Annotated in this window: 406 protein-coding genes and 2 tRNA genes (2 of these 408 only partly in view); 196 read left to right on the top strand and 212 right to left on the bottom strand. The window is 66.3% G+C overall.

Going from position 1 to position 450,704, the window contains the following annotated elements; translation table 11 throughout:
- Positions 1–38, top strand: the 3' end of a protein-coding gene (locus AC0WR5_RS16345) for an outer membrane protein (RefSeq protein ID WP_475864709.1). Its footprint begins 484 nt before the window's first position; only the last 38 of its 522 coding nucleotides appear in the window; the start codon falls outside the window, past its left edge; its stop codon occupies positions 36–38.
- 33 nt (positions 39–71) lie between these two features.
- Here AC0WR5_RS16345 and yihA read toward each other — a convergent pair whose 3' ends face one another.
- From yihA to rpmH, 8 genes are all read right to left on the bottom strand, one after another.
- Complete coding sequence (gene yihA, locus AC0WR5_RS16340) at positions 72–725, bottom strand: ribosome biogenesis GTP-binding protein YihA/YsxC (RefSeq protein ID WP_475864707.1); 654 nt, start codon at positions 723–725, stop codon at positions 72–74.
- Complete coding sequence (locus tag AC0WR5_RS16335; protein WP_475864705.1) at positions 722–1,459, bottom strand: MOSC domain-containing protein; 738 nt, start codon at positions 1,457–1,459, stop codon at positions 722–724. Before AC0WR5_RS16335 ends, yihA begins: the two co-directional genes overlap by 4 nt.
- Positions 1,460–3,280 (bottom strand): membrane protein insertase YidC, encoded by a 1,821-nt coding sequence (gene yidC, locus AC0WR5_RS16330; protein ID WP_475864703.1) that lies wholly within the window; start codon positions 3,278–3,280, stop codon positions 1,460–1,462.
- A gap of 600 nt (positions 3,281–3,880) precedes the next feature.
- Positions 3,881–5,428, bottom strand: coding sequence for a putative bifunctional diguanylate cyclase/phosphodiesterase (locus AC0WR5_RS16325; RefSeq protein WP_475864701.1), 1,548 nt, complete (start codon positions 5,426–5,428; stop codon positions 3,881–3,883).
- Positions 5,429–5,482: 54 nt separating this feature from the next.
- Positions 5,483–6,346, bottom strand: a complete 864-nt coding sequence (ttcA, locus tag AC0WR5_RS16320) for a tRNA 2-thiocytidine(32) synthetase TtcA (RefSeq protein WP_475864700.1) — start codon at positions 6,344–6,346, stop codon at positions 5,483–5,485.
- A gap of 133 nt (positions 6,347–6,479) precedes the next feature.
- Entirely contained in the window at positions 6,480–6,752 is a 273-nt protein-coding gene (yidD, locus tag AC0WR5_RS16315) for a membrane protein insertion efficiency factor YidD (protein WP_475864699.1), read from the bottom strand.
- Positions 6,749–7,249, bottom strand: coding sequence for a ribonuclease P protein component (gene rnpA, locus AC0WR5_RS16310; protein WP_475864697.1), 501 nt, complete (start codon positions 7,247–7,249; stop codon positions 6,749–6,751). Before rnpA ends, yidD begins: the two co-directional genes overlap by 4 nt.
- A gap of 43 nt (positions 7,250–7,292) precedes the next feature.
- Complete coding sequence (gene rpmH / locus AC0WR5_RS16305) at positions 7,293–7,427, bottom strand: 50S ribosomal protein L34 (protein ID WP_005980833.1); 135 nt, start codon at positions 7,425–7,427, stop codon at positions 7,293–7,295.
- Between the two features lie 458 nt (positions 7,428–7,885).
- Between rpmH and AC0WR5_RS16300 the strand changes: the two genes are divergently transcribed.
- Both AC0WR5_RS16300 and AC0WR5_RS16295 read left to right on the top strand, forming a co-directional pair.
- Positions 7,886–9,286 (top strand): sensor histidine kinase, encoded by a 1,401-nt coding sequence (locus AC0WR5_RS16300; RefSeq protein WP_475864695.1) that lies wholly within the window; start codon positions 7,886–7,888, stop codon positions 9,284–9,286.
- A gap of 146 nt (positions 9,287–9,432) precedes the next feature.
- Positions 9,433–9,509, top strand: a tRNA-Arg gene (locus AC0WR5_RS16295).
- Between the two features lie 273 nt (positions 9,510–9,782).
- Here AC0WR5_RS16295 and AC0WR5_RS16290 read toward each other — a convergent pair.
- The gene (locus AC0WR5_RS16290) at positions 9,783–11,990 is read right to left on the bottom strand and encodes an arylsulfatase (RefSeq protein ID WP_475864693.1); all 2,208 of its coding nucleotides are present in this window, start codon (positions 11,988–11,990) and stop codon (positions 9,783–9,785) included.
- A 125-nt stretch (positions 11,991–12,115) separates the two neighbouring features.
- Here AC0WR5_RS16290 and AC0WR5_RS16285 point away from each other — a divergent pair, with 125 nt between their 5' ends.
- The 8 genes from AC0WR5_RS16285 to AC0WR5_RS16250 all read left to right on the top strand — a co-directional run bounded on the left by AC0WR5_RS16285 (position 12,116) and on the right by AC0WR5_RS16250 (position 19,924).
- Positions 12,116–13,066 (top strand): LysR family transcriptional regulator, encoded by a 951-nt coding sequence (locus AC0WR5_RS16285; RefSeq protein ID WP_475864692.1) that lies wholly within the window; start codon positions 12,116–12,118, stop codon positions 13,064–13,066.
- Positions 13,067–13,168: 102 nt separating this feature from the next.
- Positions 13,169–14,158, top strand: coding sequence for an ABC transporter substrate-binding protein (locus tag AC0WR5_RS16280; protein ID WP_475864691.1), 990 nt, complete (start codon positions 13,169–13,171; stop codon positions 14,156–14,158).
- Positions 14,155–15,006, top strand: a complete 852-nt coding sequence (locus tag AC0WR5_RS16275) for an ABC transporter ATP-binding protein (protein WP_475864690.1) — start codon at positions 14,155–14,157, stop codon at positions 15,004–15,006. The genes AC0WR5_RS16280 and AC0WR5_RS16275 overlap by 4 nt, the downstream gene beginning before the upstream one ends.
- Positions 15,003–15,830 (top strand): ABC transporter permease, encoded by an 828-nt coding sequence (locus tag AC0WR5_RS16270; RefSeq protein WP_475864688.1) that lies wholly within the window; start codon positions 15,003–15,005, stop codon positions 15,828–15,830. The genes AC0WR5_RS16275 and AC0WR5_RS16270 overlap by 4 nt, the downstream gene beginning before the upstream one ends.
- On the top strand, positions 15,823–16,836 hold the full coding sequence (locus AC0WR5_RS16265; RefSeq protein ID WP_475864687.1) for a formylglycine-generating enzyme family protein: 1,014 nt from the start codon (positions 15,823–15,825) through the stop codon (positions 16,834–16,836). Before AC0WR5_RS16270 ends, AC0WR5_RS16265 begins: the two co-directional genes overlap by 8 nt.
- A gap of 174 nt (positions 16,837–17,010) precedes the next feature.
- A complete protein-coding gene (locus AC0WR5_RS16260; protein ID WP_475864686.1) occupies positions 17,011–18,381 on the top strand; it encodes an aminomethyl transferase family protein in 1,371 nt (456 codons plus the stop codon).
- Between the two features lie 19 nt (positions 18,382–18,400).
- Positions 18,401–19,162, top strand: coding sequence for a GntR family transcriptional regulator (locus tag AC0WR5_RS16255; RefSeq protein ID WP_475864684.1), 762 nt, complete (start codon positions 18,401–18,403; stop codon positions 19,160–19,162).
- Between the two features lie 108 nt (positions 19,163–19,270).
- Positions 19,271–19,924, top strand: a complete 654-nt coding sequence (locus tag AC0WR5_RS16250; RefSeq protein ID WP_475864682.1) for a class I SAM-dependent methyltransferase — start codon at positions 19,271–19,273, stop codon at positions 19,922–19,924.
- Positions 19,925–19,937: 13 nt separating this feature from the next.
- Here the strand turns inward: AC0WR5_RS16250 and AC0WR5_RS16245 are convergent, their stop codons facing one another.
- The 4 genes from AC0WR5_RS16245 to AC0WR5_RS16230 are packed head-to-tail and all read right to left on the bottom strand — an operon-like array spanning position 19,938 to position 24,816.
- Positions 19,938–20,990 carry an ABC transporter ATP-binding protein gene (locus AC0WR5_RS16245; RefSeq protein ID WP_475864680.1) on the bottom strand — a complete coding sequence of 351 codons (1,053 nt, stop codon included), beginning with the start codon at positions 20,988–20,990 and terminating at the stop codon, positions 19,938–19,940.
- A gap of 4 nt (positions 20,991–20,994) precedes the next feature.
- On the bottom strand, positions 20,995–22,212 hold the full coding sequence (locus tag AC0WR5_RS16240) for a carbohydrate ABC transporter permease (protein WP_475864678.1): 1,218 nt from the start codon (positions 22,210–22,212) through the stop codon (positions 20,995–20,997).
- Positions 22,212–23,483 (bottom strand): carbohydrate ABC transporter permease, encoded by a 1,272-nt coding sequence (locus AC0WR5_RS16235; RefSeq protein WP_475864676.1) that lies wholly within the window; start codon positions 23,481–23,483, stop codon positions 22,212–22,214. Before AC0WR5_RS16235 ends, AC0WR5_RS16240 begins: the two co-directional genes overlap by 1 nt.
- A gap of 28 nt (positions 23,484–23,511) precedes the next feature.
- The gene (locus tag AC0WR5_RS16230; RefSeq protein WP_475869043.1) at positions 23,512–24,816 is read right to left on the bottom strand and encodes an ABC transporter substrate-binding protein; all 1,305 of its coding nucleotides are present in this window, start codon (positions 24,814–24,816) and stop codon (positions 23,512–23,514) included.
- 481 nt (positions 24,817–25,297) lie between these two features.
- On the opposite strand from AC0WR5_RS16230, the gene acuR reads away from it, so the two are divergent.
- The 3 genes from acuR (at position 25,298) to AC0WR5_RS16215 (ending at position 27,882) form a co-directional block, all read left to right on the top strand.
- Positions 25,298–25,948 (top strand): acrylate utilization transcriptional regulator AcuR, encoded by a 651-nt coding sequence (gene acuR, locus AC0WR5_RS16225; protein WP_475864675.1) that lies wholly within the window; start codon positions 25,298–25,300, stop codon positions 25,946–25,948.
- A gap of 38 nt (positions 25,949–25,986) precedes the next feature.
- Entirely contained in the window at positions 25,987–26,979 is a 993-nt protein-coding gene (gene acuI / locus AC0WR5_RS16220) for an acrylyl-CoA reductase (NADPH) (RefSeq protein WP_475864673.1), read from the top strand.
- A gap of 129 nt (positions 26,980–27,108) precedes the next feature.
- The gene (locus tag AC0WR5_RS16215) at positions 27,109–27,882 is read left to right on the top strand and encodes an META domain-containing protein (RefSeq protein WP_475864672.1); all 774 of its coding nucleotides are present in this window, start codon (positions 27,109–27,111) and stop codon (positions 27,880–27,882) included.
- A 110-nt stretch (positions 27,883–27,992) separates the two neighbouring features.
- Here AC0WR5_RS16215 and AC0WR5_RS16210 read toward each other — a convergent pair whose 3' ends face one another.
- Positions 27,993–28,316 carry an ATP-dependent Clp protease adaptor ClpS gene (locus AC0WR5_RS16210; RefSeq protein WP_475864670.1) on the bottom strand — a complete coding sequence of 108 codons (324 nt, stop codon included), beginning with the start codon at positions 28,314–28,316 and terminating at the stop codon, positions 27,993–27,995.
- Positions 28,317–28,611: 295 nt separating this feature from the next.
- On the opposite strand from AC0WR5_RS16210, the gene AC0WR5_RS16205 reads away from it, so the two are divergent.
- The 6 genes from AC0WR5_RS16205 (at position 28,612) to AC0WR5_RS16180 (ending at position 33,420) form a co-directional block, all read left to right on the top strand.
- On the top strand, positions 28,612–29,157 hold the full coding sequence (locus AC0WR5_RS16205; protein WP_475864669.1) for a CoxG family protein: 546 nt from the start codon (positions 28,612–28,614) through the stop codon (positions 29,155–29,157).
- Positions 29,158–29,405: 248 nt separating this feature from the next.
- Complete coding sequence (locus AC0WR5_RS16200; RefSeq protein WP_475864668.1) at positions 29,406–30,356, top strand: ABC transporter ATP-binding protein; 951 nt, start codon at positions 29,406–29,408, stop codon at positions 30,354–30,356.
- Positions 30,353–31,114, top strand: coding sequence for an ABC transporter permease (locus tag AC0WR5_RS16195; RefSeq protein ID WP_475864666.1), 762 nt, complete (start codon positions 30,353–30,355; stop codon positions 31,112–31,114). Before AC0WR5_RS16200 ends, AC0WR5_RS16195 begins: the two co-directional genes overlap by 4 nt.
- Before the next feature lie 409 nt (positions 31,115–31,523).
- Complete coding sequence (locus AC0WR5_RS16190) at positions 31,524–31,757, top strand: hypothetical protein (RefSeq protein WP_475864664.1); 234 nt, start codon at positions 31,524–31,526, stop codon at positions 31,755–31,757.
- Positions 31,758–31,812: 55 nt separating this feature from the next.
- The gene (locus tag AC0WR5_RS16185; protein WP_475864662.1) at positions 31,813–31,974 is read left to right on the top strand and encodes a hypothetical protein; all 162 of its coding nucleotides are present in this window, start codon (positions 31,813–31,815) and stop codon (positions 31,972–31,974) included.
- Between the two features lie 306 nt (positions 31,975–32,280).
- On the top strand, positions 32,281–33,420 hold the full coding sequence (locus AC0WR5_RS16180; RefSeq protein ID WP_475864660.1) for an MFS transporter: 1,140 nt from the start codon (positions 32,281–32,283) through the stop codon (positions 33,418–33,420).
- Between the two features lie 102 nt (positions 33,421–33,522).
- Here AC0WR5_RS16180 and AC0WR5_RS16175 read toward each other — a convergent pair whose 3' ends face one another.
- The 7 genes from AC0WR5_RS16175 to AC0WR5_RS16145 all read right to left on the bottom strand — a co-directional run bounded on the left by AC0WR5_RS16175 (position 33,523) and on the right by AC0WR5_RS16145 (position 42,418).
- Positions 33,523–35,034: an SLC13 family permease gene (locus AC0WR5_RS16175; protein WP_475864659.1), complete on the bottom strand. Its 1,512-nt coding sequence runs from the start codon at positions 35,032–35,034 to the stop codon at positions 33,523–33,525.
- Between the two features lie 255 nt (positions 35,035–35,289).
- Entirely contained in the window at positions 35,290–37,239 is a 1,950-nt protein-coding gene (gene uvrC / locus AC0WR5_RS16170) for an excinuclease ABC subunit UvrC (protein WP_475864657.1), read from the bottom strand.
- A 422-nt stretch (positions 37,240–37,661) separates the two neighbouring features.
- Positions 37,662–38,471 (bottom strand): SDR family oxidoreductase, encoded by an 810-nt coding sequence (locus AC0WR5_RS16165; protein ID WP_475864656.1) that lies wholly within the window; start codon positions 38,469–38,471, stop codon positions 37,662–37,664.
- Positions 38,472–38,560: 89 nt separating this feature from the next.
- The gene (locus AC0WR5_RS16160; RefSeq protein ID WP_475869042.1) at positions 38,561–39,529 is read right to left on the bottom strand and encodes a calcium/sodium antiporter; all 969 of its coding nucleotides are present in this window, start codon (positions 39,527–39,529) and stop codon (positions 38,561–38,563) included.
- An 18-nt stretch (positions 39,530–39,547) separates the two neighbouring features.
- Positions 39,548–39,772 (bottom strand): hypothetical protein, encoded by a 225-nt coding sequence (locus AC0WR5_RS16155; protein WP_475864654.1) that lies wholly within the window; start codon positions 39,770–39,772, stop codon positions 39,548–39,550.
- Positions 39,753–40,550, bottom strand: coding sequence for a S49 family peptidase (locus AC0WR5_RS16150; RefSeq protein ID WP_475864652.1), 798 nt, complete (start codon positions 40,548–40,550; stop codon positions 39,753–39,755). Before AC0WR5_RS16150 ends, AC0WR5_RS16155 begins: the two co-directional genes overlap by 20 nt.
- A gap of 212 nt (positions 40,551–40,762) precedes the next feature.
- A complete protein-coding gene (locus AC0WR5_RS16145; RefSeq protein ID WP_475864651.1) occupies positions 40,763–42,418 on the bottom strand; it encodes a ShlB/FhaC/HecB family hemolysin secretion/activation protein in 1,656 nt (551 codons plus the stop codon).
- A 570-nt stretch (positions 42,419–42,988) separates the two neighbouring features.
- Between AC0WR5_RS16145 and pgsA the strand changes: the two genes are divergently transcribed.
- The 4 genes from pgsA to AC0WR5_RS16125 all read left to right on the top strand — a co-directional run bounded on the left by pgsA (position 42,989) and on the right by AC0WR5_RS16125 (position 45,082).
- Entirely contained in the window at positions 42,989–43,651 is a 663-nt protein-coding gene (pgsA, locus tag AC0WR5_RS16140; RefSeq protein ID WP_475864649.1) for a CDP-diacylglycerol--glycerol-3-phosphate 3-phosphatidyltransferase, read from the top strand.
- Positions 43,652–43,658: 7 nt separating this feature from the next.
- Positions 43,659–43,907 (top strand): molybdopterin converting factor subunit 1, encoded by a 249-nt coding sequence (gene moaD / locus AC0WR5_RS16135; protein WP_475864648.1) that lies wholly within the window; start codon positions 43,659–43,661, stop codon positions 43,905–43,907.
- Positions 43,908–43,910: 3 nt separating this feature from the next.
- The gene (locus tag AC0WR5_RS16130) at positions 43,911–44,378 is read left to right on the top strand and encodes a molybdenum cofactor biosynthesis protein MoaE (RefSeq protein WP_475864646.1); all 468 of its coding nucleotides are present in this window, start codon (positions 43,911–43,913) and stop codon (positions 44,376–44,378) included.
- A 326-nt stretch (positions 44,379–44,704) separates the two neighbouring features.
- Complete coding sequence (locus AC0WR5_RS16125) at positions 44,705–45,082, top strand: SHOCT domain-containing protein (RefSeq protein ID WP_475864645.1); 378 nt, start codon at positions 44,705–44,707, stop codon at positions 45,080–45,082.
- An 864-nt stretch (positions 45,083–45,946) separates the two neighbouring features.
- Here the strand turns inward: AC0WR5_RS16125 and AC0WR5_RS16120 are convergent.
- From AC0WR5_RS16120 to ubiA, 3 genes are all read right to left on the bottom strand, one after another.
- The gene (locus tag AC0WR5_RS16120) at positions 45,947–46,276 is read right to left on the bottom strand and encodes a hypothetical protein (protein WP_475864644.1); all 330 of its coding nucleotides are present in this window, start codon (positions 46,274–46,276) and stop codon (positions 45,947–45,949) included.
- Between the two features lie 72 nt (positions 46,277–46,348).
- A complete protein-coding gene (locus tag AC0WR5_RS16115; RefSeq protein WP_475864643.1) occupies positions 46,349–48,334 on the bottom strand; it encodes an OmpA family protein in 1,986 nt (661 codons plus the stop codon).
- 65 nt (positions 48,335–48,399) lie between these two features.
- On the bottom strand, positions 48,400–49,377 hold the full coding sequence (gene ubiA / locus AC0WR5_RS16110; RefSeq protein WP_475864641.1) for a 4-hydroxybenzoate octaprenyltransferase: 978 nt from the start codon (positions 49,375–49,377) through the stop codon (positions 48,400–48,402).
- 11 nt (positions 49,378–49,388) lie between these two features.
- Between ubiA and AC0WR5_RS16105 the strand changes: the two genes are divergently transcribed.
- The 4 genes from AC0WR5_RS16105 (at position 49,389) to AC0WR5_RS16090 (ending at position 52,995) form a co-directional block, all read left to right on the top strand.
- Positions 49,389–50,138 carry a 16S rRNA (uracil(1498)-N(3))-methyltransferase gene (locus AC0WR5_RS16105; protein WP_475864639.1) on the top strand — a complete coding sequence of 250 codons (750 nt, stop codon included), beginning with the start codon at positions 49,389–49,391 and terminating at the stop codon, positions 50,136–50,138.
- The gene (locus AC0WR5_RS16100) at positions 50,135–50,995 is read left to right on the top strand and encodes a GNAT family N-acetyltransferase (RefSeq protein ID WP_475864637.1); all 861 of its coding nucleotides are present in this window, start codon (positions 50,135–50,137) and stop codon (positions 50,993–50,995) included. The genes AC0WR5_RS16105 and AC0WR5_RS16100 overlap by 4 nt, the downstream gene beginning before the upstream one ends.
- Positions 50,992–51,510 (top strand): hypothetical protein, encoded by a 519-nt coding sequence (locus AC0WR5_RS16095; RefSeq protein WP_475864635.1) that lies wholly within the window; start codon positions 50,992–50,994, stop codon positions 51,508–51,510. The genes AC0WR5_RS16100 and AC0WR5_RS16095 overlap by 4 nt, the downstream gene beginning before the upstream one ends.
- 114 nt (positions 51,511–51,624) lie before the next feature.
- Positions 51,625–52,995 carry a glutamate--cysteine ligase gene (locus AC0WR5_RS16090; RefSeq protein ID WP_475864633.1) on the top strand — a complete coding sequence of 457 codons (1,371 nt, stop codon included), beginning with the start codon at positions 51,625–51,627 and terminating at the stop codon, positions 52,993–52,995.
- A 61-nt stretch (positions 52,996–53,056) separates the two neighbouring features.
- Here the strand turns inward: AC0WR5_RS16090 and plsY are convergent, their stop codons facing one another.
- From plsY to AC0WR5_RS16070, 4 genes are all read right to left on the bottom strand, one after another.
- Positions 53,057–53,677, bottom strand: coding sequence for a glycerol-3-phosphate 1-O-acyltransferase PlsY (gene plsY / locus AC0WR5_RS16085; RefSeq protein WP_475869040.1), 621 nt, complete (start codon positions 53,675–53,677; stop codon positions 53,057–53,059).
- On the bottom strand, positions 53,677–54,960 hold the full coding sequence (locus AC0WR5_RS16080) for a dihydroorotase (RefSeq protein WP_475864631.1): 1,284 nt from the start codon (positions 54,958–54,960) through the stop codon (positions 53,677–53,679). Before AC0WR5_RS16080 ends, plsY begins: the two co-directional genes overlap by 1 nt.
- An 82-nt stretch (positions 54,961–55,042) precedes the next feature.
- Entirely contained in the window at positions 55,043–55,618 is a 576-nt protein-coding gene (locus AC0WR5_RS16075) for a hypothetical protein (protein ID WP_475864629.1), read from the bottom strand.
- An 82-nt stretch (positions 55,619–55,700) separates the two neighbouring features.
- Positions 55,701–56,651, bottom strand: coding sequence for an aspartate carbamoyltransferase catalytic subunit (locus AC0WR5_RS16070; RefSeq protein ID WP_475864628.1), 951 nt, complete (start codon positions 56,649–56,651; stop codon positions 55,701–55,703).
- Between the two features lie 109 nt (positions 56,652–56,760).
- Between AC0WR5_RS16070 and AC0WR5_RS16065 the strand changes: the two genes are divergently transcribed.
- The 4 genes from AC0WR5_RS16065 (at position 56,761) to AC0WR5_RS16050 (ending at position 63,126) form a co-directional block, all read left to right on the top strand.
- The gene (locus AC0WR5_RS16065) at positions 56,761–57,561 is read left to right on the top strand and encodes a uracil-DNA glycosylase (RefSeq protein WP_475864626.1); all 801 of its coding nucleotides are present in this window, start codon (positions 56,761–56,763) and stop codon (positions 57,559–57,561) included.
- 30 nt (positions 57,562–57,591) lie between these two features.
- Positions 57,592–58,128, top strand: coding sequence for a molybdenum cofactor biosynthesis protein B (gene moaB / locus AC0WR5_RS16060; RefSeq protein WP_475864625.1), 537 nt, complete (start codon positions 57,592–57,594; stop codon positions 58,126–58,128).
- 111 nt (positions 58,129–58,239) lie between these two features.
- Positions 58,240–59,718 (top strand): efflux RND transporter periplasmic adaptor subunit, encoded by a 1,479-nt coding sequence (locus AC0WR5_RS16055; RefSeq protein ID WP_475864624.1) that lies wholly within the window; start codon positions 58,240–58,242, stop codon positions 59,716–59,718.
- A gap of 3 nt (positions 59,719–59,721) precedes the next feature.
- Entirely contained in the window at positions 59,722–63,126 is a 3,405-nt protein-coding gene (locus AC0WR5_RS16050) for an efflux RND transporter permease subunit (RefSeq protein ID WP_475864622.1), read from the top strand.
- Positions 63,127–63,136: 10 nt separating this feature from the next.
- Here the strand turns inward: AC0WR5_RS16050 and AC0WR5_RS16045 are convergent, their stop codons facing one another.
- Positions 63,137–63,946: a protein-disulfide reductase DsbD domain-containing protein gene (locus tag AC0WR5_RS16045; protein ID WP_475864621.1), complete on the bottom strand. Its 810-nt coding sequence runs from the start codon at positions 63,944–63,946 to the stop codon at positions 63,137–63,139.
- Between the two features lie 114 nt (positions 63,947–64,060).
- Here AC0WR5_RS16045 and AC0WR5_RS16040 point away from each other — a divergent pair, with 114 nt between their 5' ends.
- Entirely contained in the window at positions 64,061–64,684 is a 624-nt protein-coding gene (locus AC0WR5_RS16040) for a YqgE/AlgH family protein (RefSeq protein ID WP_475864619.1), read from the top strand.
- Between the two features lie 3 nt (positions 64,685–64,687).
- Here the strand turns inward: AC0WR5_RS16040 and AC0WR5_RS16035 are convergent, their stop codons facing one another.
- Positions 64,688–65,638, bottom strand: a complete 951-nt coding sequence (locus AC0WR5_RS16035; RefSeq protein WP_475864617.1) for an L-threonylcarbamoyladenylate synthase — start codon at positions 65,636–65,638, stop codon at positions 64,688–64,690.
- A 138-nt stretch (positions 65,639–65,776) separates the two neighbouring features.
- On the opposite strand from AC0WR5_RS16035, the gene AC0WR5_RS16030 reads away from it, so the two are divergent.
- The 5 genes from AC0WR5_RS16030 to AC0WR5_RS16010 all read left to right on the top strand — a co-directional run bounded on the left by AC0WR5_RS16030 (position 65,777) and on the right by AC0WR5_RS16010 (position 69,870).
- A complete protein-coding gene (locus tag AC0WR5_RS16030; protein WP_475864615.1) occupies positions 65,777–67,504 on the top strand; it encodes an acyl-CoA dehydrogenase in 1,728 nt (575 codons plus the stop codon).
- Positions 67,501–68,544: an MBL fold metallo-hydrolase gene (locus AC0WR5_RS16025; protein WP_475864614.1), complete on the top strand. Its 1,044-nt coding sequence runs from the start codon at positions 67,501–67,503 to the stop codon at positions 68,542–68,544. Before AC0WR5_RS16030 ends, AC0WR5_RS16025 begins: the two co-directional genes overlap by 4 nt.
- A 3-nt stretch (positions 68,545–68,547) precedes the next feature.
- Positions 68,548–69,012, top strand: a complete 465-nt coding sequence (locus AC0WR5_RS16020; protein WP_475864613.1) for a DUF6173 family protein — start codon at positions 68,548–68,550, stop codon at positions 69,010–69,012.
- Positions 69,013–69,081: 69 nt separating this feature from the next.
- Positions 69,082–69,216 (top strand): aa3-type cytochrome c oxidase subunit IV, encoded by a 135-nt coding sequence (locus tag AC0WR5_RS16015; protein WP_475864611.1) that lies wholly within the window; start codon positions 69,082–69,084, stop codon positions 69,214–69,216.
- A gap of 51 nt (positions 69,217–69,267) precedes the next feature.
- Positions 69,268–69,870 (top strand): hypothetical protein, encoded by a 603-nt coding sequence (locus AC0WR5_RS16010; protein ID WP_475864609.1) that lies wholly within the window; start codon positions 69,268–69,270, stop codon positions 69,868–69,870.
- 16 nt (positions 69,871–69,886) lie between these two features.
- On the opposite strand, the gene AC0WR5_RS16005 is transcribed toward AC0WR5_RS16010, so the two are convergent.
- Together AC0WR5_RS16005 and AC0WR5_RS16000 are read right to left on the bottom strand one after the other, a co-directional pair.
- The gene (locus AC0WR5_RS16005; protein ID WP_475864608.1) at positions 69,887–70,213 is read right to left on the bottom strand and encodes an AzlD domain-containing protein; all 327 of its coding nucleotides are present in this window, start codon (positions 70,211–70,213) and stop codon (positions 69,887–69,889) included.
- Positions 70,210–70,938 (bottom strand): AzlC family ABC transporter permease, encoded by a 729-nt coding sequence (locus AC0WR5_RS16000; RefSeq protein WP_475864606.1) that lies wholly within the window; start codon positions 70,936–70,938, stop codon positions 70,210–70,212. The genes AC0WR5_RS16005 and AC0WR5_RS16000 overlap by 4 nt, the downstream gene beginning before the upstream one ends.
- A 104-nt stretch (positions 70,939–71,042) precedes the next feature.
- Between AC0WR5_RS16000 and mobA the strand changes: the two genes are divergently transcribed.
- Positions 71,043–71,660 (top strand): molybdenum cofactor guanylyltransferase MobA, encoded by a 618-nt coding sequence (mobA, locus tag AC0WR5_RS15995; protein ID WP_475864604.1) that lies wholly within the window; start codon positions 71,043–71,045, stop codon positions 71,658–71,660.
- A 7-nt stretch (positions 71,661–71,667) separates the two neighbouring features.
- On the opposite strand, the gene AC0WR5_RS15990 is transcribed toward mobA, so the two are convergent.
- The 4 genes from AC0WR5_RS15990 to AC0WR5_RS15975 all read right to left on the bottom strand — a co-directional run bounded on the left by AC0WR5_RS15990 (position 71,668) and on the right by AC0WR5_RS15975 (position 76,584).
- Positions 71,668–72,150, bottom strand: coding sequence for a transglycosylase SLT domain-containing protein (locus AC0WR5_RS15990; RefSeq protein WP_475864602.1), 483 nt, complete (start codon positions 72,148–72,150; stop codon positions 71,668–71,670).
- Positions 72,151–72,254: 104 nt separating this feature from the next.
- Positions 72,255–73,112, bottom strand: a complete 858-nt coding sequence (locus tag AC0WR5_RS15985) for a 4-(cytidine 5'-diphospho)-2-C-methyl-D-erythritol kinase (protein ID WP_475864601.1) — start codon at positions 73,110–73,112, stop codon at positions 72,255–72,257.
- 21 nt (positions 73,113–73,133) lie between these two features.
- Positions 73,134–74,825, bottom strand: a complete 1,692-nt coding sequence (locus AC0WR5_RS15980) for a tetratricopeptide repeat protein (protein WP_475864599.1) — start codon at positions 74,823–74,825, stop codon at positions 73,134–73,136.
- Positions 74,826–74,937: 112 nt separating this feature from the next.
- Positions 74,938–76,584, bottom strand: coding sequence for an electron transfer flavoprotein-ubiquinone oxidoreductase (locus AC0WR5_RS15975; protein WP_475864597.1), 1,647 nt, complete (start codon positions 76,582–76,584; stop codon positions 74,938–74,940).
- 489 nt (positions 76,585–77,073) lie between these two features.
- On the opposite strand from AC0WR5_RS15975, the gene greA reads away from it, so the two are divergent.
- A complete protein-coding gene (gene greA, locus AC0WR5_RS15970; protein ID WP_475864596.1) occupies positions 77,074–77,544 on the top strand; it encodes a transcription elongation factor GreA in 471 nt (156 codons plus the stop codon).
- A gap of 34 nt (positions 77,545–77,578) precedes the next feature.
- The gene (locus tag AC0WR5_RS15965) at positions 77,579–78,625 is read left to right on the top strand and encodes a hypothetical protein (protein ID WP_475864595.1); all 1,047 of its coding nucleotides are present in this window, start codon (positions 77,579–77,581) and stop codon (positions 78,623–78,625) included.
- 79 nt (positions 78,626–78,704) lie between these two features.
- Here the strand turns inward: AC0WR5_RS15965 and AC0WR5_RS15960 are convergent, their stop codons facing one another.
- A complete protein-coding gene (locus AC0WR5_RS15960; RefSeq protein WP_475864592.1) occupies positions 78,705–79,643 on the bottom strand; it encodes a polyprenyl synthetase family protein in 939 nt (312 codons plus the stop codon).
- Between the two features lie 116 nt (positions 79,644–79,759).
- Between AC0WR5_RS15960 and AC0WR5_RS15955 the strand changes: the two genes are divergently transcribed.
- The 3 genes from AC0WR5_RS15955 to AC0WR5_RS15945 all read left to right on the top strand — a co-directional run bounded on the left by AC0WR5_RS15955 (position 79,760) and on the right by AC0WR5_RS15945 (position 81,064).
- A complete protein-coding gene (locus tag AC0WR5_RS15955; RefSeq protein ID WP_475864591.1) occupies positions 79,760–79,975 on the top strand; it encodes a putative signal transducing protein in 216 nt (71 codons plus the stop codon).
- Complete coding sequence (locus tag AC0WR5_RS15950) at positions 79,953–80,735, top strand: tRNA1(Val) (adenine(37)-N6)-methyltransferase (protein WP_475864589.1); 783 nt, start codon at positions 79,953–79,955, stop codon at positions 80,733–80,735. Before AC0WR5_RS15955 ends, AC0WR5_RS15950 begins: the two co-directional genes overlap by 23 nt.
- Before the next feature lie 158 nt (positions 80,736–80,893).
- Positions 80,894–81,064 (top strand): YdcH family protein, encoded by a 171-nt coding sequence (locus tag AC0WR5_RS15945; RefSeq protein WP_475864587.1) that lies wholly within the window; start codon positions 80,894–80,896, stop codon positions 81,062–81,064.
- Between the two features lie 48 nt (positions 81,065–81,112).
- On the opposite strand, the gene yddG is transcribed toward AC0WR5_RS15945, so the two are convergent.
- The 3 genes from yddG to AC0WR5_RS15930 all read right to left on the bottom strand — a co-directional run bounded on the left by yddG (position 81,113) and on the right by AC0WR5_RS15930 (position 84,137).
- Positions 81,113–81,976 carry an aromatic amino acid exporter YddG gene (gene yddG, locus AC0WR5_RS15940; RefSeq protein ID WP_475864585.1) on the bottom strand — a complete coding sequence of 288 codons (864 nt, stop codon included), beginning with the start codon at positions 81,974–81,976 and terminating at the stop codon, positions 81,113–81,115.
- A 90-nt stretch (positions 81,977–82,066) separates the two neighbouring features.
- Positions 82,067–82,789 carry an acetoacetyl-CoA reductase gene (gene phbB / locus AC0WR5_RS15935; RefSeq protein ID WP_475864584.1) on the bottom strand — a complete coding sequence of 241 codons (723 nt, stop codon included), beginning with the start codon at positions 82,787–82,789 and terminating at the stop codon, positions 82,067–82,069.
- Between the two features lie 172 nt (positions 82,790–82,961).
- Positions 82,962–84,137: an acetyl-CoA C-acetyltransferase gene (locus AC0WR5_RS15930; RefSeq protein ID WP_475864583.1), complete on the bottom strand. Its 1,176-nt coding sequence runs from the start codon at positions 84,135–84,137 to the stop codon at positions 82,962–82,964.
- 175 nt (positions 84,138–84,312) lie between these two features.
- Here AC0WR5_RS15930 and AC0WR5_RS15925 point away from each other — a divergent pair, with 175 nt between their 5' ends.
- Complete coding sequence (locus AC0WR5_RS15925) at positions 84,313–84,897, top strand: DNA-3-methyladenine glycosylase I (protein WP_475864582.1); 585 nt, start codon at positions 84,313–84,315, stop codon at positions 84,895–84,897.
- Positions 84,898–85,141: 244 nt separating this feature from the next.
- On the opposite strand, the gene AC0WR5_RS15920 is transcribed toward AC0WR5_RS15925, so the two are convergent.
- Positions 85,142–86,041, bottom strand: coding sequence for an oxidoreductase (locus AC0WR5_RS15920; protein WP_475864580.1), 900 nt, complete (start codon positions 86,039–86,041; stop codon positions 85,142–85,144).
- A gap of 90 nt (positions 86,042–86,131) precedes the next feature.
- Here AC0WR5_RS15920 and AC0WR5_RS15915 point away from each other — a divergent pair, with 90 nt between their 5' ends.
- Positions 86,132–87,049, top strand: a complete 918-nt coding sequence (locus tag AC0WR5_RS15915) for a LysR family transcriptional regulator (protein WP_475864578.1) — start codon at positions 86,132–86,134, stop codon at positions 87,047–87,049.
- A 16-nt stretch (positions 87,050–87,065) separates the two neighbouring features.
- On the opposite strand, the gene AC0WR5_RS15910 is transcribed toward AC0WR5_RS15915, so the two are convergent.
- Complete coding sequence (locus tag AC0WR5_RS15910) at positions 87,066–87,641, bottom strand: TlpA family protein disulfide reductase (protein WP_475864577.1); 576 nt, start codon at positions 87,639–87,641, stop codon at positions 87,066–87,068.
- Between the two features lie 22 nt (positions 87,642–87,663).
- Here AC0WR5_RS15910 and argH point away from each other — a divergent pair, with 22 nt between their 5' ends.
- The 4 genes from argH to AC0WR5_RS15890 all read left to right on the top strand — a co-directional run bounded on the left by argH (position 87,664) and on the right by AC0WR5_RS15890 (position 93,332).
- Complete coding sequence (gene argH / locus AC0WR5_RS15905; RefSeq protein ID WP_475864575.1) at positions 87,664–89,055, top strand: argininosuccinate lyase; 1,392 nt, start codon at positions 87,664–87,666, stop codon at positions 89,053–89,055.
- Positions 89,034–89,234: a hypothetical protein gene (locus tag AC0WR5_RS15900; protein WP_475864574.1), complete on the top strand. Its 201-nt coding sequence runs from the start codon at positions 89,034–89,036 to the stop codon at positions 89,232–89,234. Before argH ends, AC0WR5_RS15900 begins: the two co-directional genes overlap by 22 nt.
- 189 nt (positions 89,235–89,423) lie before the next feature.
- The gene (lysA, locus tag AC0WR5_RS15895; protein WP_475864573.1) at positions 89,424–90,689 is read left to right on the top strand and encodes a diaminopimelate decarboxylase; all 1,266 of its coding nucleotides are present in this window, start codon (positions 89,424–89,426) and stop codon (positions 90,687–90,689) included.
- Positions 90,690–90,722: 33 nt separating this feature from the next.
- Complete coding sequence (locus tag AC0WR5_RS15890) at positions 90,723–93,332, top strand: TIGR02302 family protein (RefSeq protein ID WP_475864570.1); 2,610 nt, start codon at positions 90,723–90,725, stop codon at positions 93,330–93,332.
- A 597-nt stretch (positions 93,333–93,929) separates the two neighbouring features.
- Here the strand turns inward: AC0WR5_RS15890 and AC0WR5_RS15885 are convergent.
- Complete coding sequence (locus AC0WR5_RS15885; protein ID WP_475864568.1) at positions 93,930–94,877, bottom strand: zinc-ribbon domain-containing protein; 948 nt, start codon at positions 94,875–94,877, stop codon at positions 93,930–93,932.
- Positions 94,878–95,156: 279 nt separating this feature from the next.
- Between AC0WR5_RS15885 and AC0WR5_RS15880 the strand changes: the two genes are divergently transcribed.
- The 5 genes from AC0WR5_RS15880 (at position 95,157) to AC0WR5_RS15860 (ending at position 98,898) form a co-directional block, all read left to right on the top strand.
- On the top strand, positions 95,157–95,834 hold the full coding sequence (locus AC0WR5_RS15880; RefSeq protein ID WP_475864566.1) for a cell division ATP-binding protein FtsE: 678 nt from the start codon (positions 95,157–95,159) through the stop codon (positions 95,832–95,834).
- 29 nt (positions 95,835–95,863) lie between these two features.
- Positions 95,864–96,736, top strand: a complete 873-nt coding sequence (locus AC0WR5_RS15875; RefSeq protein ID WP_475869039.1) for a cell division protein FtsX — start codon at positions 95,864–95,866, stop codon at positions 96,734–96,736.
- A 6-nt stretch (positions 96,737–96,742) separates the two neighbouring features.
- Complete coding sequence (locus tag AC0WR5_RS15870) at positions 96,743–97,489, top strand: lysophospholipid acyltransferase family protein (RefSeq protein WP_475864564.1); 747 nt, start codon at positions 96,743–96,745, stop codon at positions 97,487–97,489.
- Positions 97,467–98,072: a pyridoxamine 5'-phosphate oxidase family protein gene (locus AC0WR5_RS15865; RefSeq protein ID WP_475864562.1), complete on the top strand. Its 606-nt coding sequence runs from the start codon at positions 97,467–97,469 to the stop codon at positions 98,070–98,072. The genes AC0WR5_RS15870 and AC0WR5_RS15865 overlap by 23 nt, the downstream gene beginning before the upstream one ends.
- A gap of 121 nt (positions 98,073–98,193) precedes the next feature.
- Positions 98,194–98,898: an intradiol ring-cleavage dioxygenase gene (locus tag AC0WR5_RS15860; protein ID WP_475864561.1), complete on the top strand. Its 705-nt coding sequence runs from the start codon at positions 98,194–98,196 to the stop codon at positions 98,896–98,898.
- A 6-nt stretch (positions 98,899–98,904) separates the two neighbouring features.
- Here the strand turns inward: AC0WR5_RS15860 and AC0WR5_RS15855 are convergent, their stop codons facing one another.
- The 12 genes from AC0WR5_RS15855 to AC0WR5_RS15800 all read right to left on the bottom strand — a co-directional run bounded on the left by AC0WR5_RS15855 (position 98,905) and on the right by AC0WR5_RS15800 (position 112,854).
- A complete protein-coding gene (locus AC0WR5_RS15855) occupies positions 98,905–99,723 on the bottom strand; it encodes a glycosyltransferase family 2 protein (protein WP_475864559.1) in 819 nt (272 codons plus the stop codon).
- A 243-nt stretch (positions 99,724–99,966) separates the two neighbouring features.
- Entirely contained in the window at positions 99,967–101,361 is a 1,395-nt protein-coding gene (lpdA, locus tag AC0WR5_RS15850) for a dihydrolipoyl dehydrogenase (protein ID WP_475864558.1), read from the bottom strand.
- A gap of 117 nt (positions 101,362–101,478) precedes the next feature.
- Complete coding sequence (locus AC0WR5_RS15845; RefSeq protein ID WP_475864556.1) at positions 101,479–101,892, bottom strand: MAPEG family protein; 414 nt, start codon at positions 101,890–101,892, stop codon at positions 101,479–101,481.
- 1 nt (position 101,893) lies between these two features.
- A complete protein-coding gene (locus AC0WR5_RS15840) occupies positions 101,894–102,286 on the bottom strand; it encodes an MAPEG family protein (protein ID WP_475864555.1) in 393 nt (130 codons plus the stop codon).
- Positions 102,283–102,843 carry an HXXEE domain-containing protein gene (locus AC0WR5_RS15835; protein ID WP_475864553.1) on the bottom strand — a complete coding sequence of 187 codons (561 nt, stop codon included), beginning with the start codon at positions 102,841–102,843 and terminating at the stop codon, positions 102,283–102,285. The genes AC0WR5_RS15840 and AC0WR5_RS15835 overlap by 4 nt, the downstream gene beginning before the upstream one ends.
- A 3-nt stretch (positions 102,844–102,846) precedes the next feature.
- Positions 102,847–104,361 carry a 2-oxoglutarate dehydrogenase complex dihydrolipoyllysine-residue succinyltransferase gene (odhB, locus tag AC0WR5_RS15830; RefSeq protein WP_475864552.1) on the bottom strand — a complete coding sequence of 505 codons (1,515 nt, stop codon included), beginning with the start codon at positions 104,359–104,361 and terminating at the stop codon, positions 102,847–102,849.
- A 6-nt stretch (positions 104,362–104,367) separates the two neighbouring features.
- The gene (locus tag AC0WR5_RS15825; protein WP_475864550.1) at positions 104,368–107,334 is read right to left on the bottom strand and encodes a 2-oxoglutarate dehydrogenase E1 component; all 2,967 of its coding nucleotides are present in this window, start codon (positions 107,332–107,334) and stop codon (positions 104,368–104,370) included.
- Between the two features lie 165 nt (positions 107,335–107,499).
- Entirely contained in the window at positions 107,500–108,075 is a 576-nt protein-coding gene (locus AC0WR5_RS15820; protein WP_475864548.1) for a DUF805 domain-containing protein, read from the bottom strand.
- 223 nt (positions 108,076–108,298) lie between these two features.
- Entirely contained in the window at positions 108,299–109,183 is an 885-nt protein-coding gene (gene sucD / locus AC0WR5_RS15815) for a succinate--CoA ligase subunit alpha (RefSeq protein WP_475864547.1), read from the bottom strand.
- A gap of 4 nt (positions 109,184–109,187) precedes the next feature.
- On the bottom strand, positions 109,188–110,381 hold the full coding sequence (sucC, locus tag AC0WR5_RS15810) for an ADP-forming succinate--CoA ligase subunit beta (RefSeq protein ID WP_475864545.1): 1,194 nt from the start codon (positions 110,379–110,381) through the stop codon (positions 109,188–109,190).
- A 435-nt stretch (positions 110,382–110,816) separates the two neighbouring features.
- Positions 110,817–111,779: a malate dehydrogenase gene (gene mdh, locus AC0WR5_RS15805; protein WP_475864544.1), complete on the bottom strand. Its 963-nt coding sequence runs from the start codon at positions 111,777–111,779 to the stop codon at positions 110,817–110,819.
- A gap of 763 nt (positions 111,780–112,542) precedes the next feature.
- Positions 112,543–112,854, bottom strand: a complete 312-nt coding sequence (locus AC0WR5_RS15800; RefSeq protein WP_475864542.1) for a hypothetical protein — start codon at positions 112,852–112,854, stop codon at positions 112,543–112,545.
- Positions 112,855–113,272: 418 nt separating this feature from the next.
- Here AC0WR5_RS15800 and AC0WR5_RS15795 point away from each other — a divergent pair, with 418 nt between their 5' ends.
- The 8 genes from AC0WR5_RS15795 to AC0WR5_RS15760 all read left to right on the top strand — a co-directional run bounded on the left by AC0WR5_RS15795 (position 113,273) and on the right by AC0WR5_RS15760 (position 119,814).
- A complete protein-coding gene (locus AC0WR5_RS15795; protein ID WP_475864540.1) occupies positions 113,273–114,121 on the top strand; it encodes an HpcH/HpaI aldolase/citrate lyase family protein in 849 nt (282 codons plus the stop codon).
- Positions 114,122–114,166: 45 nt separating this feature from the next.
- The gene (locus AC0WR5_RS15790) at positions 114,167–114,718 is read left to right on the top strand and encodes an NnrU family protein (protein WP_475864539.1); all 552 of its coding nucleotides are present in this window, start codon (positions 114,167–114,169) and stop codon (positions 114,716–114,718) included.
- A gap of 18 nt (positions 114,719–114,736) precedes the next feature.
- On the top strand, positions 114,737–114,940 hold the full coding sequence (locus AC0WR5_RS15785; RefSeq protein WP_475864538.1) for a DUF1737 domain-containing protein: 204 nt from the start codon (positions 114,737–114,739) through the stop codon (positions 114,938–114,940).
- The gene (locus AC0WR5_RS15780) at positions 114,940–115,971 is read left to right on the top strand and encodes a MaoC family dehydratase (RefSeq protein ID WP_475864536.1); all 1,032 of its coding nucleotides are present in this window, start codon (positions 114,940–114,942) and stop codon (positions 115,969–115,971) included. The genes AC0WR5_RS15785 and AC0WR5_RS15780 overlap by 1 nt, the downstream gene beginning before the upstream one ends.
- A gap of 378 nt (positions 115,972–116,349) precedes the next feature.
- Complete coding sequence (gene sdhC, locus AC0WR5_RS15775; protein WP_475864534.1) at positions 116,350–116,742, top strand: succinate dehydrogenase, cytochrome b556 subunit; 393 nt, start codon at positions 116,350–116,352, stop codon at positions 116,740–116,742.
- A gap of 14 nt (positions 116,743–116,756) precedes the next feature.
- Entirely contained in the window at positions 116,757–117,128 is a 372-nt protein-coding gene (gene sdhD / locus AC0WR5_RS15770; RefSeq protein ID WP_475864532.1) for a succinate dehydrogenase, hydrophobic membrane anchor protein, read from the top strand.
- A gap of 15 nt (positions 117,129–117,143) precedes the next feature.
- The gene (sdhA, locus tag AC0WR5_RS15765) at positions 117,144–118,952 is read left to right on the top strand and encodes a succinate dehydrogenase flavoprotein subunit (protein WP_475864530.1); all 1,809 of its coding nucleotides are present in this window, start codon (positions 117,144–117,146) and stop codon (positions 118,950–118,952) included.
- Between the two features lie 79 nt (positions 118,953–119,031).
- Complete coding sequence (locus AC0WR5_RS15760; protein ID WP_475864529.1) at positions 119,032–119,814, top strand: succinate dehydrogenase iron-sulfur subunit; 783 nt, start codon at positions 119,032–119,034, stop codon at positions 119,812–119,814.
- A gap of 81 nt (positions 119,815–119,895) precedes the next feature.
- Here AC0WR5_RS15760 and AC0WR5_RS15755 read toward each other — a convergent pair whose 3' ends face one another.
- Complete coding sequence (locus AC0WR5_RS15755; RefSeq protein WP_475864527.1) at positions 119,896–121,224, bottom strand: biotin/lipoyl attachment domain-containing protein; 1,329 nt, start codon at positions 121,222–121,224, stop codon at positions 119,896–119,898.
- Positions 121,225–121,343: 119 nt separating this feature from the next.
- Entirely contained in the window at positions 121,344–122,198 is an 855-nt protein-coding gene (locus tag AC0WR5_RS15750; protein WP_475864526.1) for an SDR family NAD(P)-dependent oxidoreductase, read from the bottom strand.
- Positions 122,199–122,324: 126 nt separating this feature from the next.
- Here AC0WR5_RS15750 and AC0WR5_RS15745 point away from each other — a divergent pair, with 126 nt between their 5' ends.
- Positions 122,325–122,927, top strand: coding sequence for a TetR/AcrR family transcriptional regulator (locus AC0WR5_RS15745; RefSeq protein ID WP_475864524.1), 603 nt, complete (start codon positions 122,325–122,327; stop codon positions 122,925–122,927).
- A gap of 47 nt (positions 122,928–122,974) precedes the next feature.
- Here the strand turns inward: AC0WR5_RS15745 and AC0WR5_RS15740 are convergent, their stop codons facing one another.
- Complete coding sequence (locus tag AC0WR5_RS15740) at positions 122,975–123,142, bottom strand: hypothetical protein (protein WP_475864522.1); 168 nt, start codon at positions 123,140–123,142, stop codon at positions 122,975–122,977.
- A gap of 73 nt (positions 123,143–123,215) precedes the next feature.
- Positions 123,216–124,238 carry an OmpA family protein gene (locus AC0WR5_RS15735; RefSeq protein ID WP_475864521.1) on the bottom strand — a complete coding sequence of 341 codons (1,023 nt, stop codon included), beginning with the start codon at positions 124,236–124,238 and terminating at the stop codon, positions 123,216–123,218.
- Positions 124,239–124,485: 247 nt separating this feature from the next.
- Between AC0WR5_RS15735 and AC0WR5_RS15730 the strand changes: the two genes are divergently transcribed.
- The 3 genes from AC0WR5_RS15730 to AC0WR5_RS15720 all read left to right on the top strand — a co-directional run bounded on the left by AC0WR5_RS15730 (position 124,486) and on the right by AC0WR5_RS15720 (position 126,578).
- On the top strand, positions 124,486–124,635 hold the full coding sequence (locus AC0WR5_RS15730; protein ID WP_475864519.1) for a hypothetical protein: 150 nt from the start codon (positions 124,486–124,488) through the stop codon (positions 124,633–124,635).
- Positions 124,636–124,845: 210 nt separating this feature from the next.
- Positions 124,846–125,061 (top strand): hypothetical protein, encoded by a 216-nt coding sequence (locus AC0WR5_RS15725; RefSeq protein WP_475864517.1) that lies wholly within the window; start codon positions 124,846–124,848, stop codon positions 125,059–125,061.
- Between the two features lie 338 nt (positions 125,062–125,399).
- Positions 125,400–126,578 (top strand): type III PLP-dependent enzyme, encoded by a 1,179-nt coding sequence (locus AC0WR5_RS15720; RefSeq protein ID WP_475864516.1) that lies wholly within the window; start codon positions 125,400–125,402, stop codon positions 126,576–126,578.
- A gap of 675 nt (positions 126,579–127,253) precedes the next feature.
- On the opposite strand, the gene AC0WR5_RS15715 is transcribed toward AC0WR5_RS15720, so the two are convergent.
- The 5 genes from AC0WR5_RS15715 to AC0WR5_RS15695 all read right to left on the bottom strand — a co-directional run bounded on the left by AC0WR5_RS15715 (position 127,254) and on the right by AC0WR5_RS15695 (position 132,473).
- Entirely contained in the window at positions 127,254–128,243 is a 990-nt protein-coding gene (locus AC0WR5_RS15715) for an aldo/keto reductase (RefSeq protein ID WP_475864515.1), read from the bottom strand.
- A complete protein-coding gene (gene deoD, locus AC0WR5_RS15710; protein WP_475864514.1) occupies positions 128,240–128,944 on the bottom strand; it encodes a purine-nucleoside phosphorylase in 705 nt (234 codons plus the stop codon). The genes AC0WR5_RS15715 and deoD overlap by 4 nt, the downstream gene beginning before the upstream one ends.
- An 83-nt stretch (positions 128,945–129,027) precedes the next feature.
- Complete coding sequence (locus AC0WR5_RS15705; RefSeq protein WP_475864512.1) at positions 129,028–129,954, bottom strand: hypothetical protein; 927 nt, start codon at positions 129,952–129,954, stop codon at positions 129,028–129,030.
- Between the two features lie 203 nt (positions 129,955–130,157).
- Positions 130,158–130,433: an acylphosphatase gene (locus AC0WR5_RS15700; RefSeq protein ID WP_475864511.1), complete on the bottom strand. Its 276-nt coding sequence runs from the start codon at positions 130,431–130,433 to the stop codon at positions 130,158–130,160.
- A gap of 51 nt (positions 130,434–130,484) precedes the next feature.
- Positions 130,485–132,473, bottom strand: coding sequence for a methylmalonyl-CoA mutase family protein (locus tag AC0WR5_RS15695; protein ID WP_475864509.1), 1,989 nt, complete (start codon positions 132,471–132,473; stop codon positions 130,485–130,487).
- A 415-nt stretch (positions 132,474–132,888) separates the two neighbouring features.
- On the opposite strand from AC0WR5_RS15695, the gene ccrA reads away from it, so the two are divergent.
- The 3 genes from ccrA to AC0WR5_RS15680 all read left to right on the top strand — a co-directional run bounded on the left by ccrA (position 132,889) and on the right by AC0WR5_RS15680 (position 136,250).
- The gene (ccrA, locus tag AC0WR5_RS15690; RefSeq protein ID WP_475864508.1) at positions 132,889–134,175 is read left to right on the top strand and encodes a crotonyl-CoA carboxylase/reductase; all 1,287 of its coding nucleotides are present in this window, start codon (positions 132,889–132,891) and stop codon (positions 134,173–134,175) included.
- Between the two features lie 200 nt (positions 134,176–134,375).
- Positions 134,376–134,594, top strand: a complete 219-nt coding sequence (locus tag AC0WR5_RS15685) for a hypothetical protein (protein ID WP_475864506.1) — start codon at positions 134,376–134,378, stop codon at positions 134,592–134,594.
- Positions 134,595–134,708: 114 nt separating this feature from the next.
- Positions 134,709–136,250, top strand: coding sequence for an ATP-dependent DNA helicase (locus AC0WR5_RS15680; RefSeq protein WP_475864505.1), 1,542 nt, complete (start codon positions 134,709–134,711; stop codon positions 136,248–136,250).
- 112 nt (positions 136,251–136,362) lie between these two features.
- Here AC0WR5_RS15680 and AC0WR5_RS15675 read toward each other — a convergent pair whose 3' ends face one another.
- On the bottom strand, positions 136,363–137,238 hold the full coding sequence (locus tag AC0WR5_RS15675) for a 3-hydroxybutyryl-CoA dehydrogenase (protein ID WP_475864503.1): 876 nt from the start codon (positions 137,236–137,238) through the stop codon (positions 136,363–136,365).
- 160 nt (positions 137,239–137,398) lie between these two features.
- Between AC0WR5_RS15675 and AC0WR5_RS15670 the strand changes: the two genes are divergently transcribed.
- The gene (locus AC0WR5_RS15670; RefSeq protein WP_475864501.1) at positions 137,399–138,226 is read left to right on the top strand and encodes a DUF6473 family protein; all 828 of its coding nucleotides are present in this window, start codon (positions 137,399–137,401) and stop codon (positions 138,224–138,226) included.
- A gap of 53 nt (positions 138,227–138,279) precedes the next feature.
- Here the strand turns inward: AC0WR5_RS15670 and AC0WR5_RS15665 are convergent, their stop codons facing one another.
- Together AC0WR5_RS15665 and AC0WR5_RS15660 are read right to left on the bottom strand one after the other, a co-directional pair.
- On the bottom strand, positions 138,280–139,206 hold the full coding sequence (locus AC0WR5_RS15665) for an electron transfer flavoprotein subunit alpha/FixB family protein (RefSeq protein ID WP_475864499.1): 927 nt from the start codon (positions 139,204–139,206) through the stop codon (positions 138,280–138,282).
- The gene (locus AC0WR5_RS15660) at positions 139,206–139,964 is read right to left on the bottom strand and encodes an electron transfer flavoprotein subunit beta/FixA family protein (protein WP_475864497.1); all 759 of its coding nucleotides are present in this window, start codon (positions 139,962–139,964) and stop codon (positions 139,206–139,208) included. Before AC0WR5_RS15660 ends, AC0WR5_RS15665 begins: the two co-directional genes overlap by 1 nt.
- A 336-nt stretch (positions 139,965–140,300) precedes the next feature.
- Between AC0WR5_RS15660 and AC0WR5_RS15655 the strand changes: the two genes are divergently transcribed.
- Both AC0WR5_RS15655 and AC0WR5_RS15650 read left to right on the top strand, forming a co-directional pair.
- Positions 140,301–142,796 (top strand): GcvT family protein, encoded by a 2,496-nt coding sequence (locus tag AC0WR5_RS15655; RefSeq protein ID WP_475864496.1) that lies wholly within the window; start codon positions 140,301–140,303, stop codon positions 142,794–142,796.
- A 290-nt stretch (positions 142,797–143,086) separates the two neighbouring features.
- On the top strand, positions 143,087–143,611 hold the full coding sequence (locus tag AC0WR5_RS15650; RefSeq protein WP_475864494.1) for a VOC family protein: 525 nt from the start codon (positions 143,087–143,089) through the stop codon (positions 143,609–143,611).
- A 62-nt stretch (positions 143,612–143,673) separates the two neighbouring features.
- On the opposite strand, the gene AC0WR5_RS15645 is transcribed toward AC0WR5_RS15650, so the two are convergent.
- The 8 genes from AC0WR5_RS15645 to AC0WR5_RS15610 form a co-directional block, all read right to left on the bottom strand.
- A complete protein-coding gene (locus AC0WR5_RS15645) occupies positions 143,674–144,771 on the bottom strand; it encodes a BMP family ABC transporter substrate-binding protein (RefSeq protein WP_475864492.1) in 1,098 nt (365 codons plus the stop codon).
- Positions 144,772–144,813: 42 nt separating this feature from the next.
- Positions 144,814–145,737 carry an ABC transporter permease gene (locus AC0WR5_RS15640; protein WP_475864491.1) on the bottom strand — a complete coding sequence of 308 codons (924 nt, stop codon included), beginning with the start codon at positions 145,735–145,737 and terminating at the stop codon, positions 144,814–144,816.
- A 1-nt stretch (position 145,738) separates the two neighbouring features.
- On the bottom strand, positions 145,739–146,821 hold the full coding sequence (locus AC0WR5_RS15635) for an ABC transporter permease (RefSeq protein ID WP_475864489.1): 1,083 nt from the start codon (positions 146,819–146,821) through the stop codon (positions 145,739–145,741).
- 54 nt (positions 146,822–146,875) lie between these two features.
- Positions 146,876–148,393, bottom strand: coding sequence for an ABC transporter ATP-binding protein (locus AC0WR5_RS15630; protein ID WP_475864488.1), 1,518 nt, complete (start codon positions 148,391–148,393; stop codon positions 146,876–146,878).
- Positions 148,329–149,354, bottom strand: a complete 1,026-nt coding sequence (gene xdhC / locus AC0WR5_RS15625; RefSeq protein WP_475864486.1) for a xanthine dehydrogenase accessory protein XdhC — start codon at positions 149,352–149,354, stop codon at positions 148,329–148,331. The genes AC0WR5_RS15630 and xdhC overlap by 65 nt, the downstream gene beginning before the upstream one ends.
- On the bottom strand, positions 149,347–151,671 hold the full coding sequence (gene xdhB, locus AC0WR5_RS15620) for a xanthine dehydrogenase molybdopterin binding subunit (RefSeq protein ID WP_475864484.1): 2,325 nt from the start codon (positions 151,669–151,671) through the stop codon (positions 149,347–149,349). The genes xdhC and xdhB overlap by 8 nt, the downstream gene beginning before the upstream one ends.
- Positions 151,668–153,047, bottom strand: a complete 1,380-nt coding sequence (gene xdhA, locus AC0WR5_RS15615; protein WP_475864482.1) for a xanthine dehydrogenase small subunit — start codon at positions 153,045–153,047, stop codon at positions 151,668–151,670. The genes xdhB and xdhA overlap by 4 nt, the downstream gene beginning before the upstream one ends.
- Positions 153,048–153,288: 241 nt before the next feature.
- On the bottom strand, positions 153,289–153,753 hold the full coding sequence (locus AC0WR5_RS15610) for an SRPBCC family protein (protein WP_475864481.1): 465 nt from the start codon (positions 153,751–153,753) through the stop codon (positions 153,289–153,291).
- A gap of 158 nt (positions 153,754–153,911) precedes the next feature.
- Here AC0WR5_RS15610 and dnaE point away from each other — a divergent pair, with 158 nt between their 5' ends.
- Positions 153,912–157,457 carry a DNA polymerase III subunit alpha gene (gene dnaE, locus AC0WR5_RS15605; RefSeq protein ID WP_475864479.1) on the top strand — a complete coding sequence of 1,182 codons (3,546 nt, stop codon included), beginning with the start codon at positions 153,912–153,914 and terminating at the stop codon, positions 157,455–157,457.
- On the opposite strand, the gene AC0WR5_RS15600 is transcribed toward dnaE, so the two are convergent.
- The 3 genes from AC0WR5_RS15600 to AC0WR5_RS15590 all read right to left on the bottom strand — a co-directional run bounded on the left by AC0WR5_RS15600 (position 157,417) and on the right by AC0WR5_RS15590 (position 159,898).
- Positions 157,417–157,929 carry a hypothetical protein gene (locus AC0WR5_RS15600; protein ID WP_475864477.1) on the bottom strand — a complete coding sequence of 171 codons (513 nt, stop codon included), beginning with the start codon at positions 157,927–157,929 and terminating at the stop codon, positions 157,417–157,419. The two genes, dnaE and AC0WR5_RS15600, sit on opposite strands and share 41 nt — an antisense overlap.
- 100 nt (positions 157,930–158,029) lie before the next feature.
- Complete coding sequence (locus AC0WR5_RS15595; RefSeq protein ID WP_475864475.1) at positions 158,030–159,217, bottom strand: hypothetical protein; 1,188 nt, start codon at positions 159,215–159,217, stop codon at positions 158,030–158,032.
- A gap of 462 nt (positions 159,218–159,679) precedes the next feature.
- Entirely contained in the window at positions 159,680–159,898 is a 219-nt protein-coding gene (locus AC0WR5_RS15590; protein ID WP_475864473.1) for a SlyX family protein, read from the bottom strand.
- 130 nt (positions 159,899–160,028) lie between these two features.
- Here AC0WR5_RS15590 and hisS point away from each other — a divergent pair, with 130 nt between their 5' ends.
- From hisS to hisG, 3 genes are read left to right on the top strand one after another with little or no spacing between them, the layout of a single operon-like run.
- Positions 160,029–161,528 carry a histidine--tRNA ligase gene (gene hisS / locus AC0WR5_RS15585; RefSeq protein ID WP_475864470.1) on the top strand — a complete coding sequence of 500 codons (1,500 nt, stop codon included), beginning with the start codon at positions 160,029–160,031 and terminating at the stop codon, positions 161,526–161,528.
- A gap of 1 nt (position 161,529) precedes the next feature.
- A complete protein-coding gene (locus AC0WR5_RS15580; protein WP_475864468.1) occupies positions 161,530–162,639 on the top strand; it encodes an ATP phosphoribosyltransferase regulatory subunit in 1,110 nt (369 codons plus the stop codon).
- Entirely contained in the window at positions 162,636–163,331 is a 696-nt protein-coding gene (gene hisG / locus AC0WR5_RS15575) for an ATP phosphoribosyltransferase (protein ID WP_475864466.1), read from the top strand. Before AC0WR5_RS15580 ends, hisG begins: the two co-directional genes overlap by 4 nt.
- Before the next feature lie 343 nt (positions 163,332–163,674).
- Here the strand turns inward: hisG and AC0WR5_RS15570 are convergent, their stop codons facing one another.
- Positions 163,675–164,052, bottom strand: a complete 378-nt coding sequence (locus tag AC0WR5_RS15570) for a hypothetical protein (RefSeq protein ID WP_475864464.1) — start codon at positions 164,050–164,052, stop codon at positions 163,675–163,677.
- A 227-nt stretch (positions 164,053–164,279) separates the two neighbouring features.
- A complete protein-coding gene (locus AC0WR5_RS15565) occupies positions 164,280–164,714 on the bottom strand; it encodes a DUF1489 family protein (RefSeq protein WP_475864462.1) in 435 nt (144 codons plus the stop codon).
- Positions 164,715–164,984: 270 nt separating this feature from the next.
- Between AC0WR5_RS15565 and AC0WR5_RS15560 the strand changes: the two genes are divergently transcribed.
- Both AC0WR5_RS15560 and AC0WR5_RS15555 read left to right on the top strand, forming a co-directional pair.
- Positions 164,985–167,267 (top strand): adenosylcobalamin-dependent ribonucleoside-diphosphate reductase, encoded by a 2,283-nt coding sequence (locus tag AC0WR5_RS15560; protein ID WP_475864460.1) that lies wholly within the window; start codon positions 164,985–164,987, stop codon positions 167,265–167,267.
- Between the two features lie 318 nt (positions 167,268–167,585).
- The gene (locus tag AC0WR5_RS15555; RefSeq protein WP_475864459.1) at positions 167,586–167,834 is read left to right on the top strand and encodes a hypothetical protein; all 249 of its coding nucleotides are present in this window, start codon (positions 167,586–167,588) and stop codon (positions 167,832–167,834) included.
- Between the two features lie 352 nt (positions 167,835–168,186).
- Here the strand turns inward: AC0WR5_RS15555 and AC0WR5_RS15550 are convergent, their stop codons facing one another.
- The 22 genes from AC0WR5_RS15550 to AC0WR5_RS15445 form a co-directional block, all read right to left on the bottom strand.
- Complete coding sequence (locus tag AC0WR5_RS15550) at positions 168,187–168,696, bottom strand: hypothetical protein (RefSeq protein ID WP_475864458.1); 510 nt, start codon at positions 168,694–168,696, stop codon at positions 168,187–168,189.
- Positions 168,693–173,060, bottom strand: a complete 4,368-nt coding sequence (locus AC0WR5_RS15545; protein WP_475864456.1) for an eCIS core domain-containing protein — start codon at positions 173,058–173,060, stop codon at positions 168,693–168,695. The genes AC0WR5_RS15550 and AC0WR5_RS15545 overlap by 4 nt, the downstream gene beginning before the upstream one ends.
- Before the next feature lie 6 nt (positions 173,061–173,066).
- Positions 173,067–174,683, bottom strand: coding sequence for an eCIS core domain-containing protein (locus tag AC0WR5_RS15540; protein ID WP_475864455.1), 1,617 nt, complete (start codon positions 174,681–174,683; stop codon positions 173,067–173,069).
- Positions 174,684–174,707: 24 nt separating this feature from the next.
- Positions 174,708–178,154, bottom strand: a complete 3,447-nt coding sequence (locus AC0WR5_RS15535; RefSeq protein WP_475864453.1) for a hypothetical protein — start codon at positions 178,152–178,154, stop codon at positions 174,708–174,710.
- A 21-nt stretch (positions 178,155–178,175) separates the two neighbouring features.
- The gene (locus tag AC0WR5_RS15530) at positions 178,176–179,852 is read right to left on the bottom strand and encodes a hypothetical protein (protein ID WP_475864452.1); all 1,677 of its coding nucleotides are present in this window, start codon (positions 179,850–179,852) and stop codon (positions 178,176–178,178) included.
- The gene (locus tag AC0WR5_RS15525) at positions 179,849–182,791 is read right to left on the bottom strand and encodes a baseplate J/gp47 family protein (protein ID WP_475864450.1); all 2,943 of its coding nucleotides are present in this window, start codon (positions 182,789–182,791) and stop codon (positions 179,849–179,851) included. Before AC0WR5_RS15525 ends, AC0WR5_RS15530 begins: the two co-directional genes overlap by 4 nt.
- A complete protein-coding gene (locus AC0WR5_RS15520; RefSeq protein WP_475864449.1) occupies positions 182,788–183,993 on the bottom strand; it encodes a hypothetical protein in 1,206 nt (401 codons plus the stop codon). Before AC0WR5_RS15520 ends, AC0WR5_RS15525 begins: the two co-directional genes overlap by 4 nt.
- 23 nt (positions 183,994–184,016) lie before the next feature.
- On the bottom strand, positions 184,017–184,415 hold the full coding sequence (locus AC0WR5_RS15515; RefSeq protein ID WP_475864448.1) for a GPW/gp25 family protein: 399 nt from the start codon (positions 184,413–184,415) through the stop codon (positions 184,017–184,019).
- Entirely contained in the window at positions 184,412–185,242 is an 831-nt protein-coding gene (locus AC0WR5_RS15510; protein ID WP_475864446.1) for a phage baseplate assembly protein V, read from the bottom strand. The genes AC0WR5_RS15515 and AC0WR5_RS15510 overlap by 4 nt, the downstream gene beginning before the upstream one ends.
- A gap of 7 nt (positions 185,243–185,249) precedes the next feature.
- Entirely contained in the window at positions 185,250–186,419 is a 1,170-nt protein-coding gene (locus AC0WR5_RS15505) for a phage late control D family protein (RefSeq protein ID WP_475864445.1), read from the bottom strand.
- Positions 186,419–186,745: a hypothetical protein gene (locus AC0WR5_RS15500; protein ID WP_475864443.1), complete on the bottom strand. Its 327-nt coding sequence runs from the start codon at positions 186,743–186,745 to the stop codon at positions 186,419–186,421. The genes AC0WR5_RS15505 and AC0WR5_RS15500 overlap by 1 nt, the downstream gene beginning before the upstream one ends.
- A 10-nt stretch (positions 186,746–186,755) precedes the next feature.
- The gene (locus tag AC0WR5_RS15495; RefSeq protein WP_475864442.1) at positions 186,756–187,376 is read right to left on the bottom strand and encodes a hypothetical protein; all 621 of its coding nucleotides are present in this window, start codon (positions 187,374–187,376) and stop codon (positions 186,756–186,758) included.
- Between the two features lie 3 nt (positions 187,377–187,379).
- Entirely contained in the window at positions 187,380–187,616 is a 237-nt protein-coding gene (locus AC0WR5_RS15490) for a hypothetical protein (RefSeq protein ID WP_475864441.1), read from the bottom strand.
- Positions 187,613–188,992: an ATP-binding protein gene (locus AC0WR5_RS15485; RefSeq protein WP_475864440.1), complete on the bottom strand. Its 1,380-nt coding sequence runs from the start codon at positions 188,990–188,992 to the stop codon at positions 187,613–187,615. The genes AC0WR5_RS15490 and AC0WR5_RS15485 overlap by 4 nt, the downstream gene beginning before the upstream one ends.
- Positions 188,992–190,035, bottom strand: coding sequence for a Pvc16 family protein (locus tag AC0WR5_RS15480; protein ID WP_475864439.1), 1,044 nt, complete (start codon positions 190,033–190,035; stop codon positions 188,992–188,994). The genes AC0WR5_RS15485 and AC0WR5_RS15480 overlap by 1 nt, the downstream gene beginning before the upstream one ends.
- A 3-nt stretch (positions 190,036–190,038) precedes the next feature.
- On the bottom strand, positions 190,039–190,908 hold the full coding sequence (locus AC0WR5_RS15475; RefSeq protein ID WP_475864437.1) for a hypothetical protein: 870 nt from the start codon (positions 190,906–190,908) through the stop codon (positions 190,039–190,041).
- Positions 190,905–191,708: a hypothetical protein gene (locus AC0WR5_RS15470; protein WP_475864435.1), complete on the bottom strand. Its 804-nt coding sequence runs from the start codon at positions 191,706–191,708 to the stop codon at positions 190,905–190,907. The genes AC0WR5_RS15475 and AC0WR5_RS15470 overlap by 4 nt, the downstream gene beginning before the upstream one ends.
- Positions 191,709–191,726: 18 nt before the next feature.
- Positions 191,727–192,239 carry a phage tail protein gene (locus tag AC0WR5_RS15465; RefSeq protein ID WP_475864433.1) on the bottom strand — a complete coding sequence of 171 codons (513 nt, stop codon included), beginning with the start codon at positions 192,237–192,239 and terminating at the stop codon, positions 191,727–191,729.
- A 46-nt stretch (positions 192,240–192,285) separates the two neighbouring features.
- The gene (locus AC0WR5_RS15460) at positions 192,286–194,235 is read right to left on the bottom strand and encodes a phage tail sheath C-terminal domain-containing protein (RefSeq protein WP_475864431.1); all 1,950 of its coding nucleotides are present in this window, start codon (positions 194,233–194,235) and stop codon (positions 192,286–192,288) included.
- A gap of 11 nt (positions 194,236–194,246) precedes the next feature.
- Positions 194,247–194,513: a hypothetical protein gene (locus AC0WR5_RS15455; protein WP_475864430.1), complete on the bottom strand. Its 267-nt coding sequence runs from the start codon at positions 194,511–194,513 to the stop codon at positions 194,247–194,249.
- 262 nt (positions 194,514–194,775) lie between these two features.
- Positions 194,776–195,627: an AfsR/SARP family transcriptional regulator gene (locus tag AC0WR5_RS15450; protein ID WP_475864428.1), complete on the bottom strand. Its 852-nt coding sequence runs from the start codon at positions 195,625–195,627 to the stop codon at positions 194,776–194,778.
- A gap of 226 nt (positions 195,628–195,853) precedes the next feature.
- The gene (locus AC0WR5_RS15445) at positions 195,854–196,300 is read right to left on the bottom strand and encodes a MarR family winged helix-turn-helix transcriptional regulator (protein WP_475864427.1); all 447 of its coding nucleotides are present in this window, start codon (positions 196,298–196,300) and stop codon (positions 195,854–195,856) included.
- A gap of 103 nt (positions 196,301–196,403) precedes the next feature.
- Here AC0WR5_RS15445 and AC0WR5_RS15440 point away from each other — a divergent pair, with 103 nt between their 5' ends.
- Positions 196,404–198,272 carry an FAD-dependent monooxygenase gene (locus AC0WR5_RS15440; RefSeq protein WP_475864425.1) on the top strand — a complete coding sequence of 623 codons (1,869 nt, stop codon included), beginning with the start codon at positions 196,404–196,406 and terminating at the stop codon, positions 198,270–198,272.
- A 1-nt stretch (position 198,273) separates the two neighbouring features.
- On the opposite strand, the gene AC0WR5_RS15435 is transcribed toward AC0WR5_RS15440, so the two are convergent.
- The 8 genes from AC0WR5_RS15435 to AC0WR5_RS15400 all read right to left on the bottom strand — a co-directional run bounded on the left by AC0WR5_RS15435 (position 198,274) and on the right by AC0WR5_RS15400 (position 205,103).
- Complete coding sequence (locus tag AC0WR5_RS15435) at positions 198,274–198,723, bottom strand: deoxycytidylate deaminase (protein WP_475864424.1); 450 nt, start codon at positions 198,721–198,723, stop codon at positions 198,274–198,276.
- Positions 198,724–198,726: 3 nt separating this feature from the next.
- Entirely contained in the window at positions 198,727–199,056 is a 330-nt protein-coding gene (locus tag AC0WR5_RS15430; protein ID WP_475864422.1) for an indolepyruvate ferredoxin oxidoreductase subunit alpha, read from the bottom strand.
- Between the two features lies 1 nt (position 199,057).
- Entirely contained in the window at positions 199,058–199,834 is a 777-nt protein-coding gene (locus AC0WR5_RS15425) for an enoyl-CoA hydratase-related protein (RefSeq protein WP_475864421.1), read from the bottom strand.
- The gene (locus AC0WR5_RS15420; RefSeq protein WP_475864419.1) at positions 199,831–200,991 is read right to left on the bottom strand and encodes a CaiB/BaiF CoA transferase family protein; all 1,161 of its coding nucleotides are present in this window, start codon (positions 200,989–200,991) and stop codon (positions 199,831–199,833) included. The genes AC0WR5_RS15425 and AC0WR5_RS15420 overlap by 4 nt, the downstream gene beginning before the upstream one ends.
- Positions 200,988–202,355, bottom strand: a complete 1,368-nt coding sequence (locus tag AC0WR5_RS15415; RefSeq protein WP_475864418.1) for an FAD-dependent oxidoreductase — start codon at positions 202,353–202,355, stop codon at positions 200,988–200,990. Before AC0WR5_RS15415 ends, AC0WR5_RS15420 begins: the two co-directional genes overlap by 4 nt.
- A gap of 75 nt (positions 202,356–202,430) precedes the next feature.
- Complete coding sequence (locus tag AC0WR5_RS15410; RefSeq protein WP_475864417.1) at positions 202,431–203,252, bottom strand: ABC transporter permease; 822 nt, start codon at positions 203,250–203,252, stop codon at positions 202,431–202,433.
- Complete coding sequence (locus AC0WR5_RS15405; RefSeq protein ID WP_475864416.1) at positions 203,252–204,034, bottom strand: ABC transporter ATP-binding protein; 783 nt, start codon at positions 204,032–204,034, stop codon at positions 203,252–203,254. The genes AC0WR5_RS15410 and AC0WR5_RS15405 overlap by 1 nt, the downstream gene beginning before the upstream one ends.
- 16 nt (positions 204,035–204,050) lie before the next feature.
- Positions 204,051–205,103 (bottom strand): ABC transporter substrate-binding protein, encoded by a 1,053-nt coding sequence (locus AC0WR5_RS15400; RefSeq protein ID WP_475864414.1) that lies wholly within the window; start codon positions 205,101–205,103, stop codon positions 204,051–204,053.
- Positions 205,104–205,258: 155 nt separating this feature from the next.
- Between AC0WR5_RS15400 and AC0WR5_RS15395 the strand changes: the two genes are divergently transcribed.
- On the top strand, positions 205,259–206,164 hold the full coding sequence (locus AC0WR5_RS15395) for a LysR family transcriptional regulator (protein ID WP_475864412.1): 906 nt from the start codon (positions 205,259–205,261) through the stop codon (positions 206,162–206,164).
- A gap of 17 nt (positions 206,165–206,181) precedes the next feature.
- Here AC0WR5_RS15395 and AC0WR5_RS15390 read toward each other — a convergent pair whose 3' ends face one another.
- Positions 206,182–207,546, bottom strand: coding sequence for an FAD-dependent oxidoreductase (locus tag AC0WR5_RS15390; protein WP_475864411.1), 1,365 nt, complete (start codon positions 207,544–207,546; stop codon positions 206,182–206,184).
- A 177-nt stretch (positions 207,547–207,723) separates the two neighbouring features.
- On the opposite strand from AC0WR5_RS15390, the gene AC0WR5_RS15385 reads away from it, so the two are divergent.
- Positions 207,724–208,107 carry a RidA family protein gene (locus tag AC0WR5_RS15385; RefSeq protein WP_475864410.1) on the top strand — a complete coding sequence of 128 codons (384 nt, stop codon included), beginning with the start codon at positions 207,724–207,726 and terminating at the stop codon, positions 208,105–208,107.
- A gap of 61 nt (positions 208,108–208,168) precedes the next feature.
- Here the strand turns inward: AC0WR5_RS15385 and AC0WR5_RS15380 are convergent, their stop codons facing one another.
- From AC0WR5_RS15380 to AC0WR5_RS15370, 3 genes are all read right to left on the bottom strand, one after another.
- Positions 208,169–208,804 carry a nuclear transport factor 2 family protein gene (locus AC0WR5_RS15380; RefSeq protein ID WP_475864408.1) on the bottom strand — a complete coding sequence of 212 codons (636 nt, stop codon included), beginning with the start codon at positions 208,802–208,804 and terminating at the stop codon, positions 208,169–208,171.
- 122 nt (positions 208,805–208,926) lie between these two features.
- A complete protein-coding gene (locus tag AC0WR5_RS15375; protein WP_475864406.1) occupies positions 208,927–209,769 on the bottom strand; it encodes a tetrahydrofolate dehydrogenase/cyclohydrolase catalytic domain-containing protein in 843 nt (280 codons plus the stop codon).
- Between the two features lies 1 nt (position 209,770).
- The gene (locus AC0WR5_RS15370) at positions 209,771–210,535 is read right to left on the bottom strand and encodes an IclR family transcriptional regulator (RefSeq protein ID WP_475864405.1); all 765 of its coding nucleotides are present in this window, start codon (positions 210,533–210,535) and stop codon (positions 209,771–209,773) included.
- 361 nt (positions 210,536–210,896) lie between these two features.
- Between AC0WR5_RS15370 and AC0WR5_RS15365 the strand changes: the two genes are divergently transcribed.
- From AC0WR5_RS15365 to AC0WR5_RS15325, 9 genes are all read left to right on the top strand, one after another.
- On the top strand, positions 210,897–211,721 hold the full coding sequence (locus AC0WR5_RS15365) for a creatininase family protein (protein WP_475864404.1): 825 nt from the start codon (positions 210,897–210,899) through the stop codon (positions 211,719–211,721).
- On the top strand, positions 211,718–213,034 hold the full coding sequence (locus AC0WR5_RS15360) for an amidohydrolase family protein (protein WP_475864402.1): 1,317 nt from the start codon (positions 211,718–211,720) through the stop codon (positions 213,032–213,034). The genes AC0WR5_RS15365 and AC0WR5_RS15360 overlap by 4 nt, the downstream gene beginning before the upstream one ends.
- Positions 213,031–214,446 carry an FAD-binding oxidoreductase gene (locus AC0WR5_RS15355; RefSeq protein ID WP_475864400.1) on the top strand — a complete coding sequence of 472 codons (1,416 nt, stop codon included), beginning with the start codon at positions 213,031–213,033 and terminating at the stop codon, positions 214,444–214,446. Before AC0WR5_RS15360 ends, AC0WR5_RS15355 begins: the two co-directional genes overlap by 4 nt.
- Before the next feature lie 67 nt (positions 214,447–214,513).
- Positions 214,514–215,095, top strand: a complete 582-nt coding sequence (locus tag AC0WR5_RS15350) for an NAD(P)H-dependent oxidoreductase (RefSeq protein ID WP_475864399.1) — start codon at positions 214,514–214,516, stop codon at positions 215,093–215,095.
- 19 nt (positions 215,096–215,114) lie between these two features.
- Positions 215,115–215,921, top strand: a complete 807-nt coding sequence (locus AC0WR5_RS15345) for an ABC transporter ATP-binding protein (RefSeq protein ID WP_475864397.1) — start codon at positions 215,115–215,117, stop codon at positions 215,919–215,921.
- A 5-nt stretch (positions 215,922–215,926) separates the two neighbouring features.
- Positions 215,927–216,835 (top strand): ABC transporter permease, encoded by a 909-nt coding sequence (locus AC0WR5_RS15340; RefSeq protein WP_475864396.1) that lies wholly within the window; start codon positions 215,927–215,929, stop codon positions 216,833–216,835.
- Positions 216,836–216,894: 59 nt separating this feature from the next.
- Positions 216,895–218,049 (top strand): hypothetical protein, encoded by a 1,155-nt coding sequence (locus AC0WR5_RS15335; RefSeq protein WP_475864395.1) that lies wholly within the window; start codon positions 216,895–216,897, stop codon positions 218,047–218,049.
- Positions 218,049–218,930 carry a bifunctional 5,10-methylenetetrahydrofolate dehydrogenase/5,10-methenyltetrahydrofolate cyclohydrolase gene (locus AC0WR5_RS15330; protein ID WP_475864394.1) on the top strand — a complete coding sequence of 294 codons (882 nt, stop codon included), beginning with the start codon at positions 218,049–218,051 and terminating at the stop codon, positions 218,928–218,930. Before AC0WR5_RS15335 ends, AC0WR5_RS15330 begins: the two co-directional genes overlap by 1 nt.
- A 4-nt stretch (positions 218,931–218,934) precedes the next feature.
- Positions 218,935–219,789, top strand: a complete 855-nt coding sequence (locus AC0WR5_RS15325) for a methylenetetrahydrofolate reductase (protein ID WP_475864392.1) — start codon at positions 218,935–218,937, stop codon at positions 219,787–219,789.
- A 241-nt stretch (positions 219,790–220,030) separates the two neighbouring features.
- Here AC0WR5_RS15325 and pepT read toward each other — a convergent pair whose 3' ends face one another.
- The 6 genes from pepT to AC0WR5_RS15295 all read right to left on the bottom strand — a co-directional run bounded on the left by pepT (position 220,031) and on the right by AC0WR5_RS15295 (position 227,045).
- Positions 220,031–221,272: a peptidase T gene (pepT, locus tag AC0WR5_RS15320; protein ID WP_475864390.1), complete on the bottom strand. Its 1,242-nt coding sequence runs from the start codon at positions 221,270–221,272 to the stop codon at positions 220,031–220,033.
- A 260-nt stretch (positions 221,273–221,532) separates the two neighbouring features.
- Positions 221,533–223,236 carry an ABC transporter permease gene (locus AC0WR5_RS15315; protein ID WP_475864388.1) on the bottom strand — a complete coding sequence of 568 codons (1,704 nt, stop codon included), beginning with the start codon at positions 223,234–223,236 and terminating at the stop codon, positions 221,533–221,535.
- Positions 223,236–224,165, bottom strand: a complete 930-nt coding sequence (locus AC0WR5_RS15310; protein WP_475864387.1) for an ABC transporter substrate-binding protein — start codon at positions 224,163–224,165, stop codon at positions 223,236–223,238. The genes AC0WR5_RS15315 and AC0WR5_RS15310 overlap by 1 nt, the downstream gene beginning before the upstream one ends.
- Before the next feature lie 16 nt (positions 224,166–224,181).
- Complete coding sequence (locus AC0WR5_RS15305) at positions 224,182–225,219, bottom strand: ABC transporter ATP-binding protein (protein ID WP_475864385.1); 1,038 nt, start codon at positions 225,217–225,219, stop codon at positions 224,182–224,184.
- A 207-nt stretch (positions 225,220–225,426) separates the two neighbouring features.
- On the bottom strand, positions 225,427–226,464 hold the full coding sequence (locus AC0WR5_RS15300; RefSeq protein ID WP_475864383.1) for a succinylglutamate desuccinylase/aspartoacylase family protein: 1,038 nt from the start codon (positions 226,462–226,464) through the stop codon (positions 225,427–225,429).
- Positions 226,461–227,045 (bottom strand): carboxymuconolactone decarboxylase family protein, encoded by a 585-nt coding sequence (locus tag AC0WR5_RS15295; RefSeq protein ID WP_475864381.1) that lies wholly within the window; start codon positions 227,043–227,045, stop codon positions 226,461–226,463. The genes AC0WR5_RS15300 and AC0WR5_RS15295 overlap by 4 nt, the downstream gene beginning before the upstream one ends.
- A 420-nt stretch (positions 227,046–227,465) precedes the next feature.
- On the opposite strand from AC0WR5_RS15295, the gene AC0WR5_RS15290 reads away from it, so the two are divergent.
- The 5 genes from AC0WR5_RS15290 (at position 227,466) to AC0WR5_RS15270 (ending at position 232,133) form a co-directional block, all read left to right on the top strand.
- Positions 227,466–228,209, top strand: coding sequence for an amino acid ABC transporter ATP-binding protein (locus AC0WR5_RS15290; protein WP_475869037.1), 744 nt, complete (start codon positions 227,466–227,468; stop codon positions 228,207–228,209).
- A gap of 9 nt (positions 228,210–228,218) precedes the next feature.
- Positions 228,219–229,067, top strand: coding sequence for an amino acid ABC transporter permease (locus AC0WR5_RS15285; protein ID WP_475864379.1), 849 nt, complete (start codon positions 228,219–228,221; stop codon positions 229,065–229,067).
- 92 nt (positions 229,068–229,159) lie between these two features.
- On the top strand, positions 229,160–229,996 hold the full coding sequence (locus AC0WR5_RS15280) for a transporter substrate-binding domain-containing protein (protein ID WP_475864378.1): 837 nt from the start codon (positions 229,160–229,162) through the stop codon (positions 229,994–229,996).
- 70 nt (positions 229,997–230,066) lie between these two features.
- Entirely contained in the window at positions 230,067–230,930 is an 864-nt protein-coding gene (locus tag AC0WR5_RS15275; protein ID WP_475864377.1) for an amino acid ABC transporter permease, read from the top strand.
- A gap of 3 nt (positions 230,931–230,933) precedes the next feature.
- Positions 230,934–232,133, top strand: coding sequence for a cytochrome P450 (locus tag AC0WR5_RS15270; RefSeq protein ID WP_475864375.1), 1,200 nt, complete (start codon positions 230,934–230,936; stop codon positions 232,131–232,133).
- A 19-nt stretch (positions 232,134–232,152) separates the two neighbouring features.
- Here the strand turns inward: AC0WR5_RS15270 and AC0WR5_RS15265 are convergent, their stop codons facing one another.
- Entirely contained in the window at positions 232,153–233,082 is a 930-nt protein-coding gene (locus AC0WR5_RS15265; protein ID WP_475864374.1) for a LysR substrate-binding domain-containing protein, read from the bottom strand.
- Between the two features lie 73 nt (positions 233,083–233,155).
- Between AC0WR5_RS15265 and AC0WR5_RS15260 the strand changes: the two genes are divergently transcribed.
- The gene (locus tag AC0WR5_RS15260) at positions 233,156–234,244 is read left to right on the top strand and encodes a pyridoxal phosphate-dependent aminotransferase (RefSeq protein ID WP_475864372.1); all 1,089 of its coding nucleotides are present in this window, start codon (positions 233,156–233,158) and stop codon (positions 234,242–234,244) included.
- Between the two features lie 322 nt (positions 234,245–234,566).
- On the opposite strand, the gene AC0WR5_RS15255 is transcribed toward AC0WR5_RS15260, so the two are convergent.
- Positions 234,567–236,039, bottom strand: coding sequence for an amidohydrolase (locus AC0WR5_RS15255; protein ID WP_475864370.1), 1,473 nt, complete (start codon positions 236,037–236,039; stop codon positions 234,567–234,569).
- Positions 236,040–236,255: 216 nt separating this feature from the next.
- On the opposite strand from AC0WR5_RS15255, the gene AC0WR5_RS15250 reads away from it, so the two are divergent.
- The 7 genes from AC0WR5_RS15250 (at position 236,256) to AC0WR5_RS15220 (ending at position 244,101) form a co-directional block, all read left to right on the top strand.
- Positions 236,256–237,794, top strand: a complete 1,539-nt coding sequence (locus tag AC0WR5_RS15250; RefSeq protein ID WP_475864368.1) for an ABC transporter substrate-binding protein — start codon at positions 236,256–236,258, stop codon at positions 237,792–237,794.
- A 2-nt stretch (positions 237,795–237,796) separates the two neighbouring features.
- The gene (gene fdrA / locus AC0WR5_RS15245; protein WP_475864367.1) at positions 237,797–239,338 is read left to right on the top strand and encodes an acyl-CoA synthetase FdrA; all 1,542 of its coding nucleotides are present in this window, start codon (positions 237,797–237,799) and stop codon (positions 239,336–239,338) included.
- Positions 239,331–239,519, top strand: a complete 189-nt coding sequence (locus AC0WR5_RS15240; protein WP_475864365.1) for a hypothetical protein — start codon at positions 239,331–239,333, stop codon at positions 239,517–239,519. Before fdrA ends, AC0WR5_RS15240 begins: the two co-directional genes overlap by 8 nt.
- Before the next feature lie 74 nt (positions 239,520–239,593).
- Positions 239,594–240,853, top strand: coding sequence for a YlbE family protein (locus AC0WR5_RS15235; RefSeq protein ID WP_475864363.1), 1,260 nt, complete (start codon positions 239,594–239,596; stop codon positions 240,851–240,853).
- On the top strand, positions 240,853–242,115 hold the full coding sequence (locus AC0WR5_RS15230) for a YlbE family protein (RefSeq protein WP_475864361.1): 1,263 nt from the start codon (positions 240,853–240,855) through the stop codon (positions 242,113–242,115). The genes AC0WR5_RS15235 and AC0WR5_RS15230 overlap by 1 nt, the downstream gene beginning before the upstream one ends.
- 11 nt (positions 242,116–242,126) lie before the next feature.
- Positions 242,127–243,131 (top strand): ABC transporter ATP-binding protein, encoded by a 1,005-nt coding sequence (locus AC0WR5_RS15225; protein WP_475864360.1) that lies wholly within the window; start codon positions 242,127–242,129, stop codon positions 243,129–243,131.
- Positions 243,124–244,101 (top strand): ABC transporter ATP-binding protein, encoded by a 978-nt coding sequence (locus tag AC0WR5_RS15220; protein ID WP_475864358.1) that lies wholly within the window; start codon positions 243,124–243,126, stop codon positions 244,099–244,101. The genes AC0WR5_RS15225 and AC0WR5_RS15220 overlap by 8 nt, the downstream gene beginning before the upstream one ends.
- Before the next feature lie 113 nt (positions 244,102–244,214).
- Here AC0WR5_RS15220 and AC0WR5_RS15215 read toward each other — a convergent pair whose 3' ends face one another.
- Both AC0WR5_RS15215 and AC0WR5_RS15210 read right to left on the bottom strand, forming a co-directional pair.
- Positions 244,215–244,421, bottom strand: coding sequence for a cold-shock protein (locus AC0WR5_RS15215; protein WP_119839374.1), 207 nt, complete (start codon positions 244,419–244,421; stop codon positions 244,215–244,217).
- Between the two features lie 200 nt (positions 244,422–244,621).
- Complete coding sequence (locus tag AC0WR5_RS15210; RefSeq protein WP_475864357.1) at positions 244,622–245,410, bottom strand: IclR family transcriptional regulator domain-containing protein; 789 nt, start codon at positions 245,408–245,410, stop codon at positions 244,622–244,624.
- A 327-nt stretch (positions 245,411–245,737) separates the two neighbouring features.
- Here AC0WR5_RS15210 and arcC point away from each other — a divergent pair, with 327 nt between their 5' ends.
- Together arcC and AC0WR5_RS15200 are read left to right on the top strand one after the other, a co-directional pair.
- Complete coding sequence (gene arcC / locus AC0WR5_RS15205; RefSeq protein ID WP_475864355.1) at positions 245,738–246,661, top strand: carbamate kinase; 924 nt, start codon at positions 245,738–245,740, stop codon at positions 246,659–246,661.
- Entirely contained in the window at positions 246,658–247,464 is an 807-nt protein-coding gene (locus tag AC0WR5_RS15200) for an oxamate carbamoyltransferase subunit AllH family protein (RefSeq protein WP_475864353.1), read from the top strand. Before arcC ends, AC0WR5_RS15200 begins: the two co-directional genes overlap by 4 nt.
- Here the strand turns inward: AC0WR5_RS15200 and AC0WR5_RS15195 are convergent.
- The 4 genes from AC0WR5_RS15195 to AC0WR5_RS15180 are packed head-to-tail and all read right to left on the bottom strand — an operon-like array spanning position 247,440 to position 252,318.
- A complete protein-coding gene (locus tag AC0WR5_RS15195) occupies positions 247,440–248,876 on the bottom strand; it encodes an amidohydrolase family protein (RefSeq protein WP_475864352.1) in 1,437 nt (478 codons plus the stop codon). The two genes, AC0WR5_RS15200 and AC0WR5_RS15195, sit on opposite strands and share 25 nt — an antisense overlap.
- A gap of 2 nt (positions 248,877–248,878) precedes the next feature.
- Positions 248,879–249,709: an ABC transporter permease gene (locus AC0WR5_RS15190; RefSeq protein WP_475864350.1), complete on the bottom strand. Its 831-nt coding sequence runs from the start codon at positions 249,707–249,709 to the stop codon at positions 248,879–248,881.
- Between the two features lie 52 nt (positions 249,710–249,761).
- The gene (locus tag AC0WR5_RS15185; protein ID WP_475864349.1) at positions 249,762–250,685 is read right to left on the bottom strand and encodes an ABC transporter permease; all 924 of its coding nucleotides are present in this window, start codon (positions 250,683–250,685) and stop codon (positions 249,762–249,764) included.
- 19 nt (positions 250,686–250,704) lie between these two features.
- Positions 250,705–252,318, bottom strand: a complete 1,614-nt coding sequence (locus AC0WR5_RS15180; protein ID WP_475864347.1) for an ABC transporter substrate-binding protein — start codon at positions 252,316–252,318, stop codon at positions 250,705–250,707.
- A gap of 109 nt (positions 252,319–252,427) precedes the next feature.
- Here AC0WR5_RS15180 and AC0WR5_RS15175 point away from each other — a divergent pair, with 109 nt between their 5' ends.
- Positions 252,428–252,832, top strand: a complete 405-nt coding sequence (locus AC0WR5_RS15175) for a GlcG/HbpS family heme-binding protein (RefSeq protein WP_475864346.1) — start codon at positions 252,428–252,430, stop codon at positions 252,830–252,832.
- 17 nt (positions 252,833–252,849) lie between these two features.
- Here AC0WR5_RS15175 and AC0WR5_RS15170 read toward each other — a convergent pair whose 3' ends face one another.
- The gene (locus AC0WR5_RS15170) at positions 252,850–253,854 is read right to left on the bottom strand and encodes a DUF808 domain-containing protein (RefSeq protein ID WP_475864345.1); all 1,005 of its coding nucleotides are present in this window, start codon (positions 253,852–253,854) and stop codon (positions 252,850–252,852) included.
- A gap of 205 nt (positions 253,855–254,059) precedes the next feature.
- Here AC0WR5_RS15170 and AC0WR5_RS15165 point away from each other — a divergent pair, with 205 nt between their 5' ends.
- Positions 254,060–254,842, top strand: a complete 783-nt coding sequence (locus AC0WR5_RS15165; protein WP_475864344.1) for a transglutaminase-like domain-containing protein — start codon at positions 254,060–254,062, stop codon at positions 254,840–254,842.
- Positions 254,843–255,039: 197 nt separating this feature from the next.
- On the opposite strand, the gene AC0WR5_RS15160 is transcribed toward AC0WR5_RS15165, so the two are convergent.
- The 7 genes from AC0WR5_RS15160 to AC0WR5_RS15130 form a co-directional block, all read right to left on the bottom strand.
- Positions 255,040–256,281: an NAD(P)/FAD-dependent oxidoreductase gene (locus AC0WR5_RS15160; protein WP_475864342.1), complete on the bottom strand. Its 1,242-nt coding sequence runs from the start codon at positions 256,279–256,281 to the stop codon at positions 255,040–255,042.
- A gap of 186 nt (positions 256,282–256,467) precedes the next feature.
- Entirely contained in the window at positions 256,468–257,460 is a 993-nt protein-coding gene (gene htpX, locus AC0WR5_RS15155) for a zinc metalloprotease HtpX (RefSeq protein WP_475864340.1), read from the bottom strand.
- A 230-nt stretch (positions 257,461–257,690) separates the two neighbouring features.
- Complete coding sequence (locus AC0WR5_RS15150) at positions 257,691–258,638, bottom strand: nucleoside hydrolase (RefSeq protein WP_475864339.1); 948 nt, start codon at positions 258,636–258,638, stop codon at positions 257,691–257,693.
- 2 nt (positions 258,639–258,640) lie between these two features.
- Complete coding sequence (locus tag AC0WR5_RS15145) at positions 258,641–259,471, bottom strand: nucleoside phosphorylase (protein ID WP_475864337.1); 831 nt, start codon at positions 259,469–259,471, stop codon at positions 258,641–258,643.
- 235 nt (positions 259,472–259,706) lie between these two features.
- A complete protein-coding gene (locus AC0WR5_RS15140) occupies positions 259,707–260,672 on the bottom strand; it encodes an ABC transporter substrate-binding protein (RefSeq protein ID WP_475864336.1) in 966 nt (321 codons plus the stop codon).
- Between the two features lie 37 nt (positions 260,673–260,709).
- Positions 260,710–261,483, bottom strand: coding sequence for an ABC transporter permease (locus tag AC0WR5_RS15135; RefSeq protein ID WP_475864335.1), 774 nt, complete (start codon positions 261,481–261,483; stop codon positions 260,710–260,712).
- Positions 261,476–262,276 carry an ABC transporter ATP-binding protein gene (locus AC0WR5_RS15130; protein WP_475864334.1) on the bottom strand — a complete coding sequence of 267 codons (801 nt, stop codon included), beginning with the start codon at positions 262,274–262,276 and terminating at the stop codon, positions 261,476–261,478. Before AC0WR5_RS15130 ends, AC0WR5_RS15135 begins: the two co-directional genes overlap by 8 nt.
- Positions 262,277–262,466: 190 nt before the next feature.
- Between AC0WR5_RS15130 and AC0WR5_RS15125 the strand changes: the two genes are divergently transcribed.
- The gene (locus AC0WR5_RS15125) at positions 262,467–263,387 is read left to right on the top strand and encodes a LysR family transcriptional regulator (RefSeq protein ID WP_475864332.1); all 921 of its coding nucleotides are present in this window, start codon (positions 262,467–262,469) and stop codon (positions 263,385–263,387) included.
- 111 nt (positions 263,388–263,498) lie between these two features.
- Positions 263,499–264,341 (top strand): fumarylacetoacetate hydrolase family protein, encoded by an 843-nt coding sequence (locus AC0WR5_RS15120; protein WP_475864331.1) that lies wholly within the window; start codon positions 263,499–263,501, stop codon positions 264,339–264,341.
- Positions 264,342–264,694: 353 nt separating this feature from the next.
- On the opposite strand, the gene AC0WR5_RS15115 is transcribed toward AC0WR5_RS15120, so the two are convergent.
- From AC0WR5_RS15115 to AC0WR5_RS15095, 5 genes are read right to left on the bottom strand one after another with little or no spacing between them, the layout of a single operon-like run.
- Positions 264,695–265,414, bottom strand: a complete 720-nt coding sequence (locus tag AC0WR5_RS15115) for a gamma-glutamyl-gamma-aminobutyrate hydrolase family protein (RefSeq protein ID WP_475864329.1) — start codon at positions 265,412–265,414, stop codon at positions 264,695–264,697.
- Positions 265,414–266,484: an amidoligase family protein gene (locus tag AC0WR5_RS15110; RefSeq protein ID WP_475864327.1), complete on the bottom strand. Its 1,071-nt coding sequence runs from the start codon at positions 266,482–266,484 to the stop codon at positions 265,414–265,416. The genes AC0WR5_RS15115 and AC0WR5_RS15110 overlap by 1 nt, the downstream gene beginning before the upstream one ends.
- Before the next feature lie 52 nt (positions 266,485–266,536).
- Entirely contained in the window at positions 266,537–268,255 is a 1,719-nt protein-coding gene (locus AC0WR5_RS15105; RefSeq protein ID WP_475864326.1) for a sensor histidine kinase, read from the bottom strand.
- Positions 268,256–268,303: 48 nt separating this feature from the next.
- Positions 268,304–268,858, bottom strand: a complete 555-nt coding sequence (locus AC0WR5_RS15100; RefSeq protein ID WP_475864325.1) for an RNA polymerase sigma factor — start codon at positions 268,856–268,858, stop codon at positions 268,304–268,306.
- Entirely contained in the window at positions 268,855–269,025 is a 171-nt protein-coding gene (locus AC0WR5_RS15095) for a NepR family anti-sigma factor (RefSeq protein ID WP_475864324.1), read from the bottom strand. The genes AC0WR5_RS15100 and AC0WR5_RS15095 overlap by 4 nt, the downstream gene beginning before the upstream one ends.
- Positions 269,026–269,122: 97 nt before the next feature.
- Here AC0WR5_RS15095 and AC0WR5_RS15090 point away from each other — a divergent pair, with 97 nt between their 5' ends.
- The gene (locus AC0WR5_RS15090; RefSeq protein ID WP_475864323.1) at positions 269,123–269,935 is read left to right on the top strand and encodes a response regulator; all 813 of its coding nucleotides are present in this window, start codon (positions 269,123–269,125) and stop codon (positions 269,933–269,935) included.
- Between the two features lie 189 nt (positions 269,936–270,124).
- Here AC0WR5_RS15090 and AC0WR5_RS15085 read toward each other — a convergent pair whose 3' ends face one another.
- From AC0WR5_RS15085 to AC0WR5_RS15075, 3 genes are all read right to left on the bottom strand, one after another.
- Positions 270,125–270,316, bottom strand: coding sequence for a DUF1328 domain-containing protein (locus AC0WR5_RS15085; RefSeq protein WP_475864321.1), 192 nt, complete (start codon positions 270,314–270,316; stop codon positions 270,125–270,127).
- A 346-nt stretch (positions 270,317–270,662) separates the two neighbouring features.
- Entirely contained in the window at positions 270,663–271,700 is a 1,038-nt protein-coding gene (locus tag AC0WR5_RS15080) for a 5-oxoprolinase subunit C family protein (RefSeq protein WP_475864319.1), read from the bottom strand.
- Complete coding sequence (locus AC0WR5_RS15075; RefSeq protein WP_475864318.1) at positions 271,697–272,461, bottom strand: 5-oxoprolinase subunit B family protein; 765 nt, start codon at positions 272,459–272,461, stop codon at positions 271,697–271,699. Before AC0WR5_RS15075 ends, AC0WR5_RS15080 begins: the two co-directional genes overlap by 4 nt.
- Positions 272,462–272,692: 231 nt before the next feature.
- On the opposite strand from AC0WR5_RS15075, the gene AC0WR5_RS15070 reads away from it, so the two are divergent.
- From AC0WR5_RS15070 to AC0WR5_RS15060, 3 genes are all read left to right on the top strand, one after another.
- Positions 272,693–273,661, top strand: a complete 969-nt coding sequence (locus tag AC0WR5_RS15070) for a TRAP transporter substrate-binding protein (protein WP_475864316.1) — start codon at positions 272,693–272,695, stop codon at positions 273,659–273,661.
- A gap of 75 nt (positions 273,662–273,736) precedes the next feature.
- Positions 273,737–274,264, top strand: a complete 528-nt coding sequence (locus AC0WR5_RS15065; protein ID WP_475864314.1) for a TRAP transporter small permease — start codon at positions 273,737–273,739, stop codon at positions 274,262–274,264.
- Positions 274,264–275,562 carry a TRAP transporter large permease gene (locus AC0WR5_RS15060; protein ID WP_475864313.1) on the top strand — a complete coding sequence of 433 codons (1,299 nt, stop codon included), beginning with the start codon at positions 274,264–274,266 and terminating at the stop codon, positions 275,560–275,562. The genes AC0WR5_RS15065 and AC0WR5_RS15060 overlap by 1 nt, the downstream gene beginning before the upstream one ends.
- Positions 275,563–275,860: 298 nt before the next feature.
- Here AC0WR5_RS15060 and AC0WR5_RS15055 read toward each other — a convergent pair whose 3' ends face one another.
- On the bottom strand, positions 275,861–276,382 hold the full coding sequence (locus AC0WR5_RS15055; protein ID WP_475864312.1) for a winged helix DNA-binding protein: 522 nt from the start codon (positions 276,380–276,382) through the stop codon (positions 275,861–275,863).
- 204 nt (positions 276,383–276,586) lie between these two features.
- Between AC0WR5_RS15055 and AC0WR5_RS15050 the strand changes: the two genes are divergently transcribed.
- A complete protein-coding gene (locus AC0WR5_RS15050) occupies positions 276,587–277,804 on the top strand; it encodes an N-acetylmuramoyl-L-alanine amidase (protein WP_475864311.1) in 1,218 nt (405 codons plus the stop codon).
- Between the two features lie 3 nt (positions 277,805–277,807).
- Here the strand turns inward: AC0WR5_RS15050 and AC0WR5_RS15045 are convergent, their stop codons facing one another.
- On the bottom strand, positions 277,808–278,503 hold the full coding sequence (locus AC0WR5_RS15045; protein WP_475864310.1) for a hypothetical protein: 696 nt from the start codon (positions 278,501–278,503) through the stop codon (positions 277,808–277,810).
- Positions 278,504–278,806: 303 nt separating this feature from the next.
- Between AC0WR5_RS15045 and AC0WR5_RS15040 the strand changes: the two genes are divergently transcribed.
- Positions 278,807–281,341 carry a penicillin-binding protein 1A gene (locus tag AC0WR5_RS15040; protein WP_475864309.1) on the top strand — a complete coding sequence of 845 codons (2,535 nt, stop codon included), beginning with the start codon at positions 278,807–278,809 and terminating at the stop codon, positions 281,339–281,341.
- A gap of 239 nt (positions 281,342–281,580) precedes the next feature.
- Positions 281,581–282,702: a peptide chain release factor 2 gene (gene prfB / locus AC0WR5_RS15035; protein WP_475864307.1), complete on the top strand. Its 1,122-nt coding sequence runs from the start codon at positions 281,581–281,583 to the stop codon at positions 282,700–282,702.
- A 359-nt stretch (positions 282,703–283,061) separates the two neighbouring features.
- On the opposite strand, the gene AC0WR5_RS15030 is transcribed toward prfB, so the two are convergent.
- Positions 283,062–284,009: a cupin domain-containing protein gene (locus AC0WR5_RS15030; protein ID WP_475864305.1), complete on the bottom strand. Its 948-nt coding sequence runs from the start codon at positions 284,007–284,009 to the stop codon at positions 283,062–283,064.
- 147 nt (positions 284,010–284,156) lie between these two features.
- Between AC0WR5_RS15030 and AC0WR5_RS15025 the strand changes: the two genes are divergently transcribed.
- Complete coding sequence (locus AC0WR5_RS15025; RefSeq protein ID WP_475864303.1) at positions 284,157–284,912, top strand: IclR family transcriptional regulator; 756 nt, start codon at positions 284,157–284,159, stop codon at positions 284,910–284,912.
- A gap of 11 nt (positions 284,913–284,923) precedes the next feature.
- On the opposite strand, the gene AC0WR5_RS15020 is transcribed toward AC0WR5_RS15025, so the two are convergent.
- The 4 genes from AC0WR5_RS15020 to AC0WR5_RS15005 form a co-directional block, all read right to left on the bottom strand.
- A complete protein-coding gene (locus AC0WR5_RS15020) occupies positions 284,924–285,670 on the bottom strand; it encodes an IclR family transcriptional regulator (protein ID WP_475864301.1) in 747 nt (248 codons plus the stop codon).
- A 189-nt stretch (positions 285,671–285,859) separates the two neighbouring features.
- Positions 285,860–286,987: an FAD-dependent monooxygenase gene (locus AC0WR5_RS15015; RefSeq protein WP_475864299.1), complete on the bottom strand. Its 1,128-nt coding sequence runs from the start codon at positions 286,985–286,987 to the stop codon at positions 285,860–285,862.
- Between the two features lie 186 nt (positions 286,988–287,173).
- Positions 287,174–290,317, bottom strand: coding sequence for an efflux RND transporter permease subunit (locus AC0WR5_RS15010; protein ID WP_475864298.1), 3,144 nt, complete (start codon positions 290,315–290,317; stop codon positions 287,174–287,176).
- Between the two features lie 3 nt (positions 290,318–290,320).
- Positions 290,321–292,003, bottom strand: a complete 1,683-nt coding sequence (locus tag AC0WR5_RS15005; RefSeq protein ID WP_475864296.1) for an efflux RND transporter periplasmic adaptor subunit — start codon at positions 292,001–292,003, stop codon at positions 290,321–290,323.
- Positions 292,004–292,394: 391 nt separating this feature from the next.
- Between AC0WR5_RS15005 and AC0WR5_RS15000 the strand changes: the two genes are divergently transcribed.
- From AC0WR5_RS15000 to AC0WR5_RS14985, 4 genes are read left to right on the top strand one after another with little or no spacing between them, the layout of a single operon-like run.
- The gene (locus AC0WR5_RS15000; RefSeq protein WP_475864295.1) at positions 292,395–293,450 is read left to right on the top strand and encodes an efflux RND transporter periplasmic adaptor subunit; all 1,056 of its coding nucleotides are present in this window, start codon (positions 292,395–292,397) and stop codon (positions 293,448–293,450) included.
- Positions 293,447–294,526 (top strand): efflux RND transporter periplasmic adaptor subunit, encoded by a 1,080-nt coding sequence (locus AC0WR5_RS14995; protein ID WP_475864293.1) that lies wholly within the window; start codon positions 293,447–293,449, stop codon positions 294,524–294,526. Before AC0WR5_RS15000 ends, AC0WR5_RS14995 begins: the two co-directional genes overlap by 4 nt.
- Positions 294,523–297,573 (top strand): efflux RND transporter permease subunit, encoded by a 3,051-nt coding sequence (locus AC0WR5_RS14990; RefSeq protein ID WP_475864291.1) that lies wholly within the window; start codon positions 294,523–294,525, stop codon positions 297,571–297,573. The genes AC0WR5_RS14995 and AC0WR5_RS14990 overlap by 4 nt, the downstream gene beginning before the upstream one ends.
- Before the next feature lie 19 nt (positions 297,574–297,592).
- Complete coding sequence (locus AC0WR5_RS14985; protein WP_475864290.1) at positions 297,593–298,297, top strand: TetR/AcrR family transcriptional regulator; 705 nt, start codon at positions 297,593–297,595, stop codon at positions 298,295–298,297.
- Between the two features lie 469 nt (positions 298,298–298,766).
- On the opposite strand, the gene AC0WR5_RS14980 is transcribed toward AC0WR5_RS14985, so the two are convergent.
- Entirely contained in the window at positions 298,767–299,384 is a 618-nt protein-coding gene (locus AC0WR5_RS14980; RefSeq protein WP_475864288.1) for a response regulator transcription factor, read from the bottom strand.
- A 473-nt stretch (positions 299,385–299,857) separates the two neighbouring features.
- Here AC0WR5_RS14980 and AC0WR5_RS14975 point away from each other — a divergent pair, with 473 nt between their 5' ends.
- Positions 299,858–300,418: a putative pterin-binding protein gene (locus tag AC0WR5_RS14975; RefSeq protein ID WP_475864286.1), complete on the top strand. Its 561-nt coding sequence runs from the start codon at positions 299,858–299,860 to the stop codon at positions 300,416–300,418.
- Positions 300,419–300,430: 12 nt separating this feature from the next.
- Complete coding sequence (locus AC0WR5_RS14970) at positions 300,431–303,073, top strand: hybrid sensor histidine kinase/response regulator (protein WP_475864284.1); 2,643 nt, start codon at positions 300,431–300,433, stop codon at positions 303,071–303,073.
- Between the two features lie 3 nt (positions 303,074–303,076).
- On the opposite strand, the gene AC0WR5_RS14965 is transcribed toward AC0WR5_RS14970, so the two are convergent.
- The gene (locus tag AC0WR5_RS14965) at positions 303,077–303,259 is read right to left on the bottom strand and encodes a hypothetical protein (protein ID WP_475864282.1); all 183 of its coding nucleotides are present in this window, start codon (positions 303,257–303,259) and stop codon (positions 303,077–303,079) included.
- Positions 303,260–303,540: 281 nt separating this feature from the next.
- On the opposite strand from AC0WR5_RS14965, the gene AC0WR5_RS14960 reads away from it, so the two are divergent.
- The 9 genes from AC0WR5_RS14960 (at position 303,541) to AC0WR5_RS14920 (ending at position 314,205) form a co-directional block, all read left to right on the top strand.
- Complete coding sequence (locus AC0WR5_RS14960) at positions 303,541–303,783, top strand: hypothetical protein (RefSeq protein WP_475864281.1); 243 nt, start codon at positions 303,541–303,543, stop codon at positions 303,781–303,783.
- Position 303,784: 1 nt separating this feature from the next.
- Complete coding sequence (locus tag AC0WR5_RS14955) at positions 303,785–304,723, top strand: glycosyltransferase family 2 protein (protein WP_475864279.1); 939 nt, start codon at positions 303,785–303,787, stop codon at positions 304,721–304,723.
- A 25-nt stretch (positions 304,724–304,748) separates the two neighbouring features.
- Positions 304,749–305,750, top strand: a complete 1,002-nt coding sequence (locus AC0WR5_RS14950) for a glycosyltransferase family 2 protein (RefSeq protein WP_475864277.1) — start codon at positions 304,749–304,751, stop codon at positions 305,748–305,750.
- A 30-nt stretch (positions 305,751–305,780) separates the two neighbouring features.
- A complete protein-coding gene (locus tag AC0WR5_RS14945) occupies positions 305,781–306,797 on the top strand; it encodes a glycosyltransferase family 4 protein (RefSeq protein ID WP_475864275.1) in 1,017 nt (338 codons plus the stop codon).
- A 296-nt stretch (positions 306,798–307,093) separates the two neighbouring features.
- Positions 307,094–307,591 carry a GbsR/MarR family transcriptional regulator gene (locus tag AC0WR5_RS14940; protein WP_475864274.1) on the top strand — a complete coding sequence of 166 codons (498 nt, stop codon included), beginning with the start codon at positions 307,094–307,096 and terminating at the stop codon, positions 307,589–307,591.
- Between the two features lie 5 nt (positions 307,592–307,596).
- The gene (locus AC0WR5_RS14935; RefSeq protein WP_475864272.1) at positions 307,597–308,949 is read left to right on the top strand and encodes an efflux RND transporter periplasmic adaptor subunit; all 1,353 of its coding nucleotides are present in this window, start codon (positions 307,597–307,599) and stop codon (positions 308,947–308,949) included.
- 4 nt (positions 308,950–308,953) lie between these two features.
- On the top strand, positions 308,954–312,070 hold the full coding sequence (locus AC0WR5_RS14930) for an efflux RND transporter permease subunit (protein ID WP_475864270.1): 3,117 nt from the start codon (positions 308,954–308,956) through the stop codon (positions 312,068–312,070).
- 340 nt (positions 312,071–312,410) lie between these two features.
- Positions 312,411–312,740: a hypothetical protein gene (locus tag AC0WR5_RS14925; protein WP_475864268.1), complete on the top strand. Its 330-nt coding sequence runs from the start codon at positions 312,411–312,413 to the stop codon at positions 312,738–312,740.
- Between the two features lie 241 nt (positions 312,741–312,981).
- Positions 312,982–314,205: a TetR/AcrR family transcriptional regulator gene (locus tag AC0WR5_RS14920; protein ID WP_475864266.1), complete on the top strand. Its 1,224-nt coding sequence runs from the start codon at positions 312,982–312,984 to the stop codon at positions 314,203–314,205.
- On the opposite strand, the gene AC0WR5_RS14915 is transcribed toward AC0WR5_RS14920, so the two are convergent.
- Positions 314,206–316,569 carry a Tex family protein gene (locus tag AC0WR5_RS14915; RefSeq protein WP_475864264.1) on the bottom strand — a complete coding sequence of 788 codons (2,364 nt, stop codon included), beginning with the start codon at positions 316,567–316,569 and terminating at the stop codon, positions 314,206–314,208.
- A 247-nt stretch (positions 316,570–316,816) separates the two neighbouring features.
- On the opposite strand from AC0WR5_RS14915, the gene AC0WR5_RS14910 reads away from it, so the two are divergent.
- The 5 genes from AC0WR5_RS14910 (at position 316,817) to AC0WR5_RS14890 (ending at position 326,607) form a co-directional block, all read left to right on the top strand.
- Positions 316,817–320,227: a transglutaminase family protein gene (locus AC0WR5_RS14910; protein WP_475864263.1), complete on the top strand. Its 3,411-nt coding sequence runs from the start codon at positions 316,817–316,819 to the stop codon at positions 320,225–320,227.
- Positions 320,228–320,347: 120 nt separating this feature from the next.
- Positions 320,348–322,936 (top strand): circularly permuted type 2 ATP-grasp protein, encoded by a 2,589-nt coding sequence (locus tag AC0WR5_RS14905; protein ID WP_475864261.1) that lies wholly within the window; start codon positions 320,348–320,350, stop codon positions 322,934–322,936.
- A 4-nt stretch (positions 322,937–322,940) separates the two neighbouring features.
- Positions 322,941–323,819, top strand: a complete 879-nt coding sequence (locus tag AC0WR5_RS14900) for a transglutaminase family protein (protein WP_475864260.1) — start codon at positions 322,941–322,943, stop codon at positions 323,817–323,819.
- Between the two features lie 207 nt (positions 323,820–324,026).
- The gene (locus AC0WR5_RS14895; protein WP_475864258.1) at positions 324,027–324,929 is read left to right on the top strand and encodes a LysR family transcriptional regulator; all 903 of its coding nucleotides are present in this window, start codon (positions 324,027–324,029) and stop codon (positions 324,927–324,929) included.
- Between the two features lie 295 nt (positions 324,930–325,224).
- Positions 325,225–326,607, top strand: a complete 1,383-nt coding sequence (locus AC0WR5_RS14890) for an aspartate aminotransferase family protein (protein ID WP_475864256.1) — start codon at positions 325,225–325,227, stop codon at positions 326,605–326,607.
- A 93-nt stretch (positions 326,608–326,700) separates the two neighbouring features.
- Here AC0WR5_RS14890 and AC0WR5_RS14885 read toward each other — a convergent pair whose 3' ends face one another.
- Positions 326,701–327,672 (bottom strand): threonine dehydratase, encoded by a 972-nt coding sequence (locus AC0WR5_RS14885; RefSeq protein ID WP_475864254.1) that lies wholly within the window; start codon positions 327,670–327,672, stop codon positions 326,701–326,703.
- A 751-nt stretch (positions 327,673–328,423) separates the two neighbouring features.
- Here AC0WR5_RS14885 and AC0WR5_RS14880 point away from each other — a divergent pair.
- The 4 genes from AC0WR5_RS14880 to AC0WR5_RS14865 all read left to right on the top strand — a co-directional run bounded on the left by AC0WR5_RS14880 (position 328,424) and on the right by AC0WR5_RS14865 (position 333,959).
- Positions 328,424–330,031, top strand: a complete 1,608-nt coding sequence (locus tag AC0WR5_RS14880; protein WP_475864253.1) for an OpgD/OpgG family glucan biosynthesis protein — start codon at positions 328,424–328,426, stop codon at positions 330,029–330,031.
- Positions 330,028–330,222: a hypothetical protein gene (locus AC0WR5_RS14875; protein ID WP_475864252.1), complete on the top strand. Its 195-nt coding sequence runs from the start codon at positions 330,028–330,030 to the stop codon at positions 330,220–330,222. Before AC0WR5_RS14880 ends, AC0WR5_RS14875 begins: the two co-directional genes overlap by 4 nt.
- A 283-nt stretch (positions 330,223–330,505) precedes the next feature.
- Complete coding sequence (gene mdoH, locus AC0WR5_RS14870; RefSeq protein WP_475864250.1) at positions 330,506–332,341, top strand: glucans biosynthesis glucosyltransferase MdoH; 1,836 nt, start codon at positions 330,506–330,508, stop codon at positions 332,339–332,341.
- Positions 332,328–333,959 (top strand): OpgC family protein, encoded by a 1,632-nt coding sequence (locus AC0WR5_RS14865; protein ID WP_475864248.1) that lies wholly within the window; start codon positions 332,328–332,330, stop codon positions 333,957–333,959. Before mdoH ends, AC0WR5_RS14865 begins: the two co-directional genes overlap by 14 nt.
- Before the next feature lie 15 nt (positions 333,960–333,974).
- On the opposite strand, the gene AC0WR5_RS14860 is transcribed toward AC0WR5_RS14865, so the two are convergent.
- Positions 333,975–335,345, bottom strand: a complete 1,371-nt coding sequence (locus AC0WR5_RS14860) for a serine hydrolase domain-containing protein (protein ID WP_475864247.1) — start codon at positions 335,343–335,345, stop codon at positions 333,975–333,977.
- Positions 335,346–335,843: 498 nt separating this feature from the next.
- Here AC0WR5_RS14860 and AC0WR5_RS14855 point away from each other — a divergent pair, with 498 nt between their 5' ends.
- On the top strand, positions 335,844–336,083 hold the full coding sequence (locus tag AC0WR5_RS14855) for an Lrp/AsnC ligand binding domain-containing protein (RefSeq protein WP_475864245.1): 240 nt from the start codon (positions 335,844–335,846) through the stop codon (positions 336,081–336,083).
- Here the strand turns inward: AC0WR5_RS14855 and AC0WR5_RS14850 are convergent.
- The 6 genes from AC0WR5_RS14850 to AC0WR5_RS14825 all read right to left on the bottom strand — a co-directional run bounded on the left by AC0WR5_RS14850 (position 336,080) and on the right by AC0WR5_RS14825 (position 341,747).
- Positions 336,080–336,928 (bottom strand): alpha/beta fold hydrolase, encoded by an 849-nt coding sequence (locus AC0WR5_RS14850; RefSeq protein ID WP_475864243.1) that lies wholly within the window; start codon positions 336,926–336,928, stop codon positions 336,080–336,082. The two genes, AC0WR5_RS14855 and AC0WR5_RS14850, sit on opposite strands and share 4 nt — an antisense overlap.
- Positions 336,925–337,998, bottom strand: coding sequence for a branched-chain amino acid ABC transporter permease (locus AC0WR5_RS14845; RefSeq protein WP_475864242.1), 1,074 nt, complete (start codon positions 337,996–337,998; stop codon positions 336,925–336,927). Before AC0WR5_RS14845 ends, AC0WR5_RS14850 begins: the two co-directional genes overlap by 4 nt.
- A gap of 8 nt (positions 337,999–338,006) precedes the next feature.
- On the bottom strand, positions 338,007–338,990 hold the full coding sequence (locus tag AC0WR5_RS14840) for a branched-chain amino acid ABC transporter permease (protein WP_475864240.1): 984 nt from the start codon (positions 338,988–338,990) through the stop codon (positions 338,007–338,009).
- A gap of 11 nt (positions 338,991–339,001) precedes the next feature.
- Positions 339,002–339,706, bottom strand: a complete 705-nt coding sequence (locus AC0WR5_RS14835) for an ABC transporter ATP-binding protein (protein ID WP_475864238.1) — start codon at positions 339,704–339,706, stop codon at positions 339,002–339,004.
- Entirely contained in the window at positions 339,703–340,467 is a 765-nt protein-coding gene (locus AC0WR5_RS14830; protein ID WP_475864236.1) for an ABC transporter ATP-binding protein, read from the bottom strand. Before AC0WR5_RS14830 ends, AC0WR5_RS14835 begins: the two co-directional genes overlap by 4 nt.
- 71 nt (positions 340,468–340,538) lie before the next feature.
- Positions 340,539–341,747, bottom strand: coding sequence for a substrate-binding domain-containing protein (locus tag AC0WR5_RS14825; protein WP_475864235.1), 1,209 nt, complete (start codon positions 341,745–341,747; stop codon positions 340,539–340,541).
- A 105-nt stretch (positions 341,748–341,852) separates the two neighbouring features.
- Between AC0WR5_RS14825 and AC0WR5_RS14820 the strand changes: the two genes are divergently transcribed.
- A complete protein-coding gene (locus tag AC0WR5_RS14820) occupies positions 341,853–342,452 on the top strand; it encodes a helix-turn-helix transcriptional regulator (protein ID WP_475864233.1) in 600 nt (199 codons plus the stop codon).
- A 30-nt stretch (positions 342,453–342,482) separates the two neighbouring features.
- Here AC0WR5_RS14820 and AC0WR5_RS14815 read toward each other — a convergent pair whose 3' ends face one another.
- Positions 342,483–342,779: a DUF2218 domain-containing protein gene (locus tag AC0WR5_RS14815; protein ID WP_475864232.1), complete on the bottom strand. Its 297-nt coding sequence runs from the start codon at positions 342,777–342,779 to the stop codon at positions 342,483–342,485.
- Between the two features lie 105 nt (positions 342,780–342,884).
- Here AC0WR5_RS14815 and AC0WR5_RS14810 point away from each other — a divergent pair, with 105 nt between their 5' ends.
- From AC0WR5_RS14810 to AC0WR5_RS14755, 12 genes are all read left to right on the top strand, one after another.
- Positions 342,885–343,808: a siderophore ABC transporter substrate-binding protein gene (locus tag AC0WR5_RS14810; protein ID WP_475864231.1), complete on the top strand. Its 924-nt coding sequence runs from the start codon at positions 342,885–342,887 to the stop codon at positions 343,806–343,808.
- Positions 343,809–343,837: 29 nt separating this feature from the next.
- Positions 343,838–344,761: an ABC transporter permease gene (locus tag AC0WR5_RS14805; RefSeq protein ID WP_475869035.1), complete on the top strand. Its 924-nt coding sequence runs from the start codon at positions 343,838–343,840 to the stop codon at positions 344,759–344,761.
- Positions 344,754–345,725 (top strand): iron chelate uptake ABC transporter family permease subunit, encoded by a 972-nt coding sequence (locus tag AC0WR5_RS14800; RefSeq protein ID WP_475864229.1) that lies wholly within the window; start codon positions 344,754–344,756, stop codon positions 345,723–345,725. The genes AC0WR5_RS14805 and AC0WR5_RS14800 overlap by 8 nt, the downstream gene beginning before the upstream one ends.
- Positions 345,722–346,474 (top strand): iron ABC transporter ATP-binding protein, encoded by a 753-nt coding sequence (locus tag AC0WR5_RS14795; protein WP_475864227.1) that lies wholly within the window; start codon positions 345,722–345,724, stop codon positions 346,472–346,474. The genes AC0WR5_RS14800 and AC0WR5_RS14795 overlap by 4 nt, the downstream gene beginning before the upstream one ends.
- A 286-nt stretch (positions 346,475–346,760) precedes the next feature.
- A complete protein-coding gene (locus tag AC0WR5_RS14790; RefSeq protein ID WP_475864225.1) occupies positions 346,761–347,888 on the top strand; it encodes a MotA/TolQ/ExbB proton channel family protein in 1,128 nt (375 codons plus the stop codon).
- Between the two features lie 55 nt (positions 347,889–347,943).
- On the top strand, positions 347,944–348,324 hold the full coding sequence (locus tag AC0WR5_RS14785) for an ExbD/TolR family protein (RefSeq protein ID WP_475864224.1): 381 nt from the start codon (positions 347,944–347,946) through the stop codon (positions 348,322–348,324).
- Between the two features lie 3 nt (positions 348,325–348,327).
- Positions 348,328–348,720: an ExbD/TolR family protein gene (locus AC0WR5_RS14780; RefSeq protein WP_475864222.1), complete on the top strand. Its 393-nt coding sequence runs from the start codon at positions 348,328–348,330 to the stop codon at positions 348,718–348,720.
- On the top strand, positions 348,717–349,721 hold the full coding sequence (locus AC0WR5_RS14775; protein WP_475864220.1) for an energy transducer TonB family protein: 1,005 nt from the start codon (positions 348,717–348,719) through the stop codon (positions 349,719–349,721). The genes AC0WR5_RS14780 and AC0WR5_RS14775 overlap by 4 nt, the downstream gene beginning before the upstream one ends.
- A 372-nt stretch (positions 349,722–350,093) precedes the next feature.
- Positions 350,094–350,594: a type III secretion system chaperone family protein gene (locus AC0WR5_RS14770; RefSeq protein ID WP_475864219.1), complete on the top strand. Its 501-nt coding sequence runs from the start codon at positions 350,094–350,096 to the stop codon at positions 350,592–350,594.
- A 34-nt stretch (positions 350,595–350,628) separates the two neighbouring features.
- On the top strand, positions 350,629–351,444 hold the full coding sequence (gene proC / locus AC0WR5_RS14765) for a pyrroline-5-carboxylate reductase (RefSeq protein WP_475864217.1): 816 nt from the start codon (positions 350,629–350,631) through the stop codon (positions 351,442–351,444).
- Positions 351,437–351,778 (top strand): tRNA-binding protein, encoded by a 342-nt coding sequence (locus AC0WR5_RS14760; protein ID WP_475864216.1) that lies wholly within the window; start codon positions 351,437–351,439, stop codon positions 351,776–351,778. Before proC ends, AC0WR5_RS14760 begins: the two co-directional genes overlap by 8 nt.
- Positions 351,775–352,731 (top strand): 2-hydroxyacid dehydrogenase, encoded by a 957-nt coding sequence (locus AC0WR5_RS14755; RefSeq protein WP_475864215.1) that lies wholly within the window; start codon positions 351,775–351,777, stop codon positions 352,729–352,731. Before AC0WR5_RS14760 ends, AC0WR5_RS14755 begins: the two co-directional genes overlap by 4 nt.
- Before the next feature lie 65 nt (positions 352,732–352,796).
- Here the strand turns inward: AC0WR5_RS14755 and AC0WR5_RS14750 are convergent, their stop codons facing one another.
- The 3 genes from AC0WR5_RS14750 to AC0WR5_RS14740 all read right to left on the bottom strand — a co-directional run bounded on the left by AC0WR5_RS14750 (position 352,797) and on the right by AC0WR5_RS14740 (position 360,138).
- Positions 352,797–354,032, bottom strand: coding sequence for an MFS transporter (locus AC0WR5_RS14750; RefSeq protein WP_475864214.1), 1,236 nt, complete (start codon positions 354,030–354,032; stop codon positions 352,797–352,799).
- Between the two features lie 86 nt (positions 354,033–354,118).
- A complete protein-coding gene (locus tag AC0WR5_RS14745; RefSeq protein WP_475864212.1) occupies positions 354,119–358,315 on the bottom strand; it encodes a translocation/assembly module TamB domain-containing protein in 4,197 nt (1,398 codons plus the stop codon).
- A complete protein-coding gene (locus AC0WR5_RS14740; RefSeq protein ID WP_475864210.1) occupies positions 358,315–360,138 on the bottom strand; it encodes an autotransporter assembly complex protein TamA in 1,824 nt (607 codons plus the stop codon). Before AC0WR5_RS14740 ends, AC0WR5_RS14745 begins: the two co-directional genes overlap by 1 nt.
- A 392-nt stretch (positions 360,139–360,530) precedes the next feature.
- Here AC0WR5_RS14740 and AC0WR5_RS14735 point away from each other — a divergent pair, with 392 nt between their 5' ends.
- The 10 genes from AC0WR5_RS14735 to urtE all read left to right on the top strand — a co-directional run bounded on the left by AC0WR5_RS14735 (position 360,531) and on the right by urtE (position 372,802).
- The gene (locus AC0WR5_RS14735) at positions 360,531–360,938 is read left to right on the top strand and encodes a hypothetical protein (RefSeq protein ID WP_475864209.1); all 408 of its coding nucleotides are present in this window, start codon (positions 360,531–360,533) and stop codon (positions 360,936–360,938) included.
- Positions 360,939–361,490: 552 nt separating this feature from the next.
- Positions 361,491–362,918: a circularly permuted type 2 ATP-grasp protein gene (locus tag AC0WR5_RS14730; RefSeq protein ID WP_475864208.1), complete on the top strand. Its 1,428-nt coding sequence runs from the start codon at positions 361,491–361,493 to the stop codon at positions 362,916–362,918.
- Positions 362,919–362,924: 6 nt separating this feature from the next.
- Complete coding sequence (locus AC0WR5_RS14725; protein WP_475864207.1) at positions 362,925–363,869, top strand: alpha-E domain-containing protein; 945 nt, start codon at positions 362,925–362,927, stop codon at positions 363,867–363,869.
- A 6-nt stretch (positions 363,870–363,875) separates the two neighbouring features.
- The gene (locus AC0WR5_RS14720) at positions 363,876–364,679 is read left to right on the top strand and encodes a transglutaminase family protein (protein WP_475864206.1); all 804 of its coding nucleotides are present in this window, start codon (positions 363,876–363,878) and stop codon (positions 364,677–364,679) included.
- A 73-nt stretch (positions 364,680–364,752) separates the two neighbouring features.
- Complete coding sequence (locus AC0WR5_RS14715; protein ID WP_475864204.1) at positions 364,753–365,493, top strand: proteasome-type protease; 741 nt, start codon at positions 364,753–364,755, stop codon at positions 365,491–365,493.
- 767 nt (positions 365,494–366,260) lie between these two features.
- Positions 366,261–367,544 (top strand): urea ABC transporter substrate-binding protein, encoded by a 1,284-nt coding sequence (gene urtA / locus AC0WR5_RS14710; protein ID WP_475864203.1) that lies wholly within the window; start codon positions 366,261–366,263, stop codon positions 367,542–367,544.
- A gap of 242 nt (positions 367,545–367,786) precedes the next feature.
- Positions 367,787–369,859, top strand: a complete 2,073-nt coding sequence (urtB, locus tag AC0WR5_RS14705; protein ID WP_475864202.1) for an urea ABC transporter permease subunit UrtB — start codon at positions 367,787–367,789, stop codon at positions 369,857–369,859.
- Positions 369,860–370,121: 262 nt separating this feature from the next.
- Positions 370,122–371,363, top strand: coding sequence for an urea ABC transporter permease subunit UrtC (gene urtC / locus AC0WR5_RS14700; RefSeq protein WP_475864201.1), 1,242 nt, complete (start codon positions 370,122–370,124; stop codon positions 371,361–371,363).
- Positions 371,363–372,103: an urea ABC transporter ATP-binding protein UrtD gene (gene urtD, locus AC0WR5_RS14695; protein ID WP_475864199.1), complete on the top strand. Its 741-nt coding sequence runs from the start codon at positions 371,363–371,365 to the stop codon at positions 372,101–372,103. The genes urtC and urtD overlap by 1 nt, the downstream gene beginning before the upstream one ends.
- 3 nt (positions 372,104–372,106) lie before the next feature.
- Complete coding sequence (gene urtE, locus AC0WR5_RS14690) at positions 372,107–372,802, top strand: urea ABC transporter ATP-binding subunit UrtE (protein ID WP_475864197.1); 696 nt, start codon at positions 372,107–372,109, stop codon at positions 372,800–372,802.
- A 91-nt stretch (positions 372,803–372,893) separates the two neighbouring features.
- Here the strand turns inward: urtE and AC0WR5_RS14685 are convergent, their stop codons facing one another.
- From AC0WR5_RS14685 to AC0WR5_RS14635, 11 genes are all read right to left on the bottom strand, one after another.
- On the bottom strand, positions 372,894–373,919 hold the full coding sequence (locus AC0WR5_RS14685) for an FUSC family protein (RefSeq protein ID WP_475864196.1): 1,026 nt from the start codon (positions 373,917–373,919) through the stop codon (positions 372,894–372,896).
- 104 nt (positions 373,920–374,023) lie between these two features.
- Complete coding sequence (dtd, locus tag AC0WR5_RS14680) at positions 374,024–374,458, bottom strand: D-aminoacyl-tRNA deacylase (RefSeq protein ID WP_475864194.1); 435 nt, start codon at positions 374,456–374,458, stop codon at positions 374,024–374,026.
- Between the two features lie 3 nt (positions 374,459–374,461).
- Complete coding sequence (locus AC0WR5_RS14675) at positions 374,462–375,154, bottom strand: nitroreductase (RefSeq protein ID WP_475864192.1); 693 nt, start codon at positions 375,152–375,154, stop codon at positions 374,462–374,464.
- Positions 375,155–375,209: 55 nt separating this feature from the next.
- Positions 375,210–375,875, bottom strand: a complete 666-nt coding sequence (locus tag AC0WR5_RS14670) for a glutathione S-transferase family protein (RefSeq protein WP_475864191.1) — start codon at positions 375,873–375,875, stop codon at positions 375,210–375,212.
- A gap of 9 nt (positions 375,876–375,884) precedes the next feature.
- Positions 375,885–376,997: a TFIIB-type zinc finger domain-containing protein gene (locus AC0WR5_RS14665; protein WP_475864189.1), complete on the bottom strand. Its 1,113-nt coding sequence runs from the start codon at positions 376,995–376,997 to the stop codon at positions 375,885–375,887.
- Between the two features lie 26 nt (positions 376,998–377,023).
- Complete coding sequence (locus AC0WR5_RS14660) at positions 377,024–378,169, bottom strand: SPFH domain-containing protein (RefSeq protein ID WP_475864187.1); 1,146 nt, start codon at positions 378,167–378,169, stop codon at positions 377,024–377,026.
- Positions 378,170–378,197: 28 nt separating this feature from the next.
- Positions 378,198–379,241, bottom strand: coding sequence for a DUF2927 domain-containing protein (locus AC0WR5_RS14655; RefSeq protein ID WP_475864186.1), 1,044 nt, complete (start codon positions 379,239–379,241; stop codon positions 378,198–378,200).
- A 6-nt stretch (positions 379,242–379,247) separates the two neighbouring features.
- On the bottom strand, positions 379,248–380,450 hold the full coding sequence (locus AC0WR5_RS14650) for a toxic anion resistance protein (protein WP_475864184.1): 1,203 nt from the start codon (positions 380,448–380,450) through the stop codon (positions 379,248–379,250).
- Positions 380,451–380,533: 83 nt separating this feature from the next.
- A complete protein-coding gene (locus tag AC0WR5_RS14645) occupies positions 380,534–381,427 on the bottom strand; it encodes a 5-bromo-4-chloroindolyl phosphate hydrolysis family protein (RefSeq protein ID WP_475864183.1) in 894 nt (297 codons plus the stop codon).
- 15 nt (positions 381,428–381,442) lie between these two features.
- Complete coding sequence (locus AC0WR5_RS14640) at positions 381,443–381,646, bottom strand: hypothetical protein (RefSeq protein ID WP_475864182.1); 204 nt, start codon at positions 381,644–381,646, stop codon at positions 381,443–381,445.
- Positions 381,647–381,896: 250 nt separating this feature from the next.
- On the bottom strand, positions 381,897–383,213 hold the full coding sequence (locus AC0WR5_RS14635) for a pseudouridine synthase (protein ID WP_475864180.1): 1,317 nt from the start codon (positions 383,211–383,213) through the stop codon (positions 381,897–381,899).
- A gap of 78 nt (positions 383,214–383,291) precedes the next feature.
- Between AC0WR5_RS14635 and AC0WR5_RS14630 the strand changes: the two genes are divergently transcribed.
- On the top strand, positions 383,292–383,741 hold the full coding sequence (locus tag AC0WR5_RS14630) for a nucleoside deaminase (RefSeq protein WP_475864178.1): 450 nt from the start codon (positions 383,292–383,294) through the stop codon (positions 383,739–383,741).
- Positions 383,742–384,139: 398 nt separating this feature from the next.
- On the opposite strand, the gene AC0WR5_RS14625 is transcribed toward AC0WR5_RS14630, so the two are convergent.
- Entirely contained in the window at positions 384,140–385,156 is a 1,017-nt protein-coding gene (locus tag AC0WR5_RS14625) for a ribose-phosphate pyrophosphokinase (RefSeq protein WP_475864177.1), read from the bottom strand.
- Between the two features lie 143 nt (positions 385,157–385,299).
- Here AC0WR5_RS14625 and AC0WR5_RS14620 point away from each other — a divergent pair, with 143 nt between their 5' ends.
- Together AC0WR5_RS14620 and AC0WR5_RS14615 are read left to right on the top strand one after the other, a co-directional pair.
- Complete coding sequence (locus tag AC0WR5_RS14620; RefSeq protein WP_475864175.1) at positions 385,300–385,902, top strand: DsbA family protein; 603 nt, start codon at positions 385,300–385,302, stop codon at positions 385,900–385,902.
- Positions 385,902–386,717, top strand: coding sequence for an alpha/beta fold hydrolase (locus AC0WR5_RS14615; RefSeq protein ID WP_475864173.1), 816 nt, complete (start codon positions 385,902–385,904; stop codon positions 386,715–386,717). Before AC0WR5_RS14620 ends, AC0WR5_RS14615 begins: the two co-directional genes overlap by 1 nt.
- An 18-nt stretch (positions 386,718–386,735) precedes the next feature.
- On the opposite strand, the gene AC0WR5_RS14610 is transcribed toward AC0WR5_RS14615, so the two are convergent.
- The 4 genes from AC0WR5_RS14610 to glyA are packed head-to-tail and all read right to left on the bottom strand — an operon-like array spanning position 386,736 to position 390,544.
- Positions 386,736–387,794 (bottom strand): threonine aldolase family protein, encoded by a 1,059-nt coding sequence (locus AC0WR5_RS14610; protein WP_475864172.1) that lies wholly within the window; start codon positions 387,792–387,794, stop codon positions 386,736–386,738.
- Positions 387,794–388,267, bottom strand: coding sequence for a YcgN family cysteine cluster protein (locus AC0WR5_RS14605; RefSeq protein ID WP_475864170.1), 474 nt, complete (start codon positions 388,265–388,267; stop codon positions 387,794–387,796). Before AC0WR5_RS14605 ends, AC0WR5_RS14610 begins: the two co-directional genes overlap by 1 nt.
- Entirely contained in the window at positions 388,264–389,202 is a 939-nt protein-coding gene (locus AC0WR5_RS14600; protein WP_475864168.1) for a bifunctional riboflavin kinase/FAD synthetase, read from the bottom strand. Before AC0WR5_RS14600 ends, AC0WR5_RS14605 begins: the two co-directional genes overlap by 4 nt.
- 58 nt (positions 389,203–389,260) lie before the next feature.
- On the bottom strand, positions 389,261–390,544 hold the full coding sequence (gene glyA / locus AC0WR5_RS14595) for a serine hydroxymethyltransferase (RefSeq protein ID WP_475864167.1): 1,284 nt from the start codon (positions 390,542–390,544) through the stop codon (positions 389,261–389,263).
- 221 nt (positions 390,545–390,765) lie between these two features.
- Between glyA and AC0WR5_RS14590 the strand changes: the two genes are divergently transcribed.
- Together AC0WR5_RS14590 and AC0WR5_RS14585 are read left to right on the top strand one after the other, a co-directional pair.
- Positions 390,766–391,527, top strand: coding sequence for an NAD kinase (locus tag AC0WR5_RS14590; RefSeq protein ID WP_475864165.1), 762 nt, complete (start codon positions 390,766–390,768; stop codon positions 391,525–391,527).
- A gap of 210 nt (positions 391,528–391,737) precedes the next feature.
- The gene (locus AC0WR5_RS14585; protein WP_475864164.1) at positions 391,738–391,935 is read left to right on the top strand and encodes a CsbD family protein; all 198 of its coding nucleotides are present in this window, start codon (positions 391,738–391,740) and stop codon (positions 391,933–391,935) included.
- Between the two features lie 84 nt (positions 391,936–392,019).
- Here the strand turns inward: AC0WR5_RS14585 and AC0WR5_RS14580 are convergent, their stop codons facing one another.
- Both AC0WR5_RS14580 and AC0WR5_RS14575 read right to left on the bottom strand, forming a co-directional pair.
- The gene (locus AC0WR5_RS14580) at positions 392,020–393,924 is read right to left on the bottom strand and encodes a propionyl-CoA synthetase (RefSeq protein WP_475864163.1); all 1,905 of its coding nucleotides are present in this window, start codon (positions 393,922–393,924) and stop codon (positions 392,020–392,022) included.
- Between the two features lie 327 nt (positions 393,925–394,251).
- A complete protein-coding gene (locus tag AC0WR5_RS14575) occupies positions 394,252–396,531 on the bottom strand; it encodes an NADP-dependent malic enzyme (RefSeq protein ID WP_475864161.1) in 2,280 nt (759 codons plus the stop codon).
- A gap of 237 nt (positions 396,532–396,768) precedes the next feature.
- Here AC0WR5_RS14575 and AC0WR5_RS14570 point away from each other — a divergent pair, with 237 nt between their 5' ends.
- From AC0WR5_RS14570 to AC0WR5_RS14545, 6 genes are all read left to right on the top strand, one after another.
- Positions 396,769–397,161 carry a cytidine deaminase gene (locus AC0WR5_RS14570; protein WP_475864159.1) on the top strand — a complete coding sequence of 131 codons (393 nt, stop codon included), beginning with the start codon at positions 396,769–396,771 and terminating at the stop codon, positions 397,159–397,161.
- 8 nt (positions 397,162–397,169) lie between these two features.
- Positions 397,170–398,477, top strand: coding sequence for a thymidine phosphorylase (locus AC0WR5_RS14565; protein WP_475864158.1), 1,308 nt, complete (start codon positions 397,170–397,172; stop codon positions 398,475–398,477).
- Positions 398,474–399,694: a phosphopentomutase gene (locus tag AC0WR5_RS14560; protein WP_475864157.1), complete on the top strand. Its 1,221-nt coding sequence runs from the start codon at positions 398,474–398,476 to the stop codon at positions 399,692–399,694. Before AC0WR5_RS14565 ends, AC0WR5_RS14560 begins: the two co-directional genes overlap by 4 nt.
- The gene (locus AC0WR5_RS14555) at positions 399,691–400,698 is read left to right on the top strand and encodes an adenosine deaminase (protein WP_475864156.1); all 1,008 of its coding nucleotides are present in this window, start codon (positions 399,691–399,693) and stop codon (positions 400,696–400,698) included. Before AC0WR5_RS14560 ends, AC0WR5_RS14555 begins: the two co-directional genes overlap by 4 nt.
- Positions 400,695–401,351 (top strand): uracil phosphoribosyltransferase, encoded by a 657-nt coding sequence (gene upp / locus AC0WR5_RS14550; RefSeq protein WP_475864154.1) that lies wholly within the window; start codon positions 400,695–400,697, stop codon positions 401,349–401,351. Before AC0WR5_RS14555 ends, upp begins: the two co-directional genes overlap by 4 nt.
- 65 nt (positions 401,352–401,416) lie before the next feature.
- Positions 401,417–401,920 (top strand): hypothetical protein, encoded by a 504-nt coding sequence (locus tag AC0WR5_RS14545; RefSeq protein WP_475864152.1) that lies wholly within the window; start codon positions 401,417–401,419, stop codon positions 401,918–401,920.
- 49 nt (positions 401,921–401,969) lie between these two features.
- On the opposite strand, the gene AC0WR5_RS14540 is transcribed toward AC0WR5_RS14545, so the two are convergent.
- Positions 401,970–402,998 (bottom strand): hypothetical protein, encoded by a 1,029-nt coding sequence (locus tag AC0WR5_RS14540; protein WP_475864150.1) that lies wholly within the window; start codon positions 402,996–402,998, stop codon positions 401,970–401,972.
- Positions 402,999–403,185: 187 nt separating this feature from the next.
- Here AC0WR5_RS14540 and AC0WR5_RS14535 point away from each other — a divergent pair, with 187 nt between their 5' ends.
- Together AC0WR5_RS14535 and AC0WR5_RS14530 are read left to right on the top strand one after the other, a co-directional pair.
- Entirely contained in the window at positions 403,186–403,347 is a 162-nt protein-coding gene (locus tag AC0WR5_RS14535) for a hypothetical protein (protein WP_475864149.1), read from the top strand.
- 664 nt (positions 403,348–404,011) lie between these two features.
- Entirely contained in the window at positions 404,012–404,743 is a 732-nt protein-coding gene (locus AC0WR5_RS14530) for a Hint domain-containing protein (RefSeq protein WP_475864148.1), read from the top strand.
- An 89-nt stretch (positions 404,744–404,832) separates the two neighbouring features.
- On the opposite strand, the gene AC0WR5_RS14525 is transcribed toward AC0WR5_RS14530, so the two are convergent.
- The 3 genes from AC0WR5_RS14525 to AC0WR5_RS14515 all read right to left on the bottom strand — a co-directional run bounded on the left by AC0WR5_RS14525 (position 404,833) and on the right by AC0WR5_RS14515 (position 408,200).
- Complete coding sequence (locus AC0WR5_RS14525; RefSeq protein ID WP_475864147.1) at positions 404,833–405,909, bottom strand: nickel/cobalt transporter; 1,077 nt, start codon at positions 405,907–405,909, stop codon at positions 404,833–404,835.
- A complete protein-coding gene (locus AC0WR5_RS14520; RefSeq protein WP_475864145.1) occupies positions 405,906–406,547 on the bottom strand; it encodes a DUF1007 family protein in 642 nt (213 codons plus the stop codon). The genes AC0WR5_RS14525 and AC0WR5_RS14520 overlap by 4 nt, the downstream gene beginning before the upstream one ends.
- Before the next feature lie 447 nt (positions 406,548–406,994).
- The gene (locus AC0WR5_RS14515; protein WP_475864143.1) at positions 406,995–408,200 is read right to left on the bottom strand and encodes a multidrug effflux MFS transporter; all 1,206 of its coding nucleotides are present in this window, start codon (positions 408,198–408,200) and stop codon (positions 406,995–406,997) included.
- A gap of 149 nt (positions 408,201–408,349) precedes the next feature.
- On the opposite strand from AC0WR5_RS14515, the gene AC0WR5_RS14510 reads away from it, so the two are divergent.
- Positions 408,350–409,027: a TetR/AcrR family transcriptional regulator gene (locus AC0WR5_RS14510; RefSeq protein ID WP_475864142.1), complete on the top strand. Its 678-nt coding sequence runs from the start codon at positions 408,350–408,352 to the stop codon at positions 409,025–409,027.
- Between the two features lie 210 nt (positions 409,028–409,237).
- Here AC0WR5_RS14510 and AC0WR5_RS14505 read toward each other — a convergent pair whose 3' ends face one another.
- The 6 genes from AC0WR5_RS14505 to AC0WR5_RS14480 all read right to left on the bottom strand — a co-directional run bounded on the left by AC0WR5_RS14505 (position 409,238) and on the right by AC0WR5_RS14480 (position 417,052).
- Positions 409,238–411,427, bottom strand: coding sequence for a 3-hydroxyacyl-CoA dehydrogenase NAD-binding domain-containing protein (locus AC0WR5_RS14505; RefSeq protein ID WP_475864140.1), 2,190 nt, complete (start codon positions 411,425–411,427; stop codon positions 409,238–409,240).
- 11 nt (positions 411,428–411,438) lie between these two features.
- A complete protein-coding gene (locus AC0WR5_RS14500) occupies positions 411,439–412,650 on the bottom strand; it encodes an acetyl-CoA C-acetyltransferase (RefSeq protein ID WP_475864138.1) in 1,212 nt (403 codons plus the stop codon).
- 148 nt (positions 412,651–412,798) lie between these two features.
- The gene (locus tag AC0WR5_RS14495; protein WP_475864136.1) at positions 412,799–413,437 is read right to left on the bottom strand and encodes a glutathione S-transferase family protein; all 639 of its coding nucleotides are present in this window, start codon (positions 413,435–413,437) and stop codon (positions 412,799–412,801) included.
- 431 nt (positions 413,438–413,868) lie between these two features.
- The gene (locus AC0WR5_RS14490; protein ID WP_475864135.1) at positions 413,869–415,647 is read right to left on the bottom strand and encodes an acyl-CoA dehydrogenase C-terminal domain-containing protein; all 1,779 of its coding nucleotides are present in this window, start codon (positions 415,645–415,647) and stop codon (positions 413,869–413,871) included.
- 48 nt (positions 415,648–415,695) lie between these two features.
- Positions 415,696–416,103: a MerR family transcriptional regulator gene (locus tag AC0WR5_RS14485; RefSeq protein ID WP_475864134.1), complete on the bottom strand. Its 408-nt coding sequence runs from the start codon at positions 416,101–416,103 to the stop codon at positions 415,696–415,698.
- Positions 416,104–416,677: 574 nt separating this feature from the next.
- Entirely contained in the window at positions 416,678–417,052 is a 375-nt protein-coding gene (locus AC0WR5_RS14480; RefSeq protein ID WP_475864133.1) for a MerR family transcriptional regulator, read from the bottom strand.
- A gap of 139 nt (positions 417,053–417,191) precedes the next feature.
- Between AC0WR5_RS14480 and AC0WR5_RS14475 the strand changes: the two genes are divergently transcribed.
- Genes AC0WR5_RS14475 through AC0WR5_RS14465 form a run of 3 tightly spaced genes read left to right on the top strand, consistent with a single transcriptional unit; the run spans position 417,192 to position 419,520 of the window.
- Positions 417,192–417,665, top strand: a complete 474-nt coding sequence (locus AC0WR5_RS14475; protein ID WP_475864132.1) for a PaaI family thioesterase — start codon at positions 417,192–417,194, stop codon at positions 417,663–417,665.
- A complete protein-coding gene (locus AC0WR5_RS14470) occupies positions 417,662–418,183 on the top strand; it encodes a PaaI family thioesterase (RefSeq protein WP_475864131.1) in 522 nt (173 codons plus the stop codon). Before AC0WR5_RS14475 ends, AC0WR5_RS14470 begins: the two co-directional genes overlap by 4 nt.
- Positions 418,180–419,520 (top strand): MATE family efflux transporter, encoded by a 1,341-nt coding sequence (locus tag AC0WR5_RS14465; RefSeq protein WP_475864129.1) that lies wholly within the window; start codon positions 418,180–418,182, stop codon positions 419,518–419,520. Before AC0WR5_RS14470 ends, AC0WR5_RS14465 begins: the two co-directional genes overlap by 4 nt.
- A 12-nt stretch (positions 419,521–419,532) precedes the next feature.
- Here AC0WR5_RS14465 and arsC read toward each other — a convergent pair whose 3' ends face one another.
- Genes arsC through AC0WR5_RS14450 form a run of 3 tightly spaced genes read right to left on the bottom strand, consistent with a single transcriptional unit; the run spans position 419,533 to position 421,303 of the window.
- Entirely contained in the window at positions 419,533–419,880 is a 348-nt protein-coding gene (gene arsC / locus AC0WR5_RS14460; RefSeq protein WP_475869032.1) for an arsenate reductase (glutaredoxin), read from the bottom strand.
- Positions 419,871–420,968, bottom strand: a complete 1,098-nt coding sequence (locus AC0WR5_RS14455) for a quinone-dependent dihydroorotate dehydrogenase (RefSeq protein ID WP_475864127.1) — start codon at positions 420,966–420,968, stop codon at positions 419,871–419,873. The genes arsC and AC0WR5_RS14455 overlap by 10 nt, the downstream gene beginning before the upstream one ends.
- On the bottom strand, positions 420,965–421,303 hold the full coding sequence (locus AC0WR5_RS14450; RefSeq protein WP_475869030.1) for a DUF952 domain-containing protein: 339 nt from the start codon (positions 421,301–421,303) through the stop codon (positions 420,965–420,967). The genes AC0WR5_RS14455 and AC0WR5_RS14450 overlap by 4 nt, the downstream gene beginning before the upstream one ends.
- 271 nt (positions 421,304–421,574) lie before the next feature.
- Here AC0WR5_RS14450 and AC0WR5_RS14445 point away from each other — a divergent pair, with 271 nt between their 5' ends.
- Positions 421,575–423,134, top strand: coding sequence for a bifunctional metallophosphatase/5'-nucleotidase (locus AC0WR5_RS14445; protein WP_475864126.1), 1,560 nt, complete (start codon positions 421,575–421,577; stop codon positions 423,132–423,134).
- A gap of 75 nt (positions 423,135–423,209) precedes the next feature.
- Here the strand turns inward: AC0WR5_RS14445 and AC0WR5_RS14440 are convergent, their stop codons facing one another.
- The gene (locus tag AC0WR5_RS14440) at positions 423,210–423,725 is read right to left on the bottom strand and encodes a DUF4405 domain-containing protein (RefSeq protein WP_475864124.1); all 516 of its coding nucleotides are present in this window, start codon (positions 423,723–423,725) and stop codon (positions 423,210–423,212) included.
- Between the two features lie 128 nt (positions 423,726–423,853).
- Between AC0WR5_RS14440 and AC0WR5_RS14435 the strand changes: the two genes are divergently transcribed.
- The 6 genes from AC0WR5_RS14435 (at position 423,854) to AC0WR5_RS14410 (ending at position 427,788) form a co-directional block, all read left to right on the top strand.
- Positions 423,854–424,339: a GFA family protein gene (locus AC0WR5_RS14435; RefSeq protein ID WP_475864123.1), complete on the top strand. Its 486-nt coding sequence runs from the start codon at positions 423,854–423,856 to the stop codon at positions 424,337–424,339.
- Between the two features lies 1 nt (position 424,340).
- A complete protein-coding gene (locus AC0WR5_RS14430) occupies positions 424,341–424,649 on the top strand; it encodes a DnaJ family domain-containing protein (protein ID WP_475864122.1) in 309 nt (102 codons plus the stop codon).
- Between the two features lie 90 nt (positions 424,650–424,739).
- On the top strand, positions 424,740–425,426 hold the full coding sequence (locus AC0WR5_RS14425) for an SOS response-associated peptidase (RefSeq protein ID WP_475864121.1): 687 nt from the start codon (positions 424,740–424,742) through the stop codon (positions 425,424–425,426).
- A gap of 134 nt (positions 425,427–425,560) precedes the next feature.
- Complete coding sequence (locus AC0WR5_RS14420) at positions 425,561–425,917, top strand: ElaB/YgaM/YqjD family protein (protein ID WP_475864120.1); 357 nt, start codon at positions 425,561–425,563, stop codon at positions 425,915–425,917.
- Between the two features lie 7 nt (positions 425,918–425,924).
- Positions 425,925–426,353 carry a phage holin family protein gene (locus AC0WR5_RS14415; protein ID WP_475864119.1) on the top strand — a complete coding sequence of 143 codons (429 nt, stop codon included), beginning with the start codon at positions 425,925–425,927 and terminating at the stop codon, positions 426,351–426,353.
- 199 nt (positions 426,354–426,552) lie between these two features.
- Positions 426,553–427,788 carry an NAD(P)/FAD-dependent oxidoreductase gene (locus AC0WR5_RS14410; protein ID WP_475864117.1) on the top strand — a complete coding sequence of 412 codons (1,236 nt, stop codon included), beginning with the start codon at positions 426,553–426,555 and terminating at the stop codon, positions 427,786–427,788.
- Between the two features lie 43 nt (positions 427,789–427,831).
- On the opposite strand, the gene AC0WR5_RS14405 is transcribed toward AC0WR5_RS14410, so the two are convergent.
- The 6 genes from AC0WR5_RS14405 to AC0WR5_RS14380 all read right to left on the bottom strand — a co-directional run bounded on the left by AC0WR5_RS14405 (position 427,832) and on the right by AC0WR5_RS14380 (position 433,057).
- Positions 427,832–427,905 (bottom strand) — tRNA-Gly (locus AC0WR5_RS14405).
- 80 nt (positions 427,906–427,985) lie between these two features.
- A complete protein-coding gene (locus tag AC0WR5_RS14400; protein WP_475864116.1) occupies positions 427,986–428,873 on the bottom strand; it encodes an aldose 1-epimerase family protein in 888 nt (295 codons plus the stop codon).
- A 117-nt stretch (positions 428,874–428,990) separates the two neighbouring features.
- Positions 428,991–430,040, bottom strand: coding sequence for a cupin domain-containing protein (locus AC0WR5_RS14395; RefSeq protein WP_475864115.1), 1,050 nt, complete (start codon positions 430,038–430,040; stop codon positions 428,991–428,993).
- A gap of 146 nt (positions 430,041–430,186) precedes the next feature.
- On the bottom strand, positions 430,187–431,476 hold the full coding sequence (locus AC0WR5_RS14390; protein WP_475869028.1) for a TRAP transporter large permease: 1,290 nt from the start codon (positions 431,474–431,476) through the stop codon (positions 430,187–430,189).
- Positions 431,477–431,501: 25 nt separating this feature from the next.
- Positions 431,502–431,915, bottom strand: coding sequence for a TRAP transporter small permease (locus AC0WR5_RS14385; RefSeq protein ID WP_475864114.1), 414 nt, complete (start codon positions 431,913–431,915; stop codon positions 431,502–431,504).
- A 122-nt stretch (positions 431,916–432,037) separates the two neighbouring features.
- Positions 432,038–433,057: a TRAP transporter substrate-binding protein gene (locus AC0WR5_RS14380; protein WP_475864112.1), complete on the bottom strand. Its 1,020-nt coding sequence runs from the start codon at positions 433,055–433,057 to the stop codon at positions 432,038–432,040.
- 154 nt (positions 433,058–433,211) lie between these two features.
- Here AC0WR5_RS14380 and AC0WR5_RS14375 point away from each other — a divergent pair, with 154 nt between their 5' ends.
- Positions 433,212–433,679, top strand: coding sequence for a MarR family winged helix-turn-helix transcriptional regulator (locus AC0WR5_RS14375; RefSeq protein ID WP_475864111.1), 468 nt, complete (start codon positions 433,212–433,214; stop codon positions 433,677–433,679).
- Positions 433,680–433,705: 26 nt separating this feature from the next.
- On the opposite strand, the gene AC0WR5_RS14370 is transcribed toward AC0WR5_RS14375, so the two are convergent.
- From AC0WR5_RS14370 to AC0WR5_RS14345, 6 genes are all read right to left on the bottom strand, one after another.
- Positions 433,706–434,272 (bottom strand): flavin reductase, encoded by a 567-nt coding sequence (locus tag AC0WR5_RS14370; protein ID WP_475864110.1) that lies wholly within the window; start codon positions 434,270–434,272, stop codon positions 433,706–433,708.
- 117 nt (positions 434,273–434,389) lie between these two features.
- The gene (locus AC0WR5_RS14365; RefSeq protein ID WP_475864108.1) at positions 434,390–434,749 is read right to left on the bottom strand and encodes a hypothetical protein; all 360 of its coding nucleotides are present in this window, start codon (positions 434,747–434,749) and stop codon (positions 434,390–434,392) included.
- 188 nt (positions 434,750–434,937) lie between these two features.
- A complete protein-coding gene (locus AC0WR5_RS14360; protein ID WP_475864106.1) occupies positions 434,938–436,092 on the bottom strand; it encodes an acyl-CoA dehydrogenase family protein in 1,155 nt (384 codons plus the stop codon).
- Positions 436,089–437,279, bottom strand: a complete 1,191-nt coding sequence (locus tag AC0WR5_RS14355; protein WP_475864104.1) for an amidase — start codon at positions 437,277–437,279, stop codon at positions 436,089–436,091. Before AC0WR5_RS14355 ends, AC0WR5_RS14360 begins: the two co-directional genes overlap by 4 nt.
- Positions 437,280–437,287: 8 nt before the next feature.
- On the bottom strand, positions 437,288–438,043 hold the full coding sequence (locus AC0WR5_RS14350) for a class II aldolase/adducin family protein (protein WP_475864103.1): 756 nt from the start codon (positions 438,041–438,043) through the stop codon (positions 437,288–437,290).
- The gene (locus AC0WR5_RS14345) at positions 438,040–439,041 is read right to left on the bottom strand and encodes a ketopantoate reductase family protein (RefSeq protein ID WP_475864101.1); all 1,002 of its coding nucleotides are present in this window, start codon (positions 439,039–439,041) and stop codon (positions 438,040–438,042) included. The genes AC0WR5_RS14350 and AC0WR5_RS14345 overlap by 4 nt, the downstream gene beginning before the upstream one ends.
- A 347-nt stretch (positions 439,042–439,388) precedes the next feature.
- Between AC0WR5_RS14345 and AC0WR5_RS14340 the strand changes: the two genes are divergently transcribed.
- Together AC0WR5_RS14340 and AC0WR5_RS14335 are read left to right on the top strand one after the other, a co-directional pair.
- Positions 439,389–440,516, top strand: coding sequence for a C45 family autoproteolytic acyltransferase/hydolase (locus AC0WR5_RS14340; RefSeq protein WP_475864099.1), 1,128 nt, complete (start codon positions 439,389–439,391; stop codon positions 440,514–440,516).
- A 79-nt stretch (positions 440,517–440,595) separates the two neighbouring features.
- Entirely contained in the window at positions 440,596–441,750 is a 1,155-nt protein-coding gene (locus tag AC0WR5_RS14335; protein ID WP_475864097.1) for an aminotransferase class V-fold PLP-dependent enzyme, read from the top strand.
- Here AC0WR5_RS14335 and AC0WR5_RS14330 read toward each other — a convergent pair.
- The gene (locus AC0WR5_RS14330; RefSeq protein ID WP_475864095.1) at positions 441,747–445,109 is read right to left on the bottom strand and encodes a molybdopterin cofactor-binding domain-containing protein; all 3,363 of its coding nucleotides are present in this window, start codon (positions 445,107–445,109) and stop codon (positions 441,747–441,749) included. The two genes, AC0WR5_RS14335 and AC0WR5_RS14330, sit on opposite strands and share 4 nt — an antisense overlap.
- 63 nt (positions 445,110–445,172) lie before the next feature.
- Positions 445,173–445,670: a (2Fe-2S)-binding protein gene (locus AC0WR5_RS14325; RefSeq protein ID WP_475864094.1), complete on the bottom strand. Its 498-nt coding sequence runs from the start codon at positions 445,668–445,670 to the stop codon at positions 445,173–445,175.
- A 246-nt stretch (positions 445,671–445,916) separates the two neighbouring features.
- Between AC0WR5_RS14325 and AC0WR5_RS14320 the strand changes: the two genes are divergently transcribed.
- The 3 genes from AC0WR5_RS14320 to AC0WR5_RS14310 form a co-directional block, all read left to right on the top strand.
- Positions 445,917–447,716, top strand: a complete 1,800-nt coding sequence (locus AC0WR5_RS14320; protein ID WP_475864093.1) for an ABC transporter transmembrane domain-containing protein — start codon at positions 445,917–445,919, stop codon at positions 447,714–447,716.
- 406 nt (positions 447,717–448,122) lie between these two features.
- Positions 448,123–450,030 carry an acyl-CoA synthetase gene (locus AC0WR5_RS14315; RefSeq protein ID WP_475864092.1) on the top strand — a complete coding sequence of 636 codons (1,908 nt, stop codon included), beginning with the start codon at positions 448,123–448,125 and terminating at the stop codon, positions 450,028–450,030.
- A gap of 233 nt (positions 450,031–450,263) precedes the next feature.
- A protein-coding gene (locus AC0WR5_RS14310) for a TrkH family potassium uptake protein (RefSeq protein WP_475864091.1) crosses the window boundary here: on the top strand, positions 450,264–450,704 show its 5' portion. Its footprint extends 987 nt past the window's final position; 441 of the gene's 1,428 nt are visible here — the first part of the coding sequence; the start codon lies at positions 450,264–450,266; its stop codon lies off the right edge, out of view.

Here is a 450,704-nt window from a genome sequence, read left to right as displayed (position 1 = left end):
TCAACGTGCTGGCCGTGCGCCTGAACTATCGCTTTTGAGGCTCGCCGCCGCCGGTCAGGGCGCCGCCGCGGTCAGGTCAATGTAGCGATGATAGCGCGAAGGGTGGGGATTCCGTCGCCCTTTTCCGAGGACGTAAGAACGATCTCCGGAAATGCAGCAGGGTGCTTGGAAAGGGCTGTGCGCACCTGTGACAGGATCGCTTCGCGGTCCTTTGCCTTCACCTTGTCCGTCTTGGTCATGACTACCTGAAAGGTCACGGCACTGCTGTCCAGTAGCTTCATGATCTCCTCGTCCACGGCCTTCACGCCATGGCGCGAGTCGATCAGCACGAAGGCGCGCCGCAGGGTCTGGCGTCCGGAAAGGTAGCGTTTCAGCAGCCTTTGCCATTTCTCGACCACGGGCAGGGGCGCATTTGCAAAGCCATAGCCCGGCAGGTCGACGAGATAGCGTTCTTCGCCAAGCGCGAAATAGTTGATTTCCTGGGTGCGGCCGGGAGTGTTCGATGCACGGGCAATGCTCTTGCGCCCGGTCAGCGCGTTGATCAGGCTCGATTTACCCACGTTGGACCGGCCGGCAAAGCAGACCTCCAGGCGATCGGCATCGGGCAGGCCGTCCATGGCCACGACGCCCTTGACGAAATCCACCGGGCCGGCAAACAGCAGGCGCCCATTTTCGGCGATCTGGGGATCTGGCTCTTCAGCGACGGGAAAGGGAAGGGTGTTCACAGCAGTTCTGCCTTTTGATCGAGGGTGATCGTACCGCCCTGTATCACGCGGGCTTTCACACCGAAATCCGTATGGCCCCAGGTGCGGCGCAGCACCTGCAGCGTCTCCACGTCACGCTCCCCTGTCTCAGGGTTCGCTTCGGTGGCGCGGCAGCGGCCGATCCGCTCCGTCACCTCGAGTATCGTATCGCCAAACCGGATTTGGCGTCCGACCCAGTCGAGTTCTTCCCAAGGCTCCAGACCGCTGATCCAAAGGTTGCCGCGGAAACGCCGCTGGTCAAGTCTGCTGCCACAGGCGTCGGAGAGCGCATTCAGCGAAGCTTGGCCCAGGATGGAGAGACAGGCGTAATTGGCATCGCTCATGCCCTCCTCGGGGGCCTTTACCAGCTGGCCCAGCGGCGGTCGCTCTGCGGGCCAGATCGGCGTCAACCAGTCATGCAAGGCCCCGCCATCGGTGGCAGGGTTCAGATCAAGCTGTCCCTGGGTGGGGTGGGCAAGATGGATTCGCTCGCCCTCGGTTCTGGCCGTTATCGCCATCAGCTGCGGACCATAGCAGCCGCGGGCGAAATGGCGGCATGGCTGCCAATGGCCGGTGTCGCGGCTCCCTCCGGTCAACATGGCCCAGGCCCGGTCTCCGGGCAGGGGCCTGTTTTCGGTCAGCGCCGCGCTCTCCAGCGGCTCGGCTCCGATACCCTTGATCGGATGCCGCCAGATCTGCGCGACGCTGCCCAGCACTTATTTAGAACCCTTCCCGTCAGCCTTCTTGCTCTTCAGGAAGGGGATCGATTCACGCATGTTGCCAAAGACGTCCGGCTTGTAGCCGTGGCTGCGCATGATCAGGTACTGTTGCGTAAAGGTGATCGTGTTGTTGGTGATCCAGTAGAGCACCAGCCCGCTGGCAAAACGGCCCAGCATGAACATGAACACCCAGGGCATCCAGGCAAAGATCATCTGTTGCGCCGGTTCGGCGGGCGCCGGGTTCAGGCGCTGCTGCAGCCACATCGAGACACCCAGGAGGATCGGCAGGACACCGATGCTGATGATGTGCAGCGGGCTGTCGAGGCCGGGCGTGTTCCAGGGGAACAGGCCGAAGAAGTTCAGGATCGAGGTGGGGTCGGGTGCCGAAAGGTCGTGGATCCACAGGATCCAAGGCTGTTGACGCAGCTCAAGTGTGACGAAGATCACCTTGTAGAGCGAGAAGAAGATCGGGATCTGCAGCAGCACGGGCAGGCAGCCTGCGGCCGGGTTCACCTTCTCACGCTTATAGAGCTCCATCATTTCCTTCTGAAGTTTCGCGCGGTCGTCGCCGGCACGCTCCTTCATCGCGGTCATCTGGGGCTGGAGTTCCTTCATCTTCGCCATAGAGGCGTAGGACTTGTAGGCCAGCGGGAAAAGCAGGGCCTTCAGGAAGAAGGTCATCAGGATGATGGTCCAGCCCATGTTGCCGATGAAGCCGTGCAGCCAGTGGATCAGCCAGAAGATCGGCTTGGTCAGGAAGAAGAACCAGCCCCAGTCGATAGAGTCGATGAAGCGCGGCACGCCGTCTTCCTGATAGGCCTTGATGGTTTCGTATTCCTTTGCTCCGGCGAAGAGATGCGTATCGGCATTGTAGGTGCCGCCGGCCGCAACCTGCACCGGATTCAGGACTGCCTCCGTTTGATAGATGTCCTGGCTCTCGTAGAACTTGACAGTGGAGCGGAACGGTTGGTTGCCAGGGATCAGCGTGCTCATCCAGTAGTGGCCGGTGAAGCCGACCCAGCCATCGTCCGCCACCTCGATCCGGTCGGCGCGAGTGCCTTCACGCGGATCGACATCCATCTTGTCCATCTTCTTGTAGGTTTCTTCCTGCAGCTCACCGTCCGACATGCGGATCAGGCCCTCGTGCACCACGAAGTAGTTCTGCAGGTCAGAGGGGCGGCCGTGCTGGCGCAGCAGGCCATAGGGGCGCAGGGTCACCGTCTGATCGGTGGTATTCTCCACGGACTGCTCGACGTTGAACATGAACTTGTCGTCGACCGAGTAGGTCTGGCGGAAGATCAGGCCCTGGCCGTTGTCCCACTTGATGGTGATCGGGCTGTCGGGCGTCAGGGTGTCGCCGCTTTCCAGTTCCCAGGGGGTATCGGATCCGGGCAGGGCAGAGGGATCGATGTCCGAGCCGAGCCAGCCATAGAAGGCATAGTAGGCGTCGACGACGCCCTGCGGACGGAACAGAACGACGTCATCGGAATCCGGGTCCAGGGTCTGACGGTACTGGGTCAGTTCGATGTCATCGATCCGACCGCCGGTCAGGGCGATGCTGCCCGACAGGCTGGGGGTTTGCACCGGCACGCGGATGGAGCCGGCGACGGGCGAGCTGTCGGCCTGGGCCACCTGGTTCGCGGTTTCACCGGTGAACGTCTGGTCGCCGGTCATTTCCGGCAGGCCTTCCACCTGTTCGCTGACTTCCGGAATGGGGTCGGGTGCCTGGTCCTCCGGCGGGAAGACAAGGAACCAGACGACCACAACGATAAAGCTCAGCACCGTGGCCAGAATGAGGTTCTTGTTCTGATCGTCCATGGACAGCGCCACCCTTGGTCTTTACGGATCTGGAGTTTGGTCTTGGGGCGTTCAACCTGTCAGGGGCCAAAAGGTCAAGGGGCTTCGCGGATTCCGTGAGAATCCCGCGCGTCGCGAGACAATCGTCGGGCTTGTCCGGCGAAGACCCTTTTGCTGGTTCATGCTTGCCGGCGTGTTCCTCATTGCCGGCCTGCGGTGTGGTGGCGAGAGAACCGGGGCGGCCTGGGGGCCACCGCGCTGGGGGCACTGGCGAAGAGCGGAGGCCGGTTGCCTTGGTGCTTCGTCCAGGCCGTCGGAAAAAGGGCCGCGTTTCCAGTTACAAAGCTGACCGGCGCAACCCTGGGGCGCTCGCGGGGTATTCGCGCGTGCCATGTGGCCTGTCATCCCCACGTCGGAGCATCACTTCACGAGTATGTGGTGCCATGGAATATGCACGGCCTCAGGTCTTTCGCCTGTAGTGCGGGAACCGTCCGGGCTGGCCTCTGCCGTTCACAGGAAAATGAGTCCCCTGCTAGAAGGCGCGGCAGAACAGGCCACGAACGTCAGCTCATGTTGCCTGGCCGAGTCGCAGGTCCGGCTTCGGATCAGGAGCGCGCGGCGTCAGGCGCCACGGTTTCCGAACTTTGGGGCCTCTATCAGACCGGCATGATAGGATCGAACCCACTCGACCGTCTGCTCGAAAGGCATGGGGCGCGCCACTTCAAAACCCTGGATATGCCGACAGCCAAGCTGGGCCAGCATCGTGTGTTCTCCTGCGGTTTCGACACCCTCGGCAAGCGTTTCCAGGCCAAGCCGTTCGGCCATGGTCAGGATCGCCGCCACCATGCGCTGTTGCTCGATATCCTTGTCGACTTTCATGATGAAACTACGGTCGATTTTGAGCCGCTCGACGGAAAAGCGGCGGATCGAGGAGATCGAGGCATGACCGGTGCCGAAGTCATCCAGGTCGATCCGACAGCCCATTTCGGCCAGGGCATTGATATTGCGCGCAATGACGTCGTCGGGAGAGGCGGCAACGACGGTTTCCAGTACTTCGATCGCAAGGCGCTCCGGTTCGAGGCCATATCGGTCCAGCTGCCAGCGGATCTTCTCGACCAGGCGCGGGTTCAACAGGTCATCGGTGGCAAAGTTCACGCCTACCTGCGGTACCTTGATCCCGGCGTCATCCCAGCGGCGCAGGGCCAGTAATGCCTGCATCAGCATCGCGTCGCCCAACCGCTCCATCTGGCCCGACTGCTGGACCACCGGAAGGAATTCGGCCGGAGAGATCATCCCGCGTTCGGGATGGCACCAGCGCGCCAGCGATTCGAAGCCGGTGACCAGGCCCGTGTCAGTCGAGACCTGAGGCTGGAAGAAGGGTATGATCTGTCCCTTTTCGAGCGCCGAGGCCACTTCCTCGGCCACGATGGTGCGTGTCTGGTGCCGGCGCTGCATGTCGACGGAATAGGATCGGATGGCCGATGGGGCATAGCGCGCGGCCTCGTCCATGGCGGCCTGTGCCGCTGCGAGCAGTGAGCCGCCCGTGGGCAGGGGGCTGCGCACGCCGAGACAGAAGCCGATGGAGCAGGAGAGATAGATCGTCGTGGCGTCGAGCGAGACCGGTTCCTCGAGGCCGGTCTGCAGGCGGGCGGCCAGCTGGATCATCGCTTCCAGGTCAAGGTGGGTGACCGGCGCCACGGCGATGCCAAAGCTCGACTGCCCGATCTTGCAGAGCACATCGTCGTCACGAAGTCCTGCTCGCAGCCTTTCTCCGCAGCGGTGCAGCACGGCATCGGATGCGCTCTGCCCATAGCGCTCGGAGAAGGTCTCGAAATCATCGACCTCGATTATCAGGCAAGCGGTGCGCCGCGGTGATTGCTGCTGCATCTGCAGAGCGTGCTCCAGAACACGCTCCAGCGTGTCGCGCAGGGGGAGGCCGGTGACGCTGTCGTAGCTTCTCAGGTCCGGCTTTTCGACCTGCCGCAACTCGCCCGCTAGGCCATAGAGCATCGGTAGAAGGACAGCGGAGAGGATAAGCGCGGCTTCACCGCCAAGCCAGAAGGCAGCCAGGCAGATCGCCGGCAGAAGAGCCAGCATTTGAGGGCCGGTCAGTGCGCGCCTTATACCGATGCGCAGCTTGGCCCAGTCTTTTCCGTCAAATGCACTCATCACAGCCTTCCGACCATTCTGCCGGCAAGCTATTCCGAGAAACTCAACAGCGGTTTAACGGAGGGTCGGAATCGAATCCTCTTCCCGGTTGCGCGGACCAAGCTGCAGCCCCGCGAAATCGAAGAGTTTCGGATCAAGCAGGTGTGAGGGGCGCGCATTCATCAGCGCCCGGAACATCACCTGACGGCGGCCGGGGCTGTTGCTTTCCCACTGGTCCAGGATCTGCTTGACCTGCTGCCGCTGCAGCCCGTCCTGCGAGCCGCAGAGATCGCAGGGGATGATCGGATAATTCATCGCCCTGGCGAACTTCTCGCAGTCCGCTTCGGCCACATGGGCCAGCGGGCGATAGAGGAAGAGATCCCCTTCCTCGTTCACAAGCTTCGGCGGCATCGTGGCCAGGCGCCCGCCATGGAAGAGATTCATGAAAAACGTCTCGAGGATGTCATCACGGTGATGACCCAGCACCACGGCCGAACAGCCTTCCTCGCGGGCGATGCGATAGAGGTTGCCGCGCCGCAGGCGTGAGCAGAGTGCACAATAGGTCCGTCCCTGCGGCACCTTGTCCATCACTACCGAATACGTGTCCTGGTACTCGATCCGGTGTGGCACGCCCATCTTTTCCAGGAATTCGGGTAGCACCGTAGCGGGAAAGCCGGGCTGCCCCTGGTCGAGGTTGCAGGCCACAAGTTCGACCGGCAGCAGCCCGCGCCATTGCAACTCGTGCAGAACCGCCAGCAGGGTGTAACTGTCCTTGCCACCCGAAAGGCAGACCAGCCATTTGGCGCCCTTTTCGACCATGCCGTATTGCTCGATGGCTTCGCGGGTCTGGCGTACGATCCGCTTGCGCAGCTTGCGGAATTCCGTGGTACTCGGGGCGCCGGCAAAGAGCGCGTGGATATCGTCGTTGTCGTCCAGCATGGCTGCACCCTGAATGGTATCGGGGCCGGAGGTTGTTCCGGGAACCCGGGAAAAGAGGATCGGCGATGTTTAGGGCACAATAGCGAAGAATGACAGGGGGCGGAGGGTTTTGTAATCCCGCCCGCGTGGCCGGTCATCCGTGGTCGTGATCATGCCCCTGTGCGTGGCGGTCCTTGCGCGGTACCGGATCGGGCACATCGTCTACGCCCATGCCACCCCAGGGATGGCAACGGGATACTCGGTGGATCGACAACTCAAGGCCTCTGACCGCGCCATGTTTCTCAAGCGCTTCCAGGATATAGGCGGAGCAGGTCGGGTCGTAGCGGCAGTTGTGTCCCACCCAGGGCGAGAAGATCAGCCGATAGGCGCGGATCGGCAGTGACAGGATCCAGGCGCCGGGGGTCATCGCTTGCGGTCCCGCCCGGGCTCCTTGGGGCGGCGGGCGCTGTCGGTTCGGCCTTCGTGCAGTTTCTGCAGGGCCTCTTCCAGGTCAGTCAGCAGGAGGGCGAACTTACGGCTGGCAGTGGCCTCATGCCGGCCGATCAGCACGTAATCCCAGCCGGGCCGTCCCCGAGCGGGCAGCACGGCGCGGGCGATCTCGCGCAGGCGGCGTTTGGCCCGGTTGCGGGCCACCGCGTTGCCGACCTTCTTCGAGCAGGTAAATCCGATGCGGGCAGGGCCGTCGTCGTCGCGTCGGCGAGCCTGGACCATGAAGGCGGGCGCGCCCATGCGCCGGGCTCGTGCCGCTGCCAGGAAATCCTTGCGCTGCGTCAGCACGTTCAGCACGCCGGCCTGCCGGTATCCGCCGGGATCGACAGTGTCATCCACACATGCAGAAACCGCCGACGCCGTCACCGTCTCTTCCACATCTGCGGGATCGGGCTGGGCATTCGGCGGTGTCATGTTTCTGAACCGCTTCCTGAGAAGGGAAGCGCTGGCGCGTATCTTACGCGCTCAGCGACTTGCGGCCGCGTGCGCGACGGGCGTTCAGGATTTTCCGGCCGGCCTTGGTGGCCATGCGGGCGCGGAAACCGTGGCGCCGCTTGCGGACCAGGTTCGAAGGTTGGTAGGTGCGTTTCATCGCTCCGTCTCCGTTTCTATCCCCGCCGGCTCTTCCACCGGGGCGTTACTCTTGCGTTCCGTCGGATGGTTTTCACCGAAAACTCCCGGATCAGAACATGGGCAGGCGGGTGCAATCCGGGAATCGCCCCGAGGCCCGCGTGTTCGAAGCCCGGTCTATAAGAAGGCCTCTGGCGCTTGTCAAACCCGCATACGGGGTTTTCCCCACGTTTTCTGCCCTTTCTGCCGCGGCTCTTCAATATGTGGCCATCCAGGGCCGAAACGGGCGGGGCAGAGGTTTGGTGCACACGCATAGGGGGAATTCGGACCGATCTCGAGCGATTTACAGCCCCGTGAGGCAAGGCAAGCTGTTCTCGGCGCTGGGCAAACCGCTGCGAAACGACTATTTTTCGCCGAATATCGCAATCTCCCGGCTTCCGCAGATGTCCTGCGGAGGGCGGACCGTCGGGCCAAGGTGTCATGTTTCGCTCTCTTTCCGGCCGCTTCCTGATCATCACGGTTCTCTTCGTGATCTTGGCAGAGATACTGATTCTCGTGCCCTCGATCGCGCGTTTCCGCGAGGATTACCTGCTGTCGCGCCTCGAGCGCGCCCAGATCGCCTCCATGGCGCTGCTGGCCGACGACATGATCAGCCCGGACCTGGAACAGGAGCTACTGCGCAACGCCGGCGTCTACAACGTGGTGCTGCGCCGCGACCAGGCGCGCGAGCTCGTGCTCTCTTCCCCGGTGCCCGAACCGGTGACAGCCACCTACGATCTGCGCGACCCGACTGCGGCAGAGCTGATCCGCGATGCGCTGCACCGTCTTTTCGATCCCCGGAACGAGGTGATCCGTGTCATCGGCAACCCGGTGAAAAAGGCCGGCCTGCTGATCGAGGTTACCATGTCCACGGATCCGCTGCGGGCGGCAATGCTGGAATATGCCGCCAACATGTTCGTGGTCTCTGCTCTTGTTGCCGTGGTCACGGCCTTCCTGCTCTTCATTGCTGTGCGCGGCTTCATCCTGCGCCCGATCAAGGAGCTGATCGGCCACATGCATACCTATGCGGAAAATCCCGAGGACACGCGGCGCATCATCGAGCCCACTGCCTCGATCCGCGACCTGCGCGAGGCCGAGGATGCCCTGCATGACCTGCAGACCCAGCTCACCGCCTCGCTCCGGCAGAAGGAGCGCCTGGCCCAGCTCGGCTCTGCCGTGGCCAAGATCAGCCATGACCTGCGCAACATCCTCACGTCGGCACAGCTCTTCACCGACCGGCTCGAGACCTCCAAGGACCCGGCCGTTACCCGCCTTGCCCCCAAGGTGGTGAATTCGATCAGCCGCGCCGTGAACCTCTGCGAGGCGACGCTGACCTTCGGTCGTGCCGAGGAACCTGCTCCTCGGCTGGCCCAGATCGCCCTGATGGACGTGGTGGGCGACGTGATCGACAGCGAGCGTCTGGCCGTCGGGGAACACGACATCTCCTTTGCCGAGGATGTGCCAGCGACCCTGCGCCTGCGTGCCGATCCGGAGCAGCTCTATCGCGTCATCTTCAACCTCGTCCGCAATGCCCGGCAGGCCATCGAGAGCTCGGGAGAATCGGGAGAGATCGCCGTTTCTGCGGAGGAGACCGACAGCTGCTGGCGGATTCGCGTCTCCGACACGGGTCCGGGTTTGCCCCCCAAGGCACGCGAGAATCTCTTCACGCCATTCCAAGGTGGGGCACGCAAGGGCGGGACCGGGCTCGGTCTCGTCATCTCGGCCGAGCTGGTTCGCGGACATGGCGGCCACATCGCGCTCGAGAGCACCGGGCCGGAGGGCACGGTCTTCCTCATCGAGCTGCCCAAGGAAATCTCGAACGTGGCGGTGGCCGCGCGCTGAGGCCCTTCCTCTTGGGCGAGGGGGCCTCGCTGGCAGGGTTGGAAACGGCAAAATGAATCTATCCACAGGTTTTCTTTGCTGATGTCGATTTTTTCGAATTTTCCTCTTGCGGACCTCCGACCCCACCTGTAGATGACCCCCCACACGCACCGATAGCTCAGCTGGATAGAGTACTTGACTACGAATCAAGGGGTCGGGGGTTCGAATCCTCCTCGGTGCGCCACTTTCCCCTATCTGGCTGAAATCGCTCGCCGAGGCTGTCCGAATGGACATCCCGCAGGGCCGGTTTAAGCGTTTTTCATTACCTGACATGACGATGCACTTTTTGCGGGCCGGCTAAGGTCCGGCGAGGCCCAGCGTCAATGTTGAAAGGCGCTTTCTGTGGGCGGGTGATGCCATTCCCGGCAGGTTTCTTCCGCAACGCAAGAGAAATGCCCCCGGCCGGGCAGGGCGGGGGCATCCAGCGGACATGTGGTCGTGGCCCAAGCCCGTGGGGCTATTCGATGCTTTCCATCACCTGCGCCATGGCTTCCGCATCCATCTCCTCGAAGAAGCGCATAACGACCCGATCGAGGCTGTCCGCCGGAAACGGGAAGGGCGCCTGATACCGGTCCGTGACAGGACGTGCCGCATCTCGACCCACGTCGAGCCCCCAGAAGGAATTGTGACGGGTGGCCCGGCCCATGTCACTGCGGGCCAGGCGGTGCCCGTCGGCAAAGAGGCTGGCGGTGGCCTGTTCCGTGGTGCCGAGGTGCCAGACCATTGACAGCTCCTGCGCGCCCCTTGGGACGGGAGCGGTCATGTGGTGTGCGACCCCCTGACGGATATGGACCAGCTGCAGCGCCCCTTCCTGTACGAAGAGCGAATAGCCCCCGATATCGTCGCCGGAAGAAATCAGCACGCCGGCCTCGCCCCGCCACGGGCCCGTCAGATGACAGGCGATTTCCATGGACCGATCCGAAGAGGTGACGAGCGAGGGTTGCCCTAGGTGCCCCTGGCCCGGCCGCAGCACGATCTCGCGTCGCGAAACAAGGCCCATCGGCGCGCGGAAATTGATCAGATCCACCAGGGTGCGGTCATCCAGAGGCAGTACCTCGTTGCTCTCGGCCTCCTGCCACCACAGATCCTGCAATGCTCTCAGGCGTTCGGGATGTTGCGTCGCAAGGTCGTGGCGCTCCGAGAAATCCCGGGTCGTGTCGTAGAGATGCCAGGTGTCGATGGCATAGTCGTCGCCCTTTTCATGCTCCGTGGCGGCCTTCCAGCCATTGTTCCAGATCGCGCGCCGGCCAAAGGTCTCCCAGTACTGGGTCACGCGCGGGGCGGGGGCGGTGGGGGAGAGGAGCACCTCGCGGAAACTCTGCCCGTCAAAGGCCGCTGCGTGGTCGCAGCCCGCCAGCTGCAGCAGGGTGGGGGCCAGGTCGATGACGTGCAGGAACTGGTCGCGCACCGCGCCGCTATCGCGGATGCCGCGCGGCCAGCTGACCACGAGCGGCGAGCGGGTGCCGCCCAGCTCGACATATTGCTTGTACTTGCGGAAGGGGGTGTTGCCGGCCATGGCCCAGCCCATCGGGTAATGGGCTGGCCCGTTCCTGCCGCCGATCTCGTTGAGGCGCGGCAGCATCTCGGCCACGCTCTCGGGGGCACCGCTGTAGGGGGCGTTGCAATTCACCGCGCCCGTCGGGCCGCCCTCGCGCGAGGCGCCGTTGTCCGACAGGATCAGGATGATCGTATTGTCGAAGAGCTCCAGCCGCCGCAGCTCCGAGATCAGCCGCCCGATCTGGACATCGGTATGTTCCAGAAAGCCGGCAAAGGCCGCCTGAAGCCGGGTGAAAAGCTTCTGCTCGTCTGCGCTCAGTTCGCTCCAGGCCGGTACCTCTGCATCCCGGGGCACGAGGTCGGTCTCTTCTGGCACCAGTCCGGCGGCCTTCTGCCGGGCCAGCCTGTCTTCGCGCACCGCGTCCCAGCCGCGGGCAAAGCGTGCTTCGTTGCGCGACACATAGGGTTCGGGCACCTGGATCGGGGCATGGGTCGCGCCAAAGGCGACGTGCAGATAGAACGGATCCGTCTCCCGATAGGTCACGTGGTCACGCAGGTAGCTGATGGCCCGGTCACAGAGGTCTTCCGACAGGTGATAGCCCTCGTTCTGCGGCGGATCGACCGGATGGTTGTCCTGGATGAGCTCGGGCGCATACTGGTCGGTGCAGCCTCCGAGGAACCCGTAGAACCGATCAAAGCCGCGACGGACCGGCCAGTTGTGGAAGGGTCCGGCGGGCACCTGTTCATGTGTGGGCGCAAGGTGCCACTTGCCCACCATGTAGGTGCCGTAGCCCCCGTCGCGCAGCATCTGCGGCAGCATCGGGATGTCCGGCCTTACCGCGCCGCGCCCGTTGGGAAAGCCGGTGTCGTTGTCGGCCAGGCTGCGCATGCCGACGTTATGGTGATTGCGCCCGGTCATCATCGAGGCGCGTGTCGGTGAACAGAGCGGCGTGACATGGAAATTGTTGAACCGCAGGCCATCTCCGGCCAGCGCATCGATCGCCGGCGTCGCCACCTCGGAGCCGTAGCAGCCGAAATCGGACCACCCGGTATCGTCAAAGACGATGGTGACGATGTTCGGCCGAACCTGGTCGCCATGTTCGCGCACCGGCCACCAGGGCGTGGAGTCTGCGACGGTGCGGCCAATCTGGCCCTGGAAACTGCTCATTATTTCTCGGTCCCTTCGATCATGGCCGGAAAATGGCCTGACAATGGCCGCAAGTATTTGATCCGAGCATCAACGAGGCCAATAGATAGAACGGCGAAAGGCATTCAATTTGGTTATGATGGCAGATGACTTACGACGTTCCGAACCTCACGCTGCTGCGTCAGTTCCAGACCATCGCGGAGGAGGGGGGCATCACCCGTGCGGCCAAGCGTCTGCGGATTTCCCAGCCGGCCCTGTCGAAGAACCTCAAGCGCCTCGAGGAGATGCTCGGCACGCCGCTCTTCCAGCGCCATTCCGGCGGGGCAGAGCTGACCGAGGCCGGCCGCCTGTTTCATGAGCGGGTCCAGATCATCGGCCTGGAATATCAACACGCGCTCTACGACATCCGGAACATGCTCTCGGATCAGCACTCCACGATCCGTATCGGGGCGGGGCCGATCTGGTCCTCGACGATCCTGCCTCGGGTGGCCGTGCGCTTTCACGAGGTCTTTCCGAATTATCGCCTTCAGGTCCGCACCGGCGGCGCGGTCGACCTCGCGGAAGACCTGCGCATGGGCCGGATCGACCTCTTTTCCGGTGCGTTGGTGCCGGAAACCCGCCCGCCCGGCTTTGCCAGCACGCCGCTCTTTCGCAACGAATTGGTCATTCTCGCGGCTCTGGATCACCCGCTGATGGCGCTTCCCGCGGAAGAGGTTATGGAGCAGCTTGCCGATTTTCCCTTCGTGGTTTTCGTGTCGGCGCAACAGGTGCTCGATCACCTCTCGGCCTATCTCAGGGCCCGCGGCGCCCGCCCGCCGCAGTTCCTGGTCGAGACGGACTCGCTCTTTGCCTGCGTCGAGATGGTGCGCAACGGACAGTATCTCTTCTACGAATCCCGCATGGTCGCCGATCACCGCATCGGCGAGGGCCTGGGCGTCCTGCCCATCGACCCGATCACGCCTTTCGATATCGGCATCATGCACCGCCAGGATCTCGACCGGCTGCCACAGTACCGCCGGCTGATTCGCATCATGAGCGAGGTCCTTGAAGAGACAAGCTCCGCGGCGGCCGACCGCATGCCGCAGATCGGTACATAACCCAGAGGAATGTCGAAAGCTGCATTAGCTATGTGACTTTCGGTCGAATGCGCCACTAGCCTGACCGGATAACACCACAGAACCGACAACAGGGATATCATCATGCTCTCAAGGCATTCTCATTTCGTGGCGGCCCTGCTCGCCGGCCTCACCGTGGGTCCCATCGCTGCAGCGTCGGACACGCCCCTCACGGTCCAGCTGGCATGGCTGCCGAACTCGGCGGTCACCGGAGAAGTCGTCGCCCTCGAAAAGGGCTTCTTCAAGGATCACGGTCTCGATGTGACCTTCCTCCCCGGCGGCCCGAGCGCAAACCCGGTTCAGGACCTGCTGGGCGGCACCGCCGATATCGCCGTCGCCTATGCGCCCCAGATCATGTATGCTGGCGCTCGGGGGCTGCCCGTCACCTCGATCTTCGCCACCTGGCAGAAGGCGCCGCTGACCTTCTACTCCCTGGGCGAAAAGAACATCACCTCGGTGGCCGACTGGAAGGGCATGCGCGTCGGCGCCTCGCAGAGCGCCATCCCGCAGGTCAAGGCGATCCTGGAAGACAACGGTCTGGCCTTCGAGGACATCACCTTCGTTCAGTCCGACGTGCCCGGCCTGCTCCAGGACCAGGTCGACCTTGTGGCCGCTTGGCCCACCAACGTGGCCCAGGTTTCTCCGATCCTCGATCACGAAGGCGGCTACAACACCCAGTCGATCTGGGACAACGGCCTGCAGTTTCAGTCGAACTACTACATCGTGCGTACGGGTGACGTGACCGACAAGGCCGATACGCTCTCTGCCTTCCTGTCCGCCGTGGACGAGGGCTGGGCCTATGCCGCCGACCATCAGGACGAGGCGATCGATCTGCTGGTCGATTATGCCCCCGCCTTGGATGCCGAAAAGGAAGGCGCGGCGCTGTCGGTGATCATCGACGATTTCATCTATGGCGAAGACACCGCTGCACATGGCTTCGGCTACGTCTCGCCGCAGCGCTGGCAGGCCACGATCGATACCTATGCCGCGCTGGGCGAGATCCCGGCCGAGCTGACCTCGGCCGATGTCTTCGACCCGTCCATCCTTGAGGCAACGGAACGGACCAAGCGATGACCCTCTCCGCATCCGATCTGCGCGCTCCGCAGGGAGAGGCCGCCGCTCCGCCGGCGGTCAGCCTGTCAGGCATCTCGGTCAGCTTCGGAACCGGCAGCAAGCGGATCCAGGCGATCCAGCATGTCGATCTCGAGATCCCGGAGGGTGAATTCGTCTCGATCATCGGCCACTCCGGCTGCGGCAAGTCCACGCTGCTCCGGGTGGTGGCCGACATCATCCAGCCGACCGGGGGGCAGACGCGGATTCTCGGCACCTCGCCGGCCGAGGCCCGCAAGGCCAGGGCCTTCTCGATGGTCTTCCAGCAATCCACGCTGCTGCCCTGGGCCACAGTCCTGGAAAACGTGCGCCTGCCCTTCGAGGTCGGCCCTTCCGGCAAGGGCAGGGCAGAGCGGCTTGCCGGGGCCATGGATCCGATGGAGGCCCTGCGCCTGGTCGAGCTGGAAGGTTTCGAGGGGGCCTATCCTTCCGAGTTGTCCGGCGGCATGCGCCAGCGGGTCGCCATCGCGCGGGCGCTGGTGACCCGCCCTCGGGTGCTGCTGATGGATGAACCCTTCGGGGCTCTGGATGAGCTTGTGCGAGACACGCTCAACGTCGAACTGCTGCGGATCTGGCGTGAAACGGGCATGACGATCCTCTTCATCACCCATTCCCTGCAAGAGGCCGCCTTCCTGTCGCAGCGCGTCGTCGTCATGGGGCGCCGCCCCAGCCGGATCAGCGGCATCCTCACGGTCGATCTGCCCGAGGACCGCCATATCGGCCTCAAGGATGCGCCGGAACTGGGCGATCACGTCTCCCGGCTGCGGGCCATGCTCGACGGCGGGGCCGATACCGGAGGCACGGAAAGATGACCGACATGACATTTACCCCCGAAGACAGCACCGAGGGCCCGCGCCTGCGCCGCCTGGTCACGGCCCCGGGGCCGGTCCGCAGTGCGCTGATGGCCTGCGTCGGCCTCGCGCTGGTGCTGGGCCTCTGGCAGTTCGTCACCTGGGCCTTCGCCATCCCGGAGTACCTCGTGCCTTCGCCGATCGCGGTGGCCGGCGCCGTTCAAACCGACTGGGGGCTGCTGGTCGACAATGCCGTGCCCACGATCATCGAGGCCGCGCTGGGCTTCCTGCTTGGCAATGGCATCGCGATCCTCGTGGCCGTGGCCTTCGTCTACAACCGGATCCTCGAGGAAATGTTCTATCCGGTGGCCATCCTGATCAAGACGATCCCGATCATCGCCATCGCCCCGGTGCTCAAGATCATCCTCGGCAACGGGCTGGAGCCCAAGATCGTCGTCGCGGCGCTGGTCTGCTTCTTTCCCACGCTGGTCAACGCGGTGCGCGGTTTCCGCGCCATGAACCCGGCCCTGCTCGAGCTGATGCACGTGCTTTCGGCCAATCAGCGGCAGGTCTTCCGCAGGGTCCGCATCTATGCCGCCATGCCCTACATCTTCTCCGCGCTGAAGATCTCGGTGACCATGTGCGTTCTGGGTGCGGTCGTCGGCGAATGGATCGGGGCCAACAAGGGCATCGGCTACCTGCTCCTGCAGAGCATGTTCGATTTCAACACCCCCCGGCTCTTCGCCTCGATCTTCATGGCCTCGGCCATCGCCATCGTGGGGTTCGCCTTTGTCTCCTGGCTGGAGAAGCGGATCATCCGCTGGGATCCCGGCGAAAATGCCTGACGGTCCCTGCGCCACGTCGGGTGGCGACAGCCGCCCGGCCGGAGCCTCCTGCTGTTCGGTCGCCGCCGGCGCGCCCTCGCCGGGCGATGTCTTCCTGCAGCAGGCCCAGACCGTGCCCCGCGCCGGCGCCGCGATCCGGGCAGAGCTTCTCGCCGCGCTGGTCTCCCTGCCGGGCGGCATCTTCGAGATGGGCGCCCGGCAGCCCAGTCATGCGGCAGACGGCGACGGGCCCCGCCGCAAGGTGCGGGTTTCGCCCTTTGCCATCGCCCCCTGCACCGTCACCACCGCGCAGTTCGCGGCCTTCGTGGCCGATACCGGCTATCGCACCGTGGCCGAGCAGGAGGGATGGAGCTTCGTCTTCCACCTGCATCTGCCGCCCGATGATCGTGCACGGTTCGCGGCGCCGCCGGGCCTGCCGTGGTGGCGGCAGGTGCATGGCGCCTGCTGGTCCATGCCCGAAGGGCCGGGATCGCACATTGCCACCCGCGCTGCACATCCCGTGACCCATGTCTGCTGGTATGATGCGCTGGCCTATTGCACCTGGGCCGGGCTGCGCCTGCCAACCGAGGCCGAGTGGGAATATGCTGCCCGCGGCGGGCGCGCCCGGCAGAAATTTCCCTGGGGCAACACCATGACGCCCGGCGGCCGTCACCTGATGAACACCTTCCAGGGGCGCTTCCCCGATCTCGACCTGGCGGAGGACGGCCATACAGGCACGGCGCCCGTTACCGCCTATCCGCCCAACGGCTTTGGCCTCTACAACATGACAGGCAATGTCTGGGAATGGATGCAGGACATTTTCGCCCCCTATCCCGCACCACAGCCCGGGCGCCTGCCACGGGATCCGAGGGGGCCGGAGCAGGGAGCCTACCGGGTGCAGCGCGGCGGCTCCTTCCTCTGTCATGACAGCTACTGCAACCGCTACCACGTGCATTCGCGCATGCATAACACGCCCGACAGCTCTGCCGGAAACATCGGCTTTCGCGTCGCCGCGCCACAGGCCTGAGCACGCTGGAGAGCGGCAATCCGCTGCACTGTCGAAACCTCCATGGTAAAATTTGGGATCCTGTAAATCCATTATTTTTAAAAATGTCCCTCAAGATATGGTAATGGAATCCCAAGTGGCGCCGTTGTCCAGCGGCGGTGCCACGAGATGCCACCCAATCTGGAGGAGTAAGGAATGGCTTCGCTCGAAACCCTGATCACCGGGGGCCCGGCCCCTATCGATATTTTTCGCAACATGAAGACCGGTCGCTATCAGTTCCCTGTCGCGCCGGAATTCACCAACTGGATCGAGGAACAGCTCTCCTGGCGCAATTCGGCCGCGCTGATGGATCAGAGCTTCCACATGACCGATCTCTACGTCAGCGGCCCCGACGCGAAACGGCTGCTGTCCGATCTCGCGGTCAACAGTTTCGCCACCTTCGGCCGCAACAAGGCCAAGCAGATCGTCTGCGTCAACCACGACGGCTATGTCATCGGCGATTCCATCGTCTTCGGCCTCGAGGATGACGTCTTCAACATCGTCGGCCGTCCCGTGCTGCCGAACTGGATCCAGTACCACGCCGAAACCGGCGGCTACGACGTGACGGTCGAGCGTGACGAGCGGTCGCTCGATGCCCCCGACAAGCCGCGCAAGACCTACCGTTTCGAGGTACAGGGGCCAAAGGCGCTCGAGATCCTTGAGGAGGTGAACGAAGGCGGCCCATTGACCACGAAATTCTTCCACATGGGAGAGATCACCATCGCGGGCTGCGTCGCGCGCACGCTCTCGCACGGCATGGGCGGTGCCCAGGGGCTCGAGCTCTGGGGCCCCGTCGCCGATGGGGCGAAGGTAAAGCAGGCCCTGCTCGAGGCCGGGGCGAAACATGGCATCCGCCAGATCGGCGCCCGGGCCTATTCCTCGGCCGCGGCCGAATCCGGCTGGGTGCCCTCGCCGCTTCCGGCGATCTACACAGGCGAGGCGATGCGCCCCTACCGCGAGTGGCTTGGCGAGAACAGTTTCGAGGCGATCAGCACCATCGGCGGCAGCTATGTTCCCGAGAGCATCGAGGGCTACTACCTCACCCCCTGGGATCTCGACTATGGCCGGGTGGTGAAGTTCGACCACGACTTCATCGGCCGCGCCGCGCTCGAACGCATGGCCGAGGGGCCGCATCGTCGCAAGATGACCCTGGTGTGGAACCGCGAGGATGTGCTGGCAACCTTCGGGGGCATGATGGACGACGGCCAGCTGCCCGCCAAGTACATGGAGATGCCCTCGGCCTATTACGCCACCCATCCCTATGACCTCGTGCAGCAGGACGGGGCGGATGTGGGCGTTTCGATCAGCCCGGTCTTCTCCTCGAACGAACGCGCCTGGATCTCGCTTGCGATCCTCGATCCCGGGGTGGCCGAGGCGGGCGGCGAGGTCACCGTGATCTGGGGCGAACCCGACGGTGGCACGGCCAAACCCAATGTCGAGCGTCACCGTCAGGTCAGCGTCCGCGCCACGATTCACCCGTGGCCCATCCACGACGCCTCGCGTAACTTCTACCGAAGCCAGACCTGAGCACCGATCCGGAGAGAGCATGGCCACCACAGCAGAAACCGCACAGCGCGCGCCCCGCGCCGAGGCCGCCACCCGCCAGCAGCAGGTGGTCGACACCCTGCGCGACTGGGCCGTCACCGGCCAGCTCTCCACCACCGAGAAATTCTCCGAGGCGGCGCTGGCCGATCGCCTCGGGGTTTCCCGCACCCCGATCCGCCATGCCGTCGCCGTGCTGGTCGAGGAGGGGGTGCTGCAACGCGCCGGCGGGCGTGGCTATGTGGTGCGCAGCTATGATGCCGCGGATATCGCCTCGGCTCTGGAAATGCGCGCCATGATCGAGGGGCTCGCCGCCCGCAAGGCCGCCGAGGCCGGCCTCTCCGAGGAGCTACAGGCCGCATTTGCAGCCTGCCTGGCCGAGGGTGATGCGCTCTTTGACCCGGCCGGCAACACACCCGTCGACGAGGCCCGCTATGCCGCGATGAACGCGCGCTTCCACGATCTCGTGCTGCAGGCCGCCGGCACGCCGATGATGATGGAGGTGCGGCAGGTGCTCGACCGGGTGCCCTATGGCGCGCCCTCGGCGATCCGCTTCGAGAAGATGGGCCCGCAGGCCCGCGCCCTTCACCTGTCGCATGCCCACATGCAGCACCATTACATCCTTGCTGCGATCCTCGCGAGGCAGGCCGGTCGGGCCGAGAGCCTCTTTCGCGACCATGGCGAGATGATCAAGATCAGCCTCGGCCTCTCGCCCGGCCCCTGGCCGAGAGAGGAGGGGCCCGGACTGCCCATCGCCCTGCGCTGAGCGCGCCGGGGCGGAACGCCCTTTGCGGACCGGGCGCGGAACGCCCTTTACGGACGGGGCGCAGTCGCGCATATGGGCGCGATCCTTTCCCCCGGCCCGGAGTGCCCCTTGTCCGTCTCGCCCTATGAAAAGCCCGGTTTCTACGACACCGCCATTGCCGCGGATCGTCACCGCGACATCGTCGGCGGCCGCTGGGACGAGACCGGCCATGCCCAGATGGCCCTGCTGCGCGACGGCGGTCTGATGCCGCACCACGTGCTTCTCGACGTCGGCGCCGGTTCGCTGCGCCTCGGCTGCAAGGCGGTGCCCTACCTCGATCCCGGCCACTACTGGGCCACCGATCCCTCGCGCGAACTGATGCTGGCGGGCCATGAGAAAGAGCTCGCGGATCCGGCCCGTCTCGATCCTGCCCATCTGGTGCAGGATGCCGATTTCAGCTTTCCCGGCGTGCCCGACACGGTGACCCATGCCATCGCCTTCGCGGTCTTCCCGCATCTGCCGGTGGGCATGCTGCGCCGCGCGCTGGGCAGCCTGGCGCGGTTCCCGCAGCTGCAGACGGTCTTCTTCACCGTCTTCCTCGCCCCCGAACCCGTGTTCTCCTACCGCCAGCGCGACGGGGTGGTCACCCACGAGGGCCGCGTGCCCTTCCACCTGATGCTGCCGGATGTGCTTTCCATTGTGAAAGAGACGGGCTGGCAGGCCCAGCCGCAGGAGCGGCAACTCCCCCGCGGTCAGGTGCTCTTCATCTGTACCCGGGCCTGATCCAGACGGGCGCTCATCGGATCGCCTGGCCGTCATCGTCAAAGAAGCTGATCCACTCCGGATCAAAGCTCAGGCCGATGCGCTCGCCCGAGGTGATCTCGGTGTCGCCGATCACCCGCACCGTCAGTCGGCCCAGGGTGCCGCAATCCACCAGCAGGAAGGTATCGGCACCGAGGTATTCCACCACGTCGACCATCCCGGTGCAGGCACCCTGTCCGGGTGGCACCACGGCGATGTGCTCGGGGCGGATGCCCAGGTTCACCGCTCCCGCCGGCGCAGGCCCGCTGCCGTCACCGGCCTCGCCGTCGAGCGTCCATTGCCCACCCGCCACGGTGCAGGGCAGCACGTTCATCTTGGGCGAGCCGATGAACTGCGCCACGAAAAGGTTCGCGGGCCGCTCGTAGAGCTCGCGCGGCGTGCCCACCTGGGCGATGCGCCCGGCATCCAGCACCACGATTCGCGAGGCCAGGGTCATCGCCTCGATCTGGTCATGGGTGACATAGATCATCGCCTTTTCAAGGCGTTGGTGCAGCTTGGCGATCTCGTAGCGCATCTCGACCCGCAGCGCGGCATCCAGGTTCGACAGTGGCTCGTCAAAAAGGAAGGCCGTCGGATCGCGCACGATCGAGCGGCCAATGGCCACGCGCTGGCGCTGCCCGCCCGACAGGTCCTTGGGGCGCCGGTCCAGCAGCGCCTCCAGCTTCAGAACCTCGGCGGCCTCGCCCACCTTGGCGGCGATCTCGGCCTTGGGCGCACCCGCGGTCTTCAGGCTGAAGCCCATGTTCTCGGCCACCGACATGTGCGGATAGAGCGCATAGCTCTGGAACACCATGGTCAGTCCGCGTTCGCTCGGGGCCTCGCTCGTGGCGTCGCGCCCGTCGATCAGCAGCTTGCCGCGGCTGATCTCCTCCAGGCCGCCGATCATCCGCAGCAAGGTCGACTTGCCACAGCCCGAGGGCCCGACGAACACCACGAATTCCCCCGGCTCGACCACCAGGTCGATGCCCTTGATGACCTGCACCGGCCCGTACCATTTCTCGACGCCCTGCAGCGTGATGGCTGTCATTGCCTCATCCTTTCACAGATCCCGCGGTAAGCCCGCGTGTCATGAACCGCTCAAGCCCCAGGAACAGGGCCATGATCGGTACCGTGGCGATCACGGCGCCCGCCATCAGGTGCTGGCGCGGAATTTCCGAGGAATTCAGGCTGGCGATCCCCCGTGTCAGGGTAAATTTCGACGGGTCGTCCAGCAGCATGAAGGCCAGCAGGAACTCGTTCCAGGCGATCATGAAGACATAGAGCGACACGCTCGCCAGTGCCGGCAGCGACAGTGGCAGGGTGATCTTCCAGATCACCGCCAGGCGGCTCAGCCCGTCCATCAGCCCGGCTTCCTCGACCTCCGCGGGCAGCCCGCGGAAATAGCCCTGCAACATGTAGAGCGCCACCGGGATCGTCGTCACCGGATAGATGAGCACCAGCCCGAAGATCGTGTTGCGCAGCCCCGCCATGGAGAACCCGATGTAGATCGGCAGTGCCAGCACGATCATCGGCACCATGTAGATCAGCAGGATCGAGCGCGAGAACATCGAGCGCCCGCGGAACCGCAGCCGTGCCACCGCGTAGGCGCCCGGGATCGAGAAGGCCAGCGTCACCAGCACCGTCAGAACCGAGACATAGAAGCTCGTCCAGAGATAGCGGGCGAAATGGTACTTGGTCAGCAGCTCCTCGTAGCTCTTGAACAGCCCCCAGCCGCGCGACCAGTCGAGGCTGAAATCGAGCGGGTTCTGTAGCAGCGCCTGCTGGCTCTTCAGGCTGGTCATCACCATGACGTAGAAGGGGATCACCACGATGGCGGTGAAGAAGACATAGCCGAAGCCCACCAGGAACCGGATGATCGCGGCCTCGAACTGGTGCCGGGTCAGTGCGCCCGCGGGCAGCTTGCCCATGATCCGCGTCACCCCCAGGCCCAGCGAGGCGCCCGCGATCACCACGGTCACCGCCACCAGGATCAGCGGCGCGCCCGTGGCCACCGGCGGCAGCCCCAGCACGGTCAGCCCGGCCTGCAGCCCCACGGCCAGCGCGATGCTGCCCCAGAGGCCCAGCCGCACCGTGCCGGCCCCCGCGATGGCGCCGGCCAGCGTCAGGCCGAGCATCCCGGGCCGGAAGCCCTCTCCGGTGGTGAAACTCATCGCCACGGCCACGGTCACCGCCACCACGAAGGACCACAGGATGCCCAGGATCGCACCCGTCACGTAGCCGGTTCGGATCACCTTCATCGCTGGTTTCATCAAAGGCCCTCCTCCTTGCTCATCAGGCGGAAGAAGAAGATGCTGAAGATCAGCAGGCAGAGGAAGATCACCACCGCCACGGCCGCCCCCGCGCCGATATTGCCAAGGGCGAATGCCTGCTCGTAGACGTTCACCGTCAGCACCCGCGTGCCCGCGTTGCCGCCGGTCAGCAGGAAGATGTCGTCGAACTTGTTGAAGGTCCAGATGAAGCGCAGCAGGAACAGCACCGACAGGATGCCCACCAGCTGCGGCAGCGAGAGATAGCGGAACTTCTGGAACGGAGTGGCGCCGTCCATGTCGGCGGCCTCGTACATGTCGGTGTCGATGCTCTGCATCCGTGCCAGGATGAACAGGAAGGACAGCGGAAAATAGCGCCAGATCTCGAAGAGGGTCACCATGATCAGGGCCAGCGGCCGCTCTCCGAAGAAGTTGATGGCGCCCTCGGTCACCCCCATCTGGTTCAGCAGTGCATTGGCCGAGCCCGAGAAGGGATCGAAGAGCGTGACCCAGGTAAAGGCCACCGCGATCACCGGAGCGACATAGGGAAACAGGTAGAGCCCCCGCAAGATGCCCTGGCCGCGGAACGACCGGTCGAGCAGCATGGCGGCAAACAGCCCCACGATCAGCGCGCCGGCGGTGCCGAAGAAGGTATAGAACAGCGTCACGCCCAGCACCTGCCAGAACTCGTCGCCGTTGAAGATCAGCTTGAAGTTGTCCCAGGTGAAGTCCAGGCTGGTCAGCACGTTGCTGGCATGGCCGGTCACCTCGGGTTCGCTGCCCTCGGCCGCCTCTTCCAGCGCGTCCGGGTCGCCGGTGCCGGTCACCGGGATGGCAATGCGGGCGCGATAGCCGCCCTCGATGTCGCCGAAGTCACAGGTGATCTGACGGCCATCCACCACGCAGGGCGCTTCCGGCGTGCCGTTCAGGCTCAGACCATCCGGCAGCGTATCGCTCAGCACCACGCCGCTGATCACCTCGTCCTGCGAGGAATTGCGCAGGCGGTACTCGATCCGCATGTCCTCGCCGTCGCCGCGCAGGCTCTCGCGTACCACCGGGGCAGGGGGGCGCAGGTCGGCCAGGGTCACCGGCTTCACCGAGATCCAGAAGATTGCCAGCAGCGGCAGGATCACCACGAGCGACACCGCCAGCAGCGTCGGCAGCAGCATCTGCCAGGCCAGCCGCGCCTCGCGCCGGGCCAGCGGGCCGCGGCCGCGCGGCGGCTGCGCGGTGCCGTCGGGGGCGGTGTCCGGTGAATTGGGGGCCGCGCTCATGCGCCGCCCCCGGTCTTCGACTTCGTCATTACTGGACCTTGGAGAGTTCGTCGTTCATCTCGGCCACGGCTTCCTCGGCCGTCACCTGCCCGTCGATGTATTCGCGCACCACTCGGTTCACCGCCTGGGTGTTCACCATCTTCGAGGCCAGGCCCAGCTGGCCGTCGGCCACGCCCCAGCGCTGCGCCACGTCCAGGCCGTCGACGATCTCCTCGATCATGTCGGCGGAATAGAGATCGCCCAGCGGTGCCTTGCGGTCCACACCCACGTCGAGCTTGGCCCAGGCATCGGCATATTTGTGCGGCTCGTCCGGGGTGCCGCGACGGATCGGGAACTTGCCCTCCGGCGCGATGGCCAGGGTGTTCATGTAGCCGTCGGTCATCGAGTACTTCACGAAGTCGATGGCGTTGTCGATGTCCGCATCGGCGGTGATGCCGAACATGTTCATCTCGGCCCAGGCTGCGCCGTCGGGGTTCGAGGGGCCGGCAAAGTTGGTCACGATCCCGGTTTTCGAGGCCAGTTCGGCCGAGGTCGGATCATCGGTGATCGTGGGCGGGGCGCTGTCGCGAAGGCCGGCCAGCTCGTCCAGGATGAAGGGCGACCAGATGATCATCGCCGCGTCGCCGGCAAAGTAGACCTCGCGCGACTGCTTCCAGAACAGGTCGCCCGGCGGCGAGGCATCGGCCAGCTTCTTGTAGAACTCCAGCACCTCGATGGTCTTGGCCTCGTCCAGTGGCTGGAACCCGTCGGGGCCCACCGGGCTCACGCCGTTGGCAAGAAAGACATGTTCCAGAACCTGGCTCATGAAGTTGTCGTCCACCTTCGTGGCGGCGACAAACCCGTACATCTCCGGCGGGTTGCTCAGCGTATCGATGGCCTTTTCCACCGCGGCATAGGTGGTGGGCGGCTCAAGGCCCGCCTCGTCGAACAGGTCCTTGCGATAGAGGATCATCTGCGTCCAGCCATCGACGGGTACCGAGGCCACGCCATCGCCAAAGGCCGCCATCTCGAGCGCACCGGGGGCAAAGGTATCCTCGCCCAGCTCCTCGACGACCTCGGTTGCCGCATCGGGATCGAGCAGCCCGGCCTCGGCCCAGGGCAGTGCGTACTGCAGCGTATGGTAAATCACGTCGGGCAGGTCGCCCGCGGCATATGCGGCGGTCGCACGGGTGCCCAGCTCGCTCTCGGTCACCGGGATGACCTCCACCTCGATGCCGGTGGCCTCGGTGAAATCGGCGGCCATCTGTTCCTGCCGGGCCAGCCGCTCGGGCTGCTCCTCGGTGGTCCACAGCCGCAGGTCCTGCGCCATCGCCGCCTGGCCCATCATCAGCATCAGCGCGGCGCCGGCAACGGTTGTCCTCAGCGCGGGCGCAGTTGCGCCGCGGGGTTTCAAAGCAATCATGTGATCCTCCCTGATCCTCTGTCTTTTCAATGCAGTGCCGCCACTCTGGCAGCATCGCCGTGCCACACCCGGCACGACAGCACCCGCAACGGGCGCCTGGGATAGTCTGTTCGGACAGGCCACCTGTGGCTTCTTGTCCCGGAACCCGGCCTGCATTGCCTCCGCCGGTACAAGCCATGATGTGGGTCGCCGCCCACAAGTCAACCTTTGCGGGACAATGCGCGGTCCAGCTTTGACCTTATGGCCAATTTTTGGCCCAACCATTCCTTTTGATTGTATTTTTTTTCTGCGCTCCCGCAGTGCCTGGCGCTGGGCCTCTGGTGCGGGTCCTTTGGGGGCCTTTTCGCAATCCCGTCGCGGGCCCCCGATCACTGCGATTGATTTAGTGGACGGTTTGGTCCATTAACTGCCCATGACCGAGTCACCCCTGCCACCAGAGACCGCGCCGCAGGCTCCCCGCCGGGGCCGGCCCCGCAGCGATCCGGCCCGCGCCGAGGCCCGTCAGCGGCTGATCCGAACCGGCCTCGTGCATCTCACCACCCGCGGATATTCCGCCACCGGCATCGACGAGATCATTGCCGGCGCCGGTGTCTCCAAGAGCAGTTTCTACCATTACTTCCGGGGCAAGGCCGATTTCGGCCAGCAGCTCATCGCTGCCTACCACGCCTATTTCGCCGAGCGTCTCGACCGCGCCTTCCTCGACGAGAGCCTGCCGCCGCTCGACCGGCTGCGCGCCTTCACCGCCGAGGCCGAGGACGGTATGGCGCGGCACGCTTTCGCCCGCGGCTGCCTCGTCGGCAACCTGGGCCAGGAGATGGGCGCGTTGCCCGAACCCTTCCGTGCACAGCTCACCGGGGTGCTGGAGAACTGGCAGTCGCGCACCGCGGCGCTGCTGCGGCTCGCGCAGGGGCAGGGGGCCCTCCCGCCCGCGCTGGATCCGGAGGCCCTCGCGACCTTCTTCTGGATCGGCTGGGAGGGGGCAGTGCTGCGTGCCAAGCTGGAACGGCGCGCGGATCCGCTCAGGCTGTTCACCGACACCTTCTTTGCCACCCTCACGCCGTGACGGCACCCAAACCCGAGATCCAACAACCGGAGGCTTCCATGTTCGACGCCATTCTCATCGACAAGACCGACGACGCACAGAGCGTCTCGCTCACCCAGGCTTCGCCCGATCAGCTGCCCGAGGGCGACGTGCTGGTCAACGTCGCCTGGTCCACCCTCAACTACAAGGATGCGCTCGCCATCACCGGCGCCTCGCCCGTGGTGCGCAGCTTCCCCATGGTGCCGGGCATCGACTATTCCGGCATCGTCGCCGAGAGCAGCCATCCCGACTACAAGCCCGGTGACCGCGTCGTGCTGAACGGCTGGGGCGTGGGGGAGAAGCACTGGGGCGGCCTGGCGAAACAGGCCCGCGTCAAGGGCGATTGGCTGGTGCCGCTGCCCGAGGGCATCTCGATGAAACAGGCCATGGCCATCGGCACCGCGGGCTATACCGCCATGCTCTGTGTCCTCGCGCTCGAGAAACACGGCATCACCCCCGATATGGGAGAGGTCGTCGTCTCCGGTGCTGCCGGGGGTGTCGGCAGCGTCGCCACCGCGCTCCTGGCCGCGAAGGGCTTTCAGGTTGCCGCCGTCACCGGCCGTGCCGAACAGGCCGATTACCTGAAATCGCTGGGCGCGGCCTCCATCGTCGACCGGGCCGAACTCACCGGCAAGGTCCGCCCGCTCTCGAAAGAGCGCTGGGCCGCGGGCGTCGATGTCGCCGGCTCCACCGTTCTGGCCAACATGCTGGCCTCGATCCGCTATGGCGGTACCGTTGCTGCCTGTGGTCTCGCCGCCGGCATGGACCTGCCCGCCACCGTGGCGCCCTTTATCCTGCGTGGTGTCACCCTCGCGGGCGTCGACAGCGTCATGTGCCCGCGTCCGCGCCGGCTCGAGGCCTGGTCGCGCCTGGCCAGCGATCTCGACATGGCCAAGCTGGAGGAGATCACCACCGAGCTGCCGATGGCCGAGGTGATCGAGACCGCGCCGAAGTTCCTCGAGGGGCAGATCCGGGGCCGTATTGTCGTGCCCGTGGCACCGGAACTCGGCTGACGTTACGTCGCCCGGCTCCCACACGGGGGCCGGGTGTCCTTCTCTTCTCCTTCGCGTGGACCCATGTTACCTTCTCGTAAGTGGGTTGAATGTCCGCAATAACTGCGTACGCCCGGACAAGGGGGAAAGATGATCAAAGCAATCGCAACGGCGCTGGCACTGGCGCCGGTTTTCGCCACCGCCACTGTCGGAATGGCCATGGCCGAAACAGCCACCGTCACAGTCACCGCCGAAACGCCCGAGGATGTCACCCTGGCCGAGGGCTCCATCCTGGGGATCGAGCTGCTCGACGTGTCGCGGGCCGATGCACCCTCCACGCTGGTCTCATCGATGGCCATGCAGGTCAGCACGCTGCCAGTCACCGTGGACCTGCCCTACGACACCACCCTGATCGATGACCGCATGACCTACTCGGTCTCTGGCTCCGTCGTCGGCGGCGACGGCACGATCTATCACACCACCAGCGCCGCGCCGGTCATCACCCGCGATGCCGGCACCACCGTCACCATCACCTTCGATGGCAAGATCTCGGCCAAGCCGACGCCCGCCGCTGAAACCTCCGATCCCCTGGGGGGCAATGCCTGGACCGCCTACGAGATCGGCGGCCGCATGCTGATTGCCGAGGATCCGCCCACTCTGACGCTCTCGCCCGATGGCCAGTTCTCGCTCTATGCCGGCTGCAACCGCTATGTCGGCAAGGCCGAAATCGCCGACGGTGCCTTCACCGTGGCCCAGCCGATGGCTGGCACCCGGATGTTGTGCCCGGAAAACCGCATGGCGCTCGAGAACACCACGGTCGAGGCCTTCGAGAGCTCGGTGGGCTACCTGCGCAAGGGCGATCAGCTGATCCTCACCAACGCGGCCGGGCTGGCCACCATGCGTTTCAGCGAGACGCCCGAATAAGTCCCGAATAAGTCCCGAATAAGTCCGGCATAGAACCCGGATCAACAGCGGGCGATCCGCATCGAACATGGAAAGGGGCGGCCTGCGGGCGGCCCCTTTCGCGTTGCGGCTCAGCTCTCGCGTTCGGTCGTGAAGGCCAGCGGATAGCCGTTCTCGCGCCCCGCGTCATTGCCCTGGGCCGCCTTCATCTCGGCCACCTCGCGGGTGAACACGGCGATCACGCAGGCGCCCTTGCGATGCGCCGTCAGCATCACGCCATAGGCCTCGTCCTCGCTCATGCGGAACAGCCCGCAGAGCACCTTCACAACGAAGTCGCGCGGGGTGAAATCATCGTTCAGCAGGATCACCTTGTAGAGCGGCGGCCGCGCAGCGCGGGCGCGGGTCTCGGTCTTGCGTTTCGGGGGCGCGATGACGGTCTGATGGATGGTCGGCATTCCGGGCACCTCTCGAGGATCTTGCGCATCTCGCGCGATCGGGCAGCTGGGGCGGGGCCGTCGGATATTCTGCGGTCTCGGCGTTCATTATCACAGATTCGCCCCGCTCCGGTCCAGTATCATGCCCCATCTTTGGCGATTGCTCCGGCAGATGACGGCCCGCACCGTCGCGGGCGCGCGCCGGGCCCTCGCCACCAAAGCCGTACTTGGCCCGCGCCCGGCGATCGTCTAGCGTCGCGGGGCACAGGCCATCAGCCGCCTCGCCGGAACCGCAGCACAAGGAAAGGAAACGCCCATGGAAATGAGCGACAGCCGTGTCATCAAGGCCGACCGGGCCACCGTCTTTGCCGCGCTCGTCTCGCCCGAGGTGCTGCATGAATGCGTGCCCGGCGCACAGCAGGTCACCGGCACTCCCGAGGCGGGCTTCGAGGCCACAGTGGTGCAAAAGGTTGGCCCGGTGAAGGCCACCTTCAAGGGTACGGTCACCGTTTCAGACCTGGTCGAGGGGCAGCGCCTGACGCTGACCGGCGAGGGCAAGGGCGGCGCCGCCGGTTTCGCCAAGGGCTCCGCTGCCGTGCGTCTGGAGGAGGTCGAGGAGGGCACCGAGCTCTTCTACGATGTCGAGGCCAAGGTCGGCGGAAAGCTCGCGCAGCTCGGCAGCCGCGTGATCGACGGGTTCGCCAAGAAGATGGCGGATCAGTTCTTTACCCGCCTGCAGGAGGTGCTCGAGGTACCCGAACCCGGCGCGGAGGGGGCCGAAGAGGCGGGCACCGAGGCGGGCGAAGAGGCCGAACCCGAGGCCAAGAAGAAGGGCTGGCTGCACCGTCTGCGTGGCGCCTGACGGCGTGCGCCGCGGCAACCTCCTGAAAGAGCGATGAAACCTCTGCGCACCCGCCCGGGTTGCGCAGGGTCTTCCTGTCCACTCTGCACCATGGCCGTCGGCGTTGTGTGAAATATCACATTACAATCGCCAAGAAACGATTTATGTGCAGCTGCAAACCCAAGCTGCGCCTGTCATTCCCTCGTTGGAGCCCTCTTCGGAGCTCCCCCTGGCCATGGCAGCGCCGCCCCGGCGAAAGGGACGAATTCATGGCTGCGATCCTCCAGGTCCGTGACCTGACGAAGACCTACGACGGCGGCTTCCAGGCTCTCAAGGGCGTCAATCTCGACATCGAGGAAGGTGAGATCATCGCCCTTCTCGGGCCCAACGGTGCCGGCAAGACCACCCTCATCTCCACCCTCTGCGGCATCACCGAACCCACCTCGGGCACGGCGACGGTCGGCGGCTTCGACATCCAGAAGCAGTTCCGCCAGGCCCGTCAGCTGATCGGCCTGGTGCCGCAGGAAATCAACCTCGAGCCCTTCTCCTATGTCGGCCGCAACCTGCACTTCTCGCGCGGGCTCTTTGGCAAGCCCAAGGACAAGGCGCTGGTCGACAAGATCCTCAAGGATCTTTCGCTCTACGAGAAGCGCGGCAACCGCGTGCGCGAGCTCTCGGGCGGCATGAAGCGCCGGGTGCTGATCGGCAAGGCGCTGGCCCACGAGCCGCGCATCCTCTTCCTCGACGAGCCCACCGCCGGCGTCGACGTCGAGCTGCGCAAGGGCATGTGGGAGATCGTCGCCGAGCTGAAACGCCAGGGCGTCACGATCATCCTCACCACCCACTACATCGAAGAGGCCGAGATGATGGCCGACCGGATTGCCGTGATCCGCTCAGGCGAGATTCTCATGGTCGAACCCACCGCCTCGCTGATGCAGCGCTTCGGCCGCAAGGAGCTGCGCATCGACCTGCGCGAACCGCTCTCCGCCGTGCCGGAGGGCCTTGCCGATTTCGACCTGACTCTGGCCGATGACGGGCTCTCGATGACCTATTGCTACGACACCAAGGCCGAGCGCACCGGCATCGCCGGGCTGATGCGGGCGCTGCAGGACAGCGGCATCATCCTCGCCGATGTGCAGACCCGGCAAAGCTCGCTCGAGGAGATCTTCGTCGATCTCGTCGAGCATGGCACCGGTGAGAAACAGGGAGAATCCGCATGAACTTCCGCGCAGTCCAGGCGATCTACGTCAACGAGATGTCGCGGTTCTTCCGCACCATCCTGCAGAGCTTCATCTCGCCGGTGATCTCCACCTCGCTCTACTTCGTCGTCTTCGGCGGCGCCATCGGCTCGCGCATCTCCGAGGTCGAGGGCGTGCCCTATGCGGCCTTCATCGTGCCGGGCCTGGTGATGCTCTCGGTCATCATGCAGTCGATCTCCAATGCCTCCTTCGCGATCTACTTCCCGAAATTCGTCGGCACCGTCTTCGAGCTGCTCTCGGCCCCGGTGAACTACTTCGAGATCGTGCTGGGCTTCGTCGGCGCCGCTGCGACAAAGGCGCTCTTCATCGGGCTGGTGATCCTCGGCACGGCCTCGATCTTCGTCGACCTGCACATCCTGCACCCGGTGGCCATGGTGGCCTTCCTCGTGCTCACCTGTCTCGGCTTCGCGCTGGCCGGCTTCATCATCGGCATCTGGGCCAGGAACTTCGAACAGCTCCAACTCGTGCCGCTGCTGATCGTCACGCCGCTGGTCTTCCTCGGCGGCTCCTTCTACTCGGTCGAGATGCTGCCCCCCGTCTGGCAGACGATCACCCATTTCAACCCGGTCTTCTACCTGATTTCCGGGTTCCGCTGGGCCTTCTTCGGCATCTCCGATGCCCCGGTGGGACTGTCGCTTGCCGCCGTGGCGCTGTTCTTCCTGATCTGCCTCACCGCGGTCTGGTGGATCTTCAAGACCGGCTGGCGCATCCGCGACTGACCCTTTCCGCCGGTTTTCCGATCATCCAGCACCCCGCAGGCCCTCCTGCGGGGTGCGCGCGTTCTGCACCCTCGGGTTTCTTTTTCCTCCCCCCTAACAATCGGGGCGCACATGGGATATGTATGTCCACAGGGGGGAAGGCTTTTCATCGACAACAGATTACTCCGTGCCGTGGCCCGAGGGGCATGACGCACGGCTCCACCTGCCTTTCAATCTCGGGCAGGCACCCGTTCCGGGTGCTCTGCCACCTCCCTGGACATTCCTTCAGGCCCGGCTGCCCATGCCTGCCACGGGCCTCCCGGCGCTCCCTCCTGCCAAGGTGCAGGGGGCACGACCCGCGTGTCACGGCCCGTCACGGGGCCCGCCACGCGCCACGATTCGACCCGACACATTCTAAAAAGGAGCGCCAATGGCCCGCCTGGACAAGAACACCCTTTTCAAATCCTCTCCCGAACCCCTCAGCGCCCAGGACCGGATCACCGCCGCCGCGCGCGAGATCATCGACGCCGAGACACAGGAACGCGACGAGCGCACGGCCAAGCTGCGGGCCGCCCGCCTGGCCCGCGACGCCGAACTGGCCGCCGCCGAGGCAGAGGCCCCCGCCGCAAAGCCGCGCCGCAAGGCCGCAAAGAAGGCTGGTTGACCCCGAATTCATCCCCGTTCCGCCGGTCCCGCCGGCGCCACAAAGGAGCTTCCAAATGGTTGCAGACAAGAAAACCCCCATCGACGTGATCCCCACCCGGCCCAATGGCCCGGTCCACCGCGAGGCGCGCCTGCAATGGAGCGACCTGATGGACAGCCTCACCCACGACGTCGCGCCGGATCACCGGACCCCGCTGCCGAAATGGCTTCAGGAATAACTGGTCCCGCGCCTGGTCCACAGGCGCCATCCGCCTCCGCGCGGCACATCGAAACAGCCCTGATCGCCCGGCAGCCCCTGCCGGGCGATTTTCGTTCCGCCGCCCCGTCTTGGCCTGATGACGCCACCTCTTGCGGGTTGATCGCGCCTCGCGACAGCGGCAATTACTCAATTCGCGCAATATTGCCCGCTTCGCCTGTGCAGAATCTCGGGCTTGCATGGGCGCGCAACCTGGGAAATACGTGGTGAGACTGCGTGCCGTCCGAGGAGGCGCGCCCCCCGACATTCCTGACGTTCCGGAGATCCGATGGACCTGACAGCGGACCGCCCCGCCGTACGGCTTGCCACGCGGCTATCTTTCTTCGCAGCCGGCTTCATCATTGCCGTCTGGGCTGCGCTCGTGCCCTTTGCCAAATCCCACGTCGGTGCCGACGAGGGGCAATTCGGCCTGCTCCTGCTCTGCCTGGGCATCGGCTCGATCATCTCGATGCCGGTCACCGGCTATCTGTCCGGGCGCTACGGCTGCCGGCCCTTCGTGATGATCGGCGGGGCCGGGGTGGTGGTGCTCCTGCCTGCGCTGATGCTGATGCACACGCCGTTGATGCTGGGCGCCACGCTGCTGGTCTTCGGCCTGTTCATGGGATCGCTCGACCTGTCGATGAACGTCCATGCGATCGAGGCCGAGCGGCTCGAGGAGCGACCCGTCATGTCGGGCTTCCACGCGCTCTTCTCCATCGGCGGGTTCTGCGGCGCGGCCGGTGCCACGCTCCTGCTCTCCTTCGGGCTGGCCCCGGTGGAAACCGCGATCTGCGGCTCGGTCCTGGTGGCCGCGGCGCTCTGGGTCGCGGGGCCGCGCCTTCTGCGCGCCCGGGGCGAGGAACCGCCGCCCTTCACCTTTCCGCGCGGCATCGTTCTGTTGCTGGCGCTGATGGCCGGCACCTGCTTCCTGATCGAGGGGGCGGTGCTCGACTGGGGCGCGCTGCTGATCGTGGGGCAGGGGATGGTCGGCAGCGAGCAGGGCGGCATCGCCTACATGCTCTTTGCCTCGGCCATGACCGTGGGGCGCCTCGTGGGCGACCGCGTGGTGGCCATTGCCGGCGACCGTCGCACCCTGGTCTGGGGCGGGCTGATCACCTCGGCCGGCACGGTGGTGCTGATCACCGTGCCCTGGGCGCCGGCGGCGCTCTGCGGTTTCGTCCTGATCGGCCTCGGCTCCTCGAACCTTGTGCCGGTGCTCTTCAGCCTGGCGGGCCGTCAGCCCACCATGGCCCCGGCGCTGGCGCTCTCGGCGGTCACCACTACCGGTTTTGCCGGGGTGCTGATGGGCCCGGCGGCCATCGGCTTCGTGGCCCATGCCACCAGCCTGCCGATCTCCTTCGGGATCATCGCGCTGCTCTTCCTGATCATCCCGCTCTGCGCCCGGTTTGTCGTTCCCAAGTCGTTCTGAAGGAACGACGTGCGGGGAACGGCCGCAAGCGCCCATACCCGGACACGAAAAAGCCCCGCCGAACCCGGCGGGGCTTTTCCTTTCCACTGTTCCTTGCGCCGATCAGTTCGGCGAGATGCCGAAGACCGGACCGGCCAGCAGGTACATGGCCAGGAAGACGACGCCGACGCTCAGCACGTTGAGCAGGGCGCCCGCACGCACCATGTCGGCCAGTTTCATCTTGTCATAGGAGAAGACGATGGCGTTCGGCGGCGTGGCCACCGGCATCATGAAGGCCATCGAGGCCCCCAGCGCCACCGGCACCGTCAGCCATTGCGGCGCCACGTCGAGGCCCACGGCCACGGCGCCCAGGATCGGCAGGAAGGTCGCGGTCGAGGCGGTGTTCGAGGTGATTTCCGTCAGGAAGATGATCACCACGGCAATGATCAGCACCAGCAGCCACAGGTTGATGCCCTGCAGCCCGGCGACCTGTTCGCCGATCCATTCGGCCAGGCCCGTGGCGCTGAAGGCGCCGGCCAGGGCCAGGCCGCCACCGAACAGCATCAGCACGCCCCAGGGCAGGGACCGCGCGATGGACCAGTCGATCACGAAACCTTCCTTGCGGCTGACCGGGATGGCAAACAGCAGCAGGGCCGCCGCCATGGCGATGCCGGCATCGTTGATCGGCAGGCCGAGGAAGCTGCGGGTGATCCAGAAGAAGGCCGCGCCGCCAAAGACGATCGCGACGATGATCTCGCCGCGGTCCATCTTGCCAAGCGCCTTGTATTCCTCGGCGATCACCGCGTGCACGCTGTCCAGCTCCAGGCCCTTGGTGGGGAAGACCACCTTGGTCAGCAGCAGGTAGGTCAGCGGCAGCATCACCACCACCACCGGCACACCGATCAGCATCCACTGCAGGAAGCCCACCTGGATGCCGTAGGTATCGCTCAGCAGGCCGGCCAGCAGGGCGTTCGGTGGCGTGCCGATCAGCGTGCCGACGCCGCCGATCGAGGCGGAGTAGGCAATCGCCAGCATCAGGCCGACGCCGAAATTATGCACCAGCTTCTCGTCGTCGATCTTGCTCTCGACGAATTCGATCACCGAGATGCCGACGGCGAACATCATCACCGCGGTGGCGGTGTTCGAGATCCACATCGACAGGAAGGCCGTGGCCAGCATGAAACCCATCACGATCAGCGAGGGCGTCTTGCCGATGCGGCTGACGATCAGCAGGGCGATGCGGCGGTGCAGGCCCCAGCGCTGCATCCCGGCGGCCAGGATGAAGCCGCCCAGGAACAGGAAGATCAGGTGGTTGCCATAGCTCACCGTCACCTTGGTCACCGGCTGGATGCCCAGCAGCGGCATCATCGGGATCGGCAGCAGCGCCGTGGCGGGCAGCGGGATCGCCTCGCTCAGCCACCAGACCACCATCCAGACGGTCAGTGCCACCAGGCGCCATGCCGTCTCCCCCATGCCCGGCGGGGCCGGCAGCAGGCACAGGATCAGCGTCAGCACCGGGCCGGCGATCAGGCAGATCATCTTGAAGGTCGAGATCGGCTCGATCGGGTTGTCGTGCGGCGGGTGGTTCGGGTCCGACTGGGCCTGAATTTCCTTTTCGCTCGGGGTCTCGCGCATCGCCTGGCGTCCTCCTTAAACTCGCTATCCGGACGCTTAAATTGAACCCGCCGCCAAAGGGCAAGCGGCGATAACGCTCACAGGGCGGTTTGCGGTCGGCGCGGGCAGAAATTCGCACGTCTGACGCGAGTTTTCTCTTTCCTTGACCCGTAAATGTTTGTTTTGCGGGTTGTTTTGACTCGCACATCACTCCGTTTAGGCGAGTGGCACGCCCCCCGCGCCCGACGCCCGGACCGGGAGACTCACCCTGCGGCGTTACCCCTTGGCGTGGAAATGGTCATAGATCGTCTCGGCCAGGGCATCTGATACCCCGTCCACCGCCTTCAGGTCGGCCAGGTTGGCGCGGGCCACCGCCTTGGCGGATCCGAAATGCGACAGCAGCGCGCGCTTGCGCGTGGCGCCCACGCCCGGCACGTCGTCGAGCGGGTTCGCCATCTGGCTCTTGGCACGCTTGGCGCGGTGGGTGCCGATGGCCCAGCGGTGTGCCTCGTCGCGCAGCCGCTGGATGAAGTACAGCACCGGGTCGTTCATCTGCAGCGCAAAGGGCCGCTGGCCGGGGCGATGAAACTCTTCCTTGCCGTGGTCGCGGTCGATGCCCTTGGCCACCCCCACCATCGGCAGGTCGGGTATCCCCATCTCGTCCAGGATCTCCTGGACCGCGCTCACCTGGCCCGCGCCGCCGTCGATCAGCAGCAGGTCGGGCCAGAGGCCCTTGTCGCCGTCCGGATCCTCCTTCTGCAGCCGCTTGATGCGCCGCGTCAGGACCTCCTTCATCATGCCGAAGTCATCGCCGGGCGTCAGCTCCTCGCCGCGGATGTTGAACTTGCGGTACTGGCTCTTCATGTAGCCGTCCGGCCCCGCCACGATCATGCCGCCCACGGCGTTGGTGCCCTGGATGTGGCTGTTGTCGTAGACCTCGATGCGCTCGGGCACCTTCGGCAGGTCAAAGGCCTCGGCCACGCCCTTCAGCAGCTTCGCCTGGGTCGCGCTCTCGGCCATCTTGCGGCCCAGGCTCTCCTTGGCGTTCCGCGCCGCGCCCTCGACCAGCTCGGCCTTCTCGCCCCGCTGCGGCACCAGCACCTCGACCTTGCGGCCCGCCTTCTCGCCCAGGGCCTCGGCCATCAGGTCGTCGTTCTCGATCGCATGGCTCAGCAGGATCTGCCGGGGCGGCTCCTTCTGGTCATAGAACTGCCCCAGGAAGGCCTCCAGCACCTCCGCCTCGTCGATATCCGCGCCCACCCGGGGATAGAAATCCTGGTTGCCCCAGTTCTGGTGCGCCCGGATGAAGAAGACCTGCACGCAGGCCTGGCCGCCCTCCATGTGCAGGGCCACCACGTCGGCCTCCGCCGTGACGCGCGGGTTGATGCCCTGGGTGCTCTGCACCTGGGTCAGCGCCTTGATCCGGTCGCGCAGTGCCGCCGCGCGCTCGAATTCCATCGCGTCGCTCGCCGCCTGCATCTCCTCGGCCAGCTTCTCCTGCACCGCGGTGGTCCGGCCCTGCAGGAACTTCTCCGCATCGGCCACGGTGCCCGCGTATTCGGCCTCGCTGATGTAGCCCACGCAGGGCGCGGAACAGCGCTTGATCTGGTAGAGCAGGCAGGGCCGCGTCCGGCTCTCGAACATGCTGTCGCTGCAATTGCGCAACAGGAAGACCTTCTGCAGCTGGTTCAGCGTCCGGTTCACCGCCCCGGCGCTGGCAAAGGGGCCATAATAGGCGCCCTTTTCCTTCTTTGCGCCACGGTGCTTCTTGATCTGCGGGTATTCGTGATCCTTCGCCACCAGGATATTGGGAAAGCTCTTGTCGTCGCGCAGCAGCACGTTGAACTTCGGCTTCAGCTGCTTGATCAGGTTCTGTTCCAGCAGCAGCGCCTCGGTTTCGGTGCGCGTGGTCAGGAACATCATGCTGCGGGTCTCGCGGATCATCCGCGCGATGCGGGCGCTGTGCCCGGTGGGGCGGGAGTAATTGCTCACCCGCGCCTTGAGGTTCCGCGCCTTGCCGACGTAGAGCACCCGGCTCTCGCCATCCAGCATCCGGTAGACGCCGGGGCTGCTGTCGAGCGTCGACAGGTACGACTGGATCAGGCGGTGCCCGGTCAGCGGCGCCGTCTCCGTGCTCTCCGCACCCTCGGTGACCGTTTCGGAAAGGCCTGCTTGAACAGGCTCGGCCGGGGTTTCCGCGGCTTTCTGGTCTGGCTCCTGGCTCATGGCTGCTCCCGCTCGATTCTTCTCTCTGGCTGCAAATTTCCCCGGGCCGACACAAGAGGAAAGGTTTCCCCCGAATATGTGGATAAGTCTGGGGGTAGGATTTGGGCACCCGGAAAAAAGCGTTGAATCTTGGCCCCTTCGTTAAGCTGCCTTATTTTTAGGCAAATTTGCAAGCCATTGCAAATAAAGGGAATTATATTTCCCGCAGATCAAACGACTGAAAACATTGAGGTTTTGGTAACGGTTTGGTAACGCCTCGGTGACACGTGCAAAACTTGCCCCGCTACCGTATCAAATAACCCGGAATGGGGTGCGGGAATCATTCAATCCCGAGTCTCCTCTAGGGTTATTTTCCCCTGCGTCAGGGGGCGTGAGGGCTGCGAGGTGGGGGCATCACGGCCCCCGATTCCCTCGCCTGGCCCTTATTTCTCGCCGATGATATCCGGCGTCTTCCATGCCAGGTGCTGGCCGCCGTCGGTGCAGATCAGCTGCCCGGTCACCCCCCGCGCCGTCAGGAAATACCGCAGCGCGCCACAGATGTCCTCGGGGTTCGAGCCGCGTTGCAGCACGGTGTTCTCCCGCTGGCCGGCAAAGTTCGCGTCGCTCTGCCGCGCGCCCTGCAGGGTCGGTCCCGGGCCGATGGCATTCACCCGCACCGCCGGGGCCAGGCCCTGTGCCGCGGTCTGGGTAAAGGCCCAGAGGCCCATCTTCGAGATCGTGTAGCTCATGAATTCCGGCGTCAGCTTGTGCACCCGCTGGTCGAGCATCTGGATCACCAGCGCCTGGGCCACCGGCTCGCCCATGGCGTCGGTCAGCGGCGCCGGCGCCTGGGCCGCGAATTCCTGTGTCAGCACGAAGGGCGCCCGCAGGTTCGCCTCCATGTGCGCGTCCCAGCTGTCGCGGGTGGCGCTGCGGATATTGTCGTAGTCGAAGACCGAGGCATTGTTCACCAGGCAGGTCAGCGGCCCGTCCAGGGCTTCGGCGGCGCGGGCCACCATGCCGGTCACCTGGGCCTCCTGCGTCAGATCCGCCTGCAGGGTCACCGCCCGGCGGCCCATGGCGCGGATCTGCCCCGCCACCTCCTCGGCGGCCTCGGCCGATCCGTTGTAATGCACCGCCACGTCGTGGCCCGCCTCTGCCAGCTCCAGCGCCATGGCGCGGCCCAGCCGGTGGGCGGCGCCGGTCACCAGCGCCTTCGGGGCGGCGGCGGTCTCTGCGGTCTCGCGGGTCATCTCTGTCTCCCTCGTCTCGGTGTTGTCCAGGTATCGTCCAGGTTGCGTCAGGGTCTCATCACGGCCAGTCTTGTCCGGCCGTCACCGGCCTATTGCAGCACGGCGATCACGTACATCACGTAAAGCGCGGTCAGGATCGCGCCCCAGATCCGCGTGATGTCGCGCCGGAAGAAGACGAAGGGGATCAACAGCAGCGACGACAGCAGCATCACGCCCATGTCGAAGGCCATCTCGTCCAGGTCGATCGGCAGCGTCCCGAAGAGCGAGGTGACACCGATGATGCCCAGCAGGTTGAACATGTTCGAGCCGATCACGTTGCCGAGCGCCACGTCCGCCTGCTTGCGGATCGCCGCCATCACCGTGGTGGCCAGCTCCGGCAGCGAGGTGCCCACCGCCACCAGCGTCAGGCCGATCACCGTCTCGCTGACGCCGTAGTGCATGGCGATGATCGAGGCATTGTCGATCAGCAGGTCCGCGCCCCAGGGCAGGCCGACCAGGCCCAGCACCAGGAAGACGATCACCTTCCACCAGGCCATCTCCGGGTCGGCGCCCTCGACCTCCTCCTCGCCGGCGGCCGCGGCCAGGCTGGCCGCCTCGCCGGCGGCCTTGCGGTGGCGCAGCGCCTCGATGCCCTGTTCCGTCAGGATCACGGCCAGCATGGCCACCATGATCACGCCGGCGATCCAGTCGAACTGGCCGCGCAGCGACAGCCCGATGAAGACCAGCGTCGCCACGATCATCGTCAGGTAGGATTTGCGGCTGTCATGGGCGCTGGTGTGCAGCGTGGTGATCAGCGCCGGGATCCCCAGCACCAGCAGGATGTTGGCGGTGTTCGAACCGATCACGTTGCCGAGCGCCAGGCCCGGACGGTTCTGGAACATCGCCTTCATCGAGATCAGCAGCTCAGGCGCCGAAGTGCCGAAGGCCACCACCGTCAGGCTGACGATCAGCGCCGGTATCCCCAGCCGCAGCGCCAGGTTGACGGCGCCGCGCACAAGCAGGTCCCCTGCCACCACCAGAATGACAAGTCCGAGAATGGCCAGAAGCCAGGGAAGCAGCATGATGGGGGTTATCCGTTATTTCTGTGACTGTTTCTTGGTCCGGCAGGGGCAGGGCCCCTTGCCGATGTTGTACCGCCCGCAGCTGGGGCATTTCGTGGCGCTCTGCACGCGGGCCTTCATCTGCCGTCCCATCTCGCGGGGTTTCGGCAGGGTCAGCTTGCCGAACATCGCCAGCACGCCCATGAAGACCAGGAAGAGAACGACCGCTTTCAGGATCACGTCAGAGGCCGAACCGGGCATAGGCGGCCCGTTCCTCGATCGCGCCCAGGGTATCGCTCAGCACGCCGGCACCGAAGCGCTGCAGCCAGCCGCGCTTCTTGCCGTAGGCGCGGAACCGCACCTTGTCGCCGAAACGCGCCTTCATCTCGGGCACCAGGTGGCCGATGCCGTCGCTCAGCCCAGCGTCGATCGCCTTGCGGCCCAGGAAGATCTCGCCGGTGAACAGCCGCTCGTCCCTGGCCAGCTTTTCGCCGCGCCGCGCCTTCACATGCGCGATGAAGGCCTGGTGGATGTCCTCCAGGTGCACCTTCAGCCGCGCCACGTCCTCTTCCTTCTCGGGCTGGAACGGGTCGAGCATGCTCTTGCTCTCGCCGGCGGTATGCACCCGCCGCTCGATCCCCTGCCGCGCCAGCAGCACCGGCGCGCCGAACCCCGAGCTGATCACCCCGATCGAGCCCAGGATCGAGCTCTCGTCCGAGATGATCTCGTCGGCCGCACAGGCAAGCCAGTAGCCGCCCGAGGCCGCGATGTCCTCGACAAAGGCAAAGACGGGCACGCCCCTTTCCTCCGACAGCCGCCGGATACGGGCGGCAATCAGGCTGCTCTGCACCGGGCTGCCGCCGGGCGAATTGATCGCCAGGGCCACCGCCACCGGCTTGCCCTTGCGGAAGGCCCTCTCGATGACGGGGGCCATAGCCTCGTCGCTCAATGGGCCGCGCGGGCCGGACGCGATCATGCCCTGCAGCCGGATCACCGACACGACAGGGCCGCGTTTCCTTGTTGGAAGCCAGTTTTTCATGAAGCTGGATGTAAGCTGCCCGATGCCCGACGACAAGGCTGCCCCGGGGCGACGTTTGGTCCAATTTCACTCCGGCGCGCCAATGCTTCGCCCGAGGGGCTTCTTTTCTGAGCCGGGAGGCGGTTTTCCACCGCCGCCCGCCCCACGCAGGTCCCCCGCAGGCCCGATGCCGCCGCATCACCTCCTGCGGCTGTGCCTCGTTCAGCCCCGCCTCAGAATGGCATCACCAGCTTGAACAGCACCCCGGTGCCCGGGTCCTCGACCGCCTCGCTCGTGGTCCAGGGGCCCGTCACCTCGAGGTCGAAGATCACCCGTTCGGCCAGCATCCCGCCGATCCCCACCCCGAGAGAGCCGAGCTCGGCGCGCGCGTAATCCGCCGTGTCGGAGCGGTTGCGCACCATGCCCCAGTCGGCAAAGGCCCTGAGCGTCACGCCCGGCAGGATGTCGAGGCCGGCCGCCACGTCATGGCTCAGGGTGACGCGCGCCGCCACGCCGGCATCGCCGCTCACCGTGTTGCCGGGAAAGGCCTCGCCGAAGTCTCCCCGCCCCAGGGCCATCTTGGTGGCACCGGGCTGCGGGTCGCCGGCGATCTGGGCCATGGCATTCAGGCTAAGCACCGTCTCCCCGCCCAGCGGCAGGTCGTAATCCGCGGTCAGCCGCGCAAAGGTGAAATCGTCGCTCACGTCCGGGGCTTCGCCGCCCACGTCCAGCCCCAGGCCAAGGCCCGCGCTGGCGGCCAGCGACCCGCCCCAGAGGGCGCCGTCCCGGCTCAGCTCGCTCCACAGCCAGCGCGCCCGCAGCCGTGCCGCCTCCGCCCCGCCGATATCCAGGTCATCGTTGCGAAAGTTCAGCTCGATCCGGCCATGGAGGTTGGCCTCCAGCGACCGCAGCAGGGGATAGTCCAGCCAGAGCGCGCCCAACGTCGTTTCCAGGTCGATGTCGGCCGGCGCCAGCGCGCCGCCCGGGCGGGTGTGCGCATAGGTCAGCGAATGGCCCAGGATCAGCCCGTCATGGCCCAGCGGGATCTCCTGTATCCCCTGAAACAGCAGCAGCTCGGGCGGGTCCATGTCGGCGGGGGTGGTCGCCACGGTCAGCGTGGTGCGGTCGCCCAGGCCGAAGATGTCGTTCAGCGTCAGCGTGGCCGCGGCTTCCAGTGGCCCCACCGCCTCGGAGCCGTGGTTGTCGATGATCACTGCGCCGCTCACGCGGTCATAGCTGACGGTCAGGCGCAGGGTGCCGGCCCCGCTGGCGCCGGCCGGGCGGATCAGCTCGCCCTCGATGGTCAGCCCGGCCTGGTCTGCCATCAGCAGCAGCAGCCGTTCCGCCTCGGCCACGCTCAGCGGCCGGATCGCGGTCAGTCGCGCGATATAGGGCGCCAGTCGCGCCTCGACCCGCGGCAGGATCTCCGGCGTGTCGCTCAGGATCTCCACCGTGCCCACGTAGCCCTCGTAGACCTGCAGGGTGATCGCGCCGCTGGTGACATCCTGCTGCGGCACCACGGTCTTGGAATAATAGCCCGCCTGCAGATAGGCCGCGTCCACCGCCTCGGCGATGTCATAGAGCTCCGCCAGGCTGATCCGCCGGCCCATCGCCCCGGCCCAGGCCTGCGACAGCGCCGCCTCGGGCAGAATGGTGTTGCCGCGCAGGGTCACGCTCTCCAGGTCAAAGGTCACCGCCCGGGCGGCCTCCCTGTCGATCAGCGCGCTCTGGTCCACCACCGTCAGCTCGACGCGGCCGCTGGGCTCGGGCGGGGTGAACCGCTGGATGATCGCGGTCTGGGTGGCCGCGGCGGTATCGGCCGCACTCTGCGCCAGCGCCGGCGCCGCCATCAGGCCCAGGGCCGCCCCGGCGATTGCGCCCCCGGCCACCTGCCACCGACGAAGGGTCTGCGGCCACCCGTTCGGCCACGCGTTCGGCCATCTGTCCGGCCACGCGTTTGGGCGGCGGGCGGTCACGGCGCGGGCGGCGCAGGCCTTGCGGCCGGATGTCGTCTCGGGGCTGGCCTCGGCCATATGCGTCTCTCCACTCTTGGTCGGTCCGCGCAGGCAGGCGCGTCCAGGTATCTCGGTCGGTCCGGTCCGGTGGTCAGGTCCAAGCGGCGGCACTCCCCTGGGGGCTCCTTCTGCGGCTTTCGCCGTCCGGCGGAGACCCGGGGCGGGCCGCCGACCTGCTTAGGTGACGTCGGGAAAAGCGCAATCGCCCCGGGCGCGGGCCGCGCACTTCGCGGGGTGGTGTTTCCTTTCGCCCACGCCGGCGGCGCCGCAAATCCCCGGATTCGGGTGTATTTCCCGGATCTGCCGCCTTTTCGGGCCTTTCCGCGCCGCGGCTGCGCCAAATCCGGCTCGCCGCGCGCCCCGCCGCAGCAATGCCGGCCGGGCAGGGGCCCCTGCAGCGGAATGCCGCTTTTCCAACGCCGAAAGGCAGGCTAGAAACGGGGTATGAGTATGAACCTGCCCAACATCCTGACGATCCTGCGGCTGCTTGCGGCACCGGGCATCGCGATCTGCTTCATCTTCCTGCCGCGCCCCTTCGCGGACTGGTGCGCGCTGGTGCTCTTTGTCGTCGCCTCGGCCACCGACTGGTTCGACGGCTACCTGGCGCGCTCGCTCAACCAGATCTCCAAGCTCGGCACCATGCTCGACCCGATCGCGGACAAGGCCATGGTGGTCATCGCCCTGATGACCCTGGCGCATTACTCCTCGCTGTCGGAATTCATCATCCTGCCCGCGGCCTTCATCCTCTTCCGCGAGGTCTTCGTCTCGGGCCTGCGCGAATACCTCGGCGACACCGCCGGCCTGCTCAAGGTCACCAAGCTCGCCAAGTGGAAGACCACGGCCCAGATGTTCGCCATCGCCGTGCTGCTGGCCCAGGGCGTGGCCGAGCATCACATCGGCACCACCGTCTTCGGCCTCGACAACGCCATGATCGACGAGATCATGTCCGGCCAGGCCCCCGACGAGATGCACCTGGGCTTCTGGATGGGCCTGAACAGCTGGACCAGCTGGGTCGGCATGGCGCTGATCTGGATCGCCGCGGTGCTCACGGTGATCACCGGCGCCGACTATTTCCTCAAGGCGCGCCCGCACCTGATCGACGAGTGAGGGCGCCATGATCGACGTCCTCTACTTTGCCTGGGTCCGCGAACGCATCGGCCTGCCGCGGGAACGCATCGAAACCGGGGCCGCCACCGTGGCGGACCTCGTCGATCAGCTCCGTGCCCGAGAGGAGCGCTATGCCCTCGCCTTCTCCGATCTCGCCGCCCTGCGCGTCGCCCTGGATCAGGAGCTGTCCGATTTCGACGCCCCCCTCGACGGCGTCCGAGAGGTGGCCTTCTTCCCGCCGATGACCGGGGGCTGAGCCATGACCCGGCTTCCCCCCGACATCCGCGTGCAGGCCGCGCCCTTCGATCCGGGCGCGCTGCTGACGGATTTCACCACCCGCGCGGGGGCCTGCAACATGGGCGCGGTGGTCTCCTTCACCGGGCTGGTGCGCGACCTGCCGGGCGCCGGCGGCCTGTCGGAGATGGAGATCGAGCATTACCCCGGCATGACCGAAAAGGCCCTCGCCGACATCGCCGAACAGGCCTGTGCCCGCTGGGATCTCGGCCCGGTGCTGATCCTGCACCGCTTCGGCCGCCTCGCGCCTGCCGAGCCGATCATGATGGTCGCCACCGCCTCGCTGCACCGCCAGCACGCCTTTCTCTCGGCGGATTTTCTGATGGATTACCTGAAATCCCGCGCCCCCTTCTGGAAGAAGGAGCGCACCGCCGAGGGCGCCGCCTGGGTTGCCGCAAAGGACAGCGACGAGGACGCCCTCTCGCGCTGGTAACCGGCTGCCCCGATCCTCGCCGGCCGAACCGGCCCCGTTTCCATACGCTCCCGTCCCGATCCCCACCGCCCGCACCCGCAGGCCTGGCGCGGAATCGCCATTGTTCCTTTGGCTTTCCCGGCATTTGCCCATGCTGCCGAGTCAATTGCGGATTGCGGCGATGCGCGCTCTGGGCGCAGGACTTCGGGGGAATTACCCCCAACTGGGGCTTTTCAGTGACGCTTTGGCAGGCGCTTTGAAAATCAAGTAAATTGATTTTGAACTGTGGTAACCTTTGGTTAATGGTTTTTGCGCGGCACGATCTGGCCGCCTCAACGGAGATTGTCATGATCATGCAAGACGGCTTTACCTTCTGGAATTTCCTCGCCGACGTTTTCGTCATCTTCCTTTTCGTCATCTGGATCTGGCTCCTGATCGTCATCTTCGGCGACCTGTTCCGCCGCAAGGACACCAGCGGCTGGGCCAAGGCCATCTGGGTCATCTTCCTCATCTTCCTGCCCTTCCTCACCGCCTTCGTGTACCTGATCAGCCAGGGCCACGGCATGGCTGACCGGAACCTGGCAGCCCAGGAAGCGGCCAAGGAACAGATTCGGCACATCGCCGGCTTCTCGGTGGCAGATGAGCTGGCCAAGCTTGAAACGCTGAAGGCCGAAGGCACCATCAGCGAAGAAGAATACACCAAGCTGCGCGCCGCGCTGGTGTAATTCGGCTGATGCCGCGGCGGCCCTGGCGGGCCGTGTCGCAAGGCAGGCGGATCGGGGTCGTTGCACGGGAACGTGCAGCGGCCCTTTTCCTTTGCGCCGGGCCGCAGCGTTGGCCTCACCGATGGACCGGAATTGCAGGTCATCCGCCTGACCCGCAATTCAGCAACTGTCGTTCCCGGAAACGCCCTTGCCGCCCTCTTTCCGGTCCGTCCCGCGCAGCAGCTGCTCCAGGTCGGCCCGACTCAGCCGGATGTCGCGCAGCAGGTGATCGTCGGCCCGCGGCCTTATCGGCCTTTGCCGCCCGGCACCCCTGCGTCGAGGTCACGGTGCGTTGCGCCTATTCCGGCCCGATGATGCAGGCCCCCGCCGAGGATCGCCTGGATATGGCCGTCTTCTTTGCCGGCGGCAGCCATGGGGCAGGGGGCGAGGCGGTCTGCATCGACCCCACCGTCCGGGTCACCTTGCGGCCCCACGCCCAGCACCTGCGCCGCCCGGGCGCGCGCCGCCGACGAGTGTCAGGCCTTCCGCGCCTATCCGGCGTCGGCGGCCACCGGCCGGACCCTGGGCGCCCCGGCACGGTCTCCGGCCATGCGGTGGAAACGTCCTCTCCCGCCCCTGTCTGAGGGGCCGGAAAGCCCCTTTCAGGGGTGGTTTTCCGTGGGTGTCAGAGAGGGCAGGGCATCAGGACCGCCTGGCGGCAAAAAGGTCCTGATCCCCCACCGAGCGCGCCCTTTACCCGTGCAAATCAGGGCCCGGGCGCCATCCCGCCCGAATTTCAGGGGGGCTTCGGATCTTTTCGGGACGATTGCGGTACCGATGCCCCCGCGCAGGGGTGTTGCGCGGTGCGGTTTTCGCGTTAACCCGTCAGGATTTCTGGTGGATCCGTTCGATATAGGCGCGCAGCTCTTCCGCCTCGTGCCGCGCCTCGCGCAGCCCTTCCATGGCGGCGCTCAGCTCGGCCTCGGTCTGGCTCAGCTGATTGGTCAGCTCGGCTTCGCGTTGCTGCATGTAAGTGATTGCCTCGTCACGGTTTTCTTCCGCGTCGTGCAGCTCCTGCGCCATCTTTTCCAGCTCGCCCATGTCGGCTTTCGACACCCGGGTGAACCGGTGGATCAGCCAATAGGCAAACCAGCCCATGCTGAAGGCCACGAAAAGGATGATCGCCGTCGCGATGATGAATTCGGTTCTGTTCACCTGACCCCTGTCCCCTTTGGTCGTCGTTCTGCGCGCTGCGGCCCTTGTCCCCAAGCCTTTGGCACGAAATGATTATTCGTCGCCGCTGCCTTCGTTTCCGGCGTCGAGCGGAATGTCGTCATGCATGATCTCGAAGTCGGCGTCGCCCGATCCTTCGGGGATATCGGCATCCTGCGGCAGCAGGTCGTGCACCGGGTCCGGCACCGTCACGGGCGTGATCTCGACCCCCTCCGGCACCTCCGGCCCCTCTGCCGCGATCAGCCGGAACTCAATCCGGCGGTTGGCCTCGCGACCCTCCTCGGTGCCGTTGTCGGCAATCGGGTCCGCTTCCCCGTAACCCTTTGCAAGGAAAGTACTTGTCAGCACTCGGCGCATCCGCAGCTCGTTCACCACGGCCTGTGCGCGCTGCTGGCTCAGGGCTTCGTTCATCTCTTCACGGCCCTGGCTGTCGGTGTATCCGGCGACCTCGAGCGGCATGCTCTGGCAGGTCTTCAGCACCTCGGCGATCCGGTCAAGCAGCGCGCGGCTTCCCGAATCGACCGTGCTCGAGCCGGGTTCGAAGCTGATTTTCTGTTCTTTCTGAATGGCTTGCAGTTGCGCAAGGCATTCGCTCGCCGTCGGAATGGAGGCGATCGGGTCCAGCTTTTCCTGATAGGTGACGTTGATCTGGTAATCTTCGTCCTTGCCCAGCTTCTCGCTGAACAGCCGCGCAATCGCCGCGCTGGCCTGCTGGTCCCCGGTGTTGCCGCTGATCTGGATCTGCTCCGGCGTCACCGTCACCACCCCGTTCGACAGCCGCGACAGCGCATCGAGAGAGGTCAGCACCCGCAGCGGCCAGGTTTCGGGCAGCTGGTCGTCGAGCCGTGCCGCGGTATAGACGCTGTCGCTGCCGAAGCGCGCTTTTGCCAGCGATTCCGTGGCTTTGCGCGTCAGGTCGTCGCTAACCCGGCCGCGCAGCTGTACCTGGCCCTCAGGGCTCAGAGTGGCGGTGAACTCAGGGGGCTCGGCCTCGGTCGGGGTGTCCGGCGCCTTGGGCAGCGAGGCATGAAGCGCATAGACATCGGGCAGGGAATTCTCCAGCTCGCCCACCACGCGGTCATAGAGCGCCTGCTCCGTGCCCTCCGCGGCGATCAGGCTGATGTCGGCATCCGACAGCGTCACGCTGCCGCCGCCCAGCTCGCCCACCGCGGCAATTGCCTGCGCGGCCGCGTCGCCCCAGTCCGAAGAGGGCACGCCCAGCCCGATGACACAGCGCGTCGGCCCGTCCAGCCCCGCCGCCTCGGCGGCCTGCAGGATCTCGTCACTGGCCGCCTCGGTGTCTGCGGAACAGGCATCAAAGCGCGCGCCATCGGCATCGATGACAAAGCGCAGGGTGAAGGGCGCGATGATCGGGCGCGGCGCGGTGATGTCCAGGTCGAGCGCGATGCCGGGCTTCAGCGCGCGCTGCAGCTGACTCTCCAGCCGGCGGCGTTCTTCCAGAGACTGGCTCATCGCGACGACTGTAACATCTGAAGGAGAAAGGGAAATCTTCGAGTTCGGCAGGGTGCTCAGCGCGGTAATGCCGTAATCGACGGTGTCGCGCCAGCCGCTGGGCACCGGGTAATCGGCCGTCTGCAGCAGGTCGGATACGGTGGTGACGCCGCGCAGGTTCTTTACCCGCTGTACCAGCCCGTCGCGGTCCATCGCCGCGGGGATCAGCCCAATCAGCGAGATCTCGTCACCGTTGCGCAGGATCTCGATCGAGAAGGGGGGCGGTGCCAGCTTGGTATGGGCCTCGGCCTCCATCTGGTCGATCACCCGCGAGGCGTCGACCACCGTGGCGGCCAGGGTCTTGGCACGGAACCGTTCCGCCTCGGTTGGGGCGGTGCCGATCAGTTGCACCTGCAGCCCGTCGGCTCGCACCTCGGCCCAGTCGAGGTGCGCATCGTCCAGCTTCTGACGCACGTCGATCTCGGTCACGTCCTCGATCTTGTTGACGGCAAAGCCGGCGGCGACGAGGCTGCCGGCAGCTGCGGCAACGAAGGTGCCGGCAAGGATCGTGATCGTGGACAGGCGCATGTAGGTCAGGTCTGGTCGCTGGTCATGTGTGCACGATACCTAGTGGCGCCGGCCCGCTCTTGCAATCACAGCAGGATGGCGACGGCGAAAAACGGCACAGGCAGCAGGCCCGCATCGCGGTTCGCTCGAAACAGCATCAGCAGCAGGTCATTGTTATCGCCGTCATAAATCCGAAGCTGCCAGAGCAGGTGCGCGGCAAAGGCCGCCACGCCGAGCAGCGCAAGGATCAGCTTGAAGGATGCCCCTGTTGGCACCACCGCCATCAGCACCGCAAGCGCGACCAGCGCGACCGAGATCACCATGAACCGTGCCAGCCACTGAGGCGTGCGCTCCATGAAGAGGCGCGCGGTGGATTTCACGCCGATCAGCGCGTCGTCTTCCTTGTCCTGGTGGGCATAGATCGTGTCGTAGAACAGCGTCCAGGAGATGCCGGCGACATAGAGCACGACGGCTGGCCATTCCAGCCGCCCCGTATGCGCCGTCCAGGCCAGCAGGGCACCCCAGTTGAAGGCCAGACCCAGGAAGACCTGCGGCCACCAGGTGAAGCGCTTGGCAAAGGGATAGATCGCCACGGGCAGAAGAGAGAGCACACCCATCAGGATCGCTGCCGGCGGAAAAGTCAGTAGAATCAAGAAGGAAACCAGCGCCTGAGCGACCATCCAGCCGACGGCCTGCATCACGGTGACTTGGCCCGAGGGGATCGGGCGCGAGCGGGTGCGCGCCACGGCGGCGTCGAAATGCCGGTCGGTGATGTCGTTCCAGGTACAGCCGGCGCCCCGCATCAGCCAGGCGCCCAGGCCACAGCCCACGAAGATCCAAAGGTCAATCCAGCGCGGCTGGCCATCCGACAGGATCGCCAACAGCAGACCCCACCAGCAGGGCAGAAGCAGCAGCCAGGTCCCGATGGGCCGGTCCGCCCGCGATAGGCGCAGGTAGGGGCGGGTGGGGGCAGGGGCGATCTCGTCGACCCAGTTGCCCTTTACCGCATCCGATACCTGCCCGGAGGAAGATGCTTGCTCTGGCGTCGCATGCGCTTGGGACATATGTAGGCCTCATGGAAAATGCTAAGATCAGGCTCTATGTAGATCACCCGCTGGGGGCAGGGCAAACCGTTCCGTTGGAACGGGAGCAGGCGCATTACCTTTTCGGCGTGATGCGTCTTGGCCTCGGCGGTGCGGTGGCGCTGTTCAACGGCCATGACGGCGAATGGCATGCCGAGGTGACCGAGGCTGGCAAGCGCGGCGGTGAACTGACCTGTCGGGTGGCCTCGCGAGATCAGGCAGGCCCACCGGATCTCTGGCTCTGCTTTGCCCCGATCAAGAAGGCGCGGACCGACTTCATCGTTGAAAAAGCTGCGGAAATGGGCGCGGCCCGGATCATTCCGGTGCAGACCGAGTTCACCAACGCAGAGCGGATCCGCCGGGATCGGCTTCAGGCGCATGCCGTCGAGGCAGCCGAACAATGCGGCAATACCTACGTGGCCGAGGTCGAGGATCTGACCCGTCTCGACCGTCTGCTGGCCGACTGGCCAGAGGGGCGCCAGCTCATGTTTTGCGACGAGGCCTTTGCCGATGCTTCCTATGGTACGCCCGATGGCGCCCCGCGCAAACTGTCTGATGCGCCCAGGGGCGCCTGGGCAGTTCTGATCGGTCCCGAAGGTGGCTTCTCTTCCGCCGAACGCAAGCGCCTGCACAACCTGCCCTTTGCCTGGCCGGTACAGCTGGGTCCGCGGATCCTCCGGGCCGACACCGCCGCGGTGGCGGCTTTGACCCTTTGGCAGGCAACGTTGGGAGACTGGACATGATCCGCTGGGCCGTGGCCGAAGATGCCCCGGCCATCGAGGGCTTTCTCTCGGACTATCCCGAGACCTCGATGTTCCTGCGGGGTAATCTGGCTGCTCATGGCATCGGATCGTCTCAGCACCGGAACGCGAGCGACTACCTGATCTGGCCGGCAGAGGGGCCGATCCGGGCGATTTTCGGCTGTTCCAACGGGGGCTACCTTATGGTGCAGGCCCCCGGTGCACCGGTCGAGGCCTACGCCGAGGCCGCCACCGCCCTTGCCGGGCGCCGCGTTTGCGGGCTGACCGGGGATGTTGCCCAGACAGCGCATCTGCTGACACAACTGGGGCTCTCCGAGCGGCTCTCCCACAACGCGATCGAGCCGCTCTACCGCCTCGCCCTCGAACGACTGCCACAATCCATGGATACCGTGCGCCCGCCACAGCCCGAGGACGAGGCCATGTTGATCGACTGGTTTGCGCGTTATGCCCGCGACACCGACATGGAACAGGCGAATCCCGAGGCCGCCCGCGAAGAGGCCGAAGCCAGGGCCACGCGCATGATCGAGGCCACCAGGGCGCTGCTCCTGCTGGAGGAAGGCGCGCCCGTGGCCATGGCCGCGATCAACGCCGAAGTGGCGGATATCGTTCAGGTCGGTGGGGTCTTTGTTCCCGAAGTGCTTCGAAACCGGGGCTATGCACGACGTGTGACCAGCGCGCTGCTGCAGACCTGTGCGGCAGAGGGGGCGCGGATCGCGATCCTCTTCGCCAACAATCCCGCGGCGGCCCGGGCCTACGAGGCGATCGGCTTCCGGCATGTCGGCGAATACCGGGTGGCGCTGACCAATGCGCCGATGGTCTTGGGCGAGGTGCCCGCGTGATCCGGCCCGAGGTGCGTGAGGGACTGCTGCGCTGGCGCGAGGCGCTGGTTGGCGGTGGTATCACGCTTTGGGGGCTATGGTGGCTCTTCACCTCCTACGGCCTGCTCCTCTGGATCGGCGTCCTCCTGGCACTCGTGGGTCTTGCGCTGCTCATCGCGGGAATCCAGCGCGGACGTTTTCGCGTGGGTTCCGGCGGGATTGGCGTGGTCGAGGTGAAAGAGGGGCGGATCGGTTACTTCGGGCCCTTCACCGGCGGGGCGGTTGCCTTGACCGAACTGACCAGATTGACGCTTGATCCTTCCGCAGATCCGCCCTGCTGGAGCCTGTCGCAAAATGGCCAGCCGGATCTGCGCATTCCTCTCGATGCAGAGGGTGCGGATGCGCTTTTTGACATTTTCGCGGCGCTTCCAGCTATCAGCACGGGCACGCTTGTTGCAGAAGTGCAAAAGGCCATCCAGGGGCAGCAGGTCACACCGGTGGTGATATGGGAACGTTCGAGGCTCCGCCTGCATTGACACTTGCCGGTTTTCGGCACAGACCTTGTCCCCCAAGGACGGGCCCAGGCGCCGGGACGGCCCGTGCATCCCACGGCCCGGCATCGCCCAGACGAACCAACCGGAGATCCCCCCATGTCCATCCCCCAGTCCGGCGGCGGCCCGATCGAGCGGCATGAACAGCTGGCCGAATATCTCGAGGCAGGCTGCAAACCCAAGGCAGACTGGCGGATCGGCACCGAGCACGAGAAGTTCGGCTATTGCAAGGACAGCCTGAAGCCGCTGCCTTACGAAGGCGAGCGCTCTATTCTCGCCGTGCTGGAAGGGCTGCGCGACCGCCACGGCTGGGCACCTGTCGAGGAGGCCGGCAAGCTGATCGGTCTGACCAAGGACGGCGCCAATGTCAGCCTCGAGCCCGGCGGCGCGCTGGAGCTCTCCGGCGCCCCGCTCGAGACGATCCACCAGACTTGCGACGAGGTAAACGAACACCTTCGCGAGGTGAAGGGCATCGCCGACGAGATCGGCGTCGGCTTCATCGGTCTCGGCGCCGCGCCGCACTGGCAGCACGACGAGATGCCGCTCATGCCCAAGGGGCGCTACAAGCTCATGGACGCTTATATGCAAAAGGTCGGTACGACGGGCCGGACCATGATGCGTCGGACCTGCACCGTGCAGGTGAACCTCGATTTCGGCTCCGAGGCAGACATGGTGCAAAAGCTGCGAGTGGCACTTGCCCTGCAGCCGGTCGCCGTGGCGCTCTTTGCGAATTCGCCCTTCTTCGAGGGTAAGCCCAACGGCTACAAGAGCTATCGCTCTCGGGTCTGGCAGACGCTGGATGATGCGAGGACCGGCATGCTGCCCTTTGTTTTCGACGACGGCTTCGGGTTCGAGGCCTGGGTTCAATACGCCCTCGACGTGCCGATGTACTTTGTCTATCGCGACGGCAAGTACATCGATGCGCTCGGCCAGTCCTTCCGCGATTTCCTGAAGGGCGAGTTGCCGGCGCTGCCCGGCGAAAAACCGACGCTGTCGGACTGGGCCGATCACCTGACGACGATCTTCCCCGAGGCGCGCCTGAAGAAGTTCATCGAGATGCGCGGGGCCGATGGCGGCCCCTGGCGCCGTCTCTGTGCCCTGCCGGCCTTCTGGGTCGGGCTGATGTATGAACAGGCCCCGCTGGATGCGGCCTGGGACCTGGTCAAGGATTGGAACGCCGAACAGCGCGAAGCCCTGCGCCTGGCCGCTGCGCGCGACGGGCTGCAGGCCAAGGTCGATGGCATCGACATGCACGAACTGGCCACCGAGGTGCTGAAGATTTCCGAAGCCGGTCTGAAGATGCGTGCCCGTCCGGGCGCCGGGGGGCTGATCCCGGACGAAACCCACTTCCTGAACGCGCTGAGGGAAGACGTGGCCACGGGCCGCGTCATGGCCGACGAGCTGATGGACAAGTACGAGGGCAACTGGGGCGGTGACGTCACCCGGGTCTTCGGCGAGTACAGCTACTGAACGAAAAAGCCGCCCTTCGGGGCGGCTTTCTTCATTGAGGCAGTGCAGGATAAGAGGCCGTTCAGGCCTCTTTTTTCTTCTTGCTGCCGATCTTCGGTTCCTCGCCCTTCAACAGGCGCGCGATATTGGCGTGATGACGTATGAAGATCATCAACGCGAGCAGGGCGCAGAGGAGGCTCATCTGCGGCTCGCCAAGGGCCCAGGCCCAGATCGGGGTTGCTGCTGCGGCGATCAGGGCCGAGAGCGAAGAGATCCGGAACAGCACCGCCATCACGAGCCAGGTGCCGCAGGCGGCAAGGCCAAGCGGGAAATAGAGTGCCAGCAGGGTACCGAGGAAGGTTGCCACGCCCTTGCCGCCGCGAAACTTCAGCCAGACCGGAAAGCAATGGCCCAGGAAGGCAAAAAGGGCTGCAACCTGCACCGCGTCCTCGGGGGCGATCATCTTGGCGATCAGCACGGCTGCTGCCCCCTTGCCACTGTCCAGGATCAGGGTCAGCAGGGCAGCCGTCTTGTTGCCGGTGCGCAGCACGTTGGTGGCGCCGATATTGCCTGAACCGATCTCGCGCAGGTTGCCCAGCCCGAAGAGGTTCACGATGACGATGCCGAAGGGGATCGACCCAAGCAGGTAGCCAAGGATAGCGGCGAGGCCCAGCGTGGTGGGGGAGGATATGATTTCGGGGATCACAGAGGCTCTCCGTAGACCTGCCTGCCGGCCACCCAGGTGGCACTCACCCGCCCCTGCATCCGGGCACTGTCAAACGGGGTGTTCTTGGATTTCGACAGCAGGGCAAACCGATCGAGGACAAAGGGCGCATGTGGATCGAAGAGCACCAGGTCTGCCGGCGCCCCTTCGGCAAGGCGCCCACTGGCCAGGCCGAGGCGTTTCGAAGGGTTTAGCGACAGGGCGCGGAAAAGTGTCGGGAGATCCAGGTCGCCTGCGTGCACCAGGCGCATCGCGGCGGGCAGCAGGGTTTCCAGCGCGACGGCGCCCGATGCGGCTTCCTCGAAGGGCAGGCGCTTGCTTTCCTCATCCTGCGGCGTGTGCATGGAGGAGATGATGTCGATCAGCCCCGAGGCCACGGCCTCGACCACGGCGCGGCGGTCATCCTCGCTTCGCAGCGGGGGCTTGACCTTGAAGAAGGTACGGTAGTCCGCAATGTCGTATTCGTTCAGCGTCAGGTGATGGATCGAGACGCCGGCGGTCACGTCGAGCCCGTTTTTCTTGGCGCGCCCTAGGGCGGGCAGGGCGCGGGCCGTGGTCACCTGGTCAAAATGATAGCGCACGCCGGTCATCTCGATCAGCGAGGTATCCCGGTCGATCCCCATGCGCTCGGCCATCGGGGACACCGAGGGCAGGCCGCGCAGGGCGGAGAACTTGCCTGAGGTGGCGCAGGCGCCTTTCGACAGCCCCGGTTCCTGGATGTGGCCGATCACCAGCGCTCCATGAGCCTTGGCGTAGGAGAGCGCGCGGGTCAGCACCTTGTTGTCGGTCACCACGTGGTCGCAATCGGTAAAGGCAACTGCGCCGGCATCCAGCAGGAAGCCGATCTCTGTCATCTCACGACCCTCGCGCCCCTTGGTCAGGGCGGCCATGGGCAGAACGCGGATGGGTGCGGCCTCGCGCGCTCGGCGAGAGACGAATTCGAGGCTCTCCGGGCTGTCGATGGCTGGCAGCGTGTCCGGTCGCGTGACGATCGTGGTAACGCCGCCGGCGGCGGCAGACCGGCCGGCCGTTCCGAAGCTTTCCTTGTGACGTTCGCCCGGCTCGCAGACCTTGACCCCGATATCGACGATGCCTGGTGCCAGGGTCTTGCCGCCGCAGTCGATCACCAGATCCGCATCGGAGGCATCGATTGTCGCCCCGACGGCGGCAATCCGTTCTCCCTCGATCAGCAGGCTGCCCTCGGTCTCCGTGCCGGCCTCGGGATCGATCAGGCGGGCATTTGTCAGAAGCGTTGTCGTCATCGGCTGGGCCTTGCTTTGCGGGTGGGGTCTTTGCGCTCCGCTATAAAGCAACTCCGGGCCGGGGTGTAGGCGCGAAATGGCCCTAGAGCAGCAGCAGGCCCAGTGCGAGAAGGATCAGCATTACGGCAAGACCCGCAATCAGCGTGAGCAGCCAGGCCCGGGTGCGCGGCACTGGGGTCACCCGGCCGGCAGCAGTGGGCTGGATAATGCCGCTGGCTGTCTGGGCGGGCAGTGGCATCAGGTCGATGGGCAGGCTCTCGGGGGCATAGCGGCCGGCTAGGGAAAGGCCGGGCGGAAGCGTCAGGTGGATTTCCTCAGTGCCGGCGAGCCGCCCTTGGATCAGGAGAACCGGCCCGCTCAGCGCTTCCAGCTTGCCCCAGTCCTGAGCCACCTCCGCTTCGCTCATGCCGAGCCCCTCCGTAAGGTAATGCGACAGGCCCAGGCCGGTCAGGTCGGCCGGGTTGATCACCTCGATGTCATCCTTGGCATCCGCAGGCAGGTTCACAAGTTCCAGCGCCCTCGCTTCCGGATCCTCGTCAGCAGCCTCTGGCATGGGAACAAGTGCCGCGATCTGCGGCATCCGGGGATCGCCGGACAGAACAAAGATCGCCTCCCGGTCTGCCGGGGTGATGGTCAGGGTGTCGGAGGCGTCGGTCACGGGGCGCTCCTTTCGCATCATGTGGCCGGTGTCGGGGTATCTTCAGACGCAACGCGACCCCGCCGCTGGGGTTCCCTGTGGGTCAGGCGGCGTTGGCCGCCCGGCGTGCCTTCAGGTTCTGCGCCAACAGGTCCATGGCGGCCATGCGCACAGCCACGCCCATCTCGACCTGGTCCTGGATGACCGAGCGATTGATGTCGTCGGCGATGGTGCCATCGATCTCGACCCCGCGATTCATCGGGCCGGGGTGCATGACGATGGCGTCTTCCTTGGCATGGGCCAGCTTCTCGGCGTCGAGGCCGTAGCGGTGGTAGTATTCGCGCTCGGAGGGGATGAAACCGCCGTCCATGCGTTCCTTCTGAAGGCGGAGCATCATGACAACGTCGACGTCCTTGAGACCCTCTTCCATGTTCTCGAAGACCTCGCAGCCAAGCTCGGCAAAGGCGGAGGGCACCAGCGTCGTGGGCCCGACGAGGCGGACGCGGTTTTCCATCTTGTGCAGCAGCAGCATGTTGGAGCGCGCCACCCGGCTATGGGCGATGTCGCCGCAGATCGCGATCGAGAGCTTGTGCAAACGTCCTTTGGTGCGCCGGATCGTCAGGGCATCGAGTAGCGCCTGTGTGGGATGTTCGTGCCGGCCATCGCCGGCGTTCAGCACCGCGCAGTTCACCTTCTGGCTCAGCAGGTCGACCGCACCGGAGTGCGGGTGCCGCACCACCAGCAGGTCGGGATGCATGGCGTTCAGGGTCATGGCGGTGTCGATCAGGGTTTCGCCCTTCTTGATCGAGGAGGCCTGCATCGACATGTTCATCACGTCGGCGCCAAGCCTCTTGCCTGCGAGCTCGAAGCTCGATTGCGTGCGGGTGGAGTTCTCGAAGAACATGTTGACCTGGGTCAGCCCGCGCAGAGCGTCTCCATGCTTGTCGTCGGACCGGTTGAGCGTCACGTATTCCTCTGCCAGGTCAAGGACCGTCACGATCTCGTCGGGGGCCAGCTGCTCGATCCCAAGAAGGTGGTTCTGCCGAAATGTCATGACATGCTCCCTTTTGCCGCCGCGCGTACTCTGGCCGCTTATAGGCCTGCGGCCGGGGCAGCGGCAAGCGGTGCTTCCGCCTGTCGCGAGGCCGGGATAGGGTGCGGCCATGGAATCGACGCACGACTGGCAAACCGACTGGCATCTGGCCCATGCACTGCTGGACTGGCAGGTTGAGATGGGCATCGACGAGTGTATCGGCGAGACCCCGATAGACCGCTTCGAAGTGGTGCCGGAAGAGCCGCGCAAGCCGGCTGCACGGGCCGGACAAACAGAGGAGCCAGTGCGCGTACGCCAGGAGGTCGACGCCGTCGACGTGGCAAGGCAGGCCGCCGAGGCAGCGGGCTCTCTCGAAGAATTGCAGGCTGCCATCGCCGCGTATGATCACTGCGAGTTGAAGCGTGGTGCGCGCAATCTCGTATTTTCGGACGGAAGACCGGGGGCGCGGGTGATGATCCTCGGCGAGGCCCCAGGTCGTGACGAGGACCGGATGGGCAAGCCCTTCGTGGGGCGGGCGGGTCAGCTGCTCGACCGCATGCTCGAGGCTATCGGTCTGTCCCGCCTGGCGGAGGAGCGCGAAGAGGCGGTCTATATCACCAACGTGATGCCCTGGCGTCCGCCGCAGAACCGTGATCCCAAGCCCGAGGAGATCGCGATGATGCTGCCCTTCGTGCAAAAACACGTGGCGCTGGCGAAACCCGACATAATGATCCTGATGGGCAACATCTCGTGCCAGGCCGCGCTCGGGCGGCGTGGCATCCTGCGTATGCGCGGCAAGTGGGCCGAGGCCTTTGGCCTGCCGGCCATGCCGATGACGCACCCGGCCTACCTGCTGCGCCAGCCGCATGCCAAGCGTGATGCCTGGGCCGATTTGCTTGAAATCCGCGCCCGGCTGGAGCGCAGGAGCTGAGCTAAGGGCAAAATCGAAAGGGGCCGACCTGTGGCAAGTACCGAAAAAGCCTTCATTCCCGTGCGTATCGCGGTTTTGACGGTCAGTGACACGCGTACCCTCGAGACGGACAAATCCGGCGACACCCTGGTGGCAAGGATCGAGGCTGCGGGCCATGTTCTGGCTGACCGCATGATCCTGAGGGACGAGCGCGCGCTGATCGCCGAACAGCTTCGTACCTGGATCGCGGACGAGAGTGTCGATGTGGTAATCTCCACCGGCGGGACGGGCCTGACCGGTCGTGACGTGACCGTCGAAGCGCACCGCGACGTCTATGAGAAGGAGATCGATGCCTTCGGAACCATCTTTACCATCGTCTCGATGCAGAAGATCGGTACCTCTGCCGTGCAGAGCCGCGCGACAGGCGGCGTGGCCGGAGGGACCTACCTGTTCGCGCTGCCCGGCAGTACCGGCGCCTGCAAGGATGCCTGGGATGAAATCCTGGTCAGGCAGCTCGATTATCGCCATGCTCCCTGCAATTTCGTCGAAATCATGCCGCGCCTTGATGAACACCTGCGACGAAAATAGCGCGGGGTCCCGAACACTCGGTTTGCACGCATAAGTTTCTGGTCTGCAATGCCCGCTCTACGTTAGGATGATGCTATTCTGGCGCGCCCGTTCCGACTGGATTAGCAAGCGATGAGATTCCTGAGCCGCAGCCTCACCGGGTTGTTCCTGCTGGCCGTGACCATCGGCCTGCTGATCTATGCCGTGGTCATCGTCACCCGCGCCATTGATGCCAGGCTGTCGCAAGACCCCTTCGTGCCGCAGGTGCGCGAACGCGCTTTCGCCGTGAACCTTCAGCGCGCATTGCCCGAAGCCGTGGTGCCGGTGATGACGGCCTATGGCGAGGTGGAGAGCCGCCGCAGGCTGGAACTACGCGCCCCTGCGCCAGGGGCGGCCGTCTGGCTGGCGCCCGAGTTTGCCGAAGGTGGACAGGTGCGCGCGGGTGATCTTCTGCTCCGGGTGGATCCGACGACGGCCCAGGCAGCCCTGGACCGGGCAGCAACAGACCTTTCCGATGCCGAGGCCGAAGTGCGCGATGCGGGGCGGGCCTTGCTGATTGCCCGAGACACGCTGGTGGCGGCGCAGGACCAGGCGAACCTGCGCCAGAAAGCACTGGAGCGTCAGGAACAGCTGGTCGAGCGCAGCGTCGGGGCCGCCGCTGCACTGGAAGAGGCCGAGCTGAATGCCTCCTCTGCCCGGCAGTCCGTGCTAGCATCCCGCAATGCCCTGGCGCAGGCCGAAGCGCGCGTGGACAGTGCCGCAACTGCGCTGCGCCGGGCCGAGCTTACCCTGACGGATGCAGAGCGCGACTTGGCCGATACCGAGATTCGTGCGGCATTCGACGGGGCATTATCCGGTGTCACACTCTCCGAAGGCAGGCTGTTGGCGGAAAACGAGGTTCTGGCCGAGCTCATAGATCCGGCGGCGTTGCAGGTGGCTTTTCGTGTCTCTGCTGCGCAATTTGCGCGTTTACTCGACGAGGAAGGCCAGCTGTTGCCTCTTCCGCTGAAGGCGACGCTGGATCTCTCTGACGTCGATATCTCTGCGATAGGTCAGGTCCGGCGCTCGGGTGCATCCGTCGGAGAGGGACAGACCGGTCGGTTGATCATTGGTGAGCTGGATTCGGCGCAGGGCCTTAAGCCCGGCGATTTCGTCACAGTCCACGTCGAGGAGCCGGAACTGGCCGAGATGGTTCGCCTGCCGGCAACGGCGATCGACTCTTCCAGCACAGTTCTGGTGGTCGATCCCGATGGCCGGCTTGAGTTGCTTCCGGTGACGCTGCATCGCCGTCAGGGCAATGACATCCTCGTGCAGGGAGAGGGGCTGGAAGGGCGCGAAGTTGTGACGGAGCGCAGCCCGCTGCTTGGGCCAGGTATCCTGGCCCTTCCCCTGGGGGGGGGCGAAGAGGCTGCCGCCACGACCGGCGCTGCGGCAGTGCACGAGGCGGCCCTGATCGAGCTGACGCCGGAGCACCGCGCACGCCTCGTGGCCTTCGTTGAAAAGAGTGCGGCCATGCCCGGCGAAGTGAAGCTGCGCCTTCTTGGCCAGCTGGAGGAGGCCATGGTGCCCGCCAGCATGGTTGCGCGCCTGGAAAGCCGGATGGGCGGCTGATTCATGAAGAGAATGCCGGGCCGGGCCAACGGCATTCTCAGTTACTTCACCCGTCATAGAACTGCCGCAAACCTTCTGTTGGTGCTGATGCTGGCCTCCGGGTTGGCGGCACTTCCGAACATGCGTGCCCAGTATTTCCCAGACGTGATCCTAGACGAAATCCGGGTGAACATCTCGTGGGACGGTGCCGGCGCCGAGGATATCGACGCCGCCGTCGTCCAGATGCTGGAACCTACGCTGCTGACAGTCGAGGGCGTCGAGGGGAGCGAGGCCACATCGCGTGAGGGCAGTGCCCGAATCGACCTGACATTCGAGCCGGGCTGGGACATGGCGCGCGCCCTCGATGACGTGCAGACGGCGGTCGACGGTATCAGCGACCTGCCCGAACAGGCCGAGGCGCCGGAGGTATCGCGCCGGGTCTGGCGTGACAGGGTGACTGACGTGGTGCTGACAGGGCCGGTCGCCGTCGAGCAACTAGCGGGCCTGGCGGATGAATTCGTTACACGCCTCTTCGCGGCTGGTGTGACGCGCACGACGATCCGCGGTGTCGCCGCACCGCAGAAGATCGTCGAAGTCCCGTCTCTCAATCTGATGGCACATGACCTGACGATGCAACAGATCGCGATGGCGATCACGGCTGAAACCGATGCGAACCCCGCCGGCGAGGTCGATGGCGCCAATGCCCGCGTGCGCACCGGAACGCAGAAACGCGGGGCAGCAGAGGTCGAGGCCATAGTGCTACGCTCCGAACCGGACGGCACGACGCTCCGGATTGGCGACGTGGCCCATGTAAGCGTGGATGGTGTGGACCGAGAGAGGGCCTATTTCGTGGGGGGCAACCCCGCCATTTCGATCCGCGTGGACCGTTCCGACGAGGGAGATGCCATTCGCATTCAGCAACAGGTCGAAGACGTGGCGCGCGAGATGCAGGGGACGCTGCCGGCGGGCACCACGCTGGACCTGATCCGCACAAGGGCCGACAACATCAAGGCGCGCCTCGACCTGCTGATCGAGAACGGCGCCATGGGGCTGGCGCTGGTCCTGGCGCTGCTTTTCCTGTTCCTGAACGCGCGCTCCGCTCTTTGGGTTGCCGCTGGGATCCCGGTCTCCATGCTGACGGCAATCGCGCTGATGTACGCTTTCGGGCTGACCCTGAACATGATCTCCCTCTTTGCGCTGATCATCACCTTGGGCATTGTTGTCGATGATGCCATCGTTGTCGCCGAATACGCCGATTCGCGGGTTCGCAGACGCGGCGAGGGCCCCATAGAGGCAGCGGAGCGCGCGGCCAGCCGCATGGCCATGCCGGTGTTCTCGGCCACGCTGACGACGGTTATCGCCTTCTTCGGGCTGACCGTAATCGAGGGCCGTTTCGGCGAGATGATCTCGGATATCCCTTTCACGGTGATCGTGGTGCTGTTGGCGTCGCTCGTGGAGTGCTTCCTGATCCTGCCCAACCATATGAGCCATGCCCTGGCCAGGGCGGATCGGCGTCAGTGGTATGATGCCCCGTCACGCGTCGTGAACCGTGGGTTCTCCTGGGGGCGGGACAGGCTTTTCCGGCCTTTCATGGTGGCAGTGGTACGGGCGCGCTATCCGGTGCTGGCCCTTGTGCTGGTCATCTTCTCCACGCAGGTCGCGCTCCTTGTCCGGGGCGATGTGTCCTGGCGCTTCTTCAACGCGCCCGAAAGGGGCTCGGTATCCGGCAATTTCATGATGGCGCCGGGGGCCACTCGCGAGGATACCCTGGCCATGATGCGGGAGATGCAGCGCGCGACCGAGGATCTTGCTGCCGAATATCAGGCGAAATACGGGCGCAACCCGGTCGATTACGTCATGGCCGAGATTGGCGGCAACAGTGGTCGTGACCTGGCAGGCGCGGAAACCCGCGACGCCGATCAGCTCGGGGCAATCTCCATCGAGCTGATCGATCCGGACCTGAGGCCCTACTCCAGTTTTGCCTTCGTGGAGGATTTGCAGAACGCCGTGCGACCGCATCCGCTGTCCGAGGTCATATCTTTTCGTGGGTGGCGCTCCGGGCCTGAGGGAGACGGGCTCTCTGTCCAGTTCTACGGGGCGGATGCCCCCCGCCTGAAGGCAGCGGCCGAAGCACTGCAGGCAGACTTGCTGCGCTACCCTGAGGTGTCTGCGGTCGAGGACAACCTCGCCTACGACAAGGAGGAACTGGTCCTCGATCTGACGCCGCAGGGACAGGCGCTCGGCTTCTCGATCGATACGCTTGGTCAGGTGCTTCGGCACCGGCTTAACGGCATAGAGGCAGCGACCTATCCCGATGGTCCCCGCAGCGCAGAGGTGCGCGTTGAACTGCCAGCGGAGGAACTGACCGCGGATTTCCTTGACCGCACGATGATGCGTACACCGTCCGGAACCTATGTCCCCCTGTCCGACATCGTCCGGGTGGAGCGCCGCAACGGGTTCTCTACTGTACTGCGCGAAAACGGGCTGCGCGTCCTGACGGTTACCGGCGATATCTCGGAAGATGACCCCGCCCGAGCTTCGGAAATCATGGGCGCTCTCGAAGACGAGATCCTGCCGGAGATTGCCGCCCATATGCAGGTGAATTTCCGCCTTTCCGGCATGGCCGAGGACGAGGATCGCTTCCTGTCCGATGCGCTGACCGGGCTCTTACTGGTCCTGACAGCCATCTACTTTGTGCTGGCCTGGGTCTTTGCCGGCTGGACCAGGCCGCTGGTGGTCATGGCGATCATCCCCTTCGGTGTCATCGGCGCGATCTACGGGCATGCGCTCTGGGATCTGCCGATGTCGATGTTCTCCATCGTCGGTCTGATCGGGATGAGCGGGATCATCATCAACGATTCAATCGTCCTGGTGACAACGGTTGACGAATATGCCGAGGAGAGGGGGCTTGTGCCGGCAATTATCGACGGTGCCGCCGATCGTTTGCGCCCGGTGATGCTGACGACTCTGACCACGGTCCTTGGGTTGGCTCCATTGCTCTATGAACGCTCCAGCCAGGCCCAGTTCCTGAAGCCCACTGTAGTGACGCTGGTCTATGGTCTGGGCTTTGGCATGGTGCTCGTGCTGCTTGTGGTGCCGGCCCTGCTTGCAATGCAGCAGGACGTCGCGCGAATGCGGGATGCCCTGCGCCGGTCCCTGCGCGCGCACCGGGCGCCGGAACTGCGCCGCCTCAGTCGGATCGGGATTGCGGTATTGGCACTTTGGCTGGCGATGACGATGGGATACGCGATCTGGACGGGCGCACTCTGGCCGGGGCTGACATCGGTCATTCCCGCGGTGGAAACAGCCCCGGTCCTACTGGCGGCGCTGACACTCTTCCTTGGCGGCGCCGCGCTCTTCCTGTTGGTCCTGTTTCTCGTTGCAGCCGTCCTTCAGATGCGCCGCAGCAGCAGTGGTCAGCGAACCTGAAGAGAGTAGCTCACCCGGCGTCGCAGCCGTCAATCTCGACGGAATATTTGCTGCCGAGGATCGTGATCCGAAGGCCGGAGCGGTCCAGCATCATGCTGGGAGCGCTGGTGCTGATTTCCGCCTGACTGATCAGCGTATTCCCCTCGCGGCGGCTGCGGGCATCAGACACGAGCAGATCGGGTGAGGCGGGTTCGATAACGGCAACTTCCTCGCCTCCGGCCGAAGGCATGTCGACCCGCGTCTCGACACCGATACCATCCTTGTTTGGCGAGAAACGGCAGGTTGCCTTGCGGACCTGGCCTTCCTTCTCCGTGTAGGGGCGACCGGCAAGAGCCGCAGCAATGGGCGGATCGCGGCGTGTCACGTTTGCCGGGAGATCGGCAGAGACTCGCACCTCAAGGGGAACGCAGACTGTTTCACAGATGCCCAGCTGGATGTCGGCCTTCAGCTGGACGGGTTTGGCGCCGTCGCGGGGCGTGATCCGAAGAGGCAGGATCACCTTGTCCTTGTAGCCGATCGAGCGCAGGCCGTCGCGATCAAAAACCGACGGTTGCGGCCAGACGATCTCTACATTCGAGACGTTTTCCGAGCCTGACCAGTCGAAAGTTGGGGGGATGCCTGCGCTGCCGGGGGTTCGCCAATAGGTTTTCCAGCCATGTGCGAGCGTCAGTTCGAGGCCCGCGACGTGCTCTCCGCTCTCCGAACGCCATCCGGGCAACACACGGACGTCGAGGTACCCGGCGTAGGGATTGGCCGCGGCGGGCACGGCCGCACATACGGAGGTGATCAGAATGGCGAGTGTGGCGATCTGTCTCTTCATGGCATCACAGATGGCCAATCCCAGGCGCCTTGCCAACTCACAAAGCGGCGATATCTGATGAAACACGAGGACCGGTGATCGGCACCACGGGCAAACTGGTTGCGAAACAGCAACTTGCGCTCCAAAAAGGGGAAAGGTGCGACCGATTTCAAGGAAGAGAAGGCACATAAAATGCCGCAGTCCTTCAATCTGACCGGAAAACTGCTTCTCGCGATGCCGGGGATGCCGGACCCGCGCTTCACGAAATCGGTGATTCTGATCTGCGCACATTCCGAAGACGGGGCCATGGGCGTTATGGTCAACCGCCGCGCCGAGAAAGTCAGCCTCGCAAGGCTTCTGGAGCATCTGGCCATCGAGGATGAAGGCGCGGCACTTGAAGGTACCGTTCACTCCGGCGGGCCGGTCGAAGAAGAGCGCGGGTTCGTGCTGCATTCGACCGAATACAGTTCTTTCGTCGCCACGTTGCCAGTGACCGGCGAGATCGGCATGACGGCTACGCTTGATATCCTGGAGGACCTGGCGACAGGGCAGGGCCCCCGCGAAAGCCTGATTGCCCTGGGCTATTGCGGTTGGGCGGCCGGCCAGCTCGAGGCGGAGATCGCAGAAAACGGATGGCTTGTCGGCGACAGTTCTGCCAGCCTAGTATTCGACGCTGATGACGGACGCAAATGGCAGAAGGCCATGGAACAACAGGGCATAGATCCCATCGCATTGTCCTCTACCTTCGGCCGGGCCTGAGGCTCAGTCGCGGGGAGCTGCGGCACGGGTAAGCCGGTCGTTGATCGCGAGGCCGATCCCCTCGACCGGGATCGGCGAGACAGCGATCCTGTCCACTCCCTTGTCGTCCAACATGCGCATCATCCGGAACAGGTTGGCCGCAGCCTCGGAGAGGTCACCCGTGGGCGACAGGTTCAGTTCACAGGAAACAGCGCCAAAGCCGAGCAGCACCTCGCCGGGTTCGGTGGTTACGGCGTTCAGGCGCATGGTGCCACGCGGCGCATAGTGGGACGTCATCTGCCCCGGGGCCTCAATCCCTGTTTCAGGATAGTTATCCGACAGCGTCAGTCCGGTCTCACGGAGGATATCCGCGGCGTCGATCCCCCCGGGTCGCAGCAGTCGAAGAGTACCGCCGGTGTCGACTGCGACAATCGTCGATTCCACCCCCACGCCGCAGGCACCGCCGTCAAGTACTGCAGATATCTTTCCATCGAGGCCATGCAGTACGTGGTCGGCCTCTGTCGGGCTGATCCGGCCGGAGGGATTGGCCGAAGGGGCGGCGAGCGCGCCGTCGAAGGTCAACAGGACGTTGCGGGTCAGCGGGTGGTCGGGCACCCGCAGTCCAACCGTCGAGAGCCCGGCCGTCATGACGGGCGACAGAGCCGCGTCGGGGCGCATGGGAAGAACAAGTGTCAACGGGCCGGGCCAGAAGGCTCTGGCCAGGGCCAGCGCCTCCTTGGGGAACTCGGCGTAGCGCTGGCCAATCTCAAGTGTGGCGACATGGGCGATCAAGGGGTTGAAGGCGGGGCGCCCCTTGGCGGCATAGATCGCAGCAACGGCACTGTCGCTGCCGGCATCAGCGGCCAGCCCATAGACGGTTTCCGTGGGAATCGCGACGAGCTCTCCGCCTTTCAGCAGGGCCGTGGCAGTTGCGATATCTTCGGGAGAGGATCCCAGGCGGCGGGTCGTCGGCATGGCGGATGCAGGGCCTTCGGGTTGTGACGCGGCGTTCGAGTTGATGACACGGGATCTGCGCGTAGGCTAGCACCCCGGACGATTGTGCCATACAGCCGGGCATCCTGGATGCCAAGGTGGAGAGGGAGGAGACCACTAATGCCGTTCCGCGCACCCGTAGCCGAGTTTCGTTTCATGTTCGACCATGTCGTTGATTTCGACGCGGTGGCAAAGACCGAACAATTCGGAGAGGCTACCCCCGATACCGTGGATGCCATCCTGGCTGAACTGGGTAGGTTGACCGAAGAGGTCTGGGCACCATTGCAACGCAACGGGGATCTTGATCCGGCCGTGCTGGAAAATGGCGTCGTGCGGACCTCGAAGGGGTTCGCGGAAGGTTTTCGGGCCTTGGCCGAAGGCGGCTGGCTCGGTCTGTCAGCCACAGAGGCCCATGGTGGCATGGCGTTGCCGGGTACCCTTACCAGCGTAATGAACGACATGCTCTCGGCCTCGTGCCTTTCCCTTGGGCTGAACCCGCTATTGACCCAGGGCCAGATCGAGGCGCTTGAGCATCACGCCAGTGACGAGATCCGGGCACTCTATCTCCCGAAGCTGATCAGTGGTGAGTGGACGGGCACGATGAACCTGACGGAGCCCTCCGCTGGGTCCGACGTGGGCGCGCTTCGCAGCAAGGCCGAACCGAATGACGACGGCACCTATGCCGTGACCGGACAGAAGATATTCATCTCCTGGGGCGATCACGATTTCGGCGGCAATGTGTGCCACCTTGTGCTCGCGCGGCTGCCTGACGGTGCCCCGGGAACGAAGGGGATCAGCCTGTTCATGGTGCCCAAGTACCTGCCGAATGAGGATGGATCGCTGGGCGCGGCGAACGACCTGCGTGTCGTCAGCCTGGAGCACAAGATGGGCCTGCATGGATCGCCGACCGCTGTGATGCAATTCGACGGGGCGAAGGGCTGGCTGATCGGCGAGCCGCACAGGGGCATGGCAGCGATGTTCACCATGATGAACAACGCACGCCTGGGTGTGGGCATCCAGGGCCTGGGGGCGGCCGAGGGCGCCTATCAGCAGGCGCTCGGTTATGCGCTTGACCGTAAGCAGGGGCGCACTGCACTGGAGGGAAAGCCGGACGGCACCGGTGCGATCATCGACCATGCAGACGTGCGGCGGATGCTGGCCACGATGCGCGCCGAGATCTTCTGCGCACGGGCGATCGCCCTGTCCTGCGCCGTTGCGATCGACATGGCTACGGCCACGGGCGAGGCCGCCTGGAAGGCGCGCGCAGCCTTCCTTACGCCGATTGCCAAGGCCTTTGGGACTGAAACCGGAATGCGCGTCTCCGAACTCGGCGTGCAGGTGCATGGTGGCATGGGCTTCATAGAGGAGACCGGGGCGGCTCAGTACAGCCGCGACGTACGTGTCACCGCGATCTATGAAGGCACCAATGGCATCCAGTCGATGGACCTGGTTGCCCGAAAGATGATGGACGAAGGTGACGCGGCCTTTGCCTTGATCGACGAGATGATGGAGCTGGCGGAAGGTGCGCGTGGGGCGCACGACGATCTGGCCGAACCGCTCTGGCAGGCGGTGGAGACCCTGCGCGAGGCAACAGAGTGGATGCTGGCGCAAAAGGATCTGAACGACCGTTTCGCCGGTTCGGTGCCATACCTGATGGGCTTTGCCCGTGTACTTGGGGGATTCTTCCACCTGAAGGCTGCCCTGGCTGAGGGTGGCGAAGGGCCACGCAGCCGGCTTGCGCGTTTCTACATCGCGCGGATGCTGCCTGAACATGTGGGCCTCCTGGCTCATGCGACGATCGGTGCGGCGGATCTCTATGCCCTGACAGTCGAGGATCTGACAGCATGACCCTTAACGCCCCGATCCGCTTTCCCTGGGAGGAACCTCCTGCCACGGGCGAGGCGGTCGAGGTGGCGGAGGGTGTCCTCTGGATCCGGATGCCGCTGCCCATGGTGCTGGATCACGTGAACGTCTACGCGCTGGATGACGGGGATGGCTGGACCATCGTCGACACCGGTGTGAATACGTCGCGGAGCATAGCGATCTGGCAGGCGTTGCTCGATGGGCCGCTGGGGGGCAGGCCGGTCAACCGGGTGCTGATCACCCATCATCATCCCGATCATTGCGGGCTGGCTGGGTGGTTCCAGAAGGAGCATGGCGCAGCGCATGTCTCCTCGCGGACGGCGTGGTTGATGGCGCGGATGCTGCTGCTCGATGTCGAAGAGGTGCCCTCCGAGGCCGCCGCGGTGTTCTGGATCCGTGCGGGGATGGATCCCTCTGTCTTTGAAGCGCGGATGGGGCAGCGCCCCTTCAACTTTATCGATGCGGTGCACCCGATACCGGTAGGCTACGAGCGGCTTCAGCAAGGTGATATTTTCCGCGCTGCCGGTCGCCGGTGGGACGTGCATATGGGCAATGGACATGCTCCGGAGCATATTACGCTCTGGTCTTGCGATGACGCGCTGGTAATCGGTGGTGACCAGTTGCTTCCCTCGATCAGTCCCAACATTGGTGTTCATCCCACCGAGCCGGATGCTGATCCGCTCGGAGAATGGCTGGAGGCTTCGCGTCGTCTGGCATTGTTGGCGCAGGATGACCAGTTGGTGCTCTGTGGTCATAAGCTGCCCTTTACAGGCCTGCCCATGCGTCTGGGGCAGATGATCGACAACCATCTGACGGCACTTGATCGCCTGCAGGGTTACCTGGAAATGCCGCGCACGGCAGTCGAATGCTTTCCGGTGCTCTTTCGACGTACCATTGACGAAGGGACCTATGGCCTTGCCATGGTAGAGGCCGTGGCCCATCTCAATCACCTGTACCGAGGCAATCGTGTCAGCCGGAGACTGCGATCAGATGGCGCGTTCGAATGGAGCAGCGTGGAGGGATGACAAATGCGAGAAGAGATCGACACCAGCGCGGAGGCCGTTGAAAACGCCGTGCTGCCGTGCCGCCACGAAGTGCGCACGGACGGGAAGGGCTGCGGGGCCGACCTGCCGTCGAAAGTGATCGACAGGCCCATCGCCGAGAAGAGCGCGGCGGAATGGGCCTACGAGCGGTTGATCCTCTATATCCAGAATTTCGAAGAGACCCTGGATGCAGAGCAGGAGGTCGCGATGGGCTTTGCCGGCAGCGACGCAGGCGTTCTCAGGATCGAGGGCATGGGCTATTTCGACCCGGACATCGTGACCTTTTTCGGGGTCGACGCGAATGGCGCCAAGATGCAGCTTGTACAGCACGTTTCGCAACTTTCCGTAGTGCTGCGCGCGATGCCGAAGCAGACACCGGAGCAAACACCGCGACGGATTGGTTTCCGCCTGCGCGCAGATCTGGAAAAGTCCCAGCCCGGCGATAGCTAAGCTGATGACATGATGCGCGCTTTCCGGTAACAAGCGTAGAGTTACGTGAGTTCAGGAGGAGCCCGCAAGATGGCTGATTACAAAGTCGGTGATATGAATATCGAGGAACAGGAAAAGACCTTTGAGGGCTTTCTCCGGATGGCCGGCGTCGCCGCCGCCGTCTCGATCGGAATTCTGGTCTTTCTGGCGCTGTTCAACAGCTGAAACCTGTTCGCCCAAGGCCCCAGTGGCCGGGCCTGAGCGACGGAGCTCGCGATGAAATCCCTGATACTGGCGGTAGCGGCCTTGGTCGCCCTGGCGGGCTGTGCCGCCGACCGCACCTCTGCGGTCATTGCAGGCCGCGAGGGTGACAAGCGCCCTTCCTATTCGAGCAGCGAACCGCCGGCTCTGACGCTTGTCACCGTGCGCAACAACCGCACGGGATCTGGGGGGCATACCGCATTGCTGATCAATGCGAGCGAACAGGTGATATTTGATCCTGCAGGGTCCTTCCGGCATGAGAACATCGCGCGGCAGGGAGATGTCCTGGTCGGCATCGATCCGGGCTTCTGGCAGGCCTACAAGAACATGCATGCTCGTCCCGAGTATAACGTTCTGACCCAACGTGTCGCCGTACCTGCCGACGTGGCCGAGCAGGCGCTCGCCATGGCCTATGATCGTGGGCGCGTTGGGGCAGCCATGTGCGCGCAATCCACCTCAACCCTGCTGAAGAACCTGCCAGGTTTCGAAGGCATCAAGGTGACGATGTTCCCCAACACGCTTTCGGAGGAATTCGAGGGTGTGACCGGCGTGAAGGGTGACGTCTACTATGAGGATTACACGCCAACCCCAGCTCAGCTCGCGGCTGACGCCAGCTGAGGCACGCATTCCGGCGTCAGCCAACCAGCCAGAGCAAGAGGTAGAGCGTCGCAAAGCTTGCGATGATGGCTGCCAATGTGTTGCGCCAGATGATCCCGATGGCAAGTGCAACCAGTGCGGCGATCAGGCGGGCTGGGTCGGTTTCCCCGCCGGTGGCGGCGGGCCAGACAATCAAAGGCGCAACGAGAGCCGGCAGCACGGCCACGGCGGTGTAGCGCAGGTGCCGCATCAGCCAGCCTGGCATCTGCCTGTCACCGATAAGCCCGATGAAGACAAACCGCAGCGCGAAGCTGCCCAGTCCCAGTCCGATGATGACGAACCACAGTTCTCCTCGGTCGATCATGAGCGGCGCTCCATCCATAGTTCGACCTGGGCCCCTGCCACCATGCCGGCGACTGCGGCGATCAGCAGGCCCGCGTTGTAGGGCAATCCGGCCAGGATCAGTGCAATAACCACGGAGACGGTTGCCGCAGCGACATGTGCCGCTGTTCGCAGCATCGGAGCGACCATGGCGACGAAAGTGATCGGGAGGGCAAAGTCGAGGGCCAGTCCCGCGGGGATGGTGCTGCCCACCAGCGTGCCCAGGACCGTCATGACGGCCCAGATCGGGCAGACCGTCACGGCCACGCCCAGGAAGTAGGAAAAGCGCTGCGCAATGGTCCAGCGCGGGTTGTCCTCGTAGGCGAGAATGGAGCACGCGTAGGTCTGATCGACGGTCAGGTAGGCGGCAAGCGCCCGTTGCCAGAGCGGAGCCTTGCCTAGGTAGGGGGTTAGAGACGCTGAGTACATGGCCATTCGCAGGTTGACCGCCAGCGCCGAGACGAGCGCGATAACCGCCGGTGCCCCATCATCCAGCAGCTGGAGCGAGGCGAATTGTGCTGCGCCCGCTATCACCGCCACGGAGTAGCTGAGCGCTTCGAACATGTTCAACCCGGCCTCGGTGGCCACCACGCCGAAGAGCAGGGCGAAAGGGCCCACGACAAGCAGGAAGGGTAGCCCGTCACGGGTCCCTTTCCAGAATGTCGGACGCGTTGTCGCGTCCGTGAGTGTGTCATCATGGACTGCCATGAGGGCGGACGCTACATTGACCTTCGAAAAGAGACAATTCATCGCCGCGCACATTCTTCCGTGTTCTGTCAGCATTGCAGAAGTGACGTTGGGTAGGGGGCATTATGATCATTCCCGGTGTCATTCTCGCCGGTGGCCGGTCGAGCCGAATGGGCGCGGTGGACAAGGCAACCTGTCAGCTCGGCGGAACACGGCTTCTCGACCACGCCCTCGCGCGACTTCAACCACAGGTCTCGGTGGTCGCGGTAAACAGCGATGAACCTGATCTGAGCTTGCCGGGCGCCGTGCTGCGGTTGCCAGACGTCATATCGGGCCGTCCAGGGCCACTTGCCGGCATTGCGACTGCCATGCAATGGGCCAGGGAACTTGGTGCGTCACTGGTGGTGACGGTACCGGTGGATTCGCCCTTTGCACCGGGGGATCTCGTGCCGCAACTTTTGCTGGCGTCCGAACACAGTGAGAGCGGCCTTGCGCTTGCGGCCGGTCTGGGGGGGGGAGATGGCGTAACAAACCTGCAACCGACCTTCGGCCTCTGGCCGGTTGCCTTGCTGGACGATTTGCTGCTGGCCCTGGAACAGGACCTGAGGAAAGTGCGGCAATGGGCGGATCGACATGCGCCGGCCATTGCCGTTTTTCCCACGGATCGCGGCGATCCGTTCTTCAACATCAACACGCCGGACGACCTTAGGCGGGCAGAAGCCTGGGTGGCGAGAACGGCCTAGATGCAGCTCAGTTCGTACGCAGGCCGGTTTCGTGCAGCATTCCCTGACGCTTGGCCTCGTAGTAGTAGCCGCGGGAATACCATTTCACCGCAGTATCCATGTTGCCGTCAGACAGCAGCCATGCGCCGCGCAGGTACTTGACCGCGTACTTGAGGTTCGTTTCAGCATCGAGCAGGTCGCGTGCATTGCCAGAGAACCCCATGGAACGGGCAGTGGCCGGCAGGATTTGCATCAACCCGTAGTAGGGACCGTTGCGAGCCTCGGGGCGATGGGTGCTCTCCCGGACGACAACCTTCTGCACGAGTTTCACGGGCACTTCGTATTCGGTCGCGTATTTCTCGATAAGGTTGCGCAGCTCCGGCGTCTCGTTCGGGTGCAGCGGCGAGGGGTCCACGAAATATGCCCGCGTTGTCATATCGCTTTGGGCGCTGCTGCAGGCCGCCAGGGCCACCAGCATGATTACGGCAAGACAGCGGGCAGGGGCTCGCATCCTCTTTGCTCCATACAGTTGCTCTGTTTTCCGATTAGGCGAAGAGGTGGAATCGGGAAAGTAAAACCTTTCCTCATAGGCGGGTCCATGCCGCCCTGAGCCTGTCAGGAAAGGGTTACGGCTTGCACCCACCAGTCGGGTCGGGCCCCGGCGATGATTTGTGCGGCATTTGTCGCCAGGGTTGCATCGGGAAAGAGACCAAAGCAGGTGGCCCCCGATCCGGACATACGAGAGAGAAGACACCCCGGCGTACTGCCGATATCGGCAAGCGCTGCTCCGATGCCGGGCGCGATCTCCAGCGCCGGTGCCTCGAGGTCGTTCCTCGTGTCCAGCAGCCAGGTAGCGATATCCTGGATCGTTGCCGCAGAGGGGATCTCGGCCAGCATCGGCGGGTTTGCCCGGCTCCTGAGGGCGCGGAACACTGGAGGTGTGGCCATCGCCATGCCGGGGTTCACGAGGATGGCCGGCAGTGGCGGCAGGCCTGAGATCGGCGACAGACGATCGCCGATCCCCTGCATGCGGGCGGCGCGCGAAGCCATGCAAACCGGTACGTCGGCGCCAAGGTGGCCAGGGTCCGCGGCAGTTTTCACACCGGTCAGCGTGCTGATGCCGCGCAGGACCGCCGCGGCGTCTGCGGAACCACCGCCGATGCCTGCTTCTGCGGGCAGGGTTTTCTCCAGCGAAATGGTGACGGGGACTCCGGCAAGACGTGCGGCACGCAGGCAGAGGTTGCTGTCGTCGCTGGGGATGCCGGCTGCGCGGGGGCCATGCACGGTCAAGGCATAATCCTCTGCGCGGGTCAGGGTGACGATGTCGCCGTGGTCGGCGAAGACCACCAGCGAGTCGAGCGTGTGGTATCCATCCTCGCGCTGTCCCGTGACATGCAGGGTAAGGTTGACCTTCGCCGGAGCGAGCACTCTGACGCTCGCTCCGGCAATTGTACCTTGTGTATTGGTATTCATGGTATTCCCGCGGATATCCTGTCAGCCGCCGTCACGCGCAAGTTGTTCGAATTGACGAGTCTCATCGGCGACCACTTGGTCGAGGCCTACCTTCAGCTTTTGCCGGATACGGGTCGCCTGAGCTTCGTCGGGCGCACAGGAGAGCGCGCGCTGCCATTGGAAACGGGCCTCGAGTTGACGTCCGACGCGCCAGTACACATCGCCGAGATGGTCGTTCACCGTGGCGTCGACCGGCATCAATTCGGCTGCCCGCTCCAGGTGGTCCACGGCATCGGCCGGGCGGTCCAGGCGGTAGAGAGCCCAGCCGAGACTATCCGCGATATAGCCCGAGTCGGGGCTGAGCTGAGCTGCCTTCTCGATCATCTGCAGGGCTTCATCGAGCTTCTCGCTTTTCTCCACGAGGGAATAGCCGAAGTAGTTCAGAACGCGCGGCTGATCGGGGCTGAGTCGCAGCGCGTTGCGGAAGTCGAGCTCTGCGAGGCGCCAGTTGCCGAGGCGCTCCTGGCTCATGCCGCGAGCGTAGTAGATGAACCACTGGGACGGGTCTTCGTCGGAGTATTCGCCGAGGGCCTTGGTGTAGGCATCGACTGCTTCGAGATGGTTGCCGAGCTGACGCTGCAGGTCGCCACGCGCCGTCTGGATGCGAGGCAGATCGGGATAAGAGGTTGCCAGCTGGTCGAGAACCTGAAGAGCAGTGCCCGGCTCTCCGGAGGCTAGCAGGGCCTCTGCGCGGCCCAGCTCTGCCTGGTAGAAAAGGGGGCTGCTGTTGGGTACGGCACGATAGGCACGCGTTGCAAGGCCAGGCCGTCCGAGTTGTTCCAGGAGGTCTCCGGTAAGGAGAATGGAATCGATGTGGTTTGGGTTCAACGCATTGGCGAGGCGTGCATAGAGCAAGGTGTACTCGTAGCTTGCCTCGCTCTGAAGGGCAGATGCCACGGAGTAGAAGATCTCGGCTCCGCCATCCTGAACCGTCGAGACATAAGTGAAAGGCAAGGTTTCGCCATCCGCCAGAGCAGCACGAACCTTGGCGATCTCCGGCGGCAGGTCAAGGCCGAAGAGCGAATCGATAAGGGTAACGGCATCTGCATTCCGGTCGAGCTGGGAGAGCACCTCGACCCTTGCAAGGGCGCCGCGGCGGGTCATCTGGACCGGCTCTCCGTTGCTGACTTCATAAACGGCTTCGGCGCCGGCGTAGTCGCCCTGGTAGGCGAGGGCGAGGGCCTTTTGATAACGTGCAAAGCGTTCAAGCCCGGGCTGGCTACCTATGCGGTCGAACTCTGCCATCGCCTTCGCGGTGTCGCCCTTGCCGATCTCAGCCCAGGCCACCATCATCCCGTCGATCAGTGCACCCGCGCCCTTGCCGGCTTGTACCCGATCGATCACGGCGTCAAAGTTGCCGCGGCCCAGGTCATCGACGAGCAGAACCATGTTCGACAGCTGTGTCGGGGCGCCCAGGTTTTCGAGATGGACAGAGGGTTGGATCGCGGCAGTCGAGGCGCCGGAAGCCACCTCGGACTGGATCAGGCCCTGCAGGACCATCGGATCGTTCGGCGCATCGCCCGAGGCACGAAGGTAGAACTGCGCCGCGGCATCGTAGTCGTCTGTCATGAGAGCCTGGCGCGCGGCGAGATAGTTGCCGGCAAGATCCCCGGCGCTGGCTGTCATCGGCATGACGCTGGTGATTGCCAAGACGGAGACTTGTAAAAACTTCATGTTGGAACCTCAGTGCCTGTGTTCTCAAGGAAGCGTAAGGCATGTTCCGTCGTTAAAGCAACGCGGGGCTTCGTTTCCGAAGCCCCGGTCACGTAAAATGTGAAGGATCAGTTTACATATTGGGATAGTTTGGGCCGTCACCACCTTGAGGTGTGGTCCAGTTGATGTTCTGCGTAGGGTCCTTGATGTCGCAGGTTTTGCAGTGCACGCAGTTCTGGAAGTTGATCTGAAACTTCGCGTCTGCCCCTGCGCCCACGAACTCATAGACGCCGGCCGGGCAGTACCGCGCCGAGGGGCCGGCAAATTTCGGCAGGTTGACCGAGAGCGGCACCGTATCGTCCTTCAGTTTCAGATGGCAGGGCTGGCTTTCTTCGTGGTTGGTCATCGCGAAGGAGACGTTCGTCAGCCTGTCGAAACTGATCTTGCCGTCGGGTTTGGGATAGTCGATCGGTTTGTGCTTTTCGGCCGGTTCCAGCGCGGCCGCATCGGTCTTGCCGTGCTTCTGGGTGCCAAAGATCGAAAAGCCGAGTGTGTTGGTCCACATGTCCAGCCCGCCAAGGGCGAGAGAAGCCGTCAGCCCGTACTTCGACCAGAACGGTTTGACGTTGCGAACCTTCTTGAGATCCTTGCCGATCTCTCCTGTGCGCACGGTTTCTTCGTAAGCGGTCAGTTCGTCACTGGCCCGCCCGGCCTTGAGGGCCTCGTAGGCGGCTTCAGCGGCCGCCTTGCCAGAGAACATGGCGTTGTGGTTGCCCTTGATACGGGGCACGTTGACCATGCCCACCGAGCAGCCGAGCAGTGCCGCACCCGGCACGACCATCTTGGGCATTGACTGATAGCCGCCTTCGGAAATCGCGCGGGCGCCATAGGCCACGCGCTTGCCGCCTTCCAGAAGTTCCTTGATCATCGGGTGCTGCTTGGCCCGCTGGAACTCCATGTAGGGGAACAGATAGGGGTTCTTGTAGTTCAGGTGCACCACGAACCCGATGAACACCTGGTTGTTCTCGGCGTGATAGATGAAGCTGCCGCCGCCGGCATTCTTGCCAAGGGGCCAGCCCATGGTGTGAGTGACGGTGCCTTCCTTGTGCTTGGCCGGGTCGATCTCCCAGATCTCCTTCATGCCCAGGCCGAATTTCTGCGGCTCTTTCCCGGCAGAAAGGTCGTACTTCGCGATCAGTTCCTTGGCTAGGGAACCCCGGACGCCTTCCGCGATCAGGACATATTTGCCATGCAACTCCATGCCGGGTTCGTACCCTGGGCCTTCTGTGCCGTCGCTGTTCTTGCCGAACTCGCCTGCCACCACGCCCTTCACTTCGCCGTTCTCGCCATAGACCAGCTCGGAACAGGACATGCCGGGGAAAATCTCTACGCCCATTTCCTCGGCCTGTTCGGCCATCCAGCGGCAGACATTGCCCATCGAGACGATGTAGTTGCCGTGGTTGTTCATCAGCGGCGGCATCGGCCAGTTCGGGATGCGGACCTCTCCTGCTTCACCGAGCAGGTAAAAGTTGTCTTGTGTCACGGGCGTATTGAGCGGCGCACCTTTCTCCTTCCAGTCTGGAATGAGGGCATTCAGGCCGCTGGGGTCGAGAACTGCACCGGACAGGATATGCGCGCCGACTTCGGAGCCTTTTTCCAGGACGACCACTTCCAGGTCTGCGTCAAGCTGCTTGAGGCGGATCGCCGCGGACAGGCCAGCGGGACCCGCTCCCACGATGACCACATCGTATTCCATGGTTTCGCGTTGCGTCTCGGACATGTTGGCTCCCCGGTGGACTGGCTCGGTAATATTGTTGCGTTTGACTAGCGTTAATATCCTTGTAGCGTCAATTGCTACGATGCGTCAGACCGTAATTGCGACGGTTATTCAACGGAAACGGCATTCGAACCGAAAGTCGCTGAAGGGCAGGGCGGCTCTGTCTCGTCTTTGGTGGTCAATTGCCCTCGTGGCGTGTTTCTCGCCCAGTGGGTTCGCTTCCGGACCTGCGGATGGCTATTCCGACTTCGCCGTTTTGTGGCAAGGATCCGCCCGTGCACGGAAGTGAAACGGCCGGTGCACAGAGGGGGGGCGTGATGCAGAGCAAGCAAACAAAGTGGTTCCCTCAGAGGAAAGACCGCTGTAGTGCGGCCCCCGCTAACTGCCGCAAACTGCTTGCATTCGGCCCGCGGTTTGGGTCAGGTAGCTGAACCTACGAAGGATCGAGAGGGGCCTGCACTGGCCCCTTTCTGCTTGCCAGGGAGGGCAGCGATGGAAAAGATACCGATGACCAAAGCGGGCTTTCTGAAACTCGAAGCCGAGTTGAAGCAGCTGAAGTCCGTTGACCGCCCCGAGATCATCAAGGCGATTGCCGAGGCGCGTGAACATGGCGACCTGTCGGAGAACGCCGAATACCATTCGGCCCGCGAAAAGCAGAGCTTTGTCGAGGGCCGCATCAAGGAACTGGAAGGTGTCCTGTCTCTGGCTGATGTCATCGACCCCAAGACCCTTTCCGGGTCGATCAAGTTTGGTGCCAAGGTGACGCTCGTTGACGAGGACACGGACGAGGAAAAGACCTGGCAGATCGTTGGCGAGTACGAAGCCAACATTGAAAAAGGTCTGCTGAACATCAAGTCCCCCATTGCCCGGGCCCTGATCGGCAAGGAAGAGGGTGACTCGGTCGAGGTGCGGACCCCGGGTGGCGAACGTTCTTACGAGGTGCTGACGATCGTCTACGAATAGGCGATCCTTGGCGTCTTTTGCCAGGAGTACCGTTATGAGTGGCGGCCAGGAACAGGATGACTTTCAGGGTGTGGCCGGGGCCGGACAGGTCAGCAGCGCACAGCAGGGCCCCGCGCCTCGCGGATTTACCGGGCTAGAAACTGCGGCACTTGTCGCAAGCCTGCTCTGGATCGTGGGGGCGGGCATCGGAATGGTCATGCTCTATCGACCGATGGCAGATGGTGATCAACGTGCTGCCGTGCTCGAGATCACGATGATGGTGCTCGCGGTGGCGGTCCCGGTTGCCCTGATCTGGGTGGCAGCGATCGCGGCGCGATCTGCACGGGTGATGCGTGAGGAAAGCCAGCGCCTGCGCGCGGCTATCGATGCAATGCGGCATGCCTATGTCACCCAGAGCCAGCGCGGCAGTGGCAGCGATTCCGTCGTTACGCGCAAACTTGACGAGATTCTCGGGGCTCAGCGCAAGACCGAGACGGCCTTGCTGACCTTCAGTTCGATCCGCGACGCCAGCGTCGAGCGCGGAGAGACCACCCTTCCGCATCATGTCCATCCGGATGACGGGGACCAGGCGCCTCTGCCGCTGGATGGTCCCGAGGTGAGCACCCAGCCGCCGCTTTCCCGAGAGGATTTCATTCGGGCGCTGAACTTCCCCGAGACAGCCGAGGATGAAGCCGGATTCGCGGCCTTGCGGAAAGCCCTGAAAGAGCGCCAATCGGCACTGCTGATACAGGCGTCGCAGGACATCCTGACTCTGTTGAGCCAGGACGGCATCTACATGGATGACTTGCGGCCCGACATGGCACGGCCTGAAATCTGGCGCATGTTTGCCAAGGGAGAGCGTGGCCGTCAGGTTGCCGCACTCGGTGGTATTCGCGACAGGTCCTCTCTTGCGCTGGCCGCCGGCCGCATGCGGCAAGATCCGATCTTTCGCGATGTCGCACACCATTTCCTGCGTCGGTTCGACAAGATGTTCGTGGAATTCGAGGAGAGCGCTTCCGACCAGGAGATCCAGGCGCTCGGTGACACGCGCACGGCAAGGGCCTTCATGCTGCTCGGGCGGGTAGCCGGAACCTTCGACTGATCCGTTTCTGAGGGCGGTGCAAAAGAAAAGGCGCGGCAGTTCCGGACTGCCGCGCCTTTTTCCGTTTCGCTGTCCCGGTTCAATTGATCCGGGCAACAACGTAGGCGGCCAGATCGGTCATGATCTCGCGCAACTCGGATACGGGCATGATCTTCAGCGCATCCTGTGCGCGGGCGGACCATTCGAGAGCCGTCGCGCGGGTGCTGTCCAGCGTACCATATTTCTTCATCAGTGTCAGAGCGTGTTCCAGATCGCCGTCTTGCTGTTTGCCGCGGCCAATCGTGCGTTCCCAGAAGGCACGTTCTTCGGCGTCGCCCTGGGCGATGGCGCGGATCACGGGCAGGGTCAGCTTGCGCTCGCGGAAGTCATCTCCGACGTTCTTGCCGGTCTTGCCACTGTCTCCGAGATAATCGAGCAGGTCATCGGCCATCTGGAAGGCAATGCCTAGGGCATCGCCATAGGTGAACAGGGCCTGCACCTCTTCTGGCGAGGCACCAGCGAGAACAGCGCCGGATTCGGTTGCCGCCGAGAATAGCGCCGCGGTCTTGCCGCGGATAACCTGCAGATAGGTGTCTTCGGTCGTCGCGATGTCCTGGGCGGCCGTGAGCTGCAGTACCTCGCCCTCTGCGATCGTTGCGGAGGCGCCGGACAGAATCTCCAGCACACGCAGGCTGCCGGGTTCGATCATCAACTGGAACGCGCGCGCAAAAAGGTAGTCGCCCACCAGGACCGATGACTGGTTGTCCCAGAGGAGGTTCGCGGTGGGCCGGCCCCGGCGCTGCTGGCTCTCGTCTACCACGTCGTCATGCAGCAGCGTGGCGGTGTGAATGAATTCGACCGTTGCCGCAAGTGACAGGTGGTGCTCGCCCTCGTAGCCGCAGAGCTTGGCGGCCGCTATGGTCAGCATGGGCCGAAGGCGCTTGCCCCCGGCCTCGACCAGGTGGGCCGTCACTTCGGGAATTCGTGGTGCATGGCGCGAGGCCATCCGTTCCCGGATCAGCACATTCACTGCGTCCATTTCGGACTGCAGGGCAGCCGCCAGTGCATCATGGGGTCTGGTTGCCAATTGATCCAAACCGTCTCTCCCGTCAATGGTCTCGACAAACCGGGCAAGCTGTCTTTATCTGCAGAGCGATGAGACAGTTGTTACGCACCAACGATCTAACCCGTCTTGCCTTTGCCCAGGCTTTACTTCAGGGCGAGGATATAGACTGCTTTGAAATGGACGTAAATATGAGCGTGCTAGAAGGGTCCTTGGGCATACTGCCGCGGCGCCTCCTGGTGCGGGACGAGGATTTCGAACGCGCGACCGGGGTGCTTGAGGACAATGGGATCGAGACCAACGGTTGACTGGCCCGAGGAAGAGCTCAGTAGCGACAAGTTTCTTGGCGGCAAGCTGGTGCTGCATCAGCCGCGTCACGGGTACCGGGCAGGCATAGACCCGGTTTTGCTGGCCGCCTCCATTCCGGCAAGGGCCGGCGAAAGCCTACTTGATATTGGCTGTGGCATCGGAACAGCGGCGCTCTGCGCGGGCGCGCGAGTACCTGACCTGCGCTTGGTCGGGCTGGAACGTCAGGCACCTTACGCCGCGCTGGCACGCCGCAATGCCTCAGAGAACGGACTCGAAATGGAGGTCTTCGAAGGAGACCTCGCCTATCTGCCCGCTGCGCTGCGGCAGCAGCAGTTCGATCACGTTGTCGCGAACCCGCCCTATTTCCGTCGGGATGCCTCTGTCAGGGCACATGCCGAAGATCGCGAACACGCCATGGGAGAAGAAACGCCCCTTGCTCTCTGGGTGCAGGTGGCGGCCCGCAGATGCAGATCCGGGGGCTATGTCACCTTCATTCACCGCGTGGAGCGCCTGCCGGAACTGATGGCCGCGTTTGCGGCGTCGCTCGGGTCGCTGGAGCTGAAGCCGCTGACCCCGCGGCGCGGGCGGGAATCACAGCTGTGCCTGCTGCGGGGGCGCAAGGAGGGCAGGGCCGCCTTCAGGCTCCACGCTGGCCTGCAGCTGCATGCATCCGACCGACATAGCGGCGATCGCGATGACTACACGCCTGAGGTGAGTCGCATCCTTCGTGAGGGATTTCCGCTTACCTTTGCGCCCTGAGCCGGCGGCTTGTTGCGAGTCCTTTACCATAGGGCATTGAGGCAAGAAGATTTTTTACAATTCGTTAACACTTGGGCCGCACGCTGACTCCCACGCGTGACAGAAATGTAAAAATGTGGTGCACTGAGGGCACCGCACACACAGAGAGGAGACGACCCATGAGCTTGAGTTCCCATGTCGAAGAACTGAAGAGAAAACACGCATCCCTCTCGGCCGCTGTTGCCGAAGCGCAGCGGTCGCCCGGTATCTCCGACCTGGAGATTACCGCAATGAAAAAACAGAAACTTCGCCTGAAAGAGCAGATCAGTCGACTGGCCCCCGCCCATTGAACCGCTCCGGGGCGGTTGCCCCGGTACGGTAGCAACAAGTCCTTCAATCTAAGTCTTCAGGCTGGCGCGCGCGGCGATTGCTGCGCCGCCGGTGATCAGCACAGCGGCAATGGCGATCTTCCAGGTGGGATCCGCGATCCCCGTCAGAACCAAAGCCAGTGTCGACAGGAGCGGGGCGGCGTAGGAAGCTACGCCAAGCAGCTGTATGTCGCCCCGTTTTACCCCGACATCCCACGTGTAAAACGCCAGGCCGACAGGTCCCAGCCCCAGCGCTAGAACTGAGATCCAGCCGATCGTTCCTTGTGGCCAAGCGGCCTCTTCCAGCGCGAGGTGTAGCAGGAGCGAGATCACTGAGGTGGCAAGGCAGAATAGGGTGACCGCGGCAGTAGGTACCGCGGAAAAGCTGCGTGAGAGCACCGAATAACCCGACCATGTCAGCGCACAGGCGAGGGCCAGGAGATAGCCCTTGAGGTAGGCGGGGTCATAGCCGGAGCGTCCGCCCATGATGATGAGGGCTGCGCCGGCAAAGCCCATGACAGCGCCACCCAGATGCGCTGCGCGGAGGCGCTCGCCGGGCAACAATCCCGAGAAGAGAACGATCAGAAGAGGCCAGAGATAGGCGATGAGCCCCGCCTCGGCGGCGGGCGCATTGCGGAGGGCCGCGAAATAGAGTGCGTGATAGCCGCAGAGCCCCCCGATCCCGAGCACGTAAGCTAGAATGGGTACGCGTCTCAGGGAGGCGAACTGCCCGGTTCGAGCGGTCCAGACCAAACCAATCGTGCCACCAACCGCGAAGCACATGGCGTTCAGCTGCAGAGGCGGCACCGGCGAGGTGCCGACGGTGAAAAGAGCCAGCAGGGCCCAGAGCAGGACGGCGGTAAAGCCGATCGCGGTGGCGCGGGAACGGGTCATTGGGCACTGGTGCGACGCCCGTCCCGGGAGGTCAATGCAAAAGAGCCGACCTTGGGCGGCTCGGCTCTTCGAAATGGCGGATCGCTGAAATCAGACGAAGAATTGGCCACCGTTCGCCGTGATCGTCGAGCCGGTGATGAAGCCGGCGTCGTCGGAGGCGAGGAAAGCCACGCAACGGGCAATCTCCTCGGGTTCGCCAAGGCGGCCAACGGGGATCTGCCCGATGATGGCCTCTCGCACTTTTTCCGGCACGGCCATGACCATGTCCGTGGCGATATAGCCGGGACAGATCGCGTTGGCGGTAATGTTGAACCGCGCGCCCTCCTGCGCGAGGCTCTTCACGATACCCAGGTCGCCGGCCTTCGTGGCTGCATAGTTCACCTGGCCGAACTGGCCCTTCTGGCCGTTGATCGAGGAGATCACCACGACACGGCCGAACTTGCGTTCACGCATGCCCGGCCAGACCGGGTGAATCGTGTTGAAGACGCCGGTGAGGTTGGTGTCCACAACCTCTTTCCACTGCTCCGGTGTCATCTTGTGAAAGGGCGCGTCACGGGTGATGCCGGCATTTGCGACGACGATGTCGATCGAGCCGATTTCATCCTCCACCATGGCGATCCCGGCCTTTGAGGCCTCGTAATCGGCCGCATTCCATTTGTAGGTCCGGATTCCGGTGGCCTCGGTGAATTTCGCCGCCGCGTCATCGTTGCCGGCGTAAGTGGCCGCCACCGTGCAGCCAGCGTCTTGCAGGGCTTGGGAAATGGCCGCACCTATACCTCGGGATCCCCCGGTCACAAGAGCTGTCCGTGCCATGTATACTCCTCCAAAGTTAAATCTCGTCGGTAACACTGTTACTCATGGGTTGTGTTTTCGGCAACAATATTTCTTAATGAAATCTTACTTTGCCGCGAGAGTACCTGCGTGGGGAGCGAGCAAGTATCCATAATCAAAGAAAAAGGCGCCTTTTGGCGCCTTTCCCATCATGTCAGGGGCGTTCAACGCACATGGCCACGCCCATGCCGCCGCCAATGCAGAGCGTCGCGAGGCCCTTCTTGGCGTCACGACGCTTCATTTCGAACAGCAACGTGTTCAGGATGCGGCAGCCGGAGGCGCCGATCGGGTGGCCGATGGCGATGGAGCCACCGTTCACGTTGACGATTTCCGGATCCCAGCCCATGTCCTTGTTCACGGCGCAGGCCTGAGCGGCGAAGGCTTCATTGGCTTCAATCAGCTCCAGGTCCGAGGCCTTCCAGCCGGCCTTTTCAAGCGCGGCGCGCGAAGCATAGATCGGACCGACGCCCATGATCGACGGGTCCAGGCCCACCGTGGCATAGGAGACGATGCGCGCCAGCGGTTCGATACCACGTTTCTCGGCTTCGTCGGCCGACATGAGAAGTGCAGCTGCCGCGCCGTCGTTGATGCCCGAAGCATTCGCGGCGGTGACGGTCCCGTCCTTGGTGAAGGCAGGCCGCAGCTTCTGCATCGCCTCGATGGTGGCCCCGTGGCGGATGTATTCATCGTCCTCTACAATCGTCTCGCCCTTGCGGGTCTTGACCGTGAAGGGAACGATCTCATCCTTGAACTTGCCGGCTTTCTGGGCGGCTTCAGCCTTGTTCTGAGAGGCGACCGCGAATTCGTCCTGCATCTCGCGACTGATCTGCCATTGGGCGGCCACGTTCTCTGCGGTCTGGCCCATGTGGTAACCGTTGAACGCGTCCCACAGGCCATCCTTGATCATCGAGTCGATGTATTTCATGTCGCCCATCTTCTGGCCTTGACGTAGGTTGGCCACATGGGGCGACAGTGACATGCTCTCCTGGCCGCCGGCGGCCACGATCGAGGCGTCACCAAGCATGATGTGCTGGGCGGCAAGCGCCACAGCGCGCAGGCCCGACCCGCAGACCTGGTTGATACCCCAGGCAACGGATTCGATGGGAAAGCCCGCGTTTACATGGGCTTGGCGTGCGGGATTCTGGCCCTGTCCGGCGCTGAGAACCTGGCCGAGGATGGTTTGCGAGACTTCGGACTTGTCGACGCCGGCGCGGGCGACGACTTCGTTCAGGACCGCGGTGCCCAGATCATGGGCGGGCGTGTTCGCGAAAGATCCGAGAAAGGATCCGACGGGCGTGCGCGCCGCGGATGCGATAACGACATTGGTCATTGGTTTCCTCCACCAGTGCGGGCCCGGCGGAAGCGGGCCCATTCATTAACCTTTAAAAGAGACTGTGCGACGTCTCGATGACATGGGTCAAGCGATGCCGCGCCGGAAGTCGCGGTGCTGCCCTTGCGGCGCCCGCGCAGATGGCGTTTCCTGCGGAGACTGCGCGGGAGGCGAAATGGCACAAGAGATCATCCGCTGCGACTGGGCCGGGCCCGAGCAGATCTACTTGGATTACCACGACCGCGAATGGGGCGTGCCAGAAAGAGACAGCCGCGCGCTCTGGGAAAAGCTGGTGCTGGATGGGTTCCAGGCCGGGCTGAGCTGGATCACCATATTGAAGAAGCGGGATAATTTCCGCGCGGCCTTCGAAGGTTTCGATCCGCGATCCATCGCGGAATGGGACGAGACGCAGGTGCAGCGCCTGCTCCAGGACCCCGGCATCATCCGCCACAGGGGCAAGATCGAGGCGACGATCGGCAACGCGCGCGCCTGGTGCGAGATCGAGGAAAAGGGCGGGTTCGACCAGTTCCTCTGGCGCTATGTCGATGGCGTCGCCCTGCAGCCGCGCTATGCGACGCAGGCCGATGTGCCGCCCGCAACGCCGCTGTCGGAACAGGTTTCAAAGGACCTGAAAAAGGCCGGGTTCCGCTTTGTCGGCCCCACGATCGTTTACGCTTTCATGGAGGCCTGCGGGCTGGTGAACGACCATCTGACCACCTGCCATTGCCACGAGAAAGTGGCGGCGCTGAAGGCGGAATAACCTCGTCGGTATTCCTAAGATTGAATGTTTTCAAGTCCCTGAAAAGGCCGGATTCCAACGTCGGTATTACGTCGGTATCGCGTCGGTATTGCGTCGGTGCGATTTCGGCCTCCGCGAGCGGAGCCCGAAGCCTCCGGCGGGGATATTTCCGGCCAGATGAAAGAGCCGTCGCGCCCTGTCATCTGGCCAGAAATATCCCGGGGGAGTCTCCGAAGGAGACGGGGGCAGAGCCCCCGGCCAGGGGTCAGCCCGTTGTGCCGATGGCATCGAGGCGGGCGAGGGCCGCATCATCCAGCGGAATGCCGGCGGCCGCCACGTTGGCGCGCAGGTGGGCGCGTTTCGAGGTGCCGGGGATCAGCAGGATGTTGGGACTGCGCTGCAGCAGCCAGGCGAGCGCCAGCTGCTGGACCGAATGACCGAGCTCTGACGCGAGCGTCGAGAGCGCCTCGGATTGCAGGGGCGTCAGCCCGCCCAGGGGGAAGTAGGGCACATAGGCGATGCCGGCGGCGGCGAGGTCGTCGATCAGGGCGTCGTCCTGGCGCAGGGCGATATTGTACATGTTCTGCACGCAGACCACCGGTGCGATGGCGCGGCACTGGCGCACCTGTTCCGCGCTTACCGTGCTGAGGCCGATGTGGGCGACAAGGCCCTCCTGCTGCAGCGCGGCCATGACCTCCATCGCGGCGAGGACCTCGGCATCGGTGGAAAAGGTGCCGAGACCGCCCATGCGCAGGTTGACCACGTCCATCTGTTCGAGGCCGAGGCGCTCGAGGTTGTCGAGGACGGAACGGCGCAGGAAGTCGGGGGTATGGGAGAGCAGCCAGTCGCCTGTCTCGTTGCGATAGCCGCCGATCTTGGTGACCAGTGTCAGCCGGTCGGGATAGGGGGCGAGGGTCTCTCGGATCAGGTCGTTGGTGACATGGGGGCCGTAGAAATCGGCGGTGTCGATATGGTCGATGCCGAGGGCGAGCGCCTCCTGCAGCACGGCGCGGCATTCCTCGGGGTCGTCGGGGACCCCGAAGGCGTGGTGCCCGGCAAGCTGCATGGCACCAAAGCCCATGCGGTTCACGGTGATGTCGGTGCCGGGGAGGGTGAAGCGGCCCGCGGCGGCGGCGGGGAGGGTGGCGGAGAGGGGGGCTGTCATGGCGATATCCTTTGATCGGGACCAGTGGAACGGATATGGCTGATCGCGAATTCATTGATAACCGGGGTTCCGGCGAATAGGTTGTTCGGCATGGCGAACAATAATGCTCTTCCTCCCATGGATGACCTCGGGGTCTTCCTGGCCGTCACGCGGGCCGGCGGCTTTCGCGCCGCGGCGCGCTGGCTGGGCGTCTCGCCCTCGACCGTGAGCGAGACGGTGACCCGGCTCGAGGCGCAGCTGGGCGTGCCGCTCTTCATCCGGACCACCCGCAGCGTGCAGATGACCGAGGCGGGGGCGGCGCTGGCGGCGCGGCTGGAGCCGGTGATGGCCGAGACGCGGGCGGCGCTCGATGCGGCGGCGAGCAGCGCCGGAGAGCTGCGCGGGCGCATCAAGCTGAACGTGCCGGGCGCGGTGATGGTGGATATCCTGCCGCCGATCCTCGACCGCTTCCTGACCCGCCATCCCGGTGTGCGGGTCGAGGTGAAGGTGGACGACCGCTTCGTGGACATCATCGCGGCCGGTTGCGACGCGGGCATCCGCTATGGCGAGGCGCTGGACCAGGACATGATCTCTGTGCCGATCGGGCCGGCGCGGCAATGCGGGGCGCTGGGCGCGGCGCCCGGTTACCTTGCGCGCCGGGGGATGCCGGAGCATCCGCGCGACCTGATGGAGCATGATTGCATCCGGGCGCGCTTTGCCAGCGGCAGCCTGATCGAATGGGAATTCGAGAAGGAGGGCGAGGGTCTGGTGGTGGATCCGCCGGCGCGGCTGATCATCGGCGCGCCGGCCTCGGGGGCGGCGATCGACCTGGCCGTGGCGGGGCAGGGGATCGTGGCGGGGTTCGGCAACTGGCTGCAGCCGCAGTTCGACGCCGGGCGCCTGATCCCCGTTCTGCCCGACTGGTGGCAATGGTTCGACGGCCCGCGCCTGTATTTCCCGAGCCGGGTGGTGGCGCCGGCGCTCCGGGCCTTCATCGACACGGTGGCCGAGGCGCGTTCGGTGGCCTGAGCGCCCTGGTGGCCCTTCAGCCGCCCGCGGCGAAGGCGTCGAAGACGGCGATGGCCTCGGGGGAGTTCCAGTCGGCGCCGCCGATCAGCCGCGCCACTTCCTGCCCCTCGGGGTTCACGATCAGGGTGACCGGCAGGGCGAGGGCCGCGGCGTCGCGGGCCTGCACGCTCTTCGGGTCGCGGTAGCGGGGCAGGTCGGCGGCCTGGGCCTCTTCCATGAACTTGTCGATGGCGAGCGGGTTGTTGGGGCCGGTGGCCAGCGTCACCACGGCGAAGTCGTCGCCGCCGCGTTCCGCGTCGAGGGCGGCGAGCGTCGGCATTTCCTCGCGGCAGGGGGCGCACCAGACCGCCCAGAAGTTCAGCAGGACCCATTTGCCGCGGTAATCGGCCAGGCTGGCGGTGCCGGAGGGGGTCTCCCAGGTGGCATTGGTCAGGTCCTTCGGCGCGTCGAGCACCTGCAGCTTGCGCATCTCGCCAGTGACCAGCGCGTCGATGCCCTCGGGCGCGGCCTGGGCGGGCGTTGCAGGAAGGGCAGCGGTGATTGCACCCAGCGCGAGGCCCGTATAAACGACGGCAGACAGAATTCTTCTCATGTTTCCTCCGACAGGTGGCCCGATGACCGATAGCCAAGCGAACAAGATGTGGGGCGGCCGTTTCGCCGAAGGCCCCGATGCCATCATGGAGGCGATCAACGCCTCGATCGGGTTCGACAAGCGGTTGGCGCCGCAGGATATTGCAGGCTCGCGCGCCCATGCCGCGATGCTGGCGGCGCAGGGCATCATCAGCGATAGCGATGCGGAGGCGATCCGTGAAGGCCTGCTCACGGTCTTGTCAGAGATCGAGGCGGGGAATTTCGCGTTTTCGACCGCGCTGGAAGACATCCACATGAACGTGGAGAGCCGCCTGAAGGACGTGATCGGCGAGCCGGCGGGCCGGCTGCACACCGGGCGGAGCCGCAACGACCAGGTGGCGACGGACTTCCGCCTCTGGGTGCGCGACCAGGCCGATGCGGCGATCGAGGGGCTGCGGGCGCTGATCGGCGCGCTGCTGGGCCAGGCCGAGGCGGGCGCGGATTGGGTGATGCCCGGGTTCACCCACCTTCAGACGGCGCAGCCCGTCACCTGGGGCCATCACATGATGGCCTATGTCGAGATGTTCAGCCGTGACCTGGGCCGGTTCACCGATGCGCGGGCGCGGATGAACGAGAGCCCGCTGGGCGCCGCGGCGCTGGCCGGCACGTCCTTCCCGCTGGATCGCCAGATGACCGCCGAGGCGCTGGGCTTTGACCGGCCGATGGCCAATTCGCTCGACGCGGTGAGCGACCGGGATTTCGCGCTGGAGTTCCTGGGGGCCGCCAGCATCTGTGCGATGCACCTGAGCCGGATGGCGGAGGAGCTGGTGATCTGGTCCTCGGCGCAGTTCCGTTTCGTGGCGCTGTCGGACCGGTTCTCGACCGGGTCCTCGATCATGCCGCAGAAGAAGAACCCCGATGCGGCAGAGCTGATCCGCGCCAAGATCGGCCGGATCTTCGGCGCCAACGTGGCGCTGATGACGATCATGAAGGGGCTGCCGCTGGCCTATTCCAAGGACATGCAGGAAGACAAGGAACAGGTCTTTGACGCGGCCGACAACCTGATGCTGGCGCTGGCCGCCATGACCGGGATGGTGGGCGACATGAAGGCCAACGTGCCGGCACTGGAAGCCGCCGCGGGCACGGGCTTCTCCACCGCTACCGACCTCGCCGACTGGCTGGTGCGGGTGCTGGGCATGCCCTTCCGGGATGCGCACCACGTGACCGGCAGCCTTGTTGCCATGGCCGAGGGCAAGCACTGTGACCTGCCCGAGTTGAGCCTTGCGGACATGCAGACGGTGGAGCCGCGCATCACCGAGGAGGTTTTCACCGTCCTGGGCGTGCATAATTCCGTCGCATCGCGTATGTCCTATGGTGGAACGGCACCCGCACGGGTGCGCGAACAGGTGGCGGCATGGAAAGCAAAGCTCGGCTGATCACGATGGGGGCCGCCCTGGCGGCCCTGACGCTGCTGGCGGGATGCGGCGCCGATGGCGTGCCGATCACGCCGGAGCCCAACAGCCTGCCCGCGCCAGGCTCGGGCCTCGACATCTCGGGGCAGTCGGGCGATGGCGCCGGGGCCGCCGACGAAGCGGTCTACGACACCTCGATCTGAGCGGGAGCCGGGGCGGGTTCGCCGCGGGTCACGCCGCCCCACGGGCAGGACGCGCGGCATGAGCGGCAGGACGCGGGGCATGAAATGCAACAGGGGCGGGCCTGCGCGCGGCGCGGGTTCCCCTTGGTCGCCGGGCGGTGTAAGCGGGGTCGAACCTGACTGCCACTACCTGACCCCCGGGGATCCCGCATGGACCATTTCCTGTACCGCGACGGCGCGCTCTATGCCGAAGACGTGCCCCTGACCGAGATCGCGGCCGCCGTCGGCACGCCCTTCTACGTCTATTCCACCGCAACGCTGACGCGCCATTTCAAGCTGTTCGACGAGGCGCTTTCGGGCATGGATCACCTTGTCTGCTATGCCATGAAGGCCGCCAGCAACCAGGCGATCCTGAAGATCATGGCCGACCTGGGCGCCGGCATGGACGTGGTCTCCGGCGGGGAATACGCCCGGGCGAAGGCCGCCGGCGTGCCCGGCGACAAGATCGTGTTTTCCGGCGTGGGCAAGACCCGCGAGGAGATGCGCGCGGCGCTGGAAGGCGGCGTGCGGCAGTTCAACCTTGAAAGCGAGCCCGAGATGGAGCGGCTGAACGCCGTGGCCCTCGAGATGGGCGTGGTGGCGCCGGTGACGGTGCGGGTGAACCCCGACGTCGACGCCAAGACCCATGCCAAGATCGCCACCGGCAAGAGCGAGAACAAGTTCGGCATCCCTATCACCCGCGCCCGCGAGGTCTATGCCCGGATCAAGGAACTGCCGGGGCTGAAGGCCGTGGGGATCGACGTGCACATCGGCAGCCAGCTGACCGACCTGGAACCCTATCGCCTGGCCTTTGCCAAGGTCGCCGAGCTGACGCAGGAGCTGCGCGACGACGGCCACGACATCATCCGTCTCGACCTGGGCGGCGGCTTGGGCATTCCCTACGAGCGCGGCAATTCCGCGCCGCCGCTGCCGGTGGAATACGGCGCGATGGTGCAGGAGATGCTGGGCCATACCGGCTGCGAGATCGAGATCGAACCGGGCCGGCTGATCGCCGGCAACGCCGGGCTGATGGTCAGCGAGGTGGTCTATGTCAAGCACGGCGAGGGCCGCGATTTCCTGATCGTCGATGCCGCCATGAACGACCTGATCCGCCCCGCCATGTACGATGCCCACCACGACATCGTACCGGTGACCGAGGCGCAGGCGGGCGTCGAGCAGCAGCCCTATGACATCGTCGGCCCGGTCTGCGAGACCGGCGACACCTTTGCCAAGCAGCGCGCCCTGCCGCCGCTGAAGGAAGGCGACCTGGTGGCTTTCCGTTCGGCCGGGGCCTATGGCGCGGTGATGGCGAGCGAATACAATACCCGGCCGCTGATTCCGGAGGTTCTGGTCAATGGCGATCAATTCGCCGTCATCCGGAAAAGACCGTCCTTTGAGGAGATCATTAACCGAGATACGATACCTGAGTGGTTGTGACGCGAGAAACGCGTCTTCCCATCGGGACGGAGCATGGCTGACCAGACGCATTATACCGAGACGTTGCGCCGCCTCAGGTGGCAGCTTTTCCTGACACGGACGGGCCTGCTGGCCGAAAGGCTGGCGCGCTGTTTCTGGCCGCTCTGGACCATCGTGATCACCGTCCTGGCCCTGCTGATGCTGGGCGTGCAGGACAGCACCTCGATCGAGCTGGTCTGGGCGGTGGTGGCTGCGGCGGTTCTCGGGACGCTCTGGTTTCTCGTGCGCGGCGCCATGCGTTTTCGCTTTCCGCGCCGGGAAGAGGCCCTTCAGAGGCTTGATGCCTCGCTGAAAGGCAATCCCATTCAAGCCCTTAGGGACAGCCAGGCGATCGGCGCCAATGACCTTGGCTCCTCTGCGCTCTGGGCCGCGCATCAGCGGCGCATGGCCGAACAGGCCGCCCGTGCCAAGGCCCCGGAACCCGATCTGAAGCTCTCCCGGGCCGATCCCTTCGGCCTGCGCTACGTGGGGCTGCTGCTGCTGATGGTGGCGCTGCTCTTCGGTTCGTTCTGGCGTGTGGGCAGCGTCGGGCAGATGGCGCCCGGCTCGGCCAATGCCGCCATCGGGCCCAGCTGGGAAGGCTGGATGTCGCCGCCGCCCTATACCGGACTGCCCACCCTCTACCTGCCCGATATCACCTCCGACACGATCATCGCGCCCGAGGGATCAGAGATCACGATGCGCCTCTATGGCCCCGAGGGCCGGCTGAGCGTGGCCGAATCCGTCTCGGGGCGCAGCGGGGATCTGCCGCCGGCGGACACCGCTGCACAGGATTTCATCGTTCACCGCGAGGGCACGCTGAGCGTCGAGGGCCCCGGCGGCCGCGAATGGCAGGTGGCGATGATCCCCGATGCCGCCCCCACTGCCGAGGTGACGGGCGAGGGCCATGCCAGTGTGGACGGCCAGATCACGATTCCCTTCCATGCGGCAGATGACTACGGGGTCGAGACCGGCGAGGCGGTGATCCGCCTCGACCTGGCCAAGGTCGACCGGCGCTATGGCCTGGCGATGGATCCCGAGCCGCGCGACGACCTGGTGGTGCCGCTGCCGATGCCGATCTCCGGCAGCCGCAAGGATTTCGAAGAGGCGCTGATCGAGAATTTCTCCGAGCATCCCTGGGCCAACATGCCGGTGACGGTGACGCTCAAGGTGCAGGACATGCAGGGGCAGGAGGGCACCTCCGCCCCCTTCGAGATGGACCTGGACGCCCGGCGTTTCTTCGATCCGCTGGCCGCGGGCTTCATCGAGATGCGCCGCGACCTGCTGTGGAACCGGGCCAATGCGCCGCGGGTGGCGCAGGTGCTCCGGGCGATCAGCTGGGAGCCGGAGGGGCTGTTCCGTGACGAGGCGCTGATGGACCAGACCCGCGACGTGATCGGCCGGATCGAGGGCGCCGATGGCGCGCTGACCGACGAGGAGGTCGATGCGATCTCCAAGGCGCTCTGGGACATGGCGACGGGGCTGGAAGACGGCGATCTCGACGATGCGCGGGAGCGGATGCAGCGGGCGCAGGAGCGCCTGAACGAGGCGATGCGCAACGGGGCCTCCGACGAGGAGATCGCCCAGCTGATGCAGGAGCTGCGCGACGCCACGCAGGATTACATGCGCCAGCTGTCCCAGCAGGCGGCGCGCGAATCCGAACAGAACCCGGACCAGCCGCCGATGGACATGGAAAATGCCCTGCAGATGAACCAGGGCGACCTGCAGCGGATGATGGACCGCATCCAGGAGCTGATGGAGCAGGGCCGCATGGCGGAGGCGCAGGAGGCGCTGGAAGAGCTGCAGCGGCTGATGGAGAACATGCAGGTGACCCAGGGCCAGCAGGGCGGCCAGGGCCAGCAGAGCGAGGGCCAGGAGGCCATGGACGGGCTGGCCGAGACGCTGCGCGACCAGCAGGGCCTGTCGGACGAGGCCTTTCGCGAGCTGCAGGACCAGTTCAACCAGGGCGGCCAGCAGGGCCAGCAGCAACAGGGCCAGCAGGGCGACCAGATGGGGCAGGGCCAATCGCAGGGCCAATCGCAGGGTCAGCCGCAGGGCCAGCAACCCGGCCAGCAATCGGGCAACATGCCGGGCCAGCAGGGGGATCCGGGCGGCTCCGGCAGCCCTGACGCCGGCACCCTGGCCCAGCGTCAGCAACAGCTGCGCCAGGAGCTGAACCGCCAGAGCGGCAACCTGCCGGGGCAGGGCACCGAGGCCGGGCGCGCCGCCCGCGAGGCGCTGGAGGATGCCGACCGCGCCATGGGCAATGCCGAGCAGGCGCTGCGCGACGGCGACCTGCCCGAGGCGATCGACCAACAGAGCCAGGCGATGGATTCGCTGCGCGAGGGCATGCGCCAGATGGGCGAGGCGATGTCGGAACAGGAACGCCAGTTCGCCGGCCAGCAGGGCGAGAGCCAGGGCGAGAACCCGGGCCAGCAGAACGATCCGCTGGGCCGCAACTCCGGCACCAACGAGGATCCGGGCACGACCCAGGAAATGCTGCAGGGCGAGGATGTCTATCGCGAGGCGCAGAACCTGCTCGACGAGATCCGCCGCCGCTCGGGCGACAATGAGCGCTCGCAGCAGGAGCTGGACTATCTCAACCGGTTGCTCGAGCGCTTCTGACTGACGCGCAGGGGGCGGCAGCGTGCCGATACTGGGCCGATACCGGGCCGGGCCGAGGCGGTACCGGGCCGAGGCGCGGTGCGCGAGGCGGCACACTGATACGAGGAAAAACCGCGCGGGGCTGCAGGCCCGGCGCGGTTTTTCGTTACGGGACGCAGGGTTTAGCAGGCGGGTCCTGGATTGACGGCAAGGGCAGGGGGTGGAGAGGGCCACAGGCGCCCCGGGGTGTCATTCCTGCGTGATTTGCCGTTTCGGTGCGGGAGAGGAAGGGCGTGGGGGGAGGGCTGACGGATTGGCGGGCTGCAAGCGACCTGCGGTTTGTCAATGCGGCAGGGGGGCGAAGGAGGGGGCGAGGCCCCGAGCGGGGGCAGGAGCGGTGCGCGGCAGGTTCGCGCGGCAACCGGGATCTACTTGCGCAGCGTGGCGGGACGCGGCCCCACATGAGCCCGTGGGCGCGATCGGCCCGTGGGCGTGCACGCGGGCAGCGGGCCGGGCGCCCGGGCCGGTAACGGCGGGACTTGCGGAAATGCCGGGGGCGCGAATGGGCCAGCGCTGGGGCCAAGGGCCGGCCGGTGTCCCAGCGCCGGCCCCGGGGGCCTACCAGGTGGTCTCGACCCGGGCCAGGACCTCGGAGAGCCAGTCGCGGGCGGCGTCGACCTGGCCGGCATAACCCTCCATCAGCGGCGCGGTGGCGGGCACCGCCGAGCTGATCGACGCGGCGCCGTAATAGAGCAGGACAGCCAGCAACGCGACGACAAGGGGAATCAGGACGCCGATCCAGAAGGCCTTGCGCAGGCTGGCGGGGGTCTCCTCCTCCGGTGCCGAGACGCGCTGGCCGGCGGGCGCGGTGGCCAGCGCGGTGTTGATGTCCTCGATGTCGGGCAACAGGTCGCGCCGCGATGGGGAAACCGGCCTTTCCGGTGGTTTCGCGCCTCCGGCGCCGGCAGGGGGCGCGGCGGGGGTGCCAGCGAGGGCTGCGGCCTCGGCCGGATCAGCCTGAAGCCCGGCCATCGGGGAGCGGGCGGGCTCTGCGCGCGGCGCTGCCCGGTCCTCGGGGGACAGGACGGCGGGGCCCGCCGCGGGCGCGGGGGGCTGCAGGCTCAGCTCGGTCTGGGTTTCCAGCGGCGCGCTGTCGCGGGCGCGGGTCGAGAAGGCGGCCTCTTCGCGCAGCACGTCGAGCACGGCCGGGTCGATCTGACGGCGCGGGCGCCCCGGCGGCGGCGCCATGGGCAGGTCATCGTCGGTGTCGTCGATATCGGTGGCGGCGGGCTCGGCGGCGATGGGCCCTGACGTCGGCGCGCCGACGTCGGACGGCGTGACGAAATCCGTCCCGGGGGAACCGACGGGCGGGGCCTCGGGGCCGGAGGGCAGGGGCGGTTCGGTGGCGGCTTCGGGGGGCACCGGGCGGAAGGGGCCGGCCGTGTGACCGCGCGACTGGAACCAGGTGGACCCGCAGTTGGAGCATTCGACATCGCGGCCGTGTTCGGGCACTGCCTCGTCTGGAACCTCGTACTGGGCCCCGCATTTCGGGCAGGTCAGCCTCATTCTTCCCCCGCGTCCCCTGGCATCTTGCCGCGTCCTGTCGGCGCCGCACGGGCGCCTTGCCTTGCCTGCGGCGCCCGGAATTGCACCCCCGGCGCCGGCTCTCTGCCCCCGCCGCAGGCAGCCGCTGGCCACCGCGCGAAAGACAGGTCCTGGCGGTCAACATAGGTGCTAAGCCCGCGGCGGAAAAGTGCTATCTGCGGAGGACCGCCGACGGGAAGAGGCCGATTGAAAGAGCCGGGCCGCTGATGCAAAAGGAGGCGTAATGTACGAGGGATCCCTGTGATCGAGCTGGAAAACCTGGCCTATTCCTATGGCGGCGGCGAACTCTTGCGCGGAATCTCCCTGAAGCTTGTGCCGGGGTCGTTCCACTTCCTGACCGGGCCATCGGGGGCGGGCAAGACAACCTTCATGAAACTCTGCTATGGCGCGCTGACCCCCACGGCGGGGCGGGCGCGGCTGTTCGGGCAGGACCTGTCGGAGATGAGCCGCGACGAGGTGGCGCTGCTGCGCCGCAAGGTGGGCGTGGTGCACCAGGACGTGCGGTTCCTGGACCATCTCTCGGTGGCCGAGAACATCGCGCTGCCGCTGATCGTGGCGGGGCTGGACCCCGGCGCGGAGGTGGAGAACCTGACCGACCTGATCAGCTGGTGTGGCCTGGGCAAACGGGTCGATGCCCTGCCGCCGGAACTGTCGGGGGGCGAACGGCAGCGCGCGGCACTGGCCCGCGCGGTGATCATGAGCCCGGACGTGATCCTGGCGGACGAGCCCACGGGCAATGTCGACTGGGAGATGTCGCAGCGGCTGATGGCGCTGCTGATCGAGCTGAACCGCATGGGCAAGACGGTGGTGATCGCGACACACGACCTGGGCCTGATCCGGGCCACCAAGAGCAAGGTCCAGGCCCGTGTGCTGCGGATCTCGAACCGGCGGCTGCAACTGGCGGGGGCGGAACTGTGAGACAGGTGCTGTTGAACATCACCGGGCTGATGCGGGGCGACGGCGCAAGCGACCGCGTGGTGCCGCCCACCGGGTTCACCGCGCGTCTGACGCTGTTCTCGGCGGCGGCGATGACCTTCCTTGCGGTCTTCGCGCTGGCGCTCTCGCTGGCGGCGGGGCGGCTGGCTGACCGCTGGAGCGACGACCTGGCACGCAGCGCGACGCTGCGTATCAGCGCCCCGGCCGAAGACCTGCCGGCGCTGACCGAAACGGCGCTGAAGGTGCTGAACACCACCCCCGGAATCGCCGAGGCCCATGCCCTGAGCCAGGAGGAGGAGGCCGCGCTGCTGGCGCCCTGGTTCGGCGAGGGCGTGGCGCTCGACGATCTGCCGGTGCCGCAGCTGATCGCCATCACCGAGGACGGCAAGGGATACGACGGCGATGCCCTGCGGCTGCGGCTGGAGGGCGAGGTGCCGGGCGCGCTGCTGGACGATCACGGGCGCTGGCGCCGGCCGCTGTTGCAGGCGGCAAAGCGGATGCGCGCCATGGGCTGGCTTTCGCTGCTGCTGATCACCGGGGTGACCGGGGCGATCGTGTCGCTGGCGGCGCATTCGGCGCTGGCGGCCAATGCGCAGGTCATCGAGGTGCTGCGGCTGGTGGGCGCGACGGACGAGTTCATCGCCCGCGCCTTCGTGCGGCGCTACACGCTGCGGGCCTTCTGGGGGGCCGCGATCGGCATGGTCGCGGGGCTGGTGGCGATCTGGCTGCTGCCCGAGGCCCAGCCGGAGGGCGGCTTCCTGACCGGCCTCGGTTTTCAGGGCTGGGGATGGATCTGGCCCTTTTTCCTGCCGCTGGTCGCGGCTATCGTCGCCTTCTGGGCCACAAGGTCCGCCGCAAGACGAATCCTCGAAGAACTGAGCTGAGCCGCGATGAAAGCCCTGCAGTACATCCTGTCCCTGATCTTTGTCCTGCAGATGTACCTGGTGATGGGCATCATGGGCATCTGTTTCCTGCCCTGGGCGCTGGTCAGCCGGAATGGGGCCTACGTGGGCGCGCGGCTCTATTGCCACTGGATCCGCTTCAGCCTGCGACTGCTCTGCGGGCTGAAGACCGAGGTGCGCGGCGAGGTGCCCACCGAAGAGGTGCTGATCGCGTCCAAGCACCAGTCGTTCCTCGACATCATCCTGATCGTCAGCGTGGTGCCGCACCCGAAGTTCATCATGAAGGACATCCTGAAATGGGCGCCGGTGCTGGGCTGGTACGCGCTGCGGATCGGTTGCGTGCCGGTCAAGCGGGGCCGCCGGGCCGATGCGATCAGGCAGATGATGCGCGACGTGACCTCGGGCGACTCGCCGCCGGGACAGCTGATCATCTTTCCGCAGGGCACCCGCGTGGCACCGGGGGCCGACATGCCCTACAAGGCGGGCGTGGTGGCGATCTATGAACAGACCGGCCAGAGCTGCGTGCCGGCGGCGACCAACGTGGGGCTGTTCTGGCCGCGCCGGGGCTTGATGCGCAAGCGCGGCACGGCGGTGGTGGAATTTCTGCCGGCGATGGCTCCGGGCCTGCCGCGCGAGCAGTTCCGCAGGGAGCTGCGCCACAGCATCGAGAGCCGCTCGCAGGCGCTGATGATCGAGGGAGGCTTGGCCGCCGATGAACTACCTGCAATCGATTGAGGCGCTCGAGGCGCTCTATGGCACGCCGGGGGCGGCCGCGCTGCGCAAGGTCGCGGTGAAGATGACGCCCGAGTACCGGCGCTGGATCATGGCGAGCCGCTTCTGCGTGATCTCGACCGTGGGGCCGGAGGGCGCCGACGGCTCGCCGCGCGGCGATGACGGCCCGGTGGTGATGGAGCTCGACGAGGGCACGCTGGCGCTGCCCGACTGGCGCGGCAACAACCGCCTCGATACCCTGCGCAACATCGTGCGCGACCCGCGCGTGGCGCTGATGTTCATGGTGCCGGGCAGCAACAACGCGGTGCGGGTGAACGGCGAGGGCCGGATCACCGACGACGCGGAATTGCGCGCGCGGTTCGAGAAGGACGGCAAACAACCGGCGACGGTGATCGTCATCAAGATCCACGAGATCTACAGCCAATGCGCCCGGGCGCTGATCCGGTCGCGCCTCTGGACCAGCGGCGACGAGAGCGAGGGCCTGCCCACGGTGGGCGAGATCCTGTCCTCGATGACCGAGGGCGAGGTTGGCGGGCAGGACTACGACGACAGCTGGGCCGCCCGCGCCGCCCGCACCATGTGGTGAAAACCCGCCGATCACGGGCGCGCTCACGCGCTCGTGGCGACGGCGTGAGGCCTCTCGCACGTATCATCTGGCAGGACCGCCGAAGTTTGGGCCCCGAGGAGAGGGCCAGAGAGGTTTTGCCATGGCCGTTGCACCAGATCGACGTCAGCTGCTGAAGATCCTTGCCGCATCCCCCATCGCGGTGCTGGGGGTGGGGGCCTTTACCTCGACCGCCCGGGCCGAGGCGCATTCGGCCGGGCTGATCAGCGCCAATGTCTGCATGCTGCAGAAACAGCTGACCGAGGGCCCCTATTCCCTAGATCCCGCGCTGGAGCGCCGCGACATCGCCGAGGACCGCGCCGGCGTGCCGATCCGCCTGAACCTGCAGGTGGTGGATGCCGATTGCCGGCCCGTCGAGGGCGCGCGGGTGGATGTCTGGCATTGCGACGCCGAGGGGAATTACTCGGGCTTTCACCGGCAGGGATCGGACGGCACGCTGGACACCAGCGGCGAGACATTCCTGCGCGGCAGCCAGAGGAGCGGGCGCGACGGGGTGGCGCGGTTTCGCTCGATCTATCCCGGCTGGTACCGTGGGCGCACGCCCCATATCCATTACAAGGTCTGGCTGGATGACAGCCACGTGCTGACCAGCCAGATCTTCTTTCCCGATGCGCTGACGGCGGTGCTGTTCCGCAACGAGGCGCCCTATGCGAAACGGGCGGCCGCGCGCGACACGCTGAACGGTGCCGACAGGATCGCCCGGGCCGCGGGCGAGGGGGCCTTTGCCCAGGTGCGCGAATATCCGGGGTACTACGAGGTGTCGCTGGTGGCCGGGGTGGCGGCCTGAGCGCCCTCAGGCGAGGATGTCGAGATTCAGCCGGGCGGCGACGAAAGCGTAGAAGCTGAGCCCTTCGCCCTCGGCCATGTAGGCGGCGTTGAGCGCGGCCTTGTCGCGGAACACCTGTGCCACGCGCGGGCGCAGCGCGGCGGGAATGTCGCCTGCGCCCTGTTCGATCTCCGAAAGATGCGCGGCATAGGCACGGTCGACCCGGGTGGCGAAATCCGCCGCCGCGGTTGTCGAGGCGGGGCGCAGGTGAACGCGGTAGGTGGCCGGGCCCAGGGGGGCGCGACCGCCGAGACGGCCGAGCAGCTCGGCCGCATGGCGCACGTCCTGGCTGAGGTGATCGGTATAGGGGCGGGCCTGCGCGCGGGTGACCACGGGGTGGAAGCTGGCGCCGGTGCGGCCCAGGTCGGCCAGGGTCAGGTGATCCGTCGCCGGCGGCAGGCGCAGGATCTCGCGGCTGTCCTGCAGGATGGCAGAGGCGGCGAAGGCCGCGCCGTGGTGCCGGGCCAGGGGCAGCAGCGCGGCCAGATAGCCGGGCGCCCAGGTGTCATCGGCATCGAGAAACGCCAGGAAGGTGCCGCGGGCGGCCTGCATGGCGCGGTTGCGGGCGGCACCGGCACCGCTGGCCACAGGACCGGGCGCGGTAAAGCGCAGCATCGGGTCGGCGGGCAGGGCGGCGGTGTAATCCTGGCCGTCATCGGAGGCGATCACCACCTCGACCTGATCGGCCGGCAGCCCGCAGGCGCGGATCGAAGCGAGCGCCCGGGGCAGCGTTTCACGCGCGCGGAATGCGGGGATCACGACGGAGACGAGAGGGGAGGAGGCCATGGGCGTGCTCGCGGTCAGCTTCGGGAACCGCCCTGCGGTTCTCCGCGGGGCCTGAGGGGAACCTAGGGCAGGCGGGTCCGGGGGAAACCCCCGAATGTGCGCTTTTTGATACATGCCCGTGGTGTCTTTGCAGGCCGTGGCAGGCCTTGGCATGCCGTGGCAAGGCAAAGGGCCCGCCGCGATACGCGACGGGCCCTTCGAAAGGACCGGATCAGGGCTTTGGACCCCGGGGGCCGGGCAGGATCACATGTGGATCGCGCCGTCGCCGCAGGCCAGCGCCGCCTCGCGCACGGCCTCGGAGAAGGTCGGGTGCGCATGGCAGGTGAGCGCCAGGTCCTCGGCAGAGCCGCCGTATTCCATGGTGACGCAGATCTCGTGGATCAGGTCGCCGGCGGAGGGGCCGATGATCGAGGCACCCAGGATGCGGTCGGTTTCCTTGTCGGCCAGGATCTTGACGAAGCCTTCGGTCTGCATCACGGCCTTGGCACGGGCGTTGCCCATCCAGGAGAACTTGCCGACCTTGTAGGCACGGCCCTCGTCCTTGAGCTGCTCCTCGGTCTTGCCGACGGAGGCAACCTCGGGGGTGGTGTAGATCACGCCGGGGATCACGTCGTAGTTCACGTGACCGGCCTTGCCGGCGATGACCTCGGCACAGGCCATGCCCTCGTCCTCGGCCTTGTGGGCCAGCATCGGGCCGGCGACGATGTCGCCGATGGCATAGATGCCCTTGACGTTGGTGGCCCAGTGGGCGTCGGTCTTGATCACGCCGCGGTCGGTCATCTCGACGCCGAGATCCGCGAGGCCGATGCCGTCGGTGAACGCGCGGCGGCCAGTGGCCACCAGAACCACGTCGGCGTCAAGCACATGCTCGCTGTCGTCCTTGCGGAGCTTGTAGGTGAGCTTGGCCTTGGTCTTGAGCTGTTCGACGCCCTGGACGGCGGCGCCCATGATGAAGTCCATGCCCTGCTTCTTGAGGATCTTCTGCAGGTTCTTCTGCACTTCGCCGTCCATGCCGGGGGTGATGTTGTCGAGGAATTCGACCACGGTCACCTCGGCGCCGAGACGGGCATAGACCGAGCCCATTTCGAGGCCGATCACGCCGGCGCCGACCACGATCATCTTTTTCGGGACCTTCGGCAGGTCGAGCGCGCCGGTGCTGTCGACGACGATGCCGGCCGCGTTGTCGATCTCGATGCCGGGCAGGGCGGAGGGAACGGAGCCGGAGGCCACGATGATGTTCCTGGCTTCGTGCACCTCGTCACCGACCTTGACCTTGCCGGCCTCGGGGATCGAGCCCCAGCCCTTGAGCCAGTCGATCTTGTTCTTCTTGAACAGGAACTCGATGCCCTTGGTGTTGCTGTCGACGACCTCCTGCTTGAAGGCCTTCATGGTGTCCCAGTCGACGGAGGGCGATTTGCCCTTGAGGCCCATGTGGGCAAAGTTGTGCTCGGCCTCGTGCAGCTGGTGCGTGGCATGCAGCAGCGCCTTGGAGGGGATGCAGCCGACGTTCAGGCAGGTGCCGCCGAGGGTCTCGCGCCCTTCGACACAGGCGGTTTTCAGACCGAGCTGGGCACAGCGGATGGCGGCGACATAGCCGCCCGGGCCGGCGCCGATGACGATCACATCATATTGGGCCATTTGGGTCTCCTTCGTTGTCCGGCACAATGGGCCGGTGGGCATGTGGTTGGCGGATCGGGGAGGGGGCTCTGCCCCCGCCCTGCGGGCTCCCCCGGGATATTTCGAACAGGGAAACGATCAGAAGAGCGCGGCGATCAGCATGAGGGTTGTGGCGGCCAGGCCCACGGCCCAGATCAGCGAGCGCCAGGGGACCCATCCGAACGCATAGGCGGGGATGTAGAGGACCCGGGCGGCCAGGTAGATCCAGGCGCAGGTGGCGGTGAGCGGGGTGGAGCCATGGCCGAGCGTTACGGTGAGCACGGCGATGGTGAAGAGGATCAGCCCTTCGAAATGGTTGGTCATGGCGCGGTGGAGCCGGCCGGTGCGGCGGCTCATCATCGCCATCGGATCGGCGCCGCCCATGTCCTGGGGATCGCGGGGCGAAAGCGTCTTGTCCGTGCCGAGCTCGAGGTTCGCGGGCACGGCCATCAGGATGATCTGGATCACCTGGAGGAGGCCTGCGAGGGCGAGGGCTGTGAGTTCGGGGGACATCTCAGAGGAAGGCCGCGACATACATGGCGCAGGTGGCGAGCGCGCCGATCATGTAGAGAACCGAGCGCCAGGGCACCCAGCCGAAGGCATAGGCGGGGATGTAGAGCGCCCGGGCGATCACGTAGAGGAAGGCGGCCGCGGCGGTGAACCAGCTGCTCTCTCCGGCCATGGTGACGACGACGACGGCGCCGATGAAGAAGGGGAAATTCTCGGTATGGTTTGCCAGCGCGCGGCGCAGCCTGCCGGTGCGGACGGAGAGCGCGAGATCCTCGTCGCGGGGACCGACGTTGCCCTCTTCGCCGACATCGCGCGTCAGGCTGATCTGCGACCAGCCGACAAGGACGACATGTTCGAGGGCCACGAGGGCGAGGGCGATCAGTTCTGGGGTCATCATCGGGCGGGAACCTCGCTGACCTTTCGGGGGGCATGGCGGGCGATGGCCATGTGCAGCAGCAGCGCCGCGGCAAGGCCCGACCACCAGAGCGCCGGGGCGTTACCGCGGCTGAGTGCCAGCAGGGCGCCGCCCAGCGGCAGGAAGACGACAAGACCGGTCACGAGGCCCGGGTTGCGCCGGCCCATGGCGATGGCCTGTATGCCGTGCAGCAGCCCGTTCACGACCAGCAGCCAGCCGGCCCAGGCGCTCCAGCCGGGGGAGAGGTACTGTCCGGCGAGGAAGATCAGCGCCAGGGGCAGCCATACACCGAGGATGTTGATCGTGAAGACGTCCATCACCGTGAGACCGTGTCGTTCGGGGCCGAGAACCTGGTTCATGAAGAGGCGGAACCGGTCGGCGTCATGCTCTTCGAGCTGGTGGATCATGTAGGCGGGCAGGGCAAGCCATGTGAGCCGCCCCACCCCATCTGTATCGAGAACCGGCATCGCGCAAAGCAGGATCGGGGCGGCAAGTGCACCGCCGTAGACCCAGTTTGACGCGAGCCGGTCCCGCAGCATGGATCAGAGATCCATCAGCAGGCGACGGGGATCTTCCAGCGCCTCTTTCACGCGGACGAGGAAGGTCACGGCGCCCTTGCCGTCGACGATGCGGTGATCGTAGGACAGAGCCAGGTACATCATCGGGCGGATCTTGATCTCGCCGTTGACGACCATCGGACGGTCCTGGATCTTGTGCATGCCGAGGATGCCCGACTGCGGGGGGTTCAGGATCGGCGAGGACATCAGCGAGCCGTAAACACCACCGTTGGAGATGGTGAAGGTGCCACCCTGCATCTCGGCCATCGAGAGCTTGCCGTCACGGGCGCGCTTGCCCTTCTCGGAGATCGCCTTCTCGATTTCGGCAAAGGACATGCTGTCGACGTCGCGGATCACCGGAACGACGAGGCCCTGAGGCGTGCCGGCGGCGATGCCCATGTGCACGAAGTTCTTGTAGACCACGTCGGTGCCGTCGATCTCGGCGTTGACCTCGGGGACTTCCTTAAGGGCGTGCACGCAGGCCTTGGTGAAGAAGGACATGAAGCCGAGGCGGGTGCCGTGCTTCTTCTCGAAGAGGTCCTTGTACTCCTTGCGCAGGGCCATGACCTCGGTCATGTCGACCTCGTTGTAGGTCGTCAGCATGGCGGCGGTGTTCTGCGCGTCCTTCAGGCGGCGGGCGATGGTCTGACGCAGGCGCGTCATCTTCACGCGCTCCTCGCGCGATGCATCCTCGGCAGCGACGGGGGCACGCGGAGCCGATGCCGGGGCCGCGGGGGCCGATTTGGCGGCGGCGAGCGCCTTGGCCACGTCGTCCTTCATGATGCGGCCGTCCTTGCCGGAGCCGGTGACCTGGTCGGCCGAGAGGCCGGCCTCTGCCATGGCCTTCTTGGCGGAAGGCGCATCCTCGACGTCCTTGCCACCGGAGGAGGTGGCAGGGGCGGCAGCGGGGGCACTGGCCGCCGGCGCGGAGGCCGCGGCACCACCGGCGCCGGTGGTCATCTCGGCCAGCTGTCCGCCGGCCTCGACGGTTTCGCCTTCCTTGGCGAGGATCTTGGTCAGGGTGCCGGCGGCAGGCGCGGGAACCTCGACGGAGACCTTGTCGGTTTCCAGCTCGCAGAGCATCTCGTCTGCCTCGAAGCTCTCGCCTTCCTTCTTGAACCAGGTGGCGACGGTGGCCTCGGTCACGGATTCACCCAGGGTGGGTACCATGACGGGCTTGGTTTCGCCGCCCGAGGCCGCGGCCGGCGCGGGGGCCGCCTCGGCAGATGCCTTGGGCTTGGTGTCCTCGGGGCCGGCGCTGCCGGCCTCGGAGATGTAGCCCAGCAGGGCGTCGACGCCGACGGTCTCGCCCTCGGCGGCCACGATGTCGGAGAGGGTGCCGGCGGCAGGCGCGGGCACTTCGACGGTCACCTTGTCGGTTTCCAGCTCGCACAGCATTTCGTCGACGGCTACGGTATCACCGGGTTTCTTGAACCAGGTGGCGACGGTGGCTTCGGTGACGCTTTCCCCCAGGGTGGGGACACGGATCTCGGTGCTCATGGGTCCTTAGTTTCCTTCGATGGTCAGCGCCTCGTCGACGAGGGCTTCTTGCTGTGCTTTGTGCTGCGACGCCAGACCGGTTGCCGGCGACGCGGATGCGATACGGCCCACGTAACGGGGACGTTGGTACTTGGCCCCGATGCGGCCCAGCACCCATTCGATATTCGGCTCGACAAAGGTCCAAGCGCCCTGGTTCTTGGGCTCTTCCTGACACCAGATCACCTCGGCGCCCTTGAAGCGCTCCAACTCCTTGACCAGCGTCATGGCCGGGAAGGGATAGAACTGTTCGAGGCGCATCAGGTAGATGTCGTCGATGCCGCGGGCGTCGCGCTCTTCCAGCAGGTCGTAGTAGACCTTGCCCGAGCACATGACGACGCGCTTGATCTTGTCGTCCGCCACCAGAGTGGTGTCGGAATTGCCGTGCTGCGCATCGTCCCACAGGACGCGGTGGAAGCTGGACCCGGTGGTGAAATCCTCGGTGCGGCTGATCGCCATCTTGTGGCGCAGCAGCGATTTCGGGGTCATCAGCACCAGCGGCTTGCGGAAGGAGCGGTGCAGCTGGCGACGCAGGATGTGGAAGTAGTTGGCCGGCGTCGAGCAGTTGGCCACGATCCAGTTGTCCTGACCGCAGAGCTGCAGGAAGCGCTCGAGACGGGCGGAGGAGTGCTCCGGACCCTGGCCCTCGAAGCCATGCGGCAGCAGCATCACAAGGCCCGACATCCGCAGCCATTTCGATTCACCCGAGGAGATGAACTGGTCGAACATGACCTGGGCACCGTTGGCGAAATCGCCGAACTGCGCTTCCCAGGCGACCAGGGCATTCGGCTCGGCCAGCGAGTAGCCGTATTCGAAGCCCAGAACCGCGTATTCGGAGAGCATCGAGTCGATGACCTCGTAGCGGGCCTGACCGTCGCGGATGTTGTTGAGCGGATAGTAGCGCTCTTCGGTTTCCTGGTTGATGATTGCCGAGTGCCGCTGGGAGAAGGTGCCGCGGGTGCTGTCCTGGCCGGACAGCCGGACCGGGTAGCCCTCGGTCAGCAGCGAGCCGAAGGCCAGCGCCTCGCCGGTGGCCCAGTCAAAGCCCTCGCCGGTTTCGAACATCTTGGACTTGGCATCCAGCAGGCGCTGCACGGTGCGGTGCATCGGGAAGCCGTCGGGCGCGGTGCAGAGCGCCTTGCCCACTTCTTCCATGGTCTCGGGGCTGATCGCCGTCTCGCCGCGCTGGTAGTCTTCCTTCTCGCGTTCGAGACCGGACCACTTGCCGTCGAGCCAGTCGGCCTTGTTGGGCTTGTATTCCTTGCCGGCCTCGAACTCCTCGTTCAGGTGGGCCTGGAACGCGGCCTTCATGTCCTCGATCTCGCCCTCGGGGATCAGGCCATCCTTGACCAGGCGATCCGTGTACAGGCTCAGGGTCGTCTTGTGACCCTTGATGGTCTTGTACATGATCGGGTTGGTGAACATCGGCTCGTCGCCTTCGTTGTGACCGAAGCGGCGATAGCAGAAGATGTCGATGACCACGTCCTTGTGGAACTTCTGGCGGAACTCGGTGGCCACCTTGGCGGCGTGCACCACGGCCTCGGGGTCATCCCCGTTGACGTGGAAGATCGGCGCCTCGACCATCAGGGCGATGTCGGTGGGGTAGGGCGAGCTGCGCGAGAAGTGCGGCGCGGTGGTGAAGCCGATCTGGTTGTTCACGACGATGTGGATCGTGCCGCCGGTGCGGTGACCGACGAGGCCCGACAGGCCGAAGCATTCCGCAACCACGCCCTGGCCGGCAAAGGCCGCGTCGCCGTGCAGCAGGATCGGGATGGTCGAGGTGCGATCGGCATCGTTGTTCTGGAACTGCTTGGCGCGGGCCTTGCCCAGGACCACCGGGTTCACCGCCTCGAGGTGCGAGGGGTTGGCGGTCAGCGACAGGTGCACGGTGTTGCCGTCGAACTCGCGGTCCGAGGAGGCACCGAGGTGGTACTTCACGTCACCGGAGCCGTCGACGTCGTCGGGCTTGAACGAGCCGCCCTGGAATTCGTTGAAAATCGCGCGGTAGGGCTTGGACATCACGTTGGCCAGCACCGACAGGCGGCCGCGGTGGGGCATGCCGATGACGACTTCCTTGGCGCCCAGGTTGCCGCCCCGCTTGATGATCTGTTCCATCGCGGGGATCAGGGCCTCGCCACCGTCAAGACCGAAGCGCTTTGTGCCCATGTACTTGACGTGCAGGAACTTCTCGAAGCCCTCGGCCTCGACCAGCTTGTTCAGGATGGCGCGACGGCCCTCGCGGGTAAAGGTGATCTCCTTGCCGAAGCCCTCGATCCGCTCCTTCAGCCAGGCCGATTGCTCGGGGTCGGAGATGTGCATGTACTGCAGCGCGAAGGTGCCGCAGTAGGTGCGCTTCACGATGTCCACGATCTGGCGCATCGAGGCGATCTGCAGGCCCAGGACGTTGTCGATGAAGATCGGGCGGTCCATGTCGGCGTCGTTGAAGCCGTAGGTCTTGGGATCAAGCTCGGGGTGGGCGCTCTCGTCGCGCATGCCCAGCGGATCGAGGTCTGCGGCCAGGTGGCCGCGGATCCGGTAGGCGCGGATCAGCATCAGCGCGCGGACGGAATCGAGCACGGCCCGTTTCACGGCGTCATCGGAAACCTCGACGCCCTTCTCGGCCGCCTTTTCCTTGATCTTCTTGCCGGCGCCCTTGGCCTCGGCCGGGGGCGTGGCGGGCCACATGCCGTCCAGGGCATGGGTCAGCTCGTCGTCGGGCGTCGGCGGCCAGTCGCGGCGCGCCCAGGAGGGGCCGGCGGCCTCCTTCTTGGCGTCCATCTCGTCGTCGCCCAGCTGGGCGAAGAAATTCTGCCATGCCTCGTCGACGGCATTGGGGTCGTTGGCCCATTGCGCGTAGAGCTGCTCGAGGTAGGCGGCGTTGTGCCCCTGCATGAAGCTGGAGGCATGGAAGAGGTCGTTCGGGCTTTGATCTGTCATTTTTTACTCACCTCAGGGCGGTGCGATGGCTGACGTTGAGAGGGGTGGCGACGGTCATGGCGGCAGGGCCGGGCGGGCCGCTGTCGGCCGCACGGGCCCCCGGTGGCGGGTGACACCGCAGGTCGACGGCCCGCCGGGAGCGGCGGGGATATGCGGGCGGGCGGCTCATGCGGCGACGTCCCCCGAAGGGGGCGGCGGCGGAGCCGAGGGGCCCTGCGGGGCAGGGCCATAGTCGTTGGAGCCTGGCTGGCTGGGCCGGGTCAGCCACCAGATCATCAGCAGCGGCGAGAGGATCATCAGCAGCACGCCCAGGGCGAAGCCCATGATGGTCAGCCCGCTGAGCGGCGGCAGCGCCGCGCCGGTGTGGCCGGTGGCAAAGAGCATCGAGGTCATCACGCCGCTGATCAGGGCCAGGATGACCAGCGCGGCCATGACGAGCATCGGGAACAGCATGTAGAGCCCCGAGCGGCCGGTGTCATGCATGCGGCGCCAGCCCACGGCCAGGGCCGGGATGAAGGTGAACAGCGAGAACAGGCCCGAGAGCGGCCCGTCGGAGCCCGCGGCCATGTGGCCCGGGCCGGTCACGAAAAAGCCGCGGAACAGCATCCCGTCGAGGAAGCCGGCCACCAGGCTGCCGAGCACGATGAAGAGGATGAACCACCAGTATTCCGGGCGCGTGGCGCGGCCGGAAAAGGTGAAATACTGCGAGAAGCAGGTCCGGATCGACTGGGCAAAGCTCATGCGGCGGCCTCCTCTTTGCGAGGGGGGGCTGTCCGGGACAATGCGGCCGCGGCGGGCCCTGCAATGTAACACTCTGCACTCATGTCGAGTACTTTCAGGACATTCGCCCGTGCCGAGGTTGGCCGGGCGAGGGAAAACGGGTGGGCCGTTCGGGCCCCAGTGCGGGCCGTTCGGGCCCAGGTGATGGAGGGAGCCGGCCCGCGCGGGGCCGGCTCCGGGCTCATCAGCCCTTGATCGCCTTGAGCACGGCTTCGCCCAGGCCCGCGGGGCTGTCCGCCACCACGATGCCGGCCGACTTCATGGCCTCGATCTTGTCTTCTGCGCCGCCCTTGCCGCCGGCGACGATGGCGCCTGCGTGGCCCATGCGACGGCCCGGAGGGGCAGTACGGCCGGCGATGAAGCCTGCGGTCGGCTTCCAGCGGCCCTTCTTCTTCTCGTCGGCCAGGAACTGCGCGGCTTCTTCCTCGGCCGAGCCACCGATCTCGCCGATCATGATGATCGACTGGGTCTCGGGGTCTGCAAGGAACATTTCCAGCACTTCCAGGTGTTCGGTGCCCTTGATCGGGTCACCGCCGATGCCGACGGCCGAGGACTGGCCCAGGCCGATGTCGGAGGTTTGCTTCACGGCTTCATAGGTAAGGGTACCGGAGCGCGAAACAACACCCACCGAGCCACGCTTGTGGATGTGGCCGGGCATGATGCCGATCTTGCAGGCGTCGGGGGTGATGACGCCGGGGCAGTTCGGGCCGATCAGGCGCGACTGGGAATTCTTCAGCGCGGCCTTCACCTTCATCATGTCGAGGACCGGGATGCCCTCGGTGATGCAGACGATCAGCTCGATCTCGGCGTCGATGGCCTCGAGGATGGAGTCAGCTGCGAAGGGCGGCGGCACGTAGATCACCGATGCATTCGCCTCGGTGCGTTCCTTGGCCTCGGCGACCGAGTTGAAGACCGGCAGGCCGAGGTGCTCGGTGCCGCCCTTGCCGGGGGTCACGCCGCCGACCATCTTGGTGCCGTAGGCGATCGCCTGTTCGGAGTGGAAGGTGCCCTGCGAGCCGGTGAAGCCCTGGCAGATGACCTTGGTGTTTTCGTCAACGAGAACTGCCATCTTCTTAGCCCTTCACTGCTTTAACGATTTTCTCGGCGCCGTCGGACAGGTTGTCTGCCGCGATGACGTTCAGGCCGGAGGAGGCGATGATCTCCTTGCCCTTCTCGACGTTGGTACCTTCGAGACGGACAACCAGCGGAACCTGCAGGCCGACTTCCTTGACCGCGGCGATCACGCCCTCGGCAATGACGTCGCAGCGCATGATGCCGCCGAAGATGTTCACCAGGATGCCCTTCACGTTCGGGTCCGAGGTGATGATCTTGAAGGCTTCGGTCACCTTCTCCTTGGTGGCGCCGCCACCGACGTCGAGGAAGTTGGCGGGCTCGGCACCGTAGAGCTTGATGATGTCCATCGTCGCCATGGCCAGGCCCGCGCCGTTCACCATGCAGCCGATCTCGCCGTCGAGCGCGATGTAGTTCAGGTCGTACTTCGACGCCGCCAGTTCCTTGGGGTCTTCCTCGGTCTCGTCGCGCAGCGCGGCGATATCGGCGTGGCGGTAGACCGCGTTGCCGTCAAAGCCCAGCTTGGCGTCGAGGACCTTGAGCGTGTTGCCGGGCATCACGATCAGCGGGTTGATCTCGAGCATCTCCATGTCCTTGTCGGTGAAGGCACGGTAGAGATCGCCGATCAGCTTGACGCATTGCTTCACGGCAGGGCCTTCCAGGCCGAGCGCGAAGGCAACCTTGCGGCCGTGGAACGGCGCATAGCCGGTGGCCGGGTCGATGGAGAAGGAGAGGATCTTCTCGGGGGTGGACGCTGCCACTTCCTCGATGTCCATGCCGCCCTCGGTGGAGCAGACGACCGAGATGGCCGAGGTCTGGCGATCCACCAGCAGGGCCAGGTACAGTTCGCGCTCGATGTCGGAACCGTCCTCGATGTAGATTCGGTTGACCTGCTTGCCGGCCGGACCGGTCTGGTGGGTCACCAGGGTCTTGCCCAGCATCTGTTTGGCCATCTGCTCGGCTTCTTCCACCGATTTGGCCAGGCGCACGCCGCCCTTTTCGCCGGCGCTTTCCTCCACGAAGTGGCCCTTGCCGCGGCCGCCTGCGTGGATCTGTGCCTTGACGACCCAGAGCGGTCCGTCAAGCTCACCTGCAGCGGTCTTGGCCTCCTCTGCCTTCAGAACCGCACGGCCGTCCGATACCGGGGCGCCGTATTCGCGAAGAATAGCCTTCGCCTGATATTCATGGATATTCATGAACTCCGTCCCTCGTTTGCTACGATTACCTTCGGTAGTGGCACAGTCTTACGGAGCTATGAACTCATTTTTTGGCGAGTCAGAGAATTTCCGCCAATTTTCTGCATTTTGTGATCACACGAGGAAATCGTGTGATCACAAAATTTGGCCGAGGCCCGCATATGCAGCAATTACAGGGCTTTTGCCCCCGACTCATACCAACTCGTGCCGTCGCCCGGAGAGATGCCGGGTTCCGGCAGGCGCAGCGCCGGCACCGGAGCGGGGCGCGGCGGTCCCCTCGGGCTGTCCGGCGAGGGCGCCGCGGGAGCCCGCCGCGTGACCAGGGGGAGAGAGCCGCAGGCCTGTCACGTGCCCGCCGCGGAAAGGAGGCCACGGGCAAAGGAAAAGGGGCGCCCGAAGGCGCCCCCATCCTGAATGCGTCGCGATGTGTGGCGATCAGGCCAGCGAGCTGTCGATACCCTTGCAGGCTTCGACGAGGCCTTTGACGGCGTCGACCGACTTGTCGAACATCGCCTGCTCGTCCTTGGTCATCTTGATGTCGACGACCTTCTCGATGCCGCCGGCACCGATGACGGTCGGCACGCCGACATACATGCCCTTCAGGCCGAGTGCGCCATCGACATAGGCGGCGCAGGGCAGGACGCGCTTCTGGTCCTTGAGGTAGGCTTCGGCCATTTCGATGGCCGAGGTGGCGGGCGCGTAGAAGGCCGAGCCGGTCTTCAGCAGGCCGACAATCTCGGCGCCGCCGTCACGGGTGCGCTGGATGATCGCGTCCAGTTTCTCCTGCGTGGTCCAGCCCATCTCGACCAGGTCGGGGAGCGGGATGCCGGCAACGGTGGAGTAGCGCGACAGCGGCACCATGGTGTCGCCGTGGCCGCCCAGAACGAAGGCGGTGACATCTTTCATCGAGACGTTGAACTCGTCTGCCAGGAAGTGGCGGAAGCGGGCGCTGTCGAGGACGCCGGCCATGCCGCAGACCTTCTCGTGCGGGAGGCCCGAGAACTCGCGCAGGGCCCAGACCATCGCGTCGAGCGGGTTGGTGATGCAGATGACAAAGGCATCCGGAGCGTTGTCGCGGATGCCTTCACCGACGGATTTCATGACCTTCAGGTTGATGCCCAGCAGGTCGTCGCGGCTCATGCCCGGCTTGCGCGGCACGCCGGCGGTCACGATGCAGACGTCAGCGCCCGCGATGTCCGCGTAGGACTGGGTGCCCTTCAGCTTGGCGTCGAACTTGGCAGACGGGCCGGATTCGGCGATGTCGAGGGCTTTGCCCTCCGGGGTGCCTTCGGCGATGTCGAAGAGGACGACGTCGCCCAGTTCTTTCAGGGCTGCGAGATGGGCGAGCGTGCCGCCAATCTGGCCCGCGCCGATCAGGGCAATCTTGGGTCTGGCCATTGGATTTGTCTCCGGTCCGGTTGAAAATCTCGCGCATGGCGTAGGTCTTTTGGGCGCGGGACGCAAGAGTGCAGAGCGTGAGCGCCTGTCCTGGCGGGGCGCGAAGCCCTTAAAAACTTCAACAACGACAGGGGTGTGGGCGATTTCTGGACGGGTGCAAAGCTGGGCCTGCGTTTGTATGCAGCGGAATACACTGGCTGTTAGCGCCCACATGGAAATGCCCCGAATCTGGCCTCGGGGCGGAGCGAAACGCCCCTCTTGGGGGAGAGAGTCGCGGCGGAAAACAATGGCCGGAGGCGGCGCCCCGGGCGGCATGGTCGCTCCGGCGCCATGCCGTGGGAGGGGGGCGGAGAGGAAAATCATGTAGTCCGGGGGCCGGCGTGGCGGCGGTCATGGGCGCTGTGGCCGCGATGCGGGGCTTGCGGCGTGGAGCGTGCCCTAGGCCGTGCGGGCTTGCAGGGGGTGCAACCTTGCTTGGCGGTCGTGCGGGTGGCCGCGACAGCGGGCAAGGGGCCCGCAGATCCGGGCGGTTCAGGTGCCGGTGCCGCGCCGAAGCGGGGCGTCGTGCTCCGCCCGCCGAGGCCCCCGATGCCCTGCGTCGAGGCCTGCGTGATGTCTTTCGCGCGCCTGCTGAGGGGCGCAGAGCGGGGCTCGGTCGGGCCGCATGGGGCGATTGCGCAGGCGCGGCGCCCACTGACCTGCAGGCCGGCTCGTTGGGCGTGGCCTGACCTGGCGGGTTGGGGCCCGGGCCCGCGGCGCCGGATCAGGCATCCTGATCGGTGTTCGGCAGCGCCTCTGCCAGGGCTTCGAAGGCCTGGCCGCTGGCGATCAGACAGGTGATGCCCTGGGTATTGGTCACGGTGATCGTCCAGGTGCCGCTCTTGTCGGAGGCAAAGACCTCGACCACGGCGTTGTTCTTGCCCAGGCCGATTGACTGGCGGGTTTCGCCATAGCCCTTGGCCAGGCGGTTCACCACGACATCGCGCGGGGCACAGGCCTGACCGCCCTGGGCCAGAACCGGGCCGGCGAGGATGGCAAGGGTACAGGCGAGACCTGCTGCGGCACTCAGTTTCATGGCATTCCCTTTCGTTAGGTCTCGCCGCTGCCGGCCGGCCGGGGGCCGCGCCGGAGGGGGCGGTTTCAGGAAGGGCGGACTGCCTGGTCTGAGCGGAAGCCTGCCCGGCTTCGGTGTCTTGAGGCGTGCTGCTGCGTCGCCGGTCTGCCGAACGCCTCTCCGCGGCCGGGAGGAGGAGGAGAAAGGGGCCGCGAAGAGGCTTTCGGACAGGTTCAGCCTGCGGTCGCAGCTCCTGCAATCTGGTTAACGGCACGAGCGTTCGGTAGAATTGAGGCAATTTTGCCACCCACGCCTGTTCGTTCCTTCGGCTGTCGCTGCGTCGCAGCACAAAAAATCACCTCCGGTTGAACAAGGGGCTTGAAGTATTCGCACAACAAGTGCCATCACCACGCAAGATTATTACCGCAAGGATGCAGACATGGACGCCACGCTTCGCCCCTATCGCTCGCTTCTCTACATCCCCGGCTCCAAGGAACGCGCGCTGGACAAGGCCCGCGGCCTGCCGGTCGATGCGATCCTCTTCGATCTGGAAGACGCGGTGACGCCCGAGGCCAAGCCCGGGGCCCGCGACACGCTGAAGGCCGCGCTGGCCGAAGGCGGCTATGGCGAGCGGGCAAAGATCGTGCGGATCAACGGCCTCGACACGGAATGGGGCGCGGGCGACGTCGCGGCGCTGAAGGACAGCGACGTCGATGCCTTCCTGCTGCCCAAGGTCAATTCCGCCGCCGGCATCGACGCCCTGGCCGCGCTCTGCAACCAGCCGATCTGGGCGATGATGGAAACCCCGCTGGCGATTTTCAACGCGCTGGAGATTGCCGCGCACCCGCGCGTGCAGGGCTTTGTTGCCGGCACCAACGACCTGGCCAAGGAGCTGAACTGCCGCACGCGGCCCGACCGCCTGCCGATGCAGATGGCGCTCCAGACGATCCTGCTGGCCGCGCGCGCCCACGGCGTGATCGCCGCCGATGGCGTCTACAACCAGTTCAGGGACGAGGATGGTCTGCGCGCGGAATGCGAACAGGGCCGGGACCTGGGCTTTGACGGCAAGACGCTGATCCACCCGGCGCAGGTCGATATCGCCAATGCCTGCTTTGCACCCACCGAGGCCGAGATCGACCTGGCAAAGCGCCAGATCGCCGCGCATGAGGAGATCGAGCGTACGGGGCAGGGGGTGGCCGTGGTCGATGGGAAGATCGTCGAGAACCTGCATGTCGAGACCGCGAAAAAGACCCTCGCCAAGGCCGAGGCTATTGCGGCCATGGGCTGAGGCGCTCAGGGTGGCGCCGACGCCACCTGAAAGAGAGGCACCGAAATGGCACTGCTCGTTCTCGGCCTGGTCCTGTGGACCTGGCCCCACCTGATGAAGGAATACACCCCCGGCTTCCGCGCCCGCCTGTCCGAAGGGCAGGCCAAGGGGATCGTGGCCCTGGTCACGCTGCTGGCCATCGTGCTGATGGTGATCGGCTATCGCACCGCGACCTACACCTATGTCTATGCGCCGCCCAGCTGGGGGCAGCATGCCAACAACGGCCTGATGCTGCTTTCGGTGGCCTTCTTCGGGGCGGCCAACTCGAAATCGCATCTGCGCGGGTTGGTCCGCCACCCGATGTTCACCGGCATCATCCTCTGGGCCGTGGCGCACCTCCTGGTGCGTGGTGACCTGACGTCGATCGTGCTCTGGGGCGGCATGATCCTCTGGGCGATCGCGGGCTGGATCGTGTCGAACCGCAACGCGCCCGACTATACCCGCTTTGCCGGCGGCACGGTGAAGGGCGACGTGATTCTCGCGCTCATCACCCTGGTCGTCTATGCCGTGATCGTGCTGATCCACGGCTGGGTCGGCCCCAACCCGCTTCCGATGTAATACAGCAGGGAAGATGACATGAAACTTTACCGTTTCCTCTCCGAAGACGACACATCGGCCTTCTGTCACAAGGTGACAAAGGCCCTGAACGCCGGGTGGGAGCTGCACGGCAGCCCCACCTATGCCTTCGACGCGGCCAATGGCACCATGCGCTGCGGCCAGGCCGTGACCAAGGAGGTCGAGGGCACCTATGCGCCCGACATCAAGCTGGGAGAGTACTGATGTCGAAAACTAGCGCGGGCCGATTCTTCGAGGATTACGCCATCGGGCAACAGATCCCCCACGCGGTGCCGCGCACGGTGTCGGGCGGCGAGAGGGCGCTCTATCACGCGCTCTATCCCGCCCGTCACGCGCTGGCCTCCTCGGACGAATTCGCCCGTGCCTGCGGGCTGCCGGCCGCCCCGCTAGACGATTGGGCGGCCTTCCACATCGTCTTCGGCAAGACGGTTCCCGACATCTCGCTGAACGCAGTGGCGAATCTCGGCTATGCCGAGGGGCGCTGGCACCGACCGGTATATCCCGGCGACACGCTCACCGCGCGGTCCACGGTGATCGGGTTGAAGCAGAATTCGAACGGCAAGACCGGCGTGGTCTGGGTGCGCAGTGAAGGCGTGAACCAGCACGGCGAGGTGGTGTTGGACTATGTCCGCTGGGTCATGGTGCGAAAGGGCGATGTCACCGCCCCCGCGCCTGAAACCGTCGTGCCGGATCTGAAACCGGCCCTTGCCGCATCGGATCTGGTGATCCCGCAGGGGCTGGACTTTACCGGCTATGATTTCACCCTGGCGGGTGAGCCGCATCGCTGGGGCGACTACGAGGTGGGCGAACGCATCGATCACGTCGATGGCGTGACCATCGAAGAGGCAGAGCACATGATGGCGACGCGCCTGTGGCAGAATACCGCCAAGGTGCATTTCGACGCTACCTTCCGCCCTGACGGACAGCGGCTGATCTACGGCGGCCACGTGATATCGCTGGCGCGGGCGCTGTCGTTCAACGGGCTGGCCAATGCCCAGATGGTGGTGGGGCTGAACGGCGGCGCCCATGCCAACCCCTGTTTCGCGGGCACCACCGTACGCGCCTGGTCCGAGGTTCTCGACCGGGCCGAGACCGCCGCGCCCGGCGTCGGCGCGATCCGCCTGCGCCTGGTGGCAACCAGCGGTGGAGAGCCCTTCACGCTCCGCCACGACGATGGCCGCTACATGCCCCATGTGCTGCTGGATCTCGACTACTGGGCCCTCATGCCGCTCTGAGACAGGCCGCCGGCGGCTGGATTTTCGGGAAAGATGAAGGCGGGCGGGAGGGGGCCCCGGGCCGGGTCCCGCCACGCCTGGAGGGCGGTTTCGAGATCGGTGCGAAACCGGCTCTCTCATCTGGCGGCAAATATCCCCGACGGAGGCATCCGGCCCCTGCAATACTCAAAAAGGTTGTAGAATCAACGCGCAAACCCAAGCAAATCAGTCAGAAATTGATAGCGCCCAAAATGTGATCACAGCAAATATTCTTGTGATCACAAAGGCAAAAAGAATTGATTGCTTCTGTCAAATTCTACGGGATGGAGTGTGCAGGGAGGATGACAACACCGTAATCTCTGGTAGAACATGGGCCAAGGGAAACCGAAAGGACATGTCATGGCCGATGTGAACCCGGGCAGCAACCGCCCGCTCTCTCCATTCATGCTCGGAAAGTACTACAGGTTCCAGCTGAACTCCGCGACGTCGATCCTGAACCGGGTCGCGGGGAACGCGCTGATCGTGCAGGCCTTCCTGATCGCCTGGTGGCTGCTCGCCGCGGCGGCGGGGCCGAACTACTTCGCGGTCGCGGACTTCGTGATCACATCCTGGATCGGCGACATCATCCTGCTGCTCTCGACCCTGGGCATCTGGTACCACCTGCTGGCGGGCATCCGTCACCTGCTGTGGGACAACGGCTACTGCCTCGACATCGAGACTTCCGACAAGCTCGGCTGGGCGATCATCATCGGCGCCGTCGTCCTCACCATCATCACCATCATCTTCGTCTGAGGAGGAAGCCAGCCATGCGTTATCTGACCGACCGCAAGCGCGCCGTGGGCATGGGCGCTTCCAAGACCGGCACCGACCATCACTGGTTCATGCAGGTCTCCTCGATCGCCCTCATCGTTCTCGTGCCGCTCTTCATCTTCACCTTCGGCCCCCACCTGGGCGGCACCTATGAAGAGATCGTCGCCTATTACTCCCGTCCCTGGCCCGCGCTGATCGCGGCGCTGACCATGACCGTCGGCATGGTCCACTTCAAGAACGGCTGCCAGATGGCCCTTGAAGACTACGTGCACGGCCTCACGGGGCGCCTTCTCATCATCCTGGTCACCTGCATCGCCTACGGCATCGCTGCCGCATCGGTGTTCGCGCTGGTCCGGATTGCTCTCTAATTCCCGAGGTTCCCAATGGCTGCTTACGAATACGAAACGCACGAATATGACGTGGTCGTTGTCGGGGCCGGTGGCGCAGGTCTGCGCGCGACCCTCGGCATGGCCGAGCAGGGGCTGAAAACCGCCTGCGTGACCAAGGTCTTCCCGACCCGTTCCCACACCGTTGCCGCACAGGGCGGCATCGCCGCGTCGCTGTCCAACATGGGCCCCGACAACTGGCAGTGGCACCTCTACGACACCGTCAAGGGCTCCGACTGGCTCGGCGATACCGACGCCATGGAATATCTGGCGCGCGAGGCCCCCAAGGCCGTCTACGAGCTGGAACACTACGGTGTGCCCTTCTCGCGGACCGAAGAGGGCAAGATCTACCAGCGGCCCTTCGGCGGTCACACCACCGAATTCGGTGAAGGCCCGCCCGTGCAGCGCACCTGCGCCGCGGCGGACCGGACCGGCCACGCTATCCTGCACACCCTCTACGGGCGCTCGCTCAAGGAACAGGCCGAGTTCTACATCGAATATTTCGCCATCGACCTGATCATGAGCGAAGACGGCAAGTCCTGCGTGGGCGTGCTCTGCTGGAAGCTCGACGATGGTACCTTCCACCTGTTCTCGGCCAAGACCGTGGTTCTGGCCACCGGTGGCTATGGCCGTGCCTATTTCTCGGCGACCTCCGCCCATACCTGCACCGGCGACGGTGGCGGCATGGTGGCGCGCGCCGGCTTGGCGCTTCAGGACATGGAATTCGTCCAGTTCCACCCCACCGGCATCTACGGCTCCGGCTGCCTGATCACCGAGGGCGCGCGCGGCGAAGGCGGCTACCTGACCAACTCCGAAGGCGAGCGGTTCATGGAACGCTACGCGCCGACCTACAAGGACCTCGCGTCCCGTGACGTGGTCTCGCGCTGCATGACCATGGAGATCCGCGAAGGCCGCGGCGTGGGCGAGCACAAGGATCACATCTTCCTGAACCTCTCGCACCTGCCCCCCGAGGCCCTGGCCGAGCGTCTGCCCGGCATCTCGGAATCGGCGCGCATCTTTGCCGGTGTCGACGTGACCAAGGAGCCGATCCCGGTTCTGCCGACCGTGCACTACAACATGGGCGGCATCCCCACGAACTACTTCGGCGAGGTCGTGAACCCCACCGCTGAAGATCCCGACGCCGTCGTGCCCGGCCTGATGGCCGTGGGCGAGGCGGGCTGTGCCTCGGTGCACGGGGCCAACCGCCTCGGCTCCAACTCGCTGATCGACCTCGTGGTCTTCGGTCGTGCCGCCGCCATCAAGGCCGGCCAGATCCTCGACCCGTCGAAACCCAACCCGCCGATGAACTACGCCGGCGTGGAAAAGGCCTTCGACCGGTTCGATGCGGTCCGCAACGCCAAGGGCTCCATCCCCACCGCCGAGCTGCGCCTCGAGATGCAGAAGACCATGCAGGCCGACGCCGCCGTCTTCCGCACCGACAAGACGCTGGCCGAGGGTGTCGAGAAGATGAAGGCCGTGGCCTCCAAGCTCGACGACATCCATGTCACCGATCGCTCGCTGGTGTGGAACTCGGACCTGATGGAATCGCTGGAACTGTGCAACCTCATGCCGAACGCGATGGCCACCATCGTGGGCGCCGAGGCGCGCAAGGAATCCCGCGGCGCTCACGCGCACGAGGATTACCCCGATCGCGACGACCAGAACTGGCGCGTGCACTCGATCATGCGGGTCGAAGGCCCGAATGTCGATCTGACCTTCCGCCCGGTGCACATCGATCCGCTGACCAAGTTCGAGGACGGCGGCATCGACACCAAGAAGATCGCGCCGAAAAAGCGGGTCTACTGATGACGGTCTCTGTCACCCATGCACAGACTGCCGGACCTTCGGGGCCCGGCAGCAGCCTCAAACAGCTAGGTGGACGAAAATGGTACAACTGACGCTTCCCAAGAATTCCCGTATCAAGACCGGCAAGACCTGGCCCAAGCCCGAGGGTGCCACGAACGTCCGCAAGTTCCAGATCTACCGCTGGAGCCCGGATGACGGCGAGAACCCCCGTGTCGACACCTACTTCCTCGACATGGACAAGTGCGGGCCGATGGTTCTGGACGCGCTGATCAAGATCAAGAACGAGATCGACCCCACGCTGACCTTCCGCCGCTCCTGCCGCGAAGGCATCTGCGGCTCCTGCGCCATGAACATCGACGGGCACAACACGCTCGCCTGCATCTTCGGCCTCGACGAGATCAAGCACCCGGTGGTCAAGATCTATCCGCTTCCCCACATGGAAGTGGTGAAGGACCTGATCCCCGACCTCACGCATTTCTATGCCCAGCATGCCTCGATCATGCCCTGGCTGGAAACCAAGACGAACCGCCCCGCCAAGGAGTGGAAGCAGTCGATCGAGGATCGCAAGAAACTCGATGGTCTCTATGAATGCGTGATGTGCGCCTCCTGCTCGACGTCCTGCCCGTCCTACTGGTGGAACGGCGACCGGTACCTCGGCCCGGCTGCGCTGCTGCACGCCTACCGCTGGCTGATCGACAGCCGCGACGAGGCCACCGGCGAGCGCCTGGACCAGCTGGAAGATCCCTTCAAGCTCTACCGCTGCCACACGATCATGAACTGCGCCAAGACCTGCCCCAAGGGGCTGAACCCGGCAAAGGCCATCGCGTCGATCAAGCAGATGATGGTGGAACGCACCGTCTGATCCTCGGATCACTCCGAACAGCAAGAGCCCCGGCAACCGCCGGGGCTTTTTCTTTGACGCCATCCGCCCGGGCTTTTGGCCTCAGAACCGCGCGCAGATCGGCGTGTTGTAATTCGTTGCCACCGGCTCCCGCCAGCAGGTGCGGGCAAATTCGTCCATCTGCTCGGCGGGGCGGATGTTCAGCGTCACCGTCGTGTCTGGGTTCACCCTGCACTCCGGATGATGCGCCTTCAGCCCGTCGCGGAAATCCTCGATCCGCTGGCGCATCTCGCGCTGATAGCCGCCGGGAATGTTGGTGTCGTGGCTGTCGAGGTGCGGATAGTAGCTGTAGAGATACATCTGCCCGGCGCAGAGCTCGGCCGGAAAACCGCTGCCCTCGAAGCGGATCACCATCGCCTGGGGCACCCGGTCGCTGTAAGGCCGGTTGCAATACTGGAAAACCTGCAGATAGCAGCCGGGCGGCAGGATCTGCGGATCGTCGGGCCGGGGCCGCGTGGCGGCCGGCGCAGCGCCCGCAGTGGCCCTGGCGACTGTAGCGTCCGCAGCAGGGGCGGGCGTCGCCGGTGCCGGGCGGGGCGCCGCGACCTTCGCGGTTACCGGGGCACTGTCGGCTCCTCCCCCATCCTCAGGCCCGCGCAGCAGCGCCGCCAGCTCGCGGGGCAGGCGGCCTGGGTCGAACCCCGTGGCGCGGTCGATCTCGCGGTCGGGTGTCAGCCCCAGCATCATCCCTAGCAGGACAAGGGCGATCCCCGGCAGCACCAGGCCCAGCGGCGAGGGGCGCCGCCGCCAGCGGCGGATCGCCCGCAGGGTCACCACCATGGCCAGTGCATCCAGGATCAGCGCCGGCACAATCAGTTGCTCGACCTTCAGGTCGGGCAACAGGGCCCGCAGACAAAGGTGCAGGATCAGCAGCAGGCCGAGGAACAGCGCCGCCATTCTCAGCACCGGCGCCACGCCGCCCCAGCGCACCCCCGGGCTCTCCGCAGTCCAGATGGCGCGCAGCAGGGCGGATCGGCTGGCCTCGCGTTCGTGCTGCACCGCGCGCAGCACCTGCGGATCGGTCGCCATCGCGGCCTCCGGCACCTGCGCGTCCTCCTCCGGCACGGTCCTGCCCGGTGCCCGCAGCCCCAGCACCGGCATGCCCTCGGGGATCAGCGCTCCGGTAGGCACGGGGCCTTCCTCGATCCGGCCGTCGCGCGGGGCCCGCATCAGCATGCGCCGGCCCGCCGCATCGCGCAGTTCGTAGAGCGGGTCGCCCGCTGCCACCTGCTGGCCGGCCGTCACGTGACAGGCCTGTACCTCCACGGGATAACGGGCCTCGGCAGGCGGGCGGATGCGGGTCAGCCCGGCCGGCCCATCAGTCCTCGGCGGGGCGTTGCTGTCGGTTGGGGGCGTGCCGGTTGGGGCCATGGGGTCTCCGTCTGTGTGCCGGCAGCATGGCGGCAAACCCTGAAGCCAAGGTTTATGCCGCCATGCAGGGTCCGTTTCAACCCGGCCCATGGATCATGCTCCGGGCGGGCGGTCGCGGCTCAGATCGCCCCCGGCACCAGACCCAGGCGCTTGCCGATCGCCCGGTCGATGCTGCCCTTCGGCATGTGCGTGGGCACCCAGGCATTCCGGAACGGGCTCTTGTCAGCGACATAGCGCGGCTTCGGCTGGGCGGTGCCCAGGGCCTCGGCCACGATCGCGCCCACGCTTTCCGGCTTCAGCCCGCGGCGCCCCTCGGCCACCATGTAGCTCTCGAAGCCGCGATAGGGCCTTTCCCAGATCGAGCCGGAGAGGCCCGGTTGAGGCTGTTCCTCGGCCTTGTCCCAGATCGGGGTGGCCACCGATCCCGGAGCAACGACGATCACCGGTATGCCCAGCAGCTGCAGCTCGCGGCGCAGGCTGTCCGAGAAGCCCTCGATGGCATGTTTGCTGGCCGCATAGGCGCCCAGGAAGGGCGCGGCGATCAGCCCGCCGATCGAGCTGATGTTGACGATGCGGCCCTTCGGCCCCTGCAGCGCCGGATCGGCCCCCAGCAGCGGCGCAAAGGCGCGGGTCACGGTGAACACGCCCACCACGTTCACCTCGATCTGCCGGCGAAAGGTCTCGACCTCCTGCAGCAGCAGCGGCCCCGAAACGGCCATGCCGGCATTGTTCACCAGCGCGCCCAGCGTCCGCCCCTTCAGCAGCCCGCGGAGCTCTTCTGCCGCGGCGTCGACCGAGGCGGGGTCGCTCACGTCCATGATCAGGGGCGTGATCCGGCCCTCTGCGTTCAGCGCCTCTGCGTCCGCCGCCCGGCGCACGGTGCCGAACACGCGCCAGCCCTGCGCCACCAGCACATCTGCCGTGGCCCGTCCGATGCCGGTGGAAACACCGGTCACAACAACTGTCTTTTCCATCTGTCTCTCCATTGGGTCTCTGCGAGTCACGTTGACAGCGTCAACATATCGTCAATTTGGGTGCGTGCGTTGACGTTGTCAACGTCGTATCGTAATTCTTTGCCGGACCCAGGAGAGACCCGGAAAATGCTCGAAAAGACCAATGAACCCATGCGCTCCACCCGCGACCGCCTGGTCGCGGCCGCCACCGCGCTGCTCGACGAAGGCGGGCAGGAGGCCGTGACCCTGCGCGCCGTGGCCGCGCGGGTGGGGGTGTCGCACAATGCGCCCTATCGGCATTTCCGCGACCGCAACGCCCTGTTGGGCGGCGTTGCGCGGGCCGATTTCGCGATGCTTTCAGAGGGTTTTGCGCAGGCGGCAGGGCACGAAGACACCCGGCAGGCGCTGCGGCAGGCCGCCATGGGCCTGATCCGCTACGGGCGCAGCCATCCGGCGCGCTACCGCCTTCTGTTCAGTGATCCGGCCTTGCCCACCGACGATGCGGAGTTGTCCCGTGCCGCCATGGCGGCCTTCGAAGGCTTCGTCGCGCTTGTCGGCAGGGCGCAGGGGCAGGGGATCCTGCCCGGAGATGACCCGGTGCCGGTGACCGGGCTGATCTATGCCACGCTGCATGGCGCCATCGACCTGGAGATCGGCGGCCGAGCGCGTGGCGAAAAGGGGCTGGGCCGGATCGAGGAGACAGCGGCGCTGCTCTTCGACCTGCTCGCCGGCCCCGCAGTCCCGATCTGACAGCCAAGCCGGCAGCCAGTCAGGACCTCACGGAATTGCCGGGTCCGTTACTCGGCGGTCTTCTTCGCCTCGGCCGCGGCCTTCATCCGCGCCACCAGCTCTTCCTTGCTGGCGCGGCCGCCGGTCTTGCTCCGGCCGGCGCCCTTGGCGCGGGCCTCGTCGTGCTTCGGTGCGTTCTTCGAAAGCTTGGGGGCGCCCATTTTGCTGTAATCCATGTCCGGTTCCTCACGGTTCAGGCCGTATCCGCCCCGCTCATGCACCAAGACCGGCGCCCCGGCAAGCGGCGCGTTACTGCCGCACCAGTTCGACGCGCCTGTTCTGCTGCCGCCCGGCGTCGCTGTCGTTGCTTGCCAAAGGGGCAAAGGGCCCCACGCCCTCGGCCTCCATCCGCTCCGCCGAGACGCCATATCGGCTCTCCAGAGCGCTCACCACCGCCTCGGCCCGCTCCTTCGACAGCGCCAGGTTATGCGCCAGCGGTCCGGTCGTATCGGTATGGCCCACGATGAAGACCTTCATTGCCTCGTTGCCCTTCAGCAGCTCGGCCATCTGCGCAAGTGTCTCCTCCGACCCGGGCTGCAGCTCGGCGCTGTCGGTGGCGAATTCCAGGCCATAGAGCGCCACGTGCCCGGTCAGCGCCAGTCCCTGGCTCATCGCCGCGGCATCCACCGTCACCTGCTCGCTCTGCATCGCCGCGCTCTCGACGACCTGCATCAGCACGCCCACCGGGTCGTCGTCGTGCTGCACCACCATGAGCGAGACCTGCACCCGCCCCTCCGGCCGGTCCAGCTCGGCCGAGAGCGCCCGCAGGTTGCCCGAGGTCGCGCTCAGCAGCTGCAGCGCCAGGTTGCCGTCCTTTACCGGCATGGCCTTGCGAACCGGCTCCGACAGGCTGCGGGAAAAGTCGTAGCCGCCACAGCCCTCGTCCTCGCATTGGAACAGCTCGCTGAAGCCCGCCTCGGCCATGGCACTCTCGAAGCTGCGATAGACATCCAGGACGGTCTTGCCCCGGGGCACCGCATAGGCGATCTGCGTCACCCGGCCCTCCGGGTGGTCCACCGCGTCGAAATCGCCGTCGTGGTAGCCGCCCAGCGGCAGGGTTATCGTGTCGTAATCCGCCTGACGGTAACCGATGATCACCGATCCGGCAAAGCGCGACAGGATCGGGCTGTCCGGCCCCGCGCCCTCGATGTCTGCCGCCGGTATCTCGGTCGCGGCCTGCGCGGCTCCCGCCGACACTGCCGCCGACACACCCGCCATCAGCGCCATCATCGCCGCCGCAGCGCAGACCCGTCTCAGAACCGTTATCGTCATGCACATCGCTCCACAAATTTGGGGCCACTGTCGATGACCCCACTGAAATCCGTGGATTTTCTCGCGCCGCCGCCGGGGCAGGGCAAGCCGCCCCCGCCTGGCGCCGCCGGACCGGCGCGCTCCTGCCGATCGCGACCTTTGCACCTGCAGCATAACAAGCCTGTCCGATTTGCAGCACTCATCTGCAGGGAGAGCGCCTATATACCCCTCAGGGAGGAGGCCGGACAAAGATTGCCAGAGGCCCCCGATGGACACCAAAGACAAGACCGAAATCTCCGCAGAAGCTGCCCTGCAAATGCTGGAGGAGTCGCTCTCCTACTACACGCCCGAACCCCGGGTGGTGGCCAGCGAAGACGCCCCCAAGCAAGATTACGTCCCCTACGCAGACGCCGCCTGAGCCATAGTCCCTCCCTGCGAGGCTCTGGCGACATCTGATCCGGCCTTCTCAGCCTGAAACCGCGCAGTCACCCTCGGCTGCGCGGTTTGCCCTTTTTGACCCCGCGGGCGTAGGCCTTGAGGGGCGGCGGTGACGGGATGCCCTCTCGTCCCCCTCCCGCAGACCCGCTCCCACGGACCTGCCCGCACCTGAAACCTGAAGGTACGTATCATGATCTTTTTGGCTCCCTTCGGCCTCGCCATCCTGCTCTTCATCATGTGGAGGTATTCCAAGCCGGCGATGAAGAATTGCCGCTGGCGGATGGATCATGCCCGCGATGCCGAGGGGCAGACCTTCTACCATTGCATGGCCTGCGGCGCAGAGACCCTGGTCGAGCCCGGCCAGCAGCCGGACTTCTGCGCCAGCGCCCCGGGCAAGGCGGGCTGAGCACGGTGCGTCTTCGGCCGCTGTGTACCGCGAAACTTGATCAAATTCCGGCGCAAAATGATCAAATTCGATTTCGGCAACCTATTGAAGTACAAACGAAAATCGGCATTTTTACGCTGATTGACCTCCGGTCCGAAGCCTTTTAGGGAAAAATCTGCGAGGGATGCAAATTTCCCTCTTGATCGAATCCGGTTTTGGCCCGATATGCCGCTTCAAGACGCCAACGCACGCGCCTCTGGCGAGAGGGGTTCCCTGAAGTCCCCTGCGGTTACGTAGCGACGGTAACGTCTCCCTTGGAAGTGAGCGGTCATATATGGCCGGGTCTATTGGAGATGACCATGAACGCATACGTAGCCGATTTCTCGGCCCGACTTTCTGCACGCCGCGACTCCCGCGTGGAAACCTTCATCCGTCAGAACCACTTCGATCGTCCGACTCTGGTCCTGGACATCGAGCACGTTGACGCACAATACCGCGCCCTGCAGGCTGGCCTGGGCCGTGCCCGCATCCACTATGCCGTCAAGGCCAACCCGCAGCGCGAGATCATCGAGCGCCTGGTCAATCTCGGCTCCGGCTTCGATGCCGCCTCCCGTGCCGAGATCGAGCTCTGCCTCTCGCTGGGCGCCTCGCCGGATCACATCTCCTTCGGCAACACCGTGAAGAAGCCGCGCGACATCGAGTTCGCCTTCCACGCCGGTGTCACCCTCTTCGCTGCCGATGCAGATGAAGAGCTGGAAAAGATTGCTGAATTCGCGCCGGGCTCGGATGTCTACATCCGCCTGATCGTCGATGCCTCCGAGGCCGACTGGCCGCTGTCGCGCAAGTTCGGCGTGGCCCGCGAAGGCGCCATCCGCCTGATGGACCGTGCCGTCGAGCTGGGCCTGCGCCCGGTCGGTATCTCCTTCCACGTGGGCAGCCAGACCAAGCGCGCCGAGATGTGGATCGCGACGCTGGATCAGATTGCCGCCGTCTGGCACGCCGCCCGCGCTGCCGGCCACGACCTGACCCTGCTGAACATCGGTGGCGGTTTCCCGGCCTACTACGGCGAAGAGATCCAGGGGCCGACCCCCTACGCGGCCCGCGTGATGGAGCTGATCACCGAGCGTTTCGGTGACATCCCCCACGTCATGGCAGAGCCGGGCCGCGGCCTGGTGGCCGAAGCCGGCGCCATTGCCGCCGAGGTGCTGCTGGTCTCGCGCAAGTCGGAAAACGACCTGCACCGCTGGGTCTACCTGGACATCGGCAAGTTCTCCGGCCTGGCCGAAACCATGGACGAAGCCATCCGCTACCAGTTCCTGACCGACCGCGATCACGAGGCCCACGGCCCCTGCATCCTGGCCGGCCCCTCCTGCGACAGTGCCGACGTGCTCTATGAAAAGCGCCCCGTCGACCTGCCCATGGGCCTGCGTTGCGGCGACCGCTTCATCATCCGCAACTGCGGCGCCTATACCTCGACCTATGCGTCGATCGGCTTCAACGGCTTCCCGCCGCTGGATGTCGTCGTCCTGCAGGACTGAGCATCGGCAACGTAAGGTCACGGTCCCGTCACCGGCGGGGCCTCCCCCTTGAACCGGGTGCAATACCACCCACATGAGTGACCCCGGGCAGGGCAACCTGTCCGGCGTCGACGCCTCCCTCCGGATTTCGGGCGTGCCTTGCGCGGGGTTGTTTCTCAGCCCGCAACAGGGCCTTTTCGGGGGTAGAGGCGGGCGGGCACCCGCCGGACCAACCGCAGGTCAGACAGAGCCGGGGAGCGGCGCGCGTTGCGCCCCCTTTCGCCCTGTCCCCGATGCCACGCTCCCTCGTGTGGCCTGTTGTTCCGTCGTCGTGGTCGGGCCTCCGGGCCGGGCCGCCCCGCCGAACAGCCCGACCCGGGAGCCGGTGATCGCATGTCCCGCAGGTGTGCTGCCTGACGGTCGGATGATGTGTCCCGGCTCCCATCGCCACTCACGGCACCAGAAGGGCCGGGGCGCTTTGCGCTCCGGCTCTTTCGCGTGGCGCGGCAGCGCCTTTCATCTTTCCCGAAAATACTCACCTTGGCGGCGTTTTCGCCGGGGCGCCGCCGGGGGCCCGCAGGCATCGGTACCGCATTCGGGCAAAAAAGATCCGATGCCCCGTTTCGGCCCCGAATCCGGCCCGAAAAAAGGGGGGAGGGATCAGGCCCGCAACGGGCCCGATCGGTCCTTATGCCCTCAGCAATAGCGCTCCACGGCCACCATCTGGTGATCGCCATAGCGGTCGCCATGGGCAAAGCCCGGGGGCAGCAAACGGTGGATTTCGGCCATGTCTTCAGCGCTCAGCGTGATGTCCGCGGCGCCCAGCCATTCGCCCAGATGCGCACGGGTACGTGTTCCGGGGATCGGAATGACATGCTCTCCCCGCGCCATTACCCAGGCCAGCGCGGCTGCTGCAACGGTCCAGCCGCGCGCGTGCGCCCATTGCCGGAAACCATCTATCAATTTGATATTGTAGGAGTAATTTGGCTCCATGAAGCGCGGGTTGTTCTTGCGGAAATCGGTGTCGGGCAGGGTGGCTGCCTCGATCGAGGTTTCGCCGAACATGCCCCGCGCCAGCGGAGAGAAGGCCACAAAGGCAATGCCCAGCTCCTCGCAGGTGTCGATCAGCCCCAGCTCTGGCTGCCGTGACCAGAGCGAGTATTCATTCTGCACCGCGCGCACCGGACAAACCGCATGGGCCCGCCGCACCGTGCCCGGCGCCACCTCCGAGAGGCCATATCCACCGATCAGCCCTTCCTCGATAAGCTCTTGGAAAGTCTCGGCAACCTCCTCGATCGGGCGGTCGGGCTGATGCCGGTGCGCATAGAACAGATCGACCCGGTCGACGTTCAGTTTCTTCAGTGACTTCTCAAGCTCGCTGCGCAGGTGGTCGCGGGAGTTGTCGATCACCCGCGGCGGTCCGGGAATGATGCTCGCCTTGGTGGCCAGGGTGATTTCCGGTTTCTTTTCAGCGATGTACTTGCCCAGGATACGCTCCGACAGGCCCATGCCATAGATGTTGGCCGTGTCCCAGAAGGTGATGCCGCTTTCGATGGCGGCCTGCAGCGTATCAAGTGCCGTATCCTCGTCCACGGGTCCGAACATCCCCGAGAGAGACATCGCACCAAAGCCCAGCTGCGGCACCAGTGGGCCGCCGCGCCCAAGTTCAACTTTCTTGAATGTCATGCGAATGCAGCCTCCAGCGCGACCTCTACCATGTCCGAAAGACTCGTTTCCCTGTCGGCACTTGGCAACTTGGCGCCGGTGATCAGGTGGTCCGAAACGGTCAGCACCGCGAGGGCCCGACAACCGTGGCGATGGGCCAGGTTGTAAAGCTCCGCGGCCTCCATCTCGACACCCAGGATGCCATGGCGCGTCATTTGCTCGTTCAGGTCGGGTCGCTCGTCATAGAAGACATCCGCCGAGTAGATGCCGCCCGCATGCACACCGACGCCCTTGGCCGTCGCCGCATCATGGGCCGCGCGCAGCAGGCCGTAATCGGCGCAGGGGGCAAAATTCAGCTCCTTGAAAATGCCTGCGGACGGGGTCGAGATGCTTGACGCGGTCATCGCCAGGATGATGTCGCGCAGCGCGACCTTCTCTTGCATGGCGCCGCAAGATCCGATGCGAATCAATGTCTTGACGCCATAGTCGCGGATCAGCTCGTTGGCATAGATCGACAGGCTGGGCATGCCCATGCCGCTGCCGTGGATGGTGACGCGGTTGCCTTTCCAGGTACCGGTATAGGCCAACATGCCGCGCACCTCGTTCACCAGTTCCGGCGCATCGAGGAAGGTTTCGGCGGCCCAGCGGGCCCGGTAGGGGTCGCCGGGCATCAAAACGGTTTCCGCGATCTGCCCGGGTTCGGCTCCGATATGGATTGTCATGAAAATGCCTCTCTGAAGGTGCTAGCCGGCAGAGTAAGGGCTTTGGCGCCGGGCACAAGGGGCCGGCCCGGGCCGCGTGGCTGTCATGGCACGTACAGGATCCCATAGCCCAGCTGTCGCTCGGGCGAGGGGACGGTTGCGGCGGTCTCGCTTGTCTGCCCGTCGCTCTCGACAGTGTAATAATCCTGCTTTTTCAGCGCGGTGTATTTCCCCTCGCCGCATTGCAGCTGCTCCAGCGGGACGCGCCCAGGCACGATGCTGCAATTGCTGCTGGGTTGCAGCTCGCCCACGTTGGATTTTCCGAAACCGGGTATGCTGGGCATGCTGCGGCGGAGTTGCAGCCGCAGGCGTGGCACAAGATCCTCGCCCGGGGTATAGCGGCTGGTCAGCCCGGCGTTCAGCGAAGTGCCTTCCGGCAGCCCGCGAGTCAGTTTGCTGGTCAGCGACAGGGTCCCGATGCCGCGCGTCGGGCGGGTCGCAGTGGAGGGATAGTGAAAGACGCTTATCCGCGCGCCCATGCGAAACCCGTCGGTCATGTCACGCGACCAGGCGACATAGCTGTCGAGACCGCGGCGCAGCACATACGTCCCGCTGGCAATGCCAAAGCGCGGCGCCGTGTAGTCGGCGAGTGGCACGTAAAGGTTCGAGCCGAATGTGACATTGGAGGTGGCAAAGCGGCCCGGATTGGAAATTTCGTATTCCAGGCCAAAGGTTGCCTGCCCCATGACGGTGCTGATCCCGTCTTTCTTGCCCAGATCCAGATAGCTGTTGAACCCCAGGACACGGTCTTGCGACAGGCTCTTGCGCCAGACCTGACCAAAGCTGAGGTTGGCGCTGTTCGTCAGGTCCTTGCCGCTGAAGCCGAGCTGCACATCGGTGAAGCGTGCGCCGGTGACGGGCGAGGCGCTGATCGGCGCAAAGACGTCGAAGGACAGCGAAGACCAGTCGTCGCTGAGCGACAACTCGTAGCCACCGGTTGTGGCATATGAAATGGCGCGCTGCCTGAGCAACGTCGTACCTGCCGTATCCGAAACCGCGGGCCTCGGCAGGGAAAGTGCCAGGCAACAGGCCACAAGGGGGAGAAACTTTGGCCGCATGCCCCCTAACTTGGGGCACTTTTGCAAAGCTTCAATTAACCAAGGCGTGAGGCAGGCAAAGACTCGCGGCCAATTGCCGAAACGGGCAGGGATGACCTGGCATCGGGCTCTGCTGCTTAGCGCCGTATCCGAAATCCGTTCTCGGCAGGAGGGCCCGCTTCGCTGGTCTGAACATCGCGCACATTGGCCGCGCCGGGGCCCGTCCAGCAGGCCGTCAGCATCGCTTCCACCCTGTCTTCGGGGCCATGAAACAGCGCGATGACCGACCCATCGTCGCGATTCATGACCCATCCGGCCAGGCCGAGCTGTTCTGCCTGGCCACGGGTCCAGGCGCGATAGCTGACGCCCTGCACCCGACCGGTGATCCTGGCTTGCCTCGTTATCTCTCGCATGGCCGTACTCCTTTGGTTCAAGGGTAGGCCGCAGGCGGGCAGGGGAAAGCCTTATTCGGCGGCAACCGATTTGGGCCGGGCGAGGGTGATGACGTCGCGCATGATCGTGTTCAGCTCGAAATCCTTGGGCGTATAGACATTGGCAACACCCATGTCGCGCAGGCGCCTGGCATCCTCCTCGGGGATGATGCCCCCGACAACCACAGGAATATGGCTCAGACCCTCGGCGCGCAGGCGGGTCATCACCTCGGCTACCAGGGGCATGTGGCTGCCGGACAGGATGGACAAGCCGATCACATGGGCTTCGTCACGTCGGGCGCTGGCCACGATCTCTTCCGGCGTCAGGCGGATGCCGTCATAGGAAATGTCCATGCCACAGTCCCGGGCGCGGCAGGCGATCTGCTCTGCGCCGTTGGAATGCCCATCGAGGCCCGGCTTGCCGATGACGAACTTCAGCCGCCGCCCCAGGCTGTCGCTGACCGCATCTACCATGTCGCGCAGTTCATCGAGCCCCTCCGTCCGGTTGCTCACTCCCGAGGAAACCCCCGTCGGACCACGGTATTCGCCGTGTATCTCTCGCATGGTCGCGGCCCATTCGCCGGTGGTAACGCCGGCCTTTGCCGCCGCGATGGAGGCTGGCATGATGTTCTCTCCGGCGCGTGCCGCTGCGCGCAGCGCATCGAGCGCCTCGCGCACCGCGTCATCGTCGCGCGAGGCCCGCCATTCGGTCAGGCGGCCCACCTGTTCTGCTTCCACGGCCGGGTCCACGGTCATGATGCCGCCGTCCTCGCCCAGCAGGGGCGAGGGTTCGGCTTCGGTCCAGCGGTTCACGCCCACCACCACGGTCTCGTTGCGCTCGATCCGGGCCACGCGCTCCGCGTTGCTCTCCACCAGGCGCGATTTCATGTAGTCGATCGCCCCGATGGCCCCGCCCATGGACGACAGGTTTTCCAGCTCGGCGCGCGCCCCTTCCTTAAGCGCGGCAACCTTGCGGTCCACCGCCGGATTGCCATCGAAGAGGTCGTCGAATTCCAGCAGGTCGGTCTCATAGGCCAGGATCTGCTGCATCCGCAGCGACCATTGCTGATCCCAGGGGCGGGGCAGGCCAAGCGCCTCGTTCCAGGCCGGAAGTTGCACCGCCCGGGCACGGGCCTTCTTGCTCAGGGTCACGGCCAGCGCTTCGAGCAGGATGCGATAGACGTTGTTCTCTGGTTGCTGTTCCGTCAGGCCAAGGCTGTTGACCTGCACGCCATAGCGAAAGCGGCGGAATTTCTCCTCCTCCACGCCGTAACGCTCGGCAGTGATCTCGTCCCAGAGGTCGACAAAGGCGCGCATCTTGCACATCTCGGTCACGAAACGGATGCCGGCGTTGACGAAGAAGCTGATGCGCCCGACGACGCGCGGGAAATCCTCCTCCGGGATCCGCGGACGCAATTCGTCCAGCACCGCGATGCCCGTGGCCAGCGCATAGGCCAGCTCCTGCTCCGGTGTCGCACCGGCCTCCTGGAGGTGATAGGAGCAGACGTTCATCGGGTTCCATTTGGGAACCTCGCGATAGCAATACTCTGCCACGTCGGCGATCATCTTCAGGCTGGGTTTCGGCGGACAGATATAGGTGCCGCGGCTCAGGTATTCCTTGATCAGGTCGTTCTGCACGGTGCCCTGCAGCACCTTCGGGTCGGCTCCCTGCTCCTCGGCTACCGCGATGTAGAGCGCCAGAAGCCAGGGCGCGGTGGCGTTGATCGTCATCGAGGTGTTCATCTCGGCCAGCGGGATCTGGTCGAAGAGTGTGCGCATGTCGCCCAGGTGGCAGATCGGCACGCCGACCTTGCCCACTTCGCCCCGCGCCAGCACGTGATCGCTGTCATATCCGGTCTGCGTCGGGAGGTCGAAAGCGACCGAAAGGCCTGTCTGTCCCTTCTTCAGGTTGCCGCGATAGAGCGCGTTCGAGGCAGCCGCAGTGGAGTGACCGGAATAGGTGCGGAACAGCCAGGGGCGGTCACGGAGCGGAGCGTTCGTCTCGGTCATGGCGTCGGTCATGGCAGGCCTCTGGAATCGAGTGCGCAGATGGGCGCGCAATTAAATTTCACAGATATGCACGTACAGGATGCAATATGATCCTGTCAATTCGCCGCGTCGCGGCGTCATGACACAATCATAGCATGTTTTTGACAAAGGCGCGCCGCTTACGTGGCGCAGACCCGCCTCTGCGGCACCCTCGGTCGAATTTGCCGGGCGAGATGGGGGAATCGCGGTATCATCTATCGCGATACCCCTGTGCTAAAGGCTCTAATCAGCCGCCGTCGCGGCCAGAGGATATTTGCGCAAAAATCTTGCGCGCACGAAAATTACATATGCGACGTAAAATGTATTGCAAAATTACGTCGTGAAATGTACCTGGGGGTCAGGCAGCGCGATTCTGCGTCGCGGCAATTTGCAACCGGAGGAGGGCCTCATGGCACTGGATACTGAAACGGGCATCGCCCCCTACGACGCCCCCGAGAAAGAGCTCTACGAGATCGGCGAGATGCCGCCCCTCGGCTATGTGCCCAAGAAGATGTACGCTTGGGCCATCCGCCGCGAGCGGCACGGCGAGCCCGAGCAGAGTTTCAAGCAGGAGGTCGTGGACACCTGGGAGATCGACAGCCACGAGGTGCTGGTGCTCGTGATGGCCGCGGGCGTGAACTACAACGGCGTCTGGGCCGGGCTCGGCACGCCGATCAGCCCCTTCGACGGCCACAAGCAGCCCTATCACATCGCCGGTTCCGATGCCTCGGGCATCGTCTGGGCCGTCGGTGACAAGGTCAAGCGCTGGAAGGTCGGCGACGAGGTGGTCATCCATTGCAACCAGGACGACGGCGACGACGAGGAGTGCAACGGCGGCGATCCGATGTTCTCGCCCACCCAGCGGATCTGGGGGTACGAGACCCACGACGGCTCCTTCGCGCAGTTCACCCGCGTCCAGGCACAGCAGCTGATGCCGCGTCCGAAGCATCTTACCTGGGAAGAGAGCGCCTGTTACACGCTGACGCTGGCCACGGCCTACCGGATGCTCTTCGGCCACGAACCCCACGAGCTCAAGCCGGGTCAGAACGTGCTGGTCTGGGGCGCCTCGGGCGGTCTCGGCTCCTATGCGATCCAACTGGCCAATACGGCCGGCGCCAACGCCATCGGCGTGATCTCGGACGAGAGCAAGCGCCAGTTCGTGCTGGACCAGGGCGCAAAAGGCGTCATCAACCGCAAGGAATTCAATTGCTGGGGCCAGCTGCCCACCGTCAACACGCCAGAGTACAACGAGTGGCTCAAGGAGGCGCGCAAGTTCGGCAAGGCGATCTGGGACATCACCGGCAAGGGCGTGAGTGTCGACATGGTCTTTGAGCACCCGGGCGAGGCGACCTTCCCGGTCTCCACCCTCGTGGTCAAGAAGGGGGGCATCGTCGTGATCTGTGCGGGCACCTCCGGGTTTAACTGCACCTTCGACGTGCGCTACATGTGGATGCATCAGAAACGTCTTCAGGGCTCGCACTTTGCCAACCTGAAACAGGCCGCAGCTGCAAACCGCCTGATGCTGGAACGGCGCCTCGATCCCTGCATGTCCGAGGTCTTTCCTTGGGCGGATATTCCCCAAGCGCATACCAAAATGCTGAGAAATCAGCATAAACCGGGTAACATGGCAGTTCTGGTTCAGGCGCCGCGCACCGGATTACGTACAGTTGAAGACGTTTTGGAGGCAGGGAAGTAACTCTCTGTTAATTCCCCGGCGCGCAGGATGGTCGGTGAGTGGAAAGCTCGCCGGCCATTTTCTTGCCGGCGGGTGGTGACTGCCGGCCATCCCGGACGGCAGAAAAGTGGAGAATGACGATGAGGGGTCACGCTACTTCTACGACATACCGGACGGAGATGCCTCCGTCCCTCATTCCGCGCACGTCCAAGGACCAATGGATGATTGATGTCCTGGCCGAGCTGCAGGAGGCTGCGCGCGATCGCGGCATGCAGGCGATGGTCGAACAGCTGGCCATTGCCAGCCACGTGGCAAAGGAGGAGATCGCCCGGAAAAAAGCCGAAGCGATCCGCCGCGCGACAGAACCGGAACGCCGCCCGCCGGGCGCCAAGCAGGGCAGCTACTTCTTTTCCATGCCGCCGAGCGAGCGCCGCAACTAAGGGGGCTGGCCCGGCGACGGGACCGTTTGCTTTCAGGGGCCGCGAGGGGCAGTTCGCCCTTTCGCGGCTTCGTCGCATCTGGCGCTTTCCGCGCCCAAAGGGTAGCGTCGCGCCATGACATTGCCCTCTGCCATCACATTTTCGCACGACCAGGCCGAGGCCTATGATCGCATCTCGGAAACGCTGAAAGGCGCGGGAGTCGATCTGGACGCCGGCAGCACGACGCCCCCGATGGAGGGGCGCGCGCGCGTGCTCGCCGTTCTGGGAAAGGCCGGATCGGGCAAGACCATGTTGCTCTCCGCGCTGGCAGATGCTTGCGAAGCTGCGGGCCTCTCGGTCGTTTCCGGCGATTACGAGCCCAAGCGTGCCAAGGAAGCCCGCACGCTGGCCATCCTGGCGCCGACCAACAAGGCCGCTTCGGTGCTCCGCCTGCGGGGCGTTCCCGCCACCACCATCCACCGCATCCTCTACAAGCCGGTCTATGATCCGGAATACGAGCGCATTGCCGAATGGCTGGAGGGCGAGGGGGAAAAACCCGAGATCGAGGGCCTCGCCCCCGATGCGCTCGACCGTGCAAAGGCCTCCTACGAAGTCAACCGATCCGTCCCGGCCGCGCTGGCGGTGGCCGGATTGCGGGGGTCCGATTTCATCACCGGATGGAAGCGTCGCGACGACCCCCTCGACGTGGGCTTCGTCGACGAGGCCTCGATGCTCGACGAGCGACAGTTCGACGACCTGAAGGAAATCTTTCCGAACCTCGTCCTTTTCGGTGATCCGGCCCAGCTTGCCCCGGTCGGACAATCCGGCGAGATGGTCTTTGATAGCATGCCCGAGCAGGCCCGGCTGACCCTGGCCCGGATCCACCGGCAGGAGGCCGACAACCCGATCCTGGATCTCGCCCATGCCCTGGCCGATCCCGAGGTCGATTTCTACCGCTTCGAGCGCATGGTCGAGGAGGCGGCGAAACGCGATGACCGCGTGGTCTGGGCCCAGCGGGTCGAATCCGGGCTGATGGCGCGCTCTCCGGTACTGGTCTGGCGCAACGCCACCCGAATCCGGCTGATCAATGCCTTCCGCGCGGTGCACGACGCCCCCGAGGATGCGCTTCTACCGGGCGAGCCGCTGATCTGCGACGGCATCGAATTGCCGCTGAAGCATCGCAAGAAGCGCCTGGATCTCGAGGCGCGGGGCCTGATCAAGGGGGCGCAGGTGATCTATCTCGGGCCGGGACAGAAGCCCGGCTTTTCCCGTCTGCACGTGGTCGGGGCCGAGAACCCGCAGGTGTCTGCGGCGTCCATCGTCAAGATCGAGAAGCCCGACGAGGCGGAACCCTTCATCCCCTTTGCAGCCCGCATGGGGGCCACCTTCCTGCATGGCGCGGCAGTGACCATCCACAAGGCACAGGGCTCGCAATGGCCCGAGGTGCAGGTTTTTGCGCCGGATATCTACGCGGCATCCCGCGCGGGGCGGATGGAGGCCGGACAGCCGCTCTGGAAACGGCTTGCCTACGTTGCGATCACCCGCGCCGAAACCCGCCTGCACTGGGTGGTGCGCGCGCGGTTGTCCAAGCCGGGCGAGTCCCTGGGCGTCGAGGATCTCAGGATGAAACAGGCACCTGCCCTGGAAATGGCAGCGCCCGAGGATTTCGCGGGGTAGGGGGCTCTGCCCCCGGCGCTCTTCGCCTCCCCTGGAATATTTCCAGCCAGATGATGACGAGCGGAGGCGCTCCCCGGTACCGGGGCCAAAGGGGGGCCTGCGGGGCGCAGGCTCAGCGGGTCGGAACCGGCTCTTCGCCGCGGTAGTCGTAGAACCCGCGCCCGGTCTTGCGGCCGAGCCAGCCGGCCTCGACGTATTTCGTCAGCAGCGGGCAGGGGCGATACTTGGTGTCGGCCAGGCCTTCGTGCAGCACGTTCATGATCGCGAGGCAGGTGTCCAGGCCGATGAAATCGGCCAGCTGGAGCGGCCCCATCGGGTGGTTCGCACCGAGTTTCATCGCCTCGTCGATGGAGCGGACGTTCCCCACGCCCTCGTAGAGCGTATAGACCGCCTCGTTGATCATCGGCATCAGGATCCGGTTCACGATGAAGGCCGGGAAGTCCTCGGCGCTGGCGGCGGTCTTGCCGATCTTCTCGACGATGCCCAGGCAGGCCTTGTAGGTCTCCTCATCCGTGGCGATGCCGCGGATCAGTTCCACCAACTGCATCACGGGCACCGGGTTCATGAAGTGGAACCCCATGAACTTTTCCGGGCGGTCGGTCTTGCTCGCCAGGCGGGTGATCGAGATCGAGGAGGTGTTCGAGGTCAGGATCGTCTCTGGCTTCAGGTGCGGCAGCAGTTCCTTGAAGATCGCGTCCTTGACCGGTTCGCGTTCGGTCGCGGCTTCGATGATCAGGTCGCAGGGGCCGAGGTCGGTCAGGGTCAGGGTGGTGGAAATGCGCGCCAGCGTGGCATCGCGATCAGCCTGCTCCACCTTGCCCTTCTGGACCTGCCGGTCGAGGTTCCTGGTGATCGTGGCAATGGCCTTGTCGATGGAATCCTGGCTGATGTCGTTCAGCAGGACGTCGTAGCCCGCAAGCGCCATCACATGCGCGATCCCATTGCCCATCTGCCCGGCGCCCACGACGCCAACTTGCCTGATTTCCATGGAACCCTCCATCTGCCTGTTCGGCCGCAATGTGACCGGATGCATCCGGTGCCGCAAGCCCCGGTGCGGGGCTCTGCGCAATTTGAACACTGATTTAGCTTTATTCCTTTGGAAACTTCTCGCTGTCACGGTCGCGCCCGGGTGAACATTGGGGTGTGACATGTCCTTCGATCCGACGGGCCGGGGTGGGCTCGAGTATTTTCCGTGCCGTTACGGGGCATCCCGGGCGGTCTTTCGCGGTCCTAAACGGCCGACAGACGGAGATTTCGTTGCGGTGCTCGGGGGATGCGACACCTACGGCCGCTTCATCGCACGCCCCTTTCCCGCCATTCTGGAAGACCGCCTTGGCCTGCCGGTTCTGAACCTCGGTTGGCCACAGGCCGGGCCCGATGCCTTCCTGGCCGATCCCGAGCTGCTGGAAGTGGTCAGACGGGCAAGGGCCGTCGTGCTTCAGGTCATGGGCGCGCAGAACATGTCGAATCGCTATTACGCCGTGCATCCGCGGCGCAACGACCGTTTCCTGCAGGCAACGGGGCTGATGCGCAGCCTCTACGAGGACGTCGACTTTACCGAATTCAATTTCACCCGCCATCTTGTCAGCGCCCTGCAGCTCAGGTCGAAGGAGCGTTTCGACATGCTGCGCAGAGAGCTTCAGGCGGCCTGGCTACTGCGGATCGAGGCCCTGCTGGACCAGATCGCACAGCCGGTTGTGCTGCACTGGTTCGCGCGGCGCGGGCCGGCAGAGGGGCCGGATGCAGATCCGCTCTTCATCACGGCCGAAATGCTCGAAGCCCTGCGCCCGAAGGTGGCGGAGATCGTGATCTCGGTCCCGTCGCGGGAGGCCGCGCAGGCCGGCACGGCAGGGATGATCTTTGCGCCGCTCGATGTGACGGCGGCGGTACAGGTGCTGTCGCCCGCGGCCCATGCCGAGGCGGCAGAGGCGCTCGCCCCGGCGCTGGGCCAGGTTCTCGCCGACCAGCGTAAATGAAAAGGACCCGCCTGTTCGGCGGGCCCTGACAGCCAATGTCTCCCGCGAGAGGCTCAGAGCTTCTCGATCAGCGCGGGCACGGCCTCGAAGAGGTCTGCCACCAGGCCGTAATCGGCAACCTGGAAGATCGGTGCCTCTTCGTCCTTGTTGATCGCGACGATGACCTTGGAGTCCTTCATGCCGGCGAGGTGCTGGATGGCACCCGAGATGCCCACGGCGACGTAGAGCTCGGGGGCAACCACCTTGCCGGTCTGACCCACCTGCCAGTCGTTCGGGGCAAAGCCCGAGTCGACCGCGGCACGCGAGGCGCCGACGGCGGCGCCCAGCTTGTCGGCCAGCTTCTCGATCAGGGCAAAGTCCTCTTCCGAGCCCACGCCACGACCGCCGGAGACGACGATGCCGGCGCTGGTCAGCTCGGGGCGGTCGCTCTCGGCCACCTTGTCCTCGACCCATTCCGACAGGGCCGGATCCTCGGCGGCGGCCACGGCCTCCACCCCGGCCGAACCGCCGTCGCCGGCGGCGTCGAAGGTCGAGGTGCGGAAGGTGATGACCTTCTTCGGATCCAGCGATTTGACCGTCTGGATGGCGTTGCCGGCATAGATCGGACGCTCGAAGGTATCGGCGTCGACCACGGCGGTCACGTCGGACAGGATCATCACGTCGAGAAGCGCGGCAACGCGCGGCATGATGTTCTTGGCGTCGGTGGTGGCAGGGGCAACGATGTGGTCGTAATCCGCGCCCAGCTTGGCAACGAGCACCGAGACCGGCTCGGCCAGGCGGTGGCCATAGAGCGGATCCTCGGCGACCAGGACCTTGGCCACGCCGGCGATCTTGGCGGCTTCGGCCGCGGCATCCGCAGCCTTCTCGCCGACGACAAGAACACTCACATCACCCAGTTTCGAGGCGGCGGAAACGGCCTTTGCGGTGGCATCCAGCGCCAGCGCGCCGTCGGTCACCTCGGCAAGCAGAAGAACAGCCATTACACGATCCCCTTCTCTTTGAGTTTGGCCACCAGCTCGTCGACAGAGCCCACGATTTCACCGGCCTGACGGGTTTCCGGCTCCGAGGTCTTGACCACCTGCAGGCGCGGCGTGACGTCCACGCCGTAGTCGGCGGGGGTCTTCTCGTCGAGCGGTTTCTTCTTTGCCTTCATGATGTTGGGCAGAGAGGCATAGCGCGGCTCGTTCAGGCGCAGGTCGGCGGTGATGATCGCCGGCAGCTTCACCTTGACGGTTTGCAGGCCGCCATCCACCTCGCGCGAGACCACGGCGCTGTCGCCGTCGACGTCGAGCGTGTTGGCAAAGGTCGCCTGGGCCCAGCCGGTCAGCGCCGCCAGCATCTGGCCGGTGGCGTTCATGTCGTTGTCGATGGCCTGCTTGCCGGCAATCACGATGCCGGGCTGCTCCTCGTCGATGATCCCTTTCAGGATCTTGGCGACGGCCAGCGGTTCGATGTCGGTGTGCACGTCATCGGCGGCAACAACCAGGATTGCACGATCGGCGCCCATGGCCAGTGCGGTCCGCAGGGTTTCCTGCGCCTGCTTGACGCCGATGGAGACCGCGATGACCTCTTCGGCCTTGCCGGCTTCCTTCAGGCGGATTGCCTCTTCCACGGCAATCTCGTCGAACGGGTTCATCGACATTTTCACATTTGCCAGATCGACTCCGCTGCCATCCGATTTCACACGGACTTTCACGTTGTAGTCGATCACGCGTTTGACAGGCACCAGCACCTTCATCGGCGGTCACTCCCCTTGTTGATCTCTTCATCCGCCCGGATTCGGCGCGGATACGACGTCTGTTGCGATTTGATATAATCTTGCTTTTGACCGTGACAGGTCAAAACAGACTTTCCATGGGGTTGCAACGTCACGTTTCTTTCCGCATTGCAAAAAATGTCCTGCTGTGCGGAATAATGCCAGTCTCGCGCGGGCTGCTCCGGCAGAACCCTGCCACGACGCGAAAAATGCGAAACGTCGGTTTCAGGCGGCATAAGGTCGGCTGGGCGGTGCGCCGTTTGGCCTGTCTGATAAATCTCGGATCAGCTCAACGCACATCCCAACAGGACACCCGCAATGAAAACCCATGTGAAAGCCCTTGTCGTCGGCGGTGGCGCCGTCGGCACCTCCATTGCCTACCACCTGGCCCGCGCCGGCTGGGAGGACGTGATGCTCCTCGAACGCGACGAGCTCACCTCTGGCTCCACATGGCATGCGGCCGGCCTGCTGCCGCTCTTCAACATGAGCTACGCCACCACCCACATCCACAAGTACTCGGTGGATTTCTACAAGACGCTGGAGGCCGAAACCGGCCTGAACGCGGGCTTTTCCGTTGTCGGCAACCTGCGAATGGCCCAGACGCAGGCCCGGATGGACGAGTACATGCTCTATGCCTCCACCGCGGAAACCGCCGGTGTGCCCTACGAGTGGATGACCCCCGCGCAGATCAAGGAGCGCTGGCCGCTGGTCAACATCGAGGGGCTGCAGGGCGCGATCTTCCACCCCACCGATGGCTACATCAACCCCGCCGACGTCACCATGGCGATGGCCAAGGGCGCCCGTCAACGCGGCGTGATGATCGAGCGCAAGTGGCAGGTCGATGCTTACCACTGGACCGGCGAGGCCTGGGAGGTGACCTGCACAAAGATGGGCGAGAAGGGCGGCAACCTCGTGCCCCTCGAAGAGCAGATCGTCATCACCGCAGAGCATGTCGTCACCGCCACCGGCAACCACGCGCAGCGCACCGCGCGCTTGCTTGGCATCAAGACGCCCGCGATCCCCGTCGAGCACCAGTTCATCGTCACCGAGCCCGATCCCGCGCTGGTGGAATATCGCAAGAACGGCGGCGAGGAGCACCCGGTGCTGCGCGACGCCGACGCCAAGTGGTACGTCCGCGAGGAACGTGGCGGCTGGATCCTCGGCCCCTACGAGCTGAACGCCCCCGCGCGCTTCCGCTTCGGCGTGCCCGACAGCTTCCGCGCCGATCTCTTCCCCCTCGATCTGGAACGGATCGAAGAGGAGTACATGTCGATGATCCATCGCCTGCCGTCTTCGGAAACCGTTGGCCTCAAGGACGATTTCAACGGCCCGATCTGCTACACGCCTGATGGCAACCCGCTCGTCGGCCCCGCGCCGGGCCTGCGCAACATGTGGCTGGCCGAGGGCTTCTCCTTCGGGATCACCGCTGCCGGCGGCACCGGCTATTACCTTGCCCAGATGATGACGGAGGGCGAGGCAGAGATCGACATGGCCTCCCTCGATCCCAAGCGTTACGGCGCCTGGATGACCAGCGAATATGCGGTGGCCAAGAACGAGGAAGCCTACGAGCACGTCTTCATCCTGCATCACCCGGACGAAGAGCGCGAGGCGGGCCGTCCGCTGCGTACCTCGCCGGCCTATGACCGCCAAAAGGCCGCCGGTGCCCAGTTCGGCCATGTGAACGGCTGGGACCGTCCCAACTACTATGCGCCGCAGGGCTTCGACGATCACGCCTCACGCAGCTTCCGCCGTGGTGGCTGGTGGCAGTACGCCGTCGAGGAGGCAAAGGCGATCCGCGAATCCGTCGGTCTGATCGACGCCACCGCCTTCACCAAGCACAAGGTCACCGGCAACGGGGCCACAGAGTTTCTCGATGGCTTCACCTGCAACAAGCTGCCCAAGGTCGGGCGTATCAACCTGACCTACGCGCTGACCTCCGCCGGTACCACGCGCACGGAATACACCATCGTGCGCAACGGCGAGAGCGACTATTACCTCGTCTCTGCCGGGGCCTGGACGGCCTATGACCAGGACTACCTGCTCAAGGCCGCAGAGGATTTCATGACCGAGACCGGCAAGCTGGTCATCGTGCAGGACGTCACGACGCAATGGGGTGTCTTCGCCATCGCCGGGCCGAAATCCCGCCATGTGCTGAAGAAGCTGATCCGCGACGCAGAGCCGGAGACCGCGCTGTCGAACAAGCGGTTCCCCTGGCTCTCGGCGCGCCAGATCGAGCTCGGCATGGTGCCGGTCAACGCCATCCGCGTGGCCTACACGGGCGAGCTGGGCTGGGAACTCCACCACCCGATCGAGATGCAGAACCACCTATGGGACAAGCTCGTCGAGGCCGGAGAGGAATTCGGCATGAAGCTCGTCGGCGCCCGCGCCCAGAACTGGCTGCGCCAGGAGAAGAGCTATCGTGCCTTCGGTACCGAGCTGGGCCGCGACGCGACCCCGGCCGAGGCCGACCTGCCGCGCTTCATCGACCTCTCCAAGGAGTTCTTCGGCAAGGAAGCCATGATCGAAAAGGGGATCCGCTCGAAATGCGTCACCCTGCTGATCGACGGGCCCGATGACGCAGATCCCTGGGGCCGCGAGGCGCTCTACGACGGCACGACAAAGGTGGGCCGGCTCACCTCCGGCGGCTATTCCGTGGCCTTCGGCAAGTCGATCGGCATGGGCTATGTCGCGCCGGAGCTGGCCCAGGTCGGCCAGAAGCTCAAGGTGAAGATGTTCGATCAGCTCTGGGATGCCGAGATCGTCGAGGACAGCCCCTACGACCCCAGCAACGCCAAGATCCGCATCGACGGCTGAGCCGCGGAACATTCAGACTGCAAAAGGGGCGGGCAACCGCCCCTTTTTCGTTCCGGCACATTTTCTTGTCGGAAATATCCCCGCCGGAGGCATCCCGAAGGTGCCTCTCTCGCTGCCGGCCGGTCGATGGATACAACCGGGCAGGGGGCTCTGCCCCCGTCCTGCGGACTCCCCCGCCGTATTTCGGGAAAGATGAAGGCTGCGACGGTTTGTTCCGGAGCAGCCGGTGGTTGGTGGTTGTCGTGAGCCACCCCAAGGTTAACTCATGGGAAAGACGAAAAGGAGATCCCATGGCCATTCGCGGCATCGAGCATATCGGCATCACCGTTCCCGACATTCGTGCGGCAGAGCACTTCTTCGAGGAGGCCTTCGGCGCAACCGTGCTCTATCGGCAGTTCCGGCCGGAGGGGCCGCACATGGCCGGGGCGGACATGAACCCGGTGAACGGGGTTGATCCGCAGGTCACTGTGCGCGGGCTGACCATGATGCGCCTTGGCGATGGCCCCAATGTCGAGCTTTTCGAGTTCGACCGCACCGAGGGAGAGGCGCCGCTGCCGGCCAATGGCATGGGGATGACCCATTTCGCCGTGACCGTGGATGACCTCTTCGAGGCGGTGGAGCGCTTCACCGCGGCCGGTGGCACGCTGATCGGCGACAGCCACACCGAGCTCGGCAACCAGGAGACCGGCGAGGGCAACATCAACTGGTTCGGCACCACGCCCTTCGGTCTGCTGGTGGAGATCATGCAGTTCCGGTCGCCCCTGAATTACGACGAAGGCGCCACCGAGACGCGCTGGTTCCCCGGCGAGGACTGAGCTCGCCCACGAAAAAGGCCCGCCGGACCGGCGGGCCTTCCTCAACGTTCCGAAAACACCGCTTACTGCGGGATCTCGCCGGTCAGGCCTTCGACGTAGAAGTTCATGCCCAGCAGGGTGCCGTCGTCGGCGATTTCGCCTTCGGCCAGCCAGGGCGTGCCGTCCTGCTTGTTGATCGGGCCGGTGAAGGAATGCATCTCGCCGCTGGCAAGTGCATCCTTCATGGCCAGGGCCTTTTCCTTCAGCTCGGCGGGGACGGCGTCGGTGATCTCGCCGATGCCGACCATGCCGTCACCGATGCCTTCCCAGACGCTGTGGCTCTCCCAGGTGCCGTCCATCACGGCCTTCACGCGATCGACGTAGTAGGGGGTCCAGTTGTCGATGATCGAGGTCACGCGCGGGCTGGGCGCATATTCGATCATGTCGCCGGCCTGGCCAAAGCCGATCACGTCGCCGGCTTCCTGTGCGGCGGCCAGCGGTGCGGTGGAATCGGTGTGCTGGAAGATCACGTCGGCGCCCTGTTCGATCAGCGTACGGGCGGCGTCGGCCTCCTTGGCTGGGTCCATCCAGGTGTAGAGCCAGATGATCTTGAATTCGACGTCGGGGTTCACGGCCTTGGCCTGCAGGTAGGCCGAGTTGATGCCGCGCACGACTTCGGGGATCGGCACAGAGGCGATGTAGCCGATGATGTTCGACTTGGTCATCGTGCCGGCGATCAGGCCCTCGATGGAACGGCCTTCATAGAAGCGGGCGGAATAGGCCGACATGTTCGGCGCGGTCTTGTAGCCGGTGGCGTGCTCGAACTTCACGTCCGGGAACTTGGCCGCGACGTTCACCGTCGGATCCATGTAGCCGAAGGAGGTCGAGAAGATGATGTCGGCACCGTCCAGCGCCATCTGGGTCATCGCGCGTTCGGCGTCGGGGCCTTCGGGCACGTTTTCCTGATAGACCATCTCCACCTTGTCGCCGCCGATCTCTTCCAGCATGGCGACGGCGGATTCGTAATGGTGCTGCGACCAGCCGCCATCGTTGATCGGACCCACGAAGATGAAGCCGACCTTGGTCTTGTCATCCTCGGCCATGGCGGCACCGGTTCCCAGTGCGGTCATCCCCAGCGCGGTTGCGGCGCCGGTGAGGAAGGTTCTCTTTTTGATAAGCATTACTGTCTCCCTGTAAGCTTGGTGAAACGCCGCGCGGGTTGCTTATTGCGAGGCGTGGAAGGTCTTGCCCAACGAGGCCGGCCCGGCATTGCGGCCGGTGGCCGAGATGATCACCAGCACCACGATGGTGATGATGAAGGGCAGCATCGAAAGGTATTCGGCCCGGATCGGAACCCCGGCCCCCTGCAGGTTCAGCTGAAGCACGGTGACGCCGCCGAAGAGGTAGGCCCCCAGGAGCACGCGCCATGGTTTCCAGCTGGCAAAGACGACAAGGGCCAGGGCGATCCAGCCAATGCCGCCGGTCATGCCGTCGGTCCATTGCGGTACGCGGACGAGGCTGATGTAGGCCCCGCCCAGACCGGCACAGGCGCCCCCGAAGAGGATCGCCAGCACGCGGATCCGCACCACCTTGTAGCCCAGGGCATGGGCAGCGTCGTGGTTTTCGCCCACGGCGCGCAGGATCAGGCCGGCGCGGGTGAATTTCAGAAAGGCCCAGACCACAGCGACAAGCGCGATGCCGATATAGACCATCGGGTGGTGACTGAAGAGGATATGGCCCACCACCGGCAGGTCGCTCAGCACCGGGATGTCCACACGGGTGGCCATGGGCGGCTTCTGCCCGACAAAGCTCTGCCCGATCAGGGCAGAGAGGCCGAGGCCGAAGAGCGTCAGCGCCAGCCCCGAGGCCACCTGGTTGGCCAGGAAATACTGGGTCAGCAGCGCGAAGAGGAAGGAGAGCACCGCGCCGCCAAGCGCTGCGGCAAGAAAGCCCAGGGTGGGCGAGCCGGTGGTCACGGCCACGGCAAATCCGCAGATGGCACCGGTGATCATCATGCCCTCGACGCCCAGGTTCAGAACACCTGCGCGCTCCACCACCAGCTCGCCGATGGCGGCGATCATCATGGCGGTGGCGGCCACCATCATCGAGGCGATGAAGAGGACGGGATCGATCGAGCTCAGGTCCATCTCACGCCACCTTCTTCTTGGCCCAGACGATGCGGTAGTTCGTCAGCATGTCGACCGCCAGCAGGAAGAACAGCAGCATCCCCTGGAAGCACTGGATGGCCGCGCCGGGCAGCTGCAGCTTGCTCTGCGCGGCTTCGCCGCCGATGTAGGTCAGCGCCATCAGCAGGCCCGCCAGGACGATGCCCACCGGGTGCAGCCGGCCCAGGAAGGCCACGATGATCGCGGTAAAGCCATAGCCCACGTTGAAGCCGGTGCTGATCTGGCCCGCCGGGCCGGACACTTCGAACATGCCGGCCAGCCCCGCAAGCGCGCCGGCCGTGCCCATGCAGAAGAGCACCAATCGCCCCGGTTTCACGCCCGAGAAGCGCGCCGCGCGCGGAGCGTCGCCGGTCAGCCGGATCTGGAAGCCCAGGATGTGCCGGTTCATCAGGATATAGGCCATGATGGCCGCGATGAAGGCCGCGGCCACGCCCCAGTGCATGCCGGTGCCGGCAATGATCTCGGTATTGTGGGCCGCGGGGTATTGCTGCAGGTTCCGCGAGCCGGGAAAGCCCATGCCCTCGGGGTTCTTCATCAGCCCAAGCGCCATGGAGGCCAGGAAGTTCTCGGCCACGTAGACCAGCATCAGCGACACCAGGATCTCGTTGGTGTTGAACTTCACCTTCAGGATCGCCGGGATCATCGCCCAGGCCCAGCCCCCCAGCGCGCCCGCCAGGATCATCAGCGGAAAGACATACCAGGCATCCAGCGGGTAAAACGCCAGCCCCACGCCGGCGCCAGCGATGGCGCCCATGATGTACTGCCCCTCGGCGCCGATGTTCCAGATCCCCGCCTTGAACCCGAGCGACAGCCCCAGCGCGATCAGGATCAGTGGCGCGCCCTTCACCAGCAGCTGCGGCCGGTAGTAGAAGGCATGCGGGCCGAAGAGCGGATCCCAGAAGATCGTCCGGATCGCCTCCACCGGGTCCTTGCCGAGCGCCGCAAAGAGCAGCCCGCCGGCGATCATCGTGGCAATCACCGCCAGGACCGGCGTGATATAGGACAGGGTCTGCGACGGCTGCGGCCGTTTCTCCAGCCTCAGCATGGGCGGGCCTCGTTCATCTTTCTGAAAATACGGCCGCCGGAGGCGTTGTCACGCTTACACATGCGCCACCTCCATGCCATGGGCACCACCCATCATCAGGCCGATCTCTTCCATGGTCAGGCCGGCGGCGGGGCGGATGTCCGACAGGCGCCCCTCGTTCAGCGCGGCAAAGCGGTCCGAGACCTCCATCAGCTCGTCGAGGTCCTGGCTGATCACGATCAGCGCGGCGCCGCCCGCGGCCAGGTCCATCAGCGCCTGGCGTATTGTCGCGGCGGCGGCGGCATCAACGCCCCAGGTCGGCTGGTTCACCACCAGCACTTCCGGGCGCTGCATCACCTCTCGGCCGATCACGAACTTCTGCAGGTTGCCGCCCGACAGGGCGCGCGCCGCGGTTTCCGTGCCCGGCGTCCGCACGTCGAAGCGCTCGATGATCTTCGCCGCGAAATCCCGGGCTTTGTTCCATTTCAGGAAGCCGTTGCGCATCAGCCCCTCGCGGTCCGCGCCCGTCAGAAGGGCGTTTTCCGTCAGGCTCATGTCGGGCGCTGCAGCATGGCCCAGGCGCTCTTCGGGGGCCGTCAGCAGGCCCATGCGCCGCCGTTCGGTCGGGCCCATGGTGCCGATCGGCGTGCCATCCAGCTCGATCATCCCGCGGGCCGAGGTCAGCTCGCCCGAGAGGGCGGCCAGCAGCTCGTCCTGGCCGTTCCCGGCCACGCCGGCCAGGCCCAGGATCTCGCCCGCCCGCACTTCCAGCGTCACGTCCTTCAGCGAGGTGCCGAACTGCCCCGGAGAGGCCACGCTCAGCCCCTTCAGCGCCAGGCGCACCGCGCCCGGTTCCGCCGCCGCGCGTTCCGGGCGGTGCAGCTCGCTGCCCACCATCAGTTCGGCCATCTGCGCCGCCGTCACCTCGCGCGGGGTGCAGGTGGCCACCTTCTCGCCCAGCCGCAGGATCGTCGCCTCGTCGCAGAGCGCGCGGATCTCTTCCAGCTTGTGCGAGATGTAGAGGATCGAGGTCCCCTCGCTCTTCAGCTTGCGCAGGGTGGCAAAGAGGATCTCCACCTCCTGCGGCGTCAGCACGCTGGTCGGTTCGTCCATGATCAGCAGCTTGGGATCCTGCAGCAGGCACCGGATGATCTCCACCCGCTGGCGTTCGCCGGCCGAGAGATCGCCCACCAGTTTCCAGGGATCCAGCGGCAGGCCGTATTGCTCGCTCACCTCCCGGATCTGGTCGGCCAGGTCGCGGGTCTTCGGCGGTTCCGCCATCCCCAGCGCCACGTTCTCGGCCACGTTCAGCGCCTCGAACAGGCTGAAGTGCTGGAACACCATCGCCACGCCAGAGGCGCGCGCGGCCTGCGGTTCGCTCGGGGCATAGGCGGCTCCGTTCAGCACCATTTCGCCGCTGTCCGGTTGTACCAGCCCGTAGATCATTTTCACCAGCGTCGACTTGCCCGCGCCGTTCTCTCCCAGCAGCGCATGCACCTCGCCCTGCCGGATCTCGAAAGACACGTCGTTATTGGCTACGACGCCCGGATAGGCCTTGGTCAGCCCCCTGATGGATAGAAGTGTCCCCGTCACCCTGTCTCTTCCCTTTCGGCGTCTTTATTCGCGCCGTCCTCCTCAGTACCTCGACTGCAACCCCCACGGCAATCTCCTGCGGATGTTTCCCCAGGGTCGTGTCGCCAATCGGACAGTCGATGCTTGCAATCCGGGCAGGCTCATGGCCCAGCTTTGCAAGCCTTTTGCGGAACCGCGCCCATTTGCTGGCCGATCCGATCAGCCCGCAGTGACGAAACCCCCGTGTCAGCAGCGCATCGCAGAGCGCGAGGTCAAGGCTATGGGAATACGTCAGAATCAGGTGTTCGGCCGTGACCGGCGCATGGCCGGCCAGCAGCGCCGGATCGGCGGCGGGCAGGGCAGTCACGCCTGCCGGGATTGCCTCCGGAAACCGCTCCGCCCCGGTATCGACCCAGGTGATCGCCACCCCGGGCAGGGGGCTCAGCACGTTCACCAGGGCGCGGCCCACGTGGCCCGCTCCCCAGATCCAGATCTCGCGCTCGGGCCGGGCCACCGGCTCGACCATCCAGCCCTCGATCAGCTGTGCCGCGGGGCGCGTGCCGGCGGCGCGCGCCTCGGCCAGCACCTTGCGCACGGCAAAGGGCATCTCGGTGGCGCCCTCTGCTGACGCGCCGGGCACTGCGCCGGGCACTGGCCGCGCGATCACGTCCTCGTCGTCCAGCTTCTCCAGCCGCGCCGCGTCGTAGATCTCGTAGAGCATCGTCACCGCGCCGCCGCAGCACTGGCCCAGGTCCGGGCCGAGCGCCTGTCTTTCCAGCCGGTCTGTCGACAGCCGCCGGGCCTTCAGCATCGCCTCGTGCTCCAGCGTACCACCGCCGATGGTGCCGATCAGAAAGTCCGGCCCCACCAGCATTGCCGTGCCCGCCTCGCGGGGGGTGGAGCCGCGCGTTTCCGCAACGGCCACCCGCACCACGCGGCCTCCGCGCGCCACGGCGTCGCGAAGGGCGGCAAGGTCAAACATCGGCCTGCATCCGCTGCACCGCCTTCAGCACCCGCTCGGGCGTGGCCGGGGCATGCAGGTCGGGATAGGCCGTGCCGCAGGAGGAAATCGCATCCTCCAGCGCAAAGAACGCCGACATGCCGAGGTTGAAGGGCGGTTCGCCCACGGCCTTCGAGCGATAGATCGTCGCCATCGGGTTGGGCTCGTCCCAGAGGTCCACGTTGAAGACCCGGGGGCGGTCGCCGCAGGCGGGGATCTTGTAGGTGCTGGGCGCATGGGTGCGCAGCCGCCCCTTGTCGTCCCAGACCAGCTCCTCCGTGGTCAGCCAGCCGGCGCCCTGCACATAGGCGCCCTCGACCTGGCCGATGTCCAGCGCCGGGTTCAGGCTCTCGCCCGCGTCATGCAGCACGTCGGCGCGCAGGATGCGGTATTCGCCGGTCAGCGTGTCGATGACCACCTCGGTCAGCGCCGCGCCATGGGCGAAATAGAAGAAGGGCCGCCCGGTGCCGTTGATCCGGTCCCAGCTCAGGTCGGGCGTGCGGTAATGCCCCGTTGCCGACAGGCTGACCTGGTTCTGGTAGGTCAGCTCCGCCGCCTTGGCAAAGGACATCTCGTTGCCGCCCGCGCGCACCATGTTGTTTTCAAAGACGACCTCTTCCATCCGCACCTGGTGCAGCTCGGCGATGACCTTGGCCATACGCTCGCGGATGGTGTCGCAGGCGGCCTTCACCGCCATGCCGTTCAGGTCGCTGCCCGAGGAGGCCGCCGTGGCCGAAGTGTTCGGCACCTTGGCGGTATCCGTCGCGGTGATCTTCACCTTGTCGGTGGTGATCCCGAACCGGCTCGCCGCCACCTGCGCCACCTTCTGGAACAGGCCCTGGCCCATTTCCGTGCCGCCGTGGTTCAGGTGCACCGATCCGTCCTGGTAGACATGCACCAGCGCACCCGCCTGGTTGAACCAGGACAGGGTGAAGGAAATCCCGAACTTCACCGGGGCAAAGCCCAGGCCCTTCTTCAGCACCGGATTGGCGGCGTTCCATTCCTCGACTGCGGCCTTGCGTTTCGCGTACTCGGCGCTCTCCATCAGGCGGTCGGTCAGCCTGTGCAGGCAAAAATCCTCCACCGGCATGTTGTAAGGCGTCGTCTGCACCACGTCCGTCGGGCTCAGCAGGCCATCGGCAGTGGGGGTGAAATCGGCGTAGTAGTTCACCCGGCGCACCTCCACCGGGTCCATGTTCAGCTCATGCGCCACGTGTTCGATCACGCGCTCCACGCCCAGGATCCCCTGCGGCCCGCCGAACCCGCGATAGGCCGTGGCCGAGCACATGTTGGTGCGCAACCGGTGGCTGCCGATGCGGATGTTCTCCAGCAGATAGGCGTTCTCGGCATGCAGCATCGCGCGGTCGGCCACGGCCAGCGACAGGTCCTGGCTCCAGCCGCAGCGGGTGTACTGCTGGAACTCGATGCCGTGGATGCGGCCGGTGTCGTCGTACCCCAGCGTATAGTCGATGCGGAAATCATGGCGCTTGCCGGTGATCTGCATGTCGTCGTCGCGGTCATAGCGCATCTTGGTCGGGCGCCCGGTCTTCAGCGCCACCACGGCACAGGACACGGCCAGCGGGTTGCCCTGGCTTTCCTTGCCGCCGAACCCGCCGCCCATGCGGCGGCTTTCCACGCGCACGGCGTTCATCGGCTTGCCGATGGCCTCGGCCACCTTGTGCTGGATCTCGGTTGGGTGCTGGGTCGAGGCGTTGATGATCACGTCGCCCCCCTCCTGCGGCCAGGCCAGGCAGGCCTGCCCCTCGAGATAGAAATGCTCCTGCCCGCCCATCTCGATGCGGCCGGAGAGTTTCAGCGGCGCCGCCTCGATGGCGCTGTCCGGGTCACCATGTTCCCAGGTGATCACCGGCTCGACATAGCTCTTGGCGGCCAGGGCCTCGTCCACCGTCATCAGCGGCGTGCCCTCGGTGATGTCCCATTTCGCCAGCCGCGCGGCCCGGCGGGCGGCGTGATGGCTGGTGGCGGCCACGATGAACACCGGCTGGCCGACGAAGTTCAGCGTGCCCGTCGACAGCAGCGGCTCGTCATGCACCGGGTTCGAGGCCACGTCGTTGGCAAAGGGCAGGTCCTCGGCGGTCAGCACCGCGACCACGCCGGGCGCCGCGCGCACCGCGCTCAGGTCGAGCCCGTCCAGCGTGCCCTTGGCCACCGGCGAGGTGCCAAAGGCCAGGTGCAGGCAGTTCGCGGGCACCGGGATGTCGTCGATGTAGCGGGCTTCGCCTGCAACATGCAGGGGGCCGGCGTCGTGGGGCAGGGGCTTGCGCACTTCCTGGTTCATGCGATCACCTCCGCGAGGGTCATTGTCTGGCCCTGGTCGGCCAGCAGGTATCGTTTCAGCATGTTGCGGGCGGCATCGAGGCGATATTCCGCGCTCGCCCGCATGTCGGTCATCGGCTGGTAATCCACGGCCCAGGCGTCATGCGCCTTTTCCAGGATGCTCTCGTCCCAGGGCTGGCCGGTGATCGCCGCTTCCACGGCGGCGGCGCGCTTGGGGGTGCCCGCCATGCCGCCAAAGGCGATGCGGGCGCTTTCCACGACGCCATCGCTGACCACGATGTTGAAACAGCCGCAGGCGGCCGAGATGTCCTGGTCGAACCGCTTCGACAGCTTGTAGCAGGCCAGCCGTTCGGCCAGCGCCTTCGCGGGCCGCGGAATGGTGATCGCTTCCACGAATTCCCCCGGCGCGCGGTCCTGCTTGCCGTATTCGATGAAGAAATCCTCCAGCGGCAGCGAACGACGCTCCGCGCCCTTGCGCAGGTGCAGCGTGGCGCCGAGCGCGATGAAGGCGGGCGGGCTGTCCCCGATGGGCGAGCCATTGGCGATATTGCCGCCCACGGTGGCGGCATTGCGCACCTGAACGCTGGCGAACCGGCGCAGCATCAGGCCGAGACCCGGAAAGATCGGTTCGATCACGGGCAGCAGCTCGGAAAAGGTCACCATGGCGCCGACGCGGATCTCGTCCTCGCCCACCTCGATGGCCTTCAGCTCGGCGCAGCGGTTCAGAAACGCCACTTCGCCCAGCTCGCGCATCGCCTTGGTCACATGCAGGCCCAGGTCGGTCGCGCCCGCCACCAGCGTGGCGTCAGGGTGCGCCTCGTACCAGTCGGCCAGCGCATCCGCGGTCTCGGGCTGGAACGCCACGCCCTCGGCGTCCACGGGCATCTTGAAGACCTTGGGCATATGCTCGGGCACCGGCTTGGTCATCGCCTCTTCGGCGGCGCGGATGATCGGCGCATAGCCGGTGCAGCGGCACAGGTTGCCGGCCAGCGTCAGGTCGTGATCGGCCTCGCCTGTGATCTGGGCCGTGGCCATCGACATGGTGAAACCGGGGGTGCAGAAACCGCATTGCGAGCCGTGGTGATCCACCATGGCCTGTTGCACCGGGTGCAGCGCGCCTTCGGGCGTCTTCAGGCCTTCCACCGTGGTCACGGCCTTGCCCTGCAGCTGCGGCAGGAACAGGATGCAGGCGTTCAGCGCCTTCGGGCCGTCCTCGCCCGTCACCATGACCGTGCAGGCGCCACAATCGCCCTCGTTACAGCCTTCCTTGGTGCCCGTCATTCCACGCTCGATCCGCAACCAGTCGAGCAGAGTCGTGGTCGGGTGAACATCGCTGATGTCCACGCGTTCTCCGTTCAGTTGAAAGGAGAGTGTCATATGTCATTCATCCACCGCGTTCCCTGTGGCGACCATCTGTTTCCCCGATGCGGCGGAAGGGAAACGGCCATTAGGCTTTGGCGTAAAGAGAGCGACTGCCGGCTCGCTTTGCAAGCCCCTGTATACGGCAAGATGAACGCCATGGTCAAAAGGGGTGGAGCAGATTCACCAAGCGCCACCGGATTGCGCCGAAAGGTTGTGCGCGTCCCCAGGATGCACCCGAGCCCCGCGGGGCAGGCCCCTAGACGCTGATCTTCTGCGCCAGGGCCGAGAGCTGGTCGGTCGCCGCGCCCCAGCCCTCGTGAAAGCCCATCTCCTCGTGCCGGGCGCGCGCCTCGGCATCCGCATGCAGCACCGTTGCCACATAGCGCGTGCCGGCCGGCGTCTCGTCGAGCGTGATGATCGCCGTCATGAAGGGTTCGTGGCGGGGGCGGAACCCCGGCCCGAGCGCATCGGTAAAGCTCAGCAGCTGCGCCTTGGCCGCCGCCAGGATGCAGCCGTCGCTCTCGATCTCGGTGCCGTCGGGCAGGCGCATCCGGGTCATGAACCGCCCGCCGGCGCGCGGTTCGATCACCGCCGCCGTGGTCTCCACCGGCGCCGGAGAGAACCACTGGCAGAGCAGGTGCGGCTCGGTCCAGCAGCGCCAGATCGCGGCGGCGCCGGCCGGGATCACGCGGGTCAGGCTCAGGTCGGTGGCGGCATTCATCGGCGGTCACTCCGGGGGCGGGCAGGGGCGTTGCGGCCTGCGTCTTCGGTCTGCGTCCGGCCGACTATGGGCTGCGCAACCCTGCCGGGCAATAGCCGCCTTGCGCTCACCGCTGTTGCAGGCTTGTTGCTGCCAGCGCCCGCGCATACCATTTGCGGATGGCCACAGATCCCCGATTCATCCACCTCCGCGTCCACACCGAATACTCCCTTCTCGAAGGGGCCATCCGGCTGAAGAAACTGCCCGGCTTCTGCGAGAAGTTCGGCATGCCTGCGGTTGCCGTGACCGACACGAACAACATGTTCTCGGCGCTGGAATTTTCGGTAACCGCCTCGGGGGCCGGCGTGCAGCCGATCATCGGCTGCCAGGTCGACGTGGCCTGGCACGAGGTGCAGCCGGGAGAGCGCGCGCATCCGCCCGCGCCGGTGGTCCTGCTTGCCCAGAACGAGACCGGCTACGAGCACCTGATGGAGCTGAACACCTGTCTCTACGTGGCCCACCACGGCGACGTGCCGCAGGTCTCGCTGGCCGAGCTCGAGGCCCATACCGATGGCGTGATCTGCCTGACCGGCGGCCCCGACGGCCCCGTCGGGCAGCTGCTGCAACAGGGCCACCGCCCCGAGGCGCAGGCGCTTCTGGAACAGCTCGCGCGGGCCTTCCCCGACAGGCTCTACGTCGAGCTTCAGCGCCACCCGGCAGAGAACGGACAGCCCGAAAACGAACGGCTGACCGAGCGCGATTTCATCGAGATGGCCTATGCGATGGAGCTGCCGCTCGTCGCCACCAACGACGTCTACTTCCCGACGCCCGACATGTACGAGGCCCATGACGCGCTGATCTGCATCGCCGAAGGCGCCTATGTCGACCAGCAGGAGCCGCGCCGCCGGCTGACCCGCCAGCACTACATGAAGAGCCCGCAGGAGATGGCGACGCTCTTTGCCGACCTGCCCGAGGCGATCGAGAACACCGTCGAGATCGCCAGGCGCTGCGCCTTCCAGGCCTACAAGCGCGCGCCGATCCTGCCGAAATTCGCCGATGACGAGGTCGAGGAACTGCGCCGCCAGTCCAAGGAGGGCCTGCAGAAGCGTCTCGACGTGATCCCCCATGCCGTGCCCGAGGAGGAATACTGGAAGCGCCTCGAGTTCGAGATGGGCATCATCGAGGGCATGGGGTTCCCGGGCTACTTCCTGATCGTGGCCGACTTCATCAAGTGGTCCAAGGATCACGGCATTCCCATCGGGCCCGGCCGGGGCTCGGGGGCCGGCTCGCTGGTGGCCTATGCGCTCACCATCACCGACCTCGATCCGCTGCGCTACTCGCTGCTCTTCGAACGCTTCCTGAACCCGGAACGTGTGTCGATGCCCGACTTCGACATCGACTTCTGCATGGACCGGCGCGAAGAGACGATCCGCTATGTCCAGCAGAAGTACGGCCGCGACAAGGTGGGCCAGATCATCACCTTCGGTGCGCTGCTCTCCAAGGCGGCGGTGCGCGATATCGGCCGGGTGCTGCAGATGCCCTTCGGCCAGGTCGACCGCCTGTCCAAGCTGATCCCTGTCGAAGGGGTGAAGCCTGTCGGCATCGCCCAGGCCCTGCGCGACGAGCCCCGCCTGATCGAGGAGATGCGCGAGAGCGAGCAGGACGTGCGCGACGGCCGCACGAACCCGGCCCGGCGCCTCTTCGATTACGCCGAAAAGGTCGAGGGCCTGCTCCGCAACGCCTCGACCCACGCCGCGGGCGTGGTGATCGGCGACCGGCCGCTTGACCGGCTGGTGCCGCTCTACCAGGATCCCCGCTCCGACATGCCCGCCACCCAGTTCAACATGAAATGGGTCGAACAGGCGGGGCTGGTGAAATTCGACTTTCTCGGCCTTAAGACGCTGACCGTGATCCAGTATGCGGTCAACCAGATCCACGCCGGCGGCCGCGACCTGCACGTGGCCGCGGATGGCACCAAACTCTACGATCCCGCCCCCGGCGCCGAGAACCAGATCAACGCCATCCCCCTCGACGACGAGAAGACCTACGACCTCTATTCCCGCGCCAAGACGGTCGCGGTGTTCCAGGTGGAAAGCACGGGCATGATGGATGCCCTCAAGCAGATGAAACCCACCTGCATCGAGGACATCGTGGCCCTCGTGGCGCTCTACCGTCCGGGCCCGATGGAGAACATCCCGGTCTATTGCGAGGTCAAGAACGGCAAGCGCGAGATCACCTCGGTCCACCCCTCGATCGACCACATCCTGGCCGAAACCCAGGGCATCATCGTCTACCAGGAACAGGTGATGCAGATCGCCCAGGTCATGGCCGGCTACTCGCTCGGCGGTGCCGACCTGCTGCGCCGCGCCATGGGCAAGAAGATCAAGGAGGCCATGGACGCCGAACGCCCGAAGTTCGAGGCAGGTGCGGCCAAGAACGGCGTCGATGCCAAGAAGGCCTCCGAGGTCTTCGACCTGCTGGAGAAATTCGCCAACTACGGCTTTAACAAGTCGCACGCCGCCGCCTATGCCGTGGTCTCCTATCAGACCGCCTGGCTCAAGGCGAACCACCCGGTGGAGTTCATGGCCGGGGTCATGAACTGCGATATCAACCTCACCGACAAGCTCACGATCTACTTCCAGGAGGTCAAGAAGGGCCTCGGGCTGCCCTATGTGCCGCCCTGCGTGAACCGATCGGATGCCAACTTCAAGGTGGTCGACGGCGCGCTCGTCTACGCGCTGGGCGCGCTCAAGAACGTCGGCGTCGATGCCATGAAGCTGATCGAGGAGGGCCGCAAGGTCGACGGCAGGGACAAGCCCTTTGCCTCGATCTTCGACTTCGCCCGCCGCTGCGAGCTCAAGCGGATCGGCAAGCGCCCGCTGGAAATGCTGGCCCGCGCCGGCGCCTTCGACGAGATCGATCGCAATCGCCGCCGCATCTTCGACAGCCTCGAACAGCTGGTGGGCTATTCCGCCGCGATCTGGGAACAGAAGACCTCGAACCAGGTCTCGCTCTTCGGCGACGCCGGCGACGACCTGCCCGAGCCGCGGCTCTCCCCCGCCAACGACTGGCTGCCGGCCGAGCGCCTGGCCGAGGAATTCAAGGCCATCGGCTTCTACCTCTCCGGCCACCCGCTCGACGACTACATGGGCGCGCTCAAGCGCAAGGACGTCAAGACGCTCGACGATGTCACCCGTCTGGCCGAGGGGGGCGCCCTGGTGGCCAAGCTCGCCGGTATCGTCACCGGCCGCCAGGAACGGAAATCGGCGCGCGGCAACCGCTTTGCCTTTGCCCAGCTCTCCGACCCGACGGGCGCCTACGAGGTCACGATCTTCTCCGACACGCTCGAGGCCAGCCGAGATTTCCTCGAGAACGGCTCCAAGGTGGTCGTGACGGTCGAGGCGACGATGGAGAGCGACCAGCTCAAGCTGCTGGCACGCGGCATCGTGCCCATGGACGGTGTCGTGGCCGACGCGGGCGCCATCGGGCTGAAGATCTTCATGAACGAACCCGCGGGCGTGACGGCGGTGCACGACGTGCTGCTGCGCGCCAGGGAAACCGTGCGCGGCGTGCAGAAGGGGCCGATCCACTTCTGCCTGATCGACAGCACGCTTCCCGGCGGAGGCGAGGTCTCGATGAAGGCCAACGAGGGCTTCCCCGTCACGCCGGAGATCAAGGGCGCCATCAAGAGCCTGCCGGGCGTGCTCTCGGTCGAGGAGATCTGAGCGCGTTCCGCTCGCACCGCGCCATGGCCCGGGCCGCGGCCGCGGGGTGGTCGATCCGGTCGAGATAGCGCCGGGCCCGCGCCAGGGCGTCGCCGTGGTACTGCTCTGGGCCCAGCATCCGGCACGCGTTCAGCGCCGCGCGGTCGAGCAGGTCGAACGCCACCCGTTCCACCCGGCAATGCCATCCCGGCCCGCAGAGCCGCGCCCAGCCGTCCGTGTGATGGCAGAGCAGGGCGGTGCGCCCGGCATAGCCATGGAAATCAAAGGCCAGGGTCCCGTCGGTGACATAGATGTGGTTTCCGGCAAAGCCCGCGCCGGGCAGGATCCGCTCGGCATGAAAACCGGGCAGGGGCGGCGCCTGCAGGAAGGCCCCCGCCAGGATCTGGCAGGCGCCGTGGCCAAAGAACACGCGGTCCGGCAGGTGCCACCGCCGCACCGGGTCCTGCTTGATGCCGGGTTTCAGCCTGTACATCGCCACAGCCTGCCCGGGATGATGCCCGCGGTAAAGCCCGCAGGGGTAAGGGCAGGCATCACGGCAGGCAACACGGGTGACATCGCGGGGTGGGCGGCGCTCAGAGCTCGGGCGCGGCGGTGCTGGTGCTGCCCTGCGCGCCGACGATCGCGCTCAGCTCAGCGCCACGGCGGTGCGCCCAGGTCGCCCAGAAGTTCTGCCAGGCCTGATCCGCATCGACGATCTTCACGCGAAAGGCCGTGGCCGCGCCGGTGCTGTCATCGGTGCCGACCTCCAGGAAGGTCTGCGCGGCACAGCCCACGCCGATCGCCGCGGCCTCGGCCGAGGGCTGATAGCTGTCGCTGGTCAGCGGCTGCGACTGGAACTGCCAGGGCATCTCCTGCAGCGCGCTGCCGCCGCTGCAATCGGCGGAATAGACATTGCCGATATGGGCGCCGCTGCGGTCGAAGGCGCTGGTTTCGCGGCCCGCGCTCGCCTTGCCGTATTTCTCGCTCAGCGCCGGCAGCAGGGCCGACATGGCCATGGGCTCCTCCAGGCGCGAGACGCGCTCCATCACGGCCACCCGCTCGGGGGTGTCGAGCCAGTCGCCCGCCGGGCCGTATTGCAGCGTGATCAGGTCCTGCGGCCGGCCCTCGGCATCGGGCGCGCGGCCCCAGACCTCTTCGCTGATGGTGTAATCCTCGCCGCTCAGCGCGCGGCCCATCTCGGTCTTGGCATAGCCCTTCTCGCTCAGCAGGGCCTCGGCCTCGTCGCGGGTCATGCCCGCGGTCACGCCCAGCAGCGCCAGCCCGGGCATCGGCGCATGGGCCTCCCCGGGCAGCGGCGCGCGCAGGCCGGCGCGCATTGTGATGCCGTCGATCATGCCAAGGAACCCCTCGGTCCCGGCGCCGGGCACCAGTCCCAGCGTGTCGGGGCCGGTGCGGTGGATGGCAAAGGGCATCTCGCCGGGGCAGCGTTCGGCGCCGACGCTCTCGGCGCTGTTCAGGGTGATCTGCCTGGCGGTGCCGTCCTCCAGGGCAAAGTTGTAGGTGCAGGTAACAAAGCTCAGCACCGGCCAGCGCTCGGCCTCCAGGGTCAGGGCGCCCACGCCATCGAGAGAGGTCAGCTGTATCTGCAGCTTCTTGGCGCCGCTCATCTGGTAGCCGGTGAACCACAGGCCATCGGTCGTCTCGGGCGTGGTCTGGGCCCCCGCAGGTGCCGCGCTGGCAAGAAGGATGGGCGTCAGCAGGGTGGCCATCATCAGGGAAAATGGCTGGGCGCGTCTTGCGGTGGTCTTGGGCGTCGTCATGAAAAGTTGATCCTCGGGTCAGGCGTACTCGAAAACAGGCAGCCTCCCTGCCGGCAGGCCGCGAGAATTGCGCGGGCGCTGTCCGGAAACGGGCAGGGAATGTGCCGATACGTGTTGGGATATTGAGCTGCCCCCCACCTGTCAAAGCGCTTCACGGAAAAGAGAGCAACCGGCAAGGACCGGCCAGTCGAAGGCAGGGGGCTCTGCCCCCCGTCTCCTGCGGAGCCTCCCCGGGATATTTCCGACAGGGAAACGAAACGAGACACCGCCCCCGTTTCCCTGTTCCAAATATCCCCGCCGGAGGCTTCGGGCTCCGCGCGCGGAGCCCGAAATCGCACCGACGCGATACCGACGCGATACCGACGTAATACCGACGTTGGAATCCGGCCTTTTCAGAGGCTTAGAGGTATGCAATTTTCGGAATGGGTTGCCGCCGGATCCGGTGGTTCCGGTGGCCTCCGATCAGTAATGCGGCGGCTTCTCGTTGCCCATGTAGATGCCGGAGGAGGCATCGGCTTCCCTTTCTGCCTCGCGCTGCATCAGCATCGCCACACGGCGGGTCAGCACGTCGATGTCGCGCTGTTGCTGGGCGACAGTGTCGGACAGGTCATCTACAGCCCTGATAAGATGTGAGATTTTTTCTTCGAGCGCGTTTCGGCCCGTGTCGTTGCCGTCTGTCATGGCATGTCCTCCGGTCTGGCCCTGCCTGGGAGAGGGCCGATGTAGGGGAGGCGGCGGATTGCGCCGCGCTTGCCCCTTTTCCGCCCATGGGCTATGCCGCGCACGCAATCCAAATGGCAAGGACAAAGCGATGGCCAAGGTCAAGAAAGCGCCGCGCCCCAAGGCGGAAACCCCGAAAGGCTTCCGCGACTACTTCGGGGCCGAGGTAACCGAACGCAGCGACATGCTGCGCACGATTGCCGGTGTCTACCATCGCTACGGCTTTGACGCGCTGGAGAGTAGCGCTGTTGAAACCGTTGAAGCCCTTGGTAAATTTCTGCCTGATGTGGATCGCCCCAACGAGGGGGTCTTTGCTTGGCAGGAAGGCGAGGAAGAGGGCAAGGGCGATTGGCTGGCGCTGCGCTATGACCTGACGGCGCCGCTGGCGCGGGTCTATGCCCAGCACCGCAACGATCTGCCCACCCCCTACCGGCGTTATGCCATGGGCCCTGTCTGGCGCAACGAGAAGCCGGGACCGGGCCGTTTCCGTCAATTCTACCAGTGTGATGCCGATACAGTAGGGACCGGTTCCGTGGCTGCGGATGCGGAAATCTGTGCGATGTTGTCCGATTGCCTAGAAGAGGTCGGGATCCCGCGCGGCGATTACCAGGTGCGGCTCAACAATCGCAAGGTCCTGAACGGCGTGCTCGAGGCCATGGGCCTGGCCGACGAAAACCAGCGAATGGATGTTCTGCGCACGATCGACAAGTTCGACAAGGTTGGTGAAGGCGGCGTGCGCGAGCTGCTGGGCAAGGGGCGTCTGGATGCCTCCGGGGCCTATATCGATGGTGTTGGCCTGACCGAGGCGCAGGCCGATCCGGTCCTCGCTTTCCTCACATCCAAGGGTGCAGACGCGAGCGCGACGCTCGCCAACCTTCGCAATGCCATAGGCGGCTCTGCCATTGGGGGCGAAGGCGTGGACGAGCTGGAACAGATCGCGGCGCTGCTCGATGCCCAAGGGTATGCCAGCAACCGGATCGAGATCGATCCCAGCGTGGTGCGCGGGCTCGGCTATTACACCGGTCCGGTGTTCGAGGCCGAGCTGACCTTTGAAATCCTTGATGAAAAAGGCCGCAAGCGGCAGTTTGGCTCGGTGTCCGGTGGTGGTCGTTATGACGACCTGGTCAAGCGTTTTACCGGGCAGGCCGTGCCGGCCACGGGCATGTCCATCGGCGTCGATCGCCTGCTGGCGGCCCTGCGGGAAAAGGGGCGGATCGGCTCCGAGGTTGCCGGCCCCGTCGTGGTGACCGTCATGGACCGGGACCGCATGGCCGACTATCAGACCATCGTCGCGGAACTTCGGAATGCGGGAATTCGGGCCGAGGTCTACCTCGGCAATCCGAAGAACTTCGGCAATCAGCTGAAATATGCGGACCGTCGCGGCAGCCCTGCTGCAGTGATCGAGGGCGCCGATGAAAAGGCGCGCGGCGTGGTGCAGGTGAAGGATCTGATCCTCGGCGCCAGGATCGCCGAGAACGCGACACTTGAAGAATGGAAGGAACGTCCATCGCAGTTCGAGGTGCCGCGTGACCAGCTGGTTTCCAAGATCCGCGAAATCCTGGCCGGCAACGGCGAGACGGGGCAGGGCTGAGATGATCATCCGCACCCCCGACAAGGCGCAGGTCAAGGCCTGCGCCGCTGCCCTGCGTGACGGGTTCGAAGCTGCGGGCGCCATCCCGGTGGAAGCCCCCGTTCTGCTGCCCGCCGAGACGCTTCTGGATCTCTACGGAGAAGACATCCGCGCCCGGGCCTACACCACCTCCGACACCCTGCGGGGAGAGCAGATGCTGCGCCCCGATTTCACCGTGCCGGTGGTGCAGATGCACATGAGCCAGGGCGCCGAACCAGCCAGATATACCTATTCCGGCGAGGTTTTTCGCCGGCAGGAAGTCGACCCGGACCGGGCGAACGAATACTTGCAGGTCGGATTCGAGATCTTCGACGGCTCGAACCCTGCCGATGCGGACGCCGAGGTTTTTGCGCGGGTCGAGGCGGCGGTGGCCGGGCTGAACCTCAAGGCCACCACGGGTGACATCGGTATCCTGATGGCGGCAGTGGAAGGGCTGAACACCTCCGAGGCACGCAAGGCGGCGCTGCGGCGGCATATCTGGCGCCCGATGCGGTTCAAGGTCTTGCTGGAGCGCTATGCCGGCAAGTCGCCCATGCCCGCGGGCCGCAAGGCTCTCCTCTCGGCCGAGGATCCCTTTGCCGGTGCCGGGCCCGATATCGGCCTGCGGCGCCGTGAGGAAGTGGAGGTGCGCATCGCGGCCCTGCGGGCCGATGCGGATGTCCCGCCTATATCGTCGCAGGAGATGGAGCTGATCGAGGCCATCCTGAAAGTGCGTGAAACACTGCCCAATGCCTTGGAAAGGCTACGGGATATTGCGGTGGATCTTCCTGCGATCGGTGATGCAGTCGAGCGTTTGGGCCTGCGGATGTCGGCCCTTGCCGCGCGCGGGATCGATGTGCAGGCGCTGGAATTCGAGGCGACCTATGGCCGGACCCACATGGAGTATTACGACGGTTTCGTCTTTGGCTTCGTGGTGGACGGCCGGCCGGACCTGCCGCCGGTTGCGACGGGGGGGCGCTATGATGCGCTGACCCGCTACCTTGGGCGCGCCGCCGGAAAGCCGGAGGGGATCCCCGCCGTGGGCGGCGTGATCCGCCCTGGGCTGGTCGTGGAACTGGGGGGCTGGACATGAGCATCAAGCTGGGTGTGCCCTCCAAGGGCCGACTGATGGAGAAGACCTTCGACTGGTTCGGGCAGCACGGCGTGCAGCTCGGGCGCAGCGGCTCGGATCGCGAGTACGCCGGGAAAGTCGAGGGAATAGAAGGGGTTGAGCTCGTCCTCCTCTCGGCGGGAGAAATCCCGCGCGAGCTGAACGCGGGACGGATCCACCTTGGCGTCACGGGCACGGACCTGGTGCGCGAGAAGCTGGGGCAATGGGATCAGCGGGTCGAGGAAATGGCGGAGCTGGGCTTTGGCCATGCCGATCTGATCCTTGCCGTGCCGGCCTGCTGGGTCGATGTCGAGACTCTTGACGATCTTGATTCCGTGGCGGCGGCCTTTCGGCGGGACCATGGCTTCCGCCTGCGGATTGCCACGAAATATCATAGACTTGTGCGCGAGTTCCTGAAGGAGAAGGGCGTTGCCGACTACCAGCTGGTCGACAGCCAGGGTGCGACCGAGGGGACGATCAAGAACGAGACCGCCGAGGCCGTTGCCGATATCACCTCGACTGGCGAGACCCTGCGTGCCAACCACTTGAAAATACTGGGAGATGGCCTGATGCTCAAGAGCCAGGCGACACTCTTCCGGTCGCGCACCGCGCCGCTGTCGGACAGTGATCGCAAGGTGCTGGCGGAGCTGGTTCAGCGCCTCGGGCTGGACTGAGACAGAGGCCCGGCAGGACAGGTGAAACCGGCTCGGAAGGGCCGGTTTTTCCATGTTCGAATTCTGAAAATTGAATGTCTGCAAGCCTATGAAATCGCCGGATTCCAACGTCGGTATTACGTCGGTATCGCGTCGGTATTGCGACGGTGCGAAATCGGGATGATCCGGGGCGCGCGGGGGCGCGCCCCGGAACCTCCGGCGGGGATATTTCCGGCCAGATGAAAGAGCGCCGGCGCTCCCCTGTCATCTGGCCACAAGTCTCCGGGGGGAGGCTGCGAAGGAGACGGGGGCAGGGCCCCCTCTTGCCGTCCTGCCGGGGCCAGGCGGCGGGCCGGGGCGGGCTTCAGGGGGCGCTCTCCTGATCCTGGCGGGCACGGAGCAGGGCGGCATAGGCCTCCGGGTCGGCCTGTTGCAACTGATCGAGGGCCCCGGCGGCGCGCCGGGCGAGGGTAGTGCGCATCTCGGCCTTGGCGGCGGCGATGCGGCTGTCGAGCTCGGTGATGCCAGGCAGGGGGGTGCCGGTGGCCCTGGAGAGGGCCGTCAGCGCATCGAGCATCTCGCCGAGCTGGGTGCCGTAGCTGGCCACGTTGCGGTGGACGTATTCCTCGATCTCGGGATCGCCGGCGATGTCGTCGGAGAAGAGGCGGGGTTCGATGTTCTGGGTCACGTCACCGGAGAAGGGCGCCTTCCAGAGCGAGAAGAGATGGGGCGAGGGGAACATGGGGCGTCTCCTGCATGTCCGTGCGGGAACTCCGGGCGAATGTCCGTGAAGAGCCCCTCAAGTCAGCCCGTGGCGGCGCCTGCTGTCAATCCTGTCGGCAGGCATGGCCCTCCGCCGCCCGCACTGGGGCGCGGCCTGCCCGCGCATTGGGCGGGGAAGGGGGCAGTGCAGTCATGAGGGGCTGGCATGGTGGGCTTCTGGGGCCCTGGCCCGGGCGGCAGGGCGCCTCAGATCAGGCCGATCTCGGCCAGGGCGGCGTTCAGCTCGGGGGGCAGCTCGTCGTCGTGCTCGCGGGCCCTTGCGAGGTCCACGGGGGCGTCCTCGGGCTTGAGGTAGCGCCAGCCCTGGAAGGGGCGCTTCAGGGTGGGGGCCACCCGCACCACCTCGGGGTCGAGCACGATGGCGCAGCGGCGCACGCCGTCGCCGTAATCCGCCTCGGCCAGGTCGATGACCTTTTGGCGGGCCTGGATATGGCCCTTGATCACCCAGTAGATCGAGCCGCCGGCGAGCAGCTCTGCCTCTTTCTTCGGCCACATCCGGGTGATGTGGCAGGGGTAGCCATCGCTTGTCTGGGCGCGGGGCTGCTTCTGCCATGCCTCGAGATCCTCGACGCTTTCGGTGCCGACGGAGAGCTTGATGAGGTTGATCGCGGAAGAAGACATTCGGGCGTTTTCCTGCTAGGGTTGAAAGTGTGGCCTTACCAGATAGATGCGGCCGTCGACCTGTTGTCCACAAGATATAGTAGGCCGTCAGGCATTTCCATGGTTGCACCTGCCCGGCGACTTGGACTAACACGATAGCCCGTCAGGCCGCCACTTCAAGCTGATCCCGCATACCCGCCGATGAGAGTCGTCGGCGCACAAAAGGATCGAAGTGACTGCCGCCCGCCGTTATAGACAGTCGCAAGCTGCCCTTCTGCCAAAGGAATACTGATGACCCGCTTTGCCGCCCCGATCGCCGAACAAGTCTGGGATATGAAATACCGCTTCAAGGATGCGGACGGCACGCCGGTGGACCGGTCCGTGGAGGACACCTGGCGGCGAATCGCCCGGGCCCTGGCCGCGGTCGAGAAGGATCCCAAGACCTGGGAGAAGAAATTCTATGCCGCGCTGGAGGATTTCAAGTTCCTGCCCGCCGGCCGGATCACCGCAGGCGCCGGCACCGCGCGCCGCGTGACCCTGTTCAACTGCTTCGTCATGGGCACCGTGCCCGATTCGATGGCGGGCATCTTCGACATGCTGAAGGAAGCCGCTCTGACCATGCAGCAGGGTGGCGGCATCGGCTATGATTTCAGCACCATCCGCCCGCGCGGCGCCGATGTGAAGGGCGTGGCGGCGGATGCCTCCGGCCCGCTGTCGTTCATGGATGTCTGGGACGCCATGTGCCGCACCATCATGTCCGCCGGCTCGCGCCGTGGCGCGATGATGGCGACGATGCGCTGTGACCACCCCGACATCGAGCAGTTCATCGAGGCCAAGAGCGACCCGGCGCGCCTGCGCATGTTCAACATGTCGGTGCTGGTCACCGATCCCTTCATGGAAGCGGTCAAGGCCGATGGCCCCTGGGAGCTGAAGTTCGGCGACAAGGTCTATCACACGCTGCAGGCCCGCGACCTGTGGAACAAGATCATGCAGGCGACCTATGATTACGCCGAGCCGGGCGTGATCTTCATCGACCGCATCAACAAGGCCAACAACCTGGCCTATTGCGAGACCATCGCGGCGACCAACCCCTGCGGCGAGCAGCCCCTGCCGCCCTATGGCGCCTGCCTGCTGGGCTCGATCAACATGGCGCGCCTGGTCACCGATCCCTTCACCGACGCGGCGAAGCTGGACGAGACGGCGCTGTCGGAGCTGGTCGCCATGGCGATCCGCATGATGGACAACACCGTCGACGCCTCGGGCTTCCCGCTGGACGCCCAGGCGCGCGAGGCCGAGGCCAAGCGCCGCATCGGCCTCGGCGTGACCGGCCTTGCCGATGCGCTGCTGATGGTCGGCCTGCGCTATGGCTCCGACGAGGCGGCGGCCCAGACCGATGCCTGGCTGCGGGCCATCGCGCGCGCCAGCTACCTGGCCTCGGTCGAGCTGGCCAAGGAGAAGGGCGCCTTCCCGCTCTTCGACAAGGACGCCTACCTGGCCTCCGGCACCATGCAGATGATGGACGAGGACGTGCGCGCGGCCGTGGCCGAGCACGGCATCCGCAACGCGCTGCTGACCTCGATCGCGCCCACCGGCACGATCAGCCTCTACGCGGGCAACGTCAGCTCGGGCATCGAGCCTGTCTTTGCCTATGAGTACACCCGCAAGGTCCTGCAGAAGGACGGCTCGCGCACCGAGGAGAAGGTGGTCGATTACGCGGTGAAGATGTGGAAGGACCTGAAGGGCGACGCCCCGCTGCCCGACTATTTCGTCAACGCCCAGACGCTTGCGCCTCTTGAGCACGTCAAGATGCAGGCGGCGGCGCAGAAGTGGATCGACTCGAGCATTTCCAAGACGATCAACTGCCCCGAGGACATCGACTTCGAGTCCTTCAAGGACGTCTACATGGAAGCCTACGAAACCGGCTGCAAGGGCTGCACCACCTACCGTCCGAACGACGTGACCGGCTCGGTTCTGTCGGTCGAGGAGACCAAGGAAGAGGCCAAGCCCGCCATGCCCGAGGAGGGCGGCGAGGTGATCTACATGTCCGAACCGCTGGACCGTCCGCAGACGCTGGAGGGCAATACCTACAAGCTGAAGTGGCCCGACAGCGAGCATGCGATCTACATCACCATCAACGACCTGGTGGTGGGCGGCAAGCGCCGGCCCTTCGAGGTCTTCATCAACTCCAAGAACATGGAGCATTACGCCTGGACCGTGGCGCTGACGCGGATGATCTCGGCCGTGTTCCGGCGCGGCGGTGACGTGAGCTTTGTCGTGGAGGAGCTGAAGGCGGTCTTCGATCCGCGCGGCGGGGCCTGGATCAAGGGCAAGTACATCCCCTCGATGCTGGCGGCGATCGGCGGCGTGATCGAGACGCACATGATCGAGACCGGCTTCATCGAGAGCGAGGGTCTGGGCCTGAAGAGCGACCCGGCGGCAAATGTCGTGGGCCTCGAAGGCGGCACCACCTCGAAGAGCCGCGGCAAGGCCTGCCCGAGCTGCGGTCAGTACAGCCTGATGATGGTCGAAGGCTGCATGACCTGCACCAGCTGCGGCCACTCCAAGTGCGGCTGAGCCGGTAGGGCTTCAAAGTCAGAGAAAGCAGATGAATGCGCAAACGGAAGCATAAGTCTGCGCAAGGGGTGTCAAGGGTGAAACGTATCGCCTGTTGTCCCTGGGCTGCTCTCTGAAAGGCGGTGATAGAGGCGCTGGAGCAGACGCTCCGGCGCCTTTCGCGTATGAAGGGGATGTGCGGTTCGTGGCGATGAGGCGGGGGGATCTGGCGGAGGGCTGTTGTGCCCTCCCTGTAAGAGCCTGAGCATGGCGCAGTGGGGCTGGCTTGCGATGGTAAGACCCTGGACACGAGGTCGCTTCGAAGCGGTGGGAACTTCGATGAAGACCATTAAGCCGACGCAAGCTGTCGCTACGATCCTCAGCCGATTGCAGCGTCGGAGAAAATGTCAGGTGCCCGTCACCGGAGCCGATGTCTACGCCAACAACATTGCTCGCGTCTGTGGAGACGACGTTGACCTCGACCCGGTCGAACGGGGCCTCATACACCTCAAGCGCCAGAAGGTGATTTCCGGCCGAAGACTCGTCACCCTTCTTGCGCGCCATCAGCGGGAGATCAGACCTGAGTGAGGCATCGCGATGGCTTCCTTGGCTAGGGGCTCTCAACGCTAGCTACGTAGAAACGAAGCGTCACCGCTCTGGGTGAGAGAATGGTCGGCGTCAAGCGACCTATAAATCCCGCTCACGTCCGGCGCAGCATGATGATCTGCGCTGGCACGAAGGCCGGGAAGCGGGCTTTCGCGGCGAAGATGGCGAACGTCCGGTTCAAAGCAGGCTGGGCGTTTGCTTGATGCATCACTTATGCCTAGGCTCAGGCGCCTATTCAGTTCTGTCGATGAGCCGGAGGTGAGTGATTTCTCGCATTCGTTTGCCGTCGCTGTCTGCGCTCCGCAGCGGCGCCTTTTCGTGCAGTCAGCCGGGTCTATTCGGCAGCGGTGAGCGGGACGGTGTCCGATGGAGCCCCGGATGCAGGCCCGGGCGCATCAGGGGTGGCCCCGGCGGGGGAAGTGCCGGGGGCGGGCTCCAGGAAGCGGGCACGCTGGGCGCCGTAGAAACAGGGCACCAGCAGGGCGAGCCAGAGGTACATCCAGGGGCCAGGAGCCGTGGCCCAGGCTGCGCCGACACAGACCGCGCAGAGTGCCATCATCGAGCCGAAGAGGGTGCCGGCCTCGCGGCGGCCGAAGATCATCGACAGGCCCACCAGCAGCGCCCAGCTGCCCAAGGCGATCTTGACCAGGAGCCCCCATCCTGTGGAGGGCGCGGCGAGGCAGCCGATCACTGCGGGCCAGTGGAGGATGGCGATGGCGTAGCTGTCGCCGAGGCGACGGTCGAGGTCCCGCGTCAGGGCCGGCGCGGGGGCTGCGGGTCTGGTTTCGGCAACCGGTCCCGGGTCTGTCGTGAGGTCGGTTTCGGGGGCATCTTGCGGTGTCATGGTCCTGTCTCCTCGCTGTCGCTGGTGGTGTCGCTGTCTGTCTGGTTGCCCGAGGCGCTGTCACTGGCAGCGGCGGGCATCTGGTGCTCGTTGCCGGTGCCCTGGCCGAGCACGACGGTGTAGGCCTGATAGAAGATGTTGGCGTGCCGGGTGCCGAGTGCGGCGCGCAGCTGATCGTGGCGGGTAAAGATCTTGTCGGGGGCGGCGCCCGCGGTGATCAGCCTGGTGCGTTCGTCGATCAGCTTTTGCGCGGATCCGGCGCCGAGGCCGCGTGGCTGCTGAACCTTGGTCTTCAGGTCCTCGTCGCTGAGCGCGTTGATCTCGATGCGCTCCTTCGGGTTGGCGCCCTCGAAGATGTTGTAGCTCTGCTTGTTGGTGGCGATCGTGTTCTGCACCGTGTGGCGATAGAGGACACTGGTGCCGACGCTGCCATCGGGCGTGAGTTCGCGGGCGGAGCAGTCGAGGGTGAGGGGCACGGCGGATTCGGCGCGGATGATGCGCGAGATCCAGTCGTTCTCGTCCCCGGCCTGCACCGAGGCATCGGCAAATTCATCGGCCAGCCCGGTGTCGACGGTGCGGCCGTAATTGGCGGTGACCACGAAGTTGACAGCCCGGTTGTGGTCGAGGACGGCTTCCTTGACCTGGGTCTCGAAGCCGCGCAGGTGCGACTGTTCGCTGCGGTTGTTGGCGTCCTGGGTCAGCGGTGTGAGGTTGTCCCAGGTGGTGCCCGGCCCGCCGATGTTGTCGTTCAGCAGGTGCCCGCGCACGTAGTAGGTGGAATTGTTGCCGCCGCGCCGCCGCAGGGCCTCCCAGTTGTCGTTTGAGAGACTGGAGGAGGGCGAGCTGCCCTGGTCGCTGATCGTCTTGGTCAGGCGCAGGATGCTGACGTTGCTGCCGAAATCCTGAACCCGGCTGCCGTAGACCGGCGGCGAGGAGCGCTCGCCGCTGCCGGCGGGCATGAAGGTTGCAGTTTCGGCCGCGAGCGCGTCGAGCAGGCCTTGCAGGATGGCGGCATGGTTCGTGGTGGGCTGCTGCGCTCCGGCGGCATTGGTGGTGTTGCCGGTATCGGCAGAGGCGGTGCGGATGGCTTCGTCGATCTGTCCCGCGATGGTGATGGCGCGCCGTTTCCTGCTCTCCTCGACATTGGGGATCTGATCGATGAAGTCGCTGTAGGGGCGCGGGTTTTCGCTGGCGATCATCACATGCGCACGGGCGCCCTGGCCCTCGATATAGACGGCGTGTTCCTCTCCGGCCTGGTTGCGGAAGGTCTTGCGCGTGCGCCACCATTCGCGAACGGCGGCAACGCCGGCGCGCACGGCGGTGGCGCCCCGGTTGAGCAGGTCGAGGAAGCCGCGCCCGAGGCGGATGGCCTTGTCGATGACCCAGTCGATGGCCTGGTTGACCTTTTCCCGGACCCCCTCGACGAATTCCTGGATCCGGTCGGCCAGACCGCCCAGCCCGGCCTGATTGGCGAGAAAGGCGATGGCCACCGGCAGGGCACGGCCCAGGGCACCCTCCAGGAAACCGGCGGCGGTGTCGATGGCGCCAGAGGCGATGGAGGCCACGCCGTCGAGCAGCCGCGAGACGATTTCGAGCATGGCGCGGAGCTGCTCCACGAAGGTCTCTATGGCGCGGTAGATCGCCAGGCAGCTCTGGATCACGGCCATGATGCCGGAGGGGTCGAGCATGGCCATGAGCTTTTCCGTGGCCGAGGCGATGATGCGGGTGGTGATCCAGCCGACGACGCTGTCGAGGACCATCGACCAGAGGTCGCTGAGCTTTTCCTGCACGAACTCCCAGAGCCCGGCGATGCCGTCGTTGAGCAGCACCGAGACAAAGCGCCAGACCCCGGTGGCCTGGTCGAGGACGGCGCGGATGCGGTCGACCTTTTCCTGCCCGATACGGGCGGCGAGGCGGGCCAGCACGCGCTGCAGCGTGATGTCGAGGATCTGCATCACGAAGCCGAGCACGGCCTGCAGGGTGAATTCGCGCGGCGGTTCCAGCCCGGCCTCTTCGACCGTGCCGAAGAGCCAGCCTGTGACGCCTTCGAAAAGGTGGGTGAGGATGTTGGAGAAGAAGCGGCTGAAGCCCTCCTTCATGGCACGGAGCAGGTTGATCAGGAAGCCGATGGGATCCTGCAGGATGCGGCCTACGGCGGTGGCGGCCTTGGTCAGGATACCCACGACGAGGCGCGCGGGCAGGCCGATGAGCGCGAGCATCTCGCGGAAGAAGGTCCAGGCGGCCTTTGCGATATCTCCATCGCGGAAGATCGCCGTGAGGATTGTCATCGCGGTGTCCTGCAACTTCGTCCAAAGGTTGCCGATGGCCACGAACTGGCTGAAGACGGGGATGCGGCCGAGGATCTCGTTGACGACGAAATCCTTGATCGGGTTGCGGATGCATTCCGGGATCAGCTCCCAGGCGGCCTTGGCCAGCAGGATGGGCAGTTGCAGCAGGTCGGAGGCGACGGTGATCACGGCGCCCACCACCTCGGCGATGCGCTCGATATAGGGCGACAGGAAGTCGAAGCCGCGCACCAGCAGGTCGAAGAGGCTCTTGACCTTGTCGCTGGCCCAGGCGGCAAGATCTGAGATGCCGTCCTCCAGCCAGGCGAGCTGGCTGGCGAGGGCCGAGACGATGGCGCTGCCGCGCAGCCGCGCCATGAAGGTCGAGACCTTGGTGGAGACCGAGGTGATCTTGCCGGTGATCCAGGTGCCCGCGGCCACCAGGGCCGCGCGTATCGTGTCCAGGATCGTGCCCAGGGAGGGCAGGATGCCGGAGAGCGTCTCGCGGTTCTCGGCCACGCTGCCGCCTTCGTCCATCGCGTCGAGGCTGCCCTCGAGGTCCTCGCTGAACTTCGTCATGTCCTCGCCGAGGCTGGCGAGGAAGGCGGGCGGGATCAGCTCCTGCACGAAGGCGACGGCCTCGCTGACCGGCTCCCAGACCGGGCGGGTCTGGTCGCGGACCCAGTCGAAGGCCTGGGTGGCCTTGTCGCTGAACCAACCGATGATGCCGCCCTTGCTGTCGCCCTGGGCGGTGCTCTCTCCGGGGCCGAAGAGCTGATCCTTGACCCAGTCCCAGGCCATGCCGGCGTAATCGCGCACCGGCTGGGTCTTGTCCCAGATCCAGGTGCCCATGTCCTCGATCATCTCCCAGACGTCGCCGGCGGCCTCCTTGATCCAGTCGATGGCGGCGGACCCCACTGCGGAGACGCTGTCCCAGAGAACGGAGAAGAAATCGGAGACGGGCGAGAAGAACTCTGTCAGTTCGGCCCAGGCCTCTCCGGCGATGCCGAGGACATAGGACTTGAGCCGGCCGAGGGCGGCAAAGAGCGGCCCGCAATCGCCGTTGAGGAGCGCCTCGACGATCTCGCGACCGGTTTCGAGCATTTCGCCGAAGGTCTCGACCAGGCTGTCGACAAAGGCACCCGGGTCGAGACGCGAGACGGCGCCGACGATCCCGTCGAAGACGCCGCCCAGCTGCTGGCGCAGCCAGGTCATGGGACCGAGCCGGATGACCGGTTCGACCTCGGGGGCATAGCGGCGGAGCAGGTCGTAGACCACGCCCGAGATGCTGTCGGAGATGCCCAGGTCGATGTCGATGTCCCAGTCGCGCGCGATGGCGGGATCGCGCGCGGCATCGCGGATGGGGGCAGCGATGTCGGGCAGGGGAGAGGCCCCTGTCTGTTGGACCACATGGGTCAGCTCGTGCGCCATCAGGTGGCGGTCCTCTGCACTGGCCCGCTCACCCATCCAGATATGGGAGCCGTGGGTGAAGGCGCGGGCGCCGATGCGGGCGGCGGCCTGCCGGTCGGCGGGGCCATCGTGCAGCCGGACCGCAGAGAAGTCGGCGCCGAAGCGCGGCTCCATGAAGCGGCGCAGCCCGGCGGGCAGGGGGCGGCCGGCACCGGGATTGCGCACGGCTCGGGCCACGTCGGGCGGGGCGGGGCCGCCGGCGGCGCCGCCGGCGGCCCTGTCATTGGCACCGGCATCGGCACCGGCACCCGCATCGGGCAGCCCGGGATCACCGGGAGCGTCCGGGGGAAGGTCGTATTCGCCACCCGCTTCCGGTGCCGGTGCCTCGCGGATCACCTCGTCTTCCGGAAGGGCTTCTCGGGCAAGCGCGGAGCCTTCGGCGGCAGAGACCGGCGCGGCAGGTTCCGGCATGGAGACGACGTGGTCGGCCATGCGCTCGGCTTCGTGCTCCAGCGGATCATTGGCGGCACCGACGACAAGCGCTGGCTGTAGCAGGGGGCGCGCCTGTTCCGGGGCCCGAAGGAGGGTGGCCGCGCGGGGCTGAACCCGGGGCGGTGCGGGACGCGTCGCCGCGCGGGACGACGGGGTTTTGACCGCTGTGTCGCCCATGGGTCGCTAGTGCTGCGCCTCCCCGACCGTGTCGCCCTTGTGACGGCAGCTGTTGTCGGCATGGCTGCCGGCCATCTGCTCCCACTTGCCGCGAACCAGGTAGTGGACCTGGCCGTTCTTGTAGTAGCCGGGCAGGCGAGTGGCATCGTGGGGGTGATGGGATTTCATGACGGTCTTCCAGACCGAGATGATGGCCGAGACATCGACGGGCTCATCGAGCAGGAGCGGCCGCTTCAGTCCCTTTATCCCCTTGTCGAAATCGCTGCGCACCGCGGCGCCGTCGATCGGGGCGGACTTCCGGTATCCGAGGATCACGGCATTGGGGAAGAGCGCGGTGAAGACATCGAGCGCCTCCTTGCAGATGGTGGCGCAGGAGGTGGAGATCAGCAGCTTGACCCGCGGAAAGGCCTGGGTGTCCTTCAGCGCCTCCAGGTCGATGTACTGCGACTGGCGCCCGTTGGCAAAGACGCCGGGCGCGCTGTACTGGGCATATTGATGCCCGTAGAAATACAGGATGTCCGAGGCGTGGAGCTGTGGCGCGATGGTTTGGCCCTTGTCGTCGGCGCGCTTCTCCCAGGTATCAGGATCCTTGGTATAGGCGAAGGACTCTGCCGCTTCGGTCTCGGTGGTGCCGAGGCTTGTCAGGCGCGAGCGGGCGCCGCCGTAATAGGCGGGATAGGTGCCGCGATAGCCGCCGAAGGCCTTGCCCGAGGCCGTCCAGATTTCCTTTGCGTCCTCGGTTTCCAGCTGGGCGAAGAGCTCGCCGCGGAGGGCGGCCAGATCATCGGCGCCGGCACAGCGCTGGAAGATCTTGAGGGCGCGGATCAGGGAGAGGCGATCCTCGACGTCGCCGTTGGCCACGTAGGCGCGGATCACCGGCAACAGGCCGGCCTTGCTGGTGGCGTGATCGAAACCGGTGCAGAGCGGGTCCGCGGCCGGAGGGCTGCGGCGCAGACGGTGAGACCGGCCGCTCTCGGTGACATGGGCCAGCTCGTGCGCCATGAGGCTGCGCCCCTCGGTCGTGCCCGGGGCGTATGCGCCGCGGGCAAAGGCGATCTCGCTGCCGCGGGTGAAGGCGCGGGCGTCTATGGCGCGGCTGGCGGTATCGGCGGCGGGCCCGTCGTGGATGCGCACCGAGGAGAGGTCGCGGCCGAAGCGCGGCTCGAAGAAGGCGCGCTCGGTAGCGGGCAGGGGGCGTCCGGATCCAAGGGCGCCAATGGCGCGGCTGGCGGTGGCCGGGGCGGGCGCCGAGGCCGCACCGGGCGCGATGGCGGGCACGGGCGCGGCGGCACGCTTGACGCTATCTTCGCCTTTGTCCTCCGACTTTTCCTCGGCTTCGCACGCGGCACATTTGCGATGCACGTCACCATCGCCGTCCTGTTCCTCGGAGGCGCAGCCGGCACATTGCCTGTGCACCAGCGTGGCGGGAGCCTGCATCTGCATTATACGGTCTGCCACCCGGTCGGCCCGTTTCTCGGCCGGGTCCATGGCACCGCCGATCATCAGCCCGCCCGAGGGCTGGGCCTGTTCCTGAACCCGGGCCGGGCCGGAGCCGGCCGCCGGGCGGCGCAGCTTCGGGGTGCCCCGGGCGGTCTTGCGGCGGATGCGAAGGCGCTGGGCCATGGGGTGCCCTCCGGTTGCGGCAGATCAGCGCTTGAGGAAGCTGGCGGCGTCGCTCTGCAGTTTCTTGGCCTGGGCGGCGGTGATCACCCGCTTGCGGACCAGCGTTGTGATCTGGGCCTGGCTGAGGCCCGCCACATCGTTGACGTCGACGATCTTTTCGGCGGCGAGCTTCTCGGCAAGGGCCGGCGTGGTGCTGCCGAGGATGCTGAGGGGCTGGCTGCCGCGCACGCCCGCCTGCAGTTCCAGCGTGACCTTGCGGGCCTCCTCGATCGCCGCCTGCGAGGCGGTCAGGGCCTTTGACAGCTCCTGCCGTTCGGAACGCAGGGCGGTGACGTCGCTGCCGAGGCTCTCGACCTCGTCCTTGAGCGTGCCGCGCAGCGTGGAGAGGGCCTCGTACTCCTTGCGGGCCTCGGCGCCGGCGGTGCGCATGTCCGACAGTTCGGCGGTCAGCTTGCCGTGCTCCTCGGCGATGGCGGCGAGATCCCCGCGGGCGCCGAGGATGGCCTCTTCGAGCGCGGCGCGCAGGTCGGTGATCTTGTCGGTGACACCCGCGAGGTCGGAGAGTTTGCCGCCGGTATCCTTTCCCGTATCCGTGCCCGCAGCTCCAGAGCCCGCGGTCACGGTGCCGGCGACATTCGCGGCCGCATCCTTGGCCCTGACCGTCTCGAAGGGCAATTTTCCGGAGCCTTGTTCCAGCAGCACGTAGCCGCGGGCCACGCCGTTCTGAGTCAACAGGGCCACGGTATCGCCGGGACGGATGGTATCGCCGTTGCGCAGTGCCTCGGTGGCGCTGAGGCCCATGAGCTTGCCGCCCAGCGTCTCGATCGCGGTGCTGTCGTCGACGTCGATCACCGTGCCGACGCTGACGCCGGTGCCCTTGAGCGTGGCCACGGCCTCTTCCTCGCCCAGGTCGTTGACCTTCACGCGCGTGGTGAAATCGGAGGGCAGCTTCTCTCCGACCCCGAGGAAGGTGGTGCCGAGGTTGTTGTCGACGACAAACTTGCCGGGGGTGAACTCGGTGAAGGTGCCGGGGGTGAAGACGCGATCGGGGTCCCTGGCTTCGGGTTCCGGGCAGCAGAGCTTCTCGAAGCGCTGCTCGAGGTTCGTGCGCATCTCGCCGATATAGTACTGCATCATGCGTGGGGTCATGGCCTGCTTGCGGCAACACTGGGGGCAGACCTCGAGCTGATAGATCAACGGCGGATCATAGTCGCCGTCAAGGCATGCGATGGGCACGAGGTAGGGGGCCTTGCCCAGCTCCGGTGGGCATTTCGGGAAGAAGTGCAGGCAGAGACAGCGTTGAAGACGCTCGGTATCGGTGCGCTCGAAGGCCTGCATCACGGCAGAGGCCTGCTGCATCTGGCGGATCTCCAGCGCCGCGCCCGAGCCGTCGTCCACGGGATTGTCTTGACGCGCCTTGGCCATGCGGGTCTCGAGCAGGGCGACCTCTTCGGCGTCGGCAACCTTGGCATAGGCCGTGACCAGCTCCTGCTCGAAGGCCTGGCTCTCCTTGAACTCGGCTCGGCTCAGCCGCGCGCTGCCCTTGAGCGCTCCGCCGCCGGAGAGCGACAGAAGGACTTTCTCTGCCACCTGCTTGCGTTTCTCGGGCGACTTGGCGACCAGATCGTCGATGGGAACGATCTTCTTCTGCGCCACGCAGCGGCGGACGCTCTCTCCGAAGCCGGGATCATCGGGACCGAAGGCAAGCGCCTTCTCGACGAGGTAGGCCTGAACGGTGCCGCCATTGCCGCCCGCCAGCGCCAGGCAGACGTTGTCCTTTTGCAGGGCGGCATGGAGCTGCTGCGGTCCCTTGAAGAGTATCTGCTTGCCGAACTCCATCTCGGTCAGGTCGATGGTGCCGCCGGAATACTTGAAGATCCGCCCGGAGCGATCAAGGAAGGCACCGGCTGAAATCTCGATCAGGTTGGTCTCGCTGTTGCCCGTCACCTTGGGCACCAGGCCGCAGAGCACGCCCCAGTCGAAGAGCAGACGGAAGCTGTCCTGCACCGAAAAGTCGATCCGGCAGAGCGCATCGAGGGCGTCCTGCAGGTTGGTTGCCTCGCCATAGAGGGTCTCGCAGTTGGGGATGAAACCGATGTCTTCGGCGGAAATGCCGCAGAGGTTGTCGAGCGCCTGCTGGACGTTCTCGGCCTCGCCATAGAGCTTGGTGCAGGTGTTGTCGAAGCCGATGTGATCGGCTGGCAGATCGGAGAGAGGCGGCAGCGACAGCTTGCGCCGCAGGGCATCGGACATGCCGAGGCTTTCTTCGCCCTTCCAGAGGCCGAGGGTGCAGTAGTGGTGCCGGATGCCCAGCGGCGTTTCCTGCACAAGTCGGATGCGCGCGCCCTCGGGGGCAAAGCGGCGCTGTTCGACCAGCCAGTAGTCGCCGCGCATCAGGGAGGCTTCCTTGATGTCGAGCGCGGCAGTGAAGAAGGGGGTCTCGATCCGTATCGTGCCGTCGCCGGTCGAGAGGGTGAAACCGGTGCCCAGGCTCTCCTTTATGTCGGGGCCCGAGGGATCGATCACGGCGTAGCCGTCCCAGCGGCGGACAAAGGGCCAGGTGTGGCCGTCGTGATCCTTGGCCGGATCGCCGGTGGCGCCGAGGTCGTCGACGAAGGCCGAAAGCAGGATGTCGTCGCTTCGGGCCATGGTGCCGGCGTAGCATTCGGTGATGGGTGAGAAGAACTCGTAGACCTTGCCGGCGCGCTGGAACAGGCTGGGCTCGATATCAAAGGGTGCGATGACGCCGGCGTTTTCCTCGGACCAGGCAAGCGCGATGGCGGTGGGGGCATTTGCGGGGCCATGCACCTCGACCACCTCGAGCCGCCAGAGCGCGTTGATGATCTCCTGTTCGGCGGTCACCACCTCGGCGCAGGGATCGCAGGCATCGATGGAGCCTTCGGCGGCGATTTCCTCGATGGCGAGGCGGGCAGTGCCGACCTCGGGCCAGGCGCCGGTGCCGGTCTCGATGTCCTCGGCGGCCTCGGGCGGGGCGGCCTTGAACTGGACCATGGTACGGGTGCGAAAACCGGTGACGGCACCATGCAGCCCGACATCGGCCAGGTAGGGATCCTCCAGTGGATGCACGGGCCGTTCCCAGATGTCGGCGAAGAGCAGGAACTCGTCCTCGGGCACGGCCGGGCCAAGGGGCAGGTCCGCCTGGCGTGTAAAGGGCGAGAGCGGCGTGTCGAGCCCCTGATCGCTGCTGGTGGCAAAGACGCCGCGCACCCCGTCGGCATAGATCACGCCGGGGCGCAGGAAGGGCTTGGCCGTTGCGATGCCGCCGATGGCGCCGCCAGTTTCTGGCACGCCGTCGCGGATGGTGTCGTTTCCGAGGTTGTCGGTACGGGCACGGGTGATGTCGCTGCGCTCGTCCAGGTCGGCATCGGTGATCATGGCACCCTGCACGTGGTAGACGCCGCTGTAGCGGGCGTCGGGACGATGGCTCTTGCGGGATATCTGGGCTTTCATGCCGATGGCCTCCCTTGGTTGTCAGGCGGGAAGGGACGCCGGGGGGCGTTCCAGGTAGGGGTCGTAGCGCAGCGCGATCTCCTGCCCGAGCGGCAGGAAATCCGAGAGCTTGCGGCGGACCGCATCGAGTTTTGCGATGAGGTGGAGATGATGGCCCACGCCCATCTCGCCCTCGTCTTCGGCCCCGGAGGTGATCCGGGCCGAGGTGGTCAGGGCGAGCACGCCGCAACCCGGTTCGCCGAAGGCCGGCTGGCGCAGGATGCAGCCTTCCGCGTCCTCGAAGAACAGGCCGAGGAAGTTGGGGGCATGGGTGGTGTTGTTGGGATTGTTCGCCACGGCGCAGCCTGCGAGGGTTTCCTGCGACGGGATGCGCGAATAGCGGATGCAGGTGTCATCGCCGCCGCAATGGACATCGTTGACGGCCCCGGCAAAGAGGCTGTCGGAGGCCTGGAGTTGCGACAGGGTCGTGACCCCGAGGACGGTGCAATAGATCAGCCGGGCAAAGGCAGGCGGGCCGAAGACGGTGTCGAAGAGGCAGTCGGTCGCCTCCAGGGCGGGGGTGTCGCTCGGGCCATTGAGGGTGACCTGATGGGCGGCGCAGCGGGTCATGACCAGGCGGCGGGCCTGCGCGGCATTCGCCTCGACGGAAATCGTCTGCGTGAAGAGCAGATCCTCGAAGGCGACCATGGCATGGGCAGGGATCGTTACCGGGGTGGTGATCACGATCCGGTCGGGCACCGGGCCGATCAGGTCGCCGTCCGCGTCCAGGGGATCTCCGGCGAGCTTCAGGATCTCGGCCGGGCCGAAACTGTGCAGCTGCGTTGGATTGGCGCCATCCAGGGCCAGTGGATCCTCGTCGGGCAGGGCGACGCGGCGCAGACCGGGTTCGAAAAGGCCATAGGGCGGACGGACATGCACGGTGGTACGTCGCGGGTGCGGCCCGACGGCGGGATCGGAGGCCTCGCGAAGGTCGGGCGTGCGCAGGGAGGTATCGTCGTAGGCCCCCGGGAAGCAGGGCACACCGCGATGGGCATGCGGCTTCCAGTAGAGCTCCTCGGGGGCGGTGGTCAGGCCGTCCGCATCGCGCCGCGGCCGGGTGAGCCGGTAGAGCGGGTTGGCGCCCAGCCCGTCACGGATGGCGCGGTTGGGATGGCGCAGGTCGGGCGTGCCGAGCGGCAGGCCGGGCGCCGAGAGCGGATCTCCGTCGCCCATGGCCGTGGCAGGCGCGGTAAAGGGGGGCAGACCCATGCGCGGGGTCAACAGGACGCGCCGCCATCCCTCGATCACGACAGTTTCGGTGCCCGAGACCACGTCGGATACGGAATCGGCGTTTCGCAGCGTGCCCTTGGTCTTGTACCAGTCGACGGCGTTCGAGAGCTCGGCACTGCGGTCGGCGGGATCGGGGGCGAGCAGTTCGGCCCCCACCAGTTCGGCAAGATAGGGCAGTATCCAGGTCTGGATCTCTCGGTTGTTGGCAACCTCCGGGTCGGGGAAATCCAGCGGCTCGGCAAAGGCATCGGCCATGGCCTGTTCGGTGGTGCCACGCAGCAGGTCGAGCAGATGCCCGAAGCCGTGCAGGAAGGCTTCGAGATCACCTGGCTCCTCGCCCTCCTGCGGGTCGAGGTAGCGGTATTCCTCGGGCAGCTCCCGGTAGAGGAGGAGGCCGGCGCGGGTCTTGAGGTCGGTCAGAGATGTCATGTCAGGGCCCTCGCGGTAACGGAGATGCCGGTGGCGGCGGCAAAGACGAGCTGTTCCTCGCGGGGGAAGACCACGCTGAGGCGGCCGCCGGTGGTGGCGCTGCGCAGGGGCGTGGGGGCGCCGGGCGCCGGGGCGAAGCCGTCGACCAGCACGGAGGAAACGCCATCGACCTGTTCGGCGGCGGCGAGGATCTCGGCGATGTAGAGCGGCTGGCCGAGGGCACGGCTCTCGAGGGCGAAGGCGGTTGCCAGGGCGGCAAGGGTCGCATCGCGTACGTCGGATTTGTCGTAGCGGAGGGTATCGACGAGGACGCTGACGGCGATCTCTACCGGCAGGTCGGTATGGCCGATGACGCTGATGGAGACGCCGGGCAGGGCGCGGCTGCGCAGGTAGGCGACCAGGTCGTCGCGAAGGCTGCCGGTGAGCGCGCCGCCGCCGGCGGGCACCACGATGACCTCGACGGCGCTGGCGCTGCCCTGGCCGATGACCTGCCGGGCGCGGGCCTGCAACACGGAGGCATGCCGCTGGCAGAGCCGGCCGAAGTCGCGCAGCGAGACGGCGCGGCCATTGGCGGCGAGGTTCGCGGGGGCATTCTCCCTCAGCGCCGGGACCGGTTCGCGGTCGGCGCCGCCTGCGGTGGCAAAGGGCTGGCTGATGGCGGTGACGAAGCGGTTCTTCTTCATCGGCTTGGCAAAGGACCAGGCGGGGATGCCGCTGCCGCCGAGCCCGGTGCCGAGGCGATGGCGCCGTACCGCGAGGTTGTCGCTGCCGGTGGGCAGGCGACGGCGGAAGTGGATTTGCAGGGTGTCGTCGTCGTTCAGGCGCAACGACCAGGCGTCGAGCCCCTCGGCCTCGGGGTCGCCCAGATCGCGGTACTCCCATTTCACGCCGTCCACGGTAACATCCATGTCGGGCACCACGCCGGTGACCGAGGCGGTGGAGGGCACGAAGCTGGCCCGGGTGGCGGCAAGGCGGAAGCTCTGCCTCTCGTGCTCGGCATCGCCGGAGCCGAGCGTCTTGGGCGCCTGCGTTTCGCCGTGGGAAATGGTGACGGTGTTGAACTGGAACCGGGTCCAGCCGCTCTCCCAGGTGGTGAAATCGGTGTCGCTCGACAGGATCACGCGGAGGGTGCCCTCGGTGAGTGCCGTCTCGGTCACCAGGGCGCGGGCAGCCTGGCGGGTGCTGTCGCGCTCGCGCAGCACGATCAGCGCCTTTCCGGGGCGGATCAGGTCGCGCGCCTCGGGGGCCAGATCGTCGAAGGTGACGGCATTGCCGGGGGCAGCGGGCCTGGGATCGCGATCGTGATGGAGTGGGCGCATCACCTCGGTCATGGGGCCGAAGAACTCGGTCTCTTCCGGTGCGGCAGGCGGGGCCGAGGAAAACACGATGACATGTTCGCGGGCCTCTACCCGCACGGATTTCACCTGCAGGGCTACCGGTTCGGTGGTGTCGATGGCGCGGGCCACGTACCAGTCGCCCTGGCGCAGCCCCTCCGGCGGGGCGCCGGAAAAGCGCACCATGCTGCCCGAGGCAGGGCTGAACCAGCCGGGCAGATCCAGCACCTTGCCCCCTGTTACGCGATTGGTGCCGAGATCGAGATAGCCCGCCCCGGTGGATCCCGACGGGCGCCAGAACCTGAGCGCCACAGGATCGGAATCGTCGTCATCGGGATCGGAGAGCACGTTCTCGGGGCTGTCCTGATCGGTGATCTGGCCTGTCGAGCCGGCGAAGTAGAGGCGCGAGATACCAAGTATGGTCATGAAGGCGCCGTCCTGCTGGGCAGCCACGGGGGTATAGACCTTGACGCGCACATCGCCGGTTACGCCGCTGCCGCTCTTGACCACGAGAGTATCGCCGGCGGCCTCGGCCACCACGGCGCGGAAGGAGGCGCCGCTGCCCACGGGATCGATCTCGACAATGGATTCGGGCGGGATCGTGCCCGCGCCCTCTACCCGGAGTACCAGGCGGTCGAGGTCTGTACGGGTGATCGCGAGGCCGACGCGCACGTCCTTCGGGGCGAAGTGGATCGCCGTATTGGCATAACTGGCGCCAAGGCCGCTGGCCGGTGACAGTTGAAGCGACACCGGCGCATCTTTCTCCACCTGCTCGAAATTCTCCAGCGTGCGGCCCTGACCGGTGGTGCCGTTGGCCACCAGGGCGACCACGTCACCGACGGCAAGGCTGGCCTTTTCCGGCAGGATCCAGGGCGTGGAGGAGGGCGCGCCGAGGGTCGTGGGATTGACGTTCCAGCCGGCAGCCCGCGCACCGTTCAGCGCCGGATGCGCCTTGAGCGGCTTCAGCGTTTCGAAGATCAGCGGCGCGCCGCCTTCGGGGGCGGTGTATTTCATCGCCAGCCCACGGGCGATCTCGACCAGCCCGGCCTCTGCAGCCAGCTCCAGCGCCACCAGCGTTGTGGCCGAGGCAGGTGGGGTGGGCAGGTAGTTCACCATCCTGGCAAGCTTGCGCAGGTTGTCCCACTGGGTGGCGGTGCGCAGGTATCCCTCGTTGGCATGGGCATCCAGATGGCCGGTCAGCACATGGGCGGCGCGGGCAAAGGCACGCATGATCTCCCAGGCGTAGTCGGTCGACTGACGCGCGTATTGCTCGCGCAGCCGCGCATTGCGGGTGAGACCCGTTTCGGTACGTGCCGGCGCCGCAGGCAGCAGGTCGGCCCAGGCGACGGTCTCGCGGTAGCTGACATAGGGGCGGGCCAGTTCGCGTTCGGCGGGCGGTTTCGTGAAGAGGTCACGCCAGATCTCGGGCAAGCGCTCCTCGGCCGGCAGATCACGCAGGTAGCCAGAGAGCATGCCGAGGCGCAGCTCCTCGAGCAGCAGGGCCGCATTGGCATCGACGTATTGCATGCGGCTGAGCCCGGCACGGTTCCAGCGGGTGAGATCGGAGCGGTATTCGGGGCGCCCGGAGGGTTTCGGCAGGGTCATCCGGCTTCTCCTGCGTTGATGGTGATCCGCAAGGTGCCGTTCTGCGGCGCGTCACGGTCGTTGTCGCAGAGGGCGAAGCTGTCCTCGGGAATGTCGATGCGGCCGCTGGCGGTCTGGTCCGGATAGGCGCCCAGGCGCTTGAAACGGTTGAGGCAGGCCACGGCCACGCCATCGACGGCCATTGCGGCCTCGATGATGTCGGAGGCATAGAGATCCTCTCCGAAGGCAAGGCGCCCCGGCTCGAAGAATCCGCCCTCATCGGCAGAGAAGACCTGGGCCAGTGCCTGCTTCAGCTCCGAGCGGAAATAGCCGCGTTTGGCCCGGACCGAGAGAGCAATTGAGACGGGAGCGGGTTTCGCCGCCTCGAGAAAGACCTCGGTGCCGATCATCCGGTTCAGCTCGATCAGCCCGCGCAGCAATTGCCGTGCGGTCAGCGTTCCGGAGAGCGGCGGCAGGGGCAGGCGCTCGATGCGGTGAAAGGTGACGATCTCGGCCCACAAGGCGGGATCGAGACCCGAAGGCGCGTCGTCGACAATTTCACCAAGGGGCGCGTCCAGTCCCAGGTTGTCGTCGAGGAGCGCCGCCACGAGGATGGTGTTCCAGGCGCCGGACCAGACCAGCCGCGCATTGGCGCGCACGACCAGCGGATGGTCCTCCAGAATGCGCTGGTGGTCTCCCAGCGTGACCATGCGGCGGACCTCTCCGGTCAGCCTTGGGCCCTCGGCACGGGCGGCCTCCATCTGCGCAGGCTCAAGGCGCCAGAGGCGTTCGACCTTCTGTGCGTCGGTCTCCTCCAAACCGTCGGGCGCCGGCGGCAGGGCCTCGAGCACGGCCGGGTCGATCCGCTGCACCACGTCATAGCCGATCAGCTTCAGCAGGCGGCGGACGGATTGCGGGCGGCGAGCCGTTTCCAGGTAGCGCTCGGCCTGCACCACGTCGATGGCGTGGCTGGCGCGGTCGAGGGCGGCCGAGAGCACCTCGACGATGACCACTTCCATGTCGGCGGGGGTCCAGCGGCGGCGCTCTGGAAACCGTGCCGCCAGCTCCTGCATCATGAAGAGGCGGAAGCTGTCGTAATCGCGCGCCTTCCAGTCGAAGTCGTCTGTGATGGCGGGCAGGGGAAAGGGCAGCACCGCGCGGCGTTCGCCGCAGTCCGGGCAGCCGCCGTCGAACTCCAGAAGCTCGGGGGCAAGCTCAGCCATGGCTCTGCTCCCCTGTCAGCGGATCACACGAGGAAATCATGGCTCTCCTCCTTCTGCAGGGCAGCAAGCACATAGGAGACCCGAACCAGCAGCAGCTCGGGCTGATCGGCGGGGGCGCCGACCTCGACGCGGATGGTCTTGGGGTCCACCTCGCCGACGAGCGCCTCGGTCAGAGAGCCCTGCAGGCGGTTGCGCACCTCCTCCCAGAGCGGCACGGCATTCGGGGCAAAGACGTGCTGACGGGCGCCGAAGCCGAACTCGGGGCGAAAGACGCGTTCGCCCGGGCTGGTAAAGATGACCTGCATGATCTGCTCGCGGATGTGATCCACGCGGGTCACCCGCTCGGCGCCGTCGCGGGTCATCCGGAAGGGAAAGCGCACGTAGCGCACGGCAGGGAGGCGGGCCTGGAGCGAGCTGGTCATTGGGCTGTCGATTTCATGGTGAGAACGGAGGGGGTGAGCGGGGGCACCGGTGGGCCGGAGGGCGATCCGGGCGCGGTGCAATTGTGGGTGTGGGCGTTGAAGGCGGCGAGGAAGGAGCTGCCCTTGATCAGCGGCTCGCCGCCCGATCCGGCCACGGCCACCATCGAGCCGTCGAGGGTGATCGTGGCGCCGGACTGCACGGTGACGCCGCCGGCCTCGGTGGTGATCGTGTTGCCGGAGGCGTCCGAGAATTCCATGCCGGATCCCGACATGACGACCGAGTTGCCATTGGCGTCCTCGATCCGGATCTCGTTCGCCTCGGCGTCGATCACCACGGTGGCGCCGCCGCTGTCGGTCAACGAAATCGACCCGCCGGCGTTCATCTCGATCACCGCGTCTGCGGCGCTGCGCAGGGTGATCGTCTCCTCTCCTTCCTTGTCCTCGAAATGCAGCAGGTGGCCGCTGCCGGTCTTCAGGATCTTGGCGGTGGGGGTGTCGTTGGCCTCGTATTCGGCCGGGGGCGTGCCCTCGGACCGCCAGAAGCTGCCCGTCCAGAGCGGCGAGGAAATGTCGCCCTCCATGAACTCGGCCACGACCTGGGCATCAAGGGGGGGCACCATCAGGAAGCCCTCGTCGCCCGCGCCGCCATAGGGCGTGACGGGCAGGGCCCAGTCGCTCGGGGTCTCGCCCAGGACGGAGGGAATCACCAGCCGGCAGCGGCCCAGCTTCTGCGGGTCGGCATTGTCGGCGACAAAGGCGCGGTACTTGCCCCAGTAGCGGTTCTGCTGCTGGCGGATCGTCTGCTGGAGGGCGTTGAAATCGTCCATGGGAACCTCAGAAGAGCGATGCGATGGCGGACGCGACCGCAGAGAGCGGCCCGAGGACCGGGGTGCCTTCGCCGGTCGCGTTGCGGATCAGCTGGAACTGCTGGCGATAGCCGTCGGGGGTGAAACGATGCACGACGGCATCGGCAAAATAGGTGCCGCCATAACGTGCGCCGGTGCCGTCGATGGTGACGGGCAACCCGGCCTGCAGCACGTGACCGTAAAGAGAGCCGTCGAGCTCTCCGGTTGCGGTGATGCGGAAGCTGTGCCGGTTGACCAGGGCCTGGGCCCGGGCCCGCAGCTCCTCCTCGGTCTCGTCGCCCTCCCGCGTGACGCGCCAGACCGAAGGGGTGCCGAGGCCTGCGCCGTCGGCGCCCACGGGCGTCTGGCCGAGGGGGGTCACATCGGGACCCAGCGTCTCGACGGTGGGGCTGGCGCCCTCTTCGCGCGGTGCGTGATCGAAGCGCACCTCGTCCGGGCGCTGTGCGTCCTCGGTGATGTCGAGGGACAGGCAATTGGTGGCCTTGCCGGCATAGACCATGATCGTGGCCTGGGCGGCATCGCCCAGCCGCATCGGCCCGAAATAGACCTGCCCGGCAGAAAAGATCAGGTCATAACCGTTGGCCTGCGCGCGCTCGCGCAGAAAGGTGATCGGCGTGGCGTCCTGGCTGAGAGCACGGCTCGACTGGCCCTGGCCGGAGGTCGGATCGACGGCAAGTCCCAGCGGCGTGATCAGCTCGGCCAGGATCTGGGCATCGGTGATCGGGTGATCCTCGTCGCCCCAGACGGTGCGCATCTGTTCCCGGTTCAGGGCCGAGCTGTCGTCCTGCAGTTCCAGTTCCAGCTTTGCTTCGGCCGCGTTGTTGGGAAAGGTGGGATGCGGCTGGGTGATGTAGCCACGGAAGATTTCCTCGACGTGGGTCTGGAAATCGGCGGAAATCCGGATCGGCGTCCAGGAGGTGAAGAGGCCGGAGTCGGCCGCCACCCAAAGGCCATCCTCCTTGCGGCGATCCTCGATCACGATGCGCCCTGTCGAGGCTTCCTCGCGGGCGGTGCTGATCTCGACCTCGGTCACCAGGTCGGCGATTGCGCCGATGTCGGTCAGCGAAGGGCCCACCTGGATCAGGCAGCTGGCGGGCTGGGTCAGGCCAGGGTCGAGAAGGTTTGCGAGGGAAACCATCAGCGTCCCTCCCTGCGGCGCGGGATCAGTACGCTGTTGCCCAGCCGCTCGCGCCCGTTCTCCTCGACGGGCGTATCGGTCCAGAGCAGATCCTCGGCAAATATCGCGTCCGGATTGGCCTCGGCAATGCGGCGCCAGTCACGTGGCTGGGCATAGTAGTGCTGCGCCAGGGAATCGAGGCGTTCCTTGAGCGCCACGGAATGTTCCAGCACCCCCTCCGGCTGGGCCAGGACCCGGGCGCGCAGCCCGCGAAACACCAGCCGGCCATCGTCGTCCGCCTCGAAGAGCGGCGTCGTCTCGTAATAGGAGCCCTTGAAGAATGCCATGTCTCTCTCCTCAGAAACCGGTTGCCGCGTTCAGGGCCGTCATCGCCGTCTGGCGCACCTTTTCGGCCATGTAGAAGGGGTTGCGGGATTCGATGACCTGCATCGTCAGGGTCATCTCGGCGCGGTAGGGGGCCAGGGTCGGCAGGTGCAGCGTCTCGTCCTGGCTGACACCGGTCAGGAAGACCGGCAGGAATTGCAGCCCCCAGGCAAAGACCAGCACCGAGGCACTCTCGGAGCGTTCGAAGGCCCGGCTGCCACCGCCGAGGCTGGCCAGCACCTGCAGTCCGCCGGGGCCCTGCACCTTGGGCTCCAACATCGAGCGCAACGTGTCGATCTGTGGCTGCACGCCAAAGGCCGCGGCAACAGGATCGCCCTCCTGCATGCGGTCGGTGGCATCGAGCAGGATCTTCACCGAGATGCTCTCGCCCTGCAGTTCCACGCCCTGTGCCACCCGCGGCGTTTCCAGCGGCGTCATGAAGTCGTAGCCCAGCCGGGCGCCCGGCGCCTCGCCGGTCTTGATCGTCACCGAGCGTGACCGCGAGATGGTCTCGGGGTTGAAGTCGAAGATCAGCGCCAGCGGCGGCACCGTCAGCCCGTATTCAAAGAGGACACCCCTTGCAGCAACGGCCATGACTCACCTCCGCCCCGGTTTTCCGGAGACCGCGGCGAGCGCGGCACGGCCGAGGCTGTTTTCGAGATGCGGGGCAGGGCGGCCCTCGCCCGGTATCCGCAGAGAGATCCCGGCCTCGGGGATCTGGTCGCCGCGTGCCTCCAGAGTGCGGGCCAGGCTCTCGGCCAGACGGCGTGCATCCTGCTGGGCGGTGCCGCGCATTCGCGGCGGCAGGGTGAGGGTGAGGCGGCGGATCCTCATGCCAGCTCCTCCGTCAGGTATTCGGCCAGCGCGCCCAGCTCGGAACGCCGCACCTGCCTCGTGTCCTTGTTCAGCTCGGCCCAGACGGCACGGGCGATGTGCCGGGGCGCGATGGGGGCCTCCTCCTGCCGGGCCAGGATCGCGGCAAAGAAGGCCGCGTTGTGGATCGCCCCACCCGAGAGCCGCGCCGAACTGGCCAGCAGCCCGGTGTCGAGATCACCGGCACGCGGTGCGCCGGGGGGCAGCAGGCGGTCCCAGAGGATGCGGCGCGCGGCGGTATCGGGGGCAGGGAAATCCACCACCTTCTGGAACCGCCGCAGGAAGGCCGCGTCGATGTTGGTGCGCAGGTTTGTCGTCAGGATCACCGGTCCCGAGTGACGCTCGAAGCGCGACAGCATGTGCGAGACCTCGAGGTTCGCATACCGGTCGCGGGCATCGGAGACCTCGCCGCGCTTGCCCAGAAGCCCGTCTGCCTCGTCGATCTGCAGCACCGCGCGGCGGCGGTCGAGCGCATCTAGAAGCGCGTTCAGGTTCTGCTCGGTCTCGCCCACGTATTTCGACATCACCCGGCCAAGGTCGAGCGTGTAGAGCGCCCAGGGGGTGCCGGTGCGGGCGGTCAGCTCGGCAGTGATCACCGATGCGGCAAAGCTCTTGCCAGAGCCGGAGGGGCCGGAGAAAAGCGCCAGCGGCCCGCCGATGGAACGTGCGGCCCAGTCTCCGATCACCGCATCGCGGTGCAGGATCCAGGCGGTGTATTCCCGCAGGTTGGCGAGTGCCGCGGGCGGCAGGATCAGGTCGTCCCAGCTGGCCTCGCTGCGCACCAGGTGCGCGCCGGGCGGCGGCGAGAGGTCGATGCCATGGCCGAGCAGCATGCGCCCGGTGGCCATGGCGACCCCGAGCGTCTGGTAGGCCTCGCTGCCCGCGAGCCTGATCAGCCCGAAGGCCACCAGGGGCGCACCGGGTTCCAGCCGGTCATAGAGCATGGCGATGCTCTCGCCGTCCTCCAGCATCAGCAGTTCCTGCGCCAGCGCCAGGCTGGGCTGGGGCGCCCCCACCTGCGGCTGCAGGGCGTGGATGCGCGTGGCCAGTGCGGGCCGCGCATGGGGCGCCAGTGCCAGCGCCATCAGGTCGAGGTCGAGCTGGATGAAATGCGGCAGCGCGCTGTCGGGCACCAGCGTCGCCAGATTGGCCCAGACGCCCTCGTTGCGGCGGCGCGTGACGATGCCGCTGACCTCCTCGAAGCGGGCGCGGAACTCCTTGGACAGGGTGGCGCCGGTGCGGGCGGCCTCGGCGGCGGCGATCAGCATCTCCACCCGGGTCCACTCCGGATCGAGCGCGGTGCGGTCGCTGAGGGGCAGGGCAGTTTCGACGTTCATCAGGGCGCCTCCGTCCGCAGGGCCAGCGTATTGGCAAAGGGCGAGCCGGGCAGCACCGCGCCGCCGTCATCTGCTGCGCGTGTCATGATCAGGGCGGTGTCGCCGGCAACGGGCGCGTCGAGCATCAGCGTCACCAGGGCCTCTGCCGCGTCGATGCGCGGTGTGGCAACGGTAAAGCCCTGTTCCGGCTGGCTTTCCCTGCTCTCGTCGGCGCGTGTCCAGTCCACCCGGATCGAGACGCGGGACCCTGGCAAACCGGAGAGGGCAAGCTGTACATCCGCCGTGCCGGGGGGCACCGAGACCTCGCTGCCAAGGCCTGAAGCAGTGGAGAAGAGAACCACCGGCAGCACTGTGGCGGGGCTCGGGTCCTGCGTCTCAGTGCCATGGGCGGCAAGTGGCGTGGCACGGGCCTCGAGACCATAGGGCGCGAAGCCTGCGATTTCGGCGGGCACCTCCGGGCTGACATCGGCGATGGCGCTGGTCACCGGCACCGGCGGGGTGCGATGGTCGAGCGGTTCCACCGGGATCAGCGCGAATTCATAGGCCGCCGACAGGCGATAGGCGAGATCTCCGCCCTGGGTCGTCCAGATGTGGTTCAGCTCCTCCATCGTCGGCGCCTGCAGCACCGCCTGAAGCTGGTAGTCGAGATGCGGGCTGTTGCGGAAATCCTGTGGATCGGCCGGGCCGCTGCCCGGCAGGACCTGCGGTATCACCGGTTCCGAGGCCAGCACGCGGATGCCGTGGCCCAGCAGGCGCAGATCGGCATCGACGGCGGTATTGTCTCCCTGGTTGGTGGGGAAGGCCGTCAACAGGGCATGGATGCGGATGAAGAAGGGCTCGTCGGCCTGGCCCGCGGTGAACAGGCCGGCCGGGGCTACGCGATAGGTGAAGAGGTTCAGGATGTGCTTGTCCGATACCTTGGAACGCTCGGATGCCCGCTGGGGCGTATCGGTCGAAATCTCGACGTCTTCGCCGAAATGGCTGTCGAGGAAATCCGCGATGCCCTGAACCGCGACAGAGAGAGAGGAGGCCGGCACGGGCATGGGTCAGAGCCTCCGCAGGTAGCGGGCGCGCAGGGCGCGGCCAGACTGAAACGGTGCGGCGGGCGCCGGGGCCGGGCTGGCGGGCTCATGGATCAGCACGTCGATCCGGTCGATGATGACCTCGGACCGCCCTGACGCGGCGGGCGTGGCAGGCGCCGCCCGTGGTGCGGCGGGCGGCTCCGCCGGCCGCCAGGGCGCCTCGCCAGCAGAGAGCGCGGCAGCGGAAGGGGCAACCGCTTCGGACCGGGTCGCGCCGGCCTGAGAGGAGGCCATTTCCGCCTCGGGCTGCGCACTTGCCGGCGCAGGTGCCTGCGCCTTTGGTCCGCTCCCGGCCGCATGGTTTGCCGCCGAGGACGGCGGGGCGCCTGTGGCCCTGGCCGGCGTTGCAGGCGCTGCCGGACCGGGGCCGGGCTGTCGCCGCAGGGCCTGAAGTGGTTCCTCCTCGTCCTCGATCGCGGATGGTTCGCGCTGCAGGGGGGCTTCCCCGGCCGAAGCCTCAGACGGGGCAGCCGGACGTACGCCGCCTTGTGGCGGGCTGCCGGCATTCTCGGGCTGCCGGCGCATCATCTGCAGCTCCTCTTCCTCGTCTTCCCCGTCGCGGCGGATTTGCCGGTGCGGGGCCGAACCGGCAGGGACGGGGTGTGAAGCCGCCTGCGCGGGGGCCGGCGTGGGGGCCTGGCCGGGGCCGGCAGGACGCGTCACGGGACCCGTCGGGGCGCGCAGGGGCGAGAGCATCTCGGCCTCTTCCGGCAGGGCGGTGGCCTCGCGGTAGAGCGACGGTGCCTGCCGTCCGCCAAGGCCCTTTGGGGTCACATGGGGCAGGTTGCTGTCACCGGGGCGGCTGCGGTCCGCGAGGCGGGTCAGAAAGCTCATATTGCCCCCCTGCCGGCACGCCGGTCCTGTGCTATGCGGTCGGCGAACCAGCCGAGATGCCTGCGTGACAGCGACAGGATGTCGGGCATCTGCCAGTGATATCCACCGGCAATCACGTGGATCCGCTCAAGCACTTCTCTCTCGGTCGGAAAGGCAAAGCGCAGCGGGTCGAGCCGTGCGGTGGTCTCGGTCCCGCAGGCCGGGCAAAGCGCCTGCATCCTGTCGGCCACCTCCGGCGAGGCCGCCTCGAGCGCGTCCTCGATCAGGTCCAGATCGTGCTCGTCGAAGATCTCGGCCTCGGTCGCTCCGTCGGCAGAGAGGGCGCAGAGGCCCGCAAAGGCGCGGCGCGGATCGCCGGGGATGTCGAGCCGGGCAAAGTGCTCCTCCTCGATGCCGGTTGGCACGGCAAAGGACCGCGGCCCGAGAGAGGTTTCCACCTGAACCTCGGAGGCCGGGCGTGCCGGTTCCGCGCAGAGCGGGCGCGAGATGTCGATGGAGAGGTCAAAGGGTGTGCCGCAGTGGGTGCAGGGCACCTCGAACCAGCCGTCCTGTTGACCCACCCGGGTTGCGGTCCATTGCAGCAGCCATTCCCGCGTCCCGCAGGGCAGGGACCGCACCGTGGCGGCGTCGGCAGGGCCGCCGCCTATGCTCTCCAGCAGGGCCGACAGCAGGGCGGTTACCGCCTCCGGCCGGGTCGCGGCAGAGGCGGTGGCCGTCGCCGCGGCCAGCTCGGCGGCCCCGTCAAGCCGGCGCAGGCGCGGCTCGGGGAAGGCGCTGGGGGGATGGGGAACTGCGGACATGGCGGCAGGGGCTCCGGGTCAGCTCTCGGCGGGTTCCGAGGTGGCCTGATCGCGCACGAACCCCTCGTGCTGGATGGTGATCGACTGGATGCCCACCGTGTTCATGTTGTTGGCGTCGAACTCGGGCAGGGCCTGGAACTCCGACACCCAGGCGCGGCGCAGGTGATAGGTGATCGCCGGCACGCCCTGCAGGTTCAGCACGTTGATTACGATGTCGCGGCGATAGTTCAGCAGGCTCATGCCGGCGTCGCCATCGGCCACGTTGTTCACCGAATTGGCCCATTCCTCGAAGACCGGATCATGGGAGAGGCCCTGTTCAAGCTGCACCCCCTCGAAGTCCGAGCCGCCAGGCATGTTGCGCTTGTAGGAGGGATCGCCGGCAGAGCGCCACTTGACGGATTCCGTCGTGCGCTTCAGGGCGCCCATCTTGGACAGGCCGGCGACGGGCTGGCCGTTGATCAGGACCTGGAACTTGAACGTGCGGTAGGGGTCGTAACGGTGGGCATTCGCGGGAAACATCGGAGCTGGCATCGGAAATCCTCCTCTTGGGCTCTCAGCTGGGGGAAGGCGGGCGCGCTCAGGCGCCCTGGCCGACGATCTGCTTGATCTGGACGACGACGAATTCGGCGGGCTTCAGGGGTGCAAAGCCCACCACCAGGCGCACGATGCCGGCGTCGATGTCGCCCTGGGTCATCGTGGCGCCCAGGCCGCAACGCACGTAGAAGGCATCCGAGGCCTTCTCGCCCTGGAAGGCGCCCGCACGGAAGAGGCCGTCCATGAAGTTGGTGGCCGAGGCCCGCAGGCTGGCCCAGAGCCGGTGGTCGTTGGGCTCGAAGACGACGGCCTGAAGCGCCGAATAGAGGCTCTCGCCGATCATGTTCTGGGTCCGACGCACCGGGATATAGCGGTATTCCGGCTTGGTCTTCGTGGCCAGCGTCCGCGCCCCCCAGATCACCGTCGGCCCGACGATAGAGCGCAGGCAATTCACCCCCAGCTCGTTCAGGTTGTCCTGAATGTCGTTTCCGATCAGCAGGTTGGGTCCGATGGAGCCACGTACCGTGGCCTCCAGCCCGGCCGGCGCCTTCCAGACGCCACGGCGCCCGTCGATCCGCGCCCAGAGGCCTGCGGCAAAGCCCGAGGGCGGGATCCTGAAGCTCTTGGGCAGGTTGGCGGCGGTGTCGGCGTTGTAGTGCGGGTTCGCCACCTCCAGCCAGGGATAGTAGAGCGCGGTATAGGGCGATGTCGGCGCCCCCAGGCTCTTGACCGATTTCGGCGTGTCGAGCTTGGCCGTGGCCGTGGGCATCGGCGGGTCGACGATCACCATGCGGTTCTGCATGAACTCGGCATGGGTGATGGCGCCCTCGATGATCGCGTTGTCGCCGGCCTCGATCCATTCCTTGCCGGGCAGCAGCATGATCGAGATGTCGCGGTAGTCGCGCAGGGTCCGGTAGACGCTGTCATAGGCCGCCTTGGCCGGATCCGCGCCGGCATCCGCGCCGCCGTTCAGGAAGGCTTCGATCGTGCCGCCGGTGCTCAGGTCGGTCGGCGGGTAGGGAGTGGCGACCGCGGTGTTCAGCCCGAGTCGGGCGAAGGCAGAGCCCGAAGCGGGCGCGGCCGCGGTGACATCGCCGCTGACCAGCAGGCCAGAGCGCAGCAGCAGCCGCTTGCCGGTGCCGTCCTCCACCACCGAGGCGGTGAAGTCGGGGGCTGCAGGGATCTCCGCACGGACGGCTTCCTGGATTTGCCGCGCGATCGAGGCAACGTCGGCCGTGTCGACGGCAAACACCACGTTCACGGTATCCGCATCCACCGAGATATCCACGCTGCGGCCCCCGATCTCGACCTTGCCCGAAGAGGCGATGGTCACGGGGCTGCCCAGAAGGGCCGAAGATGTGACGGCACCGATGCCATCCGCGCCGGCCAGTTCGCCGCCGGTCAGCGTGATCAGGGTCGAGCCGTCGGCCACGACATTTTCGATGAAGCGGGCGGAACTGTCGCTCATGAAGACGCCGGCAAAGCTCTCCAGTACGGCAAAGTCGCCGTCGAGCATGATGCCTACCTGCAGCTCGTAGCCCAGGGTCGGGTCCGGCGTTTCATCATCGTCGACCGGCAAGAGCCGCACCACCAGGTCGTTGCCCCAGGCCCCGGGATTGACCGCCGACACCGTGAAGCCACGGGTGTTGTCGTCGGGGTTCGGAATGGCCGTGCCCGCCGTGTCCGGGCTGTTGCCGCCGGTGGTTTCGGCCACCCGCACGATATAGGCCTTGCTGCCACCGTTGGTGAAAAAGGCGTTCACCGCATGGCCGAACTTGTCGGCGGTGTCGCCTTCGTTGCGGATGCCGCCCGCGCCACCGCCCAGCGGTCCGAACTGCGCGGCGAACTGGTCGGCCGAGGAGACGAAGACCGGCTCTCCGACCGGGCCGCGCGGCACCGGCCCGATGAAGGCGGCGATGGAGGTGGAGGCCGCCTCGATCGCGAGAAGGCCGGAAGGTACGTGTTCGATATAGACGCCGGGATGTTTGTACATCGGCACTCTCCCTATTGCAGGCTGCCACGTTGGGCGGGGGATGCAGTCACTTCGGTGATGCGGTCGCTCAGCTGGCCGAGCAGCCGGTCGAGCGTGGTGTGTCGGGTGATCTCGCCGGCCTCGATATCCTCCAGGCTGAATTGCTGCCGGCGCGGGGCGCCCTCGGGCGCGGTGGTGATCCGGACACGCACGATGAAGGCATGGCTCTCCTCGCTCCACCGCCGGCCGGAGGCGCCGCTGTCGCGGGGCAAACGGGGGTCATGCGGATCCTCGGTCACTGGCCTGGCTCCTCTCTCGCGATGCGGCGGGGCCGCATCGTCCGGGCATGATTCGAAGCTAGCAGGCGCGGATTTCGGCGCACCACGCGGCGGTTCGCCGGCGCGCGCAGAGGGGGCATTGCCGGGGCAGGGGGGCGTCACGCCCGCGTCACCTGCAGGTCACACCTGGGCTACGGGGTGGTCACACCGTGATCACGCCCCGTTCCGGACGTGAAAAACCCGCGCCGGCCGGGGCCGCGCGGGTCGGAAAATCTTCGGGAATTCAGCAGGTCTGGACGCGCAACGCGCGATAGAGCTCCTGCCGCGACCGCTCGGTCTGGGCCAGGACATCGGTCAGCCATTCGCGGCCACCGGAGGTGCCGAGACTGTCCCGCTCCAGGATCGCATCATGGCTCAGCCCGCCCCGGATCAGGTCGAACAGCGCCCGTGTCTCGACCATCGGCTCGATGCCCAGCTCCTCTGCCAGCATCGCGCGGAAGGCCTCGTAATGTCGGATCGCATGGGCGCGCTGCCCGTTCATCACGTAGAGGAACATCACCTCGATCTGCACCGACTCGCGGAAAGGATCCTCGGCCAGCAGGCGCCGGCCGGTGCTCAGGGCGTTCTCGAAATCGCCCCGGTCGCCGTAATGGTGCATCAGGGCGATCATGCCGCGCGCCTTGATGCTGGCCAGCCGTTCGCGCAGCGCCAGGGTCCAGTCGGACTCCAGCCCGTCGAGAAAGGGCGCATTCGCCGCGCGGATGATGGCGGCAAGGTGCTCGGCGGTGGCGCTGTCCATGCGCGGGGTGACCGAGACCTCTCGCACGCAGGCCTCGAGCGCCCGGCGGTCAAACCATACGCCCTCGTCCACCATCAGGCTGATCGTCGTGTCGGAGGTCATTAGGCGAATGCCCGCATCCTCGGGCAGCTTCTTTCCGATCCGCCAGAGTGCGGAATTCAGCGCGGAACGTTGCCGGCTGGCGCTCGAGTCCCGCCAGAGAAGGTCGGCGACCTGTTCGCGGCGTACCGGCTGTCCGTCATGCGAGAAAAGGTAGAGCAGGAGTTCCAGCGTCGCGCCCTTGAGGCCGAGATGCAGCGGGCGTCCACCGCGGTGGAACAGGGTAGGGCCAAACAATTTGACCGATAAATCTGTACGGTACGACATAACCTTGAAAACTCGCTTGCCTGAAACGGAATAAAGAAGAGCAGGCTTGAAAGGAATTTATGGAAACAATTCCACTCTACCACGGAAATTAAGTTTCGGCGGAAGATTCTTTATACGGGTATTCCCTACTTGGCAAAGCCGCGCAGCGCGTGCACTGCGCGCCCGCGCCCATACGACATCGCACTGTTCGTGGCGCTCAATCCGCGGGGCTGGTCTCCTCCGGCAAGGCCTTCTTCAGCAGCACCAGGAACTGCAGACGCTCCTCCTCGCTCAGTGCCGACAGGATTTCCGGCTGCAGCGCCGCGACCAAGGGGGCCACCTGGTGCAGGGCCTGCCTCCCGGCGTCCGTCAGCTGCAGGGTGCGGGCGCGCCGGTCCTCCTCGCTCACCTGCCGCTCCACCAGGCCCTTCTGCGCCAGCCGCTTGACCACCTCGCCGATCGTCGCCCGGTCATAGGCGATCAGCGCGGCCAGTCGCGCCTGGTCGATGCCGGGATGCCGTGCCAGCACGTCGAGTGCTGCGAATTGCACCGATGTCATCTGTACCGGCGCCTCGCGCATGCGCCGCTGGAACACCGCGGTCGAGCGTTGCTGCAACCGTCGGATCAGGTGCCCCGGCATCTCGGCCATCTGGTTCTCGGTCATTGGCTGGGCTCTCCTGTAACATTCGGTAAGTATACTTATCATATTGACAGGTTTGCGGACCAGCGGATAACGATAAGTGTACTTACCAATGGGAGGGCAAGTCATGCAGTTTCACCTCGAGGGCTACCGGTCGGGCGATCCGGAGGTGGCCGAAGCCGCTGAGGGGGCGGGCGAACGGCCGGAAAACGTCGATGTGCTGATCGTCGGTTGCGGGCCGGCGGGGCTGACGCTTGCGGCACAGCTTTCGGCCTTTCCCGACATTTCGGTGCGCATCGTCGACCGCAAGCCGGGCCCGCTGGAAGTGGGGCAGGCCGATGGCATCGCCTGCCGCTCGGTCGAGATGTTCCAGGCCTTCGGTTTCGCCGACAAGGTCATACGCGAGGGCTACTGGGTCAACGAGGTGGCATTCTGGCGCCCGCCATCCAGCGGCACCGGCCTGACCCGTGCGGACCGGATCCAGGACGTGGCCGACGATCTCTCCGAAATGCCGCACGTGATCCTGAACCAGGCGCGGGTGCATCAGTTCTACCTCGACATGATGGCGCGTTCGGCGCGGCGGCTGACCCCGGAGTATCAGTGCGAGCTGCTCTCTCTGTCCCGCACCGATGCGGCAGATTACCCGGTCGAGGTACAGCTGGGGCATCTGGATGGCGCGGGTGGCACCGAGAGGGTGCATGTGCGCTATGTCGTGGGCTGCGACGGCGCCCGCAGCACCGTGCGCCGCGCCATGGGATACGAGCTGCACGGCCAGTCCGCACGTCAGCTCTGGGGCGTGATGGACTTTCTCGCCGTCACCGATTTTCCGGATATCCGCCTGAAATGCGCCATCCAGTCGGCCGATCAGGGCAGCATCATGATCATCCCGCGCGAAGGCGGCTATCTCACCCGGATGTACATCGAGCTCGACGAGCTTCAGGGCGATGAGCGTGCTGCGGACCGCAACGTGACGGCTGAGATGCTGATCGCACGGGCGCAGGCGATTCTCGCGCCCTACCAGCTTCAGGTGAAGGATATCGCCTGGTGGTCGGCCTACGAGATCGGTCAGCGCGTCTGCGACCGTTTCGACGATACGGTGGCGGATGGTGCGGGCCCCGATCTGCCGCGCGTCTTCATCGCCGGGGATGCCTGCCACACTCACAGCCCGAAGGCGGGGCAGGGCATGAACGTCTCCATGGCCGATACCTTCAACCTCGGCTGGAAACTGGCCGCGGTGCTGCGCGGGCAGTCCGATCCGGCGCTTCTGCGCAGCTATTCCGAGGAGCGCCAGGCCAAGGCGCAGGAGCTGATCGACTTTGACCGCGACATGGCGCGGCTATTCAGCGAGAAGCCCGCGACCGAGGCGGAGGCCGCGCAGTTCCAGGCCTATTTTCAGCAGCACGGTCGCTATACCGCAGGGGTAGAGACGCGCTATGCCCCCTCGATGATCACCGGCGATACCGCGCATCAGGCCCTGGCGCGGGGCTACCCGGTGGGCAAGCGCTTTCAGGCCGCGCCGGTGATCCGTGCCGCAGATGCAAAGCCGATGCAGCTCAGCCATGCCTTCCTCGCTGATGGGCGCTGGCGCGTGGTGCTCTTTGCGCCCGCGGGCGACAGTGGGGCCGAAGGCGGTGCCGTGGACCGCGCCTGTGCCGCGCTGGCGGCCGGAGTGGTGGCGCGCGTCACGCCCGGCGGCGCCGATGCCGACAGTGTCATTGACGTCCGTGCCGTGTTTCAGATCCCTCACCGCGAGATGCGGATCGAAGAGCTGCCGGCCCTGCTGAAACCGGCGAAGGGGCCCTTTGGCCTGACCGACTACGAGAAGGTCTTCTGCCCCGATCCGAAACAGGCCGATCTCTTCGACCTGCGCGGGATCGATCGCGCGGCGGGGGCGATGGTGCTCGTCCGGCCCGATCAATACGTGGCACAGGTCCTGCCGCTGTCGGCCACGGAGGACCTTGAGGCCTTCCTGCGCCCGGTGCTGAAAACCGCCTGAGCTACCCGGGGTGGCGCACCGCCACCCCGGCCTCGGCCAGCAGCACCTTCGAGACCTGGAAGCTGTGGTCCAGCGCCCCGTCGTTCTCGGGGATCGGCGGGCAGACCACCGCCGCGATGCCCGACTGGATCGCGGCGCGGGCGCATTCGGCGCAGGGAAACCGGTTGACGTAGAGCGTCGCCCCCTCGAGCGCGGCCCCTGTTCGGGCGGCGTTGAAGATGGCGTTGCGCTCGGCATGCTCGACCCAGTGGAACTTCTCTCCGCTGGGCCGGTCGAGGCGCATCGAATCGCTTGCCGACACACCGCGCGGCAGCCCGTTGTAGCCACTGGCAATCACCACCTGGCCGCGGCCCACGATCACACAGCCCACCTGGAAATCGCGGTCTTCCGACCAGCTTGCCATGTGATCGCAGAGGCCCATGAAACGGCTCTGCCATGTCTCTTCGCTCATTCTCTATCCTTCCTGCAGCGCATGCGCGGCCACCGCCTGCGGATCGGCGCGCGGGGCCATGCCCCGGACCCATCCGCCGGGCTCGTCCATCGTGCCGTCGGCACGGGCAAAGGCCAGCTCGTTCAGCCGCGCAAAGGCGGCTTCTTCGGGCGGCAGCTCGTCGTCGTAGCGGATCGCGTCGACGGGGCAGATGCTCTCGCACATGCCGCATTCAATGCACTCGGTCGGGTGGATGTAGAACATCCGCCCGCCCTCGTAGATGCAGTCCACCGGACAGGATGTGGTACAGATCCCGTCCTTCACGTCGATGCAGGCGCTGGTGATGACGAGCATCTCAGCGCCCCTTCCAGACCGGCGCGCGCTTCTCTCGGAAGGCCAGAACGCCTTCCTCGGAATCTTCCGAGGTCAGCGCCGCCACCACCTCGGGCAGCCGCGCAGCCTGCGCCTGTTTCGGGCTCAGCGTGCCGGTGCCACGGATCACCGCCTTGATCGCCCGCTGCGACAGCGGCGCACAGGCCAGCAGGTCGGCGACCCAGCGATCAACCTCGGCATCCAGCTCCGCGGCCGGCACCACCGCGTTGATCAGCCCGTAGTGCGCCATCTCGGCGGCGGGCAGCATGCGGCCGGTCAGCATCATCCCGGCGGCGATGTTGCGCGGCAGCATCCGCTGCAGCAGCACCATGCCCCCGTCGAGCGGCAAGCGCCCCACCCGTGCCTCGGTCAGGCCAAAGCGCGCATGATCGGCCGCCACCACGATGTCGGCCCCCAGAACCATCTCCATGCCGCCGCCGAGCGCCAGCCCGTTCACCCGCGCAATCACCGGCACCGTCAGGCTGTCGCGCAGCGAGATGCCGCCAAAGCCGTTAGGGTTGCCCGACGCCCAGTACTCCAGCCCCGTGGCATTGCCTGCGGCTTTCATGTCGGCGCCGGCGGAAAACGCGCGGTCTCCCGCGCCGGTCAGCACCACGCAGCGCACCTCCGGGTCGGCCTCGATCCCGGCCCAGATCTCCTCCAGTGCGGCCTCGGTTTCGGGGTCCACGGCATTCATCCGCTCGGGGCGGTCGAGGGTGACGCGCGCCACGCCCCCCTCGCAGGCATAGGTCACGCTCATTCCGCCGGCTCCTCGCTGCGGGCCAGTTCGGCCAGCACCTCGGCGGTATGTTCGCCCAGCATCGGCGGGCGCTGGCGCAGCGTGACCGGCGCCTCGCTCAGGTGCACCGGAGAGGAGAGCTGCGTGACCTTGCCGTGGAAGGGCAGATCCATCTCGAGCAGCATGCCGTTGATCGCGGTCTGCGGATCCTCCAGCGCCTCGCCCAGCGAGCGCACCGGCGCGCAGAGCAGGTCCTGCGCCTCCAGCCGTTCCAGCCAGTGCGCGCGGGTATTCGTGGAAATGCGGTTGCGGAAGGTCTCCTGAAGGAAGGGCTTGGCTGCCCGCTGGGCCGGCAGGTCGGGATAGGCGGGCGAGAGGTCCTCTATCTCCAGCGCGGCGCAGATGTCGCGCAGCGGGTTCGCCTTGAAGGCCCCCACGAACACCAGCGCGCCGTCGCTGGCCTCGAAACAGCCGGTCAGCGGCATGGCGGCCCAGTTCAGCACCTCGCGATGGGCGTTCCACTGCGCGGCCTCCTGCATCTGCATCGCAAGGATGGAATCGTAGAGAGACACGCCCACCTGCTGGCCGCGCCCGGTCTTCTCGCGCATCAGCAGCGCCGCCAGGATCCCCTGCACCAGGTGCATTCCGGCGCTGTAGTCGCAAAGGGTCGTCGGATAGATCGAGCGCGGAACCGAGGGATCTGCCGTCTTCTCCATCACCCCGGACATCGCCTGCGCAAGAACGTCCTGCCCGCCCTTGTGGGCATAGGGGCCCGTGGTGCCATAGCCGGTGCCCGAGGCACAGATGATGCGCGGGTTGATGGCCGCGAGCGTCTCGTAGTCGAAGCCCAGCCGCTTCATCACCCCGGCCCGGAAATTGTCGACCACCACGTCGGCGCCGCGCACCAGGTCGTATATCGTCTCGCGGCCCTCGGCGCTCTTGGTGTCCAGCGTCACCGACCGCTTGTTGCGGTTCAGAGAGGCAAAGACCACGTTGTTCTGTGCCTCGTCGCTCTTCACGCCAAAGAAGTTGCGGGTCAGGTCTCCGGCGCCGGGGCGCTCGATCTTGATCACGTCGGCGCCGAAATCGCCCAGCATCTGTGTGGCGCAGGGCCCCAGCATCACCTGCGTGAAATCGACCACGCGGATGCCGCCGAGGGGGGTATTCTGGGTATTCATGAGACCACCTTTTCGTCTTCGATCAATGCACTGGCCGAGGGGCGGTCGCCCGGATCGGCCCCCTGCAGGCGCATCTGTCGCTGGATCGCCGCCGGATCGACGTCGCGCAGTGCCAGGTTGCCGTTCAGCGCCAGCGACACCGCCACGCCCGCGGCCTCGCCCTGCGCCATGCAGGGCGGGATCTCGCGCGACAGTTTCTGCGCCTCGCTCTCCACCGAGTAGTGCCGGCCCGCGACAATCAGGTTGTCGACGCCCTTGGGCAGCAGCGCCCGGTAGGGGGTGTAATAATCGCGGCCCCGACAGACTGTGTCGGCGAACCAGCGGCGGCTGCGCACGTCGTCCCGGGTCACCACGTATTCGCCCTGCAGAAGCCGGGTCTGGCGCACGCCCATCTGTTCGGCGGCGCCCAGCATCTTGGCGTTCTCGAAACCGGGCAGGTTGGCGCGGGCAAATTCCAGCAGCTTCATCATGCGCCCGCGGCCCTCGTATTCCGCGGCAACCATGTCCTCGACCGAAACCCCGTCATAGCCGGGCATGTGCGGACAGTTGCACCAGACGATGCCGGGCAGGGGGGTCTTCAGCCACCACATGCCCCAGGCTCCGCCGATCACCCGCCGCGCCTGCCGGTCCAGCGCCCTGTATTCCTCGGGGTTGGAATATTCGAAGGCCTCGGCCCGGTCGGTATCCACGTCACACAGGCGGAAGACGGTGGTGACGATGAACTGCCCGGTCTCATAGCTCGCGCCTGCCGAAACACCCACGTCGAGGTCGCCCGTGGCGTCGATCACCATGTCGGCGCGGATCACCTGCCGGCCCAGTTTCGATTGCACCACGACCCCCGCAAGGCGGCCGTTTTCCATCAGCGCCTCCGAGAACCAGGAATGCGTCCGCAGGTTCACGCCGGCCTCGCGCACGAGGTCCAGGCTGACGCGCTTGAAGCAATCGGGATCAAAGGCCACCGCGTGGATGATCGGCTGCGGCATGCCCGTCTGGTGAAAATCGATGCAGCCCCAGCGCGACCACTTCTGCCACATCTCCCAGTTGGTCTGGCAGTCTTCATCGGGCGGATAGACGGCGCCCTGCTGGGCCACCATCCGGTCGGAAAGCTCGGTGACCAGCCCCTTCGTGACGATCTCGTTGCTCTCGTTCACCATGTCGTCGAGCACGAGCACCATCCCGCCCGAGGCCATGCCGCCAAGGTGGTGATAACGCTCGAGCAGCGTGACCGAACAGCCGTTGCGCGCGGCCGAGACGGCGGCCGACAGGCCCGCCGGGCCGGCGCCCACCACGACCACGTCGGTGGTTGCCACGACGGGCAGTTGTTCGCCCCTGAGGGACACGAATTCTCTATGACGCTCCGACATGCAAAGCCCCTTTCAGATTGATCGGTTTCGGTGGGACGGGGCCGCGGGCCCCGCTCCCGGCAGGTGGCGCAGGCGTTACCAGCGCACCACGATGCGTTCGGCCAGGCTGACGGCGGCAAAGAGCATCACCGACAGCCCCGAGGCCAGGAAGACGGTCGCGTAGAGCACCGCCGAGCGGAAGTTGAAGGTGCTGTCCAGGATCAGCGCGCCCAGTCCCTTGTCCGCGCCAACCCATTCGCCGACGATCGCGCCGATGACGCAGGTCGCCGCGGCGATCTTCAGCGCCGAGAACAGGAAGGGCAGCGAGGTGGGCAGGCGGATCTTCCAGAAGACCTCCGCCTTCGAGGCCGAGAGGATCCGCGACAGTTCCATCTGCTGATCGCTGACCGAGGTCAGGCCCCGCACCATGTTCACCAGCGTCGGGAAAAAGCAGATCAGCGCGGCGATGATCACCTTGGTCGTCAGCCCCGAGCCGAAGATCAGCACCAGGATCGGCGCGATGGCCAGGATCGGGATGGTGTTGATGAAGACGGCGATGGGAAAGAAGGCGCGTTCCACCGAACGCGAATGCACGAAGGCCACGGCGATCAGCATGGCGGCGATGTTGCCGATGGCAAAGCCCAGAACGCTTTCATAGAAGGTGGGCCAGAAGTTCCGCATCAGCAATGGCAGGTCGGTGACGAAGACCTGCGCCACCTGCACCGGGCTCGGCGCGATATAGCTCGGCACCCGGAAGATCATCACCCCCAGCTGCCAGATCAGCAGCAGCGCCGCTGCCGTACCGACGGGCAGGGCAATGTCCAGGATCCGCTCGCGCCTGAGCGCCGCCACCTCTTCGGCAAGATCGTCGATCGGGGGCTCGTCGACCATCCGGTCGGCCAGTTCGACATTGCTCATCAGCAGTCCTCCAGCTGTTCGCGCAGGTAGGCGGCATAGCGGGTGAATTCGGGGGCCTCGCGGCCCTTGATCGTGCGGGGATAGGGCAGGTCGATGTCCACGACCTCCTTCAGGCGGCCGGGATGGGCCTTCAGCATCAGCACCTTCTGGCCGAGAAAGACCGCCTCGGGGATCGAGTGGGTGACAAAGAGGATCGTCACCCCGGTCTCGCGCCAGATGTCCAGCAACTGCAGGTTCAGGTGGTCGCGGGTGATCTCGTCCAGCGCGCCGAAGGGTTCGTCCATCAGCAGCAGCTTCGGGCGGCAGACAAGCGCCCGGGCGATCGCCACCCGCTGGCGCATGCCGCCCGACAGCTCGTGGGGCAGGGCGTCTTCGCGGCCCTTCAGGCCGACCAGCTCCAGCAGTTCGCGCGGGGTGCGGCCACCGGCCGGCGGTCGGATGCCGCGCTTGCGCCCGATCTCCAGCGGCAGCTCCACGTTCTTCAGCGCCGAGCGCCAGGGCAGCAGCGTCGCGTCCTGGAAGACAAAGGAGAACTCGCGCGCAAGGCGCGCCTCTTCCGTCGACTTGCCCAGGATCTCGACCTCGCCGCCGGCGGCCGGCACCAGGTCCGAGACCAGCCGCAGCAGGGTCGACTTGCCACAGCCCGAGGGGCCGAGGATCGTCCAGAAATCCCCCTGTCCGATGTCCAGCGTCAGGTTCTGCAACGCGGTGAACTGCCCGAAACGCACGGTGGCATTGCGCAGGGTGGCCGCGGCAGAGGTCCCTGCCGCGGAGGGTGTCATGTCCAGGCCCATGCGCTCACCCGATCTTCGGGCGGGCGTCGGTGGTGGTCTCCAGCACCGAGAGGGTCATCACGTCGTCCACCGAGGGCGGCGCCCCGTCGAACTGGCCCAGGGCGGCATAGCTGTCGATCTGCTTCTGCCAGGTGTCGCGCGACATGGTGCCCCAGCCGTTGGCCGCGGTCTTCTCGTCGAAGGCGTAGGTCATGATCATGTCGATCGTGGCCAGCTCCGCCTCGCGGTTCAGGTTCGGATAGGCCTCGACCAGCGCATCCACCGCCGCCTCGCGGTTGTCATGGGCCCAGCCCCAGCCACGGGCGATGGCACGCATCATGCCCTCCACCTTGTCGCCGTGCTCGGCCAGCATCTTGTCGGTGACGTAATAGGGGTTGGCATAGAGCTGCACGCCCGCATCCCAGAGGCTCAGGTCGACGCGTTCGTCGCCCAGCACTTCCAGCGCGCTCGTGTTGGTCTTCCAGCCGGTGATCACGTCCACCTGCCCGGTCTTCAGCGGCGCCATGTCCGAGCCCAGCACCACGACCTCCACCTGGTCCTCGGGGATGTCGTTCGCGGCCAGCAGCGCCTGCAGCAGGATCCGCGCGGTGCCGTTGGTGCCCACCTTCTTGCCGATCAGATCCTTCGGCTCGCGTACCGGGTTCCCCTCCAGCGAGAAGTAGGTGAACGGGTGCTGCTGGTATCCGCAGGCGATGCATTTCACCGGGATGCCCGCGGCCCGCGCCAGCATCAGCGAGGGCGAGGACGACAGCTGGCCCAGCTGCGCCGCACCCGAGGCGACAGAGGCAACGCCATCCACGTTCGGCCCGCCGGGGATCACCTCGAGCGCCAGGCCCTCCTCGGCGAAATAGCCGTTCTTGACCGCCGCGATCTCGCCCAGGATTCCGTTCGAGGCCAGCCAGCCCAGCTGCATCTTGATCGTGTCGACATCGCCCGCGGCCCGGGCCGGCGAAAAGGAAACAAAAGTGCCGGCCCCGGCCATCAGCCCGGCACCGGCCATGCCCTTCAGAACGGAGCGCCGGCTGGGCACCCCCGATATGGTGTGGTTCTTCATCATCTCTCTCCTGTGGAAAATGCCCGGCTCTGCTGGCCGTGATCATTGCATTGACTTTAGGCGGGGGATGGTGATGCATGAAGAAGCAATTCTTCTCATCAGTGGTGCATTTTATGCATCGGACTTGAAATAATCGTTTTACGACAAGGGTATAAGGCATGCACTCGGTCTTCCTCCGGTACTTTGACGAGGTCAGCCGACAGGGATCCATCCGCAAGGCGGCCGCAGTGCTTAATGTTGCATCAAGTTCGATCAACCGGAAAATCCTGGCCATCGAGGAACAGCTCGGCGTTCAGCTCCTGACCCGCACGCCCGAGGGCGTAGAGCTGACCTATGCCGGCACCGTGGTGCTCGAACACTGCCGTAAAACCCTGCTCGACTATCAGCAGGTCAGCATCATGATCAACGATATCAGGGACATGCGGACCGGCCACATCAATATCGCCACGATCGATTCCGTGGCGGTCGACCTGCTGCCCCGGGCGCTGCACCGCTTCGAGACGGATCACCCGCAGACCAGCTTCTCGGTCAACGTGACCTCGCCCGAGGACGTCATCGCCTCGGTTGCCGGGGGCGAGGCCGACATCGGCCTGTCCTTCATCTTCGAACTGCATCCCGACGTGCGCGCCATCGCCCAGACCTCGGCGCCCATCGGAATCATCCTGCGCAGCGACCATCCCCTGGCCGAGCGCACCTCGCTGCCGCTCGAGGCGGTGATGGATTACCCGCTGATCCGCACGCCGGATGCGCGCGGCCACAATTCGATCATCGACCAGATCGTCAGCGATGCCACGCCCGCGCTCTCCACCGGGCTCTTTACCAATTCGCTGCCGCTGGCCAAGAAGATGATCCTCACGGGCCGGGGCCTCGGCCTCTATACCAAGCTCGGCTTCCTGCCGGAGATCGAGGAGGGGCAGCTGCGCTTCATCCCCCTCGACGTCGCCGAGCTGAAGGACCTGAAGTTCGGCGTCATCGTCACCGCCCGCAGCGCCATGGAGCCCGCCAAGCGGATCATGAGCAACACGATCGCCGAGATGTTCAAGCGCATCAACCTTGGCGCCTGATCACCCGCGCGCAGGCGTCAGTCGATCCGCACGCCCTGCGCCCTGACCGCGGCCTGCAGCGCCGCGATGTCGACGGCATCGAAATCCGTGCCCTGTTGCACCGCCAATGCCGCCGCCACGCCCGCGCCCTGGCCAGCCACCGCGCAGCAGGCCATGTTGCGCGTGGCCGCATGGGCGATGCGGTCGCCGCCGGTGGCCCGGCCCGCCACGATCAGCCCCTTCACGCCCTTCGGCAGCATCGAACGATAGGGGATCTGCATGTAGCGCCCCGTTGTCGGCAGGATCAGCACGCCATAGCCGTCGATGAACTCGGGGTAGATGCCGATGCTGTCCTCGAAGCGTCCCTGTTCGCGCACATCCGTCTCGGTCATGTTGTAATGGGCATCGATCTTGCGGGTGTCCCGGATGCCGATGGACATGCCGAAATTGCGCAGCCGCACGCCTTCGCAGCCGGGCGTATAGGCGCGCAGCGCGTCGATGGCATGCATCGCCTGGCGTCGTCCCTCGATCTCGAAGCGGGTCATGCTGTCCGGATCGGTGCCGTCGCAGCCGGCCAGGTGCACCAGGTTCATATAGGTCATCTCGCCACTGTCGTGCACCGCGCCCCAGGTGCCGCCGATGGTGTTCAGATGCGCCGGGATCACGCCCTCGCGGATCGCCTGGGCAAAGGGTTTCGCCAGGAAGGGCGAGAACATCTCGTCCTCCTTGCCGCTGGTCTCCACCTCCCATTCGCCGGTGGACCAGTTGCGATAGGTCTGCGGGTCGGCCTTCACCCCCTCCATGAAGGCCGTCTTGTCCACGCCGGCCAGGTGGAACATCACGCTGGCCGCCTGCATCTCCTCCACCGGGGTCTTCACCGTCGGGGCGCCTGCGCGCAGGGCCACGTCGGCATCGCCCGTGGCATCCACCACCAGCGTCGCCAGGATCGCCTCGCGGCCCGCCTTCGATTCAACGATCACGCCGCGGATCCGGTCGCCCTCCATGATCGGCGCCACGAACTGGCGGTGCATCATCGGATGGATCCCGGCCTCTTCGACGAGCTGATCCGCCACCAGCTTGAAGCCCTCGCTGTCGATTTCGTAAGAGAGCGACTGGCTCTCCGGCACGGCGGCGCCCATGTCCCTTGCGCGGTGCTCGAACTCCCATCCGATGCCGCCGGCCTCCACCGTCTGCTCGTGGCGGTACCAAGCAAAGCCCTCCACACCCACGACGGTGATATTGCCGCCGAAACAGCCGAACCGCTCCAGCAGCGTCACCTCCACGCCCTCGCGCGCGGCGGCCAGCGCCGCGGCAAGCCCCCCGGGCCCCGATCCCACCACCAGCACGTCGGTGCGGTGGATCACGGGCGTTTCGCGGGCAGGTTCGGTGATGCTCTGCGTCATGTGGGGCCTCTCTGGCATGGGACGGCTCGAAATCCGCTCTGCGCGGATTCGGGGCCCTGCGGCAAGCCTCTCTCCCGGCGATGACGCCACGGCAGCAGGCACCCGCCGCACCCTTCCGGTGCCCCGCGCCCCGTGCTAGCCCTTGGTGATCCCAGCACAGAGCCTTCCGGAGCCCCCATGAAATCCCTCGCCCCCGACAGTATCTCCGCGCCCTTCGGCAAGTATTCCCACGGCATCGCCGCGGGCCCCGTCGTCGTCACCTCCGGACAGCTCGCCCTGGCCGCCGACGGCACGATCCCCGAGGACATCACCGAGCAGTCGCGCCTCTGCTTCCAGGCCGTGCTCGCGATCCTGGCCGAGGACGGTCTCGATGCCTCCGACGTGCTGCGCTTTTCGGCCTTCGTGACGAAACGCGAGGACATGAAGCCCTACATGGCGGTGCGCGACGAGGTCTGCGCCGATCTCGCGGTGAAACCCGCTTCGACCCTGATGATCGTCTCGGGCTTCACCCGCCCCGAGTTCCTGGTCGAGGTCGAGGCCATCGCGCTTCGCCGCACCTGAGGCGCAACGCAAACGGCCGCACCCGGTGGGGCGCGGCCGTCTCTCCGGGCTCAGGCCGTTATCACTCTTCCGGGCAGGTGTTGATCGGTGCCGCCTTCACGATGGGGAAGCAGCTCTCCCATTCGGTCGTGCGCGCGGGCCAGGGCGTCAGCACCTCGGGGCTTTCCTCCAGCTGCAGCACACCCAGGGCCTGCAGGTCCTTCACCCGGCCATCCAGGTATTCCTTGATCACGCTGATCTTGCCGTCTTCCACGTGGGCGACCCAGACGTCGTTCACCACCTGCCGCGCGCCGCGCTGGAAGGTGCGGAACTGCAGCTCGGCGGCGATCCGGCCGGTTTCCGTGTCCACGAAGAAGGCATCCGCCGGCAGGTAGATGCTGGTGTCCTTGGCCATGTCGCAGAAGGCGCCCAGGTCATCCAGCATCGTGTCGCGGCCCGTGTAGCTCGTCGTCGGATAGGAGAAGGCGACATCCTCGGCCACGATGCTCTCCATCAGCTCCGGGTTGCAGGCCGCCCAGGAGGAGGCGAGATCGAGGATCAGCCCCTCCATCTCGGCGCGCGCCGGGTCCTCCGACAGGGTGCCGGCAAAGGTCACGCCGGGGCGCACCTCTTCGCTCTGCGCAAGGGCGGGCAGGGCCCCCAGCGTGGTGAGGGTGGCAAGGGCGGCACCGGCCGCAAGGGAACGAATCTTGGTCACTGTTGGGATCCTTTTTTGTCGATTATCGAACTGAGGTTCGTAATACGACTATCGGAGGCCAAGTTTCGCGCCCGTGCAACGGCTAAGACGGGAATTCGCCGGCGGGAAATGCACGCAGCCGGTCAGCTGCCAGCTTCGCAGGCAGTCGCCGCGATATTGGCCAGCAGGCAGGCCGTGGTCACCGGGCCGACGCCGTCGGGCACATGGGTGACGGTCGCGTCGTGGCCGGCCAGAGCGGCCAGGTCCACGTCACCGATCAGCCCCTCCGGCCCGCGGTTGATCGACACGTCGAGCACCACGGCGCCCGCCTTCAGGTGGTCGGGCCCGATCAGCCCGGCGCGGCCGGCGGCGGTGATCACGATATCGGCGCCCCGGGTATGGGCCGCCAGGTCGCGGGTCTCCGCATGGGTCAGCGTGACCGTCGCGCCCGCGTCCAGCATCAGCTGCGCCAGCGGCCGGCCGACGATGCGCGACGCCCCCACCAGCACCACCTCGCGGCCTGTCAGGTCGCCCGCGATCTCCTCGGCGATCAGCCGGCAGGCCTGCGCCGTGGCCGGCGCCCGCGCCGGTGCGCCCAGGGCCAGCAGCCCGGCGTTTTCCGGGTGCAGCCCGTCGATATCCTTGGCCGCGCCCAGCGTCAGCGCCGCCCGCAACGGATCGATCCCGGCGGGAAGGGGATAAAGCGTCGCCACCGCGTCCACGCCCGCGTCCGCCGCCAGCGCCGCCAGCCGTGGCAGCACCTCTGCCGGTGCCGGATAGCTCTCGGTCTCCAGGGTGATGCCCGCCGTGGCCGCGCTCTCGCGCAGCCGCGCGCCATAGGCCGCCATGCCCGCGTTACCCCCGTCGAGCAGCACCCGGCAAAGCGGCGCGCGGCCCAGGGTCGCCACCCGGGCCCGTGTCGCCGCGTTCAGCCGCGCGGCCATCTCCCTGCCGTCGAAAACCCGGATCATCTCAGCCCGGATCATCTCAGAAGGTCGAGGCCACGTGGGCCGCACAGCTCTTCAGACGGGTGATGATGTCGGCGCGCTCCTCTGCGTCCAGCCGCCCCTGCTCGAAGATGATCGAGATGGCACCGATCACCACGCCCAGGCCCGGGTTGAACACCGGCACGGCCAGCGAGGCCACGTCGTTCACGTATTCGCTGTCGGTCTGAGCATAGCCCTGGGCGCGCACCTCGTGCAGCGCGTCCAGGAACCGCGCGCGGTCGGTCTGGGTGCGGTCGGTAAAGGCCGCGAAATCCATGCCGTCCAGGATCTCGTCGCGCCGTGCCTCGTCTAGAAACGCCAGGATCGCCCGGCCCGCCGCGGTGGGGGCAAGCGGCACGCGGGTGCCGATTGCCACCCGGTTCAGCGTGAATTGCGACGGCAGGAAGGTATGCGCCACGTAGACCGCATCGGTATCGTCGAGCATGGCAAAGCTGACCGACTGGCCGATCTCCTCGGCCGCAAGGCGCAGGATCGGCTGGATGATCTGCGCGATGCCGCGCCCCTCGATAAAGCCCTGGCTCAGCCGCAGCACATGCGGCGTCAGCTCGTAGCGGCCCCGGTCGCTGGTGACATAGCCGAGCTGTTCCAGCGTCCGCACCAGCCGCCGCGTGACCGCCCGGTTCAGGTTCACCTTTTCGGCGATTTCCGATATGGTCACTGAACGGTCGCGGGCATCGAAGGCCAGCAGGACGTTCAGCCCCTTGGCGAAGGTCAGCGAGATTTCCTTGTCGTTTTCGTTCAGCATCGGGGCTCCATGGCATGGCCGGGCAGGGCGCGTTCCACCTCGATAGCCACTTTGCCTGTTCGATAATAGACCAAATTTTCACTAAGCGCACAAAAACAGGGCGGGATCCGGCCTCTGTCCGGCTGCTGCCTGTGAAAGTGTCATCTGCCGGAATCGGCTGGGCGTGGCTGCAAATGTCCGTAAAAAATGGTTTTTTATGACTGCGTCCTGCCGAATGCGGCTCAGTGCCTGCATATTTTGCACCTTGACCCCTCCTCTCCGAGGCGTAACTTATTCCGATCAAATGCTCGATTAACGAACAATCCTGTCTGCGGCAGGGGGTCGGAAGTCGGGCCGGAAGACAGAAAAGACGCCGCTGCCCATGCCTCTGACCGACTGGACCTCCCTCAAGACCACGGATTTCGCCGGGATCGACACCTCCCGAGCGGTGGCCCTGCTGCCGGTGGGCGCCACCGAACAGCACGGGCCTCATCTGCCGCTGGCAACCGATTCCGTGCTGGGCGAAGGGGTGGCGCGGGCCGCCGGGCCGTTCCTGCAGTCTGCCGATGTCTACCTCCTGCCCACGATCACCTATGCCAAGTCCGACGAGCATCTCTCCTATCCGGGCACGCTGACCCTCTCGGCCGAGACCCTGCTGGCCACGCTCGTCGAGATCGGCCGTTCCGTCGCCCGCGCCGGGGTGAAGCGCCTGGTGTTGATCAACGCCCATGGCGGCAACGTCCCGGTGCTTCAGATCGTCGCCCGGCGCCTGCGGATCGAGGAGGGGATGCTCTGCGTCTCCGCCGGCTGGGTCACCATGGGCTTCCCCGAGGGGCTGGTCTCGGACCAGGAGCGCGCCCGTGGCATCCACGGCGGCTTCATCGAGACCGCGGCCATGCTGCATCTCGCCCCCGCTCTGGTCGACATGTCCCGGGCCGAGAACTTCGTGCCCGCCTCCGCCCGTATCGCCGAGGAGAACGAGGTGCTGCGCATGGTGGGTCCCGTCGGCATGGGCTGGGTCTCGCAGGATCTGCACCCGGCGGGCGTCGCCGGCGATGCCTCCATCGCCACGCCCGAGGCCGGCCGCGCCCTGGTCGAACACGCCGCCTCCCGCTATGCGAAACTGCTGGACGAGGTCGCGGCCCATCCGCTGCCGGATCCGGTGATCCCCGCCGGCACCCCCGGTTACGCGGGGCCGGCCGCATGAGCCTTCCCGTGATCCCCGCCCGCGGCGATTACCTGCTGCGCAACGCCCTGATCCCCTCCGCCCTCTCCGAGGGGCTGGCCGGGCCGGGCTGCACCTCGGCCATGCTGCAGGGCCTGGCACGCACCGATATCGCCGTGCGCGACGGTTGCTTCCAGCGCCCCGATCCGGCCTCCGACCTGCCCGTTTCCGACCTGCCGGTGGTCGATCTCGGCGACCGCATCCTGCTGCCCCGCTTCGTCGACATGCACACCCATCTCGACAAGGCCTATACCGTTCAGCGCACCGGCTTCTCGCCCGACGGGCTGACCTCTGCCGTGGCGCTCTGGGCCGCCGAGCAGGACAATCGCACCCTCGACGACGACATCGCCCGGATGGAGCGCTCGCTCGCCGCCGCCGAGGCCCAGGGCACCCGCGCCCTGCGCACCCATCTCGACACCCGCGGCACGCCCGCCGAGAACCCCTCCTGGCAGGCCTTCGCCGAGGTCTCCGGGCGCTGGCAGCACCGCCTGCACCTGCAGGCCGTGGCGCTCATGGCGCTCTTCCGGGTGGCGGATCCCGATTTCGGCGCCCGCTGCGCCGCGCTCGCCGACATGGGCGGCATCCTCGGCGCCTTCATCGATGCCGGCACCGCCACGCCGGCGCTGATCGACCGCCTGCTGGGGCTGGCCAGCGACCATGGCCTCGACCTCGACCTGCATGTCGACGAGAACCTCGATCCGGAGGCCAACGGCCTCCACCTGCTGGCCGAAACCGCCATCCGTCGCGGCTTCACCGGCCGCATCGTCGCCGGCCATTGCTGTGCCCTGGCGCAGATGCCCGCCTCGCAGCGCGACACGCTCATCGACATGACCGCCGAGGCCGGCATCGAGGTGGTCTCGCTGCCCGCCACCAACGGCTTCCTGCAGGACCGCACCCCGGGCCGCAGCGGCCTGCTGCGCGGCCTCGCGCCGGTGCAGGAACTCGCCGCCGCCGGGGTGCCCGTGGCCTTCGCCTCCGACAACGTGCGCGACGCCTTCTATCCCTATGGCGGCTACGACATGATCGAGGCCCTGCGCCTCGGCATCTTCATGGGCCAACTGGAACATGCCCCGGACCGCTGGCTCGCCGCCATCACCACCACGCCCGCCCGTGCCATGGGCCTTCCCGATACCGGCCGCCTGCTGGCCGGCGGCCCGGCCGAGGCGGTGCTCTTCGACGCCCGCGACTGGGCCGATCTTCTCAGCGGCACTGCCCTGCCGCGCCTCGTGCTGCACGACGGCGTGCCGCTCGCTCCCTGCGTGACCCGAACCGAACCCCAATGGGAGAGTGCATGATGACAACGACCACACCCGATCGCACCGCGAACCTCGACGCCCTGCGCGCGGCCCTCGCGGGTTTCGACCTCGACGAGAACCCCCGCTCGATCCAGCAGAAGAGCCGCGATTTCTACTGGTACAGCCCGATCCTCAAGGAAATGCTCAAGGACGTCTGTGCCGATCTCGTCGTCTCGCCCCGCTCCGAGGCCGAGGTGATCGAGATCCTGCGCATCTGCCATGCCCATGACGTGCCGGTCACCGTGCGCGGCGCCGGCACCGGCAACTACGGTCAGGCCATGCCGCTTGCCGGCGGCGTGCTGCTGCACATGCGGCACATGACCGGCATCCTGGGCCTCGAACCGGGCCGCCTCGTGGCGCAACCCGGCGCCATCATGAAGGAGCTGGAGGCCGCCGCCCGCGACAAGGGGCTGGAGCTGCGCCTCTTCCCCTCCACCGCCGCCACTGCCACCATCGGTGGCTTCATCGCCGGCGGCTCCTCGGGCATCGGCGCCATCCGCTGGGGCGGTCTGCGCACGCCGGGCAACATCCTGCGCCTGCGCCTGATCACCATGGAGGCCGAGCCGCGCATCGTCGAACTGACCGGAGAAGACATCTTCAAGGCGGCCCATGCCTATGGCGTCAACGGCGTGATCACCGAGGTCGAAGTGCCCGTGGATCCGGCCTGCGACTGGGTCGAGGCGCTGATCGGCACCACGGATTTCGCCGCCGCCACCCGGCTCTCCTTTGCCATCGGGCGCGACGAGGCCATCGTCAAGCGCATGGTCTCCGCCTTCGAGCCGGAGATCCCCGAGCGCTACTTCAACCGCTATGCCGAGTTCACCGTGCCGGGCGAGGCCGCGGTTTCCGTCATCGTCACCCGTGACAGCCTCGAGGCCCTCGCGGCGCTCGTGGCCGCCGATGATCAGGCCACGCTCCGCTTCCGCTCGGATCGCGACAAGGGCAGCCGCCGGCTGACCTCGCTCTACGAATACGCCTGGAACCACACCACGCTGCGCGCGCTCAAGGTCGAGCCCACCATCACCTACCTGCAGATGATGTTGCCGCAAGACGACATCTACGGCGCCATCGCCCGCATCAACGCCGATTTCGGCAACGAGATCGTGCTGCACCACGAGTTCACGCAGTTCTCCGGGCAGGTGGCCGCCGTCACCCTGCCGCTGCTGCGCTATACCAGCGACGCGCGCATCGAGGAGGTGATCGCGCTGCTGGAATCCGATTACGGGGTCACCGTCTTCAATCCGCACCGTGTCACCCTCGAAGAGGGCGGCATGAAAAAGACCGATCCCGCCCAGCTTGAATTCAAGCGTCAGACCGACCCGAAGGGGCTGCTCAATCCCGGCAAGATGATTGCCTGGACCGATCCGGACTGGGTGCCGGAACCGGGGCGCGCCTTCCTGTTCAACCACTAGTTCCGGGGCGCGCCACCCGCGGCGCGACGCCCCGCCCGGATGAAAGAGACATGAAAGACGCCGCATCATGAAAGTGCATGTGATCTATGCCCACCCGCTCGCGACCTCGCTGAATGCGAAACTGCACGAAACGGTCGTGGACGGGCTGACCCAGGCCGGGCACGAGGTCGACGATCTCGACCTCTATGCCGACAACTTCGACCCGGTCCTCTCGCCCGAGGACCGCGAGGAATACCACGACATCACCATCAACCGCCGCAAGGTCGCGGGCTATGTCGACCGCCTGATGACCTGCGATGCGCTGGTGCTCTGCCACCCGGTCTGGAACTTCGGCTGGCCGGCGATCCTCAAGGGCTACTTCGACCGTGTCTTCCTGCCCGATGTCTCCTTCAAGCTGACCGACGGCCAGCTTGGCCCGGGCCTCGGCAACATCAAGAAGCTGGCGACCGTCACCACCTACGGGTCCAAGCGCTATCGCGCCATGTTCCTGGGCGACGCCCCGCGCAAGAATGGCACACGTTTCCTGCGGGTTGTCTGCAATCCGCGCGTCAAGGTGCAGTACCATGCGCTCTATGACATGAACAACGTGACAGAGGCCCAGACCACCGCCTTCATCGGCAAGGTGCATGGCGCCATGCGCAATTTCTGAAGACCGCAGGAGCGATAAGTTGAGCGCAGATTTCACATCCACCACGGCACCGGAAGGGCAGGCGGCGGCAGGCGGGGCGGCCCTTCCCGGGGGCAACGCCATCGTCTTCGACCATGTCTCGATGACCTTTCCCGACGGCACCGAGGGGCTCAAGGACGTCAACCTTGCCATTGCACCGGGCGAATTCGTCTCGATCGTCGGGCCCTCGGGCTGTGGCAAGTCCACCCTGCTCAAGGTCGCCTCGGGCCTCGTCACCCACACGGGGGGCAAGGTCTGGGTCGACCGCGATCAGCTCGGCTATACCTTCCAGGATGCCACCCTGCTGCCCTGGCGCAAGGTGCAGGACAACGTCGAGCTGCTGATGGAGCTGCGCGGCTTTTCCGCCGAGGAACGCCGCCGCATCGCCGCCGAGAAGATCGAGCTGGTGGGGCTCAAGGGCTTCGAGAACCACTATCCCCAGCGCCTCTCGGGCGGCATGAAGATGCGCGTCTCGCTGGCGCGCTCGCTGGCGCTCAACCCGGCGGTCTTCATGTTCGACGAACCCTTCGGCGCACTCGACGAGATCACCCGCGAGCGCCTCAACGACGAGGTCATCGACCTCTTCGTGCGCGAGGGGTTCACCGGCATCTTCGTCACCCATTCCATCCCCGAGGCGGTCTACATGTCCTCCAAGGTGGTGGTGATGTCGGCCCGCCCCGGCCGCATCCAGGACATCTTCGAGGTGCCCTTCGCCTATCCCCGCGCCCCCGAGATGCGCTACCAGGCGGACTTTTCGGAACTCTGCGGCGAGATCTCCCTCTCCCTGCGCAAGGCCATCGAGGGATGAACCACATGACCGACACGCAGATCCCCGACCCGCAGGCAACCGGCGCGCACACGCCGGCCCGCACCACCCGTCGCGCCAATATCGAGGCCCACGACGGCGTGCCCGTGCCGCCACCGCCGGGCGTCGGCCGCAAGCTCCTGACCAACCTGCTGCCGCCGATCCTCGCCGGTATCCTGGTGATCCTGCTCTATGCCTGGGTCCGCTCCACCCTGCCGCCGCACCGGCAGTTCCTGATGCCCTCCGGCTCCGGGATATGGGAGCTCGCCTTCGGCATCCCCGACTTCGTGATGGAGCTGCTGCGCCGCTCGGTCACCACCATGGCCATCGCCGTGACGGGCCTCGCCCTGTCGATCTCCTTCGGCTGCCTCATGGGCATCGTGATGTTCCGCTTCCTCTTCCTGGAGAAGGCCATCTTCCCCTACCTCGTGGTGCTGCAATCGGTGCCGGTGCTCGCCATCGTGCCGCTGATCCAGTCGGCGCTCGGCTTCGGCTTCATGCCCAAGGTGCTGATCGTCGCGCTCTTCACCTTCTTCGCCGTGCCCACCACGCTGCTGCTGGGGTTGAAATCGGTGGATCGCAACATCCTCAACCTCTTCAAGCTGCAGGGCGCCGGCTGGTGGGTGACCCTGCGCAAGGCCTGCCTGCCCTCCGCGGGGCCCACGCTCTTTGCCGGTTTCTCGATCTCCGGCTCGCTCGCCGTCATCGCCGCCATCACCTCCGAGCTCTTCTTCCTCTCGGGCGAGGGCGGCCTCGGCCAGCTCCTGATGAATGCAAAGATCGACTTCAAGTACGAGCAGATGTACGCGGCACTGATCATGGCCTCGGTGCTCTCGATCGCCGTCTACCTCTTCTTCAAATGGCTGGGAAACCGGCTCTTCTCCCACTGGCACGAAGCCTCGGGAAAACAGCAGTAACCAAAACCGGACCGCGTCCCAACGCGGCCTTCCTCTCCACCAAACCAACAGGGTGACACATGAAATCCACGCTCAAATCCGTCTCGGTCGCGGCGCTGATGGCGGCCACGGCCTCCGGGCCCGCCTTCGCGGGCGAGTTCGCCAACGCGCATTACACCACCGATCTCTCCGGGGTCTGCCCCAGCCCGCTGATCATCCAGCTCGACTGGCTGCCGCAGGCCGAACAGGGCGGCATCTGGCAGATGATCGGCGAGGGCGGCGAGATGACCCCCGGCTCCTACCAGGGCCCGCTCGGCTCCACCGGCATCGACCTGCAGATCCTCTCGGGCGGCGGCGGCATCGGCCTCGGTGACGGCGAAACCGCCTATTCCGCGCTCTTCATGGGCAACTCCAAGGCCGGCGTCACCCCGCACCTGGGCTACCAGGAACTCGACAATTCCTTCATCTTCTCCAAGCGCTTCCCCACCGTCGGCGTCTTTGCGCCCCTCGACGTGGCGCCCACGGTGCTGTTTTGGGATGCCGCCACCTATCCCGAGGGCTTCGCCTCCGTCGATGACCTCAAGGCGCTGGCAGACAACGACGATGCCAAGATCTATGTCTCCACGATCGGCCGCACCTTCGGCAAGTACCTCGTGGATGCCGGCGTGCCCAAGGACGTCTTCGTCGAGGGCTATCGCGGCGACGGCGAGAACTTCGTCACCCACAACGGCGAGTGGCTGCAGCAGGGCTTCGTCACCTCCGAGGTCTACAAGTTCGAGAACGGGTTGAACTGGGAAAAACCCATCGACTTCCTCAAGATCGACGACCTCGGCTATCGCAACTACACCGGCATGGTCTCGGTGGCGAAATCGCGGCTGGAAGAGCTCTCGCCCTGCCTCGAGAAGGTCGTGCCGATCATGCAGCAGGCTTCCGTCGACTATGCCACCGATCCGGCAGAGACCAACGCCACCATCGTCGCCTTCAACGATGCCGACATGGCCACTTCCTGGTGGAAGACCGCGCCTGACCTGATGGACTACGCCTCCAGGACGATGGTCGAGCAGGGTGTGATCGGCAATGGCTCCGACGACACCATCGGCAACTTCGACATGGACCGCGTCGCCGGGATGCTCGAGATCGTCAAGCCGAGCCTCGACGAGCGCTCCGAACCGGACGTGACCCCCGAGATGGTCGTCACCAACCAGTTCATCGACCCCTCGATCGGCCTGAAGTGATGAGTGACCTGCGCAGTGCCACCCTGCTCGACGGCGATGCCCTTGCGGGCGGGCTGCGCAGGCAGATGACAACCCGGGCGGCGCAGCTGCGCCGCCAGGGGATCACGCCCTGCATGGCGACGGTGCTGGTGGGCGAAAACCCCGCCAGCGCCTCCTATATCGGGCGCAAGCATGCCGATTGCGCCGAGATCGGCATCGAGGCCCGCGACATCCGCCTGCCTGCCGATACGCCCATGCCGGCGCTGCTCGAACAGGTCGCGGCCCTCAACGCCGACCCTTCGGTGCACGGGCTGATGGTGCAGCTGCCGCTGCCCGGCGATCTCGATGACGATACCGCGCTCGCCGCCGTCTCTGCGCAAAAGGACATCGACGGGCTGCACCCCGCAAACCTCGGGCGGCTGCTCGCCGGCGCGCCCGACGTGCTGGAAACGGGCCTGTTGCCCTGTACCCCCAACGCCATCCTGCAGCTCCTGCGCCATCACCAGGTGCCGCTCGCCGGGGCCCGCGTGGCGGTGATCGGCCGCGGGCCCCTGGTGGGCCGGCCGCTTGCCATGCTGCTCTCGCTGAAGGGGATAGATGCCGAGGTCACGCTGCTTCACACCGGCTCGCGCGATCTGGGCGAGGTGACCCGCCGCGCCGACGTGGTCATTGCCGCCGCCGGCTGCCCGGGTCTCGTCACCGCCGCGATGGTCCGCCCCGGTGCCGCCGTGGTGGGCGTGGGCATCACCTATGGCGCCGATGGCACCATGGTCTCCGACATCGCCGCGGATGTGGCACAGGTCGCGGGCTGGGTCACGCCGCCGCATGGCTCGGTCGGCGCGCTCACCCGCGCGGCCCTGCTGCAGAACCTGCTCGCCCTTGCCGAACGGGGCCTCGCCTGATCCGATGTCCGCCCCGAACCCGGCCGCCCGGCTGCCTGCCTCCATCGAGATCCCGCCCTTCCGTGTGCTGACCCTGCCGGCGCTGCCTGCGCTGCTGTCGCCGGGCACCCGCGTCTACCTGCCTGATCTCGGCACCGCCGACGACGGCGAGATGATCGCCGCGGCCGCCGCGATCCGCAATGCGGGCGCCGAGCCGGTGCCTCATCTCGCCGCCCGGCGCATTGCCTCGCGCGCGGTGCTCGAGGCCCGCCTCGCCCGCCTTGCAGGAGAGGCCGGGGTGCGAGACGTTCTGGTCATCGCCGGCGAACAGGATCCCCCGGCGGGTCCCTTCGCCGCCTCGATGGACCTGCTCGAAACCGGCCTGCTCGACCGGCATGGCATCACCCGCATCGGCATCGCCGGCCACCCCGAGGGCAGCCCGGTCTTCCCGGAGGGGGTCGCGCTGCAGGCCCTGCGCCTGAAACAGGCCCTCGCCGCCCGCACCGGGGCCGAGATGCGCATCGTCACCCAGTTCGGTTTCGACATGCCCGGCTTCTGCGCCTGGGCCGAGGCGCTCTCGGCGCAGGACGTGCGGCTGCCGGTCCACCTCGGCCTGGCCGGCCCCACGAAGTTCCGGTCGCTGCTGGGCTATGCCCGGGCCTGCGGCGTCGGGCCCTCGCTCCAGGTGCTCTCGCGCCGGGGCACGGCGCTCCTGTCCCTGCTGCGCGGCTACCGCCCCGAGGATCTCGCCCGCGCGGCAGAGGTCCATGTGGCGGCGCATCCCGGCACAGCCGTCGCCGGGCTGCACATCTTCCCCTTCGGTGGCGCGGTGCGCAGTGCGGACTGGCTGCGCCAGCGCGGCAGCTGGCCCGCTGCCTGACCAGGGGCGCAGGGGGCTCTGCCCCCGTCTCCTGCGGAGCCTCCCCCGGGATATTTCCGACAGGGAAACGAAACGAGACACCGCCCCCGTTTCCCTGTTCCAAATATCCCCGCCGGAGGCTTCGGGCTCCGCGCGCGGAGCCCGAAATCGCACCGACGCAATACCGACGCGATACCGACGTAATACCGACGTTGGAATCCGGCCTTTTCAGACACTTGAAGATATTCCGAAAACGGAATTTCTAGGCCTGTTTCACGGCCTTTTTCGCAATGGAAAGGCAGAGCTCCGTGGCCACGGCCATGTCCTGCACCGAGACCCATTCCAGCGGTCCGTGAATGCACTGCATCCCGGTAAAGAGGTTCGGCGTCGGCACCCCCATTTCAGTCAGCCGCGAGCCATCCGTGCCCCCCCGGATCGGCACTGAAACCGGCTCGATGCCGAGGTCCTTCGCCGCGGCGCGGGCCAGGTCCACCGGGGTCATGTCCTCCTCCAGCCAATACCGCATGTTGCGATATTGCGGGGTGATGTCGCAGGTTATGGTGGCGCGCGGCTCCGTGGCGGCAACTGTCGCGCAGACCTGGCGCAGCATGTCGCCCTTGGCCGCAAGCCCGTCACGCTCGAAGTCGCGCAGGATGATGCGGATTGTCATTTCCGAGGAGCCGCCCTCCATGTCGGTGGCATGCCAGAAGCCCTCGCGCCCGTCGGTCGTCTCGGGGGTCATGGTGGCCTGGGGCAGGGTGGCGATGATCTTCGAGGCCAGTTGGATGGCGTTGACCATCTTGTCCTTGGCATTGCCCGGATGGATCGAGACCCCGCCGATCCTGACCACGGCAAGGTCGGCCGAGAAGCTCTCGTAGATGATCTCGCCCACCTCTGCACCATCATAAGTGTAAGCAAAATCAACGCCCAGATCCTCGGGCAGGCGCGCGTCCACGCCGCGGCCAATCTCTTCGTCGGGGGTGAAGGCGATGCGGATAGGGCCGTGGGGAATGGCGGGATTGGCCAGCAGGTGGCGCGCGGCGGTCATGATGATGGCCACCCCGGCCTTGTCGTCGGCGCCCAGCAGCGTCAGCCCGGAGGCGGTGACGATGTCATGGCCCTGCTTTTCCGCCAGGTAGGGAAAGTCCTTCGGCGACAGGACGAGATCCGGATTGTCCGGATAGGTGATGTCGCCCCCGTTGTACCCCCGGATCACCCGCGGCCTGACCCCGGTGGCGTTGAACTGGGGCGCGGTGTCGACATGGGCCAGAAAACCCACCGTCGGCCCTTCTGCAGTGCCGGGAATCGTCGCGAGAACAACGCCGTAGTCCGTAAGCCCAACCTCGGCCGCGCCCATCTCCTCCAGCTCGGCCTTCAGCATGTTCAGCAGATCGTACTGGATTTCGGTGCTGGGCGCTGTGGGAGAGCTTTCGTCGCTCTGGCTGTCGATCGCGGCATAGCGGACCAGCCGCTCTTCCAGCTCGGTATCGAATGGGCGTTCCATGGGGCCTCCTGTACTTTGGAGTCAGAAGGGCGCGGGGCCGGGGCGGTGTCAAGATCCTCATGGATCACAGGTGCAGGATCATGGCTGGGCGGGACGCGCCGCTGCGGGAGATCGGGTTGGGCTAGGGCAGATCCTGCGGGATCACGCTCGCGCCGTGCCGCCGGGCCATTTGTCGGGAGGGATCGCCGAGCGCCGTCTGGTATACGTCGGCTCCCGGGCTCCAAAAGCGGCCCCAAAGGCGGCTTGGGCAAGGATGCACCTCAGGCAACCCCGGCGGCTTCGCCCTTCGACAGGTGTCGCAAGAGCGAAATCAGGAGCAGCGGGATCAGCGTGGTCATCACGATGGCACAAAAGGCCATGGCCATCCCGAGGCCGACCGAACCCTGGTCGAACTGCTGCCAGATATAGACAGCGATGGTTTCGAAACCGACCGGCGCGACGAGGAGCGAGGCCACCAGTTCGCGCGATGCGACGGCGAAGACCAGGATCATCGAGGTGATCACGCTCGGCAGCATCAAGGGAAGGACGATGCGCCGGAAGGCTGTCAGCGGCCCGGCACCACAGACCCGTGCCGCCGCTTCCAGGCTGTCGCCCAGCTGCTGCAGGGCTGCGTTGGCATAACGCACGGGCTGCGGCAGCAGAATGCAGCAATAGGCCAGCAGCAGGATGAAGGGCGTGTTGTAGGGCGTGACCGGTAGCCAGGGCTGGTTCCAGGCGAGGATGATGCCGACGGCCACGACGACACCTGGCAGGGCATTCGGGGTCAGGGACAGGCCGTCGAGCAGGCCCTTGAAGCGCCCCCGCCCCTTGACAACCGCATAGGCTGTGACAGCGCCGAGCGCGCCGGCAAGCCCCGCCGTCGTCATCCCTAGGATCAGCGAGTTGCCGAGTGCCCGAAGCCCCCCGCTACCCAGGTCCAGCAATTCGCGGAAATTCTGCAGGCCCATGTTCGAAGGCGTCAGGCCGCCTGATATTGTGTTCGAGAGGGCGGAGGCCAGGATGGCCAGGATCGGGATGATCGTTGCCAGCCCGGCCACAAGTGCAAAAAGGGCCACCACCGGGACGGACCAGGGGCCGAGGGCGCGTTTATCCGATGCCTGGGGCTTGCCGCCGACGATCCGGTAGTCCCGGCGCGCCAGCAGCCGGCGCTGCAGGACAAAGGCCGCCAGCGCCATCGTCACCAGAACGATCGACAGGGTTGCCGCTCCGGGCAGGTCTATCGGCCACTCGGAAATGCGATTTTCTATACCTGTGACCAGAACGTCGAAACCGATGCGTCGTCCAAGCGCGGCCGGCGTGCCGTATTCCTCGATCGTCATGGCAAAGACCAGCAGCAGGCTCGCGGCCAGTCCGGGCGTGGCGAGCGGCAGGGTAATCCGCAGGAAGGCCCGCCAGGGGCCCGCGCCGAACACGCGCCCGACGTCGGAGTAGCGTGCGCCGACGGCCTCGAACGTGCGGGCAAGGATGAAATAGACGACTGGAAAGGTGTTCAGTGCCATCAGGAACATGATCCCGGGCACCGAGAAGAGGCAGGACGCCAGGTTGAACCCGGCCAGTTGCTCGAGGTAGCCGCGCGGTTGCAGAGTCATGATCCAGCTGAGGGCCGCGATGTAGGGGGGGATCATGAACGGGATCAGTAAGAGGGCATCCCAAAGCACTGCGCCCGGCACCCGAAAAAGGGCTCTGAGAGCGGCCAGCGGTACCGCAAGGACGGTGGCAAAGATCACAGTGCCGAGACCCAGGACAAGCGTATTTCCCGCTAGTCCGAAGAGCGCGGGATCGCGCAGCGTATGTGCCATCGTCGCAAAGGGAGCGGCAAGACTGCCGCTCCCGATGTTCGGAAAGATGGCCTGTATGACGACGAAGGCGGCGGGGATTGCGACGATCAGAAACAGGCCGATCGTGGCGGTCCAGCTGAGAAGCGGACTGCCATGGGCCCCCGAGATCGCATTCCCGCCGGCCATCAGTTGAAGACCTGGTTGAAACCGGCCAGCACCTCATCGCGCGAAGGGGCGCCTTCGCTCGACATCAGCTTTAGATCGCCGATCAGCGGTCGGTCGGCCGAGACATCGGTGCGTGCGGGCATCAGATGCACGCTGGCCACGGCGGCCTGGCCGGCACCGGAGAGCACGTAGTCGAAGAAGGCCTTGGCATCGTCGATGTTTTGCGAGGACTGCAGGATCATCATCGGGCGAGGCGCAATCACTGTGCCGCTCTCGGGGAAGATGACCTCGACAGCCTCGCCCTTGGCCTGAGCCCCCATGGTGATGTAGTCCACTGCGCCGAAAACGGCGGCCTTGGCGCCTTGCAGAACAGGGTTCAGTGCCGCCTTGTTGGCGCCGGCGACGATCGCGCCGTTGTCGGCCAGTGCCTTCAGTTCATCGGCCTTGCCAGCCGCCATGAGGGCCTCGATCAGCGTGTAGGTGGCACCGGATTGCGCGGGATCGGGCAGGGTGACCATGTCCTTGTACTCGGGCTTCGTCAGGTCGGCCCAATCCGAGGGTTTCGGTGTGCCCGAGGCCGGGTTCCAGGCAATGGCCAGGGCCGATACGCCCTCGGAGACGACGCCGGGCATCTTCAGGAAATCGGGGACCGTTTCCGCGTTGGGGCTGTCGTAGTCGAGCAGCCAGTCGCGGGCGGCGAAATCGTCTGCGGTGCCCCAGGAGGCCGAGATCACCACGTCTGCGACCGGGTTGGCGGCTTCGGCCTCGAGGCGGGCCATGACCTTGCCGGTGGTGGCTTGGAACATGTTGACCTTGATGCCGGTCTCTTCGGTAAAGCCGGCGGCGAGCTTGTCAGCCAGGGCCTTCGGGCCGGCGGTATAGACGGTGACGTCAGCCTGGGCTGCGCCCGCCGAGACGGCCAGGACGGCCGCGAGGATGAAACGGTTCATGTCGGATACTCCGTAGCTAGGTCAGGGATCTTGCCGGGCCGGGAAACCAGCGCAGCGCTTCAGGGGCGTAGGACAGTTCCAGCAAGTCGCCAGGAGCTGCAGCACGCGGGCTGAGAAGCCGTATACGGGCCTCCGTGCCGCAGAGTTTCAGTGTGAGGGCATGTCCGCCGGCTCGCACCTGGGCATGCTGCACCTCGGCTGAGAGGCGCGCCGGCCCGTCGCCGCCGATGCGGAGCGCGCGTTCCGGAAGCAGGACCTCTGCCGTCATGCTCTCCGGCCCTTGACCGGCAAGTGGGATCTTGGTGCCAGCAATGGCCCAGCCTTTCCCGGCGCAACGAGAGGCGGGCAGAAGGCAGCCGAGGCGCAGGAAGTCCGCGACAGCCGCCGTGGTCGGCGCCGCGATAAGCTCCGAGGGGCTGGCCTGCTGTTCGATCACACCATCCCGCATCACCGCGATCCGGTCCGCCAGGGCAAGGGCTTCGGCGTGATCGTGGGTGACATAGACGGCGCTCAGCTCGAGCTCCGCCACCAGCGTGCCAAGCTCCTCTACCATGTTCTCGCGCAGCTCGCGGTCGAGGTTCGAGAGAGGTTCATCGAAGAGCACGAGGGGCGGTTCCGCAACGATGGCGCGCGCGATGGCGACGCGCTGTTGCTGCCCGCCGGACAGGTCCGACGGGTGGCGGTCCGCCAGGCTGGCAAGGCCCACGCGGTCCAGGGCCCGGAGCACGCGCTCCTCGCGTTCGGCCCGCGGAAGCTTCATCATTTCGAGGGGAAAGGCCACGTTGCGCGCAACCGACAGATGGGGCCAGAGCGCATAGTCCTGAAACACCATGCCGAGGCCGCGCCTTTCGGGCGGCAAGGCGACGCCCGTCGCCGGCGCGGCAACGGTGCGTCCGGCGATCTCGATACTGCCGCTCTTCGGTAGAAGCAGTCCTGCGATCAGGCGCAGCAACGTCGTCTTGCCGCAGCCCGACGGGCCAAGCAGCGCCAGGACCTCGCCCGCGGGCAGATCGAGCCGGATCTCTTCAAGCACGTTCTCCCGGCCATAGCTCATGGTCAGGTCACGGATTGACAGGGCCCTAGGGCGGTTGCTGGGACTTGCTGGCGTCATGCGGGGTTTCTCGGCGTCATCAGGCGCCTTTAGGCCCGCAATGTAACACCCGCGTGTCGCTTCAGGATTTCCCCTTGATCTGGGGGGCGAGAGCGCGTCCGGTCCGAAATTGTCCCGCGATGTGCCCGTATCGCGGGACAGTGCAGCGGTTCAGCGCCAGTTCTCGGTTATCGGCGTGGCGATATAGCCGACGAAATCACCTCGACGGATGTGGCCCCTCCGTGTACCTGCCAGCAGCAGGCCGGCCTTGGGGCTCGGCACCACGGTTGGGTCCTGCCCAGGGCGTTCCATGTCGTGAAGAAAGCCGAGGGGCTGCCCTTCGGACACCAGTGTGCCAACCTCGCAGGCAGGTTCGAAAAGCCCGGAGACTGTGGCCACGACCCGCGCGTCGGGGCCGGTGAATTCCACCGCCGGCGGCATCTTCGAAGGGTCGTCAAGCGCGGGAATTGTCTCTGACAGAACGCCCAGATGCGTCAGGGCGCCCGCGATGCCACGATCTGCAGAGGCTTGGGCCGCCAGCCCGACATGACCGCCGCCGCCCAGTTCCGCCGCGATGCAGGGCACACCGAGGGCCGTCGCCGCGTTGTTGACCGAGCCGTTGCCGGTTGTACCGGGCAGCACCCATACAGTCTCTGCGCCAAAGGCTCGGGCCAGTTCCATGTTGGCGTTGTCGAGGTCGCCGTCCTTGTCCCGCGCCGCAAGGCTGCAGGGCAGGAACCAGGAGGCCTGGCCGCCTGAATGTAGGTCGATCACTGCGTCGGCGATGGGCATCAGGTGCTGCGACAGCAGGGCCGCGATCTGCGCCGTGGGCCCGCCCTTCGGGTCGCCGGGGCAGCTTCGGTTCAGGTTGCCGCCATCAAGAGGAGAGCAGCGTGTGCCAGCGGAACAGGCCGGTGCATTCAGTTGCGGCAACAGGATCAGGCGGCCGTTGATCTCTTCCGGTACGAGGCGCTGGAAGAGCTTCATCAGGGCCGTCGGGCCTTCGTACTCATCCCCATGCACGCCCGCCGTCAGCAGGACAGTTGGACCCGGGGCGCCGCTGATCACCATGACAGGCACCGGGTAGACCCCGAGAGGCACCGCGTTGTCGGACCAGACGAGCCCGAAGAAACCGCTACGTTTGCCCGGCGATGTGAGGTCGAGATCAGTTTGAAGGGGGCTGCCGGTCATATCCGGTTCGCGCGTCATGCCTCGTCGTCCTTGTAATATCCCACGACATCGCCTTCGGTGCTGACGCCCAGCCCGTTCAGCAACCGGTTTACGTAGTTGAAATAGCCGATGATCTGGTTCGCCTCCAGGATCTCTCCATCATCCAGGCCTGCCTCGCGCAGGGCAGTCACGTCGCTTTCCTGCATATTGCCCGGAGAAAGCGTGAGCTTCTCCGCATAGCGCATCAGGGCCAGTTCGGCACCTGAGAAGGCGGTCTCGGGCTTTTGTGCCTGCAGGGCCGCCTCGATGCTTTGCGTGCGGTCGGGATCCCCGATCAGATGTTCCGCGTTCTTCCAGTGGTTGGCGAGCGAGTAGGGACAGTCGTTCAGGATCGAGACATAGGAACTGATCACCTCCTGCAGCCACATGGGAATTGTGTTGGCCTGATCGTGCAGCGCGGCGCGATAGAGGATCACGTGGCCACGCATGGTGTTCGGGCGCAGGCCGTGGACCCGCATCACGTTGTCCACGGTGCCATGCGGCGTCCGCGCCAGGTCCAGGGCCTCCTTCAGTGTCGCGTCTGCTTCGCTGTCGGGGATCATGCGTATCCAGGCTGACATAGGGATCCTTTCCTGTAACCTGCTTGCCGAATGGCCCCAGCGGATGCGGCCACCGTTCATTTCGCGGTCACTTGGCGCAAATCCGAGGCTTTCATATCGGCTCAGGTATTTACCTGTGGGAAAAAAATATCGTCAAGGGATAAAGCCTTTGACCTTTGCCCCACGGCGACAGAGGGTCGGGCCCGGCGCGTTTTGCGGCAAATGTTATCGGGCAGACACCAGGCGTCTTTCGAAAAGCAGCTGATCATTCAAACGTGCCGCCTGATGTGCGTGCGAAGGAATTCGTGCGGCCGATGAGTTGCGAGGAAGCTACGGTAAACTTTTGCAAAGGTGTATTAGCATGGTCATTATTGAATCTGATGCCAGGCCGTCCTCGCGCCGCAGACAGCGCGGCGCTCCGATACTCCAGGAGCACGAATGATGTCAGAAAAAGCCGTGATCAGCGCCCGCAAACTGAACAAGTACTACGGCGATTATCATGCGCTGCGCGACATATCGATTGATATCGGCGAGGGAGAGCGCGTGGTGATCTGCGGGCCTTCAGGCTCTGGCAAGTCAACTTTGATCCGCTGTTTCAACGCCCTGGAATTTCACCAGAGCGGGGATCTCTGGGTGGACGGGATCGAGGTGACGGAAGAGAGCCGCAACATCAACAGGCTGCGCCAGGACGTCGGTATGGTGTTCCAGCAATTCAATCTCTTCCCGCATCTCACGGTCCTGGAAAACCTGATGATCGGACCACGCAAGGTACTGAAACTCTCACGGCAGGAGGCCGAGGAAACCGCGCGCAACTACCTCGCGCGGGTGCACATTCCTGACCAGGCCGACAAGTATCCAAGGCAACTTTCCGGTGGTCAGCAACAGCGCGTTGCCATCGCGCGTTCTCTCTGCATGAAGAGCCGGATCATCCTGTTCGACGAACCGACGTCGGCCTTGGATCCCGAGATGATCCACGAGGTGCTCGACGTGATGGTCGAACTGGCCGAAACGGGCATGACGATGGTCTGCGTGACACACGAGATGGGATTTGCCCGCAAGGTGGCGGACCGGGTTGTCTTCATGGATGCCGGCGAAATCGTCGAATGGGGCGATCCGGAGAGCTTTTTCGGGAACCCGCAGACTGAGCGCTGCCGGGACTTCCTTGGCAAGATCCTGAGTTACTGAGGCATGTCAATGAATGACCTCACCTTGGCCGAGCTGCCGGCCCGCAGCGGGGCGGATCGCCCGGCGCGGTTCAGGCATGTCATGCGGTCGACGCCGGTTCAGATCCTGATCTATCTCCTGATCCTCGGGACGGGGATATATGCCGCCTATGCCGGGTCGGCGCGGATGGGCTACAACTGGCAATGGTACAATGTTCCCAAGTACATCTATCGCTTCACCGATGACGGCTTTCAGTTCGGCGAACTGCTGGTGGGTCTCGGGGCCTCACTGGCCATCGCGCTAGTGGCCTTCCTGTTGGCCTTGGCCATCGGATTGGGCATGGCTCTTCTGCGCCTGTCGGATCTCGTGGTGGGCCGGGCGGTGTCGCTCTGCCTGCTGGAATTCCTGCGCAACGTCCCGCTGCTGGTTCAGGTCTATCTCTTCTATTACGTGCTCGGGCCGATCTTCGGCTGGGACAGGCTGGTTGCGGCGATCCTCTGCCTCGGCGTCTTTCACGGTGCGCTCGTCTCCGAGATCATCCGAGCCGGCATCAACGCCGTTCCCCGGGGGCAGTGGGAAGGGGCAGACGCCATCGGCATGACCCGGGCCCAGGTCTATCGCTACATCGTGCTGCCCCAAGCCGTACGCCTGATGCTGCCGCCAATGACCAACGAGGCGATCCAGCTGATCAAGTCCTCCGCAATCGTCAGCGTCATCGGCGTGGCCGAATTGACGACTATCGGCCGCAACGTGATCTCGGACACCTACATGAGCTTCGAAATCTGGTTCGTGGTCGCCCTGATCTACTTCGTCGTCACCGTCACGCTGTCCTTTCTGGCCAGCGGGCTCGAGCGGCGTCTGCGGCGCGAGGATCGCTGATGCGCAGACAAGCGACTTCTTCGGAATTGCAACTGAAACCAACAGGAAACCGTCCGCGCCACAGGCGCCACGTCCAACGAAAGGGAGATCACATGAAACTGACCAAGAGGGGCCTGCTGGGCATGGCGGCTTCGGCCATTCTGTGGACCGGCCTTGCCATGCCGGCCTGTTCACAATCGGCCACACAGGCACTGTCCAGCGAGAGCGTCATCGAAGCCATCAAGCGTGAAGGGGTGATGAAGGTCGGGATCTCGATGTTCAAGCCCTGGACGATGCGCGACGTGAACGGTGATCTGATCGGATTCGAGATCGACGTGGCCAGCAAGCTGGCCGAAGACATGGGCGTCGATGTGGAATTCGTGCCAACCGCATGGGATGGGATCATTCCGGCGCTGGTATCGGGCAATTTCGACGTGATCATCTCGGGCATGTCGATCACCACGGCACGTAACCTGACGATCAACTTTACCGAGCCATACGCCTATTCCGGCCTGACGATCCTCGCCAACAAGCAGATGACGGACGGGTTCACCGAAGAGGATTACAATTCGCCTGATGTGACCCTGGCAACGGTGCGGGGCAGCATTGGCGAGACGGCGATCAAGAACATCTTCCCGAAGGCGAACCTGATCCTGTTCGACGATTCCAGTCTGCCGCCGCAGGAAGTTTTGAACGGCCGAGCGCATGCCATGATGGCCAGCGAGCCTCTGCCATCGAGCGAGGCGCGTCGCTATCCGGAGACGCTCTACGTGCCCTTCGACAAGCTGTTCATGGCCCAGGGCGAGGGCTTTGCCCTGCGCAAGGGCGACCCGGATGCGCTGAACGTTTTCGACAACTGGATCGAGGTCAACATGCGCAATGGCTGGCTCGAGAAGACCCACGACTACTGGTTCACCACGGAGGACTGGGCCGACCAGGTTCCCGAGTGATCCTTATCTGAAGACGTGCGGGGCCCTTCGGCCCCGTTCCAACTGCCTGCTGCAGAATGCGAGACGACAGATGCGCTATATCAAGCGGTTGAAATGGGGCGACTGGCTGATCCTCGGCCTGCTCCTGCTGTTCTTCGGTTATCTCGCCATGCAGATCAGCGGCACGCTGAACTACAAGTGGCGCTGGCATCTTATTCCCAATTACATCGTCGGCTGGCACACCAAGCGCGAGGAGTGGTTCGCCAACCTGCTTCTGCAGGGCGTGGGGATGACACTTCGCATCGTCATCTACGCCAGTATCCCGGCTCTCGTCCTGGGGGTGGTCCTTGGACTGGCGCGCAGTTCACGCAGCCTGGCCATCCGCATGCTGGCGCGTACCTACCTTGAACTGCTACGGAACATTCCGCCGGTCGTCGTGGTGTTCATCTTCTATTTTTTCCTGTCCGCGCCGCTGATCGACACGTTGGGCCTCGAGCGTTGGGGGCGGAGTATTGCCCGGTCCGAAAACGTTGCCCTCTGGACCTTCTTCTTCGGCAATATGCGTCTCTTCCCGCAGCTGGTAGCCGGGGTGATCGTGCTGGCGCTCTTCGAGAGCGCCTTTGTCGGCGAGATCGTCCGCTCCGGTATAGAGTCGGTCGAGAAGGGCCAGCGCGAGGCTGCTCGCTCGATCGGCATGAGCTACCTGCAGGAAATGCGCTATGTCGTGCTGCCACAGGCGCTCAAGCGGGTCGTGCCGCCCATGGCCAACCAGTTCATCATGCTGATCAAGGACAGCTCCATCGTGTCGCTGATCTCGATCCAGGAACTGACCTTCAAGACACAGGAGATGGTGGCCTCGACGCGCCTGGTCTTTGAAGGCTGGATCACCTGCGCAGGCTTCTATTTCCTTATATGCTTTGCCCTTTCGCGCGTGTTCGCCCGGCTGGAGCGCTAGGCCATGCCGCAGAGTTTCGAGGCACTGCCCTTCATCGACTATGGCGATCCGGCCTTTGCGCAGGATCCCTTCTGCTGGCTTGCCCGCCAGGCGGTGCGCACGCCCATGGCACGTAGTTTCAGGGGGCTGGGACTGCTCGATTATCAGTTGTGCCGGTCTTTCTTCGTCAATAGCGATCTGGGGAACGGCCACCTGGATCTGGTCGAACTCGTGGGACTGCCTGATGACAGCAAGGCGATGACCGTCAAGCGAAGTGCGCTGGAAGGGCAGAATTGCGGCGCGGAGCGAAGCCGTTTGCCCAAGGCCATGTTGCAGGTGATGGGCCCCGCCCGCGCCGATGCCCTGCGCACCATGATCGCAGCGGTAGTCTCAAGTCTGATCGACGAACTGTCGGAGGGCGGGCGCGTCGACCTGAAATTTGCCTTTGCGGATCTTGTGCCGGCGCGTGTCTATTGCGCCTGGGTCAATGCCCCGATGGCCGACGCAGGGCGGGTCATGGATCTGTCGGCGGCGATGCTGGGCATTTCCGATCGGGATCCGGGCGTGCGAGACCGCATCGTCGATGCTTTCGCCGGCACTTATGTCTATGTTCGCGAACGGATTTCAGAGCGTCGCGCGATGCCCGGCGACGACCTGCTGTCGGAACTGATCGCCATGGCGGATTCGGGCGCGTTGACCGAGACCGGCCTGGAAGTGATCGGGGTCATGCTGGTCGAAGGCAGCAGCGACAATACCGCCCACCAGATCGCCATAGCGGTGGATCGCATGACGCGCGTTCCGGGACTTTGCCGGCAGATGGCAGAACAGCCATCACTCGTGCCGGACGCACTGCGCGAAACGATGCGGCTCTGGCCGCGATCCATTTCGACGACGCGAAAGGCCCTGGTGGAGACCGAGATCGCCGGCGTGAGCGTTCCGGCGGGCACCAACGTCTTTGACAGTTTTGGCGCTGCCCAGCGACAGTCGGACATATTCGACGCGCCTTGCACGTTTCGCCTTGGGCGTAACGTTCCGGTGCAGCACATGAATTTCGGTGGCGGTGGGTTCTCTTGCCTCGGGCAGCACATTGCTCTCATCGAGACAGGGGAGGCTGTCGCTCAGCTCGCACGGCGGATTCCCGATCTGCAGGTCGTTTCGGCCGAGCTCAACGTCTCGGCGATGTTTCATTCCGTCGCGCGTCTGGAGGTTCGGTTTGCGCCGTGAGAGGGCGGCGGGGGCAATGTCAGCGGCGGAGCGCGCCGGCGGCATCACTGGCCGCCTCGGCGAGCAGCCAGTCGTGGATCGCGCGCACCCGGTCAGACTTCAGCGCCCCGCGCCGGTAGGCCAGCCAGTAGCTGTATTCAGAGGCCGCAACCTGCCCGAGAGGGCGGACCAGTTGTCCTGTATTCAGCGCATCCGAGACCAGCGGTTCGCGCCCGAGCGCCACGCCAAGTCCTTGAATGGCGGCCTGAATAACCATGTTCGATTGCCCGAAACGCCGTTCGCGCAGGGGCGTGGGCAGGCTGACGCCGGCCTCTGCGGCCCAGTACTGCCAGCTCGGCGCGGCGGCGCCGCGTTCGCGGGAAACCTGGTCCAGAAGGCGGGTGTGGTGGGCGAGGTCCGGGGGGGTGCGGATGGGATGGATGTCGAGCAGCGAGGGGGCGCAGACAGGGAAGAGCGTCTCGGACAAAAGCTTAACGCTCTCGTGGCCGGGCCGGGCCTTGTCCGGACCGTAGCGGATCGCGATGTCGACGTCGGTTCCAAGGTAATCCTCGGGGCGCGACGAGGTGACCACCGCGACGTGATATTCGGGGAAGGCCTGGTCGAAATTGATCAGCCGCGGGATCAGCCAGAGATAGGCGAAGCCCGGGTTGCAGGCCAGTCCGATGGTCAGTCTGACATGGCTGCCCTCGCGCAGGTCGTTGCAGAATTCCGCTACGTTTCCAAAGCTTTCCCGGATCACCTCGGCGAGGGTGATGCCATCTTCGGAGGGTTTGATCCCGCCCGGAACCCGGTCGATCAACCGCCGCCCGAGCCAGTCTTCGAGGGCCTTTACCTGCTGGCTTGTGGCGCTTTGGGTGACGCCGAGTTCCTCGGCGGCGCGGGCGAAACCGCGCAGGCGGACGACGGCCTCGAAGGTGCGCAGGGCGGCGAAGGGAAGCGGTGCGATCATATTAGCAAGGCTAATGACCGCCTACCCGTTCTCCAAGAGAAATATGTCCGGGTAAGCGCTTTGGGAGAGCAGAATGACTGAGCATGTGACGGCCCGCGCCGCGGTGGCGGAGATCCCGTTGCCGGTACGGCCGGCAGAGGCGGAACGCGACGGGCCCGCGCCCGAAGGGACGCTGATGCTGAACGCGAACGAGAGCCGCTTCGGGGCCGCGCCCGGCGTGGCGGCGGCGCTGCACCGGGAGGCGGAGGCGGCGCTGAGCGGGCTCTATCCGCCGATGATGGCGACGCCGCTGAACCGGGCGCTGGAGGCCTGCCACGGGCTGCGCCCGGGGCAGGTGCTCTCGGCGGCGGGCGGAGAGCTGATGCTGCCGCTGGCGCTGCTGGCCTTTGCCGGGGCGGGCGACGAGGTGGCCTATTTCGGCGACGGCTTCATGAAGTTCCGCGGCTATATCCTGACCTCGGGAGCGGTGCCGGTGGCGGTGGAGCGCGCGCCGGACGCGGTGGCGGCGATGCTGGACGCGGTGACGGAGCGCACCCGGATCGTGCTAATCGACAACCCGGCGAACCCCTCGGGGCGGATGCTGTCGCGACAGGAAATATGGCGGCTGCGCAAGGGTTTGCCCGGCGACGTCCTGCTGATGCTGGACGAGGCCTATATCGAGTTCGCGGATCCGCCGCGCCTGGGCCTCGATCTGCTGGGCACAGCGGAGGGGACCGGCAACACCATGGTGATGCGGACCTTTTCCAAGGCCCACGGGCTGGCGGGGCTGAGGGTGGGCTGGGCCGCCGGGCCGGTGGCCCTGATGGAGATGCTGGCGCGGGTGCTGCCGAGCTTTCCGGTGCCGCGCCCCTCGCTCGCCGGGGCGCTGGCGGCGCTCGAGGACCAGGGGCACCTGAAGGCAGTGGTGGCCGAGGTGCGCGCCCGGCGCGGCGAGACGGCGCAGGCCCTGCGCGCGGCGGGATGGGAGGTGCCCGAGGGGCAGGGCAACTTTCTGCTGGTGAAGGGCCGGGGCGCACGGGATGCGACAGGGGCGATCGCGGCGCTGACCGCGGCGGGGATCGAGGTGCGGGCCGTGCCCCGCTTCGAGGGCGTGCCGGCGATGCGCATCACCATCGGCACGGCGCCGGAGATGGCCCGGGTGCTGGCGGTGCTGACCGCCTGAGGGCCAGGGGACGGGGCGGGCATTAGCGGGCCTTACGTCGGATGCCCCTCTGGTAACGAAGGTTAACGCGTTGATTTTCCACATTTCCAACGTCGGTATTACGTCGGTATCGCGTCGGTATTGCGTCGGTGCGTTAACGGGCGCCGCCGGGAGGGGCGGAAAGGTTAATTTTCCGCCTCCGGCGGCCGTATTTGGAGAAAGATGAAGGGCGGGCCGGGCGCCCCCGGCAGGCGCCGGGAGGCCATATTTGGCGAAAGATGAAGGGGCGGGTGCCCGGGGGGGCCGGAGGTGGGTGCCGGGGGCGGCCCTGGCCCGGGGGTGGCTATTCCGCCGCGCGGCGCTGGTAGTCGAGGGGGGCCTCGCGGTCGCCGACGAGGGGGCGGTAGGTGAAACCGGGGCCGCGGGCGGTGTCGAGTTCGGCGCGGGCGCGGGCGAGGAGCTCGGGGCGGGCCAGCAGGTTGGCCGCGGCGAGCGCCATGCCCTGGGCGGCGAGGACCATGCCCTTTTCCCCGATCGAGGTGCCGCCGGCGGCCACCGCCTGCCAGGTGTGGGGCGCGGTGCCGGGCACCCAGGTGACGGTGCCGAGCCCGCCGCAGGGGGCCAGCCAGCTGACATCGCCCACGTCGGAGGAAAAGGCGCCGATCTTGTCGAAGACATAGGGGCCGAGGGTGTCGACACTGGCGAGATCGCCGGGGGCCTCCATCGAGGCCTGGATCTGCCGGGCATAGGCGCGTTCCTCCTCGCTCCATGCGATGGCGGGGGCCTCGGCCATGTTGGCATACATCACCCGGCCGATGGTGTCGTTCGGCAGGATCGAGTGCACCCCGCCGTTGCGGATGACCTCGACCGTGGTGCCGGTGCCCATGGCCGCGCCCTCGGCCGCGGCGACGAGACGCTCGAAGACGTCGCGGGCGACTGCCGGATCGGGGTGGCGCACGCCGAGGCTGCTCTCGGCGAGATCGGGGATCACGTTCGGCGCCTGGCCGCCCTCTGTCATCACGTAGTGGATATGGGTGTGCAGCGGCACCACCTCGCGCATGAGTGCGGCCATGTGATGGAAGGCCTCGACCCCGTGCAGCGCCGAGCGGCCCTTTTCCGGGGCGAGCGCCGCATGGGCGGTGCGGCCATGGAAGCGGAAGCGCCCGCCGAGGGTGGAGAGCGAGCGGCTCTGCCAGACGTTGTTGCAATCGTCGGGGTGCCAGTGCAGCGCCGCGGCGAGCCCGTCGAAGAGGCCGGCGCGGGCCATGTAGACCTTGCCGGCGCCGCCTTCCTCGGCGGGGGTGCCGTAGATGCGGACCTGGCCGGGGGTGCCCGTCTCGGCCAGCCAGCGCGCCAGCGCCAGCCCCGCACCGATGGAGCCCGCGCCGAAGAGGTGGTGCCCGCAGGCGTGCCCGTTGGTCTGACCGGGGATCGGGCTGCGCACCGGCGAGGCATCCTGGGAGAAGCCGGGGAGGGCGTCCATCTCGGCCAGAAAGCCGATGGCGGGGCCGGTTGAGGCGCCGGTGCCGGCGGGCGCGGTCCAGGTGGCGAGGAAGGCGGTGGGCAGCTCGGCCACGCCGCGGGTGACGGTGAAGCCCTCCTCCTCGCAGAGGGCGGCCATGGCGGCGGAGCCCTCGACCTCGAGATAGCCGAGCTCGGGGTTGGACCAGAGCGCCCGGGCGAGGGCGGCCATGCGGGGGGCGAGGGAGGCGACATGGGCCAGCAGGCGGGCGCGGTCGCCCGCGGGCAGGGGGGTGGCGGCGTCGATCTGCGCGTCGGGGGCGGGGGCGCCGGGAAGGGCTGTCATCTTTTTCATCGCGGGGCCTCTGGTCTGGTCTCTCGTCTGGTCACTGGTCACTGGTCACTGGGTTGGGGCCCCGGGATGCCCGAATAAGCATCAGGCCCGGGCCATGCGCGCCGCGGAGCGCCCGCAGCGGCGCCGCTCAATGGTTTTGCACCTTGCATTCCGGCAGGGCGATGTTCCAAATACGCACATCTGTTTATTATGCGAACTAATACCGGGAAGCAAAGAGTGAAACGGCTGACTATCGGCGTGCATTACGAACCCTCGAATGTCGACCCGCATCTGGGGGCGGCGGAGCTGGCGCTGCAGATGACGCAGGGGTGTTTCGACACGCTGGTCAACAAGACGGCAGAGGGGGCCTATCTGCCCGGCCTGGCGACATCTTTCGAAGTGTCGGAGGACCAGTGCCGGTACACTTTCCGCTTGCGCGAGGGGGTGCGGTTCCACGACGGCACGGCCTGTGACGCCGAGGCGGTGAAGGTCTCGCTCGACCGGGCGCGCGACCCGGCGAACCGCTCGCAGCTGGCCGGCAGCCTGCTGGGCAGCTACCGCGAGGCGGTGGTGCTGGGTCCGCTGGAGCTGGAGATCCGGCTGGAGCGGCCCTATGCGCTGTTTCTCGATGCGCTGAGCCAGGGCTGGCTGGCGCCGATGTCGCCCAGGGCCATCGCCGAGATGGGCGAGGGCATCCGCCGGCATCCGGTGGGTACCGGGCCCTTCGTCTTTGACCGCTGGGAGGCCGGCGAGCGGCTGGTGATCCGCCGCAACGAGGATTACGCCTGGGCGCCGGAGATCGTGGAGACGCAGGGGCCGGTGGCGCTCGACGAGATCGAGTTCGTCTTCCTGGCCGATGACGCGGCGCGGACGGCGGCACTGAAGGCCGGCGAGGTCGATGCGATCTTTGCGACCAACCCCGGCGATTGCGCGGAGCTGCGCGCCGACGGGCGCTTCGAGGTGACGACCTGGCCGATCCGGGGCGTGCCGGTGAGCCTGATGATGAACATCAGGAAGGGCCCGACGGACGATATCCGGGTGCGCCGGGCGATCAGCCATGCGCTCGATGTCGATGCGCTGGTGGCCGAGGTGTTTCACGGCGAGTTCCAGCGGGCGCACAGCCCGGTGTCGCAGTTCACGCTGGGCTATGAGCCGGCGGTGGAGGGGATGTACCCCCATGACGCCGCACGGGCGGGCGCGCTGCTGGAGGAGGCGGGCTGGGCCCTTGAGGACGGTCGCCGGATGAAGGACGGCACGGCGCTGGAGGTGGTCTTCTATGCGCTGCCGGTGAATTTCTATCCCGAGTTCGGCGCCATCGTGACGCGGCAGCTGGCCGAGGTGGGCATCGCCGTGACGGTGGAGCTGTGCAGCCCGCCGGAGTGGATTGCCGCCGGCATGGAGGGGCGCCACAGCCTGATCCCGCAGGGGAAATACGCCAGCAGTTCGCAGCTGCTGAGCTTTGTCTATCATTCGCGCCAGAGCGGGCCGGGCTGTTACGGCTGGTCCAAGCGGGGGGCGGAGGATTACCCGGAGATCGACCGGCTGATCGACAAGGCCGAGACGTGCCTGACGCCGGAGGACTACGTGCCGCTCTTCAACGAGGTGCAGAAGCAGGTGATGGAGGCCGCGCTGGCCGTGCCGCTGCATTGCAACACCAATCTGGTGGTCACCCGCAAGGATGTGACGGGCATGAAGTTCGATGCGATCGGGGCCTATCCGCTGTTCCATGACACCGATTTTGCACCGGTGGATGCCAAGGTGGAAGCGGGAGAATGAGCATGGCCACACGCGTGATCGTCCGCCCGCGGGAATACCACGATTCCGTCCGCCTGATGCGGGTGTCGGAGGCGATCCGGCACGAGGCCGGGGTGAGCGAGGCCATGGTGATGATGGCCACCGTGAACAACAAGAAGATCCTGACGACCTCTGGCCTGATGACCGAGGCGGCGCAGGCGGCCAGGCCCGATGATCTTGTCATCGCGCTGGTGGCCGAGAGCGAGGCCGAGGCCGATGCGGCGGTGGCCACGGCGGTGGAGACGCTGAACGCGCGGGCAAAGGCCAGCGCGTCGAGCGTGCTGCCGCGGACGCTGGATGCGGCGGTAACGGCGCATCCGGGGGCGAACCTTGCGGCGATTTCGGTGCCGGGGGCGCATGCCTATGGCGAGGCGAAACGGGCGCTGGAGCTGGGGCTGAATGTCTTCCTGTTCAGCGACAACGTGGCGATCGAGGACGAGCAGAAGCTGAAGGCGCTGGCCGGCGAGAAGAACCGCCTGCTGATGGGCCCGGATTGCGGCACGGCGATCATCAACGGCACCTGCCTGGGCTTTGCCAACAAGGTGGCGCGGGGGCCGGTGGGCGTGGTGGGCGCCAGCGGCACGGGCACGCAGGAAATCACCTCTCTGCTCGACTGGCTGGGCACCGGGGTCAGCCATGCCATCGGCACCGGCGGGCGCGACCTGAAGGCCGAGATCGGCGGGCAGACCATGCTGCAGGCGCTGGCGCTGCTGGCCGGGGACGCGGGCACCGAGGTGATCGTGATCACCTCGAAACCGCCGAGCGCGGAGATCGCCGAAAAGGTGCTGGGCTATTGCGAGACGCTGGGCAAGCCGGTGGTGGCGAACTTTGTCGGCCAGAGCGCCGGCGCGGCGCGCGGCAACATCACCTTTACCGAGACGCTGGCCGAGACGGCACAGGCGGCGGCGCGGCTGGCCGGGGGCGCGGGCGCCCTGCCGACGGCAAGCGACGACGAGGTCGAGACCCTGCTGACCCCGGCGCTGGCCGAGCGCAAGCCGGGCCAGAAGTACCTGCGCGGGCTCTATGCCGGCGGCACGCTCTGCTACGAGGCGCTCTATCTGCTGGGCCGTGAGATCGGGCCGGTCTGGTCGAACCTCGCCCATGGCGAGATGGAGCTGACCGACCTGTTCGCGAGCCGCGAGCACACGGTGATCGACATGGGCGAGGACGCCTATACCGAGGGCCGCGCGCACCCGATGATCGACCCGCATGTGCGCAACCAGCGCATCCTGAAGGAGGCGGCCGACCCGGAGGTGGCGCTGCTGCTGATCGATCTGGTGATCGGCTATGGCGCGCATGGCGACCCGGCAAGGGGGCTGGCCGCGACGATCGATGCGGCGCGCGAGATTGCCGCCGAAGACGGCCGTGCCCTGCCGGTGATCGTGACGATCTGCGGCACGCGCGGCGACGTGCAGGACTATGAGGCGCAGGCCGAAACCCTGCGCAGGGCGGGCATTCTCGTGGCCCGCAGCAATGCAGAGGCGGTGCGTCATGCCGCCCGTTACCTGGGGAAGATCGATGAGTAAGCCAGAGGTGGCGGGGGTGAACCCGCTGTTGTCCGATGCGCCGCTGGAGGTGGTGAACCTGGGTGCGGAGCTGTTTGCCGAGGCGCTGCGCGCGCAAGGCGTGTCGGTGGTGCAGGTGCAGTGGAGCCCGCCGCCCGAGCGTGACGACGACCTGATGGATCTGCTGGACAGCCTGCTGTGAGCGGGCTGACCCCCCTGAAATAACTGACAATTCTGCCCCGGGCCCCGGCCCGCGCGGGCGAGGAGAAGACCAAGATGAGTGACCTGAAATCCCGTATCGACGCCGCCAATGCCGAAGCCGTGGACCGGCTGAAGAGCGCACGGCCGCAGCTGATCGATGTGGCGCCGGCGCTGGAGGTGGTGCCGGGCATGACGCCCAACATGATCCTGCATTCGGCCCCTGCCATCGAGTGGGACCGCATGTGCGGCCCGCACAAGAATGGCATCATCGGCGCCGCGATCTGGGAAGGGCTGGCCAGCGATGCGGCGGATGCCGAGGCCAAGATCCGTGCCGGCGAGATCCTGACCGAGCCCTGCCATTTCCACGACACCGTGGGCGCGGGCGCCGGCATCACCAGCGCCAGCACGCCGATGCTGGTGGTGGAGAACCCCGAACAGGGCAAGCGGGCCTATTCCTGCATCTCCGAGGGTGGCGGGCTGCGGCTGCTGAAGTGGGGCTGGTGGGATCAGGGCGTGCTCGACATGCTGACCTGGCAGGCCGAGACATTTGCCCCGGTGCTGAAGGCGGCGCTGGCGGCGGCGGGCCCCATCGACATGAAGGCGATCATCGGCCGCGCGGTGGAGATGGGCGACGAATGCCACAACCGCTCGGTGGCAGCGACCTCGCTGTTCCTGAAGGAGCTCTATCCGCATCTGGTGGCGCTGAAGGGGCTGCCGGAGGAGGATGTGCGGGCCTCGATCAAGTTCCTGGTGGAGAGCGAGCATTTCCTGCTGCACGGCATCATGGCCGCCGCCAAGGCGATGCTGATGGGCGCCGAGGGCATCGAGTATTCGACCATCGTGACCGCCATGGCACGCAATGGCGTGGATTTCGGCATCAAGGTGAGCGGGCTGGGGGATCAGTGGTTCACCGCCAAGGCCAATGACGTGTCGGGCCTGTTCTTCCGCGCCGAGTGGAGCGCCGAGGATGCGGCGCCGGACCTCGGCGACAGTGCGATTACCGAGACCATCGGCCTCGGCGGCTTCATCCAGCCCTGCGCGCCGACGGTGACGCAATACGTGGACGGGACGCTGACCCAGGCCATTGGAAACACGCATGAAATGATGGAGATCTGCGAGAGCGCGAACCCAGACGTGCGGATTCCGGCGATGGATTTCGCCCCGGGCCCCATCGGCATCGACATCCGCAAGGTGGTGAAGACCGGCATCACGCCGTTGCTGGATACCGCGATCACCCACAAGGACGGCGGGCTGATCGGGGCCGGCGAGGTGCGCGCGCCCATGGGCTGCTTCGAGGCGGCGCTGAAGGCATTCGGCGCGAAGGTGGCCGGCTGATGGAGCTGCGCGAGAAGATCGCCGCGGCCAATGCCGTGGCGCTGGAACGGATGGTGGCGGCGCGCCCCGTCTGGGTGGACGTGCGCCCGGCGCTGGAGGTGCTGCCGGGGATGACGAAGGAGACGGTGCTGCATGCCGGCCCGCCGATCGCCTGGGCCGAGATGTGCGGGCCGCAGAAGATGGGCGTGGTGCAGGCGGTGCTGCACGAGGGGCTGGCCGAAACCGAGGAGGAGGCCGAGGCGATGCTGCTTGCCGGTGCCGTGAGGGTGGCGCCCTGTCACGAGCACGGCGCCACGGGCGGCATGGCCGGGATCACCAGCGCCTCGACCGCGATGGCGGTGGTGCATGACCCGGTGAACGACGTTCGGGGCCATTCGCAGCTGTTCCAGGGCCCGGCGAGCGGGCTGCAGGACCGCGACGAATACAACCGCGCGGCGCGCGAACGCTGGACCTGGCTGGCCGAGGTGCTGGGCCCGACCCTCGGCGCTGCGGTGCGCGCCATGGGCGGCATCCCGGTGAAGCCGCTGATCGCGCGGGCGCTGGAGATGGGCGACGAATGCCACAACCGCAACTCCGGCGGGTCGGCCATGCTGCTGAACCAGCTGGTGCTGCCGCTGCGCGATACCTGCGACGACGAGGGGCGCCTGCAGGAGGTGCTGGACTACCTGATCGTGAACGAACAGGTGAGCCTGGTGCTGTCGATGGCGGCGGGCAAGGCCATGGCCGATGCCATCGCAGGGATCGAATACTGCACGGTGGTGTCGGCCATGTGCCGCAACGGGGTCGACTTCGGCATCCGCGTGGCGGGGCTGGGCGATCGGTGGTTCACCGCGCCGGCGAACCGGATCGAGGGGCTCTACTTCTCCTCGGAATGGTCGGATGCGGATGCGGTGCCCGACATCGGCGACAGTGCCATCATGGAGACCGTGGGCCTGGGCGGCCATGCCCAGGCGGCGGCGCCGGTGCTGCAGCAGTTCGTCGACGGCAGTTTCGCCCGCGCCACCGGCGTGGTGCAGCAGATGCAGCAGATCACCCAAGGAGAGAACCCGGAGTTCCGCATCGGGCTGATGGATTTCATCGGCACGCCCACCGGCGTGGACATCCGAAAGGTGGTGCAGACCCGGATCACCCCGGTTATCGATACTGCCATCGCGCACCGCAAGGGCGGCGTGATCGGGGCGGGGCAGACCACCGCGCCCTTCGGATGTTTCGCCAGCGCCCTGAAGGCCTTTGGCGAGACCTACAGCCAGAGCCAGAACTGAGGCCCGAGCCGATGACACCGCTGCTGAGCATCGAGAACCTGAATGTCACCTTCGGCACCGGCCCGGGGGCGGTGCGTGCCGTGTGCGACCTGTCCTTTGACGTCGGGCGCGGCGAGATCGTGGCCCTTGTGGGCGAGAGCGGATCGGGCAAGTCGAACGCCGTGCTGGCGCTGCTCGACCTGGTGCGCGAGCCGGGGCGGCGCGAGGTGGGGCGGATCGTCTTTGACGGCAGCGACATCGCCGGGTTGAGCCAAAAGCAGATGCGCGCCATCCGCGGCAAGCGCATCGCGATGATCTTCCAGGATCCGATGACGGCGCTCAATCCGCTGCTGACCATCGGGCGGCAGATGACGGACCTTGCGCGCGAGCAGCTTGGCCTTGGCAAGGCGGAGGCGCGGGCGCGCAGCCTGGAAATGCTGGAAAAGGTGGGGATCACCGCGCCGGAAAGCCGGATGAAGAGCTATCCGCACCAGCTCTCGGGCGGGATCCGGCAGCGGGCGATGATCGCCATGGCGCTGCTGGGCGCGCCGGACCTGCTGATCGCGGACGAGCCGACGACGGCGCTCGACGTGACGATCCAGGCGCAGATCATCGAACTGGTCAAGGGGCTGCAGGCCGAGTTCGGCATGTCGATCCTGTGGATCACCCATGACCTTGGGGTGGTGGCGGCGCTGGCCGACCGGGTGATCGTGATGTACGCGGGCACCCGGATCGAGGACGGGCCGGCGGTGCGGGTCTTCAACGCCACGGGGCACCCCTATACCGAGGCGCTGCTGGCCTCGATGCCGCGGGTCGACCGCAAGCCTGAGGGCGCGCTGAAGGCGCTGCCGGCGGGGGGCGCGGCGCCGGAGGGCGGCTGCCTGTTCGCCGGGCGCTGTGCCCATGCGGTGGCGCAGTGCCGCGAGAGCCTGCCGCCGCTGGCCGAGCTGACGCCCGGACACATGGCGGCGTGCTGGCGGCCCGATCGGCATGACAGCGAGCGGCATGACAGGACGGGGGAGGCCGCCCATGGCTGAAGAGACATTGATCGAGGTGCAGGACCTGCAGGTGCATTTCGAGGTGGGCCGGCGCAGCATGGTGACGGGCCAGGTGCCGATGTTGCGCGCGGTGGACGGCGTGACGCTGGCGATCCGGCGCGGCGAGACGCTGGGCCTGGTGGGCGAGAGCGGCTGTGGCAAGTCGACGGTCGGCCGCGCGGTGCTGAACCTGACGGCGCCCACCGGCGGGCGGGTGATCTTTGACGGCCAGCCGCTGACCCGGGTGTCGGGGCGGCAGATGCGCGCGATGCGCAAGCGCATGCAGATGGTTTACCAGGATCCCTATGCCTCGCTGAACCCGCGGATGAAGATCCGCGACATCCTGAACGAGCCGCTGCATGTGCACGGCCTGGCCAGGGGGCCGGCGCGCGAGGCGCGGATCGTCGAGCTGCTGGAACAGGTGGGCCTCGATGCCACGGCGCTCGACCGGTTTCCGCACGAGTTTTCCGGCGGCCAGCGTCAGCGGGTGGGCATTGCCCGCGCCCTGGCGGTGGAGCCCGAGTTCATCGTGCTCGACGAGAGCATCTCGGCGCTGGACGTGTCAATCCAGGCGCAGATCATCAACCTGCTGAAGGACCTGCAGAAACGCACCGGCGTGACCTTCCTGTTCATCAGCCACGACATGGCGGTGGTGCGGCACATGTCGGACCGGGTGGCGGTGATGTACCTGGGCGCGGTGGTCGAGCTGGCCCCGAGTGAGGCGCTCTATGAAAACCCGCGCCATCCCTACACGCGGGCGCTGCTGAAATCGGTGCCGGTGCCGCAGGTGAGCGAGGCGGGCAAGCCGGTGCTGGAGGGGATTCGCGGCGAGCTTGGCAACCCGATGGAGGAGGTGCCGGGCTGTCGGTTCTGCAACCGCTGCCCGATGGTCGAGGCGCGCTGCCGGGCAGAGGCGCCGGCGCTGCGGGTGCTGGAAAGCGGCCATTTCGCGGCCTGCCATTTCGCCTGAGGGGCGGTGGCTTCGGGCGCATTTGCGCGGGGCAGGTCACGGGCCTGACCCCCTGAAACGAAAAACGCGGCGCCCGAGGGCACCGCGTTTTCCGATTTAGCGATCGCTGAGGCTTATGCCAGGGCGATGTTCGAAGCCGATTCACGACCGTCACGGCCGGATTCGATGTCGAAGGTCACTTTCTGGTTGTCCGCCAGGCCGGTCAGGCCTGCGCGTTCAACGGCAGAGATGTGCACGAAGACATCCTTGCTGCCGCCATCGGGTGCGATGAAACCAAAACCTTTAGTGGTGTTGAACCATTTTACGGTGCCAGTGGCCATATCCGTAGTCTCCTGTAAGAGGTGCTGCCCGCGGTATGCGACAGCTCGGCGTGGTCGGTCCGGATCGAAAGACTGAGCGCCGTATTAGGGAGACAGTGGTCGATAAAGAAAAACGTTAGCCAAGCCCTGATAACATGTCTGGGTGATAAGTCCAGAGATGTTTTCCCGAAAGGTTGAAACTCTCGCGGAGCGGGTGGCGCTCAGGGCATCGTGTGGCCGAGTTCCTCGGCGGCGATCTTCATCTCGGGCAGGGCATCGGCGATCAGCTTCTCGGTCGAGACGATGGAGGAGAAGGTGAAGGTGTTGAGGCTGCCCATGATGTGGCCGCGCATGTTGAAGACGGGCACGGCGAGGGAGCGGATGCCGGGAGCCATTTCCTGATCGACGAGGGCGTAGCCCTGGGCGCGGATGCGGTCGAGCTCCTGGCGCATGGCGTCGATGGTGGTGATGGCGCGGTCGGTGGCGGGGGCGAACTCCATCTCGGCCAGGATCGCCTCGCGCCGGTCCTCCTCCATCATCGCGACGATGCAGCGCCCGGCCGAGGCATAGGCCAGCGGAAAGCGCCGCCCGATGGTGAGGGCGGGGGAGTGGAACTCGTCGGTATTGGCGGAGGCGACGTGGATGATGTGATCCTGGTCGAAGATGCCGAGCGCCACCGGGAAGCCGGAGTGGTCGCGGATGCGGTCGAGGTAGAACTGCGCCTTTTCCGCCAGCGGCATGGAGGAGAGGTAGGAATAGCCGAGATCCATGACCTTTGGCGTCAGGCGGAAGAGCCGGCCGTTCTGGGCGACGAAGCCCAGGTTGGCCAGCGTCAGCAGGTAGCGCCGGGCGCCGGCACGGTCCATGCCGGTCTTCTCGGCGACCTGGGTGAGCGTCATTTCCGGGTCGGTCTTGTCGAAGGCCATGATGATGTTCAGGCCATGGACGAGCGAGCCGACGAGGGGCTTCGACTTGGGCGCGGCATCGGTGTCGGTATCGGTCTTGGTCACGAAGAAGTCCCGTTTCTGTACTGAGCCCCGCATATCATCCGGCGCCGCCGAGGGCAGGGGGATTCCGGTGCGGTGCGGCGATTTCGCCCTGCTTTGGCGGGCAATGCGCGCCGTGGTGCCACCTTGCAAGGCAGCGCGCGGGGGGCCGGCGTGCACGTTGCGCGGGTGCGCACCCGCGCCGCTGCCGCAGCTTTGGGCAGCCGCGGCGTGGCGGGCAGGCAGGGGCGGCAGATCATGGCGTTACTCCATGCAAACTATAGTGCATTATGCGAACAATTGTCCGGACATGGCAAGCCCGCATAGGGTTGGCCCGCAGGAAGGACACAGATGAAACTCGTGATAGCGCTGGGCGGCAATGCCCTGATGCAGCGCGGCGAACCGGCGAGCACGGCGACGCAGCAGAAGAATGCCCGGCAGGCGGCGGGCGCCCTGGCCGAGGTGGCCCGCACCCATCAGTTGATCCTGACCCATGGCAACGGCCCGCAGGTGGGGCTGCTGGCGATGCAGGCGCAGGCGCTGGGCGGGCCGGGGGTATACGGTTTCGACGTGATGACCGCCGCGACGGGCGGGATGATCGGCTATATGCTGGAGCAGGAGCTGGGCAATATCCTGGGCTATGACGTGCCGGTGGCGACGATCCTGACGCGGGTCGAGGTGGATGCCGATGACCCGGAATTCGGCGATCCGAGCAAGTTCGTGGGCCCTGGCATGGCCCGCGAGGCGGCAGAGGCGCTTGCGGCAGGGCACGGTTGGCAGTTCCGGCAGGACGGCGACGACTGGCGCCGGGTGGTGCCCTCGCCGCAGCCGAAGCGGATCCTGTGGCACAGGCCGATCCGCTGGCTGCTGGAACAGAACGCGGTGGTGATCTGCGCCGGGGGCGGCGGGATCCCGGTGATCGAGACGGAGAGCGGCATGCAGGGGGTGGACGCGGTGATCGACAAGGACAGGGCCTCGGCGCTGCTGGCCGAGCGGATCCCGGCGGATCTCTTCGTGATCGCGACCGACGTGGAGGGGGTTTTCGTGAATTACGGCAAACCCGACCAGCGGGTGCTGGAGGAAGTGACGCCCGATCAGCTCGACGCGCTGGGCTTTTCGCGGGGCTCGATGGGGCCCAAGGTGGAGGCCGCGCAGCGATTCGTGCGCGCGACCGGCAAGACCGCGGTGATCGGGGCGCTCGACCGGATCGGCGAGATCGTGGCGGGGCGCTCGGGCACCCGGGTGGTGCCAGAACGCGCGGCGGCACTGGCATGAGCCTGCGGGTTTCCCGATGGCTGGCGCTGCGGCTGCGGGGCGCGGAGGGGCCGGTGGAGCCGCTGGCGCGGTTCGACCGGCACGGCTACCTGCATCTGGAAACGCCCCGGGGCGGTCAGGTCGTGATGCTGAGCAGGTGGGACGCCGGGCCGCTGAGCGTGATGGCGGAACCCTTTGACGGGATCGGCGGCGCGGCGCTGAAGGGCGGCGTGCTGCGCCTTGGCGCGCGGCGGCTGGACCTGGAGGCGGCGGAGACATTCGACAGCGGTCTGCCGGAGGGTGCCGCGATGCCGGATCATGCCGCGCTGGCCGTGGCGGCGCGGGGGCGGGGCCATGCCTCGCCCTGGCTGGCGGCGGTGCTGGGCGAGACGGGGGACTGGCCGGTGGCGCCGGAGGCGCTGGCCGCGGCAGTGATCGCGCGGGACGGCGCGGCGTTGGGCCGGGCGGCAGGGGCGCTGCTGGGCCTCGGCGCCGGGCTGACCCCGGCGGGCGATGATTTCCTGATGGGGATGATGACTGGGCTCTGGTTGAGCGAGGGCAGGGCGGCGGCAGAGCTCTGCGCGCCGGTCCATGCGGCTGCGGAGGGCGCGACGACGACGATTTCCTGCGCCTTCATGGCGGCCGCGGCCGAGGGGCAGGTGAGCGCGGACTGGCAGGCGCTGATCTGCGGTGGGCCGGGGACGCAGGCGGGGGCGCTGGCCCGCGTGATGGCCAAGGGCCACAGCTCGGGCGCGGATACGCTGGCGGGGTTTCTCTGGGCCGGCGCCCTGCTGAGCGATCAGGTGGCGGCGCGGCGCATGTAGGGGGCGACGGCGCGCAGCAGCGCGTCGAAGTCGCCCGGCTGATCGGGGATCTGCGCGGCCAGATCTGCCACCAGGGCCTCTTCGGTCAGGTTCCCATGGGCACCATCGGTGATCACCGGCGCGCCGGCCACGTAGACGTGGCGCACGTGATCGGGGCGGGCCCAGTAGATCAGCCGGTCGAAGATATCTTCGGGCTGCATCAGGCCGGGCGAGAAGATCTCCGAGGCATCAAGGAGCACGACATCGGCCTGCTGTCCGGGCAGGAGGGTGCCGAGATCGGGCTGCGCCGTGGCGCGGGCACCCTGCACCGTGGCCATGGCAAGGACCTCTCGCGCGGAGAGCGTGCCGTGCAGCCGGTGGGCGAGGCGCATTTCCTGGAACATGTCGGCGGTGTCGTTGATCCCGGCGCTGTCGAGGCCCATGGCCACGGTGACACCGCCGTCGATCATGGCGCGCACCGGCGCGATGCCGGAACGCAGGCGCAGGTTCGAGCTGACGTTGGTGACGACGGCGGCACCGGCGCGGGCCATTTCGGCAATGTCGGCGCTGTCCATCTGGGTGCAATGGGCGGCAGAGGCGGCGCCGTCGAGGGCGCCGAGGCTGGCGAGATGGGCGATCATGGCGCCGGGGCCGCCGAAGGCCGCGCGGTCGCGGCCCTGATAGCGGCTCTCCAGCAGGTGCATCTGCGAGGCGAGGCCGAGGCTGCGGCCAAGGTCGGCCACCTGCTTGAGCTGTTCGTCGCTGCTCCAGTGCGCGGAGATGACACCGGCCATCATGCGGGTGAGGCCGAGTGACGTGTCGGCGGCGGCGGCGCGCAGCAGATCGGCCCAGGCCGTCATGTCGAAGGGGGTGCCGCGACGGTTCAGGTAGGCCTGTGCCTGGACCTGAAGCTCTGCGGGCATGTCGGGCACAACGGCGCGCAGCAGCGAGACGGTGGCGGGCCGGTCCATGGCGGAGAGCACGATGGAGGCGCGCATCCCGGCGGCGGCATAGCCCGCGCGGACGGCGGCGAGATACTCGGCGCTGTTGCCCGGATGGTAGTAGGAATTGACCGTGGTGGTGATGCCCGAGCGGAGCTGACGCAGGGCCGAAAGGCGCGTGTCGGTGCCCGGATCGAGCATGGGCAGGCGCATCAGCGAGAGGATCCAGGGCTCGAGCACGTCATCGTCGATGCCGAGGCTGAGAGGCGAGATGCCGCGGCCATGGTCGTGGGCGTTGATCAGCCCGGGGATGGCGATGGCCTGCGGATCGCCCTGAACGGGCAGGTCGGGGTGGGCGGCGCGCAGCGCCTCGAAGGGGCCGGTCTCTTCGATGCGGGCCCCGTCGATCAGCAGGGCGCCACCCGGGATCACGCCGGGCTGCGCGGTGGGATCGGTGACCAGCAGGCCGGACCGGAGGAGAAAGCGGGCCATGATCAGACCTTCATCCTGGGGTCGAGGATATCGCGGATCGCGTCGCCCAGCAGGTTCGACGAGAGCACGATGAAGAGGATGGCGATGCCGGGGAAGATCGCGGCCCAGGGGGCATCCCACATCACGTCGCGGCCATCCGAGAGCATGGCGCCCCATTCGGCGGCGGGCGGCGCCGCGCCGAGGCCGAGGAAGCTGAGGCCGGTGGCCGACAGGAGCGCCCAGCCGTAGGACATGGAGGCCAGCACGATGATCGGGGGCAGGGCATTGGGCAGCACGTGGCGGAAGATGATGCGCAGGTCGGAGCAGCCGGTGGAACGGGCGGCGTCGATGTAGACCTCCTGCTTGATCGTCAGGACCGAGCCGCGCGAGACGCGGGCGAATTCGGTGATGCCGCCGATGCCCACGGCGATGATCACGTTGACCAGGCCGGTGCCCAGCATGGCGACGATGGACATGGCCAGCAGGATGCCCGGAAAGGCCATCATGACGTCGATGATACGCATGACGATATTGTCGAAACGGCCGCCGTAATAGCCCGAGATCAGCCCGATGGTGGCCCCGATGGAGACCGAGATGGCCACGGCGAAGAGGCCGATGACGAGCGAGATCCGCGCCCCGTAGAGGATGCGCGAGAAGACGTCGCGCCCGGAGAGATCGGTGCCCATGAGGTGATCGGCGCTGGGCGGCAGCATCGAATCGAGGATCTGCGCATCATAGGGATCATAGGGCGCGATATGCGGCGCGAAGATCGCCAGCAGGGCGAAGAGGCCCAGGATCGCGATGGCGAAACGCGCGGTGCGGTGGCGATAGCAGGCGCGGGTGAAGGTCAGCATATGGGGCATCCTGCGCCGGCAGGCGGGCGCGGCAGGGAGGGGAAGGGGGGCATCAGTCGAAGCGGATTTTCGGGTCGATCATGGCATAGAGCACGTCGACGAAGATGTTCAGCACCACGTAGAAGAGCGCGGTGAAGAGCACCGTGCCCTGCACCAGCGGCAGGTCGTTGGTGTTGATCGCGTCGACCAGCACGGAGCCGAGACCCTTGCGGGAGAAGGCGGCCTCTATGAAGAAGGCGCCGGCGAAGAGCCAGCCGAACTGCAGCCCGATCATGGTGACCACGGAGACCAGCGCATTGGGCAGGGCGTGGCGGAACAGGATGTGCAGCTCGGGTTTGCCCTGGGCGCGGGCGGTCAGGATGTAATCCTGTTTCAGCACGTCGATCATGTTGGAGCGGGTGGCGCGCGCGATGGTCGAGATGGCGCCGAGCGAGAGCGCGGCGACCGGCAGGATCAGCGTTTCGGGAGAGCCCTGGCCCGAGGCGGGCAGCAGGCCGAGCTTGACCGAGAAGATCATCACCAGCATCAGCCCGATCCAGAAGGCGGGCACCGAGACGGCGACGGCGGTGAAGCCCAGCACGAAACGGTCGTACCAGGAGCCGCGGAAGATGGCCGCAAAGGCGCCCATGGTGATGCCCGCCGGGATCGCCACCGCCATGGCCAGCGAGGCCAGCAGCAGGGTGGGGGGCAGGGCATCCATGATGGTGTCGAGCACCGGGCGGCTGGAGGTGAGGGAGCGCCCCATGTCGCCGGTCAGCAGGCTGCCGACATAGGAGAAATACTGCTGGTAGAGGGGCAGGTTGAGGCCGAGCTGTTCGCGCAGCTGCTCGATCTGGGCCTGGGTGGCACCGGAGCGGGCGAGCATGGTGCTGGCCGGGTCGCCCGGCAGCAGGTTCATCAGCAGGAAAGACAAGGTGACCACCCCGACGATGACCGGGATGGCCGATAGGCAACGCCTGAAGAAAAAGCGGATCACGCTGCAGGGTCTTTCCGGGTCAGTCTTCGCTCAGGGTCACGTCGTAGACGGAGGGCACGAGGCCGGTGGCGCCGAAGTCGAGATCCTGCACGCGGTTGGCCACGCCGATGGCCTGGGCGTAATCGTAGATCGGCAGGATGAGCGCGTTTTCCATGATCCGTTCCTGGGCCTGCTGATAGGCGGCAAGACGTTCGTCGGGATCGGTCGCGGCCTGTGCCTTCTCCAGCAGAGCGTCGAGTTCGGGGTCCTTGTACTTGGCGAAGGCAAAGCCGTCATCGGCGTTCTGCGAGGCGAAGTAGGGGATCAGGCTGTCGGCGGCGGCAAAGCCGGAGCCGCCGGTGAAGAGCATGTTGTGACTGCCCTGCTTGCCGGCCTCGATGCCCACGGAATAGGCCATCATCTCGAGCTGGACGTCGATGCCGAGCTTCTTCAGCGCCGATTGCAGGTAGATCGAGAAGGGTTCGGAATTGCCCCAGCCGGCCATCTGCACCTTGAGCACAAGCGGCTGGCCGTCCTTCTCGCGGATGCCGTCGCCGTCGCTGTCGGTCCAGCCGGCCTGATCGAGCAGGGCGGCGGCGGCCTCGGTGTCGAAGGGATACATGCCCTCGACGCCGGGCGCGTATTCCGGCGTGACGGCCGAGAGCGGGCCATTGGCCTTGGGGGCGACGCCGCGCATGATGGATTTCACCCCGGCCTCCATGTCGATGCCCTGCAGGATCGCCTTGCGCACGGCGGGATCATTGGTGGGGGCCAACTCGGTGTTCATGAACCAGTAGGCCGGCTGACCGGTGAGGCGCGAGAAGGCGACATCGTAGTCGGAGGAGGCCTCGACGCGCTTCAGCGAGGTGGGAAGCATGTCGAAGACCACGTCGAAATCGCCGGCCAGCAGGGCCACCGAACGCGAGGAGGGTTCCGGCAGGAAGCGCCATTCCAGCGTGTCGACCAGCGCCGGGCCGTCGTGATCGTAGATCGCGGGCGCCCAGGCGTAATCGGGGTTCTTCACCAGGGTGTAGTGATCGCCGATCTCGTATTCGGTGAACATGTAGGGGCCCGTGCCGGCCTGGTGCATGTGGTACTCGTCGCCCCATTTCTCGAGCGCGGTCGGAGAGGCCATCGCGAGGTAGGTCATGGAGAGGTTGAAGAGCAGCGAGGAGTTCGGCTGCGAGAGCGTCAGGCGCAACTTGTTGGGGGCAAGCACCTCGGCGTTCTCGACGTCGGAGATCAGCGATGCGGCCTTGAAGGACTGCGGGCCAAGGCCCTTGATCCGGCCGAGGTTGTAGGCGACGGCCTCGGCATCGAAGGGCGTGCCATCGTGGAAGGTGACGCCGTCGCGCAGGGTGAACTCATAGGTCAGCCCGTCGTCGGAGACGGTCCAGTCGGTGGCGAGGCCGGGCACGAAATCGCCCTCGGGCGTCTGGTAGACAAGCGTGTCGTAGACCGCGGAAAGCACCATCAGCACCTCCCATTTCACGTCGATATGCGGATCGAGGCGATTGGCAGCCTTGGTGCTTGCAAGCTTGAGGATGGTGGCTTCGCCCTCGGCGGATTGCGCCAGCACCCGGCCCGCGTAGCTCGACAGCATGAGGCTGCCGAAACCGGCGGCAAGCGCCGCCCGACGTGTGAGATTTACCATGCTTTCCCCGTGGATTTTTACCTGTTGTTGTCAGGGAAGTTGCGAAGGTGAACAAGTGTTGTCAATATGAACAAACTGAATGTGCTGTCACAAACCGGATATCTGCCCAATGAGCCTAAATCTTGACCAAGCCCGTACCGTCCTCTCGGCGGCCATCGCCAGCGCCCGGGAACATGACATCGCGGTCTGCGTGGCCGTCCTGGATGCCGGCGGGCGGCTGGTGGCCTTTGAACGCATGGACGGATCCAACTGGGCCAGCATCCACGGCTGCCAGGGCAAGGCGCTGACGGCGGCGGCCACGCGTTGCCGAAGCGGGGCGATTCCGGCGACCTCGGTGGTCATGCAGCGTATCGCGGAGCTGGAGGGGGGCAACATGATATATGCCCAGGGCGCGGTGCCGCTGATCCGCGATGGCGCATTGCTGGGCGCCGTGGGCGTGGGCGGGGCGAGCGCGGACCTCGACGAGGCCTGCGCGCTGGCCGCCGCGGCGGCGCTGGGCTGTGATCCGGTCTGAGGGGCGGGGCGGGCAGGTCAGCCGGCCTGGCCGTCCTCCTTGGCGCCGGCCTTGCCGCCGGGCAGCAGGGCCCGGATCCGCGCCACCAGCGGCGCGGTGACCTTGACCACCGGGATCAGCACCAAGCCGAGCGCCAGGCCCACCATGCCATCGAGAAAGGCGGTGACGATCCAGGCGACGGTGCCCGAGAGCGCCTGGGGCACCATGGCGCCCACGATGCCGGCGGCATGTTCGATGATCTCGGACGGGGCATGCCAGCCCAGATCGTGCAGCCCGTGCACGATGATCGAGCCACCGACCCAGATCATCGCGGCGGTGCCCACGACGACCAGCCCGCGCAGGAAGCCCGGCATGCCGCGCACGATGGCCAGGCCGGTGCGACGGGTGAAGGCCAGGCGACCGCGCTGGGCCATCGCCAGGCCCGCGTCGTCGGCCTTGACGATGATCGCCACGGCGCCATAGACCACGGCGGTGATGATCACGCCGGCCAGGGCCAGCGAGGCGGCCTCCATCAGGATGTTCAGGTCCTCCGGCAGGGCCGAGAGCGTGATCGTCATGATCTCGGCCGAGAGGATGAAATCGGTCTTGATCGCGCCCGAGACCTTCTTCTCCTCGAGATGGGGATCGCGTTCCTTCTCGGCCTCGAGGTCGGCCCTGGTATGGTCATGCGGCTTGATGCTGTGCCAGACCTTCTCGGCCCCCTCGAAGGCCAGGTAGGCGCCCCCCAGCATCAGCAGCGGAGAGATCAGCCCCGGCGCGAAGGTGGCCAGCAGCAGCGCGATGGGCAGCAGGAAGACGAGCTTGTTGCGCAGCGACCCCTTCGTGATCTTCCAGACGATGGGCACTTCGCGGTCGGCGGAGAACCCCTGGACGTATTTCGGTGCCACGGCGGCATCGTCGATCACGGCGCCGGCGGATTTGGAAGAGGCCTTGAGCGCCTGGGCCATGACATCGTCGACCGAGGCGGCGGCGACCTTTGCAATGGCTGCCACGTCGTCGAGAAGGGCGAGAAGACCGCTCATCAGGTTCACTTTCCGGGTTCTGAGGCCACGCCTGTCGCGCCGGCCGGGGGAGGTTTTTCGGTCTGGCAGAGGATAGCGCCGCGCGCCGCCGCGGCAACGGGGAAAGTTCCGCGGCGAAAAAGCCTGCCGGTGGTGCAATTCCCTTGCCTTTGGCGGGGAAAGCAACAGGTGTTGGCCAACTGGACGCAATCCGGAAGGGAACCCCATGCGCCTCGCGATCGACGTGACGATGCAATACGAGCTGGGAGGCGACCCGGTGGTCTTTCTCGCCATCGAGGCGGCGCGGATCCAGGGACAGTTCATCGAGGACGAGACGCTGCTGATCGACGCGGCCCAGGTCAACCGCATCGGCGGCGAGGCGGGCGTGGGCCAGCGCATCTGGGCCAGCATCAATGCCCCCGAGCTCAGGCTGAACTATCGCGCCCAGGTCGAGGTCAGCCGCCCCGATCCCTGGCTGCCCGGTATCGCCGCCGCCCCGGTGCAGATGCTGCCGGCCGAGGCGGTGACCTTCCTGCGGCCCTCGCGCTATTGCCAGAGCGACATGTTTCCCGCCTTCGTGACCCGTCATTTCGGGCATCTTCAGGGCGGTGCCAAGGTGGCCGCGATCCGCGACTGGGTCGGTGCCGAGATGAGCTATATCCCCGACAGCTCCGGGCCGGCGACCACGGCGCTCGACACTTTCGCCACCCGCCAGGGGGTCTGCCGCGACTATGCCCACATGGTCTGTGCCTTCTGCAGGGCGGCGCAGATCCCGGCGCGCTATGCCGCGGTCTATGGCCCCGACGTGCAGCCGCAGGATTTCCACGCCGTGGCCGAGGTCTGGCTGGAGGACGGCTGGCATATCGTCGATGCCACGGGCATGTGCCGCGCCGATGCGGCGGTGGTGATCGCGGTGGGCCGCGACGCGGGCGACATCGCCTTCATGGAGACATTCGCGCCGGCGCGCCTGCTCGACCAGCGGGTCGCAGTGCAGGTGCTACAGGGCTGAGGGCGCGCCCGCGGCCGGGGCAGGAGCCTCCGGCGGGGATATTTATGGCCAGATGAGAGAGCCGCTGCCCGTCCTCGCCCCGGCGCGCTGCCCCTTTCCGTTTCATCTTTCCGGAAATACGGCGGGGGAGGCCGCCGCAGGCGGGCGGGGGCAGAGCCCCCAGCCGCCGGGGCCGCAGGTGCTCCCATGGGCCCTCCTCAGGCGGCGCGCAGCCTGAGGGCCGGGGCGAGGGGCGACGCCAGCGGATCGTCGGCCCCCTCCATGACATTGCCCAGGATCCGGGCCGTGGTGGGCCCGAGGGTGAAGCCCTGGTGGCCATGGCCGAAGTGAAACCAGAGGCCGGCATGGCGCGGCGCCGCGCCCACCATGGGCAGCATGTCGGGCATGCAGGGGCGGGTGCCGAACCATTGCGGCTCTTCGACCTTTTCGCCCAGCTCGATCAGGTCGGTGACGCCGCGGGCGGCCACCTCGACCTGGCGCGGGGCGGCGGGGGCATCGCGGGCGACCAGTGCCGCGCCGGTGGTCAGGCGCAGCCCCTTTTGCATCGGCGCGATGACCACCCCGAAATCGGTGTCGAGGAAGGGCCGGTTGAGGGCGACGGGCGCCCGGTAATGGGCGTGGTAGCCGCGCTTGTAGATCATCGGGATCCTGTAGCCGAAGCCGCGCAGCAGTTCGGGCGACCAGGGGCCGAGCGCCACCACCACCTGCTCGGCGGGGATGGTGCCCTCGGCGCTTTCGACCTGCCAGCCGGCGCCCGCCTGCGACAGGCTGCCGGCCTCACCGATGAGGATACTCCCGCCGCGCTTCTCGAAGAGGGCGGCATAGGCATCGACCAGGCCGCCGGGGCTCGAGCAACTCCAGCTTTGCAGCCAGTGCACCGCGCCGGCCGGGGCCTTGCGGATCGCCGGTTCGCTGGCGGCATAGGCGCGGCCGTCCATGACATCGGCGGTGACGCCGTATTCGCGGTCCAGCCTGTCCAGGTCGCGGGTCAGCCTGTCGAAGGCGCGGGCATCGCGGAAGACGTCGACCAGCCCGGTGGGCGCCACCAGGTTGCCGGCGCCGGCGGCCTCGATCAGCGGGGCGTGATCCTCGGTGGCGCGATGGGTGAGCGGCGCGTAGGCGCGCGAGATCAGGCGGTGGCTGCTGCGCGAGGAACGTCGGAAGTAGGCCCAGAGCGCGGGCGCCATGCGGGCGACCTCTGCGGGAGACCAGCGCACGTCGTTCGATCGTCCCAGCGCGTAGGAGAGCAGCGTCGGCAGGTCGCGGGGCAGGGCATAGGGTTCGGCCGCCTCGGACTGGATGATGCCGGCATTGCCATAGCTGGTTTCCAGTCCGGGCGCGCGGCGGTCGATCACGGTCACGCCATGACCGCGGGCCTGCAGGTCGAGCGCGGTTGCGATGCCGACCATTCCGGCCCCCAGGACGATGATCTCTGACACGGATCTTCCCTTTCCCATCGTTGTCGGGGTCCGCAGGCGCGCGGCATGCGGACCGATGGCGGCACCATCAACGCAAGCGCGCCGGCATTCAAGCCGGCGCGCGCTGCCTTCGGGAAAGATCGGCGCAAAGGCGCCCCGGGACGGCTGCCGGGAGGTGAACTGCCGGGCAGAGCAGCCCGCGCAGCGTCAGCCCCAGGGCCCCGAGGGTTTGTCGGGCTTGCCTGCGGGGCGGCCCCGCGAGGGAGCCGCAGCGGGGCGGGAGGTGCCGCCCCAGGGGGCGCCGGTGCCGGTGCTGGCGGTTGCCGAGGGCGCGGTGAAGCGCGTGCCGGAACGCGGCGCACGATCATCCGGGCCGGCCATGACGCGCAGGGCTGCCACGCGGTTTTCCGTGGCCGGGTGGGTGGCAAAGAGGTTGTCGCGCTTGCCGCCGTGCAGCGGGTTGATGATGTACATGTGGGCGGTGGCGGGGTTGCGCTCGGCGGCGACATTGTCGATGCGCGCGGCGCCGGCCTGGATCCGTTCCAGCGCCGAGGCGAGCCAGAGCGGATGGCCACAGATCTGCGCGCCTTCCTTGTCGGCGGCATATTCGCGGGTGCGGCTGATCGCCATCTGCACCAGGGCCGCGGCCATGGGGGCCAGGATCATCATCGCCAGGGTGCCCAAGATGCCCATGCGTTCGCGCGAGCCGCCGAAGAAGAGGGCGAAGTTGGCCAGCATCGAGATGGCACCGGCAAAGGTGGCGGTGACGGTCATGATGGCGGTGTCATGGTGCTTGATATGCGCGAGCTCGTGGGCGATCACGCCGGCCAGCTCCTCGCGCGAGAGGGTGCGCATCAGGCCCGTCGTCACCGCCACTGCGGCGTTCTGAGGGTTGCGCCCGGTGGCAAAGGCGTTGGGCTGGTCGGTCTCGATCAGGTAGACGGCCGGCATCGGCAGGCCGGCGTTGGCGGCCAGGCCCGCGACGAGATCGCGGATGCCCGAGGTGTCGCCCTGCGAGAGCGGGCGCGCATTGTTCATGCGCAGCACCATCTGGTCGGATTTCCACCAGGTGAAGACGTTCATCGTGGCCGCGACGACAAAGGCGATGATCATGCCGCCGGAGCCGCCCAGCAGGTAGCCGAGCCCCATGAAGAGCGCGGTCATGGCGGCCATCAGCAGGGCTGTCTTGAAATACCCCATGTGTTCTCTCATCCGTTGCGGCCCGTAGGCGGGCCCGTTCGGGAAAGATATATGTGCTGAGCGGCCAGAGCCAAGGGGGAAGCCAAGGGGGGGCGCCGATGGAGGGGCGGCATGGGAGGCGGCATGGGCGCCGTTCGGCGGGCGCGGCCCCGGTGGGGGAGGAAGACCGCGGACGGCCCGGCACAGCACGGGGAGACTGTTGCGCACGGGCCGGACCGTCCGGGGACGGATCAGGCCGTGAAGGCCCGTTCCATCATTCGAAGGACGCCATCGGCATCCACTGCCACGGCGACCTGCTGTTCGGGGCGGCCATCCCATCCGTTGGGCGGATAGGGGGTGCCGGGATCGGACTGGATCGTCTGACCGGCGGCGATGCCGTCGCGGATCACGCGCACCGCACCGGCGCGGGTGGTGAAGAGCGAGGGATCGGCGGCATAGGCCACGGCCGAACTGTCGTGCACGTAGCAGCCGGTGAGGCCGAAGGCGGCGTGGTAGCCCATGTAGAGCTGCTTGGCCGCGGCCACGAGGGCAAGGCCCGCGTCATCGGAGGCGGCGGCCCAGCCCTCGAGCCGGGATTTCTCCAGCACCACCTGGCGGGTCACATCGAGGCCCACGGCCACCACCGGCCATTCGGCGCCGAAGATGATGTCGGCGGCGGTGGGATCGCCGATGATGTTGGCCTCGGCCGCAGGCGTCACGTTGCCGTTGTTGCCGCCAAAGGCGCCGCCCATGATCACCACCTGTTTCACCAGCGCCGCGATGCCCGGGTCATGGGCCAGCGCCAGCGCCAGGTTCGTCATCCGGCCGACGGCGATGATCGTCACCTCGCCGGGGTTGGCGCGCACCAGGTCCGCGATCAGCTGATGCGCCGGGCGCGGGTCGAGCGCGGGCAGCTCGCCCTCGGGCAGGGGAATGTCGCCAAGGCCGTTGTGGCCATGCACATGGGCGGGCGCCGGCCCCGCCTCGCCGGCGAGCGAGACGGCAGCCCCGCGCGCCACGGGGGCATCGAAGCCGTAGACCTGCTTCATCCAGAGGGCGTTGCGGGTGACGGTCTCGAGGTCGGCATTGCCGAAGATCGTGGTGACGCCGATCAGCTCGATCTGCGGCAGTTTCGCCAGCAGCAGCAGGGCGGTGGCGTCATCCACGCCGGGGTCGGTGTCGAAGATTACCTTGGTCATGTTCAGTCCAGCATGGCGGGGAAGAGGTATTTCTTGCCCGCGGCTTCCTTTTTCGCGTCCCAGCCGGCCAGGATCGCCACGGCGCGGCTTCCCACCTTGCAGGCGCGTTCGATCGCCGACTCCTTGTCGGCGCGTTCGTTGGTGATGCGGTTGGCGCCCACCGCACAGACCATCCCGCCGCGGAAGCCGAAGAGCTGACACAGGGTGAAGATCGTGGCGGCCTCCATCTCGAAATTGGCGACGCGGGCGCGGCGCAGGTCGTCGATGACGGTGGCCATGTGCGACTGGGTGAAGCCGCCGGGCATCGGGTTGACCTCGCCGGCATAGAAGCTGTCGACCGAGGCGGCGAGACCGACGTGGTAGCGGAAGCCCAGCTCTTCGCAGGCCTGGATCAGCGCCATGACGACCTCGTGGTCGGCGACGGCGGGATATTCCTTGCCCACGTAGGCATCGACGGTGCCGGTCAGGCGCAGGGCGCCGGAGGAGATGATCATGTCATCGGCGCGCATGTCGGGCTGCAGGGCGGCGCAGGTGCCGACGCGGATGAAGGTATCGGCGCCGCAGTTCGACAGCTCGTTCACCGCGATGTCGGTCGAGGGGCCGCCGACGCCGTGCGAACAGGCCGAGATGTCGACACCGTCGACCGTGCCGCGGATGCTGCGGAACTCGCGGTGATAGGCGACCTCGTCGAAGTGATCCCATTGTGCGCCGATCACGCTGACGCGGGCCGGATCGCCGGGCATCAGCACATAGCGGGCAACCTCGCCGGGCCTTGTCTTGAGGTGCATCTGCACCCCGCCGGGGTGGATCGGGGTATCGTGATCGTTGGGCATGGAGACCTCCTCTCGGGTCGTATGCGGGTCGAGTCCTGTGCGGGCGGCGGGCATCGGGCCGTGGCGCCGCGAAACGGGTGCACGAAGCGGACCGGAGGCCGGGGCTCCGGGCGGGCCGCAGGTGCGGAAGGAGATGGGACGGTCCCGCCGCGGATGGGCGGCGGGGCCTTGCCCCTGCCGGAAAGGCGGTCGTCTGCCCGGCAGGTGTGGCGGGACCCGTGACCGGGCGCCGTGGTTACTCGGTATAGACGTAGTCGGTGGAGTAGACCGTCGTCGGATCCACGGTGATGTCCATGCCGCCGTAGGTGTTCAGCACGTCGATCGTGTCGGCCACCACGTTGGTGTGGAAGGAGCAGGCGCCGTGTTCCTTGGCGAAATCGTCATAGACATAACTCTCCTGACGGCGGAGCTGCTCGGCCTGCTGCTCCGGCTCGAGCTGGTTGTTGTACTCCAGCACGGTCTGCACGGTCTCGTCCTGGTTGGCATAGGCGTAGTCGTAGCCCTTGACCGTGGCATCGACGAAGGCCTGCACCACGTCGGGGTGCGCCTCCATGTACTCGCGGGTGGTAAAGATCGCCTCGGCGCTGGTGTCGACGCCGTAGTCGGACGGCAGCATCACGCTGGTCTTGGTGCCGGCCAGTTCGACGGCGATGGGCTCGTTCACGGTAAAGCCGGTCTTGGCGTCGACGTTGCCGTTGATCAGCAGCTCGGTCGAGGGCGAGACGACCAGGTCGATGTCGTCGAGCGACACGCCCTCGCGGCCCAGCATCGCCTTGGTCAGGGTCCAGGGGCCACCCTCGTTATAGGCCAGCTTCTTGCCGATCAGGTCCTTGGGTTCGTTGATGTTCTCGCTGGCCAGGGTGATCACGCCGGCGGGGTGACGCTGGAAGCAGGCGCCGACCATCACCAGGTCCATGCCCTGCTGGGCGCCCATGACGATGCCGTTCACGTCGTTGGTGCCGAAGGTATTGGCACCCGAAGCCACCAGGGCGGTGGAGTTCAGGTTCGGCCCGCCGGGCAGGATCTCGACATCGAGGCCGGCATCCTCGTAGAAGCCCTTGGCATCGGCCATGACATAGCCGGCGGCCTGCACGTTGAGCAGCCAGGGCAGGCGCAGGGTGACCTTCTCGTTGGCCTGGGCGGCGGTCATCGAGCCGAGCGTGGCGGCCACGGCGAGGGAAAGGGCGAGGGCTTTTTTCATCTTGCGGTCTCTCTGTTGGGCGGTTGCTTGCTTGCAATCATGCGTCGATGCGGGCTTCGGGCCAGTAGAGGCAGAGCCGTTCGACGATCAGGACGAGGTAATAGAGGATCACCGTGGCCACGGCCGACATGACGATGGCGGCAAAGAGCATGGTGGAATCCATCTGGTAGCCGGCCGTCACGATCAGCGTGCCGATGCCGGTATTGGCGCCCGTGAATTCGGCCACGATGGCGCCCACCACGGCCATGGAGATCGAGATCTTGGCCGCGGCGAAGAGGAAGGGCAGGGCGGCATAGAGGCGCGCCTGCAGGAAGGTCTGGGCCTGGCTGGCGCCAAGGACCTGCATGAATTCAAGCTGTTGCGGGCTGACCGACCGCAGCCCCTTGACCGTGTTCACCAGCGTCGGGAAGAAGCAGATCAGCGCGGCGATGGCGACCTTGGGCGCAAGACCGTAGCCCAGCCAGATCGTCAGCAGCGGCGCGATGGCGATCACGGGAACCGTCTTGATGATGATGGCCCAGGGAAAGAGCGCGCGTTCGGCGGTGCGGGAATAGATGAAGAGCACCGAGAGCAGCACCGCCACCGCGGTGCCGACGAGAAAGCCGAGCACGGCGGCCACCATGGTGGCCTGCAGGTTCTGCATCAGCAGCGGCCATTGATCGATGATCTTGTCGAGGATGGCGGTGGGGGCGGGCAGCAGGAAGGCCGGCACCTCGAAGATCGTCACGGCGAGTTGCCAGATCACGGCCACGGCCACGAAGACGATGACCGGCGGCAGCAGGCCAAGCAGGGTGGAGCGGAACTTATTCATTGAGCAGCGCCTCCAGTTCGGCGACCTGGTCGAGGTAGGCCTCGGAGCGGCGCACGGCGGGATCGGTGGCGCGGGGATTGGCGACCTCGATCACGGCCTTTACGCGGCCGGGGCGCGGCGCCATGACCACGATCCGGTCCGAGAGATAGAGCGCCTCGGTGAGAGAATGGGTGACGAAGAGCACGGTGAGCGGGCGCGACTGCCAGATGCGGATCAGCTGGTCGTGCATCTCCTTGCGGGTGAATTCGTCAAGCGCGCCAAAGGGTTCGTCCATCATCAGGATCTCTGGCTCGTAGGAGAGCGCCCGGGCGATGGAGACCCGCTGGCGCATGCCGCCGGAGAGTTGCGCCGGGTAGTGATCCTCGAAGCCCTCGAGCTGCACCAGCTTCATCAGCTCGTGCGCGCGGGCCCGGCGGCGGGCGGCATCTAGGTGGCCGGTAACCTTCATCGGCATCTCGATGTTCCTGGCCGCGGTCTTCCACGGAAACAGGCCGGCCTCCTGGAAGACGAAGCCGAAGCGCCTCTTCTGCTGATAGGCGATGGTATCCTGGCCCATCACGCTGATCTGCCCCTCGGTGGGCGGCACCAGGTTCGAGATCGCGCGCAGCAGCGTCGACTTGCCGCAGCCCGAGCGCCCGATGATCGAGACGAACTCGCCCTGGGGGATGGTCAGGCTGACGTCGGAGAGCGCCTGCACCGGCCCGCGGGCGGTGTCGAAACGCATGGAGACATTGCGGATGTCGATCGCGGCCTGGCCGGGATCTTGGGGCGAAAGGGCGGCGGAACCTGGCATTGGGATCAGGGGGAACCTTGTACTGGAAGTTTTGGGCCGGGGCTGTGGGGGGCACGGGAGGCCGCCGTTCTGGCGCCAGCTCTGGCGGGTCGAGATCATGCTAGCCCCTTGCCGAAAGAGAGCACTAGCAGTAATTTTCGAGACAAGTGCTCTAATTTGGGCATCGCTTTGACGGCAGGGCAGGGGCATCATGGCCTATTTACGCACCGCGTACATCTATTTCGACCAGGCGATCCGCGACGGGTCGATCCGTCGCGCGGCCGAGAGCCTGAACGTGGCCTCCTCTGCGGTGAACCGCCAGCTGCTGCTGCTGGAGGAGGAGGCGGGCGTGCCGCTGTTTGAACGGCTGCCGCGGGGCATCCGGCCCACGGCGGCGGGGGAAATCATGCTGGGCTATGTGCGGCGCTGGCGCAGCGAGGGGCAGGCGCTGGACCGCGACATGGCGGCGCTGGCCGGCGGGGTGCGCGGCACGATCCGCATCGCGGCCGCGGAATCGATCACCGAGGACATCCTGCCGCGCAGCCTGGCCGAGCTGCAGCGCAGCTATCCGCTGGTGGATTACACGGTGATCTCGGGTGACAACTACAAGATCACCACCGAGCTGTTTGCCAAGGAAGCCGACCTTGTCGTGGCTTTCGACCTGCAGGATCACGTGCGCGCCGAGGTGCTGCATGCGGTTACCTCGCCGCTGGGGGTGATCTGCGCCCCCGACCATCCCTTTGCCGCGCGCGACCACGTGGCGCTGACCGACGTGCTGAGCGAGCCGCTGGTTGTGCCGGGGCACGACTGGCTTCAGCACTCGGGGCTGAACCCGCTGTTCCAGAGCGAGCGGTTCCACGCCCGCATCGTGGCCCAGGCCGAACGTCCCGGGATGCTCAAGAGCATGGTGGCGGCGGGGCTGGGCGTGGCCTTTCTGACCCATCTCGGCGTCGAGCAGGACGTGGCCGAGGGCAAGCTGGCCTGGCGGCCGCTGTCCGACCGGGCGATGAAACCTGCGGTGATCTCGCTGATGGTGCCGCGCCACCGGGTGCCGCCGCTCTGCACCATGGTCTTCATCGACATCCTGAAGCGCAACCTGAGCGCCGCGGCCAACGTGGTGCCGGCGACCTGAGGGAGCCCTGCGCGGGCTGGCCGGGCGGGACGACAGGCGTTAGGGTCGGCGCGCGCGGGGCCGGGGCCGCAGGGGGCACACCGGCCGGGAGAGCGCGAAAAGGAGAGGAAGATGAAGCTGTTACGTTATGGTGCCCCGGGTGCCGAAAAGCCCGGGATGCTGGATGGCGCGGGCACGCTGCGCGACCTGTCGGCCTATGTGCCCGATATCGCTGGTGCGGCGCTGGGCCCCACCGGGTTGGCGCGGATCGCGGCGCTCGATCCCGAGAGCCTGCCGGTGGTGGGCGGCAGCCCCCGGATCGGGCCCTGCGTGGCCGGCAGCAGCAAGTTCATCTGTGTCGGGCTGAATTATTCCGACCATGCCGCCGAGACCGGCATGGCGGTGCCGGAAGAGCCGATCATCTTCATGAAGGGCCTGTCTGCGATCTGCGGGCCGAACGACGACCTGGAGATCCCGCGGGGCAGCGAGAAGACCGACTGGGAGGTCGAGCTGGCCGTGGTGATCGGCAAGCCGGCGAAATACGTCAGCGAGGCCGAGGCGATGGACCACGTTGCGGGCTATTGCCTGGCCAATGACGTCTCGGAGCGCGCCTTCCAGATCGAGCGGGTGGGTCAGTGGACCAAGGGCAAGTCCGCCGACACCTTCGGGCCCATCGGCCCCTGGCTGGTGACCGCGGACGAGGTGCCGGACCCGCAGGACCTGAAGATGTGGTGTGACGTGAACGGCGAGCGCATGCAGGACGGCAGCAGCGCCACGATGATCTACGGCGTGCGCCACCTGGTCAGTTACCTGTCGCATTTCATGTCGCTGCAGCCCGGCGACATCATTTCCACCGGCACGCCCCCGGGTGTGGGCATGGGCATGACGCCGCAGCGGTTCCTGAAGCCGGGCGACGTGGTGGAAATGGGGATCGAGGGGCTGGGCACCCAGAAACAGACCTGCGTGGCGGGATGATCCGAAGCGGGCCTGATAGGAATGGCGTGAGGAAACAAGCTCCCTGAAACGGGAAGCGCCGGAGAAGGGGGACATCTTCTCCGGCGCATGCCGCCGCGTTCTTGGGGAAACGGGCGGCTTCCGATGACGGGATGTCAGGGACAGACAGCTACATCGGTTGAATAAGAAACGTCCGCAGGGGCGCAAAGGTTCCAGCGGGTTCGAAAAAATACGCAGACGGGTGAAATATTTTCCTGTTCTATTGTAAGAGGTTAGCCGTTTCCGGCCAGCGATGGACAAAAAAAGATCCGAAAAATTTCGGGAAATGCCCGGCATATCTGCGCATCACATCCGGTCTCTGCGCGGGGTGGGGATCACTCGCCGGCCATGTCCTCGGTGACGCTGGCGCGCTGATCGGTGCCGTCGCGGCGGGCGCGGGCGGCGGCGACCAGGGCCCGGAACAGGCGGCGCTGACGGCGGGCATAGAAGATGTGTTCGGGATGCCATTGCACGCCCAGGGCAAAGGGCTCCTCGACCCGCTCGATGGCCTGCACCATGCCGCTCTCGTCGCGGGCCGAGACGCGCAGGCCCCGGCCCAGCCGGTCGACCGCCTGCGAGTGCAACGCATTGACGCCCATGGGCGCGGTGCCGGCAATCTCGGCCAGGTGGCTGCCGGGATCCACGGTGATGCGGCGGCGCGGCAGGATGGTCTTGATCTTGCGGGCATTGAAGACGCCGAAGGCATCCTGATGCAGGGTGCCGCCCAGAACCACGTTCAGCATCTGCGCCCCGCGGCAGATCCCCAGGATCGGCAGCCCGAGGGCGAGCGCCTGGTCGGTCAGGGCCTTCTCCATCCGGTCGCGGGCGGGGTCGAGCGTGACCTCGGCCACGATGTCGGTGCCGTAGAGCGCGGGCGAGATGTCGTCGCCACCGCCGATGATGATGCCGTCGACCGCGGTGATGTCGATCTTCTCGGCGCGGTCCCAGCGCAGGGCGCGGGCACCCGCCAGCGTCAGGTTCAGCCACATCAGCGGAAAGATCCGCCAGCCGCTGCGGCGCGAAACGGTGACACCTATGACCGGACGGCGGGGCATCAGGAGGCTTCGCTGCCGCCCTGGTCCTTGCCCCCCTGGTTCCCGCCGTCATCCCCGCCGTCATCCCCGTCGGTGCCGAAGGTCAGGTCGTCATGGCCGGTCCGGCGCATCAGCCGCGCGACCTCCCAGGCCCAGTCGAGATCGGTCTGCACCATATGCAGACGGTGCTCGCGCCAGGCCGCGCAGAGCGCGCGCAGCGTCTCGCGGTCCTCGGCCAGGCGTTCGATGGCCACCCAGCGGCGCCATTCCAGCGTCAGGCTCCAGTCCGCCTCGTCGATACGGCAGTCGGGCATGCGGTAGTGATAGGCGGGCCGCGCCGAGATCCCCTTCTTCGAGCCGAACTTCCGCCCCACCAGGGTGCTGTCGACATGGGCAAAGATCGGCAGCATGTCGAGGGCATGGTTCCGCGAGGGCGCGCGGTCGATGTAGAGCTTGATCAGATCGGCGACGGATTTGACCGGCCCGCGCGACAGCGCATCGCGCAGGGAATGCGGATAGGGGTCGACGAAGGGCAGGGCGCGCCGCGACAGGTTGATCGGAAAGGCCCGGCGCAGCAGCGGCTCGGTCAGGGCGAAGGCGGTGAGCACCGACCAGAGGTGATCGGCGCTGGCCTCGCGGATCTGCACGTTCAGGTGCACGCCATAGCCCAGCAGGATCCCCTTGGTGGTGCCGAAGGCGCCGGCCTTGCGCAGGGTCACGACGAAATCGTCGAGCTCGTCGAGCCGCGCGGGATCGAAGGGCGCTGTGACCAGCTCCACCGGCACGAAGTTCCGTGCCAGGTCGAGGGCCGCACGGCCGATCTCGCTCTCCGAGGCCTCCTTGCGATAGGCGGTGTCCATGTAGAGCTTGCAGGTGCCGAAGCGGCTGCCGGTGACCTCGTAGTCTGTCTCCTTGCGGCTGATCTCTCCGCCGGCCTCGCGCTGCAGCAGCTCGGCCGCCTCACCCTCTTCCAGGCCGCCGAACTCGATCTCGACACCCAGCTTGCGCCGGTTGCCCTCGCTGTCGAGCGGCGAGGGCAGGGGGAAGCGACCGTAATCGCCGCTCGCCTTGTCCTTGCTGTCATCCGTCATCTGTACTCCCCCCGGGGCTGGCGGTTCTGCAGTCACTCTCCCGCGCCGGCCCTCAGTAGTCCAGTGGTTCCGGCTGGAACGACAGCACCTCGAAGGAGACGGAGGCGCGGTATTCGGTTTCGCTCTCCTCGGTCTCGATGCGCGAGCCCAGCTGGGTGGCAAAGGCGCGGATCAGCTGCTTGCCGAGGCCCGTGCTCTCGCCCTCGGAGGTCAGGCCGTGGCCCTCGCCCTTGGAATTCACCAGCTGCAGCGTGGCGCGGTTGCCATCCTGGCGCAGCGACAGCGTCATCCAGGGTTCGCCATTGTCGTTGCTGGTGTACTTGGCCGCGTTGGCCATCAGCTCGGAGGCCAGCAGCGACAGCGGCACCGCCTGGTCAGGATAGAGGACCACGTCGTCGATATCGATCTTGACCCGGATCCGGTGCCCGCCGGAGGCGCTTGCCTGCAGGGTCTGGTTCGCCACCTCGCGCACCAGCTTGCCGACGTTGACCTGCCCCTGCTGCTCGACCTGGTGCAGGTTTCGGTGAATCGAGGCCATGGCAAGGACGCGGTCCTGCAGCCGGGCCAGGATCGCCTTGGTCTCGGGCGAATGGGCCTGACGGATGTTCATGTTCATGATCGAGGAGATGAGCTGGAGGTTGTTCTTCACCCGGTGGTGGACCTCCTTCAGCAGCACGTTGCGCTGCCGCACGGCGTTCTCCAGCTCTGCCTGGTCGTGCAGGATGGTCTCGGCCATGAGGATGAAATCCTCCTCCATGTTCTTCAGCTCTTCCGAGGCATGCGACATGGTGCGCTGGTCCTCGAAGGTCCGGACCCGCTCGAAGCGGCGCATCCGGCGCGACAGCTGGCGAATGTGACGGCCGGCCATGCGGTCGATGGCGATGAAGCCCACCACCACGGAGGCCACCCACATCAGCAGCGGGAAGAGGATGACCGGCGCCTCGACGGTGTCGGTCATGTTGTCGACCGAGGGCCAGACGCCAAGGGCAAAGACCTCTGCCTCGACGATGGGCACCACGACATAGAGCTGGTCGTTGCCGGCGCGGCTCTGCCCCGAGAAGACGATCGGCGCAAGCCCTGCCAGGTCCGGCATGGAGGAGCGGATCGGCAGCATCTGCTGCAGGTCGCCCATTTCCGAGGTGCTGGTCAGGATCTCGCCGGCGGCATTGAAGGTGACGATGGCATCGGGGGCTGGCCCGAAGCTGGGGTTCTGGTCCAGCTTGAAATTGGAATGCGGCACCGAAATCGCCACGTAGCCCTGATATTCGCCGTCGACCTGCACCGGATAGGAGACCACCAGCACCGAGGTCTTGCTGATCGATCCCAGGTGGCTGACGATCACCGTGGGCTCGCGGCGGGTGATCAGGTCCTGGTGGGTGGATCGCTGCGAAACATCCGTGCCCACACCCGTCGACGCACAGGAGATCTGCCCGTCCACCGGCACGAAGGCCGCCAGGCTGAACTGCGGCTTGGCCTCGTTGAACCGCTCCATAACGGCGCGGCATTGTTCATCGCTGAAACTGTTGGCCTCCACGGCCCGCGCCAGACCTGCAGCCGCACCAAAGGCCTGCTGCAGTACGCTGCGTTCGGTCTCCACGCCCTGTTGCGTCAACGCCAGCAGGGACAGGCGGGTGACCTCCTCTGCCTGCTGGCTGACCTGGTTCGTCTGGTAGATGGCGATGGATCCGATCGGCACCAGAGCGAGGGACAGTATCCCTGCGATCCGGAAACTCAGGCTGCGTATCCAGGGCGTTTTGGCAGTATGGGGCATGTATGTGAACGACTGAGAAGGGCGAGAATTGAGAGGGGGACGGCGCGATCAGCGCGCCGTCATCGGCTTGGACGTCACCACTGCCATGGTGGCCGGGTCGGTCAGTTCCATGGCTTCGTTGTCGTTCAGGTCCAGCAGCTCGGCCAGCTTGGCACGGCCGCGGTTGGCCCGGCTCTTGATCGTGCCGACGGCGACGCCGCAGGTTTCTGCCGCTTCCTCGTAGGAGGCCCCGAGGGCACCGACCAGCGTCAGCGCTTCACGCTGCTCGTCCGGCAGCTTGTTGAAGGCACGCTGGAAGTCCGCCATCTGGAGGCGGCCGTCATGAGCAGGTTTCTCCGAGAGCGTTGCGGCAAAAACGCCATCCACGTCGGGCACCTCGCGCCGTGTCTTGCGCAGGCTGCTGTAATAGGTGTTCCGCAGGATGGTGAAGAGCCACGCCCGAAGGTTGGTGCCCTCTTGGAATTTTTCGATGTTGGTCCAGGCCTTCACGATAGCGTCTTGAACGAGGTCGTCGGCGGTGGCGCCGTTCCGGGTCAGACCGAGCGCAAAGGCGCGGAGTGCCGGCAGGTGATCGACGAGTTCGTCGCGCGGCGAAGTGCTCATTTTGCGTTCCCTTCACGGCCGCCGGAGGATGTGTCCTGCTCCTTCAGCTGATTGAGAAGGTCTTTGAAACGGTCGGGAATCTCCTCATCCAGAGTTGTCTGAAAGACTTTCCGGAGGTTCTCGTCGATTCCGCCTTTCGTACTTGATTTCGAGTGACCCAATGTCATGTTCCCTTTCTGACTCCGGAGAAATTCTCTTCGCTAGCGGAACCCAACGCAACGTTCCGGCGTTGGGTTCCCGAAAAAAGGATAAAAAGGGGATAAAATGTCAGTCTCTTCCGGCACTACGGATCTTGCGACCCTGATCGGTTCGCATCTTCCCTACCTGCGCCGCTATGCGCGGGCGCTCACGGGCTCCCAGAGCTCGGGCGATGCCTATGCCGCCGCCACGCTCGAAGCCATCCTGCAGGACCGCTCGGTCTTTGACGGCACGCTCGACGACAAGGCCGCATTGTTCAAGGTTTTCCATACGATCTGGGCCAGTTCCGGTGCCCCCGTCGCGGTCGAGGCCTCCGGGATCGAGGCCCGTGCGCAGGAGCACATGGCCAAGCTCAGCCCCAACACCCGCGAGGCGCTGCTGCTGAACTCCATCGAGGATTTCAACGTTTCCGAAGTGGCCGCGATCATGTCCACCGACGAGGCCGAGGTCGAAGTGCTGCTCTCCACCGCCCGCCAGGAGATGGAGGACGCCATTTCCGGACGCGTTCTGATCATCGAGGACGAGGCGATCATCGCCATGGACCTCGAGGCGCTGGTCGCCGAGATGGGCCACCGGATCACCGGCGTGGCCCGCACCCACAAGGAAGCCGTGGCGCTGGGCAAATCCGAAAAGCCCGACCTGATCATGGCCGACATCCAGCTTGCCGACAATTCCAGCGGCATCGACGCCGTGAACGAGCTGCTGGGCGAGTTCGGCGAACTGCCGGTGATCTTCATCACCGCCTTCCCGGAACGGCTGCTGACCGGCGAACGGCCGGAACCGGCCTTCCTGATCTCCAAGCCCTACCGCGAGGACCAGGTGCGTTCGGCCGTCAGCCAGGCGATGTTCTTCGCCTCGACGGAAACGCTCAAGGGCTGAACGAGGGGCTGATCGAGAGCCGATTGCCCGATCCTGCCGCCCCGTCGCCACGTTGTTCCGAATGCAGGGCGGTGGCGGCACAAGCAAACACGAAAACACCCCGCCGGTTTCTCCGAACGGGGTATTTTTCGTGTGGTCACAGCGTTTTCGCGCTTTCGCTTGCTGTCGTGCGCCCGGTGGCGCGCGGGGTCAGCCGTGCTCTTTCTCGGCCTGGTCTTCCCGTTCCCCGACGAACTGCAGGGCCAGGGCAATGGCCCCAAGCGCCAGGAAGAGCACGCAGAGGATCTGGGCAATCCCCGCAGAAGCCGCCGCAATCCCGGTGAACCCGAAGATGCCGGCGACCAGGGCAACAGCAAAGAAAACAATCGTCCATAGCAACATGGCGTGTCCTTTCAATCTGTCGTTGCCTGCCTGTCGGAGCGGACCTCCGAAAGGCCTTCGCAGAGTCAACGTGACGCCCCCGGTGCGGTTCCGCATGTCAGCCATTCCGGATTGTCACAGCTGGGATATCCGCAGCCGTTGGCTGAAACCCGCCACGGTCGTCGCCGCGTTCCGGCAGTATTCGGCCGAGGGGGTTAAATTAACGTAAATTCAGTGAGTTGGGTAAGCTGCGCCAGGTGGCGACACGCGCGGGAAGGGGGGGGGCGTGGCCGCGGCAGGCCGCCGGTCCGAGGGCAGGGCCCGGCTCAAGGTTTTGTGACGTAGGGTAATGCCGTGTGCCGCCAGGTCAGCCGTCGCGGTCGAGATCATCCCCCGCGGTCACGCCGCTGATCAGCTGATAGGACAGCAGGTCTTGGATGTCGGCGGGGTCGCGCACCAGCGGCGCCACCTTGCCCCGCAGCGCCTTCAGTTGTGCCGCCGGCGATTTCAGCGCCGCCAGCGCCTCCTTGCGCGCCACGAAGCGAAAGCGCAGCCGCGCGCCGGCCCCCGCCTGCACCAACCGCCCCTGGTCCATCGGGTGCACCGATCCGATGCGGGGATAGCCGCCGATGGTCTGGCATTCCGCGCCCAGAACGAAGGGCGTGCCGTCGCCGGTGATCTGGATGTCGCCCACCTGGATCGGCTCCGAGGCGAGTGCGCCGGCAAAGACGAACCAGGCGGTGTTCTTGCCCTGCACCGCGTCGCTCAGCAGCTGCATCGCCTGGCGGTTGCTGCGCGGCCCCTGGGTGAACTCGGCCGCCGCGAAGGCGGCGCGCGCCGCTTCGGAAAAGATCGCCGTCTGCGGCCCTTCGACCACGCGCAGCAGCCCGCCGTTGAAGCGGCCGTCGGCCGGAATATGACAGGCGGGCCGGCCAGGATCCGCGTCGCGCCCCGTGGGCAGAACGTCGCCCGCCTGCAACAGGGCGCCGATGCGGCAGTTCAGATGCGCCGAGCGGCTGCCCAGCACCTCCGCCGTGTCGATGCCGCCCCCCGGCGTGAGGTAACCGGTGGTGCCCGATTGCGCACCGCCGATCTTCAGCACCTCGCCGGGCGCGACCGGATGCGCCGCGTGCCAGCGCAGCGGTCTCCCGTCGAGCGTGGCGCCCATGGGCGCGCCGGTCAGCGCGATGCGCATCGGTTCGGTCACGGTGAAACTGCCGCCCATGGCCTGCATCTCGATTCCCGCGACGGGGCCGGGCAGGCCCAGCAGCGCCGCCGCCTCGATCAGGGCCAGCCGGTCCATGGCGCCGCCACGCGCCAGGCCCTCGGCGCTGTAGCCGCGCCGCCCCATGTCCTGCACCGACATCCGCGGCCCGGCCGCCTCGATCTTCAGCGTGCCGCTCATGACAGCACCTCCAGTCGTGCGCCGCCCATCGGGCTCTCGGCCTCCAGGCGGTGCAGGTCTTCGGCGGAAACGCGGGCAAAACGCACCGCATCGCCCGCCCGCAGCGGCATCGGCGTGTCGCTCTCGGGCTGGAAGGGGCGAAAGCCGGTGCGCCCGATCTGGGTCCAGCCGGTGGGCGAGGGGTTGGCAAAGAGCACCAGCTGACGGATCGCCGCCACCAATGCGCCGGCGGGCACCTCCTTGGTCAGCTCGGTGGTGCGCGGGAAATCCCAGTGCTCCGGCAGCAGCCCCATGTAGGGCTGGCCGGGGGCAAAGCCGATGGCCAGCACCCGCACCTCGGCCTTCAGGATCTCCTCCACCGCCTGCGTCTCTGAGCGCCCCAGCTGGTGCGCGGCACGGGCCAGGCCCGGCGCATCCGCCGCGTCGAAGCTGACGGGCAGCGTCCAGCGCCGCGTGGCCGGGGCAGGGGGCAGCGCGAGCCAGTCGCGGCCGCGCAGCAGCGCCGCCACCTCGCCCTCGATCCGGGCGGCCGCGCCGCCCTCCAGCGCCTCGGGCGTCATCCGTACCAGGGTCGAGGCCAGCGCCGGCAGCACCTCCTCCACGCCGTCGATCCGCACCGCCTCGGCGCCAAAGGCCTGGGCCGCGCGATTCGCCGCTTCGCTGAAGGCCGAGGAGAAGCGCACCAGCCAGGCATCCAGCCCGAGGGGCAGGATCTGAGGGGCGTCTGTCGGCATGTCGGCCTCTGCCTGAGGATCGGTCATTTCGCGTGTCCCGGGTTTAGGAGCGGGGAGTTTCACTTGACAGGGTTGGCAAAACGCTGACAAATTGTCAACGTAATGTCATTGAATGACAAGAATACCCATAACGACAACGGGCCGGTCGGGCCCGGGTGAACAACATGGCCCGGTTTGCAGAGATTGCCCGGGCCGCCAACAGAAAAAGGCCCCCATGGCAGCCTGCCGGGGCCGGACAGACGTCCACAGGAGGATAGAATGCTGAAATCTGCCGCAATCATGGCCACCGGCCTGATGCTTGCCACCCCCGCCCTCGCCGAGACCTGGAACATGCCGGTGCCCTATGGCGATGCGACCTTCCATACCGTCAACATCCGCGAGTTCGCCGATGACGTCTCCGAGGCGACCGATGGCGACCTGGTGATCGAGGTGCATTCCGCCGGTTCGCTCTTCCCGCATGCCGAAATCAAGAACGCCGTGCGCTCGCGCCAGGTGCCGATCGGGGAATTCCTGCTCTCGCGCCTGTCGAACGAGGATGCCGCCTTCGGCATCGACAGCCAGCCCTTCCTGGCCACCTCCTACGAGGAGGCCGCCAAGCTCTGGGAGGCGCAGAAGCCGGTGGTGACCGAACTGCTGGCCGAGCAGGACCTGATGCCGCTCTTCTCGGTGCCATGGCCGGCGCAGGGCCTTTATACCAACGGTGCGATCGAGAGCGTCGATGACCTCGCCGGTCTGCGCTTCCGCGCCTACAACGCCGCGCTGGAGCAATTTGCCCAGGCCGCCAAGGCCGCACCGGTGCAGGTCGAGGCCCCCGATATCGCCCAGGCCTTCTCCACCGGTCAGGTGCAGGCGATGATGACTTCGCCCTCCACCGGCGCCAACTCCAAGGCCTGGGATTACGTCGACACCTACACCGCCGTCGATGCCTGGCTGCCGAAGAACATCGTGGTGGTGAACAAGCGCATGTTCGACCGTCTGCCCGAAGATCAGCAGGCCGCCGTGATGGAGGCCGCCGCCGCCGCCGAGAAACGCGGCTGGGAAATGTCCGCCGCCGAAGCCGATGCCAAGAAGGCCGAGATGGAAGAGAACGGCATGGCGATCAACGCGCCCTCCGACGCGCTGATGTCGGGCCTGAAGGACATCGGTGCCCAGATGATGGAGAAATGGCAGGCCAGCGCCGGCGAAGCGGGCAATACCATCCTGCAGAACTACCAGGCGGCCAACTGAGCCTGACCTGACCCCGGGCCGGCGTCCTCGTGCGCCGGCCCCTTTCGTTTCCGACATTCCACAGAAGGGAAAGCCATGATCCGGCGCTCTCTCGACATGCTCTATCGCGCCGGCGGCGTGCTGGCGGCCCTGTCGATCCTGCTGATCTGCCTGCTGGTCACCGCACAGGTCTGCCTGAACATCCTGGCGCGTCTCGGCGGGCCCGGCCATTCCTATACCATTCCCTCCTATGCCGATTTCGCCGGCTTCCTGCTGGCCGCGGCGAGCTTTCTCGCGCTGGCCTACACCCTGCGGGCGGGGGCCCATATCCGGGTGAACCTGCTGATCTCGCGCCTGCCGGAGCGCCAGGCCTGGCTGCTCGAGATGCTGACGCTGCTGCTGGGCGCGGCGATCACCGCCTACGCCGCCTGGTACGCCGTGGCGCTGACGCTGGAGAGTTATGACTACGGCGACATGTCGACCGGCATCATTGCCGTGCCGCTCTGGATCCCGCAGCTGGCCATGGACGCAGGCCTGATCCTGCTCACCGTCGCCTTCCTCGATACCCTGGTCGAGAGCCTGCGCGCCGGGCACCCTGTCATCGCCGATGCGGGAGAGGCCTGATGTCCGATCCCATCGTCTTCTCGATCCTGCTGGCGGTTCTGCTGGTGCTGCTGGCCGCGGGTGTCTGGGTGGCCGTGGCGCTGCTGACGCTGGCGCTGGTGGCGCTCGTCTTCTTCGCCAATGCGCCTCAGGGGCTGGTACTCGCCACCACGCTCTGGGGGCATTCCCACAGCTGGACGCTGGCCGCGCTGCCGCTCTTCATCCTGATGGGAGAGATCCTGCTGCGCTCGCGTCTGGCCAACGACATGTTCACCGGCCTCGCGCCCTGGCTGGGCCGGCTGCCTGGGCGGCTGCTGCATGTCAACGTGCTGGGCTGCGCGATCTTTGCCGCGGTCTCCGGCTCCTCGGCGGCCACCGCGGCCACCATCGGTCGGATGTCCGTGCCCGAGCTGAAGGAACGCGGCTATCCCGAGAGCCTGATCCTCGGCACCCTGGCGGGCTCGGCCACGCTCGGCCTGCTGATCCCGCCCTCGATCATCCTGATCGTCTACGGCGTGGCAACAGAGCAATCGATCGCCCGCCTCTTCATCGCCGGCATCCTGCCGGGCATCATGCTGGTGCTGCTCTTCGCGGGCTATGTCGGCCTGCGGGCCCTCATGGCGCCCGAGAGCATCCCCGACGAGGGCACGCAGTATTCCTTCCGCGAGAAGATCCTCGCCTCGCGTCGGCTGATCCCGGTGGTGCTGCTGATTGCTGGCGTGATCGGCTCGATCTACACCGGCGTCGCCTCGCCCACGGATGCGGCAGCGGTGGGCGTGGTGCTGGCCACGGTGCTGGCCTTCGCCTCGGGCGGCTTCACCTTTGCCGATTTCCGCGAGGCGCTGATGTCGGCCACCAAGACCTCCTGCATGATCGCCTTCATCCTGCTGGGCGCGGCCTTTCTCTCCATCGCCATGGGCTTCACCGGCATCCCGCGCAACCTGGCGGCCTGGATCGGCACCATGGGGCTCTCGCCCTGGCAGCTCCTTGCGGTGCTCACGGTCTTCTTCATCGTGCTGGGCTGTTTCCTCGACGGGATCTCGGTGGTGGTGCTGACCACCTCGATCATCCTGCCCATGGTCCAGGCGGTGGGCATCGATCCGCTCTGGTTCGGCATCTACCTGGTGCTGGTGGTGGAGATGAGCCAGATCACGCCGCCTGTGGGCTTCAACCTCTTCGTGATCCAGGGGCTGACCGGCATCGACATCCTGCGCGTCGCAAGGGCCGCGCTGCCCTTCTTCGGTCTGCTGCTGCTGGGCGTGCTGCTGATCATGCTCTTCCCTGGCATCGTCACGGTGCTGCCGAACGCCATGGGGTAGGGGTGGGGGCAGTTCCCCTCTCCCGGGAACAAGGTGGGAGAGGGGGGCTGCCCCTGCGGTGTCTGCCGGAAAGTGCGGGGCTCGGCCCCGGGCTATTCGAGTGGAAAGGGCTTCGCCCCCAAGTCATTTAATTTGAGAGGGGGCTTCGCCCCCCAGTCATTCAATTTAAGAGGGGGCTCCGCCCCCTCGGGCCCCTGGCCCTCACCCCCGCCGTATTTGCGGAAAGATGAAAGGGGGCGGTGCGCTCCTTCATCTTTCCCTAAATACTCCCGCCGGAGGCCTTGGCCGGAGGCTGGCGTTAGAGGCTGGCGGCGGCCCGGCTGGCCTGGTCGTACTGTCCCGACATCTGCCGCAGCGCCGTGGCGATCTCGCGCAGGGCCTCGCCGCGCAGGGCGGCAGGCTGGCCTTCCAGCAGGCATTGCTCGCGGATCCTGCGATAGGTCTGGCAGAGCGCGCGGCCGGTTTCCGAGGTGCGGTAGAAGACCTCCTTGCCGCGCTTCTCGCTCTCCAGCAGGTCCAGTTTCAGCAGCTTGCGCAGGGCATAGTTCACCGTGTGGCTGTCCTCGATGTTCAGCAGGAAGGTGATGTCCGACAGACGCTTGTCCCGGTCGCGGCTATTGGTGTTGTGCAGCACCAGGATCTCCAGAGGGCTCAGTTCCGGCATCCCGGCGGCGGTCATGCAGCGTTGCATCCAGCGGGTGAAGGCGTTGTAGGCGATGATCAGCCCGTACTCGAATTCCGAGGATTCCCAGCCCTCGCCCTCGGCCAGGTGGCGGGAGGAGACGATGCGGCGCGAATCCCTGGGGCTGTCCTGTGACATGGCGGGCCTTTCTGGCGTGTAATGACATTTCGTTGGCATTTTATCAGCGAAATGAGGGCCAGCATAGGCCTGTGCGCCGCAGGCTATCGTCGATTTGCGGGATTCCTGCAGGCGCGCAGATGGGTTAGGCTCTGGGCGAGGCAGGCCCCGGCGCCGCGACAGGCGCAATGGCGGGAACAGACAGATGGCAGGACGGGAGCAGCTATGGGCCGGATCCGGGCGGGCGTGGCAGCGGCGATGGCGACAGGCGTGGCGGCCTGTGCGCTTCTGTGGGCCGGGCTGGCCGGAGCGGCCGAGCTCCTGCCCGAGCGCAGCCGCGTCGATGATCGCTGGGGCGGGCTGCAAATCACGCTGCAGCTCAGTGCGCCGGTGCCCTACCGTATCCATGCGCTGGCCGATCCGATGCGCCTGGTCCTCGATTTCAACGATCTCGACATGTCCGCGGTCAGGCCCGACCAGCTCGACCGGGCGGGGCGCGTGACCGCCCTGGCCGCCGGCCAGGTGCGGCCCGGCTGGTCGCGCATGGTGCTCGCGCTGGAGCGCCCCCTGGTTCTCGAACAGGCGGAGATGACCACCGATGCCCGCACCGGCGAAGCCCGGCTGACGGCCCGTTTCGCCGACAGCGACAGCGCCGGGTTCGCCGCGGCTCTCGGCACGCCGCCACCCGCGAAATGGATGCAGGCCGGGCCGGTGCACCGGCTGCCGCCGCCGGCAGCCGACGGGCCGTTGCGGGTGCTGATCGACCCGGGCCATGGCGGCATCGACCCGGGCGCCGAACGCGAGGGCGTGGCCGAGAAGGACCTGATGCTGCGCTTCGGTCAGGACCTGCGCGCCGCGCTCGAGGCCCGGGGTGCCGAGGTCTTTCTCACCCGTGACGACGACAGTTTCGTCTCGCTGGAGGGGCGCGTCGCCCTGGCCCATCAGCTGAACGCCGATGTCTTCGTCTCGCTGCACGCCGATGCCCTGGCCCAGGGGCGGGCCAGCGGCACCACCGTGCATACGCTCTCCGAGAGCGCGACCGATGCCGCGACGGAGAAGCTGGCCGAGCGCCATGACCGTGACGACCTGCTGGCGGGCGTCGACCTGGGCCGCAGCGACGACGTGGTGGCCGGGGTGCTGATGGATCTCGCCCGCACCGAGACCCAGCCGCGCAGCCGGGCGCTGGCCGATGCCATCGTGGCCGGGCTCGGCCAGGCCGGCCTGCCGCTCAACACCCGGCCGCGCCGGGCCGCCGGCTACTCGGTGCTCAAGGCCGCCGATATTCCCAGCGTGCTGATCGAGACAGGCTTTCTCTCCAGCCCGCAGGATCTTGCGAACCTGACGGACCCGGAATTCCGCACCCGCATGGCGAATGCGGTGGCAGAGGCCATGCTCGACTGGGCCGCGCAGGACCGGGCCCGCCGGGCGCTGTTGCGGCAATAGCGGTTACTGATCCGGGGCAGCGGCTTCGGGCGTGTCTGCCGTCGCTGTCGTGGTCGGTGTCTCCGCGGGTGCGGCGTAGAGGATCGGCCCGAGGGTCTCGTTGCGCCCGAATTTCCTGTGCATTAGCGCGCCGTCGGAAATGTAGAGATCACGCAGCAGGTAGCTTTGCGCCTCGCTCTCGTCGCTCGCGGCGACCAGCAGCGCCAGCCCGTCGTCCGTCGCCTCGATCGAGAGCATGGGATCATGCGCCACCACGTTCTCCAGGATGGTGCGCACCTCGTAGGGATCGGTCACCTTGTCGACGCTGAAGTAGCAGGCGCCCTCGAAGGCCCCGATGCCGATCAGGGTCACCCCGCCCAGCAGGGCAGTGACCGGCGCGCTCAGCATGGCGCCCACGGTGCCGACCAGGCCCGCGGTGCCCGAAATCGCGACGGAGGCGGTGCTGGCAGCCGTCGCGGCAGAGCTGGCGCCGGCGACATCGTGCAGGTTCACGGCATTGTCATGACCCAGGGTGAAATAGCCCGCAGCGCGGCTGCCGGCCTCGCTGCCGGTGGCGATGGTGGTGCCGAGGGTGTCTGCCCCACGCCCCAGCAGCTTCGAGGGGGCGTAATCGCAGAGCTCCGCCGCGGCGGGGCCGGCCGGCCAGAGGGCGGCGCAGGCCAGCGGCGCCGCAAGAAGGGTAAATGCACGTCGTGCCAAGGAAAGTCTCCGGAATGAGGGCGCATCCGCCGGGCCTGCCTTCTGGCCGGTCGGGGCGGGCGGCCCGTGGCGGATCGCGCCGCCATTGGGGGATGCTGGCGCGCTCCGGGCGTGGGATCAAGCGGCCTTTGCGGCCTGTCCCGTGGCCCGGCGGGAAGGCGCCAGCGCCGCGTTCCGGGGCCCGCCGGCACCCGTGACGCCACGCGGGGAAAAGCCCATGAGCGGCATGTGACCGGGATGTGTTTTGACCGTATGGCACCTGCGGGCTATATGGGCCCTCAATCATAGCAAGGCGCGCGTTACGTGATCAGATTCGTCCTTTCCTTCTTCGGTGCCATCTTCACGCTGGTAACCCTGGCCATCGTCGTGGTCGCGCTGTCCATCGGCGCGGTCTTCTGGATCTATGGCCGCGACCTGCCCAGCCACGAGGCCCTGGCCCGGTACCAGCCCAAGACGATCAGCCGGATCTATTCCGGACAGGGCCGGATCATCGACGAGTTTGCCGAGGAACGCCGCCTCTACGCCCCCGCGGACGAGATCCCGGACCTGGTGAAACAGGCCTTCATCTCGGCCGAGGACAAGAACTTCTACATCCACCACGGCTATGACGCCCGCGGCATGATGTCGGCCGCCTTCGACGCGATCAAGTCGGGTGGCCACAACGTGCGTGGCGCCTCGACGATCACCCAGCAGGTGATGAAGAACTTCCTGCTGAACGGGGACCGCAAGATCGAGCGCAAGATCAAGGAGATCATCCTGGCCACCCGGCTCGAGGAAACCCTGTCGAAGGACCAGATCCTAGAGCTCTACCTCAACGAGATCTTCCTCGGCCAGAACTCCTATGGCGTCGCCGCCGCCGCCCAGACCTACTTCAACAAGCCGCTCGAGGATCTCGACGCCGCCGAGGCCGCCATGCTGGCCTCGATGCCCAAGGCGCCGTCGGATTTCCACCCTGTGCGCAACCACGACCGCCTGTTGGCCCGCCGCGACTACGTGCTCCGCGAGATGCACGAGAACGGCTATATCGACGACGCCACCTACCAGGCGAGCATCGACGAACCGATCCGCTCGGTGCAGGGCGGCGATTTCCCGTCCTTCCGCTCCACCCTGCCGCCGCGCGACTATTTCACCGATGAGATCCGCCGCCAGCTGTCCAAGGACTTCGGCGAGGACGAGTTCTTCACCGGCGGCTATACCGTGCGCGCCACCATCGACCCCGAGATGCAGGAGGCCGCCGCAGAGGCCCTGCGTGGCCGCCTGGAATGGGTCGACCGGCAGTCCGGCACCTGGCGCGGCACCGGCAAGACCATCCCCGCCGCGGCGCTCTCGGACGAGGCGTCCTGGCGCAAGGCGCTTGCCGATACCGACGTGCCCCGCGACATCTTCCTCGAGCACAAGTGGCTGCCCGCCGTGGTGCTCGGAGTGGGCGATCAGAACCTGACCCTCGGCATCGAGGGTGTAGACAGCGACGATCCCCGCGGAAACCAGGTGCCGCGCTCCGATATCCAGTGGCTCAAGGGTGACTTCCACGACAACTTCGATGTGGGCGACGTGATCCTCGTGCGCGAGGTCACCAGCGACAGCGACGGCAGCTTCTCGCACTGGTCGGTGCGCCAGGTGCCCGAGGTCGAGGGCGCCTTCGTTGCCATGGACGTCAACAACGGCCGCGTGCTGGCCATGCAGGGCGGCTTCTCCTACCAGAGCTCGGTCTTCAACCGCGCCACCCAGGCCCAGCGTCAGCCGGGCTCTTCCTTCAAGCCCTTCGTCTACGCCTCGGCACTCGACAGCGGCTATACCCCCGCGACGATCGTCATCGACGCCCCGATCGAGATCAACACCCCCGACGGTGTCTGGCGGCCGAAGAACTCCTCGAACAAGTTCTACGGGCCCACGCCGCTGCGGACCGGCATCGAGATGTCGCGGAACCTGATGACCATCCGCCTCGCGCAGGAGGTCGGCATGGACGTGGTGGCCGAATACGCCGAACGCTTCGGCGTCTACGACGACATGGGCACCTACCTGGCCAATGCACTCGGCTCCGAGGAGACCACGCTCTACAAGATGGTCTCGGCCTACGCGATGTTCGCCAACGGCGGCGAGCGGGTCGAACCGACGCTCGTCGACCGTGTGCAGGACCGCAACGGCAAGACGGTCTACTCGCACGAGGACCGGATCTGCACCGATTGCTACGATGCCAACATCCCGGAGGGCGAGGCGCCGATGGTGGTCTCCAACCGCCAGCGGGTGATGAATGCCATCACCGCCTATCAGCTCACATCGATGATGCAGGGCGTGGTCCAGCGCGGCACCGCGGCGCGGGTTGTCAACCTGCCGGTGCCCACCGCGGGCAAGACCGGTACCACCAACGGCGCGCGCGATGCCTGGTTCATCGGCTTCACCTCCAACGTGGTGGCGGGCTGCTACATCGGTTACGACAACCCCCGCCCGATGCTGGGCGGCCGCGGCTATGGCGGCACGCTCTGCGGTCCGGCCTTCCAGCAGTTCATGACCCAGGCGATCAAGAAATACGGCGGCGGCCAGTTCGAGATCCCGCCCGGCGGCCATTTCATCAAGATCGACCGTTACACCGGCGCCCGCCTGCCCGACGACGCCACCGGCGCCAACGTCCAGGCGGAATACTTCCGCGACGGCGAGGAACCGGTCTTCGGGGTCTACTACGACGGCGGCTTCGCCATGGGCTCGAACCTGCCGCTCTACGACGCGGCCAGCGAGGCCCAGCAGCGCGCGGGCCAGCAGATCACCACCTCGACCGGCCAAACCACGACCATCGCGCCCAAGGCCAACTTCGGCACGATCTCCTCGGGCGGCCTCTACTGATCCACCCTGATGCCTGCCCGGGGCCCATGGCAGCCCGGGCAGGAGCATTCGGGGAAAGATGAAGAGGGGAGGGGCACCGCGCTCCCCTTTTCGCCGCGCTCCTCATCTGGCCGGAAATATCCCGGGGGAGGCAGGCCCTGCCTGCCGGGGGCAGAGCCCCCACGCCCCACTTGCAGCCCTTGCCCGTCCGCGGGCCATGGTCTATCAGGCGGCACTCAATTCATCAGGAAAGGTGGCCCATGCGCGCCGAGACCCAGAACATCGTCGCCGAGATCGAGAAGTCGCTGGAGCTGCTGCGCCAGCGGATGGACTGGGACACCGCCCAGCACCGGCTGGAAGAGTTCAATGCCCGCGTCGAAGACCCCAACCTCTGGGACGATCCCGACAAGGCCCAGGCCCTGATGCGCGACCGCCAGGCGCTGGTCGACCAGATCGCCGTGCACGATTCCATCAAGCAGGAGCTCTCGGACAACGTCGAGCTGATCGAGCTGGGCGAGATGGAGGATGACCAGGAAGTCATCGCCGAGGCAGAGGCCTCGCTGAAGACCCTGCGCGACCGGGCCGCCGAGAAGGAACTCGAGGCGCTTCTGAACGGCGAGGCCGACAGCAACGACACCTTCCTCGAAATCAACGCCGGCGCCGGCGGCACCGAGGCCTGCGACTGGGCCGCGATGCTGCAGCGGATGTATGTCCGCTGGGCCGAGAAGCGCGGCTACAAGGTCGAGCTGCAGTCCGAGGAAGCCGGCGCCGAGGCGGGCATCAAGTCCTGCGCCTACAAGATTTCCGGCCATAACGCCTATGGCTGGCTCAAGAGCGAGAGCGGCGTCCACCGCCTGGTGCGGATCTCGCCCTTCGGCAAGGGCACCCGCGAGACCTCCTTTGCCTCCGTCTGGGTCTACCCGGTCGTCGACGACAATATCGAGATCGAGGTCAACCCCTCCGATATCCGTATCGACACCTATCGCTCCTCGGGCGCGGGCGGCCAGCACGTGAACACCACCGACTCCGCGGTGCGGATCACCCACCACCCCACGGGGATCGTGGTGACCTCCTCCGAGAAGTCCCAGCACCAGAACCGCGACATCGCCATGAAGGCCCTGAAGTCGCGCCTCTATCAGCTCGAGCTCGACAAGCGGAACGCGGCGATCAACGAGGCACACGAGAACAAGGGCTCGGCCGGATGGGGCAACCAGATCCGGTCCTACGTGCTGCAGCCCTACCAGATGGTGAAGGACCTGCGCACCAACCACGAGACCTCGGATACCTCCGGGGTGCTGGACGGGGATCTCGACGGCTTCATGGCCGCGACCCTGGCGATGAACGTGGCGGGCAAGAGCCGCGCCGACGCTGCGGCCGACTGACTTTTCACAAGTGACGGACTGTCCGGTGCAAGGCCGGACAGGACCGGGCAGGGGGCTCTGCCCCCTCGGGCCTGCGGCCCTCACCCCCGGGATATTTCTGGCCAGATGACAAGGGAGCCTCGGCGCTCTTTCATCTGGCCAGAAATATCCCCGCCGGAGGCTTCGGGGCGCGCTCGCGCGGCCCGAAATGGCACCGTCGCAATACCGACGCGATACCGACGTTGGAATCCGGTGATTTCAGGCACTTGGCATTTGGGGGATTCGGCGCGAACGGACGCCGTTTCCGGGCCCGGTGAGCCCTGACGCGATCAGGCCGCCCGCCGGCAGGAGAGCGGCCCGTTTTCTTGTGTCGAACAGGCTTACGCGGCTTCGAATGTCACGCTCTCGGGCGCCGCGTCACCGACGATATACCAGACGGTGGCGGCACTTGCGCCATTGTTGCGGAACCAGTGCTTGCGGCCGGCGGGCGTCTTGACGAGGTCGCGCGGGCCGAGTTCCACCTCGACGGTCTCGCCGTCTTCTTCCCAGCCGACCGTCAGCGAGCCTTCGAGCACCAGGAAGGCATCCTCGACGTCGCGCACGAAGGGTTTTACACCCACGCGGCTCGGTACGCCAAGCATTTCCTTGCGCGCGGTGTCGGTCTCCACGCCGCCCGGGCCGCAGTAGATTTTGCGCGTGAAACCAGCATCTTCCCAGATGGTTTCCAGCTCGGAGTGGCGCACGACGTATTTCGCCATCAGCTTCTGAAGGAAGTGTTCGCCTGCGGGATCGAAAGGCAGGGTCTTGACCGGCTCTGCACCGAAGGTGCGGGCCAGTTCCGGTGCGCAATCCTTGGGGTGATAGTGGTAGACCGGAGGCAGCGGCTTGCCCACGTCGACCGAGATCGACATCATCACCGGTTCCACGCCGTCGACACGGAAACCGTGGCCGATCTCGCGGGCGTTCAGGATCATGTCCTTGGGTCCGAGATTCACCTCGACGACTTCGCCGTCACGTTCCCAGCCAACGATCAGCGCGCCGTCGATGATCAGGAAGCTCTCCTCGATCTCGTGGCTGTGGCAGGCGGCGTATTTGCCCGGTTCCTTATAGATCAGCGACAGGGTGAAGTGATCGGGCTTCAGCGTCGAGGTATCACCCACCTTGGGCGAACCGCCGGCACCGATATAGCGCATCTGGGCGCGGGCGAGGTCCTCGTAGCCGTCGTTCGAGGGGAAGGCATGCCAGTCGAACTTCTTGTCGGTAAAGCGGCCGGTATGGGCCTTGAGGGCATCCTTGAGCGTCTTGAATTCGCTGTCCTGTACGGTCATCTGCGGGTCCTTTCCTTCGGGAGCTGTGTTTCGGTCTGATCACAGGCTAGCCTCAAGACGTTTTGCATGGCATACGCCGTTTTGCATATAAAACAGGAAATGAGCGAGCGAAGGCCTATGGGCGCGTCAGGCGATGATGACAGATACTTGGTCCCCGGTCTTTTGCGGGGGCTTTCGGCGCTGAAGCTCTTTACCCCGGAGCGGTCTGAAATGTCGCTGAGCGATATCGCGCGGGCCCTGGGAATCACCCGCTCGGCAGCGTTTCGCACCGTCTACACGCTGAACGAGGCGGGCTGCCTGCTGCATGACCAGCGCAGCCAGCTCTACTCTCTCGGTCCCGGCGTTTTGCGCCTGACCTATGGCTATGTCGCGACCCGGGAGGTGGTGGAGATAGCCCAGCCGGAGCTGGAGCATCTGCGCGACCGGATCGGTTGGTCGGCCCACCTGGGCGTGCTCGACGGGAGTGCGGTGCTCTACGTGCTGCGGGTGCCGGGGCCGGCACGCGACGCCTCGATCGTGCAGGTGGGCAGCCGTCTGCCGGCACGGGCAACCACCATGGGGCGGGTGTTGCTCTCGGATCAGAGCGAGGCCGAGCTGATCGCGCGGTTTCGGCCCGAGGGGGGGGCAGTGGGCAAGGGCAAGGGGCCGGCGTTGCCGAAGATCCTGAAACAGGCCCAGGCCGATGCGGGCGAGGATGTCATTGTTCATACGGGCGATTTCGAGGCCGGCATCATTTCCGCGGCGGCGAGGGTGCGCGACATGACGGGGCGTGTGGCGGCCGCGATAAATGTCACCGCGCCCCGCACCGACGAGGCGCAGGCGGAGTTGTCGGAGAGGGTGGGTGATGACCTCCTGGCGACGGCGCGGCGCATTTCGGTGCTGCTTGGCTGGGACGGAGCCTGAGGCCGCCAAGCTCAGCTCATCATGGCGGTCAGTCGCGCTGCTGCCTCTCGAACACCACTTGCGATCAGAGGGTGTCTGTCGGAGTCGGCCTCGAAGGCGGCCTGCTGACCGGAAACCGAAATCGCGGCAACCGCGCGGCCCGAGCCGTCCAGAACGGCCGCGGCGCAAGACCCGATGCCGGGCTCGAAATAGGCCACGGACCACGCCAGTCCTTCGGCACGATCAAGCGCGATGCGTTCCAGCAGGCTGTCCAGGGAGGTTGAGGTCTGATCGGTGATCGCGGGGAAATCGTGCCCGGCCAGCAGCGCGAGCACCTCTTCGCGCGGCAGGTGCCCAAGGATGATGCGGCCGACGACGGTGGCATGGGCCGGCAACCTGCTGCCAACGTGGATGTTGCTGACCAGCTGCACATCGGGGGTTTCACGGGCGAGGATCACCACCTCACGCCCCGCAAGTACGCCGAGGTGGGCAGAAAGGCCGGTGTCCCGGGCCAGCTGCTTGAGAAGCGGGCGGGCCATCTGGACGATGTCGCGGCTGGCCATCAGCGCCGAGGCCAGGTCGAGCACGCCATAGGAGAGCACGTAGCCGCCGCCCTCGATGTCTTCCTCGATCATCTGTTCGCGTGTCAACGTGTGCAGCAGTCGGATCAGCGTGGTGCGGTTGATCCCGAGGTCGGCCGCAGAGCGCGACATGTTGCGACAGCGGTTGCCTGCCGCGATGTAGCGCAACAGGGCAAAGGCCCGGGTGACCGGCGGCACATCATAGGAGGTCTTCTGGGGGCTTGCGTCTTGAATGGGTCCGGCTCCGATTGGCAGGGGATCGGTTCAGTCTGGGCTGTTCCGGTTGGGTTGAAAAGGGTGCGATGGCCTACCGTCGCCCGCACGGAAAAAGGGCCGCCCCAGCCGCGAAGGGAAGCGGCGGGGCGTCAGGAGGGGGGGGCGCTGGCGTCAGGCGGCCTCGGTGGTGTCGAGCGCCTGCCAGGCCTTGTAGCCATAGACCCAGTCGGCATTTTCCGGTTGCTTGAGCCATTCATTGGCCAGAGAGCCGTTTTGCACCTTTGCGGTCCTGTCCCGCCGCGCGTCTTCGTAGCGGGACAGGGCGGCAGGCACGTCGGCAGGGCCTGCGCCAGCCAGAGCGAGCGACAATACCACGCCGTCCTCGATGGCCATTGTCGCGCCCTGTGCCATGAAGGGCACCATCGGGTGTGCGGCATCGCCCAGGATCGTGACGTGGCCCTTGGACCATTGCGCCATGGGTTCCCGGACATGGAGCGCCGAGCAGGTTACCTCGGTGCAGCAATTCAGCAGGGCACGGACCTCGGGGTGAAAATCGGCATAAGCCGCGCGCAGGGCCTCGATGTCGCCGGGCAGGGTCCAGCCCTCCTCCGTCCAGTCGGCCTGCGGAGTTGTCGCAAAGACGAACACCTCCTCGCCACGCAGAAGCGGGAAGACGACGATCTGGCGGTCCGAACTTGGCCCCCACCATTTGGTGAAACTGTCGAGATTCGGAATGTCTCCGGCCTTTTCGCGTGGAAATACCGCGCGGTATGAGACCAGCCCGGTGAATTTCGGCGCGTCCTCGCCAAAGAGGGTGCGGCGTACCTCGCTGTGGATGCCATCGGCGCCGACCACGAGGTCGAAACTCTCGGTGCTGCCATCGGCCAGGGTCACCACGGCGCCGGTTTCGGTATTGGACACGCCGGCGATGCCGGCACCCAGGCGGAGCACGCCGTCGGGAAGGGCTGCGGCGAGGGCACCGATCAGGTCGGCACGGTGGATCGTCAACTGGGGCGCATCATAGCGGCCGCCCTGCACGTCCAGCCGCGAGGTCTCCTCGCCGCTGTCCCAGTTGCGGCTGATCCGGTATCGCGGGCGCGCCGCGGTCTTGCGGAGCTCTGTGCCGATGCCCAGCCCGTCAAGCGCATGGACCGCGTTGGGCGTCAGGTTGATGTCCGCGCCGATACGGCCGAATTGCTTGGTCCGCTCGAACACGGTCACTTCGTGGCCTTGCTTCAGTAAAGCCAGCGCAGTGACAAGCCCTCCGACGCCACCGCCACATATCCCGATCTTCAGCATTTCCGTCCTCCGGCTTGACCTGCAATCTGATCTAAATTGTTCAAAATAGAACATTATGTTCTTATTTGTAGCACTGACTTTTGAGGGCTGGCAAGAAAAGCCTGCGCCCCGCCGACCATTTCCGGCGGGCGGGGCACGATTCGCGTGCGTTTCGGGGGCCATGATCTGGCCGTGATCTGGTCGCGGTCAGGCCGTGTGACGTCGGCGGCGTCTCAGGGTTCGGACAGCAAAACGGCGCGTGGTGCGCAGCGCGCGCCCCAGGTCATGTTTGATCACCACGAGCGAGGGCACGATCAGCAGCACGATGAAGAAGCCCGCGCCCAGGCCATAGACCAGGGTCACCACCATGGGCTTCAGGAACTCTGCCTGGCTGCTGGTCTCGAAGAGCAGCGGCGCGAGGCCGAGAACCGTGGTCAAGGTCGTCAGCAGCACCGGTCGCAATCTTTCCGATGTGGCCTCGATCACGGCCGGAATTGTTGCGCGGCGGGGAAGCTTCTCGTCAAAAGCCGAGATCAGCACGATTGAATCGTTCACGATGATCCCACTCATTCCCAGCAGGCCGACAATCGAGAAGATCGACATCGGCAGGCCCCAGATATAGTGACCCCAGACCACGCCGATGATCCCGAAGGGCACCACGGACATGATCGTGAACGGCTGCAGCCAACTGCCCAGGACCAGTGCGAGCGTCATGTAGATCGCCAGGATGCAGATGCCTGTTCCGATCAGCGCCTCGCTCAGGAACTGCTGTTCCTGGGCCGCCAACCCGTCCATGTCGAAGCTTACACCATAGGTCTGGGCGATTGTGGGCAGGATCTCCTGCTTGAGCTGGGTCATGATGTCTTCGGCGCGTTGTGCATCATCGTCGGCTATGTCGCCGGTGACCCGAAGCAGGGTCTGCCCACCCTCGCGGCGCAGTCCGTTGACCGCGGGGGATGTCGATACGTCGACCAGTTCGCCCAGCCGGGCCCATTCACCGGTCGGTGCCTGCAGGCGGATCTCGTCGAGATAGGCCGATGTGATCGCTCCCTCGGGCAGTTCCACCTCGATCGTCGCGTCGCGATTGCCATCGACGTAGCTCACCGCCGTCAGGCCGGATACCTGCGCCGAGAGCTCGCTCGCCAGCGTGTCCGTGTCGAACCCGAGCGCCCGGCCATAGCCCGTCAGGGTCAGGATATAGTTCAGACCGGCAAAGCTCAGGTCATCTTCTATCCCTGTAATCTCGGGGATATCCGCAGTGGCATCCTGCAGCGCGAGGGAGGCCGCCTTCAGGGTTTCCAGGTCTGGGCCGTAGAAAATCACGGAGAGCGAATCGCCGCCCGGCCCGAACCGACCCGCACGGAAGGAAAAGGTCTCAAGCGTATCGGGCCGCTGCAGCTCCGCTTCGAGAGCCTCGATGAACTCCGACGTGTCATAGGGGCGCTTGTCCTGGTCGACCATCTCCATGGTCACGGCCGCGATCAGGTCCTCGTCCTTGTCGTCCTCGGTGGCGAGGCCGGGGCCTGAAGTGCCGCCGACCTCGGACAGGATGAAGGTGATCGGATCGGCGCCGTACTTGGCGGCGAACTCCTCGCGCACCACGCCGGCCGCACGGTTCACCTCGTTCAGCATCGCGACCGTATCGGCGCGGGTGGCGCCGTCACGCATGGCCAGGTTGGCAGAGAGTGTGGTGGTGGTAGGCGCCGAGAAGAAGCGCCATTGAACATCCCGGTCGACGATCATCAGGGCTGCCTGCAGCGCTGCCGCGATGGCCACCAGCAGAACCGCGTAGCGCAGGCGAATGACCCAGCTCAGGAAGGGCTGGAACAGCCGTCCGCGCATCCAATCGAATCCGCGGTTGACCAGCCGCGCCGGCAGGCCGACCCAGCTGGTGTCGAGACCCGCGAGGCCATGCGCCAGGTGATGCGGCAGGATCAGGAAGCACTCGATGAGTGACGCCACCAGGACAGCCGCCACCACGAAGGGAATGGAGGAGATGAAGACACCGAATTCGCCGGTGATAAATTCCAGTGACATGAAGGCGGCAACCGTTGTCGCCGTGGAGGCAAGAACCGGGCCCATCATCCGAACCGCCGCGCGCTCGGCGGCACGCGGACGGGGCTCGCCCAGGTTGCGGTTCCGATGTTCGGCGTGTTCGGCCACCACGATCGCGTCATCGACGATCACGCCAAGGCAGAGGATCAGGGCAAAGAGCGAGATCATGTTCAGGGACTGGCCGGTCATCCACATCAGCCCCATGCCTGCGGCCAGCGACACCGGGATCCCGGCAGCGACCCAGATTGCGGCGGAAGGCGACAGGAACAGGTAGAGCAGGCCAAGAACCAGCACGAGGCCGAAGACGCCGTTGTCGATCAGCAGCGACAGGCGGTCACCGATCTCGGCGGCCCGGTTGCGGATCAGGTCGATCTGCAGTCCGGGCGGGGCATCGGCCAGGAAACTGTCCGAGACATCCTCCACCGAATGCATGATCTTCAGCGCATCGCCGCCGGCTCCGCGCTCGACGGAGATCGAGACGGCAGGCCGGCCGCCCAGGTAATAGGCCCGCCCGCTGCCGGCCTCGTCCACCTCGACCGTGGCAAGTGTGCTGAGTGGCACCGCACCGTAATCGTCGGTCTCGACGAGAATGGCCCGGATCGTGTCGGCGCTGCGCCGCTCGGTGCCGGTGCGCAGCCTCGTACCGCTGCCCGTGATCGTGCCCGAAGCCGTCTCGTCGGCCTCTCCGGCCACGGCAGAGGAGAGATCAGATAGGCTCAGCCCGTATTGGACCAGGGCATCGGGGTCGGCGATGATCGTGATCCGCGGATCGGTCACGCCCCGCAGACTGGCGCGCGTCACGCCGGCACGTTGCAGGTCGTTTTGCAGCTGCTCGCCCAGCCGTTCCATCTGGGCCCGGTCGAGGTCGCCCGAGAGCACCACGTTCAGCACCGTGTCGCGCCAGGCCGAGCGGGTCACCACCGGCTCTTCCGCGCCATCGGGCAGTGAACTTGCCGACGGCAGAGCCGCCTCGACCTCGGTCAGCGCGCGGTCCAGGTTCCAGCCCGGCTCGAACTCGAGCTCGATGCGGGCACGGCCTTCGCGGGCCACGGCCGACAGGCTGGTGACGCCCTCGACCTCCATCAGCGACGGGGTGGCGACGGTGATGATGTTGCTGTCGATGTCCTCCGGGGCGGCGTCGTCCCACTGTATCGATACGGTGATCGATTCGGTCACCACGTCGGGCATGTACTGGGTGCGGATCTGCGTGACGGCAAAGATGCCGAAGGCCAGGATGCCGACCAGAAGCAGATTCGCCGCCGTTCCGTGGCGGGTGAAAAAGCGCAAAAGGCCCATGGGTTATTCCCGTGCCTCGATACGCTCGACCAACCGCACCGGCACCTCGTCGGCCTGCAGTTGCTGCAACAGTTGCGCACGCGCCGTGCCGGGCATGTCGTCGCGGGCCTGGATGGCCGCGATCAGGGCGGCGCGACGGTTCGGTTCCAATGCGACCGTCGGTCCTCGAAGGCCGGCTTCGCCGGCGGCCGGCGCCATGTCAGGGGTTCCGCGTGCCGGATCTTCGCGTGCGGGAGCCCCACCTGAAGGGGCCTCACCTTGGGGGGGCTGGGGCGGCGTCTCCGGCTCTTCTGCCTCGGGGTTGCTGGCGGCATCATCCTCGCGCACGGGCGAGATCGTCAGCCCTGCGCCAAGCTGCGCCGTGCGTTCCACCACATAGTCGAAGCTCTCTTGGGGGGCGGCGACCGCAACTGTATCGCCGATGCGGCGCAACAGGGTCATCTGCCGGTCCTCGAGGACGTTGTCCTCGCCGACTGCCAAGACCTTTGCGTCATAGCTGACCGCTGTGGCCGGCAGCACGACGACGTTGTCGAGTGCCGGTTCGCGGATCGTCGCGGCGACGAACTCGCCGGGCAGCGGGCAGGGGCAGGACGCGGGATCCAGTACGGCGATCACTTGCCGCGTCATGACGGTATCGTCGGATTCCGACAGGGCCACATGGCTGAGGGTAGCGGCATACTCGTGATCGGATCCGGGGGTGCGCAGGCTGACGGACAGCGGCAACACCTTGCCATCGGGCCCGGTAATACGGCCGATTTCCAGCTGCGACAGATCGAGCTGGGCCTGAAGGTCGGCGAGGTCGGTGATGATGGCGGGCTCGTCACCGCTGGAAAAACTCTCGCCGACAACGGGCAGTTCGCCACTGTAGGTCCCGCTGATGCCGGCGGTCACGGTCAGGTCGGCCAGCGTGCGCTCGGCGGTGGTCACCACGCGCTGCGCGTCCTCGATATCAAGTTGCAGGCTGTCTTCATCCGCGCGCAGATCGGCTAGGTCCGCCTCGCTCGAGGCAATTGTCTGCTTGGCCGAGATCAGCGACAGCTGGGCACTGTCATAGTCCGACTGCAGCCCGCTGCCGCGTTCCAGCAGGGTTGCGACGCGCTCCAGCTCCTGCTCGTAGATGTCCCGCGTCTGTCGCTGAAGGATCAGGTCGGCGTCAAGGACATCGGCCTGGCGTCGGGTGTCGCGCAGGCTCAGTTCCGCGCGCTTCAGGTCTGCCCGGGCGATCTCCAGGTCTGCCCTGGCACTGGTGTCGTCGAGCTGGAACAGGAAATCTCCCGCGGTGACCGGGGCGCCGTCGGCCAAGCTGTCGGAGACACGCGCAACAATGCCGGCCTCGGGAACGCGGACAGTCAGCTGGCTGCGGCTGGCGATCCGGCCATAGGCGTCGATGACAGGAGAGACGCTGGTCACCCGGCTCGTGGCGACCTCGGCCTCCGGTGCGCGATAGCTGCTGTTCGTCCCGGTGTCGGAGGGGCCGCCGCCCATATCGCCGGGAGGGCCTCCAGGCCCGCCGGGGCCCCCGCCCGGAGGGCCCCCGCGGGGCATCCCGCCCCGCGCGACGGGGCTGCCGGTGGGGCCACCGTCGGCCGCCATCGTGTGGTACAGGCGGACTCCCTCTGTCAGGGCCAGCCATCCGGCAAAAAGGGTCAGGGCAAGCACGATGGCCAGCCTAAGAAGTACGCGCATCCAGCATCCTCCGGGGCTTTGTCCCGAGTGTTACGAACCGGGCGAAGGTTTCCGTCGCCGGCAGCATTCTGCGTGCATTCGCCGCGCTCGGGCAGGGGGGCAATGCGAAAGTCTGCCCAACAGGCCTCATTTTACTGTGAACACAGAGCAATTCGTGCAGTGTGACAAGACAGGGGCTGCGTCTCGGCCTTGCGCGGCGGCGCGAGGGGCGCCCGAAAGCGAGCGCCTGCCTGGGACCGCGCGGATGCGCTGGCCAGTTTGAGCGCTTGTGTTGTTTGCGCACAATTGCAGATCCGGCTGCTGTTTATCTCATATTGACATTATTGTCATTCTGATTGAATCGATTGTGAAATGAAGGTGCGCCCCTGCCCGGCGCGCCCCGGAGACCCTGATGATGAGAGTTTTGAGCCTGGCAATGGGCCTGCTGCCACTCGGAGCCGGAGCCGTCCTGGCGCAGGACGTGCTGCCCGTGGATGTGGTGGCGGTGCAGACCGTACCGCGACAACGTGACTATCGCCTGACGGGCACGATCGAGCCCGCAGAGAGCTACGCGGCCGGCTTCCGCGATGGTGGCCGGGTGATTTCCGTCAGTGTCGACGTGGGAGACGTGCTGAAGGCCGGCGACGAGATCGCGCGTGTGGATCCGACCCAGACAGATGCCTCGCTGAACGCAGCCCAGGCATCGCTCGATGCGGCGCAGGCCGCGTTGGTCCAGGCCGAACAGGCCAAGGACCGGGCTCAGCAGCTCTTGGAACGTGGTTCCGGCACCCAGGCTGATCTCGATTCCGCGACCCAGGCCTATTTGACCTCGCTGGCCTCGCGCGATCAGGCCAGCGCGCAGCTTGCCACCGCAAAGCGCGCCGCCGAGGATACCGTGCTGCGCGCGGTCGAGGACGCGGTCGTGACCGAACGAACGGCGGAGCCGGGGCAGGTCGTTGGTGCCGGGACGGGCGTCGTGACGCTTGCGCGCCGAAGTGATCGCGATGCGGTCTTCCTGATGCCCGATATCAACATGCTGGACGAGATCCTCGGCCGGGACGTGACCCTGACGCCGGTTGACGGCGGTGACAGCATCACCGTTCCGGTCAGCGAGATTTCTCCGGTCGTCGCCAGCAATGGCACCGTCACCGCAAAGGCCCGGGTCGAGGGCGATGCCTCGCAGGCACTGACCTTCGGCGAGCCGATCGTGGGCGAGATCCGCTTCGAAGGCGATCCGGTGATCAGCATCCCGTGGTCTGCCATGTCGTCGAGCGCAGAGGGGCCGGCGGTCTGGGTGCTCGACGCCGATACCAGCACCGTTTCCCTGCAACAGATCGACGTGGATGCCTATACAACCGCCACGGTCGAGGTCACCTCCGGCCTGGAAGACGGCGATGTCGTCGTCACCACCGGCTCTCATGCCCTGTTCCCCGGGCGCCATGTCTCGGTCAGGGAGGCCGGCCAATGATCCGCATCCTGATGACTGCCGCCTGTGCCCTGGTACTTCCGCTTGCCGCGGGTGCCAACGAGGCGGAAGGCGAATATTCCGCCATGGGTGGCGATGCCATCCGCCCGGTGATCAGCGAGATCGTGTCGACCGATCCGAACCGCGAACGTGCCTTTCCCGGGCAGATCGAGGCCGCTCATGAAACCGAGCTCGCCTTCCAGACCATCGGGCGACTGGCGACGCTGAATGTTTCGCCGGGCGATATCGTCGAGGCCGGCGATGTGCTTGCCGCGCTTGACCGTGTCTCGCTCCAAGAAGACGTCCGCTCGGCAGAGGCCGCGCTTTCCTCGGCCCAGGCCCAGGCGGAATATGCCCAGCAGAGTTATGACCGGGTCAAGGTTTTGGCCGAGCGCGACATTGCCACCCGTGCCGATGTCGAGGAGGCCGAGGCCAACCGCAATTCGACTGCGGCCCAGGCCCTGGCCGCCCGCGCCGACCTGGCCAGCGCGCAGGAGGCCCTGAGCTTCGGCACGCTGACCGCGCCCAATGCGGGTATCGTCCTTGAAACCCCGATCGAGCAGGGCACTGTCGTGGCCTCCGGGACCACGGTGGTGACGCTTGCGGATCTCGAAGGGCGCGAAGCCGTCATCGACGTGCCGCGCGATTTCATGGCGCTCCTGCCGGATCACGCGGTCTTTTCGCTGTCCCGCCACGAGGGCGAAGCGCCCGAGACGACGGCAACGCTGCGGCTGATCGAGCCGGTGGCCGATGACACCCTGCGCGGCCGGAGGCTGCGTCTGGCCATCGACGACGAGGGTGCCTTTCGCATCGGCAGCATCGTCAGTGCCACCTATTCGGACGAGAGCGGGCAGATCCTCACACTTCCGCTGACCGCGATCACGGGCTCCGAGGATGCCCCGGCGGTCTGGCGGGTGACCCCCGACAGCCGGACTGTCACCCGGGTTCCCGTCGTGCTGGGGCCGGTCATCAACAAGCGGATCGAGGTGACCGACGGTATTGCCGTGGGCGACGAGATCATCGTGAAAGGCGCCAACTCTCTCGAGGACGGCCAGGAAGTCGGGGAGCGACTGCAATGAAAAAGAGCTTCAACCTTTCCGACTGGGCGTTGCACCACCGTTCCTTTGTCTGGTTCCTGATGATCGTCTCGCTGATTGCGGGGACGATTTCCTACATGAACATGGGGCGCGAGGAAGATCCCAGCTTTGCCATCAAGACGATGGTGGTCACAGGTGTGCTGCCCGGTGCCACGGCCGAGGAGACCGTGACCCAGGTGACCAACCGGATCGAGAAGAAGCTGCAGGAGCTCGACAACCTCGATTACACCCACTCGGTCACCTATCCCGGTCAGGCGGTCGTCTACGTCGAGCTGGTACCCGAAGCCAAGGGCCCGGAAGTGGACGCAACCTGGCTGAAGGTCCGCAACATGATGTCCGACATCGAGGGCAATTTCCCCGATGAATTCCAGGGCTTCTACTTCAACGACGATTTCGGCGACGTCTACGGCAGCATCTACGGCTTTGTCGGCGATGGCTATTCTCCCCGTGACCTCGAGAAGACGGTCGAGGGTGTTCGCGACGAGGTGACCAAGCTCGATCTCGCGGGCAAGGTCGAGCTCGTGGGGGTCCGCGAACCCGTGGTGCATATCGAATTCTCGAACAGCCGGCTTGCCGCGCTCGGGCTCGACAAGCAGACGGTGCTCGACACGCTGGCGGCCCAGAATGCCATCGTGCCCTCCGGCATCATCCACACCGCCGAGGAGCAGGTCCTCGTGCGGGTCACCGGGCAGTTCGCCACCGCAGAGGACATGGCCTATGCGCCGCTCCGCAGCGGCGACACCTTCTTTACCCTGGCCGATGTGGCCGACGTCACCGACGGCTACGAGGATCCGCCGTCCGAGCTCTTCCGCTTCGACGGCAAGGAGGGCATCGCACTCTCCATCGGGATGCGCGAAGGGGGCAACATCCTCGACTTCGGCGAGGAACTCGACACACTGATGGACCGCGTCGCCAAGGAACTGCCCACGGGGATCGAGGTCTACAAGGTCGCGGATCAGCCCGAGGTGGTGAAGGAATCCGTCGATCATTTCGTCCGCTCGCTGGTCGAGGCTGTGGTCATCGTGCTGATCGTCAGCTTCATCTCGCTCGGCCTGCGGGCCGGCATGGTGGTATCCCTGTCGATCCCCCTGGTGCTGGCCATTTCCTTCGTGATCCTCGATGCCATGGATGTCACGCTTCAGCGGGTGTCGCTCGGGGCGCTGATCATCGCGCTTGGCCTGCTGGTCGATGACGCGATGATCGCGATCGAGACGATGATCTCCCGCCTCGAGCTGGGCGAGACCATCGACAAGGCGGCTTCCTATGCCTGGACGTCCATCGCCTTCCCGATGCTCACCGGCACGCTGGTGACGGTGGCGGGCTTCATCCCGATCGGGCTGAACAGCAGCCAGGCCGGCGAATACACCCGCTCGCTCTTCTACGTCATCGCGGTGTCCCTGGTTGTCAGCTGGGTCGTGGCCGTGCTCTTCGCACCGGTTCTTGGGGCCACCTTCCTGCCCAAGCGGATGAAGCACGAAGAACACCGGGCCGGTCGCGTCCGTCGCATCTTCCACCGGGCGCTGCGCTGGGCCATGCGGTTCAAGTGGGTCACCATCCTGCTCACCGCCCTTGCCTTTGCGGTTTCTGTCGTGGGGCTCGGTCATATCGAGCAGCAGTTCTTCCCCACTTCGGATCGTCCGGAAATCCTGGTCGACGTTACCTTGCGCCAGAATGCCGATTTCGCGGCAACCGATGCGGCCATCGCCGATTTCGAGAGCTGGCTCGCGGAGCAGCCCGAGGCGGAATACTGGTCGAGCTACATCGGCCGCGCCGCGCCGCGCTTCATCCTGACGCTCGATGCGCCCACGGCGACGCCCAACATGGGCCAGGTCGTGATCATGACCCCGGACCTCGACATGCGCGACGCCCTGGTCACGAAGATTCGTGACCACGACGCCGCCACCTCAGGTGTCGAATTCTTCCCGAAACTGCTCGCTCTCGGGCCGCCGGTCGGCAAGCCGGTGCAATACCGCCTGTCGGGCGATGATCCTGAGGTGCTGCGCGACATCGCCCGCGATCTCGCGGCCCGCGTTTCGGAGGATGATCGCCTGATCAACATCAGCCTCGACTGGAACGAACCGGCTCGCGTCGTGCGCGTGGTGCTGGACCAGGCGCGCCTGCGGCAACTGGGCCTGACCCAGCAGGACGTGGCGCAGTCGCTCTACGGCATGTTCGAGGGCAGCAGCGTCACCGACCTGAAGGACGGCGACAAGCTGGTCGAGGTGCTGGCGCGGGGTGTCGATGCCGACCGCAGTGCGGTCGATACGCTCGAGAACCTGCAGTTCGGCAACTCGGATGGCGAGCCGGTGCCGCTATCTTCCTTCGCGCGGCTGGAATACACAACCGAGCAGCCGGTCATCTATCAGCGCGACCGCGTGCCGACGATCACGGTCGAAGGCGCCATCAGCACCAAGGACCAGCCGGCCACGATAGTTCAGGATCAGGCCGCGATGATCGAGGAATTCCGTAACAGCCTGCCGCTCGGCTACACGCTCGAGGTGGGTGGTGCGGTGGAAAACTCTGCCGATAGCCAGGCCCCGATCGTCGCGGTGGTGCCGATCATGCTGCTGATCATGCTGACGCTGGTGATGGTCCAGATGCAGAGCTTCCGCCTGATGTTCGTGGTGCTCATGGTGGCGCCTCTGGGGCTGATCGGCGTGGTGGCGGCCCTGTTGCCCTCCGGCGCGCCGCTGGGCTTTGTGGCGATCCTCGGTGTGCTGGCGCTGATCGGGATCCTGATCCGGAACTCGGTGATCCTGTTCCAGGAGGTCAAGGACCTGCTGGCCAAGGGGCGCAACCGCTGGGATGCGGTCTTCGAGGCCTCCGACAGCCGGGCGCGGCCGATCCTGTTGACCGCCGCAGCGGCAAGTCTTGCGCTGATCCCGATCTCGCGGCAGGTGTTCTGGGGGCCGATGGCCTATGCGATGATGGGGGGGATCATTGCCGGAACAATCATCACCCTGCTTTTCGCCCCGGCGCTCTATTGTGCCGTATTCGGCGTGAAGCCCCCCAAACCGGAAGAAACCTGATGGACGCATTCGAGGCTTGATGAAGGAAGATCACCGCAAGATCGTCGCGGCCCAGCGGCGGGAAAAGATGCAGCAGCGTTTGGTCGAGGCGGCGATCCTGGTGATCGCCGACAAAGGCCCCTTTGCGGTGATCGACGATGTGATCGTCGAGGCGGGCGTCTCGCGCGGGACCTTCTACAAGTACTTCCAGACCATGGACGAGCTGCTTCTCGCGGCAAAGGCCATGATCGGGCGGGAACTGGTGGGGGCCGCCACGGCAGACGGCCGCCTTTCCGACGATCCGGCCGAGGAAGTGGCGCGCGTCATGCTGCGCTTCTTTGCGACCTTCCGGAAATACAGCGTGATCAGCCAGTTCGCGGCACAGCTCGGCATGGCGGGCATCGGGCGGGGCAATATCGTCCACGATGTCGTGCCCGAGTACCTCGAATGGGGCATGTCCACCGGGCGGTTCCTGACAATGCCGATCGACCTGACCATCGACCTCGTGCAGGTCGGCGTGATCCCGGTGCTGCCCCGCCTGAGGGAAGAGCCCGACGATGCCTCTGCGCTGGTGGCCGTGGCCGCGATGCTGCGCATGTTGGGGGTGCCGGCAGAGGATGCGGACCGCCTCTCGCGTCAGGAGTGCGCCCCCCTCGAAATGCCCGAGGACAGCCTTGTCGCGCGGGGCGAGGCGATCCGCTCCGAGGCTCGAAGCCCGTCGCGGCGCTGCCTCTTCCGGCGCTGAGCCCGCGGCCTCGGACGGGCGTGGTCCGCGGATCGCCTCCAGCGGCGCGCTGAAGCTGTGTTGCGTCAGGCCGATCTGCGGTCTCATGATTTGGAGCGGGCGCAGGTACCGTGGCCACGGTCCCGCGATGCGCTGCGTACGAACCAGGGCCTCGCGCCCGATCGGCAGCACACGAACCCGTCAAAAGGCAAAAGCGTCGCCAGCGCCTGCCTGCCACGAGGCGAGAAGGGATCGATGGCGAAGGGAAGCCCCCGGACCGGAAGCAGAAGGCACGAAGATCCGGCTTCTCGGTCTGCGTTTTCGCCATGGCTAATGCAAAGTCGGGCTTTGCCACCGCAATTTCGCGCAGCTGCTCCTTGAGCCGCGCGGCCGTGTTGATCAGCTCCGGCTTGCAGGCCTCCGACGCGCTTCGATGCCGCCGGAGGAGGCCGGGTCGCGTCAGGACAGGCGCGTTATCCCATGGGATAGATCAGAACAGTCCTTCTTCCTTGGCGATCATGGCCGCCTGGGTGCGGTTCGCCGCGCCGATCTTGCGATAGAGTGTCTTCACGTGCAGTTTGACCGTCGGTTCGCGGATGTCGAGATCGCGGGCGATCTCCTTGTTCGACTTGCCCTGGGTCAGCCCTTCGAGCACCTCGAATTCCCGCTGCGAGAGCTTCTCTGCCAGCGGATGGGTCTGGGCCACCTCGCCTCCGCCGCGCAGGAAATCCAACGGCGCATATTGCTCGCCCATCGCCATGAAGCGCACCGCGTTGACCAGCGACTTTGCCGAGAGCGTCTTGGGCAGGAAACCTGCCGCCCCCGAGGCCAGGACCTCTTCGGCAACCTCGCGGCTCGCGGTACCAGAGATTATGGCAACATGCTCGGCGCCAGGTTCCTCTGACATGCGGTGCAGGCCGGTCATGCCATTCATGCCCGGCATCATGAAGTCGAGCAGCACCAGGTCATAGCCCGGCGTCTCCTGCACCTTCGTCAGGGCGGCGTCGAAATCGGCGGCTGTCTCCGTCTCGAACCCGCCTTCGTTCTGCAGGTACAGAACCAGAGTGTCCCGAAGAAGTTCGTGATCATCAGCGATCAGAATGCGCATGCCACCTCCCCGCTATTGCAAAGCCTGGCGCCGGCCCTGTGCGGACCGAAAAGAAAAACCTGCGGCACTGATACACAACTGAACTGGCCCAATGCTAGGCGATCCGCAGGCGGAATGCGAATGAATAAACCATTGAGTTCGGTAATTCTTCCATCCTTTGGGAGGGCACGGGCGGGCCGTGCGGAGCGCCGCCCGCTCCCCCTGTCAAAGGCCCCCGTCCAGCCTGTCGGAGCAGGTACGGGCCCATCCCGCGCGGGCGCAGGCCGCCTTGCCGTCAAGCTCGGCCAGACGGGCCTGCGGCAGGTCTGCGGTCGGGCCGGCGAAGGCTCGATGCAGCTCGACCTCATGGTCCAGACCCGGACTGTCCGTGCCCGCCGAACCTATCCGATCGGATAGGTCGCCTGTTCCGATGCCCAGATGTGAAATGCATGCATTTAGGGCATTTTTAACTCTGGTATTCGGGAGTTGCCGCAATGTTGCGTCTTCGAAAAACTGTGCATCCTGTCCTTGCCGGTGCCCTCAGCGGTGCGCTGCTGGCCTGTGCCCTGTCACCGGCGGTCTACGCCCGGGCAGAGACGGTGACGGGCATGAACCAGGTCCTGACGCGCCCTGTCGAGGAGGTGCTCCTGACGGTGACGGGCAAGATCCGTCATGCCAATGACGGCGACCGGGCGATCTTCGACCTGCCGATGCTGGCCGCGATGGAGACCGAGCGCTTCACCACCACCACCATCTGGACCGATGGCGAACATACCTTTGCCGGCGTCCCACTGGTGCGTCTGATGGCGATCGTGGGGGCCGAGGGCACTTCGCTCCGTGCCACCGCCGCCAATGACTATGCCGTCGACATTCCCGCCGAGGACTGGGTCGAGGGAGGTCCGATTCTTGCCTTCCTGATGGACGGCAAGACAATGAGCCTGCGCGACAAGGGGCCGCTCTGGGTGATATATCCCTATGATACCAACCCGAAATATCAGACCGAGGTGGCTTATTCGCGCAGTATCTGGCAGTTGAAGTCCATGGAAGTCGAATAGGATCGGGCCGCGATGACACGCCGTGGCGGGCCCGGAAAGGGCGGGACCGACAACATCATGGCGCCTTCGGATGAACAACTGTCGCAGGGGCGGCTCTGGACCAGGACGGGCGCGACCGTGGCCGCGCTGGTGTTCTGCGTCGGCCTGGTGGGCGGCATGGCCCTTGTGGTGCTGCGCGAGATCGACGCCCTCAGCGCCTCGAATTCCGACAACCTGCAATGGAGCCTGGCCCAGGCCGACGTGGAATACATGCAGTTCCTGCTGGCGCTGGAGCATGCCGAGGAAGACCCCGCCAAGGTCGACGAGGTGCGCGAGCGCTTCGACATCTTCTACAGCCGCATGTCGATCCTCGAGACGGGCCGCGTCTATCAGGCGCTGCGCGAGAGCCCCGATTTCGACGGCCCCCGCAACCACGTGCGCGGTTTCCTAGAATATTCCGTCCCGATCATCGACAGCCCGGATGACGTGCTTGTCGATGCCTTGCCGACCTTCGAGCTAGAGGCGGAAGCGCTTGCCCCGGACGTGCGCAGCCTGACGCTCTCGGGGCTTGCGGCCTTTGCCGATCAGGCGGATGACAACCGTGATGCGGTGACCGCCACGCTGATCCGCCTGGCGACGGTCCTGGTGGTGGTTCTGGCCGGCCTGATCCTTCTGGCGCTCACGCTCTGGCGGCTCAACCGCCTGGCCACTGCGCGCGCGGCCGAGGTGCGGCGCACCGGCGACCGCATGAAGACCATCGTCGAGACCTCTCTCGATGCCATCGTCCTCTCCGATGCCGATGGCCGCATCCGCGAGTTCAACACCGCCGCCCAGAGCATCTTCGGCTATACCCGCGAAGAGGCCCGCCAGGCCGAGATGCTGGAGCTGCTCTTCTCTCGCGAGAGCCGCGAGCTCCTGGTGGAACATGCCCAGCGGCAGTTCGACGAGGCCCTCGACCCCTCCGAGCGCGACAAGCAGATCATCCAGGTCACGGCCATCGCCCGCGGCGGCCGCAGCTTCCCGGCCGAGATCGCCTTTGATCGCGCCGAGGGCGAGGAAGGTCATGTCTACGTCGCCTTCATCCGCGATATCTCCCGCCGCAAGTCCGCCGAGGACGGGCTGATGGAGGCGCGCGACCGCGCCCTGGCCGGGGAGCGGGCCAAGGCCCAGTTCCTCGCGGTGATGAGCCACGAGATGCGCACACCGCTCAACGGGCTTCTGGGCTCGATGCAGCTGATGCGCGACGAGCCGCTCTCCTGGCAGCAGAGCCAGCTCCTCGACCGCATGCAATCCTCCGGCCGGCTGCTCCTCGGCATCATCAACGACGTGCTCGACCTGGCGAAGTTCGAGGCCGGCAAGCTGACCGCCGAGAAAAAGCCGATGTCCGTCGCGCGTCTGCTCGACGGCGTGGTCGGCACCATGGCGCCGCTGGCCGCCGACAACGACAGCACCATCAGCTGGACATGGGTGGGCCGGCCCCAGTGCTGGATCAACAGCGATGCGCGCCGCCTGCGCCAGGTGCTGCTGAACCTCTCCGGCAACGCGGTGAAATTCACCCGCCAGGGGGCGGTCGAGATCGAGGTCGAGGTGCTGGGTCACGCCGGCCAGGCGCCTCAGATCGAGTTCCGCGTCATCGACACCGGCATTGGCATCTCCGAGGACGACCTGGCACGGATCTTCAACGATTTCGAGACGCTGGACAGTTCCTATGCCCGCCAGGTCGGCGGTACCGGGCTGGGCCTCGGCATCGCGCGCCGCCTGACCACCCTTATGGAGGGCGAGATCGGTGCCGAAAGCGAGCCGGACGAGGGCTCGCTGTTCTGGATCCGCGTGCCGATGATCCCGGTCGAGGCGCCCGCCTCGGAGGACCAGCCCCTTGCGGCGCCGCCGGCGCCCGCCTCGGGGGATGTGACGCCGCTCTCGATCCTCCTGGTAGAAGATAACGAGATCAACCGCTTCGTGGCCCGCCAGATGCTCGAGGCCGCGGGCCACCGGGTGACCGAGGCCGTCGACGGCCAGGCCGGTGTCGATCGGGCCGCGGGCGAGCGGTTCGACGTCATCCTGATGGACATCTCGATGCCCGTGCTCGACGGGCGCGAGGCCACGCGCATGATCCGCGCGGGGCAGGGGGCCAGCGCCAGCACCCCGATCATTGCCGTGACTGCCCATGCGCTGCCCGAAGAGATCGAGCGCTTCCGCAAGGCTGGCATGGATCATTGCGTGTCCAAGCCCCTGGACCGGGCCGAGCTATATGCGGTGCTGGCCGAGGTATCCGGCCATGATCATGTAGAGCCGGAGCCCGGCAACGAAAGCATGGGCCACGATCTTCTCGATACAGGTCAGCTCGACCGGCTCTGGGGGGATCTGCCGCCCCTGGCCCGCGACAACCTGATGAAGCGTTTTCTCTCCGAGACCGACGAGGGCATCGCCTGGATCGCGGCCGCCGCACCGGACCACCCGGAGCTTCAGGCCAACGCCCATCGCCTCGCCGGTGGCTGCGCCGCCTTCGGTGCTCGGGCCCTCCGGGTCGAGCTGGGCGAGGTCGAGACGGTGATAAAGAAGGGCGATCAGCCCGGGCAGGACCAGCTAGAGGCCTTGGCGGATACCTGGCGCCTCAGCCGCGCGGCCCTGCTGACCTGGGCCGAGGCCGCCACGCTGCAGGACGCCCGCGGCTGAGGTTCACCTGGGGTCCGGTGCCAGCAGGCCCGGCACGCCCGCGATCCGTCCGACCTGGGCGATATTGGTGACTATGCCATCACAGCAGGCGATGGGACCGCCCTCCAGCGGGGAGGTATCGAAATCGTCGCGGTTGGTCCGGGCGTCTCCCATGCAGGTGGCGTCGATCTCCGTCCGGCTTGTCATGGCCATGTCTCTCGTCGCGAGGGCTTCGGGACAGGCCGCGCCGCGAGGCATGCAGCGGGCCAGGAGCACTGCCTTGGAAAAGCCTGGTGCAGATACGTTGCGCCCGATTGCACCTGCTGTCGTCCGGGCTCCTCTGCAGTGCAAAACCATCCGAACGGATAGGTGCCTCTCCACATGGGTGCATCGCCTGTCCCGGCGGGTCCGCGACGCATGCTGTTCAAGCCGGTAAAACGGTACAACGCCAGATTGCCTGGCCTCACCCCGCACCCGGATCAACACAGATGTCCCCGAGCCAACGCATCGGCCGCCTTGTTCGCCACGTTATGGCCTTTTGCCGCCTGGATGTGGCCGCAACAGCCTCGTGCCTGCTGGTGGTCCTGGTCATGGCCCGCAGCATCGACGCCGGCACCATCGGCATCGTGGCGGCGGCCCTTGCGGGGACCTGCATCGCCGCAGGTCAGGTCGTCGACGCCGCCGTCGTACCTGCCCCGGCCTTCGCCCCCCGACCGCAGAAGGCGCTCTGACATGAACCGCCAGACCGTCACCTTCATGCCCCGCTTCAGCATCGTCATCCCCTGCAGGAACGCCCAGGCCACCCTGCGCGAAACCATCGTCAGCCTGCAGGCACAGCGCTTCGACGACTGGGAGGCACTTCTGATCGACGACGGCAGCACCGATGGCACCCTTGCCCTGATCGAGGCCACGGTCGCCGCCGATCCCCGCTTCCGTGCCGTGCGCAACGGTGCCAAGGGGCCCGGTGCGGCGCGCAACATGGCGCTGTCGCTGGCCCGGGGAGAGATCCTGGCCTTCTGCGATGCCGATGATCTCTTCGAGCCCTCCAAGCTGCCGTTGATGGACCGCATCTTCGAGGATCGCTCCATTGCCGCCGCCTTCGGTCGCGTCGTCTTTTTCGACGGCACCCACAGCCGCAGCCATTCCGGCGTGCCGCGCCGCGATCTCGACCTGGGGATGCTGCTGGGCGAGAATCCGGTCTGCACCACGTCCAATGTCTGCGTCCGCGCCGAGGTTTTCCGCGCCACCGGCGGTTTCGACACGGCGATCATGCACAACGAGGACCTGGAATGGCTGATCCGCGTGGTGGGCGAGGGCTATCGCGTGGTTCCGATCGACGCGCTGATGGTCGCCTACCGCATCAGCCCCACCGGGCTCTCCGCGGATCTCGCCGCGATGCGGGCCGGCTGGGCGGCCGCCATGGCCACCGCCGGCCGTTACGGGGTCACCCCGACCCGCGCCGCCGAGGCGGTGCAGCTGCGCTACCTGGCGCGCCGGGCCCTGCGGGTCGATGCGCCCCGCACCGAGGCCCTGCGCCTGACCTTTGCCGGAATCGGCCGCAGCCCCTCCGGCTTCTTCTCCGACCCGCGCCGCGGTGGTCTCACGGCCCTGTCGGCGCTGGCCGCCCCCGTCATGCCTCGGCGTCTGCGCCGGGCCCTTTTCATCAACTGATCCGAGCGCCAGAAAGGCCCCCGACATGATCCGCACCGTCGCGCCGCGCGCCTCGATCGTCGTTCCTGCCCACAATGTCGCTGCCACCCTGGGCGACACGCTGCGTTCGCTTCTGGCGCAGACATACCGCGATTTCGAGATCATCGTGGTAGATGACGGATCCTCCGACGATACGCTCGGGGTGGCCTGCGGCTTCCGCGATCCGCGCCTGCGCATCGTCTATCAACCCAGCCGCGGCCTGGCGGGCGCCCGCAACACCGGCATCGCCGAGGCCCGCGGCACCCATGTCGGCTTCTGCGATGCCGGCGATCTCTGGCATCCGGGCAAGCTCGCGGCCCATGTCGCCCATCTCGATGCCAACCCGCGGGTCGGGCTTTCCTACTCGGGTGCGCGGTTGATCGATCAGGCCGGCCGGCCGATGCCTGGCGTGCTGCGTCCGCGCCTGCGGGGCGTCACCGCCGCCCATGTGTTTCGCCGCAACCCGGTGGGCAATGGCTCGGCACCTGTCATGCGCCGCCTCGCCCTCGACAGCATCGCCTTCCGATCGGCCCAGGACGCCGGGCGAAGCTGGTACTTCGACGAGCGCCTGCGCCAGTTCGGCGAGATCGAATGCTGGCTCCGGCTGATGCTGATTTCCGACTGGCAGGTCGAGGGAATTCCCGGCCTGCTCACGCTCCACCGCGTCGCGCCCGGCGTCCCCACCGCCGGCATCGACGCGCAATTTGCCCAGTGGAAGCGCATGGTGAACAAGCTGTCGCCACTGAACCCGCCGTTCTTTGCCCGGCATACCCCGGCCGCCCGTGCCGGTCAGTTGCGCGACCTCGCCGGTCGCGCCGCCCGCGCAGGCGATGGCGCGGCCGCCATGCGCCTGATGCGCGAGAGCCTCGCCGCCTCCCGCCAACCGCTCCTGCACGAGCCCGTCAGGACCGCCCGCACCCTCGGCGCCGCCGCCCTCTGCCGAAGCGTCGGCCCCGGCGCGGTCGATGCCATCCGAAACCGGCTCTCGGGCCGGCGCACGCAATCCTGATCGCTCACCCACCTGCCAGAGGACACCGACATGCTCCGCATCGCCCATCTCGTCGACGGCAACGTCCCCGGTGGTGTAACCGGCTACCTCGACTGGATCCGCCGCGACCCCACGTTGCGCGCCCATGCCGATCACCAGGTGCTCGCCGTTTCGCGGACCAACCCCGCCGCAATCCCCTTCGAGGCCGATATCATCGTCTCGCATCTCGCGGTCACCTGGCGCGGCCTGCCGGGGCTGATGCGGCTCCGCTCGCGTTACGCCGGCACCCCGATGATCCATGTCGAGCACAGCTATTCCGAGGGGTTTACCGCCTGCAATGTCTCCGCCCGCCGGCGGTTCTTCACCCTGCTGCGCTGCGCCTATGCGCTCTTCGACCGCGTCGTGGCTGTTTCGGAGGCCCAGGGCGACTGGCTGCTCGGTCGTGGCCTCGTCTCTCCCGCCGCGCTTCAGGTGATCCACCCCTGCGTCGATCTTTCCGCCTTTCGTGCGCTCCCCGATGTCACCGGCACGCCCCGCAGCTTCGGCCTGATCGGGCGGTTCGACCGGCAAAGGGGCTTCGACGTGGCGATTGTCGCCTTCCGCACCCTGGATCAGCCTGACGCCCGCCTGCACATCTTCGGCGAGGGAGAGGACCGCGCGGCGTCGCTACTGGCCGCGGCCGGTGACGATGCCCGCATCCGCTTCCATCCCTTCGTCAAAGATCAGGCCTGCGCCATGGCGCAATGCGACGTGATCCTGATGCCGTCGCGCTGGGAACCCTTCGGCATCGTCGCACAGCAGGCCCGCGCCGCCGGGCGCCTCCTGGCCGTCGCCCCGGTCGATGGCCTTCGCGATCACGTGCGGGACGGGGCGCTGGCCTGCACGGGCCGCGATGTCGCCGACTGGGCCGCCCTGTTGCAGCGGCTCTGCGCGGGCGAAGGCTCCCCCGTCGTCCTGCGTATCCCCGACCTGCGCACCCCCGAGCGCTGCACCCGCATTGCCTGGCTGCGTCTGATCGAAGAGGTGGCCCGCATCGAGGTCGACAGCTTCGAGGGCCTTGTCGCCTGAGACCCTTCCGTCCGGCTGCGCCCGGCCGGCTCCCGCGATCCCGTCGGCAGGGGCCTGCTCCACCCCCCACCAGGAGCAGGGCCCGACCCGTCGGAGGAGGCGTCCGGAGCAACTTGATCCCGTTGCCTCCGGACGCCGTCATTTTCGGCTTTCCCGTCCGACTACCACGGACGGGTCCGGAAGACTTGCCCCGGTGTTCCCCGACACCGGGGCCTTTTGCTTTCCCGCCCCCCGGTTTTGCGGCGTTTGTTCAGTTTGTATTGAACGTTGCATACGAAGTCGTCTATATACACGTAATGAGCGAGAATCCCCTTGAGCAATTCATCGAGACGATGGGCCTGATCGCCCAGACGGATGGCGGCCCGCGCATCAGCGGCCAGATCCTCGGCTATCTGCTGATCGAGGGAGAACCCCGCAGCTTGCAACAGATGGTCGACGCCCTGCGCATCTCCAAGGCCTCCGCCTCCACCAATGCCCGCTCGCTCGAGGCCAAGGGCCTGTTGCGGCGGGTGTCGCGCATGGGCTCGCGGCAGGACCAGTGGGAGGTGATCCGGGATCTGAACAGCTCGATCCTCGCCACCTACGCCGCCCGTCTGCGGCATCATGAACAGGTGATCCGCGAGGTTTCCGAAACCTTCCCCGAGGACCGTCGCGATGCCCGTGAACGGGTCGAGGGCTTTGCCGACTTCTACCGCCAGTCGGCCGATTTCATGGAAGAATGGATGGCCCGCGTAAGGGGCGATGCCGCGGGCCGTATTGCAGATGCGGGAACCGTGACAAAATCAAAGGACTGACAGCTATGGCACAGGACACGCCCGAAGGGCCGGCAAAGCCCGACTGGGCCCTGACATCTGGCGAACGCAAGGCCAGGAAGCGCGCCGAGAACGGGCAGGCGCTGGCGAAACGCCGTCGCTGGCCGCTGCTCGTGGTGCTGGTCCTGTTGCTGGCCGGTGGTACGCTCTGGTGGCGGTCCGCGGGCACCGATCGCCGCACCGATACGGTCGCGGAACAGAAGGCAGGCGCGGCCGAAACCCGTCTGGTCATGCAGCTCACGCCCAGCGAGTTCATGACGGTCGAACCCTCCACCCTGCGCGAGACGGTCAAGGTCACGGGCTCGCTCTCGCCCGACCGTCAGGTGAACATCTCGGCCGAAGTCTCGGGCCGCATCGAGGAGGTCCACGTGCAGCCTGGTGACCAGGTCGAGCAGGGCGAGCTCCTCATCCAGATCGACACGACCACCCTGCGCAACCAGCTCGAACAGCAACGCGCCAACGCCGAATCCACCGAGGCCCAGCTGCGCCTCGCGCGCAATCAGCTCGAGCGCACCCAGAACCTCGTGGACCGCGGCCTCTCCCCGTCCTCCGAGCTCGAATCCGACCAGGCCCAGGTGGATCAGCTCGTCGCCAGCCTCGCCGCCCTTCAGAAGCAGGTCGAAAACGCCGAGGATTCGCTCGAGCATTCCCGCATCGTCGCGCCCTTCGACGGCATGGTCTCCTCGCGCTCGGTCGATCCCGGCGCCTATGTCTCCGTAGGTACCTCGCTGCTCTCCCTCGTCGATCTCTCCGAGATGGAGGTCGAGGCCGCCGTTCCGGTGCGCTATGCGCCGATGCTCCGGCCCGGCCTGACGGTGGAACTGGTCGTCGAGGGGACCAATGGCGCCCAGGTCACCGGCACCGTGGACCGGATCAATCCCGTCGCGGTCGAGGGCACCCGCATGCTGCCGGTCTACGTCACCATCGGCAATCCCGACGGCACGCTTCGCGGCGGCATGTTCGCCTCTGGCATGGTGGTGCTGGGCGAAAAGGGCGATGCCATCGGCATTCCCTATGACGCCGTGCGCCGGGACGACAATGGCACCTATGTCCTCAAGATCGAGGACGGCGTCACCGTGCGTCAGCCCGTCGAGATTGGCCAGTACTGGTCCGGCGGTCGGGTAACCGAGATCACCGCGGGCCTGGAACCCGGCGACGTGATCGTCTCCCAGGCCCTCAGTCAGTTGCGCCCCGGCACCACGATCGATTTCGTCGGCCAGCAGGCCTCGCTGCCGGCGGGCGTCGGGACGGGGCAGGGGGGCGAGACTCCCGGCACGCCCTCGGCCGTGCCCTCCGGCCAGCCTGCCGGACAGGAAACCGACCTGGCCGCGGGAGAGTGACGCCATGTTCCTGACCCGCATCGCCGTCGCCCAGCCGGTCTTTGCCACCATGATGATGGTGGCGATCTCGGTCATCGGCCTCTTCGCCTATCAGCGCCTGCCGGTCGAACAGCTGCCCAACGTCGACTTCCCCGTCGTCGCGGTGGTGGTCTCCTATCCCGGTGCCACCCCCGAGGCGGTCGAGAACGACATCATCGAGCCCATCGAGGAGGCGGTTTCCACCCTCAGCGGGCTCGACACCATCGAGAGCACCGCCCAGACCGGCGCCGCCCTCGTGCTGATGACCTTCGATCTGGAAATCGACAGCGCCGATGCCTCGCAGGAGGTGCGCGACAAGGTTGCCCAGATCAGCGGCGATTTTCCCGATGCCGCCGAGGAACCGCAGATCCTGCGCTTCGACCCGAACGAGATCCCGGTGATGTCCATCGGCATCTCCTCCGACGTGCTCGGCCCGGGCGAGCTGACCCAGCTCACCGAAGACGTGATTTCCACCCGCCTCGCCAATATCAACGGTGTCGGCCGGGCTTCCGTGGTGGGCGGCCTGCCGCGCGAGGTGCAGGTGCGCATCGATCCGGATCGCCAGGCCGCGCTCGGTCTCGGCGTGGTCGAGGTCACCTCCGCACTCTCCGCCGACAACCTCAACCTGCCCGCCGGCAGCGTCACCGACGGCGCCTCGAGCCAGTCGGTGCAGGTCGAGGGCCGCATCGGAGACCTGCGCGATTTCGATGACGTGATCATCGCCACCCGCAACGGCCAGCCCGTGCGCCTGGGCGATGTCGCCACCATCGGCACCGACCTGGCCGAGGCCGAAAGCCTCGCCATGATCGACGGCAGGCGCGCGCTGGCGGTCGACGTGGTCAAGACCCAGGGCTCCAACACCGTCGCCGTGGCCGAGAGCGTGCGCGAGGAAATCGCCAAGATGCTCGAGGAGCCGCAGTTCGAAGGCGTCGACATCGTGGTGCTGCGCGACAATGCCGAACCGGTCGAGGAGAGCTTCGAATCCGTCCGCTCGATGCTGGTCGAGGGTGCGCTGCTGGCCACCATCATCGTCTTCCTCTTCCTCAACTCCTGGCGTTCCACGGTGATCACCGGGCTGACGCTGCCGATCGCCATCCTCGGCACCATGGCGGTGATCTATTTCCTCGGCTTCACCCTCAACATGATGACGATGATGGCGCTTTCGCTCTCCGTCGGCCTGCTGATCGACGATGCTATCGTGGTGCGCGAGAACATCATGCGCCACCTGCACATGGGCAAGTCTCACCACGACGCGGCGCTCGACGGCACCAACGAGATCGGCCTGGCCGTGCTCGCCACCACGCTCTCCATCGTCGCGGTCTTCCTGCCCGTGGCCTTCATGGACGGCATCATCGGCCGTTTCTTCCTGCAGTTCGGCGTCACGGTCTCGGTCGCGGTGCTGATCTCGCTCTTCGTCTCCTTCACCCTCGACCCGATGATGTCCTCGGTCTGGTACGACCCCTCGGCCGCACCCGATGCGAAGCGCGGGCCCATCGGCCGCGCCGTGGCGCAGTTCGACCGGCTCTTCGAATGGATCGGCGCCAGGTACGTTTCCCTGCTCCGGACCTGCCTGCGCTATCGCAAGTCGACGCTGCTCGCCGCGCTCGGGGCCTTCGTCGGTGGCCTCCTGCTGATCCCGGTGATCGGCGCGGAATTCGTGCCGCCGGCCGACAACTCGGAAATCCAGATCGAGCTGACCACTCCCGTGGGATCCACCCTCGACCGCACCGCGGAAAAGATCACCCAGGTCGATGCCGTGCTGCGGCAGTTCCCACAGATCCGCTCCACCTATGCCACCGTCAACTCCGGCTCCTCCTCGAGCACCGACAACGTGGCCACCATCTATGCCGAGATGCTGCCCCCGCTGGAGCGCGACATCACCCCCACCGAGATCACCGGCGAGGTGCGCGAGGCGCTCAAGGCGGTGCCGGGGGCCAAGTACATCGTTTCGGCCGATCCCGGCCTCGGCGGCATCTCCGCCCCGGTCCAGGTCAAGATCTACGGCGACAACCTCGACACGCTCGAGCGCCTCGCCAATGAACTGGCCGCCTCGATGCAGGACATCGACGGGCTGGTCGACATCCAGACCTCGCTCGATGACCCGCAGCCGACCCTTGGCATCCGCATCGACCGCGACGCCGCTTCCGACCTGGGCGTCACCCTCAGCCAGGTCGGCAATGCGCTCTCGCCGATGCTGGGCGGCACCACGGTTTCCGACTGGTCCGATCCGCAGGGCAAGAGCCTCGACGTGGTCGTGCGCCTGCCCGAGCAGTACCGCGACGATCCCGGCACGCTGGGATCGCTGCCCATCGTGGCCAATGCCGACGGCACCGGCGTGGTCCGCCTCGATCAGGTGGCCGAGGTCGTCCAGACCGAGGGCCCGGGCGAGATCACCCGCGAGGATCGACAGCGTTCGGTTCAGGTCACCGCCAACCTGCAGGGCAAGACCGCCGGCGAGGTCACCCGCGATGTCCAGGCCCGCATCGACGCGATGGATTTCCCCGTCGGCTACAGCGCCGGCATGGGCGGTGACGCCGAGGATATCGCCGAGACCGGCGCCACGGCAGGCACCGCGCTGCTGCTGGCGGTGGTCTTCATCTACCTCGTTCTGGCCTCGCAGTTCGGCAGCTTCATGCAGCCCTTCGCGATCATGTCCTCACTGCCGCTGGCGCTGATCGGGGTGATCCTCGGGCTGCTGATCGGCGGCTCGACCCTGAACATGTTCTCGGCCATCGGGTTCATCATGCTCATGGGGCTCGTGGTCAAGAACGCCATCCTGCTGGTCGACAACGCGAACCAGCGCGTGGAGGAGGGCCATCATCTCTTTGATGCGCTGGTCATCGCCGGCTCCACCCGCTTCCGGCCCATCGTGATGACCACGCTCGCGATGATCTTCGGCATGGTGCCGCTGGCGCTCAACCTGCATGGCGGCTCGGGTCAGAATGCGCCCATGGCGCATGCGGTGATCGGCGGGCTGATCTCCTCCTCGCTGCTCACGCTCGTGGTGGTGCCGGTGATCCTCACCTATGTCGATACCTTCGGCAAACGGGTGGCGCGGCTCTTCCCGAAGGGGCCCGATGAACAGGCGCGGCACGGTCACTGAGCGCCGCAATGTCCCGAACCCGCTGCAGGGCCCCCCACCGGGGGCCCTTTTGCGCTTGGCCGCGATGGCGCCCATTCCCTCCTTGCGGAGCGTGCTGCGCTGCCGCATGCCCAGGGGGGCGGCAAAGCGCCTTTCCTACAAGGGGTTGCGCACCATTCCTTCGCGAATGCAGCGTGATTTCCCGTCGTGGAGCTCCCGTAACGTTGCGTTTTGAAACGATTTTCGTCGAGAGGCTTTTGTTGATAAGTCGTATAAAAATTGGGCGAGGGTTCTGCTCAAGACTTTACCAGTCGTTAATAAACAGAGGCCTAATCTCGCGGATGCTCAGGAGGGTAGATTTATGTTCCACCATGATTTCGAGGGGCAGCCCCACGGACGGTCCTACCCGGCCGAGGCGCTCTTGATGACCCGTGACCGCGGCAACGCCGGCAAGGGGTTCGCGGTGGCGCTCGGTGGCTGTTTTGCGGGCGTCGCCTTTGCAATCGCCGCCTTCGCCGTCGGGGCCGGTCTCTGGCTCTCGCTCCTGGTCTACTTCCTCGCGGCGCCTGCCATGACCCTCCTGATCGGTCTGGCGATGCATGCGCGCGTCACCTCTGCAAGGCAGCCGGTTCTCGCACCCGTGCCATCGGCCGCCAGGCGCCCGGATCCCCGGGGCAATCAGCCTCGCTGAGGGCCGGGTTGCACGCGATCGGCCGATCCGTATCCGCGTGCTGCCTTCCACGCCTGGCATTCCCCGACCGGAAGGGCCTGTCCGATTCCTCCTGGTCGGGCAGCTTTCACACCCGCTGCCGCTTCGCAATCAGGCGGCCGGGCAACACCCGCGCGGCCCGCATCGTGCCGGGCGGCTTCCCCATGGCGTGCGGCCTGCGCCCCTGCTAGGCAGGGGCATGCCCCCTCGCAGCACCCCGGCCATGGCCGATACCCTTTCCTCCGACCCCACCGATCGTTTCAGTCAGAAACGGGATGAAATCGTCGCGGCCGCCGCCCGGCAGGTGGCCGAACGCGGCCTCAAGGGGCTGACGCTGGTGGGCGTGGCGCGCATGGTGGGGCTCAACACCACCTCCATCACCTACTACTTCCGCCGCAAGGACCTGCTTGCCGTCGCAGCGATGGAGGACGCCCTCGAGCGTTTCGCCGAGATGCTGGCGCCCGCCGATGGGGCCGCCGATCCGCGCGAATACCTCTACACCGTGCTGCAGCGCAACTTCGAGCTTGCCGCCGCGATCCGTCAGGGCAGGGCGGCGCCGCTCACCATCCTGTCGGACATGCGCGCGCTGGAAGAGCCCGACCGTTCGCGCCTGATCACCGCCTATTTCCGCCTTGTCGCCCAGGTCGCCACCCGGTTCGGCCCGCGCCCCGATGCCCGTGCCAAGGGGCGCGCCGTGGCCCGGGCCCAGCTCTTCTGCGACCTGCTGCACTGGGCCCGCACCTGGCTCACCCTCTATTCCGAGGACGATTTCCCCCGGGTCCAGGCCCGGCTCTACGACCTGCTCGTCAACGGACTGGCTCAGCCCGGCGCGGCCTGGGACCCGCAGATCCTGCCCGTCGATCCCGCCGCCGCCCCCAGCCGCGCCATCACCGCCGAGAGCTACCTTCAGGTCGCCACGCCGCTGATCAACGAGCGCGGCTATCGCGGCGCCTCGGTCGAGCGGATCGCCGCCCAGCTCGAGGTTTCCAAGGGCAGTTTCTACCATCATATCAACGGCAAGGACGATCTCGTCCTGGCCTGTTTCGACCGCTCCTATTCCCGTGTCAGTCGCGTGCAGCATGCCGCCATCGCCCTGCCGGGCGGCGACTGGCAGCGGCTCACCTCGGCGCTGGCCACTCTTGTGGATCTTCAGTTCCGCGACGAGCTGCCACTGCTGCGCGATACCGCCATGCTCGCCCTGCCAGAGGAGATGCGCCCACATGTGGTCACCCGCTCCGACCGGCTCGCGCGGCGTTTTGCGGGCATGATCAGCGACGGCATCGCCGGCGGCACCATCCGCCCGGTCGATCCCGCCATTGCCTCGCAGGTTCTGATGGGGGCGATCAACTCCGCCGTCGACATGGCACCGCGGGTGCCGCGCTGGCCCTCCCGGGCCGAGGCGGTCCGGGATTACACCGGACCGCTGGCCTACGGCTTCTTCAGCTGATCATTTCTTCTTCATGGCATCGAGCAGCGCCGCGCCGAACGCGCCGGGCTGGTCGTCGCGTTTCGGCGCGCTGCCAAAGCTGCCGCCCTTGCCGCCGCCGCCCTTCGGCCCCCGGTTCGGCTTGCCGCCCTGGGGTCCGCGCAGGCCGGCATCGCGGGCGCGCTTGTCCTCGCGGGCCGAGGTGCCACCGTCCTTGCGCATGGTCAGGCCGATGCGCTTGCGCGGCACGTCCACCTCGGTCACCGTCACTTTCACCACGTCACCGGCCTTCACCACCTCGTGCGGATCCTTCACGAAGCGATCGGCCAGCTGGCTGACATGCACAAGGCCATCCTGATGCACCCCGATATCGACGAAGGCGCCGAATGCCGCCACGTTGGTCACCGTGCCCTCCAGCACCATGCCGGGCTTCAGGTCGGTGATCTCGTCCACGCCCTCGGCAAAGCTCGCGGTCTTGAAGCTCGGGCGCGGGTCGCGGCCCGGCTTCTCCAGCTCGCTCAGGATGTCGCGCACCGTGGGCAGGCCGAATGTCTCGTCCACGAACTGCTCCGCCCGCAGCCCCTTCAACGCCGCGTCATTGCCCATGATCGCGCGCAGGTCGCGGCCACAGGCCTTCACGATCTTGCGCGCCACGCCATAGGCCTCGGGGTGCACGGCGCTGGCGTCCAGCGGCTCGTCGCCATCGGTGATCCGCAAAAAGCCCGCGCATTGCTCAAAGGCCCGCGGGCCCAGCCGCGCCACGTCCTTCAGCTGCTTGCGGCTGCGAAAGGCGCCATTGGCCTCGCGGTGCATCACGATGCTCTCGGCCAGCCCGGCGCCAAGGCCCGACACATGGGTCAGCAGCGCCGCCGAGGCGGTGTTCAGGTCCACGCCCACGGCGTTCACCGCGTCTTCCACCACCGCTTCCAGCGACTTGCCCAGGCGGTGCTGGTCCACGTCGTGCTGGTACTGGCCCACGCCGATGCTCTTCGGCTCGATCTTCACCAGCTCGGCCAGCGGATCCTGCAGCCGTCGCGCGATCGAGACCGCGCCGCGCAGGCTCACGTCCAGGTCCGGGAATTCCTTCGCCGCCAGTTCCGAGGCCGAGTAGACCGAGGCACCGGCCTCGCTCACCACCACCCTGGTGGGCTTCTTCACGTGGTCGGGCAGCATCTTCAGCGTTTCGCCCACCAGCTTCTCGGTCTCGCGGCTGGCCGTGCCGTTGCCGATGGCAATCAGCTCCACGCCATGTTTCGCGATCAGCGTCAGGATCGTGTGCTGCGCCCCGCGCACGTCGTTCTTGGGCTGGAAGGGATAGAGCGTATCGGTGGCCAGCACCTTGCCCGTGGCGTCGATCACCGCCGCCTTCACCCCCGTCCGGATGCCCGGATCAAGGCCCAGCGTCGCCTTGGCGCCCGCCGGCGCGGCCAGAAGCAGGTCCTTGAGATTGCGCGCGAAAACGGCAATCGCCTCTTCGTGGGCGCGGCTCCGCAGCTCGCTCATCAGGTCCAGCGTCATCGACAGGCTCAGCTTCACCCGCCAGGTCCAGCCCGCCACCTTGCGCAGCCAGGCATCGCCCGGGCCGCTGCCGCCGGCGTGCAGTTTTGCCGCGATCATGTCCACCGGGCGCTCGGCCTCTTCCTCGGGGGCCGCGATCTCGGTGGTCACGATGCCCTCGTTGGCCGCCCGCAGCATCGCCAGCGCGCGGTGGCTCGGCACCTTGGCCCAGGTCTCCACGTGGTCGAAGTAATCCGAGAACTTGGCGCCCTCCTGCTCCTTGCCGGGCACCACGCGCGCGCGCATCACCGCCGCCCGCTGCATGTAGCTCCGCAGGCTGCCCACCAGCTCGGCGTCCTCGGCCAGCCGCTCGGTCAGGATGTCGCGCGCGCCGTTCAGCGCCGCCTTCACGTCTTCCACCGCCTCGGTCACATAGCCCGCCGCCAGCGCCTCGGGATCGGCGCCGTGATCGGCCAGGATCGCATCGGCCAGCGGCTCCAGGCCGTTTTCCCTGGCGATCATCGCCTTGGTGCGCCGCTTCGGCTTGTAGGGCAGGTAGATGTCTTCCAGCTGTGCCTTGGTCTCGGCCTTCGCGATCGCCACGGCCAGGTCATCGGTCATCCTGTCCTGGGATTCGATGCTCTTCACGATGGCGCCGCGGCGGTCTTCCAGTTCGCGCAGATAGGACAGCCGATCCGACAGCGTGCGCAGCTGCGTGTCGTCCAGGCCCCCGGTGGCCTCCTTCCGGTAACGCGCCACGAAGGGCACCGTCGCGCCTTCGTCCAGCAGCTTCACCGCGCTGCCGACCTGCTCGGGCCGGGCATTGATCTCGGTGGCGATGATCCGCGCGATACGATTGGAAATCTCGGGGGTAGGGGTGGTGACCAAGGCTCATTCTCCAAATCTCGGAGTGCCTTTCTAGTGCCCCGCCGGCCCCCCGCCAAGCGATTACATCGACCACCCCGGCAATCGGCAACCTGCGGCGGCAGGGACACGCCCACCATGTGCCCGTGGCGCAGGCAATCGCCTTTCGCTTGACTCGTTAACCCTCTCTGGGCTCGACAATCATTTGTAAGGTGCCTGTATCCGTGGAAGTCTGACCCGGCATTCAGGACGAAACAGACGGGCGGAGCAAATGTCGATCAAAGCGGCCATTCATCACCTAACCCATTACAAATACGACCGTCCTGTCACGTTGGGGCCACAGGTGATCCGCCTGCGGCCGGCGCCGCATTCGCGCACCCGGGTAATCTCGCATTCGCTCAAGGTCTCGCCCGAGACGCATTTCGTGAACTACCAGCAGGACGCCTACGGCAACTGGCTGGCGCGCTATGTCTTCCCCGAGCCGGTGCGCGAGTTCAAGATCGAGGTCGACCTCGTCGCCGACATGACGGTCTACAACCCCTTCGATTTCTTCGTCGAGGAAGAGGCCGAGGAATATCCCTTCGCCTACCCCGAGGAGATCCGCGACGATCTCTCGATCTACATGAAGCCCGAGCCCGCCGGCCCGCACCTGAAGAAGTACCTCAAGAAGATCGAGAAGCTGGTCGGCACCAAGAAGAACAAGGCCCGTACCGTCGACATGCTGGTGGGCCTCAACACCAAGCTGTCGAACGACATCGGCTATGTCATCCGGATGGAGCCGGGCGTGCAGACGCCCGAGGAAACCTTCGAGACCGGCAAGGGCTCCTGCCGCGATACCTCCTGGCTGCTGATCCAGATCCTGCGCCACCTCGGCTTTGCCGCCCGTTTCGTCTCGGGCTACCTGATCCAGCTCAAGCCGGACCTCGTCGCCCTCGACGGTCCCGCCGGCACCGATCACGATTTCACCGACCTGCACGCCTGGTGCGAGGTCTTCCTGCCCGGCGCCGGCTGGATCGGTTTCGATCCCACCTCCGGCCTGCTGACGGGCGAGAGCCACATTCCCCTGGCCGCCACGCCGCATTACCGCAATGCCGCGCCGATCTCCGGCGGGTTCTCCGCCGATGGCCAGCCCGAGGTGGATTTCGACTTCGACATGACGGTCACCCGCGTGGCCGAACACCCCCGCATCACCAAGCCCTATTCCGAAGAGGCCTGGGATGCGCTCGACGCCCTGGGCAACAAGGTCGACGAGGCCATTGCCGCCGCCGACATGCGCCTGACCATGGGGGGCGAGCCCACCTTCGTCTCGATCGACGATTTCGAGAGTGCCGAGTGGAATACCGGCGCCGTCGGCCCGATGAAACGCGGCCTTGCCGACGGGCTGATCCGGCGGCTGCGCGACCGTTTCGCGCCCGGCGGCTTCCTGCATTACGGCCAGGGCAAGTGGTACCCCGGCGAGACCCTGCCGCGCTGGACCTTCTCGCTCTACTGGCGCCGCGACGGCAAGCCGATCTGGAAGAACGCCGACCTGATCGCCCGCGAGACCAAGGACACCAAGGTCGGCCCCAAGGAGGCCGAGAAGTTCCTCAAGGAAATGGCCGATGGCCTTGGGGTCGAGGATGAATTCGTGCTGCCCGCCTACGAGGATCCCGCCGAGTGGATCCTCAAGGAAGCCGAGCTGCCCGACAACGTCTCCCCCACCAATTCCAAGCTGAAGGACGCAGAGGCCCGCAGCCGCATCGCCCGCGTCTTCGAACGGGGGCTGACGAAACCCTCGGGCTACGTGCTGCCGGTGCAGCGCTGGCAGGGCCGGTCGTCGTCCGGCAAATGGCAGTCGGAGCTGTGGAAATTCCGCCGCGGGCATCTCTTCCTGATCCCCGGCGACAGCCCCGTCGGCTTCCGCATGCCGCTCAACTCGCTGCCCTACATCAACGAGAGCAACTATCCCTACATCAACACCGCCGATCCCACCGTGCCGCGCGGTGACCTGCCCGAGTTCGAGCGCCGCGCCTCGCGGGCCTCGCGCGGCTCCGGCCAGGAGGCCTCGGCCCAGGCAGGGCAGGGGCAGGCCGGGCAGGGGCAGGCGCGCGCCTCCTTCCGCCCCGACACCGGGGCACAGGATCAGCGCGATCAGACCATCGTCGGCGAGAGCATCGGCGGCTTTGTCCGCACCGCCCTCGCAGTCGAGCCGCGCGACGGCCGGCTCTGCGTCTTCATGCCGCCGGTCACCAATATCGAGGACTACCTGGAGCTGCTCTCCGTCGCCGAGGATGCCGCCGAGGCCGTCGGCCTGCCGGTGCATATCGAGGGCTATGCCCCCCCGGGCGATCCGCGCCTCAACGTGATCCGCGTCGCTCCCGATCCCGGCGTCATCGAGGTCAACGTGCACCCCGCCGCCAGCTGGCAGGAGTGCAAGGAGATCACCAACGGCGTCTACGACGAGGCCAGGCAGTCGCGCCTCGGCGCCGACAAGTTCATGATCGACGGCAAGCACGTCGGCACCGGCGGCGGCAACCATGTCGTCGTAGGCGGCGAGACGACGAACGACTCGCCCTTCCTGCGCCGCCCTGACCTGATGCGCTCGCTGGTGCTGCACTGGCAGCGCCACCCTTCGCTGTCGTATCTCTTCTCCGGGCTCTTCATCGGCCCCACCTCCCAGGCGCCCCGCGTCGACGAGGGGCGCGCCGACAACCTCTACGAGCTCGAGATCGCGCTCAACCAGATCAACGCGCCCGGTCAGGGCGTGCCGCCGCTGCCCTGGCTCACCGACCGGCTGCTGCGCAACCTGCTGACCGATGTCACCGGCAACACCCACCGGGCCGAGATCTGCATCGACAAGATGTTCTCGCCCGACGGGCCCACCGGCCGCCTCGGCCTGGTCGAGTTCCGCGGCTTCGAGATGCCGCCCGATCCCCGCATGTCGCTCGCCCAGCAGCTGCTGATCCGCGCGCTGCTCGTGCGCTTCTGGCAGTCGCCCGTGGGCGGCGAGTTCACCCGCTGGGGCACCACGCTGCATGACCGGTTCATGCTGCCGCACTTCATCTGGGCCGATTTCATGGACGTGCTGGGCGACCTGCGCCGCCACGGCTTCGATTTCCGCTCCGACTGGTACGAGGCGCAGCAGGAATTCCGCTTCCCCTTCTGCGGCGAGGTCGAATACGAGGGCGTCCACCTCGAGTTGCGCCAGGCGCTCGAACCCTGGCACGTGCTGGGCGAGACCGGCGCCATCGGCGGCACCGTGCGCTATACCGACAGCTCCACCGAACGGCTGCAGGTCAAGCTCACCACCTCCGATCCCGGCCGCTATGTCGCCACCTGCAACGGCCGCCGCGTACCGCTGACGAAGACCGAGACCTCCGGCGTCGCCGTGGGCGGCATCCGCTACAAGGCCTGGCAGCCCGCCGAGGCCATGCACCCGGTGCTGCCGGTCAGCGCGCCGCTGACCATCGACATCTTCGATACCTGGACGAACCGGGCGCTGGGCGGCTGCGTCTACCACGTGGCGCACCCGGGCGGGCGCAACTACGACACCTTCCCGGTCAATGCGAACGAGGCCGAGGCGCGCCGCCTGGCCCGCTTCGAAGGCCGCGGTCACACCCCCGGCCTCTACATGCCGCCGCAGGAGGTTCCGCATCGCGAATTCCCGATGACCCTTGACCTTCGCCGGGCGCCGGGCATCTAGAGAGGCAGGCCGGGGCGCGTGATGTGCCCCGGCCACCGATTTTGACGCAGACGCAGGAAGGGGCGGGGGCATGGCCTGGCCGAGGATGATCAGCTGCCGTGCCGCCGGGAAGGGGGCGCCATGACGACGGATGCACCGCCGCCACCCCAGCAGCAGGGCCAGGCACAGTCCCAGTCCGGGCCCCAGTCCGGGCCCCAAAACGAGCCCCAGACCCAGACCCAAACTCAGCCCGTGCAGCCGCCCGGCACCGCGTCGAAAGCCGCGGGCCCGGCGGTGCCGGCCTTTGCCGCCGATCTGCCCGCCGCCCAGCAGGCCCGCCTGCAGGAGCTGCTCTCGCGCTACCGCCCGCTCAAGGGCGTCTCGGACGAGCTGATGGACAGCGCCGGCGCCATCCGCCCGGTCTGGCAGCCCTTCCTCAGGGAGCTTTCGGCGCTCAGCCCCGACGGGGTGAACCACGCCATCGCGCGCGGCACCCAGTACCTGCGCGACGCCGGCGTCTTCTTCCGGCACTACGGCCCCGACAGCGAGGAAGAGCGCGACTGGCCGCTGTCGCACCTGCCGGTGCTGATCGACAGCGCCGAATGGTCCTCGATCGCCGCGGCCCTCGTCGAACGTGCCGACCTGCTCGAGGACATCATGGCCGATGTCTACGGCCCCGGCGACCTGGTGAAACAGGGCCTGCTGCCGCCGGCGCTGCTGGCCTCCAACCCGGAATGGCTCCGCCCCATGGTAGGGGTGAAGCCGCGCTCGGGCCATTACCTGCATTTCCTCGCCTTCGACATCGGCCGCGGCCCCGACGGCAAGTGGTGGGTGCTGGGCGACAGGGCACAGGCGCCCTCCGGCGCGGGCTTCGCCCTCGAAACCCGCATGGCCACCACCCGCAGCTTCGCCGGCATCATGGGCCGCTCCAACGTCATGCGGCTCGCGGGCTTTTTCCGCGCCTTCCGCGATGCGCTGTTGGCACTGCGCTCCGAGGATGACAGCCGCGTCTCGATCCTCACCCCCGGCCCGATGAACGACAGCTACTTCGAGCACGCCTACATCGCCCGCTACCTCGGCTTCCTGCTGGTGCAGGGCGAGGATCTGGTGGTGCGCGACGGCCGCCTGATGGTGCAGACCGTCGGCGGCTTCGAACCCATCTCGGTGCTCTGGCGCCGGCTCGATGCCGAATGGCTCGATCCGCTGGAACTCAGGGAAGACAGCCAGATCGGCACGCCCGGCCTGCTCGGCGCCCTGCGCTCGGGTCAGCTGATGATGGTCAATGCGCCCGGCTCCGGGGTGCTGGAAACCCGGGCCTTCATGGCCTTCCTGCCCGCCATCGCGCGCAAGCGGCTGGGCCGCGAGATCTCGATGCCCAACATCGCCACCTGGTGGTGCGGCGGCGCCTCGGCGCGCGATTACGTGCGGCGCAACTTTGCCCGCATGACCATCGACACCGCCCTCTCCACCAGCCTGCCGTTCGACCATTCGCCCGAGGCGGTGATCGGCGGCGCCCGGCCTGACGGCAGCGCCCTCGATGCCGCGGGGATCGCCGCCATGGTCGATGCCGGCGCCGGCACCCTCGCCGCGCAGGAGATCGTCTCGCTCTCCACCGCGCCCGCCTTCGTCAACGGCCGGCTCGAGGCCCGACCCACCTCGCTCCGGGTCTTCCTCGCCCGCACCTCGCAGGGCTGGCAGGTGATGTCCGGCGGCTTCGCCCGCATCGGCCATACCGGCGCCTCGGCGGATATCTCGGTGCAGCGCGGCGGCGCCGTCTCCGATGTCTGGGTGGTGGCCCCGGAACCGCCGGCCGACGACAGCCTGCTGGCCGCCTCCGGGCCCCGCCCGGTGCTGCCGCAGCTGGCCGCGCTGCCCACCCGCGCCGCCGACAACCTGTTCTGGCTGGGCCGTTATTCCGAACGCGCCGAGCACACCATCCGCCTGCTCAGGGCCTATCACCTGCGGCTGGCGGAAAACGGTCTCGTCGACCTGCCGCTCACCCGCTACCTGGCGCGCGCGCTGGGCGACATGGGCGTCGACGTGACCGAGCCGCTGCCCGCGGGCCTCGCCGCCGACCTGCAGGCGGCGCTGGCCTCGGCGGGCCGGATCCGCGACCGTTTCTCGACCGATGCCTGGAACGCGCTCACCGATCTTCAGCGCTCGGTCAACCGCATCGCGCCGCAGCTTCAGCCCGGCGATGACGCCGCCCGCGCCATGTCGGTCTTCCTGCGCAAGATCGCGGGTTTCTCCGGCATGGTGCACGAGAACATGTACCATGCCACCGGCTGGCGCTTCCTCTCGCTCGGCCGCAACATCGAACGCGCCTATGCCTCGGCGCGGATGCTTGTCACCTTCACCGCGCCCACCGCGCCCGAGGGCGGCTACGACATCGCCATCGAGGCCGGCGACGTGATCATGACCCATCGCAACCGCTTCCCGGCGGCGATCTCGCGCGCCAGCGTGCTCGACCTGATGCTGCTGGACGAGGGCAACCCGCGCTCCGTCCGCTGCCAGCTCAGCGACATCCTGCGCCACCTCGACTGGCTCGACGAACTGCCGGGCCGGCACCGGCTCAGTGGCCAGATGAGTCCGATCCGCCGCGAGGTGCTGCAGCTGCAGACCACCCTCGCCGTGGCCCGCCCCGAGGAGATCTCTCCCCACAGGCTCGCCGATATCGCCGCCGCCACCGCGCGGTTCTCGGGCCTGCTCACAGACACGTACCTGCGGTAGGGCCATGCGGTATCAGATCACCCTGCGCATCAGCTATGATTACGACAGCCCCGCCGACGTGGGCCGCCACCTGCTGCGCCTGACGCCGCTCGACCTGCCGGGGGTGCAGCGCGTCACCGACAGCGCGCTCTCGCTGCGTCCGCTGCCCTCCGAACAGATCACCCGGCGCGATTTCTTCGGCAATATCTGCACCGAGATCGCCTATGTCGATCCGCAGGAGGCCACCGAGTTCGAGATGATCGCCCATGTCGACCGGCAGGATCCGAACCCGGGCATGGATGTCTCGCCCCGTCGCGACGGGTTTCAGGCCGAACTGGCCAATCTCACCTCGCTGGTGCCGGTCTCGCCGCATCATTTCCTCGCGCCATCGCCGCGGGTGCCGCGCCACGCCGGCATCGCCGCCTGGGCCGCCGAGGCCGCGCGCGAGGCCGCGACCGCCTATGCCACCGTCGATGCGATCTGCACCGCGCTGCACCGCGACATGACCTTCGACAGCACCGCCACCCTCGTCGATACCCCCATCGACGAGGCCTTCGAGCTGAAACGCGGCGTCTGTCAGGATTTCACCCATATCGCCATCTGCGCCCTGCGGTCGCTGGGCATCCCGGCGGGCTATGTCTCGGGCTTCCTGCGCACCCTGCCGCCGCCGGGGCAGGCGCGGCTCGAGGGGGCAGACGCCATGCATGCCTGGGTGCGCGCCTGGTGCGGCAAGGACATGGGCTGGGTCGAGTTCGACCCCACCAACGCCATCCTCGCCGGCACCGATCACGTGGTCATCGCCTATGGCCGCGACTATTTCGATGTCTCCCCGGTCAAGGGCGCCCTGCGCATCGCCGGCGGCGCCCGCACCGCGCAATCGGTCGACGTGCTGGCGCTCGACTGACCGCCCCGACGCCGCACAAACCGCCACAGGAACCGCCAGAGCTTCGGCGGCCCGAGGGTATAGAATTCCTCCTGTGACAACTCCCGGCGGGGCAGGGGGCGCAGCAGCGGCAGCATGGCGTTCCTCCGTTGGATTTTTCATCCATGTCAGGATACCCTGCGCAAGCCCGGGCAATCTGCCCCGAGGATCGCAAAGGGTTTTTCATCGATGAATGATATCGCCTGGGACGACCTGCATCTCTTCCTGCATGTGGCCGAGGGCGGCGGCCTCTCTGCCGCCTCCGCCCGCACCGGCCTCTCGCCCGCCACCCTGGGCCGCCGCATGCTGGCGCTGGAGCAGCAGGGCGGCCGGGTGCTCTTCACCCGCTCGCAGACCGGCTACGCGCTGACCCGCGCCGGAGAGGCGCTTCTGGCCCGGGTCCGTGCCATGCAGGCCGCCGCCGTCCCGGTGCAATCCTACCTCTCGCCCGAGGCCGAGCGCCCGGTGCTGCGCCTCTCCGCCGGCACCGCCACCGCGATGTTCCTCGCCGATCGCATCAGCCGGCTGTCGCGGCCAGGCGACGGCTTCCGCCTCAATTTCGTCACCACCGAGGCCGTGCTCGATATCGCCCACCGCGAGATCGACCTCGGCATCCGCAACCGCCCGCCAGAGGCCGGCAACCTGGCCTCGCGCCCCCTCGGCACCCTGCGCTTTGCCCCCTACCGCGCCTGGAGCACCGACGCCGCCGGACCTGTCGGCGGCACCGGTGGTGCCGATGCCACGGGCCTGCCCTGGGTCGCCATGGACCCGGCCCATGCCCGCCACCCCGCCGCCCGCTGGCTGCACGAGCAGGACCTGCCGGTGGCGGTGCTGGCCAATTCGGTGGCCACCGTCCATGCGCTGGTGCAGGCGGGCGCGGGCATCGGCGTGATGCCCTGCATGATCGGCGATGCCGACCCCGGCCTCACCCGCGCCGGCCCGGTGATCGAGGCGCTGACGGAAACCCAGCATCTGGTCATGCACGCCGACGACCGCCACCGCCCGGTGCTGCGCAGCCTGATCGACCGCATCGTGGCGCTCTACGCCGAAAACGCGCCCCTCCTGGCCGGCGACCGCCCGCTGCGCGGCTGACGGCCCCGCCGCGCGGGCCGCCACCCCCGGCGCGTTGCCTGCGCGACAGGCGAAATACCCGTTATCCGGTCCGGCGCCCCCGCCGCCATCGCCTCTTCCCGGCAGGCGGCCGCTGTACCCATGCGGGGGTATTTTCTGGCCCTTCTCTCTCTGCTATCGCCGCGCTAGGGTCCGGACATCGAAGCTTGACCCGAAGTTCGATCTGCCCGTGCCGGCCCGCCCCGGGCCCGCGTCCCCGGGCATTCCGCCCCGCAGCGCCGGATCGCCGGCGCCTCATTGCCATGGAGCTATCAACATGAACGAGATTTCCAATTCGCTGGCCGCGGCGGATATCGCCCACCAGATGCACCCCTACACCAACATGCGCGCGCATGAGGAGCAGGGCCCGATGATCATGACCCATGGCAAGGGCGTCTATGTCTACGATTCCACCGGCAAGGAATACATCGAGGGCATGGCCGGCCTCTGGTCCGTCGGCGTCGGCTTCTCCGAGACCCGTCTGAAGGACGCGGCGATGAAGCAGATGGAAGAGCTGCCCTACTACCACACCTTCGCGCATAAATCGCACGGCCCCTCCATCCGTCTGGCCGAGAAGCTGGCCGAGATGACCCCCGGCGACCTGAACCACTGCTTCTTCACCAACTCCGGCTCCGAGGCCAACGATACCGTCATCAAGATGGTCTGGTACCTCAACAACGGCCTGGGCAAGAAGGACAAGAAGAAGTTCCTCGCCCGCAAGAAGGGCTATCACGGCATCACCATCGCCTCCGGCTCGCTGACGGGTCTCGTCGGCAACCACCGCGATTTCGACCTGCCGGCGATCCCGGTCACCCACCTGACCACCCCGCACTTCTGGCGCGAGGGTGCCGACGGCGAGACCGAGGCCGAGTTCACCGCCCGCCTGCTGAAGGAGCTGGAAGACACCATCCTGGCCGAGGGCCCGGACACCATCGCCGCCTTCATCGGCGAGCCGGTGATGGGCGCCGGTGGCGTCATGGTCCCGCCCGAGGGCTACTGGCCCGGCGTTGCCGAGATCTGCAAGAAATACGACATCCTGGTGGTGGCGGATGAGGTCATCAACGGGTTCGGCCGCTGCGGCACCACCTTCGCCTGCGAGAAATTCGGCTTCCAGCCCGACATCCTGGTGCTCTCCAAGCAGATTTCTTCCTCCTACATGCCGCTCGCCGCGATCATGGTCTCCGATGCGGTCTATGGTGCCATCGCCGACAACACCAAGGCGCTCGGCGGCTTCGGCCACGGCTTCACCGGCTCGGGCCACCCCGTCGCCACCGCCGTGGGCCTGGAAAACCTCAAGATCATCGAAGAGAAGAACCTCGTCGGCAACGTCCAGGCGCTGGAACCCGTGATGCTGGCCGGCCTGGCTGCCATCGCCGAGCACCCGCTGGTGGGCGAGGCCCGCGGCACCGGCCTGATCGGCGGCGTCGAACTGGTGGCCGACAAGGCCTCCAAGGCGAGCTTCGATCCGGCGATCAAGATCGGCGCCAAGGCCGCCGACTTCTGTGCCGAAGAGGGCCTCATCAGCCGCGCCATCGGCGATACCCTGGCCCTCTGCCCGCCGATGATCATCACCGAGGCAGAGCTGAAGGAGGTCTTCGCCCGCATGACCCGCGGCCTCGACAAGACGCTGGAATGGGCCAAGGCCGAAGGCCTGCTGTAACCCCGTCCGGTTTTTTGCAAATTGCAAAGGGGGCGCCCGATCCGGCGCCCCCTTTCCTTCATCTTTCCCCAAATACGGATGGCGCAACGGCTCTCACGCCGCGGGCGTTTCCCCCGCCAGGACCGTCCGGTACAGCCGCGTGTCGATGTTCCCGCCCGACAGGATCACCCCCACTTTCCGGCCCGACAGGCGTTCCCTGTCCGCCAGTGCCGCCGCAAGGGCGGCGGCGCCTGCGCCCTCTGCCGCGTTGTGCGTGGCGCTGAAGTAGAGCCGGATCGCCTCGGCCACCTGGTCCTCGCTCACCGCCATGATCTTCGCCGCGCCGGGGCCATAGATCGCCAGCGCCTCGGCCACCGGCACCCGCACCGCGAGGCCATCGGCGAATGTCCTGGCCGAATTGGTGGCCACCATCCGGCCGGCTTCCGCCGAGAGTTTCGCGGTCTGCGCGTTCTCCATCACCACGCCTACCACCTCGGTCTTCAGCCCCAGCGCGTTGCGCGCCGCCAGCGTGCCGCAGATCCCCGAGCCACAGCCGATCCCAACGTAGACGACGTCGAGATCCGGATGCGCCTGGAAGAATTCCCATCCGTATGTCGCCACGCCCCGCACCAGCTCGCGGTGAAAGGGCGGTACCGGGAACAGCGGCTCCGCCGCCGCCAGCCGCATGGCCTCTTCCTTCGCCGTGTCGAAATCCTCGCCGAACTCGATCAGCTCGGCCCCATAGGCGCGCATCGCGGCATTCTTCTCGGTGGAATTTCCGTGCGGCACCAGGATCTTGGCCCGCAGACCGGCGGCCGTGGCCGCCCGCGCCTGGCTCTGGCCATGGTTGCCGCGGGTGGCGGTGATCACCCCCTCGTACTCGGGATGCGCGCGCTTCAGCCAGTCCATCAGGGTGATTCCACCGCGCACCTTGAAGGCCCCGGTGGGGGCGTGGTTCTCGTGTTTCACCACCAGGTCGGTGCCGAGCGCCGCGCTCAGCAGCGGCCAGGCAATCTGCGGGGTGGGATCCATCCGGGCGCAGACCAGCCGGTGCGCCGCTTCCATTTCCGTCGTCGTGAACTCCATCGGGTCTCTTCCTGGCCGTCCGTCACTCCATGCCCCCGACGCTACTGTCCCGGGCGCGGCAGGTCCACGCCCTTGCCGTCGCGTCCCCGGGGCCCGGCGCGGATCGGGGCGCGCGAATGCCGCATTGCGGCGCTCGCGCCAGGGCTGCAACGGCTCCTCCGGGGCCTCCCTACGGCTTCACCTGTCACGACAGGTTACATTTCTGAAATTTCACTGGCGGTATCCCGCCGCTCCGCAGCGAAACCCGTGATCCCGGAAAAAGCCATGCGCGCCTTTCCGCCCATGTGCACCGGCTGGTCAAAAGATTCCCGTGGCAGGGGTATGGTCATTGGCGGTATTTTGCTCTGCCGTAACTTCATGGAATCAGGGCGTTAATCACGATGGCGCCGAAAGTGCGACAATTATGCCGCTCTTCCGGGTGAACCATCGGCAACTTTGCCGCGTTGCAGCAGGAGAGCTTTGGCAATTTGCCGCCATGGCGATCTCGCCGCATTGCCTCTCGGGGCACAAAGCGAAACTGTTTAAGACGGCGCGCCTGGCGGGCCACTGACGACCCTGAGGATGGACAATGCCGAAACCTGAGCCGAAACCTGACTGCCACAGATCCTACTCCGTTTCCCGTCTGACTCGTGGCGCTCAACCCGCGCCGCGCGGTGATGCCAATGGCCTGTCCGGAAGCGTGCCCGGGGTCCTGGGCGGATCCGGCCGGGCAGGGGGCGCCGAGAGAGCAGTCGCCGCGCCGGTTTCGCCCATGCGGCGCCGTCTGCTGGCCGGCCTTGCCGGGGGCTCGGCGCTGGCCGTCCTCGGCCTGCCCGCCGCCGCGCAGGAGGCCGCACCCGCCGAAGAGCCGGCGCCCCAGGATCAGCCCGCGGCCGAACCCGCTCCCGATCCCGACGCGCCGCAGCCCTTCAGCTTCGACATCCTGACCGACCGCATGCGCGACGCCGCCACCCGGCCGCACCAGGCCCCGGCCCAGATCGAGGGCTTCCTGGCCGCGCTCGACTACGACGACTACCAGCGCATCCAGTTCAACACCGACCATGCCCGCTGGCAGGGCGATGACCGGCAGTTCCGCATCAACACCTTCTCGCCCGGCTGGCTCTACAAGGAGCCGGTGGACCTCTTCGAGGTGGTCGAGGGCCAGGCCGCCCCGATGCATTTCTCGACCGAGGACTTCAACTACCACGAGCCGCTCAAGACCGAGATCCCCGAGAACATGGAGCTGCCCGGCGTCGCCGGCTTCCGGCTCAACACGCCGCTGAACCGCGCCGACATGTTCGACGAGGTCGTGGCCTTCCTTGGCGCCTCCTATTTCCGCGCCCTCGGCCGCGACAACCGCTACGGGCTCTCCGCCCGCGGTCTCGCCGTCAACACCGCCCAGCCCGCGGGCGAGGAATTCCCCCGCTTCTCGGCCTTCTACCTGGAACGGCCCGCCCCCGGCGCCACCTCGGTCACCGTCTACGCCGAGCTTGAGAGCGAGAGCCTGACCGGCGCCTACCGCTTCGTGATCACCCCGGGCGCGGAAACCGTGATCGACGTCACCGCCCGGCTCTTCCTGCGCGAGGCGGTCGATCAGCTTGGCATCGCGCCGCTGACCTCGATGTTCCTCTTCGGCGATGCCGACAAGGGCGGCTTCGACGACTACCGCACCGCCGTCCACGACAGCGAGGCCCTGGTGATGCAGACCCGCGGGGGCGACATCTTCTATCGCCCGCTCAAGAATCCCGCGCGCCTCGCCTCCTCCTACCTCGGGGCGGAAAACCCGGTTTCCTTCGGGCTGGTGCAGCGCTCGCGCGACTTCGACGATTACCTGGATGCCCAGGCGCATTACGAGATGCGCCCCTCCGCCATGGTCGAACCCATCGGCGACTGGGGCAAGGGCAACGTTCGCCTGGTCGAGATCCCGTCCGATCTCGAAGGCAACGACAACATCGTGGCCTTCTGGGTGCCCGATGCGAAATTCGACAAGGGGGCCTCCTTCGAGGTCTCCTATCGCATGAAATGGGGGTCTGGCCCCGGCAGCGAACAGACCGAGCTGGCGCATGTGGTGCGTACCCGCAGCGGTCATGGCGGTGTCGGTGGGGTCAAACCGGCAAAAGATCGCCGAAAGTTCGTCATCGATTTCGAGGGCGGACTTTTGTCGGAACTTCCCGCCAAGGCAGAAGTTACCCCTGTAGTCACGACCAGCAAGGGCGAGGTCGCCGAGACGGCGCTTTCGCGAATTGACGGTACGGACACATGGCGTCTGGTCACGGAAATTTCCGCCCCGGACGACGATCTGGTCGAGGTTAAGGCCCAGCTTACGGGCTATGGACGGCCTCTGTCGGAAACCTGGTTGTATCAATGGGTAAAGGAATGAAAGCTGAAATGAACATGGAAGCCGCCGCCAGTACCGTGACCGAAACCGCGACTGCCACCGCCGTCGAGGCCGCCCACTGGGAGCCGCCGATGGCCCCCGTGGACATGCCCCGTCAGGTGCTCGAACGCACGGCCCGGGCCGAAAGCCACGGCCTCCTTCCGCGCCTCGCCGCCTTCCTGCGGCTGGCCTGAGGACAAGGTACCAGGGCCCGCGGGCGCTCCGTACCGGCCCCCTGCTCAGGGGCCAGGCCATGGATCGCAGGCACCCCCCACCGAGAGCTCCTGCCAGAGCTCCGCACCGGCCCCCAACGGGCCGGACCCGGACAGTCTCACCGCAGAATGCGCAGGATCGTCCCTCCCATCCGGCCAGTCCCGTCTGCTCCTGGCCCTGTCCCTGGCCCCTTCCGGCCATCGACATCCTCCCCTCTCGCGGCGCCCCGCCGGGCCCGCACCCGATCCACAGGAGACTGCCCAGGTGACCCTGCAGGACAATTCCGCCCCGACCCCCCGTGATGTCGCCGCGCCCTCGCGCGCGCGCACCTGGACGTATCGCGTCCTCGCGCTCGGCTTCAGCTTTGCCGCCGCCATCACGGCCACCGTCCTTCTGGCCGAAGCGGCCGCCGAAGACGGCTCCGATGTCTGGGATTTCGTCCGCGCGGCGCTGATCTTCCTCACCACCGCCTGGCTCTCCTGGGGGGCGGCACAGGCGCTTCTCGGCCTGATCCCGCACCGTCGCCGCCGCGCGCCGCTGCCCGACATCGTCATGCCGCAGCCGCGCACCGTCGTGCTGGTGCCGATCTGCAACGAGGATCCCGTCTCCACCTTCGCCCGTGTCGCCGCCATGGATGCCTCCATCCGTGACGCCGGCGTCACCGCCGATATCGCCATCCTGTCCGACACCCGCGACGAGGAGAAATCCGCCCACGAGCGCAATACCTTCGCGCATCTGCTGGAGGAAACCGGCGGGGCAGGGCACATCTTCTATCGTCGCCGCCAGGACAACCGCGGCCGCAAGGCCGGCAATATCGAGGATTTCATCCGCAATTCCGGCGGTGCCTACGATTTCGCCGTGATCCTTGATGCCGACAGTCTGATGGAGGGCTCGGCCATCCGTCGCATGATCGCCCAGATGCAGGCGGATCCCAGGCTCGGCCTGCTGCAGACCCTGCCGAAGATCACCGGCGCCACCTCGCTCTTCGGTCGCGCGATGCAGTTCTCCGCGTCGTTCTTCTCGCCGGTCTTCGCCCGCGGCCTCGGCCGGATGCAGGGCGACACCGGCCCCTTCTGGGGGCACAACGCCATCATCCGTGTCCACGCCTTTGCCCAGAGCTGTGCCCTGCCGCCGCTGTCGGGCAAGCCGCCCTTCGGCGGGCACATCCTGTCGCACGACTATGTCGAGGCCGCGCTGCTGGCCCGCGGTGGCTGGCGCGTGCAGGTCGACGAGACCATCGAGGGCTCCTACGAGGAAGGCCCGGAAAACGTGCTCTCCTATGCCAAGCGCGATCGCCGCTGGTGCCAGGGCAACCTGCAGCACATGCGCCTGCTGACCGCGCCGGGCCTGCGCGCCTGGTCGCGCTTCGTCTTCGTGCAGGGCATCTTTGCCTATATCGTCTCGCTGGTCTGGGGGATCTTCCTGATCTCCTCGCTGCTGGCCACGGTCTTTGCGCCCGCGCCCGACTACTTCCCCGAGCCCTATCAGCTCTTCCCGGTCTTTCCCTCCGACCGTACGCAGCAGATCATCGCGCTCGGCATCGGGATCATCGGCCTGCTGATCCTGCCGAAATTCGCCATCATCGGTGAATCCATCGCCACCGGCCGCGCCCGCGGCTTCGGCGGCGGCCTCGCGGCCTTCCTCTCGGTGGTCTACGAGCTGCTGCTCAGCTCCTGCATGGCGCCGGTCATGCTGATGTACCAGTCCAAGGCCGTGCTTCAGGTGCTCTCGGGCCGTGATGGAGGCTGGCCCGCGAACCAGCGCGGCGAGGGCAAGCTGACCCTCGGCGAAGGCTTCCGCGCCGGCCTCTGGATCACCTTCACCGGTGCCGTGGCGCTTGTCGCCGTGCGCTTCGTCGCGCCCCAGCTCACCATCTGGCTGCTGCCGGTGGCCCTGCCGATGCTGGCCGCGCCCTTCCTGATCGCCTATTCCTCGCGTCCCCTCGGCACCGGCCTCTTCGCCACCCCCGAGGAGGTCGCGCCCAGCCCGGTGATCACCTCCTATCGCCAGATCCACGCCCGCTGGACCGGCCAGGAGACCCCCGAAGGCGGCAATGACGCCGCCTCCGATGCCTCGGATCAGATCCATGCGGTCGCCTGAGGACAATTCCGGCGCCACCGGCGCCGCAGACGTGAAAGCCGACGTGAAACCCGAAGACAACCAGGTCATCGCCTTCCCGCGGTTCCGTCCCGAGGACGCCACCCTGCGCCTGACGGACGGCCGCGAAGCGGCCCCCGCATCCCCCGCCGCGCCCCCGAAACGCAAGCGCGACCTGCGCATCGACGTCTTCCGCGGCCTGGCGCTGGCGACGATCTTCATCGACCACATCCCCGGCAACCCCTACGAGCACGCCACCCTGCGCAACTTCGGCTTCTCCGATGCGGCCGAGGGCTTCTTCCTGATGTCCGGCATCGCCGCCGGCATCGCCTATGCCGGCCGCTTCATGCCCGGCCCGCTGGCGCAGAACGGCGCCTGGGCCGCCATTGCGCCGGTCTGGAAACGCGCCTGGACCCTCTACCTCGTGCAGATGTTCCTCACCGTCTGGGCCATCGGCATCTTCGTCTGGGGCGCCAATACCTTCCTGCTGCCGGAGCTGCTGACGCAGATCAACCTGCGCCAGGTCTTCCAGAACACCGAGGCCGCGCTGCTGGGCATCCCGCTGCTCACCCATCAGCTGGGTTACGTCAACATCCTGCCTGCCTACTCGGTGCTGCTGCTGGCCGCGCCGGGCGCGATCTGGCTCGGCCTGCGCCGGCCGGGGCTGCTGCTCGCCATCTCCATGTCGGTCTGGATGTGCGCCGGCCTCTGGCGGCTGAACTTCCCTGCCTATCCGAACCCCGGCGGCTGGTTCTTCAATCCCTTCTCCTGGCAGCTCCTCTTCACCCTCGGCCTGCTCACCGGCCTGGCGCTGCGCAACGGCACCCGCTTCGTGCCGAAGAGCCCCGCGCTCTTCCTCCTCTGCATCGGCTACCTGCTGCTGGTGCTGGCGTGGAAATTCATCCCCGCGGTCGATCACGTGATGTACGGCCTCGTGCTCAAGGGCCGCGCGGCGGGCATCCCCTTCCACATCATCGACCACGACAAGGCCTTCCTCTCGCTTCAGCGCCTCTTCCACGTGCTGGCGCTGGCCTATGTGCTCTCCTGCCTCGACGTCGTGAAACGCTTCGCCGAGAGCGACCTTGCCGCGCCGCTGCGCCTGATGGGGCGCAACGGGCTCCTGGTCTTCTCCGCCGGCACGCTGCTCTCGCTGCTCTTCCAGGTCTTCATGGCCGCCGGTCTCGATGGCCGCCCCTCGCTGGGCTGGACCCTGCCGCCCATCGGCCTGGCGCTGCTGGTGCTGGCCGCCTGGATCAACGAACAGGCGAAAAAGCCCCGCGCGGCCCGTGCCGCCGCCGCCCCCGCGCCCACGGATCCGGGCAGCGGTCCCGATGGTGGCCCCGGCACCGGCGGCAATGGCGGCAATGGCGGCAGCAAGGGGCAGGGCGGGTTCCCCGGGCTTCCCGGCCGCCTGCCGGGCCTCGGCAGTCCCGGCTATGGCCCGGGCCTGCCCGCGGGGGCCACGGCCAGTGCCATGCCGGGATCCGTCCCGGGGCCGGCCTCCGCCCAAACCGCCTCCGCGCGCAGCGCCGACCTGGCCCCCGGGGTCTCGGATACCATTTCCGGCGGTACCGCCACGGCGGCCGGGATGCCGCGCGCCCGCCCCGGGATCCCGCTCTAGCTTCTCACGATCCGGCTACGGGGCGCCGGCAAGCGCCCCGATCAGCGCCTCGCTCAGCGGCATCGGCGAATAGCCCAGCCGCGAGGGCGTCAGCCCGAGGCGCACGATCACCATGCCCTGCTCCGGATAGATGCCTACCGACTGCCCGTCGTGGCCCCGCATCCAGAAGGCGCCGGCGGGCGGCGGCGTGTCGTCATCGCCCTCGCGCCAGACATGTCCCTTGCCATAGCTGCCGCCAGAGGCCGACGCCGGCTCGGCCATCCAGCGGGTATATCCCTCGGGCAGCAGCTGCCGCCCCTGCCACGCCCCGCCCTGCAACAGGAACTGCCCATAGCGCGCCCAGTCGCGCGCCGTGGCGTACATGTAGCTCGAGCCCACGAAGGTATCCGCGGCATCGGTTTCCATCACCGCCGAGGTCATGCCCAGCGGATCAAAGAGCGCCCGGCGCGGATAGCCCAGGGCCTCGCCGCCCGCAGCTTCCACGATGTCCTGCACCCGGCGCGACAGCATCGTCGTCGTGCCCGAGGAATAGTTGAAGGTGCTGTTCACCGGCGCCTCTGCCGGCAGCGTGGCGGCAAAGCCCGCCATGTCGTCGGTCAGGTACAGCATCCGCGTCACGTCCGAGACATTGCCGTATCCCTCGTTCCACTGCAGCCCGCTCTGCATGCCCAGCATCGCGGCCACGGTCACCTCCTGCCGCGCATCGCCGGCCCAGTCGGGAAAGCTCGCCGTCAGCGCCTCGTCGAGGCTCATCCGCCCCTCCGCGACCAGCGTGCCGATCAGCCCCGCCACCACCGACTTGGTCATCGACCAGCCCAGCATCGGCGTCCCGGCGTCGAACCCGGGGGCATAGGCCTCGCCCGCGATCCGGCCGTCCTTCACCACCACCACCGCGCGCCAGCCCTTGCCCAGCAGCGCCGGGTCGCTCAGGATCCCGGCCACCGCCGCATCTGTCCCGCTGTCGGTCAGGGCAACGCTGTTGCCCTCGGGCCATGTCGCCTCCGGCAGGGGGGCGGGCGCCGGCAGGCTGGCATCGCTCAGCGTCGCCTCCGTCACATTGGTACAGCCCAGCCCGGGGCGATACCGCGACAGGGCCGGGGCGAAGATACCCATGAAATGCGCCTCGACCTGCCCGGCGTCGCGGTCGGTCTCCACCGAGATGAGCTTCAGCAGCGGGTTGCCCGGCGCCTGCACATCCGCGTTCAGCACCGCGTCGGGGTCGCGCCCGGCAAGGAAGACATTCGAACAGACCATGTTGGCCGAGTAATTCGTGCCCACCCGGAGCAGCTCCGGCGGCGCGATCAGCATATAGGCCGCGCCTCCCAGCCCGATCAGCACCACGAGGGCCAGCAGCCCCCCGGCGATCTTCAGTATCACGCGCCCCATCTTCCCCCCTCCGCCTGCGGTCCCTGCCGCGGCGGTTCGCTGGTGATTGCATCCGGGCTCACGCTAATCGGCCCGGGGGGCGGGGCGCCATCCTTTCCTTGCGTTCCGCCTGCCGGCGGCGCCCTCGGGGAAATTTTTTCGCTCCCTGCACGTGGCATCGCGCCCCGGCCCCGTGCAGGTGGGCGGGGGCATGGGGCATCGGTACCGCAATCGGGGCAAAAGGGTCCGATGCCCCGAAATCGCGGGTTTTCGGCCCTTTCGGGGCAGGGGGGGATTGGCCCCGCATTCCGGGCAAAAAGGACCGAAGGCCCGGGCGTTCCTGCGGCGCAGCCGTCAAATCCGGGGCGTGCGCCGGGGCAGGGCTCTCTTCATCCTGCCGTGCCGGGCCTTCTTCATTGGGTTGGCAAAACCGGCTAAAGCGGCCCGGCGGCCCCGCCTCCCGGCTTGAATTTCCCCGTCCGGCGGGGGCAGATTGGGCCAAAGTGAAAGGACATCCCGATGACGACCCCTCTCTTCGTTCAGGTGCGCTGCACGCCCGGTCAGACCTATGACGTTGCCAGCGCCATCGCGCTGCGGGAGTTCCACTCCGAGCTCTATTCGACCAGCGGCGAGTTCGACCTGCTGATCAAGATCTACCCGCCCGAAGGCGGTGACATCGGCCATTACGTCAATGAATGCTTCCGTGATATCAAGGGGATAGAGCGGACCCTCACAACCATCACCTTCAAGGCCTTCTAGGCGGTCAGCCGGTTCAGCACGGCGCGCACCATGGTGATATCCTCGGGGCGCGTCAGGGTTGGCGCATGGCCGCAATCCTCCAGGACGGTGACCTCGGGCCTTGGCCCGCGGCGGGTCATCTCCGCCGCGATCTCCGCGGTCAGCAGGTCCGATTGCGCACCGCGAAAGACATGGGTGGGCACCGTGGTGCGGTCCCACCTGTCCCAGACAAGCAGCTCGTCGGGTGATTCGACGAACTGCACCACGATCTTGGGATCGTAATGCAGCGTCAGCCGCCCGTTGCTCGTCCGCCGAATCGAGCTAAGTACCATACGCCGCCAGAATAAATTCGACGCGGGTCCGAAGGGCACATAGGTCTCGCGCAGCCAGGCTTCGGCCTCCGCGACCTTCGAAAACCCCGGCAGGTCCCCCACGTACTGCAGGATCCGCGCAATCGCCGCCCGCGGAATCTCCGGCCCGATATCGTTCAATATCAAGCAGTTGAGGCGATCCGCATGGGGGCCAGAGGCCAGCCGCATGCCGATCATCCCGCCCATCGAGGTGCCCAGCCAGGCCGCGGTCTCCATGCCGTAGTGATCCAGCAGGTCGCCCGCGATTCCGGCATAATATTCAATGGAATACTCCGCCTCGGGCGTTTGCGCCCAGCTCGACATGCCCCGGCCGATCGTGTCGGGGCATATCACAAAGTACTGATCCGAAAGGGCATTTGCCAGTTCGTCGAAATCCCGCCCGGTGCGCGCCAGGCCATGCCACATGACCAGGCCCGGCTTGCCCGGATGGCCCCATTCGGTGACGTGGATCTCGTGATCCATCACCGGCACCAGGGAAAAGCGCGGTTCGGTCATTGTCGCACCCCCTTGTCCATCACCGTGCCGGCGATCCCCTTGGGAAAGAAATAAACCAGTAGAATGAACAGGATACCCAGCCAGAACAACCAGCGGTCGGGGTTCAGCAGGTCGGGCAGAACCGGGATCGAAGAGACTCCCTCGGCCGCCACGCCCATCAGGTCGCGCAGGTAGTATTGCGCCAGCACCAGCAGCACCGCCCCGATCACCGGCCCATAGAGCGTACCCATGCCGCCGATCACCACCATCAGCAGGATGTCGATCATGATGTCGAAGCTCAGCACCGTCTCGGGTCCGGTGTACTTCAGCCAGACCGCATAGACCGTGCCCGCCAGAGAGGCGATGACGGCCGAGATGCAGAAGACGAAAGTTCTATAGGCGACAACACGATAGCCGATGGCCTCGGCCCGGGCCTCATTCTCCCGGATGGCCTTCAGCACGGTACCGATGGGTGCGGAGACCATGCGTAGCATGACCAGGAACATGGCCGCGCAGCTGAGGAAGACGAAGTAATAGGCCGCGACCTTTCCGTTCATCTTGACGCCCCAGAGCTCGGCCGTCTTGCCTTCGGCATTCAGCCAGAGCTTGGTCGCCGGCTTGAAGAGGTCCGGCACCTTGTAGGTAATCCCGTCCTCACCCCCGGTCAGATGCGACAGCTGCGAGGCCAGCACCAGCGCCACCGAGGCCGCCGCGAGGGTGATCATGGCGAAGAAGATCGCCTTGACCCTGAGCGACAGCACCCCGATCAGCGCCGCGATGACCAGCGAGAGCAGCGCGCCAGCCAGCCCTCCAAGCAGCACCGCATCCCAGCCATTTCCCATCTGTTTCAACAGGATGGAGGCTCCGTAGGCACCAAAGCCAAAGAACATCGTATGGGCAAAGCTGACAATGCCGGTATAGCCGATCAGCAGGTCATAGCTGGCTACCAGAACGATGAAGATGCAGATCCGCGCCGCCACCTGGATGCTGCGTACGTCGCTGAAGAGAAAGGGGGCAAAGAGCAGCACGCCGGCAATTCCCAGCACCACCAGTTTCACGGCGATGCTTCCGAAGGTCTGTTGTTGGGTCATCAGGCGCCTCACTTCACCGCCGGGCGCAGGCCGTTCGGGCGCCACAGCAGGATTATCATCATCAGGATCATGTTCGAGGCCAGCGACAGCTTGGGCGCCAGGAACCCCACGTAATTGCTGATCAATCCGACCATCAGAGCGCCGAGGAGCGTGCCTTCGATGCTGCCCAGGCCGCCGATGATCACCACGATGAAGACCACGATCATCATCTGCCCGCCGAGGGCCGGGGTGATCAGCGTCTCGTAGCCGGCCCACATGCCGCCGCCTAGGGCTGCAAGGCCCGAGCCCAGCATGAAGACACCGACAAAGAGCCTGTCGATGCGAAAGCCGAGGGCCTCGACCATCTCGCGGTTTTCCACGCCGGCGCGGATCAGCAGGCCCATGCGGGTGCGGTTCAGCATCCAGTAGAGCCCGAGGAAGACGACAGAGCCGAGCGCAAAGGCGAAAATCCTGTAAATCTGGATGCTTACGTCGCCGATGATCCAGGACCCCTCGAGGAAATGTGGCCGTGGCACGGTGATGGGCGTGCCGCCCCAGATCGCCATGATCGCCTCTTCTGCCACGATCAGCGCACCCATGGTGATCAGGATCTGGCGCAGGTGGTCCCGGTAGACCGGCTTGATGATCACGGTTTCGAAAAACAGGCCCGCCGCCATGCCGAAGGCCAGCGCCGCAGCCAGGGCCAGCGTCAGCGCCAAGGCGTTCAGCAGGATCGAGGGAGAGCCGAGCCAGCCGGCCAGAGAGGCCAGTACGGTGGCCGCGATGAAGGCGCCGAAGCTGATGAAGGCCGAATGGCCGAAGTTCAGCACGTCCATCAGCCCGAAGACCAGGCTGAGGCCCGAGGCCATCAGGAAGAGCATCATCCCCATGGCGAGGCCCGCCACGGTCAGTGTGATCCAGGAGGCCGGTGCGCCGATCAGCGCCAGCGCCACGAGGGCGACGGCCACGGGCAGCAGGTTGACGCCGCCGAACCTGTTCAGAGTTTCTGTCATCTTTTCCTCCCTCAGGCCGACAGGCTCAGCAGCCGGTCCTGCAATTCTGCGTCCGCGATGAAATCCGCCATGGAGCCGGCGTGCACGATGCGGCCGTCGTCGATCACTGCCATTTCTCGGCCAAGTCGCTTTGCAAACTGGAAATTCTGCTCGACCAGCATGATGGTCGTCGTCTCGCCGATCTCGGCAAAGGCATCCGCCATGGCGTCGACGATCGAGGGCGCCAGGCCCTTGGTGGGTTCGTCGATCAGGATCATCTCGCGTGGTTCGATGATCGCGCGGGACACAGAGAGCATCTGCTTCTGCCCCCCGGAAAGGCTGCCCGCGGGCTTGTCCCAGAACTTCTCCATCGCCGGGAACAGCTCGTAGATATAGCTCAGCCGCTTCTTGTCGAAACTGCCGTCCCGGCTCGCGAGGATCATGTTCTCCTCTACCGTCAGGCTGCCAAAAATGCCCATGTTTTCAGGTACGAAGGCGATGCCCAGACGGGCAATGTCGGCGGTGTGCATGCCGCTGATATCCTGCCCGCGGAACAGGACCGAGCCGGGTGAGGGCTTCCACAACCCCATGATCGAGCGCAGGGTGGTGGTCTTGCCGGCGCCGTTGCGGCCCAGCAGCACGAAGACGCCGCCCTCGGGCACCTCGATGCTGACGTCGTGCAGCACGTGGTAATGACCGATGTCGGTCTTCATGTTCTTGAGCGAGAGCAGGCTCATGCGGCGTCCTCCGATTTGCCGAGGTAGACGTCGCGCACCAGCTGGCTGCTCATGACCTCGGCGGGGTCACCCTCGGCCAGCAGCTCGCCGTTGTGCAGCACGATGATCCGGTCGGCCAGGGCACGCACCACGTCCATCTTGTGCTCGACCAGCAGCACCGTCTTTGTGGTGTCGCGCTTGATCTGAGCGATCAGGTCCAGAACGTCCGGTGCATGATCGAGGCTCATCCCGGCGGTGGGTTCATCGAACATGTAGATATCGGGCTCCATCGCCATCAGCAGGGCGACCTCCAGCTTGCGCTGGTCGCCGTGGGGCAGGAGGGAGGCCGTCTGATGGGCCTTGTCGGCGAGCTTGGTCAACTCGAGGTAATGTTCCGCCTGCCGGGTCATCTCGCGATAGCTGCCGACGGGCCGGAACATGCCGAAACCCTTGCCCATGCGGGCCTGAACGGCCAGCCGGATGTTCTCCAGCACTGTCAGGTCGGGAAACAGATTGGTCAGCTGAAAGGCGCGTCCGATCCCGTGCCGGGCCCGCCCCGAGGGGGGCATCGTCGTCAGGTCGGTGCCGTCCTTCAGGACCTTGCCGGAGGTGGCGGTCAACTGCCCCGAGATCAGGTTGAAATAGGTCGTCTTGCCGGCGCCGTTCGGGCCGACGATCACCGTCAGCTCGCCGGGATGAAAGTCGCAGGTGACAGCGTTGACGGCCACGTGGCCACCAAAACGGATCGTCAGCTCCTGCGTGCTGAGGGATGGTTTTGTCATGATTTCACGGGTGTTTGGGCAGTGGGTGCACCGGCCCGCGCAAGGCGCGCAGGCCGGCCGTCAGGAGGGCGTCACTCCTGGTTATTGCGACCGATGGGGATATCCATCTCTTCCGGTTCGATGATCCGGACCTTCTCGGGGATGGCCCAGTCCACGTCGTCGTCCACGCGGATCTTGAAGTGCACCATGGACTGCAGCGCCTGGTGATCTTCGGGGCGGAAGGTCATTTCGCCCTTGGGCGTGTCAAAGGACATGCCTTCCATCGTCGCGATCAGGTCCTCGGTGTCGAGGCTGGGGCTTTCCTTCAGCGCCTTTACCACGGCCATGGCGGCGGCCATGCCGCCAGCGGTGAAGAAGTCCGGCGGGCTCTCGAAACGCTTCATGTGTTCATCGACGAGCCAGTTGTTCACCGGGTTGTCGTAGGCCTCGTAGTAGTAATAGACCGAGCCTTCCATGCCGGGGAACCGCTTGTAGGTCGGCAGGACCGGCAGGATGTGACCACCCATCGAGATCTCGATGTCATAGCGGCCCGGATCCATCGCCTGGATCTTGCCGGGGGCGTCACCACCGCCGGCAACGTAGATCAGGATTACCTTGCGGCCATCCTTGTCCTTCAGAGCGTTGAACATGCGTTCGCCGGCCGCGGTGAAATCTGCGGTGCCCTGGGGCACGTATTCCTCGGTCACCACGGTCGCGCCGGACCCTTCCAGGGCACTCTTGAAGGCCTCGATGCCGTCCCGGCCAAAGGCATAGTCCTCGGCCAGCGTCGCCACGTAGAGGTTCTCGTCGGGTTGCAGGGCCAGCGCCTGGGCCTGCATGTCCATCGAGGAATTGCGCGAGGTCTTGAAGACATAGCGGTTGCTGTCCGGGCCGGTCAGGCCATCGGCCACGGCGGGCTCGACGATCAGCAGCTTCTCGTATTCCTCGGCGATCGGCAGCATTGCCTGGGTCACACCGGAAGAGGTCGCGCCCACGGCCAGGGTCACCTCGTCGTCGCCATAGGCCTCGGCCAACACGGCACGGGCGATATCGGGCTTGAACTGGGTGTCCTTGGTGATGATCTCTATCGGGTGACCGTTCACCATGTTGGTGCCGTCGGTCGCATACTCGATACCCATCTCGAAGCCGGTCTGGGTCTGCTTGGAAAAGGCCTCCAGCGCAGAGCCCGACAGCCCGTGGATCAGCGCGATCTTGATCGGATCGGCATCCTCTGCGGTTGCGGCGCCGGTCAGGGCCAGCGCAGCTACCGCGGCCCCGAAGAGCCTCGTTACTTGTTTCATAATGTCCTCCCATTATACCGGGAGACGGCGTGCCATTGCAGCAATGGAATGTGTCGTCTACCCTGTGGTCATAACCTTCACCACCGGGGTAGAACGGGCAAGATCGTGGAATTACGTATCGCGGAGCTCTTCGAGGCAGGCGACTTTGCAGAGCTGGCCTATGTCCACGCGCCCATCGGTCTCGTGGTCACGGAGAACCGTGTCATCCGCGACTGCAACTATGCCTTCGCCGAGATGTTCGGATACACCCGGGAGGAGCTGCGCGACCAGCTCTTCGCCAAGCTCTATCCGACCGAGGCCGAGTTCGACAACGTGCGTGACAGGGGCATTGAAAGCTTAAGGGAATCAAATTCTTACTGGGATGAGCGCATCATGGCACGGCGCGATGACACGCTCTTCTGGTGCCGCGTGCGGGGGCATTCCTTCACGCCGGAACAGCCGCTGCAAAGGGCCGTCTGGAGCTTTGCCGACCTGTCGAAAACGCGGCCCTACGTGCCCATGACACGCCGCGAGCGGGAGATCGTTTCCTTCCTCTCCGACGGGCTCACCAGCAAGGAAATCGCCCTGCGTCTCGACATCTCTCACCGCACGGTCGAAGTCTATCGGGCGAAGCTCCTGAAGAAGTTCGGGGTGAGCAACACGAGCGGTCTCTTCCATGCCCTCGCAGGGGTTTACCAGGATCACGTGGTCACCCGGAGCGAGTGAGCGCAAGCGCGGGCGACGCCTGTCGCGAGGTCATGCCACCGGATCGTCTACCCAGGCCATTTCGGTGAAATTCTCGCGGAAGGCGAAGGTCACGAGGTGCGAGTCGATGGCGTGTTTCGCCCGCGTCAGCCCTTCGGAATCCTGCCCGGTCACGGTAACGTGAAGCCCATTCTCGTCTGCGCGAAGTGTCGCAGGGCCGGCGGGCATGGCGGCCTTGCCCCGCGTGGCGTCATATTCGACCTGTACCTTGTGGGCAAAGTGCTTGCACAATTGCTGCAGGTATTTCGATCCGTGCTCGGTTTCAAAGCTCGCGCTGGCGGTTGGCAAGTGGCTCTCCAGTCTCTGATTCTTTTTGTAGGGTATTGTCTTGACCCCCCTTGGGCAACGGGATAGCCCCGAGTGCATGCAATCTGCACGCCATCGGAGAGAGCCATGCCCATGCTTCCCGCGCCTCTGAAAGCCATCTGTGCTGCCGCCGCCCTGACCCTGTCGGCCGGTGCCGTTCTGGCTGATCCCGTCACCTTCCAGACGGCGACAGGCCCGATGACGCTTGATGAAAAGCCCAAAAGCGTTGCGGTGCTGGACGTCGCAGCGGTGGACACTCTCGCGGCCCTGGGCGTGACCCCCGATGGCATCGTGCGTCCCCTCTATGTGGATCGACTGAACAGCCAGGTCGAGGCGTCGGAGACGGTAGGGACCCTCTTCGAGGCGGATTTCGAGAAGCTTGCCATGATGCATCCCGACCTGATCATCGTCGGCGGCCGGGCCGTGGCCCAGGCCGACATGCTGTCGCGCATCGCCCCGGTGGCCGACATGTCGATCAGCGACGACGCGATCGCCGACGGCTATGCCCGCCTCGAGGCCTATGGCCTGCTCTTCGACCGCGAGGACAAGGCCGCAGAACTGGAAGCCCAGCTGACCGACAGCCTCGAGAAGGCCCGCGCGGCGGTGGCCGACAATGGCGGCCGGGCGATGATCCTCATGACCAACGGGCCCAAGATCTCGGCCTTCGGCGCGGGCAGCCGCTTCGGCTGGATGCACTCCGAGCTGAACTGGCCCGAGGCTGTCGGGGGGATCCAGACCTCCGATCACGGCGAGCCGGTCTCCTTCGAATACGTCGCCCAGGCCAACCCCGACACGCTGCTGGTCATCGACCGCGGCACCATGGTGGGCGAGGGCGCCCAGAACGCCGAGGCTACATTGGACAACGCGCTGGTCCAGGGCACCGAGGCCTGGAAAGACGGTCGCGTGGTCTACCTCTCGACCCCCGAGGCCTACGTGGGCATGGGCGGCATCCAGTCGCTGCTGGTCACCCTCGACGAAATCACCACGAAACTCTCGGAGACGGGCTCCTGACACCTTTCCGCTGGACGCTGGCCCTCTTGTTGCTGGCGGCTCTGGCTGTTCTGTCGCTCTTCGTGGGCGCCGTGCCGGTGTCGCTGTCCGGGTTCCTGACCGATCCCCAGGGCCAGCAGTTGCTTCTGGTCAGCCGTCTGCCGCGGACCCTTGCGGCGCTGCTCGCAGGCGGCGCGCTTGCCGTGTCTGGCCAGATCATGCAGATCCTCGCCCGGAACCGCTTCGTCGAGCCGATGACCGCCGGGGCAGGGCAGAGCGCCGCTCTGGGCATCCTGATTGCCTCGGCGCTGTTTCCCGCCACCGCGATCTGGGCCAAGATGGGCATTGCCGCGGCTACCACACTGCTGGGCAGCATCGGGCTGCTGCTGCTGATCCGCCCACTGCCGCCCACTCAACCGCTACTCGTGCCGCTGGTCGCGCTGGTTTACGGCGGCGTGATCGGGGCCTTCGTCGCCTTCTTTGCCTATCAGGGCGACATGATGCAATTTGTCGGGGCCTGGCTGACAGGCGAACTCTCCGGTGTGCTTCAGGGGCGCTACGAATTGCTCTGGGTGGCGGCCATCGCCGCCGGTGTCACCTGGTTCATCGCCGATCGGATCACGCTGCTCAGCCTTGGTGACAACGCGGCGCGTGGCCTCGGTGTCAACGTCAAGGTGATCATGGCGGCGGGCCTTGTCGCGCTGTCTCTGACCACCGCCATGGTCGTCGTCACGCTGGGAGCGATCCCCTTCGTCGGCCTCGTGGTGCCCAACATCGTGGCCCGCCGCATGGGCGACAACCTGCGTCGCGCCATTCCTGTCGCGGCCCTCGGCGGTGCGGCTCTCGTGCTCTTCTGCGACATCCTCGGGCGGGTTCTGCGCGCGCCGTTCGAGATCCCCGTCTCCAGCATCGTGGGCGTTGTCGGGGCGGTGATCTTCCTCGTGCTTCTCTACAGCGAGCCGCGTCATGACTAGGCGCTTCGTGATACTTTCGGCGGTGCTGCTCGTCTCTGCGGCGATCTACATGTTCTACGGCGCCGCCCCCTCGGCCTGGGGCTTCCTGCTGCCTTACCGGGCCACCAAACTGGCCGCGATGCTGGTGGTGGGCGTCAGCCTGTCGGTGGCGACTGTGCTGTTTCAGACGATCACAGCCAACCGCATCCTCACGCCCTCGATCATGGGGTTCGACGCGCTCTACGTGCTGGTCCTGACCGTTCTGGTGCACACGCTCGGCGGCGCAGGTTACGCCATGTTGCCGGCCTGGCTGCTTTTTGCGCTGAACGTCGGCGGCATGACGCTGCTGGGGTTGCTGCTCTTCGGCCTTCTGCAGCGTGCCGCGCACGGCGACATGATGCGGCTGGTGCTGACGGGGCTGATCCTCGGCGTGCTGCTGCGCTCCATTACCGGCTTCCTGCAGCGGATGATCGATCCGGCGGAATTCCAGATCGTCCAGGCGGTGTCATTTGCCCGCTTTACCCAGGTCGAGCCGGTGCTCCTTGGCCTGACGACGCTCGTGGTGATCCCCGCGCTCTGGCTGGGCTGGCTCATGCGCCACCGGCTCGACGTGCTGGGGCTCGGGCCGGTGCCTGCAACGGGCCTTGGCGAGAACCCGAAGCGCGGCCAGGCCCAGGCCCTGATCCTGATCTGTGTTCTCGTGGCGGCTGGCACCGCGCTGGTCGGGCCGATGTCGGGCTCGGGCGTGGCGGGCGGGGCCAGCTTCTTCGGGCTGATCGTCACCGCGCTGGCCCATGTGATCACCCCCGGCGAACGCCACGCAATCCTCATTCCGTCGGCTGCCCTGACCGGCGCCATCATCCTGGTGGCCGGGCAGACGATCATGGAACGGATCTTTCACCTCACCACGCCGCTGTCGGTCGTGATCGAACTGGTCGGCGGCGTGCTCTTTCTGGTCCTCCTCGTCAAAAGGAAACGCGCATGATCCGCATCGAAGGTGTCAGCCATTCCATCGGGCATCACCAGATCCTTCACGATGTCACCGTCGACCTGCCCCGGGGCGGCATCACGGCCCTGATCGGCCCCAACGGCGCCGGCAAGTCGACCCTCCTGTCGCTGATCGCGCGGCTGACGCCGCTGAAACAGGGGCGGATCTCCGTCGATACCCTGCAGATCGGTGCCTGCTCCGATCGCGACCTGGCCAAGGTCCTCGCCATCATGGCCCAGACAAACCAGGTCTCGGCCCGCCTGCGGGTGCGCGAACTGGTCAGTTTCGGCCGTTATCCGTGGCATCGCGGGCGCCCTGGCCCCGAGGATGCCGCCCTGGTCGAAGCCGCGCTCGAACGCTTCGAGCTGCTCTCCCTGGCCGATCGGTTCCTCGACGAGATCTCGGGCGGCCAACGGCAGCGCGCTTTCGTGGCCATGGCCTTTGCCCAGGACACCGATTACCTGCTCCTCGACGAGCCGCTGAACAACCTCGATATCGCCGGCGCCCGGTCGCTGATGCGGCTTCTGCGCGACATGGCGGACAAGGACGGCAAAACGATCGTCATCGTTCTGCACGACATCAACTATGCCGCCGCCTTTGCCGACCGTATCGTCGCTCTTCACGATGGGCGAATCGCGGCCGAAGGTGCGCCGGAAGCCGTCGTTTCCAATGACTTGCTGCGCGACGTCTTCGGTACGGATGCCGAGATTTCCCACATCAACGGGCGTCCCTACGTGCTCGTGTAAGGGGAATGCGCCGAAGGGCCCTCTTCGGGTCGGGTTTATAGTTGACTGTTATACTCGGTTATCTTACCCCCACCGCAACGCCAGCCGTGGTCATGTGGTTTCCCTCAGTCTTTTCATGGCCCGCCAGCATTGCGGAGCAGCATGCGCTGAAACGCCCCTCTCAGTCGGGGCCGGCACGTGGCGATGATCTCTCCGCCGGGACAATTTCGGCCTGTCGTCTGCCGGTGCGGCGACAGGCCATCAGGCAGGGGCAACAGTCGACCCTGCCGCGCACAAGGAGAACGACATGGCAAGGCAGCCTCTGGCAATCGCGGGGACACTCCTCCTTCTGGCAGCAGGGCCTGTCTGGGCCCAGGCCGCGGATCCGGCAACGGACGCGACAGGGCAGGGCAGCGTCGCCAGCGGCCCGATTGTCGATACCGAAGTGACCCAACCTGCCATGCCCGGTGCCGTGGCCGATAACTCCGCGCCCGTTGTCTCCGACACGACGTCCTCCGCGCCTGCCACCACCACGGTACCGGAGCAACCCACCTCCACCGTCCCTGATGCGGCCGCTACGGAGGCCAGTTCGGCGGGCGATACGACCGCGCAGGATACGACCGCGCAGGATGCGACGGCTACTGAAACGGCTGCCACCACAGCAACCGGCAACGAAGCAGCCACCGCCGAAGCAACCGGTGCCGTGACCGCTGCACCCGTAGAAGCGCTGCCGCCCGAACCGGCCACCGTCGGTGACATGGTCGGCGATGCCTACGACCGCTCCGCGGAATTCCTCGTCAACGGTGGCCCGGCCATCTGGGCGATCGCGGCCCTGTCCGTGGTGACCGTCGCGCTGATCCTGTGGAAGATCTGGCGTCTCGTGCTTGCAGGGGCCTGGTCCCGCCGCACCTCCCGCAAGGCCGTCGAGGCCTGGGAGCAGGGCGAGGCCGGTGTCGCCATCGCCATGGTTCAGGGGCGCAAGGGCGTGCGCTCGCAGCTGGTCCATGCGGCGATGCGGTCGCGCATGACGCTTGCTGAGGAACCGGCGCGCGAAGAAACCACCCGCGTTGCCCGTCGCATCCTGGGTCAGCAGGGCTCGGCGCTGCGTGCGCTCGAACTGATCTCGACCATCGCGCCGCTGCTTGGTCTTCTCGGGACGGTCATGGGCATGATCGCGGCCTTCCAGGCCCTGCAGGAGGCCGGCTCGCGGGCCGATCCCGCGCTTCTCGCTGGCGGTATCTGGGAGGCCCTGCTGACCACCGCCGCAGGCATGGCCGTCGCCATCCCGGCCTCTGCCGCGCTGACCTGGTTCGAAGCCGTCCTCGACAAGCTGCGCCAGGACCTAGAGGATCTCTCGGCCCGCATCTTTGTTGCGGATCTGCCCGGAGAGGGCCTGGCCGCGACCGACAACGTGTCCAAGCTGGCCGCCCAGTAAACGGCGTCCAGCACATGTACCGCACTGAATTCGCATCTCGTCGAAGCGACCCGTCATGAGTTTCACCCTCGATACCCCGCGCAAGCGGCGCAAGCCCAGCCTGACGCCGATGATCGACGTGGTCTTCCTGCTGCTGGTCTTCTTCATGCTGGCGTCCCGCTTTGGCGTCGACAACGTGCTGCCCCTGCCGCTGGCCTCCGGTGGCTCGGGCTATGAAGGGCCGCCGCGCCTGGTCGACATCCTGCCCGGGGGCCTGCGCCTGAACGGTGCGCCGCTGACGCAAGAGGACCTGGCCGAGCGGATCGCTGCGCTGACCTCGGCTCCGGGCGACACGATCATCCTGCGCGGCGCCGACGGCGCCGACCTGCAGCGTGTCGTGGATGTGGCCACGGCCCTGCGCAACGCGGGCTACACCAACCTCGTGCTGGTGGAGTGAGCCATGGCGATGCAGTTTTCCGACCCGCCGCGCCGCCCGCGCGCGGAATCCATCGTGCCGATGATCAACGTGGTGTTCCTGCTGCTGATCTTCTTCCTGATGACCTCGCGCCTGACCCCACCCGAGCCCTTCGCGGTCGAACCGCCGACCGCTGAAAAGGGCGCCGATGCGGATGACACCGCCGTGCTCTATCTTTCCACCGGGGGCGAGGCCGGCTTCCAGGAATTGCGCGGCGACGCCGCCGTGGCCGCCTTCGTGGCCGAGAACCAGGGCCGCGAGGGCATCCCGCAATTGCGCGCAGATGGCAAGACCGAGGCCGCCGCCGTGGCCCGGACCCTTCGCGAGCTGACGGCAGCCGGCCTGAGCGATGTCGCCCTGGTGGTGGCTGCCCAATGAAGCGCATAGCAGAAGCCGCCGTCTTTGTCGGTCTCGCGGTCGGGCTGCACCTGATGATTGCCATGCGCGTGCAATCGCAGGAGGGGGCCGATGCCGGCGGGGCAGGGGGCGAGGCCCTCGTCACCATGAAGGGCGCCCCTCCCGGTACCGTCGAGATGATCGAGCAGTGGGAGACGCCGCCCGAGGCAGTGACCGAGACACAGCCGCCCGAGCTGCAGGAAGCCCGCCTGACCGAGGTGGCTCCCGAGGTTCCGGTCACCCCGCGGGTCAGCGCGCCGCCGCCGGCCTTCCCAAGCATGGACCTCCCGGATGCCATGCCCGACACCGCGTCGCTGCCGAAGATCGAGATGGACGTGCCGCCGCCGCCGGAACCCGAGGCCGAGCGTGACCCGGAGCCCGAGCCCGAGGTCGTCGAGGATCAGCCCGAACCAGAGGTGCAGCCGGAAGACATCCCCGAGGAGGTGGCCGAGGTCGAGCCCGCCGAGGAGCAGCCCGATACCACCACGCCTGCGGTCTCCAAGCGCCCGCTGGCTCGGCCGCAGGAAGTCGAACGTGCGCCGGAACCCGAACCGACACCGCGACCCGAGCCTCGGACCCAGCAGGCGCGCGCCGGCGGCGCCGGTGGGGCAACCCAGACGGCGGCCGGCTCCGGCGGGTCCTCGCAGGCGGGCAATTCGGGCAGTGCCTCGGAACGCGCAGCCACGTCCGGACAACAGGCCAAGCTGGCCTCTGTCTGGGGCGGGCGCATCCGGGCGCGCATCGAACGTCGCAAGCGCTTTCCCAACAGTGCTCGTGGGCAGGTCGGGACCGTGCTCGTGCGGGTAACGGTCTCGGCAGATGGTCGTCTGCTGGGCGCCTCGATCCTGCGCAGCTCTGGGGTGCAGGCCTTCGACCAGGCCGCGGTTGCCGCGATCAACAGCGCCGGCCGCCTGCCGCCCGCACCTAGTGGCCTGAACGAGTCGCAGCGCAGCTTCGATCTGCCGATGTCCTTCGGGCAATAGCGGCCGGGCATACCAGATATGGACGAGTTATGGAGAAGGGCGGCCGCAGGGCCGCCCTTTTTCCGTGGCTGTGCCGCCGAAACCCGTCTGTGTTGCGCGAATTTGGCCGTTCGGCAAGGAAATCGCCCGAAATCACCGTCTTTCTTGTTAACTTATGTCCGGTTTCGCCCCAAAAAGGGGCGAGATTTCGTGGGTCCGCACGGTCTATCCACAACAAATCGTCTTTATCCCCAAGTTTTGGCTTTACAGGGTGACGGTCGCGCAGCACCATATTTCGTATGAAACGTGGGAAATCGCCCCGTTTCTAGAGCAGGCACCTAGCGCTTGGGGTGCTGCCAACCCCGCGCGCTATGACACAAATGAGGTGGCGCCATGGCATTGTCTGAGACCTTCATTTCCGAAGAACTGCACCCGATCGACATCGTGGAAACCCTCGCGGAACACCACGAATGGGACTTCGACCGTATCGCCGAAGACCAGATCGCAATGGCCGTGGAAGGCCAATGGCGCACCTATTCCATCACTCTCGCATGGTCTGGCTACGACGAGACCCTGCGCATGGTATGCACCTTCGACATGGAGCCGCCGGCGGAAACCCTGCCGGGCCTCTACGAGCTGCTCAACCTGGTCAATGACCAGTGCTGGGCGGGGTCCTTCACCTATTGGGCCGACCAGAAGCTGATGGTCTACCGCTACGGTCTCGTGCTCTCGGGCGAACAGATTGCGACGCCGGAACAGATCAGCACCATGGTCACCGCGGCGGTGCTCTCGGCCGAGCGTTACTACCCGGCCTTCCAGCTCAACGTCTGGGGCAACCGGGCCCCGAAGGACGCGCTGGAAGTCGCCATTGCAGAGGCCTACGGCCGCGCGTAACACTTGCCCCCGAAGCGAATGCAAAGGGGGTACCATGGCTTTGGAGAAAGTGGCCGAGAACGGCCTCGTCCTGCTGGGATGCGGCAAGATGGGCAGCGCGATGCTGGCTGGCTGGCTCAAGGGCGGTCTGCCGCCAAGCTCGGTCTGGGTCCTTGATCCGAAGCCGTCCGAGTGGCTCCGGGGCACCGGCGTTCACCTGAACGCCGGCCTGCCGGAAAAGCCCGCAGTTGCGCTGATCGCGGTCAAGCCGCAGATGATGGGCGACGCCCTGCCGGGGCTGCAGGCCCTGGGCGGCGGCGATACGGTCTTTCTCTCCATCGCCGCCGGTACACCGATTTCGGCCTTCGAGGCAGCCTTCGGCGAGGCCAGCCCTGTGATCCGGGCCATGCCCAACACGCCGGCGGCCGTGGGCCGCGGCATCACGGCGATCATCGGCAATGATCACGTGGGCGAAGAGGCGCTGGTCATGGCCGAGGAGCTGCTCTCCGCGGTCGGTCAGGTCGTCCGGCTGGAGGAAGAGGACCAGATCAACGCCGTCACCGGCGTGTCGGGGTCCGGCCCCGCCTATGTCTTCCACCTGATCGAGACGCTTGCCGCTGCCGGCGAGGCTCAGGGCCTGGCACCCGATCTGGCGATGCAGCTTGCCAAGGCGACCGTCGCCGGGGCAGGGGCCCTCGCCGAGGAGGCCGGCGAAGATCCCGCTCAGCTGCGGATCAACGTCACCAGCCCCAATGGCACCACGCAGGCCGCGCTTGAGGTGCTGATGAACGAGGGCGATGGTTTCCCGCCGCTGCTGCAAAAGGCGGTAAAGGCCGCAACCGATCGGGCGCGGGAGCTTGCCAATGGCTGATCAGATCACCTTCGACGAATTCCTTGCGGTCGACATCCGCGCCGGCCGCGTGGTCCGGGCCGAGCCCTTCCCCGAGGCGCGCAAGCCCGCGATCAAGCTCTGGATCGATTTCGGCCCCGAGATCGGCGAGAAGAAGACCTCGGCCCAGATCACCGCGCATTACTCGCCAGAGACCCTTGTGGGCAAGATGGTCATGGCCGTGGTCAATTTTCCCCCACGTCAGATCGGCCCCTTCATGTCCGAGGTCCTGACCCTCGGCGTGGCCGATGCAGAGGGCGGCGTCGTGCTCGTGACCCCCGATCAGGATGTTGCGCCCGGGGAGCGGATGCATTGAAACGGATCCTGCTCTCCCGCCCCATGCCGCCGGCCACGATCGCAGCGGCCGAACAGCATTTCGAGGTCGAGGTCCGGCAGAGCACCCGCCCGATGTCCCCGGCCGAGCTGCGCTCCGGCCTGGCGGTCTTCGACGGCATGATGGTCACCCTGGGCGACAACATGACGGCCGAGGTCATGCAGGACTTCGGCCGCCCGCGCTGCAAGATGCTTGCCAACTTCGGGGTCGGCTACAACCACATCGACATCGAGGCCTGCCGTAATCACGGGGTCACCGTGTCCAACACGCCGGGCGCCGTCACCGACGCCACCGCCGACGTGGCAATGACGCTGATCATGATGGCCTGCCGGCGCGCCGGCGAAGCCGAACGCGTGGTCCGGTCCGGCAAGTGGGAGGGCTGGCACCCGACGCAGCTCCTCGGCCTGCATGTCACCGGACGCAAGCTCGGTATCATCGGCATGGGCCGCATCGGCCAGGCGGTGGCCAAGCGCTGTCATTACGGCTTCGACATGGAGGTCGGCTATTTCAACCGCTCCGCCAAGGAGCTGCCGTTCCCGGCCCGTCGCCATGACACCATGGAAGGCCTGGCGGAATGGGCCGACATCATCGTCATCGCCACCCCGTCGAGCGCCGAAACCCACCACCTCGTCGGGGCCTCCGTCTTCGAGGCGATGCAGAAGCACGGCGTGCTGGTCAACATCGCCCGTGGCGACATCGTCAACGAGACGGCCCTGATCTCGGCGCTGAAGGCGGGCAAGATCGGTGCCGTGGGCCTTGATGTCTATGAACACGAGCCAAGCGTTCCGCCGGCACTCATAGGCATGGAAAACGCCGTTCTGCTGCCCCATCTCGGCACCGCCACCCTGGATGTGCGCGAAAACATGGGCGCCATGGCGGTCGAGAACCTGCGTGCCTATTTCGCGGGCGAGGATGTGCCGAACCGGGTCAATTGATCCCTGCGGTCCCGCGCCCCGGGGCCGCCCCTTCACCTTTCCGGAAACACTCCCGCCGGAGGCGCCTAGCGACGCCCGTGGGCCAGACGCACCGCTTCCGGATGCGCGCGCAGTGCGGCCATGGCGATCACGCCGATCACTGGTCCCGGTACCAGGGCCAGGAAGACCCATTGCCACGACCCCAGCGCCCCCGCCACGGCCGGCAGGCTGCGGATGGCCAGGGTCGTCAGGGCAAAGCCCACGCCCATCTGCAGGGTCAGCGCCGTTCCGGTCAGCTCGGGTGGAGACAGCTCCGTGACCGCAGCCGAGAACTGTGCGCTGTCCCCCACGATGGCAAAGCCCCAGGTCAGCGCGATCACCGACAGCAGCCATCCCGGCCCGTCAAAGGCAAAGCCGATCAGCACCGCACAGCTGCCCGAAAGGGCCATCATCATGATCGTCGTGGCGCAACGTCCGGCACGGTCGGACATCCAGCCGGCCAGCAGGCAGCCCGGCACGCCCGCGGCCACCGCCAGGAAGGTCAGCATCGGCGGCGAGCCGAAGGGGAAGGGGCTCAGCCCCGCGGCCTCTGCCGCCCCGGCAAAGCTCAGCAGCCAGGCCCACATGGCATAGAGCTCCCACATGTGCCCGCAATAGCCCAGGTTCGCCAGCATCACCGGCCGGTCACGCAGGATACTCACGGTCTGGCGCGGATCAAACCGCGCCCGGCCAAAGCCGAAGGGCCCCTCGCGCAGCGCCAGACCGATCAGGAGCGCCCCCGCCATGGCCGCGACCGAGGTGGCCAATACCACCACCTGCCAGTTGACGCCCCCGGTCAGCGCCCGCACCAGGTGCGGCATCGAAGAGCCGAGGGTCAGCGCACCCACGAGTATGCCCAGGGCCAGCCCGCGCCCCTTCAGGAACCAGGTCGACATCAGCTTGAGGGCAGGGGGATACACGCCCGCCAGGGCGATCCCGGTGACCAGCCGCAGCGTGATGCCCGTCACCGCATCGGGTGCCCAGAGCAGCGCCAGGTTTGCCGCCGCCGCCAGGGCCGCGCTCACCGCGATCAGCCGCGTCATCGGGATCAGGTCCGGCAGGTTCACCAGGCTGGCCAGCACTGCGCCCGCAACGAACCCCAGCTGGACCGCGTTGGTCAGCCAGGCGCTCTGCCCGGGCGTCAGCTGCCAGAGGCGTTCCAGGTCCGGCGCAATGGCCGTGGCCGAAAACCAGGTCGACAGCACGCCGATCACCGCCAGGCCCAGAATGGCAAGCGCCCGCCACCGGCCGGCGGCCTCGGAAGGGGCAGAGGGGGTGTCCATTGTGGTCCATCCTGTGAAATTCGCCCGGCATGAAAAAGGGCCCCGAGGGGCCCTTTCTGTCAGCTTTCCCTGCATGGGAGCAAGGCTCAGTAGTTCTTCTCGAAGAAGACCCCGAGGCCGCTGTCGCCGTCCGAACTGACCGAGGCCTTGGCGGTGACATTGTCCGTCAGGTCGAGGTTCAGCGAGAAGGTCGTGCCGCCGCCTGCATCCACCTGGGTCTGGGAATAGACGTTCTCGGTGACGTAGCGGCCCATCGTCAGGCTGGTCTGGCCATCCTCTGCGGTGGTCAGCTCGAGATCATCGAACCCGGTGCTCTGCCGCAGCCGCTCCAGCAGCCCGCCGTTGCCGCTGCCGGTCAGCGTGGCAATGGCCGAGGCCAGCTGTGCCGCCTGCAGCGCCGTCAGAGAGGAGGTGCTGCGCCCGAAGAACAGTTCCGAGATGATCTCGTCCTCGGGCAGCGAGGGCGTGGATTCGAACTCCAGCGACAGGGTCGAGGGCGACCCCTCGATCGTGATCGTGAAGTCGTAGCCATTGTTCGAGGCGGTCGCGACGAAGTGCATCTCTGGGGTGAAATCCCCTGCAAGCCGGATCCAGCCCTCGGTCAGGTCGAGGCGCTTTGTCAACAGGTCCAGCCGGCCGCGCACGAGGGTGAATTCCCCCACCGGCGCGGGTGCCGCCGTTGTTCCGCCGATGGTGATCCCGCCGCGCAGTTCCGCATCCAGGCCGCGGCCCCGGATGAAGATCGAGCTGTCGGTCTGCACCTGGATGTTCAGGCTCAGCGGCACCATGCTGCTGCCCCCGGAGGAACTGCCAGAGGTGTCGTCCTCCGTTGCCACCAAGCCCGCACGCTCGCGCGTGACATAGCTCGGCTCCGGTTCATCGAAATGCTCTATGTCGGGGATCGGCGTGCCGCCCCCCATGCCGGTCGAGGTCAGCCGGATCTCGGTATTGCTCAGGCCGAGGCGCCCCGAGATGCTGCCGCCGCCGGTCAGCGGGCCCTGGATGGCAAGGCTGCCGTTCACCGTGCTGGTCGCAAAGGTGCCCTCGGTAAAGACGGCGCCGTTGAAGTTGACCGACAGGTTGGCCTGGTAGGGGGCCGAGGAGCTGACCGTCCCGGTGGTGGTGATCGTGCCGCCTGCGGACGGGGCCGCCGACAGGTTGATCGTTGCAGCACCGCCGGCATAGCTGATCGTGCCGTTGATCGACTGGATCACCTGGCCCAGCGTCGGCGCGACTAGGCGACCGTTGGAGATCGTCACCTGGCCCGAGAGCGCCTCGAGGCCCGGTTGCCCGTTCATGGTCAGGTTGAAGCTGGCCATGCCCGAGATCGAGCGCGGCGCGATGAAGCTGTTGGCCAGTCCCAGCGGCACGGCGCCGCTGATCTGCAGGTTCACCGTGCCGTCGGGATTCAGAACCGTGCCGGTGATCGAGGCATTGGTGCCACCGGCGCCCGAAACCTTGACGTCCAGCGCGACGCTGCCGTTGCCGGCCCCAGATGGCCGCAGCGCCCCCTTGACGTTCAGCGGTCCGGTCAGCCCGGTCACCAGGCGGCCCAGGTCGTCGAGCTGGACCGAGAAGTCGATCTGCGGGCCGTTCTCGTCGATGCTGCCGCTGCCCGTTGCCGTGATGGCATTGGAGCTGAAGCTGACCTGGTCGAGGTAGATGGTATTGTCCGGCCCGATCCGCACGGTGGCGCCGATGGTCGTCTGCCCCGCGAACAGGGCATCGATCATGTCGTTGCCGATCCCGATATTGGTGCCGTTGCCCGATACCTCGATGTGGTAGCCCCCCTCGGAGGCCGAGGCCAGCGAGACGTCGAGGTTGATCGGCCCGGCATTTGCACCCAGCGCGAGGGCCGAGTTGGGGATGTCGAGCGACAGGTTCAGGTCCACGTTGCCGCCGGTCACGCCGCCGGTCAGGTCGATCGTGGCGCCGGGGGCGTCGATGGTGGCGGTGTTGATGGTGACATCGCCGTTCAGGATGTCGACGTCGGCGCGGATGGTGGTGCGCCCCTGCAGCAGGTTGTCCACCGCCTCGATCCCGGTGCCGAGGTCATTGCCCCCGCCCGAAACCTTGATGGCGATGCCGCCGTCGGCCTGGGCCTGGGCGGTGCCGGCCAGGGTCAGCGGCCCGGCTTCGCCACCGGTGAATACCGCCGAATTGGCCAGCCGCGCGCTGAAGGTCAGGTCCATCTCGTCTGTGGGAGAGAGCACACCCGAGGCCGACAGCCGCAGCTCGTCGCTCTGGATCAGCCCCTGGGTCAGCTCCACCGGCCCGTCCTTCGGCATCGAGACCTCGACGTCGAGGTCGAGACCGCCGGCCAGAAGCGCGTCGACCGCGTCGATCCCGAGGTTGATGTCGTCGCCCCCGCCCTTGGCCGTCACCGTCATGCCCGAGGGCGTCTGGGTGATGGCGCCAGAGACGTCGATGCCGCCGGAGGTGGTGCCGGTCAGCTTGCCCGCATCCGCCAGCTTCAGATCATAGGTGATCTCGCCGGAGTTGCTGGCCAGGGTGCCCTGGCCGGTCAGCTGAACCGCGTCGGTGCCGACGAACAGCTTGTTCAGGGTGATGCCGTCGCTGCCGCGCTCCACGTCGATATCAAGCTGCGCGGGGCTGTCCAGCAGCGCATCCACCGTCGGGATGCCCGTCGACAGGTTCTGCCCCTTGCCCTGCGCCGTCAGGTGCATCTTGGTCGAGGGCAGCTGTACCTGGAAATCCACGTTCAGCTGTGCAGCGCCGGCAAGGTCCATGCCGGTCAGCGGTGCAAAGGCCGTCAGGTTGGCGACATCGGCATTGGCGCTCAGCTCGATGGTACTCTCGCCGTCCTCGCCCTCGGCGGGGATGTAATCGGCGCTGCCCGTCAGGTCGATCGAAGCGCCGTCGACGGTCAGGTTGCGGATGGTGATCGGCCCCTTGCCAAAGCTGATGTCGGCCGAGCCGGTGATCTCGCTGCCCAGGGCCTCGTTGACCGCCGGATCGTCGGTGTTCATGCCGGCGGCGTCAAAGCCCACGGTGATCGTGCGTTCGCCGTTCTCGGGCAGGGCGCCAGAGACGCTCAGCTTCAGGGTATCGGCGGTAAAGCCCTGCGACTGCGGTGCGATCACCTCGATGGTGCCGGTCACGTCGTCCGATTGCGCCCGGTCAAAGCTCAGCCCGATATCGGCCGAGGCGATGGAGAGGTTCTCGCCGAAGGGCAGGGTAACGCGATCCGCGCCGGTGGGCGACACCAGGGCGCCGGTCACGTCGAACTGCTGCGGGGTGCCGTCGCCGTCCATCTTCAGGTCGCCCTGCAGGTTCAGCGCCGCCGAGGTAAAGCGCACCAGATCGAGGTCGAGCGCGCCATCGGCGCCGCGGATCCCCGTGGCGGCCAGGGTGATGTCCGTGCCCAGGAACTCCTGGTATTGCGGAGCGGCCAGTGCGGTCAGGTCGCCGTTGACCTGCAGCGTGAACTCGCGCCCGCCGTCGTCCCGGCCCTTCAGGCCGAGGCTGCCGGTCACGCGCTGCTCGCCGTCGGTGCTCAGGTCCAGCGTGGCGTTGTAATCGTCAAGCGGCCCGGTGCCCTGGATCGTCAGGTCCAGCGAGGGATCGCCGGGCAGGTCCATGATGCTCGAGATCAGGCCGCCGGCATCCTCGTGCACATCCACGTCGACCGCGAGGTTCTCGCTCTTGGGATCATAGCTGGCCTGCACGCTGAATTCGCCGGGGCGGTCCTCGCGCTGGATCTCCAGCGCCGTGTCCAGGCCACCCTTCGCCAGGCTCAGATGGCCCGTCATGCTCAGCACGGCCGATTGCCCCATGACCGCCTCGCCCAGGTCGAACTGGTTGATGCCGATGTTCTGGATGTTGATGGCGATGGGCAGTTTCGGAATGCTGATCCCGGTCGCCTCGGCCGAGGGCAGCTCGGTTTCGGGCTCTTCATCGCTCTCGGGCAGCCGGCTCAGGATAACCTTCTCGGCCGAGATCTCTTTGATCTCCAGACGGCCCAGAAGCAGTGCCGTGCGGCGCCAGTTCAGCGTCGCGTTGTCCATCTCGAACCAGACCCCCTGGTCATCGGCGATGGTCAGCTTTTCCATCGTCGCATTCGACGACAGCGCCCCCTTGAACCCGGTGATCCGCACCTCGCGGCCATTGCCGGACAGGGCGTTCTGGATTGTGCGGGTCAGGAACCCCGCGCCGTCGTCGTTGCTGTCGTCCTGCGCCATGGCCCCGGGTGCCAGAAACGCCAGGCCCAGCAGGGTGATCGCGGTGATCAGGAGAATGCGGAGTGATTTCAACTGGATCATCAGAATGCCTGCCCAAGACCGATGTAGATGGAGAGCGATTCAAGCGGCGAATCCGACCCGGATCCGGTGACCGGCACCGCCAGGTCGACGCGCAGCGGCCCGAGCGAGGTGAAATACCGCGCCCCGATGCCTGCGCCGCCCTGCCACGAACCACCGGAGAAGTTTTCCGAGGCTGCGACATAGCCATAGTCGACAAAGGCCACGGCGCCCCAGCTGTCGGTGAAGTGACTGCGCAGCTCGAAGCTCATGGCCGAGAAGCTGCGTCCGCCCGTGGTGGTGCCGTCTGTGTCCACGCCCAGCGACTCGTAACCCTGGCCGCGCACGGTGCCGCCGCCACCGGAGTAGAACAGCCAGTCCGGCGGGGTCTCCTCGATCGAGGGGCCCATGACCGACCCGAGCTGCAGGCGCCCGGCCACGACAAGCTGGTCGGTATCGCCGAGCAGCGGATAATAGGCGCGGATGTCGGCAGTGCTGCGGACCCCGGATTCAGACCCGTTCAGCCCCAGGAAGGGCATGGCCTCCGCCTTGGTATAGGCGCCCTTGATCGGGTCCGTGGTGCTGTCTCGGTTGTCCCACAGGAAACCCGCGGTAAAGGTCGCGTGGTAGTACTCTTCGTTCTTCAGCTCGGTTTCCGAGTGCGAGTAGCGCAGTCCGAGGTCGGCCGAGCCGGTGACCTTGCGGTTGATATAGTAGTCGAGGCCCACGGTGATTCCGGCCACGTCGGTCAGATAGGTCGGCTCGTCCTCGCGCTTGACCAGCAGGCCGAAGCCGAGGTCCATGTCGGGGTGCAGGAAGCTGGGATAGACCAGCGTCGTTTCGAGCTGGTAATCCACGCCGCCGGTGGTGCCGCCGATCCCCTCGATGTCGCCCTCGATCCGCAGCCGTTCGGCATTGCCGCCGATGTTGCGGTGGGTCCAGTAACCGTTCAGAGACAGGCCCTCGACGGTGCTGATCTCGGCACCAAAGCCGATGCCGCGCGGCGGGCCGTCCATGGTGTTTACGGTCATGTCGATCGTATCGTTGGGGCCCACCTCGTCGGGTGCCTCCACCACGGCGGTGCTGAAGACGCCGGTATTGCGCAGCCGTCGTTCCGCGTCGGCCACTTCCTGCGGGCTGTAGGTCTCGCCGCTGGGAATGCCGGCAATCTCCAGGATCCGCTCTGGCTTCACGGCGCTTTCCTGCGCGGTCTCCGACAGCAGCGTCTTGCCAAAGGTCAGTTTCGGCCCGGGCGCCACGTCGAAGGTGGCCGCGATGGTGTTGTTCTCGTGGTCGGCGATGATCAGCTGGTTGGTGACCTTGGCCAGCGCATTGCCGCGGTCCTTCCATTCGCTCACCGCCTCGGTGCTGGCCTTGCTCATCACGCCGGTCGTCGCCGTCTTGCCCACCCGGAAATCCGGCACCGGCTCCACATAGGGCGGCAGCGAATTGATCTCTGCCTTGGAAAAGGTGAACAGCGGCCCCGGCACCACGTCTATGACGATCTTGCTGATCGGCTGGTCATAGGTCAGCTCGTTGATGTTCGAGGCCTGCTCGCCGTTGATCAGGATCGAGACATAGGGGGCAAAGTAGCCATCGTCGTAGAGCGCACCCACCAGGCGCCGGTAATCGGCCTTGGCCGCGGCGATCAGGTCCTGGTCATCGGTCTCCTCGTCATCGTTCACGGCGGCCACCGTCAGCGAGACGTTGGTCAGTTCCTTGGTCAGCTTCTTGTCGCCGACGGCCGTCAGCGAAACTTCGGTCGCTCCCAGCTGCAGGGCAGGGGCGAGCATGAAGACGGTGGCAAGGCCGAGGACGGGCAGTTTGCGGGCGGCGGATCCGGTCATGGGGGGGCGCGACGTCATTGTGGGCGCGATACCTTTGGCTGTGGCGATCGGACCCGTCGCAAAGAGCGCCTGCCTGACTGCAGCGCGCACCGGCCGGGCCGGGGCGTGTCCCCCGGGCTCGGATGGTAGGGCGTCAAGCCCTGCTTGACCAGACGTAGGCCTCCATATTTCGGGGGTGCGTCCCATGTGCAATGCCATATGTCCGATTCCTGCCGTTTGCGTCAGCCGGGTGGCGATCCGGCGCTGATCCGACTGCCCCCGGATGCGGCGGGCATCCCTCAGGCGCCAGCGTCCCTTAAACGGTTGTCAATTCTTCTGCGCCACCCTCGCGCGGGTCCGCAGAAGCCGGAACCGCGGGGTGCAACCGCCCCGCCGCCACCAGAACGGAGGGCATGGCCTTGTCGATCTTCAAATCCATTCTGCTGCTGTCCGCCCTTGGCGGTGCATCGGGCAGCGTCAGCCTTCCGTTGCCCGTTTCGGTGGCGTTCCGTCCGCCCGCGCCGGTACATGCGGCGCCGCTTGCCGCGGACCCGGCCGTCGCCCTGCCCCTGCCCCTGCTCGTGGCCGGTGCCCCGGGCTTCAGCCTGCGCCCCCGGCCGCGGCCCGACATCGGCTGGCCTTTCGTCATCGTGCCGCATCTGCCGCAGGGCGGGGGCGCCGCGTCCCTTGATCTCCTTCATCCGCGCGCACGTCCCGTGTCACAGCCCCCCGCGGTTCAGCCCGGCCTTCGGCCCGGGGGCGCGCCGGATCTGGCCCGCGAGGTGCTTGCCGCGCTCGCGGCCACCGCCCCCGGCCGCTAGGCGCTCACAGCGCGGCACGGCGCGGCGTGGAGCCGGGCGAACGTTGCCGTCTCATGGCGCAGCGCCGCCGCCCCCTGCAGCCACCCGGCCCGGGCCGGCATCGCTTCCCCGCGCCCCGTCGCGGCATGACCACTCCGGTAAGCACCCCTAAGCACCCCGCGATGCTTGCGCCATGGCGAGTCGCCGGTATACAGCGGGCACGGTAGGCGCGTATGGCTATGCAAGCCGGCAACTTGCGTGATAGCCTTGGGCAAGCCCTTGACGGATCGCGCGATTTTTCGTCGTCTCGGGCCAGCACCGTAACGGGCGGGGGGACAGCACCATTTCGACGACAGCCCAAATACCGGCCACGGCCGCATATTCCGGCACAACGTCCGGCGCCGTGAGCCCTCTCCGATCCGATTTCGGCTTTCGCAACAAAATTGGGCACTTGCCGTGCCCTGCGCGAGGTAATTCCGGTTCCGATGGCCGGGCGCCCTCGCATCCCGTCATGCGCTCTGCAACGATCCGGACACGGCGCGCCGCAGGGAAATTCCAGGTCCGAGGGTGGAGATGACCGAAAGCAGGTTTTTTGATGAAATGGCAGAGCATGGCGGGACCCCGAGGTCTCCCTACGAGGGTTATGCCGAATGGTTTTCCGGTGAGGATCCGAAGACGCTCCTGAAGAAATCGGCCGAGGCCGAGACCTTCTTCCGGCGGATCGGCATCACCTTCAACGTCTATGGCCAGAAAGAGGCCGACGAGCGGCTGATCCCCTTCGACATCGTGCCGCGGATCATCTCGGCGGCGGAATGGCGTCAGCTTGAAAAGGGCATCGAGCAGCGGGTTCGCGCGCTCAACGCCTTCCTCGGTGACATCTACAACCGCCAGGAGATCCTCAAGGCCGGTGTCCTGCCCGAGCATATCATCACGCAGAACGACGCCTTCCTGCCGCAGATGATCGGCATGACGCCTCCGGGCGGGGTCTATACCCATATCGTCGGCACCGACCTCGTGCGCACCGGCGAAAACGAATTCTACGTCCTCGAAGACAACGCGCGCACGCCCTCCGGCGTCTCCTACATGCTGGAGAACCGCGAGACGATGATCCAGATGTTCCCCGAGCTCTTCACCAAGATGAAGGTGCGCCCGGTCTCCTCCTATCCGGCCGAGCTGCGCCGCTCGCTTTCCGAATGCGCGCCGCCGAACTTCGACGGGACGAAACCGCGCGTGGCCGTGCTCACGCCGGGCATCCACAACTCGGCCTTCTTCGAACACAGCTTCCTGGCCGACCAGATGGGCGCCGAGCTGGTCGAGGCCTCCGACCTGCGGGTGGTCGACGGCAAGGTCAACATGCGCACCACGCGCGGCTACAAGCCGCTCGACGTGATCTATCGCCGGGTCGACGACGAATATCTCGATCCGCTCACCTTCAATCCCGACAGCCTGCTGGGCGTGCCGGGCATCATGGACGTCTACCGCGCCGGCAACATCACCATCGCCAATGCGCCGGGCACCGGGATCGCCGACGACAAGGCGCTCTATTCCTACATGCCCGACATCGTGAAGTTCTACACCGGCGAAAAGGCCATCCTGCAGAACGTGCCCACCTGGCGCTGTTCCGAGGAGGACAGCCTCGCCTATGTGCTCGATCACCTGGCAGAGCTGGTGGTGAAGGAGGTGCATGGCTCCGGCGGCTACGGCATGCTGGTGGGCCCGGCCGCCTCGAAGAAGGAGCTTGCCGCCTTCGAGGCCAAGCTGCGCGCCAAGCCCGACAATTACGTGGCACAGCCCACGCTGGCACTCTCGACCGTGCCGATCATGACCAAGAAGGGCCTCGCGCCGCGCCACGTCGACCTGCGGCCCTACGTGCTGGTCTCGCCGGGGCGGGTGCACATCACGCCCGGCGGCCTGACCCGCGTTGCCCTCAAGGAGGGCTCGCTGGTGGTGAACTCGTCGCAGGGCGGCGGCACGAAAGATACCTGGGTTCTGGGGGACTGAACGAACATGCTAGGACGGACGGCCGGCGGGCTCTTCTGGATGTTCCGCTATCTCGAGCGGAGCGAGAATATTGCGCGGCTGCTGGAAACCGGGTTCAGGATCGCCCTGACCGGTACCCAGCATTCCAGCGAAAGCGAATGGGAGTCGATCGTGACCACCGCGGGTGCGCGGCAGGCCTTTCTCGACAAGTACGACACCTTCGATCAGCCCAGCGTGACGAACTACCTGCTGCGCGACCGCGACAATCCCTCCTCGGTGATGTCGTGCATCGAGGCGGCGCGGTCGAACGCGCGGATGGTGCGCACGGCGCTCTCCTCCGAGGTCTGGGAGGCCACCAACGAGGCCTGGATGACCCTCAAGGAGGATCTCAAGCGCCCGGTCTCGGTCAAGAACCTGGCAGAGGTGCTGACCTCGGTGCGCCAGCATTCCAGCCTGGTGCGCGGGGCGCTGCACGGCACCATGCTGCGCAACGACATCTTCGATTTCGCGCGTCTCGGCACCTTCATCGAACGGGCCGACAACACCTCCCGGATCCTCGACGTGAAATACTACGTCCTGCTGCCCTCGGCCGCCTACGTGGGCAGCTCGATGGACAACATGCAGTGGGAGACGATCCTGCGCTCGGTCTCGGCCTTCCGGTCCTACCGCTGGCTGAACGAGGGCGAGATCAACCCGATGTCGATCGCCGACTTCCTGATCCTCGACAAGCGGATGCCGCGCTCTCTGGCCTTCTGCCATTCCAAGATCGTCGGCAATCTCTCCTATCTCAATCACGGCGCGGATCCCGAGCTGCCCTGCCTGACGCAGGCCAGCCACATCCACGCGCGCCTGTCCGGCCGCAACATCGATTCGGTGTTCGAGGAGGGGCTGCACGAGTTCCTGAAGAGCGCGATCTCGGACTCGGCGCAGCTGGCCAATCAGATCCAGGAAGATTTCCGGTTTTACGGGTAAGTGACGATGCGGCTGAAAATCACCCACCAGACAACCTATCGCTATGACCGCCCGGTGCATTACGCGCTGCTGCAGCTGCGGCTGACCCCGCGCAGCGGCGCCGGTCAGCAGGTGCTCTCCTGGCAGGGCAGCCTCTCCGGCGCCACCTCCCAGGTCACCTACGCGGATCACTTCCGCAACATGACCGAGCTGGTCGAAATGGACGAAGGGGCAAGCGAGCTCACCATCCTGTCCCAGGGCGAGGTCGAGGTGGAAAACCTCAACGGGGTCGTCGGGCCGGGCATCGGCCTGGCGCCGCTCTGGCTGTTCCGTCGCGCCACCCCGGCCACCGTGGCCGGCCCCGGAGTGCGCAAGATCGCGGGCCTTGTGAAAAAGGCCACCGAGGCCAATGCCCTCGACGGCATGCATCAGCTGATGGCGGCCGTGGCCGAGGCGGTGACCTATACCAAGGGCACCACCCATTCCGCCACCACCGCCGAGGAAGCCGCCACCGAGGGGCAGGGGGTCTGCCAGGACCAGGCCCAGGTGATGATCGCCGCCGCGCGCCATCTCGGGCTGCCGGCGCGCTATGTCTCGGGCTATCTCCTGCTCGAGGGCCAGACCGATCAGGACGCCGGCCATGGCTGGTGCGAGGTCTGGCTCGAGGGTCTCGGCTGGGTTGCCTTCGACGTCTCGAACGCGATCTGTCCGGATGACCGCTATGTCCGAGTGGCGCTGGGCCGCGACTATGCCGAGGCCGCCCCGGTGCACGGGATGCGGCAGGGCGACGCGCAAGAAGAGCTTTGCGTTTCGTTGCAAGTTCAGCAATAGACAACGCCGGCCCCGTAGACTCGTCGCACAGACGTCCTTTACTTGGGGCAGAGGCCAGGCGGAGCGCTGACAGATGACCTATTGCGTAGGGATGCAGCTCGATCGGGGGATCGTGTTCATGTCCGACACCCGGACCAATTCGGGCGTCGACAACATTTCCACGTTCCGCAAGATGTTCCACTTCGAGGTGCCCGGCGAGCGCTGCATCACCATGATGACCGCCGGCAACCTCGCCACCACCCAGGCCGTCGTCTCGCTCCTGCAGGAGCGCGGCAAGAGCCCCGAGGAACGCAGCCCCGACATCGAGCGCATGCCCTCGATGTTTCAGGTGGCACGCCTCGTGGGCCAGACCCTGCGCGAGGTCATCGCCACCCATGACGACAACGGCCAGCGCGCCTCCTCGACGTTCAATGCCACCATCCTGCTCGGGGGGCAGATCAAGGACGGCGAACCGCGCCTTTACCTGATCTATCCCGAGGGCAACTTCATCGAGGCCTCCTCCGACACGCCCTTCTTCCAGATTGGCGAGACGAAATACGGCCGCCCGATCCTGATCCGCGCCTACGAGGCCGACATGAGCTTCGAAGAGGCGATGAAACTGCTGCTCGTTTCCTTCGACAGCACCATCAAGGCCAACCTCTCGGTGGCCCTGCCGCTCGATTTCCACGTCTACAGCCGCGATACGCAGCGCCTGGGCATCGTCGGCCGGATCGAGGCCGACGACACCTATTTCCAGGATGTCTCCAACGGCTGGGGCGGCGCCCTCAAGGAGGCCTTCGCGGCCCTGCCGGGCTACAGCTTCCCCGAAAAGTGACTGCCAGGGGGCGCTGCCCTCCCGCCGTTCTCCCGCCGCTGCTCTGCGGGGGCTGCCTTTCCTCGCCGATCCCTGCGCCGCCGGGCGCCCGCAGGACCTGATCGCCGTCAGCGCCTCCGCGCCGCGGCTTTTTGCGCCGGGCACCAACCGGGAGTGTTCCCACGGCGGCCTTGTCGTCCCGGCCCCGGCGCCCGAGGCGGCCACCGGCCCTTTGCTGCACGCGCTGATGCAGGCCCATGTGCTCGCCCCGCTCGGCCCGCTCGGTCTTGCCGAAACCTGCGGTCTCGACGCCGCAGAGATCCTCGCACCGGTCATCCACGCCCTTGCCGGCGATGCGATGGAACAGGGCGCGCGCCCGTGCCCGGAATTGTGCTCCCAACGCCCAAGATTCGCCCAAAGCGCGAGTTGACGTGGCGTCCTGTCACGGAAACGTCGCAGGACTCAACGTAAAGGTGATCATTTTGCGAGCATTAACCGCGATGCATGCCGCCAATGCGGGCAGAGCCGGCCAAAACGGCCCGGTCCCCCCCGGCGGCATCGCACTTCTGTAGGTTTTCTCGCGGCCGCGTTTTTCAATCACGGCACGCGCCCGGAGTGGCGCAGATAGGGAACGTGCGGTGGCATCCAATCTGGCGGTTCGGTCACCACCGCACGAATGCAACTGTAAAGCTGCCTGGGGACATTTGGGGAGGACGCATGTTTTTTCAATGCATGATCGAATTGCGCCCGGTTTCCCTCGCGGCAGGTATGAAGGGATACACCATCCAATGTCGCACTTTCTGAAGACGATGCTCGGCTCTGCCGCAGGTTCGCTGCTGCTCGCCGGCACCGCCGTCGCACAGGACGACACCATCAAGGTCGGCGTGCTGCACTCGCTCTCCGGCACGATGGCGATTTCGGAGACCACTCTGAAAGACACCGTCGAGATGCTCGTCGACGAACAGAACGCCAAGGGCGGGATCAACGGCAAGATGCTCGAGGCCGTCGTGGTAGACCCGGCCTCCGACTGGCCGCTCTTCGCCGAAAAGGCCCGCGAGCTGCTCACCGTCAACGACGTGGACGTGATCTTCGGCTGCTGGACTTCGGTGTCCCGCAAATCCGTGCTGCCCGTCCTCGAGGAATTGAACGGCCTGCTCTTCTACCCCGTGCAATACGAGGGCGAGGAAAGCTCCTACAACGTCTTCTACACCGGCGCCGCGCCGAACCAGCAGGCGATCCCGGCCGTCGATTACTTCCTCGACGAGCTCGGCGTGGAGAAGTTCGCGCTGCTCGGCACCGACTACGTCTATCCCCGCACGACGAACAACATCCTCGAGGCCTACCTGGAATCCAAGGGCATCGCCGCCGACGACATCTTCGTCAACTACACGCCCTTCGGTCACTCCGACTGGTCGACCATCGTGTCCGACGTCGTGGGCCTCGGCGCCGACGGCAAGAAGGTGGGCGTGGTCTCCACCATCAACGGAGACGCCAACATCGGCTTCTACAAGGAGTTGGCCGCCCAGGGCATCTCTGCCGATGACATCCCCGTCGTCGCCTTCTCCGTGGGCGAGGAAGAGCTCTCCGGCCTCGACACCTCCAACCTCGTCGGGCACCTGGCCGCCTGGAACTACTTCCAGTCCGCCGACACCCCCGCGAACGAGGAATTCGTCGCAGCCTGGAAGGAGCGCATGGGCGAGGACCGCGTGACCAACGACCCGATGGAAGCCACCTACATCGGCTTCAACATGTGGGTGAACGCGGTCGAAGAGGCCGGCACCACCGACGTCGACACCGTGATCAAGACCATGGTCGGCCAGGAGTTCCCGAACCTCACCGGCGGCACCGCCGTCATGGGCGCCAACCACCACCTGTCCAAGCCGGTGCTGATCGGCGAGATCATGGAGGACGGCCAGTTCGACATCATCTCCGAGACCGACCCCGTGCCGGGCGATGCCTGGACGGATTACCTGCCGGAATCCGCCGTGCTCAAGTCCGACTGGATCGAGCTCGACTGCGGCATGTACAACACCACCACCGAGACCTGCGTCCAGCGCGAGTCCAACTACTGATCTCCCGCTCAGGGACAGGCCCGGTCTCTCTCGGTTCCGGGCCTCGTCCAGCCTCCGGGCGGGGCGGCGATGACCTCCTCCCTTTCGTCGCCGCCCCGTTCGCGGGTCTTGCGCCGTGCGGCCCAAGGTCCCTCCCAAGCTCCCGCCCAGGCTCCCACCCGGTTTCACGTCGCATTTCCCGTTCAATTTCCCGCCTGACCCGCGCTGATCCGATTATGCCTTTCCTCCGACTGCAGGTTCTTATGATCCAACGCAATTTTCCGGTGTCCGCCGCCGCGCGCCCCCGTGCCCTGCCGCCCATCGCTGCCCTGGCACTCATGGCCCTGCTCGCGCTCGGGCTGGCCCTCGCCGCGCCCCGGGCCCATGCTCAGGCCCAGCAGAGCCCGCAGGACGGCACGACTGCCGCGCCGGGCACCGCGCCCGCCACCGGCATCCAGGCCATCCTGCAGGACAACGCCGCGCTGATCCTGGAGAGTTCGCGCCGCACCATCCAGCCCGCGATCGACGCCATTGCCGCCTCCGGCCTCGACGTCACGCCCGAAATTCTTACGAGTTGGGGGGATCGCGATCTCTGGTACGACGAGGCCACCGGGGCCTTCTACCGCGTCACCCGTGACGACGACCGCCGCTATCACCTCTTCGATCTCGACACCGGAGAAGAGGTTGCCCTGCGTGAAGATGACCAGGGCCTCGAGCAGCTGCGGCCCAATTCCGGCATCCGCGGGCTGATCAACTCGGCCCTGGCACAGTTCCAGCTCACCGCCTCCGATCCGGCCCTGCGCATCGACGCCCTCGATGCCATCGCCCGCAACGGCGACGCCTCGCATCTGGCGCCGCTCGCGGCCTCCATCGAGAACGAGCCCGATCCCGCCATCAAGGCGCGCAAGGAACGGCTCCTGACCCTGCTCACCATCTCCTATGCCGAGGACAAGGCGGCCCGCATCGCCGCCATCGAGAGCGTCGCCGGCGATCTTTCCGTCGATGTCCGCGCCACGCTCAACCCGCTGGTTGCCACCACCCGCCATGTCGGCACCGAACTGCCCGCCAATGCCAATATCGCGGCCCGGCTGAAACCCGGCTCCGAGGCGCTTCCGCGCGAGGCGGCCTATGACCTGCTGGTCTCCGAGGGCATGGCCCCGCCTCGCCTCACCCCCACGGATGCCCGCAACAGCCTCGCCGCCAATATCGTCGACGGCCAGGTGGGCGGCGTGCCGCTCGCCGATCTCTCCTCGCCCGAAGCCCGCATCGCGGCTTACGAAAATCTCGTGCAGGCCGGCCTTGCCCCCGCCGCCTCCACCGAGGACGAGGTCGATGCGGCGCTGGCGGCCCATGTCTTCTACGACACCTACGCCGAGCGGGACCCCGACATCACCGAGGCCGCCAACGACACCCTCGGCGCCATCGGCTTCAAGGTCGGCCTCTACCAGGTCTTCGATCTCTCGCTGGATGCCATGTCGCTGGCCTCGATCTACTTCCTCGCCGCCATCGGCCTCGCCATCACCTTCGGCGTCATGGGGGTGATCAACATGGCCCACGGCGAATTCATCATGATGGGCGCCTATACCGGCTACACGCTCCAGCAGATCATCCCCGATTACACGCTGTCGCTGATCGCCGCGATCCCCTGCGCCTTCGCCGTCACCTTCATCGCCGGGGTGGTGCTGGAACGGCTGGTGATCCGCTATCTCTATTCCCGCCCTCTGGAAACGCTGCTGGCCACCTTCGGCATCTCCATCGCGCTGCAGCAGCTGGCCAAGAACATCTTCGGCACCCAGGCCCGCCCGCTTACCGCGCCGCCCTGGCTCGACGGCGCCTGGGTGCTGAACGACGTCGTCGGCATCTCCTACATCCGCATCGCCATCTTCGTGCTGGCGGCGATCTTCCTGGCGCTTTTCCTCTTCATCATGAAGAAGACCCGCCTCGGCCTCGAAACCCGCGCCGTCACCCAGAACCCGAAAATGGCCGCCTCCATGGGCATCAACCCCGAGCGGGTGAACATGCTCACCTTCGGCCTGGGTTCCGGCATCGCCGGCATCGCCGGCGTCGCCATCGGCCTCTACGCCCAGGTCACCTCCGAGATCGGCCAGGAATACATCGTCCAGAGCTTCATGACCGTGGTTGTGGGCGGTGTCGGCAATATCTGGGGCACGCTGCTGGGGGCCACGATGATCGGCTTCCTGCAAAAGGGGATCGAATTCTTCAACCCGTCGAATACACTGGCGGCACAGACCTACATGATCATCTTCATCATCATTTTCATTCAGTTCCGGCCCCGTGGCATTATCGCCCTCAAGGGCCGGGCCGCAGGAGATTAAGCCATGATTACACGTGGACACCCCGCAAACCTCGACCGCCCTCCGCTGCCCGTCGTCCAGGGCGGCCGCCCCGCGCCGCGCAGCGAGGACGAGACCGAGCGCCGCGACGAATAGCCTTCATCTTTCCCGAAATACGGCGGGGGAGGCAGCCGCAGGCTGACGGGGGCAGCGCCCCCAACCACCTCCGCCGCATCGCATGCCGCCCGATCCCAAGACCCGAGACCGCAGACCAAACCCACCGCACGCTTCCGCAGGACAGGACATGAGCCAGAGCCCGAACCGCAGCTTCATCGCCCGGAATCCCTCGATCCTGGTGTTTCTCGCCTGCCTGGCGGTCTTCACCCTCGCCATCACCCTGATGTCCGAGGCCACCGGCGCCGGCATGATCTCCACCTCCTTCGTCAAGACCCTGGGCAAGACGCTCTGCCTCTGCCTGATCGCCGTCTCGATGGATCTGGTCTGGGGCTATTGCGGCATTCTCTCGCTTGGCCACTTCGCGTTCTTCGGCCTCGGCGGCTACATGGTCGGCATGTGGCTGATGTATGCCCGGACCGAGATCATCATCACCAATTCCATGGCCTCCGCCGCCATTCCGCCCACCCCGCAAGAGCTGATCGACGGCATCGGCGGGCAGATCTTCGGCGTCGTGGGCTCGTCCGATTTCCCGCCGATCTGGGCCTTTGCCCATTCCTTCCCGCTGCAGATGTCGCTGGTGCTGATCGTGCCGGGGCTGCTGGCGCTGGTCTTCGGCTGGCTCGCCTTCCGTAGCCGCGTCACCGGCGTCTACCTCTCGATCCTGACCCAGGCGATGACGCTGGCGCTCTCGCTCTACCTCTTCCAGAACGAGGCCGGGCTGCGCGGCAACAACGGCCTCTCGGGCCTGCAGAACCTGCCCGGCGTCGGCGCCAGCCAGGATTTCATCGCCATCTGGTTCTTCTGGGCCTCGGCCCTGGCCCTGGCGGTGGGCTACATCCTCTGCGCCTGGGTGGTCTCGGGCAAGTTCGGCTCGGTGGTGCGCGGCATCCGCGACGACGAGGCCCGGGTGCGCTTCCTGGGCTATTCGGTCGAGGGCTACAAGCTCTTCGTCTTCACCTTCTCGGCGCTGATCGCCGCCATCGCGGGCGCGCTCTACTACCCGCAGGCGGGCATCATCAACCCCGGCGAAATGGCCCCCGTGGCCTCGATCTACCTCGCCGTCTGGGTCGCCATCGGCGGCCGCGGCCGGCTCTACGGCGCGGTGCTGGGGGCGGGGCTCGTCTCTCTGATCTCGACGTATTTCACCGGCGGTCAGGCCCCCTCGATCAACCTCGGCTTCTACACCATCGACTGGGTCGACTGGTGGCAGGTGCTGCTGGGGCTCAGCTTCGTGCTGGTCACGCTCTTCGCACCGAAGGGGATCGGCGGGCTCTTCGACTACTTCGGCCACCATGTCGCGCCCGACCGGCACGGCGCCAATTACGGCCCCGACAAGGGCAGCCTGCGCGAAGGGGAGGGCCAGGACTGATGTCATCGCTTCTCGAAGTCTCCGGCGTCTCCGTCACCTTCGACGGCTTCCGCGCCATCAACAACCTGTCGTTCGAGATCGGCCCGGCCGAGCTGCGCGCGATCATCGGCCCCAATGGCGCCGGCAAGACCACCTTCATGGACATCGTCACCGGCAAGACCCGCCCCGACGAGGGCAAGGTGATCTGGGGCGAGCTGTCGCGCAACCTGCTGAAGATGTCCGAGGCCCGCATCGCCCAGGCCGGCGTGGGGAGGAAATTCCAGCGTCCCACCGTCTTCGAGGATCAGTCGGTCTATGACAACCTGCTGATGTCGCTGAAAAATCCGCGCGGCTCCTTTGCCTGCCTCTTCTATCGCGCGAATATTCCCGACCGCGAGCGTGTCGAGGCGCTCGCCGAGGAGGTGGGCCTCGCCGACCAGCTGCCGCGCAAGTCGGGCGAGCTCAGCCATGGTCAGAAACAATGGCTCGAGATCGGCATGCTGCTGGCGCAGGAGCCGCGCCTGCTGCTGGTGGACGAGCCCGCCGCGGGCATGACCCTGGCCGAGCGCGAACATACCACCGACCTGCTGAAGGAGGCGGCCAAGACCCGCGCCGTGGTGGTGGTGGAACACGACATGGAATTCGTCCGCCGCCTCGACTGCAAGGTCACCGTGCTGCACGAGGGCTCGGTGCTGGCCGAGGGCTCGCTCGACCATGTCACCGCCGACCCGCGGGTCATCGAAGTTTATCTGGGGCGCTGAGACATGCTGGAAGTGGAAGGACTTACGCTGCACTACGGCCAGAGTCAGATCCTCAACGGGATCGACCTCGTTGCCGAGACCGGGCAGGTGACCTGCATCATGGGCACCAATGGCGTGGGCAAGACCTCGCTGCTCAAGGCGATCTCGGGCACCCACCCGCGCTCGGGCGGCACCATGCGCCTCGACGGCGAGGATCTGGGCAAGCTGCCTGCGCATATGCTGGCGCAGAAGGGCATCGGCTACGTGCCCCAGGGTCGGATGATCTTTCCGCTGCTGACGGTGCAGGAGAACATGGAGACCGCCTATGCCTGCCTGCCGCGGTCCGAGCATTTCATCCCGGACGAGATCTACGAGCTGTTCCCGATCCTGAAGGAGTTCCTGCACCGGCGCGGCGGCGACCTGTCGGGCGGGCAGCAACAGCAGCTCGCCATCGCGCGGGCGATGCTCACCAAGCCCAAGCTGCTGCTGCTGGATGAACCCACCGAGGGGATCCAGCCCAACATCATCCAGCAGATCGGCCGGGTGATCGAATACCTGCGCGACCGAGGCGACATGGCGATCATCCTGGTCGAACAATACTTCGAGTTCGCCTATGGCCTGGCCGACCGTTTCTACGTGATGCGCCGCGGCGCGGTCACCGCCTCGGGCACCAAGGCCGACATCACCAAGGATGCGCTCATGGCCGAGGTCTCGGTCTGAGCGCATGGGCAAGAAGGGGGCTCTGCCCCCATCGCGCGCTGCGCGATTCCCCCGCCGTATTTGGAGAAAGATGAAAGAGGGGAGGCGCGCCTCAGAGATCCTGTTCCGAGCCGGGCTTTGGCCAGAGCACCCAGACAACCCAGGCCACGGCGATGGTCACCGCACAGCCGAGCAGCGTGGCATAGACCCGGTCGATGGCATTCTGCTCGACCGTGCCGCTGGCCATGCTGATCATCAGCACCAATGCGGCGGTGATCAGCGCGATGAAATAGCGGAACTCCTGCCCGTTCACCGTGGCCGCCCCCATGGCGGCAATCACGAAGAGGACATAGAGCGACAGGTGCCCGGGCGGCAGCAGGGCCACCGCCACCGTCGCCACCACGGCGCCCAGCAGGGTGAAGAGCCCCCGTCGCACCAGCATCTGCCGGGTGGTCAGGTAGTCGGGGCGCAGCACGAAGATCGCCACCATGGGCGCCCAGTAGCCGTGCTTGACCTCGGCCCAGTCCGCCACCCACCAGCAGATCCAGACCGCCAGCGCCGCGGTCAGCCCCAGGCGCAGTGCCTGAAGCGGCCCGACATGGGTGATGTCCCGGGCCGGGTCGTGGTGCTCGCGCCGGGGCGCGCCATGCAACCGGCGCCAGAGATAGGGCAGTTCCAGGCAGGCCGCCATGTAGCCCGCCGCCAGCAGGATCGCCCCCGCGGTCTGCCAGGGCGCTGCGATCCGGTCGCCCAGGTAGGTGCCGATGCCGAAGAAGATGAAGCTCTGCACCCCCAGCCACCACAGCCCCTTGTGGGCCAGGTTCAGGGTGCCGACCAGGGCGGCGATCACCACCATGCCCACCGGCGCCAGCGTCACATCGCCCCAGAGCGTCACCTGCGCCGCATAGCAGCCCGCGACAAGGCCCAGCGACTTGCCCAGCAGGTCGATCGCCACGATCGGCAGGCGCCGCCCGCCCAGGATCCAGTTCGCGCCGGTCGAGGTGGCAAAGGCCGCCCCCGTCACCGACAGCGACAGCGCCACCGGCAGGTCCGCCAGGCCCACCACCACGATGAGCAGCCCCGTCAGCGCAAGGCCCACCACCACCGCCGTTGTCCAGTTCAGCTCGCTGACCTTCATCGCCGCTCCATCATTCCTTCCACCTGACCTAGCGGAACGGCCGGCAATGTCACGCCGGCTCCTTCATCTGGCCGTAAATATCCCCGCCGGAGGCTCCCGGCCCCTCAGCTCTCGATCCAGATGGTGATGGGTCCGTCATTGGTCAGGCTCACCTTCATGTCGGCACCGAATTCGCCGGTTTCCACGGGAATGATCCCGCCCAGTGTCCGTGCGAAGAGCTCGTAGAGCGTGCGGCCCTCCTCGGGGCGGGCGGCGGCGGAAAACCCGGGGCGGTTGCCGCGGCTGGTGTCGGCGGCCAGGGTGAACTGGCTCACCACGAGCGCGCTGCCGCCCACGTCCTGCACCGAGAGGTTCATCTTGCCGGCCTCGTCCTCGAAGATCCGCATCTTCGCGATCCGCGCCGCCAGTTTCTCGGCCTGGGCCTCGGTATCGCCCTGCATCGCACAGACCAAGATCATCATCCCCGGCCCGCATTGCCCGATCACCGCTCCGTCCACGCGCACCTGCGCCTCGGTCACCCGTTGCACCAAAGCTCTCATCTCTCAGCCTTTCATCGTCAGTATTTCATCCAGCGGCGCCCGCCCCGCGCGGAAGGCATTGGCCGGATGTGTCCGGTCGGGCCGCCCCAGGGCAATGCCGCAGAGCACCGCACGCCCCTCGGCAATGGCGAAATGCCGGCGGATCAGCGGGCTGAAGCCGGCCACCGCACCCTGGGCACATGTGGCCACGCCCCGCGCCTCGGCCGCCAGGCAGAGCGCCATCAGGAAGGCGCCGCAATCCAGCGCTCCATAGGCGCCAAAGCTCTCCGGCGCGGTCAGGATCACCGCATGGGGCGCGCCGAACAGCCGGAAGTTCTCCATCGCCTGTTTCGCCGAGGCCACCCGGTCGCCCTTCTTCACCCCCACCGCATCGTAGAGCTGCCAGCCCACCTCGCGGCGGCGCGCCTTCTGCGCCTCGCTATAGCCATGGGGAAAGGGGAAATCGCTGCCCATATCGCTGCCGCTCCCGGCGGCCTCGAGCAGCGCGGCGCGAAACCGGTCGGTCTCCGCGCCGCGGGTCACGATCACTTCCCAGGGCTGGGTGTTCGACCAGCTGGGCGCCAGCGCCGCCTCGGCCACGATCTCGCGCAGCAGCGCCTCGTCGAGCGGCTCGGGCAGGAAGGCACGGCAGGAAAACCGCCGCGCCAGCAGGTCGTGCAGGGTCTCGCTCCTGCTCTCTGTCTCTCGCGTGCTCATCTCGTCCCCCGGTTTCGCCGCAGCATGGCGGTGAAGCGGGGCAGGGGCAAGCGGGTCATTTGCCGTAGCGATAGGCGCCCTTGTCCAGCGCGGCGCGATAGGCCGGCCGCGCCCGGATCGCCTTCAGCCAGGCGGCAATGGCCGGTGTCGGCCCGCCGGGCATGGCGCGGTCCGCCGCGGCCTCGACCACGAAGGACATCATGATATCCGCCGCCGAGAGGCGATCCCCGGCGAAATAGCCGTCGCGGCCCAGTTCGGCCTCCCAATAGGCCAGGTGATCGGCCAGCTGCGGATCCACCTGCGTTTCCAGCGCCGTCTGGCTGATCTTGCGGGCCACCGGCCGGATCAGCCCCGGCACCCGGGCGGGCAGCAGCGAGAACATCAGCTTCTGCAGCAGCAGCGGCATGGCCGAGCCTTCCGCGTAATGCATCCAGAAGGCATGGCGCCAGCGGTCGGTGCCCTCGGCATCGGGGCCGAAAGTGCCCTCGCCGCCATGGGTCTCGATCAGGTATTCGACGATGGCGCCGCTCTCGGCCAGGGTGAAATCGCCCTCCTGCAGCACCGGCGACTTGCCCAGGGGATGCACCGCCTTCAGGGCCTTCGGCGCCCGCATGTCGGCCCCGCGTTCATAGAGCTTGATCTCGTAGTCGAGGCCCAGCTCCTCCATCAGCCACAGGATCCGCTGTGCGCGGCTGTCGTTCAGATAGTGGATCGTCAGCATTTCTGCCCCCTATTGTTGCCCGCCGATCAGCAGGATCAGCCCCAGCACCACCAGCGCCGCCAGAACCGCCAGCGCGATCTTGCCCTTCGACCAGGGCCGCTCGCCCTGAACCCGGCCGGTGCGGCCGTTGATGACAAAGCGATAGCTCTCGCCGCGATAGCGATAGGCCGCCATCCAGACCGGCAGCAGCACGTGCTTGAAGGTCACGTCGCTCAGCTCGGTTTCCACAGCGTGGACCTGCTGGCGGTCGCCGCCTATGTCGAACCTCACGTCACGTTCGATCACCCGGTCCATCTTTGCCCGCGCAACGCCCATGCCGTCCTCCAGCGGCACCTGGTAGGCCTCGGCGCGGAACCCGGCCAGGTATTCCGGCGCATAGGGCCGCATCTCGGCCAGGTCCCAGGGCTCCAGCCCGTCGGTATAGCGCTGCGGCAGCGCCTTTGACGCCAGCACCAGCGTATCGTCGAAGAACCGCTGCACCTGGCCCGCCACCGGGGTCCAGTGCACCCGGGCCACCTGCACCGTCTCGGGCCGCCCGTCGCGCATCACTGTCCGCGTCTCGTAATAGACGATGCCGCGCGCCCCGGAATAGCGGCTGCGGGTCTGGGCGTCGAAGGTCCAGTAAGGGACATAGATCCCCTCCATCTTCCGCCCCTTGCGCGCATATTGCTTCAGCCCGTTCGGCGCGAACCACAGCCGGCCGAGCCAGTCCGTCATGGCCCTGTGCGCCTCTTCCTCGGTCAGGGCAAAGGGCAGCACCCCGCGCGGCTTGATCCGCCGCTCGACGCCCGTGCCCACCACCACCGGCGTGGCGCAAAACGGGCAGTCCATCGCGTGATCGCTGCCCTGGAATTCCACCTCGGCGCCGCAGTTCGGGCAATGGGCCAGCCGCGCCTCCACCATCTCGGCCTCGGGCAGCCGGGCCTCGAGGGCGGCGCGGAAATCAAGCTCGCGGATCGAGGCGCCCCAGGGCCCCGGCGGCGCCATCTCCTCCACGTGACCGCAGTAGTCACAGATCATCTCGCCCGTGGCAGGGGAAAACCGGTAATCTGCCCCGCACTGGGGGCAGGGAAAATGGTGCTGGCCCCCATCCATCGGGCCATCCTTCGTGCCATCCTTCATGCCCGATCAGCCCCGTTCAGGCCCGCTCATGCCCCGGGCACCCCCGGCGGCGGGGGCGGCGGCGGCATCACGGTGAACAGCTGCGCCAGCTCGGTCACCTCGCCGGCCTTCAGCCATCCGTCCTGCCCCGGCGTCCAGACCCAGCTGTCGCGGTTCAGGGTCCCCTCGGTCACCATCCGGCCCAGCCGCGCGCGGCTGAAGGGCCCGCTCGTCTGCCCCTCCACCGCGATGTGCCAGACCTTGTCGGCGGGCGGCGGCGGCGGGGTCACGGGGGCCGCCTCGGCGGCGGCGGCAGAGGCGGCGGCAGAGGAGGGCCCCCAGGGCCCCTTCATCATCTGCTGCGCCATCGACAGCCCCATCCCGGCGCCCAGGCCCGCGCCCATGGCACCGCCCGCCGGCGCCGTCGCGGCCTCGCGCATCGCCTCGGCGGCGGTGAATTTCGTGTAGCGCTCCAGGTCGCCCGCGATCCCCGCGCTCGTCCGGGTATCGAGCACCTTCTCCACCGCCTCGGGCAGCGAGATGTTCTCGATATAGAGCTCCGGCATCTCGAGGCCGTATTCCGTCACCGTCGGCGCGATCTCCCGGCCCACGATCTTGCCCAGCTCGGCGGTGTTCGCGGCCATGTCCAGCACCGGGATGCCGCTCTTGGCCACCACCCGGCTGAATTCCTGCACGATGATGTTGCGGATCTGGTCGCTGATCTCGTCCATGGTGAATTCGCCATCGGTGCCGACGATCTCGGTCAGGAACTTCGCCGCATCGCCCACCCGCACCGCATAGGTGCCAAAGGCCCGCAGGCGCACCGGCCCGAATTCCGGATCCCGGCAGATGATCGGGTTGCGGGTGCCCCATTTCAGATCGGCGAACCGCCGCGTCGAGATGAAGTAGATCTCGCTCTTGAAGGGGCTCTGGAACCCGTGGTCCCAATGCTGCAGCGTCGTCAGCACCGGCATGTTGTTGGTTTCCAGCAGGTACATCCCCGGCGTGAACACATCGGCCAGCTTGCCCTCGTGCACGAAGACGGCCACCTGGCCCTCGCGCACCGTCAGCTTGGCGCCGTACTTGATCTCGTGGCCGTATCGTTCGAACCGCCAGACCATCGTGTCGCGGGTGTCGTCCGTCCATTCGATGACATCGATGAACTCGCCTTTCAGGAAATCCAGAATTCCCATGGCGCTACTCCTTCTTGCCGGGCATCCCTCAGCCGGGGGTGTCGCCCATCAGTTCCGCCGCGATCTGCCAGATGACCGGCCGCGCCTCCTCGACGCGCATACCGGGCTGCAGCCTCCGATCATACAGGATCGACAGCAATTTTTCGTCATGATCCGTCAACAGGGCAAACTCGTCGTCGTCGTTGAAGATCGAGGGCCGCGCCTCGGGGTCGTCGTTGCGCAGGCCCAGGCCCTGCGCCAGCTCCTCGTGCACGCAGGCCATCCGGGTCAGCGCCGGCTCCTCGGCGCGGATCAGCGCCACCGCGCTGGCATAGGTATCGGCGCTGCCGGGGCCGGCAAATCCCATCACCAGGCAATGCACCGTGTCGGGCAGGTGGGTCAGGGTGCTGCGCGCCGACAGGCTCAGCCCCGGCAGCAGCACCTCCAGCCGCTTCAGCAGCACCGCGTTGTCGTCGATGCCCATGACCATGACGTGGAAATTGGCGGCGGCGGGGCTCGTGGCCATGCTCACCGGATGCCCGCTCACCCGCGCCAGCCGCGCGGCATAGCCGGCCACCACGCGGGTCTGTTCCTCGCGCATCGTCTTCGGCACCGAGGGGCCGAAATCCATGCCAAAGGCCACCGGCACAACCCAGCGGCGCAGGCTGCCGGAGGATTGCGCACCGGGCAGCATCGCCCCGCCGGGCATCAGCTCGTCGTAAAAGGCGATCCGCTCGAAGTTCCGCGCCAGGTCCTCGGCGTCATAGGGGGTATCGGGCCCGCCGCCGTCGCGCCGCATCAGCCCCTGCGCCACCAGGTCGCGCTCGACCTCCTCGAAATGCCGGCTCAGCCGCTCGCTGCGTGCCGAGGGCTCCGGGGCGGGCTGGGCCGCCGGGGGCACCGGGCGCAGGCTGGTCTCCGGCGGCCCGTGCCGGTCGAGCATCGCGCAGGCGGTCAGCGCCGCCGTCGCCCCGATCAGCAACAGGGCGCGAGGCACAATATGGGGCAGGGCGGGGGCGCGCAGCCTGCCGGCGCCCGGCGCCTGCCGTCCCGCCTGTCCGCCGCTCGCATGGTCCGCCAGCCCCGCCCGCATCGCCCGTCAGCCCTTCTTCGGAACCGCGCCGGTGGTCTCGGGCGCAAGGCCCGTCTTGTGCGCCTTGGCGGCGGCCAGCGTGTCGCGCAGGTCTGCTTCCATCTGGCGCAGGTCCTTCTCGGCGGCGGCGCGGCGGATCTTGCCGGCATCGGCAATGGCAAGGCTCTCCTCGATGGTGCCGATCAGGTCCTCGTTGGCCTTCTTCACCGCCTCGATGTCGAAGACCCCGCGTTCGACCTCCTCGCGGATCTTCGCGTTGTTCATGCGCAGGTTCTCGGCATTGCTGGTCAGCAGCTCGTTGGTCAGGTTGTTGGCCTCGTGCACCGCCTGCGCCGCCTCGCCGCTGCGCCGGATGGTGATCGCCTGGGCCAGCTGGCTTTCCCAGAGCGGCACGGTATTGACCAGGGTCGAGTTGATCTTGGTCACCAGGCTCTTGTCGTTCTCCTGCACCAGGCGGATCGAGGGCAGCGACTGCATCGTCACCTGCCGCGTCAGCTTCAGGTCGTGCACCCGGCGGTCCAGGTCGTCGCGGGCGGCGCGCAGGTCGCGCAGCTCCTGCGCCTTCATCACCTGCGCCTCCGGGTCGGCGGCCTGCACCGCGGCCTCCAGCGCCGGGATCTCGTGCTCGTCCAGCTCGGCCAGCTTCAGCGTGCCGGCGGCGATATAGAGCGCCAGCTCGTCATAGAAATCCAGCGTCTTCTCATAGAGCAGGTCCAGCGCCTTGATGTCCTTCAGCAGCTGGTGCTCATGGCGCAGCAGCTGGTCGGTGATCATGTCGATCTGGCCCTGCACCTCCTCGAACTTCGCGGTGAACTTGGCAAAGGGCGCGGCCTTGCCGGTGATCTTCTCCCACAGGCTCTTCTTCCGCCGCACGTCCAGCTCGCTGACCGAGAAGCCGCGCAGGGTGGTGACGATCTCGCGCAGGCTGTCGCCGGCCGGGCCGATGTCCTTGTTGCGCACGTCCGAGAGCATCGACTGGCTGATCTGCTGCAACTCGCCCTGGGCGCGGGCGCCAAAGCCCACGATCGAGCCGCTGTCGCCCATGTCGATCTCCGCCTTGCGGCGCTGCACTTCCTCGCTCATCGCGCCGCCCATGGTGGCGGTATCGGCGCTCACCTCGGCCGGTGCCGGCTCCGGCAGCTCAAGCGAGGTCACCTCCTCCACGGTCTTCTGGGCTTCGCTGGCCTTGGTTCGAACGTCGTCGGACATGTCGTTTTCCTGTAAAGTTGGCGTTCTGCGGCGGCACCCCGGTGCCGCCTCCTGATCCCGGGGGCGCCGCGGCGCGCCCGTCTCTAGTCCCGCGCCTGCGCGCGCATCATGTCCTCGGGCTGCACGCCTTCCCGGCGCAGCCGGTCTCGCAGCACGTCGATCTCGATACTCATATCCGTGGCGTCATCCTGTAACATCTTTTCGGTCTTCGCCGCGAAATTCTCCTGCAGATCGCGCAGCAGCGCCTCGTATTGCCCGCGCGCCCCGGGGTTGTGGGTGTGCCGGTAATGCTCGGCAAACTTCTCCGAGGCCTCCCGCGCCCCCGTCAGGTAGACGCCCAGGTACTTGCGCGCCTGGGTCAGGTCGCGCGGATCCTCCTCGACCCGGGCGATCATCTGCCGCGCCGTGTCCTCGAATTCGGCCACCCGATGCACCAGAACGCGGTCGTTCAGCCCCGCGATCGCCCGCGCCATGGCGCTCAGCTCCTCCTCGGCGCGTTCCACCACCTGCGCCACGCGGTCCTGCTGGTACTGGTCCAGCCCCTCGGCCGTGGCGCGGTTGCGCAGCGGATCGGGGCCAAAGGCCGCCAGGTGCAGGATCCAGCCGATCACGCCGTAGATTGCCGCGCCGGCGGCACCGGTGTCATGGGCCATGGCCGCCATCGCCGTGCCCAGCCCGAGCAGCACCCCGGCCAGGATCTTGCGCGGCAGGGCGGGCCGGCGCGCCAGCTTGCGCGACAGGAACGCCTGTTCCGCCCGCAGCCCCTCGCGGGTCAGATGCGCCGCCCCGAGCCAGGCCGCCGCGCCGCCGATCCCCCAGGCCAGCACCACCGGCCCCGACCAGAGCGTCGTCAGGAACAGCACCAGTGCCGGGATATAGAGCAGGTTCACCCGCGCGCCGCCGGGCTCCACCTTCGGGCCGCGCCCGCGGGCCGGGCCCGAACCCGGGCTGTACCTGCCGCCAAAGCGTTCTGCCATGCTCCGGGCCTCCGCCTATCCTGCCGCCATGAGACCCGAGCCGACGCCGAACATCACCACCAGAAGCAGCACATAGGCGACTTTCTGCAGGGCGCCGGGACGGCGATAGGCGGGCAGGGTCTCGGAACGGGCGGTCTCGCGGCTCAGCGCCGCCGCCAGGCTCGTCGCCACGGCGGTCACCACGGCGAGGATCAGAAGGATCAGGGCTATTCGGGCCATTCTCTGCGCCTCCGGGCGCCAGTCATCTGCGTGTCGGGTCTGAATTCGGGTCTTCCTACATCTAGGAGCCCGCATGCCCTCTGACCAGTGTGCTCTGGACGAATGGACGCGAATGGCGCGCAATGGCCTCGCCTGCCGCCCGGGGGCGACAGGCCCGGCGCGCCCGCGCCTTCATCTTTCCCCAAATACGGTTTCTCGTAACGGTTCAGCCCCGCACCCCGAGGGGCAGGGCGGCAGGGCGGCAGGGCGGCTACGTCCGCCCCCGCGGCTTGCCGGAGGGGCCGCCCCGGCCCGAAGGTTTCCCCGAAGGCTTGCCCGAAGAGCTGCCCTGGGGCCTTCCCTGGGGCCTTCCCTGCGGTTTGCCCGCCGGCCGGCCCCCGGGCTTCCCGCCCGGCTTGCCGGAGCGCCCGTCCGCGCCCCGCGCCTCGGCCTTGCCGTCGCCTCGGCCCAGGGCCTTCCCCGAGGCGCCCGAGGCCCCGGCGCGGACGCCCTTGCCGGTAAAGACGGTGCCCTGCCAGCCGCCCGTGCTGCTGCCAGAGCTCTTGCCAGACCCGTGGCCAGACCCGTGGCCCGATCCATGACCAGACCCACGATCAGATCCGGAGGGCTTGCCCTTCCGCGCGATCGGCCTGGCCACGATGTCGTCGGGCCTGGGCTTCGGCGGCCGCGACTTGCGCACCACCTTCTTCTTCGCCACCGCCTCGCCCTCGCCGGCATCGTCCTCAAGGCCAAGCTGGTCGCGCATCACCCGGCGGCGCACCTCTTCCACCTCGCCCTCCTTCAGGCTGCCCAGCTGGAAGGGGCCATAGCTCACCCGGATCAGCCGGTTCACCACCAGGCCGATGCTCTCCATGGCGCGGCGGATTTCGCGGTTGCGGCCCTCGCGCAGGCCCACCGTCAGCCAGGCATTGGCGCCCTGCTGCCGGTCCAGGGTCACCATCATCGGCTGGAAGGTCTCGCGGTCGATCACCACGCCCTCGCGCAGCGGCTCCAGCATCTCGTCGCTGGGGTTGCCCTTCACCCGCACCCGGTACTTGCGCATCCAGCCGGTCGCCGGCAGCTCCAGCTGCCGCTTGATCCCGCCGTCATTGGTCAGCAGCAGCAGGCCTTCCGAATTCAGGTCGAGCCGCCCGACGGACATCACCCGCGGCAGGTCCTCCGGCAGCTTGTCGAAAATCGTCTCGCGGCCCTTCTCGTCGCTCGTCGTCGTCACCAGGCCCGCGGGCTTGTGATAGAGCCACAGCCGCGCCGGCTCCGGCGCGCCCACCGGCTTGCCGTCCACGGTGATCCGCGCGCCCGCGGTCACGTTCAGCGCCGGGCTGTCGATCACCACGCCGTTCACGGCCACCCGGCCGGCCTCGATCAACCGCTCGGCCTCGCGGCGGCTGGCCACGCCGGCGCGTGCCAGAACCTTGGCGATGCGGTCGCCCGGCATCACCTCACCGTCGCCGGCCCCCTGCAGCGGCTTGCCGGAGGGTTTGCCGGCAGGCTTGCCCGGGCCCTTGCGGGCCGGTTTCGAGGGGCCCTTGGCGGGCGCATTGGAACGGGGCGGGTTTTTCTGTGTCATGTCCCGGCTCTAGCGCGGATCGCGCAGCCGGGGAAGGATCATCTTGCACCGGATGCCCCGTCGGGGCACAGAAGATCCATGCGCTTCACCTCCCAGATGTCCCTCGCCCTCGAAGAGGCCCGTGCCGCCGCCGCCCGCGGCGAGGTGCCCGTGGGCGCCGTGGTGATCGACCCGCAGGGCCGGGTGGTGGGCCGCGCCGGCAACCGCACGCGCGAACTTTGCGATCCTTCGGCCCATGCCGAGGTGCTGGCCATCCGCCAGGCCTGCGCCGCCGCCGGCAGCGAGCGCCTGCCCGGTCACAGCCTCTATGTCACGCTGGAGCCATGCCCGGCCTGCGCCGCGGTGATCTCGGCGGCACGCATCGCCCGGCTCTACTACGGCGCGGCAGATCCGAAATCCGGCGGCGTGGCCCAGGGCCCGCGCATCTTCACCCACCCCCAGGCGCACCACGTGCCCGAGGTCTACGACGGCATCGCCGCCCCCGAGGCCGAGGCGCTGCTGAAGGATTTCTTCGCCGCCCGCCGCTGAGCCGCCCGCGCCACCGCCCGGGCTCCTTGCTCGGGCCTCCCCATTCGGGCTTCCGCCCAACGCCTCCTCAGCGCCTTCCCCCAAGGAACCTCCTCGCGGGGCCCCTTCATCTTTCTGAAAATACGGCCGCCGGAGGCTCCCGTCCTTGGGGCGCATGCCTCCGTCGGCCGCTCTCGCACAGCCTTCGGCCCACCCTCCCGGTCCGGTCCCTTCCGGACAGCACAAAGGGGCCCGCAGGCCCCCTTTGTTAACCATTTCTCCGCGCGATTTCGCACCGACGCAATACCGACGCGATACCGACGTAATACCGACGTTGGAATTGGCCGAAATCAGGGGGGTAATAATATTCCATTTCAGGAATGCCGACGCCCTCCCGATGGCCCTATCCGGCCCGGTTCTCAGGGCCGGAAGTAACCTTCGTAAATCGGCTCGAGCGTGCCGGTCTCGAAGAGCGACGACACCGAGGTGCCATTCCAGATGTTCAGGATCGCCTGGGCGAACATCGGCGCCGTCGGCAGCATCCGGATGCGCTCGCAGGCCTCTACGGCGGGGGTGGCCGCGATCGAGTCGGTGATCACCAGGTTCTTCAGGGCAGAGGAATCGATGCGCCCCACCGCGGGCCCCGAGAGCACCCCGTGAGAGATATAGGCATGAACCTCGGTCGCGCCGGAATTCATCAACAGATCCGCGGCCTTGCAGAGCGTGCCGGCGGTGTCGCACATGTCGTCGACCATGATGCAGATCTTGTTGCTGACGTCGCCGATCACGGTCATCTCGGCCACTTCGCCGGGCTTTTCGCGGCGCTTGTCGACGATCGACAGCGGCGCGTTGATGCGCTTGGCCAGCTCGCGGGCGCGGGCCACGCCGCCCACGTCGGGAGAGACGACCATCACGTCCTGCAGCCGGTCCTTGAACTGCTGCCGGATGTCCATGGCAAAGATCGGGCTGGCATAGAGGTTGTCGACGGGGATGTCGAAGAAGCCCTGGATCTGCGCGGCATGCAGGTCCATGGTCAGCACCCGCTCCACGCCGGCCTCGACCAGCATGTTGGCCACCAGCTTGGCACTGATCGGCGTCCGCGCCTTGGTCCGCCGGTCCTGCCGGGCATAGCCGAAATAGGGCATGACGGCGGTGATCCGCGAGGCCGAGGAGCGGCGCAGCGCATCGACCATGATCAGCAGTTCCATCAGGTTGTCGTTGGCGGGGTTCGAGGTGGGCTGGATCACGAACATGTCCTCGCCCCGAACGTTTTCAAAGACTTCCACGAAGATCTCGCCGTCGTTGAAGCGCTCGACGCGGGCCTCGACGAGGCCCACGTTCATGCCGCGATGCATCGACATGCGGCGTGCGATGGCCGTGGCAAGCGGCATGTTTGCATTGCCCGCGATCAGCTTGGGCTCAATGATATTCGGCATTTCGGTCTCTCCGGGTGGCAGCTGGGAGTCGCTCAACAGGGTGGCTCTGGGATGACAGATTCGTGACGTTGAACCTCGCTTAGCACCCCGTTACGGTCTTGCCAAACCGCGCCGCCCTCGGCGGCCCTCACAAGGCCGGGACAATGGCACATCAGATCGACTATTTTTTCACGACAATCTCCCCTTTCACCTATCTGGCGGGGGATCGGCTGGAACAGATTGCCGCGGGTCACGGGGCGACGATCAACTATAAACCCGTTGATCTCATGAAGGTATTTTCCGCCACCGGCGGCGTCCCGCTGCCCCAGCGGCCGAAGGCCCGGCAAGAGTACCGCCTGATGGAGCTGGAACGGGCGCGGAAAAAGACCGGCCTGCCGCTGAACCTCGCGCCGGCCTTCCATCCCACCAATGCCGCACCCTCCTGCTATGCCATCATCGCCGCGGACCGGGCCGGGGACGGCGACACCGGGCTGCTCTGCCGCCTGCTGCTCACCGCCTGTTTCGTCGAGGAGAAGAACATCGCCGAGGACGAGGTGATCCGGGATTGCCTGGCCCGCGCCGGCTTCGATCCCTCGCTCGCCGACAGCGGCCTCTTCACCGGTGCCCAGGTCTTCGAGCGCAATACCGAGGAGGCCATCGAGGCCGGTGTCTTCGGCGCTCCCTTCTACATCGTCGACGGCGCGCAGCGCTTCTGGGGGCATGACCGCCTCGACGATCTTTCGGCCCATCTCGACGGGACACTCTGATGCTGCACTCGCTGTTCGGCGGTCACGAAACCGCCTGGCAATCCTGGGGCGAAACAGGCCCCAAGGTATTGATGATCCATTGTTCCCTTGCCCATTCCGGCGCCTGGCAGGGGGTGGCCGCGCGGCTGTCACGCCATGCCGAGATCCGCGCCTACGACCTTCCGGGCCATGGCCGGAGCGGCGCCTGGCACCCCGAACTCGACTTTCAGGAGCAATCGGTGGAGATGGCACTGGGGCTGATCCGGGACTGGGGCGAGGGGCCGGTGCACGTGGTGGGCCATTCCTTCGGGGGCACCGTGGCCCTGCGCCTCGCGGTCGAGCACCCCGAGCGCGTCGCCTCGCTCAGCCTCTACGAGCCCGTATTCTTTACCGCCGGTTTCCAGGCCTTTCCCGAACTGAAGGCCGAGCATGACGCCGAGATGGCCGGTTATGCCGATGCCTTCGCCGCCGGCGATTACGAGGGCGCGGCCCGTGCCTTCATGCGGGTCTGGGGCGATGGCCGGCCATGGGACAGCCTGCCCCAGGCACAGCGCCAGGGCTTCATCGACCGGATCCAGCTGATCGATGCGATCAAGGGCACCAACTACGGCGATCCCGGCGCCATGCTTGCCCAGGGCCGGCTGCGCAGCCTGGCCTGCCCCGTGATGCTGATGGAAGGCGCCGAGAGCCCGGTCTACGTCGCGCGCATCAACGATGCGCTGCAGATGCAGATCCCGGAGGCAGAGCGCGTGATCCTGCAGGGTGCGGCCCATATGGGGCCGGTCACCCATGCCGGGGCCGTGGCCGCCGAGCTGCAGGATTTTCTGAAGCTGTAGAAGAGGTTGCGGCGGGGCTCAGGCCCCGCGCGCGATCTCCAGGAAGCGGTTCACATCCGCTTCGGTCAGCGACCAGTCGGCCACGAACCGTGCCATCAGCGGCTCTTCCGCGGGGCCGTCGTCCAGAGGTCCGCCGCTCAGGTTATAGCGCGCGCCGGCGGCAATCAGGCGCTGGTGCGCGGCACGGGGCAGGGTGGTGAACATCAGGTTGGCTTCCGGCTCGCGCAGGAAGCTCACGCCGGCCATGCCGCGCAGCCCCTCGGCCAGCTGCGACAGCCGGGCATTGGCCATGGCCGCCATCTGCAGCCAGAGGTCGCCCTCCAGGTAGGCCTGCATCTGCGCCGAGAGGTAGCGGTGCTTGGAGAAGAGATGCGCGCCACGCTTGCGGCGCAGCTCGAATTCCCAGGCCCGGTCCTTGCCGTCCTTGTTGAAGAAGATCACCGCTTCCACGCCGACACAGCCGTTCTTGGTGCCGCCAAAGCTCAGGGCGTCCACGCCCGATTTCCAGGTCATCTCGGCAGGCGTGCAGCCCATGGCGGCCAGCGCATTGGCAAACCGCGCCCCGTCCATGTGCACGGGCAGGCCGAATTCCCTTGCGATCCCCGTCAGTTCGCGGATCTCGTCAAGGGTATAGAGGCGGCCCTTTTCGGTCACCTGGGTGATCGAGAGCGGCCCGGGCTGGGCCGAGTGCACGGCGTGTTTCACACGGCCACCGATGGCCTTGCGCAGGTCTTCGGGGTGCACCTTGTCGTCATCGCCCAGCGGCAGCAGCTTGCCCGCGCCAAGGAAGAACTCGGGCGCGTTGCACTCGTCCTCGTTGATATGGGCGTAGGGGCTGCAATAGACCACCTGCCACGGATCGGCCAGCGTGGCCAGCGACAGCACGTTGGCCGCGGTGCCCGTGGCCACCAGGTAGATATCGGCCTCTGGCGCCTCGAAGATCTCGCGCAGCCGGTCGCGTACCGCGTCCATGACTGCCTCGCCGCCATAGGAGGGCTCGTAGCCGGAATTGGCGCGGATCATCGCGTCCAGGATGGAGGGGTGTGCGGGTCCGGCGTTATCGGATGCCAGGAACATCAGGTTGGCTCCTCGATGATGTAATCCTCCCAATCCTCCTCGTCGATCTCGAATTCCGGCACGGTGATGTCGCGCGCGGAAACCCCGGCCTCATGCACGCTCTCCGGATCTCCGGTCAGCAGCGGGTGCCAGGAATAGAGCGGCCGCCCCTCGTGGAGCAGGCGATAGGCACAGGTCTCGGGCATCCAGTAGAGATGCCCTTCCAGCGTCTTCGCCGTCAGCGAGATGCATTCGGGCACGAACTGGTGCCGGATCGGATATTGCGAACACAGGCAGGAATGCCCGTCCAGCAGCCTGCAGGCCACGCGGGTCAGGGCCACCTCGCCGGTGTCCGCATCTTCCAGCTTGTTCAGACAGCACTTGCCGCAGCCGTCGCAAAGCGCTTCCCACTCGCGCTGCGTCATCTTCTTCAGCGGCACGGTTTCCCAGAACCGCTCTCGCAGGCCTGTGCGGTCGATCTCGGGCGTGGTCATAGCGCGGACAGGATCTGCCGGGCACGGACGCAATCGGCATCCATCTGCGCGATCAGCGCGTCCAGGCCTTCGAATTTCACTTCCGGGCGCAGGTAGTCGACCAGCCCCACCGAGATCTGCGCGCCATAGAGGTCGCCGCGGAAATCGAACAGGAAGGTTTCCAGGTTGGGCTCGGTGCCGCCAAAGGTGGGCCGCAGGCCCAGCGACGCCGCGCCAAAGTAGCTGCCCGCGTGCGGGCCGGTCAGCACGTCCACCAGGGCGGCATAGATCCCGAACTTCGGCTTCAGCAGCCCGTCCAGCCACATGTTCGCGGTGGGAAAGCCAAGGTCGCGCCCGCGCTGGTCGCCGCGCACCACGGTGCCCTCGATGCGGTGCCAGTGTCCCAGCATCGCCTCGGCGTCGCGGGGGCGCCCCTCGGTCAGGGCATTTCGGATCGCGGTCGAGGAGATCTCGCCGGTGCCCACGTCGAGCAGGCGCGCTACCGACACCCCGAACCCGAGCTCCTGCCCGAACTCCGAGAGGTTGGAGATATTTCCTTCGCGGCCCTTGCCGTAATGGAAATCCTGGCCCACGACGACATGCTTCAGGCCCAGCCCGTCGTGCAGCACCTTGCGTGCGAAATCATGCGGCGACAGGCCGGCGAGGGTGGGGGTGAAGCTCAGTTCATAGAGCACGTCGACGCCCAGCTTCTCCAGCCTGTGCGCGCGGCTCTCGGCGCTGGTCAGGCGAAAATCCGGTGCCTCGGGGGCAAAGAACTGTCTCGGATGGGGTTCAAAGGTCATCACGCCCAGGGGCGCATTCAGCCTTTCGGCCTCGGCCCGGGCAATGTCGATAACGGACTGATGCCCAAGGTGCACGCCATCGAAATTGCCGATCGCGGCGACAGCGCCGCGGTCTTCCTCGTTGACGAAATGAAAGTCACGTACGATCCGCATGGGCGCAGCCCTAGCGCCCATGCGGGGGAGAGGCAAGAGCCTCGGATATGTGCTCTGATCAGAGGGTCGGATAAAGCGGGAAGCGGGCGCAAAGTTCCGCCACTTCCGCCTGAACCTTGGCCTCGACCTCGGCATTGCCTTCCTCACCGTTCGCCGCCAGGCCGTCGACGACCTCGACGATCCAGTCGGCGATCTGGCGGAACTCGGCTTCACCGAAGCCGCGGGTGGTGCCGGCCGGGGTGCCCAGGCGGATGCCGCTGGTCACGGTGGGCTTTTCCGGATCGAACGGGATGCCGTTCTTGTTGCAGGTGATATGCGCACGGCCCAGGGCCTTTTCGGTGGCATTGCCCTTCACGCCCTTGGGGCGCAGGTCGACGAGCATCACGTGGGTATCCGTGCCGCCGGTCACGATGTCGAGGCCACCCTTCATCAGCTGGTCGGCCAGGGCCACGGCATTTGCACGCACCTGCTTGATGTATTCCTTGAACTCGGGGCGCAGCGCTTCGCCGAAGGCCACGGCCTTGCCGGCGATGACATGCATCAGCGGACCGCCCTGAATGCCGGGGAAGATGGCCGAGTTGATCTTCTTGGCCAGCGCCTCGTCATTGGTCAGGATCATGCCGCCGCGCGGGCCGCGCAGGGTCTTGTGCGTGGTGGTGGTGGCCACGTCGGCATGGGGGAAGGGGCTGGGGTGTTCGCCTGCCGCCACGAGGCCGGCAAAATGCGCCATGTCCACCATCAGGTAGGCGCCCACGCTGTCGGCGATCTCGCGCATCTTGGCAAAATCGATCTGGCGCGGGATGGCCGAGCCGCCGGCGATGATCAGCTTGGGCTTGTGCTCGTTTGCCAGCTCCTGAACCTGGTCGTAATCCAGCAGGTTGTCCTGTTGGCGCACGCCGTACTGGATGGAGTTGAACCACTTGCCGGACTGGTTCGGCTTGGCGCCGTGGGTCAGGTGCCCGCCGGCATCCAGGCTCATGCCCAGGATCGTGTCGCCGGGCTGCAGCAGCGCGGTAAAGACACCCTGGTTTGCCTGGCTGCCAGAGTTCGGCTGCACGTTGGCGAATGCGCAGCCGAAGAGCTGCTTGGCGCGGTCGATGGCCAGGTCCTCGGCGATGTCGACGAACTGGCAGCCACCGTAGTAGCGCTTGCCCGGGTAGCCTTCGGCATACTTGTTCGTCATCACCGAGCCCTGGGCTTCCATGACGGCGCGGCTGACGATGTTTTCCGAGGCGATCAGCTCGATCTCGTCGCGCTGGCGACCCAGCTCCTTGCGAATGGCACCGAAAATCTCGGGATCACGGGTTTCAAGCTCTTCGGTGAAAAAGCCGGCATCGGTCATGGCAGGGTCTCCATCAATCCACGTTGGCCGCTACCTAACGCTTTGCCCGTGGCCAAGGAAGTCTCCAAATCGTCATGATGATCATGAAATGCGACGGGGCTGGCACGTTCCGGCAAGTTGTGGTTCTTTCGGAACCGAATTGCGGCTTTCGGAAACCTGGTGCCCCGTCCGGAACGGGGTGTCACAATCGGGCCGGGAGCCGACATGGGGAAGATCGTCCTATGAGCATCAAACTCGCCTTTGCCGCCAGCCGCGGGGCCTCGGCCCAGGCGGCGCGCAAGAGCCTGACCGCCCGCTACGGCGCCGTGCCCGAAGCCGAGGCGGACGTGATCGTGGCGCTTGGCGGTGACGGCTTCATGCTGGCCACGCTGCACCGCACCCAGGCGCTCAATGTGCCGGTCTACGGCATGAACCGGGGCACCATCGGCTTCCTGATGAACGCCTATTCCGAGGACGACCTGCTCGAGCGTCTCTCCGAGGCCGAGGAAGAGGTCATCAACCCGCTCTCGATGAAGGCCACCCGCGCCGATGGCAAGGTGCGCGAGGCGCTGGCGATCAACGAGGTCTCGCTTCTGCGGGCCGGGCCCCAGGCCGCCAAGCTGCGGATCTCGGTCGACGGCCGGGTGCGGATGAACGAGCTGGTCTGCGACGGGGCGCTGATCGCCACGCCTGCGGGCTCGACCGCCTACAACTATTCCACCCACGGGCCGATCCTGCCGATCGGCTCCGACGTGCTGGCCCTGACCGCGATCGCGGCCTTCCGGCCCCGGCGCTGGCGCGGCGCGCTGCTGCCCAAGACCGCGACGGTGCAGTTCGACGTGCTGGAGCCGGAAAAACGCCCGGTGATGGCCGATGCCGACAGCCGCTCCTTTACCAACGTGCTCTCGGTCGAGGTCCGCTCGGAGCCCTCGGTGGAGCACCGCATCCTCTTCGATCCGGGCCACGGTCTGGAAGAGCGGCTTCTGCAGGAACAATTCGTCTGACAATGTGCCCTTTCGGGGCCGGGCAGGGGGCTCTGCCCCGCTCGCCTGCGGCGATCTCCCCGCGATATTTGTGGCCAGATGAAAGAGCCGGTGGTTTTCCGCCCGTTCCGGCGCGCCATAGGATGGGGACGGGAACCTGTTACCTGTCCGGCACGTTATCTCCTCGAAGGGCGCAAGGACGCGCCCCCAGGTTGAAAAGGAGATTTCACCATGAATTGGGATGTGATCGAAGGCAACTGGAAGCAAGTCAAGGGCTCGGCCCAGGCACATTGGGGCAAGCTGACCGATGATGACCTCGACGTGGTCGAAGGCCGCCGCGAGCAGCTCGTCGGCAAGATCCAGGAGCGCTATGGCCTGGCTAAGGACGAAGCCGAGCGTCAGGTGGATGAATTCGCCCGCAAGCACTGATCGCTTCGGTGGGCAAAGACAGAAGGGCGGTCCCGTCGGGCCGCCCTTTTTCATGTCCTGCCATGGCCGTCTGCCCGAGGGGCCTCAGGCGGTCTGGGTCTGTCGCGCATAGCCGATGGTTTGCAGGGCGTCCTTGATCTCGTCCAGAACCTCGGGGTCGTCGATTGTGGCGGGCATCTTGAACTCCTGGCAATCGGCGATCTTGACCATGGTCGCCCGCAGGATCTTGCCCGAGCGCGTCTTGGGCAGCCGGTCGACCACCACCGCCTTCTTGAAGGCGGCCACCGGCCCGATCTGCTCGCGCACGAGGCTCACGCATTCCTTCACGATCTCCTCCGCCTCGCGGTTCACGCCGGCCGACAGGCAGAGGAACCCCACCGGGTTCTGGCCCTTGAGCGTGTCGGAGACCCCGATCACCGCGCATTCGGCCACGTCCGGGTGGCTGGCAAGCACCTCTTCCATCGCGCCGGTCGAGAGGCGGTGCCCGGCCACGTTGATCACGTCGTCGGTGCGCGCCATGATGTAGAGGTAGCCATCCTCGTCGATCATGCCGGCATCGCCCGTTTCGTAGAACCCGGGGAAGGTGGTGAGATAGCTCTTCCTGAACCGTTCCTCGGCATTCCAGAGCGTGGGCAGCGTGCCCGGGGGCAGCGGCAGCCGGATCGCGATGGCGCCGAGCTCGCCCGGTTTCATTGGGTGGCCGGCCTCGTCCAGCACCTGCACGTCGTAGCCGGGCATCGGCACCGAGGGGCTGCCCAGCTTGACCGGCAGTTCCTCGATCCCCAGCGGGTTTGCGGCGATGGCCCAGCCGGTTTCCGTCTGCCACCAGTGATCGATCACCGGCACGCCGAAGTGCTTCTGGGCCCACTGGATCGTGTCCGGATCGGCGCGCTCTCCTGCAAGGAAGATCGCCTGCAGCTCATGCGCCTTGTAGCGGCGGATCCACTCGCCGTCGGGGTCCTCGCGCTTGATGGCGCGCAGGGCGGTGGGGGCGGTGAAGAAGCTCTTGATGCGGTGGTTCTGGATCGTGCGCCAGAAGACGCCGGGGTGGGGCGTGCCCACGGGCTTGCCCTCGAAGACGACGGTGGTGGCCCCTGCGATAAGCGGGCCATAGCAGATATAGCTGTGGCCCACGACCCAGCCGACATCCGAGGCGGCCCAGAAGCGATCACCGGCCTCGATGTTGTAGATGTTCTTCATCGACCATTGCAGCGCCACCAGGTGGCCGCCGGTGTGGCGCACCACGCCCTTGGGTTGGCCGGTGGTGCCGGAGGTATAGAGGATATAGACGGGGTGGTTGCCCTCGACCGGCACGCATTCGGCCGGTTTCACCCCGTACTGGAAGCCGTGCCAGGAAAAATCGCGGCCCTCGACCAGCTTGGCAACCTCCTGTTCGCGCTGGAAGATCACGCAGAACTCGGGCTTGTGCGCGGCGATCTCGATGGCCTCGTCCAGCAGCGGCTTGTAATGCACCACGCGGTTCGGCTCGAGCCCGCAGGAGGCGGCGATGATCGCCTTGGGCGTGCAATCGTCGATGCGTACCGCCAGCTCATGGGCGGCGAACCCGCCAAAGACCACGGAATGCACGGCCCCCAGGCGGGCACAGGCCAGCATGGCCTCCAGCGCCTCGGGGATCATCGGCATGTAGATGATGACCCGGTCGCCCTTCTCCACGCCGCGCATCCGCAGTGCGCCGGCCAGGCTCGCCACGCGCTTCTGCAACTCGGCATAGGTGATGCCCTTGGTGGCATGGGTAATCGGGCTTTCGTGCTGGATCGCGATCTGGTCGCCGCGCCCGGCCTCGACGTGGCGGTCCACAGCGTTCCAGCAGGTATTCACCATCCCGTCCGAGAACCATTCGTAGAAGGGCGCCTTGTCCGCAAAGAGCGCCTTGCTGGGCGCTTCGGCCCAGTCAATGGCCTGGGCCGCCTCCATCCAGAATGCTTCGGGGTCCGCCTGCCAGGCGGCGTATACGTCCTTGTAGCCCATTGGGTCCTCCTCCTTGACCTTGCCTGCCGCGGTAACGCGTGGGTTGCGCGCGGGCAGGCACGGGTGTCCTATGGGGGACGAAGAGGGGGGCACTTGGCAAGAAGTCTTTGAGCGCTCCCGTAAATTGCGTCAATAAATTTGCAGGGCAGGCCGAAAATGGCCTGCAAACTTTTGCAAACCGTCTGCGAATATTCGGGTTTCTGCAAATTTCAGAGGATTTTGCAAAGTCTGCAAAATATGTTTTGCAAATGCGCGTTATGGCGGCCCGCAAGGCATGCAAAGGGGCGCTCGATCTCCCGCGCGCCCCTGCATTCCGTCACGATGGCCTCAGCCGTAATGCGCCACCGGCGTGCCGGCGATGGCTGCCATGTTCAGCAGGCCGCGCGCCGTGGTCGAGGGCGACACGATATGCGCCGAGTTGCGCAGCCCCATCAGGATCGGTCCCACTTCCAGTCCGTCGCCCTTGATTTTCAGGATGTTGCGCACGCCCGAGGCGGTATCCGCATGGGCAAAGACCAGCACGTTCGCCGGCCCGTCGAAGCGGCTCTCGGGAAAGACCATCTCGCGCAGGTGCGGGTCGAGCGCGGTGTCCACGTTCATCTCGCCCTCGTATAGGAAGTCACGCTCCTTGGCGTCGAGAATCGCCATCGCCTCACGCAGGCGCACCGCGCTCTCGGTGTCCTGGTTGCCGAACTGCGATCGCGAGCAGAGCGCCACCTTCGGCTGCAGACCAAAGCGCTTGACGTGCCGCGCCGCGCCGATCGCGATCTCGGCGATCTGTTCCGGCGTGGGCTCGGCATGGATATGCGTGTCTGCCAGGAACAGCGGACCGTCTTCCAGAATCATCATCGACAGGGCGCCGCTGGCCCGGCGGTTCTCGGTGCCCAGCACCTGGGTGACATAGTTCAGGTGCCAGCGGTATTCGCCGTACATGCCGCAGATCAGGCTGTCGGCCTCCTCGCGATAGACCATCACCGCGCCGATGGCGGTGGTGTTGGTGCGCATGATCGCGCGGGCCATGTCCGGGGTCACGCCGCGCCGCGCCATCAGCGCATGATAGGTGCCCCAGTAGTCGCGATACCTGGGGTCGTGCTCGGGGTTGACCACGTGGAAATCCTCGCCGGGGCGGATTTTCAGCCCGGCGCGGGCACAGCGGCTCTCGATCACGTCGGGACGGCCGATCAGGATCGGATGCTCGGTGGTTTCCTCCAGCATCGCCTGGGCGGCGCGCAGCACCCGCTCGTCCTCGCCCTCGGCAAAGACGATCCGGCGGGCGGCGGTTGCCGCGGCTTCGAAGACCGGGCGCATCACCAGTGCCGACTTGAAGACGGTCTGCTTCAGCTTGTCCTTGTAGGCCTTCAGGTCGTCGATCGGGCGGGTGGCCACGCCGCTCTCCATGGCGGCCTTGGCCACGGCGCTCGACACGATGGCCGAGAGGCGCGGATCAAAGGGTTTGGGGATCAGGTAATCCGGGCCGAAGTTCATCGTCTCGCCCTGGTAGGCTGCCGCGGCCTCGGCACTCGTGGTGGCGCGGGCCAGCGCCGCGATCCCCTCGATGCAGGCGATCTGCATCTCGTCGTTGATCTCGGTCGCGCCGACGTCGAGCGCGCCGCGGAAGATGAAGGGGAAGCAGAGCACGTTGTTGACCTGGTTCGGAAAATCCGACCGCCCCGTGGCGATGATCGCGTCGGGTGCCACCGCGCGCACCTCGTCCGGCATGATCTCCGGGGTCGGGTTCGCCAGGGCAAAGACGATCGGCTGCGCGGTCATCTTCTTCACCAGCTCCGGCTTCAGAACGCCCGGGCCCGAGAGGCCCAGGAACATGTCGGCGCCCTCGATCACCTCTTCCAGGGTGCGCAGGTCGCTGTCCTGGGCAAAGGCCGCCTTCTGCGGGTTCATGTCCTCGTTCCGGCCCTCGTGGACCAGTCCGTGAATATCGCAGAGCCAGACGTTCTCGCGTTTCACGCCCAGTTTCAGCAGCATGTTCAGGCAGGCGATGCCGGCCGCACCGCCGCCGGTCGAGACGATCTTGATGTCCTCGAAATTCTTGCCCGCCACCCGCAGCGCGTTGGTGGCCGCAGCCCCCACCACGATGGCCGTGCCGTGCTGGTCGTCATGGAAGACGGGGATGTTCATCCGCTCGCGGCAGAGCTTCTCGACGATGAAGCAATCGGGCGCCTTGATGTCTTCCAAGTTAATCGCGCCAAAGGTCGGCTCCAGCGCGCAGACGATATCGGCCAGTTTCTCGGGGTCGCTCTCGTTCACCTCGATGTCGAAGCAATCGATGCCGGCGAACTTCTTGAACAGGACCGCCTTGCCTTCCATCACCGGCTTGGAGGCCAGCGCGCCGATATTGCCCAGGCCCAGCACCGCGGTGCCGTTCGACACCACGGCCACCAGGTTGCTGCGAGAGGTATAGCGTGCGGCGTTCTTAGGGTCCGCCTTGATTTCCAGGCAGGCCTCGGCAACGCCCGGCGAATAGGCCAGCGACAGGTCGCGGCCATTGGCCAGCGGCTTGGTGGCGCGTACTTCGAGTTTACCGGGTTTCGGATTTTCGTGATAGGCGAGCGCGGCGTTGCGGAACACTGCCTTGTCTGCGTCGGACATTTGAAGCCTCATCCTCCAGAATATAGTTTAGCGTTAAACTAAACTGCCGGGCGGGGAAAGCCCCCGCCGAATTGCCGGCCCGGGCCACCGGCGCCTCTTGGCGCATCGTGCCCAGTTGCCCGGCCCGGATTCGGCACATTCTACCACGCGGATCAGTTCGCCCCTTGCAAAGCGCTGCAGAGGCTCTGAGACTGCCGCGCAAATCCTATCCGACAAAAATATTTAAGGGAGATGTAGATGGATCTGCTCAAGGCCGCCACCGAGGTGCGCGAAAACGCCTATGTGCCCTATTCCAAGTTCAAGGTGGGCGCGGCGATCCGCGCGGCCTCCGGCACGATCTATGCCGGCTGCAATGTCGAGAACGTCGCCTACCCGGAGGGCACCTGCGCCGAGGCCGGCGCCATCGCCATGATGGTCGCCGCCGGAGAGACCGAGCTGACCGAGGTGCTGGTGATCGCAGACAGCCCGACCCCCACGCCGCCCTGTGGCGGCTGCCGTCAGAAGCTGGTGGAATTCGGCAAGCCGGAAACCAAACTGACCATGGTCACCACCGACGGTGCGCGTCTCGAAACCACCCTGGCCGATATCCTGCCCGGCCGGTTCGATGCGGGCCACATGGCCAACACCTGAGCCGACAGATGGACGCAAGACGAATTCTCGCGGCGCTGCGTGACGGCGCGGTGCCCTCCCGCGCCGAAATTGCCTGGTTCGCCCAGGGGCTTGCCAGCGGCGAGGTCACCGATGCACAGGCCGGCGCCTTCGCCATGGCCGTGCTTCTCAACGGAATCGGAGAGGAGGGGCGCGTGGCCCTGACGCTGGCGATGCGCGACTCGGGCCGGGTCCTCGCCTGGGATCTGCCCGCCCCCGTGCTCGACAAGCACTCCACCGGCGGGGTGGGGGATTGCGTCAGCCTCGTGCTGGCGCCGGCGCTTGCCGCCTGCGGGGCCTATGTGCCGATGATCTCCGGGCGTGGTCTCGGCCATACCGGCGGCACCCTCGACAAGATGGAGGCCATTCCCGGCCTCTCGACACAGGTCGACGAACATGCCTTCCGCCACATCGTGGGGCAGGCGGGCTGTGCCATCGTCTCGGCCAGTGGCGATATCGCCCCGGCCGACAAGCGCCTCTATGCGGTGCGCGACGTCACCGCCACGGTCGAGAGCCTCGACCTGATCACCGCCTCGATCCTGTCGAAGAAGCTCGCCGCCGGCCTCGAGGGCCTCGTTCTCGACGTGAAATGCGGCTCCGGCGCCTTCATGAAATCCAGCGAGGACGCGGCCGCCCTGGCCCGCGCCCTCGTCTCCACCGCCAATGCCGCCGGCTGCCCGACCGAGGCCGTACTGTCGGACATGTCACAGCCGCTCGCCGCCGATCTCGGCAATGCGCTCGAGGTCGCGGCCTCGATGCGCGTGCTCACGGGGCAGGAGCGCGGCCGCCTGGCCGAGCTGACCATTGCACTGGGCGCCGGCCTTCTGCATCAGGGCGGCCTTGCCGCCGATATCGCCGAGGGCGCAGAGAAGATGGAACAGGCGCTCACCTCCGGTGCCGCGGCCGAGCATTTCGGTCGCATGGTCGCGCTGATGGGCGGGCCGGTGCATTTCGTCGACACATGGCAGCGCTTCCTGCCCGAGGCCACGGTGATCATCGAGGTCACCGCGCCCCGTGCCGGCGTGATCACCGCCATCGACGGCGAGGCCCTTGGCCTCGCCGTCGTCGATCTCGGCGGCGGTCGCAAGGTCGAGAGCGACATCGTCGATCCCGCCGTGGGCCTGTCGGACGTCGTCCGCCTCGGCCAGCGGGTGGAGCAGGGCCAGCCGCTCGCCCGCGTTCATGCCGCGCGCGAGGACGTGGCCGAGGCCGCGGTGCAATCGGTTCTGGCTGCCATGGAGATCGGGCGGGGCCCGGTCCCCCCGGCGCCGCTGATACTGGAAAGGATCTCCGGATGACCCGGGCATTTCTCGTCGTGATGGATTCCGTGGGCATCGGCGGTGCCCCGGACGCGGATCAGTTCTTCAATGCCGGCGTACCTGACAGCGGCGCCAACACGCTGCTCCACATCGCCCAGGCCTGCGCAGCCGGCCGGGCAGAGGAGGGGCGCAGCGGTCCGCTGCGGCTGCCCAACATGGCACGCCTCGGCCTCGGTGCCGCCGCGCGCCTGGCCACGGGCCACGTGGTACCCGGCCTCGAGGGCGCCCCGCAGGGCCTCTGGGCCGCCGCCACCGAGGCCAGCCCCGGCAAGGACACCCCCACCGGCCACTGGGAACTCGCCGGCGTGCCCGTCCCCTGGGACTGGCACTATTTCCCCGACACCACCCCCGCCTTCCCCGATGACGTCGTGCGCGCCGTCTGCGAGGCCGCGGGCACCGAGGGCATCCTGGGCAACTGCCACGCTTCCGGCACCGCGATCATCGCCGAGCATGGCGAGGCGCACATGCGCACCGGCTGGCCCATCTGTTACACCTCCGCAGACAGCGTCTTCCAGATCGCCGCGCACGAGGAGACCTTCGGCAATGACCGGCTTCAGGCGCTCTGCAGGGCCGTGGCGCCGATGCTGCACGCCATGAAGGTGGGCCGGGTGATCTCGCGCCCCTTCGTGGGCAGCCCCGGCAATTTCACCCGCACCACCAACCGTCGCGACTATGCCGTGGCACTGCCCGCGCCCGGGCTCTGCAACTGGGTGCAGGAGGCCGGCGGCAAGGTGCACGCTGTGGGCAAGATCGGCGACATCTTCTCGATGGATGGCATCGACGACGTGGTAAAGGGCTCGGACGCGGCGCTGATGGATCACCTCGACCGGCTGGTGGACGAGGCCGAGGAGGGCTCGCTCACCTTTGCCAATTTCGTGGAATTCGACAGTCTCTATGGACATCGGCGCGACATTTCGGGATATGCCCGCGCACTGGAATGGTTCGATGCCCGCATCGGCGCCGTGCTCGACAGGCTGCGTCCCGGCGATCTGCTGGTGCTGACGGCCGATCACGGCAACGACCCCAGCTGGACCGGCAGCGACCACACCCGCGAGAGGGTGCCGGTGCTGATGGCGGGCCGCGGGGCCGAGGATGGAAGCGGGGCGCTCGGATTGTGCCGGTTTGTTGATGTTGCGGCCTCTGTCGCGGACCATCTGGGGGTGGCCGCCGAAGGGCCGGGAAGGAGCCTGTTATGACCGACTTCGACTCGCAGTCCCTGCGCGCGCTGCCAAAGATCGAGCTGCACCTGCACCACGAGGGCGCGGCGCCGCCGGCCTTCATCCGCGGTCTCGCCGCCGAGAAGAAGGTCGACATCTCCAAGGTCTTCGACGAGCGGGGGCATTATGCCTACACCGACTTCTGGGATTTCCTGAAGGTCTACGAGGCCGCCACCTCGGTGTTGAAGACGCCCGAGGATTACGCCCGCCTCACCACTGCCGTGCTCGAGGAGAGCGCGGCCTCCGGGGTGATCTACACCGAGCTCTTCATGTCGCCGGATTTCTGCGGCGGCCGTGATGTCGGTGCCTGGCGGGAATACCTCCATGCCATCCGCGAGGCCTCCGACCGGGCCGAGCGCGACATGGGCATCGTCACCCGCGGCATCATCACCTGCATCCGGCACTTCGGGCCGGACAAGGCAAAGGAAACCGCGCTCTGCGCGGCCGAGACCGCCGGCGACTGGATCGTGGGCTATGGCATCGGCGGCGACGAGAAGACCGGCAAGCTGCGCGACTTTGCATATTCCTTCGACATGGCGCGCGAGGCGGGCCTGCGCATCACCGCCCACGCCGGCGAATGGGGCGGGCCGCAGTCGATCAAGGATGCGCTCGATGACCTGCGCGTCGAGCGCATCGGCCACGGCGTCCGTGCCATCGAGGACCTGGAGCTGGTCGACCGCCTGGCCGAGGAGCAGATCGTCCTCGAGGTCTGCCCCGGTTCCAATGTCGCCCTCGGCCTCTACCCCGATTTTACCCGTCACCCCATCGAGATGCTGCGCGAACGCGGCGTCCGGGTGACCGTCTCCACCGACGATCCGCCCTTCTTCCACACCACCATGGCGCGGGAATACGAGGAGCTGCACCGGGCCTTCGGCTGGGACGAAGAGATTTTCGCCGGGATTGCCAGAACCTCGCTCGAGGCGGCATTCTGCGACGAGAGCACCAAGAATAACCTGTCCAAGCGCCTGGAGATTGCGGCATGAGCACCGAAAACGAAACCCTGACGCCCGAGCATCTCACGATCGTCACCCACCCGCTCGTGCAGCACAAGCTGACCCTGATGCGCGAGGAAGAGACCTCCACCGCCAAGTTCCGTCAGCTCCTGCGCGAGATTTCCCAGCTGCTGGCCTACGAGATCACCCGCAATCTCGAGATGACCACAAAGACCATCCAGACCCCGCTGGTCGAGATGGAGGCCCCGCTGCTTGACGGCAAGAAACTGGCCCTGATCTCGATCCTGCGCGCCGGCAACGGCCTGCTCGACGGCATTCTCGAGCTGGTTCCCGCCGCCCGCGTTGGTTTCGTCGGCCTCTACCGCGACGAGGAAACCCTGCAGCCGGTGCAATACTACTTCAAGGTGCCGGAAAACCTCGAGGATCGTCTCGTCATCGCCGTCGATCCGATGCTTGCCACCGGCAATTCCTCCGTGGCCGCCATCGACCTGCTGAAGAAGGCCGGTGCCACCAACATCCGCTTCCTCTGCCTGCTGGCCGCCCCCGAGGGTGTCGCCCGCATGAAGGAAGCGCACCCCGATGTGCCGATCGTCACCGCCTCGCTCGACAGCCACCTGAACGAGCAGGGCTATATCGTTCCCGGCCTCGGCGATGCCGGCGACCGGATGTTCGGAACAAAGTGACCTAACAGTCACTTTACTTGAATCGGGATTTAAGGCAGCTTTCTCAAAACATTGAGGGAATTGCTATGTCTTGGTACCTGATGATCCCGACAATCGCCGTCCTCACGCTGGGCGCTGGCCTCACCGCCACGCGCCCGGCCCGGGCCCAGAGCGATCCGCAGGTGATGACGCCCCGCGTCATCCTCGCGCCGTCGATGCAATCCTCGATGCAGCCGAAATCGGCCGTGGCGCTTGGCGGTCCCATCGCCAGCAACACAGTGCCCGCGGGGGCCGTGCGTGTCACCCAGGCGCCTGCCGCCATCACCGATCAGGCCCGCGTGGTTCAGGGCTATGCCGTGCCGCCCGGCAGCCTCAGCCTGAACACCCGCATCATCCCCGAGCATGTCTATGCGCAGCGCAAGGAGGCGGGCACCGTCACCATGCCCGCGGGCTATCGTCCGGTGTTCAAGGATGGCCGGCTGAACCCGAACCGCGGCATTCAGACTGTCTCGGGGCAGATGCAGATGAGCCGGGTGTGGACGGATACCGTGCCCCGCCGCCTCGTCCCCGTCGAAGTCGAGAACCGCTGAGATCCCGCAACGGCCCGCTTTCGGGGTCGTCACCTCGGGCAAGTGTGGATCAGCCGTTGCTGCAGATGCCCTGCAGGCGCAGCCAGTCGGCGTCGCGCATCACAGGGCCTTCGCTGCCGTCGCCCTGGTTCGCCACCAGCAGGCCGTTGTCGTCCAGGCCCTGGGTTACCAGGGCCCGCGCATAGGGGGCGGGCTGGATCCCTGCCGCGGCAAAGCCCGCCAGCATGGTCTCCGTCGGCAACTGTTTGGCTGGATCTGTCACCAGCGTGCGCGCATGACGCACCAGTGTCTCGTTCGGCAGCTCGCCCGTGGTCAGCAGTTGCAGTACCGCGATGGGTCCCGCCTCGTCGAGCAGCCGTGCAATCGGGTCCTCGGCCTTGGCGCGCAGGCGCTCGGCCACCACGAAACCCGCCGGCACCTCCGGGTCTTCCTCGTCCTCGATCAGGCTGCGATTGATCAGGATGATGCCGCCGGGCAGGTGGGTGGCATTCTTCACCCCGTCGCGCACCACGAAGAGCCGCGGCGGCGTCTCGCCCTCCGGCGTCACTCGCGCGGCAAGCCGGCTCAGCGCCGAGGTGCCCACCATGTCGCGGCAGGCGGGGCCCGTCAGGGCCTGCACGTCGGTCAGCAGCTTGCGCCCGATCTCGTCGCGCTTGACCTGCGGCAGCACCGAGAGCGCGTGATCCTCGAGCCTGTCCGGCAGCCAGAGCGCGCCGCCGGCCACGATGGCCGCGATCACCGCGGCAACGATGGTCAGCCGCAGCCGCCCCTTGCGGGGGCGTCGCCGTGCCACCGCGCCGCGCAGCTTCTCCAGCGCCGCGATCATCTCGGCCTGGTCGGCCTCCAGCTCCAGCGTCTCGCCGGGGTCGCCGTCGGGATAATAGATCGCCGGCAGCTCGCCGGGATTGGCCCGCGACAGCGCCGCGATGGACCAATGCGTGACCGGTCGGTCCTGCATGTCCGTCATCGTCAGGGTGGCATCGCCGATGGACACGATCACGTCGCGCCGCTGCGCCTCGGGGCTCTCCCGCCACAACGCAGCAGCTTCCAGCCGCTGATACTTGTCCAATGCTGTCATACGGGGTTCTGCTCTTCCGCGCCGTCCAGGGCCCTGCGGCCTTCTCACTCTGCCCGGAAAGATAGCACGCAGTTTGCTGCCCCCGCAATCACAGCTGCGTCTCAACAGCTTCTGCCCAGCGGTTTACCAGTCGTTAAGACCTCGCCCGTCATCACGAATGCATGATCATGTCCCGCGGGAGGCGACGATGGACGGACTTTTGACGGTTCTCATTACGGCACTGGCCTTCGGGCTGGTTGTCTCGCGCAACGGCCCCCGGGTGCGCCCGGCGCGCCTGGCCCTGCGCCGTGCCCTGACGCGCTCCGAACTGCGCGAACGTGCGGCCTTCCTGCGAGGGCCCCGCCGCTAGGGGCGCTTGCTGCCCGGCCAGCGGGGCCGAGGGGGGCGGGATTTCAGCGCGGTTTCCGGCGCCTTTCGGTGTGCTCGGACGACGCTCTTGTTGCTTTTTCGGCGTGAAACACATCATCACGGTTGACGTTTTGTCCAAATGGTAAAAGTGGTGTCTGGAGGGTATCCTTCATGCCTTGAAACCACCTGGCCCGGGGCCGGGCGCTCCTGGCTCCCCGGACGCTCAACTGCAATTTCAGACACTTATCCGGCGTGCTTCCAGGCGGCTTTTCAGGCCGCAAGGACCGCGTGATTCGCCCTTGCGGCAGCTTTTTGCCTGATGAAATTGATGCTGGTTCGCGTCAGGTCGGGGCCGATTTTTGGCCGAAATCGCCTTGTGCGGCCCATTGGCGCAGAATTTCATCGCAGAATTGTGTGCAAACTTGCACCGATTTCCCGTCTTCTCCGGTGCAAGCGAAATTCTAGTTCCTGAAAGGCATTAAATGATCGACAAGCCCGGCTCGGAGTGTGATTTTAGATCACGGTTGCTTGGTTAATGGTTTATTAACGGTTCATTCTTGGTCGTACCGAACTGCCTGAGTGCTTCGGATCGCCTGCGGGGCTCCGACCGGAAGCAGCGGGCAATGATGCCAGAGCGTGGCGAGGCTACACGGGAACAAATGGGAATGTTCGACACATCATCGTCGCGTCGCTCGGCGATCGCGAGAACCGCAGAGCGGATTGCCCTGCGCGATGACATGGATTTCGAGACACGGCGCCTGGCCGCGCTGGAGACGACCCTCTCCGGCATGGTGACTGGGACGCGCGTCGCAACCGCCGTCGGCTGGCAGAAGATCGAGACCCTGCGCGCCGGCGATGCCGTTCTCACCTTCGACAACGGGCTCAAGACCCTGCGCGCGCTCAGCCGCCGCGCCATCTGGGATGGCGATGCCAGCTGGCCCGAGATGTTCAAGCCGCTCCTGGTGCCCCAGGGCTCCATCGGCAACCGCGAGGAAATGCTCCTGATGCCGCGCCAGGGCGTGGTCGTCGAGAGCGACGTGGCCGAGCAGGAACTGGGCGATCCCTTCGTGCTGGTACGCGCCGAAACCCTCGACGGCATCTGCGGCATCACCCGCCATCAACCCGATCCCGAGCCCGAGGTCTTCATCCTCGAGTTTGACGAGGACGAGGTGATCTTTGCCTCCTCCGGGGCGCTCTGCATCTGCCCAGCCGGCGGTGATCTGATCGGTCGTGCCGTCTCCGAGGAACAGCTTCTCGGCAACTCGCCGGAGTACCGCATCCTCTGCCGTGAAACGAACCAGGATCTCATAGAGGCCATCCTCTGGGAGCTCGAGGAAAAGTACATCGAGGCGCAGTCCGCGGCCGGTGCCGCCGAGCGCAACACGCAATCCGCCTGACAAGAGCCTGAAGAGAGCCTGACCCGGGCTCCGATCAGGCCTTCACGCCTCTGCAACCGGCCGGCGGGTACGACCCGCCGAACCTCCCCTCAGATCACCTGGAGAACGAGCGCTGCGGCCGCGGTGGCAATCAGCAGCCCGGCCGCTATCTCGACCAGCGCCATCAGCCCCGCCGCGCCGCGCCCTGCTGCGGCGCCATCCGCCAGCCTCTGCAGCGCTCCGGCGCGCAGCGTGACCGAGGCCAGCGCCACCACGATCGTCACCGTGGCCACGCCCAGCCCCATGGCAAAGGCCCCCGCGATCCCCGCCGGCAGGATCCCCATCCGCCATGTCAGGATCAGCAGGAACAGCGCCCCGGTACAGGGCCGCGCCGCGATGGCCAGCACCAGCATCACCGCATCGCGCCAGCCATGCAGCGCCTCCACCTCTGCGGCCGTGGGCATGTGCCGGTGCCCGCAGGCACAGCTGCCGTCGGCGCCATGCGCATGCACATGGTTCCCCGCATGGTTCCCCGTATCATTCCCCGTATCGTTCCCCGCCAGATGCCCGCTCAGGTATCCCGTACCGCGTCCCAGCACGTGAACCTGCGCCTCTGCCGGCTCCGGGGCGACGTCCGGCTGGCGCAGTGCCGCCCTCAGGTGCCGCCCGCCCCGCAGGGCCAGCCACAGGCCGATCGCCCCGATGGCCGCATAGGAGAGCGGGGCCAGCCAGTCTTCGGTCAGCCCCACCATCCGCTCCCGGCTCCAGCCCAGCAGCAGGATGCCCGCCGTCACCAGCAGCACCGCGCTCGCCGCCTGCGCCAGCCCCGAGGCCAGCGCCAGCAGCGACAGCCGCAACGCCGTCACCCGTTTCGCCACCCCGTAGCCGCCGATCAGGATCTTGCCGTGGCCGGGGCCCGCGGCATGGAACACGCCATAGGCAAAGCACAGGCCGATCAGCGCGCTCAGCGCCCCGGGATGGCCTGCCCTCAGGCCCCGCAGGGTGCCCGCCATGGCGTTCTGCGCATCACGCTGCCCCGCCATCGCCCATTGCGAGATCTCGTGCATGCCGCCCATGCCCCAGAGCCACCAGGCCAGCCCGCCCAGCAGCACCAGCACGATCAGCGGCACGGCCAGCGCCGCGATCCGCAAGACCGCCGCCGGGCGGGTCACGCCGGCATCGCTCATCCCGCCGTCCCGTCACAGCGGATCACCGCGGTCTCGGCGAATTTCTCGCCGACCTGCGGGTAATCCATGGCGTCGGGCGGGATCTCTGCCATCTGTGCCGCCAGCTCCTCATAGGCCTCGTCGATCTTCGGGGGCGTGATCTCCGCATGACAGCCGCCATCGGCCGTTACGCCGCCGGTCAGCTCGTAGGCGGTATAGAAACTCGGGTCATAGGCCTTGATGATCAGGCCGGCCTCCGCCACGTCGCCCTCGATGGCGCGGTAATGGCGGCTGGTGTACCTGCCGTCGGCAAAGCTCACGCCCCGGCTCTCGGGCGGGCCCAGCGTGACCTTTTCCCCGTTCTCGGACAGGTAGAGGTCGCCCTCGAACCCCTCCATCCACTGCAGGTCGTATCCGTCGAGCTGCGTCAGCTCGGCCTCGGTCAGCACACCGTCGAAATCCGGGTCCAGCCCCATGTCGTCGAGCAGCAGCATCGAATACATCTCGTCGTAGGTCCAGCTGACCTCGATGCCCGTGGCGCGGCCCTGGCCGTCTCCGGTCAGCGTCAGGGCGGTGTCGATGAAGATATGCGGATGCGCCAGCGCCGGTGCGGCGGAGGTCATCAGGCAGAGCGGAAGAAGGACGGGCATCAGGCGCATGGCCGCATCATACCGGGGGCAGGGGGGCCGGGAAAGGGGCCGCCGCGCGGCGGGGCCTGACAAGACGGTGAGGGCCGGCCGGCGCAGCGGCAGAGCGCCCGGCGCCAGGTGGCCGCGCTGCGCGAAGGCGGGATTTACGGAATTTTAGGGGCTGTTAACCATGGGGCGGCGCACGCTGCCTTAACGGCGGGAATTCGCGTTTTCGCACCGACGCGATACCGACGTAATACCGACGTGATACCGACAGGCCGTTTGGGGCCGTTTTGCCCTGTTAACCCGTGCAAATCCGGCCTGATTCGCTGCGCTGCAGTACAGACAGGCGCAACGCCCGCCGCGCGCCCTCTTTACCTCTTGCCGCAAAACGACCGGAGCCCCGCAGGAGGATGCGGGGCTCCGTCCGGCCCGCCAGCCCAGGCGCGCACAGGGCCGGGACCTGTCCGGCAGGTCTCAGTGAGCGTGGGCCGAGGCCGGTTCGCTCTCGTTGCGAAAGCCCAGGACTGCCACCAGCATCGACAGGATCGTGCCCGTTGCCAGCACCAGGACCAGCGCGAAATCCGACCCGTCGGTCAGCAGGCCCACGGCCAGCGATCCGAGCGCGCCCATGCCGAAGCCCATGGCGCCCATCAGCGCCGAGGCGGTGCCGGCATTGGCGCCCTGCTTGTCCAGCGCCAGCATCGAGCAGCTCGGCATCACCAGGCCAAGGCTTGCCACCGCCAGGAAGCACAGCACCAGGAAGACCGGCAGCGTCAGCAGGCCCGTCAGCTGCAGCACCAGCATCAGGCCGGTGACCACCGCGCGGAAGATCATCGCCGAGCGCGCCATGCGCACCGCGCCGACCCGGGCCATCAGCCCGGCGCCCGTCTTGGCCATGATCGTCATGCCGATGGCATTGATTGCAAAGGCAATCGAGAAGATCATCGGCTCCATGCCGAAGTAGGAGATCATCACCACCGAGGCCGCCGAGACATAGGCAAAGAAGCCGCCCTGGGTCAGGGCAAGGCCGCCGGCATAGGGCATGAAGTCACGGTTGAAGAGCAGCTTGCCGAAGGTGCTCAGCGCCTTCGAGGGATGGCTCTGGGTACGCATTTCGGCCGAGCGCGTCTCGGGCATCAGCACCACGATCATCACCAGGATCGCCGCGGCCACGGCGGCCAGTGCAAAGAAGATCGCCTGCCAGGGCAGGATCATCAGCAGCCCGCTGCCCAGCAGCGGCGCGATCACCGGCGCCAGGCCAAGAACGATCACCACCATGCCCATCATCTGGGCCGCCTGCTGGCCCCGGAAGCGGTCGCGCACCGAGGACATGGCGATGACCATGCCGATCGAGCCGCCCACGCCCTGCGCCAGGCGCCAGGCCATCAGCTGGTGTACCGAGCCCGCAAAGACGCAGCCCAGCGAGGCCAGGATGAAGAGGCTCAGCCCGAAGAAGACCACCGGCTTGCGCCCGGTCTTGTCCGAGATCGGGCCCAGCACCAGCTGGCCGGCACAGAAGCCGACGAAGAAGGCCATAACGGAGAGTTCGATCTCTCCTTCCTTTGCACCGAGGTCGGCTGCCATACTGGGCATCGCCGCAAGGTACATGTCCATGGCCAGAGGCCCGATCGCCGCGATGGCGCCAAGGCAAATGGCCAGGATGCGCGATTCACGATCCATGTTACGTTAACTCCTGAATGTCCTGAACGCGTTTCGGAAAGATATGAAACGCGTGCGTTTTCAAAGTTAGGAAACACTTGCGTTTCCAAAAGTCAAGGCTATCCTCTTCTTCAGGGAGGAAAGCCGATATGCAGTCAGGGAAAGAGCTGATGAAAGATGCGGACCAGCCGGCCGAGGAGGTGCAGGCAGAGGCGGTGCCCCGCACCGGCCGCCCGCCCGCGCTCAGCCCGGAGGACCGCCGCGCGGCCCTCGTCGCCGCAGCCGACCGGGTCTTTGCCCGCGACGGCTTCTCTGCCGCCACGATGGAGAAGATCGCGGCCGAGGCGGGCATGTCCAAGCGCACGCTCTACCGTTTCTTCCCGGACAAGCAGGCCGCGCTCGAGGCGCTTCTGGGCGCCCATGACTATCGCCCGCCGCTGCAACCCTACGGCTACCGGCCGGGCGACGACCCCCGTGACGAGATCCGCCGTACCCTCCTGGCGCTGGTGACCTTCCTGCTGCAGCCGCGGCAGATCGGCCTCACCCGCCTGGTCATCGCCGAGGCGCACCTGCACCCGGAACTCAGCGAGAGCTTCGAGCGTCTGGAAATCTCAAGTCTGATCGAGCGGATGACGGAACGCTTCGAACGGCTCCGAGACGATGGCGCCATCAGCGGCGAAGATCCCGTGGAGCTCGTGCGCATGATGCTGGGCGCGATCCTCGGGCCGCGGCAGATCACGGCGCTTGCCCGTCACCCGGCCCCGCCACCCGACATTGCCGAACTGACCCGGCGCACCGACCGCGTGATCGAGGTCTTCGCCCCGGCCCTGGGCCTGCCGCCGGCCTGATCCCTCCGGGGCCCATCCGGCAAGGTGCCTGCCTCCGGATGCGGGCCGTGCAGCCCCGCAATGGCGCACCGGCTTCCCTGTCATCTGGCCACAAATATCCCGGGGGAGCGCCGCAGGCGCGGGGGCAGGGCCCCTCATTCCACTCAACGTCAAGAAAAAACCGCCCGAAGTCTCCTCCGGGCGGTTCCGATTTCACGTAGGGGGGAAGGCTCAGGCGGCCTTCGCCTCGGGGCCGAAGCGGCCGTAGAAGCTCTGGTTCTTCCCGGCCATCTCGCGCAGCAGCGGGGGGCAGGCAAAGCGGGGCCCGTAGGCCGCTTCCAGCGCGTCGCAGCGCTCGGCCGCATAGGGGGCGCCCAGCATGTCGAGCCAGCCGAAGGGGCCGCCGGTCCAGGGCGCAAAGCCCCAGCCCAGGATCGCGCCGACGTCACCTTCGCGGATGTCCTCCAGCACGCCGTCCTGCAGCGCCCGCACCGCTTCCAGCACCTGGGCGAACATCAGGCGATGCTGCACCTCGGTCAGGTCCGGCTGGGTCTCGGCGTGGGGGTATTTCTCCTCCAGGCCGGCCCAGAGGCCCGTGCGCTTGCCCTTCTCGTCGTAGTCATAGAACCCGGCCGCGGTCTTCCGCCCCTTGCGGCCCAGGTCGAAGAGCCAGAACATCAGGTCATCGACACCCTTGGCATCCACCGGATAGGCATCGCCCATGGCTTCCTTGGTGGCCGTGGCAATCTTGACACCCAGGTCGATCGAGGTTTCGTCGATCAGCTGCAGCGGGCCGACGGGCATCCCCAGCATCCGCGCGGCATGTTCCACCAGCACCGGGCTGACGCCCTCGCTGACCATCCGCGCGCCCTCGTTGAGGTAGGGGATGATGCAGCGGTTGGCATAGAAGAACCGCTCGTCGTTCACCACGATCGGCGTCTTGCGGATCTGACGGACATAGTCGAGCGCCTTGGCCACGGCGCGCGGCCCGGTTTCCTTGCCCTTGATGATCTCCACCAGCAGCATCTTCTCGACCGGCGAGAAGAAGTGGATGCCGATGAACTGCTCCGGGCGGCTCGATGCCTTGGCCAGGCCGGTGATCGGCAGGGTCGAGGTGTTGGAGGCAAAGATGCAATCCTCGGGGATCACCGCCTCGACGGCGGCGGTCACCTCGGCCTTGATCTTCGGGTCCTCGAAGACCGCCTCGATGATCAGGTCCGCATCCGAGAGGGCGGCGTAATCGGTGGTCGCGGTGATCAGCGACAGCACCTGTTCCTTCTTCTCGGGCGTGGTCTTCTTCCGCGCGATCCCCTTGTCCAGGTAAGCCTCGGTATAGGCCTTGCCCTTGTCCGCGGCCTCCTGCTTCTGGTCGATCAGCACCACTTCGATGCCGGCCTGCGCCGAGACCAGCGCGATGCCGGCGCCCATCATGCCGGCGCCCAGCACGCCCACCTTCTTCACCGTCTGGTCGGGTGCATCGGGACGGTTCGCGCCCTTCTCGAGGGCTTCCTTGTTGAGGAAGAGCGACCGGATCATGTTGCCCGAGGACGGGTTCATGATCACGTTGGTGAACCAGCGCGCCTCGATCTTCAGCGCGGTGTCAAAGGGCACCATGGCCCCCTCGTAGACCGCGCTCAGCATCGCCTTGGGGGCCGGGTAGGCGCCCCAGGTATTGACGTTGATCATCGCGTTGGCGCCCACGAAGGTCTGGAAACCCGCCGGGTGATAGGGGGCACCGCCGGGCATCTTGTAGCCCTTGGCGTCCCAGGGTTTCAGGATGTCGGCATCCGTCGCGCCCAGCACCCAGGCCTTGGCCGCGGCCAGCGGATCCTCGGCCACCTCGTCGATGATCCCGGCCTTCACGGCGGCCTGCGGGTTCGACAGCTTGGCCTGCAGCAGGAAGGGCGAGGCATTCATCACGCCCAGCTTGCGCACCAGCCGGGTGGTGCCGCCCGAGCCGGGGAAGATGCCCACCTGGATTTCCGGCAGGCCGATCTTGGCCTTGGGGTTGTCAGCGGCAAAGATCCTGTGCGTCGAGAGCGGCAGCTCCAGGCCGATCCCGAGCGCGGTGCCGGGCAGGGCGGCGGCAATCGGCTTGCCGCCCTTGTTGGTCTTGGGATCCATGCCCGCCCGCTCGATCTTGCGCAGCAGGTGGTGCAGCGACATCACGCCCTCGAAGACGCCCTCGGCACCCTGCTCCTTGAAGCCCGCCAGCACGTTCAGGTCCATGCCGGCGGCAAAGTCCTTCTTGCCCGAGGTGATGACGATGCCCTTCACGGCTTCGTCGGCCAGCGCATCGGTGACACAGGCGTCCAGCTCGGCCGCACCGGTCATGGTCAGCACGTTCATCGACTTGCCCGGCAGGTCCCAGGTTATCACGGCGACGCCGTCGGCGCCTTTCTCCATCGTGAATTCGGTCATGGTATCCTCCCTCACACCAGTTCGATGACGGTTGCGGCACCCATGCCCGAGGCGACGCAGAGCGTGGCCAGGCCGGTGCCCTTGCCGGTGCGCTCCATCTCGTCGAGCAGCGTGCCGATGATGATCGCGCCCGAGGCCCCCAGCGGGTGGCCCATGGCGATGGCGCCACCGCAGGTGTTCACCTTGGAATGGTCGACGTCAAAGGCCTGCATGAAGCGCAGCACCACGGCCGAGAAGGCCTCGTTCACCTCGAAGAGGTCGATGTCGCCGATCTCCATGCCGGCGGCCTTCAGCACCCGCTCTGTGGCGGGTACGGGGCCGGTCAGCATGATGGTCGGATCGGTGCCGATCTTGGCAGTGGCGCGGATGCGGGCGCGGGGCTTCAGGCCGTGTGCCTCGCCGAATTCCTTGCTGCCGATCAGCACGGCGGCCGAGCCGTCGACGATGCCCGAGGAGTTGCCGGCGTGGTGCACGTGGTTGATCGCGGCCAGGTGCGGATACTTCAGCATCGCCACCTTGTCGAAGCCGGGCATGACCTCGCCCATGTCCTTGAAGGCGGCCTTCAGGCTGCCCAGGGTCTGCATGTCGGTTCCGGGGCGCATGTATTCGTCATGGTCCAGGATCGGCAGGCCGTTGACGTCGCGGATGGTCACGATCGACTTGTCGAAACGCTTCTCTTCCCAGGATTTCGCGGCGCGTGCCTGGGATTCCATGGCCAGCGCATCGCAGTCATCACGGGAAAAGCCGAACTCGGTCGCGATGATGTCGGCCGAGATGCCCTGCGGCACGAAGTACTTCTCCATCGCCACGGTTGGGTCCACGGCCACGGCCGCGCCGTCCGAGCCCATGGGCACGCGGCTCATGCATTCCACGCCGCCGGCGATATAGGCTTCGCCCGCGCCGCCCTTTACCTGGTTCGCGGCCAGGTTCACCGCTTCCATGCCCGAGGCGCAGAACCGGTTGATCGAAAGGCCGGGAATCGCTTCGTCGAGGTCGGAGGCCAGCACCGTGGTCCGGGCCAGGCAGCCGCCCTGTTCCATGGCCTGGGTCGCATTGCCCCAGATCACGTCCTCCACCGCGTGGCCGTCGAGGCCATTGCGGTCCTTCAGCGCGTTCAGCATCTGCTTGCCAAGCGCGACGGAGGTGACCTCGTGCAGAGAGCCGTCCTTGCGGCCCTTGCCGCGCGGGCTGCGCACGGCGTCGTAGATATAGGCTTCGGTCATGGTCTCCTCAGCTCCTTCCTGACTCTACGGCGGGCTCCTCCGCCCCCGTTTCGCCTGACACTCTTTGCCTCATCGGCCGTGATTTCCACCGCGACGTTACGTAGGTTTGCCTTACGTGCCGCCACGTCCGCGTCAACTTTGCGTCGTTTCAGAGACCCCGGTCGGAGGGGTGCCCGGGCATCAGGTCATAGGGATGCTTCCACCCCGGCAGGGCCTCGATGTTGCCCAGCCAGCGGTCGATGTTGGGCCAGTCGGCGCGCGTGAAGGTGAAGGGCTCCGGGTAGAAGAGATAACCGCAGCAGGAGAAATCGGCATTGGTGGGCCCGTCACCCACCAGCCAGTCGCGCCCCGCGAGCGCCGTGTCCAGGACCTTCAGCGCGGCCTTCAGCCGTCCTGCGACAAAGCCGATGACCTCCTGCGGGCGCTTCTCCTCGGGCAGGAAATTCATCAGGAAGCGCAGGTTGCCAGCCTGCGACGACATCTTGTGGTTGTCCCAGAAGCACCAGCGCATGACTTCGCGCGCCTCTTCGGCGGTGGCGCCGCCGAACCTGCCGGTCTTCTCGGTGATGTACATCTGGATGACGCCCGACTGGCTGATCGTCACGTCGCCGTTCACCAGAACCGGCGCTTCGGCCATGATGTTCAGTGCAGTGTAGTCCGCGCTGCGCGCCTCTCCGTTGAAGAAATCCACCTTCACGGGCTCCCAGTAGAGGCCCGAGAGTTCGAGCGGCAGGGCCGCCTTGTAGGAATTGCCGCTTTCGCCGAAGCAGTAGAGCTTGATGGTCATCTGATCCTCCCAGTGCGCATGTTGTCCTGCGAGGGCTTCACGCCCCCCCACCCCCGTGGGATATTTATGGCCAGATGACGGGGAGCAGGTCACCTCATTTTAACCAAACAACGGCCAGACTGATTGTGCGCCACAGGCTGGGAAGCCGATGGGCGTGCCAGGTGACGCGCTGTCCTGATATATCTGGTAGCCAATCCGGTGAGGCGGGACGGCGTGGAGCCACTTTCGTGCCCCAGGGCCAAAAGCTCAGCGGCTCAGTATCATCTGGCAAGAAATATCCCCGCCGGAGGCGGCGACCGGCCTGTTGCGTTGCGACGCCGGGGCCCGGGCGGGGCGAGGGAAGAAGAGGGGGAGCGCGTCAGGTGACGCACTCCCCCTTCATTTCAGATTAATCCCATCGGTGCAGTCTGACGTGGCGCGAGGGCCTGGTCTCAGAATGCGTCTTCTTCAAGCGCCATGACCGTATCGGCGCCGGACAGGATCCGCTGCAGGTGCATGGCCGTCGCGGGCAGGCGGCGCGCCATGTAGTAGCGTCCGGTCGCGATCTTGGTTTCGAAGAAGGCGGGATCGCCTTCGCCAGCCGCGAGCTTGGCCTTTGCCGTGATCGCCATCTGCGCCCACATGTAGCCGAGGCAGACATGCCCGAAGAGATGCATGAAGTCGTAGGAGCCGGCGAGCGCATGGTTCGGGTTCTTCATGCCGTTCTGCATGAAGAACATCGCGGCCTCCTGAAGCTGCTTCGAGGCGGCCTTCAACGGTTCGATGAAGTCCTTGGCGATCTCCGGGTCTTCGCCGTTTTCCTGGCAGAAGCTCTTGATCATGCCGAAGAGCGCCATCGCCGGCTTGCCGCCGTTCGAGGACAGCTTGCGCCCCACCAGGTCGAGGGCCTGCACGCCGTTGGCGCCTTCGTAGATCTGGGTGATCCGGGCGTCGCGGGTGAACTGCGACATGCCCCATTCCTCGATGTAGCCGTGGCCGCCATAGACCTGCTGGGCCTGGACCGTCATGTCGAAGCCCTGGTCGGTCAGGAAGCCCTTCAGCACCGGGGTCAGCAGCGAGATCATGCCTTCCGCCTCGGCGTCGTCCATCGAACGGGCGCGGTCGATCATCATGCCGCCCCAGAGACCGAAGGCGCGGGCGCCCTCGATGAAGCTCTTCTGGTCCATCAGCGCGCGGCGGATATCCGGGTGCACGATGATCGGATCGGCGGGGCCGTCGGGGTTCTTGGCGCCGGTCACGTCGCGCCCCTGCAGGCGGTCCTTGGCGTAGATCACCGCGTTCTGGTAGGCGGCAACCGCCTGGCTGAGGCCCTGCATGCCCACGCCGAGGCGCGCTTCGTTCATCATGGTGAACATGGCGCGCATGCCCTTGTGCATGTCGCCCAGCAGGAAGCCCCTTGCGCCATCATAGTTCATGACGCAGGTGGCATTGCCGTGGATCCCCATCTTTTCCTCGATCTTGCCGACCGATACGGCGTTGCGTTCGCCGAGCGAGCCATCCTCTTTCACCATGAACTTGGGCACGATGAAGAGCGAGACACCCTTGATGCCATCCGGGCCGCCGGGGATCTTGGCCAGCACCAGGTGGATGATGTTGTCGGACATGTCGTGATCGCCCGCAGAGATGAAGATCTTCTGCCCGGTGATCAGGTAGGAGCCGTCGTCCTGCGGTTCGGCCTTGGTGCGCATCAGCCCCAGGTCGGTGCCGCAATGTGGCTCGGTCAGGTTCATGGTGCCGGTCCATTCACAGGTCACCATCTTGGGCAGGTAGGTCTGCTTCTGGGCCTCGGTGCCATGCACGTGGATGGCGGAATATGCGCCATGGGTCAGGCCGGGGTACATCATGAAAGCCTGGTTGGCTGCGGAGAACATCTCTCCGGTGGCTACGGTCATGATGTAGGGCATGCCTTGCCCGCCATACTCCGGATCGCAGTCGAGCCCGGTCCAGCCGCCGTCGCGAAGCTGATCGAAGGCTTCCTTGAACCCGGTGGGCGTCCGGACGACGCCATTCTCGAGGGTCACCCCTTCGGAGTCCCCCACGACATTGAGGGGCGCGATGACCTCGGACGAGATCTTGGCCGCTTCGCCAAGAATGGCTGCGGTGAAATCGCGGTCGAGCTCCGCATAGGCCGGAACATCCGTCGCCGTGATGTTCAGGACGTCGTGGATCACGAACTGCAGGTCGTCTACCGGTCCGGTATAGCTGGGCATGTCTTCTCTCCCTTGGCCGTCATTCTCCGGCCCGGCGGCGGATCCTGCCTATTCGGCAGCGTCCTTCGACTGCTTCATCGAGTCGATCATCCGGGCCACCCATTCCATCTGCTCTTTCAGTTCCGTGATCGCCTCGTCGAGCTCGGCTCGCTGGGCTTCCATGGCATCGAGACGCTCCCTTGCGACTTCATGGGTCCGGCACAGCTGCGTCTGCTGCTGGTCGTCCATGTCGTAAAGATCGAGCAGCTGGCGGATCTCCTCGAGGCTGAAGCCGAAACGCTTGCCCCTCAGGATCAGTTTCAGACGTGCACGATCCCGTCGCGTAAAGAGGCGCTTCTGGCCCTCGCGGATCGGAAACAACAGCTCCTTTGCTTCGTAAAAGCGCAGTGTGCGTGGAGTGACCTCGAAGGCATCGCACATCGCGCGGATCGTCATTAGGTTGTCGGTGTCTTTCATGACTCACCTTTCCGATTTTTATCGTTCGGTCAGCAATGCAAGTCACAGGCCCTAGGTACAACGTCAGATGAAGTTGACGTAAGCACTACGTCACGTCACGTGTTTCGTGACGTTGGATAACTTCAAATGACGCCGCGGCAGGCGCAATTTCGTTTCCCGAAATGCGGAGAGCTTTCGTGCCGATGACCATGCCGAAGAACGACACGCACGCCCCTTGCGCCGCCGGTCTGGCGGTGCTGCGGACGGATCCCGACAGCCACCCCCCGTGGCTGTACATCCCTGATCAGGTCTCTGTCTGACAATTCGGGCAGATTTATGACCAGCGAGTCAGTGAATACAGCAACCATAGATTGCCGCGCGAGAGGAAACTCACGCCGGGTAAGCCAGGGAAAGGGGATTTGCCTGCCACGGGCGGCCCGAAGATCGTTGGATGGCAGTAAAGCGGCGGTTTTCTGCCGCACTGCTATCGTCGCGATCCTCCAAATGCAAAGACACGGGGCGCGCAAAAATCAGGCGCCGGTTCCGTCCCGTGGAGAAATCCAATAGGAGAATCATGCCGGGCTGGCTGTTTCTGTCAGAGGCGATCGAGTTCCTGGGCCGTGGTGTCACGCAGCTGCTGCAGCTCTTCCATGGCCTCGTCGATCTGGCGGCGCTGCTCTTCCAGCTGCTGCATCTGCCGGTCGGCCATCTCGACCCAGATGCGCATCTGGGCCTCCGAGCCTTCCTGCTCGCGCATCTCGAGCCACTGGCGCATTTCCTCCAGCGAGAACCCGAACCTGCGTCCGCGCATGATCAGCGTCATGCGGGCCACCTCGCGCGGTCCGTACCATCGCGCACGGCCATCGCGTTCGGGCTGCAGCAGCTCGATGTATTCATAATAGCGCAAGGTTCGCGGCGTCACCTCGAACCTTTCGCACATTTCCTTGAAGCTCAGCTTACGGTCAGACATCGCCAGATCAGATTTTTCCACCCACCGTTCAAAGCTAAGCGCTCTAACCGGGAAGGGCAACAGGGCTGCGCAGAGAAAGGTTGCAGAGGTTGTGCTTTGCGCGAATTGGCGATTGTATGCGCCGAAAAGGTTCCCCGCCATGCCTCAAGACAGTCAGCAAGCCGACCTCGCCAGACAGTTCATCACCGCCCTGCCGCATGCCCGCGCCCTCAATCTTTCGCTGGGAGAGATGGGCGAGGGCAAGGCGAGGTTTTCCATGCCCTACGACGAGAAGCTGATCGGTGATCCCGAGACCGGCGTGATTGCCGGCGGTGCGGTCTCCGCGCTGCTCGACACCACTTGCGGTGCCGCGGTGATCTGCCATCCGCGATCTGCCGGCGGCACGGCCACACTGGACCTGCGTATCGACTACATGCGCGCGGCCACGCCGGGTCAGACGATCCGCGCCCGTGCCGAGTGCTATCACGTGACCCGCTCCGTGGCCTTCGTGCGCGCGGTGGCCCTCGACGACAATGAGGACGACCCGGTCGCCACCGCGGCCGGGGCCTTCACCTTTAGCATGAAAGCCGACGCAGGCGGGGAAGATGAAACCGGGGAAGGAGAGGCTTCATGAGTCCGCGCAAGCCCGAGCCCGTCCAGGTGATCAAGCAGCGACGCGATGCGGCGCTCGAGGCCCTGGTCGCGGGTATGCCCTACACCCGTTTCCTCGGGGTGCATTTCGACCGCCGCGGAGACGAGCTCACCGCCATTCTGCCCTATTCCGACCACCTGATCGGCAACCCGGTGCTGCCGGCGCTGCACGGTGGCGCCACGGCGGCCTTTCTCGAGGTGACCGCGATCATCGGTCTCAGCTGGTCGATGCTCTGGCAAGAGCTGGAGAGTGGCAGGATCAACCCTGTCGACGTCGCAGGGGGCAAGCTGCCGCGCCTGCCCAAGACCATCGACCTGACGGTCGATTACCTGCGCTCCGGCCTGCCGCGCGATGCCTATGCCCGCGCCATCGTCACCCGGTCCGGACGTCGTTATGCAAGCGTCCGCGCCGAAGCCTGGCAGGACAACCGCGCCCGGCCGATCGCCATGGCGACCGGGCATTTTCGCATGCCCGATGCCGGGGCGGAGCCCGACGAGTGAGCCTGGCACCGGAGGCGGCCGCCTCGGGTCCCCTGACACACGGACGGGTCCTGCGCATCGCCCTGCCCATCGTGGTGGCCAATGCGACGGTGCCCGTTCTGGGCATGGTGGACACCGGCGTCGTCGGCCATCTGGGCGAGGCCGCGCCCATCGGCGCGGTGGGTATTGGCGCGGTCGTTCTCTCCTCGCTCTACTGGATCTTCGGTTTCCTGCGCATGGGCACCACCGGCCTGACCGCGAATGCGGCCGGGGCGGGGGACAGGCCCGAGGTCGCGGCGCTGCTGACCCGCGCTCTGATGATCGGCCTTGCGGCCGGCGTTGCGTTGATCCTCGTCCAGGCGCCGCTCTTCGCCATGGCCTTCCGCGTGACGCCCGCCTCCGAAGAGGTCGAGGCCATGGCGCGTGGCTACATGTCGATCCGTATCCTCTCGGCGCCCGCCGCCATTGCGATTTTCGGCCTCACCGGCTGGCTGATCGCCCAGGAGCGCACGGGTGCGGTGCTGGTGATCCAGCTGACGATGAACGCCATCAACATCCTGCTGGATCTCCTCTTCGTCATCGGTCTCGACAGGGGCGTCAACGGCGTGGCCCTGGCAACCTTCCTGTCGGAATGGGGCGGGCTCGTTATCGGTCTCTGGCTCTGCCGCGCGGCGTTCCGGGTGCCGGCCTGGCGCGATTGGGCGCGGGTCTTCGACCGCCTGCGCCTGACGCGCATGGCACTGGTCAACCGCGACATCCTGCTGCGCTCCCTGATGCTTCAGGCCATCGTTGTCAGCTTCATGTTCCTGGGCGCGCGGTTCGGGGATGTCACACTGGCAGCGAACCAGGTTCTGATGCAGTTCATGATGATCACCTCCTTCGCGCTCGACGGGTTCGCCTTCGCGGCCGAAGCCATGGTGGGCCAGGCGGCGGGGCGCGGCGACCGACCGGCCCTGCGCCGGGCCGCCGCGCTCAGCAGTGTCTGGGCTCTGGGGATCAGCGCCTGTCTTTCCGTTGTCTTTGCCCTGGCCGGCGGCCTGGTGATCAATGCGATGACCACGGCGCCGGACGTGCGCGAGGCCGCCCGCCACTTCCTGCCCTGGATCGTGGCCGCACCCCTTGCTGGCGTCTGGCCCTTCATGCTCGACGGGATCTTCATAGGCGCCACCCGGGCCCGCGACATGCGCAACATGATGGCGCTCAGCCTGCTGATCTATGTCGCTTCGCTGCTGGTTCTGCTGCCGCTGATGGGCAATGCCGGCCTCTGGGCCTGCTACCTGATCAGCTATCTCGCCCGGGGCATCACGCTGGCTTGGCGCTATCCCTCGCTCGAGGCGGGCGTAACCGCCCGCGCCTGAGCTAGAGGTGCTTCAGAGGATCTCGTGCACCCGCTCCGGCGGGCGCGCGATCACGGCCTTTCCGTCCTTCAGCAGGATCGGGCGTTCGATCAGCTTCGGGTGTTCGGCCATCGCTGCAATCAGCGTGCTGGTCGGATCGTCTTTCGAAAGGCCCAGCTCGGAAAAGAGCTTTTCCTTGGTGCGCATCATCTCGATGGCAGGGAGGCCCAGCAGCGCCCTGACAGCGCGAAGTTCCTCCTCGGAGGGCACCTCCTCGAGGTACTTCCGGGTGGTGAACTTCTGTCCGCTTGCCTCGACCAGGGCCAGGGCTTCGCGGGATTTCGAGCATCGCGGATTATGCCAGATGGTGATCACAGCCAGTCCCCTCTTGCGGTGCCCACGGCCTGGGACACGCTGTCAAAGCCGTCGCGCGCCAAGAGCGCCTCGAGACCGCGGCAGATGTCGGCCGTCAGGGACAGCCCCTGATAGACCAGCGCAGAGTAGAGCTGCACGGCAGAGGCGCCGGCGCGGATCTTGGCATAGGCATCCTCGGCTGAGGCGATGCCGCCAACGCCGATCAGCGGCACAGCGCCTGCCGTCATTTCCGACAATCGGGCCAGAAGCCGGGTGCTCTTTTCAAAGAGCGGCGCGCCGGACAGGCCGCCCGTCTCGTCGCGATGGGCGCTCTTCAGCCCCTCGCGCGACAGGGTCGTGTTGGTGGCGATCACCGCATCGATACCTCTCGTGGTCGCGACCTCCGCGATATCCTCAAGGCCCTGCGCATCGAGGTCTGGCGCAATCTTCAGAAAGATCGGGATCGCTCGGGGCAGGGCCGCGCGCGCTTCGAGTACCCCGGCCAGCAGCGCCGACAGGGCCGCCTTGCCCTGCAGGTCCCGCAGTTTCTCGGTGTTGGGCGAAGAGACGTTCACGGTCGCGAAATCAATGTCGCCCCCGCAGCGCGTCAGCACCTTGGCGAAATCCGCGGCGCGGTCTTCACTGTCCTTGTTGGCGCCGAGGTTGAGGCCGATCACCGCGTTGCGCGGCCGGTTCGCCAGCCGGGCGGCAATGGCCTCCATGCCCTCGTTGTTGAAGCCGAAGCGGTTGATCACCGCGCGATCTTCGGTCAGCCGGAACAGACGCGGCTTGGGGTTGCCAGGCTGCGGCCGTGGCGTGGCTGCACCGACCTCTACGAAACCGAAACCGGCCCGCGACAGCGGTGCGAGGGCCTCGGCATTCTTGTCGAAGCCCGCGGCGAGGCCCACCGGGTTCGGCAGGTCGAGACCGGCAACACGAGTCTTCAGGCGGTCAGAGGTGACCGGGCCGGGCAGTGGCACAACGCCGGCCTTCAGCGCTGTCAGTGACAGCCCGTGCGCCCGCTCCGGATCAAAGCGATGCAGCAGGCCGAGGCCCAGGCTCTCGATGCCACGTGACAGGCTCCCGGGCGTCGGGCTCCCGCCGTCGCCGCTCATAGCAATCCTTCGGGGAACAGGTGGCGCCCACCAGAGAGCGCCAGCGACCAGTGGTCGGTCACTTGGTCAAGTTTCAGCTCGGCATAGAGGTGGGGAAACAGCGCACCACCGCGGCTGACCTCCCACTTCAGTTCAGGACCAAAGCTCTCGGGGTCGGCCGCCGCCAGGATCAGCGCGTCCTGTTCGGCAAAGTGTTTCGCTGCGGTTTCGGCCACCTGTTCCGACGTGGAAAAGTGGATGAAACCGTCCTGCAGGTCAATCGGCGCACCCTTGGTGCTGCCGTCGCGCTGCAGTTGCTGCCATTGGTCTGCGGTGAAGATCTTGTAAATCATGATGCTCTCCGGATGCCCTCTATTGTCATGCGGGTCAAGGTATTGCGGGGGCGGGATCCGGCAATTCACAGGGCGCCGCGCGGATTGTTCCCGAACCTTCGAAAATGCCCACGTTTCGTGGTGTGTGACATTTTCATGACGTTTCGGTGACGCTTTGGGCGGGGATGCCATGCTACCGCAATGTCATCATGATGACGCAGAGATCGGCTTTGACTTGTCTGCGGGGGCGATGCAGCATTCGCCCATAACAAGTTCAATAAGAGAGGATGCCGCGATGCCTGTTCGCCTGCTGGCAAGCGCCGCAGTACTGGCCCTGAGTGCCGGTGCCGCAATGGCCGATTACAACCTGACCATTTTGCACACCAACGATTTCCACGACCGTTTCGAGCCGATCAGCAAGTACGATTCGACTTGTTCGGCCGAAGACAACGATGCAGGCGACTGCTTCGGCGGCATTGCCCGCATGGTGACTGCAATCGACGAGGCACGCGCCGCCGCGCCCGGCGACGTGCTGCTGCTCGATGCCGGCGACCAGTTCCAGGGCTCGCTCTTCTTCACCGAATATGCGGGCGACCTGGCGGCCGAATTCATGTCCAAGCTGGGCTACGACGCGATGGCCGTGGGCAACCACGAGTTCGACAAGGGCCCGGAAGGGCTGTCGAACTTCCTCGACAAGGTCGAGTTCCCGGTGCTGTCCGCGAACATCGATGTCAGCGGCGATGAACTGTTGTCGGGGCGCGTAGGCAAATCGGTCGTTCTGATCCCCGGTGACGAGAAGATCGGCGTGATCTCCGTTCTGGCGGAAGATACCCCCGAGACCTCCTCGCCCGGCCCGAACGTGATCTTCTCCGGCGATGCCGCCGCGGCCCAGGCCGAGATCGACAAGCTGACCGCCGAAGGCGTCAACAAGATCATCCTGCTTTCCCATGTCGGTTACGCCGAGGATCAGCGCCTGGCGTCCGAGCTTACCGGTGTCGACCTGATCATCGGTGGCCACAGCCACACGCTGCTGGGCGACATGGATGGCGCTCTCGGTGCCTATCCGACCATGGTCGGCGATGTTCCGGTGGTGACCGCCTATGCCTATGGCAAGTACCTCGGCGAGCTGAGCGTGACCTTCGATGACGAGGGCAACCTGATCGAGATCACCGGTGCGCCGAAGCTTCTGGATGCCTCGGTCACCGAAGACGAGGCTTCCAAGGCGCGGGTGGCAGAGCTTGCCGTTCCGCTGGAAGAAATGAAGCAGACCATCGTTGCAGAGACGGCAGAGGCGATCGAGGGCAGCCGCGAGGTTTGCCGTGCCGTTGAATGCCCGATGGGCAACCTGGTGGCAGATGCGATGCTCGACCGTGTCAAGGATCAGGGCGTCGAGATCGCGATCCAGAACGGTGGCGGCCTGCGTGCGTCCATCGACGCGGGCGAGGTCTCCATGGGCGAAGTGATCTCCGTCCTGCCGTTCCAGAACACCCTGTCGACCTTCCAGGTCACCGGCGCCACCTTCGTGGAAGCGCTTGAAAACGGCGTGTCCGAAATGGCCGACGGCGCGGGCCGCTTCCCGCAGGTTGCCGGAGTTTCCTTTACGGTTGATCCCTCGGCCGAAGTGGGCAGCCGGATTTCCGACGTGATGGTAGGTGGCGAGCCGATCGACCCCGAGAAGGTCTATGGTGTGGTGTCGAACAACTACGTTCGCAACGGGGGCGACGGCTACAAGATGTTCGTCGACGCGATGAATGCCTACGACTACGGCCCTGACTTGGCAGACGTGACGGCCGAGTTCATCGCTGCCAACGCACCCTATCAGCCCTACACCGACGGCCGTATCGTGGTGAAATAAGGGCCACCCGGTCCGACGACTAGACAGCGATGCTGTCGTGCCCCGCCCGGATGCGATCCGGGCGGGGCTATTGATTCAATGTTCCTGGTTCGCGCCACTGGCCGCAAAGGCCAGATTGATGGCCTGCTGTCCTCGGGCTCGGTCTCCGGCCGAAAGGTCGGTGATCGTGCTGTCGATGGTGGCGCCCTCGAAACCCGCAGCTTGCAGGGCGCCGACATAGGCGTCGGGGTCAAGTCCGGCCAGTTCCGCAACCGTTCCGACAGGCGCGCGCTCCAAGGCTCCGAAGAGCATGCCGGGGGTCACACCGGGCTGCCCGGAAGAGGCGAAATTCACGGAGGTCGCTACCGTTGACACCAGTCCGAGCGCCAGGATGCCGGCCGGTACCGGTTTGCGCAGATAGGATTTTGCGGGCCGCCAGTTCAGCAGGATGTGAAAGACAAGGGCCGCGATCATCGCGAACCCGATCCAGATATGGGCATCCCGTGACAGGCTGCCGCCAGCGTGGAAATAGAGCACCACGCCCGTGACCGCCGTGACGAGGAAGGTGGCTGCTGTGACGGGCGTGGCCCATTTCCGAAGGGAAAGACTCATGGCTGAAATCCTGGCTGATGAGGTCAATGAGCCTTGTACGCGGTATACCATGACCTCCGTCGCGCGAGGGGCTATGTCGGCGCGTGCTGCGGCGGTAGGATGCTCCCATTCCAGCAGGGGAGGCCGAGATGCAGGGCAGATGTAGTTGTGGTGCGGTGTGCTATGAGGTTGCAGGAACACCCATCATCACCCATGTATGCCATTGTAGGGACTGCCAGCGGGACACCGGGTCCGCCTTTGTGGTGAACTCTGTGATCGAGAGCGCGGCGGTCAGCGTTGTCCATGGCGAGACGGAGGTTCGGTTCCGGCCCACATCGTCTGGGCAGGGGCAGGACGTCATCTGCTGCGCAACCTGCGGCGTGGCGCTCTGGTCGACCTACCGGATGTCAGGGCCCTTCCTGTCCTTCGTGCGGGTCGGCACGCTCGATGTCGGGCATGGGCTGAAGATCGCGGCCCACGCTTATGCCCGGTCGCGAATGGACTGGGTGCAGATACCGGAAGGCGTGCCTTTCGGAGAGGAATTTTATGATGTCCGGGTCGTCTGGGGGCCGGAGGGCATGGCACGCTTCATGACGGCGAAGCAGGCCGGAGGAGCAGGAAAAAGGAAGGCATGACATGGATCACCCGTTGATGGACCTGATCAGCCAGCGCATCGCCGAGGCAGAGGCGCGGGGCGATTTCGACAACCTGCCCGGCGCCGGTAAGCCGCTGCCGAAATGCGACGACCCGGAAAATGCCTTGTTGAACCGACTGGCAAAGGAAGCCGGGGGAGAGCCGGAGTTTGTCAGCCTGTCGCGGCAACTCAAGGCTCTGCGGGCAGAACTGCTGGCCGAGAATGACCGTACCCGTCGCAAGGACATCATGAAGGAGATGTCCATGATGGAAGTGAAAATCGATATTGCCCGTCAGGCCTGGCGCCGCTGAAACCGGCGAAGATCGTGCCCCGGGAGGGCTGCGGCCCGTTAGGTTGCAGGCGGTGCATAAACCTATTTCAGACAGGGTAGGGGAGTTCCCATGTGCGGACGATTTGCCACCACCATGCCGGCCGATTCCATGGCCCGGCTGTTCGAGGCTGCGCCGGACAACAACCTGCCGTCGATCCCCAATTTCAACGTCTGTCCGACGGTCCCGATACAGGTGGTCCGGGGTGGCGACGGCCCGCCCGGACCACGGCGCCTTGTGGCGATGCGCTGGGGCTTCGTGCCGCAGTGGTACACGTCACCGGCCGATGGCCCCCTTCTGATCAATGCCCGCTCCGAAACCATCGCGGACAAGCCGGCCTTTCGCGAGGCCTGCAGGGCACGCAGGTGCCTGATACCCGCGGACGGCTTCTATGAATGGGCTCGCCACGGGAAGGAGAAGATGCCCTATTTCATCCGCCGCCGAGACGAGACGCCGCTTGTCATGGCCGGGATCTGGCAGGAATGGGGGCAGGGCGCGGAACATTGCGTGACCTGCGCCATTGTCACAACCGCGGCAAACGGCGTGCTGGCACCGATTCACCACCGGATGCCGGTGATTATCGAGAAGGACAAATGGAGCCTTTGGCTGGGCGAGGAGGGGAAGGGGGCGGCGCGCCTGATGACGCCCGCCGATGACGAGGTGCTCGAGGCTTGGCCTGTCGGCAAGGAGATCAATTCGAACAGGGCAGAGGGGCCGGAATTGATGCAGCCGCTCGCTCTCGATCAGGATCAGGATTGACCGGCTGGACAGCGGGCAATCCGCCGGGGCGCGATATCTGGACGCACGAGACAGATTTGAGTAGCATTGGAACTGACACGCATGCGATGCGTTGACCACGCAGGACGAAAATTATCCTGATGGAGGGTGGTGAGATGGCTCAGGCTTCTACGAACGGAAACAATGCCAAGGCAGCTGAGGAAAGTGCCAAGGCAAAGACGGATGCAGCTGCAATTCAGGCCCAACTGGATACCTTGCAAAAGGACGTGGCCGAGCTGACCCGTGTGCTTGCCGACTACGGCAAGGCCCAAAAGGAAAATATGAGTGCGCAGGCCAGAGCCCAGGCGGAAAAGCTGAAGGGGCAGGCCGAAGAGACCTACTCCCAGGCTGAAGCACAGGCACGCCAAGCCTACGCGCAGGCGGAAACTGCCGTTCGTGAAAACCCCGCCTCCGCGGTTGCAATTGCAAGCGGTATCGGTTTTCTCGTCGGCCTTTTGATGTCGAGGCGCTGACGCCCGGATGTTCGGATCGCTCAAATACGCCGTCGCCCGCGCAGCCAAGAAAGCGGGATTTTCCGCGGGCGGCGCCATCCTGCTGATCATTGGTCTGGCCTTTTTGACCTCGGCCGCATGGATCTACCTCTCGGACATCCGAAGTACGCTATTCGCGGCGCTCGTGATCGGTGGCGTGTACAGCGGTCTGGGGCTGATTCTTTTTGCGCTGGCAGGGCGGGATCGACCCGTGCCGATGGCGCATCCGACAAGCTCACCACCGCCGGACGCGGCCTCTACCGCGGGGCTGGTTGCAGCTTTGATGCAGGGCCTTGGAGCGGGGATAGCGGCAGGAGCGGCACGACGTGCGGCCCGGACCGAGGAGGCGGCAGCCGCAGCGCGGGCTCAGAGCGAGGCCGCGGCGGACAGCTCCTCGTCGGCCGACAAGGCCGCCTGAAAGGCCGCCTGACAAAACGCTGAATTACAAAGCGATTGCTGTGCGACGATGAAAGGGGCCCTTTTTTGAAGGGCGCCTTTCTCGAGTTTCGCGCTGAAAGCAGTTTCTCGTCCGAATGTCGTACTTCCGGCGTGACAGGTCTTCCCTCTACGTACGAATTGAGATTTCTTGAGTGCCAAAGAAGGCATGGGGAAATAAAATGCGTGTCGCTGTGGTTGGAGCGGGAGTCGTGGGCGTGCACTGTGCGCTGGCGCTTCAGGAACGTGGCGCGGAGGTCGTGGTGATCGACAGGGGCGGACCAGCCGCCGGGGCCTCCAAGGGAAACGCTGGCGTTTTTGCGACCTATGCCGTGCTGCCAGAAGCTCATCCCGGTCTGCTGCGCCAGGTTCCGGGCATGCTGCTCAATCCTCAGGGGGCCCTGTCCATTCGCTGGAGCCATCTGCCGGCGCTGATGCCTTGGCTCGGTGCGTTCGTCGCGGCCGGTCGGCCAGAGGCAGCCGCACGAAATGCAGATGCCCTACAGTCGATCATGGCGCGGGTCATGGCGGATACGGTGCCCGTGCTGCAGGCGGCCGGCAGCGATGATCTGCTACGGCAAGAGGGCGTGCTCTATATCTATCGCAGCGAGGCCGCCCTGCGCGGCAGCCTTTCCGAGTGGCAGGAAATGGGGCGACGTGGTGTGCCTTACGAGATCCTGGATGCGGCCCGCCTGAGGGAGGTCGAGCCGGCTATTTCGGAGAAATATTCAGCCGCGGTGCTGCTTTCGGGCGTCAGGCACACGATTAATCCCGAGCAATTGGTGCGTCGTCTCTTCTCCTTTTTCCTGAAACGGGGTGGGCATTTTGAGCAGCGCGAAGTGCGGCGCGTGGAGGAAGGCCCCGCAGGCGCCCGGCTTCACTATGGGGGAGGCGAGGCAGAAACCTACGATGCCGTCGTCATTGCTTGCGGTGCTCATTCCGCGATTCTGTCCGAGACCTTGGGCTATCTGCCGCCGCTGGACACCGAACGTGGATACAACACGACACTGCCCGAGCCGGGCGTTGCCTTGAGGCGCCCTGTCTGCGTCGCAGAAGCAGGCTACTACATGACCCCCATGTCCATGGGACTGCGGGTCGGCGGCAAGGTGGAGCTGGGCGGACTGAAGGCGCGGCCGCGCTGGTCACGGTCGCGTGCCATGGTACAGCATGCCACTCGCGTGTTGCCGGGGCTCAACACGACAGGGGGCAAACCCTGGATGGGCTACAGGCCCTCGTTGCCCGACACTCTGCCTGTCATAGGGACGATCCCAGGGCGCAAACGGTCCTTCGTGGCCTTCGGGCATGGTCATCTAGGGCTCACGCTTGGTGCGACGACGGGTCGTCTCCTTGCTGATATGATGACTGGTCAGGAGCCGCCGATAGACGTCACGCCCTTTTCGCCGATGCGGTTCGCGTGAGACGGCGAAGGGCACATCGGATCATTCATGGTGTCTTGGAGGATGGAGCGGGTAGACGGAATCGAACCGACATAGCCTGCTTGGAAGGCAGGGGCTTTACCATTAAGCTATACCCGCGTTGTCAGGCGGAATTAGCCCAGCCAGAGGGCGAGGTCAACGCAATTTCCGCCTGACGAGACCGCTGTCGTGGTGCTTTTTCACTCAGGGTCGCTGATCGTTACCGAATAGCCGAAATGCGCCGTGTTGCCGGGCGCGAGGCTGACCGAGGACGGGCGCTCCGCGATCTCGGGGCCGGCACCCAAACGCGCCGCCATGCCGTGCCAGGGCTCGATGCAGAGGAAGGGCGCATCGGGTTTGGTCCAGATGCCGAGGTTCGGCGTGTTCTCGAACGTGAACTGCAGGACAGGGGCAGAGGTGCCGGGCGCTTCGTACCGCAGGCCCGTTCCGCTGCCTTCGGGAAAGATCATGGCGTCGTCCTCGAAGAGCGCGTGGTCAAGCGTCAGGCGGCCGTCGGTAAAGGGCGATGCATGCCGTTCGGGAGCAAGGTAGCCGCCCTGCAGGCGGGCCAGTGCCGGCTCGGCCCCGTTGGCGAGAGTGATCACGTGCGGAGCCTGACCTGCGCCGGGCAGAGGCCAGGCGAAGGCCGGATGGAACCCAAGGCCGAACGGCATCGCCACCTCGCTGTCATTCCGGATATCGACAGCCACGGAGAGGCTGGCACCGTCGAGGCGATATGTGATGGCCATTTCGAAGGCGAATGGATAGAGCGCCCTGCTCTCGTCGCTGTCGGTCAGGATGAAACGCGCAAAGTCAGGCCCGGAAGCGGCAAGCGTGAACTGGCTGCGGCGGGCGAAACCGTGCTGCTTCATCGCGACGAGATGACCATCTACGGCGATCTGGTCATCCGGCCCGCGGCCGACGATCGGGAAAAGGATCGGCGCGCGTCCGGTCCAGAAGGCGGCATCTCCGTGCCAGAGCAGGTCGAGGCCCGCGGCAGTGCGGATGAATTGCAGCTCGGCGCCGAGAGGTGAGATCCCGACGGAGAGGCTGCCATTGTCGAGAAGAGCGAGGTCCGTGTTGGTCATTGCAAAATCCGAAATGAAGGCAGGTGGTCCGAGCGCAGCAAAATGGGCCCGCATCCTTGGGCTAGCATTCAGTGGACGGGGTCGCAATCCGTATGGGAGGCGACTGGTCTCTGAGCCTCAGGAGAGACGATGGCCGGCGAAGCTGGGGGCAGAGGGGCCGGTTTGAAGGGGCACTTCGGGTTCCAGCAGGAGGACGTCACAGGTGCCGTTCAGCGCCACCGGGCAATGTTCCACGCCGTGCGGGACAACGATGAACTCGCCTTCCTCTACCGTTTCCGCGCGATCCCGGAACTTCATCCGAAGGCGACCGCGGTGCACAAAAAAGAGCTTGTCTTCCCGGGGATTGAAGTGCCAGACAAATTCCCCCTCGAAGCGGGCCAGCTTGACCTGCATCCCGTTGATCTGTCCGGCCACCTTGGGTGTCCAGGCCTCGACAAGGCCGCCGAAGGCGGCGGTGAGGTTTTCCTTGTGAAAGGGAGACAGGTGATTGTTCACCTCGGCGACGTCGCGAATGATCGCTGCCAGTTGCGCGGACAGATCCCGCCCCGTCGCCGGGTACTTGCCGTCAAGCGCAGCGGTGCCGATGGTAAAGCCCGCGGCACCCGAGGCCTTTACGGCGTCGACCTGTTCCGGTGTGTCGATCGATCCGGCCATGTAGACGGGTTTGTCGACCGCGGCACAAACCGATCGCATCAGCGCAGGCACGTCGCATGTGGCACGATAGGCCAGAAGATCGAGACCATGCACGCCCTCGCGGGCGGCCAGCCGGCGGGCACTCTCGGTGATCTCCTCTATGCTGCCTTCCAGCACGCTGGGATGACCGGTGATGTGCCCGGGGAAGGGGCAGTATTCCAGATCGCTGCCGGCGATGACAGGCAGCACGTCGTCGACCCTTGTCCCTCCGAGCAGGATATCGACGCCGATCTCCACCGCAGCGCGGGCCGAGGCCACCTCGCTGTCGCGATCAAGGGAGACAACCTCGAGGTAGGAGGTTGCGCCGCCTTCCTTGATGGCACGGTTCAGAGTCTTAAGGTCGGCCACGGGCAGGCCGACGTCCTTGAAGCCGATGTGGCGGACGCCCTCGCGCAGGGCGGTCTGCAGGTGATCCATCGCGTCTGCGACGGTCTTGTCGTTGCGCGTGAGCATGAAGATGAAGCGCAGACCCATGGCATCCTCCTGTCCGGCGATGTCAACATCATGGCACGCCGGGGCGCAGGACAAAATGAAAATGCGTGGCCGTCGCCTGCCGCATGGGTGAAGCAGGAAAGGCGTCCGCTTGGGACGCCCTTTCCATTGGCATTACTGCCCGCCCCTCACATGCTGTTCGGCAGGAAGAGTACCAGTGCCGGCACGGCGATCAGAAGGGCGATCCGCACGATATCCATGGCCACGAAGGGCAACAGCCCGGAGAAGATCGTCTTCAGTTCCACGTCCTTTACCACCGAGCGCAGCACGAAGGCATTCATGCCGACAGGGGGCGTGATGTAGCTAATCTCGGTGATCACGACGACGAAGACGCCGAACCAGATCAGGTCAAAGCCTAGGCCTGCGACCACGGGGTAGAAGATCGGCACGGTCAGCATGATCATCGACAAGCCTTCGAGCACGCAGCCAAGAACGAGGTAGATCACCAGGATCGTCAGGATCACGGCCGTCGGGCTGGTCCCGAAGAACGTGACAAAGGCCTGAATGTCGGCGGTCATGCCCGAGAAGTTCACGTAGTTGGTGAAGGTCAGGGCGCCGAAGAGGATGAAGAACATCATGGCGGTCGTCTTTGCCGCGTCGAAGAGCGTGGCGAAGGTCGTCCGGACCGAGAACTTGCCCGAGATGACGGTGAGAAGCAGGGCCCCCGCGGCTCCCATGCCTGCACTTTCCGTCGGGGTGAAAACGCCGAAGTAGATCCCGCCCATGACGAAAATGAAGAGGATCATCGCACCGAGTGTCCCCTTCAACGCGCCAAGGCGCTCGGAAAGCGGCAGTTTCTCCTCTGTGGGCATGTCGAGGCCCTTCATCTTGACCGAGATGGCGACGGCGATCGAATAGCCGATGATGCCAAGCAAGCCGGGGATGATCCCGGCAAGGAAGAGCTTGCCGATGTCCTGCTGGGTCATGATGCCGTAGAACACCAGGATCACCGAAGGCGGGATCAGGATGCCGAGCGTGCCGCCAGCCGCGATCGAGGCCGTCGAGAGGTCGTCGGGATAGCCGAAGCGGCGCATGGAGGGCAGGGCGATCCGGCTCATCGTGGCGGCTGTGGCCATCGAGGAGCCGCAGACAGAGGAAAATCCGCCACAGGCGATCACGGTGGCCAGGGCGAGGCCTCCCTTGCGATGCCGCAGCCAGGCATGGGCTGCCTCGTAGAGGTCCTTGGCGATGCCGGACTGGACCACGAAGTTGCCCATCATCAGGAAGAGCGGGAGCACGGAAAGAGAATAGTTCCGGCCCTCGTCGAAGAAGGTCGTGCCGAGGAGGGAGAGGGCGGGCGAGAAGCCGATGATGGAGGCTGTGCCCAGCAGGCCGATCAACGTGAGCGCGATCGAGATCGGCATGCCGACCAGCAGCAAAGCAAACAGAAAGGCCATGCCGACAGGCCAGGAGGACAGGAGTGACATTGGTTCGTTTCCCGGTTCAGGACCGCAGGGAGCGCAGCAGGTCCCGCGCTGCAACGTAAAGGGTGATCAGGACTGAGACCCAGGCGCAGGCCGAGCACATCCAGGCCACCGGGGCGACGGGAACGCGCAGGGAATTGGTGACGCCATGATAGCCTGCAATCTGACTGCCGTAGATCCAGAGCCGCCAGGCGATGACCGAAAGCATGACAGCCGAAACGAGCGCGAGCACGGCCTTCCGCCAGGGGTGGATCCAGGCCGGCATCAGCGATGTCAGCAGGTCGACGGTGACGTGCTCGTCGTCGAGGCACACGGCCGGCAGGCCGATGAAGATCACCGAGATCAACAGCAGTTCGGTCAGTTCGGTTGCGCCGATCAGGGGTGAGTTCAGGAAATAGCGCCCGATCACGTCGACGACCGTAAGGGTCATCATTGCGAGAAGGAGGATGCCGCAGATCCCGGACAGAACCTGACGAGGCCAGGCATGATGTCGGGGACCCGGAGACGTAGACGCCTCCGGGCCCTTGGCAAAATGATCTGCCGGTTCGGAAGGCATCAGTTGCCCGCCTCGACGTTGGAGATCTCTTCCTTGAACTTGGCGACGGCCGCATCAACGTCGATGCCGGTCTCGGCAACTTCGGCCAGACTCTTGTCGACGATCGGCTGCAGCGCAGTCTTCCAGGCATCGAGCTGTTCCGGTGTGGCGTCGGTGAGGGTGATCTTGCCGTCCATGGCGGCGATCCCCTTGGCATCGGCGGCATCCCACATCTCGCCGGCCATGCGGGCCAGGGCCTCTCCGGTCACGCCGTCGATCTCCTCCTGCTGCTCGGGGGTCAGGCTCTCCCACTTGGCCTTGTTCATGACGATGTAGAACGAGGTGTTGTAGAGGCCGCCGGGCACCTTGATGCCTTCGGAGAGCTGCGGGATCAGGCCAAAGAAGTTGACCGACTCGTAGGGGAAGAGGATCCCGTCGGCCACACCCTGCGACAGCAGCTCGTAGGCTTTGGAGGAAGGGCCTTCGACCGGCACGGCACCAAGCTCGGTCGCCACTTCGCGAACGATGCCGCCGCCGACACGCAGCTTCTGGCCGTCGAGCACGTCGGCAGAGGTCACGTCGCCGTCCTGCAGGAAGATCTCGCCGGGGCCATGGGTGAAGACGGCCAGGACCTTGACGTCGTCATATTCGCCGGCGTCCTTAAGCATTTCGTCCCAGACGCGGTAGTAGGCCACCGAGTTGGCAACGGCGCTGTCTCCGAGGAAGGGCAGTTCCGCGATGTTGGTGGTCTTGAAGCGGCCCGGTGAATAGCCCTGCACACCGAAGGTGATGTCGGCTACTCCATTGACGGCAAAGTCGAATTGCGCGGCGGGCGGCCCGAGCGGTGCGGGCAGGATGTTTGCCACGACCTCGCCACCGGTGGCTTCCTTGATCTGTTCCGTCATCGGAACAATCACTTCGGAGACTAGAGGGTGCGACGGGGGCAGCCAGTTCGACACGGTCAGCGTCGTCTGTGCCGCGGCCGGACTGGCCAGGGCGAGACACGCGAGTGCGGTCATCGTCGTCTTCTTGAGCAGCATCTTGTTTTCCCTGTTGAGTTGCTGTTTGGATTCGAGAATTATCGGAATGATCACGTGAACATTCTTCTGTTTTGCGCCATTTGTCAGTTCAACTTGGCATCTGACCCCTTGGTTGAACGAAGCGCACTACGGAATGGGCGAGAAAAGAGGCAACATGAGCAACCTTCCCGATGGTATGGCGGACGCGGAGGGGCGCTTCCGCAAGCAGGACTGGCCCTATTACTGGATCACCCGCACCTCGGCACGCTACTTCATGGCAATGGAAAAGCGGCTGAAGCCCATCGGGTTGGACGTGCCGCGCTGGCGCGTGCTGATGTCTCTTTACGAAGACGAGCACCTGAGCGTCAGCCAGATCTCGGATTTCTGCATCATCAAGCTGAACACGGCGACCAAGATCATCCAGCGGATGGTGGGCGACGAACTGGTCACAACCCGCCCGCGCCCGGGTGACGCGAGGGTCACCGAGGTGGCGCTGACGCCGCTCGGCGATGACCGCCGCAAGGAGGCGCGTGCCATTGCCGACAAGGTCTACCAGGCCAGCTTCGGCGAGATGAGCGCCGAAGAGCAGCGGGTGCTTAACGGATTGATGGAACGTGTTTTTCATCGCCTGGGTGAGTTCTGAGGGTCTGCCTGCCTGGACTGTCTGCGTTACTGCCGGGGCGGTGTGTCTTCGCCGATCAGGTGGTGGAAATCGCGGCCGAACCATATCAGGGACTCCGCCTGACCTTGGCCGAGCTCCATGGCCTCGACCTGGCAGAAGAAGACGGTATGCGAGCCCACGGCAGAACTGTCGGTGATGCGGCAGTCGAAGGCCACGGAGGCATCCGCGAGGAGCGGCGCGCCGGTGGCCATCTTGCGCCAGCTGGCAGTGGCGAAGCGGTCTTCGGGCTGGCGCGAGGAGAACTGCTTGCAGAGATCCTGGTGCGCTCCACCCAGAACGTTGACGGCAATCACTTGATTTTCAACGAAGATATCGTGGCTGCGGCTGGACTGGTTGACACAGACGAGCAGCGTCGGCGGCGTGTCGGTGACGGAGCAGACGGCCGAAGCCGTCATGCCGTGGCGGCCGGCGGGGCCGTCGGTGGTAAGGATGGTGATCGCCGCACCGAGGCGCGACATGCCTTCGCGGAAGGTGGCGATATCGGTGGTGGTGGGTGTCACGGTCATGGGAAGCTCGGTCTTGAAGGCTGTGGGCATCGGATCACGGCAGGTCATCTATGCGCCTGTCGCCCCTTCGGCTGCAAGTCCCAGCCCGGCGAGATCCTGTAGGATGTCGCCGGGGGGACCTCTCAAACATCCGAAAAGCCAATATTTTTCAGATATTTGCGCGGATCAGAGATCGGGGATCTCAAGGGCGCGGCCCATGCGGGCCTCGACGGTCATGTACTTCCACAGCCGGTCGTTGCCTTCGCCCACGACGATGGTGCGCAGCAGGTTGCAGGCGGCCTGAACGGTCTCGCGGTTGGGGAAGTCGGCCATGATGTACCAGGTGTAGGGGAAGCCCTGCGTGGCCCCGACGAGCGTTTGGTCGTCGTCGAATGTGCCAACGATTTCAACGCCATCCAGCTTGGCGATGCCGGACATCAGCTCTTGGGTGGCCTTCCAGACCGGGCCGATCTGATCGAAGGGCAGCGAGAAGAACGTGGGGTGGTTGTTGAAGCACAGGAGGGTGCGGAGAGGAGCAGTGGTCATCGGATCTTTCTTCCCTGTTTGCGGTTCTGATGCCCGGCGTGCCGCGGTGCGGAAAATCGGCTGAAAACCGGCTTCGGTATCGCGTCGGTATCACGTCGGTATTACGTCGGTACTGCAGTGCAGCAAAAAGGGCCGGTGCGGCCCTTTCGGGCGGGGCTGGCAGCGGCGCCCCGGATTTCGCGTTTCCCTCAGGGATAGCCCGGAGGGGTTTGTTCGCCGAACATGGCGGCGCCGGCGGCGGTCCATGTGCCGGTGTTCATGAAGGCGTGCTGGGCGACGCAGGCGGCATCGACCATGCAGCGGCCGAGGGTGTGGCCGGCCAGCATTGCGCCGGAGCCCCCCATGGTGAAGGCCATGCGCGCGGCCTCTGCGCCCTCGTGGGCCGCCTGGGTCGAGGCGAGGCGCAGGGCGACGCGGGTCTCGGGCGAAACCTCTCCCTCCGTCAGCATCTCGTCCCAGCCCTTTTCGACCATGTCGTAGAAATGCGCCCGGGCGCCGCCGAGCTTGGCGTCGGCCTTGGCATAGTCGGACTGGACGTAGGGACGGGCGCCGGGGTTGGGCGCGCCGGTGATCGAGGCGCGCTGTGCCGCGTCGGTCCGCAGCCAGTCGAGCGCCTCGCGGGCGGCGCCGAGGGCCACGACGGAGAGGACCGCCGCCGCCAGCGCCATGGCCGGAAAGCGGAAGATCGGATCGTCGAGGTTCGGCTTGCCGCCGCGGATGAAGGTCCAGTCGATATCGACGAGCTTGTCCTCGACGACGATGTCGTGGGAGCCGGTGGCGCGCAGGCCGATTGTGTCCCAGGTCTGGTCGATGGTGACCTGATCGGCGGGCAGGATGGCCGAGCGGGGCAGCGGTGTGCTCTCGCCCTCGATCTTGATGCCGACGCCGATGAGCGAGGCGCCCATGGAGCCCGAGCCATAGGGCCAGCGGCCCGAAACGCGCAGCTTGTCGCCCTCGCGCAGGGCCTTTTGCGGCGGGAACATCGCGCCGGCAAAGACGGTGTCGGGGTCGGTGCCGTAGATGGCGGCAAAGGTCTCTGGCGGCAGGGCCGCGAGATAGGTGGAGGAGACGCCGAAGGAGGCGACCCAGCCGGTGGAGGCATCGGCGGTGGAAATCGCCTCGATCAGGCGCAGGAACTGTGCCGGCGAGAGGGCGTCACCGCCAAAACGTTCGGGGACGAAGGCACGGTAGCAGCCGATCTGCTGCAGCTTGGCGACCATGTCGCGCGGCACATGGGCCAGTTTTTCGAACTCGGCGCGGCGGGTGCGGATGTCCTCCAGCACCTCGGGGAGGGTGGCGGCGGCGGCTGGTGCGCCGGCCTCGGCAAGGGCGAGCGAGGTCATGCGGTCTCCTTTTCGGACGGTCCGGTGGGTACGGGCAGGCCGGCGTCGGCCAGTGTGGCGGCGATCCATTCGCCGATGGCGCAGATGCGGGCATCGGCCCCCTTGGCGCCGACGATCTGCAGCCCGGCGGGGAGACCGCCAGCGGTGAGGACCGGAATGGTGAGGGCCGGGTGGCCCGAGAGGTTGAAGGGCCGCACGAAACGGGTGAGCGGCAGGATGTTCATCGGGTCCTGCGCCTCGGCCCAGGTCGGGGGCACGACGGGCAGGGTGGGCATCAGCAGAACGTCGCAATGGGTCAGCAGCGCGTCGGTGGCGGCGGTGAAGCTCTCGCGCACCTTCTCGGCCTCGGCCAGCTGAGCCGCTGTGGTGGCGCGGGCCTTGAGGATGCGGCCCCGGACATCGGCACCGAGGGTGGCATTGGAGGCGGCCAGGGCACCGAACTCGGTGGCGATCTCGGCATTGATGACGGTCATGCCGGCGGCAAAGGCCTCGTCCATCCAGGGCAGGTCGGCCGAGCGGGCGAGGCCGAGGGCCGCGGTGGCGGCATCGAAGGCGGCAAGGATTTCGGGCGCCGCATCGGGGCGGACGACGGTGATCGCGGGCCGGTCGGCGCAGGGTTCGGGCGTGAAGGTCGGATCGAGCGCGGCCATGGCGCGGGTGATCATTTCGGCGCTGCGGGCGAAGGGGCCGATGCAGTCGAGCGAGGAGCCCACGGGCAGGGCCCCCGCACGGGAAATCCGCCCGAAGGTCGGCTTGAAGCCGTAGATGCCGCAGCAGGCGGCGGGCTGACGGATCGAGCCGCCGGTATCGGTGCCCACGGCGAAATCAACCGCGCCGGCCGCGACGAGGGCGGCAGAGCCGGAGGAGGACCCGCCCGGGATGCGATCCGGCCAGCGGGGGTTTTCCGGCGTGCCGGTGTGCCCGTTGGCGCCGGTCATGCCGAAGGCCAGTTCGTGCATGTTGGCGCGGCCGGTGATGTGGCAGCCGGAATCGAGCAGGGCCTGCACCGCGGCGGCGTTGGCCTCGGCCGGGGGGGCGTTCTCGAAGGCGGCGGAGCCGGCGCGGGTGGGCAGCCCGGCGATGGCCAGGCATTCCTTGACCGCGACGCTGGGGCCCGTGGCGCGCCCGAGATCGAGCGCGAGGGTCATGGCCGCGGCGGCGGAGGGGGTGAGCGGATCCTGTGTCATCTCCGGTCTCAGGCGAACATCGGCACTTCGCGCTTCATCTTGCGCACCATGGCGTCGAAGAGGAGCGTGGCGAAGGAGGCGCTTTCCTTCAGGCGCTGGGCGTCGGCGGCGCATTTCTGCTTGATCTCTTCCGGCAGCTGGCTGTCGGGGCCGGGGATCGAGGCGGCGGCGCACTGGATCTCTGCCGCGCGCTGGAAGGTCCAGAGCAGGAAGAAGGTGAGCGGGATGTCGGCCTCCATGCAGGCGACGCCGTGGTTCTTCAGGACCAGCACGTGCTTGTCGCCGAGGGAGTTGAGCATGCGCTCGCGCTCCTCGTCGTAGATCGTGATGCCCTCGAAGGCATGGTAGGCCACGCGGCCGTAGAGCTGGGCGCCGTAGAAGGAGTTATGGTCGATGCCGTAGCCCTTCATGGTGATGGCGGAGACCGGGGTGGTGTGGGTGTGCACCACGCAGCCCACGTCGGGGCGGTGTTCGTGGATCACGCCGTGCAGGGCGAAGCCGGCCGGGTTGGGCCTGTACTCGCTCTCGCGCTTGAGCTTGCCGTCGACGCCCACCACCAGGAGGTTTTCCGGGGTGACCTCGTCGTAGTGCAGGCCCATCGGGTTGACGAGATAGGCGTGATCATCGCCGGGCAGGCGCACCGAGATGTGGTTGAAGATCAGCTCGGTCCAGCCGAGGTAGCTGACGAGGTGGTAGAAATCTGCCAGCTGCACCCGCAGCTCGGCTTCGGTCATCTCGGCCATGGGTTTCGTCGGGGCGTTCATGAGGCGGCTCCTTGCAGCGGTGCACGGTGGCGGGGTTCGGTTTGCCCGGGCAGATGGGCGCGCAGGTCGGCGACCAGACGGGCGGTTTCGGGCATGGCGACATTGCGGGCCTCGCCCAGTTCGAGCGGCGCATCGCAGATCGGCGCAAGCTCCAGCGGGCGGCCGGCCTCGGCGTCCTGCAGCATCGAGGTGCGGAACGGACCGGCCTTGGCGAGCTTGCCCGGCATGTGGCGCGCGATGTCGATCTCGGCGCCCCAGGCGGCGGCGAGGGTCTCGATCTCTACGGCGACGGCCATGGCCCGGTCGAGCTGTTCGGGATCGGCCGCGATCTCCTCCAGCGTCAGCCCGGTGAGGGCGGAGAGCGGGTTCGTGGAGGCGTTGAGGGCGAGCTTTTCCCAGACCAGCGGGCGGACGTAGTCCGCGCGGTCGAGCTCGATGCCGGCGGCGGTGATCTCGTCGGCGAGATCGACGGGACGGGGGCCGTTGGGCGTGGTTGGGCCGAGGGCGAGCTTGTGCGGGATGGTGGAGACGACGGTGCCGTCATCGGCGAAACCGGCGGTCATCATCGTGACCGAGCCGACGATCTGATCGAAGTCGACCATCTCGAAGAGCGCGCCGTGCGGATCGACCGCGTAGACCGGGTGCCCGAGGTCATCAAAGAACCACCAGGGGATCCCGTTGACCAGGGGCACCACGCGGGTGTCGGAGCCGAGGCCCGCGAGATTGCCCGCGAGGGCGGCCTCGATCGCGGGGCCCTTTACGCAGAGGAACATCACGCTGACTGGTGTGGTGAGCCTGTCGGTCACCCTGAGCTGCGACGGGACGGAGACTGTGGCCTCGCCGCCCAGGTCGCGGATGCGCAGGCCATTCGCCTGGATCTCCTCGAGGCGCGCGCCCCGTGCCACCAGCGTCACGTCCGAGCCGCCAAGCGCCAGTTTCGCGGCGAGCATGGACCCGATGGCACCGGCTCCGATGATGGCGATCGAGGGACGTGGCATGGGCTCTCCCGTATTGGTGGAAAAGTTACGTGATTATTGAAGTAACGCAGATCGCTCCCCGACCTGGCAAGAAATTTCTGGCACGTGCAGGGATGGAATTCGCGGAAAAGGCGTTTCGGTGACTATAAATTCGGCACCGTAGCAGGCACCGAGGCAGGCGCCGTGGCAGGCACCGTGGATGATCCCGAGCAGGGCAAAGGCGGAAGGCAGCGCAGGGCGCCGACGGGCGAGTCGCCGCGGCGCGCAGGGCAAGGACCTCAGGGGCAACGTGCCTTTGCCTTGCCGTGTGCAGGGCGCGCGCCTAGCCTGCCGGAAAAGACCACAATGACGACAGGAGAGTATGGGCCATGGGCAGTTTGCCGTTTCTGGAGCTTGGCGCGGACCCGGACGAGGCAGGGCGGGCGCAGGGGCTGGTGCTGCAGGGCGCGATCCGCAGCAACCTCGAGACTTATTTCCGACGCTTCGAGATGAGCGGCAGCCCGCGGGCGCTGGTGCTGGAGGAGGCAGAGAAATGGGCTGCCTTCATGAAGGACGACAGCCCGGCCTACTACGCCGAGATGGCCGGGATCGCCGCAGGCGCCGGCCTGTCGGTGACCGAACTGACGGTGCTGAACGCGCGCTACGAGATCACCTATGCGGTCTATGCCCGCGACGCGCAGCGGATTTCCGGCGACGAGGGCGACCTGCCGGAACAGGAGGGCTGCACGCTATGGGGGGTGATGCCCGAGGCCACGGGCAATGGCAGCTGCATGATGGGCCAGAACTGGGACTGGCTGGCCGGGCTGCTGGGGCAATGCGTGGTGAAGCGGGTGCGCCGCGCCGAAGCGGGGCTGCCCGACTACATCGGCTTTACCGAGGCGGGGATCGTGGGCTGCAAGATGGCGCTGAACTCGGCCGGCCTCGGCCTGTGCCTGTCGGGGCTGATCGCCGAGGACGAGGGGCTGGGGGCGCCGCGCACGCCGACCCACGTGCGCTGTGCGCAGGTCATGGAGGCGGACCGGCTGTCGGAGGCCATTCGCGCGATCATCGCCACCAACCGGACCTGCAGCACGAATTTCATGCTGGGGCACGGCGACGGCGAGATCATCGACATCGAGGCCACGCGGGAGCGCTGTGCCTACATGTACCCGGACGAGGCGGGCGTGGTGACCCATGCAAACCACCTCGAGGCGGAAAAGAGCGTGAGCTCGAACTTCGAGCGGCTGACGCCCTCTTCGCTGTTCCGGCCGCACCGGGTGCGCCGGGCCCTGCGCAAGGCGGCGGGGGCGATCGACATGGAGGTGGTCGAAGCGGCGATGAGCGATCATTTCTCGCGGCCGAACTCGGTCTGCCAGCATCCGGATCCGAAAGTTGCGTCGGAGATGCAGGGCTGCACCGTTACTTCCGTGGCGATGGACCTGACGAACGGAATTTTCTGGGCCACCGACGGGCCGCCCTGCCGGGCGCCCTTCGAGCGGTTCACCCTGAAGGATTGAGCCCGGAGAGCGGGCCGCAGGGCCCCAACGCCGGATTTCCCCGGACAGTCTTCGCCGGACAGAGAGACAGGAGTTTTCCATGGATATCGACGCCCTGAGAGCGGAAACGCCGGCGCTGCCGGAGGTCATTCATTTCAATGCCGCCAGCAGCGGGCTTGTGCCGCGGGCGGTGCTGGCCGCGATGGAGGGGCATCTGCACCGCGAGGCAGAGCTGGCACCGCACGAGGCGGGACTGGCCGCGGGGCCGATGGTGGAGGAAACCCGAGCGGCGCTGGCCGATCTGATCGGGGCGGGAGCGGGCGAGATCGCCTTGCTGTCCGGTTCGTCACAGGCCTGGAACGCGGCCTATGCGGCGCTGCCGCGCCTTGCGCCGGGGGATAGGGTGCTGGTGGGGCGCCACGAGTGGGGCGGCAACGTCATGACGCTGGCGCAGGATTGCGCAAGGGCGGGCGCGACGCTGGAAGTGATCCCGGCGGGCATTGACGGACGCGTGGATCTTAAGGCGCTGGAGGCGATGATCGATGGGCGGGTGCGTCTGATCGTGCTGACCTGGGCGCCGGCGCATCTGGGCATCCTGGAACCCGCCGCCGAGGTCGGGCGGATCGCCCGGGCGGCGGGCGTGCCCTATTTCCTGGACGGGGCACAGGCGGTGGGCATGCAGCCCTGCGACGTGGGTGCGCTGGGCTGTGACGTGCTGGCCTTTCCGGGGCGCAAGCTGTTGCGCGGGCCAAAGGGCACCGGGCTGCTCTTCGTGCGCGAGGGGATCCTGCCGGATCTGGTGCCGAAGGGGCTGAACGTGCGGGCGAGCGGCTGGGCCGAGGGCGCGCCGGTGCTGCGCACCGATGCCGGACGGTTCGAGAGCAACGAGTTTGCCTATGCGCCGATCCTGGGGCTGGGGGCGGCGGTGGCGCTTGCCCGGGCTCTGGGCGTCGAGGCGATCCGCGAGGAGACGCTGGACCGGGTGACGGCGCTGCGCGAGGCGATAGCCTCGGTGCCGGAGGTGACGCTCTGCGAGACCGGCGCGCCGGAGACCCATATCACCACCTTCACCCATGCGCGGCTGGACCCGTTCGAGAGCGTCGCGCAGCTGCGCGGGCAGGGGATCACGGCGAACCCCATCGCGACCGCCTATGGGCCGCTGGCAATGGAGGCGCCGGTCTGTCGGCTGTCGGCAAGCTATCTGACCAGCAGCGACGACATCGCTGCCGTCGCGGGGGCGCTGCGCGCGCTCTAGTTCCAGGCCGGCAGGTCGGGGGCGTATCGGGTGCGCAGGTAGCGGGCGAGGGCGGCGATGTCGGCCTGCGACAGCTCGCGTCCGAAGCCGGGCATGTCGCGGAGCGTGGTGCCGTCGGGCGCCAGCAGGCCGTCGCGGATGACGGTTTCGGCGGTCTCGGCTGTGGGCGCGCGCAGGGCGGGCGAGAGGCCGAGGGGCGCCTGGGCGGCAGTGAAGGTATCGGCGATGGCCGGTTCATGGCAGCTGGCGCAGGCGTTTTCGTAGATCCGGTGGATGCGGCCCGGCATGGGGGCAGCCTGTTCCGGCGCCGTGGCAGGCGCGCGGCCGAGGGTGGTGAGGTAGGTCGCCATGGCGGCCAGGTCGCTTTCGGGCAGTTGGGAGGTGCCGGCGATGACCTCGGCCATGGGGCCGGAGGCGGCGGAGAGGCCCGGCGCGCTGCCACTGGCGAGATACCGCGTGAGCGTGGCCGCATCCCATCCGGTGCCGCTGCCCGCGAGCGGCGGCGCATACCAGTCGCGGATCATCGCCCCGCCGTAGGGCGCCTGCGCGTCTTCGCCACCAAGGGCGGTGCGGGGCGTGTGGCAGGCCGAGCAATGGCCAACGCTCTCGACAAGGTAGCGCCCGCGGTTCCACTCGGCGCTCTGGCCCGGGATCACGGATAGCGGGCCGGAACGGTTGTAGAGCTGGTTCCAGGCCATGAGGGCTGGGCGGGGCAGGTCCATCGCCGCCTTCGGAGTGGGCGACACCGTCGCGGGGAGGGTCTGGAGATGCGCGTAGAGAGCGTAGAGGTCGTCCTCCGACATCCTGGCGAAGGAAGTATAGGGGAAGGCCGGGAAGAGGTTGTGGCCATCGCGGCTGATCCCCTTGCGCATGGCGCGGGCAAAGGCGGCATAGCTCCAGCGGCCCAGGCCGGTTTCGGGATCCGGCGTGAGGTTGGTGGAGTAGACCGTGCCGAAGGGAGTCTCGATGGGCTTGCCGCCGGCATCGGTCAGGCCCCCCTCGGCAGTGTGGCAGGAGCTGCAGTTGCCGAGGGCGAAGAGCTGCTCGCCTCGGGCCAGCGTCCCGGCCGAGAAGGTTGCGGCGGCGGGTGGCGTGGCGGGGGCGATGGCGCGGGCCATCGGGAAGGCGAGCGCGCCGAGGCCGAGCGCGGCCGTGACGCCGAGCATTCCGGCGAGCAGGCCCTTTCGCCGGGCGGGCGCGGGGCCGGGCAGGGCGGCAGGTGCTTCCTCATGGGGGCGGATGCCGAGGGCATCGCGCATCTTTTCCGGCGTGAAGGGCGCGGCGCGCATGCGCACGCCGGTGGCATCGAAGATCGCGTTGGCAATGGCGGCGGCGGCGGGCACTGCGGCGCTCTCTCCGACGCCGAGGGGCGGATCCTCGGGGCGTTCGACCAGAAGCGTCTCGATCTTGGGGATCTGCGGGAAGGTCGCGGTGGGATAGGTGGCCCAACTCTGGTCCGTCACGCGGATCTCGTCGAAGGAGACGCTCTCCTGCAGAGTGCGGCTGGCGGTCTGGATGACGTTGCCGTGGATCTGCTGGCGCACGCCGTCGGGGTTGATGACGAGGCCCTGGTCCTGGCCGACGAAGACCCGCGACAGGGTGACCTCGCCGGTCTGCATGTCGACGGCGACATCGACGACCCATGCGGCCGCCGCGGCGGCGACACCGGGGAAGGTGCCGTGCACGTAGGTGGCAAAGGCGAAGCCCTGGCCATAGGCCATGCGGCCATCGCGCGACAGGCGGGGGGCGGTGCGATGCTCCCAGCCAGCCTGTTCGGCGGTGCGGCGCACCAGGTCGGCCTGACGGGGGTCGTCCATGTGGCGCAGGCGAAAGGCCACCGGATCCTCGCCGGCCTCTGCGGCCAGTTCGTCGACGTAGCTTTCATGCGCGAAGGTATTGGGCAGGGCCGAGACGCCGCGCAGCCAGGCGGCGCGCACGATGGGCGCCATGTCATGCACGGTGATGCGGGTGTTGGGCACCCGGTAGGGCGGGATGATCGTGCGGTCGCCCATGTCGGAGGGCCGGGGCTCGGGCGAGATGCGGCCCGTCAGCAGCAGGGCGAGGTTCGGCCCGCGGTTGGAGGGATACCAAGTGTCGAAGCGGTAGGCGTGAAAAGCGCGGTCCGTGTCGAGGCCGCCGGAAATCTCCATCACCTGGGCCGCGCCCTTCGGCTCCCACATCATTTCCTGCTGGCGGGTCAGCTGGACGCTGACCGGACGGCCGCAGGCACGTGACAGCAGCAGCGCGTCGCCGGCCACGTCATCGGCGCAGTTGCGGCCGAAACAGCCGGCGGCCTGATGGCGGCGCACCTCGATCCGTTCGGCGGGCAGATCCATGAGCTGGGCCAGATCACCGCGCAGCATGTGCGGGTTCTGGGTGCCGGACCAGACGATGGGCGAGCCCTCGTTCCAATCGGCCAGCGCGCAGGACGGGCCGATGGCGCCGTGCATGTGCCAGGGCCAGACATAGGTGCGGTCGAGCCGGGTTTCGCAGGCCTCGAGCGCGCTGGCGATATCGCCTTTTTCATCGCAGAGACGCGGGGTTGCAGGCTGTTCCTTGATTGCCCTGACCGGATCGGCGGAATTGGTCATGTGAGCTGACAGGGGCTCGGGCAGGCGCCAGTCGACGGGCAGGGCCTCGGCGATCCGCTGCGCCTGATGGGGGGCTTCGGCCAGCACGGCGAGGAAATCGCCCTCGTGCACCACGGCAAGGAAGCCCTCCATGTCGGCGACGGCGCTTTCGTCGTAGCCGCGCAGGCTGTGGCCGATGAAGGCGCCGCAGTCGCGCCCGGCGTAGGGCGGGCGGATGACATGGCCGTGGACCATGCCGGGCAGTCGGACGTCCTGAATATAGGTGTGTTCGGCGGTGAGTTTCGAGGGCAGGTCGGTGCGGCCCGTGCGCCGGCCCACGGTGTGATAGCTGGCGGGATCCTTGACCGGGGTGGCCGTGTCCAGCGCGAGGTCGACGGGCGCGGCGAGGAGCGCGGCATAGGGCAGAGCCTGATCTCCGTGGTGCACGGCGCCGTCGGTGGTCGTCAGCTCGGCCACAGGCGCATTGAGGCGGAGCGCGGCCTGATCCAGCAGCCAGAGGCGGGCCTGCGCGGCAGCAAGACGCAGGGGGCGCGCGGTGATCTGGATGGTTTCCGAGGCGATCGTCGGGCCCTGATCGGGCGTGGTGGCGGTGTGGCCGAGCTCGATCGAGACGCGGGCAAGCGGCAGATCGAGCTCTTCGGCCACGATCTGGGCCAGGGCCGTCTGGATGCCAGTACCGAGATCGACATGGCCGTTGAAGCCGGTGGCGTGCCCCTCGGGGGACAGGGTCAGGTAGGGGGCGCCGTCGTGGCGGATCGTCAGCGTCATGCGGGGCGGACCTGTGGCAACCGCCTCCGGCGGGAGTATTTCGGGAAAGATGAAAGGGGGCAGTCAGTCATTGGCCCGTTCCTGCATCAGGTCGGCGGCGCGCAGGACGGAGGCCACGATTTCCTGATGGGTGCCGCAGCGGCAGAGGTTGTGGCGCAGGGCGTCGCGGACCTCGGCCTCGGTGGGGGCGGCATTGCGCGCGAGAAGCGCTGTGGCCTGCATCACCATGCCGTTGAGGCAATAGCCGCATTGCGCGCCCTCGCGGTCGAGGAAGCCCTGCTGAACGGCGGATAGGGCGCCGGTTTCGGGATCGGCGAGCCCTTCGAGGGTGGTGATCTCGCGCTCGGCGACCCTGGTCGCGCGAAGCACGCAGGCTCGGGCCGGGGCTCCGTCCACCAGCACTGTGCAGGCGCCGCATTGCGCCAGGCCGCAGCCGTATTTCGGGCCGGTCGTGGCACAATCCTGGCGCAGCACATCGAGCAGGCTGCGCGCGGGATCGACATCGAGCGTGACCGGGCGGCCATTGAGGGTGAACGAGAGCGTCTTGCGCACGGGTGTCACGGGGATCCTGCCGTTGCCTGAAAGGGTTGTGCCAGAAAGCCATGGAATGGCGCCCGGCTCAATCCTGCGGGTTGTGTGTATAGAAACGATTTGTCGCAGGGAGGCGTCAAGGGGCGTGCCCTGCCATGGCTGCCGGGAAGGGGGCGTTCAAGAGCGCGTGATCGTTTTGCCGGCAATTGGGGGCATTCCCTTGACCCTGCGGGATCTGCGGTTCATGTAGCCTCAGCCCCTGAAGGAGAGCATTTCTTGGCCAGACGACCCGCAACCGACAGTGCAGCACTTGAACGCGAGACCTCTCGCAAGGTAGGCGCCTTGGGAGATCTCTGGCCGTTCCTGAGGCCTTACAAGGGGATGGTCGTCGGCGCGCTTCTGGCCCTGATCCTGACCGCCTGCGTCTCGCTGATCCTGCCGATCGCGGTGCGCCGGGTGATCGACAATTTCAACACGGACAGCGTCGTGCTGCTGGATCGCTACTTTGCCGCAGCCATCGGGATCGCGGCGCTGCTCGCGGTGGGCACGGCGGCCCGCTACATGCTGGTGACCCGCCTGGGCGACCGGGTGGTGGCCGATATCCGCAAGGCGGTGTTCGGCCGGGTGATCGGGATGAGCCCGGCGTTCTACGAGACGACGATGACCGGCGAGGTGCTGAGCCGGATCACAACGGACACGACGCTGATCCAGTCGGTGATCGGGTCCTCGGTGTCGATCGCGCTGCGCAACCTACTGATCTTTGCCGGCGGCATGGTGATGATGTTGCTGACCTCGGCCAAGCTGACGGGGATGACCCTGCTGATCGTGCCGCTGGTGATCATTCCGATCCTGGTACTGGGCCGGCGTCTGCGCAAGCTGAGCCGCGAGAACCAGGACTGGATCGCGGCCTCTTCGGGCAATGCCAGCGAGGCGCTGCTCTCGGTGCAGACGGTGCAGGCCTTTACCAACGAGGGGCGCACGCGCGCGGCCTTTGACGAGGTGACCGAGACGAGCTACCGCTCTGCCGTGCGGCGGATCAATACCCGCGGGCTGATGACGGCCATCGTGATCTTCCTGATCTTCGGCGGCATCGTGGGCGTGCTGTGGATCGGGGCGAACGATGTGCGCCTCGGCGTGATGAGCACCGGGGCGCTGGTGCAATTCGTGATCTACGCTGTGATGGTGGCGGGGGCCGTGGCGGCGTTGTCAGAAATCTGGGGCGAGCTGCAGCGCGCCGCCGGGGCGACCGAGCGGCTGATCGAGCTGTTGAAGATCCAGGACAGCGTTCAGGATCCGGAGCGCCCGGTCGATCCGCCGGCGCCGGTGCGCGGCGAGATCACCTTCGAGGACGTCACCTTCTATTACCCTTCACGGCCATCGGTGCCGGCGCTGGACGGGCTGAGCGTGACGCTGAACCCGGGCGAGACGGTCGCTGTGGTGGGCCCCTCGGGGGCGGGCAAGACGACGATCATGCAGATGATCCTGCGTTTCTACGACCCCACGGCGGGGCGGGTGCTGCTGGATGGGGTCGACCTGACCAGCATGGCGCGGCCGGCCTTCCGCCGCTCTGTCGCCATGGTGCCCCAGGACCCGGTGATCTTTGCCGACACGGCGCGGGAGAACATCCGCTTCGGCTGGCCCGGTGCCAGCGACGAGGAGGTCGAGGCCGCGGCCCGCGCCGCCGCCGCACATGATTTCATCGAGGCGCTGCCGGAGGGCTATGACAGCCCGGTGGGTGAGCGCGGGGTGATGCTCTCGGGCGGACAGAAACAGCGCATCGCCATTGCGCGGGCGATCCTGCGCGACGCGCCGGTGCTGTTGCTGGACGAGGCGACGAGCGCGCTTGATGCAGAGAGCGAGCGGCTGGTGCAGGAAGCCATCGATACGGTGGCGGAGGGGCGCACGACGATCATCATCGCGCACCGCCTGGCCACCGTGAAGAAGGCCGACCGGATCCTGGTGATGGAGCATGGCCGCATCGTTGCCCAGGGCACCCACGAGGAGCTGGTGGCGGAGGGTGGCCTCTATGCCCGGCTGGCGCGCCTGCAGTTCACCGACGGGGCCGTGGCGGCCTGATCCCGATCCGAGCCTGATCCGGGCCTTATCCGGGCCCGGAGCGGACCCGGCGTCGCCCCCCCCGGCGGGAGGAGCGCCGTCGTGCCGCAACGTCGCGGAGCCGGTGCCGTCGCGGCAGGGACTGGCCCGGGGATGCTGGAATAATCATTCAAAATTGCGCGGCTGGTCCGCAGCGAAGCGGTGGGAAGATTGCATTTCGCCCCGCAATCCAGAGGCTTGCGTCGGAAAAACTTCTCGCTCGTGGAAATTGCCAGCGGGCGGTTTTTGTGTCTGAATGAGGTGCGTCGGTCGTCCGATGCACCCATATGGAAATACGCAGCGTCATACTTGCCATTTGGGCGTGCAAGGCAAAACCTGCGCAACACCGCGTTTCACGCGTGTGACGACATACATGGGAGGAGAAACCATGAGTTTTGCCGGCGTTTCCGACACGCTGAAGCTTCAGAGCGAGATGCCCTGGGAAGAAAGGAGCGTGCCGAGTTCCGTCTACGAGATGGTGCGGCGCACGGCCGAGCGTTTTCCGAACAACAATGCGATCACCTTCCAGCTGCTGGCACGGCCGATCGACCCTGCCGAAACACTGACCTGGAGCCAATTCCACGGCAAGGTCTGCCAGGCCGCGAACCTGTTCCGCGACCTTGGTGTGGGCGAGAACGACGTGGTCGCCCTGGTGATGCCGAACTGCACCGAGATGGCCGTGACGATCTTTGGCGGCATGACGGCCGGGGTGGTCAACCCGATCAACCCGCTGCTCGAGCCGGAGAAGATCGCCTCGATCCTGCGCGAGACCGGTGCCAAGGTCGTGGTGACGCTGAAGCCCTTCCCGAAGAGCGACGTGGCGCAGAAGACCGCCGAGGCCGTGGCCATGGCGCCCGGCGTCAAGACCGTGCTGGAAGTGGACCTGAACCGCTACCTTACCGCGCCGAAGAGCTGGCTGGTGAGCCTGATCCGGCCGCGCGATACGCACAAGCATCACGCAAGGGTGCTGGACCTGGGGGCCGAGATGGCGCGCCGGCCCGCGACGCTGACCTTCGAGGATCCGCAGACCGACCGGGTGGGCGCGCTGTTCCATACCGGGGGCACCACGGGGATGCCCAAGGTGGCGCGCCACCTGCTGTCGGGGATCGTCTACAACGGCTGGCTGGGCGCCACGCTGTTGTTCGGCGATGACGACAACATCATGTGCCCGTTGCCGATGTTCCACGTTTTTGCCTGTCAGGTGATGGCGATGGGGGCGGCTGCCTCTGGCGCGCACCTGGTGCTGCCGACGCCGGCCGGCTATCGCGGTGACGGGGTGTTCGACAACTTCTGGAAGCTCTGCGAGCGCTGGAAGATCACCTTCATCACGGCCGTGCCCACGGCGATCTCGGTGCTGATGCAGCGCGCCGTGGATGCCGACCTGTCGACGGTCAAGCTGGCCTTCTCGGGTTCGGCGCCGCTGCCGCAGGAACTGTTCACGCGCTTCGAGAAGGCCGCCGGCGTGCGGGTGATCGAGGGCTACGGCCTGACCGAGGCGACCTGCCTGGTGTCCTGCAACCCGCCGGACGGCACGCGCAAGGTGGGCTCGGTCGGCGTGCCGCTGCCCTATACCGACGTGCGCATCCTGCGGGCAAACCCCAACGGCGGCGAACCGCATGAATGCGGCATCGACGAGGTGGGCGAGATCTGCGTGGCCAACCCCGGCGTCTACCCCGGCTCGACCTATACCGAGGCCGACAAGAACCACGAGCTGTTCCATTACGACCGTTACCTGCGGACCGGCGACCTTGGGCGGCTGGATGCGGATGGCTACCTGTTCATCACAGGACGCGCCAAGGACCTGATCATCCGCGGCGGCCACAACATCGACCCCGCGATGATCGAGGATGCGCTGCTGAGCCATTCCGCCGTGGCCTTTGCCGGGGCCATCGGCCAGCCGGATGCGCGCACGGGCGAGCTGCCCTGTGCCTATGTCGAGCTGGTCGAGGGCGGCCAGGTGACCGTCGACGAACTGCTGGCCCATTGCAAGGTGCACGTGGACGAACGCGCGGCGATCCCGAAGTACATCGAGATCCTGCCGGAGCTGCCGAAGACGGCGGTGGGCAAGATCTTCAAGCCGGACCTGCGCAAGATGGCGATCAAGCGCGTCTACAACGCGGCACTGGCCAACGCGGGGCTGGCCGTCGAGGTGGTCGAGGTGGTGGACGACAAGAAGCGCGGCCTGACCGCCCGCCTGAAGCGGACAGGCGGTGTGGACGAGCAGAAGGTGGTGCACCTGCTGGGCAATTACACCCGCCCGTGGGAATGGGCCGAGCAGGTGACCGAAGCCGCCTGACGGCCGTTTCGACGGATGCATCAGTGATCAGCGGGCGTGCCGAAGGGCGCGCCCGTTTCGCGTTTCCGCAGGCATCCGCCTGCGCGCCGGGGCCGCGCGGTGCCGTAGTGATTGCCCGCCGCGCACGGCGGGTATATTGACGGATCAACTTGCCGGTCTCTGGCGGTGCCCGCGCGGCCCGTGGCCGGAGGGGATGCACAGCGACCAAACGGGACAGCCACAGGGCACATGCGTTGAACTTCGTCATCTACGTCAATGGCATGGTGCTGCTGTTCTTCGCGGCGCTGATGCTGCTGGACGCTCTGATCTTCCAGGCCACCGCGGCCGCCTTTGCCATGGCCGGCATCCTGACCGGATTCATCGGGTTGAGCCTGGCGATCGCGACCTCCTCGCGGCTGGACAACGTCAACCGCCTGCATGCCTTCCTGCTGACCTCCTCGGTCTGGGTTACGGCGGGGCTGGCGGGGGGCGTGCCGCTCTACCTGACGGGGCTCTCGCCCGTGGACGCGCTCTTCGAGGCGATGTCGGGCATCACCACGACGGGCTCGACGGTGATGAGCGGCCTCGACAGCACACCGCATGGCATCCTGATGTGGCGTGCCATCCTTCAGGCGGTGGGCGGCGTGGGGTTCATCGTGACGGGCATTGCCCTGCTGCCGATCCTGAAGGTCGGC

This window comes from Pseudooceanicola sp. DL12 (assembly GCF_056270665.1).
This window is presented reverse-complemented; position numbering and strand designations above follow the sequence as displayed.

What these genes read in the sequence shown, in the direction of transcription:
- yidC (WP_475864703.1), bottom strand. Translation starts at nt 3,280, where the DNA reads ATGGACGATCAGAACAAGAACCTCATTCTGGCCACGGTGCTGAGCTTT.
- AC0WR5_RS16325 (WP_475864701.1), bottom strand. Translation starts at nt 5,428, where the DNA reads ATGAGTGCATTTGACGGAAAAGACTGGGCCAAGCTGCGCATCGGTATA.
- ttcA (WP_475864700.1), bottom strand. Translation starts at nt 6,346, where the DNA reads ATGCTGGACGACAACGACGATATCCACGCGCTCTTTGCCGGCGCCCCG.
- yidD (WP_475864699.1), bottom strand. Translation starts at nt 6,752, where the DNA reads ATGACCCCCGGCGCCTGGATCCTGTCACTGCCGATCCGCGCCTATCGG.
- rnpA (WP_475864697.1), bottom strand. Translation starts at nt 7,249, where the DNA reads ATGACACCGCCGAATGCCCAGCCCGATCCCGCAGATGTGGAAGAGACG.
- rpmH (WP_005980833.1), bottom strand. Translation starts at nt 7,427, where the DNA reads ATGAAACGCACCTACCAACCTTCGAACCTGGTCCGCAAGCGGCGCCAC.
- AC0WR5_RS16300 (WP_475864695.1), top strand. Translation starts at nt 7,886, where the DNA reads ATGTTTCGCTCTCTTTCCGGCCGCTTCCTGATCATCACGGTTCTCTTC.
- AC0WR5_RS16290 (WP_475864693.1), bottom strand. Translation starts at nt 11,990, where the DNA reads ATGAGCAGTTTCCAGGGCCAGATTGGCCGCACCGTCGCAGACTCCACG.
- AC0WR5_RS16285 (WP_475864692.1), top strand. Translation starts at nt 12,116, where the DNA reads ATGACTTACGACGTTCCGAACCTCACGCTGCTGCGTCAGTTCCAGACC.
- AC0WR5_RS16280 (WP_475864691.1), top strand. Translation starts at nt 13,169, where the DNA reads ATGCTCTCAAGGCATTCTCATTTCGTGGCGGCCCTGCTCGCCGGCCTC.
- AC0WR5_RS16275 (WP_475864690.1), top strand. Translation starts at nt 14,155, where the DNA reads ATGACCCTCTCCGCATCCGATCTGCGCGCTCCGCAGGGAGAGGCCGCC.
- AC0WR5_RS16270 (WP_475864688.1), top strand. Translation starts at nt 15,003, where the DNA reads ATGACCGACATGACATTTACCCCCGAAGACAGCACCGAGGGCCCGCGC.
- AC0WR5_RS16265 (WP_475864687.1), top strand. Translation starts at nt 15,823, where the DNA reads ATGCCTGACGGTCCCTGCGCCACGTCGGGTGGCGACAGCCGCCCGGCC.
- AC0WR5_RS16260 (WP_475864686.1), top strand. Translation starts at nt 17,011, where the DNA reads ATGGCTTCGCTCGAAACCCTGATCACCGGGGGCCCGGCCCCTATCGAT.
- AC0WR5_RS16255 (WP_475864684.1), top strand. Translation starts at nt 18,401, where the DNA reads ATGGCCACCACAGCAGAAACCGCACAGCGCGCGCCCCGCGCCGAGGCC.
- AC0WR5_RS16245 (WP_475864680.1), bottom strand. Translation starts at nt 20,990, where the DNA reads ATGACAGCCATCACGCTGCAGGGCGTCGAGAAATGGTACGGGCCGGTG.
- AC0WR5_RS16240 (WP_475864678.1), bottom strand. Translation starts at nt 22,212, where the DNA reads ATGAAACCAGCGATGAAGGTGATCCGAACCGGCTACGTGACGGGTGCG.
- AC0WR5_RS16235 (WP_475864676.1), bottom strand. Translation starts at nt 23,483, where the DNA reads ATGAGCGCGGCCCCCAATTCACCGGACACCGCCCCCGACGGCACCGCG.
- AC0WR5_RS16230 (WP_475869043.1), bottom strand. Translation starts at nt 24,816, where the DNA reads ATGCTGATGATGGGCCAGGCGGCGATGGCGCAGGACCTGCGGCTGTGG.
- acuR (WP_475864675.1), top strand. Translation starts at nt 25,298, where the DNA reads ATGACCGAGTCACCCCTGCCACCAGAGACCGCGCCGCAGGCTCCCCGC.
- acuI (WP_475864673.1), top strand. Translation starts at nt 25,987, where the DNA reads ATGTTCGACGCCATTCTCATCGACAAGACCGACGACGCACAGAGCGTC.
- AC0WR5_RS16215 (WP_475864672.1), top strand. Translation starts at nt 27,109, where the DNA reads ATGATCAAAGCAATCGCAACGGCGCTGGCACTGGCGCCGGTTTTCGCC.
- AC0WR5_RS16210 (WP_475864670.1), bottom strand. Translation starts at nt 28,316, where the DNA reads ATGCCGACCATCCATCAGACCGTCATCGCGCCCCCGAAACGCAAGACC.
- AC0WR5_RS16205 (WP_475864669.1), top strand. Translation starts at nt 28,612, where the DNA reads ATGGAAATGAGCGACAGCCGTGTCATCAAGGCCGACCGGGCCACCGTC.
- AC0WR5_RS16200 (WP_475864668.1), top strand. Translation starts at nt 29,406, where the DNA reads ATGGCTGCGATCCTCCAGGTCCGTGACCTGACGAAGACCTACGACGGC.
- AC0WR5_RS16195 (WP_475864666.1), top strand. Translation starts at nt 30,353, where the DNA reads ATGAACTTCCGCGCAGTCCAGGCGATCTACGTCAACGAGATGTCGCGG.
- AC0WR5_RS16190 (WP_475864664.1), top strand. Translation starts at nt 31,524, where the DNA reads ATGGCCCGCCTGGACAAGAACACCCTTTTCAAATCCTCTCCCGAACCC.
- AC0WR5_RS16185 (WP_475864662.1), top strand. Translation starts at nt 31,813, where the DNA reads ATGGTTGCAGACAAGAAAACCCCCATCGACGTGATCCCCACCCGGCCC.
- AC0WR5_RS16180 (WP_475864660.1), top strand. Translation starts at nt 32,281, where the DNA reads ATGGACCTGACAGCGGACCGCCCCGCCGTACGGCTTGCCACGCGGCTA.
- AC0WR5_RS16175 (WP_475864659.1), bottom strand. Translation starts at nt 35,034, where the DNA reads ATGCGCGAGACCCCGAGCGAAAAGGAAATTCAGGCCCAGTCGGACCCG.
- uvrC (WP_475864657.1), bottom strand. Translation starts at nt 37,239, where the DNA reads ATGAGCCAGGAGCCAGACCAGAAAGCCGCGGAAACCCCGGCCGAGCCT.
- AC0WR5_RS16165 (WP_475864656.1), bottom strand. Translation starts at nt 38,471, where the DNA reads ATGACCCGCGAGACCGCAGAGACCGCCGCCGCCCCGAAGGCGCTGGTG.
- AC0WR5_RS16155 (WP_475864654.1), bottom strand. Translation starts at nt 39,772, where the DNA reads ATGCCCGGTTCGGCCTCTGACGTGATCCTGAAAGCGGTCGTTCTCTTC.
- AC0WR5_RS16150 (WP_475864652.1), bottom strand. Translation starts at nt 40,550, where the DNA reads ATGAAAAACTGGCTTCCAACAAGGAAACGCGGCCCTGTCGTGTCGGTG.
- pgsA (WP_475864649.1), top strand. Translation starts at nt 42,989, where the DNA reads ATGAGTATGAACCTGCCCAACATCCTGACGATCCTGCGGCTGCTTGCG.
- moaD (WP_475864648.1), top strand. Translation starts at nt 43,659, where the DNA reads ATGATCGACGTCCTCTACTTTGCCTGGGTCCGCGAACGCATCGGCCTG.
- AC0WR5_RS16130 (WP_475864646.1), top strand. Translation starts at nt 43,911, where the DNA reads ATGACCCGGCTTCCCCCCGACATCCGCGTGCAGGCCGCGCCCTTCGAT.
- AC0WR5_RS16125 (WP_475864645.1), top strand. Translation starts at nt 44,705, where the DNA reads ATGATCATGCAAGACGGCTTTACCTTCTGGAATTTCCTCGCCGACGTT.
- AC0WR5_RS16115 (WP_475864643.1), bottom strand. Translation starts at nt 48,334, where the DNA reads ATGCGCCTGTCCACGATCACGATCCTTGCCGGCACCTTCGTTGCCGCA.
- ubiA (WP_475864641.1), bottom strand. Translation starts at nt 49,377, where the DNA reads ATGTCCCAAGCGCATGCGACGCCAGAGCAAGCATCTTCCTCCGGGCAG.
- AC0WR5_RS16105 (WP_475864639.1), top strand. Translation starts at nt 49,389, where the DNA reads ATGGAAAATGCTAAGATCAGGCTCTATGTAGATCACCCGCTGGGGGCA.
- AC0WR5_RS16100 (WP_475864637.1), top strand. Translation starts at nt 50,135, where the DNA reads ATGATCCGCTGGGCCGTGGCCGAAGATGCCCCGGCCATCGAGGGCTTT.
- AC0WR5_RS16090 (WP_475864633.1), top strand. Translation starts at nt 51,625, where the DNA reads ATGTCCATCCCCCAGTCCGGCGGCGGCCCGATCGAGCGGCATGAACAG.
- AC0WR5_RS16080 (WP_475864631.1), bottom strand. Translation starts at nt 54,960, where the DNA reads ATGACGACAACGCTTCTGACAAATGCCCGCCTGATCGATCCCGAGGCC.
- AC0WR5_RS16070 (WP_475864628.1), bottom strand. Translation starts at nt 56,651, where the DNA reads ATGACATTTCGGCAGAACCACCTTCTTGGGATCGAGCAGCTGGCCCCC.
- AC0WR5_RS16065 (WP_475864626.1), top strand. Translation starts at nt 56,761, where the DNA reads ATGGAATCGACGCACGACTGGCAAACCGACTGGCATCTGGCCCATGCA.
- AC0WR5_RS16055 (WP_475864624.1), top strand. Translation starts at nt 58,240, where the DNA reads ATGAGATTCCTGAGCCGCAGCCTCACCGGGTTGTTCCTGCTGGCCGTG.
- AC0WR5_RS16050 (WP_475864622.1), top strand. Translation starts at nt 59,722, where the DNA reads ATGAAGAGAATGCCGGGCCGGGCCAACGGCATTCTCAGTTACTTCACC.
- AC0WR5_RS16045 (WP_475864621.1), bottom strand. Translation starts at nt 63,946, where the DNA reads ATGAAGAGACAGATCGCCACACTCGCCATTCTGATCACCTCCGTATGT.
- AC0WR5_RS16035 (WP_475864617.1), bottom strand. Translation starts at nt 65,638, where the DNA reads ATGCCGACGACCCGCCGCCTGGGATCCTCTCCCGAAGATATCGCAACT.
- AC0WR5_RS16030 (WP_475864615.1), top strand. Translation starts at nt 65,777, where the DNA reads ATGCCGTTCCGCGCACCCGTAGCCGAGTTTCGTTTCATGTTCGACCAT.
- AC0WR5_RS16025 (WP_475864614.1), top strand. Translation starts at nt 67,501, where the DNA reads ATGACCCTTAACGCCCCGATCCGCTTTCCCTGGGAGGAACCTCCTGCC.
- AC0WR5_RS16020 (WP_475864613.1), top strand. Translation starts at nt 68,548, where the DNA reads ATGCGAGAAGAGATCGACACCAGCGCGGAGGCCGTTGAAAACGCCGTG.
- AC0WR5_RS16015 (WP_475864611.1), top strand. Translation starts at nt 69,082, where the DNA reads ATGGCTGATTACAAAGTCGGTGATATGAATATCGAGGAACAGGAAAAG.
- AC0WR5_RS16010 (WP_475864609.1), top strand. Translation starts at nt 69,268, where the DNA reads ATGAAATCCCTGATACTGGCGGTAGCGGCCTTGGTCGCCCTGGCGGGC.
- AC0WR5_RS16005 (WP_475864608.1), bottom strand. Translation starts at nt 70,213, where the DNA reads ATGATCGACCGAGGAGAACTGTGGTTCGTCATCATCGGACTGGGACTG.
- AC0WR5_RS16000 (WP_475864606.1), bottom strand. Translation starts at nt 70,938, where the DNA reads ATGGCAGTCCATGATGACACACTCACGGACGCGACAACGCGTCCGACA.
- mobA (WP_475864604.1), top strand. Translation starts at nt 71,043, where the DNA reads ATGATCATTCCCGGTGTCATTCTCGCCGGTGGCCGGTCGAGCCGAATG.
- AC0WR5_RS15990 (WP_475864602.1), bottom strand. Translation starts at nt 72,150, where the DNA reads ATGCGAGCCCCTGCCCGCTGTCTTGCCGTAATCATGCTGGTGGCCCTG.
- AC0WR5_RS15985 (WP_475864601.1), bottom strand. Translation starts at nt 73,112, where the DNA reads ATGAATACCAATACACAAGGTACAATTGCCGGAGCGAGCGTCAGAGTG.
- AC0WR5_RS15980 (WP_475864599.1), bottom strand. Translation starts at nt 74,825, where the DNA reads ATGAAGTTTTTACAAGTCTCCGTCTTGGCAATCACCAGCGTCATGCCG.
- AC0WR5_RS15975 (WP_475864597.1), bottom strand. Translation starts at nt 76,584, where the DNA reads ATGTCCGAGACGCAACGCGAAACCATGGAATACGATGTGGTCATCGTG.
- greA (WP_475864596.1), top strand. Translation starts at nt 77,074, where the DNA reads ATGGAAAAGATACCGATGACCAAAGCGGGCTTTCTGAAACTCGAAGCC.
- AC0WR5_RS15965 (WP_475864595.1), top strand. Translation starts at nt 77,579, where the DNA reads ATGAGTGGCGGCCAGGAACAGGATGACTTTCAGGGTGTGGCCGGGGCC.
- AC0WR5_RS15960 (WP_475864592.1), bottom strand. Translation starts at nt 79,643, where the DNA reads ATGGACGCAGTGAATGTGCTGATCCGGGAACGGATGGCCTCGCGCCAT.
- AC0WR5_RS15955 (WP_475864591.1), top strand. Translation starts at nt 79,760, where the DNA reads ATGAGACAGTTGTTACGCACCAACGATCTAACCCGTCTTGCCTTTGCC.
- AC0WR5_RS15950 (WP_475864589.1), top strand. Translation starts at nt 79,953, where the DNA reads ATGGGATCGAGACCAACGGTTGACTGGCCCGAGGAAGAGCTCAGTAGC.
- AC0WR5_RS15945 (WP_475864587.1), top strand. Translation starts at nt 80,894, where the DNA reads ATGAGCTTGAGTTCCCATGTCGAAGAACTGAAGAGAAAACACGCATCC.
- yddG (WP_475864585.1), bottom strand. Translation starts at nt 81,976, where the DNA reads ATGACCCGTTCCCGCGCCACCGCGATCGGCTTTACCGCCGTCCTGCTC.
- phbB (WP_475864584.1), bottom strand. Translation starts at nt 82,789, where the DNA reads ATGGCACGGACAGCTCTTGTGACCGGGGGATCCCGAGGTATAGGTGCG.
- AC0WR5_RS15930 (WP_475864583.1), bottom strand. Translation starts at nt 84,137, where the DNA reads ATGACCAATGTCGTTATCGCATCCGCGGCGCGCACGCCCGTCGGATCC.
- AC0WR5_RS15925 (WP_475864582.1), top strand. Translation starts at nt 84,313, where the DNA reads ATGGCACAAGAGATCATCCGCTGCGACTGGGCCGGGCCCGAGCAGATC.
- AC0WR5_RS15920 (WP_475864580.1), bottom strand. Translation starts at nt 86,041, where the DNA reads ATGACAGCCCCCCTCTCCGCCACCCTCCCCGCCGCCGCCGCGGGCCGC.
- AC0WR5_RS15915 (WP_475864578.1), top strand. Translation starts at nt 86,132, where the DNA reads ATGGCGAACAATAATGCTCTTCCTCCCATGGATGACCTCGGGGTCTTC.
- AC0WR5_RS15910 (WP_475864577.1), bottom strand. Translation starts at nt 87,641, where the DNA reads ATGAGAAGAATTCTGTCTGCCGTCGTTTATACGGGCCTCGCGCTGGGT.
- argH (WP_475864575.1), top strand. Translation starts at nt 87,664, where the DNA reads ATGACCGATAGCCAAGCGAACAAGATGTGGGGCGGCCGTTTCGCCGAA.
- AC0WR5_RS15900 (WP_475864574.1), top strand. Translation starts at nt 89,034, where the DNA reads ATGGAAAGCAAAGCTCGGCTGATCACGATGGGGGCCGCCCTGGCGGCC.
- lysA (WP_475864573.1), top strand. Translation starts at nt 89,424, where the DNA reads ATGGACCATTTCCTGTACCGCGACGGCGCGCTCTATGCCGAAGACGTG.
- AC0WR5_RS15890 (WP_475864570.1), top strand. Translation starts at nt 90,723, where the DNA reads ATGGCTGACCAGACGCATTATACCGAGACGTTGCGCCGCCTCAGGTGG.
- AC0WR5_RS15885 (WP_475864568.1), bottom strand. Translation starts at nt 94,877, where the DNA reads ATGAGGCTGACCTGCCCGAAATGCGGGGCCCAGTACGAGGTTCCAGAC.
- AC0WR5_RS15875 (WP_475869039.1), top strand. Translation starts at nt 95,864, where the DNA reads ATGCGGGGCGACGGCGCAAGCGACCGCGTGGTGCCGCCCACCGGGTTC.
- AC0WR5_RS15870 (WP_475864564.1), top strand. Translation starts at nt 96,743, where the DNA reads ATGAAAGCCCTGCAGTACATCCTGTCCCTGATCTTTGTCCTGCAGATG.
- AC0WR5_RS15865 (WP_475864562.1), top strand. Translation starts at nt 97,467, where the DNA reads ATGAACTACCTGCAATCGATTGAGGCGCTCGAGGCGCTCTATGGCACG.
- AC0WR5_RS15860 (WP_475864561.1), top strand. Translation starts at nt 98,194, where the DNA reads ATGGCCGTTGCACCAGATCGACGTCAGCTGCTGAAGATCCTTGCCGCA.
- AC0WR5_RS15855 (WP_475864559.1), bottom strand. Translation starts at nt 99,723, where the DNA reads ATGGCCTCCTCCCCTCTCGTCTCCGTCGTGATCCCCGCATTCCGCGCG.
- lpdA (WP_475864558.1), bottom strand. Translation starts at nt 101,361, where the DNA reads ATGGCCCAATATGATGTGATCGTCATCGGCGCCGGCCCGGGCGGCTAT.
- AC0WR5_RS15845 (WP_475864556.1), bottom strand. Translation starts at nt 101,892, where the DNA reads ATGTCCCCCGAACTCACAGCCCTCGCCCTCGCAGGCCTCCTCCAGGTG.
- AC0WR5_RS15840 (WP_475864555.1), bottom strand. Translation starts at nt 102,286, where the DNA reads ATGATGACCCCAGAACTGATCGCCCTCGCCCTCGTGGCCCTCGAACAT.
- AC0WR5_RS15835 (WP_475864553.1), bottom strand. Translation starts at nt 102,843, where the DNA reads ATGCTGCGGGACCGGCTCGCGTCAAACTGGGTCTACGGCGGTGCACTT.
- odhB (WP_475864552.1), bottom strand. Translation starts at nt 104,361, where the DNA reads ATGAGCACCGAGATCCGTGTCCCCACCCTGGGGGAAAGCGTCACCGAA.
- AC0WR5_RS15825 (WP_475864550.1), bottom strand. Translation starts at nt 107,334, where the DNA reads ATGACAGATCAAAGCCCGAACGACCTCTTCCATGCCTCCAGCTTCATG.
- AC0WR5_RS15820 (WP_475864548.1), bottom strand. Translation starts at nt 108,075, where the DNA reads ATGAGCTTTGCCCAGTCGATCCGGACCTGCTTCTCGCAGTATTTCACC.
- sucD (WP_475864547.1), bottom strand. Translation starts at nt 109,183, where the DNA reads ATGGCAGTTCTCGTTGACGAAAACACCAAGGTCATCTGCCAGGGCTTC.
- sucC (WP_475864545.1), bottom strand. Translation starts at nt 110,381, where the DNA reads ATGAATATCCATGAATATCAGGCGAAGGCTATTCTTCGCGAATACGGC.
- mdh (WP_475864544.1), bottom strand. Translation starts at nt 111,779, where the DNA reads ATGGCCAGACCCAAGATTGCCCTGATCGGCGCGGGCCAGATTGGCGGC.
- AC0WR5_RS15800 (WP_475864542.1), bottom strand. Translation starts at nt 112,854, where the DNA reads ATGAAACTGAGTGCCGCAGCAGGTCTCGCCTGTACCCTTGCCATCCTC.
- AC0WR5_RS15795 (WP_475864540.1), top strand. Translation starts at nt 113,273, where the DNA reads ATGGACGCCACGCTTCGCCCCTATCGCTCGCTTCTCTACATCCCCGGC.
- AC0WR5_RS15790 (WP_475864539.1), top strand. Translation starts at nt 114,167, where the DNA reads ATGGCACTGCTCGTTCTCGGCCTGGTCCTGTGGACCTGGCCCCACCTG.
- AC0WR5_RS15785 (WP_475864538.1), top strand. Translation starts at nt 114,737, where the DNA reads ATGAAACTTTACCGTTTCCTCTCCGAAGACGACACATCGGCCTTCTGT.
- AC0WR5_RS15780 (WP_475864536.1), top strand. Translation starts at nt 114,940, where the DNA reads ATGTCGAAAACTAGCGCGGGCCGATTCTTCGAGGATTACGCCATCGGG.
- sdhC (WP_475864534.1), top strand. Translation starts at nt 116,350, where the DNA reads ATGGCCGATGTGAACCCGGGCAGCAACCGCCCGCTCTCTCCATTCATG.
- sdhD (WP_475864532.1), top strand. Translation starts at nt 116,757, where the DNA reads ATGCGTTATCTGACCGACCGCAAGCGCGCCGTGGGCATGGGCGCTTCC.
- sdhA (WP_475864530.1), top strand. Translation starts at nt 117,144, where the DNA reads ATGGCTGCTTACGAATACGAAACGCACGAATATGACGTGGTCGTTGTC.
- AC0WR5_RS15760 (WP_475864529.1), top strand. Translation starts at nt 119,032, where the DNA reads ATGGTACAACTGACGCTTCCCAAGAATTCCCGTATCAAGACCGGCAAG.
- AC0WR5_RS15755 (WP_475864527.1), bottom strand. Translation starts at nt 121,224, where the DNA reads ATGGCCCCAACCGGCACGCCCCCAACCGACAGCAACGCCCCGCCGAGG.
- AC0WR5_RS15750 (WP_475864526.1), bottom strand. Translation starts at nt 122,198, where the DNA reads ATGGAAAAGACAGTTGTTGTGACCGGTGTTTCCACCGGCATCGGACGG.
- AC0WR5_RS15745 (WP_475864524.1), top strand. Translation starts at nt 122,325, where the DNA reads ATGCTCGAAAAGACCAATGAACCCATGCGCTCCACCCGCGACCGCCTG.
- AC0WR5_RS15740 (WP_475864522.1), bottom strand. Translation starts at nt 123,142, where the DNA reads ATGGATTACAGCAAAATGGGCGCCCCCAAGCTTTCGAAGAACGCACCG.
- AC0WR5_RS15735 (WP_475864521.1), bottom strand. Translation starts at nt 124,238, where the DNA reads ATGACGATAACGGTTCTGAGACGGGTCTGCGCTGCGGCGGCGATGATG.
- AC0WR5_RS15730 (WP_475864519.1), top strand. Translation starts at nt 124,486, where the DNA reads ATGGACACCAAAGACAAGACCGAAATCTCCGCAGAAGCTGCCCTGCAA.
- AC0WR5_RS15725 (WP_475864517.1), top strand. Translation starts at nt 124,846, where the DNA reads ATGATCTTTTTGGCTCCCTTCGGCCTCGCCATCCTGCTCTTCATCATG.
- AC0WR5_RS15720 (WP_475864516.1), top strand. Translation starts at nt 125,400, where the DNA reads ATGAACGCATACGTAGCCGATTTCTCGGCCCGACTTTCTGCACGCCGC.
- AC0WR5_RS15715 (WP_475864515.1), bottom strand. Translation starts at nt 128,243, where the DNA reads ATGACATTCAAGAAAGTTGAACTTGGGCGCGGCGGCCCACTGGTGCCG.
- deoD (WP_475864514.1), bottom strand. Translation starts at nt 128,944, where the DNA reads ATGACAATCCATATCGGAGCCGAACCCGGGCAGATCGCGGAAACCGTT.
- AC0WR5_RS15700 (WP_475864511.1), bottom strand. Translation starts at nt 130,433, where the DNA reads ATGCGAGAGATAACGAGGCAAGCCAGGATCACCGGTCGGGTGCAGGGC.
- AC0WR5_RS15695 (WP_475864509.1), bottom strand. Translation starts at nt 132,473, where the DNA reads ATGACCGACGCCATGACCGAGACGAACGCTCCGCTCCGTGACCGCCCC.
- ccrA (WP_475864508.1), top strand. Translation starts at nt 132,889, where the DNA reads ATGGCACTGGATACTGAAACGGGCATCGCCCCCTACGACGCCCCCGAG.
- AC0WR5_RS15685 (WP_475864506.1), top strand. Translation starts at nt 134,376, where the DNA reads ATGATTGATGTCCTGGCCGAGCTGCAGGAGGCTGCGCGCGATCGCGGC.
- AC0WR5_RS15680 (WP_475864505.1), top strand. Translation starts at nt 134,709, where the DNA reads ATGACATTGCCCTCTGCCATCACATTTTCGCACGACCAGGCCGAGGCC.
- AC0WR5_RS15675 (WP_475864503.1), bottom strand. Translation starts at nt 137,238, where the DNA reads ATGGAAATCAGGCAAGTTGGCGTCGTGGGCGCCGGGCAGATGGGCAAT.
- AC0WR5_RS15670 (WP_475864501.1), top strand. Translation starts at nt 137,399, where the DNA reads ATGTCCTTCGATCCGACGGGCCGGGGTGGGCTCGAGTATTTTCCGTGC.
- AC0WR5_RS15665 (WP_475864499.1), bottom strand. Translation starts at nt 139,206, where the DNA reads ATGGCTGTTCTTCTGCTTGCCGAGGTGACCGACGGCGCGCTGGCGCTG.
- AC0WR5_RS15660 (WP_475864497.1), bottom strand. Translation starts at nt 139,964, where the DNA reads ATGAAGGTGCTGGTGCCTGTCAAACGCGTGATCGACTACAACGTGAAA.
- AC0WR5_RS15655 (WP_475864496.1), top strand. Translation starts at nt 140,301, where the DNA reads ATGAAAACCCATGTGAAAGCCCTTGTCGTCGGCGGTGGCGCCGTCGGC.
- AC0WR5_RS15650 (WP_475864494.1), top strand. Translation starts at nt 143,087, where the DNA reads ATGGCCATTCGCGGCATCGAGCATATCGGCATCACCGTTCCCGACATT.
- AC0WR5_RS15645 (WP_475864492.1), bottom strand. Translation starts at nt 144,771, where the DNA reads ATGCTTATCAAAAAGAGAACCTTCCTCACCGGCGCCGCAACCGCGCTG.
- AC0WR5_RS15640 (WP_475864491.1), bottom strand. Translation starts at nt 145,737, where the DNA reads ATGGACCTGAGCTCGATCGATCCCGTCCTCTTCATCGCCTCGATGATG.
- AC0WR5_RS15635 (WP_475864489.1), bottom strand. Translation starts at nt 146,821, where the DNA reads ATGCTGAGGCTGGAGAAACGGCCGCAGCCGTCGCAGACCCTGTCCTAT.
- xdhC (WP_475864486.1), bottom strand. Translation starts at nt 149,354, where the DNA reads ATGTTTGACCTTGCCGCCCTTCGCGACGCCGTGGCGCGCGGAGGCCGC.
- xdhB (WP_475864484.1), bottom strand. Translation starts at nt 151,671, where the DNA reads ATGAACCAGGAAGTGCGCAAGCCCCTGCCCCACGACGCCGGCCCCCTG.
- xdhA (WP_475864482.1), bottom strand. Translation starts at nt 153,047, where the DNA reads ATGACACTCTCCTTTCAACTGAACGGAGAACGCGTGGACATCAGCGAT.
- AC0WR5_RS15610 (WP_475864481.1), bottom strand. Translation starts at nt 153,753, where the DNA reads ATGAATGCCGCCACCGACCTGAGCCTGACCCGCGTGATCCCGGCCGGC.
- dnaE (WP_475864479.1), top strand. Translation starts at nt 153,912, where the DNA reads ATGGCCACAGATCCCCGATTCATCCACCTCCGCGTCCACACCGAATAC.
- AC0WR5_RS15600 (WP_475864477.1), bottom strand. Translation starts at nt 157,929, where the DNA reads ATGTACAGGCTGAAACCCGGCATCAAGCAGGACCCGGTGCGGCGGTGG.
- AC0WR5_RS15595 (WP_475864475.1), bottom strand. Translation starts at nt 159,217, where the DNA reads ATGACGACGCCCAAGACCACCGCAAGACGCGCCCAGCCATTTTCCCTG.
- AC0WR5_RS15590 (WP_475864473.1), bottom strand. Translation starts at nt 159,898, where the DNA reads ATGACAGACGGCAACGACACGGGCCGAAACGCGCTCGAAGAAAAAATC.
- hisS (WP_475864470.1), top strand. Translation starts at nt 160,029, where the DNA reads ATGGCCAAGGTCAAGAAAGCGCCGCGCCCCAAGGCGGAAACCCCGAAA.
- AC0WR5_RS15580 (WP_475864468.1), top strand. Translation starts at nt 161,530, where the DNA reads ATGATCATCCGCACCCCCGACAAGGCGCAGGTCAAGGCCTGCGCCGCT.
- hisG (WP_475864466.1), top strand. Translation starts at nt 162,636, where the DNA reads ATGAGCATCAAGCTGGGTGTGCCCTCCAAGGGCCGACTGATGGAGAAG.
- AC0WR5_RS15570 (WP_475864464.1), bottom strand. Translation starts at nt 164,052, where the DNA reads ATGTTCCCCTCGCCCCATCTCTTCTCGCTCTGGAAGGCGCCCTTCTCC.
- AC0WR5_RS15565 (WP_475864462.1), bottom strand. Translation starts at nt 164,714, where the DNA reads ATGTCTTCTTCCGCGATCAACCTCATCAAGCTCTCCGTCGGCACCGAA.
- AC0WR5_RS15560 (WP_475864460.1), top strand. Translation starts at nt 164,985, where the DNA reads ATGACCCGCTTTGCCGCCCCGATCGCCGAACAAGTCTGGGATATGAAA.
- AC0WR5_RS15555 (WP_475864459.1), top strand. Translation starts at nt 167,586, where the DNA reads ATGAAGACCATTAAGCCGACGCAAGCTGTCGCTACGATCCTCAGCCGA.
- AC0WR5_RS15550 (WP_475864458.1), bottom strand. Translation starts at nt 168,696, where the DNA reads ATGACACCGCAAGATGCCCCCGAAACCGACCTCACGACAGACCCGGGA.
- AC0WR5_RS15545 (WP_475864456.1), bottom strand. Translation starts at nt 173,060, where the DNA reads ATGGGCGACACAGCGGTCAAAACCCCGTCGTCCCGCGCGGCGACGCGT.
- AC0WR5_RS15540 (WP_475864455.1), bottom strand. Translation starts at nt 174,683, where the DNA reads ATGGCCCAGCGCCTTCGCATCCGCCGCAAGACCGCCCGGGGCACCCCG.
- AC0WR5_RS15535 (WP_475864453.1), bottom strand. Translation starts at nt 178,154, where the DNA reads ATGAAAGCCCAGATATCCCGCAAGAGCCATCGTCCCGACGCCCGCTAC.
- AC0WR5_RS15530 (WP_475864452.1), bottom strand. Translation starts at nt 179,852, where the DNA reads ATGACATCTCTGACCGACCTCAAGACCCGCGCCGGCCTCCTCCTCTAC.
- AC0WR5_RS15525 (WP_475864450.1), bottom strand. Translation starts at nt 182,791, where the DNA reads ATGACCCTGCCGAAACCCTCCGGGCGCCCCGAATACCGCTCCGATCTC.
- AC0WR5_RS15520 (WP_475864449.1), bottom strand. Translation starts at nt 183,993, where the DNA reads ATGGCTGAGCTTGCCCCCGAGCTTCTGGAGTTCGACGGCGGCTGCCCG.
- AC0WR5_RS15515 (WP_475864448.1), bottom strand. Translation starts at nt 184,415, where the DNA reads ATGACCAGCTCGCTCCAGGCCCGCCTCCCTGCCGTGCGCTACGTGCGC.
- AC0WR5_RS15510 (WP_475864446.1), bottom strand. Translation starts at nt 185,242, where the DNA reads ATGGACGATTTCAACGCCCTCCAGCAGACGATCCGCCAGCAGCAGAAC.
- AC0WR5_RS15505 (WP_475864445.1), bottom strand. Translation starts at nt 186,419, where the DNA reads ATGGTTTCCCTCGCAAACCTTCTCGACCCTGGCCTGACCCAGCCCGCC.
- AC0WR5_RS15500 (WP_475864443.1), bottom strand. Translation starts at nt 186,745, where the DNA reads ATGGCATTCTTCAAGGGCTCCTATTACGAGACGACGCCGCTCTTCGAG.
- AC0WR5_RS15495 (WP_475864442.1), bottom strand. Translation starts at nt 187,376, where the DNA reads ATGGCCGTTGCTGCAAGGGGTGTCCTCTTTGAATACGGGCTGACGGTG.
- AC0WR5_RS15490 (WP_475864441.1), bottom strand. Translation starts at nt 187,616, where the DNA reads ATGAGGATCCGCCGCCTCACCCTCACCCTGCCGCCGCGAATGCGCGGC.
- AC0WR5_RS15485 (WP_475864440.1), bottom strand. Translation starts at nt 188,992, where the DNA reads ATGAACGTCGAAACTGCCCTGCCCCTCAGCGACCGCACCGCGCTCGAT.
- AC0WR5_RS15480 (WP_475864439.1), bottom strand. Translation starts at nt 190,035, where the DNA reads ATGCCCGTGCCGGCCTCCTCTCTCTCTGTCGCGGTTCAGGGCATCGCG.
- AC0WR5_RS15475 (WP_475864437.1), bottom strand. Translation starts at nt 190,908, where the DNA reads ATGAGCTTTCTGACCCGCCTCGCGGACCGCAGCCGCCCCGGTGACAGC.
- AC0WR5_RS15470 (WP_475864435.1), bottom strand. Translation starts at nt 191,708, where the DNA reads ATGTCCGCAGTTCCCCATCCCCCCAGCGCCTTCCCCGAGCCGCGCCTG.
- AC0WR5_RS15465 (WP_475864433.1), bottom strand. Translation starts at nt 192,239, where the DNA reads ATGCCAGCTCCGATGTTTCCCGCGAATGCCCACCGTTACGACCCCTAC.
- AC0WR5_RS15460 (WP_475864431.1), bottom strand. Translation starts at nt 194,235, where the DNA reads ATGTACAAACATCCCGGCGTCTATATCGAACACGTACCTTCCGGCCTT.
- AC0WR5_RS15445 (WP_475864427.1), bottom strand. Translation starts at nt 196,300, where the DNA reads ATGACCGAGAACCAGATGGCCGAGATGCCGGGGCACCTGATCCGACGG.
- AC0WR5_RS15440 (WP_475864425.1), top strand. Translation starts at nt 196,404, where the DNA reads ATGCAGTTTCACCTCGAGGGCTACCGGTCGGGCGATCCGGAGGTGGCC.
- AC0WR5_RS15435 (WP_475864424.1), bottom strand. Translation starts at nt 198,723, where the DNA reads ATGAGCGAAGAGACATGGCAGAGCCGTTTCATGGGCCTCTGCGATCAC.
- AC0WR5_RS15430 (WP_475864422.1), bottom strand. Translation starts at nt 199,056, where the DNA reads ATGCTCGTCATCACCAGCGCCTGCATCGACGTGAAGGACGGGATCTGT.
- AC0WR5_RS15425 (WP_475864421.1), bottom strand. Translation starts at nt 199,834, where the DNA reads ATGAGCGTGACCTATGCCTGCGAGGGGGGCGTGGCGCGCGTCACCCTC.
- AC0WR5_RS15420 (WP_475864419.1), bottom strand. Translation starts at nt 200,991, where the DNA reads ATGAATACCCAGAATACCCCCCTCGGCGGCATCCGCGTGGTCGATTTC.
- AC0WR5_RS15415 (WP_475864418.1), bottom strand. Translation starts at nt 202,355, where the DNA reads ATGTCGGAGCGTCATAGAGAATTCGTGTCCCTCAGGGGCGAACAACTG.
- AC0WR5_RS15410 (WP_475864417.1), bottom strand. Translation starts at nt 203,252, where the DNA reads ATGAGCAATGTCGAACTGGCCGACCGGATGGTCGACGAGCCCCCGATC.
- AC0WR5_RS15405 (WP_475864416.1), bottom strand. Translation starts at nt 204,034, where the DNA reads ATGACACCCTCCGCGGCAGGGACCTCTGCCGCGGCCACCCTGCGCAAT.
- AC0WR5_RS15400 (WP_475864414.1), bottom strand. Translation starts at nt 205,103, where the DNA reads ATGATGAAGAACCACACCATATCGGGGGTGCCCAGCCGGCGCTCCGTT.
- AC0WR5_RS15395 (WP_475864412.1), top strand. Translation starts at nt 205,259, where the DNA reads ATGCACTCGGTCTTCCTCCGGTACTTTGACGAGGTCAGCCGACAGGGA.
- AC0WR5_RS15390 (WP_475864411.1), bottom strand. Translation starts at nt 207,546, where the DNA reads ATGACGCAGAGCATCACCGAACCTGCCCGCGAAACGCCCGTGATCCAC.
- AC0WR5_RS15385 (WP_475864410.1), top strand. Translation starts at nt 207,724, where the DNA reads ATGAAATCCCTCGCCCCCGACAGTATCTCCGCGCCCTTCGGCAAGTAT.
- AC0WR5_RS15375 (WP_475864406.1), bottom strand. Translation starts at nt 209,769, where the DNA reads ATGATCCGGGCTGAGATGATCCGGGTTTTCGACGGCAGGGAGATGGCC.
- AC0WR5_RS15370 (WP_475864405.1), bottom strand. Translation starts at nt 210,535, where the DNA reads ATGCTGAACGAAAACGACAAGGAAATCTCGCTGACCTTCGCCAAGGGG.
- AC0WR5_RS15365 (WP_475864404.1), top strand. Translation starts at nt 210,897, where the DNA reads ATGCCTCTGACCGACTGGACCTCCCTCAAGACCACGGATTTCGCCGGG.
- AC0WR5_RS15360 (WP_475864402.1), top strand. Translation starts at nt 211,718, where the DNA reads ATGAGCCTTCCCGTGATCCCCGCCCGCGGCGATTACCTGCTGCGCAAC.
- AC0WR5_RS15355 (WP_475864400.1), top strand. Translation starts at nt 213,031, where the DNA reads ATGATGACAACGACCACACCCGATCGCACCGCGAACCTCGACGCCCTG.
- AC0WR5_RS15350 (WP_475864399.1), top strand. Translation starts at nt 214,514, where the DNA reads ATGAAAGTGCATGTGATCTATGCCCACCCGCTCGCGACCTCGCTGAAT.
- AC0WR5_RS15340 (WP_475864396.1), top strand. Translation starts at nt 215,927, where the DNA reads ATGACCGACACGCAGATCCCCGACCCGCAGGCAACCGGCGCGCACACG.
- AC0WR5_RS15335 (WP_475864395.1), top strand. Translation starts at nt 216,895, where the DNA reads ATGAAATCCACGCTCAAATCCGTCTCGGTCGCGGCGCTGATGGCGGCC.
- AC0WR5_RS15330 (WP_475864394.1), top strand. Translation starts at nt 218,049, where the DNA reads ATGAGTGACCTGCGCAGTGCCACCCTGCTCGACGGCGATGCCCTTGCG.
- AC0WR5_RS15325 (WP_475864392.1), top strand. Translation starts at nt 218,935, where the DNA reads ATGTCCGCCCCGAACCCGGCCGCCCGGCTGCCTGCCTCCATCGAGATC.
- pepT (WP_475864390.1), bottom strand. Translation starts at nt 221,272, where the DNA reads ATGGAACGCCCATTCGATACCGAGCTGGAAGAGCGGCTGGTCCGCTAT.
- AC0WR5_RS15315 (WP_475864388.1), bottom strand. Translation starts at nt 223,236, where the DNA reads ATGGCCGGCGGGAATGCGATCTCGGGGGCCCATGGCAGTCCGCTTCTC.
- AC0WR5_RS15310 (WP_475864387.1), bottom strand. Translation starts at nt 224,165, where the DNA reads ATGAACCGTTTCATCCTCGCGGCCGTCCTGGCCGTCTCGGCGGGCGCA.
- AC0WR5_RS15305 (WP_475864385.1), bottom strand. Translation starts at nt 225,219, where the DNA reads ATGAGCTATGGCCGGGAGAACGTGCTTGAAGAGATCCGGCTCGATCTG.
- AC0WR5_RS15300 (WP_475864383.1), bottom strand. Translation starts at nt 226,464, where the DNA reads ATGACGCGCGAACCGGATATGACCGGCAGCCCCCTTCAAACTGATCTC.
- AC0WR5_RS15295 (WP_475864381.1), bottom strand. Translation starts at nt 227,045, where the DNA reads ATGTCAGCCTGGATACGCATGATCCCCGACAGCGAAGCAGACGCGACA.
- AC0WR5_RS15290 (WP_475869037.1), top strand. Translation starts at nt 227,466, where the DNA reads ATGTCAGAAAAAGCCGTGATCAGCGCCCGCAAACTGAACAAGTACTAC.
- AC0WR5_RS15285 (WP_475864379.1), top strand. Translation starts at nt 228,219, where the DNA reads ATGAATGACCTCACCTTGGCCGAGCTGCCGGCCCGCAGCGGGGCGGAT.
- AC0WR5_RS15280 (WP_475864378.1), top strand. Translation starts at nt 229,160, where the DNA reads ATGAAACTGACCAAGAGGGGCCTGCTGGGCATGGCGGCTTCGGCCATT.
- AC0WR5_RS15275 (WP_475864377.1), top strand. Translation starts at nt 230,067, where the DNA reads ATGCGCTATATCAAGCGGTTGAAATGGGGCGACTGGCTGATCCTCGGC.
- AC0WR5_RS15270 (WP_475864375.1), top strand. Translation starts at nt 230,934, where the DNA reads ATGCCGCAGAGTTTCGAGGCACTGCCCTTCATCGACTATGGCGATCCG.
- AC0WR5_RS15265 (WP_475864374.1), bottom strand. Translation starts at nt 233,082, where the DNA reads ATGATCGCACCGCTTCCCTTCGCCGCCCTGCGCACCTTCGAGGCCGTC.
- AC0WR5_RS15260 (WP_475864372.1), top strand. Translation starts at nt 233,156, where the DNA reads ATGACTGAGCATGTGACGGCCCGCGCCGCGGTGGCGGAGATCCCGTTG.
- AC0WR5_RS15255 (WP_475864370.1), bottom strand. Translation starts at nt 236,039, where the DNA reads ATGAAAAAGATGACAGCCCTTCCCGGCGCCCCCGCCCCCGACGCGCAG.
- fdrA (WP_475864367.1), top strand. Translation starts at nt 237,797, where the DNA reads ATGGCCACACGCGTGATCGTCCGCCCGCGGGAATACCACGATTCCGTC.
- AC0WR5_RS15240 (WP_475864365.1), top strand. Translation starts at nt 239,331, where the DNA reads ATGAGTAAGCCAGAGGTGGCGGGGGTGAACCCGCTGTTGTCCGATGCG.
- AC0WR5_RS15235 (WP_475864363.1), top strand. Translation starts at nt 239,594, where the DNA reads ATGAGTGACCTGAAATCCCGTATCGACGCCGCCAATGCCGAAGCCGTG.
- AC0WR5_RS15230 (WP_475864361.1), top strand. Translation starts at nt 240,853, where the DNA reads ATGGAGCTGCGCGAGAAGATCGCCGCGGCCAATGCCGTGGCGCTGGAA.
- AC0WR5_RS15225 (WP_475864360.1), top strand. Translation starts at nt 242,127, where the DNA reads ATGACACCGCTGCTGAGCATCGAGAACCTGAATGTCACCTTCGGCACC.
- AC0WR5_RS15220 (WP_475864358.1), top strand. Translation starts at nt 243,124, where the DNA reads ATGGCTGAAGAGACATTGATCGAGGTGCAGGACCTGCAGGTGCATTTC.
- AC0WR5_RS15215 (WP_119839374.1), bottom strand. Translation starts at nt 244,421, where the DNA reads ATGGCCACTGGCACCGTAAAATGGTTCAACACCACTAAAGGTTTTGGT.
- arcC (WP_475864355.1), top strand. Translation starts at nt 245,738, where the DNA reads ATGAAACTCGTGATAGCGCTGGGCGGCAATGCCCTGATGCAGCGCGGC.
- AC0WR5_RS15200 (WP_475864353.1), top strand. Translation starts at nt 246,658, where the DNA reads ATGAGCCTGCGGGTTTCCCGATGGCTGGCGCTGCGGCTGCGGGGCGCG.
- AC0WR5_RS15195 (WP_475864352.1), bottom strand. Translation starts at nt 248,876, where the DNA reads ATGGCCCGCTTTCTCCTCCGGTCCGGCCTGCTGGTCACCGATCCCACC.
- AC0WR5_RS15190 (WP_475864350.1), bottom strand. Translation starts at nt 249,709, where the DNA reads ATGCTGACCTTCACCCGCGCCTGCTATCGCCACCGCACCGCGCGTTTC.
- AC0WR5_RS15180 (WP_475864347.1), bottom strand. Translation starts at nt 252,318, where the DNA reads ATGGTAAATCTCACACGTCGGGCGGCGCTTGCCGCCGGTTTCGGCAGC.
- AC0WR5_RS15175 (WP_475864346.1), top strand. Translation starts at nt 252,428, where the DNA reads ATGAGCCTAAATCTTGACCAAGCCCGTACCGTCCTCTCGGCGGCCATC.
- AC0WR5_RS15170 (WP_475864345.1), bottom strand. Translation starts at nt 253,854, where the DNA reads ATGAGCGGTCTTCTCGCCCTTCTCGACGACGTGGCAGCCATTGCAAAG.
- AC0WR5_RS15165 (WP_475864344.1), top strand. Translation starts at nt 254,060, where the DNA reads ATGCGCCTCGCGATCGACGTGACGATGCAATACGAGCTGGGAGGCGAC.
- htpX (WP_475864340.1), bottom strand. Translation starts at nt 257,460, where the DNA reads ATGGGGTATTTCAAGACAGCCCTGCTGATGGCCGCCATGACCGCGCTC.
- AC0WR5_RS15150 (WP_475864339.1), bottom strand. Translation starts at nt 258,638, where the DNA reads ATGACCAAGGTAATCTTCGACACCGACCCCGGCGTGGATGACGCCACC.
- AC0WR5_RS15145 (WP_475864337.1), bottom strand. Translation starts at nt 259,471, where the DNA reads ATGCCCAACGATCACGATACCCCGATCCACCCCGGCGGGGTGCAGATG.
- AC0WR5_RS15140 (WP_475864336.1), bottom strand. Translation starts at nt 260,672, where the DNA reads ATGAAAAAAGCCCTCGCCCTTTCCCTCGCCGTGGCCGCCACGCTCGGC.
- AC0WR5_RS15135 (WP_475864335.1), bottom strand. Translation starts at nt 261,483, where the DNA reads ATGAATAAGTTCCGCTCCACCCTGCTTGGCCTGCTGCCGCCGGTCATC.
- AC0WR5_RS15130 (WP_475864334.1), bottom strand. Translation starts at nt 262,276, where the DNA reads ATGCCAGGTTCCGCCGCCCTTTCGCCCCAAGATCCCGGCCAGGCCGCG.
- AC0WR5_RS15125 (WP_475864332.1), top strand. Translation starts at nt 262,467, where the DNA reads ATGGCCTATTTACGCACCGCGTACATCTATTTCGACCAGGCGATCCGC.
- AC0WR5_RS15120 (WP_475864331.1), top strand. Translation starts at nt 263,499, where the DNA reads ATGAAGCTGTTACGTTATGGTGCCCCGGGTGCCGAAAAGCCCGGGATG.
- AC0WR5_RS15115 (WP_475864329.1), bottom strand. Translation starts at nt 265,414, where the DNA reads ATGCCCCGCCGTCCGGTCATAGGTGTCACCGTTTCGCGCCGCAGCGGC.
- AC0WR5_RS15110 (WP_475864327.1), bottom strand. Translation starts at nt 266,484, where the DNA reads ATGACGGATGACAGCAAGGACAAGGCGAGCGGCGATTACGGTCGCTTC.
- AC0WR5_RS15105 (WP_475864326.1), bottom strand. Translation starts at nt 268,255, where the DNA reads ATGCCCCATACTGCCAAAACGCCCTGGATACGCAGCCTGAGTTTCCGG.
- AC0WR5_RS15100 (WP_475864325.1), bottom strand. Translation starts at nt 268,858, where the DNA reads ATGAGCACTTCGCCGCGCGACGAACTCGTCGATCACCTGCCGGCACTC.
- AC0WR5_RS15095 (WP_475864324.1), bottom strand. Translation starts at nt 269,025, where the DNA reads ATGACATTGGGTCACTCGAAATCAAGTACGAAAGGCGGAATCGACGAG.
- AC0WR5_RS15090 (WP_475864323.1), top strand. Translation starts at nt 269,123, where the DNA reads ATGTCAGTCTCTTCCGGCACTACGGATCTTGCGACCCTGATCGGTTCG.
- AC0WR5_RS15085 (WP_475864321.1), bottom strand. Translation starts at nt 270,316, where the DNA reads ATGTTGCTATGGACGATTGTTTTCTTTGCTGTTGCCCTGGTCGCCGGC.
- AC0WR5_RS15080 (WP_475864319.1), bottom strand. Translation starts at nt 271,700, where the DNA reads ATGAGCGGCACGCTGAAGATCGAGGCGGCCGGGCCGCGGATGTCGGTG.
- AC0WR5_RS15075 (WP_475864318.1), bottom strand. Translation starts at nt 272,461, where the DNA reads ATGACCGATCCTCAGGCAGAGGCCGACATGCCGACAGACGCCCCTCAG.
- AC0WR5_RS15070 (WP_475864316.1), top strand. Translation starts at nt 272,693, where the DNA reads ATGCTGAAATCTGCCGCAATCATGGCCACCGGCCTGATGCTTGCCACC.
- AC0WR5_RS15065 (WP_475864314.1), top strand. Translation starts at nt 273,737, where the DNA reads ATGATCCGGCGCTCTCTCGACATGCTCTATCGCGCCGGCGGCGTGCTG.
- AC0WR5_RS15060 (WP_475864313.1), top strand. Translation starts at nt 274,264, where the DNA reads ATGTCCGATCCCATCGTCTTCTCGATCCTGCTGGCGGTTCTGCTGGTG.
- AC0WR5_RS15055 (WP_475864312.1), bottom strand. Translation starts at nt 276,382, where the DNA reads ATGTCACAGGACAGCCCCAGGGATTCGCGCCGCATCGTCTCCTCCCGC.
- AC0WR5_RS15050 (WP_475864311.1), top strand. Translation starts at nt 276,587, where the DNA reads ATGGGCCGGATCCGGGCGGGCGTGGCAGCGGCGATGGCGACAGGCGTG.
- prfB (WP_475864307.1), top strand. Translation starts at nt 281,581, where the DNA reads ATGCGCGCCGAGACCCAGAACATCGTCGCCGAGATCGAGAAGTCGCTG.
- AC0WR5_RS15030 (WP_475864305.1), bottom strand. Translation starts at nt 284,009, where the DNA reads ATGACCGTACAGGACAGCGAATTCAAGACGCTCAAGGATGCCCTCAAG.
- AC0WR5_RS15015 (WP_475864299.1), bottom strand. Translation starts at nt 286,987, where the DNA reads ATGCTGAAGATCGGGATATGTGGCGGTGGCGTCGGAGGGCTTGTCACT.
- AC0WR5_RS15010 (WP_475864298.1), bottom strand. Translation starts at nt 290,317, where the DNA reads ATGGGCCTTTTGCGCTTTTTCACCCGCCACGGAACGGCGGCGAATCTG.
- AC0WR5_RS15005 (WP_475864296.1), bottom strand. Translation starts at nt 292,003, where the DNA reads ATGCGCGTACTTCTTAGGCTGGCCATCGTGCTTGCCCTGACCCTTTTT.
- AC0WR5_RS15000 (WP_475864295.1), top strand. Translation starts at nt 292,395, where the DNA reads ATGATGAGAGTTTTGAGCCTGGCAATGGGCCTGCTGCCACTCGGAGCC.
- AC0WR5_RS14995 (WP_475864293.1), top strand. Translation starts at nt 293,447, where the DNA reads ATGATCCGCATCCTGATGACTGCCGCCTGTGCCCTGGTACTTCCGCTT.
- AC0WR5_RS14990 (WP_475864291.1), top strand. Translation starts at nt 294,523, where the DNA reads ATGAAAAAGAGCTTCAACCTTTCCGACTGGGCGTTGCACCACCGTTCC.
- AC0WR5_RS14985 (WP_475864290.1), top strand. Translation starts at nt 297,593, where the DNA reads ATGAAGGAAGATCACCGCAAGATCGTCGCGGCCCAGCGGCGGGAAAAG.
- AC0WR5_RS14980 (WP_475864288.1), bottom strand. Translation starts at nt 299,384, where the DNA reads ATGCGCATTCTGATCGCTGATGATCACGAACTTCTTCGGGACACTCTG.
- AC0WR5_RS14975 (WP_475864286.1), top strand. Translation starts at nt 299,858, where the DNA reads ATGTTGCGTCTTCGAAAAACTGTGCATCCTGTCCTTGCCGGTGCCCTC.
- AC0WR5_RS14970 (WP_475864284.1), top strand. Translation starts at nt 300,431, where the DNA reads ATGACACGCCGTGGCGGGCCCGGAAAGGGCGGGACCGACAACATCATG.
- AC0WR5_RS14965 (WP_475864282.1), bottom strand. Translation starts at nt 303,259, where the DNA reads ATGACAAGCCGGACGGAGATCGACGCCACCTGCATGGGAGACGCCCGG.
- AC0WR5_RS14960 (WP_475864281.1), top strand. Translation starts at nt 303,541, where the DNA reads ATGTCCCCGAGCCAACGCATCGGCCGCCTTGTTCGCCACGTTATGGCC.
- AC0WR5_RS14955 (WP_475864279.1), top strand. Translation starts at nt 303,785, where the DNA reads ATGAACCGCCAGACCGTCACCTTCATGCCCCGCTTCAGCATCGTCATC.
- AC0WR5_RS14950 (WP_475864277.1), top strand. Translation starts at nt 304,749, where the DNA reads ATGATCCGCACCGTCGCGCCGCGCGCCTCGATCGTCGTTCCTGCCCAC.
- AC0WR5_RS14945 (WP_475864275.1), top strand. Translation starts at nt 305,781, where the DNA reads ATGCTCCGCATCGCCCATCTCGTCGACGGCAACGTCCCCGGTGGTGTA.
- AC0WR5_RS14940 (WP_475864274.1), top strand. Translation starts at nt 307,094, where the DNA reads ATGAGCGAGAATCCCCTTGAGCAATTCATCGAGACGATGGGCCTGATC.
- AC0WR5_RS14935 (WP_475864272.1), top strand. Translation starts at nt 307,597, where the DNA reads ATGGCACAGGACACGCCCGAAGGGCCGGCAAAGCCCGACTGGGCCCTG.
- AC0WR5_RS14930 (WP_475864270.1), top strand. Translation starts at nt 308,954, where the DNA reads ATGTTCCTGACCCGCATCGCCGTCGCCCAGCCGGTCTTTGCCACCATG.
- AC0WR5_RS14925 (WP_475864268.1), top strand. Translation starts at nt 312,411, where the DNA reads ATGTTCCACCATGATTTCGAGGGGCAGCCCCACGGACGGTCCTACCCG.
- AC0WR5_RS14920 (WP_475864266.1), top strand. Translation starts at nt 312,982, where the DNA reads ATGGCCGATACCCTTTCCTCCGACCCCACCGATCGTTTCAGTCAGAAA.
- AC0WR5_RS14910 (WP_475864263.1), top strand. Translation starts at nt 316,817, where the DNA reads ATGTCGATCAAAGCGGCCATTCATCACCTAACCCATTACAAATACGAC.
- AC0WR5_RS14905 (WP_475864261.1), top strand. Translation starts at nt 320,348, where the DNA reads ATGACGACGGATGCACCGCCGCCACCCCAGCAGCAGGGCCAGGCACAG.
- AC0WR5_RS14900 (WP_475864260.1), top strand. Translation starts at nt 322,941, where the DNA reads ATGCGGTATCAGATCACCCTGCGCATCAGCTATGATTACGACAGCCCC.
- AC0WR5_RS14895 (WP_475864258.1), top strand. Translation starts at nt 324,027, where the DNA reads ATGAATGATATCGCCTGGGACGACCTGCATCTCTTCCTGCATGTGGCC.
- AC0WR5_RS14890 (WP_475864256.1), top strand. Translation starts at nt 325,225, where the DNA reads ATGAACGAGATTTCCAATTCGCTGGCCGCGGCGGATATCGCCCACCAG.
- AC0WR5_RS14885 (WP_475864254.1), bottom strand. Translation starts at nt 327,672, where the DNA reads ATGGAGTTCACGACGACGGAAATGGAAGCGGCGCACCGGCTGGTCTGC.
- AC0WR5_RS14880 (WP_475864253.1), top strand. Translation starts at nt 328,424, where the DNA reads ATGCGGCGCCGTCTGCTGGCCGGCCTTGCCGGGGGCTCGGCGCTGGCC.
- AC0WR5_RS14875 (WP_475864252.1), top strand. Translation starts at nt 330,028, where the DNA reads ATGAAAGCTGAAATGAACATGGAAGCCGCCGCCAGTACCGTGACCGAA.
- AC0WR5_RS14865 (WP_475864248.1), top strand. Translation starts at nt 332,328, where the DNA reads ATGCGGTCGCCTGAGGACAATTCCGGCGCCACCGGCGCCGCAGACGTG.
- AC0WR5_RS14860 (WP_475864247.1), bottom strand. Translation starts at nt 335,345, where the DNA reads ATGGGGCGCGTGATACTGAAGATCGCCGGGGGGCTGCTGGCCCTCGTG.
- AC0WR5_RS14855 (WP_475864245.1), top strand. Translation starts at nt 335,844, where the DNA reads ATGACGACCCCTCTCTTCGTTCAGGTGCGCTGCACGCCCGGTCAGACC.
- AC0WR5_RS14850 (WP_475864243.1), bottom strand. Translation starts at nt 336,928, where the DNA reads ATGACCGAACCGCGCTTTTCCCTGGTGCCGGTGATGGATCACGAGATC.
- AC0WR5_RS14845 (WP_475864242.1), bottom strand. Translation starts at nt 337,998, where the DNA reads ATGACCCAACAACAGACCTTCGGAAGCATCGCCGTGAAACTGGTGGTG.
- AC0WR5_RS14840 (WP_475864240.1), bottom strand. Translation starts at nt 338,990, where the DNA reads ATGACAGAAACTCTGAACAGGTTCGGCGGCGTCAACCTGCTGCCCGTG.
- AC0WR5_RS14835 (WP_475864238.1), bottom strand. Translation starts at nt 339,706, where the DNA reads ATGAGCCTGCTCTCGCTCAAGAACATGAAGACCGACATCGGTCATTAC.
- AC0WR5_RS14830 (WP_475864236.1), bottom strand. Translation starts at nt 340,467, where the DNA reads ATGACAAAACCATCCCTCAGCACGCAGGAGCTGACGATCCGTTTTGGT.
- AC0WR5_RS14825 (WP_475864235.1), bottom strand. Translation starts at nt 341,747, where the DNA reads ATGAAACAAGTAACGAGGCTCTTCGGGGCCGCGGTAGCTGCGCTGGCC.
- AC0WR5_RS14810 (WP_475864231.1), top strand. Translation starts at nt 342,885, where the DNA reads ATGCCCATGCTTCCCGCGCCTCTGAAAGCCATCTGTGCTGCCGCCGCC.
- AC0WR5_RS14800 (WP_475864229.1), top strand. Translation starts at nt 344,754, where the DNA reads ATGACTAGGCGCTTCGTGATACTTTCGGCGGTGCTGCTCGTCTCTGCG.
- AC0WR5_RS14795 (WP_475864227.1), top strand. Translation starts at nt 345,722, where the DNA reads ATGATCCGCATCGAAGGTGTCAGCCATTCCATCGGGCATCACCAGATC.
- AC0WR5_RS14790 (WP_475864225.1), top strand. Translation starts at nt 346,761, where the DNA reads ATGGCAAGGCAGCCTCTGGCAATCGCGGGGACACTCCTCCTTCTGGCA.
- AC0WR5_RS14785 (WP_475864224.1), top strand. Translation starts at nt 347,944, where the DNA reads ATGAGTTTCACCCTCGATACCCCGCGCAAGCGGCGCAAGCCCAGCCTG.
- AC0WR5_RS14780 (WP_475864222.1), top strand. Translation starts at nt 348,328, where the DNA reads ATGGCGATGCAGTTTTCCGACCCGCCGCGCCGCCCGCGCGCGGAATCC.
- AC0WR5_RS14775 (WP_475864220.1), top strand. Translation starts at nt 348,717, where the DNA reads ATGAAGCGCATAGCAGAAGCCGCCGTCTTTGTCGGTCTCGCGGTCGGG.
- AC0WR5_RS14770 (WP_475864219.1), top strand. Translation starts at nt 350,094, where the DNA reads ATGGCATTGTCTGAGACCTTCATTTCCGAAGAACTGCACCCGATCGAC.
- proC (WP_475864217.1), top strand. Translation starts at nt 350,629, where the DNA reads ATGGCTTTGGAGAAAGTGGCCGAGAACGGCCTCGTCCTGCTGGGATGC.
- AC0WR5_RS14760 (WP_475864216.1), top strand. Translation starts at nt 351,437, where the DNA reads ATGGCTGATCAGATCACCTTCGACGAATTCCTTGCGGTCGACATCCGC.
- AC0WR5_RS14750 (WP_475864214.1), bottom strand. Translation starts at nt 354,032, where the DNA reads ATGGACACCCCCTCTGCCCCTTCCGAGGCCGCCGGCCGGTGGCGGGCG.
- AC0WR5_RS14745 (WP_475864212.1), bottom strand. Translation starts at nt 358,315, where the DNA reads ATGATCCAGTTGAAATCACTCCGCATTCTCCTGATCACCGCGATCACC.
- AC0WR5_RS14740 (WP_475864210.1), bottom strand. Translation starts at nt 360,138, where the DNA reads ATGACCGGATCCGCCGCCCGCAAACTGCCCGTCCTCGGCCTTGCCACC.
- AC0WR5_RS14735 (WP_475864209.1), top strand. Translation starts at nt 360,531, where the DNA reads ATGGCCTTGTCGATCTTCAAATCCATTCTGCTGCTGTCCGCCCTTGGC.
- AC0WR5_RS14730 (WP_475864208.1), top strand. Translation starts at nt 361,491, where the DNA reads ATGACCGAAAGCAGGTTTTTTGATGAAATGGCAGAGCATGGCGGGACC.
- AC0WR5_RS14725 (WP_475864207.1), top strand. Translation starts at nt 362,925, where the DNA reads ATGCTAGGACGGACGGCCGGCGGGCTCTTCTGGATGTTCCGCTATCTC.
- AC0WR5_RS14720 (WP_475864206.1), top strand. Translation starts at nt 363,876, where the DNA reads ATGCGGCTGAAAATCACCCACCAGACAACCTATCGCTATGACCGCCCG.
- AC0WR5_RS14715 (WP_475864204.1), top strand. Translation starts at nt 364,753, where the DNA reads ATGACCTATTGCGTAGGGATGCAGCTCGATCGGGGGATCGTGTTCATG.
- urtA (WP_475864203.1), top strand. Translation starts at nt 366,261, where the DNA reads ATGTCGCACTTTCTGAAGACGATGCTCGGCTCTGCCGCAGGTTCGCTG.
- urtB (WP_475864202.1), top strand. Translation starts at nt 367,787, where the DNA reads ATGATCCAACGCAATTTTCCGGTGTCCGCCGCCGCGCGCCCCCGTGCC.
- urtC (WP_475864201.1), top strand. Translation starts at nt 370,122, where the DNA reads ATGAGCCAGAGCCCGAACCGCAGCTTCATCGCCCGGAATCCCTCGATC.
- urtD (WP_475864199.1), top strand. Translation starts at nt 371,363, where the DNA reads ATGTCATCGCTTCTCGAAGTCTCCGGCGTCTCCGTCACCTTCGACGGC.
- urtE (WP_475864197.1), top strand. Translation starts at nt 372,107, where the DNA reads ATGCTGGAAGTGGAAGGACTTACGCTGCACTACGGCCAGAGTCAGATC.
- AC0WR5_RS14685 (WP_475864196.1), bottom strand. Translation starts at nt 373,919, where the DNA reads ATGAAGGTCAGCGAGCTGAACTGGACAACGGCGGTGGTGGTGGGCCTT.
- dtd (WP_475864194.1), bottom strand. Translation starts at nt 374,458, where the DNA reads ATGAGAGCTTTGGTGCAACGGGTGACCGAGGCGCAGGTGCGCGTGGAC.
- AC0WR5_RS14675 (WP_475864192.1), bottom strand. Translation starts at nt 375,154, where the DNA reads ATGAGCACGCGAGAGACAGAGAGCAGGAGCGAGACCCTGCACGACCTG.
- AC0WR5_RS14670 (WP_475864191.1), bottom strand. Translation starts at nt 375,875, where the DNA reads ATGCTGACGATCCACTATCTGAACGACAGCCGCGCACAGCGGATCCTG.
- AC0WR5_RS14665 (WP_475864189.1), bottom strand. Translation starts at nt 376,997, where the DNA reads ATGAAGGATGGCACGAAGGATGGCCCGATGGATGGGGGCCAGCACCAT.
- AC0WR5_RS14660 (WP_475864187.1), bottom strand. Translation starts at nt 378,169, where the DNA reads ATGGGAATTCTGGATTTCCTGAAAGGCGAGTTCATCGATGTCATCGAA.
- AC0WR5_RS14655 (WP_475864186.1), bottom strand. Translation starts at nt 379,241, where the DNA reads ATGCGGGCGGGGCTGGCGGACCATGCGAGCGGCGGACAGGCGGGACGG.
- AC0WR5_RS14650 (WP_475864184.1), bottom strand. Translation starts at nt 380,450, where the DNA reads ATGTCCGACGACGTTCGAACCAAGGCCAGCGAAGCCCAGAAGACCGTG.
- AC0WR5_RS14645 (WP_475864183.1), bottom strand. Translation starts at nt 381,427, where the DNA reads ATGGCAGAACGCTTTGGCGGCAGGTACAGCCCGGGTTCGGGCCCGGCC.
- AC0WR5_RS14640 (WP_475864182.1), bottom strand. Translation starts at nt 381,646, where the DNA reads ATGGCCCGAATAGCCCTGATCCTTCTGATCCTCGCCGTGGTGACCGCC.
- AC0WR5_RS14635 (WP_475864180.1), bottom strand. Translation starts at nt 383,213, where the DNA reads ATGACACAGAAAAACCCGCCCCGTTCCAATGCGCCCGCCAAGGGCCCC.
- AC0WR5_RS14630 (WP_475864178.1), top strand. Translation starts at nt 383,292, where the DNA reads ATGCGCTTCACCTCCCAGATGTCCCTCGCCCTCGAAGAGGCCCGTGCC.
- AC0WR5_RS14625 (WP_475864177.1), bottom strand. Translation starts at nt 385,156, where the DNA reads ATGCCGAATATCATTGAGCCCAAGCTGATCGCGGGCAATGCAAACATG.
- AC0WR5_RS14620 (WP_475864175.1), top strand. Translation starts at nt 385,300, where the DNA reads ATGGCACATCAGATCGACTATTTTTTCACGACAATCTCCCCTTTCACC.
- AC0WR5_RS14615 (WP_475864173.1), top strand. Translation starts at nt 385,902, where the DNA reads ATGCTGCACTCGCTGTTCGGCGGTCACGAAACCGCCTGGCAATCCTGG.
- AC0WR5_RS14610 (WP_475864172.1), bottom strand. Translation starts at nt 387,794, where the DNA reads ATGTTCCTGGCATCCGATAACGCCGGACCCGCACACCCCTCCATCCTG.
- AC0WR5_RS14605 (WP_475864170.1), bottom strand. Translation starts at nt 388,267, where the DNA reads ATGACCACGCCCGAGATCGACCGCACAGGCCTGCGAGAGCGGTTCTGG.
- AC0WR5_RS14600 (WP_475864168.1), bottom strand. Translation starts at nt 389,202, where the DNA reads ATGCGGATCGTACGTGACTTTCATTTCGTCAACGAGGAAGACCGCGGC.
- glyA (WP_475864167.1), bottom strand. Translation starts at nt 390,544, where the DNA reads ATGACCGATGCCGGCTTTTTCACCGAAGAGCTTGAAACCCGTGATCCC.
- AC0WR5_RS14590 (WP_475864165.1), top strand. Translation starts at nt 390,766, where the DNA reads ATGAGCATCAAACTCGCCTTTGCCGCCAGCCGCGGGGCCTCGGCCCAG.
- AC0WR5_RS14585 (WP_475864164.1), top strand. Translation starts at nt 391,738, where the DNA reads ATGAATTGGGATGTGATCGAAGGCAACTGGAAGCAAGTCAAGGGCTCG.
- AC0WR5_RS14580 (WP_475864163.1), bottom strand. Translation starts at nt 393,924, where the DNA reads ATGGGCTACAAGGACGTATACGCCGCCTGGCAGGCGGACCCCGAAGCA.
- AC0WR5_RS14575 (WP_475864161.1), bottom strand. Translation starts at nt 396,531, where the DNA reads ATGTCCGACGCAGACAAGGCAGTGTTCCGCAACGCCGCGCTCGCCTAT.
- AC0WR5_RS14570 (WP_475864159.1), top strand. Translation starts at nt 396,769, where the DNA reads ATGGATCTGCTCAAGGCCGCCACCGAGGTGCGCGAAAACGCCTATGTG.
- AC0WR5_RS14565 (WP_475864158.1), top strand. Translation starts at nt 397,170, where the DNA reads ATGGACGCAAGACGAATTCTCGCGGCGCTGCGTGACGGCGCGGTGCCC.
- AC0WR5_RS14560 (WP_475864157.1), top strand. Translation starts at nt 398,474, where the DNA reads ATGACCCGGGCATTTCTCGTCGTGATGGATTCCGTGGGCATCGGCGGT.
- AC0WR5_RS14555 (WP_475864156.1), top strand. Translation starts at nt 399,691, where the DNA reads ATGACCGACTTCGACTCGCAGTCCCTGCGCGCGCTGCCAAAGATCGAG.
- upp (WP_475864154.1), top strand. Translation starts at nt 400,695, where the DNA reads ATGAGCACCGAAAACGAAACCCTGACGCCCGAGCATCTCACGATCGTC.
- AC0WR5_RS14545 (WP_475864152.1), top strand. Translation starts at nt 401,417, where the DNA reads ATGTCTTGGTACCTGATGATCCCGACAATCGCCGTCCTCACGCTGGGC.
- AC0WR5_RS14540 (WP_475864150.1), bottom strand. Translation starts at nt 402,998, where the DNA reads ATGACAGCATTGGACAAGTATCAGCGGCTGGAAGCTGCTGCGTTGTGG.
- AC0WR5_RS14535 (WP_475864149.1), top strand. Translation starts at nt 403,186, where the DNA reads ATGGACGGACTTTTGACGGTTCTCATTACGGCACTGGCCTTCGGGCTG.
- AC0WR5_RS14530 (WP_475864148.1), top strand. Translation starts at nt 404,012, where the DNA reads ATGTTCGACACATCATCGTCGCGTCGCTCGGCGATCGCGAGAACCGCA.
- AC0WR5_RS14525 (WP_475864147.1), bottom strand. Translation starts at nt 405,909, where the DNA reads ATGAGCGATGCCGGCGTGACCCGCCCGGCGGCGGTCTTGCGGATCGCG.
- AC0WR5_RS14520 (WP_475864145.1), bottom strand. Translation starts at nt 406,547, where the DNA reads ATGCGCCTGATGCCCGTCCTTCTTCCGCTCTGCCTGATGACCTCCGCC.
- AC0WR5_RS14515 (WP_475864143.1), bottom strand. Translation starts at nt 408,200, where the DNA reads ATGGATCGTGAATCGCGCATCCTGGCCATTTGCCTTGGCGCCATCGCG.
- AC0WR5_RS14510 (WP_475864142.1), top strand. Translation starts at nt 408,350, where the DNA reads ATGAAAGATGCGGACCAGCCGGCCGAGGAGGTGCAGGCAGAGGCGGTG.
- AC0WR5_RS14505 (WP_475864140.1), bottom strand. Translation starts at nt 411,427, where the DNA reads ATGACCGAATTCACGATGGAGAAAGGCGCCGACGGCGTCGCCGTGATA.
- AC0WR5_RS14500 (WP_475864138.1), bottom strand. Translation starts at nt 412,650, where the DNA reads ATGACCGAAGCCTATATCTACGACGCCGTGCGCAGCCCGCGCGGCAAG.
- AC0WR5_RS14495 (WP_475864136.1), bottom strand. Translation starts at nt 413,437, where the DNA reads ATGACCATCAAGCTCTACTGCTTCGGCGAAAGCGGCAATTCCTACAAG.
- AC0WR5_RS14490 (WP_475864135.1), bottom strand. Translation starts at nt 415,647, where the DNA reads ATGCCCAGCTATACCGGACCGGTAGACGACCTGCAGTTCGTGATCCAC.
- AC0WR5_RS14485 (WP_475864134.1), bottom strand. Translation starts at nt 416,103, where the DNA reads ATGAAAGACACCGACAACCTAATGACGATCCGCGCGATGTGCGATGCC.
- AC0WR5_RS14480 (WP_475864133.1), bottom strand. Translation starts at nt 417,052, where the DNA reads ATGTCTGACCGTAAGCTGAGCTTCAAGGAAATGTGCGAAAGGTTCGAG.
- AC0WR5_RS14475 (WP_475864132.1), top strand. Translation starts at nt 417,192, where the DNA reads ATGCCTCAAGACAGTCAGCAAGCCGACCTCGCCAGACAGTTCATCACC.
- AC0WR5_RS14470 (WP_475864131.1), top strand. Translation starts at nt 417,662, where the DNA reads ATGAGTCCGCGCAAGCCCGAGCCCGTCCAGGTGATCAAGCAGCGACGC.
- AC0WR5_RS14455 (WP_475864127.1), bottom strand. Translation starts at nt 420,968, where the DNA reads ATGAGCGGCGACGGCGGGAGCCCGACGCCCGGGAGCCTGTCACGTGGC.
- AC0WR5_RS14445 (WP_475864126.1), top strand. Translation starts at nt 421,575, where the DNA reads ATGCCTGTTCGCCTGCTGGCAAGCGCCGCAGTACTGGCCCTGAGTGCC.
- AC0WR5_RS14440 (WP_475864124.1), bottom strand. Translation starts at nt 423,725, where the DNA reads ATGAGTCTTTCCCTTCGGAAATGGGCCACGCCCGTCACAGCAGCCACC.
- AC0WR5_RS14435 (WP_475864123.1), top strand. Translation starts at nt 423,854, where the DNA reads ATGCAGGGCAGATGTAGTTGTGGTGCGGTGTGCTATGAGGTTGCAGGA.
- AC0WR5_RS14430 (WP_475864122.1), top strand. Translation starts at nt 424,341, where the DNA reads ATGGATCACCCGTTGATGGACCTGATCAGCCAGCGCATCGCCGAGGCA.
- AC0WR5_RS14425 (WP_475864121.1), top strand. Translation starts at nt 424,740, where the DNA reads ATGTGCGGACGATTTGCCACCACCATGCCGGCCGATTCCATGGCCCGG.
- AC0WR5_RS14420 (WP_475864120.1), top strand. Translation starts at nt 425,561, where the DNA reads ATGGCTCAGGCTTCTACGAACGGAAACAATGCCAAGGCAGCTGAGGAA.
- AC0WR5_RS14415 (WP_475864119.1), top strand. Translation starts at nt 425,925, where the DNA reads ATGTTCGGATCGCTCAAATACGCCGTCGCCCGCGCAGCCAAGAAAGCG.
- AC0WR5_RS14410 (WP_475864117.1), top strand. Translation starts at nt 426,553, where the DNA reads ATGCGTGTCGCTGTGGTTGGAGCGGGAGTCGTGGGCGTGCACTGTGCG.
- AC0WR5_RS14400 (WP_475864116.1), bottom strand. Translation starts at nt 428,873, where the DNA reads ATGACCAACACGGACCTCGCTCTTCTCGACAATGGCAGCCTCTCCGTC.
- AC0WR5_RS14395 (WP_475864115.1), bottom strand. Translation starts at nt 430,040, where the DNA reads ATGGGTCTGCGCTTCATCTTCATGCTCACGCGCAACGACAAGACCGTC.
- AC0WR5_RS14385 (WP_475864114.1), bottom strand. Translation starts at nt 431,915, where the DNA reads ATGATGACCCTTACGGTCGTCGACGTGATCGGGCGCTATTTCCTGAAC.
- AC0WR5_RS14380 (WP_475864112.1), bottom strand. Translation starts at nt 433,057, where the DNA reads ATGCTGCTCAAGAAGACGACGATGACCGCACTCGCGTGTCTCGCCCTG.
- AC0WR5_RS14375 (WP_475864111.1), top strand. Translation starts at nt 433,212, where the DNA reads ATGAGCAACCTTCCCGATGGTATGGCGGACGCGGAGGGGCGCTTCCGC.
- AC0WR5_RS14370 (WP_475864110.1), bottom strand. Translation starts at nt 434,272, where the DNA reads ATGACCTGCCGTGATCCGATGCCCACAGCCTTCAAGACCGAGCTTCCC.
- AC0WR5_RS14365 (WP_475864108.1), bottom strand. Translation starts at nt 434,749, where the DNA reads ATGACCACTGCTCCTCTCCGCACCCTCCTGTGCTTCAACAACCACCCC.
- AC0WR5_RS14360 (WP_475864106.1), bottom strand. Translation starts at nt 436,092, where the DNA reads ATGACCTCGCTCGCCCTTGCCGAGGCCGGCGCACCAGCCGCCGCCGCC.
- AC0WR5_RS14355 (WP_475864104.1), bottom strand. Translation starts at nt 437,279, where the DNA reads ATGACACAGGATCCGCTCACCCCCTCCGCCGCCGCGGCCATGACCCTC.
- AC0WR5_RS14350 (WP_475864103.1), bottom strand. Translation starts at nt 438,043, where the DNA reads ATGAACGCCCCGACGAAACCCATGGCCGAGATGACCGAAGCCGAGCTG.
- AC0WR5_RS14345 (WP_475864101.1), bottom strand. Translation starts at nt 439,041, where the DNA reads ATGCCACGTCCCTCGATCGCCATCATCGGAGCCGGTGCCATCGGGTCC.
- AC0WR5_RS14340 (WP_475864099.1), top strand. Translation starts at nt 439,389, where the DNA reads ATGGGCAGTTTGCCGTTTCTGGAGCTTGGCGCGGACCCGGACGAGGCA.
- AC0WR5_RS14335 (WP_475864097.1), top strand. Translation starts at nt 440,596, where the DNA reads ATGGATATCGACGCCCTGAGAGCGGAAACGCCGGCGCTGCCGGAGGTC.
- AC0WR5_RS14330 (WP_475864095.1), bottom strand. Translation starts at nt 445,109, where the DNA reads ATGACGCTGACGATCCGCCACGACGGCGCCCCCTACCTGACCCTGTCC.
- AC0WR5_RS14315 (WP_475864092.1), top strand. Translation starts at nt 448,123, where the DNA reads ATGAGTTTTGCCGGCGTTTCCGACACGCTGAAGCTTCAGAGCGAGATG.